The sequence below is a fragment of the Bradyrhizobium sp. LM2.9 genome, assembly GCF_054056555.1.
The window spans coordinates 5,295,399-5,745,005 of sequence record NZ_JBSRYJ010000002.1 but is presented as its reverse complement, the minus strand read 5'-3'; the positions used below and the strand labels follow the sequence as shown (position 1 = coordinate 5,745,005).

The window sequence follows — 449,607 nt, the reverse complement described above, 5'->3', positions numbered from 1 at the left end:
CGTTCCGCCGCCGCAAGACCCATTTCGCGCTGGTCGTCGACGAGTACGGCGAAGTTGAAGGTCTTGTGACGCTGGAAGACATTCTCGAAGAGATCGTCGGCGACATCTCCGACGAGCATGACGTCGTGGTTGCGGGCGTGCGCGCCCAGCCGGACGGCTCGGTCGTCGTCGACGGCTCGGTGCCGATCCGCGACCTCAACCGCGCCCTGGACTGGCATCTGCCCGACGAAGAGGCAACCACGGTTGCCGGCCTCGTCATTCACGAGGCGCGCTCGATCCCCGACCGCGGCCAGAGTTTCACCTTTCACGGCTTTCGCTTCCGCGTCCTCCGCCGCGAACGCAACCGCATCACCGCGCTCCGTATTTCACCGGTGCCGCGCGAATCGGAGGTGGACGAGGCGAAGCCGAGAAGGGCCGGGACGTCGTTTTAGGATTCGCGTGACCCTGTTGCCCCTCATGGCGAGGAGCGCCGCAAGGCGCGTCTCGAACCATGCAGGCCAGGACGCCGCAACGGCGGCCTGCATCCTTCGAGACGCGCGCAAATGCGCGCTCCTCAGGATGAGGAGAAATGGCGCCGTCTGCTGCTCGAATTGGCGAGCTAAGTCCCGCCTTCCCCCGGCGCCTGCGCGTGGATGGCCAGCGCGTGCACGCTGCCGGAGAGTTCCGCGGCCAGCGCCGCATTTATCATGCGGTGACGATCGACGCGGCCCTTCCCTTTGAAGGCTTGAGACACGATATAAACGCGGAAGTGCGTCTCGCCGCTCGGCCGATGGCCGGCGTGGCCCTCATGCAAATGTGACTCGTCGACGACCTGCAGGCTTTCCGGCGTGAAAGCTTCCTGCAACTTGTTGCTGATAGTATCTGTCATAGCCATGGATGTGCCATTAAGGTGCGAGATCGCTCTCCGTTGTTTGCGCAGGCCGCCTCTGGCGACCGTTCTTGAGAACGCCGAAGCCGAGCTTTGGCTATGTGTTTTCAGCTAATTGCAATGTCAAGACTTGAAGGTTTTTGCATTGCGTAGTCAAAGTCAGTCATGCCGATCGATTCATCAAAGTTCTTCGACTCCATCCGGGTCAAGCCGAAAGGCAAGCAGCCGGAAGTGAAGCCGCGCGACGCCGTGGCCAACTGCGAATGGACCGGGTGTCAGAACAAGGGCGCCCATCGTGCGCCCAAGGGTCGCGACAACCAGCGTGAATACTGGCACTTCTGCCTGAACCACGTGCGCGAGTACAATCAGAACTACAATTTCTTCTCCGGCATGAATGCCGATGCGGTCGCGCGTTATCAGAAAGATGCGCTGACCGGCCACCGTCCGACCTGGAAGATGGGCGCCAATGGCGGCGTCAAGAAAGGCGCGGAGGCCGAGATCGACGGCGCCTTCGATCCGTTCAGCATGTTCCAGGAGCTCAACGGCCGCTCCGGCTGGCGCGCCGGCCCGCAGGCCGCGCCCAAGGCCGAGACGCGCAAGATCATGAACGCCGAGCGCAAGGCGCTCCAGGTGATGGGCCTCGGCCCCGACTCTTCGCTCGCCGACGTCAAGTCCAAGTACAAGTCGCTGGTGAAGCAGCACCACCCCGATGCCAACGGCGGCGACCGCTCCACAGAGGATCGACTGATCGAGATCATCAAGGCGTATAATTATCTGAAGACCGTGGTGCGCGAGGCGTAGGCCCCGCACTTCCCTTCTTCCCTTGCGGGAGAAGGTGGCGCGAAGCGCCCGATGAGGGGTTTCTCTCGGCGAATTCAACTGCAAGAGAGATGAGGATGTCGAGACAACCCTCACCCGTCTCGCCGCTCCGGGCCACGCATTCCCTACTCGTTCGGCATCGCCCCCACATACGACGAACTCGGCCGGATCAACCGCCCCGTCCGCTGCTGCTCACGCGCATGGGCGGTCCAGCCGGCTGCGCGGGCCACCGCGAAGATCGGCGTAAAAGCCTGTCTTGGAACCGCCAGCGCATCGAGCAGGATCGCGGTGAAGAACTCGACATTGGTTTCCAGCGGCCGGTCCGGATTCTTCTTGCGCAGCGCGCTACGGATATAGGCCTCGACCTCGCCGGCAAACGGCAGGCCGGCGCCGTCCGAGGCGAGCGCCTCGATCGCGGTCTTGAGCACGTCGGCGCGGGGATCGCGCACGCGATAGACGCGGTGACCAAAACCCATCATCCGCTCGCCGCGTGCCAGCGCCGCATCGACCCAGGTCTGGATGCGCTCGCGCGAACCGATCGCGTCGAGCATTTCCAGCACCGGCTCCGGCGCGCCGCCATGCAGCGGGCCGGTGAGCGCGCAATAGCCGGCGGTGACGGCGGCGAACAGATCGGCTTGCGTCGAGGCCACCACGCGCGCGGTGAAGGTCGAGGCATTCATGCCGTGATCGCAGACCGTGACGAGATAGGCGTCTAACGCCGTGACCTCGCGCGTCGCCGGTGCGCACCCGTGCAGCATGCGGAGCGTATCGGCGGCGTGGCTCACGCTCGGATCGGGCGCGACCGGATCGAGACCTTTGGCGCGCCGGACCAGCGCACCTGCGATCACCGGAAATGCGCCGACGATGGTCGCCTCGTGCTCCAGCCCGTGCTCCGCGCGAAGTCCCGCGACCGCCGCGCGAAACCCGTCGAGGATGCCCATGCCGCTTGTCGCTGGCAGCAGGTCGGCCAAACGCGCGAAAGCGCGTTCGCGTGCGGCACCCAGGTTCGCCCGCACATTGGCTTCGCTCAGCGTGGTCTTGCTGGCGCCGTTCCAAAGCCGGGCGGTAACGCCCTCAAAGTTCGACTGGCTCGCCAGTCGGCCGACATGCTCGCCGGCGATGATCAGCTCGCCGCGCTCGCCGTCGACATGGCTCAGCACGGTCTCAGCCGCGGGAACGCCGTCCAGCCCGATCTGACTCTTGGTGAGGTGGATGTTCATGGCCCAATCTCCGTTTTGCTATGCAGCGGAAGGTCGGGCCTCTCGACAGATTGATCAATCTTGATTACATAAATCAATATGAAAAATTCTGAGGAACTCTATCTCTCGGCGCGGGAGGCCGCCGCCGAACTCGCGATCTCGCCGGCCACGCTCTACGCCTATGTCAGCCGCGGCCTGGTCCGCTCCGAGCCGACGCCGGACTCGCGCAAGAACCGCTATCGCGCCGAGGACGTCCGGGCGCTGAAGGAGCGCCGGGTGCCATCGCCCGAGCCGCGCGGCCTGCGCAGCTTCGACGCCGATTTGCCGGTCATGGATACGGAGATATCCACCATCACCGAGGACGGCGCGATCTATCGCGGCGTCAATTGCGTCGATCTCGCCGAGAACGACACGCTGGAGCACACCGCGACGCTTCTATGGGACGTCTCCGGCGTCGATCCCTTTGCACCTGACAATTTTCCAGCAGTATCCGATGAGATGCGCCTGATCGCGCAGGCCGCGCGCCGCGCCGCGCCGATTGATCGCGCCATCGCGGTGCTGGCGCTCGCATCGAGCGCCGATCCCCGCGCCTTCACCCGTGCACATGACGGACGTGCGATGGTCGGTGCGCGCATCGTCCGGCTCCTGGTCGCGACCATGCTCAATACGGAGCCGTCGGCCGAGCCGTTGCACCAGCAGATCGCCAGGGCCTGGGCGCCCGACAGCAAGCACGCGGCTGATCTCATCCGCCGCGCGCTGGTTCTGCTCGCCGAGCATGAATTGAACGCGTCCACCTTCACCGCGCGCTGCGCGGCCTCGACCGGCCTCAATCTTTATGACTCCGTCATCGCCGGCCTCGCCGCGCTGAAGGGGCCGAAGCACGGCGGCGCCGGCGTGCTCGCCTCGCAGCTCGTCAAGGCGCTGGTGGATCGTGACGTCGAGCCAATGGTCCGCGAATGCGTCGCGCTCGGCGAACGCTTTGCCGGCTTCGGTCACGGCGTCTACAAGCGGGGCGATCGGCGCGCGCAGTCGCTCCTGAATGCCCTGGCCCGCGCCGGCGCACCGCGCAAATTCACCAAGGAGGTGCCGGAGCGCATCGCGGAGGCGACCGGCGAGCTCGTCAACATCGACTACGCGCTCGCGGTGCTCGTGCACGCACTGCGCCTGCCCGGAGGCAGCGAGCTCGCGCTGTTCGCAATGGCTCGCAGCGTCGGATGGATCGCGCATGCGAGCGAGCAATTGCAGCATGGCAAGCTGATCCGCCCGCGGGCCCGCTATGTGGGCCCGGCGCCGGGGCGGAGGGCGGGGGCTGCGGATTCCAAGGGATAATCAAAAACCGTCATGGTGAGGAGCGCGGAACGCGTGTCTCGAACCATGCAGGCCCGGCTGTCGCCCGCGGCCATCCTTCAAGACGCCCGCCGTTGGCGGGCCCTCAGGATGAGGGCGGTGTGCTTGGATACAGTCGATCAACCCCGCGGCTTCGCCACCGCCACACCGCCACCGTTCCGTCGGCGGTAGACCCAAACCGCCGCGCCCAGCACGATCGCCACGCCGACCACGGTCAAAATCCACATATGCTTATATGGATGCCCGTGATGCGGCAGCCCGGCATATTCGTGCAGAGCCGACACCGCCAAAACACCCGGCAGCACATGCGCGGGCGCCCAGACCAGGATCGCCGGGATGTTGATGGCGTAGAAGCGGGCCGGGGGCATGCCCAGCGCGCCGGCGGTGACCGGCACAAAGGCCCGGATCGGCGGCACGAAGCGGGCCAAGAACACGGCCCAGGCGCCGAAGCGGCGGAAGAAGTTTTCGCTCTGCTCGATCACGCGGGGATAGTTGGTCAGCGGCCAGGTGTTGAGAATCTCGCGCTGCCGCCGGTGCCCGATCCAGTAGGCCGACCCGTCGCCGAGCACAGCGCCAATTGCCGCCGCCAGCAACACCCATTGCAGCTTCAGCTCGCCGCCCGGAACCAGCGCGCTCAGCGCCAGGATGATGGTCGAGCCGGGGATCACCGAGCCGACCACCGGAACCGCCTCCAGCAGGGCCGCCAGGAACAGGGTCAGATAGGCCAGCCATGCATGGGCCGAGACGAATGAAATGAGGGGATCGAGGAAGGACGTCACATCGTCTCTGTGGTGGGGTTGGGCTGTGAGGTTAAGACCCTACATAAGTAACAAGCGGCGGTAAAAGTGCCACCCACGTACGCAGGGCCGCGCATCCCGCACGAATTTCAGGCGTGATTCGCAAGGCAGCCCTCCAAAATCTGCGTTTCTTGCCTATCTAAATGAAAAGACAACGGAACTTTGATTGGGGGGCGGGCTTCTGCCCGCACGTTGTCTCTGATAAGTTCGCCACCGCACCCAGCCGCAGCCAACGTGCAAATAACTGGTCTCGGGACCGCCCGGGGCCTCGGAGGATTGATGACGACCGCCGCCCTGTCCAAAGTTGAGGAAGTTTCCGGTCTGCCCGACATGAAGGTGTCGGTGCGCCAGGTCTTTGGGATCGACACCGATCTCGAAGTGCCGGCCTATTCCGAAGTCGATCCTCACGTACCCGAAGTTGATTCCGACTACCGTTTCGACCGCGCCACCACGCTCGCCATTCTCGCCGGCTTTTCCCGGAATCGCCGGGTCATGGTCACCGGCTATCACGGCACCGGCAAATCCACCCATATCGAGCAGGTCGCTGCGCGGCTGAACTGGCCCTGCGTGCGCGTCAACCTCGACAGCCACATCAGCCGTATCGATCTCGTCGGCAAGGACTCGATCGTGGTCCGCGACGGCAAGCAGGTCACCGAATTCCGCGACGGCATCCTGCCCTGGGCGCTCCAGCACAACATCGCGCTGGTGTTCGACGAATATGACGCCGGACGCCCGGACGTGATGTTCGTGATCCAGCGCGTGCTGGAAGTCTCCGGCCGCCTGACGCTGCTCGACCAGAACAAGGTGATCAAGCCCCACCCGGCGTTCCGCATGTTCTCGACCGCGAACACCGTCGGTCTCGGCGACACCTCGGGCCTCTATCACGGCACCCAGCAGATCAACCAGGGCCAGATGGACCGCTGGTCGATCGTCACCACGCTGAACTACCTCAGCCATGACGAGGAAGTGGAGATCGTGCTGGCGAAGGCCAAGCACTATCGCACCCCGGAAGGACGCGACATCGTCAACAAGATGGTGCGCCTTGCCGATCTCTCCCGTAACGCCTTCGCCAATGGCGATCTGTCGACGGTGATGAGCCCGCGCACGGTGATCACCTGGGCGGAGAACGCCGACATTTTTGGCGATATCGGATTTGCATTCCGGGTCACCTTTCTCAACAAGTGCGACGAACTCGAGCGTCCGTTGGTCGCCGAGTTCTACCAGCGCTGCTTCAACGCGGAGCTTCCGGAATCGGCGGTCAACGTGGCGCTCAGCTGATATCTCTTTCGGTGTGTCGTCCCGGCCGAGTGCGCAATTGCGCACGGGGGCCGGGACCCATACCGCGAGGTCTCTCGATTGAATCGGCGCGGGTCGTTTCTCCTGACGCAATGACCGCCGGTGGTTATGGGTTCCGGCCTTCGCCGGGACGACGGGTAAAGGCGACATGAGCACGTCCAACTCCAAATTCCGCAACACCAAGGAAGCCCCGACCGAGCCGTTCAAACGCTCGGTGGCGTCCTGCCTGAAGGCGATCGCGAAAGCGCCCGAGCTCGATGTCAGCTTCGCCGCGGAGCGTCCCGGGCTTGCGCCGGGCAAGGCGCGGCTGCCTGAGCCCGCGCGAAAAATGACCAAGCGTGATGCCGCCATCGTGCGCGGCCACGCCGATTCCATCGCGCTCAAGCTCGCCTGTCACGATCCAAAACTGCATCGCAAGCTGATGCCCGGCAATCCGCAGGCGCGCGGCGTGTTCGAGGCGGTTGAGCAGGCCCGCGTCGAGGCGATCGGCGCGCGTCGTATGGCGGGCGTTGCCAAAAACCTCACCGCGATGCTCGACGACCATTTCCATCGCGGCAAGTTCGACGAGATCACCGACCGCGCCGACGCACCGCTTGCGGACGCGCTGGCGATGCTGGTGCGCGAGCGCCTGACCGGCATGGCGCCGCCGACGGCTGCCAAGAAGGTCGTCGACCTCTGGCGTCCCATTCTCGAAGACAAGATCGGCAAGCGGCTCGACCGGCTCGATATCCTGGTCGAGGACCAGACCAGGTTCGGCGATGCCGTGCATGATCTGTTGACCGCACTCGAGATCGGCGACGAGCGCAATGCCGACAGTGAAGACAACGACGACAACGAGGACAATCAGGACGGCGACAACGACCAGTCCGGCGCCGAAGGCTCGCCCGATTCCGACGCCGCGCAGGAGATGAGCGCCGACCAGGCGCAGGCCAGCTCGGAAGATATGAGCGAGAGCGCGATGGAAAGCGCGCAGGCCTCGACCTCCGACACCTTCGACGACGGCGAGCTCGGCGACGACGAGACGCCGGGCGAGGCGACGCGTCCGAATTCGCACGGGAAGAACGAGCCGCGCGGGCCGGAATATCACGCCTTCGCGCCGAAATTCGACGAGATCATCGCCGCTGAAGACCTCTGCGACCATGACGAGCTGGAGCGCCTGCGCGCCTATCTCGACAAGCAGCTCGCGCATCTGCAGGGCATCGTCGCCCGTCTCGCCAACCGCCTTCAGCGCCGGCTGATGGCACAGCAGAACCGCGCCTGGGAGTTCGATCTCGAAGAGGGGCATTCTGGATCCCGCGCGCCTGTCGCGCGTGGTGACCGATCCCTATCACCCGCTGTCCTTCATGCACGAGAAGGAGGCGACCTTCCGCGACACCGTGGTGACGCTGCTGCTCGACAACTCCGGCTCGATGCGCGGCCGCCCGATCACGGTCGCGGCGACCTGCGCCGACATCCTCGCCCGCACGCTGGAGCGTTGCGGCGTCAAGGTCGAGATTCTCGGCTTCACCACGCGCGCCTGGAAGGGCGGGCAATCGCGCGAGGCGTGGCTTGCCGCCGGCAAGCCGGCCAATCCCGGCCGGCTCAACGATCTCCGCCACATCATCTACAAATCCGCCGACGCGCCGTGGCGCCGTGCGCGGAAGAATCTTGGCCTGATGATGCGCGAGGGGCTGCTGAAGGAGAACATCGACGGCGAGGCGCTGGACTGGGCGCACAAGCGCCTGCTCGGCCGGCCCGAGCAGCGCAAGATCCTGATGATGATCTCGGACGGCGCGCCGGTCGACGATTCCACGCTGTCCGTCAATCCCGGCAACTACCTCGAGCGGCATCTGCGCCACATCATCGAGGAGATCGAGACCCGCTCGCCGGTCGAGCTGATCGCGATCGGCATCGGCCATGACGTCACGCGCTATTATCGCCGCGCGGTGACAATCGTGGATGCCGAAGAGCTCGGCGGTGCCATCACGGAAAAACTCGCCGAACTCTTCAGCGAGACCAACACCGCACCCACGCAACCGGCCAACCGCCCGCGACGCAAATTGCATTCGTGAGCAACCATCGATCCCGCCGCAGCTTTATCGGCCACGCGGCGGCGGGATTTTCCACCCTCGCACTTTCTCACCTGGCGCAGGCGCAGCCTGCGACCGAGCCGCCGCCGCGTACCTCGCTGATCGAGCACGCCGTCGCCGCGCCCGTCCGCATCGAGGTGAACGCGCGGCCGATTCCGAATTTCGCACCGCGCGACGGTTCACGCACGCGCTTCGGTTCGCTTGAGTATCGCCAGCGGCCTTGTGCTGACCTCGCCGCATCGCGGCTTCGGTGGCCTGTCCGGCTTTCGCTTCCTCGATACCAGGGGTGAGCGCTTTCTCGCGATCTCCGACCAGGGCACCTGGTTCACCGGCGCGATCCGCTATTCGGGACGGAGCATGACGGGTCTCGACGACGTCGAGGCCGCGCCGGTGCTCAATGCGGAGGGACGGCCGATCACCGAGAAGCGCCTGTGGTACGATACCGAGTCGCTCGCGCGTGACGGCTCGTTGGTCTATGTCGGGCTCGAGCGCGTCAACCAGATCATGCGGTTCGATTTTTCGAAGGGCGGCATCCGCGCCCGCGGCGAGGTGCTGCAGACGCCGCCGGCGGTGCGCAAGCTGCCCTACAACAAGGGGCTCGAGGCGCTGGTGTTTGTCCCCACAGGGCAGCCGCTCGCGGGCAGCTTGATCGCGCTGTCGGAGGGCGGCTTCGATGCCGACGGCAATCTGATCGGATTTTTGATCGGCGGCCCCACGCCGGGCCAGTTCAGCATTCGCCGCACCGACCAGCAGTTCATCAGCGACGCCGTGCTGCTGCCCTCGGGCGATCTCCTGATCCTCGAGCGCAAATTCTCCTGGTTCACCGGCATCGATATCCGTATCCGCGCGATCCCCCTGAAATCGATCGCGCCGGGCGCCGTGGTCGACGGCCCCGTGCTGTTCAAGGCCGATCTCGGCCACGAGATCGACAACATGGAAGGCATCGACGCCCACGTCACCACCGACGGCGAGACCGTGCTGACGCTGGTGTCGGACGACAATTTCTCGCTGCTGCAGCGGACGCTCCTGCTACAGTTCGCGCTGGTGGAGTAGGGCGGCCCGGCGCGCTCCCGCAATGCATGACGTTACGGGCCGCCATTCCCCCCGCGCGGCTGGCAATCCGCGTTTCCATCATTACACTCCCTCTGCGCCCCACCATCGCCCCTCCATCCTCCGGAACTCCCCCCGCATGAGCGCCCTGTTTTCCCCGATCAAGCTGCGCGGCCTGACGCTGAAGAACCGCATCGTGGTGTCGCCGATGTGCCAGTATTCGGCCGACGACGGCGTCGCCAATGACTGGCACTTCACTCACATCAACAATCTCAGCCTGTCGGGCGCGGCGATGTTCTGCATCGAGGCGACCCATGTCGAGGCGATCGGCCGCATCACGCCGGGCTGCCTCGGGCTCTACAGCGACGCCGCCGAGGCCGCGCTGAAACAGATCCTCAGCTCGGTGCGCAAACATTCCTCCACGGCGGTCGCGATGCAGCTCGCGCATGCGGGCCGGAAAGCCTCGAGCGCACGGCCCTGGGACGGCGGCCAGCTGATTCCGCTGAGCGAAGGCGGCTGGCAGGCCGTGGCGCCGTCCGCGCTGCCGCACAAGGAAGGCGAGGCCGCGCCGCTCGCGCTCGACACCGCAGGCCTCAAGCGCATCCGCGACGCTTTCGTCGAGTCCGCGAAACGCGCGGATCGCATCGGCATCGACGCGATCGAGCTGCACGGCGCGCACGGCTATCTCCTGCATCAGTTTCTGTCGCCGATCTCGAACAAGCGCACCGACGAATACGGCGGTAGCTTGCAAAACCGCATGCGCTTCCCGTTGGAGGTTTACGATGCGGTGCGCGCGGTGTTCCCGCACGACAAGCCGGTCGGCATGCGGGTGTCCTCGACCGACTGGGTCGAGGGCGGCTGGGATCTGGCGCAGACCATCGCATTCGCCAACGCGCTGAAGGCGCGCGGCGTCGACTGGATCGATGCCTCCTCCGGCGGCGTCTCGCCGCTGCAGAAGATCACGCTCGGCCCCGGCTACCAGGTGCAGTTCGCAGAGGCCATCAAGCGCGAGACCGGATTGCCCACCATCGCCGTCGGCCTGATCACCGATGGAAAGCAGGCCGAAGAGATCGTCGCATCCGGCAAGGCCGACATGGTCGCGCTCGCGCGCGGCATGCTCTACGATCCCCGCTGGGCCTGGCACGCCGCAGCGGACGTCGGCGGCGAAGTCGAGGCGCCGCCGCAATACTGGCGCTCGCAGCCCTCGACGCAAAAGGCGCTGTTCGGCAAGACCACGTTCGGGGCGAGGTGAGGTCTTCACCTGCCGCCCATCTTTCTGCCGCCCATCCTTCGAGACGCCCGCCTTTGGCGGGCCCTCAGGATGAGGACGGAGTGCGCGGTAGCACTTTCGGCAGGCAACGATGCCGCTCAGCCTCATCCTGAGGAGACCGCAAAGCGGTCGTCTCGAAGGACGAGGCGCTCGCTCAGCGTCCGCCAGGACGTCATATGCGATAGCCCTGCCGCTTGCGGGAGAGGGAGTTAACCTCACGCATCCGTAACCCCTCTCACCTTCCACGTCAGGCAAAACTGGCCTAACCTCGCGCGCACTCCAATTCGTCACGGAGGCCCGCCATGCGGTTTCGTGTCCGGAAAGCTGCCCACGTCATCGAGCGCGTGGGTCTTGCGATGGCAGGCGCGGCGTGCGGGCTGTTCGTCGGCGCCTATGTGGGATCTGTGATACCCGCGCTCACCACGGAGGGCTTCCTGCTGCTGATGATGGTGCTGGGCTTCGTCGGCTTCTATCTCGGCATCGACACGCCGCAGCTGCCCTTCGACGAGGCCCACGGCGACATCGACGCCGCGGAACTGTTGAGCTCCGCCGGCACGCTCTGCGCCACGCTCACCGCATTCGCCTCGGTCGCCATCATCGTGCTCCGCCTCGATCCGCACATCGCGTGGAGCTGGTTCGCCTTGTTGGGCTGGATCGCAGGTGTCGCGATGCAGATCGTCGCGGGGGCGAAGGCGCGGATGCGGAAGTAGGTGGGGCGGCTTCGCCTAGAACACCACGCCCACCTTCGTGCCGCGCTTCCACGCCACGCGGCAGCGCTTCTTGGTATTCACGTGCAGCAGCTCGAACCGATCAGGAATCTTCACCTGCCCGCCGAGATCGACGCAGGCGCCGCCGGGCGAATAGTCGATCAGCGTGCAGACGATGACCGGCGCGCGCGGGTCGGTGATGATCTTGGCCTGGCGGGACACCAGGCCGGCGGGTTTGACGCGGGCATGTCGGCGCGGATGCATTGGCACTCTCCTCCAATTTCCGCGAATAGCGCGGGTGGTCTGGGAGATGATGCAGAGGAGTTGATGCGATCCAGCTAAGGCGGGGGCGAGAATTTTAATGAAAAGTGTCGGCGAATGGAGAAAGCGGCGGTAGTGGGGTATGACGAGGCCCCACCTCACTCCGCCACGATCTCCTCCGTCTCCGCCGCCGCCCCCACACCCGGCGGCACCGGCATCGGCACGGTCACATAATCCTTCGGCAAATTCACCGGCCGGTATCCCGGCTCCACCGCCATCCGCTTCAGCACGCTCTCATGCACATGCGCGCCGTCGGGGATGGGGCGCGGTTCGCAATCGGGGATGTAGAAGCCGAGAAAGACTTTCCGCTCCGGCCATTCCTTGTATGTCGCGCTCTTCGGCAGATACTCCAGCACGCGCCAGAGCGCCGTCATTGAATTGTGCAGCTCGCCGGTCGTGCCGGTGTAGGCGGGCTCGACATACTGGAACGGTGAGTGCTTGCGCTGGATGCCCCAGGCGAGCTGGTTCACGGTGCGCGGGTTGAAGTTCAGCCCGGCCTTCGCCGCCTCTTCGATCATCCAGATCAGCGGATATTTGGACTCGCCGCTCTCTGCCTCCGGATAACCGCCGCCGACATCGCAGTGCACGCCGGCGAACCACACCTGCAAAATGTCCTGTGGCTCCTTCTTCTCGTCGGGCACGTAACGGTGGCTCCAGTACTCCTGCGGCTCGTCATGCTTCTTGAGGCGGAACATGCAGCGCCGCTCGTCGATCGCGATCGCCTGCCGGAAGATGTTGACGCTCGGATTGCGCAGTGTGAAGGCGAGCTCCTCCAGGCTGAACACGAGGAAGAAGACGTCGCGCCGCGGCACGATCACGCTCGCCACCGTGTCCCAGACGCCGATGAAATGGATGGTCGGCCAGCGCGTGGAGGTGATGCGCGCGAATTGCGCGGCGAGGTCGAATTCGTCTTTCGGCAACGGCCCCTGATCATCGACATCGATACCCTTGAGGTCCTCGATGTCGTTGCCGCGCCCGGTGCCGGAATATTGCTTGTAGGCGACGAGGCCGGAGCCTGCGAGGTTCGCCTGCTCCGGCGAGATCAGCCCGATCTTGTGGATCAGCCCCGCCAGCACCCGCACCGTATAGGCGCCGCGCGAGAAGCCGAACAGATAGATCTTGTCGCCCGGCGCGTAGTGCTCGACCAGGAAGCGATAGGCCGACAGCACATTGTCATCGAGCCCGTAGCCGGTGGCGAGCCCCAGCACCAGATTGACGTTGGCTTTCCAGCGGTGCCACGTCGACGGCTCCGTCACGGTGCCGACGCCTGGATCGTAGAACACCATCTGCCGCGGCGACGTCTTGTCGGTCTTGCGCAGGCAGCGATAGAGCTTCAGGACGTTGGAGATGTTCTCCGAGATCTCGTTGCCGGTGCCGTCACAGCAGATGACGAGGTTTTTCGGCTCGGATTGATGGTCGGTCGTGCGGTCGTGCTCCACGGTACGCCCTCCCGGTAATGCTACCCGGGCGAGTATAGCGGAAAAAGGTAGGGAGAAGAGATGATAGCGGTCGCTTCTCCCTCTCCCATTGTGGGGCAGGGCTATCGCATATGAAGAAACATATGGCTGGAAGCTCGACTGCGGCCATCCTTCGAGACGCCCGCCTCCGGCGGGCCCTCAGGATGAGGGATGAGTGTGCGGCAGCATTTCAACGCAGACGGATGCAGCCAAGCCTCATCCTGAGGAGACCGCGTAGCGGTCGTCTCGAAGGACGAGGCGCCCGGCCTCGATCGCCCCTACTTCTTCTTCCCCTGACCGATCTCCGGCTGCCAGGCGGCGTCCTTGCGGCTCGGTGCCGCGGCGGTTGCTTTGACTTTGTCCTTCTTCGGCTTCTTGGTCTCGCGATTGCTGCGTTGCTGTCCCTTGGCCATGACGTCCGTCTCCTGTGGGGCTCGAATTCGCTGGGTTCGTTCGACTGCGAGATTGGCGCTGCCGTATGCGCTGGGCACGCGGCGACGAGAGAAAAGACACGCGGTGCCGCGCACACGAAACGCGGAACATGCAGCGCAATCTCGACCTCACGGCAATTGCGTGAGTTGCGCTGACGCTTACGAGCGTACGCCTGCGTCATGCCGATTGCGAGGACAAAAACGCCGCGCGCGAGCGCCGCGATGCGGCCTTAAGTGCCCGCCCGCGCTGACATAATGCTGGCTATTGCCGCGCTAGGGGCGCATGTTTGCGGCAGCTGGCGTCGGTTGAGGCCCCTTCTTTGTGAAAGGCAGGTGTGCATGACCATCCGCTCGCGGCGAGAAACCGTCACCTTCAAATATCCATTCCACATCCGCGGCGTCGAGCGCGAGTTGCCGGCCGGCGCCTATGAGGTCGTCACCGACGAGGAGATGATCGAGGGCCTGTCGTTCGCGTCCTATCGCCGCGTCGCCACCATGATCACGGTGCCCTCCGAAGGCGTGCGCGGTGCGACGGAGATGCTGTCGATCGGCTCGGTCGACCTGGCGGATGCCCAACGCATCGACGCGAGTGCCTGAAATGACTGACATCCCGGTCGATCTCGACAGCCACCGCGGCATGGCCGCCCAGAAGGCAACCGATCTGCGCCGCGCGCTGGCCGACGTCGAGGCCCAGGTCAGGGAGCTGCGCGAGCGCGAGGCCGATCTCGAAAACCGCATGATGTCGGTGCCGGCCGCGTCCTGGCCCGAGGCCGCCGTGAAGGCGCGCCATCTGCTCAACCTCTATGCCGCGGGCCTGCCCACTGAGGACACCCGCCACCGCGCGCTGGTGGCCGCGCTGTTCGACGATTTCGCAAGGCTGAACGGCGATAATTGACTCGAGCCGCAAGCCCCGGGCTCGCTGCACCTCTCCCGCTTGCGGGAGAGGTCGACGCGCCCCGGGCGATGGGAAGCATCGTCCCGCGCGCGGCGGGTGAGGGCTCTCTCCTCATCGGGGTTATCGCTTGTGGAGACACCCCCACCCCAACCCTCCCCCGCAAGCGGGAGAGGGAGCGCACCAGAACCAATCGGCACAAGGAGTACCCCATGACGCTCACCAGCAGCCGCTTCATCGGCCACGAACAGGACCGGGGCATCGTCCAGTTCTCGATGCAGGACGGCGCGAAGCAGATCGCCTGCGCGATCTCGACCTCCGCGATGGACGACCTCGAGCGCGGTCCGCGCGCCCGGCCCTCCGAGCGCGAAGAGCAGTTCACCCGCCTGCGCGAGCGCATCGAAGCCTGCGTGGAACGGAAATATCAGGCGACGGAGTTCGAGGGCACCCCGCCGGGCATCGTGTTGCGGAGCATTGATTTTCGGGGGTAGGCGAGGCGACGGTTCGCACCGCGAGCGTGCAGGCTTCGCGCATTTCGACCGCATCCGCAGGCCCCTTTACCGCCTCAGCTGTTGATATTAACCATCTGTTAACCATGCGGTCGCCTAATGTGAGGATTGGGGGATCACCATGTCGGCCCATGTGACGCGACCGAAGTTGATGCCAGCCGATCCTGCCTTTCATCTGCTTGGCGGGCTCGCGGTTCGTGCCAAGGCGTTCATACAGACCAAAACGGCTGTCCTACGGAGCAATGCCATGTTCGGAAAGGACGACTTAGTGGACAATCTCGGTCGCGATCTCGATCGCGCGCGCGGACGACGCGATGCTCTTGCATCCGAGGCTGCGACCCTGACGGCTCAGATCGCCGAAATCGAAACCCGCCTTTCGGAGGAGAAGAACAGGCGGGAGCGTGATCGCGTCCTGGGCGAAATCGAAGCGATCAAAACCCGAATCAAACAGGCCGGGAGCGCGTTTGCACCTGTTGTCGATGGTCTCTGCAAGGCGATCGTGCAGGCTGCGGCAGTTGTGCCCGAGGCCCGCGAGCTCAATAGCTTCCTGGTATCGGTGGCGGCCGAAATCGACAACGTCATCGATCCCTTGGTGCGCGAACTGGATCAGCGCGCGGATGCGGTGCGAATAGGCCACGCTGCATCGGACATCCCGAGTTCGGCCAATGAGGGGGCCATCGTACCGCCCGTGGAACCGCCAAAAGACAACAACGATCGCCTGCTTCGCTTCCCGGCATGGCTGTCTCGCGACAAGGAGCCGGAAAAGGAAACAGCGGAGAGCCCGCGCAGCACGGCAGCGTGAATCATCGGCGCGCCGCGCACCTCAAGAAGCTCGAATGCATGACGTTCGGAAGTCGCCGATGAAATTGCGCGATGACGATTCGTCCCAATCTCATCGCGCCCTGGACGCCTAGGAGCGGCCCATTCCCGGCATCGTAGCTCGCGAGGGAGTCTGTCACCGGGCCGCGCTTCGCGCGGACCCGTTGGTTGAGCCCCGGGATGACGACCCGTTGTCAGGCTCGCTGGTCCGCCAGGCAAGTAACTCCGGCTCTTGCGGCCAGCTCAGTTGGCGGCGCGGCGCAGGAAGGCCGGAATATCGAGAATGCTTTCGTCGGTCGCGTTGCGTGGAGATGAGCGGCCGTAGGGATCGAGCGGCTGAGGAGCTGCCTGGCGCGCATATTCCAGATCCGGCCTTGCCGGTTGCCCCGTGGGTCGGCCGGCCGCGGGGTGGAGCGGCGGGCTTTCCACCTGCGGAAGCGGTGCGCTGCGCTCGACGCGATCGGCGATGCGGCGGCTGTCGTTGCGCAGCCTGCCGGCGAGCTGCGTGAGTGAGGTTTCCGCCGGCGGCGTCTGCAGCGCCGGATCGAGATTGTCGATTCCGGTCGCCACCACCGAGACGCGGACGATGCCCTCGAGGCTTTCGTCAAACGACGCGCCGACGATGATGTTGGCGTCCGGGTCGGCCTCGTCGCGAATGCGGGTGGCAGCTTCGTCGACTTCGAACAGCATGAGATCCCTGCCGCCGGTGATGGAGATGATGAGGCCACTGGCGCGCTTGATCGAGGGGTTCTCGATCAACGGATTGGAAATCGCGGCCACGGCGGCGGCGAGCACGCGTTTCTCGCCGGAAGCTTCGCCCCGTCCCATCATCGCCTTGCCCTTCTCTCGCATCACGGAGAGAACGTCGGCAAAATCGAGATTGATCAGGCCTTCCTTGACGATGAGGTCGCTGATGCAGGCCACGCCCGAATAAAGCACCTGATCGGCAAGGGCAAAGGCATCGGCGAATGTGGTCTTCGCGCTGGCCACCCGGAACAGGTTCTGGTTCGGGATGATCAGCAGGGTGTCGACTGTCTTCAGCAATTCCTCGATGCCGGCTTCGGCAAAGCGCATGCGGCGCTGGCCCTCGAAGTAGAATGGCTTGGTGACCACGCCGATCGTGAGGATGCCGAGCTCGCGCGCGGTCCTCGCGATGATGGGTGCAGCCCCGGTGCCGGTACCGCCGCCCATGCCGGCAGTCACGAACACCATGTGCGCGCTGGTCAGATGTTCGCGGATCGTATCGATTGCCTCCTCGGCTGCGGCGCGTCCCAATTCGGGTTGCGAGCCGGCGCCAAGGCCCGCAGTCACCTGTGTGCCCAGCTGGATGAGGCGCGTCGCCTTCGACATGGCAAGCGCCTGCGCGTCGGTATTGGCGACGACGAAGTCGACCCCCTGCAGCCCGGCCGTGATCATGTTGTTGACGGCATTGCCGCCAGCGCCGCCAACCCCGAATACGACAATGCGCGCCTTCATCTCGCGAATATCTGTAGTGCCAGTCATTCTGTCCTCGCGGTTGCTCCGGCAGGCCGGGATGGGATGAGTATCGAGTGCTACCCGCAAGCCGCGCGGTCTGCGTCCACGATGGCCGCGGCCAGATGTCCCAATCGAAGCGCGGCTGGTCCCGTGGTCGCGCCGCCAGCCCGGCGACCGGTCCGCAGAGCCGCCACTTCGTCTTCCAGTCGTGCCGCCCACGCATTGGCGGCCATCGTCTCGGCAGCCGCCTGCGTCAGCTCGACGGCGAGGCGATCGGCGCACTCGCGCTCGCGCTCGAGATCTGACCGGTAGCCGGCTGCGACTGCTTCGAGCCGCGCGACCTCTGCCTTGAATGCCTCGATCTTGAAGGCCTCGATCTTTGCCATGGAGACATCGATGCGGTCTGCCGGGCGGCCAATTCGTGGGCGAGGCGTGTACCGGAATTCGGAGAAATCAACGCTCACCAGGGCTTTCCCATCGTCCGAGCGCGAGCGTGGCAAACCGCGTCGCCCGGCAAGCGAACGAGCGGCCTCGCGCGAGATATTGAGGCGGGCACTGAGATCGGCATACGTCAACAACGCAACGCACATCGGCGCTTCTCCTGGAGCGAGCCGGGAAGGCATTTCGGGCTAATGATGGCTGGACGATGAGTTTAGGCTAGGGTGCGTTGGTTAATGGACGGTTAACGCGCGCGGGGCGCTAGCGCCTGGCGTGCGCGCAGAGATGCCGAGCGCGAAGCTCGGTTCGTGCGCCTGCGCGAGTGCATCGAAGCCTGCGTGAGCGGAAGTATCAGGCGACGGAGTTTGAGGGGACGCCAGCGGGGGACCGTGCTGAGGAATATTGATTTTCGCGGGTAGGGAAGGGAACGGGCGAGCCCGCGCAGCAATTCGCCACCAGCCATCCAGCCGAGGGCGCAATCCCCCCGCCTCACGCGGCCCGGTCGAGTTCTTTCTCGTAGGCTTTCAGGCTTCCCTTCAAAGTCTCTTCGAGCTTAGCCGTGCGCGATCCGATCGCCGCATTGGCCGCTCGCACGGCAGCCGCCTGGATCGCCTCGTCGCGGCTAAGCTTGTCGTGTTGAAATAGCCATTTTGAGACCGTCGCCCAATCCCACAGCGGGCTGTCGGACGTCACGCGGGCGACCGGCGCAGGAAAATCCTTGGCGCGCTTTCCCTTGGAATATTGCGTCATCGCCGCGCGCGTCATGCCGGTTCGAGCGGCGATATCGGAGAGGCTGACGAGCGGGTCGGGCTCGACCCGATCGACGTGGGCGCCGGCGGCCTGCACGTTCTGCACCGCTGTGACGATGGCCTCGCTGACTGATTTCGCCTCACGAGTGAAGTCGACGATGATGTGGCCCTTCTGGAAGGCGATCGCCGCGTCGTCGCAGCCCGCATCATAGAAGCGCTGCTCGAAATCCTCCGCCGCAGGATCGAGGCCGGATGCAATGATGCTGAATTCGAATTTCTTCACTTGTCCTCTCCACCGTGCGGGCAGCGCGCGATCGCCGCATCACCTGCCGGGCGTGGTCTTCCGGGTTCTTCGGTGTGCCGTTCACGCCGACCTGGCAGCCGTCACGACCGGCATGCGGACAGAACAGCCGTCCCCAATGCCCCATCTTGCGCCACCGCCAACCTATCGATTCGGAGTCAACGACAACGGCCTCGATCTCATACGGGTGTCTGGGCCGATCAGCCGTGTCGGGGCCTGAAGATGCTGAAGGTGTTAACAAATGTCAACACAACGACCCGCTGCGGCTGTCCGTGTTGCGCAGGCAGCGATGCAGCTTCGAAGGTGTTGGAGATGTTCTTGGTAATCTCGTTGCCCGTGCCGACACAGCAGGTTATGAGATTTTTCGGTTCAGGCTTGGTTCGACCTTGTGCTCGTGCATCCAGGGATGCCCCTCTCGGTGATGCTAACCGAGGCCGGCATAGCGGGAAAGAAAGAGGCGAGCAGCTGGAAAGGATCGGCGCTACGCTTTAGTCGCAACTTCGACCACCTATTCTGCACGTATCGGTTGATGCTATGGATTCTACCGTGCAAATGTTCTGATTCTACAATCAAGGTCGAAATTTAGCATTGACTGATAAACTCATCCAAATTGTTGAACGTTATTTCTCGCGACTGCGAGACGAGCACGGTCTTGGGGCAGGCACAGACGAACGGTCGTACTATCCCGCACTTGCTGAACTGTTGAATGGTCTCGGTCAGGAGTTAAAGCCAAAGGTCCTGTGCTTAGCTGACCTGGCTAATACTGGGGCCGGCCATCCAGATTTCGGACTGTATGCGGCAAATCAGATTCAGAAGGGCGAGCCGCGGAAAGGGCAGCCCCCTGAACGAGGCGTTATCGAAATGAAGGGCGTCGAGGACAACGCCTGGCTCATCGCGGAGACAAAGCAGGTCAGCAAGTACTTTGGTGCCTATAGGCTTGTGCTTGTTTGCAACTTGCGAAGCTTTCTCATCGTGGGAACGGGCCCGACAGGTGAGGCGAAGAAATTAGAGAGATTTGAGCTAGCAGCATCCGCAAAATCGTTCTGGCAGATGGTGGCGACCCCGAGGAAATCGGCCGAACAGGTGGGGCGCGCGTTCGCAGAATATCTAAAGCGTGCGATGACGCAGTCTATCGAGCTCCGCGAGCCGAGTGAGCTGCACCCGGTTCTGTTGACACCGGCTTAAGCTAATCCAACCTTCCGTTCGAACTCCATAGGGCTCAGATATCCGATCGTCGAATGCCTTCGCTTCGGATTGTAGAAGCGCTCGATGTAGTCGAACACGTCGGCCTTGGCCTCGTTGCGTGACCGGTACACTTTGCGCGCTGTTCGCTCGGTCTTCAAGGACGAGAAGAAGCTCTCCATTGCAGCGTTGTCCCAGACATTGCCTGACCGGCTCATCGAGCAGACCACGCCGTGATCGGCCATCAGCCTCTGGAACTGTTCGCTGGTGTATTGGCTGCCGCGATCGGAATGATGCAACAGCGCGTCCGGCTTGCCTCGTCGCCAGATCGCCATCACCAGGGCATCGGTGACGAGCTGTGCCGTCATTGCTGTACTCATTGACCAGCCGACCACCCGCCGCGAGAACAGATCAACGACTGCGGCCACATAGAGCCAACCCTCCGCCGTCCAAACATAGGTGAAGTCAGCGATCCATTTGCGATTGGGAGCGGGCGCTTCGAAGGAGCGGTCGAGCACGTTGGGAGCGACGGCGGCGATCTGCCGCTCACCCAGATCGGGCGGCAGTCGACGCCGTCGTGGGCGTGCTTTAAGGGCCTGCAGCCGCATCAATCGTTCGATCCGGTGCAGCCCGCAAGATATCCCTTCGGCCAGCAGGTCGTGCCACACCCGCCTGGCGCCATAGGTCCGGTCGCTGGCCAGGAAGCTGGCTCGAACCTTCGCGCCAAGCTCTTCTTCGGTCCGGCTGCGTTCACTGCGCGGCCGTGTCAGCCAGGCATAGAAGCCACCCCGCGAGACACCGAGCGCCTCGCACAACCATTCCGCCGGCCAGATCCTTCGGTGCTTCGCAACGAAACCGAACTTCACGTCGATTCCTTCGCGAAGTAGGCCGCGGCTTTTTTTAGGATGTCCCGTTCGGCTTTAAGCTTGATGACCTCGCGCTTCAGCTGCGCGATCTCCAGTTGCTCCGGCTTCATCTGACCGTGGCCAGGGAATGCATGTTGTGGATCGTCCGCAAGCTGCTTCACCCAACTGCGCAACTGTGTCGGATGAATACCAAGGTCTTTGGACGCCTGCGCATACGACACGCCGCGCTGCTTGATCAGCCGCACGGCCTCAAGCTTGAACTCCCGCGTAAACTGCCTTCTCTCCATGACGCACCTCCTGCTCCATAAAACACCTAACTTGGTGTCTTCAGAACCGGGTGCAGCTCAAAGAGATGTCGCGTGGTTTTTAGCCTCATACGCGCGTGACGCACTTCAGCGCGTAGAGAATGCCGGCAATCTTCCTGCGCTTACCAACGTGCGGTCGTCTCTTGAAGAAGCGCTTGGCGTGACTTTCGATGCTGAAAAGGGCGAACATTTCTTCCGATCGACTCTCGTTCAGACATTGTTTTATGGAATGTTCTCCGCGTGGGCGCTTTGGGCGAGAGAAACGCCACGTTCATCGCCAAGCTTCCAGTGGCGACAAGCAACGTGGCACCTCACCGTGCCGTTCGTTCGAACGTTGTTCGACCAAATCTCAAGTCCTGCTCAATTGCAGCCATTGCATCTGGTCGAAGTACTGGATTGGACCGCGGCAACGCTAAATCGAGTCGAAGCACAAGAGTTTTTCAAACGCTTCAACGACGCAGATGCCGTTCAGTTCTTTTACGAGCCATTCTTGGAGGCTTTCGATCCTGAACTCCGGAAAGAGTTGGGAGTTTGGTACACTCCGAATGAGGTCGTGACCTACATGGTCGCGCGCGTAGACAAAGCCCTTCGGGAAGATTTGGGAATAGAAGATGGGCTTGCTTCTGATGAGGTGTTTGTTCTTGATCCTTGTTGCGGCACGGGAGCATTTCTCTCCGCGGTACTAAAACGAATCGAAGCTAGTTATCAGGCGAAGGGGTTTGGCGCGCTTAAAGGTCAGATGGTAAAAAAGGCCGCCCTGACTCGAATATTTGGCTTCGAGATTATGCCGGCTCCTTTTGTGGTTGCCCATCTTCAAGTGGGTTTGACTCTAAGAGAGATGGGCGCGGCACTGGACAGCAGTACCGAGCGCGCGGGCGTTTTTCTTACCAACGCCCTGACGGGTTGGGAGCCACACATTACTAAGCCGCTGCCGTTTCCAGATCTCGAAGAGGAGCGGTCTCGGGCTGACGACATAAAGCAAAAGAAGCGCATCATCGTTGTAATCGGAAATCCTCCCTACAATGGCTTTGCGGGCGTGAATGATAGCCGTGAGGAGCGTGCGCTTAGCGAAGCATACAAGAAGCCTAAAAAGGTTCGTCGACCGGAAGGGCAGGGGCTGAACGACCTGTACGTGCGTTTTTTTCGAATGGCTGAACGCCGGATCGTGCAAAAGCTTACCGTCGAGAAGATGGACCTTCTGGATGATGAACTTCAATATAACTACGAAGATGGTGGTCACGGCATTGTCTGCTTCGTCTCAAACTATTCTTGGCTCGATGGCGCATCCTTCACCGCAATGCGCGAAAGATATCTTGAAGCCTACGACGCCATTCGGATCGATTGCCTAAATGGAGATAAGTACAAGACGGGCAAGACGACCCCTGATGGGGCACCTGATCCTTCAGTTTTTTCGACGGAGCATAACCGCGAGGGGATTCAGGTCGGCACGGCTATTACAACGTTGGTACGGAAGCTGGAGCATCAACCTGCATCATCCGTACAATTCCGCGAAATTTGGGGTGAAAAAAAGCGAGAGCAGCTTTTGAACTCGGCTGATGCCGACAACGATATTATCTATTCAAGGCCGAAGCTTTATTGGGAAGTCGATGTCCCATTTCGTCCTTTGACTGTTCGAGATGACTATTTTTCTTGGCTTTCTTTGCCGGATATTCTTCCGACGTCGTTCCCGGGAGTAAAGACCAGTCGAGATGAGTTTCTTGTCAGCACTGAGCGCAGTGTATTGGAGCATCGGCTACAGGAATACTTCAGTTCAAAGCTTTCAGATGAAGAGATTCGATCCAAATATCCGCAGGTTATGACAACTTCGGATCGCTTTGATCCTGTTGAGACAAGAGCGAAGCTTCTCAAGCGTGGAATCGCTGCTGACGCGATAGTTCCATATGCATATAGGCCATTCGACATACGCTGGCTTTATCGAGAGCCGGAGACCAAGCTTCTTGACGAGAAGCGAACAGAGTATTGGCCGCATGTTGCGACTAGTAATCTCTTTTTGAGCGCTGGTGAGCGAAACCGGAAGGAGGATTTCTATCAGCCACAGGTGACAAGCTGTCTCTGCGACCATCATTTGGTCGAAAGTAACGTCGGCATGTTTCCGCAACTCCTGATGGATGGGAACGATCGAGTCCTGAATCTTACCCGATCTCTATATGATTTCGTGAGCTCCCAAAAATTGTCTCCGGACCGAATTTTTTACCATGTTGTGGCGGTTTTGCAGGCGCCGAAATATCGTGTCGAAAACGCTGGAGCTCTTCGTATGGATTGGGCCCGAGTGCCGGTTCCAAGAGATGCTGATCAGCTAACGCGATCAGCCGATCTAGGCGAGACGCTGGCGACATTGCTTAACCCCGAAAAGCCGGTAGTCGGTATTTCAAAAGGGAAGTCGCGCCCCGGAATCAATTTTCTAGGTCTGCCGATGAAGCAGGATGGTGCTTCGCTCGGAGCGTCGGACCTAAGTTTGACTGCCGGGTGGGGCTATTTCCAAGCCGATAATAAAACCGGAAATCGAAAAACCATGGCGGGTCAGGGGCTCACCGTCAGTCGCGATTACACCTCGGCTGAGATTGGCGCACTCGAAGCGGAAGCTGAGATTCACGGATTGACGCTGAATGACCTTTTGCTGTTGGTTGGTCCTCGAACTCGCGACGTCTACCTCAATGGCGACTGCTATTGGTCGAATATCCCGGACAGAGTCTGGGACTATGACCTCGGTGGCTATCAAGTAATCAAGAAGTGGCTCAGCTATCGAGAAAAGAGCGTGCTTGGACGTTCGCTACAGCCGGATGAAGTAACCTATGTTTCGGAGATTGTTCGGCGGATCACTGCGATCCTCGCGTTGGGGCCGTCACTTGACGCTAGCTATCAGGCCTGCTCGGCCGATCCGGTGACGTACGAGGAGCTAGGCTTATCGCGCGATGCTGCTCGCGAGCGGAGGGACGCGAAGACCCTGAAGCGCGGCCCATCGAAAAAGCATTCGCCTGCCACAAAGCAAAACCGCGAGACGGTAAAGGCCAACCGAAAGCGCAAGGCGAAATCGGGCTAGACAGTTTTGCCTCCCACCAACAAAAACGGCCGGATCTTCCGATCCGGCCGTCACGCAAAACTCTCTCCGGCTAAGCCTACGCCTCGCGACGCGAGCCCCCGCCCAATTAGAAAATTTTTAGCTCGCCTTCTTCGCCGGCGCAGGCGTCGGGCCGACCTTCTTCTGAATGGCGCGCTTCAGCTCGAGGGCGCGCGGCGACAGCACGGCGGCCTTGGCCTTGATCAGGAAGGGGTCGAGGCCGCCATTGTGGTCGACGCTCTTGATCGCGCTGGTGGAGACGCGCAGGCGCACGTTGCGGCCCAGCGCTTCGCTGATGAAGGTCACGTTGACCAGGTTCGGCAGGAAGCGGCGCTTGGTCTTGATGTTGGAGTGGCTGACCGTGTGGCCGACCTGGGGGCCCTTGGCCGTCAATTCGCAGCGGCGAGACATGGCAAAATCCTCAATCTTTCCCAACGATGTGCGGCCGCCATTCGGGGCGCCACGGGCAAATTCTCTGTCCTTGCAGGGAGCGGGCGGACGTATAGGGGGGAAGGGGCGGGCCGTCAAGGTTTTGGGGCGGGTTTCGTGCTCCACGCCGGCGGCGGTCCACCCCCTCTCCCGCTTGCGGGGGAGGGCTGGGGTGGGGGTACCTCCGCGGAGGGGCAATCGTTATCACAGGCAGTGTCTCCGAGAGGAGAAAACCCTCACCCGCGCTTCGCGCGACCTCTCCCGCAAGCGGGAGAGGTACTGGAGCCCGGAGCGATCCCCCGATCACCAAAACGGCAGTGTTTCAAGCGCTTTACCATCACATAAAGGGCGTATTCGCACCCGAAGAGTTCAGTGGAGTTCGGAAGCGGACATGCCCGGACACATTGCTTGCCGCGGTATTTGGCTTAAGTAACAACCGTTCGCGCTCCGATTGGATTGTTTCGTGTTCACAACGCCTCATCATGCGCCCGGCCTGCGCTCAACGGAGCGGCGCGCAAGCGATCCGCGCTCTGCCGGCCGGCTGGCCATGGCGGCCCTGTGCGGGCTGGTTTTGGCGTGGGCGGCGGAGCCCGCGGCGGCGCAAGGCAAGCTCGAGGCGCAATATGAGGCCTCGCTGGCCGGCATTCCCGTCGGGCGAGGCGCATGGAATATCGATATCGGAGACGACGTGTTCGCCGCAGCCGCCTCGGGCGGCACCACGGGGCTGCTGAAGTCGTTCGCGGGTGGGTCCGGCACCGGCGCCAGCCAAGGGCGGGTGGTCAACGGCGCTCTGGTCGCGACCGGCTACCAAGCCTCCACCACCACCTCGAAAAAGACCGAGGAAATCCGCATCACGCTCGACAAGGGCAATGTGAAGGATTTTGCCATCGTACCGGAGCCCCCGGTCGATGCAGACCGCATCGTCGTCACCGATGCGCATCGCCGTGGCGTCTGGGATCCGATGACGGCCTCGCTGGTGCGCGTGCCCGGCACCGGCGACGTGCTGTCGCCGGACGCCTGCCACGGCAGCGCCGCCGTGTTCGACGGCCGCATGCGCTACGAGCTCAAGCTCGATTTCAAGCGCATGGAGACCGTCAAGGCGGAGAAGGGCTATCACGGCCCGGTCGTGGTCTGCTCGCTGTTCTTCGTGCCTGTGGCGGGCTACATCCCCGACCGCCCCGTGATCAAATACCTCGCCGCCCAGCGCAACATCGAGATCGCGTTCGCGCCGGTGGCGGGCACGCGCGTCCTGGTCCCGTTCTGGCTGAAAGTGCCGACGCCGCTCGGGCCCGCGATGCTGGAAGCCACCAGCTTCATCACATCAGCCCAGCCGCCGCGGGTCGCGAAGACGCAATAGGCCTGGCGGCCCGCCCGTTTGGCGAAAATAAACACAAGTGATTTCAACGACTTACCTACTGTGCATGGGGTTGTTTTCGCGGTTTTGTTTTGGAGGGGGCCTTGAGCAGGGAATCCATTTGACTCCTCGCCGATTCTGATTCGACTCCGCGCCATCCCCAATTTTAAGGAACGCGCCACCGAAACGTCGCTTGTGCGGCAGCCCGAAACTCCATCTAGTGCGCAGTCAATAAGTCTCCCGCGACATGTTGCGTGAACGGAACAGGACTGATGGGGAGTCTGCGATTCGGCCGCGATTCGTTCTCAACTCGTTCCGAAGCTTAAAGACACAGGGAAAAGCGTCGCAAAGTGAGACAGTTGCGTGGGGTTTGGGGAGCGTCACCATATTCTCCGCTGCTTGATCCCCTTACCCTGAGGAGGCCGCGTAAGCGGCCGTCTCGAAGGGCGAGGGGCACGGCACCATCCCGGGCCTTCATCCTTCGAGACGCGCTGACGCGCTCCTCAGGATGAGGAGCAAGGCCCAGCCTCCGGCCCGCCCCAAAACAGCACTGACATTCGCCCCAATCGCCATTACCTAATCTCTGAGATGCCCTTTTCCTCCTCCCCCTTCGCTTCCGAGCGGCTTCCCGGCGCCGGCGTCACTGCGGTGCTCGGGCCGACCAACACCGGCAAGACCCATCTCGCCATCGAGCGGATGCTCGCGCATCCCTCGGGCATGATCGGGCTGCCGCTGCGCCTGCTCGCACGCGAGGTCTACAACAAGATCGCCGCGCGGGTCGGCCCCGACGCCGTCGCGCTTGTGACCGGCGAGGAGAAGATCAAGCCGAAATCGCCGCGCTACTGGGTCTCCACCGTCGAGGCGATGCCGCGGGATCTCGACGTCTCGTTCCTCGCCGTCGACGAGGTGCAGATCGCCTCTGATCTCGAGCGTGGCCACGTCTTCACCGACCGCATCCTCAACCGCCGCGGCCGCGACGAGACGCTGCTGCTGGGCGCAGCAACGATGCGCCCGATCATCGAGCGGCTGCTGCCGGGCGTCTCCATGATCACGCGGCCGCGCCTGTCGCAGCTGGAATTCGCCGGCGATCGCAAGATCACGCGCCAGCCGCGCCGCACCGCCATCGTCGCCTTCTCGGCCGACGAGGTCTACGCCATCGCCGAGCTGATCCGCCGTCAGCATGGCGGCGCCGCCGTGGTGCTGGGATCGCTGTCGCCGCGCACCCGCAACGCGCAGGTTGCGATGTTCCAGAACGGCGAGGTCGATTATCTCGTCGCCACCGACGCCGTCGGCATGGGCCTCAATCTCGACGTCGACCACGTCGCCTTCGCCTCCGATCGCAAGTTCGACGGCTACCAGTTCCGCCGCCTGACGCCGTCCGAATTCGCCCAGATCGCCGGCCGTGCCGGCCGCGCCACCCGCAACGGCACCTTCGGCACCACAGGCCGCTGCGGGCCGTTCGAGCCCGAGCTGGTGAACGCGCTCCAGAACCACACCTTCGACCCGGTCAAGGTTTTGCAATGGCGCAATTCGAAGCTGGATTTCGCCTCGCTCGGCGCGCTCCAGGTGTCCCTGAACCTGGGCCCCGGCCATGAGGCGCTGACGCGCGCGCCGATCGCCGAGGACATGCGCGTGCTCGACCATGCCGCCCGCGACGCCGATGTGCGCGATGTCGCGCATGGCAAGGAGGCCGTGGAACGGCTGTGGGAGGCCTGCCAGATCCCGGACTACCGAAAATTGTCGCCGGCCGCCCATGCCGAGCTGGTCACCACGCTGTACGGCTTCCTGATGCAGAAGGGCTGCATCCCGGATTCCTGGTTCAGGACGCAGATCGACCAGGCCGACCGCGTCGACGGTGATATCGACACCCTCTCGGCCCGGATTGCGCAGATTCGCACCTGGACCTTCGTCGCCAACCGCCCGGACTGGTTGAAAGACCCCGAACGCTGGCAGGGAATCGCCCGCGAGGTCGAAAATAAATTATCGGATGCGCTCCATGAACGCTTGACTGAGCGTTTCGTTGATCGCCGGACCAGTGTATTGATGCGCCGCCTGCGGGAGAACACGAGCTTGAATACTGAAATCGGCAAGACCGGCGAAGTCATCGTCGAAGGCCATGTCATCGGCCGCCTCGATGGCTTCACCTTTGCACCGGATGCGGCGGAAGCCGGCTCCGATGCGAAAGCGTTGCAGGCTGCAGCGCAGGCCGTGCTCGCCGGCGAGATCAACGCGCGCGCCGAAAAACTGGGCAACGCGCCGGACGAGCAGTTCGTGCTGACCTCGGAAGGCATGATCCGCTGGACCGGCGACGCCGTGGCGCGGCTGTCTGCCGCAGAGGACGCGCTGCATCCGCGCATCCGCATCATCTCCGACGAACGCCTGACCGGCGGCCCCCGCGACAAGGTGCAGGCCCGGCTCGACCTCTGGCTCAAGACGCACATCGAAAAGCTGCTCGGGCCGATGTTCGAGCTGTCGAAGGCCGAGGATGTCACCGGCATCGCCCGCGGCATCGCCTATCAGCTCGTCGAGGCGCTCGGCGTGCTGGAGCGCCAGAAGATCGCCAACGAGCTGAAGGACCTCGACCAGCCCTCGCGCGCCGTCCTGCGCAAATATGGCGTCCGCTTCGGCGCCTATCACATCTATTTCCCCGGCCTGCTCAAGCCGGCCGGGCGTGCGCTGGCCGCCCTGCTCTGGGCGCTGAAGCAGGACAATGTCGATCCCTCCGCGCTGTCGGGCGCGCAGCATCTGGCGAGCTCGGGCCGCACCTCGTTCCCGGTCGACAAGCAGCTGCCGCGCGATGCCTATCGCGTGCTCGGCTACAAGCAGGCCGGCGAGCGTGCCGTGCGCGTCGACATCCTGGAGCGTCTTGCCGATCTGATCCGCCCGGCGCTGGCCTGGCGCGAGAACGCGTCGGGCGAAAAGCCCGCCGGCGCGTTCGACGGCCGCAGTTTTGTCGTGACGCAGGCGATGACCTCGCTCACCGGCTCGGCCGGCGAGGACTTTGCGTCCGTGCTGCGCGCGCTCGGCTACCGCATGGATAAGCGCCCACCGCTGCCGGCAAAGCCGGTTGTCGTGGAGACGCCGGCTGCTGAAGCAAGCACCGAAGCTCCGGCCGAGACGCCCGAGACGGAAACGCCGGTCGAAGGCGCTGCCGTGTCTGCGGATGCCGCAATCGAAGCCGCCGCCGAGCCTGTGACCGTCGAAGACGCGCCCGGCATGGAGCAGCACGACGAGCCCGTGCACGAAGAACCGGCGCTCGAAGCTTCCCCTGAAGCCCCCGTCACGCCGGAAGACGCTCCCGGCATCGCGCCGCCTGTGGAAGAGGTTGCTGCACCCATTGAGGCTGCTGAAGCTGCTCCCGCCGAAACCGCTCCCGCAGAGACCGCTGCAGCCGAAGCCGCTGCGTCGGCCGATGCTGCTGCGCCTGTGGATGCTGTGGCCACACCCACAGAGCCCGAGCTCATCGAGGTCTGGCGTCCCGGCGGCCGTCACGACGATCGCAAGCCGCGCCACGAGCGCCATCGTAACCAGCGCCACCACAATCAGCCGCGGCCGCAGGCCGGTGCTGAAGCAGGTGCCGCGCCTGCCGAAGGCGAAGCAGCGCAGGCCGCCGACGGCGAGAAGCGCGGCGAGCGTCATCGCCATGGCGGCGGTCATCGCAGAGATTCCGGTCGCGATGGCGGCAGAGACTTCCGCAAGCCGCGCGAAGGCGGTGGCGAAGCTGCGCCGCGTCCGGAGGGACAGGGGCGCGGCGACAAGAACCGCAGCTTCCAAGGTCGAGATCAAGGCAAGGACCGCGACAACAAGGATCGCGATCGCAACAAGGGCAAGTTCGGCGGCGATCGCGACAAGGGCCGCGACAACCGTGGCCGCGACCGCGACAAGGGCCGCGACCGCCAGGGCGGCCCGTCGCTGCGTCCTTACGCCTCGAGCGCCACCCCGCGCGAGCGCGATCGTCCTGCCGATCCGAACTCGCCGTTCGCAAAGCTCGCCGCGCTGAAAGAGCAGCTGTCCGGGCGTAAGGAGTAGCACAGCGTTTTCAAGCGAAGTGCGGAGCGGTTCGCGTGAAGAAAACGCGTCAGAAGGAATAGAGTCACGACCGAGCGGCAGCGCATCGACAAATGGCTGTGGCATGCGCGGGTGGTGAAGGCGCGGACCTCGGCTGCTGAACTCGTCGAGTCCGGCCATGTCCGCGTCAACGGCGTGCGCGAAAAATCGCCGGGGCATGCGGTCAAGATCGGCGACGTGCTCACCATCGCGCTCGATCGCACCGTGCGCGTCTTGAAAGTCGCAGCCTTCAACGAGCGCCGCGGCGATGCCGCATCGGCCCGTGTGCTCTACGAAGAGTTCAGTGACGGCAATCCAAATTCTCAGCGCAATTAATTGCGCTTTGAATTCATTTCTTGGTCGATCGGACACATAAAGCCGTCATGATCGGCCGTTGCCGACCTTGCAGCGCCGGGCCATCCGCGCTACGCAAGCCGCGAGTTTTAAAAGAGCTTTTCGGAGCGTTGGATGACTTACGTCGTCACTGAAGACTGCATCAAGTGCAAGTACACCGACTGCGTCGAGGTCTGCCCGGTCGACTGTTTCTACGAGGGCGAGAACATGCTCGTCATCCATCCTGACGAGTGCATCGACTGCGGCGTGTGCGAGCCGGAATGCCCCGCCGACGCCATCAAGCCGGACACGGAACCGGGCCTGGAAAAGTGGCTCACGGTCAACGCCGACTACGCCAAGAGCTGGCCGAACATCACCCAGAAGAAAGAATCACCTGCCGACGCCAAGGAATTCGACGGCGTGGAGGGCAAGTTCGACAAGTATTTTTCTCCGAACCCAGGCTCCGGCGACTAATTCGGGCCCAAACTTAACCCTAATAGCCGCGCTACCGCCGAAAACCAGCCCTCAAGACCCCTAAATCATTGATTTTTGCGGGAAATGTGCTATATTGGGCACATTAAACCGAACCCTTCGTCAGCCCCGTCGGCCCCGTTGGGTTCCCGTGAAACCAGATGTCGAACAGGGGCGTGGCAGTTTCCGCGCACAGGCTGTGTCACAGAAAACGCGTAAAAAGAGTACTTCTGCGAAGGCTTCCCACAAGGTGGCCAAGAAAGTCGCCGCGGCCAGCCGTAGCGCATCCAAGGGTCGGACCGCGACGAAGGCGCCGGCTGCAAAGTCCTCGAAGAACAAAAGAAGCGCAATGCCTAACAAGACTGCCAAGCCGGCCGCGAAAGCGACCGTGGCCAAGCCTGTTGCTGCCAAGCCCCCTGTTGCCAAGCCTGCTACCAAACCTGCTGTTGCCAAGGCTCCCGCTGCCAAGCCGGCCGCGGCGAAGGTTGCTGCTGCTCCTGCCAAGGCCGCCCCTGTCGCTGCCGCCAAGCCGGTCGTGAAGCCCGCGGCTGTTGCGCCGAAGGTCGAGGAAAAGAAGGTCGTGACCCAGCGTCAGGGTTTCAAGGCCAACGAATTCGTCGTCTATCCCGCTCACGGCGTCGGCCAGATCCTGGCCATCGAGGAGCAGGAGATCGCCGGCGCGAAGCTCGAGCTGTTCGTCATCAACTTCATCAAGGACAAGATGACGCCTGCGCGTGCCGACCGCCAAAGTCGCCAATGTCGGCATGCGCAAGCTGTCCGATCCTGCGCTGGTGAAGCGTGCGCTCGAGACACTCAAGGGCCGTGCCCGCGTCAAGCGCACCATGTGGTCGCGCCGCGCCCAGGAATACGAAGCCAAGATCAATTCGGGCGACATCGTCGCGATCGCGGAAGTCGTGCGCGACCTCTACCGTTCCGAGTCGCAGCCCGAGCAGTCCTACAGCGAACGCCAGCTCTATGAAGCAGCGCTCGACCGTCTGTCCCGCGAGATCGCGGTGGTGCAGCACTCGACCGAGACCGAAGCGGTCAAGGAGATCGAGGCCCAGCTCGCCAAGAGCCCGCGCCGCACCGGCGCCAAGTCGGAAGCCGCCGAAGGCGAGGCCGATACGGACGCCGAGGGCGAAAGCGACGAGACCGAGGGCGGCGGCGGCACCACGGTCGCCGACGAGGCGGCGTAAGCGTCTCGCGTTCATCGCAACAGTTCAAAAGCCCCGGCCGTTTGGCCGGGCTTTTTGTTCGGAGTTCGTGGTTTCGTAGGGTGGGTTATCCTCGCGGCGGCGCGTTGCGCAGTCCGCTAGGCGTAACCGACGGCTTCTCTTTCCGCGCGAAAAACAAAGAGGTGGGTTACGCGACGCTAACTAACCCACCCTAGGTTCGCACTTGTCGGGGCGCTCGCTCACTTCACCGGCCGCTTCTCTAGCTTTCGTGCCAGCGTGCGCCGGTGCATCCCCAGCCTTCTCGCCGCTTCCGAAATATTAAAGTCGGTCTCGATCAGGGTCTGGTGGATGCGCTCCCATTCGAGCGTCTTGATCGATGTCGGCCGGGCGTCGAGTGCGACCTCGGCATTGCCTTCGGCCTTGTTGAAGGCGGCTTCGATGTCGTCGGTGTTCGACGGCTTTGCCAGATAGTGGCATGCGCCGAGCTTGATGGCCTCGACGGCGGTGGAGATGCTGGCAAAGCCTGTCAGCACCACGATCAGCATCTCCGGGTCGTGCGTATGCAAAAGCTCGACGCAGGCGAGGCCCGAGGCACCGCCGAGCTTGAGGTCGACGACGGCATAGCCGAACGATCGTTGCTCCAGAGCTTTCCGCACGTCCTCGATCGAGGCGGCGAGCACGACCTCGTAGCTGCGGCGCTCAAACGAACGCTTCAGCGTGCGCGCGAACCCGGCATCGTCCTCGACGACGATGAGCGAGCGGTCAGGCGTCAAAGCTGCCTCCGATCGCGAGCGTTGCGAGCGGCAGCGTGAGGCGGACGGTGGCGCCGCGCTTCCTGTGGTTCTCGGCGGTCACGCTGCCGCCGAGCTTGCGCACGACGTTCACGACCAGGAACAGGCCGAGCCCGCCGCCGGCGCGGCCCTTGCTCGACTGATAGGGTTTTCCGAGCTGTGCCAGCATCTCCGGCGCAAAGCCCGCGCCGCGGTCGCTGATAGACAGCACGAGATTATCGCCCTCGCGCTCGGCCACGAGCTCGACCCAGTCGCGCGAGACCTCGTAGGCGTTGTCGAGCACATTGAAGATGACTTGCTTCAGCGCGATGTCGGACACGATCGCGACGTCCTCGCCGAAGGTGTTGACGAAATACAGCGTGTGCGCCGAGCGCGCGTCGCGCCACTCTTCCACCAGCGCCGTGACGAAGGCCGTCACCGTCGTCGGAGACGAGCCTTCGCCGCGCGCTTCGCCCGCCGATACCAGGATGCCGGTCACGATGGTCTTGCAACGTTGCAGCGAAGTCTCCATTTCCGCGAGATCTTCGGCCAGCTCCTGATCGGCGGCGAGGTCGGGCATGCGCCGCCAGTCGCTGAGGATGACCGAGAGCGAGGCGAGCGGCGTGCCGAGCTCGTGCGCCGCGCCGGAGGCGAGCAGGCCCATGCGCACGATGTGATCCTGCTCGGCGGCATGCTGGCGCAGCGCCGCCAGATGTGCGTCGCGCTGGCGCAAATTCCTGTTGATGCGGGTGACGAACACCACGAGCAGCACGGCGTTGAGCACGAAGCCCAGCAGCATGCCGGCGACGGTGAGCGTGTAGGTCTCGCTCAGCGGGTTCGGTGGCAAGTCGAGCGGCCGGTACGCGACCGTCAGCCAGACGAAGCTCGCGCAGGTCAACGCGACCAGCGACCATGTCGAGCGGCCATCGAGCAGCACCGCGCCCAGCGTCACCTGGAGCAGGAACAGCGAGGTGAAGGGATTGGTGGCGCCGCCGCTGAGATAAAGCTGCGCGGTCAGCGCGGCGACGTCCAGCATCAAGGCGACCAGCAGCTCGTTGTTGGTGATCGCGGCGCGATGGCGCACCCAGACGAGGCTGGAGACGTTGAGAAACACCAGCGCGCCGATCACCGCGCCCATGCGGGTGAGGGGCAGGGGAATGCCGAGCCAGACATGCACGCCGCCGATGGTCACGATCTGGCCGACCACCGCAGTCCAGCGCAGCTGGATCAGCAGCGCCATGTTCTTGCGGTTGGTCTCGTCGTCGGTCGGCGCAGCCCCGATCAGCTCGCTGCGCGCGTCCGCCTGCGATTGCAGCGTGACAGCGCCATGCGTTCTTCCGTCGTCAGGTTGGCTCGACGATCGTTCCAGCATCTGATCCCGTCCTGCGGGCGACGGCATCGGAGCCGCCGGCCGCTTCGTGGACGAAGCCGCTCCAGGGCTTCTTGCGGCGGAACAGCCCGCCGCCGAATGTGACAAAAAGTCTGCTGGCCAGCATGAAAGCCAGGGCAAACCACGTCAGCGCATAGATCAGGTGGTTATTGGGAAAGCGGACCACGGTCAATCCGCCGATCGGGCCGCTGCTGGATTGTGATCCGGCGTCGGCATCGACGAAGAACGGCGCGACCTCGCCGAGGCCGCGCGTCGCCGCAATCGCGGCGACATCCCGTGAATACCAGCGATTGTGTTGGGGCACGTTGTTCCTGAGGAATCCGCCCTTCGGCTCCGTCATGCGCAACAATCCGGTGATTTCGACCTGGCCGTCCGGATTGCCGTCCCGGCGCACCGACGCGTCGCGCCGCTCGGACGGCACGAAGCCGCGGTTGACCAGGACCATCGTGCCGTCGCTGCGCTGAAGCGGCGTCAGCACCCAAAAGCCCGGACCTTCTTCGGTGACGGCCTGAACCAGCGTCTCGCGGTCATGCAGGAAGCGGCCGGTGACGCTAACATGCCTGTATTCGTCATTTGCGGTGGACACCGCGGGCCATGACGCGATCGAGGGGATCGGCTGGGCCGGGGCATGAACGCGCTGCTCGACGCGATCGATCAGCGCCAGCTTCCAGGCGCGGCGCTCGATCTGCCAGACACCGAGCGCGATCAGAAGTGCAAAGGCCGTGAGCGAGAGGACCGTGAGCCACAAGGACGGACGCGCAGCTTTTCCGCGAGCCCCGTCTGCTTTGCTTATCACAGTCCCAGTCTCGTTCATTTCATTCCAGTCATCTGGTGGATCGGCATCATGTTGCTGTTGAGGTGGTTCATCACCCACAGCGAACCCGACAGCGCGATCGCCACCATGACGATGGTGAAGATCAGCGCCATCATGCTCCAGCCATTCTCCGACTTGGGGCTCATGTGCAGGAAGTAGATCATGTGCACGACGATCTGCACGACCGCGAAGGCCATGATCACCAGCGCGGTGATCTGCTTGCTCGGAAGCGCGCCGCTCATCACCAGCCAGAACGGGATCGCGGTGAGCACGACCGAGAGCACGAAGCCGAGCATGTAAGTCGAGAACGAGCCGTGGGCGTGGCTGTCGCCCTGGTGATGATCGTCCGCGTGGGCAGCGTGAGTATCGGTGTTCATCGCAGAACTCCCAGGAGATAGACGAAGGTGAAGACGCCGATCCAGACCACGTCGAGGAAGTGCCAGAACATCGACAGGCACATCAGGCGGCGGCGGTTGGCCTCGATCAGGCCGAACTTCCAGACCTGCACCATCAGGGTCACCAGCCAGATCAGGCCGCAGGTGACGTGCAGGCCGTGTGTACCGACCAGGGTGAAGAAGGCGGACAGGAAGGCGCTGCGCTGCGGCGTCGCGCCTTCATGGATCATGTGGGCGAACTCGGAGAGCTCGATGCCGATGAAGGCGGCGCCGAACAGGCCGGTGATGGCCAGCCACATCTGGGTCTGGCCGATCTTGTTCTGCTGCATGGTCAGCATGGCAAAGCCATACGTGATCGACGACAGCAGCAGCATCGAGGTGTTGACCGCGACCAAAGGCAGCTCGAACAGGTCCTTCGGCGCGGGACCGGCGGCGTAATTGCCGCCGAGCACGCCAAAGGTGGCGAACAGGATCGCGAAGATGAGGCAGTCGCTCATCAGATAGATCCAGAAGCCCAGCGAGGTGCTGTAGCCTTCTGGATGCGGGTGTTCGTCGGCGAGGTAGAAGACCGGTTCGCCGGTTTGCGCGGGATTGACAGTGACAGTCATTACTTGGCTCCGGCGAGCAGTTTGGTGCGCGCGTCCTCGGCCCGGATGACATCGTCAGCCGGAATGTCGAAGTCGCGGTGATAGTTGAAGGTGTGGCCGATCCCGACGACGAGCATCGCAGCGAAGCTCGCGGCGGCAAGCCACCAGATGTACCAGATCAGGCCGAAACCCATCGCGGTGGCAAGACCGGCGAGGATGATGCCGGTGCCGGTGCTGCTGGGCATGTGGATCGGCTTGAACCCGGTGAGCGGACGCTGGTAGCCGCGGCGCTTCATATCCCACCACGCGTCATTGTCGTGGACGACGGGGGTGAAGGCGAAGTTATAGGCCGGCGGCGGCGACGAGGTCGCCCATTCCAGCGTGCGCGCATCCCAGGGATCGCCGGTGACGTCCTTGAGCTGCTCGCGCCTGAGGAAGCTGACGGCGAACTGCATCAGCATCGAGAGGATGCCGAGGAAGACCAGGAAGGCGCCAATGCCGGCGATGATGAACCAGATCTGCAAGCTGGGATCGTCGAACACGCGCAAGCGCCGGGTCACGCCCATCAGGCCGAGCACATAGAGCGGCATGAAGGCGAGGGTAGAAGCCGGTGACCCAGAACCAGAACGACAGCTTGCCCCAGAACGGATCGAGCTTGAAGCCGAACGCCTTCGGGAACCAGTAGCCGATGCCGGCGAACGCGCCGAACACGACGCCGCCGATGATCACATTGTGGAAATGCGCGATCAGGAACAGGCTGTTGTGCAGGACGAAGTCGGCCGGCGGCACCGCCAGCAGCACGCCGGTCATGCCGCCGAGCACGAAGGTCAGCATGAACGCGATCGTCCACATCATCGGCAGCTCGAAGCGGATGCGGCCGCGATACATCGTGAACAGCCAGTTGAACATCTTCGCGCCCGTCGGGATCGAGATGATCATCGTGGTGATGCCGAAGAACGAGTTGACGCTGGCGCCCGACCCCATCGTGAAGAAGTGGTGCAGCCAGACCAGGTACGACAGGATGGTGATGACGACAGTGGCGTAGACCATTGAGGTGTAGCCGAACAGCCGCTTGCCGGAGAAGGTCGAGGTCACCTCGGAGAAGATGCCGAAGGCGGGGAGAACCAGGATGTAGACCTCGGGATGACCCCAGATCCAGATCAGGTTCACGTACATCATCGGGCTGCCGCCGAAATCGTTCGTGAAGAAGTTGGTGCCGACGTAGCGGTCGAGCGAAAGCAGCGCGAGCACGACGGTCAGAACCGGGAAGGAAGCGACGATCAGGACGTTGGTGCAGAGCGCGGTCCAGGTGAACACCGGCATCCGCATCATGGTCATGCCGGGGCACCGCAGCTTGACGATGGTGCAGATCAGGTTGATGCCGGACAGCGTCGTTCCGACGCCTGCAACCTGCAACCCCCATATGTAATAGTCGACGCCGACGTCAGGGCTGTAGCCGATGTTCGACAGCGGCGGATAAGCGAGCCAGCCGGTGCGGGCGAATTCGCCGATGAACAGCGAGGCCATCACCAGCACCGCGCCGCCGACCGTCATCCAGAAGCTGAAATTGTTCAGGAACGGAAACGACACGTCGCGCGCGCCGATCTGGAGCGGCACGACGAAGTTCATCAGGCCGGTGACCAGCGGCATCGCCACGAAGAAGATCATGATCACGCCGTGGGCGGTGAAGACCTGGTCGTAGTGATGGGAGTTGAGATAGCCCTCCGAGCCGCCAAAGGCGAGCGCCTGCTGCAACCGCATCATCAGCGCATCGGCGAAGCCGCGCAGCAGCATCACGATGCCGAGGATCATGTACATGATGCCGATGCGCTTGTGGTCGACGCTGGTGAACCACTCGCTCCAGAGATAGCCCCAGAGGCGGAAATAAGTGAGGCCGGCGAACATGATGAGGCCGCCGGTCGCCACCACCGCAAAGGTGCCGACGACGATCGGCTCGTGCAGCGGCAGAGATTCGAAGGTGAGCCGGCCAAAGATGAGCTTGAGAAGATCAGGAGACATGCGGGATCTCTTTACGAATCTGACTTCGGACGTTGTCCGAGGAAGAAGGACGAGGACTTCAGCGGCGTGAAAGTCGGCCGCTTCAGGCCGGCGCCGAGCAGCGGCGCGGTATCGAGAGGCGCCGTGATCGAGGCGGTGCTCTTGCCTTGCGGCGCATCGGGCGTGCAGGTGCCGGCGACGAAGCTGGGCTCCGGCCCAAGCGCCGTGCCGCGGCGCGCGTATTTGTCGTAGGCCAGCGGCAGCGTGTTGTTCAGACCCTCATGGCCGAGGCCGCCCTTGGCGTCGATCGCCATCATCTCGCTCTGGCACATCTTGCCGGTCTCGACGCACATGTTGAGGATCAGGCGGTAGAGATCGGAATCGACGGTGCCGTAGCGCCGCACCGGCTCGTTCTGGCTGGGCTTCTCGAGCTGGAGATATTCGGCGCGGCCGAGCGAGCCGCCGCCGGATTTGGCGCTGGCGATCCAGGCGTCGAAGCCCTTGTCGTCGAGCCCGTGGAAGTTGAAGTGCATGCCGGAGAAACCGGCGCCGCTGTAGTTCGCCGAAAAACCCCGGTAGGTGCCGGCCTGGTTTACGACGGCGTGGAGCTTGGTCTCCATGCCCGGCATGGCGTAGATCTGGCCGGCCAGTGCAGGGATGTAGAACGAGTTCATCACCGAGGAGGCGGTGATGCGGAAGTTGATCGGGCGATCGACCGGAGCTGCCAAATCGTTGACGGTGGCAATGCCGTACTCGGGATAGACAAAGAGCCACTTCCAGTCGAGCGCGACGACGTCGATCTCGAGCGGGGCCTTGGACTGGTCCACCGCGCGGTCGGCATGGATGCGGCCGAGCGTGCGGTAGGGATCGAGCAGATGCGTGCCCATCCAGGTCAGCGCGCCCAGGCAAACGATGATCAAAAGCGGCGCCGACCAGATCACCAGCTCAAGGCTGGTCGAGTGGTCCCATTCGGGCTCGTAGCGGGCGTCGGTGTTGGACTGGCGGTAGCGCCAGGCGAACAGCACCGTCAGCGCCATCACGGGAACGACGATCAGGAGCATCAGGACGGTGGACATGATGACGAGGTCGCGCTGTTGCGCTGCGATATCACCGGCTGGTGCCAGCACGACGTAGTTGCAGCCGCTTAGCGAAACCGCCAGGGGTAGCAGCGCCAGGATCTTGAGACGGGACACGGGCCGACCTTATGAGAATGAGTTTCTTTCGTGAGACCAAGGGGTAGCTGCGACGCAGCAATCCGGACATTGGACAATTTGTCCAATGTTGCAGTGCGAAATGTTGCGCCAAACAGAACCGGATCGCCTGGCGCCCCGCCGGGCGGTCGGCTTTGGTTTTCAGGACGTTAAGGGCGCACCAATGGCGACGGCACAGATCCCCGCAATGGCAGACCTCCACTCGGGCGAGCACGGCCACGACCAGGCTCGTCCCGGCGAGATTGCCATCGGCGTCATCATCGGCCGCACCTCGGAATTCTTCGACTTCTTCGTCTTCGCGATCGCCTCGGTGATCGTCTTTCCGCGCCTGGTGTTCCCGTTCACGAGCGAACTGACCGGCACCCTCTATTCCTTCATGATCTTTGCGCTGGCCTTCGTGGCCCGGCCGATCGGCACCGTCATTTTCATGACGGTCGACCGCGAATACGGCAAGACGGCCAAGCTGATCTCGGCGCTGTTCCTGCTCGGCACCGCCACCGTCGCGATCGCGTTCCTGCCCGGCTATCACGAGATCGGCGTTGCGGCGATCTGGCTGCTGGCGCTGGCGCGCATCGCGCAGGGTCTGGCCTGGGGCGGCGCCTGGGACGGGATGGCCTCGCTGCTTGCGCTGAATGCGCCGCCGTCAAAGCGCGGCTGGTACGCGATGGTGCCGCAGCTTGGCGCGCCGCTCGGGCTGATCGTGGCGAGCGCGCTGTTCGCCTATTTCGCGGGGAATCTCTCGGCCGACGATTTCTTCGATTGGGGCTGGCGCTACCCGTTCTTCGTCGCCTTCGCCATCAACGTCGTGGCGCTGTTCGCGCGCCTGCGCATGGTGACGACGGAAGAATATGCCTCGCTGTTCGAGACCCGCGAATTGCAGCCCTCACGCATCTCCGAGACTGTGGCGCGCGAAGGCCAGAACATCATGCTCGGCGCATTCGCGCCGCTGGCGAGCTTTGCGCTGTTCCACATGGTTACGGTGTTTCCGCTGTCCTGGGTGTTCCTGTTCACCCGCGAAAGCCCGGTGCGCTTCCTGATCATCGAGATCGTCGCCGCCGTGTTCGGCGTCGGCGCGATCGTGCTCTCCGGCGTCATCGCCGACCGCGTCGGCCGCAAGTCGCTGCTGATGGGATCGGCGATCGCGATCGCGATCTACAGCGGCTTTGCTCCGCAGCTGCTCGATGCCGGCGCGTTCGGCGAGACCATCTACATGGTGATCGGCTTCATCCTGCTCGGCCTGTCGTTCGGCCAGTCGTCGGGCGCGATCGCCTCGAACTTCAAGCAGGCGTATCGCTACACGGCCTCGGCGCTGACCTCGGACATGGCCTGGCTGTTCGGCGCCGGTTTCGCGCCGCTGGTCGCTCTGTTGCTTGCGACCAATCTCGGCGTCATCGCCTCGGGAGCGTATCTGCTGTCAGGCGCGTTCTGGACCCTGCTCGCGCTCTGGCTCAGCGGCCAGCGCGAGGCCGGAGACATGGACGCGGGCGGCTAGGGCTGAAGCGGCTTGTAGGGCGGGCAAAGGCGCGTAGCGCCGTGTCCACCATCCGCAAGCAAACATCGCGTCGAGAATGGTGGGCACGCCTCGCTTTGCCCATCCTACTACAGCCTCAATCCGCCACGACCTTCACGCGATCCCGCACCTTCACCTGAGCGTTGCGATCGAGGCCGTTGAGCACGCGGAAACGTTCGGCCGGGTGATCGATGCCGGCCATGCGGTGGGAGAGCGATTCCACGGTGTCGCCGGGCTGCACGGTGATGACCTTGATGCGCAGGGGGCGCGCGGCCTGGATCTCGTCGAGCGTCAGGCGGCGGAATGAACTGACGGTCTCGCGCGCATTGCGCTCGCTCTCGGTCGACTTCTGCCGTGCCGCAAAGATGAAGCGGTAGACGTCGCTGCCGAAGCGCAGCGCATAGACCTTGAACTGCCACTGGTCGCCCTTGGCGGTGGCGGACGCAGCCGGGAAACCGTTGATGGTGATGTCCTCGGTGGACGCCTTCTCGACGCCTTCCATCCAGCCGGAATTCAGGTAATCGCCGAGCGACTGCTCGGCCGGCACCCGCACGACGTCGAAACGCATCGCCTGCGAGCCGCCGTCGCGCACGCCGATCACGGCCTGCGCGGTGTTGTCGAGCGTAAAATTGTCCGGCGCCTGGAAGGTGAAGCCGAGCTTGGGATGCAGGAACCGCCGGCCGCGGACAAAACCTTCGCTGGGGTCTTCGCCGTAGACGAGGTTATCGATCGCGGCGAGATAGGTTTCGCGGTCGCGCTCGGCGCCTTCTGGCGCTGAGTACTGCCGCGCGATAGTCTGCGCGTTCTGCACGCGCTCCGGCGTTGCCGGATGCGATGAGGTGAAATCCTGCGCGCGCGGATCGAGCGAAGTCTTTCCGACTTTCAACTCCGCATTGCGCTCCATCGCCGAGAGAAAACGTGCGGCACCATAAGGGTCGAAATGGGCCTTTGCGGAGATGCCGACGCCGATGCCGTCGGCCTCGAACTCCTGATTACGCGAAAAGCTCGCCATGGTCAGCTTGGTCTTGGCGAGCGCGAGCGCGGTGAGATCGGGATCGTTGCTCATGTCGGTGACGACGCGGGTGACGATCGCGGCCTGGCGCGCCTGGTCCTCGCGCATCGCGGCGTGCTTGGACAGCACATGCGCCATCTCGTGGCTCAGCACGGAGGACAATTCCGAGGTGTCGCTGGCGAGCGCAAGCAGGCCGCGGGTGACATAGAGCTGGCCGTTCGGCAGCGCGAAAGCGTTCACCGCACCGGAATTGAGGATCGTGACCCGGTAGCCCTGGTCGGGGCGGTCGGACGCCGCGACCAGCCGGTCGACCGTTTTGGTCACGAGCGATTCGAGCCTGGGATCGTCGTAAGTGCCGCCATAGCTCGCCAGGATGCGCTCGTGCTCCTTCTCGGTGGCGGGGGTCTGCGCGACGGCCGGCTTCGGCTTGGGCATCGCCACGGTTGGCGGTGCTGCCGCGGTCTGGAACCGGTTCATGTCACCGCAGCCGGCAAGGGCTGAACCCAGAACAAGGCATAGCACGGCCGGCGCTGCCCGCAGGCGGCGGCGTTCGCCTCGTCCGTGCCGTTCTAGCACCCCATTCACGTTGCTTAACCCGTGCCTGGCCCTTTTAGGGCCTTACCCCTGTCGGCTCGTTTGCGCCCAGCAATTCGACCTGTCCCGCGAGGCGTACATCGATACGCGGCCCCGTATTCCCCTCGACCCAGCCCCGGACGCGAATACGTCTATTCTCCAGAGACTTAAGAGCGATCCCGGCGCTTTCGAATGCCGGTACTGTCCGCTTTGAAATAGTCACGGCAAAGCCGCGTGTCCAGTTCCGTCCGAAGTTGAGGTAGGTTATTGCCCCAGCTTGCCGGACCGACAGGACTTTGCCCTCGACCACCACAAAACGCCCGATCTCCGCCAAAATATCGTCCGGACTTTCCGTGTTTTTTATGGCCGACGGGTCAGACCAGTTGCCCTTTTTTTGGCGCCGCGCTTCGGCCTCCGATTCCATCAGGGCGGTCGCGCAATCCTTGTCGGTGATCTCGGCGGAGACGATGGCGTCGCCCTGGGCGAGCAGCACCGCCTGCACGGAGATGTCGCTCTCGCCGACAAAGACCAGCGCGCCTTGCCGGCCATAGCGGTCGGGCGTGTCGTCAGCGCTGCGCAGAATCACGTCGCGGCCGACGAGCAGCGCGGTCAACGCCTGCTTCGTGGTCGCGGTCGGCTCAATGCCGTTCAGGCGGATGTCGCGGCCGTCGTCGAGACGGACGCTGCGCGCATCGATCGCGACGACGCGGCCTTCGCCTTGGGACTCGAACCGGCACGGGCTCGCGAATGCGCTGTGACCCGCGACGAGAAGGATTGCGACGATGAGGTGAAGCCGTTGCGTCACGTGACCCGGAGAGGTTGCGTTGCGCGCCAGTCTTAACTCAAGCGCGGCGTGTCGCGAAGAGGCTTCGTTACACTCCGTCATTGCGGGCGCAGCGAAACAAGGACGGCGTGCCGCACACGGCCATTCCGTTTTGCGGAAAACGTACGCGCCAATCGTGCCCCCGTAGCGCACCTTCGCTTGCTGCGCTCTCGTGCATGCGGCATGATTGCGGCAACAGCTTTAGCCAAGAGCAATAACCAAGAGCAATAACCAAGCCGCCATCAGAGTACGGCGCGATAAGGGAGGTCTTTTTCGATGAAGCATGTTTTGTCGGGCATTTTTGCCGCCGCGTTGGCGCTGAGTGCGAGCGCCGTGCAGGGCCAGGACAAGCCGCCGCTGAAGATCGGCGGCATCCTCGACATGTCGAGCCTGTATGCCGACATCACCGGCCCCGGCAGCGAGACCGCCGCCAAGATGGCCGTGGAGGATTTTGGCGGTGAGGTGCTCGGACGCAAGATCCAGGTACTGGCCGCCGACCATCAGAACAAGGCCGATCTCTCCGCCAACATCGCCCGCGATATGCTCGACAACCAGGGCGTCGAGATGATCTACGACGTCGCGGCCTCCGCGACCGCGCTTGCCGCCGGCGAGATCGCGAAAGCGCGCAACAAGATCATCATGTTCAACGGCCCGGGCTCGATCCGCCTCAGCAACGAGGCCTGCGGTCCCTATACCATTCACTACGTGTTCGACACCTACGGCCAGGCCAACGTGACCGGCCTCGCGGCCGTGAGGTCGGGCCTCGACACCTGGTTCTTCCTGACCGCCGACTACGCCTTCGGTCAGGATCTGGAGAAGGACACCAGCGCCGTCGTGATCAAGACCGGCGGCAAGGTGCTTGGCAGCGTGCGCCATCCGCTCAACACGTCGGATTTTTCGTCGTTCCTGCTTCAGGCCCAGGCCTCCAAGGCCAAGGTGATTGGCCTTGCCAACGCCGGCGGCGACACCGTCAACGCCATCAAGCAGGCGGCTGAATTCGGCATCACCAAGGGCGGTCAGAAAGTCTCGCCGCTGCTCGCCTTCGTGACCGACATCGACTCGATCGGGCTCGAGACCGCGCAGGGCCTGTTGCTTGCGGAAGCCTTCTACTGGGATCTCAACGACGACACCCGTGCGTTTTCGAAGCGCTTCCAGGAGCGCATGAAGCGGCCTCCGACCTCGGCGCAAGCCGGCGTCTACTCTTCCGTGACGCACTATCTGAAAGCGGTGAAGGCGGCCGGCACGACCGACGCTGCGACGGTGATCAAGGTGATGAAGGAGACACCGATCAACGACTTCTTCGCCAAAAATGGCAAGATCCGCGAGGACGGCCGCATGATCCACGACATGTACCTGTTCGAGGTCAAGAAGCCGTCGGAGTCCAAGGGCCGCTGGGACGACTACAAGCTGCTCGCCACCGTGCCCGGCAGCGAGGCGTTCCAGTCGCTGGAGCAGTCGCGCTGCCCTCTGGTGAAGAAATAAACGTCGCTTCGCTCCTCGCAATGACGGGTGTGGCCAAAGCTCTATCAAACAACAACAAGGGAGACGTCCCATGAGCAACGACATGGTCCTGCAGAAGCTCGAAGGCGGGCTGCTCACCATCACCATGAACCGGCCCGAGCGGAAGAACGCGCTCAACCCGGACATGGTCGCCGGGCTGGTCGTGGCGGCGCGGCGCGCGGCGGACGATCCGGAGGTGCGTGCGGTGCTGTTCAAAGGCGCGGGCGGCAGCTTCTGCGTCGGCGGCGACGTCAAGTCGATGGCGGAGGGACGCGCGCCGCTGCCGTTCGAAGTGAAGATGGCGAACCTGCGCCGCGGCATGGAGGTGTCGCGCATCCTGCACCAGATGCCGAAGCCCGTGGTGGCGCAGCTCGATGGCGCCGCGGCCGGCGCGGGTCTGTCGATGGCGCTGTCGTGCGATCTCCGCATCGCCTCCGAATCCTGCAAGATCACCACCGCCTTTGCAAAGGTCGGCTTCTCCGGCGATTACGGCGGTACCTATTTCCTCACCCAGCTGCTCGGCAGTGCGCGGGCGCGCGAGCTCTATTTGCTGTCGCCGGTCCTGACCGCGAAGGAGGCTCATGCGATCGGCATGGTGACGAAGGTCGTCTCCGACGCCGAGATCGACATGGCCGCGCACGAGCTGGCGCTGTCGCTGGCGCAGGGCCCTTCCATTGCGCTGGGCTTCATCAAGCGCAACATCAACAATGCCGAGCATCTCGCGCTGGAAGATTGCTTCGACGGCGAGGCGATCCATCACACCCGCTGCAGCGACACCGAAGACCACAAGGAGGCTGCAAAGGCGTTCGTCGAGAAGCGCAAGCCGACCTTCAAGGGCGCATGACGATGGCGCCCTATATGCGGCTGCGGCAGATTTGCCTGGTCGCGCCGCAGCTCGCGCCTGTCATCTCCGACATCGCGGAAATCATGGGCCTCGCCGTCTGCTATCGCGACGGCAATGTCGCAAAATACGGCCTGGAGAACGCGCTGCTTCCGGTCGACACGATTCTGCTGGAGGTCGTCGCACCGTTCAAGGTCGGCACCACCGCCGGTCGCTTCATCGAAAAGAGCGGCGGGCGCGGCGGCTACATGGCGATCTTCTGCTGCAACGATCCCGACGAGCGCGGCCGTAACGCCAACGCGCTTGGCGTGCGCACGGCCAACGTCATCGACCACGCGCCCTATCACGGCGTGCAGCTCCATCCCCGCGACTGCCGCGCCGCCTTCATCGAGTTCAACCACACCGAGGGCAGCGACGACATTCTGGGGCCGTATCCGCCGGCCGGGCCGGATTGGCAAAAATTCATCCGCAAGGACGTGACGCAGGCGTTGACGAGCGTGGAGATGCAGAGCCCGGATCCAACAGGGCTGGCCGAGCATTGGGGCAAGATCATCGGCGTTGCGCCGAGTGGCGATACCGAATTGAAGCTGCCCAATGCGACCTTCCGCTTCGTCAAAGGCGCCGGCGAGATCATGAGCGGGCTGGAGTTTCGGGTTGCGGACAAAGTACAGGTGCTGCATGCGGCCAAGGCAAAGGGGCTTGCGGTTGCAGGCGACGAGTTTTTGCTCGGCGGGGTGACGTTCCGCGTCAGTTGATCCCTTGATCGTTATCCGTCACCCCGAGGTGCTCGCCGCTTCGGCGACCCTCGAAGGGCGACGGCTACCGGCGAGTAAGGAACGTCACATGCCGCATCCGCTCGACAGCTTCTTCGCACCGGCAAGCATCGCGTTGATCGGCGCCTCGCGCGATCACGAGAAGATTCCGGGCCGGCTGTTGTCGATGTTGCGCAAGAACGAGTATCCCGGAAAAATCTACCCGGTGAACCCGAACTACGCCGAGATCGACGGGCTCATTTGCTACAAATCGATCACGGAGATCGGCGCGCCGATCGATCTCGCAATCATCATCATTCCCGCACGCGCCGTGCTTGCCGCGCTCGAACAATGCGCCGCCGCCGGCGTCAGGAACGCCGTGATCATCTCCTCCGGATTTGCCGAGGAAGGTGGCGACAGCGCGGCGATGCAGGACGCGATCGCGGCGCTGGCTGGGCGCACCGGTATGCGGATTTCCGGTCCGAACGCCGAGGGCTTTTTCAGCCAGATGCAGCGTGTGGCGGCAACGTTCAGTCCCGCCGTGGATGTCAAGCCGGGTGTAGCGCCGCTGGTCGCGACGACGAAGCGGATCGGCATTGTCGCGCAGAGCGGCGGCATCGGCTTTGCCTATTATCACCGCGCCAAGGCGATCGGCATTGCCGTGAGCTATGTCGTCAGTGCGGGCAACGAATCCGATCTGGGGGCCGGTGAATTTTTGGATTACATGGTACAGGACGCCGCGACCGACGTGATCTTGCTGTTCATCGAAGGCATTCGCGACGTCGACAAGTTTCTCGCGGCAGCGCGCCGGGCAGCCGAGCTGAAGAAGCCTGTCATCGTGACAAAAGTCGGACGCTCTGGCGCCGGGATGCGCGCGGGCCGCCTCGCACACCGCGAGCATGGCCGGGTGGTCGGCGGCCTACGACGCCGTGTTTGCCAAATATGGCTTCATCGTCTCCAACGATCTCGACGAGGCGCTGACGATCGCAGCAGTGCTTGCGAGCAATCCGTTGCCGAAAGGCGATCGCGTCGCCGTGGTCACCGTCTCCGGCGGTGCCGGCATCTGGGGCGCTGATGCCGTGGCGCGGCAAGGCTTGCAAGTGCCGGAGCTCTCCGAAAAAATCCAGGCGGAGATCAAGACGCTGATGCCGTCCTACGGCACCGCGCGCAATCCGATCGACGTCACAGCGCAAGGCGTGACGTCGGGCGGCTTGCAAGAGAGCGTTGATCTGCTGACTGCTTCCGACGAGGTCGATGCAATTCTGGTCTTGCTGTCGCTGTCGAGCGAGGTGCGCAAGCCCTTCAAGGAAGCGGAGCTGAAGCCGGTACTGGCCGCGCAGCACAAGCCCGTGGTGTTTTACTCCTATACGGTGCCGTCGGACTTCGCCCGGTACGAACTTGCCAAATCCGGCGTCGTTGTGCTGTCCGGTCTGACTCATGTCGGTGTGGCGATGCGGCAACTGGTCGACTACGCCAACTTCAAACTGCATAAGCCCGCGGATGGGGCGGAGCTGCCCGCGCGCGATCTCTCGGCGCATCTGACTTCACCGGTTCTGTCCGAGGCCGACAGCAAGGAATTGCTTCGCGCCGCCGGCGTTGTGCTGCCGGCCGAAGTGCTGGTGAAAGAGAAGGGCGAGTTGGACGCGGCCGTCGCGGGCGTCGGTTTCCCGCTGGTGATGAAAATCCAGTCGCCGGACATTGCGCACAAGAGCGAGGTCGGCGGCGTGCGCGTCAATATCACCACCAAGGGCGAGGTGTTTCTTGGGTTCGAAGCGCTGCTCAACAATGCGCGCAAGCACCGGCCGGATGCCGTAATTCAAGGCGTGCTGGTCGCGCCGATGGCGAAGAAAGGCGTCGAGATCATCATCGGCACGATGACGGACAAGACCTTCGGGCCGATGGTGATGGTCGGCCTCGGCGGTATCACCACGGAGCTGTTCCGCGACGTCGTCTACCGCCCGGCGCCCGTGAGCGCGGAAGAAGCCGGCGCGATGCTGGCGAGCTTGAAGGCCGCGCCGTTGTTGAATGGTTTTCGCGGAGCGGCGATGGCGGATGTTGCGGCGGCGTCGCAACTGATTGCCGGCATCTCCGTGCTTGCGTCACGGCATGCAGAGGAAATCGCGGAGATCGAGCTCAACCCGGTGCTCGTGCACCCGGAGGGGCAGGGCGTGACGATCGTCGATGCGCTGGTGGTGGGGCGGGGTTAATCCCTTTCCCACAAGGGGAGAAGGAAGAACGCAATCACCGCCCCTTGAAATTCGCCACGCGCCGCTCTTCCGTGGCTTTCACGCCTTCCTTGAAATCCTCCGTCGCGCGCAGCCTGGTCTGCTCCTCGAGCTCGTGATTGGTCGCGGCCATGACGCGGTCGGCCAAGTCGGCGCGCGCATCGTCGCGCGGGTGGAGACGAGGCCGAGCGGGGAGCATTCGGCGATCTCGCCGGCGAGCTTCAGTGCGGCCGCCTTGACCTGGTCCTGCGGCACCAGCTCGTTGGCGAGGCCCCATTTGACCGCTTCCTCGCCGGTGACGCGGCGGCTGGTGTAGAACATCAGCTCGGCGTTGTTCTTGCCGATCAGCTCGGGCAGCGTCACGGTCAGGCCGAAGCCGGGATGGAAGCCGAGTTTTGTAAAGTTCGCGGAGAACCGTGCTTCGGGGCAGGTGACGCGGAAGTCCGCGGACACCGCGAGCCCGAGCCCGCCGCCGATGGCGGCGCCCTGCACGGCTGCAACGATCGGTTTCTTGGCGCGGAAGATGCGCACCGCCTGGATGTAGAGATGGTTGATCGCGCCGAGGCTGTCGGCCGGATCGCCCTTGGCGGTTTTCTCGGCTTCGCGCGCCTCCTGCGCCTGTCGCGCCGGGTCCTTGAAATTGGCGCCGGCGCAGAACGCCTTGCCTTGCGCGGACAGCACCGAGCTGCGGATCTCGATGTCGCGATCGAATTCGTCGAGCGCATCCGCGATCTGGTTGATCAACGAGATGTCGAAGAAATTCAGCGGTGGGCGCCGAATCTCGATGGTGCCGACATGCCCGACCTTCTCGACGCCGATATCTTTATAGGTGCTCATGATGTCCTCGAAGAGTTAGCGCAAACCAGGTCCGCGCGCCTAGCGCAAACCAAGTCCGCGGGCGATGATGCCGCGCAGCACCTCGGTGGTGCCGCCCTGGATGGTGAGTTTCGGTGCGGTCTTGATGGCGAAGTCGAGCTGCCGCTCCAGCGTCTCGCGGTTGGTCGCGGTCTCCTCGACGAAGGCGGCGAGATCGCGCACGCGGTGCGGCAGCTGCTGCTCCCACACCGTGCCGATGTCCTTGACGATGGACGCTTCCACCACCGGCTCCTTGCCGGCCTGCAACATGCCGGCAACCGAGACCGACATCCGCCGCATGGTGTGGAGCTGCGCCACCAGCCGGCCGATGCCTTCGGCACTGCGCGTGTCCGGATTGGGGCCGACCGCGCGAACCAGCTCGGTCAGCACGTAATAGGTCTCCAGAAAACGCTCGGGGCCCGAGCGTTCATAGGCCAGCTCGGATGTGGCCTGCTTCCAGGCGCCGTCGACTTCGCCGAGCACGTGATCGTCAGGCACGAAGAAATCGGTGAAGACGACCTCGTTGAACTCGTACTGGCCGGTGATCTGGCCGATCGGGTTCACCTGGATGCCCGGCTGCTTCATCTTGACCAGAAACTGCGTCAGGCCGTGACGGCGGTTTTCCTTGGTCGGTTGCGACGTCCGGAAGATCGCGATCATGTAGTCGGCGATGTGCGCCGACGAGGTCCAGATCTTGGTGCCGTTGATGAGATAGCCGCCGTCGGTCTTGGTCGCGCGCGTCTTCGCGGCGAACAGGTCCGAGCCGGAGTTCGGCTCGCTCATGCCGATCGCAAAGCAGATCTCGCCGCGGCAAATGCGCGGCAGGATGTCCATCTTGATATTTTCCGGGGCGTATTTCAGCAGCACCGGCCCGCTCTGGCGATCGGCGACGAAGAAGCGTCGTGTCGGCGCATTGGCCACGCGCATTTCCTCGGTCACCACGTAACGTTCGAGGAACGAGCGCTCCTGGCCGCCATATTTCTTCGGCCATGTCATGCCCAGCCAACCCTTGGCGCCGACCCGGCGGGAAAATTCCGGCGCGTCGGTGTCTTCGCGGTTGGGCTTGTGCGGATCGAAGGTGCCGGCAGCGATTTCCTCCGCGAGGAAGGCGCGCACTTCCTTGCGCAATTGCTCGCATTTTTCAGGCAGGCGGATCGGATCGAAACGGAGGGCAGCGGTCATTGTTGTCTCGTCCCTGATCAGCGCGAAGCCACGAGCGGCCACAATTCATCGGCACCGCGGTTTGCGACCAGCTTGCCGAGCTCGACGGCCCAATGGCTCTCCGAACCGAAATCGTCGCGCCAGGCCAGCGCCCGCAGCGAATAGCGATGCAGGATGTGCTCCAGGGTGAAGCCGATCGCGCCATGCACCTGATGCGCGATGGCGCCGCCCTTTTCCGCAGCTTCCGCGCAGCGGATTTTTGCCGAGGCGGCTTCGAGGTAGACCGCGTCGTCGAACGACTTTGCATTGGCGATGGCGTCGGCCGCGGAGGTCGCAGCCGCAAGCGCAGCAGCCGACTCGCCGGCGAGGCGGGCGAGGTTGTGCTGCACCGCCTGGAATTTGGAGATCTTCTTCTCGAAGGCGACGCGCTCGTTGGAATAGCGCACCGAGATGTCGAGCATCGCTTCCAGCGCGCCCGCAATCTGAAGGCTGCGCGCGACGCCGCCCATCAGCATCAAGGTGGTCTGGTCAAAGCCCTTCGGAGCGGGCTTGATGGTGACGGGCTGCACCTTGTCGAGCGTGACGGTGTCGCTGTGGTCATAGCCGACATTGAGCCCGGTCTCGATCCGCCCCTTGCTGGCGTCGACCAGCGCGATCGCGGCGCCGTCCTTGCCGTGTGCCAGCACTGCGAAGTGCTTTGCCGCTTTCGCAAACGGAACGCCGCGGGCGCGGCCGGAGAGCGCGCCGTCGGCGTCGCGCGTGATCCGGTCCTTCGGCGAGGCCGGCAGCAGCGTCATCTCTCCCTCTGGGGAAGCGATCTTTGCCTGCGCCAGCAGCCAGCCGGCCAGCATGGTCTCGGCCAGGGGAACCGCGACTGCGAAACGGCCGGCGGCGTTCAGCAGCGCAAAGCCGTCGGCAAGGCTCGCGCCGGAGCCGCCGAGATCGTCGGGCACCCAGGACAGCGGCAGGCCGGCTTCGCTCAGCGCGTGCCACAGCGGCGCCTGCCACGAATCCTTCTTGTCGTTGTTGACGGTCTGCGGATCGGCAAGATCGGCGAAGATCTTCTCCGCGGTCTCGACGACGATATTGTCACTCTCCGCCACAGCGTTCCCCGTGTTTTGCCATTGGCGCATCCGGCCCGAAAGGGCAGGGCGCGCAGGTTCTTCTTGCGCCGGATGATCGGAAAAAGCCATGGCCCTGACAAGCGTTGATCGCAGGTCAACCTGCGGCGCGGGCATGGGCGATAAGCTAATTCCGCTTAGCGGAGTTTGCTGATTTGCAGGGCGCGGCAAACTCGCTAAACAAGACCAGCTACCTCAGGCTTGCATCAAAGACATTGGAAGGAAATCAGGATGGCAAAGGACAGTTTGTGCGCAATCGTGACGGGGTCCGCCTCCGGCCTGGGCGCTGCGACCGCGGAAATTCTCGCACGGAGCGGGGCGCGGCTCATCATCAACTATTCCTCGAGCCAGAAGGAAGCGGAGGCGACCGCGGAGCTTTGCCGCAAGGCGGGCTCGCCGGAAGTTCTGGTCGCGCAGGGCGACGTTTCGAAAGATGACGATTGCCGCAAGATCGTCGCGGCAGCCAGCGGCTGGGGCCGGCTCGACGTGCTCGTCAACAATGCCGGCACCACCAAGCATGTCGCCCATGCCGATCTCGATGGATTGTCGGCGGAAGATTTCCAGCGCCTCTACGGCGTCAACACCATCGGCCCGTTCCAGATGGTACGTGCGGCACGCAGCCTGCTCGAGGCCGGCGCGAAAGCCTCGGAGCGGCCGTCCGCCGTGGTCAACGTGTCCTCGGTCGCCGGCATCAGCGGCGTCGGCTCGTCGATCGCCTATGCCGCGAGCAAGGGCGCGCTCAACACCATGACGCTGTCGCTGTCACGCGCGCTGGCGCCGCTGATCCGTGTCAACACGGTGTGTCCCGGTTATATCGACACCCCCTGGTTCACCAAGGGCCGCGGCGAGGCGGGTGCCAAGCAGGTGCGCGACAGCGTCGTGGCGAAGGTGCCGCTGAAGGTCGCATCATCAGCGGAAGACATCGCCCAGCTCGTCTGCTTCCTGGCGATGCCGGCCTCCAGCAACATGACCGGCGAGGTCGTGCGCATGGATGCGGGGATGCATTTGATTACGTGAGCTCGCTCCGCTAGCGCGGCAAACACAACCGTCGTCCCGGCGCAGGCCGGGACCCATAACCACAGGCCGTGGTTGTCGTTCGAAATCGGCAACTACCGATCTTCGCCAAACCAAATTCGGTGGCTATGGGTCCCGGCCTTCGCCCTAGGGCATGCACATATCTCTGAGGCTCCATCCTGCTGCGACGGCATGGAAGTATTGGAGACCGTTGCTGAAGGTGATTGGACCTGGCGGCCTGGAAGATGGATAGCCGTCCCAACCGCCGAGGCGGCCGATGATCCAGGCGGCCCAGGCTAGGCTGTCAGGCGGATGCGGGTTCTTCAGCCGCTTACTTTTGGCTTCGTACTGCTGGTTCAGGGCAGTCAGCGTAGCCATCTCGCTGGTGTTGAAGGCGATGTGGATGGACTGCTGTCTGCCGTCACGCGCTTGCAGGAGCTGGATGGTGATCACAGCCGCCTTGGCAGCGATGGCGACCAGCTTCAGAAGCCGGTCGGCGGTCCCCAATTTGGCTGTCTTCGAGCTTGAGGCCTTGTGTCTTGAGGACACGGAAGAACTGCTCGATGATCCAGCGCTGCTTGTACCATTCGACGATACGCCAGGCGTCATCTGCACCGGTGACCCCGTGAGAGGTGAGAAGACACCAGCGCAGCGGTTCGACGTCGGAGCCGGCGTTGATCTCGCGGACGTCAACGACGGCCAGATGTAAGCTTTTCGGCAAATGGCGCAGGAACTTGCTTTGCGGTCGAGCCAGTTCGATTGCACCAAAGCGAAGCTCGAGGTTGGCCTGACGTGCCGGCCGCTGCGCTCTCGGAGGCAATTGGACCGTACGACGCTCCATCGGCACCATAGCCTCGATGGCCGCATACAAACCCGCCATGTCGGCCAGCTTGCGATCATGCATGCTGCGGGCGATCACGTGATAGCCCTGCTCGGCCGCGCTGGCATAAAGGGCAAAGATGTCACTCTCGCGGTCACCAAGCAGGGTCACCCTTGCGGCTTTCGCAAGCAGCGGCTTGGCCGCAAGGACGGTGGCAGTCCAGCGCTGCGATTCCTTGTCCGACAGCTCGCGGCTGTCATGCGAGACGGTCCGACGGCCCTCACGCGTCCACACTTCGCCGCTCAAAAGTCCCAGGCAGGTGCCATTGTCTGCATCCACCGCCAGCAACGGGTGCAGCAGCACGCCGTGGTTATTGCCCTTGCCGATTTCCCCAAGCCCGCGACGGCGTTGCGGTGTGGTCTTGAAGTGGATCTCACTGGTGTCCTGGATCGCCAAAACGTGGCGGCCCTCGACAGCTGCAACCGTGCTTTCACTCCAGCTTTCGATGATCCGCTCCGCTGTCACCTTGTCATGACCGAGAAAGCGGTTGAACCGCACCTCCAGGTTACGGTCTCCTCTCGAAAGCTGCCGCAGGCAGACATTCTTGCCAGCAACCATGCGTCCGACAAGCGCCGCCCCCCTTTATCGAGACGACGATCCCCGAACCGGCCCAGCGTCCAGTCAATTCGTGACAGCATGGCGGCACCTCCATCCGATCAGAAGTGCCGTCATAGAGATCACACGGATTCCCGATTCTGGAACCCCTCACCCTCGACCCGAGTCAATCCGTCGCACCAGATATGTGCATGCCCTAGGGCCTTCGCCGGGACGACACCGAATTTCTTGGCAGGCCACGCTGCAAAGCGACGGCGGGCTACCCCTTGATCACGCCACTCGCGACCAGTCGGTGCCAGATGAACAGCACCACCACCGCGCCGATGGTGGCCATGATGAATCCGGCGCCCTGGTCGGGACTGTAGTGTCCGATCGCCTGGCCGACGAAGGTCGCGAGAAATGCGCCGACGATGCCGAGGATGGTGGTGAGGATGAAGCCGCTCGGGTTGTTCGGTCCCGGCGCCAGCCAGCGCGCGATGAGGCCGGCGATGAAGCCGACGACGATGATCCACAACAAGCCACCCATGCTCATGTCCGTGCTCCCCTCGTTTTGACTCAAATCAGATTCTGCCCGAGATCTCGTTCTCGGTCGGCAGCCGTCCGTCCGGCGTCAGATGGTCGATCACCTTCGGCAGATACTGGCTGAGGCCGGAGAGCAGCTCGTCGCGCGACAGGCCGCTCTGGGCGGACAGGCTCTCGATCTGGTCGGCGCCGAGCGCGTTGGCGAGATCGCCGGGCGCGATCGCCTTGTTCTCGCCCTTGCCGACCCAGGTATTGGCGGCCTCGCCGTGGCCGCCCTGCTGAAGCTGGTTGAGGAGATCGCCGAGACCGCCGCTGAGCACGCTGCCGGCCGCGCCACCCGCGAGCAGGCCGCCAAGGCCGCCCTTGAGCAGGTCACCGAGGCCGCCGCCTCCGCCAAGTGCACCTCCAAGTCCGCCGCCAGCACCCGCATTCACCGGCGGGGGCAGGTGCGTCGGCGTCGGGGACTGCTGCGGTGCCGCGCCGGGCTGGCCCGCGGTCACGTGCTTGAACGCCTTCCAGGCGAGCAGGCCAAGCAGCGCCATGGTCATCGGCGACATGCCGCCCGAGGACTTCTCAGAGCTTGGCGTGCTGGGGCCGCGCGGGCCGCTCTGCATGCCGTTGAGGACGTCGAGTAGACCCATGATGCTCTCCTTTGGCGTTCTCGTCGGCGAGCTCTCGCCGCTGATAGGCCCCCGGGGCAAAAACATATGAGGCTCTCATGACGGTTACAAGGCGGATGCGGCGCGATGGGCAGCAGGCCTCGCCTCTGCTATCGAAGGCCGGCCATTCGGTGAGCAAGGCGAGGTGATGACGGATCGACCGATCGTGGTGGCCGGCGCGGGCGCCATCGGATGTTTCGTCGGCGGCATGCTGACGGCTGGCGGCCGCCGCGTCGCGCTGCTGGTGCGGCCGCGGGTGAAGGCCGAGATCGAACGGTTCGGCCTGCTTCTGACCGATTTCGACGGCTCCGAGAAGAAGCTCGACCCCGGCCAACTTGCGCTGTCGGAAGATCCCGCGATCTTCCACAGCGCCGGTATCGTGCTGGTCACGGTGAAGAGCGCCGACACGGCCGGTGTCGCGGAGCAGATCGCGCAGCATGCGCCGCAGGATGCCGTCATCGTCTCGCTGCAAAACGGCGTCGGCAATGTCGCGGTGCTGCGCGAGCGCCTCGGCGGCCGCCGCGTGATCGCCGGCATGGTGCCTTTCAACGTGATCGGCATGGGCGAGGGCCGCTTCCACCGCTCGACCTCCGGCGACATTCATGTTGGCGAAGACGGGGCGAACACGGCCGCAGCGCTCTCGGCGCCGGGGCTCGTCATGCACGCGAGCCGCGACATCACAGGCGTGCAATGGGGCAAGCTGATCATCAATTTGAACAATGCGCTCAGCGCCTTGTCCGATATGCCGCTCGCCGCGCAACTGGCGAACCGCGACTGGCGAAGGCTGTTCGCCGATCAAATGGCGGAGGGGCTGACCGCGATGAAAGCCGCCGGCATCACTCCGGTCTCGGCGACGCCGATCCCGTCGTCCTGGACGCCGACCTTGCTGAGACTGCCTGATCCGATCTTCAACCTGATCCTGGGAAGGACGATGAAGATCGATCCCGAGGCGCGTTCCTCGATGTGGCAGGATTTGAAGCAGGGCCGCAAGACCGAGATCGACTATCTCCAGGGCGCGATCATCGCGCTCGCCGAACAGAACAGCATCGACGTGCCGCTGTCGCGCCGCATTGTTGCGCTGATCAACGAGGCTGAGGCCGCGGGCAAGGGCCCGCCGCGGCTGACGCCGCAGCAGATCCACGGCGTTGCATGAGCTCACGCCGGCCGACGGGAGAATTGCGATGAAACGCTATTTGACGATCGGGGTCGCACTGGCCGCCCTCTGCGCAGGTTCCACGTTTGCCCAGGCAAGGCCGCCGACCGTCACGAATTCGCCCGGCTATGACGCACGCCTGAAGGAAAGCCGCTCACAGTTGGGTAGCTCATCCGCAGCAACCGCACCGGTGGTCAAGCCGAAGCGCAGCAAGACGAAGCGGACGAACTGAGGCTGGGAGACGGATCTCCATCCAATGACGGCTGTGGCTAGCTCAGCCCTTCTTCGCGGGCTTGCTCGGTGTCGGGCTGAACAGCTTCTTCAGATCATTCAATCCATCCGACAGCCGCGGCCATTCGCAGGAGAACGAGCCCTTGGTGCAGGGCGCGCCCTTCGGCCGCGGCCGTGCGTCGCCGATGGCGGCCTGCTGCACTTTCGGCCGCTCGACCGGCACAGGCACGCGCTCGACCTCGGTTCGCAGCGCGACCCGCTGGAGCTGTTGCGCCTGTTGTTCCTGCTGCTCGCGCTGCTGGCGCGCGACCGCCTGGGCGGCTTCATTGCTGCGGCGCTGAACGGCGAGATAGGCGGTGTAGGATTCGTCGATCTTCTTCTGCTCCTCCGGCGTCGGATTGGGGCCGGCGATGTCAAAGCTGCGGTCCTGGAGGAAATCGTAATAGGAGTAGCCGCCGCCGGCTTTGCGCCGGCCGGCGAATTTCGCGTTGCAGTCGGCAAGCGCGGAGGTTTTCTCGGTCTTGGTCGCGGCTTTCTCGGCGGCGTCGGCGCATGCCTCGAAGTCAACAGGCGCGCGTTTCCACCATTGTGCCTGGGCATGCGACGGCGCCAGCAGGAAAAATCCTGCTGCCGCCAAGACAAGCGCCGCACGACGCGATGCAACTACGTCCGACATTCTACGAGAGCATTCCTTGCAAAACTCAACCCGAACTGAGTCGGGTCGGATTTTTGCCCCTTTATGGCCGGCTTGTCACCCATGGAACCCGGGAAATTCATGGCTGCGATGCTGACATTTTTTGCTTGACGTGGCGTAGGAGTCACAGCGTCACTTCATCCTGCGGTCGCCTCGTCGGCGACGCCAAGAAGACGAAGTGGAAACGCCTGATGCTGCTGCCCCTGTCCGATGTGCCGCGCTGGTACGCCGAGCGCAAACCGCAAGGCACGATCGCCGTCCGTCACGGGCAGGACACGCTGACATGGGACGCGCTCGAACGCGGTGCCAACCGGCGGGCACGGGCGTTTGCGGCGAAGGGCGTCAAGCCCGGTGATTTCGTCGCGATCGGATTGCCCAACGGCAATTCATTCTTCGAGACTTCTTTTGCGGTGTGGAAATGCGGCGCGACGCCGACCTCGCTGTCATGGCGCCTGCCGCGCGGCGAAGCCGCCGCGGTGCTCGACATCCTGAAGCCGGCGCTGGTGGTCGGCGGCGAAGCCGACTGGAATGCGCCGAACCGTCTGCCTGCGGATTTCGTGCCGGAAGGGTATTCCGACGAGCCGCTCAATCCACCGGTGGCGCGCTATTGGAAAGCCATGACCAGCGGCGGCTCGACCGGCCGGCCGAAGGTGATCCTCGATCACCAGCCGGCGGTGACCGACACGGTCGCCGCGCCGCCGCTCAACATCCCCTTCGGGGTCTCGCTGCTCAATCCCGGCCCGCTCTACCACAATGCTCCGTTCATCGTGTCGCACTACGCGCTGTTTACCGGCGGCCAGCTCACCGGCCTCGTCAAGTTCGACGCGGAGGAGGCGCTGCGACAGATCGCGCGCGAGCGCGTGCAATGGGTCAATTTCGTGCCGACCATGATGCACCGGATCTGGGCGCTGCCGGAGCACGTGCGCAATGCCTACGACGTGTCGAGCCTGCAGACCGTCTTCCACATGGCCGCTCCGATGCCGCCCTGGCTGAAGGAGAACTGGATCGCCTGGCTCGGGCCTGAGCGGATCTGGGAGCTCTATGGCGGCACCGAGCGGCAAGGCTCATGCATCATCTCCGGCACGGAATGGCTGACGCACAAGGGCTCGGTCGGCAAGATCGGCGAGATGGCGCGCCTGCGCATCGTCGGCGAGGACGGCAACGACGTGGCGCCGGGCGAGAGCGGCGAGATTTATTTCCTCAACAATGACGGCAAGGACGCCACCTATCACTATCTCGGCGCCGAGCCGAAGCGCCGCGCGGACGGCTGGGAATCGCTCGGCGATATCGGCCGGCTGGACGCGGAAGGCTACCTCTATCTCGGTGACCGCCTTGCCGACATGGTGTTGCGCGGCGGTGCCAACATCTATCCGGCCGAGATCGAGGCCGCGGTCTCTGAGTGCCCCGGCGTGCGCTCCTGCGTGGTGGTGGGATTGCCCGATCCGGAACTGGGCCAGCGCGTACATGCCATCATCGAGCCGGAGGGCGACGCGGACGGTCAGGCCATCGCCGACGGCATGGCGGATTTCCTGAAGGACCGGCTGAGCCGCTACAAGCATCCGGAGAGCTTTGAGATCGTCAGCGCCCCGCCGCGCGATGATTCCGGTAAAGTTCGCTGCACGCTGTTGCGCGATGAGCGCGCGGCGTGGATGAAGGAGGGGCGCGCCTTCCGGATTTGGCCGGCGCAGGCGCGGGCGCGCGCCGAGTAAGACAATTCACGGGAAGGACTGACGATCATGACCATCACCATCGCTGCGAACTCTGTGCCGAAGCCGCCGGCCGAGATCATCGAGGGTTTTCGCGGTGCGCCGACCTCGGTCATTTCGGACAATCTCGCCCGGCTGCCGGGTGCCGTCGGGCTAAAGCCCTATCATCGCGGCGGCAAGCTGGTGGGCACGGCCTTCACGGTCCGTACCCGTCCCGGCGACAATCTCGCCATCCACCGCGCGCTCGAACTGGTCGGCCCGGGCGACGTCATCGTGGTCGATGGCGGCGGCGACGAGACGCGGGCGCTGGTCGGCGAGATCATGAAGACTATCGCGCAGTGGCGCAAAGCCGAAGGTTATGTGATCGACGGCGCGATCCGCGACGTTGCGGCGTTCGCGGCCGACGACTTTCCCTGCTACGCCCGCGCGGTGATCCACCGCGGGCCCTACAAGAACGGCCCCGGCGAGATCAATTTGCCTGTTACCATCGGCGGCAGCGTGATCTCGCCCGGCGACATCGTGGTCGGCGACGAGGACGGCGTGGTGGCGTTTCCCGCCGCCGGTGCCGCGGCTCTGCTGGAAGCCGTGCGGGCCCAGGTCGCGCGCGAGGAGGAGACGCTGAAGGCGATCCGCGAGGGCCGCTATCAGGGCTCGTATGGAAAATCCTGATCAGAGAAAAAAGAAGGGGAGGATCGCGTGAGCCAGAAAGAGGAATTCCACAATCTCGACGATACCGGCGACGGGCTGCTTCGCGAGCTCGCGGCAGGGGTGACCACGCGCATCTTCTCCGGCGAGCAGGCGATGCTGTCGGTGGTGACGCTGGCGCCGCATGCGCAGGGCACGCTGCACCATCATCCCGAGGAGCAATGGGGCGTGCTGCTCGACGGCTCCGCGATCCGCGTCCAGGGCGACGAAGAGATTTCCGTGAAGAAGGGCGATTTCTGGCGCACGCCCGGTAATGTGCCGCATACCATGCGCGCCGGCCCCGACGGCGCCCGCGTGCTGGACATCTTTAGTCCACCGCGGCCGGAATACAGAAAAGCGGGGTCCGGTTTCGGGACGACTTAAAGCGCTCACAAGCAAAAAAGCAAAGAGCGAAGGCAAAACAGGGAGGACAACATGACGATCACACGACGGGCGCTGCTGGCCGCGCCCGCCATCCTCGCGATGGCACCGGCAAGCGCACAGGCCTCAAAAATCACGCTGGTGGTGCCGTTTCCGCCGGGCGGATCGACCGATGCGATGGCGCGGCTGCTCCAGAGCCATCTGCAAACCAAGCTCAATCGCATCGTCATTGTCGAGAACAAGTCGGGCGCCGCCGGCGCGCTCGGCGCGGCGCAGGTCGCCAAGAGCCCGCCTGACGGCTCCACGTTCCTGGTCACCTTCGATTCTCACGCGGTGATTCCCTCCATCCTCGACAAGCCGCCCGTCGATGTCGAGCGCGAGCTGATGCCGGTGTTGCTGGTCGGCACCGCGCCCTACGTGATCGCGGCCGGTGCGGGCCGTCCCTACAAGAGCTTTGCCGACGTGGTGGCGGCCTGCAAGGCGACGCCCGGCGCAGTGAAATATGCCTCCGTCGGCATCGGCACGCTCGGCCATCTCGCCATGACCGTGCTCGGCAACAAGGCCGGCGTCGAGGTCATGCACGTGCCCTATCGCGGCGGTGGCCCCGCGATGAACGACGTGCTCGGCGGCCATGTCGATCTGATCGCGGGATCGGCGGCGCTGGTCGCAGCGCAGCTCGGCACCAACATGCTGCGTCCGATCCTGCAACTCGGCCGCGCGCGGCTGCCGGGCCTGCCGGATACGCCGACCGCGATCGAGGCGGGCTTTCCGGATTTCGAGACGCTGGCATGGTGGGGCATCTTCGCGCCCACGGGTACGCCGCCTGACATCGTCGCAGCCCTCGCGACGGCGTCCAGGGAAATCCTGAGCGAGCCCGCGACCGCCGCACAGCTCAAGGAGACGCAGCAGATGACGCTGCTGCTCGAGGACGGCCCTGCGTTCAAGACCTTCTTCGACAAGCAGGTCGCCACCTGGGGCAAGGTGGTGCGGGACAACAATATCCGGGCGTGAGAGGCTCCTTCCGGGGATTGCCATCCCAGGTCCGGTGCGCTGGCGCGGGCTTGAGCGTCAGAGCATCTTGCCAACGATCTTTGTCATATCTGCTGCCGAAAACGCGCGCAGCGTTTCGGTGCGGACATTGCCAAGCGCGCTGAGACTAAGGCTGAGCGACATTGCGGCAGCCTCATCTGGAGCCTCGAGAACGGTCACAACGTCATATCGTCCCTGCGTCCAGACGATCTCTTTCACGGTCACGCCGAACGTTTTGGCCATTTCCTTGAAAGCGTCGACCCGCTTCGGCGAGTCCTTGACGTTGCGGACTCCCTGATCAGTGAAGTTCCCCAGCACGACATAGGTTACCATGGTCGTCCTCCCTGGTTAGAACCCAGATACAATTCTCGCTTGAGGAAACCGCGCCGAGTTTGCCACGGTGGCTGAGACGGCGCTACTCGCGCGTTGGGAACGTCAGCGGATGTGACTTATGCGGTCCGGACAACGGTCGCGCGAAACTGAGCTCATGGCCGTCGGGGTCGGTGAGAATGGAAGTAGCGCTCACCCCATTCTGCATCGCGCGGCGCGGTCGACGGCTGCCACCCGGCGGCGCGTGCGCGCGCGTAGGCCCCGTCGACATCGGCGACGTAGAAGATGACGCGGCCCCACCAGGACCAGTGCTTGTCTTCCGGCTGCGCAGTCAAGTTGAGATAGCCGGTGCCGGCGCGAAAGCTTGTGAATGCAGCGGCCTCGCCGCCATATAGCAGTTCGAACCCCAGCGAACGATAGAACTGCACGGCGCGCCCCATGTCATGCGTGCCGAGCGTGATGGCGCTGATGCTTTCGATCATGTGGGCTACTCCGCCGAGTGGGATCTGGAGGCGATTGTACAGCCGTCCCGTTCAGGTTGACGCTGATCTGGCCCGCCTTGCGGCTGGCGAACCGCATTCTGCTCTGCTATGAGGGGGCCGAACCCGTCCCGCGGGTTCCGCGGTCCCGTAGCTCAGCCGGATAGAGCGACGGTTTCCTAAACCGTAGGTCGGAAGTTCGAGTCTTCCCGGGATCGCCAGTTTCTCAATGAGCAATCGCTGCGTTTGCCACGCTCGTCGGCGCAAAAATTGCTAGAAGCGCGAAGCTTCCTTCCTTGCCCGGGCTGATTGCCGGTCCCACCTCACTGCCATATCTGGAGATACGATGTCTTTCGATTTGATCCTGCGCGGCGGCCGTGTGGTCGACCCGTCCCAGAAGCTCGATGCCGTGACCGATATCGCCTTTGCGGGCGGCAAGGTGGCGGCGGTCGGCAGCGCCCTCAAGGCGGATCCGGGCACGGATGTGCGCGACGTGTCTCGCTACATCGTCACCCCTGGCCTGATCGATCTCCACACTCATGTCTATTGGGGCGGCACTTCGCTTGGCATCGACGCCGAGGAATTCTGCCGCCTCTCCGGCGTCACCACCGCCGTCGATACCGGCAGCGCGGGGCCCGGCAATTTCGCGGGCTTCCGCAAGCACGTGATCGAGCCGAGCCAGGTTCGCATTCTCGCTTATCTGCACGTCTCGCATGCCGGCATTTTTGGCTTCTCGCACCGGATCATGGTCGGCGAGAGCGAGGAGCTGCGGCTGATGAATCCGGTCGAGGCGGCCAGGGTGGCCGATGCCAACCGCGATCTCATCGTCGGCATCAAGGTGCGCGTGGGCTTGCACTCCTCGGGCACGTCGGGCGTCGTGCCGCTCGATATCGCGCTCGAGGTCGCGAACGAGGTCGGCATGCCCCTGATGGCGCATATCGACCATCCGCCGCCGACCTACGAGGAGGTACTGGCGCGCCTGCGCCCCGGCGACGTGCTCACCCATGCGTTCCGGCCGTTCCCGAACACGCCCGCGACCGCGCAGGGCACGGTGAAGCGGGCGGTGCTCGACGCTCGCGAGCGCGGCGTGCTGTTCGACATCGGCCACGGCAAGGGTTCGTTCGCGTTCAAGACCGCGCGCGCCATGCTCGCCAACGGCTTCTATCCGGACACCATCTCCTCCGACATCCATCAGCTCTGCATCGACGGGCCGGCCTTTGACCAGGTGACGACCCTGTCGAAATTTTTGTGCATGGGCATGCCACTGTCCGATGTCATCGCAACCTCCACGGGCAACGCTGCGATGGCGCTGCGGCGCCCCGAGCTCGGCAGCCTCAAGCCTGGCAGCGTCGGCGACGCCACGCTGATCTCGGTCAAAGAAGGCCAGTTCGACTATGAGGACGTCGTCGGCGAGCACCTGATCGGCGATCGCAAGATCGTGTCCGAAGGCGTTGTCATCGGCGGCCGCTGGTGGCATCCGAACTAGTGGTTCGTGAGGCCGTCAGCCTACTCGTTCTTGTCGACATTCCAGAACATCGGCGTTGCCGGGCCGTCGATCACGCCGGTCAGTGATTTGCGCCATGCGCTCGGCGCCTGGAACTGGCCGAGCGGGACGTAGATCACCTGATCATAAGCTTCCTTCTGCACGTCGAGCGCGATCTTCTTCTGCTCTTCCGATGAGGTGGCGCGGGCAAAAGCGTCGCGCAACTGCTCGAGCTTGGGGTCCTCGGACCAGCCGAACCAGCCGCCCTCCGTGCCCTTGCCGACGATCGCGATGTTGACAAGTGGGTTCATCGAGTCGGCGGCGCCCTGGTAGGTGAAGAACATGTTCCAGCCGCCTTCCTTCGGGGATTTCTGGTTGGCGCGGCGGGTGACCACGGTCTGCCAGTCCATCGCCTGAACGTCGACCTTGAAGCCTGCCTCGCGCAGGAGCTGTGCGACCATGACCGGCTGCGCTTTCAGCAGGATCTGGTCGGTTGGGGCCAGGATCACCACCGGCGTGCCGTCATAACCGGATTCGGCCAAGGCCTTCCTGGCATCCGCCATGCCGTTTCCCTTGACCAGGGTCTCGCCGCCTTCGTCGCTGGCCAGCGGCGTATCGCAGATAAAGAATGCGCCGCAGAGCTTGTAGTATTTGGGATTGCCGATCTGTGCGTCGAGCACGTCCTTCTGGTTGATCGCGAGCATCGCGGCGCGGCGGATCTTCACATTATTGAACGGCGGATGCAGGAAGTTCATCCGGCCGAACGATTGGAAGCCGAACTTGTTCAGGATTGCCACGTTGATGTCCGGATTCGACTCCAGCGCGGGCAGCATGTCGAATGGCGGCGTTTCAAGGAAATCGACATCACCGGATTGCAGCGCGTTGAGCGCGGTCTGCGAGTCCGGCGTCGTCAGCCACTCGACACGGTCGACCTTGACCACCTTGCCGCCCGACGTCCATTCGGGGGGCTCCTTGCGCGGCACATAGTCGGTGTTCTTTTCGTAAACAGCTTTCACGCCGGGCTGGAATTCGGCAGCCACGAACCGGAATGGACCGGAGCCGATCTGCTCCGGAATTTGCTTGCTGATAGGGGTTTCAGCAAGCCGCTTGGGCATCATGAAGGCGCAGATCGCCGATGGCTTGGCGATCGTCTCGAGTACGAGGCCATAAGGCTCCTTCAGCTTGAAGACGATCGTTTTGGCATCTGCGGCTTCGATTGCCTGCTGTGAAGTCCATCAGCTTGCGCGCCATGCCGTCGACGCTCGTGCCCCAGCGCTTCAGCGAGGCGACGCAATCCTCCGCCGTCACCGGCGCTCCGTCATGCCATTTCAGGCCCTCGCGCAAGGTAAAGGTGTAGGTCAGCTTGTCCGCGGACACCGTCCAGTCGGCCATCTGCGGCCGCACCTTGAAGGTGGCATCGATGCCGAGCAGGGTATCGTAGACCATATAGCCATGGTCGCGGGTGATGATGGCTGTCGTAAAGCCGGGATCGGTGACGCGAAGGTCCGATTGCATCACAGCAATGAGGGTCTTGGGGCCGGCAGCGGCTGACGCCGGTGCCGTCCAGGCGGCGGAAAGGGCAGACGGCGAAACAGCAGCAAGCTGGAGGAGTTTCCGGCGCGAGAGGTGAACCATTCGCTTGTCTCCTGACGTGACGCAAACGAAACCAGATGGTGGTTGCCCCGTCGTACGCAGCGTATGGTCTGGTGCCGCATCTTGCAATGACGGGTTGTCTCGCAAATTTGAACTCGTTGCGATCGAGCAGGGTACGTCATGTCCGGGCAGGTCATCTTCGAGGGCAAGCTGTCGTGGCCGACCAGCGGATCAAGTAGCCGCTCACAGCGACCTGATTACAGTGACCTGACCTGACTACAGCGACCTTGCGATCAGCAGCTTCATGATCTCGTTGGTGCCGCCATAGATCTTCTGGATGCGGGAATCGATGAAGATGCGCGAGATCGGGTATTCCTGCATGTAGCCGTAGCCGCCGAACAGCTGCAGGCATTCGTCGGCGGTCTGGACCTGCTTGTCCGAGCACCAGTATTTCGCCATCGACGCCGTGACGGTGTCGAGGTCCTTTGCGACCAGCCGCTCGATGCACCAATCGACGAAGACGCGCGCGATCATCGCTTCGGTCTTGCGCTCGGCGAGCTTGAAGGCGGTGTTCTGGAACTCCATCAGCGGCTTGCCGAACGCTTTCCGCTCCTTGGTGTAATCGACGGTGAGTTTTATCGCACGCTCCATCGCGGCGACTGCGCCGACCGCGAGTGCGAGGCGTTCCTGCGGCAATTGCTGCATCAACTGGACAAAGCCCTGGCCTTCCTCGCCGCCGAGCAGGTTTTCCGGCGGCACGGTGACGTTGTCGAAGAACAGCTCGGACGTGTCGGAGGCATGCAGGCCGATCTTGTCGAGGTTGCGCCCGCGCTTGTAACCATCCGCGCCCGCGGTCTCGACCACGATCAGCGAGATGCCCTTGGCGCCGACATCGCCGGTGCGCGCGACCACGACGACGAGATCGGCAGCCTGGCCGTTGGTAATAAAAGTCTTCTGGCCGTTGATGACGTAGGAATTGCCCTGCTTCCTGGCCGTGGTCTTCACGGCTTGCAAATCCGAGCCGGTGCCGGGCTCGGTCATGGCGATGGCGCCGATCATCTCGCCGGAAGCCATCTTTGGCAGCCAGCGCTTCTTCTGCTCCTCCGAGCCGTAATTGAGGATGTAGTGCGCGACGATAGCGCTGTGCACGGAGACGCCGGTCGTCAGCTCCGGCACCGTGCTTTCGAGGTCGTCGAGCACGGCGGCATCATAGGCGAAGGTGGCACCAAGGCCGCCATATTCTTCCGGCACGCTTGCCAGCAGCGCGCCCATCTCGCCGAGCCCGCGCCAGGCAAAGCGGTCGACCATCTTCTGCTCGCGCCATTTTTCGGCATGCGGGGCCAGGTCCTTGGCAAGATATTTCCGGAACTGGTCGCGGAAGATTTCGAGCTCTTCGGTCATCCAGGAGGAGCGGTAGGACATGGTCACCTCGGTCAATGCGGCTTTCCGGCTTGGTAGGCCGGGCGGCCGTGGCAATTATTGTGTTTTCAGGCTGCGCCGGTGACGCTACCAAGGCGGCCGGATTAGCGTCTGTCGGGATGTCTGATTGTGGCTGTCAAAACTCAAGAGCTCAAGCTCGACATCGAGCGCATCGGCACGGTCTCGGCGATCCTGACGCAGCCGGACAATGCGCGCGCCTGTTACGTGCTGGCCCATGGTGCGGGCGCGGATATGCGGCATTCCTTCATGGAGAAAGTCGCCGCCGGCCTTGCCGACCGCGGCATCGCGACGTTCCGCTTCAATTTTCCTTACATGGAGAAGAAACAGGGGCGTCCCGACCAGCCGGCGGTCGCGCACGCCACCGTCCGCGCGGCGGTCGAGCAGGCTGCGGGGCTGTGCCCCGGCGTGACGCTCGGCGCGGGTGGAAAATCGTTCGGCGGGCGCATGACGTCGCAGGCGCAATCGAAGGCTCCATTGCCTGATGTCAAAGGGCTCGCCTTCCTCGGCTTCCCCCTGCACGCCGACGGCAAACCATCAACCGAGCGTGCCGAGCACCTCGCCGGCATCGCAATCCCCATGCTGTTCCTGCAAGGCACGCGCGACAAGCTTGCCGATCCTGGCCATCTCAAGCCCGTCATCGAGTCGCTTGGTCCAAAGGCGACGCTGCATGAGGTCGAAGGCGGCGATCACTCCTTCGCGGTGCTGAAAAAGTCCGGCCGCAGCAACGATGAGGTGCTTGCAGAGGTGCTTGATACGCTCGCGGCCTGGATCGACGAGCTCGCCTGAAGCTCACGCCGAATAAAGCCCCTTGTCGCGCGCCTTCTGGATCGCGAGCGCAGCGATCAGGTCAAGCGTCGGCGTCGACAGGCCGGCGGTGCGTGCGAAGGCGGCGGGCGCTTTCACCAGGACGTCGATCTCCATGGCGCGGCCAAGCTCGTAATCCTGCAGCAGCGACGGCTTGTGATTGGGTGCGGGGCCGCTGCGGCTCACGCGCTTGACCTCGGGAATGAAGTGTTGCGCGATATCGTTGGCCTCGTTCAGCATCCGCGGAATGACGTCGGCGAACGCAGGATCGTCGCGCACGCCGCGCGCAGTCTGACCGGTGAGCAGGCACAGCACCGACAGCGACATATTGGTCAGCAGCTTTGACCAGATCGCCTCGCGAATATCGGCGACCGCCGGCGATTCCAGCCGTGCGTCGTTGAAGACTCCGCGGAGCGTCGTGATGCGCTCGCAATTGCGGTCGTCGCATTCGCCGATCAGCAGGCGGTTGCGGTCCGGGGTGAGGTTGTGCACCACGCCGGGCGCGGTCACCTCGTTGGAGGAGAAGACGACGCCGCCGACGATCCGCTCTTTCGGAATGCATGCGCGCAAGCGCCCGCCGGGGTCGAGGAAGGAAATGTCGGGCGGTGTCGGATGCCGCGGCGGCAGGCCGATCCCGTACCACCAGGGAATGCCGTTCTGCGCAAAAACGATCGCGGTGTCGTTCTGGAGCAGCGGCTTGATGCTGGCGACCAGCCCCTGGAGCGCGGTTGCCTTGAGCGTCGAGATCACGACGTCCTGGGGGCCGAGCTGGGCCGGATCGCCGGAGGCGTTCACCTTGGCGGAGACCTCGGAATCGCCGACGCGCAGCTTGAGGCCATTGGCGCGGACCGCCTCCAGATGGGCGCCGCGCATCACGCACGAGACCTCGTGGCCGGCGCGGGCCAGCCTGACCGCGATATGGCTGCCGACGGCGCCCGCGCCGAAAATGCAGATGCGCATGGTGTGATGTCCCGTCCCTGGTCCCTTGAATGCCGCCCGGCGGCAGCATGACACAAGCCGCCATGCGATGGACGCGGCTGCCCTACGCCGGAAAGATATGGATCGGAACGAGCGGCCTCGGTCATAGTGCAGGGCAAACAAACGACCGGAGGAACGCCGATGACTGACAGCCCTGTCCTGTGGACCCTCGATGCGCGTGGGGTTGCGACCGTCACGTTGAACCGGCCCGAGGTGAACAACGCCTATGATGGCGCGTTGATTGCGGGCGTGCTTGCGGCCATGGACGATCTCGGCAGCAAGCCCAACCTTCGCGCCGTCGTGCTCCGGGGCAATGGCAAGCATTTCCAGGCCGGCGCCGATCTCAAATGGATCAACGGCGTGCGGCCGCAATCGACTGATGCGAACGAGGCGGCGTCGCGTGCGACCTTCGAGGCCGTGCAGCGGCTCAACACGCTGCCGATTCCGACGGTCGCGCTGGTGCAGGGCGGCTGCTTTGGCGGCGGCACCGGCGTGATCGCAGCCTGCGACGTCGTGATCGCGGCGGACAACGCCTTGTTCTCGATCACCGAAGTGCGCTGGGGCCTGACCGCGGCCATCATCATCCCGCAGCTCTGCGATGCCATCGGCGTCCGGCAGGTCCGCCGCTACGCGCTGACAGGCGAACGTTTCGGCGCTGAGGATGCCCGCCGCATCGGCCTCGTCCACGAGGTGGTGGCGCTCGCCGATCTCGACGCCGCCGGTGCCAAGGTGGTCGAGCAGTTGCTTGCCAATGGACCTGAAGCGATGGCCGAGACCAAGCGGCTGGCGCTGGAGAGCTCGTTTGGCGGCATGGCGGTGGACGACGCGGCCTACACGCGGCTCGTGCATCTGCATTCGCTGAAGCGACAGAGCGCGGAAGCCGCGGAGGGGCTGGCGTCGTTCGCGGAGAAGCGGGCGGGGAATTGGGGCGGCGGAACGAGGTGAGCTCAGCAGCCACGGCAGATGCTGTGGATGTGGAATGTAGCCCTGATGAGTGAAGCGACATCCGGGAATGCCAAAAGGGGCCCCGCATATCGCTTCGCTCATACGCGCTACGGCCCTCGCGCACTTGGCGCAACTTCTCATAACGACGTCGCGAGGGACGTTTTTAGCAGTGTGAGCAGCGCCTGCACCGCGGCCGCATTGCGCCGTCGCTCGGGGATCGCGGCCTTCACCCACAATTCCGGGATCGGAAAGTCGCGCAGCACCGGTTTGAGCGTGCCGTCGCGTAACGCGTCCGCGACGAGATAATGCGACATCAACGCGATGCCGTTGCCCGCGGTCGCGCTGCGCGCCAGCACATGGCCCTCGTTGGAGGAGAGCAGCGGGCTGACCTGGATGCTGATGCGGCCGCGCGGGCCGTCAAAAATCCACTCCGGCCCCGTCGGCAGAAAGCTGAGGCAGCGGTGCTCGACGAGATCGCGCGGATGCTTTGGCGTTCCGTGTTTCTTCAGATAGGCAGGTGAAGCACAGAGCAGCCGCTTCAGTGCACACAAGGGCTCGTCCACTACGCCGCCGAAGGAGTGCGGGAAGGCGCCGATGGCGATGTCGAAGCCTTCAGTCACCGGATCGACGGGACGGTCGATCAGGACGATTTCGAGTTTCAGCTTCGGGTTTTGGGTCTGGAACGCGCTGAACACATCGGCAAGCCGGGCGATGGTCAGCGATGTCGGTGCCTTGATACGCAAATGATCGATAAGATCATGGCCCTTCTCGCCCATGCGCGACAGGAGATCGCCGACATCGGCGACCACGCTGCGCGCCCGGTGGACATATTCTTGGCCAGCCGCGGTCAGGCGCAATTGACGCGTCGAGCGATGAAACAGCGGCGTGCCGATCCGCGTCTCCAATTGGGTGACCCGCTTCGCGACCACCGAAGTCGCGACATTGAGCTTTCTTGCCGCGGCGGAAAATCCGGCCGCGTCCGCGGTGGCGAGGAACGCCTGAAGGTTTACCAGGATGTCCATCTCCGGCCTTTCGCGATTCGAGAACGGTGATCGCTTATTTTGGTAGATTGTAGCCCGGCCCGCGTTAATTCATAGTCCGGCCCAAGCAAGAGATTTTGGGAGCAGGACGCGCCATGCAGGTCATGACGATCGAAGAACCGGCACGCCAGGTGCCGCTCTACGGCGAATATGAAGTCGTCGTGCTCGGCGGCGGTCCGGCCGGCATCGTCGCGGCGGCATCAGCGGCGCGCGCGGGGCGGAAGACGCTCTTGATCGAGCGCTACGGCTTCCTTGGCGGCATGGGCACCGCCGCAGGCGTCACCAACTTTTGTGGTTTGCACGGCAATGTCTACGGCCAGGCCCACAGGCTGGTGCAGGGCATGGCGTCCGAGCTGCTGGCGCGGATCGATCATTTGAACGGCCTCAACGCGCCGCATCTCATTCTCGGCAAGGTCTTCGCCCAGGCCTACGACACCGCCGCCTACAAGATCGCGGCCGACCAACTGCTCGCCAGCAACAAGGTGCACATCCTCTTCCACGCGCTCGGTGCCGGCGTGGTGATGGGCGATAACAGCCGCATCGACGCGCTGATGGTCGAGACCAAGGCGGGCCGGCGGGCGGTGCGATCAGAGATTTTCATTGATTGCTCGGGGGACGGCGATCTCGCGGTCTGGGCCGGCGCGCCGTTCGAATTCGGCGACGAACACGGCCATCCGATGTACCCCTCGATGATGCTCCGTCTCAACGGCATCGATCCAGAGAAGGCGGGCGAGGCATGGCGGACCATCCCGCAATTGATGGAGAAGGCCACCGCCGCCGGCACGCACACATTCCCGCGCAAAAGCGCGATCGTGCGCCCGCAGAAGTCCGGCATCGAATGGCGGGTGAACTTTACGCAAGTGGCGCGGGAGGACGGCCACGCCATCAACGGCATCGAGCCTGATGACCTTACCCGCGCGGCGAGATCGAAGGCCGCAAGCAGGCGCTCGCCGCCTTCGAATTCCTGCGCACCGTGCCGGGCTTTGAAAAATCCTATATCGTCGATTTGCCGCCGCAGCTCGGCATCCGCGAGACCCGCCGCATCACCGGCGGCTACCAGCTCAGCGGCGAGGACGTGCTCGGCTGCGCCTCGTTCGAGGATTCCATCGGCGTCAACGGCTGGCCGATCGAGGCCCATGTTCCCGGCGACGTCGTCTTCACCTTCCCGCCAATCCCGGAATCGCGCGGCTATAACGAGTTGCCTTACCGGATGCTGGTGCCCGAAGGTGTCGACAATCTGCTGGTCGCCGGCCGCTGCGCCTCGATGACCCATGAGGGCCAGTCGGCGGCCCGGGTCTCCGGTGCCTGTTTCGTGATGGGGGAGGCGGCCGGTTCCGCCGCCGCGCTGGCACTGTCCGGAAACCGGATCCCGCGTGACATCCCGGTTGAAAAGCTGCAGGAAACGTTGAAACAACAGGGCGCCTTTATCGGGCGGGACCAGCCCGTGCCCGAAGAGCTCTGACGGGCTTAAAACGACCAAGAGAACCACCAAAAGAACCACTGGAGGAAACGGGATGATCGGGATTGTGCGGCTCGCGCTAGCTAGCCTGGTGGCGATCACAGCGATGGGCACGGCCCGGGCCGAGGACGCGCTTAAGGCCAGGATCGGCGTGCTCCGCCTGTCGTCCTCCGCGCCCGTCTTCATCGCGCAGGACAAGGGCTATTTCCGCGAAGCCGGCCTCGACGTCGAGCTGAAATTCTTCGATGCGGCGCAGCCGATCGCGGTGGCCACCGCCTCGGGCGACATCGATTTCGGCGTTACCGCTTTCACCGCTGGTCTCTACAATCTCGCCGGCAAGGGCGTGGTGAAGGTGATCGGCGGCATGAGCCGCGAGAAGGCCGGTTATCCCCTGATCGGCTATTTCGCCAGCAACAACGCCTATGCGAGCGGTTTGAAGACGCCGAAGGATCTCGCGGGCAAGCGCGTGGCGATGACGCAGGTCGGCTCTTCCTTTCACTATTCGCTCGGCCTGCTCGCTGACAAATATGGTTTCAAGCTCGCCGAGGTGAAGATCGTGCCGCTGCAATCGCTCTCGAATGCGGCGGCCGCGCTGAAGGGCGAGACTGTGGATGCAGCGCTGCTGCCGATCTCGACGGCGCGAAAACTGATGGACGACGGCGGCGCGAAGTTTCTCGGCTGGGTCGGCGACGAGACACCCTGGCAATTGGGCGCGGTGTTCGCTTCGCCGAAGACGCTGACCAACAAGGTGCTGGTGACGAAGCTGCTCGGCGCTTTGGCAAAGGCCGATCACGAATATCACGACGTCATTCTTGCCGCGATGAAGGACGGCGTCGCGCCGATCAACGAGCAGACAAAGCCGCTGCTGGAGATCATCGCAAAGTACACCAATTTGCCGGTGGAGCAGGTGGTCGGCAATTGCGCCTATATCGATCCCGACGGCAAGCTCGACGTCAAGAACGTCGACAACCAGATCAAATGGCTCCAGGAGCAGGGCTTTGCCGACAAGGGCTTTGATGCGAATTCGATCATCGCCAAGGAATTTGTGAAGGCGGATTGATGCATCGTTCTCCCAACCATCTCCGTCATCCTGAGGTGCTCGACTTGCGGCGTGCCGCAAGTCGAGCCTCGAAGGATGCACGGCCCGGATGCAGCCGGGCCGTCGCCCTTCGAGGCCTACGCTTCGCTCCGGCACCTCAGGGTGACGGAACGAGGACGGGGAGTTTCCCATGGACCTGATCGCCAACCACATCACCCATCGCTTCGCCGATCTCGCCGTGCTCGACGACGTCTCGTTCACCGTCAGCGCCGGAGAGGTGGTGGCGATCGTGGGGCCCTCGGGCTGCGGCAAGAGCACGCTGCTGTCGATTCTCGGTGGGCTGTTGCTGCCGACTTCCGGCGCGCCCGAGCTGCGCGGCGCGCCGCCGGCCGACAGTCTCAATCCGCTGACTTTTGTGTTCCAGGACTTCGCGCTGCTCCCCTGGGCGACGGTCGAGGAGAACGTCGAATTTCCGCTGCTGCACACCCAGCTCTCGGCCGCACAGCGCCGCGCGCTGGTCGACGATGCCTTGCGCCGCACCGGCCTGACCGATTTTCGCAAGGCCTATCCAAAACAGCTTTCAGGCGGCATGCGCCAGCGCGTCGGCATCTCGCGTGCGCTTGCGGTCAGGCCTGCCATTCTCCTGATGGACGAGCCGTTGTCGGCGCTGGACTCGCAGACGCGTGAACTCTTGATGGAGGATTTCGTCCGGCTGCTCGCCGATGGCGGCATGGGCGCGGTCTATGTCACCCATAATCTCGAAGAGGCGGCGCGGCTTGCCGACCGCATCGTGGTGCTGTCGCGGCGTCCCGGCCGCATTCGCGAGGTCGTGAGCGTGCCGATGACGCGCGCCGAACGCGGTGAAATTGCAGCCCGTGAAAAGCTGCTCGCGCTTCAGAACCAGATCTGGTCGCTGATCCGCAACGAGGCGATCGATGCCGAGCGCGAGGTCCAGCATGCTTGATCGCGCTCCGGCGGGAACATCTGCGAAGGATGAAGTGGTCCGGCGCGTCCGCTTTCGCGGCGCCGGCTTCGTGCCGGCGAGCAGCCGTTTCGGCGGCTGGATCGCGCTCGCGCTAGTCATTGCGATCTGGCAGGCTGCCGGCAGCATCGGTCTCGTCAATCCGCTGTTCCTGCCGGCGCCGTCGGCGATCGCGCGGGCGATCTACCAGCTCGCGATCTCGGGCGCGCTGTGGCAGCATCTGTCCGCCTCGCTCCTGCGCATCGGTGTCGGCTGGCTGCTCGGCACGGCGGCCGGAGTCGCCGTCGGCTTTGCCATCGGTCTGTCGCGGCTGGCGCGCAGCGTCGGCATTACTTTCATCTCGGCGCTGTTTCCGATCCCGAAGATCGCGCTGTTGCCGCTGTTGATTCTCTGGCTCGGCATCGGCGAAGAGCCGAAGATCGCGACCATTGCGCTCGGCGTGTTCTTCTCGACTGCAATCTCGGTCTATAGCGGCGTCGATGCGGTGCCGCGCAATCTCATCCGCATGGCGCAGAGCTTCAACGTGCCGTTCGCGACCATCGTGCGCAAGGTGGTGTGGCCCGGCGCACTGCCCGCGATCCTCGCCGGCTTCCGCATCACGTCGTCGGTGGCGCTGCTGCTCGTCGTCAGCGCCGAGATGATCGGCGCACAGTACGGCATTGGCGCGTTCGTGTTGCAGGCCGGCAATCTGATGCAGACGGATCAGCTCTTGGCGGGTGTGGTGATCCTGTCGGTGTTTGGGTTGATGGTGGGCAGGGTGATCAACTGGCTGGAGACGCGGCTGCTGCACTGGCGGTAGCTGCAATGGCCGCAGCCCTACGAGGACCTCACGCGTTCCCGCGATCCTCGCGAAACAAGTCCAGCTTCTGCTGCACGGGTCGATCCGAGAAGCTGAACAGCACCGCATCCATGTCAGCCTCGTGCGTGACCCACTGCCAGCTCGGCACCACAAACAAATCGCGCGGGCCCCATTCGAAGGTCGCATCGCCGATGCGCGTGCGGCCATGGCCTTCGATCGGACAGAACACCGTCGCGTCGGTCGAGCGATAGCGCGCGGACTTGAAACCCTTCGGCAGCAGCTGGATGAACGTGCCGATGGTCGGCATGGCGAAATCGCCGGTTTCGGGATTGCTGAACTTCAGCTTCAGCCCGTGACATGCGTCCCACTGCTGGCTCGTACGAGCCTTTTCCAGTGCCTCCCGCGTGTAGGCGTAGGGGTAGCTGAAGATCGGCGAGGTCTTCGAGCTCCGTTTCACGTCGACCGGCAGCAGATTGTGGCCGTAGCGCGCAAAGCTGTCGCCGGCGGGCCTCGTGATCTTCTGCTGATCCTCCTTGGAGCCTTCCGCGAAAGAGCAATCGAAGAACTGCACCAGGGGAATATCGAGGCCGTCGAGCCAGAACATCGGCTCGTCTGTCTCGTTGGAATGATCGTGCCAGGTCATCGACGGCGTGATGATGAAGTCGCCGGGCTCCATCGCAGTGCGCTCGCCGTCGACCGCAGTGTGGGCGCCCTTGCCTTCGAGCACGAAGCGCAGCGCCGACTGGCTGTGCCGGTGCGCGGGCGCGACGTCGCCGGGCACCACCATCTGCACGCCGGCATAGAGCGACGTCGTGATCTTCGATTGCCCGCGCAGGCCGGGGTTCTCCAGCACCAACACACGCCGCTCGGCTTCTCTTGCGGTGATCAGCTTGCCGGCTTCGGTCATGTAGTCGCGGATGATGTCGAACTTCCACAGATGCGGCCGGCAGGGGCTCTTCGGCTCCGGCGTGATCAAATCGCTCATCACCGTCCACAACGCGGTGAGATTCTCGCCGTCGATCTTTTTATAGAACGCCTCGCGTTCCGGCGTCTTGGTCACGGCTTCCATGGTGCGGCTCCCGTTCGTTTTGTTGATTGACAGTATACTTACGGTCTAGGTAGCGTCAACTTGACGAAAAAGGAACGACAGGGAGGTCTCGATGAAGCTGCACGGATATTTTCGCTCCAGCGCCGCCTACCGGGTGCGGATCGCGCTGAACCTCAAGGGCCTCGGTGCCGAGCACCTGCCGCATCACCTTCGCAAAGGCGAGCAATGTGCGCCGGCCTATCTCGCGATCAATCCGCAGGGCCTGGTGCCCACGTTGGAGAATGATGCGGGTGCAGTGCTGACCCAATCGGTCGCCATTATCGAATGGCTCGACGAAACCCATCCTCATCCGCCGCTGCTGCCGAAGGATATTTTGCAGCGCGCCAAGGTGAGGGCATTCGCGCTGGCGATCGCCTGCGACACTCATCCGGTGCAGAATTTGAAGGTGCTGGCGCGGCTGCGCGAGCTTGGGCTGCCGGAGGAGAAGGTTCAGGACTGGGCGGCGTGGGTCAACCGCGAGGGGCTTTCGGCCTGCGAAACGCTGATCAGGGCCGAGCCGGGGCCGTTCTGCTTCGGCGATGTGCCGACGCTCGCCGATCTCTGCCTCGTGCCGCAGCTCGCCAACGCCCGCCGCTTCGGTGTCGATGTCACCGCCTATCCGCGTTTGCTCGAGGCGGAAGCCGCCGCAAAGGCGCTGCCGGCGTTCGCGAACGCCGCGCCTGAGAAGCAGCCCGATGCCGAGTAAGCCGCCTCCGATCACGATAGACGCAGTCTATGCCGCGCCGGGCTATCTGTTCCGGCGCATGCAGCAGATCGCGGTCTCGATCTTCATGGAGGAGTGCAAGGCGTTCGATCTCACGCCGGTGCAATATGCGGCGCTGATCGCGATCCACACCCACCCCGGCATCGACGCGACGCGGCTGTCTGCCGTGATCGCCTTCGACCGCTCGACGCTCGGCAGCGTGATCGAGCGGCTTCAGGCCAAGGATTTTGTCGAGCGCAGGCCGGCGTTGGAAGACAAGCGGATCAAGCTGCTTTATTTGACCAAACCGGGCGCGGCGATCCTGCGCGAGATCTTCCCCGCGGTCGAACGCGCCCAAGCGCGGATGCTGGAGCCGCTCAAGCCGGCCGACCGCAAGGCGCTGATGGGGCTCCTGGTGCAGCTCGTTGAGCTCAACAACGACGCGTCGCGGGTGCCGCTACGGGCGGAAGACGCGCTGGAGCATCTGGGAAAGGCGGGGTGAGGAGAGTGGTTGGGCGATACTCGTGCATCACTCACTGCCTTCGCCGGGACGACAATGAGGGAGCGGCCGCGCCGTCCCCTCACATCCTCAGCAGCGCCTGCCGGTCGATCTTCCCCGTCCCGGTCTTTGGCAGCTCGTCGATGAAAATCACCTCGCGCGGATATTTGTAAGGCAGCAGCTTACTCTTCACATAATCCTGGAGCCGCCGTGTCGTCTCGCGCTGATCGGCGGCGCGGCTGTTCATCACCACGACCGCCTTCAGCGTCATGCGCCGGTCCGGCAGCTCGGCAGCGAACACAGCGCACTCCCGGATATCGGGGTGATCGGCGAGGCAAAGCTCGACCTCGAGCGGATAGACCCACTGGCCGGAGATCTTGATGAGATCGTCGGCGCGCCCACGGAAGAAGTGAAAGCCGTCGGCATCGCGGACGAAGCGGTCGCCGGTGTAGATCCAGCCGCCCTCGCGAATGGTTTCGGCGGATTTGTCCGGCCGGTTCCAGTACAGCGGCGTGTTGGAATCGCCGCGCACCCACAAAATGCCTTCCTCGTCGTCGGCGACGTCGCGGCCGTCCTTGTCGCGCAGCGCGACCTCGTAGCCGGGCACGCGCAGGCCCGCGGCGCCGAGTTTCTTCCGCTCGGGGCGGTTGGAGAGATAGATGTGCAGCACCTCGGTCGAGCCGAGGCCTTCGAGGATATCGAGACCGGTGAGCGTCTTCCAGCCGTTGAAGACTTCGGCCGAGAGCACCTCGGCGGCCGAGAGCGCCATGCGCAGCGACGAGAAGTCGGTCTTGTCGGCACCGTCGGCCTTGGTCAGCGACGTATAGAGCGTCGGCAGGCCGAAGAAGACCGTCGGCCCGTACTGCTCGATCGCCGAAAAGATCGCCGCAGGCTTCGGCTGGCCTGGTAGCAGCAGCGTCGTCGCGCCTGCCGTGAACGGGAAGGTGATCGAGTTGCCAAAGCCATAGGCGAAGAAGATTTTTGGCACCGAGAAGCAGATGTCGCCGGGCGCCAGCTTCAGCACGTTCCGGGCGAAGGCGAGCTCGCTATAGGCCATGTCGTGCTGGAGATGCACGATGCCCTTGGGCCGGCCGGTGGATCCGGATGAGTACATCCACAACGCCATCTCGTTGCGATGCGTGTCGGCTTCCGCGAGCTCGGCCGGAAATTGCGCGAGCCAGCCGGCGGCAGAAACGGCGTTCGGCGCGGCGTGATCGCCTACCGCGCCATTGACGACGACCAGGGTGTGCAGGGCCGTGTCCTTGCAGGCCTCGGCGTTGAAACGTGCACCGAACTCGGCATCCGCCACCGCGACAGCCGCGCCGGAATCGGCGAGATAGAATTGCAGCAGATCCGGCGGCGTCAGCGTGTTGATCAGCAGCGGCACGAAGCCGGCGCGCACGGCACCGAAGAACGCGGCGGGATAGGCCGGAGTGTCATCGAGGAACAGCAGCACGCGATCGCCGCGCTTGAGGCCCAGCGAGGCAAAGCCGTTGCCCCAGCGGCAAGCCTCCGTGCAGAGTTCGGCATAAGTGCGCGTGCCCGCGGGACCGATGAGTGCGACCTTGTCGCCGCATCCTCTCGCGAGATTGTCGAACAGCACGCGGCTTGCATTGTAGACCTGCGGAATGGCGAAGCCGATCTCGCGGGCGCCCGCGCCGTCCGCGGGCACCTGGTCGCGAATCTCGTTACTCATGTCTCATCCCCGCCGTTCCTGGCGGCTTCGTAGCGCGCCATGAAGCCCGGCGACATCGCGCGCAGGCGGGAGTCGTCGATGCGGCCCGAGCGGGTGATGTAGCTGTAGGCAAAGTCCATCAGGCCCTGCTGCATGTGCTGGGCAAAGTGCTCATACCAGAACGAGCTCGTCCGCGCGGCGTTGACGAGCTTCTGCACCACCGGTTTGCGCGCGGCTTGGTAGCGATGCAAAGCGGTTGAAAGATGGGCGTCCGATTCCAGCGCCTTGACCAGCGCAATGGCGTCCTCGATCGCGAGCCGCGTGCCCGAGCCGATCGAGAAATGCGCCGAGTGCAGCGCGTCGCCGAGCAGCACCATGTTCTTGAACGACCAGTGTTCGTTCCAGACCCAGGGGAAATTGCGCCAGACCGATTTGTTGGAGACCAGCGAGCGGCCGCCCAGGGTATCTGCAAACACCTCCTCGCACACGCCCTTGGACTGCTCGACGTCCCTGTAGGCGAAGCCGTAGGCCTGCCAGGTCGCGTGGTCGCATTCGACCAGGAAGGTGCTCATGGTCGGCGAGTAGCGGTAGTGGTGGGCGTTGAAGGCGCCGCGGTCGGTCTTGACGAAAGTCTGCGACAGCGTGTCGAAGCGCTTCGAGGTGCCGTACCAGACGAACTTGTTGGAGGAGTAGGACAGCGAGGTGCCGAAATCACCTTCGAAGGCGCGCCGCACCAGTGAGTTCAGCCCGTCGGCGGCGACGATCAGATCGTGGCCGTTGAGCTGGTCGATCGCATGAATTGGCGTGTCGAAGCGCGGCGTGACCCCGGCATCGATCGCGCGCTGCTGCAGGAACTGCAGGAGTTCGAGCCGACCGATCGAGGAGAAGCCGACACCGTCGATGGCGACGCTGTCGCCATGCAAATTGAGCGTGATGTTCTCCCAGCTCTCCATGTGCGGCGCGATCGCGTCGACCGTCTCGGGGTCGTCGGCACGCAAAAATTCCAGCGCCTGGTCGGAGAACACGACGCCAAAGCCCCAGGTCGCGTCGGCCGGGTTCTGTTCGAACAGGTCGACCTGATCCTCGGGGTGACGCTTCTTCCAGAGATAGGCGAAGTAGAGCCCACCGGGCCCCCCGCCAATCACGGCGATCCGCAACGTCTGCCTCCTTGATTGACAGTATACTTACTATCTAGGGAACACTAATGTGCTCCGACGTCCTGCGCCAGCGGAATTATCGGCAAAAGGCGTGGCGTGCCGAAGCCTATGCCCGGACACGCGCTTGGCGCGCGTCCGAAGCAGTACGTTGCGAAGCATAGCCAAACCGCGCCGGCTTGGCCATCCGCACCGTCAGACGCAGCGCTTTACGTAGACCCCGTTGACCAGCACCCTGGTGCAGCGGACCACCGGAACCGGCTTGCGGACCACGACGGCCGCATTCGGCCCGGCGCAGCCAGCGCGATAGACGCCGCGAGCGCACACCACAGCATTGGCATCGGTGGCTTCAAAGGTCATGGTCGCGGCGAAGGCGAGGAGCGCCGAGGCGGTGAGCAGGAATGAACGCATGTCTTCCTCCCGGTGTTGTCGTCATTGAAATCGAATATCGGCAAAGGTCTGCGATTATCGTTGCAGGCGTGCGAGAACGGTGCACGCCGTCAGATGTTGATGGCACGCTCCTAGCGCGCAGCGAACGGCGCCAGCACATCCTTGCATCCGGGCGACAGCGACGCGGCGTTGCTGGCGATGCACTGTACGATGCGACCGCCGCCGGGCGCGACGCCGGCGCAGAGCGTGCGGATGTCGGCGCCGCAGGCGGAGCGAACGATCAACAGCTCTTCGCGCGGCCGCAGCGGGCGCAGCACGATCACGGCTGGCGCGGCTGCCGGTGCTGCTGCCGCCGCAGGAGCTGCGCCGGCAGGCGCCGCCGTTGCCGCTGCGCCGCCACCGGCCGCAGCGGTCACGGCCTTCTCGCAGGCCGGCGAAACCTTTGCCTTGTTCTTCTCCAGGCATTCGAGCGCGGGCGCGCCGCCCGGCGGCACGCTGGCGCACACCTTGGGGTAATCGGCGCGGCATGCGCTCTTGACCGCCGCAACCTGAGCGCTGCTCGGCTGCTTGGCCGCAGCAGCCTTCGGCGCGGCTGCGGCGGCAGGCTTTTCAGCGGGGGCGGATTCAGCCTTCGTCGCGGAAGGCGCAGTTTCCGCCTTGGGCGCCGCTTCGGTCTTGGGCGCCGCAGCGGGCTCGACCGCGCGCACCGCAGTCTGGCATCCCGATGACAGGCCGGACATGTTCTTCTGGAGGCATTGATACGCCTCCACACCGCCGGGCGTGACGCTCGCGCAGTGCGCCATGAAGTCCGAGCGGCACGCGGACCGGATGGCGCTCTTCTGGGCGTCGGTCGGCGCCTGCGCAAATGCGCCTGTTGCAGTTGCGAAGAGCGCTACCGCCAACATCGCGCTACGCGTTGAGACATGTTTCAAAATGTTGAACATTTGGGTGAATTCCCGCCCTGCCGGTAACGCCGACGATTTTAAAATGTGATGCAAACGCAATCGCCGCGAGTGATGCCTCGCGACAGTATCTTTGGCCGCTTTGGCCACTACCGCAAGTAGATATTACCTGCGCAAATTGCGACGTAACTACGTCGTCAGAGCTTGACCATGCGCTTGCCGCGGTTCTCGCCCGCAAGCAATCCGATCAGCGCCTTCGGCGTGTTCTCCAATCCGTCGATAATGTCTTCCTGCACCTTTAGCTTGCCGGATGCGACCCAGGCCTGGAGTTCGGCGAGCGCACGCTGGCTCTCCTTCATGTAGTCCATCACGATGAAGCCCTGCATGACGAGCCGCTTCACCACGATCAAGCCGGGCACACCGCGCGGGCCGTGTGCCGAGGGCGCGCCGTCATATTGCGAGATCGCGCCGCAACAGGCGATGCGGCCGTAATTGTTCATCTGCGGCAGGCAGGCTTCGAGAATGTCGCCGCCGACATTGTCGAAATAGACGTCGATCCCCTTGGGCGCCGCCGCGCGCAACGCCTTGAACACCGCGCCGTCCTTGTAATCCACGGCGGCATCGAAGCCGAGTTCGGAGGTCAGCCAGTTGCACTTGTCGGCGCCGCCGGCGATGCCGACCACGCGGCATCCCCTGATCTTCGCGATCTGCCCGACGATCGAGCCCACCGAGCCTGCCGCCGCGGACACGACGACCGTCTCGCCTTGCTTCGGCTTGCCGATCTCCAGCAGGCCGAAATAGGCGGTGAGCCCGGCGATGCCGAACACGCTGAGCAGATGCGTCATAGGTTCGAGCTTCGGCATCTTGGTGAGGTGCTTCGCCGGCACGGCGGCAAACTCCTGCCAGCCGGTGTCGCCGAACACGATGTCGCCCGGCACGAGCCCGGGCGCCTTCGAGCTGACGACCTCGGCGATGCCGCCGCCGGCCATCACGCTGTTGGCCTCGACGGCGGATCGATAGGTCGCGCCGTGCATCCAGGCGCGGTTGGCGGCATCGAGCGAGATATAACGCACGCGCAGCAAAGCCTCGCCGTCCTTCGGCTCCGGCATTGCACCCTCGACCATCTTGAAATGTTCGGGACCGAGCTTGCCGCTGGGCTTTTCCACCAGAAGAATCTGGCGATTGACGCTGCCGCTCATGGTGTTTCCTCTTCGTTTGTTTGACGATTATTGATGCAACCACCGCAAAGAAAACGTGCAGGCCGCATTCGTTGTGCGCTGCATGAAAGCTAGATCGCCGGCGCCAGTTCCGCAACGGGAAGATCCCGTCATTGCGAGCACACGCAAAGCGTGTTGCTTCGTTGTCGTATCTGCGACATCATGAAGCGGCCGGTGTCGTGGGGGTAACCAATGTCGAACAGGTTCACGCAATACATTCTGGCGGCGATGGCTCTGGGCATCGTCATGGGCTCGGCGATCTACAATTTCATGCCGGATACGCGCGGGGACTGGGCCTCCTCCATCAATCTGATCGCAGTGATCTTCCTGCGCCTGATCAAGATGATCATCGCGCCGCTGGTGTTCGCGACCCTGGTCGGCGGCATCGCCCATATGGGCTCCGGCTCCAAGCTCGGCCGCATCTTCGCCAAGACCATGGGCTGGTTCGTCAGCGCGTCCTTCGTCTCGCTGATGCTCGGCCTCGTGATGGTCAATCTGCTTCAGCCCGGCGCCAATTTCCCCGGCACGCTGCCGGACAAGGGACAGTCTACGGGCTTGCCGGTCTCGGCGTTCTCGATCGAGAAATTCCTGACCCATCTGATCCCGACCTCGATCGCGGACGCGATGGCGCAGAACGAGATTCTCCAGATCGTGATCTTCGCCGTGTTCTTCTCGGTGGCGATGGGCTCGATGCCCGAGCGCTCCAAGCCGATCCTGGCGCTGATCGACGATATCGGCCACATCATGCTCAAGGTGACGAGCTATGTGATGCTGTTCGCGCCGATCGCGGTGTGGGCCGCCATCACCGCGACCGTGGCCAAGAACGGCCTGCTGGTGCTCTGGAAGCTCATCGTCTTCATGGGCGGCTTCTATCTCTCGCTCATGATCCTGTGGGGCATCCTCGTGGTGGTCGGCTTCATCGTGATCGGGCCGCGCTACAGCCATCTGCTGAAGCTGATCCGCGAGCCGCTGATGATCGCGTTCTCCACCGCGAGCTCGGAAGCGGCGTACCCGAAGACGCTGGAGGGGCTGAACAAGTTCGGCGCCTCCTCGCGAATATCGAGCTTCGTGCTGCCGCTCGGCTATTCCTTCAATCTTGACGGCACGATGATGTACTGCACCTTCGCCAGTATCTTCATCGCGCAGACCTATCATATCGAGATGTCGCTCTCGACGCAGCTTGCGATGCTGGCGACGCTGATGATCACCTCCAAGGGCGTCGCCGGTGTGCCGCGCGCCTCTCTCGTGGTGATCGCCTCGACGCTGTCGCAGTTCGGCATTCCCGAGGCGGGTCTGCTGATGATCATGGGCATCGACACCTTCCTCGACATGGGCCGCAGCGCCACCAACGTGATCGGCAACACGCTGGCGACCTCGGTCGTGGCGAAGTGGGAAGGTGAGCTCGGCCCCGAGCACGAGCTTGGAGCGGGCGACGCCGTGCCGGGGGACATGATCCCCGGCGAAGTGCCTGCTATGGCCGGCCATTGACGGGAGGTGCATCATGCGCCCTTCAACGGTGATTTCGGGCGCCCTTTTGCTGGCAGCGTGCCTGCTGGCAACGGGTGCCTCCGCCCAGACCGGCGGCAGCGAAGGGCTTAGCCCGACGCTGTCAGCCATCAAGAGCAGTCACACCGTGCGGCTCGGCTATCGCGAGAGCTCGCCGCCATTCTCCTTCCTCGACCAGGCCAACCGGCCGATCGGCTACAGCCTCGAACTCTGCGAAGCTATCGTCGAGGAGATCGGCGTCGAGGTCGACGATCCCAATCTGAAGATCGGCTACGTCAAGGTCACCTCGGACGACCGCATCGACGCCGTGCTCCAGAACAAGATTGACCTGGAATGCGGCTCGACCACGGCCAATGCGGAGCGCGGCAAGCGCGTCGCCTTCTCGCCGCTGATGTTCGTCGCCGGTACCAAGCTGATGGTGCCGAAGGCATCAAGCGTCCAGTCGTTGACCGATCTGAAGGGCAAGACCATCGTGGTGACGAAGGGCACCACCAACGAGCAGGCGATCCAGGCGGCCGACAAGAAATCCGCGTTGGGACTGACCATCGTTGTCGGTGCCGATCACGAACAGTCGTACCAGATGCTCGTCGACGGCAAGGCCGATGCATTCGCGACCGACGATATCCTGCTGTCCGGCCTGATCGTGCGCCACAAGGCGCAGGACAAGTTCCGCGTCACCGGCGATTATTTGTCCTACGACCCCTACGGCATCATGTTCCGCAAGGGCGAACCGCAACTGACGGCGGTGGTCGATCGCACCTTCCGCAAGCTGGGGTCCAACCACGACCTCGTCCCGCTCTACAACAAATGGTTCACCGCCAGGCTCCCCACAGGCGAACGGCTGAACGTGCCGATCTCGCTGCAACTGGAGGAAGCCTTCAGGGCGATGGACGATTCCGCGAGCGCGAATAATTAGCGCATGTGCGACGAGCGCCGCTGCACCCTCTCCCCCTGTGGCAGCCCTGTGGCAGGGGGTGGCTTCGCGTAGCGAGGCTCAGCGTTCGTCGCCAAACACCCGATCCAGCGCCGCATCATACGTCGCCTGCACCAACTCCGGATGCAGCTTCGCCAGCGCCTCCATCATCACGCCGGAATTGATCTCGAGCACGATCCACGCGCCATCGGCACTGACCACGTCGATCGACGCGAAGCGGATGCCGATCGCGTTGGCTGCATCGATGGCAAGTTTTCCGCAGGCCGCGCGGACCTCGCCATCCTGCACCAGCACGGGCTTTGCGCCGGCATCGAGATTGTGCCGCCAATCCGAGCCACGCTGCTTGCTGTAGATCACACGGGGCACATCATCCAGCAGCACCACACGGACCTCCTCCTCGATCGCGACATAGGGTGAGATCACGAGCCCGGCGCTCATCGAAAAAATCTCGGCAACCGCGTGGTCGAGCTCCGCCTCCGTCGCCACCCTGAAGACCGATCGTCCCGACGTCCCCTCGTTCGGCTTCACCACCAGGCCCTGCGAATTGTCGCGAAGCAGGCCAAGCATTGCCTCCTGCCAGCCGGCGCCAACAACATTCATGCCCAGCTTCGGATTGAGGAAGAGGTGATGCGGAATGCAGGGCACGCCCACAAGCGTCAGCGCCTCGGCGGTCGCCGATTTGTCGTTGGCGATGCGATGCGCAATCGCGCTGTTGAGGCCAACGTCGTAGCCGAAGGCGAAGTGGTGCTGCGCGCCCCGGCGCATCGCCAGCAGCCAGCCGCCGGCGCGGACATCGAGCGCGATGCCATGGTTCGCGCAATAGCGCCTAATCGCCTGGACGAAGATCCGCTCGCCGCTCGCCGCCATGTGTCGGTCGCCACTTCCGTCGTTCCTGTCGCCAAAAACCGCAAAAATGCGGGAAACGGCGCCAAACCAGGGTGAAAGTCAGAGCTATTCTCAATGAAATTATCGCGAGCGCGACGGAAATTAAGTGCTGCAATCAGGCCTTGGAAGGAAAAGAAATTGCCCTTCGCGCGTGTCCGGCAGCGGATTCATTGATGGTGCGGCCATTTCCGCTGCAAATGCCGGTTTGACCGGCATCAATTGCGTCCGGAACGAGGTTGATTATTGGTCTCAATGGCGTAGATCACACACGACAAATCCTCCGCCATGGCAATGGTGTCCGCTCCGCTTTCAGGGGCCGGGCAACGCTTTTGCCCTAAAACCGCAATTATTCGGAATATCGAAAATCATGAGCGCGTTTTACCGAGAGAAAGTTCTTTCCGTCCAGCATTGGACCGACACCCTGTTCAGCTTTCGCGCCACCCGCGATTCCGGCTTCCGCTTCCAGAACGGCCAGTTCGCGATGATCGGCCTCGAAATTGAGGGCCGCCCGCTGCTGCGCGCCTACAGCATGGCGAGCGCCAATCACGAGGAGGAGCTCGAGTTCTTCTCGATCAAGGTCCAGGACGGCCCGCTGACGTCGCGTCTCCAGAAGATCAGGGAAGGCGACACCATCCTGGTCGGTCGCAAGGCGACCGGCACGCTGATCACCGACAACCTCATCCCCGGCAAGCGGCTGATGCTGCTCTCGACCGGCACGGGCCTGGCGCCCTTCGCCAGCCTGATCAAGGACCCCGAGGTCTACGACCAGTTCGACAGCATCGTGCTGGTGCATGGCTGCCGTCAGGTCTCCGAGCTCGCCTATGGCGAGAAGCTCGTCGCCAGCCTTCGCGAGGACGAACTGTTCGGGGAGTTGCTCGCGGACAAGCTCATTTACTACCCGACCGTGACCCGCGAGCCCTTCAAGAACCGCGGCCGCATCACCGATCTCATCAGCTCCGAGCAGATCTTCAATGACATCGGCCAGGGCCCGCTCGACATCGCGACCGACCGCGTCATGATGTGCGGCAGCCCGGGGATGCTCGAAGAGCTGAAAGTGATGTTCGAGGGCCGCGACTTCGTCGAGGGCTCCGGCAACAAGCCCGGCCATTTCGTGATCGAAAAGGCGTTCGTCGAGCGGTAGGCCCTTTCGGTGTCGTCCTGGCTTTCGTCAGGACGAAGGCTATGGGTAAAGCGCCTTGACCGGTTAATGGTCCGTCCTCCCCAGCACTTCTGCTGCACTGCAAAAGCTCGCCCATCGGGCTGATTGATTTGTCTCCCCCGAATTCGCTAGCCTGAAACAAGGGCCGCGTCATATCCGTATGACCGGCGCGGGCGTATCGTATCGCCTCATGCTGGCGAGAGGATGGGAATCGTGGCCGACGACAACAAGACGCAGGAATCGCCCAAGCACTTATCGCCCAAACGTTTGCCGCTGGCGGAAGAGGGGATCATGGAAACCCTGCTGCTGCCATTCTCCCCACGCTTCATCATCCTGACGATCTGCGCGGTGGTCACCGCGTTGCTGATCGGCATCGGCATCGCCGACCGCAAGATCTTCGACATCCTGCTGATCCCGATCCTGATCTTCGGCGCGTTGACGGCGCTTGGCGTCCGCGACCTGATGCAGAAGGGCCATGCGGTTCTGCGTAATTACCCGATCTCGGCGCATATCCGCTTCCTGCTCGAAGAGATTCGTCCGGAGATGCGGCAGTATTTCTTCGAGAGCGAGAAGGACGGCATGCCGTTCTCGCGCGACATCCGTGCGGTGGTCTATCAGCGCGCCAAGATGCAGCTCGACAAGCGTCCGTTCGGCACCCAGGAGGACGTCTACCGCGAGGGCTACGAGTGGATGCATCACTCGGTCTCGCCGAAGACGCATGCCGATGAGAAATTCCGCGTCACCATCGGCGGGCCGGATTGCGCGAAGCCCTATTCCGCTTCGGTGTTCAACATCTCGGCGATGAGTTTTGGCGCGCTCAGCCCGAACGCCGTGCGCGCGCTGAATGCCGGCGCCAGGAAGGGCGCCTTCGCGCATGACACCGGCGAGGGCGGCGTCAGTCCCTATCATCGCGAGATGGGCGGCGACATCATCTGGGAGATCGGCTCGGGTTATTTCGGCTGTCGCCATCTCGACGGCAGCTTCGATCCCGAGGCGTTCGCGCGCGTCGCGACCCAGGACCAGATCAAGATGGTCGAGCTCAAGATCAGCCAGGGCGCCAAGCCCGGCCATGGCGGCGTGCTGCCGGCGGCGAAGGTTTCGGAGGAGATTTCCAAGATCCGCGGCGTCGCGATGGGCGAGGATTGCATCTCGCCGGCTTCGCACCGCGCCTTCTCGACGCCAATAGGCATGATGCAGTTCATCGCCGAGATGCGCCGCCTCTCCGGCGGTAAGCCGACCGGATTCAAGCTCTGCATCGGCCATCCCTGGGAATTTCTGGCGATCTGCAAGGCCATGATCGAGACCGGCATCTATCCTGATTTCATCGTCGTCGACGGCAACGAGGGCGGCACCGGCGCGGCGCCGCTGGAGTTCATGGACCATCTGGGCATGCCGATGCGCGAAGGGATCAATTTCGTCCACAATGCGCTGATCGGCATCAATGCGCGCGACCGCATCAAGCTCGGCGCCTCCGGCAAGATCGCCACTGCGTTCGACATGGCGCGCGCCATGGCGATCGGCGCCGACTGGTGCAATTCGGCGCGCGGCTTCATGTTCTCGCTCGGCTGCATCCAGTCGCTGAGCTGCCACACCGACCGCTGCCCGACCGGTGTCGCAACGCAGGATCCGACGCGGGCCCGCGCGCTCTACGTGCCGCTCAAGATCGACCGCGTGCACAACTACCACCATGCGACGCTGCGCTCGCTGAGCGAGCTGATTGCCGCGGCCGGCCTTGAACATCCGCAGCAATTGCGCCCGATCCACTTCAGCCAGCGGACGTCGACGACCCAGGTGAAATCCTTCGCACAGCTCTACCCGTCGCTGCGTCCGGGTGAGTTGCTCGAAGGCACCGAAGACCCGCGCTTCCGCGACGCCTGGCAGATGGCGCGGACGGAGACGTTCCAGCCGGCGCAGTAGGCGCCGGTCCACCGCATGATACCGCCCCACGTCTGACCGCGCGTAAATTTCCCGGGAGCGAGGTTGCAGCTTAACGTCCGTGTCAGCTTCGGGTGTAAACTGGCTCCATGGACGAACGACGCGACAAGGCAAGGCATCGCGTGCTGAAGGCCGGGACGATCGAGTTCGGCGGCGGCGCGATCGACTGCACCGTCCGCAACCTGTCCGGTACCGGCGCCGCGCTCGACGTCTCCAGCCCCGTCGGCATCCCCGACCATTTCACCCTGTTCGTCCAGGTTGACGGCACGCATCTCGCCTGCACCGTGGTCTGGCGCAAGGAAAAGCGGATCGGCGTGAGGTTCGGGTGAGGGGTTCTCTCCGCGAGCGCTTCTCTTGTAATCGAGTTTCGCGGAGACAGGCAGCATCTTATCCTGTCTCGACTTCGCCGATCCGGCTCGCCAAAATCTTGTCGATCCGCCGCCCGTCGAGATCGATCACCTCGATGTGCCAGCCGCCGAGGTCGAAGGCGTCGCCGACATCAGGCAGCAGGTTGAACTGCTGCAGCACGAAGCCGGCGACCGTGTTGTAGCGGTGCGGCGGCAGTTCGATGCCGAGCAGCTCGCCGAACTCGTCGACCGGCATCCAGCCTGAGATCAGCAGTGAATCGTCCGCGCGCTTGACGTAGGCCGGTTCCGGCGGGCCTTCCTCGGAATGGAAGGCGCCGACGATCGATTCCAGAATGTCAGCCGTCGTCACGATGCCTTCGAAGGCGCCGTATTCGTCGTAGACGAGGCCAACATGCACCGGCGCAGCCTTCAGGATCGCCAGCACGTCGCGGGCATCCGCCGACGCGGGAATGCCCGGCGCCTCGCGAACCAGCGCGCGCAAATCCGGCGTGCGCTCGTTCATGTAGGCGACCAGCAGGTCCTTGGCCTGGAGCACGCCAATCGGCTTGTCGCGGTCACCGTCGGACACGGGGAAGCGCGAATGCGGACTCTTCGCGATGGTCGCTTGAATGTTCTCCGGTGCATCGCGCAGGTCGATCTCGTTGACCTCTGTGCGCGGCGTCATGATTGCGCCGACCGGCCGGTCGCCAAGCCGCATCACGCCTGCGATCATTTCCTTTTCGCCCGATTCCAGCACGCCCGCGCTTTCGGCCTCGCTGACCAGATGATGGATCTCGTCCTCCGAGACCTTCTCCTCGGCCTTGCCGCCGCGGCCGAGTAGCGAGAGGATCAGCTTGCCGGAGAGATCGAGCAGGAAAACCAGCGGCAGCGAGACCCGCGCCAGAACGTGCATCGCGGGGGCGACCTTGACCGCGATGCTCTCGGGGTCGCGCAGCGCCACCTGCTTCGGCACCAGCTCGCCGACGATCAGGGTGGCGTAGGTGATGAGCGTGACCACGATGCCGACGCCGACGATGTCGGCAATCCCTGCGGACAAGCCGAGTTCGAGCAGCCATTGCGTCAGCCGCTGCCCGAGCGTCGCGCCCGAGAACGCGCCGGAGAGCACGCCGACCAGCGTGATGCCGATCTGCACCGTCGAGAGGAATTTGCCGGGATCGGCCGCGAGCGTCAGCGCCCGCTCGGCGCCGCGTACGCCCTTGGCGGCAAGTATGGACAGCCGTGCCGGGCGCGAGGAGACCACCGCCAGCTCGGACATGGAGAGCAAACCGTTGATGACGATCAGGACGACGACGATGGCGAGTTCGACGGAGAGCATTGACGTTCCGAGGTAATGGAGTGGGGCCAGACGGCGGCGCAAGCATTGATATAGGTATTCGGGGAAGAAATGCCGACGATTCTGTCGCATCCGGGCCGAGGGAACCTCTCGCGTCACTGAACGCTAGCGACGCCGGCACCCCGCGCAACTACGACCAATGACCATGTCGGCGAGCTCGCCAAGGCTGCCCGCCGGATCGGCGACGTGGTCGAGCTCATCAGCCAGATCGCGGGCCAGACCAATCTACTGGGACTCAACGCGACCATCGAGGCGGCACGCGGCACCCAGCAGGTCTTCGCCAGCATCGTCGACGTGCAGCGCGGCGCGAGCCAGACCGGATCGGCCTCCTCCAACGTGCTTGCGTCAGCGAGGTCGCTGTCCGGCGAGAGCAGCCGCCTCAAGGTCGAGGTCGGAAAATTTCTCGACGCAATCCGCGCTGCATAGGAAACGCGTCGCGGGCAGCGCTCAGAACTCGCCGTGCAGCCGGCCCGAGAACACCGACACCGGCCCGCGATCGGCGTTGTAGGCGGGATTGACGATCAGCTGGTAGTCGGCGGTGAAGGTGAGATTCTTGTTCAGCGCGTAGGCGTAGTAGGTTTCGAGGATGCGCTCGCGGCGGTAGTTGAGCGCGCCGTCGCCGATGAGAACACCGAGGCCGCCGGCGGCCAGGAAGTCGCGATAATCCTGCGAGATGGCATTGACGGCGCCGCCGACGCCGATCACGTCATCGGGCCGGCCCCATTTCGTGCCCTTGATCGAAAGACCGCCGGACAGGCTGCGGTTAATATCGGTGAAGGCGAGCGTTTCGCTCTTGCCGTCATTCCAGCTCCAGCGGCCGAACAGCCCGACATCGTCCGTGATCGCCTGTTCGAGATTGACGACGTAGCCGACCTTGATGCGGCCGCGCCGGGTCTGGGCGATGTCGAGATTGAGCGCGGGATTGTCCAGCGTTTCGCGGAAGCTGCCCATATTGGCGCTGTCGAGCCAGCCCATGGTCCTGAGCTTGCCCGATTGGCCGAACAGCGAGAAGCGCGTCTCGATCTCGACCACGTACTGGCCGCGCTCCCCGACCTTGGTATCGAAATGATTTGAATTGGGCTCCGCCACCATCAGGAAATAACCGCCGCGCAGCGCCCATTGCTTCTGGTTGAACTCGGCGGTGACGCCGTAGGTGAGGCCGACCTTGTCGGCGGAATAGTCGAAGGCGCCCGGCGCCCACAGCGACCAGTTCATGAAGTCCTTGCGGGTGTCCTTGGCGTAGGCATTGCCGTCGAACACGTCGATCACCGCGAACTTGCCGGCCTGCACCGTGAGCCTGGAAACGTCGACCTTCTGCCCAAGCTGCAACTGGCCGCTCGCGAGCTCTTCCTGCTCGCCGCCAAAGCCAAACGTCTGGCGCACGAACAGGCGCGAGGTGTTGTAATGCGGATAGGCAAAGTTCGACTTCTGCGCTTCGCCATTCGGGAAGCCCGCGGCGCCAACGGTGTCGTTCAATCCAAATCCCTGCAGCAGCTCGGGATTGTAATAGACCTCGCCACCGTCCCACAGCCGCGCGTTCAGGAACAGGCTGTTGCTCCACGTCGCCTTGGCCTGCGCCGACGGCGAGAGCGAGTTCGGCCCGGTGTAGAGAGCAGGGAACGACGGATAGCCTTGCGGCAGATAAGTGCTCTGGCCGTGAATCTCCCAGCGATCCGATTCAGTGGCGATCAGCGAACTGATCGCCGAACTCTTGGGGTTGTAGCTCGGCATGCCCGGCCAATCGACCTTGCGATTGAGGCCGAGCCGGATCGACTGGAAATCGAGCGACGAGGAGGTGTACTGGGCGCCCGTGGAGAAGGCGACATTGGCGCTGTCGAAGCGGCTGTAGAGATATTCGACCCGCGCGCTCCAATGCGGCGCGAAGCCGTATTCGATGCCGGCACCGGCGATCCAGCCGGGCCGCGTGTTCAGGATTTTCGGGACGTCACCTGCGGCCGGCGTGTCGAAATAGCGCTCGCCCATCCATGCAAAGCCGCCGGTGGCATAGACCAGCCACGGACCACTGGTGTAGCCGAGGCGGCCGCGCAGGCTCGCGGTGTAGTCCCATTGCTGCGCGACGGTGTTGGCGGGTGTCGCCAGGAAGGAGACGATCGAGTTGGACGTGATGTAGTTGGGAAACGAAAAATCGCCTTCGGCGCCCACCAGCCAGCCGGAGTTGAGCCGGTAATTGTAGCCGGCCTGCACGCCACCGATCATGCCGCTGAAGACGCCGCTGTCGTTGATCCCTGTGCCGTCGTTCAGCGCAAAACGCGACGAGCCCAGGCTATAGCCGGCGTGTGCACCGATATACAGGCCCGTCCAGTCGTAGACCGCCTTCAGCGCCGGCGCCTTCAGCGGCAGGTCGGCCGCGTTGCCGGTGGCGGGAAAAAAGCCAATACGCCCGAGGCAATCGCCGCGGCCGTCCGCAAGTACAGCTGTCGGTGACCCCTCAACGCCAAAACGCACGCCCCCAAACGCGAATGTGTCCCACCCGCCGCGATATCCCTGCCGATTCGCGGCGACCCTGTCATCAGGTCTTGGGTGCTCCCGCGATCGGGCGAGATGATCTCGATCCGGCGCAGTTTCTTCCCAAGCCCCTGAGCTCGTTGCAAACCTTATTGCAATTAATTCGCAATAGCAACTGATGCGGATTGCCGCGGAGGATAGTTCGCACCTCGGTGTGACGGGACTGCAACAAATTCCCGAGGCCTGAAAACGGATGACCCCGCCCGGGGGGACATCCGGGCGGGGTCGGGGCACGACACGGGGTGGATGAGGCGCCCGTGTCGGACGCAGGATCCACGTGAGATCGGCCTCAGGTACTCAAATCAGTAGCAGCTACGAACGCGGCCAACGTACTGGCCGAAGGCGTTGTACTGGGCGACCCAGCCGCAGCGGTGATAGCCGTAATAGGGATCGTTGCTGGCGGCGATCGCGGTGCCGACGACGGCGGCGGTAGCGATACCCAGGCCGACACCGACGCCCCAGCCGAGCGGCTTGGCTTGCGCCTGCGAGGTGGTGGCCACGACGCTGCCGGTCAGGGTGAGCGCGGCGAAGGCAACTGCGAAAATCTTGGTCTTGATCGACATTTGAAACTCCATCCGGGTTGAGGCGGTCCGTTGTGGCCCGCGTGCCCAGTTGGACGGAGGCTCCTCGAATCCGGTTCGAAGGCCGCGAATTCAGTCGCGCAGTTCGAATCCTTCCTGAATGATTACAATGAGATACGAGCTAGCCGAGGGGGCCTTTGGCGAGCCTGTTCACGTCGAAGTTATCGACCTCGGCAAGCAGTTCGCAAAAGGCGCGGGCGCCCTGGTCGATCAGCTGCTCGCCCTTCGCGGCCACGGCCAGCGTCGCATTACCGACGGCACCGCTCGGGTGGAGATCCTGCGCCTGCCAGGCGAAGGGCGCGGGCCGCTGCGTCGACAGCCAGCGATATTGCTTCTCCAACGCGATGCTGCTCGCGGGGAAATCCGCGATTGCATCGGCGCGCACCTGATCGGGATAGCGCGCCAGCATGATCGAGGTCTCCACCGCGCCGCCATGAATGCCGTGGCGCACTTCGTCGGCCGGGAACAGCTTGTCCGCGGCTGACAGCCGCGACCACGACGTCGTCACCACCAGCAGCTTGTGATGCGCGCGAAGATCCTGAGCAATCAGCATCATCGCGGCGCTGTTGCCGCCGTGGCTGGTGATGATGACGAGCTTCTTCAATCCGCGCCGCGCGACGTCCTCGCCGATTCCTGTCCATCTCTTCAGCGCGATTTCGGTCGGCAGCGTCTGCGTGCCCGGATAGTCGATATGCTCGGTGGAAATCCCGACCGGCTCAACAGGCAGGAAAATCGCCGGAACGTTCGCGGGCAACAGCTCGTGCATGCGCGCGAGATAGGCGTCCGCAATCAGCACGTCGGTTGTGAGCGGCAGGTGCGGGCCGTGCTGCTCGGTCGCCGCCAGCGGCAGCACTGCGATCCAGCGCGACACGTCGGTGAGGCCAGCTTCGGACCAGCGGATATCGGTCCAGTCGCGGGAGGGCGTCATCAAGGTTTCTTTGGAGGTTTCTTTGCCCAAATTTGTCACGTAGTTTGGGGTTATGGAGGGGACGCGGACTCGGCCGGCTCGCGTCCCCGATTGCCTTGTTATCATGGGCCGGAACGATCGACGGAGTCCAATCATGCGTCTCATCCATCTCTGGCGAGCGTTAACGGGGGCCTTGGTGGCCGCATCTCTCGCGGCCCTGCCCGTGCGTGCCGAAACGCTCGACAAGGTCACCTTCGGCACCAATTGGGTCGCCGAGGCCGAGCACGGCGGCTTTTTCCAGGCCGTCGCCGACGGCACCTACGAGAAATACGGCCTCGACGTCACCATCGTCCCCGGCGGGCCCAACGAGAACAACCGGATGCTGCTGATCGCCGGCAAGATCGATTTCTTCATGGCCGCGAACACGCTGATGTCGTTCGACGCGGTTGCCAACAACGTCCCGGTCGTCACCATCGCCGCGGTGTTCCAGAAGGATCCGCAGGTGATGCTGACGCAGCCCGACGCCAAGGTCGCCAAGATCGAGGACCTCAAGCCGCTGACGCTGTTCGTCTCCAAGGAGGGCATGACCAGCTATTTCCAGTGGCTGAAGTCCGAATACGGTTTCAACGAGAAGAACGTTCGCCCCTATAATTTCAATCCGCAGCCCTTCATCGCCAATCCCAAGAGCGCGATGCAGGGTTACGTCACCTCCGAGCCCTTCGCGGTCGAGAAGGCGGCCGGCTTCAAGCCCAACGTGCTGCTGCTCGCCGATTACGGCTTCAACACCTATTCGACCCTGATCGAGACCCGCCGCGACGTGGTCGAGAAGAAGCCCGACCTGGTGCAGCGCTTCGTCGACGCCTCCTTGGTCGGCTGGTACAATTACATCTACCGCGACAATTCTGCGGGCAACGCCATGATCAAGAAGCTCAATCCGGAGATGACCGACGAATCGCTCGCCTATTCCGTCGCCAAGATGAAGGAATACGGCATCGTCGATTCCGGCGAGTCGCTGAAGAACGGCATCGGCGCGATGAGCGACGATCGCTACACCTCCTTCTTCAACAAGATGGTGAAGGCGGGCGTCGTGAAGCCGGACCTGGACTTCCGCAAATCCTATACGCTGCGCTTCGTCAACAAGGGCGTCGGCGTCGAGCTGCGCCCCAGCAAGCCGTAGCGCAAGGTCGATGTCGTCAGTCAAAACCACGGCGGGGGTCGAGACCGGCCTGACGGCCCTCGCCGTCAGCCTGCGCGGCGTGACGAAGGCCTATGACAACGGCGTGATGGCGCTCGGCCCGCTCGACCTTGCGGTGCGCAAGGGCGAGTTCATCTCGCTGCTGGGACCGTCCGGTTGCGGCAAATCCACCGCGCTGCGGCTGATCGCGGAGCTCAGCGCGCCGTCGTCCGGGGTCGTGCGGTTGGCGCGTCAGGAGGGCAAGGCGCAGCCGGGCCATGTTCAGCCAGGTCATTTTCAGCCAGGTCGAGGCATCGGCTTCGTGTTTCAGGAGCCGACCCTGATGCCCTGGACCAGCGTGCGCGAGAACGTGCGGCTGCCGCTGAGGCTCGCAGGCGTGCCGAAGGCGGACGCGCGCGCGCGCGCCGACGAGGCGCTGGCGAGCGTCGGGCTTGTTGATTTCGCCGAGGCCTTTCCGCGCGAACTCTCCGGCGGCATGAAGATGCGGGTGTCGCTGGCGCGTGCGCTCGTCACCGACCCTGATATCCTCCTGATGGACGAGCCGTTCGCGGCGCTCGACGAAATCACGCGCTTCCGCCTCAACAACGATTTGCTCGCGCTGTGGCGCAGCCTTGGCAAGACCGTCATCTTCGTCACCCATTCGGTGTTCGAATCCGTCTATCTGTCGCAGCGCGTGGTGGTCATGTCGGCGCGGCCGGGCCGCATCCAGGCCGACATCCGCATCGAGACGGTCGAGCCGCGCGGCGAGGAGTTTCGCACTTCAGTCGCCTATTCCGATTATTGCCGGAGAGTGTCGGCCGCGCTGGCGCCGTCCTATTCAGGGCAGTCGACGCTATGAATGCGCAAGCTACCGTCACTGCGAAGCCGTCCGGCGCAAAACGCGCGTTGCGTTTCGTGCTGCCCGTCATCGTATTCGCGGCGGGACTCCTCGCCTGGGAACTCGTGGTCCGCATCAAGGACATCCCGCCTTACGTGCTGCCGGCGCCCTCGGTCATTTTCCTGACGCTGATCAAGGACTGGGCGGTGCTGTCACAATCGCTCGCCGCGACGTTGCTGACCACGCTTGAAGGTTTTGTGGCAGCCAGCATCGGCGGCATCGCGATGGCGCTGCTGTTCAACCAGTCGAAATGGGTGGAAGCCTCGTTATTTCCCTATGCCGTGGTGCTTCAGGTCACACCTGTCATCGCGATTGCGCCACTGCTGCTGATCTATCTGGAGCAGCAGACCGCGGTCGTGGTCTGCGCCTTCATCGTCGCCTTTTTCCCGGTGCTGTCGAACACCACGCTTGGGCTCAATTCGGTCGATCGCAACCTCGCCGGCCTGTTCCAGCTCTATGGCGCCTCGCCACAGCAGACCCTGCGCTTTCTCAAGCTGCCAGCGGCGCTGCCCTATATTCTCGGCGGCCTGCGCATTGCCGGCGGCCTGTCGCTGATCGGCGCGGTCGTGGCCGAGATCGCGGCAGGAACGGCTGGCGCCGGCTCCGGGCTCGCCTACAGGATCGCCGAATCCGGCTACCGGTTGAACATACCCCGCATGTTCGCAGCGCTGCTGTTGCTGTCGCTGGCCGGGATTGTCATCTATGGGGTGCTGGCGCTAGTTTCGCACCTCGTTTTACGGCGCTGGCATGAGAGCGCGCTTGGAAAGGACAACTGATGACCACCGGTTCGATTTCGTCCGAAAAGATCGACCTTCTGATTTATGGGCCGGTCCGGCCGATCCTCGAGAACGGGTTTTCCGATCATTTCGTCGTGCACAAGGCGGAGACGCGGGGCGATCTCGAGCGGCTGACGCCGGCGATCCGCGAAAAGATCCGCGGCGTGGCGGTGACCTATCACACCGTGCGCGCCGACAAGGATTCGCTGTCGCAATTGCCCAAGATCGAGATGGTGGCGAGCTTCGGCGTCGGCTACGACCACATCGACTCCAAATATGCCGCCGAGCACAACATCATTGTCACCAACACGCCCGACGTGCTGACCGAGGAGGTCGCCGACGTCGCCATGGGCCTTCTGATCTCCACCGTGCGTGAGTTCATCAAGGCCGACCGTTATGTGCGCTCCGGCCTCTGGCAGACCCAGAACTATCCGCTCAGCGTCGGCTCGCTGCGCGACCGCAAGGTCGGCATCGTCGGCATGGGCCGGATCGGACAGGCAATCGCGCGCCGGCTCGATGCCTCGCTGGTGCCGGTGGTCTATCACACCCGCAATCCGTCCAAGGAGGTCTCCTACAAGCACTACCCTGACCTGATCGAGATGGCGAAGGCGGTGGACACGCTGATGGTGATCGTGCCCGGTGGCGCCAGCACCAACAAGATGATCAACGCCGAGGTATTGAAGGCGCTCGGACCGCGCGGTGTGCTGGTCAACGTCGCGCGCGGCTCCGTGATCGACGAACCGGCGCTGGTCCAGGCGCTCAAGTCAGGCACCATTCTGGCGGCCGGTCTCGACGTGTTCGCGGCCGAGCCCACCGTGCCGGACGAGCTCAAGACCATGCAGAACGTCGTGCTGTTGCCGCATATCGGCTCGGCCTCGGTGGTGACACGCAACGCGATGGATCAGCTCGTGGTCGACAACCTCAAATCCTGGTTCGCCGGCAAGGCGCCGTTGACGCCGGTTGCGGAGACGCCGTTCAAGGGACGCTGATGAACGCGCTTCGCCTCGCTGCGTGGGTGGTGGCGGCGCTTGTCGCCGCCTCGACGCTCGCGCAGGCGCAGGATACGACGACCCTGAAGAAGGAAATGGTGGGGCAGTGGGAGCTCTCGACCACCGAGCGCAGCAAGACCTGCGTGGTCACGATGAAGGGCGAGGCAGCCGGGCAGGGTTTCAAGCTCGAGCTGGAGCCGGCCTGCAAGGCCGCGCTGCCCTTCACCAAGGGCATCGTCGCCTGGAGTGTCAGGGGCCTCGACATCGTCCGTATGCAGGATGCGAGCGGTGAAGCCGTGATCGACTTCACCGAGGTCGAGGCCGGTATCTTCGAGGGCCTGCGGCAAGGCGAGGGCGTCTACATCCTGCAAGACCTCGCCGCCGCCCGCTCGATGGCGAAGTCGATGGACCAGATGATCGGCGACTGGTCGATGGTGCGGAGCAACGGCCAGCCGGTCTGCGCGCTGACGCTGACCAACACGGAAGCCGGGCCCGACAATTTCCAGGTCTTCCTCAAGCCGAAATGCGACGCGGCCATCGCGCAGTTCAACCCCACGCAATGGCGGCTCGAGCGCGGTCAGATCATTTTGATGTCGAAGGCCGGCGACGCCTGGCAGTTCGAGGCCGACGACAACGCGCAATGGCGGCGCGTTCCCGATACCGCCGATCCCCTGATCATGCTGCGTCAGTAGGCGCCGCGAAATGCGACCTCATCTTGAGGGCCCGCCATAGGTAGCCGTCTCGAAGGATCACCGCAGGTTACGTCGTCGCCTTCGGCGGCGGCGCGGTGCCTTGGGCCCACTTCTCCAGCTTGCCGAGCACGCCCCAGGCCGTGAGTGCCAGGGAGATCGGCATCGCGAACTGGCCGAGGCCAGGCACGGCGGACACGATCGTCCCGAGCAGTCCGGCAATACCGCCCGCGTTGGGGCTCGCCGTCACCGAAGAGAGCAGCGCCGTGATCAGCGAGCCGCCGATGCCGAGCGCAGTCTTCTTGCCGTCGAGCATCTTGCCGATGGTGTCGCCGAGCGCGCCGTTGACCTGGCCGAGGACAGGCTTGCCGTCCTTGTTGAGCAAGGTACTGAGCAGGTCGACCACCTGCTTCAACTGATTGACGGGGGCGGGGCTGGTCGGGGTGACTGGTCCTGGCATGGGAGCTGTCTTGTTGACGAGGGAAAGGAGCCGTTCGAACAGGCTGATCGGATCGTTGGTGGCGGGCAGCGTGTTGCCCGATGTCGTCGTTCCCGGCGTCACACCGCCGGCCGGTGGCCGCAGCAATTGTGCGAGGTCCTCAAGCCGCTTCATGATCTGGGACACATCGCCGGTCGGTCCGGTGGGGTCCGACTGCGCCGTGCGCGTGAGAGCGGCGACCGTGGCGCCGTCGAGAAGTCCGGTATCCCTCAGGCCGTTCCGCTGCTGAAACTGCGAGACCGCGGTCTTCGTCTTCGGTCCACTGATGCCGTCCTCGTCGAGCGGCGGATTGGCGCCGAGCTTGTTGAGCGCCTGCTGCATGAGAACGATCGTCGATGCCGAGTCGTCCTCCGGTTCCACGCGGCTCGCGAATTGCGGGTTGCCGTCGAGCGTGATCGAGGAATCGAGCGACATCATCGCATGCAGGATCACGGCGGTGCCGAGCTGGGAATCGACGTGGTTCGAATCGAACACATGGTCGCGGACGAACTTGCCGGCCCTTGCCTCGGGCGGGCCATACAATGTCGAACCACCATAAAGATAGGGCGAATTGCAGCCCTTGGCGTGATAGCCGAAGCCGTTGAACGCCTCGAGCCGGAACAGAATCCGCGCGATACCCCAGTCGTGAGCGCCGACGAAATTTTCGATTCTGAATGCATCCACGGCGCCGTCCACGAACGTGGCAAACGGACCGCGCCCTTTCGGAACGACGGTCGTGGCGCGATGAAGCGTTTCGCCGTTGCCGAGATAGGTGTCGAAATCGAAATTGGACTCGCGGTAATGACAGAGGGCAGCGAAATACCAGGGGACGCCGGTCAGCCGCTCGACCTGCTGATAGGTCGCCTTGCCGTTAATGGCCTTGCGTGCGACCCCGTTCGCGTCGGAGAGGCGTGGAGGCCGGATCTCGAGATTGGCCCAATTCCGCTCGTATTCGCTTTTCAAACTCTCGAATGAGACCATTTTCCGCTCCTGCAATGAATGAATTATCGCAACTCCGTGTCAGTCCAAGTGAACCAGGTGCCGTGATCAGGGCGTGACGGCAGCGTGATCTCCCAAATCTGGCAGGCCGCCGGCGCGGCGCGTGTGAACTGGGTTACAGCCTCGCCGGGAAAATGAGCGGCGGGACCGGGATCGAGGCGGTCGCCCCCGAGGGAACCGGCAGGGACCCTCCTCCGTTAGCGACGCGAGGCAGTCCCGCAAGGATTCCTGCATGACCAAGCGCGTCCTCGCGATCGGCATCGAACCCGGCAATGCGGACTACAGCGCATTCCCGCTGCTCACACCGGAACTCGTGCGCGACTACATCGATGCGCAGCTGCTGCGCCTGCGCGATCTCGGTTACGAGGTCACGAGCTGCCTGATCGATCTCGATGCCGCGGCGGAAGCCGCCGTCACGGCAGCGTTGCGCGACGAGAGCTTCGACTGCATCGTGATCGGCGCGGGCCTGCGCGAGCCGAAGGAGCGTCTGCTGCTGTTCGAGAAGGTGCTCAACCTCGTCCACCGCCTGGCGCCTGACGCCGCGATCTGTTTCAACACCACGCCCGCCGACACCGCCGAGGCCGTGCAGCGCTGGGTCGATGCTTGAGATGAATCGGCAAGCCCGTGCATCGCAAGCGGCATCATTAAAGCCGCCGTCGCGCTACGCCTCCGGCGCCACCGCATGACGTGATGAGGCGCGGCGTCGGCAATTTGTCTGGCCCGAATCCGCTTCCGGCGCTATGACTCGCCTGACCACAGGGGGAGGGCGAGCATGCTTCGAGGTCTTCATATTGGAAGTTTCGCGATCGCGGCATGTCTGACGGTCGCGATGGCGATGCCGGTCCACGAGGCGGCGGCGCAGGACGCAATTGGCGGTGCCATCCTCGGCGGCGTCGGTGGAGCGATCGTGGGTGGCGCGCTCGGCGGGGGCCGTGGAGCCGCCATCGGCGCTGTCGTCGGCGCCGGCACGGGTGCTGCGATCGCCTCCGAGGGCGAACGCCGCCGCTCCGGCTACTACGCCTATCAGCGCGGTTGCTACATGCAGCGCCGGGACGGCTCCTACGTCCCGGTCGATCCCCGATACTGCTACTGAGATCGAGACGAGCTGTCGCGCCTCAACTTTTCGCCGCTGATTCCGGCATGATCTGGAGCAGCGGCTCCGGCCGGATCGAGATCTGGCCGGCGAACGGCCGGTCGTGCGCGGCGATCAAGAGAACCGAGGTCGCGACGCCGGTCGCGAACAGGCCCATCGCGATCGCCGATCCCAGCCGGTTGTCGCAATGGACGAGGCCGATCACCAGCAGCGCGCAGGCCGCCTGGAGATACAGGCACCACCATTTGACCGAATTCACCGCGGCGAGGCTGACGATGATCCGCTGCCGCCGCGCATCCAGCGCCTGCTGGAGCGCGCTGATGATCTCGTGCTGCACGGTCTCCTGATTCCGGCCCTGCGGTGCCATCGCGACGACGAGCTGCAAGGCTTCGGCGAGCGCGGGCGGCGTCACCTTCAGCGAGGCCTCCTGATGCGCCATCATCGGCCATTCCACCGTGACGGCCTGCTCGACATAGTCGCGCACCAGGCCGCGCAGCCTTGTCTCCTGCTCTGCCGGCAGGCCGGCGGCGAGCAGCACGGCGCTTCGCAGCGCGCTGGCCTCACGGCTCACCGCGGCGCCGGCGCGGTCGCTGTCGCCCCAGACCTGCGCCGCGGTAAAGGCGACGAACAGGCCGAAGATGATGCCGAGCACCGGCAGCATGCCCGGTGAGATCGCCTTCAGCGATTTCGCGCGCTCCCCCGTTGCGACAAGCGCGACGGCCGCGAAGATGGCCATCGCCACCAGATAGGTGAAACCGAAGACCACCAGCGCCATCCAGGGCAGTGGCAGATTGTGCAGCCAATCGCTCATGCTGTCCTTGTCATGTGATTCGATAGCCTAGATCAACCGCAGCCCACGCAGGCTGGCATGGCCGCCTCGGCCCACGATGATGTGGTCGTGCACGGAGATACCGAGCGGCTTTGCGATGTCGATGATCGCTTTCGTCATCTGGATGTCGGCCTGCGAGGGCGAGGGATCGCCTGAGGTGGTTGTGGACAATGGACCGGGCGATTTATCATGTTGATAGCGTTGGCGTTGTTACCGCGTATGCAAGGACAGGGCTCGCTCATTGGGGGCGGTAGGTGGTGTCTGTTCGTGACGATCCCGTTGAGTCAATCTCGGTCTCTTGGTGTACTTCAGCGGCACGGTAGGTTGTCAAATCTGAGACCAAGTCCGCGCTGGGCCGCTTAGCGGTTATCGCGCCGTCGTCGACCAACTTCGCCGACTTGCCAGCACGGCCGTTATCCCGTGTTCGCGGTATGCCCAAAATGGCAATTATCCCCTATCCTCGTAAGTAGCGGCCCCTGCCCGAGGAGGGCATCATGACGACCGTAATGGTAGTCGAGGACGACCCGGCGTTTCTGACTCGATTCTGCAAGATTGTGGCCTCTGACGCGGAACTCGAACTCTTCGCCGCGGTGGCTGACGTCGCCTCCGCCCGGCAGGCGATGAGCAAGGCGGCACCTGACGTCTTGCTGACGGATCTCGGACTACCCGACGGCAGCGGCATCGACCTGATCCGGGAAACAGCGCACCGCCACCCCGACACGGACATCATGGTCATCACGGTTTTCGGCGACGAAGACCATGTGCTCGCCAGCATAGAGGCAGGGGCGACAGGGTACATCCTCAAGGACAGCTTGCCCCAGGAGTTCGTCCATCTGATCAAACAACTGCGCGCCGGGGGCTCTCCCATCAGCCCGGTGATCGCCCGGCAGTTGCTGAGGCGGCTGAAGCCTGCGGCCGTTGCGGCGGAGGCGAAACCGGAGACGGCGCTGTCGGTGCGGGAGTCGGAGGTGCTGGCTTTCATCGCCAAGGGCTTCAGTTTCGGCGAGATATCCCGATTGCTCGGCCTGTCGCATCATACCGTCGTTTCGCATGTGAAGAAAATCTATCAGAAGCTCGCCGTGCATTCCCGCGGGGAGGCCGTCTATGAAGCCGGAAAGATGGGGCTTATCTAGGTATGTCGCCGCAACGGTCCTGCGGTCGCCACAAAATTCGCTCGGGCTACTGCTTCTCGGTGTACTCGCGCTCGTTCTCGCGCCGATGCTCGCGCCGATTCCGTCCATCGGAGCTACCGGCGAGCCACTGCTGCGACTCGATCAAGCCGAGTTCATCTTCAGCGACTCGTCTGAGCCGCCATCGGATTCGGCGGCTTGGCGGCGGCAGATTTTGCCCGACAACTGGCTCGTTTCGCGCCCCGGTGTCTGGGGCTACGGCTGGTACCGACTGCACATCGTCTTGCCCGTCGAGCCGGATAAACTCTACGCAGCCTACGTTGCCTTTGCTCCAGACCTTTGGGGCCTTGTACGTGAACGGCGTTCACGTGGGCCAGACGGGGCCCTTTGAGCGAACCTCACGCACTGAGCAACCACCTCCGACCTTTGTGCCCGGCGCTCCGCCGGTTCTGCTTGGGCATCCCCCTCAGCTGTTTTCCATCCGTCACGACCTTCTGCATGCGGGCCCCAACACGGTCCATCTGAGGTTATGGGTCAAGAGCGGTACGCGCGGAGCTTTGTCCGGCATGACGATCGGGCCAGAGCCCTTGGTGCGCGCGGTGTACGAGCGACGTGTTTGGGTCTCGGTCACCGGCCCGCAGATGATTGTTGTCTTTTCAGCCGGTTTCGGACTGTTCATTCTGCTCATGTGGCTGCGTCGCCGCCACGAGACCATGTACGGCTACGCTGCGCTAACGGCTCTCGCGTTCGCTCTCTTTGTTGCCGGTCGATATGTGATAGCCGAGCCACCCATTCCATTCCCGTACTGGGGCGTACTGGTCTGGGCTGGATTGGAAGCCTACATCGTCCTCATGTGCCTTTTTGCACTGCGCTACGGCGGGTGGCGCTGGCCGCGCCTGGAACGTTGGTTGTGGGCTTATCTGGTCGCCTCGCCGTTTCTCGACTACGCGTCCTTTGTCGGCTTCGGGGGATGGGTCACCCAACAATGGTGGCTTATGACCTTCGTACTGACCATCGTCTATGTCGCGGTCTTTTGGACGCTTGCCTGGCAACGAAGGACACTGGAGACGCTTGGCCTTGCCATTGCGGGGTCAATCAAGCTTGTGATCTCCGCCAACGAGCGCCTCTTGTCCTATCCGATAGACCTGCCGCGATACCAACCGTTTGCCTACGTGCCGATGTTCATCATGATAGGGTGGATCCTTATCGACCGCTTCGTAAGATCGCTCAACGACACCGAAAAACTTAACGCGGAACTGGAACAGCGCGTCGCCGAAAAGCACGCCGAGCTGGCACGCAACTACCAGCGCATGCAGATGATGGAACGCCAGCAGGCGATTGTCGAAGAACGCAGCCGCATCATGCGCGACATGCACGACGGCATCGGCGCGCAGTTGATCTCTGCCTTGAGCCTGGTCGAGCATGGCGAGTTGTCCGCAATGGAGGTCGCCGCCGCATTGCGCGAATGCCTGGACGACCTGAGACTCACCATCGATTCGCTGGAGCCGACCGAAAACGATCTCCTGCCGGTGATGGGGAATCTACGCTACCGGCTCGACGGACGGCTGCGCAAACAAGGCATCGAACTCGATTGGCAGGTGAGTGAGGTGCCCGGGCTCCCTTGCCTGACGCCACAGAACGTGCTGCACATTCTACGTATCCTGCAGGAGGCCTTCACCAATATCGTGAAGCACGCTCACGCGACCAGCATACGCGTGGAAACCGGATTGGACGCCGCGGGCGAGCACGTCTATATCTGCGTGCGTGACAACGGCACAGGTTTCTGTGGCGAGCGCACCGGCCGGGGCATCGCCAGCATGAGGCACCGCGCGAAAGTCATTGGCGGCCGGCTCGACATCCAGCCATCCGCCGCCGGCACGACCCTCAACCTCCTGCTACCGGTTTCCTAAACCGTCACAAGAGAGCGCATCCGATGTTTGGGGGATACGTTTCCGTATTCGCGGGATTTCGCGTCTCGCTCGTTCGTCTAACCTGGGATTTGTCGGAGGCTCGTTATATCGGACTCCATTTTCTTGGGAGGGTCTAGCCATGAAAGCGAAGTATGCGCTCTGTGCAGTGCTGCTGGTTGCGCTCGCCGCGGTCGGAAGCGCGAGGGCCGAGGATCTGCGTGCCGTCATGGAGGCGGACAATGCCCGCTGGCTTGCCGCGTACAATACCAACACCCCCGCTGCGTTTCTCGCGATGTACACGAATGACGCGGTTGTGCTGCCGCCGGGGGCCCAGCCGGTCAACGGGCAGCAAGCGATCGGAAAGTTCTGGGAAGACCGCCTCAAGCCGGGCAACCGGAAGGATCATACGTTCGAGATCGTCAGTATTCGGCAAGATGGTCAGTATGCCTATCAGGAGGCCCGCTGGACGCTCAACATCATCAACAAGACCGGCGAGCCGACGAAAGTGTCGGGGAACACCGTCCGCATCTTCGAGCACCAGCCCGACGGGGCCTGGCTGACCAAGCTGCACATCTTCAATCTTCACCAATGAACAATCGTACCCTGACGTTTCAAGGGCGCGCAAGGCGGTGCTTGTCAGCGAGGGAGCGCGGGTGCCGCTTGAGCGTCTTCCAGCGAAGTGGATACCGGTTCGCGCGAAGAAACGCGTCAAAATAAAGAAACAGGTTCCGATTCGATCGGAACGGCTCTAGGCTGCTTGTCGCTATCACATCAGCCTCAAGCCCTTCAGACTCGCATGCCCGTTCTTGCCGACGATGATGTGGTCGTGCACGGAGATGCCGAGCGGGGCTGCGATATCGACGATCGCCTTGGTCATCTGGATGTCCGCCTGCGAGGGCGTCGGATCGCCGGAGGGGTGGTTGTGCACCAGGATCAGCGCGGTCGCGGACAATTCCAGCGCGCGCTTGATCACCTCGCGCGGATAGACCGGGGTGTGGTCGACGGTGCCGGTCTGCTGCACCTCGTCGGCGATGAGCTGGTTGCGCTTGTCGAGGAACAGCAGGCGGAATTGCTCCTTGTCGGCAAACGCCATGCTGGTGCGGCAATAGTCGATCACCTCGTTCCAGGACGACAGCGCGTTGCGGCTGTTGACCTCGCCCTTGGCGACGCGATGCGATGCCGCCGCGATCAGCTTGAGCTGGTGGATCGCGGGCTCGCCGACGCCGTCGACCTCGCGCAGGCGCGCCACCGGGGCATGGACGACTTCGGCGAACGAGCCGAACGTCTTGATGAGCGTCTTCGCCAGCGGCTTGGTGTCGCGCCGCGGCAGCGCCGGAAACAGGGCCATCTCCAGCAGCTCGTAGTCGCTGAGCGCATCCGCACCGGCGCTGTAGAAGCGCTCGCGCAGCCGCTCGCGATGGCCGAGATAGTGCGGCGCTTCCTCCGGCTTGCTCTTGTCGTGGTCTGACTTGGCGGGCATTGGCCGCCAGCATTGCCGCGGACCAGCGCTTTTGCAACCGTCAATTGCGGGACGGCGCGCAGGTCCTGGCATCTGGCTTTGAAGATGGTGACTCAGCCCGCCGGTCTCCTGGCGCCGTGCGCTGGTGCGGGCACCGTGACCGCCACCACACCGGCGAGAATGAACAGCATTCCGGCAAGACTGGACCAGGTAAATTGCTCGCCGAGCCATGCGGTGCCGAGCGCCACCGCGAAACCGGCGCGCAGATAGCTTCCGCTTGTCGTGCCGAGCGGACCGAGCGTGTGGATCAGCCGGAAATAGATCACCATCGCGAAAGCCGTGCAGACCACCGCGAGCGCGATCACCGCCGCGATCGCCTGCGCCGGCGGCGGCGCCAGTGTCCACGGCTGTTCGAGAGCGGTGGCGATCGGGAGCATGAGAAGCGCGGCGCAAACTCATGGCTCCGGCCGCCGTGACGATCGCGGGACGCCCCGAGAAGCGCTGCCCCCATATCGGTGCGAGCGCATAGCAGAGGCTCGCGCATAGTACCGCTGCCTGGGCCAGCGGAGCGGCCGTGCCGATCCCCGAAAACGCATCGGCACCTATGGTCACGGCGACACCCGCGAGACCGAGACCGACGCCGATGAGCTTCTGGCCGTTGATGCTCAGCCGCCCGCGCACGGTCATCATCGCGATCGCGAGCACAAACATCGGCGGGGTTGCATTGAGTACGCCGGCGAGACCGCTTGCGATATGTGCCTCGCCCCAGCTGATCAGGGTGAAGGGCAGCGCACTCTGCAGCAGCCCTTGCACGAAGAGGGCCGCCCAGACCGATCCTCGGTGGGGAAGGGCGTGTCCCTGCGCGAGAGCGATCAGGATCAGGATAATGGCCGCGATCGTCGCCCGCGCGGCGACCATCGTGAAGGGCGGAATCGTCGGGATCGCGACCTTGATCAGCGTGAACGAACTGCCCCAGATCAGCGAGAGCAGCAGCAGGAGCCCGATCTCGAGCGCGAGAGTGGTCTTCCTTGGCGTCGTTTGTTGCCCCTGCGTGCTCATGCAATTTGCTCCTGAAGCGATCGACACCATGATCCGGAGCGCCGGGAGAGGCTGGCTGAATTCGGACCTCATCGCCCGATCGAGTCCGATTTCAGCTACCCGGCGTGCAGCGCGGGCATTATTATCGCGCAATGGCGACAGGCTCGGCGCATCGGCAAACGCTGCCACCGCATCTCGACTGGGAAACCTGCGATCGGGCTCGGCTGGCGCGTGCGCGCGCTTTCGACGGACTGTTCTTCTCCGGTGTCCGCTCGACGCGCATCTATTGCCGGCCGGTCTGTCCGGTTCGTCCTGCTCGCTCCGAGAACGTCACCTTCTATGCGACAGCTGCCGCCGCCGAGCGGGCCGGCTTTCGCCCGTGCCTCCGCTGCCGGCCGGAAACGGCGCCGGGGTCGCCGGCCTGGATGGGAACGGCGAGCACCGTGGCGCGCGGGATGCGTCTGATCCATGACGGCTTTCTGGATCAGGCGTCAACGACGGAGCTTGCAGAAGCCCTTGGCGTCGGGCCGCGCCACCTGCTTCGCCTGTTCATGCGCCACGCCGGGGCGAGCCCGAGCGAGATCGCAGCGACGCGGCGGGTGCAGGAAGCCAAGCGCCTGATCGACCAGACCAGCATGACATTGGCGGAGATCGCCTTCGCCGCAGGTTTCGGCAGCGTTCGCAGATTCAACGATGCCTTTGCCGCGACCTACAAGCGGCGGCCGTCGTCGTTCCGCCGGCCGCGATAGGCGCGCGTCGGCGCTTGCGCCGCCATCACCCGATCTGCTTCTCGCCGTGCCGCTCCGATAGCGTGAAGATCTCGACGCCGGTTGCGGTGACGCCGACGGAATGCTCGAACTGCGCCGACAGCGAGCGGTCGCGGGTGACGGCGGTCCAGCCGTCGGACAGGATCTTCACATGCGGCTTGCCGAGATTGATCATCGGCTCGATGGTGAAGAACATGCCCGGCTTGAGCTGCACGCCTTCGCCCGGCCGGCCGATATGGATGATGTTCGGCTCGTCGTGGAACATGCGCCCGAGGCCATGGCCGCAGAAATCGCGCACCACGCTCATGGCCTGCGGCTCGACGAAGCTCTGGATGGCGTGGCCGATGTCGCCGGTGGTGGCGCCGGGCTTCACCGCGGCGATACCCCGCATCATCGCCTCATACGTCACTTCGATCAGCCGTTCGGCCTTGCGCGCGATCGGGCCGACCGCATACATGCGGCTGGAATCGCCATACCAGCCGTCGACGATGAAGGTGACGTCGATGTTGACGATGTCGCCCTCTTTCAACGGACGGTCGCCGGGCATGCCGTGGCAGACCACGTGGTTGAGCGAGGTGCAGGTCGAGTAGCGGTAGCCGCGATACATCAGCGTCGCCGGATAGGCATTGTTGCTGAAGGCGAAGTCGCGGACGAACTGGTCGATGCGCTCGGTCGGCACGCCGGGCCCGACGATGTCGGTGAGCTCGTCGAGGCACTTCGCCACCAGCGCTCCCGCCTTGCGCATGCCGGCAAAGGCGCTCGGTCCGTGCAGCTTGATCTGTCCGGTCTTGCGCAGGGAGGTATCGGAAGCTTCGACGTAACTCATGCAGGCGCTATCTTCTGGGGTGGGCTCGATATCGGCGGAAAGGCTTGATTTCACGCTCCAATTTAATGATTGCGGGCCTTCATGCAAGTCAGGCGTGCCTGTCTTGTGCCCGTAAGCGGGCCTAATTCGGGACTTCTACGGTGGTTTCCACCGGCAGGGCGCCGCCGCGGATGCGGATTTCGCGGACAGGGTAGGGAACCCGGATGCCCTCGCGCTTGAAGGCCTCCCACAACGCCAGCATCACGTCGCTCTTGACGCCGTCCATGCCGTCGGGGTCCGCGATCCAGAAGGTCAGCGAGAACTTCATTCCGGCTTCCGCGAACTCGGTCAAAATGCTGTTCGGCGGCTTGCCCTTCTGCGCGCGGGGATGGGCGGCGGCGGTCTCGGCGGCGAGCTTGCAGACCAGCCGCGGATCGGCGTCGTAATTGGTGCCGAAGGCGATCTTCACCAGCGTGTTCTTGTCGGTATAGGTCCAGTTGACCACTTTCTGCGTCACCAGATCCTCGTTCGGCACCAGGAATTCGCGGCCGTCGCCGGCGGCGACGGAAATATAGCGCGTCTTCATCGCGCTGATGCGCCCGGTGTTGTCCCCGATGGTGACGAGGTCGCCGGGCTTCACCGATTTGTCGGCGAGCAGGATGATGCCCGAGATGAAATTGGCGACGATCTTCTGCAGGCCGATACCGATGCCGACGCCGACCGCGCCGGAGAACACCGCGAGCGCGGAGAGGTCGATGCCGACCGCGCCGAGCGCAATGACAATTGCGATGGCCAGAAGTCCGATGCGGATGATCTTGATCAGCAGCACCTGCACCGACGGGGTCAAATCGGTCGTCGAATTGATCCGGCTCTCGGCGAAATTGCTGGCGATATTGGTGGCCCAGAGCGCGATGAGCAGCAGCGCGCCGGCCTTGATCACCAGCAGCGGCGTCAGCCGCAGGCCGCCGAGCACGATGGCGAAGGAATCCAGCAAATCCACCGTCGCATCGAGCTGGCCGAGGATGGAGAGCGCGGCGACAAACCAGGCCGTGATCGACACCAGCTTGACGATGAAGGCGTTGCGCAGCATCGAGGTCAGCAGCCGGATCGCGAGCCAGGCCAGCCCGAGCTTGGCGGCGACCATCAGCAGATAGCTGCGGCTCGGCCAGGTCGCGTGATACATCACCACGCGGGAGATGATCACCAGCAGGGTGAACACCGCCGTCGAGGCGCTGCTCACCATGACGCGGGCGAAGTGCCGGAGCGGCAGCGGCCAGTGCATCGCCAGCGATGTCATGTCGACGCGGTGGCGAACCCCGGCTTCCGCGGCATAGGCGATGCCGGCCGCAGCCAGGATCAGGCCGAATTGCAGGTAGAACCAGGGTGAGGAGATCTCCGCCCCGACGCTGCGTGCGGTGGTCTGCACGAACTCCATGAAGTCTTTGAGGTCCATGTCCATCGGTCTCGTCGGGAAGCGGGCGGGAGGATTTGATTCGAGGGCGCCGCAGAATCCCACAAAGGGAGCGGCCGGGCCACCGATACACCGCTAAGTGAAGTGCGTTAAGGCCGCAAAATACGGGCAGATTGCCGCGAGCGGGAGAAAATGGGTTGGCGCGGGAGTCCGCCGACGATAAGGATGCCATTCCAGCGAATTCGTACCCGGAAGGTGGATGGCCTCCCTCGACTCTGTCAGTCTCGCCATATTGCTCGGCGCCGTCCTGGTGTTGGCCGGCATCCTGTCGAGCCTGCTTGCACTGCGCTTCGGCGCGCCCTTGCTGCTCGTCTTTCTTGCCATCGGCATGCTCGCGGGCGATTCCGGCCCCGGCCAGCTTCAGTTCGACGACGTCCGCACCACCTATCTGGTCGGCTCGGTGGCGCTTGCCCTGATCCTGTTCGACGGCGGCCTGAAGACGCGCTTTGCCAGCATCCGCACCGTGCTCGCGCCATCCGTGGTGCTCGCCACCGTCGGCGTGCTTCTGACTGCGCTGATCACGGCGCCGTTCGCCAAATACGCACTCGATCTCAACTGGACGGAGTCGCTGCTGGTCGGCGCCGTGGTGGCCTCGACTGATGCCGCCGCCGTGTTTCTGCTGGTGCATACCCAGGGCCTGCGGCTGCGCCCGCGTGTCGGCGCGACGCTGGAAGTGGAATCCGGCACCAACGATCCCTTCGCGATCTTCCTCACCTTGATGCTGGTCGAATACATCTCCCTCGGAACGGGCACGGCCGGGCATGTGATGATGGAGTTCTTGCTGGAGGCGGTGCTGGGCGCCGTCGTCGGCTTCCTCGGCGGACGTCTGGTCGTCGTCGCGCTCAACCAGGTGGCGCTGCCGCAGGGCCTGCATGCGCCGTTTGTCACGACTGCGGCGCTCGTCATCTTCGGTGGCTCGCAGATCATGCATGCCTCGGGTTTTCTCGCGGTCTATCTCGCCGGCATCATCATCGGCAACCGGCCGACCCGTGCGCATAATTCGGTGGTGGCGTTCCTGGATGCTGCGACCTGGCTGGCGCAGATCGTGATGTTCGTGCTGCTCGGCCTGCTGGTCTCGCCGAGCCGGCTTGGCGCCAGCGTGCTGCCGGCGGTCGGGATCGCCTTCGTGCTGATGCTGGTGGCGCGGCCGATCGCGGTGTTCGTGTGCCTGGCGCCGTTCCGCTTCAACTGGCGCGAGAAGATCTTCATCGCCTGGACCGGCCTGCGCGGTGCGGTCGCGATCTTCCTGGCCTCGATCCCGATGCTGGTCGGGCTGACGAAAGCCTATCTCTATTTCGACGTCGCCTTTGTTGTCGTCATCATCTCGCTGCTGCTGCAGGGCTGGACGCTGGCGCCGGCCGCGCGCAAGCTTCATGTCGCGCTGCCGCGCGCCGAGCGCGGCCCGCGCCGCGTCGAGCTCGATCTGCCCGGCCAGCTCGAGCAGCAACTCGTCGGCTATCCGGTGCGGCCCAAGAGCCTGTATTTCCGCCGCGGCCTGATCCCGTCCTGGTCCAAGCCGACGCTGGTGATCCGCAACGAGAACATTTTGACGCCGGTTGAAGCCGAGCCGATCGCGCCGGGCGACTACATCTATCTGCTGGCGCCGCCGGAAAAGGCCGAGTCGCTCGACCGCTTCTTCGTCGACATGCAGCCGAGCTCGGCGCCCGATCCGCATCTGCTCGGCGACTTCATGGTCTCCGGCGAGCATACGCTCGCCGAGCTCGCGGAGATCTACGGCGTGAAGGCCGGCGAAGACGAGAGCAAGCTGACTTTGGCCGATTATTTCGACGTCCATCTCGACCGCGCGCCGAAAGAGGGCGCCGAGCTCGCGCTGGATCCGATCGTGCTCGTCGCGCGCTCCATCTCCGGCGGCCGAGTCAACGTCGTTGGCCTGCGCCTGCCGGAAGACGAGGAAGCGCCCGCGCCGCTGACGCGCAGGCAAGCGCTGCGCCGCAAGCTAGCGGAGCTGTGGACCTCGGTGGCGGGGGTCTAGTCATCTCGTTGTCACTCCGGAGCGCGCGCCAGCGCGAACCCGGTGTGACGAAAATGAGGGGCCGCCACCAAATCGCCGCAACCGCCAAAGATTTGCGCCTTCGTGATCCCTGTGTCCGGAACGCTCCGCGACGCCGCTCGTTCTTAGCCGCGTAAACGTATCTGACAGGAGCAACCTATGCGAAATCTCATCTTGCCGGCCGTCGTCGCGATCGGTCTCGGATCGGCGGCCCCGGCGGTGGCCTATGACACCGGCGATCAGATCTCGATGCAGGCCGCGCTCGACGTCGCGAGCGATATTGGTGTCATGACCATTTCGCACACCGAGTTCGCCGGCGACGAATGGCAGATCGAAGGCCGTGACAGTGTCGGCCGCTGGATGGAAGTCGATGTGGACGCCCGAACGGGCGAGGTGCGCAACGTCGATCGCGGCTGGTAGTGGCGGGCTGTAAGTTAGAGCGAGACGGTTCGTCGAAACGCGATCCGCCTCGTCGCTACGTCAGCACCTTTACCCCACCAAACGACGTCACCCGCCCCTGCTTCAGCATCACGATCTGCGTGGCGAGCTGGCGCAGCTCGGCGACGTCGTGGCTGACATAGACCATGGGGACATTGGCCTCGTCGCGCAGCCGCACCAGATAGGGCAGGATCTCGAGTTTGCGGCCCTCGTCGAGCGCGCCGAGCGGCTCGTCGAGCAGCAGCAGGCGCGGCTTCGACAGCAGCGCGCGGCCGAGCGCGACGCGCTGGCGTTCGCCGCCGGAGAGTTTTCCGGGGCGGCGATCAAGCAGCGCACCGATGTCGAGCAGGTCGATGACGCGCGTGTGCTGGGCCGGGTCGGACGCAAGGCCGTTCATGCGCCGGCCGTAATCGAGGTTTTGCGCCACATTGAGATGCGGAAACAGCCGCGCGTCCTGGAACACATAGCCGATGCGGCGGCGATAGGTCGGCACATGAATGCCGGCCGCGGTGTCGTCGACGGTCTCGCCGTCGATCACGATGGTGCCGCGATCCGGACGCAACAGCCCTGCGATCATGTTGACCAGCGAGCTCTTACCCGCGCCGGAGGCGCCGAACAGTCCGATGACGCGGCCCTCGCTGGTGAAGGACGCGGACAGCGAGAACTCGCCGAGCTGCTTTTCGATGTCGACGCGCAGCATGGTCAATTCCCGTGCAGGCGCTGCGTGGCGCGGCGGGCGAACCACTCGGCGGCGATTAACGCGCCGAGCGCGAGCACGATCGAGACGATCACCAGCCGCCCCGCGGCCGCGTCGCCGTCAGGCGTCTGGATCAGCGAATAGATCGCGGACGAAATCGTCTGGGTCTCGCCAGGAATGTTGGAAACGAAGGTGATGGTGGCCCCGAACTCGCCGATCGCTTTGGCAAAGCCAAGCACCATGCCGGCGAGGACGCCGGGCAGCGCCAGCGGCAGCGTCACCGTGAAGAACACTTTCCACGGTGCCGCGCCGAGCGTTTCGGCGGCCTGTTCGAGCCGGCTGTCGATCGCCTCGATCGACAGCCGTATCGGGCGCACCAGCAGTGGGAACGACATCAGGCCGCAGGCGAGCGCAGCGCCGGTCCAGCGAAAGGCGAAGACGATGCCGAGCGTATCGGCGAGGAAGCCGCCAACGAGGCCGCGGCGTCCAAACGTCAGCAAGAGCAGATAGCCGGTGACAACTGGCGGCAGCACCAGCGGCAGATGCACCAGCGCATCGAGCACCGACTTGCCCCAGAAATCACGCCGCGCGAGCAGCCACGCCAGCGCAATGCCGAACGGCGTTGCGACCAGCGTTGCGACGATCGCGACCCTGAGCGAGAGCAGGATCGCCGTCCATTCGGCGGGAGAAATCTCGGACATCAAGTCGCAGATATCACGTCGGAGATATTAAGTCGTGGGGCTGACCAGGTACTTGAAGCCGTATTTCTCCAAAATGGTCTTGGCAGCGGTCGAGCGCAGGAAGGCGAGGTAGTCACTGGTCTCGCCCTTCGCGACCGTGGTCGCAGCAACCGGATAGATGATCGCGGGGTGCGAGTCCGCCGGAAAGGTGCCGACGATCTTCACGCCTGGCTCGACCTTGGCATCGGTGGAATAGACGATGCCGAGATTAGCCTCGCCGCGGGCCACCAGCGTCAGCGCGGCGCGCACGCTCTCGGCCATCGCGAATTTCGGCTCGGCGGCCTGCCACGCCCCGAGCTTCTCCAGCGCCGCCTTGGCATACTTTCCAACCGGCACCGATTTGACGTCACCGGTCGCGATCCTGCCGTCGCCGGCGAGTTTTGCAAGGTCGAAGCCTTGCGCGATGGTGACGTTGTCGATCTTGGAATCCTTCGGCGCGATCAGCACGATGCTGTTGCCGAGCAGATTGACCCGGGTCGGCTCGTTGATGGCCTTCTTGCTTGTCGCGTAGTCCATCCAATCGGTATCGGCGGAGACGAACACATCGGCCGGCGCGCCCTGCTCGATCTGCTTGGCGAGCACCGAGCTGGCGGCATAGCTGACGCTGAACTTGACGCCGGTTTTTGCGGTGTAGGCGGCATCGACCTCGTCGAGCGCGTTCTTCATCGAGGCGGCGGCGAACACGGTGATGGTCTTGTGCTCGGCGGCGGCAGGCGAAAGGCTCGCGGTCAGAACGAGCAAAACCGAAAAAAGCGCGGAAGGGCGGGACATCGAAAGCGCTCCATGCGCACGCTCAGGGCACGCGAGGCGGCGCGCGCAAGACGGCGTTGGTTGAGTCAGGCTGCGACCGGCGGAAGCGCTGTTCCGGCAAGCCCGCCGGACTTACGGTCCGGCAAGCGATCGCTGGTGCGACCATAACAGGCTGGCGAAACAGGTCAAAGCCGACGTTTGGTCCGATCCAGCTCCGATCCCGCAAGGCGAGGAGGACAGCCGGCTAAGGCTTCGCGTCCCTCGCATGCAGCACCACTTTGCAGGCCGCCGGCATCTGCGCCAGCGTCATCGGCGGTTTCGGCTTCGGTGGCTCCGGCGGCGGCTTGGGGTGCAGCACGCGATCGCTGAACCAGTAAGCGAGATCGGAGGGCTTGCAGCCCTCGTCCTCGGATTGCGAGGACTGGCCTTCGCATTCGCCCGCGCCCGCCGGGCAGCGCATGCGGATATGGAAGTGATAGTCGTGGCCCCACCACGGCCGTATCTTCGACAGCCAGGAACGGTCGCCCTTGGCCTCACGGCACAGCGCCTTCTTGATCGCGGCATTGACGAAGATGCGCTGCACCGCCGGCTCCCGCGCCGCGTCTCGCAGCACCAGCACATGGCCTGGCGTGAACACTTTTGGATCGATGTCGAGCCGGTCCTGCCGCACCATCATCACCGCCGACATCTCCTCACGCTCCTCGCGCGACAAACGACGGTCCGGCATCGGCGTCAGCCAGATATCGGCGTCGAGGCCGATCTGGTGACTGGCATGGCCTGACAGCGCCGGCCCGCCGCGCGGCTGGCCGATGTCGCCGACCAAAATGCCCGGCCATCCCGCGTCCTTGTGCACCCTGGCCGCGAGGCGCTTGATCAGCGCGATCATCGCGGGGTGACCGTAGCTGCGGTTACGCGACAGTCGCATCACCTGCCAATTGTCGCCGTTGAGCGGCATCTGCTCGGCGCCGCCGATGCAGCCCTTGACGTAGGAGCCGATGACATGGGCCGGTCCCCTCGACGGCAGCAGCTTTCGCGCGAACAGCTCCCTGGCGCCGATACTGGGATCGTTGGGATTGGTGAGCGGCGGCAGCGGTTTCGGGGTCACGCTGCCTTTGTCCTGGGCCAGCGCGTCGCCGGCGGCCAGGAGCGTCATGACGAGCAGGAGGGGGGTGAGGCGGCGGGGACTCATGCTGGCAACCTTATAACCCAACACCGCGTCGGGGTTAAGAAACAGTCCTTCGGCCAAAATATCGTCCGAAAGTCGCAGTTCCCCGCGCGGAGCCGGTCGTTCTTAACGGCGCGATAACCCTCTCATGCATTGGCCAAAATTCGTGCGGAGGACGCATACTCACTCCGCTCTGCATGCAATCGCGCGCGATCCCGGAAATAATTCAAGGCAGCGCGTAATTTTTGCGCCATCTCGTTCTCCAATGGCGACGATGCGATGCGCTTGGCGCGCCCGTCGGCGCTGCCGCGCCTTGTAAACGGGCAATAACGGCTGACTTCTTGTGGCTGCCAGTCCGTGCGTCCAACCGTCGAACTACCCAAGATTACCTTTTTTTCAGACACTTGCTCCACACCTTGCGGTCGCTGAGTGCGACTGGGACGAGTGAAGTTGAGTTCGGGGTCTCGAAAACCAAAAAAGCGGAAGGGGAGCGTGCTTGGCAGGCTCGGCCTGCACCCGCGCAAGCCGCGTTTTGCGCGCGCGCCTCGTCCTCCGTCCGAACGCGACGAGTGTTCTGCGCAGCCGCGCCGAGGCGGAAGCCGCGATCGCGGAAGCGCGCAAATCCCATGAGCGTCTGCGCCAGGCCATCGAGATCCTGCCGCAGGGCATCGTATTTCTCGATGCCGAGGGCCGCTACGTCCTCTGGAACAAGCAATACGCCGAGATCTACAGCAAGACCGCCGATCTGTTCGAAGAAGGCGCGCGTCTCGAAGACACGCTGCGCATTGGTGTCGCCCGCGGCGACTATCCCGAGGCTGCCGGCCACGAGGAAGACTGGATCGCCGAGCGGCTGCAAAAACTCTATCAGCCCGGCGCGCGCCACGAGCAGAAGCTGGCGGACGGTCGCGTCATCCTGATCGACGAGCGGCTGACCGACGACGGCGGCGTCGTCGGCCTGCGCGTCGATATCACCGAGTTGAAGCAGCGCGAGGCTTCGTTCCGCCTGCTGTTCGACGGCAATCCCGTCCCCATGATCGTCTGCGCGCTGGACGATGAGCGCATCCTCAGCGTCAACGATGCGGCGGTCGCCCATTACGGCTACCACCGCGCCGAGTTCGAGCTGCTGAAAATCCGCTCCCTGCAGGCTTTCGAGAGCGAGCCGCCCTGGACCTCAGACCCGACCGGCGAGGAGCAGGCCGGGCGCACCTGGAAGCACGTCAAGGCCGACGGCGCGCTGATCGATCTTGCGATCTATTCCCGCGAACTGAGCTATGCCGAGCGGCCCGCGGTGCTGCTCGCGCTGATGGACATCACCGAGCGCAAACGCGCCGAGGCGCGGCTCACCTTCATGGCGCAGCATGACGGCCTGACCGGCCTGCCCAACCGCAATTTGCTGCGCCAGCAGGTCGACGAGATACTGCTGCACACCCGCCGCAGCACCGACAAGGTCGCGCTGCTGATGCTGGGGCTCGACAATTTCAAGGCGGTCAACGACGCGCTGGGACACGCGATCGGCGACAAGCTCTTGCGCGGCGTCGGCAAGCGGCTGCGCTCGACCTTGCGTGAGGAAGACGCGCTGGCCCGGCTGAACTCGGACGAGTTCGCGATCGTGCAGAGCGGCCTGACGCGGCCCGAGGACGCGGTGTTGCTGGCGAAGCGCCTGCTTGAAGCCATCGCCGATCCCTATCTGCTCGACGGCCATTCCGTGGTGATCGGCGCTTCCATCGGCATCGCGATGGCGCCGGGCGACGGCGATGATTCCGAGAAGCTGCTCAAGAGCGCCGGCATGGCACTGTCGCGCGCCAAGCTGGATGCGCGCGGCACGTTTGCGTTCTTCGAGGCCGCGCTCGACGCCAAAGCGCAGGGCCGGCGCAAGATCGAGGTCGAGCTGCGCGACGCGATCCAGAGCGACGTGCTGCGTCCCTACTACCAGCCGCTGATCGACCTCCAGAGCGGCCGCATCACCGGTTTCGAAGCGTTGGTGCGCTGGCCGCATGCCGAGCGCGGCATGGTCTCGCCGGCCGAGTTCATTCCGGTGGCGGAAGAAACCGGGCTGATCAACCCGCTCGGCGGCTTGATGCTGCGCCGGGCGTGCCTGGACGCCGCGACTTGGCCCGACGACGTGCGCGTCGCCGTCAATCTGTCGCCGCTGCAGTTCCGCAGCGGCAATCTGCTTTCGGTGGTGACGGACGCGCTGAAGCATTCCGGCCTGCCGCCGCGGCGGCTTGAGCTCGAGATCACCGAGACGCTGCTTTTGGAGAAGAGCGCCCAGGTGCTGGCGACGCTGCATGCGCTGCGCGCGCTCGGCGTGCGCATCTCGATGGACGATTTCGGCACCGGCTATTCCAGCCTCAGCTATTTGCGCAGCTTCCCCTTCGACAAGATCAAGATCGACCAATCCTTCGTGCGCGATCTCGGCGCCAACCGCGAGGCCCAGGCGATCATCCGCTCCATCGTCAGCCTCGGCAAGGGGCTCGGCGTCATCATCACCGCCGAGGGTGTCGAGACCGAAGCCGAGCTGAGCTGCCTCCGGGCCGAAGGCTGCGACGAAGGTCAGGGTTTTCTGTTCAGCAAGGCCCGGCCAAACGCCGAGATCGTCAGCCTGCTGGCCGCGCAGCGCGGCATTGATGGATTGGACGACGACGCCGCGCTGGTGGCGTGATGCTGCAGTCTGATACGGTCGAACCTTGAGCCGTCCGCCGGCGTCTTATGGCTGGATCGGACGAGCGGATGCGACATTGCCATGGCCTCTGACGCCCCAACCCTGACGCCCGGACCGCGCTGTGCCCGCTTCTCGCGGCGGCTGAAAGCCATTCTGCTCGACTGGATGCTGGCGATGGCCCTGCTGTTCGGCGCCTTGACGGTGGCGAGCAACGTGCAGAACGACACTTTGTGAGCTAGGCGGCGCCGCGCAGGCCCGCGAGGAAGGTGTCGACGCTCTGCCGAAGCGCGGAGGCGTGCTGGCCGAGTTCACCCGAAGCAACCATGACATTGCTGGCCAGTGCGCGCGACTGGTCGGCGGACTGGCTTGCGCCGGCGACATTGGCCGAGACGTCGGTGGTGCCGGCGGACGCCTGCTGCACGCTGCGGGCGATCTCCCGCGTCGCCGAGCCCTGCTCTTCGACTGCAGCGGCGATGGTGGTGGTAATGCCGCTGATCTCGCGGATGGTGTCGCTGATCCCTGAAATCGCCGTGACGCAATTGCCGGTCGCGGCCTGAATCGCGGTCACCTGGCTTGCGATCTCGTCGGTGGCCTTCGCGGTCTGGCTGGCGAGCCCCTTTACTTCGGCGGCGACCACCGCGAAGCCGCGGCCGGCTTCGCCCGCTCGCGCCGCCTCGATCGTGGCGTTGAGCGCCAGCAGATTGGTCTGGCTTGCGATCTCGCTGATCAGCCGCAGCACGTCGCCGATGCGCTCGGCTGCGGCGGCGAGGCTCGTGACCATCGCCGTCGTTTCGGTGGCCTTGACCACCGCGCCGCTCGCGACCTGACTGGAATGGGTGACCTGGCGACCGATCTCGTTCACCGATGAGGCCAGCTCCTCGGTCGCCGCTGCGACCGCATTGACGCTGGCCGAGGCCTCCTCGGAGGCTGTCGCCGCGGCGGAAGCACGCTGCGAGGTGCCGTTGACGCTCGTGGTGATCTCGCCGGCGACGTGTTGCATGCCTTCGGTCGCCTTTGCGACGGCCGACACCACGCCCTTGACGTCGGCCTCAAACCGATCAGCCATCTGGCGCTGCAGCGCCTGTTTCTCCATTTCTGCCCGGGCCTTGTCGGCCTCCTGCGCCTCGCGCATTGCCTCTGCCTCAAGCATGTTGCGGCGGAACACGTCAACCGCCTTGGCCATGGTGCCAAGCTCGTCCCGGCGTTCGCTCCCGGGAATGGTGACGCTGGTATCGCCGCTCGATAGCCGGTTCATGACCGCGGTGATCGCGGCAAGCGGCCGCGACAGGCCGCGGCCGAGCAGGAACGCCAGCACGATGGCGGCAGCGAGGATCGCGACCGTGCCGAGGATCAGATTGCGTTCCGCGGCAGCGAAAGCGACCTCGTATTCCGTCGTGTCCTTGATGATTTCAAGGACGCCGACCGGCGCGCCGGCGTAGTTCTTGATCGGCCCGGCGTAAACGGCGACTGGATGACCGTCGAGCTCGGCTTCGCGCAGCAGCGGCGCGCCGTCGATCGCGGCTTTCAATTCGTCGGGCTTGGCGACCGCGTTCTCGCCGAAGGTGGACGACAGCTTGTTCAAATTCTTGCCGTCGACGGAGTAGACGGCAAGGTCGATGCCGAAGCGCTTTTTGGCGCGGTCGACGAATTCCTTGCCGAAGGCGGCGCCGACGTCGACATTGGCCAGGTTCTTGCCGTCGCGCACGATCGGCGTCATGCCGAAGATGCCGAGCGCTTCGCGGCCCGGCTCGACGCCGACGATCTGCCGGCCGGTCTTGAGCGCCTCGACCACGGTGGCGCGGCGGGCGGAAACGTCGTCGCCGAAAGTCTTGGGCGCGTGGACGCGGACGAAGGAGATCGCCGGCGGAAGCTGGAAGGTGATCAGCGGGATGCCCTGCGCCTTCAGCGCCTTGTTGGCGTCGCCGAGCAGCGTGAGGAGACTGTCGCGGTCGCCCTTGGCGATGGCATCGCCGACCGGCGGCAGGGCCGCGATCACGGTGGAGACTGCCAGCGCGGCACGTCCTTCATAGTCGATCGCGGCGATCACGCTTTCATATTGCAGCTTGAGCTGCTGATCGAGCGCGAGCCGCGTCAGCGCCCGCTGCTGGCTGATCGAGAAGCCGGAGAGAATGGCGCAGGCCACCGCAACGGTGAGCGCGATGGCGAGAATCAGGCGGGCGGCAATCGACTTGAGTTTGAACATCGAAAATTCCCAGGCATTTCCAAATCTTGCTTTTGCGGAAGGTCCCAGAAATTGCTTAACAACAAGGCCGGCACGTCCTCCGTGTTTCAACGGATTCGTTGCCATCCTTTTGCATGACTCAATGCAGTGAGCGCATGGAGCATTGGTCATTCGTCATAGCGCGAGACAAAGCGCCGCAGCTTCATTCGCCTGAGACTATCGGTTTTTCGGCAAGGATCGCCTTGCCGACGTCCTCGTAATGCGTGTCGCGCGCCTGGATCTGCTGGGCGATGGCGTGCATGTCGCGAAACCGCCGCTCGAACGGATTGCCGCGGAATACCGCGGTCGCACCCGCCATGTGATAGGCGGTGTCGACCACGCGCGCCGATTGATGGATGGTCCAGGTCGCAGCCAGCCTGACGGCGCCGCGATGTGCCGTGCTGAACTCGCCGCTCGCGCTGAGATCGCGCCACATCGCATTCGCCGTTGCATAGAGATAGGCGCGCGCGGCGCGCAAATCGCCCTCGGTGCGGCCGATCAGGCCCTGGACCGCCTGGTTGTCGCGCATGGTGTGTGCGGCCAGCGACTGATGCTTTCCACGTGCCAGCGCGATTGCCGCATCCAGCGTCGCGCGCGCCACGCCGAGCGAGACCGCGGCAAAGCCGAGGCTGAAGGTCGAGCCGGTGCCGATCCTGTAGAGCGGGCCGGTCTCGCGCAGCGCGGACGGCACGTCACGAAACGCCGTGAAACGCTCGGGGATGAAGAGGTCGCTCACCTCGTACGCGTCGGTGCCGGTCCCGGCGAGCCCGATCGCCTGCCAAACGTCATGAAGCGTCGCGCTCGCCACCGGAAACAAAATAGTCCGCACCTCCGGCGAGCCATCGGCATTCTTGCGCGGCGTCCCGTCAGCACCGACGATGCGGACATGCGCCCCCAGCCAGCTCGCCTGCCGCGAGCCCGAGGCAAAGTCCCAGCGCGCCGTGACGCGGTAGCCGCCCTCGACCGCCCGCGCCTCATGTGCAATCGCGCCCCAGGCGAGGATGCCGGGGCCCGCGTTGAAGATCTCCCGCGCGGTATCGTGATCGAGCGAAGCTGCGATCATGGCGCAGACCGTGCACTGGCCGAGACACCAGGCCGTGGAGGCATCCGCCTTCGCGATCTCCTCCAGCATCTGCATGAAGGCTTCCGGTGCAGCTTCAGCGCCGCCGAGGCTTTGCGGCAGCAGTGCGCGGTAGAGCCCGTTCTCGATCAGTGCCGAGACGACGGGAGCGGTCAGCCGCCGCGTCCGCTCGATCACGTCAGCTTCGCCCGAAATGAGCGGCGCAAGTGCGCGGGCACGTTCGACGAGGCCAACTCCGGGAGTTGCGTTCATGCGCGTTTTCCTCGCCCATTCTGCCGTGAGCGGTAAGACGCGATGGTGGTCTATTTGGCAGGGAGGATCAAGGTGGTGCGGTTGTCATTTCGGGGCGCGCGATCGCGCGAAGTGTCTTGCGTCCCGATCTTGATGGCGTGGACCGGACTTAGCACGGGTCATCGAGCACTCGCTCCATGATGATCGTGCGTTCGTCACCATAGTAGCTATCGCGTACGGCATTGAACCCGAGTCGTGCGTAGAAAGTTTCGGCGGTGACCGAGGAAGGAACGGTCAACGCGGGAATGTTCCGTTCGCGCGCCGTACGCTCGATCTGGGCCATCAGCAGCTTGCCGACACCTTGGGCCTGAACGTCGGGAGCGACGAAGACCGTGCGGACGACGCTTCCGTCAAGGCTTGCCGTTCCGACGAGGCGGCTGCCGATGATGGCGACAAAGACAGTACGTTTCCCGATCAGCTTCCGTACGGCGCCTGGACTGAAACTGCGCTCGACCCTCCCTATGATCTCGTCGGTATAGTCTTTCGGATTGGTTTCGCGCAGCGCCCGCAAGATGACCGTGCTGATGGCAGCGGCGTCATCGTCAAGCGCAGGCCTGATTTTGCATTCCATGAACCGCTCCGCTGAAGCCCTTGAGAATGACTGACGCCTGCGTCCCAGATTGGCAATCAGCTTGTCGCGCAACCAGAGTTGATGCTACCGTCTGTAGCACAATCTTGGGAGGCCGCCCACGGGGCACGTCATGAAGGAGCCAACCCGCCGCGGTGTTCGGCCTGCCGCAGCTTCCACAAGCGTCGAGGAGCAGGCCGAGCCAAAGCTCCATGACGCACCCATGAGCGATATCATCAATGCTTTGACCAGTGGACGGGCCACCGCTACGGCGCTGGCCAAAACCTATCTGGCGCGCATTGATGCCTACGACCGTGGTGGGCCCATGCTCAACTCCGTGCGCGAGCTCAATCCCGACGCGCTCATGATCGCCCGCAAGTTAGATGGCATCGTGCCATCGGCCAAGCGGCCGCTGGCTGGCGTACCGATCCTAGTGAAAGACAACATCGCGACCGGCGACAGGCAGCCGACGACAGCCGGCTCGCTGGCGCTGGAGGGGGCGCGCGCGAGGGACGATGCCACGATTGTCAAGCTGCTGCGGGACGCCGGCGCGGTGATCCTGGGCAAGGCAAACCTGACGGAGTTCGCCAACATCCTCGCGATCGACATGCCCTCGGGCTATTCGTCGCTGGGCGGTCAGGTCAGGAATCCCTACGTACCGGCGCTCGCCGACGATCACGGTATCCCGCTCGTGGACCCGGGCGGATCGAGCTCGGGTTCGGCGGTCGCCGTGGCGGCAGGTCTGTGTGCAGCCTCTATTGGCACCGAGACCTCCGGCTCCCTGCTGCATCCGGCGAGCCGGAATGGCCTCGTCACCGTGAAGCCGACGGTCGGACTGATCAGCCGAGCCGGCATCGTGCCGATCTCGCACAGCCAGGACACAGCGGGGCCGATGACGCGCACCGTGCGAGACGCCGCGATGCTGCTGAACGTGCTGGCCGCAAAGGACCCGCTCGATCCGGTGACGGAGCGGCAGCGCAGGCCGGCCGATTACACCGCCGATCTCGCGCGGGATGCGTTAAAGGGTGCGCGCATCGGTGTGCCGAGCGACCCCGCCGACCCGCTGAACGATTGCTACTACGGCAAGTTGCCACCCGACGGGACCAAGCTGATGGCCGACGTGATCATGGTGCTGGAGGATCTCGGCGCCGTCATTGTGCGCGCCAGCATGCCGACCGCCGGCTGGATGAACGGACCAGGCACGATCATGGCCGTGCTCAATCGCAATCCGCTGAGCGCCAACAAGGGCAATCCGGTCGCGCAGCGGATCGTCTTCCTCTACGAGCTGAAGCATGACGTCAATCTCTATCTGAGGGATTGGGCGATCGAGACCGACATCAAGACGATCGCCGACATCGTGGCCTTCAACGACGATAACGCCGAAAAGGCGCTGCGTTTCGGCCAGGACCTGTTGCTCGCCGCCAACGCGACCAGGGGCGATCTCAGCGAGCGCGAATACAAATCCGCACGCGCCATGGATCTGCTCACCGCCAGGACGCGCGGCATGGATGCCTACATGAACCAGCACAAGCTTGATGCTGTCCTATTCCCCGGCGCTATGGGCGCCCCGATCGCTGCCAAAGCAGGTTATCCCAGCGTCATGGTGCCTGGAGGCTTCGTCTCGGGGGCCGACGACAAGGACACGCCGGACTATCCGCTCGGCGTCACCTTCGCCGGCCGTGCCTGGAGCGAGCACAAGCTGCTACGTCTGGCCTACGCGTTCGAGCAGGCGTCACGGACGCACAAGCCGCCCCCCGGCCTACCCGGCCTTTAGCTGGGGCCAGCAGGCAACTTAAGCCGTCTCCGATGTAGCGCGTAGGACGGGGAGAGCGAACGCGAAGCCCATCAAGCTTCAGCCTTACGATCGGATCGAGCTAACAAGAATCACTGCTCCGCATCAGGGTAACGGGTTTTGCCAGGGCTCAACCCATCCGGCGAGCTTGATGCGGTGAGTCCGACTTGACCCAGCCGAGCAACATCATGCTTCCATCAATGGACTGCTTTCGGCCGCGCACCTGGCTTATGGTGCGTACCGAAGCGTTCGACCATTGTGGCGCTGGCCTGGTTGAGCCCGATGATTTCGACTTCGGCGCCGTGGCGACGAAGCTTGAGAACGATGTCATCCAGTGCTCCGATGGCAGTGATGTCCCAGAAATGCGCGTCGCTGACGTCGATTCGGACCCGGCTCGGTACATCGAGATAGTCGAAGGCATCGACGAGACTGTTGGAGGAGGCGAAAAACACCTGCCCTGTCACGAAGTAAGTGATTTCGCGTCCGTCTTCGGATAGCTCCGTTTCGATCCCGAGCAGGCGTGCCACCTTGCCGGCGAAGAACACGCCGCTGAGTACGACGCCCGTGAGCACGCCCATCGACAGATCGCCGGTCGCCACAACCACGACGACGGTGGCCAACATCACAACGCTCGAACTTAGGGGATGGGACCGCAGGTTAAGGAGGGACGACCAGTTGAACGTGCTGATCGAGACCATGATCATCACGGCCACGAGCGCGGCCATCGGGATCTGCTTCACCCACTCGCCAAGGACAACGATCAGGAACAGCAGGAAGGCGCCGGCGAAGAACGTTGATAGACGGGTGCGCGCGCCGGCGGTGACGTTGATGACCGATTGCCCGATCATGGCGCATCCGCCCATTGCACCGAGGAAGCCGGTGACGAAGTTGGCGACGCCCTGGCCTACGCATTCCCGGTTCTTATTGCTGCCGGTATCGGTCATGTCGTCGACGATCGAAGCCGTCAGAAGCGATTCCAGCAGCCCGACCGCAGCCATCGCCAGCGAGTACGGCAGGATGATCCTCAGGGTCTCCAGATTGAAGGGGACTTGGGGGATCGCGAAGAACGGAAGGCTGGACGGCAATTCGCCCATGTCGCCGACGGTACGCAGCTTGATCCCGGACCACAGCGTAAACGCGGTCAGTACGATGATGCTGACCAGGGCGGACGGCACTCGTTTGGTGACGTAAGGGAACAGATAGATGATGGCCAAGCCCGCGCTGACCATGGCGTAGGTTTCCCAGCGGACGTGCGTCAATTGCGGCAACTGAGCCAGGAAAATGAGAATGGCCAAGGCGTTTACAAATCCGGTCATGACCGAGCGGGACACGAACTTCATGAGCAGACCAAGCCGCGCGGCCCCTGCGGCGATCTGAATCAGTCCCATCAGCACCGTCGCGGCGAACAGGTACTGAAGGCCGTGATCGCGGACCAGGGTGATCATCAGCACCGCGGTCGATGCCGTCGCTGCGGAGATCATCGCCGGCCTGCCGCCGACGACGGCAGTCACGCAGGCGATCGAGAATGAGGCGTAAAGGCCCACCTTCGGGTCGACGCCCGCGACAATCGAAAAACCGATGGCCTCCGGAATGAGCGCCAACGCGACGAGAACACCGGAGAGCAGGTCCGTGGAAACGTTTGTCAGCCACTCGCGGCGGAACGTTTGGTAGAACGTCATTTTGCTGAAACCAATAAGACCAGCGAGGCGACGGGCGGCGCCCGGTCGGCCTAAAGTTAAGCTTCGATGTCGCTACGCTGAGGGTTTCCGGGGGATGGGCGCCCGGCCGAGCCACCCGATAAACTCGGGTCCGACGAGCGCTCTCAGTACGATTGCCGCGACGCAACAGCAAGCCGGATCTTGTCGGACGCTAGACGTTCGCCATCGGGAGCAATTCCAGCTTCGCGGATGATTTTTCCAACAGCCGGGCGTGCGCTGCCCGCCGAGCATCATTCCGGTAGTTTTGAAAGTCCGCTTCGGACGTGAAGCTGACGATGTGGATCTCGATGGTGCCGTCCGGATTGCGAAGACGACGCTCCAGAGATCCATTGAACTCAGGCAACAGCGGCAGGACGGCATCCTCGTAGGCTCGAAACGCTTCGACGCCCGCTGGAGGTATCCGGGCTATGAGCACAAACGTGACGGGGGTCGTTTGATAGGACATCACCGTCTGCCGACTGCACCCGCTACCATGATGCCATCATGCCCCTGTTTTGCCCGACAAGTCAAACCGGTTTCGTAAAAATCGAAAAGCGCAACGCCAACAATGGGTCGGCTACTGTGCATGGGGTTGTTTTCGCGTCTTTTATTTTCCGGCCCAAACGTTCCGGATCGGAGCTGTCCGAGCCCCCGCCTCAGCTATCCACCTTCAGCGCGGCAATGAAAGCTTCCTGCGGGATGTCGACCTTGCCGAATTGCCGCATCTTCTTCTTGCCTTCCTTCTGCTTCTCCAGAAGTTTTCGCTTACGGGTGATGTCGCCGCCGTAGCACTTTGCGGTGACGTCCTTGCGCAGGGCGCGCACCGTTTCGCGGGCGATCACCTTGCCGCCGATCGCCGCCTGGATCGGGATCTGGAACATGTGCGGCGGGATCAGCTCCTTCATCTTCTCGACCATGGCGCGGCCGCGCCCCTCCGCGCGGGTGCGGTGGACCAGCATCGAGAGCGCGTCGACCGGCTCGTTGTTGACCAGGATCTGCATCTTGACGAGATCGGCCGGCTTGTAGTCGGTGAGATGATAGTCGAACGAGGCGTAGCCCTTGGAGACCGATTTCAGGCGGTCGTAGAAGTCGAACACGACTTCGTTGAGCGGCAGATCGTATTTCACCATCGCGCGAGAGCCGACGTAGGTCAGCTCCTTCTGCGAGCCGCGGCGGTCCTGGCACAGCTTCAGCACGCTGCCGAGATATTCGTCGGGGGTGAGGATCGTGGCCTCGATCCAGGGCTCCTGGATCTCCGCGATCTTGACCACATCAGGCATGTCGATGGGATTGTGAATCTCGATCTCGGTGCCGTCGTTGAGCTTCATCTTGTAGATGACGCTCGGCGCGGTTGCGATCAGATTGAGATCGAACTCGCGCGACAGCCGCTCCTGGATGATCTCGAGGTGCAACAGGCCGAGGAAGCCGCAGCGGAAGCCGAAGCCGAGTGCGGCCGAGGTTTCCATTTCGAACGAGAAGCTGGCGTCGTTCAGCCGCAGCTTGCCCATCGCGGCGCGCAGCGTTTCGAAGTCGTCGGCATCGACTGGAAACAGGCCGCAGAACACCACCGGAATCGCAGGCTTGAAGCCGGGCAGCATTTCGGTGATCGGCTTTCTGTCGTCGGTGATGGTGTCGCCGACGCGGGTGTCGGCAACCTCCTTGATCGCCGCGGTGATGAAGCCGATCTCCCCGGGGCCGAGCTCGTCGACCTGCGTCATCTTCGGGGTGAAGAAGCCGACGCGCTCGACGTCATAGGCAGCACCCGTGCCCATCATGCGGATGCGGCCGCCCTTCTTCATCACGCCGTCGACGACGCGGATCAGCACGACCACGCCGAGATAGACGTCGTACCAGCTGTCGACCAGCAACGCCTTCAGCGTGGCGTCGCGATCGCCCTTCGGCGGTGGCAGGCGAGTGACGATCGCTTCGAGCACGTCGGGAACGCCGAGGCCCGTCTTGGCCGAGATCATCACGGCGTCCGAGGCGTCGATGCCGATCACGTCTTCGATCTGCTGCCTGATCTTCTCGGGTTCGGCGGCGGGAAGGTCGACCTTGTTCAGGACCGGCACGATCTCATGACCGGCGTCGAGCGCGTGGTAGACGTTGGCAAGCGTCTGCGCTTCCACGCCCTGGCTGGCGTCGACCACCAGCAGGGAACCCTCGCAGGCCGCCAGCGACCGCGAGACTTCGTAGGCGAAGTCGACATGGCCCGGCGTGTCCATCAGGTTGAAGATGTAATCCTTGCCGTCCTTGGCGTGGTATTTCAGCCGAACCGTCTGCGCCTTGATGGTGATGCCGCGCTCGCGCTCGATGTCCATGGAATCGAGCACCTGCTCCTTCCCGGCCATTTCGCGGTCGGTGAGGCCGCCGGTGATCTGGATCAGACGGTCGGCCAGCGTCGATTTGCCATGGTCGATATGGGCGACGATGGAGAAATTGCGAATGTTGGAAATGGGGACGGTCGTCATGGGCGCGGGATACCACTCACATCCCCGTGCGGCAACCATATTGCTGTAATTTCAGGGCCTTTGTTCACGCCAAGCTGATTCCACCAGGTGCCAAAACGCGCTACGCAACGGCCCATGTCCACGACCTCGATCCCGTCTGCCCGAGCGCGCGCGAAGTCCCGGGTGAGCTATGCCCGCTTTCGGGCCTGGCTGGTTGCCAGCGCGACCCGGCCGGAGGCGCGCCTCTGGCTGGTGATCCAGCTCGCCATCCTGCATGCGGTGCTCTGGACCTTCATCCTGATCAACCTGAAGGCCGCGCAGGACGTTCACATGGACGTCGCAGAAGCCTGGGGCTGGGGGCAGAAATTCCTGTGGGGCTATGGCAAGCACCCGCCGCTGTCGGGCTGGGTCGCCGGCGTCTGGTTCATGGCGTTCCCGCCGACGGACTGGGCGACCTATGCGCTGGCGATGGCGACCGTCAGCGTCGGCATGGTGATCTGCTGGCTCATCGCGTTGCGCGTCGTGGATGCGCGGCGCGCGTTCCTGGTCGTGGTGATGGTCGCGCTCTACCCGATCTTCAATTTCAAGGGTTTCAAGTACAATCCCGACCTACTCCAGCTCGTCACTTTGCCGCTCCTCGTGCTCGCCTATCTCAATGCGTTCGAGAAGCGGAGCTGGCAATCCGGAGTCTTGCTCGGACTTGCCGGCGCGCTGGCGCTGATGACCAAATACTGGGTGCTGACCATGATCGGCGCCATCGGGTTTGCCGCGTTGATCCATCCAGAGCGGATGAGGTTCCTGTCGTCGCCGGCGCCATGGGTTGCGATCGTGACGATGGTGGTGGCGATGATCCCGCACATCGTCTGGCTGGCGGATGCGCATTTCGTGCCGCTGACCTATGCCGGCGACACCTACAGCCTCGAGGACAGCGGCCAGGTGCATCAGCTCGTGGCCGGCTATGCCCTGCATAATCTCGCGTTGCTGGCATTGCCGGTGGCGCTGGCCGCGCTGGCGATGGCCCTTGTGCCGCATTGGGTCTCGCTGCTCATGCGCGCGCCCTTGCGCATCGTCACGCGGGCCTGGGCGCGCGGCGCGAATCCCGGTGTGAACCTTTCGCAGGCGCGCAACGTCTGGATCATCCAGATCATCGTCGCATTCGGCCCTGCGCTCGGCGCGCTGGCCTTCAGCATCTACATGAAGACCGACTGGGGCATCTCGCTGTTCTTCCTGGTGCCGCTCGCGCTGGTCGCGATCCCGGCGTTGCGGGTGCAGGGTGCTGCGCTGTTCAACATTGTCGCGATCTGGCTCGTGCTCAGCGTCGCGACGCTCGCTGCCTCGCCCTGGATCGCCGCGCGCGAGATGGCGGCCAATGCCGGCAACACGGCGACCTATGGCGCGCGCTCGGATCTCGCGCGCGAGCTGACGCAGGCCTGGCACGCGCGCTTCGCCTCGCGCTGGGCGGTCGTCGCCGGCACCATGGAATCGATCCAGCCGATGGTGTTCTACAGCCCGGACCATCCGGCCGCGTTCACGCCGCTCGAAGCCTGGGGATCCGGGTTGATCTCGCCCGATGACGTCAAGCGATACGGCTTCATCGGCGTGTTCGATCCGGCCGACGGTCGCTTGCCGGCGTTCGAGAAATGGGTGTCCGAGGTTGCGCCGAACGCCGAGCGCATCGTGATGACGACGCGCCGATTCACTCACGGCAAGGCCGGTCCGTCGATGAGCTGGAATATCTACATCGCGCCGCCGGGGAAATGATCGAGGCGAAGCCGCCTAAATCCCTTCCTCGTTGAATTTGCTTTCAACGAGCTCGGTGATTGCGGCGAGCGCGGCTTCGGCATCGTCGCCGGCGGCCGCCACAGTAATGGTCGTGCCGGGACCAGCGGCGAGCATCATCAGGCCCATGATCGAGGTCCCGCCGACGGTCTCGCCGCCGCGCGTCACCCAGACCTGCGCGTTGAAGCGCTCGACGGCCTGGACGAATTTTGCGGAGGCCCGCGCGTGCAGGCCGCGCTTGTTGATGATCAGGAGGTCTTTGGAGATCGCGCCCGCGGGCACACCCGTCCCGGCTTGCGGCGCCTCGTCGCTCATTTGCCGGCGAGCACGCGGCTGGCAATGGTGACGTATTTGCGGCCCGCTTCCTGCGCCATCGCGATCGCGTCGGGCAGCGGACGCTCCTCGCGTACCTTGGCGAGCTTCACCAGCATGGGAAGGTTGATGCCCGCGAGCACTTCGACCTTCGGCCGGCTCATGCAGGATATTGCGAGGTTCGACGGCGTGCCGCCAAACATGTCGGTGAGGATCGCGACGCCGTCGCCGGAATCGACGCGGTTAACCGCTTCTATGATGTCGCTTCGACAGAGATCGGAATCATCTTCGGCGCCGATCGTGATCGCTTCGATTTGCTTTTGTGGGCCCATGACATGTTCAAGCGCTGCCTTGAATTCGTCGGCAAGGCGCCCGTGGGTCACAAGTACTAGACCAATCATCGGAAAACTCCTCGCGGGCGCTTTTGGTGCACCGCACGAACGCGCCACTTTGACCATCCAGAGCCCCCGCGCAAGAGGGGATGTTGCGTATCTCCCTGAATCTAGACGGATGGATGAGGGGAGCTGCGCCGGTCTATTCGGTCGCGAGTGTGGGGCTCATATGGTTACCATTTCCCTTCAAACAATCGTCTGAAGGGTTAACGGAAGATGAACTCTTGGTAGTGGTCAAGGCGGCAACAACCAAAGGAAGTGGCGAATAGTCGCGGCCAACTGGGATTCGCGGTATTTCGGCACCTAAAATGCTTGTTTTCAGGGATTCGGCCGCTGGCAGCCGCTCCGCGTCCGCTGCGTCGAGATCGACCACGAGGCCGACGGTCGCATGCTCCACGAAGTCGCAGCGGCGGATTCCCAGCCCCCGGATTTCGATCAGGCCGGCCAGTGTCCTGCTCGGGCGGACCTCAATTTCGCGGCCGACTGTCGCCAGATGGACACGGTCATCACCGACCAGAACGGCCCTTTCGACCACGCCGCTGCGCCCCGCCATGATCAAATCGAACGCAAGGCGCGACTTGCCGGAGCCGGAAGGCCCGCGGATCAGCACCGCCAGATCTCCCACCTTGACGGCGGAGGCGTGAATGCTGGGACCGCCCTCGCTCATAGCGCCGGCAGCCTCACCACGAAGCGCGCGCCGACAGCGGTAGGCGCTCCGTCCTCGTCCGCCGGGCCAGGGCGGTTCTCCGCCCAGATGCGTCCGCCATGGGCGTCGATGATCTGCTTGGAGATCGACAGGCCGAGGCCGGAGTTCTGGCCAAAGCCCTGATGTGGTCGGTCGGTGTAGAAGCGCTCGAAGATGCGTTGCAGCGCGTCGTCGCGAATGCCGGGACCGTCGTCGTCGACCACGATCTCGATCTCTCCGCGCACGCGGCGGCAGGTGAGGCGCACCTTGTTGCCGGGCTCGGAGAAGGATTGTGCGTTGGCGAGCAGGTTGGAGACCACCTGTCCGAGCCGCGAATCGTGGCCGGTCACGGCGAAACTGTCGGTCGGGCTGCGGCCTTCCAAGCGCGTTTCGACCGCGACGTCATGGCCGAGCTTGGTTTCATTGGCGACGGAGACGAGCGTCGTCAACAGGCGGCGCAGGTCGACCGGGATCGCATCCTGGCGCTGCAGTTCGGCATCGAGGCGGCTGGCGTCGGAGATGTCCGAGATCAACCGGTCGAGCCGCTTGACGTCATGCTCGATCACTTCGAGCAGGCGTGCGCGGCTGTTGTCGTTGCGCGCCAGCGGCAGCGTCTCGACCGCGGAGCGCAAAGAGGTCAGCGGGTTCTTCAATTCGTGCGCGACGTCGGCAGCGAACATCTCGATCGCCTCGATGCGGCTGTAGAGCGCGCTGGTCATGTCGCGCAGCGCACCGGAGAGATGGCCGATCTCGTCGCGGCGGCGGGTGAAGTCGGGAATCTCGACGCGGGTATTGATGCGGCGGCGGATGCGTTCGGCGCTGTCGGCAAGCCGGCGCACGGGCCCCGCGATCGTGCTCGCAAGCAGCAGCGACAGCATGATCATGACCGCGGCGGCGACGCCGCCCACTTTGAGGATAGCGAGGCGCTCGGCGGTGACCATCTGGTCGATGTCGTCGCCCTGCGTCGACAGCATCAGCGCGCCGTGGATGGCGCGCGAGCGCAGCACGGGGACCGCGACCGAGACGATCACCTCGCCGCGCGAATTGACCCGCACCATCGAGCGCTTCTGGCCATGGAGCGCGTCGCCCACCTCCGCATAGCCGTTGCCGTTCTCGGGCCCGAGCTCGCGATAGAGCGGCAGGTCGCCGCGGTTCAGCCAGGTGCGGACCGCGACCATGCCGCGTTCGACGATGCCCGGGTTCTCGGCGGAGACCGACGGCAGGGGGAAGCGCACCACGGTCTCGAGGCTGCGGCTGTCGACCAGCAGGCTGCCGTTCGGGTCGTAGATGCGGGCGCGCGTCTTGGTCGGCGAGATCAGCGTGCGCAGCACCGGCGCCACGCGCTCCGGATTGATCGGAAAATCCAGCGGCGAATACTCGTCCGACCCGCCATAGGTCTCGCCCGGCTTGAGGTCGAGCAGCCGGTCGGGATCGATGGTGATGGCGTTGGTCTGCACCGTCGCGGAGGCCGCGATCGCGCCGGCGATGATCTCCGCCTGCACCAGCAGGCTCTGCGCGCGCGCGTCGATCAGGCCGGCGCGGAACTGCGACAGATAAAGGATGCTCGCCACCAGCGCCACAAGGCCGGCGAGGTTGAGCGAGACGATGCGGCGGGTCAGGCTCGAGAAGGACAGCGCGAAGAAGAACTGCCCGGCGCGCGTCAGCCAGTTCAGCGGCCGCCAGCCGTGCACGGCCGGCTTGTCATCGGCCAATTGATCCGGATCGCCGTGGGCGGTGACGTCCTCGGCGTTCTGGTTCTCGTCAGGCTGCGTTCGGTCAAGCAATGCTCACGCCCGCGTTAGGACAACTCGTGCGAAGGTCCTCGCATCCTAGAGCCATCCCGGTCGTGATGGAATCAGAACCGGCGATGCTCTCAGTCTTTGGTGAAGGCGCGTGCGCCTCAGGCTTCCTTGAAGCGGTAGCCGACGCCATAGAGCGTCTCGATCATCTCGAACTCGTTGTCGACCACCTTGAACTTCTTGCGCAGTCGCTTGATGTGGCTGTCGATGGTGCGGTCGTCGACATAGACCTGATCGTCATAGGCGGCGTCCATCAGCGCGTTGCGGCTCTTCACCACGCCGGGCCGGGTCGCGAGCGCCTGCAGGATCAGAAATTCGGTAACGGTCAGCGTCACCGGCTCGTTCTTCCAGGTGCAGGTATGCCGTTCCGGATCCATGCGCAGCAGGCCGCGGTCGAGCGCCTTGGCGTCGTTCTCCTTCGGCGTGACGGTCGGGTCCTTCGGCGCCGACCGGCGCAGCACGGCCTTGACGCGCTCGACCAGCAGGCGCTGCGAGAACGGCTTCCGGATGAAGTCGTCGGCGCCCATCTTGAGGCCGAACAGTTCGTCGATCTCTTCGTCCTTGGAAGTCAGGAAGATCACCGGCAGGTCGGATTTCTGCCTGAGACGGCGCAGCGTCTCCATCCCGTCCATGCGCGGCATCTTGATGTCGAGGATGGCAAGATCGGGTTGGGTGGTGCGGAAACCGTCAAGCGCGGAGGCGCCGTCGGTGTAGGTCATGATGCGGTAGCCTTCGGCTTCCAACGCGATCGAGACGGATGTGAGAATGTTGCGGTCGTCGTCGACCAAAGCGATTGTGGGCATGAGCCTCTGCTTTCTGCTTTCCGTTTGAATCGTGGCTTAAAACGGCGAGCAATCCAGTGGTGCGCCGCATAGATGGGTGCCGATTTGGCAGTCGAACCTTGTTACCGAGCAATGCAAGCTAGGCTGAAGTGTGACCAAGTTCCACGAAACACGGCAGGTTCGCCGTATCTCGACCCATAACCGGGCCCCGGTTTACCCGAAAAATGGCCCTCCATGCAACCACCTGAGCCGAGAAAGCCGATGCAACCGACCTCCGATTTCGACCCCGGAAAGCTCGCCAAATCGCTGCTGCGGCGGTCGCGGCAGGGGGCCCTGGCAACGTTGATGGCCGGCAGCGGCGATCCCTATTGTTCCCTGGTCAATCTGGCCAGCCATCCAGACGGCTCGCCCATCCTGCTGATCTCGGGATTGGCCGTGCACACCAGGAACATCCTGGCCGATAGCCGGGTCTCCCTGATGCTGGACGAGCGGGCGGCGGGCGATCCCCTGGAGGGCGCCCGGATCATGCTGTCCGGTCACGCCGAGCAGGCCGATGCCGACAAGGATCTGCTCCGGCGACGGTATCTCGCTGCCCATCCCTCTGCGGAAGCGTCTGTTTCCTTCAAGGATTTCTCCTTCTACCGGATCCGGCCCACGGGAACCCATCTGGTTGCCGGCTTCGGCCGCATCGTCGATCTCAGGCCCGAGCAATTCCTCACGGACCTCGCCGGGGCCGAGGATTTGCTGGCGGCGGAGGAGGGAGCGGTCGCGCACATGAATGCCGACCACCGCGCCGCCATGGGCCTCTATGCAACAAAACTGCTCGACGCGGCCGAGGGCGACTGGCGCTGCACCGGTTGCGATCCTGAGGGCATCGACATGCAGGACGGTCAAACCACGCTGCGGCTGGACTTCCCGGAGCGGGTGGCTGATGGCACGGCGCTGCGCAAGATGTTGGTCCGCCTCGCTGGCCAAGCGCGCACAAAGACGGACCAGAGCGCAAAAATTTGAACGCTGCTGCCCATCGCCGCGACCCGAAGGCGACGGCGAGCTGTTCATGGCAGGATATAATCGACTGGCGCTGGTTGCGAGTTTGGCGCTCTCGATTACCGCATCGCTTGTCACGCCAAGCTTTGCGCAGAAAAGGCCTTGCCCAGAAAGGTCTCGCCGCGGAGAGCGCGCGGATCAACGCACTCATGAGCGCCGGCCAATATTCGGAAGCACTGCCTTTGGCGCAAGGCATGGTCGCGAGCCCGGAGAAGAGCGACACCGGTCGCGAACTCTCCGCCGCGTTGAACAACCTAGGTGTGCTCGAAGGCTATCGCGGCGCCGCCTAGCTGCTGCGGCGTCAGGCCGTCTCGGTGCTGCCGTCGGTGGTCAGCCTGAAATCGCTGCGCGCCTTCGCGCGGAGGGATCATGGCGTGAAGCCGATGACCGGCTTTGGCGATCCCGTGTTCAATCCTGCACTTGAAGCGCCCGCCGAGCGGCGCACCGCGAACGGCAAGGTCGCCGCGCGCAGCATCGCGACCATCGCCTATACCGACTTCTGGCGCGGTGCCGGCGTCGATCGCGCGCGGCTTGCGCAGGCGTTGCCGCAGCTGCCGGATACCGCGGACGAATTGAACGCGGTGGCCAGGGATGTCGGGGCTGCCGAGGCCGATATCCATCTCGGCCGCGACGCCAGCGAAACGACGCTCAAGCGTGCGGCGCTTGCTCAATACGGCATCATCTACTTTGCCATCCACGGCCTCGTTGCCGGCGATATCAAGGATCGGGGTGAGCCTTCGCTCGCGCTCTCCATTCCCGATCAGCCCACGGAGCTCGACGACGACTGAAGTCGCCCAGCTCAAGCTCAATGCGGATTGGGTTGTGCTGTCAGCCTGCAACACCATCGCAGGCGACAAGCCCGGCGCCGAGGCGCTGTCGGGATTGGCGCGCTCGTTCTTCTACGCCGGCGCCCGCTCCCTGCTGGTCTCGCATTGGGCGGTGGATTCGGAAGCTGCCACCCGCCTGACCGCGACGACTTTCGAGTTGCTCAAAAACGATCCAAAAATCGGTCGTGCCGGAGCTTTGCGCCGCGCGATGTTAACCTATGTTGATGACACCTCGTCACCGCGCAATGCCTATCCCGCGATGTGGGGGCCGTTCGCGCTCATCGGCGAAGGCGAGGCACGATAGGACGGCGTTAGAAATTGCTCAGAGAAACTGTCCTTGGGCATTTGTGCGTCGCAATAACCTTGGGAAACGTCGAAACGTGCATTTGGTTGCGCGATCATTCGTGATTTTTTTGATGCGCCTGCTCAGAGCTGACATGCGCGGCGTTTGGCGCGGTCCTTGAATAAACCAAATCCTGCGGGATCAGCTTGGCAACGCCAGCGTTCATCAGTATTAGGTCGCCCAGCCGAGGCCGGATGGCCTATCATTCACGGTGACCGCGACGGCGCTAAAGCATGATCGCGCTGAGAGCCGCGAGTTCTAGGAGGATTTTTCGTGCAAGAGACGGGCGTGCGCAACGGTGCCTTCGGTGCCGACAAATTCGGTTTAAAGAATCTCAAACAGGTTCACTGGAACCTCGGTGCGCCGCAGCTCTATCAATACTCGCTCTCCGCGGGCGAGGCGGTGCTGTCGGCCGACGGCGCGCTCTGCGCCGACACCGGCGAGTTCACGGGTCGCAGCCCGAAGGACAAGTTCACGGTGCGCGACGCCACCACCGACAAGAAGATGTGGTGGGCCGGCAACCAGTCGATCACGGCTGAGCAGTTCGAGACGCTCTACCAGGACTTCCTCAAGCACGCCGAAGGCAAGTCGCTGTTCGCACAGGACCTCTACGGCGGCGCCGATCCGGCCTACCGGATCAAGACTCGCGTCTTCACCGAGCTCGCCTGGCATTCGCTGTTCATCCGCACGCTGCTGATCCGCCCTGAGGCGGTCGAGCTGCCGAGCTTCACGCCGGAGCTCACCATCATCGACATGCCGAGCTTCCGCGCCGATCCGAAGCGCCATGGCTGCAAGTCGGAGAACGTCGTCGCGATCGATTTCGCCCGCAAGATCGTGCTGATCGGCGGGTCTTATTATGCCGGCGAGATGAAGAAGTCGGTCTTCACCACGCTGAACTACTATCTGCCGGAGCGTGGCGTGATGCCGATGCACTGCTCGGCCAATGTCGGCGCCAAGGGCGATGCCGCGATCTTCTTCGGCTTGTCCGGCACCGGCAAGACCACGCTGTCCGCCGATCCCAACCGCACGCTGATCGGCGACGACGAGCACGGCTGGGGCCCGAACGGTGTCTTCAATTTCGAAGGCGGCTGCTATGCCAAGTGCATCAAGCTGTCGCAGGAAGCCGAGCCCGAGATCTACGCGGCCTCGACGCGCTTCGGCGCGGTGCTCGAGAACTGCGTGCTCGACGAAGACACTCGCGTGGTCGATTTCGACGACGGCTCCAAGACCGAGAACACGCGTTCGGCCTATCCGCTCGAATTCATCCCGAACGCCTCGCGCACCGGCCGCGCGCCGCAGCCGAAGAACGTGGTGATGCTCGCCGCCGATGCCTTCGGCGTGCTGCCGCCGATTGCCAAGCTGTCGCCGGCGCAGGCGATGTATCACTTCCTGTCGGGCTACACCGCCAAGGTCGCCGGCACCGAGCGCGGTCTCGGCAACGAGCCCCAGCCGGAATTCTCGACCTGCTTCGGTTCGCCCTTCCTGCCGCTCGACCCCTCCGTCTACGGCAACATGCTGCGCGACCTGATCGCCCAGCACAATGTCGACTGCTGGCTGGTCAACACCGGCTGGACCGGCGGCAAGTACGGCACCGGCTCGCGCATGCCGATCAAGGTGACGCGCGCGCTGCTCACCGCCGCGCTCGACGGCTCGCTTCGCAACGTCGAATTCCGCACCGACAAATATTTCGGCTTCGCGGTCCCGACCGCGCTGCCGGGCGTGCCGAGCGAGATCCTCAACCCGGTCAACACCTGGAAGGACAAGGACGAGTTCGACAAGACCGCCCGTGCGCTGGTCGGCATGTTCCAGAAGAACTTTGCCAAGTTCGAAGCGCAGGTCGACGCCGAGGTCCGCGCCGCTGCGCCGGACGTGAAGCTCGCGGCGGAGTAAGCTCGCACCGCTTGAAACGCAAAAGGGCGGCCGCGAGGCCGCCCTTTTGTCTTTCCTTCCCTCTTGCGGGAGAAGGTGGCGCGAAGCGCCGGATGAGGGGTTCTCTCCGCGCGTTCAACCGCAAGGAAGCGCTCGCGGAGAGAACCTCTCACCCGTCTCGTCGCTTCGCGACGAGCCACCCTCTCCCGCAAGGAGAGACGGGAAGCGCCTACGCCTTGAAATACGCAATCTGCGTTGTCGTCGCGAGCAGTCGCCCGTTCGGGGACCACAGCTCGGCGTTCTGGTCGGCGTAGCTCTTGTGCATGATCTTCGCGTCGGCCGTCGCGAGCACACGGGTGATGTCCTCGGCCGCGAGCTCTTCACTGTCAGTGTGAAAATACGTCGTCAGCGACACCGTGCCGAACGGCACCAGCTCGCGCCGCGCGTGGAAGATGCGGCCGAAGAAGGCGTCCGACATCGACATCAGCGACGGCATGTCGAGCTTGCGTGGCGTGCGGTCGCCGATCCATATTTTTGAATAGGTGCTGGCGAGCTCGGCCTGCGGCGGCCCGATCCTCATCTCGCCCTCGACAAACCGGAATTCATACTGGTTGGCCCAGGACGCCGCGATCTTCGGGAACGGCAGCGTCTCTTCGAACGGCTTAGTGTCAGGATATTGCGCCACCCTGTGCTCCCAGGACGGCCGGCGTTCGGCGAATACGGCAGTGGCGAGCGTTGCGACCTCGCCGCCGCCTTGCGACAGTTCGACGTTCCAGTGCTGGCTGGAGCGGTTGGCCTTCACTAGCCGCAGGTCGAGATCAAACGGCCCCTTCGCGATCGGCGCGCAGTAATTGACGGTAAGCGCCAGCGGATCACCGGCGCGTTCCGGATGGTCGATCAGCGCGCGCAAAATGGTCGCCGCGGTGACGCCGCCGAACGGGCCGACGAAGGCCCAGTAATCGTCACTGGTGTGAGTGCCCTTGCCAGCTGCTATCGCCCGCGGTGATGCGGGTGGCGTCGTCGAAAGGGTGCGGAAGCTTGGCGTGCATTGTCATGTCCGGCGCTCAATGACGGACGTCATATCACGTCCGTCGCTGGCCTGTGCAATTACCTCTGGAGTAGCCGATTTCACGCTGCGGAAAATCAGCCGGCCGCGCCGCGCTGGTCCTCCGCGTCCTGGAATGGCGGCGTGATCGGATTGACCGGTACATTCCAGATTTCCTCGGCATATTCGCGGATGGTACGGTCGGAGGAGAACCACGCCATGCGCGCGACGTTGAGGATGGAGGCGCGCGTCCAGGCCGGCGCCACTTGCCAGCGCGCATCGACGCTGCGCTGCGCCTCGTAATAAGAATCGAAATCGGCGCTGACCATGTAATGGTCGAGGTAGCGTAGCGCGTGCGCGATGGATTCGAAGCGGCCGGGATCGCCGGGCGAGAACTCGCCGGCGCCGATCGCATTGATGGCGCGCTGGAGCTTTGGCGAATTGCGGATCACGTCGGAGGCGTCCAGCCCCTGCTTGCGCCGCATCATCACGTCGCCGGCTTCCATGCCGAAGATCGCGATGTTCTCCGCGCCGACATGGTCGCGGATCTCGATGTTGGCGCCGTCGAGCGTGCCGATGGTGAGAGCACCGTTCAGCGACAGCTTCATGTTGCCGGTGCCGGAGGCTTCCATGCCGGCAGTCGAGATCTGCTCGGACAGGTCGGCCGCCGGAATGATCACCTCGGCGAGGCTGACATTGTAGTCCGGCAGGAAGACGACCTTGAGCTTGCCGTCGATCGCGGGATCGTTATTGATGACTTCCGCAACGTCGTTGATCAGCTTGATGATCAGCTTGGCGTAGCGGTAGCTCGCGGCCGCCTTGCCCGCAAAGATCTTCACCCGCGGCACCCAATTGCCGCTGGGATCGTCCTTGATCGCCTGGTACAGCGCGACTGTCTCGATGACGTTGAGAAGCTGGCGCTTGTATTCGTGGATGCGCTTGATCTGCACGTCGAACAGCGCGGTCGGATCGACCTTGATGCCGAGCCGCTCGCCGATCAGGCGCGCCAGCGCGGTCTTGTTGTGAAGCTTGACCGCGCGGAATTTGCGCTGGAATTCGACGTCGCTGGCGCGGGCTTCGATCAGGCTGAGCTGCGTCGGATCGTCGAGCACGGCGTCGCCGCAGGTCTCGCGCAACAAATCTGTCAGCTTCGGGTTCGCCAGCATCAGCCAGCGGCGGAAGGTGATGCCGTTGGTCTTGTTGGTGATGCGGCCGGGATAAAGATGGTTGAGGTCGTGGAACACGGTCTCGCGCATCAGGTCCGAATGCATCGCCGAGACGCCGTTGATGCGGTGCGAGCCGACGAAGGCGAGCTGGCCCATGCGCACGCGCCGCCCGCTCCTCTCGTCAATCAGCGAGACCGAGGCACGGAAGTCGATGTCGCCGGGCGCGCGCGCTTCGGCGAGCGCGAGATGCTGCACGTTGATGCGGTAGATGATCTCGAGATGCCGCGGCAGCAGCCGCTCGAACAGCTCGACCGGCCAGGTCTCGAGCGCCTCGGGCAGCAGCGTGTGGTTGGTGTAGGATAGCGTAGCGACCGTGATCTTCCAGGCTTCGTCCCAGCGGAAATTGTGCAGGTCGACGAGGATGCGCATCAGCTCGGTGACGGCGAGGCTCGGATGGGTGTCGTTGAGCTGCACCGCGACCTTGCTCGACAGGCCGCGGAGTTGGCCGTCCGACGCAAGATGCCGCTTGATCAGATCCTGCAGCGAAGCCGAGACGAAGAAATATTCCTGGCGCAGCCGCAACTCGCGTCCCGCCGGACTCTCGTCGTTCGGATAGAGGAATTTGCAGATCGCTTCCGCGCGCGATTGCTCGGCGGTGGCGCTGACATAGTCGCCCTTGTTGAAGGCGTCGAGCTTCAACGGATCGGGCGAGCGCGCCGACCACAGTCGCAGCGCGTTGACGTGCTGACCGCGCCAGCCGACGATCGGCGTATCATAGGCGATCGCCTGCACGGTTTCGGACGGATGCCAGATCGCGCGGTCGCGGCCCTTGTCGTCGACATGCTCGATGCCGCCGCCGAAATTGATGTCATAGATCACTTCCGGCCGCTGCAATTCCCAGGGGTTGCCGAAGCCGAGCCATTCGTCCGGATATTCCTGCTGCCAACCCTGATTGATGATCTGGCGGAACAGGCCGTAATCATAACGGATGCCGTATCCGATCGCGGGGATCGACAGCGTCGCCATGCTTTCCATGAAGCAGGCGGCGAGGCGGCCGAGGCCGCCATTGCCGAGCGCGGCGTCCGGCTCGCATTTGCGCAGCTCCGGCAGCGATACGCCGAGATCACCGAGCGCGACCTCGAAGATCTTGAGAAGCCCCATGTTGTTGAGCGCGTCGGTGAAGAGACGGCCGATCAAAAATTCGAGCGAGAGATAATAGACGCGCTTGCGCCCGGCATCGTAGCTGCGTTTCTCCGCGCTGAGCCAGCGATGCACGATACGGTCGCGCAGCGCCAGCGCCGCGGCCTGGTACCAGTCGTGCCTGGTCGCCATGCCGGCGTCCTTGCCGACGGCGAGGCGCAGCTTCGCCAGGATCGCGCCCTTGATCTCAGCCAGTGCGAGTTCGTCGATGGGCTGGCCGGGTGCGGGTGCGGGAAAATTGGGCTGGAACGATGAATCTTGCAAAGCCGTCACTTCCTGGTCGAAAGACTACTACTCACCCTACGCATCTTGGCACCGTACCGGAACCATCGCTGGCGCGGCCGTGCACTGCGCTGGCGTAAAATTATGCAAGGAACGGGCCGATTTGGGAACCCGGACGCCTACGGGGAAACGTGGATTTGGTGCTAGAATGGCGGCAGATTCAGCCTTCAGTGTGGAGGAGACGTCCCATGAAGCCTCTGATGAGACTGCTGATCGAAATCGCCGCGGTCGCCTTCCTCGTCGTCTGCATCACCGCCTCCGGCGCAGCCTTCGCCGCCGGCAAGATGGGCCGCAGCGCCGACGGCCTGAATTGCGGCGTCACTCTCCCGCAAAACGCATCCCCGGCCACGCGCTGCGCCGCCATCAAGCGCCAATGCGGCGGCAAGTTTTATGCGAGCGCGTGTGGGGACAGGCTGATGTCGGCGGTGAATTGAGGGAAGTGGCTCGCTAAAAAGCGCGACAATGCTTGGGGGAATGCTGCCACCACACGTCGTCCTGGCGGAAGCCAGGACCCATTGCCCCGCCTGTTAGATAAGGCTCGACCGATCATTCCAATCGGGATTTTCCTCCTCGATCAGCTTGATCTTCCAGTCCCGCTTCCAGAACTTCAGTTGCTTCTCGCGCGCGATCGCCTCCTGCGGTGTCGTGAACGCTTCGACGTGAACGAGGCGGAATATCTTGTACTTCTGCACGAACTTCGAGCCGCGACCCGAACGATGTAACTCAAGCCGCGCGCGGATGTCGTTGGTGACGCCGATATAGATCGTGCCGTGATGGCGGCTTGCGAGAATGTAGACGAAGTAGCTGCTCGCGCTCATGGCCCAACCTCGCAAAAGCAACGCTCACCGGGGTAATGGGTCCTGGCTTTCGCCAGGACGACGCTTCTCAAACAACGGCGCCTGGCATCAGAACGAATTAAGAACACTTTAGCAAGTCTTTGATATATCATTGTGATTCGGCGTGCGGCCGACACCATATCTAGCGTCCGTCAGACTTTGCGAGGACTACATGTCCACCATTGCCTTCGATCAATTTGCGCTCACCAGGATCGCCGATTTCGCGCGGTCGCTATCGCGGCTGCATCAGGCGGCGCGGCGCTACGCCGTCGATGACGACCAGTTCGACCGCGAGTTCAATGCGGTGTGCCAGTCGATCTGGCGTTACACCATCGACGACGTCAGCGACGATTTGTTCTCGGCCGAGGACCATCTGTTTCTCGACACGCTGGACGAAGCGCATGCGCGCATCTTTGCAGCCGAGCAGGGTTATGACCTCGTCGACGATCAGGGCATGCTCACCGACTGGTGGGGCTTTTGCTGGATGATCTTGGCCGAAAAGCGCGGCCTGCTCACGGCGGACAACCGCGCCGCCGCGCGCGCGGCGATCGAGGAGAAATATCTGGCGGCGCCGAACGTGATCGGGGTGATCATCGGTAGGTAGTGCTCTCGCTCCTCATCCTGAGGAGCGCGCTTGCGCGCGTCTCGAAGGATGAAGGTCGAGCTGCCCGAGTCGGGCCTCTATGGTTCGAGACGGCGCTACGCGCCTCCTCACCATGAGGATCTCAATCCAGCCCCGCCCGCTTCGCAGGCTTCTGCGTCTTCGGCACCGTCACGTCGGGCAGCGTCTCGCGCACGATCTCCGCGGCGGGGGCATCCGCCGCGACCGTCTCTGCGCGCACCGGCGCCACCCTCATCTCGCCGAGGCGCGCGCGAACCTGCGCCGTGAGGCCGGGATAGGAGGCAACCGGGGTGAAGTCGGCAGCCTGGTCGTTACCGACGCGGATGCCGGTGTAGGCGACGAGGCCGTCGGTGGTGGCGATCACGTCGCCGGGTTTCAGCGACGAGTCCAGTGCCAGATCGACCGGAGCGAGGCCGACCGGCTCGCGGCCGTTGCAGGTGCAGTCGGCGCGCAGCGCCTTGCGATAGGCGAACGCATTCTCGCTTTCGGCGTAGCGCTCGCCGGTCTGCGACGCGGCGCCGTCGATCGAGGAGCCGAAATAGATTTTTGTCGTGCTGGCAGGACAGAATGCCTGACACATCTGCGCAGGCGAGGTGAGGCCGCGCATCAGGGGAAAATATTTGCCGTCGCAGCTGCGCACGCAGAATGCGGGTCCCGAGCCGCCGGCCGCCGCCGATCGCGTCGGCGGCACGTATTGCGGGGATGCGGCGTTCTGCTGGCCGGTGAAGGGGTCGGTGTAGGAGCTCGCCTGTTGCGGCACCTCACGCTGCGGCCGCTGCTGCTGCATTCCGCCGAAGAAGAAGTCGAACAGGCCTTCGGCCGAAACCGGGGCCGGAGCCGCAAGCAGCGGTGCTGCCAGTGTGGCGGCGACAAGCATCACGCGCCGCCGCCGGCGCGCATGGGACATGACTGTACGCAAACGCTTACTCCACCCGACGCTACGCGACCGGCCGGGACCATCAGATCTCAGCACATGATTCACCATAACGCGGGGTGGTAAATGAGCGGTTGAGGGCGAGGCTTCGTGCCCCGGATGCTGCGCTGCGCCCGGGACGGGGCGCCCTTAAGCCTTCAAAAACTCCGAGGCCTTGTACAGCGAGCGGAACGGCAGGCCGGCCGCGCCAAATGTGTCGTCGGCGCCTTCCTCGCGGTCCACCATGGTCAGCACCAGCACCACTTCGGCGCCCGCCTCGCGCACGGATTCCACCGCTTTCAGCGCCGAGCCGCCGGTGGTGGTGACATCCTCGACAATAACGACGCGCTTGCCCTCGAGTGTCTCGCCCCTGGGCAGTCCCTCGATGACGAGCTTCGCGCCATGCTCCTTCGGCTTCTTGCGCACGAAGAAGGCCGCGATCGGATGGCCCTTGATCCAGGAGATCTGCGCCAGCGCGCCGGCCAGCGGCACCGCGCCCATCTCGAGCCCGCCGATGAAATCGAGCTGGTCGTCCTTCAGCGCTTCATAGGTCAGTTCGGCAAGCAGAGTGGCGCCCTCCGGATCGAGCATGGTCGGCTTGAGGTTGAAGTAGAAATCGCTCTTGCGGCCCGACGCGAGCGTCACCTCGCCGCGGCCGAAGGAGCGCCGGCGGATGATCTCGAACAGTCGGGCGCGGGAGGCGGATTTAGACACGGCGGGCCCTCGGGAGCGTTTTTGGAAGTGGCGGAATTTATCCGCGACGGACGCGACATTCCAGAGGGGGCTTCCCCCGTCAACAGGGATCGGCCATCCCGGCCCGCCGGTTGTGGGGGTGCAACCTTCTGGAGTAGGTGGATGCCAGATATCTCTTGGGCAGGAAACTGGGCCACTGCGCAAGGAAACTGCGCAAGGAAACGGGGCAAGGAAACGCGAAAAATGACCATCGAGCTGCACACCTGGAACACGCCGAACGGCCGCAAGATCTCGGTCGCGCTGGAGGAAATGGGGCTGCCCTACAAGGTGGTGCCGGTGAACATCAGCAAGGGCGAGCAGATGGCGCCGGATTTCCTGAAGCTCTCACCCAACAACAAGATTCCGGCGATCCTCGACCCCGAGGGGCCGGACGGCAAGCCCGTCAGCCTCTTCGAGTCCGGCGCGATCCTGCTTTATCTCGGCGAAAAGACCGGCAAATTCCTGCCGAAATCGCTGACCGGCCGCATCCCGGTCTATGAATGGCTGATGTGGCAGATGGGCGGCTTCGGCCCGATGCCGGGCCAGGTGCACCATTTTATCGCGCTCGAGAGCGAGCAGGACCGCGCCTACGGCCTCAAGCGCTATATGGCCGAGACGCGCCGACTCTACGGCGTGCTCGACCGCCGGCTAGCGGACCGCGATTTCGTTGCCGGCGAGATCTCGGTTGCCGATTTTGCCATCCTGGGCTGGGCATGGCGCCACCCTCGCCACAAGGTTGAGCTGGCCGATTTCCCCAACGTCAAGCGCTGGTACGAGGCCCTGATGGCCCGCCCGGCGGTGAAGCGGGGCATGGAGGCAAAGCTGGATTGAGGTTTCTTCTCCCTCCCCCCGCTTGCCCTTTGCGGGGGAGGGTGGCTCGCCGCGCAGCGGCGAGACGGGTGCGGGGCCTGTCTCGCCGAACTCACCCGCATCTGTGCTCGAGGAGAGAACCCCTCATCCGGCGCTTCGCGCCACGTTCTCCGCAAGGGGAGAAGGAAAAAAGCAGTCACACCTTCTTCGCTTCCACCGCCATCCGCACCGCGAGCCCGGCCAGCACCGTGCCCATCAACCAGCGCTGCACCAGCATCCAGCTCGGCCGACTCGTCAGAAACAGCGCGATTGATCCTGCCGCGAGCGCGATCATCGCATTCACGCTGACACTGATCGCGATCTGGATCGCACCGAGCACCACCGACTGCGTCAGCACGCTGCTGGCGGTAGGGTCGATGAACTGCGGCAGCAGCGCGAGATACAGCATCGCGATCTTCGGGTTGAGCAGATTGGTGACGAACCCCATTGCGAACAATTTGCGCGGGCTGTCGATCGAAAGCTGCTTCACCTGGAACGGCGAGCGCCCGCCGGGCTTCACCGCCTGCCAGGCGAGCCACAACAGATAACCGGCACCGGCGAAGCGCAACGCGTCATAGGCAAAGGGAATGGCGAGCAGCAGCGCCGTGATGCCGAACGCCGCGCACAGCATGTAGAACACGAAGCCCAGCGCCACGCCGCCGAGCGAGACGATGCCCGCCGCCGGTCCCTGCGCGATCGAACGCGAGATCAGGTAGATCATGTTCGGCCCGGGCGTGAGCACGAGGCCGAGGCAGACCAGGGCGAAGCCGAGCAAAGCGGACGTGTGGGGCATGGCTGAACCGGTGCGGGAGACGGCACGGTTTTAATGTGCGGGGGATCGCGAGGCCATCGCGCAATTGCACGGAGGACAATTCAGGTGCGGCCGCGCGCGCTACGCTGCCTCGCCCCGCAAGCAGGGCGAGGCAAAAAAAATCAGTGCGCCTCGTCCCAATTGTTCGCCGCGCGCGCGTCCACATGCAGCGGCACCGAGAGCAGCACCGCCGGGAACGGCGCGTCCTGCATCACGTGCTGCACGACCGGCAGCGTCGCTGCGACCTCGGCGTCGGGCACTTCGAAGATCAATTCGTCATGCACCTGGAGCAGCATCTGCGCCGACAGCTTCTTCTCGGCCAGCGCATCCTCCATCCGCGTCATGGCGCGGCGGATGATGTCGGCGGCGGTGCCCTGGAGCCGCGCGTTGATTGCCGCGCGCTCGTTGAAGGCGCGCACCGAGGCGTTCGAAGCCTTGATGTCGGGATAGTACATCTTCCGGCCAAACAGCGTGGTGACGTAGCCGTGGCTCCGGCAGAAATCCCGCGTCTCGTCCATATAGGCGCGGATGCCGGGGAAGCGCTCGAAGTATTTCTTGATGTAGGCGGAGGCCTCCTCGCGCGCGATGCCGAGCTGGTTGGCGAGGCCGAACGCCGAAATGCCGTAGATGATGCCGAAATTGATCGCCTTGGCGCGTCGTCGGATTTCGCTCGGCATGCCCTCGATCGGCACGCCGAACATCTCCGATGCCGTCATGGCGTGAATGTCGAGACCGTCGCGAAACGCCTGCTTCAGCACGGGAATGTCGGCGATCTCGGCGAGCAGCCGTAGCTCGATCTGCGAATAGTCGGCGGAGACGAGCTTGTGCCCCGATGTTGCGATGAAGGCGCGCCGGATCTTGCGTCCGTCCTCGGTGCGCACCGGAATGTTCTGCAAATTCGGCTCGTTCGACGACAGCCGGCCCGTCGTGGTCGCGGCCAGCGCGTAGGTCGTGTGCACGCGGTGGGTCTGCGGATGGACATAGGTCGGCAGCGCGTCGGTGTAGGTCGATTTCAGCTTCGAGACCTGGCGCCACTCCAGAATCTTCTTCGGGAGGTCATGGCCCTGCTCGGCCAGTTCGTCGAGCACCTGCGCGGTGGTGGACCACGCGCCGGTCTTGGTTTTGGTGCCGCCGGACAGTCCCATCTTGCCGAACAGGATATCGCCGATCTGCTTCGGGCTGCCGACATTGACGGGCTCGCCCGCGATCCCTTGGATCTCGGCTTCGACGCGGGCCGCGGTCTGGGCGAAGTCGCCGGAGAGACGCGACAGCACCTGGCGGTCAATCGAGATGCCGCGCCGCTCCATACGTGCGAGCACTGTGACCAGCGGGCGTTCCAGCGTCTCGTAGACGGTGGTCATGTGCTCGGCGACAAGGCGCGGCTTCAGGACGCGCCAGACGCGCAAGGCGATGTCGGCGCCTTCCGCCGACAGCGGCGCGGCCTTGTCGATCGGCACCTGGTCGAACGTGATCTTGCCCTTGCCGCTGCCGAGCAGCTCGTTCTCCTTCAGCATGGCGTGACCAAACCAACGTTCGGAAAGCGACTCCATCCCATGCGAGCCGCGGCCGGCGTCCAGCACATAGGAGATCAGCTGCGCGTCGTCGGCGTTGCGCAAGGTGATGCCGTGTTGCGCCAGCATCACGGCGGTGAATTTGACGTCGAAGCCGATCTTGAGAATGCCTGATGATTCCAGCACCGGCCGCAGCGCTTCGATAGCATCGTCGTGCTTGACTTGATCGGGCGCGAGGCCCGCGTCGAACAGGCCGGCGCCGCCGCCGGACTGCTTGTGCGCCAGCGGCACGTAGCAGGCCTCGTTCGGCGCCAGCGCCAGCGCGATGCCGCAGAGATCGGCCTGCATCGGGTCGATCGAGTTTCCCCGGATCTCGACCGAGACATGGCCGGCATCATGGATGCGCGCGATGAACGCGTTTAATTCCGCGAGTGTCTTGATGGCCTGGTACTTGCCGCGATCGACCGGAAGCTTGCGCAAAGCATCTTCGCGCGCGGCTGCGAGAGAAATCGGCGCGCCCTTCGGGCTCGCGGCCTTGTCCTCTTTGCTCGCCGATGCGTTGCGCTGGCCCGCCTGAACTTGCGCCGGCGTGCCGGCTCCTGGTGCCGGCACGACGTCCGAAGGCGGCAGCGGCGAGAAGACGCTGGCGCCGCTGGCGTAGCCGGGATCGGCATCGACGTTGGCTGGATCAATCTGCGAATAGTCGGCAACGCGACGCGTCAGCGTCGTGAACTCCATCGCCTTCAGGAAAGCGACCAGCTTGCGCGCATCGGGCTCATGGACGGCGAGATCGTCCAGCGGCACCTCCAGCGCGACCTTGTCGTCGAGCAGCACGAGCTGGCGCGAGATGCGCGCCTTTTCCGCATGCTCGATCAGCGCCTCGCGCCGCTTCGGCTGCTTGATCTCGGTGGCGCGGAACAGCAATTGGTCGAGATCGCCATATTCGGTGATCAGCTGCGCCGCGGTCTTGATGCCGATGCCGGGCACGCCAGGAACGTTGTCGGTGGAATCGCCGGCCAGTGCCTGCACTTCCACCACCTTCTCCGGCGGCACGCCAAACTTCTCGATCACCTCGGGGATGCCGATGCGGCGGTCCTTCATGGTGTCGTACATGGTGACGCAATCGGTGACGAGTTGCATCAGGTCCTTGTCGGAGGACACGATGGTCGCGCTGGCGCCGCGCTCGCAGGCTTGCCGCACATAGGTCGCAATCAGATCGTCGGCCTCGAAGCCGACCTGTTCCAGGCAAGGCAGGTCGAACGCGCGCACCGCTTCGCGGATCAGCGAAAATTGCGGGATCAGATCGTCAGGCGCAGGCGGCCGGTGGGCCTTGTATTCGGGATAGATCTTGTTGCGAAAGGTCATTTCCGACTTGTCGAAGATGATTGCCAGATGCGTCGGCCGGTTGTCCTCGGGCATGTCGCGCAACAGCTTCCACAGCATGTTGCAGAAGCCGAGCACGGCATTGACCTGCAAGCCGTCGGACTTGCGGTTCAGCGGCGGCAGCGCATGGTAGGCGCGGAAGATGTAGCCGGAACCGTCGACCAGGAAGACGTGGTCGCCCTTGCCGGCCGGCTTGGCGGCGACGGGTTTGGCGGCGACGGGCTTGGCGGACGTGGGTTCGGCAGCTTTCGGGGAGGTTTTGGGCATGCCGCAATGTATGAATTTTTGCGGGCTTTGACAGCCTTGCGGATGGGATTTTTAGGCCGGTGACGCAGCTATCCCCCGCTGTCGTTCCTCGCGAAAGCGGGGCATCCAGTCCGCCGCGGCTTATCGGTCGATCACTGCGGTTTCTGGAATACTGGGTCGCCCGGTCGAGCCGGGCGACGACAGCGAGCCCGGCTGCAACCGCGCCCCGGCCTTCTTCGGTACAATCCAGAATGCATCCGGCCGTTCGAACAGGAAATTGGCGTTGAGCCGCAACGCCGCCTGCCAGATCGCGAGTGCTCCGATCACGCCGACGATGGTGACGATCAGCGACACCGTGCCGATGTCGGGAATGACACCCGTGCGTAGCAGCAGGGTTCGCGTGGCCGCCATCGGCAGGAAGAAGGCAAGATAGATCACGATCGAGTGCTCGCCGCAGAAGCGGAAAAAGTTCAGCCAGCGGGCGCGTGCGAGCAGCGTGCCCATGGTGATGATGGCGCAGGCGCCGGCGAAGCCGAGCACGAGCGACACGATCTTCCATTCGCTGGCCCCACACACGACGAGGCCGGCATTGACCAGCGCCCACGTTGCGAGCGCTGCCAGCGCCCATGCGGGATGATTGCGCGCGCGATCCGCCAGCGCGAACACGTAGGGCGCGAACAGGTAGCCCGAATAGAAATAGACGAAGCGCGCGCAGAACTCGTCGATCGCGGTCCAGCCGGTTGCAACACGCGCCGTCTCCAGCGCGGCCGCGATAAGCCAGATCGCGGGCGGTGGGATTCGCCGTGTCAGTTTTGTGACGACGAAAAAGATCGGCAGCAGATAGATGAACCAGAGCGTGCCGAACGGCTCGACGAAGGATTCCAGATACAGCAGGCCGGCATCGCGCCAGCTGGTTTCGGCGGCGGATGCGGGGGCCTTGAAGCCGAACTGGATTGTCACCCACACGACATAGAAATAGGCGAAATGCACCACCTTGCGGTCGAGATAGGTTCGCCAGTCCCGGTCGATCACCAGTGGCAGGAACAGGCCCGAAATCAGGAAGAAATCCGGCATCCGGAACGGCTTTGCGAAGGCCACGGCGACATGCATGAAACCGGTCTGGCCGGCGGCGAGCTCGACCCCCAGCACCGAATGCATCATCACGACCATGACGATGCAGATGCCCTTGGCGTAGTCGACCCAGTCGACACGCGCAGCAGAGGGCGCGAGCCCCACGCTCGTGGCGATTGTGCCCGATGGTGCCATGGTGTCCCTTTTCGAGGCGTGTTCCGCCCGGATCTGTGTGAACGCGGAGCAGTGTGGCGCCTTGCGGCTTTCGATTTGTTTACCGTTGCAATTCAAGTGCCCGGTTTTTGCGGGCTGACGGTTCCCTTCCATGGGGAAAATGCTAAACCTTCCCCGAATTGGGATTTCATTAACCAAGCCAAAACAGGGTTTTTCATGCGAATCGCGATGATCGGAACGGGCTATGTGGGACTCGTGTCCGGGGCCTGCTTTGCAGATTTCGGTCATGACGTCATCTGCGTCGACAAGGACGAGAAAAAGATCGCTGCACTTCGTCGCGGCGAGATCCCGATCTACGAACCCGGGCTCGACGAACTCGTTGCGACCAACGTCAAGGCCAAGCGGCTGGAGTTCACCACCGACCTGTCCAAGCCGGTTGCGGATGCCGATGCCGTGTTCATCGCGGTCGGCACGCCGTCGCGCCGCGGTGACGGCCACGCCGATCTGTCCTATGTCTACGCCGCTGCGAAAGAGATCGCGCAGTCGCTGTCCGGTTTCACCGTCGTGGTGACGAAGTCGACCGTTCCGGTCGGCACCGGCGACGAGGTCGAGCGCATCATGCGCGAGACCAACCCCAAGGCTGACGTCGTCGTCGCCTCCAACCCCGAATTCCTGCGCGAGGGCGCCGCGATCCGCGACTTCAAGTTTCCCGATCGCGTCGTCGTCGGCACCTCCGACGAGCGCGGTCGCAAGGTGATGGGCGACATCTACCGTCCGCTGTCGCTGAACCAGGCGCCGCTGATGTTTACGGAGCGCCGTACCGCCGAGATGATCAAATACGCCGCGAACGCCTTCCTCGCGACCAAGATCACCTTCATCAACGAGATCGCGGACCTCTCCGAAAAGGTCGGCGCCAACGTGCAGGAGGTCGCGCGCGGCATCGGGCTGGACAACCGCATCGGCACCAAATTCCTGCATGCCGGCCCCGGCTTCGGCGGCTCGTGCTTTCCGAAGGACACCAAGGCGCTGATCAAGATCGCGCAGGACTACGACGTGTCCTTGCGCATCGTCGAATCCGTGCTGGCGGTCAACGAGAACCGCAAGCGCGCGATGGCCCGCAAGGTCAGCCAGGCGCTCGGCGGCTCGCTGCGCGGCAAGACCATTGCCGTGCTCGGCCTCACCTTCAAGCCTGACACCGACGACATGCGCGATGCCCCGTCGATCCCGCTGGTCACGGGCCTGATCGACATGGGCGCGAAGGTGAAGGCGTTCGATCCCGTCGGCATGGAGCAGGCCAGGGGCGAACTGCCCAACATCACCTATTGCGAGGACGCCTATTCCTGCGCTGAAGGTGCCGATGCGCTGGTTGTCGTCACCGAATGGGTGCAGTTCCGCGGCCTCGATCTCGACCGGTTGAAGGCGACCATGGCCCAGCCCGTCGTCGTCGATCTCCGCAACATCTACCGCCCCGAGGACATGGCTGCGGCCGGCTTCACCTACGAAAGCATCGGCCGCCCGCCGGTGCAGGGCTGATCGGCGCTGGCAGCACGAACGATTCCGTCATGGCCGGGCTTGTCCCGTCCATCCACGTCTTGTTCACTGTCAGATGAAAGAACGTGGATGCCCGGGACAAGCCCGGCCATGACGACCGGATAATTTTTTGCCCCGCACTTTCGACACGCCCCTCCCGATCGATGCCGTGCTCGACCAACTCTCGCGCACGCTGGAGGCGCACAACGCGGCCGTGCTGGTCGCCCCTCCGGGCGCCGGCAAGACCACGCGCGTGCCGCTCGCGCTGCTCGATGCCCCCTGGGCCAAGGGCAAGAAGATCATCGTGCTCGAGCCGCGGCGCATTGCTGCGCGCGCCAGCGCCGACCGCATGGCCAAGTCGCTTGGCGAGAGGGCCGGCGAGACCGTCGGCTACCGCGTTCGCTTCGGCTCAAAAATCTCGCGTGCGACCCGCATCGAGGTGGTGACCGAAGGCATCTTCAGCCGTCAGATACTCGACGATCCCGAGCTGTCAGGCGTCGCCGCCGTCCTGTTCGACGAATTCCACGAGCGCTCGCTCGATGCCGATATCGGCCTTGCGCTGGCGCGCGACGCGCAACAGGGCCTGCGCGAGGATTTGCGCATCCTCGTGATGTCGGCAACGCTCGATGGCGCCCGCGTGGCAAAGCTGCTTGGGCAAGCGCCCGTCGTCGAAAGCGAGGGCCGCGCCTTTCCCGTCGAAACACGCTATCTCGGTCGCAAGGCGGATGCGCCGGTGGAGCGGCAGATGGCGGATGCGATCGCATCCGCGCTACGCGCCGATAGCGGCTCGGTGCTGGCGTTTCTGCCGGGTGCCGCCGAAATCCGCCGCACCCAGAATTTCCTCAGAGAACGCGTGCAGGATGCCAGTATCGAAATCGTGCCGCTGTTCGGCGCGCTCGATGCCGCCGTGCAGGACCGTGCCATCTCGCCGGCGCCGAAGGGCACGCGCAAGGTGGTGCTGGCGACCTCGATCGCGGAAACCTCGCTCACCATCGAAGGCGTGCGCATCGTCGTCGATTCCGGTCTTGCCCGCGTGCCGCGTTACGAACCCGACATCGGGCTGACGCGGCTCGAGACCGTGCGCGTCTCGCGCGCGGCGGCGGACCAGCGCCGCGGTCGCGCCGGCCGCACCGAGCCCGGTGTCTGCTACCGGCTCTGGGACGAGCCGCAGACGGCGTCTCTCGCGCCCTATACCCAACCGGAAATCCTCAGCGCCGATCTGTCCTCGCTGGTGCTCGATCTCGCGCAATGGGGCGTCGCTGACGCTGCCGCGCTGTCGTTTCTCGACCCGCCGCCGCAGCCGGCCTGGAAGGAAGCCAAGAGCCTGCTCTCCGAGCTCAATGCGCTCGATGGCGACGGCCGCATCACCGCGGAAGGCAAGAGCCTGCGTGCGCTGGCGCTGCCGCCGCGGCTGGCGCGCATGATCGTGGATTCGCATCGTGCCGGCGAGGGCGAAGCCGCCGCCGAGATCGCCGCCATCATCACCGAGCGCGGGCTCGGCGGCGACAGCGTCGATCTCGAACACCGCCGCGACCAGTTCCGCCGCGAGCGCTCGCCACGCGCAACGAGCGCGCGCGACCTCGCCCGGCGCTGGGCTTCACAGGTGGCGGCGTCAGAGAAGACGGCGGCCGGGGAAGGTGACCTCTCGACCGGCCTGATGCTCGCCTATGCCTTCCCGGATCGCGTCGCGCGGAATCGCGGCAATGGCAGTTTCGTGCTTGCCAACGGTCGTGGTGCCGCCGTCGATCAGACATCGTCACTTGCCCGCGCACCTTATATCGCGATCGGCGAGATGACGGGGACGGCGGCGAGCGGCCGCATTCTGCTCGCCGCGCAAATCACGCAGGACGAGATCGAGCAGCATTTCGCCGAGCATATCGAATCCGTCGACGAGATATCGTTCGACCGCGGTGCGATGGCGCTGCGGGCGCGGCGCAAGCGCGCGCTGCACGCGATCACTCTCTCCGAGGCGACGCTTGCCGTGTCGCCCTCGGAAGACACCGCGCGCATCTTCGCCGACGGGCTCATTGCCGCCGGCCTCGACCGGCTGCCCTGGTCGAAGGCAGCAAAGCAATGGCGCGACCGCGTGATGTTTTTGCGTAAGGCCGAAGGCGGCAGCTGGCCCGACCTGTCGGACGACGGCTTGATCGCGCGGCGCGACGACTGGCTGGTGCCGGCGCTCTACGACAAGATCGCGCTGAAGGACATCTCCACCGGCGATCTCTCCGACGCGTTGATGGCATTGTTGCCGTGGGAGATGCGCGCGCGGCTCGACCGCGAGGCGCCGACGCATTTCGAGGCGCCGACCGGCAGCGTGCTCGCGATCGACTACGAGGCCGAGCAGGGGCCGACCATCGCGGTGCGGCTCCAAGAATTGTTCGGCCTCAACACCCATCCGTCGGTCGCCGCGGGCAAGGTGCCGCTGGTGCTGGAATTGCTGTCGCCGGCGCAGCGCCCGGTACAGGTGACGCGCGATCTCCCCGGTTTCTGGCGCGGCAGTTACAGCGCGGTTCGCTCCGACCTGCGCGGCCGCTATCCGCGCCATCCCTGGCCGGAAGATCCGGCGAATGCGCTGCCGACCCGGCGAGTCAAGCCGCGCGGGACCTGAGAGTTACGAAGGCCCATTAACCGTCCGCTCATCCTTTTAGTCAAAATAGCACCGCTCTGGCCGCAGCGTCGCTCGCGGGCTGGCTTGCCGCGTGGTCAAATCGAGCTTTCCGGCTCGGAAGTGGTGTAATGCGTAACATAATGATCCTGGCGGCGATCATGATCGGCCTCGGCACCTTTATGGCGCAGATGGCGGACAGGATGAGCTCCGCCTCGGCGACGTCGGTGCCACGCACGACGGTGGCACTCGCGTCCACCGCGCCGGCCGGCGGCCGCAGCCTCAGCATCCCCCGCGACGGACGGGGTCATTTCCAGACCGACGGCCGGATTGAAGGCCAGCGCATCGGCTTCATGGTCGACACCGGCGCCTCCGTGGTTGCGCTGAACGAGACCTCGGCCGCCCGCTTTGGCCTGCGTCCCTCGCGCGGCGATTACAATGCGACCGTCTCCACCGCCAACGGCACCATCAAGGCCGCGCGCACCCGTATCGCCCATGCTCGATGTCGGCGGCCTAATCGTGCGCGACGTCGACGCCATGGTGCTGCCCGACGAGGCGCTGTCCGAGAACCTGCTCGGCCTCTCCTTCCTCTCCCGCCTCAAGCGTTTCGAATACGCCAACGGCCAGATGGTGCTGGAGCAGTAAGGGTCTCCCCGGCGGCCTTTTTAGGCCCTCCCGCTGGGGCAGGCGGAGTGCTATATTTCGCCCATGAACAGTCCCGACGCGATTGCCATCCTGCGACAGTCCGAATCTGCCCTGCGCGAGCGAGGCGTTTTGCATGCCGCGTTGTTTGGCTCATTCGCGAGGGGCGAAAGCCATTCCGGCAGTGATGTCGATATCATAGTCGAGATCGATCCCGATGCGCGGATCACGGTGTTCGATTACGTCGAGCTCAAAGAATACATTGCCAATCTTTTTGACGAGCCCGTTGACGTCGTCAACCGCGACGGTCTGAAATCATACGTCGCTCCCGCAGCGACGGCTGACGCTGTCTATGCCTTCTGATCGCATCGAGGGGACTCTCCGCGATGTCTTGCATCACATCGATTTGGCGATCGAGTTCGCCGGAGGCCTTGATCGCGATGCGTTCGCGGCGGATCTACGGACCGTCTATGCGGTAACGCGGTGCCTCGAGATCATTTCAGAAGCATCTCGCCGCCTGCCTGATGACTTGAAAACGAGGCACCCAGCGATCGCGTGGAAGCAGATGGCGGCTGCGGGCAATGTCTATCGCCACAACTATGAGGACGTTGCGGCCCGTTTTGTGTGGGAGACGGTTCAACAGGCTCTTCCGCCTCTAAGGGCGGTCGTTGAAAAGGAGGTTGCACGCCTGCAGAGTTAGCCCATTCTGGTCAGAGATGCATATCTCGTCTCGGGTACAAACCCCGTTACCAAACTGCCGCAATTGTCCGCCATAAGCCTTCATTCCCGCCTTCCGCTGCGGCCCGGCATTCGCTAAGGCTGCATCAAATCCTGCCTCATTTCGCGAGACCGTCTCAATGTTTCCCAAGCCGAAATCCGTCTTGCTGCCCAATACTTACGCCTTCGAATCCGAGCCGATGGTGAAGGCCACGGGTTTTCGCGAATACGACGCGCGCTGGTTGTTCCAGAAGGAAATCAACCTGATGGGAATCCAGGCGCTCGGCATGGGGCTGGGTGCGCTGATCGCCGAGCTCGGGGTCAAGCAAGAGATCGTCACCGGTCATGATTTCCGCGGCTATTCGGCCTCGATCAAATACGCGCTGATCTCCGGCCTGATGGCAGCAGGCTGCAAGGTGCACGACATCGGGCTCGCGGTGACGCCGATGGCCTATTTTGCGCAGTTCGATCTCGACGTGCCCTGCTGCGCCATGGTCACAGCCTCGCACAACGACAATGGCTGGACCGGCGTGAAGATGGGCGCCAATCGCCCGCTGACCTTCGGTCCCGACGAGATGACGCGGCTGAAGGAGATCGTGCTGGGCGCCGAGTTCAAGAACAAGGCCGGCGGCTCCTACCAGTTCCACGAGAATTATCCGGCGCGCTACATCGCCGATCTTACCAGCCGTCCGAAGCTCAAGCGCAAGCTCAAGGTCGTCGCGGCCTGCGGCAACGGCACCGCCGGCGCGTTCGCGCCGCAGGTGCTTGAAGCGATCGGCTGCGAGGTGATTCCGCTCGACACCGAACTCGACCACACTTTCCCGAAATACAATCCGAACCCTGAAGACATGGAGATGCTGCACGCCATCCGCGACGCGGTGCTGCAGCACAAGGCCGATGTCGGCCTCGGCTTCGACGGTGACGGCGATCGCTGCGGCGTCGTCGACAACACCGGCGAGGAGATCTTTGCCGACAAGGTCGGCGTGATGCTGGCGCGCGACATGTCGGCGATCCACAAGGACGCGCAGTTCATCGTCGACGTGAAGTCGACTGGCCTGTTCATCACCGACCCGGTGTTGCAGAAGCAGGGCGCGAAAACCACCTATTGGAAGACCGGCCATTCCTACATGAAGCGCCGCACCCATGAGACGGGTGCGCTCGCCGGCTTCGAGAAGTCCGGCCATTTCTTCTTCAACAAGCCCTACGGCCGCGGCTATGACGATGGCCTGGTGTCGGCGCTCGCGATCTGCGACATGCTCGACCGCGCCCCCGGCAAGTCGATGGCGGACTTGAAGAACGCGCTGCCAAAAACCTGGTCGTCGCCGACCATGTCGCCGCATTGCGCCGACGAGACCAAATACGGTGTCATCGACAAGGTGGTGAAGCACTTCGAGGGCTTGCAGGCGAAGGGTGCCAAGATCGGCGGCCAGTCGATCCGCGACCTCGTCACCGTCAACGGCGTGCGCGTCACGGTCGAGGACGGAAGCTGGGGCCTGGTACGCGCCTCCTCCAACAAGCCCGAGCTCGTGGTCGTGGTCGAGAGCCCGGTCTCCGAGCAGCGTATGCACGACATGTTCGAGATGGTGAATAGCGTACTGCGCACGCATCCCGAGATCGGCGAGTACAATCAGAAGATCTGAGGCGCGAGGCTAGCGTCACTTGCTGTCATGCCCCGGCTTGACCGGGGCATCCAGTACGCCGCGGCCTCAAGCCGGGCGATGACAGCGTCTGCGCGGTGAGACCCTACGCCGTCACCACAGCCGGGATCGGCAGCGTGGTCACCGACTTGATCTTCTCCATCGCGAAGCGCGAGGTAACGTTCTTCAGCGGCACGGCGCTGATCAGCTTCTTGTAGAACACGTCATAGGCCTGCATGTCCGCGACCACGACGCGCAGCATGTAGTCGACGTCGCCGGCCATGCGATAGAACTCCATCACCTCAGGCATGGCGCTGACGGCTTCGGCGAACTTCTTCAGCCAGGCGTCGGAATGGTCGGCGCTCTCCACCGACACGAACACTGAGATGCCGAGCCCGATCTTGTTCTGGTCGACCAGCGCCACCCGCTTGATGATCACGCCGTCGGCCTCCAGGCGCTGGATACGCTTCCAGCACGGGGTCGAGGACAGGCCGACGCGGTCGCCGATCTCGGCGACGGACAGGGAGGCATCGTCCTGAAGCACCATCAGAATCTTGCGGTCGATGGCGTCGAGGCGGCGGCTGGTCTCGGGGATCTGGACAGCGAGATCGGTCATTTGAAGAACTTTGTTCCATTTCGAGGGGCGTTTTCCCTGATATAGAGAAAATCTTTCTATAGCAAGTCTATAATCTCGGCGCTCGATCGAGCGCCGTCGCCTGCGACATGCTTAAAAGCTTTTCAACTTCAATACGTTGCGGAGACGCCATGGCGGGTGCATTTCAACGCCGCGGCGGCCGCGGCGAATTGCAGCGCCTCCCGCACGCCGCCGCCTTCGGCGAGACGTAGCGTGAAGGCGCCATGGAACACGTCGCCGGCGCCGAGCGTATCGACGGCCTGAACCGCGAACGCCGGCATCCCCTCCAGCTCCCCCGCCTCGTTAAGCCAGATCGTGCCGCGCGGGCCGCGGGTGGCGGCGAGGAAGGCGGGCGTGAGCGCGGCCAAGCGCTTCAACGCTGCGCCGTCATCGGCGATGCAGGCCGTCTCCTGCACCTGTTCGCTGGCAAACAGCAGGTGCGAGGCGACCGTGAGCAGGCTGTCCTGCAACGACATCGCGCGATCGACGCCAACGATGACGGCAATGCCGTGCCGGCGTGCCTCCGCGCAGAGCGAGGTCGCGAACGTGGCGCAGCGGCTTTCGACGAGAACCGCCCGGCAATCGGCGAGCAGTGCGTCGGCGTCCGGCAGCTTCACGGTCGACAGCGCCGGATCTCGATAGATGGTGAGCGTTCGTTCGCCCGACGGATCGATCATGATCGCCGACACAGGCGTCATCAGCCCCGGCATGCGCACGATTTGTGTGGTCTCGATGCCTTCAGCTTCCATCCGTTCGAGGATGAAGCCGCTCGAAATCTCCCGGGCATCGCCCATGGGGCCCGCGAAAGAGACGCGGCCGCCAAGCCGCGCCATGGCGATTGCGGCATTGAGCGCGTTGCCGCCGCAGATCTCCGCGAGATGGGTGGCATTCGCCTTGCTGCCGCGCGCGGGCACGGCCTCGACCCGAAAGGTCAGGTCGCGCACGGGAATGCCGATGCAGAGGATGCGCGGCGCGATCCCTGATGCAGCCATCGGCGGTCTCAGCTCTTGCCGTGCACCCAGCGGCCGAGCAGGTGATGGGCGATGGCGAACGGATGCGGACCGGCGAGCCCGTCGGGATGCGTCCGCGTCAGCATCAGGGCGGCCTCCTCGCGCGTGAACCAGCGCGCATCCTCAAGCTCGGAATGATCGACGACGATGTCCTCGCTCACGGCCCGCGCGCTGCAGCCGATCATCAGCGACGACGGATAAGGCCAGGGCTGGGTCATGTAATACTGCACGTCGGTGCAGCGGATACCGGACTCTTCGAGGATCTCGCGGCGCACCGCGTCCTCGATGGTTTCGGCGGCCTCGACGAAGCCGGCGAGGCACGAATACATGCCGGGCGGAAACTGCTTCTGGCGGCCGAGCAGGCATTTTTCGCCGGAGGCGACGTGCATGATCACGACAGGGTCGGTGCGCGGGAAATGCTCGGCCTTGCAACTCGGGCATTCGCGCTTCCAGCCGCCTTCCTTCATCCCGGTCCGCGTGCCGCAATTGGCGCAATAGCCGTGGCGCTGATGCCAGCTCACCATCGATTTCGCCATTGCGATCGCCGACAGCTCCTCCGGGCGAACTGCGCCCTGCATCGCCATGCCGCGCAACTCGGTGAGGGCGTAGTCCTCGCGCCCGACCAGCTTCTCGGACGCGGCCTGCGACAGGCCCATACCGAACATGGCGGCGCCGTCGCGCAGACCCAAGAAGATCGTACCGGGATTGGCGCCGCATTTCAGCGCCTCGTCGATTCCCAGCAGGGCGCGCATTTTTTCGCCCTCGCGCTTCACCAGCAGCGAGTCTCGGTAGACGATATAGGCGCGCGACGACGGTTTCTGCTCCATCGCGAACAGCTTTTCGTCGTCGCGGCGCAGATGCGCGGCGCGGTCGAGAATGTTGGTGACGAAGGCCGGCTGTCCCAGCGGAAACGAGTCGAATGCTGACATTTCTTGTTCTTTCAACCCAACCAGATCTTGCGACGAAGCGCGCTGATGAAATTCTGCACCTCTGTGGCATCGTGCGCCAAGGGCTGCATCACGCCCCAGACCGGCCGCGGCCAGGCGGCGTCGCCAGTGCGGCGCGCGATGATGTGGACGTGAAGCTGCGGAACGAGGTTGCCGAGCGCCGCGATGTTGAGCTTGTCGCAGTTAGTGATCTCCTTCAGCGCGCGCGAGACGCGGGAGATCTCCGTCATCAATTGCGCCTGCTGCACCTCGTCGAGATCGATGATCTCGACCGCATCCGTGCGCCGCGGTACCAGCAGCAGCCAGGGATAATGCGCGTCCTTGATGACCAGCACCTTGGACAGCGGCAAATCGCCGATGTCGATGGTGTCCTCTTTCAGGCGGGAGTGCAGCGACCAGGCGGGTTCGGACATATGTGTTTCCAGATTGCCCGGCGACCGGGCTCGTTTGGTCGGACCATACGATACCGATTCCGCCAGGGGAAGGATCGGGGCTCCGCTGCCGCTGCATACTCGCTCGTCGTCCTGGACAAGCGAAACGCAGATCCAGGACCCCCGCGCGAGCGTTTGCGGGAGGCGTCTACGCCTCCGCCAGCACGCGCGCGTTGGCGCGGATCGAGGCTTCGCTGACGCGGATGCCGAGGCCCGGACTGTCGGGCACCACGACGTGCCCGCCGCGATTCGCGACGCGCTCTTCCAGCACGTCCTCGGTCAGCACATGATGCGGCATGTAGAATTCGCAGCCGAGCGAGATCCCCGGCGTCGCCGCGATCAGCTGCGTGCCGGCGGCAAGGCCAATGCCGCCCTCCCACAGCGTGCCGCCATAACCGGGCAGGCCGGCAATGTCGGCGATCGCCATGATCGCCTGCGCCTCGAACAGGCCGCCGGCCTTCATCAGCTTGATCGAGACGGCATCTGCCGCCTCGCGGCGCGCCACCTCCATCATGTCGCGGCGATCGAAGCAGCTTTCGTCGGCGAGCACGGGTGTTTCCAGCGCCGCGGTGAGCTGCGCCATGACGTCGAGATATTTGCGTGGCACCGGCTGCTCGATAAAGGTCGGCGCGAACTGCTCGACGTCGCGCAGGATCTTGATGGCGCCGAACGGCGCCAGCGCCTGGTTGTAGTCGACGCGCAGATCGACCTTGTCGCCGAACTCGTTGCGGATCGCCTCGAGATGATCGAGGTCCTCGCGATGCGGCTTCACGCCGGTCTTGACCTTGTAAATGACGTTGCCGTCCGGAACCATCGTTCGCATGCGTTCGAGATCGGCGGCGAAATCCGGATCGGCGATGGAGAACGACAGCGGGATCGTGTCGCGCACGCGGCCGCCGAGCAAATCGGCAACCGAAAGTCCCGACGACTTGCCGACGATGTCGAGCAGCGCCATCTCGATCGCGACCTTGGCCTCGGCATGTCCGACCAGCGCACGGTCGAGCTCAGCCATCAGCGCGCGGATGCGGCGCACCGGCTTGCCCAGCACGATCGGCCGCAAATAGATGTCGAGCGCAGAAAACGCCGCTTCCGGCGTTCCCGTGAACACCTCCCACGGTGCCGCCTCGCCCCAGCCGATCACGCCGTCGCTCGAGGTGAGCTCGAGCAGCACGCGCTTCACCGTGCCCTTGACGTTGCCGACGCCCTGGAGGCGCGCCATCTTGATCGGGCTCTCGATCAGGAACAGCCTGATGCGTTCGACGGTCGCTTCGATCATGTCAGGCCTCCATTGACGTGCCAGACCTGGCCGGTGACGTAGGATGCTTTTGGTGACGCCAGGAAGGCGATGATCTCGGCGACTTCCTCCGGTCGTCCGCGACGCCCCATCGGGATCAGCGCCTCGGTTGCGGCGATCTGCTCGGGCGAAAGCCTGCTCTCGCTCGGTCTGTCCTTGAGGATGAGGCCCGGCGCGACCGCGTTGACGGTGATGCCGTCCTGGGCGAGTTCGACCGCAGTGAGGCGCACCAGCGCTTCCAGCGCGGCGCGGCTTGCGGCGGTCGCGGCGAACGGAGCAAATTCGGGCCGGATCGCATGCGCGACGAATGAGGATACCGCCACGATCCGCGCCTCTCGCCCTGCACGCAGCAGCGGCAGCGCCGCATCCACCAACCGTGTGAAGGCCAGCGCCGATTCGTCCATCGCTTGGCGGAATTGATCCCCCGGCGTGCCGATCGCACTGCCGCGGCGGGCATGGCCGCCGACCAGGATCAATCCATCGAGCCGGCCAAAGGCGACTTGGGCGGCGGCGATGGCGTCAGTGGCTGCAGCCTCTTCAGCGAGATCGCCGAGGCATTTTGCGACGATCGCGCCTTGCGCTTCGGCTTCCGCCGCCGTGGCGTCGAGGCCGGCTGCATTGGAGCGCGTGTGCAGCAGCAGCGCGTTGCCGGGGGCGGCGAGCAGTTTTGCGGTGGCGCGGCCGATGCCGCTGGCGGCGCCGGTGACGAGATAGGCGCGATCGATATCTGGCATCACGTTGTTGCGTTGGCCGGCGGAAGCGTGCCGGTGCGGTGGAAATGGCTGAGGAAGGCGCGCGTCGCCGCTTGCTGCGGATTGTCGATCACCTGTCGCGCCGGGCCTTCCTCGACCACGACGCCGTCGCGCATGAAGATCAGACGGTCGGCCACTTCGCGGGCAAAGGCGATCTCGTGGGTCACGATCACCATGGTCATGCCTTCGGAGGCAAGGCGCTGGATGACGGCGAGCACCTCGCCGACCAACTCGGGGTCGAGCGCGGAGGTCGCCTCGTCGAACAGCATCACGTCCGGCTCCATCGCGAGCGCGCGGGCGATCGCGACGCGCTGCTTCTGTCCGCCGGACAGCGTTGCCGGATATTGGTCCGCCTTGTCCGCAAGCCCCACCTTGGCAAGCTGGGCCCGCGCCAGCTTCTCGGCGTCAGCCTTGGCCATGCGGCGCACCGTGACCGGTCCCTCCATCACGTTCTGGAGCGTCGTCATGTGCGGAAACAGATTAAAGTGCTGGAACACCATGCCGGTGGTGGCCCGGAATCGTGCCAGCGTCCTCACATCGGGGAGCTTCGTACCCGCGCCGAACGAGAAGCGCGTGTCGCCGACGCGAACGCTGCCGCCGTCGGGCGTCACCAGGAGATTGACGCAGCGGAGCAGCGTCGACTTGCCGGAGCCGGACGGTCCGATCAGCGCCACGACGCCGCCCTTGGCGACGTCCAGGCTGATGCCCTTCAAAACCTCGTTGCTGCCAAAGCTCTTGCGCAGGCCGCGGATCTCGATTTTCGACGTGTCGCTCATTCGCTGACCGCCAGTCGCTTCTCGCCGCGCCGGACCATGATGGTCAGGGGAATCAGGATCGCCGCATAGGCGACCGCGACGGCGGTGTAGGTTTCCAGCGGACGGTAGCTGTCATGGGCGGCGACCTGGCTCTGATAGACGAGGTCGGGCACCGCCAGCACCGAGACCAGCGAGGTGTTCTTGAACTGGATGATCGACTGGTTCATCAGCGCCGGGATCATGCGCTTGATTGCCTGCGGCAGCACGATGCGGCGCATGCTCTGTCCCGGCGTCATGCCGAGTGCCGCGCCGGCTTCGGACTGGCCACGGTCGATCGAGATGATGCCGCCGCGGATGATCTCCGAATAGAACGAACCGCCATAGAGCGAGAGCGCCAGCGCCGAGGCCGTGATCGGCGTCATCTCGACTCCGGCCAGGATCGGCAGCGCGTAATAGAACCAGATCAGCTGCACCAGGATCGGCGTGCACCGGAACGCCTCGATGAAGGTCAGCGCGAGCAAACGCACCGCCTTGAAGCGCGACAGGGTGCCGAAGGCGCCGAACAGGCCGAATACGAGACCGAGCACGACGATGACCACGGTGAAGCCGACGGTGACGCCGAGCCCGTTGAGAAAGAGCCAGCGATAGCTCCAGAGGATGCTGAAGTCCCACTGATACATGCGTGCTTTCTTGCTTCACCTCTCCCGCTTCCGGGTGAGGGCTCTGTCCTCACGGGGGTTCTTGGTTGTGGAGACACCCTCACCCCGACCCTCTCCCGCAAGCGGGAGAGGGAGCGCACCGCGCCTTGCGGGCTGAGCTCGACCCGAACTCATCACACCTTACAGCGAAACGCCCGGCGGAATGTCCGCCTCGGTCACGCCCACCAGCTCCATGTTGGTGATGATCGCGTTGCGGATGAAGCCGAGGCCTTTGTTGAAGTCGATCCAGGTGTTGACGTAGTCGCGCCAGGTCTTGTCGCTCTCGCGGCGGAAGCCGGCATTGGACGTCGTGGCGAAGATCGGCGTCGGCAGCACGAACTGGCCGAGCGAGGGATTCTTCTTCAGGACGGTCAGCGACAGCATGGTGATCAGGCACTGCGCGTCAACGCGGCCGGTCTGGAGCGCGGCGGTGGCGTCGTCGGCGGACTTCAGGCGCGATATCTGCGCCTTCGGCGTCAGGCGGCTGACGACCTGGTCGTGCGACGAGCCCTGGTCGACGGCGATCTTGACGTCGGGCGAGTTCAGCTCGGCCCAGCTCTTCGGCTTGAAGTCCTTCTTGCAGAGGATGCCGAAGGCGTTGTTGAAGACCGGCACCGAGAAATCGACCACCAGCGCGCGCTTCGGGGTCGGGTTGAGGCCGAAGAAGATGTCGATCTTGTTGGATTGGAGATCGAGCACCGAATTGCCCCAGGTGGTTTCGGTGATGTCGAGCTCGGCTTCCATGTCGTCGGCCAGCGCCTTGGCGATGTCGACGTAAAAACCCTTCCACTGGCCGCTGGCGAGGTCCTTCATGTAATAGGGCGCGCCGCCGCCGACCGCGCCGATCCGCATCTTCTTGGTGCGGCGAATGCGGGCGAAGGTCGATTCGTTGGGATCCGCTGCGGTCTGCGCCACGGCCGGGGAGGCCAGCGTGGCCGCAGCCATCGCGCCAAGTCCGACAATCGATGCGACATCACGACGTGTAACCATTTTGAGGAATCGCTTTTCTGGTTGGATGAGGGTGTGTGATTGATCTCGCGCGAAAATTCCCATCAATCGGCGTCAGCCGGCTGAAAAATGCTCTCGATCGGACTTTCGCGCACCCTTTGTTTTGGTTCCGACAGGATTTCATAGAAAGGCGCTGCCGGGCGGGCGCTGTCAAGACTCGATTGCCTGAGGGATGAGCAGGCCTCGAAGATAGGCACGGAGCCTATCGGCGTGACGCATTCCGAGGCGAATGTCCGCATCTGCGCCTGGTGGCGAGAGTGGCGCGGCGATGCCTGGCACGGCCCGGCGAGCGGCTCGGTCAAGCTATTTTCGCGAAAAAATTGAGAGGCTTCGGTGGCTCGCTTTAAAAATGCGAACGGCACCTGTCGGTGCCGTTCGCCGAAGACGACGAGAGGTCGGTCAGGATCGGTCGATCCTATTCTGCGGCCTTTTCTGTAGCCTTTTCTGCAGCCTTGGCGCGAACAGTCGCAAGACGCGTCAACGCGTCGCGGACGCCCGCGCCGTAGGCGGGATCGGCCTTAGTGCAATTGGCGATGTGCCGTTCCTGGATCGGGATGGCGGCCGCTCCGACAGCGCGCGCCGTGTTGTCGAACAAGGCCTGCCGCTGCTCAGCGTTCATCTTGCGAAAGAGGTCGCCGGGCTGCCGATAATGATCGTCGTCGATGCGGTGATCCCAATGTGCCGCTGCACCGTCGATCTCGAGCGGCGGCTCGTTGAGATCGGACTGGTCCGTCCATTCGCCGCGGCTGTTCGGGAAGTAGGTCGGCGTGCCCCCGAGATTGCCGTCGGTCCGCATTGCGCCGTCGCGATGGTAGCTGTGATACGGACATTTCGGCGCGTTGACCGGGATCAGATGATGGTTGACGCCGAGACGATAGCGCGCCGCGTCGCCGTAGGAGAACAGCCTTGCCTGCAGCATCTTGTCGGGCGAGAAGCCGATGCCCGGAACGACATGAGCCGGCGAGAAGGATGCCTGCTCGACCTCGGCGAAGACATTTTCCGGATTGCGGTTCAGTTCGAAATAGCCGACCTCGACCAGTGGGAAGTCCGCCTTGGGCCAGACCTTGGTCAGGTCGAACGGGTTGAAGGCAAACGCCTTGGCCTGATCGTCGGTCATGATCTGCACGAACATCGTCCAGCGCGGGAAATCGCCGCGTTCGATGCTCTCGAACAGGTCGCGCTGGTGAGTCTCGCGGTCCTTGCCGATGAGTGCTTCAGCCTCGGCATCAGTCAGGTTTTCGACGCCCTGCTGCGTCCGGAAGTGAAATTTCACCCAGGTCCGCTCATTGGCGGCATTGATGAAGCTGTAGGTGTGGCTGCCGAAGCCATGCATATGCCGGAAGCTTCTGGGAAGGCCGCGCTCGCTCATCACGATGGTGACCTGATGCAGGGCTTCCGGTAGCAGCGTCCAGAAGTCCCAATTGTTGTCGGCGCTGCGCATTCCGGTCCGGGGATCGCGCTTGATCGCATGATTGAGGTCGGGAAAGCGCAGCGGATCGCGGAAGAAGAACACGGGCGTGTTGTTGCCCACCATGTCCCAATTGCCTTCCTCGGTGTAGAACTTGAGCGCAAAGCCGCGGATGTCGCGTTCGGCGTCGGCCGCGCCGCGCTCGCCGGCGACCGTCGAGAAGCGCGCGAACATCGGCGTCACCTTGCCGATCTCCGAGAAGATCCTCGCCTTGGTATAGCCTGAGATGTCATGGGTGACCGTGAAGGTCCCGAAGGCGCCGGATCCCTTGGCATGCATGCGTCGCTCGGGAATCACCTCGCGATCGAAATGGGCGAGCTTCTCGATCAGCCAGACATCCTGCAACAATGCGGGGCCACGGCGGCCGGCGGTCATGATGTTGAGATTGTCGCTGACGGGAGCTCCCGTCGCGTGCGTGAGGTGGGGGCGTTTATCGCTCATGTCGTACTTCCTGATCGGTGATTGAGGCGCGGATTTGCAACGGGCACGAAGTGCGTTCAGCCGTGCCAATGGGAGTTGCGGATGACGCTGCAGAAATTGCCACGATGGAAATGCGGCTCCTTGTCGGCGATGACATCGGCCTTGACGTTGCCGAACGTCGTATCCGGCCGGTGCTTGATGCCGTCGTAGAAGGCCTGGATGATGTCTTCCTTGAAGTGCGGTGTGCGCGGAAACGCCTTCACGACCGCCGTGCGCTCTTCGTCGGAATATTCGCCGTAGGTCAGTCCGAGAACGTCCATCTCGACGCCTGCGGTCACCAGCGCGACGACAGGGTGCATGTGCTGAGGGACGCCCGGCGTCGTGTGCAGGGCGATCGCGGTCCAGACGGTGTAGGCATCGGCTTCCGAAATGCCGTGGCTACGCAGGAACGCGCGCGCGGCGTGCGCGCCGTCGACCTCGAACCGCTCGTGCTTGCTGCCATGGTGCGGCATCAGGCCGATGTCGTGAAACATGGCGCCGGCGTAAAGCAGTTCGCGGTCGAATGTCAGTCCGCGGCGGACGCCCGCTATCGCGCCGAATTGGTAGACGCGGCTGGAATGGTTGAAGAGCAGGTCGGTTTCGGTGTCGCGGATGTATTCGGTGATGGCACGCGCCAGCCTGCTGTCGGGAATGACGGTGGCCTCGATGATGTCTGACATGGTCAGCTCCTGAAATTTCGGTCGCGTGCATCGTAAATCCCGGCTAGTCTGTCTGGAATCGACGTAATACGTCTAAAACGGACAAATCCGGACCGAGGCGGCCATGGGCGCGAAACCGAAGCCAAGAACGATCGTGATCGTGGCGCTGCCGGGAGTGCAGCTGCTCGACGTTGCCGGACCACTCGACGTGTTTGCCGAAGCCAACGTGCAGGCCGGCTATCCGGCCTATGCCTTGTTCGTCGGCGGCGCGGAGCCGGGGCCGATCCGCAGCTCCTCAGGCATCCGGCTGATGCCTGACCGGATCGTCGACCGTGACTTCCAGGACCCCATCGACACCCTGCTGGTGGCGGGATGCCCGAACGCCGCCGAAGTCCCTGCGGATGGACGCGTGGTCGACTGGCTTCGGCGACGCGCTTCGAGGACCCGTAGATTCGGCTCGGTGTGCAGCGGGGCGTTCTTTCTTGCCGCCGCCGGTCTTCTGGATGGCAGGCGGGTCACGACGCATTGGGCGGTCGCAGACATGCTGGCCAGCAGATTCCCATCGGTTACGGTGGATAAGGATGCCATCTACGTCATCGACGGAAAGCTCCGCACAGCCGCCGGCGTGACTGCGGGGCTCGATCTCGCGCTGGCACTGGTCGAGGAAGATCTCGGACGCGATACGGCCATGAAGGTCGCAAGCCAGCTCGTGATGTTCTTCAAGCGCCCGGGTGGCCAGATGCAGTTCACCCGCAAGGGCGAGGTTGTCCCCGCCGGCCGCGCCGCGCTGCAGGAGCTGCAGCGCTGGGTCGCCGCCAATCCCGGGCTGGATCACAGCGTTGCCAGCCTGGCGACGCGCATGGAGCTCAGCCCGAGGCATTTTGCGCGGCTGTTCCGCGCCGAGGTGGGGGTCACGCCTGCGACCTGGGTCGAAGAGGCCCGCGTCAACGCGGCGCGGCGGCTGCTCGAGTTTGGCAATGAAGCCCCGAAGCAGGTGGCGCTGCATTGTGGATTTGCCGACGCCGATACGCTGCGCCGCGCATTCCATCGTCACGTCGGTGTGACGCCCGCGGAGTACCGTAAGCGATTTGCGCGAATCACGGAGGTTCCAGGCAGCGGACCCTGAGCCGTTGTCAGCGGCCCAAATGGTTCGACGGGCCGCCCCGCCGGGTGCGCGGGACCGACGCATACCCGCTTGCTTTCCGGCCCTTTTGGCCCCAAATAGGGACCGGGAGATTGGCGGTGGACGAGCCACTCGCCAACCGGGTCAGGTCCGGAAGGAAGCAGCCCTAACGAGGTCCGGATCGGGTCGCTCGTCAGTCTCCTACTCGTTTTTCGAGCGAATTGCGCCGGCGCAAAACCGCCAGCGCGCTCCTTTCCGCAAACGCCGGCTGAAAGACATTCCATTGCGGATCGACCGATGACCGACGCCGGCGCCCCTCCCAATTCCGATAGCGCCAGCCAGGCCGGCTTTGCCCTCGGCGCCCAGCCGGGAACGCCCTACCGGGTGCTGGCGCGGAAATACCGCCCTTCCTCGTTCGACGATCTGATCGGCCAGGAGGCTGTGGTCCGCACCGTCTCCAATGCGTTCGAGACCGGCCGCATTCCGCAGGCCTGGATCCTCACCGGCGTTCGCGGGGTCGGCAAGACCACCACCGCGCGCATTCTTGCCCGTGCGCTCAACTACGAGATGCCGGATAGCTCGGTGAAGGGCCCGACGGTCCACATGCCGACGCTCGGCGTGCATTGCCAGGCGATCATGGAAAGCCGGCACATGGACGTGCTGGAGATGGACGCGGCTTCGCATACCGGCGTCGACGACGTCCGCCAGATCAATGACAGCGTGCGCTACGCACCGGCCAGCGCCCGCTACAAGGTCTACATCATCGACGAAGTCCACATGCTGTCGACGGCGGCGTTCAACGCCTTCCTGAAGACGCTGGAGGAACCGCCGGAGCACGCCAAATTCGTGTTCGCCACGACGGAGATCCGCAAGGTTCCGGTCACGGTGCTGTCGCGCTGCCAGCGTTTCGACCTGCGCCGGGTCGAGGCCGACGTGCTGATGAAGCATCTCGCCAACATCGCGGCCAAGGAAAACGTCGAGATCGAGCCGGAGGCGCTCGGAATCATCGCGCGCGCAGCGGAAGGCTCGGTGCGCGATTCGCTCTCGCTGCTCGATCAGGCGATCGCGCATGCAGCAGGCACCGTGAAGGCCGATGCTATCAGGCAGATGCTGGGGCTCGCCGACCGCACCCGCGTCATCGACCTTTTTGACTCTCTGGCGCGTGGCGACATCGCCAGCGCCTTCAGGGAGTTCCGCGATCAATACGACGTCGGCGCCGATCCGATCGTCGTGCTCTCGGATCTCGCCGAGTTCGTCAATTTCGTCACCCGCGTGAAGATCGTGCCGGCGACCGCCGACAACGTCGCCTATGGCGAGACCGAGCGCGTGCGCGCGCGGGATTTCGCCTCGAAGATCTCGATGCGCGTGCTGTCGCGGATGTGGCAGATGCTGCTCAGGGGCATCACCGAGGTGCAGGCCGCGACGCGGCCCGCGGCAGCCGCCGAGATGGTGCTGGTGCGCATCGCCTATGTCGCCGACCTGCCGACGCCGGACGAGGCGCTCAAGATGCTGGAGCAGGGCGGAGGCGGTTCGCCGGTCGTGAGCGGTGGCGGTGCCGCGCGTAGCGCGCCGGCCGCGCCGGTTGCGTCCGCTGCGCCCGTTCGCATGCCGAATTCGTCTCCGTCGTCGTTTGGCGGCGGCGGTGGGGCCCGTCCGCAGATGGCAGCGCCCGCTTCTGACCCGCAAGGCGCGACGCCCGCGCTGCGCGTCACGAGCTTCACCCAGCTCGTCGCGCTCGCCGGCCAGAGGCGCGACCTCATGATCAAGGGCGCGCTCGAAGGCGACATGCGTCTCGTCCGTTTCGAGGAGGGCCGGCTGGAAGTCGCGCTCGAGCCCAACGCCTCCAAGACCATGATTTCCGACCTCGCGCGAAAATTCGAGCTGTGGACCGGGCGCCGCTGGACCGTGATCGTCTCCAACGAGCAAGGCCAGCCGACGCTGCGCTCGGTGAACCACGCGGCCAAGCAGGAACATGCGCGCACCGCTGAGGCCGATCCGCGCGTGCGGGAGGTGCTGTCGCGTTTTCCGGGTGCGAAGGTCGTCGAAGTCCGCAGGCTTGCCCCCGAGGCGCCGGCATCCGATATTAACGCCGACTATGGCAGTGACGATCCGCCCGACGGTTCCGACGGCGACGATCTCTAGAGCCTAGCTTTCCAAGGACAGCACCGATGGTCGATATTTTCGGCATGATGAAGCAGGCGCAGCAGCTGCAATCCAAGATGCAGGAGATGCAGGACCAACTCGCCAACGTCGAGGTCGAGGGCATTTCCGGCGGCGGTCTCGTCGCCGTGCGCATGACCGCGAAGATGGACGTCAAGGGCGTCAGGATCGATCCCTCGCTGATGAAGGTCGAAGAGCGCGAGGTGCTCGAGGATCTGCTCGTCACCGCGTTCGGTGACGCCCGCCGCAAGGCGGAGGCCGCCATGCAGGAGAAGATGCAGGCGCTCACGGGCGGGCTCAGCCTGCCGCCGGGGATGCTCGGCCAATAGTATGGGCGCTGTTGCGGGTCCTGAAATCGAGCGGCTGGTCCAGCTTCTCGCGCGGCTGCCGGGCCTCGGTCCGCGCTCGGCGCGGCGTGCGGCGCTGCATCTGATCAAGAAGCGCGAAGCGCTGATGATGCCGCTGTCCTCGGCCATGCAGGTCGCGCTCGACAAGGTCCAGGTCTGCAAGACCTGCGGCAACATCGACACGCAAAGTCCCTGCACGGTCTGCCTCGATCCGAAGCGCGATCCCTCGATCATCGTCGTCGTCGCCGACGTTGCCGATCTCTGGGCGCTGGAGCGGGCCAATGCCACTCAAGGGCGCTACCATGTGCTGGGCGCGACGTTGTCGCCGCTCGACGGTGTCGGCCCGCAGGACCTCACCATCGAGGCGCTGGTGGCGCGCGCGCATGACACGCAGGTGCATGAAGTCATTCTGGCGCTGAATGCCACCGTCGACGGCCAGACCACGGCGCATTACATCACCGACCTGCTTCAGGACGCCAACGTAAAAGTAACCCGGCTCGCCCATGGTGTGCCGGTCGGCGGCGAGCTTGATTATCTCGATGAAGGTACGCTATCGGCCGCGATGCGGCAGCGCACCTTGTTCTAGCCATCCAGACTTACGGAACGAACGACATGACGAAACTTTTCGCCACACGATGGGCTTTGGTCGCAACGACGATGATGCTGGGGACACCGGCCATCTCCGCGCAGCAGGACGACGGGGCTCCGCCGCCGGCGAAGCCCGGCAAGCTGATCAATGCCGGCGAGGTGCTCTCGGGCGAGCTGAACACGATGAAAGTGCGCGACGTCAAGAACGTCGGCAAGCGGGTCGCGACCTACCAGATCACCACCGAACCGCGCCGGCTGCCGCCGCCGAGCGGGCTGTGCAATCTCGAGACCGGGCCCGAAACCTTCCAGCTCGTTCCCAGCGGCGACGCGCAGGCCGCACAGCTGAAGACGTTCGCCGGCAAGGAGATCTCGGTCAAGGTCGACGAAATCGCCTGCGCCAGCGATCCCGGCCAGATGAGCGAAGCCGTGATCACGAAGTGGAGTTTGATCAAGAAGCAGTAGGGGCCTCCGTCGTCATTGCGAGGAGCACTTGCGACGAAGCAATCCAGACTGTCTTCGCGGCGGCAGTCTGGATTGCTTCGCTTCGCTCGCAATGACGAACGTGAGAGAGCCGACCTAAACCCTTATCGGGCCCAGCGCGTCAAAGTGCCCGCGCTTCTGCAGCCAGACCAACAGCACCAGGCTCGGGATCGCCACCAGCATGCAGATCACGAAGAACATCGGCCAGCCGGTCGTATCCGCCACGAAGCCGGCGCCTGATGAGAGATAGGTCCGCCCCACCGCGGCAAGCGCGGTGAGCAGTGCATATTGCGTCGCTGTGTGCAGCGGGTTTTGGCAGAGTGCCGAAAGATAGGCGACGAAGATCACGGTGCCGATGGCGCTGGTGAAATTCTCAGCTGTGATGGCAAAGGCGAGCGCCCATTGGCTGGTGCCGACCAAGGCCAGCCAGGCGAAGGAGAGGTTCGCGAGCGCCTGCACCACGCCGCCGATCCAAAGGCTGGTTGCAAGCGAATAGCGCCGCGCGACGAAGCCGCCGGCAAAGCCGCCGATCAGCGTCGCCGCGAGGCCGACGCCCTTCACGATCGCCGCATAGTCGTTGCGGGAGAAGCCGAGGTCGATCACGAACGGCGCGGTCATCGTTCCGGAGAAGGCGTCGGTGAACTTGAACAGCACGACGAAGGCGAGCGCGGCGAGCGCGTCCTTCCGCGTCAGGAATTCCGAGAAGGCGCCGATCGCCGCGCGCAGCACGCGTGCGAACGCGGTCTCCGTTTGCGTCGCGGCTTCCGCCCGCACCGACTGCTCGGGCTCGGTCGCGACCAGTGCGGTGATCGTCCCGATCAGCACCATTCCCGCCATCACCACATAGCCCCACATCCAGGCCGATGTGCGGGTGATGCCGGTGCTCTCGAAACCCGAAACGATGAACAGCGCACCGGCGGTCGAGACCAGCATGCCGATGCGATAGGCCGCGACATAGGACGCCATGCCGGCGGCCTGCTCGCTCTCCGGCAGGCTCTCGACGCGGAAGGCGTCGACCACGATGTCCTGCGTCGACGAGGTCGTCGCCACCAGCAATGCGCCGAGCGCGACGAAGAACGGCGAGCGCGCGGGGTCGGTCAGCGCCAGCAGCAGGATCGCGACGATCAGCAGCGATTGCGAGAACAGCAGCCAGCCGCGCCGCCGCCCGAACGCGCGCGTGAACAGCGGCACGTGCAGCGCGTCCACCAGCGGCGCCCACAGGAATTTCAGCGTGTAGGGCGTGCCGACCAGCGCAAACAACCCGATGGTTTTGAGATCGACGCCAGATTCCCGCATCCACACCAGCAGCGTCGAGCCCGACAGCGCCAGCGGCAGCCCGGACGAGAAGCCGAGGAACAGCACGATCAGCACCCGCGGTTGCAGGTAAACGGCAAGGCTGTCACGCCAGGAGGAGGGCGCGTCAGCGGTGGCGGAAGAGGTCGCGTCGGGTGCGGTCATGGGGTGGTGTTAGCAGATTCTGGCGGCCACAAGCGAGGTGTCGTCGCCCGGCTTGACCGGGCGATCCAGTATTCCAGAGGCAGGGGTTATGGGGGACCTGCTATCTCCGGATAAAGATCATTCCAGTCCGGATTGTCTTTCTCGATCAGCGCGATCTTCCATGCTCGCTTCCATTTCTTGAGTCGCTTCTCGCGCCTGATCGCGTTCTCGGGATCATCGAACTGCTCGAAGTAGACGAGCCTGACGACGTCGTACTGCTCTGTGAAGCTCTCAATCAGCTTTGATTTGTGTTCCGCTACCCGGCGGATGAGATCATTGGTCACGCCGATATAGAGGGTGCCGCCGATCTTGCTAGCGAGTATGTAGACGTAGTAGCTGCGCGTTCCCATTTGGCGTCTCTGGAATACTGGGTCGCCCGGTCAAGCCGGACGACGACAGCCGAGATTGTGGCGGCAGCCTCGAACAGGTCACTCCCCCGCCTGGAGCTTCCTTGGGAACAGCTCCGGCGCACCGGTCGCCACCAGATGCGGGCCTTCGGGTGCGTCGGTCTTGCTGAAATCGAGCTCCTCGATCCGCCCCGCGCGCTTCTCGATCTTGTCGGCGGAGATCAGCACCTGCCGCACGTCCTCGTTCGCGTCGGCAAAGTGCTTCTGCAATTTCACCACGCGATCCCTGAGGCGGCCGAGGTCGTCGCCGAGCTTGATCACTTCGGTGCGGATCTGGTCGGCGGCATCGCGCATGCGCGCGTCCTTCATGATCTGCTGCATCACCTGGATCGCCAGCATCAGCAGCGATGGTGACACCAGCACGACGCGGGCGCGATAGGCCTTCTGGATCACGTCGTCGAAGCCGTCATGGATCTCGGCGTAGACCGATTCCGACGGCACGAACATCAACGCCATTTCCTGGGTCTCGCCGGCGACGAGGTATTTCTCGGCGATGTCGCTGACATGCTTCATCACGTCGCTGCGCAGCCGCTGCGTGGCGACGCGCCGTTCCTCGTCGGTGCGGGCATCGTGCAGCGCAGTCATCGCTTCCAGCGGGAATTTCGCGTCGATGCAGAGCGGACGCTGGTCGGGCAGGAACACGACGCAGTCGGGCCGCTTGCCGGTCGAGAGCGTGAACTGGAACTCGTAGGCCCCCTTCGGCAGACCGTCCTGGACGATCGCCTCCATCCGCGCCTGACCGAAGGCGCCGCGCGACTGCTTGTTGGCGAGCACGTCGCGCAAGGATGTCACCTGCGTGGTAAGGTCGGTGAGGTTCTTGTGCGCGCTGTCGATGATGCCGAGCCGCTCGTGCAGGGCGCGCAGGCTATCCATGGTGTTGCGCGTGGTGTTTTCCATCGATTGGCCGACGCGGTGGGTCACCGAATCCAGCCGTTCGTTGACCGCGCGCGCCATGTCGGCCTGGCGGCCGGCGAGCGTCTGGGTCATGGCATCGACCCGGCCCGAAGCCTCGCCCTGGGCGTGCAGCACTTGGCTCAGGCGCTCCTCGAGCTCGTCGGCGCGGATGGCGTTGGCGATCGCAAGTTCCGCGCCGCGCCGTCCAGAGCGCGCGATCACGACGGCGATCACCACCATCAGGATGAGGACGAGCGCGCCGAAGCCGATCAGCGCGTCCACGGTGCGCACCGGCCAGTCGCCGAGCATGAAAATGATCTCGTTCATGCCCCTGCTTCTAGCCGATTCGCTGCGCGGCACGAACGAATAGCGAACATTTATGGTAAATGCCCCGTTAATTTTTACGGTTAACGAAACCTGAAGTTTTATGGTTAGCGGAGGGTTAACGGGGTTCCGGGCCGGATTGACCGCATCGGGCGCGCGGCTTAAATCGCGGCCATGGCCCTCAGAGAAATCATCATCCTGCCCGACAAGCAGCTGCGTCTGGTCTCCAAGCCGATCGAGAAGGTCACGCCGGAGATCCGCAAGCTTGCCGACGACATGTTCGAGACTATGTACGACGCGCCCGGCATCGGGCTTGCGGCGATCCAGATCGCGCAGCCGTTGCGGCTGATCACCATGGACCTTGCCAAGCCCGACCAGGACGGCGAGACCAAGCCCGAGCCGCGGGTCTTCATCAATCCGGAAATCATCGCCTCCTCCGAGGAGCTGTCGGTCTACGAGGAAGGCTGCCTGTCGATCCCCGAATATTACGAGGAGGTCGAACGTCCCGCGAAGGTGCGGGTGCGCTTCACCGATCTCGACGGCAAGGTGCACGAGGAGGACGCCGCAGGCATCTACGCCACCTGCATCCAGCACGAGATCGACCATCTCAACGGCGTGCTGTTCGTCGATTACCTGTCAAAACTCAAGCGCGACCGCGTGATCAAGAAGTTCGAGAAGGCCGCCAAGCGCGCGGAGTGAGGTTTAGTGCTGCCTCGTACTCCCCTGCACTCCCTCCCCCCTTGTGGGGGAGGGCTAGGGAGAGGGGTAGCCCAGGCGGAAGTCTGTCCATGATCCGAATCAAATGCGTGCGCGAAAGCTCAAACCGAGAGAGCGCGTCGTGTGGCACCCCTCTCCCTAGCCCTCCCCCACAAGGGGGGAGGGAACGTACCGAGTGCTTGTCATGCCCCTCCGCCTGATCTTCATGGGCACGCCCGATTTCTCCGTGCCGACGCTGCTCGAGCTCGTCGCGCATGGCCACGACATCGCGGCCGTGTATACGCGCGCGCCGAAGCCCGGCGGCCGGCGCGGCCTGCAATTGCAGCCGACCCCGGTGGAAGAGGCAGCACGGAAACTTGGCGTTCCCGTGCTGACGCCGAAGACGTTGAAAACCGAGGGGGCGCTGGCAGAATTTCGTGCCTTCGACGCCGATGCGGCCGTCGTCGTCGCCTATGGCATGATCCTGCCGCAGACGATTCTCGATGCGCCAAAGCTCGGCTGCTACAATCTGCATGCTTCGCTGTTGCCACGCTGGCGCGGTGCTGCTCCCATCAACCGCGCGATCATGGCCGGCGATGTCGAGAGCGGCGTGATGGTCATGAAGATGGATGTCGGCCTCGACACCGGCGACGTCGCCATGGCCGAGCGCCTTGCAATCACTGACACCATGACTGCGGTCGATCTGCACGACCGCCTGTCCCGGCTCGGCGCCGATCTGATGGTGCGCGCCATGGCCGCGCTCGCCCGCGGCGGGCTTCAGCTCAAGCAGCAGAGCGAGGACGGCGCCACCTATGCGGCCAAGATCGACAAGGCCGAAGCGCGGATCGACTGGACCAGGCCGGCGCGCGAGGTGCTGCGCCACATCCACGGCTTGTCGCCGTTCCCCGGCGCCTGGGCCGAGCTCACCGGGGTGAGCGAGAACGCGCGCGTAAAAATCCTGCGCTGTGAATTGGCGAAGGGTTCGGGTAGGCCGGGCGAGGTGCTCGACGATCACCTCACCATTGCCTGCGGCGATGGCGCAATCCGCCTTATCGAGCTCCAGCGCGAAGGCAAGGCGCGCATGCAGGCCGCGGACTTCCTGCGCGGCGTGCCGCTGAAGACCGGCGCCAAATTCACCTGACGCTGTCATACCCCGCGAAGGCGGGGTATCCAGTACGCCGAGGCTTCTCGGTCGAACGGATAGGCTGCGGAGTACTGGATCGCCCGGTCGAGCCGGACGATGACAGCGAAACTGGACAAGATGCCACGCTACAAGCTCACCATCGAATATGACGGCGCGCCGTTCTTCGGCTGGCAGGTGCAGGAGACGCTGCCGTCGGTGCAGGGTGCGCTGGAGGCTGCCGTCAAGGCGATGACCGGAGCCGATGCGCGCGTGCACGGCGCCGGGCGCACCGATGCCGGCGTGCATGCGCGAGGCCAGGTCGCGCATGTCGATATCGACAAGCAGTTTCCGCAGGGCCGTTTTCGCGACGGCTTGAATGCGCATCTGCGCCCGCATCCGGTCGCGGTGCTCGAGGCGGAGATAGTGCCTGATACCTTCGAGGCGCGCTTCTCGGCCGTGAAGCGTCACTACCGCTACCGCATCGTCAACACCCGCGCCAATCTCGCGCTCGATGTCGGCCACGCCTGGCGCGTGCCGCGCCGGCTCGATGCCGATGCGATGCACGCGGCGGCGCAGCGCCTGCTCGGCAAGCACGATTTCACGACGTTTCGCGACACCGAGTGCCAGGCCAAATCGCCGGAGAAGACGCTCGACCAGCTTGACGTAGAGCGCGACGGCCGCGAACTGACGGTGATCACCTCGGCGCGCTCATTCCTGCACAGCCAGGTGCGCTCGATGGTGGGGTCGCTGATGTGGGTCGGCGAGGGACGCTGGACCGCCGACGATCTCTCCGCAGCACTCGCCGCGCGCAACCGCGCCGCCTGCGGCATCGTCGCCCCGCCGGACGGGCTGTATCTGATGAAGGTGGATTACTGAGAGGAGGGCGTTTGCTGTCTCCCCGGGCATGACGGCGGAGTGAGTAGCTGGCAGCAGAGCCTACCCAAAATACCTTGCCAAAATCCCGCGATACACCTGCGTGAGCTTCTCCAGATCAACCACTGGCACGCGTTCGTCGACCTGGTGCATGGTCTGGCCGACCAGGCCGAACTCGATCACCGGGCAATAGCTGGAGATGAAGCGCGCATCCGAGGTGCCGCCCGAGGTCGACAGCTCCGGCTTGCGGCCCGTCACGTCCTCGATCGCGGACACCGCGAGTTCGGTGAACGGGCCGGGCTTGGTTACGAACACGTTCGAGTTCGAGGGATCCCAGACGATGCGGGCGCGAATGCGGTTGCCGCAGGCCTTTGTCAGCCGCGTCTCGACCAGCTCGCGCAGGCTCGCCTGGCTATGGTTGTCGTTGTAGCGGATGTTGAATTTTGCGCGGGCCTGGCCGGGGATGACGTTGCTGGCGGTGTTGCCGACGTCGACCGAGGTGAATTCGAGGTTGGAGGCCTGGAACTGCGCGCTGCCATGGTCGAGCGGCTCGTCGGAGATCGCGACGATCAATCGCGAAATGTCCGGCACCGGATTCGCGGCGCGGTGCGGATAGGCGACATGGCCCTGCATGCCGTCGACGTAAAGCGTGCCGGATTGCGAGCCGCGGCGGCCGACCTTGATGGTGTCGCCGAGCGTCTCGACATTGGAGGGCTCGCCAAGCACGCAATGATCGAATTTCTCGCCGCGCTCGGCCGCCCACTTCAACAGCTTGATGGTGCCGTTGATGGAGACGTCTTCCTCGTCGCCGGTGATCAGGAACGAGATCGAGCCCTTTCCGTCTGCGCGCGGCTTATCGTCGTTCGCGGCGAGATGCTCCAGCACGGCTGCCACCGAGCAGGCGATGCCGCCCTTCATGTCGACCGCGCCGCGGCCGTGCAGAAAGCCGTCCTTCACCTCGCCGGAGAATGCGCCGACGCTCCATGCGCTCTCGTCGCCCGGCGGCACCACGTCGGTGTGGCCAGCGAAGGTGATGTGCGGCCCGTCAGTGCCGATCCGCGCATAGAGATTGTCGACGTCGGCCGTGCCGGGCTCGCTGAAGGTGACGCGGTGGCACGTGAAGCCGGCTGCGGTGAGAGCTTTTTCGAGCACGCCCAGCGCACCGGCATCGGCCGGAGTTACCGAGGGGCAGCGGATGAGATCGCGGGCAATCGAGAGAGCATCGGTCATGCGCCCCGCTTAACATGCATGCCGCCGGGCGGGCTAGCGCTCGGCGGGACAAATTCGATCTCGCCCTGCTGGTCCCAGCCCTTTGCAGGAGCAGAGGCGGTCGTCGAAGCGGAAGAGCTACCAGGTCCAGTCCATGCCAAAGGCTCCGGGCGGGAGAGGTCGCCCGGATGTTGGTGCCGATGGAAGGAAGGAGGGTTCGATGCAGCCAGCAGCCGGGCCGTCGCCCTTCGAGGGCCGCTGAAGGAGCGGCCGCCTCACGGTGACGGTGAGGGAGATTTAATCCCGCAGCAGCTCGTTGATGCTGGTCTTCGAGCGTGTGCGCTCGTCGACGCGCTTGACGATGACGGCGCAGGCGGTGCTCGGGCCGATCTGGCCGTTCTTCATGGGCTTGCCGGGCAGCGCGCCGGGAACGACGACCGAATATTCCGGCACCTCGCCGATGAAAATCTCGCCGGTCTCGCGGTCGACGATCTTGGTCGAGGCGCCCAGGAACACACCCATCGACAGCACCGCGCCCTTGCGCACGATCACGCCCTCGGCGACTTCGCTGCGCGCGCCGATGAAGCAATCGTCCTCGATGATGACGGGTTCGGCCTGCAGCGGCTCGAGCACACCGCCGATGCCGACGCCGCCGGAGATGTGCACGCGCTTGCCGATCTGCGCGCAGGAGCCGACGGTCGACCAGGTGTCGATCATGGTCGACTCATCGACATAGGCGCCGAGATTGACGAAGGACGGCATCAACACGACGTTGCGGGCGATGAAGGCCGAGCGGCGCACGATCGAGCCGGGGACGGCGCGGAAACCGGCGTCGCGAAAGCGGTTCTCGCCCCAGCCGTCGAACTTCGAGGGCACCTTGTCCCACCAGGTCGCCTTGCCGGGGCCGCCGGGAATGGCACCCATGTCGTTGAGGCGGAACGAGAGCAGCACGGCCTTCTTCAGCCACTGATTGACCTTCCACTTGCCGTCGGCCCCGCGCTCGGCAACGCGGGCCTCGCCCTTGTCCAGAATCTCCAGCGCCTGATCCACGGCCTCGCGCACCTCGCCCCTGGTCGAGGTCGAGACGTCGTCGCGCGCCTCGAAGGCGCCGTTGATGGTGGATTCGAGGGCTTGGAGGGACATCGGCATTTCCTCTAGGGAATGGGAATTTTGATGGATTGGGGCGCTTTTTCGGGATTTGGGGGACGGAGTCAAGCTTGGTTCGCTGTCATCACCGGCCTTGCGCGCAATTGCGCGCTGGAGCGGGTGATCCAGTACGCCGCGGCGGTCGTGATGAATCGAAACGGCGGCGATGACCGGATACCCGCCTTCGCCGGGTATGACGGCTCACCTGGGATGAGACAACCTGCCTAAAAACCCCGCCAGATCATCCGTGACGTGGTCGACATGGGCGGCGTCCCGGCCTTCCAGCTCCCAGTCCTCGCGCACCACTTCCCTGGTGCCGTCAGGCACCACCAGCACCGTCGTCATGCCGAGCTCGTGCGGGACGGTGAGGTTGCGGGCGAGGTCCTCGAACATGGCCGACCGCATCGGGTCGACCGAATGGTCCAAGAGAAATTTCCGGTAGGTCTGCGGCGCCGGCTTCGGCTCGAATTCGGCCGCGATGATGTCGAACACGCCATCGAAATGCGCAGCAAAGCCCAGCCGCGCCAGCACCGCATCGACATGGTCGACCGAGCCGTTGGTCAGGATCAGCTTTCGTCCCGACAGTTTTGCGATGGCTTCGCCCAGCGCCGGGTTCGGCTCCAGCGGCGAGTGGTCGATCTTGTGGACGTAGGCAAGATAGTCGTCGGCGCGTACGCCGTGCAGGGTCATCATGCCGCGCATCGTGGTGCCGAAGCGCTGGTAATAATCCTTCTGGATCTTGCGCGCTTCCACCGGCGTCAGGTTCAGCCAGTTGCAAACAAACTCGGTGATCCGCGCATCGACCTGCTGCCACAGATTGACGTGGTGCGGATACAGCGTGTTGTCGAGGTCGAACACCCAGGTGTCGATATGGGCGAAGGCGCGGGGTGGGGTCATTACAGCTTTCTCAATCACGGCATCGCAAACCGCAGCGTCTTGCCGCCGCTTGACATGTCCACCGCGCCGAAACCCGTCGCCGCGAAACCGCGTGCGCCGCAATCGGTCTGCTCGTGGGTCTCGAACTTGGTTTCGCGCGTGCAAAGTTGCTTGTCGCCGCCCCAGTTCAGCGGCTTGTCCTTCAGCTTGACGACGCGGTTGTCGGCGTCGATGGCCTCGGCGAAGCTGAAGATCTGCCTGGGCTGGCCGGCCACGTCAGGGTGCAGGCAGGTCTTGGGATCGATGCGATACCAGCCGCGGCTCGTCACCGACTTGCCGTCGTCGGTGGCGACCGCCGCCATCACCTTGTGCGGGGTGTCGTTGCACCAGGTGAGGCCGGTCGGAGACGGCGTCTGCACCGCATCGACCATGGTCTTGAAGAGGTTCGGCGACGACACGATGTCCGACGACAATCCGCGACTCTTCAGAAATGCGGCCAGCGCGCCTTGCGTCTTCGGCCCGTCGACGCCATCGATCGGCGCGGCATCGTAGCCTGCAATCACCAAAAGCCGCTGGATGGCGGCAAGGCGGGCCTGCTCGTCGTCATATTCGGAATCCTCCGCGAGATAGGCGACGAGATTGCCGTCCGCGCCTTGCGTCGGCGTGATCTGGGTGAAGGCGGCCTGGGTCTGGCCGCTGCGGCACTGCCGCGCGGCCGCAATGACGAAATTGTCCTGCGCGACGCACAGCGTGTCGCTGCCGTTCTGGGGGATCGGGGATGCGCCGTAGACGCCGAGCGCGCGGGCGTTGAGCAGGATGCGGTCGGCGGAGAGCGTGCCCTGCACCACCACGCGACAGGTTGCGGGATCGATCCTGAACCAGCCGCGCGTGGCGGTCGCCGCCTTGTCGTCGATGCCGATCGCGGCCTCGACGACGTAGGACATGCGGTTGCAGATCTTGAGGTCGGCGAAGGCCGGCGCGGAGGAGAAGACAAACGAGATGGCTGCGGCAGGGAGCGTCATCAGGAAGCGCGTGAGAGTGGAGCGGCGCGGCCGCTGAACTCTCCGCCCGGCCATGACGGCGTCTCTCGGTTTCTCATCTCTCACTTGTGGATCAGCGTTCCCGTGCCCGTGTTGGTGAAGAGTTCGAGCAGCACCGCGTGCTGCATCTTGCCGTCGATGATGACGACGCCCTCGACACCCTGTTCGAGCGCGTAGATGCAGGTCTCGACCTTCGGGATCATGCCGCCGGAAATGGTGCCGTCGGCGATCAGCTTTCGCGCGTCCTTGACCGAGAGCTGCGGGATCAGCTTCTTCGACTTGTCGAGCACGCCGGGCACGTCGGTGAGCAGCAGCAGCCGCTTTGCCTTCAGCGCGCCGGCCACGGCGCCTGCAAAAGTGTCGGCGTTGACGTTCAGCGTCTGGCCCTCTTTCGAGGTCGCGAGCGGTGCCAGCACCGGGATCAACTCGTAGCCGATCAGCTGGTTGAGCAGCGTGAGGTCGACTTTCTCGGGGTCGCCGACGAAGCCGAGATCGACCGCCTTCTCGATGTGCGAGTCCGGATCGATGATGGTGCGTGTCGTCTTCGACGCCTTCACCATGTTGGCGTCCTTGCCTGACAGGCCCACGGCCTTGCCGCCGGCTTCGTTGATGTAGCCGACGATCTGCTTGTTGACGGAGCCGGCCAACACCATCTCGACGATCTCGATCGTCGCGGCATCAGTGATGCGCAGGCCGGCGGCGAATTCCGAGGCGATGCCGAGCCGCTTGAGCATGGTCGCGATCTGCGGGCCGCCGCCATGCACCACCACCGGATTGATCGCGGTCTGCTCGAGCAGCACGATGTCGCGGGCAAAATTCTTCGCGGCCTCCTCGTCGCCCATGGCATGGCCGCCATACTTGATGACGATGGTTTCCTCGTCATACTGCTGCATGTGCGGCAGCGCTTCGGACAGGATGCGGGCCTGGTCGAGCGGTGAGATTTCGGTCATGAGGCGGATCTCGCTGGCGGGATACTCGGGCCGCGTTCTATCTGATTGGCGGGCGAGGCGCAAAGTGGTCTTCGTGCCCCGACGCAGCCGCTACGGACCGCGCTTCACCACCACCGCCGCGAGCGTCACCACCAGCCAGCTCAAAATCATCACCGTTCCACCCGTCGGCGCCGCATATGGAAACAGCGAATGGCCGGCATATTGCCGCAAGGTGAGGTCGCCCGCGAACAACGCGGCGCCGAGTACGAAACCGAACGCAGCAATGAGGCCAATTCCGCCGTGCAGAAGGCGGTGCGCGAGCAGGGCTGTGGCCGCAAGTACGGCAGTTGCATGAAACAGCAGCATGGCGCTCGCCGAAGCAAGCCGGCTCGCATCGCCACCGTGGGCGGCGGCGGCGGCCAGCGCGACGCCGGCGGCGCCCATCAAACCGGCAAGCCCGATCAACAGGCGCGCCATCACTTGGTCCGCTCCTCCAGCAGCTTCGCCATCGCGGCGCGCAGCTCGGCCATGCCGGATCCGGAGCGGGACGAGGTCGTCAGCACATCCGGAAACGCGGCGGGATGTTTGGCGAGCGCAACGCCGGTCTCGGCAATCCGCTCAGTGAGCTCGGCGGCCTTCACCTGGTCTGCCTTGGTCAGCACGATCTGGTAACTGACCGCGGAGCGGTCGAGCGTCTTCAGGACTTCGTGGTCGACCTCCTTGAGGCCATGCCGCGCGTCGATCAACACGTAGACGCGCGCGAGCGAGGCACGGCCGAGCAGGAATTTGTGGATCAGCTCGGTCCAGGACGCGACCTGGCTCTTCGGCGCCTTGGCATAGCCATAGCCGGGCATGTCGACGAGGCGGAGCTCGGTCTTGCCGGGGACCTCGAAGAAGATCAGCTCCTGGGTGCGGCCCGGCGTATGCGAGGTGCGCGCGAGCGCGTTGCGGCCGGTCAGCGCGTTGATCAGGCTCGACTTGCCGACATTGGAGCGTCCGGCAAAGGCGATCTCCAGCCCCGCCATCGGCGGCAGCGTTTCAATCGAGGGCGAGGCCCAGATGAACTGCCAGTCGCGGGCAAACAGCTTTCGCCCGACCTCGATCAGCTTCGCATCTTTGTCGTCATTCATGCGAAAGCTTTCGGTTGTTACCGTGTCATTGCGAGCGAAGCGAAGCAATCCAGGGTGCCTCCGGGGAAACGGTCTGGATTGCTTCGGAGCTTCGCTCCTCGCAATGACGGAGAGCTACGTCGCCTTCTTCGCGAACGTCGCCTTGAGATTGTCGAACAGCTCTACCTTCACGCCGTTGCGGCGCATGATGAAGCTCTGCTGGAGCACTGAGAGCGTGTTGTTCCAGGCCCAGTAGATCACGAGACCCGCCGGGAAGCCCGCCAGCATGAAGGTGAAGATCAGCGGCATCCAGTTGAAGATCAGCTGCTGGGTCGGATCCGGCGGCGTCGGGTTCAGCTTCATCTGGAACCACATCGTGATGCCCATGATGATCGGCCAGATGCCGAGCGCGAGGTAGTGGCCGAACAGCGGCAGCGTGGTCGGATCGAACGGGATCAGGCCGAACAGCGTGAACAGATTGGTCGGATCCGGCGCGGACAGGTCCTTGATCCAGCCGAAGAACGGCGCGTGCCGCATCTCGATGGTGACGAACAGCACCTTGTAGAGCGAGAAGAACACCGGGATCTGGATCACCACGGGAAGACAGCCGGCGACCGGGTTGATCTTCTCCTTGCGGTAGATCTCCATCATCTCCTGCTGCTGCTTCACCTTGTCGTCGGGGTAGCGCTCCTTGAGCGCCTGAAGCTGCGGCTGGACCGACTTCATCTTCGCCATCGAGGCGTAGGACTTGTTCGCCAGCGGGAAGAACAAGAACTTCACGATCACGGTCACGAGCAGGATCGAGATGCCGAAATTGCCGAAGAAGCGGTAGAAGAAGTCGAGGCCGAGGAACATCGGCTTGGTGATGAAGTAGAACCAGCCCCAGTCGATCAAGAGATCGAAATGGTTGAGGCCGAGCTCCTTGTTGTAGCCGCCGAGGCCGGCGAACGGAAACACGCCGACGACGCCGGCTTCCTTGGCGCCGGCGAACAGCCGCGCGTTCGTCGTCGTCGTGCCGCCGATCGGGACGGTCTGCTCGCTTTGCAGATAGTCGGTCTGGTATCGGATCTGGGTGCCGGGTTCGGCGACAAAACGGGCCTTGAGCGTTGCCGACGTGTCGGGAAGGAGCGCAGACGCCCAATATTTGTCGGTAATACCGAGCCAGGCATTGGTGACGTTGTTGAATTCGAACCCGTGTCCGCCGTTGCCGATCGCGGGTGCTTCGCCGACAGCCTTATAGGCCTTCTCCTGCAAGCCCTGCTCGCCCAAATAACCGATCAGGCCTTCATGCAGGATGTAGTAGCCCGAGACGTGCGGCGTGCCGTGGCGCGAGATCAGCGCGAAGGGATAGAGCTTGACCGGCGCGTTGCCGACATTGGTCACCTCGTCCTTGATGCTGAAGAGGTAGTGGTCGTCGATCGTGACGGTGCGGCGGAAGGTGAGGCCTTCGCCATTGTCGTATTTCAGCATGACCGGCGTGGACGGCGTCAGGCTGTTGGTGCCCTCCTGCTGCCAATCGGTGGTCCGGTCGGGCACCTTTATGCCGCCTGTCCCGGCCACCCAGCCAAATTCTGCGTAATAGGGCTCTGCAGTGCCCGACGGCGAATAGAGGATGATCGGCGGCGACTTCGGGTCGACCGTTTCGCGATACTGCACCAGCGCGAGATCGTCGATGCGCGCGCCCTTCAAGGCAATGCTGCCAGTCAAGCGGGGTGTATCGATCTTGACGCGGGGGGAGGCGGCAATCGCCGCCTCGCGGCTGACGATCGGCTGGCCCGGCTGATTGGCAGTCTGGGGAGCGGAGGGCGTGCCTGCGGTGCCGGGCTGCGGCGTGGCGCCCGGCGTCCCGGAAGCCGTCGGCTGCGGCGTGGTCTTCTGCAGCTCGGCCTGCGTCTGTTGCTGGGCGCGCTGCTTCTCCATCGCCGGCATGTTGTAGAAATATTGCCAGGCGATCAGCACGAGGCCCGACAGAATGACGGCGAGGATGGTATTGCGGTTGTCGGTCATCATTCTCGTCATCAATCCGGTTTGCGGCTGGTCGCAGGAGCGGGGCCGGGCTTTAAGCCGTCGGTTCTTTGGCCGTCGGTTTTTGGGCCGCGTCCCTTGTGCGTATGCCGCGCGGGCTTCGCGAACGCTATGCGCAGATCGTCGAGCATGGTGGCGAAGCCGCGCGAGAGCGCGTCCCTTCGGCCGACCAGCACATAATCATGATGGGGCTGTATCGACACCGGATCGAGCCGCTTCACCAGCTCGCGAAGCCGGCGCCGGATGCGATTGCGCTCGGGGGCGTTGCCGTTCTTTTTGGTAACGGTGAAGCCGATCCGGATCGGGCCGCTGTCGTCCCGGCCACGGCTTTGCAGGACGAACGCGGGACTATTCACCCGCGCGCCATTGGCAACGGCGAGGAAATCCGCTCGCTGCCTCAGCCGATCCATGATGAAATCCCAAAAAGGGGGTCCGGCTCAGGCGCTCAGACGCTTGCGGCCGCGAGCGCGGCGTGCGGCGAGAACCTTGCGGCCGCCGGCAGTAGCGAGACGGGCACGGAAGCCGTGACGGCGCTTGCGCACCAGTTTGCTGGGTTGATAAGTCCGCTTCACGGGTTTTTCTCCGCTGACCGGGCAATTTGCCTGTTGAATTGATGATAAAGTCCGGAAGATGCTGCCCAAAACGGGCCCGCTTTCGGCCCCAAGAGAGCCGCTCCCGGCGTTACACCGGGTCATCGCGGACAATTTGGCCGGCTTATATGCGAGCGCCTCCTTTTCGTCAACGCCGCACAAGCGCTCTGATCCGGTGAATATCGCTGTTTGTGCGGGGTTTTTAACCCTTGAGGTAGCGATTAGCGATATCCGCGCTTACATCCCACCTCGGCAGATTAGCGATCTGTAATTTGACCGGCCCCCGGGCGGGTCGCATCCTCCATCAGCCAGGCCAACAGGGGCGAATACGTGGCAGCGACAGACCTCCAGCCGATCCAGGATCAGGATCAGCGGGACCCGCCGGCGACGCAGCCGCGCGGGACGCGCGGGCTTGGGCTATCCGGCAAGCTGTTGCTGCTCACTGTTCCCCTGGTGATGATCGCGGCCGTCCTGCTCTACGTGCCTGCCATCGCCAACTTCTGGGTCAACCGGCTGAACGACCGCGTGGCGGCGGCCAACACGGCGGCGCTGGTACTCGATGCAGCTCCGCTCGGCATGGTTCCCGATTCGCTGTCGCGCCAGATCCTGAAAAGCATCAATGCCCGCGCCGTCGCCATCAAGATGGGCCAGCAGCGCCGTCTGCTCGCCAGCGACAATCTGCCGACCGCCATCGAGCACGACATCGATCTGCGCGACATGACGGCGTGGGAGGCGATCACCGGCTCGTTCCGGATGATGCTGGAGACCGGCAACCAGGCCATCCGGATCGTCGGGCCCGGGGTCGGCAACGCCCAGTTCGTCGAGATCGTGACCGACGAGCTGCCGCTGCGGCAGTCGATGTACCGCTTCTCCCGCAACGTCGTGGTGGTCGCGCTGATCATCGCGGCGCTGACCGCGGGCCTCGTCTATCTCGCGCTCCATTATCTGTTCGTGCGCCCGATGCGGCGGTTGACGGCGAGCCTGGTCGGCTTCCACGAAAACCCCGAGAGCTCGGCGGGGATCATCGTGCCGAGCCAGCGCAGCGACGAAATCGGGGTCGCCGAGCGCGAATTGTCGGACATGCAGCGCGATTTGATGTCGATGCTGCATCAGAAGAGCCGGCTTGCCGCCCTCGGCCTCGCCGTCTCCAAGATCAACCACGATCTGCGCAATTTGCTGGCCTCGGCCCAGCTTTTGTCGGACCAGCTCGCCAGCGTGCCGGATCCGCGGGTGCAGCGCTTTGCGCCAAAGCTCGTGCGTTCGCTCGAGCGCGCCATCGCCTTCTGCCAGTCGACCTTGTCTTACGGCCGCGCCCAGGAGGCCGCGCCCGACCGGCGCATGATCCTGATCGAGCCGGTGGTGCTGGAGGTGCGCGAGACCGCAGGCCTTGCCAGCGATGCCGCGATCGTCTGGGTCGCCGCGATCGAGCGTGGGCTCGCGGTCGACGCCGATCCCGACCAGCTGTTCCGCGTGCTGCTCAACCTCGTCCGCAACGCCGCCCAGGCGCTGGAAAGCCATTCGTCGGCCGAGGGCGGCGCGCAGCAGATCCGGATCACGGGAAAACGCGAAGGCGCCGTCGCCATCCTGGAGGTCTCCGACACCGGCCCCGGCGTGCCCCAGAAGACCCGGGACCACCTGTTCGAGGCGTTCCAGACCTCCGGCCGCCCGGGCGGCAGCGGCCTTGGCCTTGCCATCGCCGCCGAGCTCGTCCGCGCCCATGGCGGCGACATCCATCTGGTCGAAGGCACCCTCGGCGCCACCTTCCGGATCGTCATCCCCGACCGCCCCGTGGAACTCCTCTCCATCCGCAACGAGCGGGCAAGGGCGTAGTCGGCCGGAAGCCCATCGGAAACCGTCGTTGCCCTGCAAAATCTCCCCAATCCGGACCTTGCCAATTCGGGCAAGAGCGGTTAGTCAGAGCGCTCTTTCGCACCCCTGCGGCGTTGTCCGGAGGGTGCATGTAGGCCTTGCCCGCATTGCTGTTCGCGAAAAACGCGCCCGTAGCTCAGCTGGATAGAGCATCAGACTACGAATCTGAGGGTCGGACGTTCGAATCGTTCCGGGCGCGCCATTTGGTACTCATCTCCGAATGCGGTTTGGCCCCGATTGACTGGCCAGCTCGGCTCTCTCCAGCACATCCTTCCTTCCTTTAATGCAGGCTTTCGGAAACGGCTCATGGATCCCTCCGGAGTTTGCGATATCGTGCCGATATAAATCGCATCCGATTAAATCTGGTGCGATCTAAATGCGACGAAAGGATGCAAGCATCGCCGGCGACCTGCCGGGCGTCAGTCGCGCGATATGGACAGCCCCGCGAGAAGCGGAGCGTATGCGGCGAGCCTGCGGGATACGAACTCCGTGAAGAGCCGCACGCGCTTCGTCTTACGGGTCTCCCCGTGTGTGAGAAGCCAGAGCGTTCCGTACATGTGCAGGTCGGTGCCCGGCACCCTCACCAGCAGGGGGTCGGCATCGCCAATGAAGCACGGCAGCGTCGTGATCCCGAGCCCTTGCCGTACTGCAACGATCTGCGCCTCGGCGTCCGTGATCCTGAACGGAACCCCCGTGGTGCGAACTTCACCCTCGCTGGCCCAGTCGGGTATTCCATGAATGCTGATGACGATCCACCGGATGGGATCCGGCGCGCCCGTACGCCACGCGGCTAGTCGATCACGGGACATGTAGACGCCGCCGAACAGCTCCGGTCCCTTCATGCCGTGAAGATTGAGCGGCAGGGTTTTGCGGTCGTAGACGACGCGGATCGCGACGTCGGCCTCCCGGTTGGTCAGATTTGCCAGCTCGCCGAACGACAGGATTTCCATCTCGATGTCCGGATGCAGACGCGCGAAGTCGGCGAAGTCCGGCATGAGCAGGTGTGTCGCCAGCGGCGGCGCCAGCGTCACCCGCAGAAGCCCGCGCACGCTCTGGTCGCGCCCGAAGACGCGCGTCTCCAGCAGGTGCGACGACGCTTCCATCTGGTCCGCGAACTCGAGGACCTCCTCGCCCGCAGCCGTCAGGCGGTAGCCCGAAGGCAGCTTTTCGAACATTTGGACCCCGAGCCGTTCCTCGAGCTGGGCGATGCGTCGCAGCACGGTCGCATGATTCACACCGAGGCGCTCGGCGGCAGCCCGCACCGAGCCTCCGCGCGCGACGGCAAGAAAGTAGCGAACGTCATCCCAGTCGATCATGGTGCGATCCCGCACCGCGCGGTGCGCCTTCCAAAGCCCGTATCTAACGTCTCGTACAGCAGTACGGGCGGTCATCATAGCCTATGCTCGCAAGCACGGCCCAATTCCCGAACGGCGGACACCGATCGCCGCGGCCGTCGTCAGTCGTCCGGCCGGATCGATTTCGCACCACCGATGTGCGCGCTTCCGCACTCAACGCCTGACGCCGACGGACCTATGTCGAGGTTCTCGGGGGCAGATGCTGTCCCGACATCACGAAAGGAGAAGTTGTGCGAAAGCTAGACGGTAAGGTTGCAGTTATCACGGGTGGCGCTACCGGCATTGGGCGCGCCGCAGCAAAGCGCTTCATCGAAGAAGGCGCCTTCGTCTTCATCTTCGGCCGCCGACAGGAGGCGCTCGACGCTGCTGTCGCCGCCCTCGGGCCCAATGCCCGCGCGGTGAAGGGCTCGGTCTCGGATGAGGCCGACCTCGACCGACTCTATGCGGCGGTGAAGTCCGAGCGCGGAACCCTCGACATCGTCTTCGCCAATGCAGGCGCGGGAAGCCAGCTTCGGCTCGGCCAGATCACCGCCGCGCACATTGACGAAACCTTCGACACCAATGTGAAGGGTACGATCTTCACGGTCCAGAAGGCGCTGCCGCTGATGGGCCAGGGCGGTTCGATCATCCTGACCGGATCGAGCGCCGGCACCACGGGCGCCCCGGCAATGAGCGCCTACAGCGCGAGCAAGGCGGCCGTGCGCAACCTCGCGCGGACCTTGGGCGGAGGACCTGAAAGGCAGCGGCATCCGGGTCAACGTGCTGTCGCCCGGGGCGACTGCGACCGAACTCGCGAAGGAAGCGCTGGGCGAGGAGGGCCAGAAGGTCTTCGCCTCGTTGACTCCGCTCCAGCGCATGGCCGATCCGGCGGAGATCGGGGCCGTGGCGGCCTTTCTCGCATCGTCGGACAGCAGCTTCATGACCGCCAGCGAAGTCGCCGTCGACGGCGGCCTGGCGCAACTCTGACCCCGGCGCGGTCCCGTGCCTGGCCCACACACAACGAAAGATAAAAGATCATGAAAAAACTAGAAGGCAAGATCGCAGTCATCACCGGCGGAAGCAGCGGGATTGGGTTGGCCACAGCGAAGCGCTTCGTGGAAGAAGGTGCGCACGTCGTGATCACCGGGCGACGCGAGAAAGAGCTGAAGGAGGCTACAGCCTTCATCGAGCGGAACGTTACGACGGTCGTGGGCGACGTGTCGCGCTTGGAAGATCTGGACCGCGGCTCTACGCCGTCGTGAAAGAGAAACATGGTCACATCGACATTCTCTTCGCGAACGCGGGCTCCGGGACAATCGCACCGCTCGCGCTAGCGACTGAGGCCCATTTTGACCAGACCTTCGACGTGAACGTGAAGGGGCTGTTCTTTACCGTGCAAAAGGCCCTTCCCCTCTTCAAAGACGGCGGTTCGATTATCCTGAACTCTTCGGTGTCGAACGTGTTGGGGCTGCCGGGGTTTAGCGCCTACGCCGCGAGCAAGGCGGCTGTGCGCAACTTCTCGCGCGCTTGGACGCTGGAACTGAAAGACCGGAAAATCCGCGTGAATACGATGAGCCCCGGACCAACCGAGACTCCCGCCCTGGAGACAACGACCGGCCTTACCCCCGAGCAAGCCGAGCAAGCGGCCGCTCAGTTTGCTTCACAGATCCCAATGGGTCGCAGGGGCAAGCCAGAGGAAATCGCGGCTGCCGTCATGTTCCTCGCCTCCAATGAAAGCTCTTTCATCACCGGCGTGGATCTCGCCGTCGATGGAGGCATGGCGCAGGTCTGACCCGGCATCAACACTAGATCGGAGAAACATCATGAGCTACGCAATTATCGGCTTCGGCAATATCGGCCAGGCTCTGGCCAGGGCGTTTGCCCGCAACGGCATCGAAGTATCCGTTGCAACGACGCGCGACCCGGAAAGCTTTGCATCCGCCGCGGCCGCGATCGGACCCACGATCATTCCCAAAAAGCTGGCGGAAGCGGCCAAGGCGGACATCGTCTTTTTGGCCGTCCGTTTCGAGTCGCACCAGGAGGTCGCGAAGGCGCTGCCCACCTGGCAGGGGAAGACCATCGTCGATGTGACCAATGCCTACGGCGTGCCCCCTGAGAAACTGGGAGGACAGCCTTCTTCCAAGGCCGTCGCGCAGGCCTTCACTGGCGGTAGACTGGTTAAGGGCTTCAACCATTTGGGCGCTGCCGTCCTCGGCCAAGATCCGGCCGCACATGGTGGCAGGAGGAGTCGTGTTCCTGGCGAGCGACGATGACGCTGCCGCCGCGGAGATTGGCGCGCTTGCGGAAAAGCTCGGCTTCTCGCCGATCAAACTCGGCGGGCTCTCGGAAGGTGGACTGCTTGTGCAGGCGCGCGGAAATAGCTGGGGTCAACTGATCTTCAAGGACCTGGTCAAGTTCGACTGATGAACACGGCGTCCCACCGTTGGGACACGACGCACGGGATCGGATCGAGCGCGATCCGATCCGAGCGAAATGGAGAAATGGCTACGGTTCGGGACGGCAGACTGACGAGCATCCGGGAGTACATCGACACGCAGGCCGCATGCGGACGCTTGCGAAGGAGCTGGGCCGAGAGAACGTCGAAGCCGTCTCGGCGGACCTCGTCGATGGTCCATTTCAGGATGTTGGCAAAGTCGACCTCCGCAACAGCGCCGAGACGAACGCGCCATGTCCGCTTGGCCATGACGGTTCTGTTCAGTGGTTCGGGAGATGACCTTCCGAGAGGTCATTCAACCCTCTTTGGTGATTTTGTTCTGGAAGATTTACGCGCGCGTACGTCTCACCGCCATCCCAGCGCAGGCGCGACCTGTGTCAGGATCGCCTCGATTGAGTGCGCGCAGTAGTCCACGCCGAGCTGGTTCGGCACGGTCAACAGCAACGTGTCGGCCTCGGCGATCGCCTCGTCCTGCCGGAGCTGTTCGATCAGCGCATCCGGCTCGGCGGCATAGCTGCGGCCGAAGATTGCCCGCGTGCGCGGGTCGATGAAGCCGATCTGGTCTTCGCCTTCGCCGCTCCTGCCGAAATAGGCGCGATCGCGATCGTCGAGCAGCGCGAAGATGCTGCGGCTCACCGAGACGCGAGGCTCCCTCGTGTGGCCGGCTTCCTTCCATGCGGCGCGATAGCTACGAATTTGCGCGGCCTGCTGCACGTGAAAAGCTTCGCCGGTCTCGTCGTTCTTCAGCGTCGAACTCTGCAAGTTCATGCCGAGCTTGGCGGCCCAGATCGATCGCGGTGGCGTTCGAGCCGGCGCCCCACCAGATCCGCTCGCGCAGCCCTTCTGAATGGGGCTCCAGGCGCAGCAGCCCCGGCGGATTTGGAAACATCGGCTGCGGATTGGGTTTTCCAAACCCTTCGCCGCGCAAGATGTCGAGAAAGACCTCGGCATGTCGCCGGCCCATGTCGGCATCGCTCTCGCCGTCGGCCGGTTGATAGCCGAAATAGCGCCAGCCGTCGATCACCTGCTCGGGCGAGCCGCGGCTGATGCCGAGCTGAAGCCGCCCGCCGGCAATGAGGTCGGCGGAACCTGCGTCCTCCGCCATGTAATGCGGGTTCTCGTAGCGCATGTCGATCACAGCCGTGCCGATCTCGATCTTGCTGGTCTTCGCGCCGACGGCGGCGAGCAGCGGAAAGGGCGAAGCAAGCTGCCGCGCGAAATGGTGCACGCGGAAATAGGCGCCGTCCGCGCCGAGCTGTTCTGCCGCGACCGCAAGCTCGATCGATTGCAGCAGCGTATCCGCCGCCGAGCGGGTCTGCGACTGCGGCGAGGGCGTCCAGTGCCCGAAGGAGAGGAATCCGATCTTTTTCATGGAGGCAACATATGGATGACGGCAAGAATTTGCGACACCTCGGCCGGAGGAAAGATGGCAACAAGTGTGGACCCGTAAGCGCCTCCTAGAGGAAGCAGGCACGAACTTGGACTGCTCGTGGAGTTTTCAGATTTCGCAGCGCGTCAAATTCAAAGCCTTGAGCAAGCCGCCGAACGCCTTGAGCCGACAGGGCTCGGTCTCGCTGGCAGCCTTTGCGCGCTGAACATTGGCGGTCCGCTTGACAACGATTGGCTTTGGCTTTGGCTTCGGCTTCGGAGGTTTGGCGGCCGCGATCGTCTTCGGATCGGGCCGATGACGGACGATCGGCGCGGGCGAGCGGACATGGATGTCTTGCGGAGCACCGGGGTTTTCGACTGAAGCTGCCTCTGTCGGCATCGCGCTGCTCGCAGCGGCAACCTCGAGGCGATCGGCCTTCGCCGACGCGTCATACGAAGCAGAGATGTTTGCGCTCCGCTCGGCAAGCGGCTCGACGGTCACGACGACGCGACGCGGTGGCGCGCTCAGCTCCATTGCCGACAGCACTCCGACACTGAACAGGATCAGAAGGCCCAACAACGCCATTCTCAGCATAATGCGCCTCCGATCCAGGTTCGTGCCGTCGGAAATTCTCCGCGGCAATGAGGCGACTTGTCGACGGCTGCCGACGCGCGAGGAATCATTTGCCGACAAGGTTAACGTCGGCGATGCTCCCGCACGTGCTAAGAATGCTCCCGCTCAGGTGTTGGCAGGCCGAATCTGGTCACAAGAAGGACTGTGAAGCCTGAGCTGAACACCACGAGAGCGATCGTCATGTCTGCTGTTTGGGGGAAGCCTGACGCCGCCTGACGGGTTGGCCAACAGCTGCTTTTGACCCCGAGCGGTCATTACCCCTCTGGTATGCCGGCCGCGCGCATGCCCTCATACAGTCGCTCAAGACTGGCCATCCATTCTGGATTGTGGAATCGGAAAACGTTCATGCGATATCGACGGATGGTGAAGCTGCGATCAAGCGCCAATCCGATCTCGGCCCTAGATCGTGCCTCCTTCGAGTCTTCCCTCATCGCCAGGGCACCAGCGAAGTGAAAGTGAGAAAGCGCGTGATTGGGATTGGCTTCAATGCTCCGGCGAAGCCAGTCGAGTGCCTCACGGTCGGTTTTGGACATCAACTTGGCCATCCCGACAAACATGAACCAAAGAAAGGCGCGCGTATCGCGCGGGGACAGTCGCAGCGCATCTTGAACGTGCCCCTCGACCTCCTCGCCACGCTCCAGTGCATACTTTCCAAGCCCGATGAACCCATGTGCATCGGCTAGATTGCGATCCAGCGCCAATGCGTGATGACATTCGGCGATACCTTTGGCAGCGCGGCCTGTCCGAATTTGAACTGCGCCGAGGAGCATGCGGGCTCTGGGATGGTTCGGGGGGCGCGTAACAACACGCTGTTCAGCGCGTTCTCCGCGGTCCTGAAATGCACCGATCCGTCATCAGTTATAAAGGATGAACCCACCGATACATCGACCTGAGCCGCGGCAACTGCCGCTTCAATGTTGTCGGGATCAAGCGTCAAGGCACGCACGAAGAAGTCCTTTGCTCGCGCCAAAAACGCAGGTGTCACTCCCTTGTTCAGAAACGCCCTACCCTGAAAGTATGAATCCATGGCGTTCGGGCGGAGCGATAGTTCTGCGCGCTTGGCTTCGGATTTGATGAGTTCGGCGTTCAACGTATTGGCCAGTCGCGATACTATCTCATCCTGCATATTCAACAAATCAGCAATCGGTTTGTCGAAGCGCTCGGCCCACACCTGGGTTCGGGTTTGAGTATCGGTCAACTGGACGTTCAGGCGAAAGCGATTGTCGCCGCGTTGCAGCGACCCTTCGAGCACGTAACGTACATTAAGCTCACGGCCGATCTCCCTTACGTCCACCGCTTTTCCTTTGAAGGTGAACGCGGTGTTGCGGCCGATGACGAACGCGCCGCCTATGCGTGACAAATCCGTTGTGAGACTGTCCGTCACACCATCGGCGAAATACTCTTGCTCCGCATCACCTCCGAGGTTTGCGAACGGCAGAACAACGATGGATAGGCGAGGCATTGCAGGCGGCGTCGACGGATCTCCAAGATCAGAGCGATCTGGTGTAGCGACGATCGAAAGATCGGGCCGCGCGATCAAGTTTCCGCTGATTGCCAGCATGTAGCCGCGGCGCGGCAGGGTCCTCAAGGCTAATCGATCATGTCCCAACGCACGCCTGACGTCGCCAATCGCATGGACGAGAGAGTCTTCCGTGACCTCACAGTCCGGCCAGACTTCATCCATGATTTCCTCTTTGCCCACCAAATGCCCAGCGCGTGTCGCAAGAAGCCGAAGCAACAACCAAGCCCGAGGGCGCAAGGGCACTATGTCACCGCGTCCATCGATCAACAGCTCGCGGCCAAGGTCAATGGTCCGGTCCCCGAGAACGATTAAATCCTGCGATGACTTAAGCAAGGGCCGCCTCTTGCAGGTCTCTTTCCGAAAATTTCGCTAAACTTTCAGGACGCAAGATCCATTGTACAGCATCATGGTGTGGCTTGGGATAGCGACAGCTTCCGAGCAGCCGATTCCCAAGAATGCAGCAAGAGGCGCGCGTCCATGATCCGCCCAGTCTTTTTCGCCGCGCTAAGCCGTTCAGTTTTCTGCTTTTTGGGAATCGCACTGTTTGCCTTCGCCGTTTTTCCGGTACCCACCCAGGGGCAAGAAATCAAAGTTACGCTCTTAGGTACAGGATGCCCCCCCGCCGTTATGAACCGGTTCGGGCCGAGCACCCTCGTCGAGGCGGCCGGGCACAGGTTCATTTTTGACGCAGGCCGAGGCGCCCTCCAGCGGCTCAACCAGGTCAAGGTGCCCTGGCAGGGAATAGACGCCGTCTTTCTCACTCACCTGCACTCGGACCACGTGGTCGGCTTTCCGGACCTGTGGCTGACCGGTTGGCTTGTGGGGCGGCCAGGCCGGGATCGACCACTGCAGGTGCGGGGGCCAACAGGGACCCAGCGCATGATGTCGTTCCTTGCGCAGGCGTTCGAGTACGATATCCGGATTCGATTAGACGACGACCGAGCACCACCAAACGGCGTGGTCATCCTCGCCGAGGACATTACCGAGGGTGTCGTCTATGAGAACAGCGGCGTGAAGATCACTGCGTTCGAGGTTGACCACACGCCGGTGAAGCCCGCGTTCGGCTTTCGGATCGATTATTCCGGCCGGTCCGTTGTGCTTTCCGGAGACACGCGCGTCTCTGAAAATCTCATTCGGCACGCCCAAAGTGCTGATCTCTTGATTCACAACGTTGTCTCGCCAGAGACATTCCAGCGCATTGGAGTGCCGCCGGCGCAGACGGCGAACATTATCGCCCACCACACCACGCCAGAGCAGGCGGGCGAAGTATTCGAGCGGACGAAGCCCAAGCTGGCGGTGTATTCACACATCGTGTTGCCAAACGCGACCGAGGAGGATCTGATTCCACCAACTCGGAAGATTTACTCCGGTCCATTGGAACTCGGTGAAGATCTGATGGTCATCGAGGTCGGCGAGAAAGTCGAGGTCCGAAGACCCGCCAAACCTTGATCCCAGCGTGCGTCCAGCGGCGAACGTGATCGAATAGGTTCGGGCCAATTTGCTGCGCCGCATGAGTCCGCTTCTGGCCCTTTGCCGATACGCAGGGGCGAGCTGGCGATGTCCGGTATTGAAGGCAGAACGGACGCGGCCTATGTCGCGACTCATAGATTGTGACCGCACCCCCCGGGTACATCCGGCTTTGCATGATGCTCAGCCGCGTTGGCGAAGCCGGGCCACCTCACGCGTAGGCCACCCAGCCGCGGAAGGTGAACCCGGTGTAGAACAGGGTCGGCTCGGAGAAGCCGGCCTCGCGCAGAATCGCCTCATCCTGCGCGGGCGTGAGGATTTCCAGATGGTTGGTAACGGCGTTCCGCGCGGCCGCGGCCTGCTCGGGCTCGACGCCGGAGGAGGCCAGGAACGCAGAGTACCGCGACAGCCATAGCGGGCGCTCCTCATCGCCATCGGGCGCGCTTAAATGGGCGATCACGAAAGCTGCGCGCGGCTTGAGCCGTCGGCGGACCTCCGAGGCGATGCGGCGTCGCTCCTCGACGTCGACGAAGTGCAGCGTCAGCAGGCAGCTGGCGCCGTCAAACAATTCCTGCGGAGCATCGTCGATGTAGCCCTGATGAAGGCGCGCGCGCGATGCGAGCGGGCCCAGGGTTTGCCCGGCAAGCGCCAGCATCGCCGCGGAGGGGTCCACACCGTCGAAGCTCCAGCGCGGCTGCGCTTGCGCAAACGTCTTCAATTCGAGGCCGCCGCCGGCGCCGAGCACGAGAATCCGCGCATCCTCACGCGCGCGCTCGGCCAGCAGGATCGCCGCCATGGACAGCATGGCATTGTAGCCCGGGACGAACCGTGGCGGTCCCTCCGTGTATCTCGCCACCGCTTGCGGATCGGAAAACATGTTCTGAACGTCGGTCATGATGTCGTCCTTGCTGAATGGAGCCGATCACGCGCCATGTGCGCTCATGCCCTGAAGCTTTCGGGAGCCGAGGCGTTTGCGCAGATCGTCGCTCAGCATCGCCAGCGTCACCTCGCCAAAGCGCGACAGCAGCAGCGCCTGCGCATCGCCGAATGCCTGATCGAGGGCGGCGTTGACGGCCTGCTCGACGAGACAACCCGGCGCCTCTGTCCGGTTGCCCATGGCCAGAACCGAGGGACTGCCGAGCGCGGTGTAGACGTCGCGCAGCGTCACCTTCGTGAGGTCGCAAGCCAGCGTCCAGCCGCCGCCATGTCCCTTTTCGGAGCGGACGTAACCGAGGTCCCGAAGGCCCGCCATGATGCGCCGGATCACCACCGGGTTCGTGTCCATGGCCTTTGCCAGGGTCTCTGGACGTGAAGGTGCCGGGCTGCTGCGCCATGTGCAGCAGGACGTGCAGCACGCCGGATAATCGACTGTCTCGTTTCATGTAACTTTATATGTTACATGATGGCGGCAAGGTCAACTGATTTCGCCGTGAGCCTTCCGATCTCACGCTTCGACCGGAAGCGAACTGCGCGCCGCCAGGTCTGTGCAGAATCTCGTCGTAAAGCTCAGGCGGCTGGCGACGATGCGAAGCGGAACGTTCTATGGATGGCGCGTTGTCGCCGCGGCCTTTGGTCTCGCCGTTCTCGGCCTGGGGTTTGGCTTCTATGGGCCGCCGATCTTCCTGAGTGCCGTTCGCGAAGCTAGGGGATGGCCGCTGGCCCTGGTCTCGACGGCGGTCACCGTGCACTTCCTGGCGGGGTCGATCGTGACAGCCAATCTGCCGACGCTCTATCGGCGCTTCGGCATTCCGGCTGTGACAAAGGCCGGCGCGCTGTCGCTGGCCGTCGGCGTCTTTGGATGGGCGATCGCGGCGACGCCGTGGCAATTGTTCGGTGCGACGCTGTTGAGTGGTGCAGGCTGGGTGACGATGGGCGTGGCCGCGGTCAACGCCATCGTGTCGCCCTGGTTCATCCGCCGTCGTCCCGCGGCACTCGCGGTCGCCTATAACGGCGCCAATGTCGGCGGGATCATCTTTTCGCCGCTCTGGGCTGCGGCCATTGCCATGCTTGGGTTTGCCGTTGCAGCAGCAGCCATCGGCATGATCTTGGTCGTGGTGGTGTGGCTACTTGCGAGCACAGTGCTGTCGCGCACGCCGGAGCAGACCGGATCGATGCCCGACGGCGCCGCCGCGGCCGCTGAGGCTGTCTCGGCGAAGAGCGCACGACCGCTCACCGGATCGCTGCTCTGGCGGGACCGCAAATTCCTGACGCTCGCAGCCGGCATGAGCCTGGGGCTGTTCGCACAGATCGGCCTGACCGCGCATCTCTTCTCGCTGCTGCTGCCTGCACTCGGTCCGCAATGGACCGGGCCGGTGGTGGGACTGATCGGCGTCATGGCGATCGCCGGCCGGACGCTGCTGGGCTGGCTCATGCCTGGAAGCATCGACCGGCGGTTGGTTGCCTGCACCAGCTACGCCGTTCAAATCACCGGCTCGATCACGTTCATCGCCGCGGCTGGAACGAACATTCCGCTGTTGATCCTCGGTGTTGTCTTGTTCGGCCTCGGGTTCGGCAACGGGACGTTCCTTCCGCCGCTGATTGCGCAGGTCGAATTCGCTCCGGATGACGTGCCGCGTGTGGTCGCGCTGATCGTTGCGATGTCGCAAGGCGCCTATTCATTCGCGCCGGCGGTCTTTGGTTTGATCCGCGAATGGCTTCCGGCCGGCACGGGCGCCACGCCCGGCTTTTATGTTGCCGCGGCGCTGGTGCAGGGATTGGCGATCTGCGCATTTTGGGCGGGGCGCCAGTCGCGCCGCCGAGCCGATGCGGCCTGATCCACCGCGCAATGGCCAATGCGCCCGATAATGGCATCCTGCGCCTGTTTTGCCCGACGGAGCAACGACTTTTTGCCCGACCGATCAACGTCTCTGCGAAGGGCCTAAGTCATTGATCCCACTCATGCCGGCTACTGTGCATGGGGTTGTTTTCGAGGTTTTTGTTTTGGAAGCACGACAGTGCGAGGATGAACCGGACCTGATCCGGCTCGCCCGCTACTTCATCACCCGCAAACCCTTGGTCGTGAACCGCTGCGTCTTGTCGCCCGGACGCACCGGTCGCCTTGTGCCGGCAGCCTTGCCGGTGCCGGGCGGCTGATGTGCCGGCACCAACTGGTCGGGGCGCGAGCCGATCAGATCGGCGCGGCCCATTTCCTTCAGCGCTTCGCGCAGCACCGGCCAATTGTCGGGGTCGTGATAACGCAGGAAGGCCTTGTGCAGGCGGCGCTGCCGCAGGTCCTTGATGGCCTCGACCTTGTCGCTGCCGCCGCGCCGCACGCCGCGCAGCGGGTTGACGCCGCTGTGGTACAATCGCGGTTGCGGTCGCCATCGGCGAGGGCAGGAAGGTCTGCACTTGATCGGCGCGATAGCGGTTCTTCTCGAGCCAGAGCGCGAGGTTCATCATGTCCTCGTCGGTCGTGCCGGGATGCGCCGCGATGAAATACGGGATCAGGTAACATTTCTTGCCGGCCTGTTCGGCCGCGGCATCGAACATCCGCTTGAACTGGTTGTAGGCGCCGATGCCCGGCTTCATCATCATGCCAGGTGTTGAGGTTCGGACAGATCTCCGGGAAGACGCAGGACGGCCGCCAGCACGCCGCCTCGACCTTCGGGTCCTTGCACGCCATCCGGTACATGTTGGCGGTGGGACCGCCGATGTCGGAGATGACGCCGGTGAAGCCGGGCGTCTTGTCGCGGATCTTCTCGATCTGACGGCGGGCGTGAAGCAGTCGCGGCCTCCGGTTCCAATGCTTGTGTCGTGGTTCAATCGCAGGAACCATCCGTCTCAACGAACATTCTGATGCAGGGTTTGCGCCGGGCCCGGTTCGCGCGCGCTCGAGTCAAAATCTGATATTGCCTCGATCTTCGCCTCTGGCGGATGGGGAACTCGTGAGTACAGTCATAGAGAACTTGCTGTTGCGAAAGCAAAAGCTCGTCGAGCAACTCGAGAAGGCACCGTCGGTCGAAGACCGCGACCAAATCGAGCATCAGCTCGAACAGATCAACACCGCGCTGGAATTCCTGGACAGGTCTGGCTCGAAAGGCGCGCGATAGCAGCGCTCAGTCGACCTTCAGCGCTTTGGCGTAGACCAGGCCCGAATTGGTGACGTGCGTGGTCATCAGCGCTGCGAAGGAGGCGAACTCGCCGCGGGAAAACAAGTCGAGCAGCTTGCGATGCTCGTCGAAGGACGTGCGGGTGCGGACGTCGATCGGCGAGGTCAAATTGGTGCGCAGTGCGGCGACGCGGCCGGAGACGAGCTGATAGGATTCGGCGAGATAGCGGTTGCCGCAATGGGCGAACAGCCCTTCGTGAAAGGTGGCGTCGGCGCGGCCATAGGCGATATTGTCTTTGGCCGCAATTGGCGGCTCCATCGCCGCGATCGCCTCGCTCATCGTCGCGATCGCACCGTCGCGATCATGGTGGAAGGCGAGCTCGGCGGCCTTTGGCTCCAGCGCGATGCGGAAGGTGCAGAGCGCAGTGATGTCCTCGGCGCTCGGTGTGAACACGAAACTGCCGACCTGCGGCCGGATCACGACGAGGCCCTGCGCCTGCAGCTGGCCCATCGCCTCGCGCACCGGCGTGCGGCTGACTCCGAAGGAGTTTGCCACCATCTCCTCGGAGATCGCGGCGCCGAGCGCGAACTCGCCGTCGATGATGGCCTGACGCAGCCGCTGCATCACCCGCTGGGACAGCGATTTCGGCGCATCGAGCTTCATCGATCGCATAGGCTCCCTCAGATCACCTTGCCGGGATTGAGCAGATGGTCGGGATCGAGCGCGGCCTTCAGCGTCCGCATCAGCGCGATCTCGGCCTCGCTCCGGGCATGCCCCAGCCACTTCTTCTTCAGCGTGCCGATGCCGTGCTCGGCGGAGACGCTGCCGCCCATCTCGCGCACGAGACCGTAGATGATCGCGTCCATCGCTTCCTTCGGCTGCTGCTCGACGGCAAGGCCGGTCACCCAGGAGACGAGATGCAGATTGCCGTCGCCGATATGGCCGTAATAGACGCTCTCGCATCCCTCGATGCCGTCAGCCAGCGCGGCCTTGCAGCGCGTGACGAACTCGTCCATCCGCGCCACCGCAAGCCCGATGTCGTAGGAGATGTGCGGCCCCAGCACCTGGCCGAACTCGGCGCAGATGTCGCGCACGCGCCAGAAGCTTTGCGTCTGCGCCAGCGATTGCGCCACGGCGGCGTCGGCGAGCAGCCCGCGTTCCATCAGCTGTTCGAGCCAGTTCTGGAAGCGCGGCGTGTCGACGCTCTCGTCGGTGCCTTGCGCTTCCACCAGCACGTAGAGGCCGTGACCTGCGGCGACCGGCGGCTTGACGCCGGCGCGATTCGTGATCACGTCCCAGTAATCCGGCCACATCACCTCGAACGCCGACAGCAGCGGGCCGAGCCCGCTGCGCGCGGCGCCGAGCAGCGCAATCACGGCGGCATAGTCCTTGAGCGCGCAGAGCGCGGCCATGGTCGAGCGCGGTTTTGGAAACAGCCGCAGCACCACGCGGGTGATGATGCCGAGCGTGCCTTCCGAGCCGATAAACAGATGTTTCAGATCGTAGCCGGCATTGTTCTTCATCAGCTTGTTGAGGCTGGTGATGATGGTGCCGTCGGGCAGCACGACTTCGAGCCCGAGCACCAGCTCGCGCGTCATGCCGTAGCGGATCACGCGATTGCCGCCGGCATTGGTCGAGAGGTTGCCGCCGATCGCGCAGGAGCCGCGCGAGCCGAGGTCGAGCGGAAAGAAAAACCCGGCTTCGTCGGCGGCCTTCTGGATCGTCTCCAGCGGCGTGCCTGATTTCACCGTCATCGTCATCGACGCATGATCGATCTCCTCGATGCCGCTCATGCGCTCCAGCGAGATCGCGACCCAACCTGCTTCCGGCGATGCGCCGCGGCACAGCCCGGTCAATCCGCCCTGCGGCACGAACGGCAGATGCGCCTGCCGGCAGGTCGCGATCGCATCCGCAACGCCTTGCGCGTCGACCGGCCGGATCACCGCGAGCGGCGTTTGCGGCAGGCTCGCGCTCCAGTCGTTGCAATTGCGGGCAGGCACGTCGGCGCCAACAAGCACGGCGGCGGCGCCGAGCTTGTCGCGCAACGCGCCGAGCAAATGGTCGGGCCGCCCAATGGGGGTCACCATGTTCATGCGAGACCTCCTCGGAATCTGGCTGCGTCTCATGCGCGCCGGGACGGCGGAAAAGATTTGCGCCTTTCTTGTATGTAAGATACAAGACGAAAAGTAAAGCAAAAACAAGGCTCGGGAAGCCCTCCTCAGATCCTTCGAGATCCGAGGCTTGGTCCGAAGCCGCAGCAACAGGTGGGTGTGATGACGGAGGCAATTCGCGGGTTCTGGGTAGCGTCAGCTACGCCGCTGGCAACCGACGGCAGCGTGGACTCCGCAAAGCTCGCCGCTCACGCCAAGCAACTCTTCGGCAAGGGCGTCGACGGTGTCGTGCTGTTCGGCACCACCGGCGAGGGCACCTCGTTCAACGTCGCCGAACGCGTCGCGACCATTGCAGCCGTGCTCAAGGCCGGCGTGGCGCCGGAACGAATTGGAATCGGCGGCGGCTTCCCCGCGATCAGCGATAGCATCGCATTGACGCGCGCCGTACTCGGCCTCGGCCTGCGTCACGTGTTGTTGCTGCCGCCTTACTTCGACCGCAGCGTCAGCCCTGAAGGCATCGAAGATGCCTTTGCGGCGATCCTCGACGGCGTCGCCGACGATCGCCTGCGTGCCTACCTCTATCATATCCCGCAGATCTCGGGTGTTGCGATCCCGACCAGCGTCGCCGCGAATTTGCGCAAGCGCTACGGCAGGATGGTTGCTGGGCTGAAAGACTCCAGCGGCGACTTCAAGCAGTTCCAGGCATTCCGTGCCGCCGCCCCCGAGCTCGCCATCACCGTCGGCAACGAGGTTGACATCACCCGCGCGATCGCCGCCGGCGGTGCCGGCACCATCTGCGGCATGGCCAACATCGCGCCGGAGCTGGTCAAGGCAATGATCGACGGCAAGGACGTCGAAGCGCGCATGCAGGCCGCCGTCGACATCGTGGTGAAATCCCCATCCTTCCTCACGACGCTGAAAGCCATCCTCGCGGCACAGACGGGCGATGCGAGCTGGCTGCGCGTGCGGCCGCCGCTCCGGGCCTTGTCCGACGGCACTGCGCTCAAGCGGAAGCTCGACGAGCTGATGGTTCCCGCCATCGCGTGAGATCGCGCAAAACCGCGAGACGTTGCCGCGAATTCGCGCGCTGGCGACCGACCCGTCCGCCGCGGTGCGTGGCCGCGAATTCCGCGTCGGTGCCGTCACCGGCCAAATTCGTTTTCGCGGAACGCTACGCCGACGAGACGTTCGGCGAGAAGATCATCGCGAACTTGCTCGACATCCATCGCGGCGCATTTCTGCGTTCATGCTCGCGGCTGCGCTGATGCCGCAGTTCGCGGTCACCGGCATCCTGCTCTATCTGTCGCGCCGCAAGCTGCGGCGCCCGGATGACCCGCCGTCCTCATGTCATTTCGCCTGCATGCGCCGTTCGTCGATGACGACGTCGGTGTTGATGGCGTAGACGAAGCAGCCGCCATCTCGGCCGTTCCGCGCGGGATCGCTGTTACATTTCGCCAGCGCAGAGGTTTGAGCGTCCTTCAGGCTGGGATCCCCTGCCGAGATGAACAGCTTGCCCCAGGGATGGATCGCGACCGCCTTGGGCTCCATGGCCTTGTCGTAGTTCTGCACGTCAGGGCGCTGCCGTGTGATCCGCCGGATGATCGGAATCTGCGACAAGTCGTACTTACCTGCATAGTGCAGCCGCGGCATGTCTTTCGACATCAGCTCGCCCTCCACAACGATCTCCTCATTCACAGCCAGCAGAGCGCATGGCTTGCCGTAGCGTAGCTGACACGCTTCAAGCGAACGGTCGCCGGTGACAGACGCGTCTTCATGCTCGCAGGAACGAAAATAGCTTGCACCGATAAGATCTACTGCTTGTCCCTTGTTGGACTTACAGGCGACGTAGTCCTTGATCAGCGTATCGCGAGAGGTACTCAAAGCGGGGGTTGCCGCCGCGATAATCGCAGCCATCGCTCGTTCAAATTGTGATTTTCGCTCTGCATCGGTCAATGTCGCCATCGCCATGCTTGGCAGCACGAGGAAGATTATCAGGAATTTCGTGATTCTCATCTTGCGCCCCCCAGCCTGAGGCAGAACTGTAGCCCGTCTGATCCTGCAGAAAAAACGATTCTTTGTGCGGACGACTGGGATTTGCGGCATTGCCAAGCAGGGACAGTATGCCTCGATTGTGCTGGTCAATCGGGCGCCGATCGGCCAAAAACGCTCCTGTCCGAACCCTCCATGGTTAGCCGCCCATGACGATCCCGACCGTCACCCCCGCCGATATCCGCCGCGCAATGCTGTTGCGCGAGGAGATCGCGCTGCTCGATCTCAGGCATGAGGCTGGTTTCGCCACCGGTCATCCGCTGTTCGCCGCCAACATGGCCGCGGACCGGATCGCGGTCGAAGCCGAGGTGAGGCTGCCGCGTAAAAATGTGCCGATCGTGCTCTATGATGACGGGGAGGGGCTCGTCGCGCCCGGCGCCGAACGGCTTGCCGCCCTCGGCTATACCAATATTTGTGCGCTCGACGGCGGGCTGAAGGCCTGGCGCGCTGCGGGTTATCAAGTATTCGAGGACGTCAACTCCTACTCCAAGGCCTTTGGCGAGCTGGTCGAATCGCGCAGGCACACGCCCTCGTTCAGTGCCGACGAGGTGGCAAAACTCATCGCGGACAAGGCCAACATCGCCATCCTCGACGTTCGCCGCTTCGACGAATACGCCACCATGAACATTCCGGGCTCGGTCAGCGTGCCCGGCGCGGAGCTGGTGCTGCGGGCGGGCCAGGCCGTGCCTGATGCCGAGACCACCATCATCGTCAATTGCGCCGGCCGCACCCGCTCGATCATCGGCACGCAATCGCTGATCAATGCCGGCGTGCCGAACAAGGTCCGCGCGCTGCGCAATGGCACCATCGGCTGGACCTTGGCGCGGCATACGCTCGACCACGGTGCCGACCGGCGCGGCGCGATCGGCCCATTCGAAAGCGGCCCGGCCAATGCACGCGATGTCGCCTATCGCGCCGGTGTCCGCCATATCGGCGCGCGCGAGATGGCTGCGCTTGTCGCGCAGACCGATCGCACGCTCTATCGCTTCGACGTGCGCGACGCGGAAGAATATGCTGCAGGCCATCTTCTGGGCTTCCGCCACTATCCCGGCGGCCAGCTCGTCCAGGAAACCGATATGGCGGCGCCGGTGCGCGGGCGCGCACATTGTTCTGACCGACGACAAGGGCGTCCGCGCTGACATGACGGCGTCCTGGCTCGCGCAGATGGGCTGGGAGGTCCATGTGCGGGAAGGCGGCTATGACGACGCGCTCGAAATCGGTCCGCCGCGCGTCCTGCCCAAGCCCGACCCCGCCCACCGCTACCGCCGCCCCTATGAAGGCACCGGCGTCGACGAGCGTGCGATGCAGGCCTATCTCGAATGGGAATACGGCCTGGTCGAACAACTGCGTCTTGACGGAACGCACGGGTTTTACGTCATCTGACGACCGCCCCGCCATCTTCTCCCCGTATCCCAACCCTATTGTGCTGCGCATCCCCCGCGGTCTATGAGCTGCGGCAAAGCTGTGACCCACGGAGATTTCATGCCAGCCCCAGGCCAAAGCCCTGAGCGGAACGCGAAGGCGCTGCTGCTCGAAGGCGTCAACGACAGCGCCGTGGACCTGTTCAGAACTGCGGGTTTCACCAATGTCGAGCGCCTGACCAAGGCGCTGGACGGCGAAGATTTGCGGCGGGCGCTCAAGGGCGTGTCGCTGCTCGGCATCCGCTCGCGCACCCAGATCACCGATGAGGTGCTCGCGGCGGCCGACCAGCTTCTCGCCGTCGGCTGCTTCAGCGTCGGCACCAACCAGGTCGATCTGCTGGCGGCGCGCAAGCGCGGCATTCCCGTGTTCAACGCGCCGTTCTCCAACACGCGCAGCGTCGCCGAGCTCGTGATCGGCGAGATCGTGATGCTGCTTCGGCGCATCTTCCCGCGCTCGGTGTCGGCGCATGAGGGCGGCTGGGACAAGTCGGCGACCGGCAGCCGCGAGGTACGCGGCCGCACCCTCGGCATTATCGGTTACGGCAATATCGGCTCGCAGCTCTCGACGCTGGCCGAGGCGATCGGCATGCGCGTGGTCTATTTCGACCGCACCGACAAGCTCCGCCACGGCAACACCGAGCCGGTCGAGAAGCTGGAAGAGCTACTGGCGCAGAGCGACGTCGTCAGCCTGCACGTGCCGGAGACGCCGGAGACATCAGGCATGATCGGCGAGAAAGAGCTGCGGGCGATGAAGCCCGGCTCCCTCCTGATCAACAACAGCCGCGGCACCGTCGTCGATCTCGAAGCACTGGCGGCGGCCCTGCGCGACGGCCATCTCGCCGGCGCCGCCATCGACGTGTTTCCGGTCGAGCCGTCCTCGAATTCAGACCGCTTCAAGAGCCCGGTGCAGGGCCTCGGCAACGTCATCCTCACCCCGCATATCGGCGGCTCGACCGAGGAGGCGCAGGAGCGCATCGGCGGCGAGGTGGCGCGCAAGCTGGTCGATTTTTTCATCACCGGCTCGACCACGGGGGCGGTGAATTTCCCGGAGGTGCAGCTGCATTTGCGGCCCTCCGGCGCGCGCTTCAGCCACGTCCATCGCAACGTGCCGGGCATGCTGCGCCGGCTGAACGAGGTCTTCCTCCAGCGCGACATCAACATCGCCGCGCAATATCTGGAGACCGCCGGCGACCTCGGTTACGTCGTGCTCGACGCCGACCTCGGCGGCGAGGATTCAGGCGCGCTGCTGGAGCAGATCCGCGCCCTCGACGGCACGGTCGGCGCGCGGCTGGTGTTCGAGCACTAGGCTAGATCGCGGGAGGTCCCACGTTCCAGTTGCATCTCGCAGCAAAAGCTCGCTACAGTACGCCACGGTGTTCGACTACGTGTGACAAATCGCGTCGAATTTGAGTTTCAGTTGCGTGAGTGCCGCCATGGAACGGGACGCCGTACTGATCGATCTCGCGCTTCAAGGCGGCGGTTCGCACGGCGCCTTCGCCTGGGGCGTGCTCGACCGTCTCCTGGAGGAAAAGTGGCTCACCATCGCCGCGATCTCCGGGACATCGGCGGGCGCGATGAATGCGGCCGTGCTGGCGGATGGCTGGATCGCGGGTGGCGCCGAGGGCGCGCGCGACGCGCTCGAAAGATACTGGCGCCGCGTTTCGAAGGCCGCGGCCTTCAGTCCGCTCCAGCGCTCGCCGCTCGACCGGCTGATGGGGCGCTGGACGCTCGACACGTCGCCCTTCTACATCCTGACCGACCTGATGTCGCGGGTGCTGTCGCCCTACGATCTCAATCCGACCGGTTACAATCCGCTGCGCGCAGTGCTGGCCGAGAGCATCGATTTCGAGCGGCTCGCGAGCTCACCCATCAAGCTGTTCATCACCGCGACGCGGGTGCGCACTGGGCGCGGACGCATCTTCCGCAACGCGGAGATCACGGCGGATGTGTTGCTGGCATCGGCCTGCCTGCCGACCATGTTCCGGGCGGTCGTGATCGACGGCGAGCCCTATTGGGACGGCGGCTATGTCGGTAACCCGACGATCACGCCGCTGGTGCGCGAGAGCGATGCGCACGACACCATCCTGGTGCAGATCAATCCGACTGAAACGTTCGAGGAGCCGCGGACGGCTGCGGAGATTCTCAACCGTCTGAACGAGATCTCGTTCAATTCGCCGCTGATGAAGGAGCTGCGCATGATCGCGCTGCTGCGCCAGGCGGCCGACCCCGGCAGCGGCGAGGGCGCGCGCTGGGCAAAGATGCGGACCCACCGCGTCAAGAGCGACATGCTGGCGAAGTTCGGGGCGTCGTCGAAGCTCAACGCGGAATGGGAGTTCGTCTCGATGCTGCGCGCCGAGGGACGTCTGGCGGCGCAGACGTTTCTCGACGAGCACGGCGCCGATATCGGCCAGCGTTCGACCGCCGATCTCGACGTCCTCCTGGCGGAGTGCTGAGGCGTGGGTCTTCTCGGTATTCTCGTCGGGCTCGGTCTGCTCGTCCTGTTTGCCTTCCGCGGCTGGAGCGTCCTGCTGCTCGCGCCGTTCGCTGCGCTCGTCGCGGCGCTGTTCGGCGGCGAGCCGCTGCTCGCGAACCTGACCCAGATCTTCATGGTGAATGCGGCGGGGTTTCTGGCGCAGTTCTTCCCGATCTTCCTGCTCGGCGCCGTCTTCGGCAAGTTGATGGACGACAGCGGCGCGGTGAGGTCCGTGGCGGGCTTCATGGCGCAATGCCTCGGCGAGCGACGCGTGATTCTCGCGGTCGTGCTGGCCGGCGCGCTTGTCACCTATGGCGGCGTGAGCCTGTTCGTCGCGTTCTTCGTCATCGTTCCGATGGCCCAGTCGCTGTTCCGCGCGGCCGCGATTCCGCGCCGGCTGATTCCGGCCGCGATCGTGCTCGGGACGTCGACCTTCACCATGTCGGCCCTGCCGGGCACGCCGTCGATCCAGAACGCGATACCGATGCCGTTCTTCGGCACCACGCCGTTTGCCGCGCCAGGCCTCGGTATCGTCGCGTCCCTCATCATGCTCGGCGCGGGCCTGTGGTGGCTGCAGCGAGCCGAGGCTGCGGCCCGCCGTGCCGGAGAAGGTTATGGCGAGGACGTGCGGGGCGCGGCCGAGCACGCCGCCGATGACGAGCTGGTCCGCGAGCGCGCGACGACCGCACGCGAGTTTGATCCGGCCGAGATCCGGCACGGTCGCCGCAGCGACGGGGCTGCTCCGGTGGCGAGCGCCATCCTGCCATTGGCAGTCGTCGTGGCCGTCAATCTCGTGATGTCACTCCTGGTGTTGCCGCGGCTCGATGTGTCGTATCTGAGCGAGCAGCGCTTCGGCGGAATATCGTTGGCCGCGGTCGCCGGCGTATGGTCGGTCAGTGTCGCACTTGGCGCGGCCATCGTCGCGACCATCGTGCTGAACTGGACGCGGCTTCCCTCGTTGCGGCAGACCATGGACGCCGGCGCCAATGCATCGGTCCTGCCCGCACTCAGCGTTGCAAGCCTCGTCGGATTCGGCGCGGTCATCGCGGCGCTGCCGGCTTTCGAAACGGTGCGCGACTGGGTGCTTGCGATCGAAGGCGGTCCGCTGGTCTCGCTCGCGGTCGCGACCAATATTCTCGCTGCGCTGACCGGCTCGGCGTCGGGCGGCCTGACCATCGCGCTCGACGCTCTCGGCCCGACCTATGTCGACCTTGCCGCGCGCACCGGCGTCGACCTCTCGCTGATGCACCGCGTCGCGGTGATCGGCTCGGGGACGCTGGACATCCTGCCGCACAATGGTGCCGTGGTAAGCCTGCTCGCGATCTGTGGCCTGACCCATCGCGACAGCTATTTCGACATCGTAATGGTCGGCATCGTGACGTCGCTGCTGGCGCTGGTGGCCGTGATCGTTTTGGGCGGCGCGTCGGGATCGTTCTGAACGGAATTCTGGCATGAGCGATTGACGGAGGAGCGAAGGTTGCATTCAATGCGGCCAACTGTCGGACGCAACAGGCCGGGGTGAAAACGATGACGCGAGCGAGTGCGAAGCTGTGTGCATTGCTTGTAGGTACGGCAGCTGCGCTGGGCGCAAGCAGCGCGTCGGCAGCGACCATGGCCGAGGATGCAGACACGGTCTGCAAGGGTCTCGTCGGCGGGACCGATGCCGTGAAGATCGATTCCGCAACGTTGCAGGCGCCGTCGCAACTGGCCGTGGCCGAACGCGGCCCGACGCCGTCGGGGCGCGTCACGCCCGCCAATCCCGGCTTCTGCAAGGTGCTCGGCCATATCGATCCGATCGATACCAAGGCGCCGCCGATCAAGTTTCAGGTCAACTTACCCGTCGAATGGAACGGCCGTTCGCTGCAATATGGCGGCGGCGGCTTCAACGGCGTGCTGATCACCGGTCTGACGTTGCCGCCGGCCTACCCCTTCGACAAGCCGTCGCCGCTCGCGCGCGGCTTCGTCACCTACGGCACCGACTCCGGCCACGAGTCCAAGCCGGGCGAACCGCCGCAACTGTTCGCGCTCAACGACGAAGCCTTCGAGAATTTCGCCCATCGCGCCTATAAGAAGGTGCGCGATGCCGCCGTCGCACTGATGCAGCGGGCCTACGGCAAGAGGCCGGAGAAAATGTACTTCATGGGTTCGTCCGAAGGCGGCCGCGAAGGCCTGACGATGGCGCAGCGCTATCCCGACGACTTCGATGGCATTTTTGCCCGCGTGCCCGTCATCAATTGGGTCGGGCTGCAGCATGCCGGCACCCGTTCGGGTCTCGCGACCATGGGCGACGGCTGGATCAATCCGAAGCAGGTGAAGCTCGTGGGCGACGCCGTGCGGGCCGCTTGCGACAAGGCCGACGGCTCCGATGACGCGCTGGTGCAGGACCCCGTCGCCTGCAAGGCGGCGTTCAAGGTCGAGACCCTGCGCTGCACCAGCGGCAAGACGGGCGACCAGTGCCTCACCGACGCGCAGATCAAGGCGGTCGACACGCTGCATACGACCTACAAATTCCCGTTCGCGCTGGCCAACGGCCTCGACGATTATCCGGGCTGGGGCGTGTCGGGTGAGGACACGCCCGCGGTTGGCCCGACTGGCGGCTGGGTCGCGTGGTGGCTCGGCACGGCACCGCCTGCGCAACCGCCTGCGGCCAATAACGGCATCGCCTGGATCTACGGCGCCGGCGGGATTCAATATGTGTTCGCGCGCGATCCCAAGCTCGACGTGACGACGTACAAGCCCGAACAGCACAAGGCGCGGTTGCTCGAGGTCTCCAGCCTGATGGATTCCACCGATCCCGATCTCAGCCGCTTTCGCAGCCGCGGCGGCCGGCTGATCATGCTCGAGCACATGGCCGACTATGCGCAGAGCCCCTATGCCGGCATCCGCTATTTCGAGAGCGTCGAACGCAAGCTCGGCAAGGCCGAGACGGCGGAGTTCGCGCGGCTCTACACCGCGCCCGGCGCCGACCATGTCGGCTCCGGCGCGCCGGCCAATATCGACATGCTGAGCGCGCTGGTCGACTGGGTCGAGAAGGGCAAGGCGCCCGGCGACCTCGAAGTCGCCGAGCAGAAGGTCGAGGCACCGTCGTTTGCGACGCTTCGCGCGCTGCCGCTGTGCCGCTGGCCGGCCTGGCCGCACTACAAGAGCGGCCCGGTGACGGAGGCGGCAAGCTTTACCTGCGCGCCGTGAGGTCGTGGGACGCCGACCGCGTTTGCGGCGGTCTCATCCCGCCGCCATCGCCTGTGCGCCTCCCAGCAACTGTGCATTCAGCCGCCCGCCGGAAAACAACATGTCGTCGAGCGCCTCGTCGATATCGGCGGAAATGACGGAGTTACCGCCATCGCGCGCGAGGCTCGCCTGCGCCAGCCGTCGCATCAACTCCTTGATGAAGGCACAGCTCGTGCCCTCGCTGCGGCGGGCGGCTTCGCTGATCACTGCGTCCTCGAGTGGCAGCCCCTTGCCGTAGAGCCGGACGAGCTTGCCGCGGCCGGTCTCATCGGGGAGCGGCACTTCGATGGCCTGATCGATGCGGCCGGGACGACCGGCGAGAGCGCTCTCAAGCTGCTGGGGACGGTTGGTGGTCAGCACGAACAGGATGTCGGCGTCCTGCTTCAAACCGTCCATTTCGTTGAGGAGCCGATTGAGCAGCGGTTCCTCGCAGCCGCTCATGCTCTCGCGTTGCCGTGCGATCAGGTCGACGTCTTCGATAACCACCATGGCGGGCTGCAAGAGGCGGGCAAGATTCATATAGGCGCCGAGCAGGCCGATCTGCTCGGCCGTGATGATTAGCGTCGTATGTCCGGGCAGATGGGTCGCAAGATAGCGAATGGTGTGTGTCTTGCCGGTGCCGGGCGGTCCGTAGAGCAAAATGCCCTTGCGGGTCGATTGCCCGAGGTGGCGCAGCATGTCTCGCGTCCCTACGAAGTTCAATACGTTGCGATCGAGTAGTCGCAACGTCTGCTCGGGCAGGATCACCTCGTCACGCCCGACCGAGGGAAGTCTGTGCACCGTGATTCCGCGAGAACGGCCGCGATAGTCGGAATCGACATCGAGCGATAAAATTTTGCCGCGATAGGTGCGCGCGGCCTGCACTGCGTCCTCCAGTGCGGTGAAGCATTGTTGGACAAGTGCTGCTCCCGCGACCCCGGCCGGCACCATGATTTCGATCCGCACGCCGGTCTCGCGGCTATATTCCCGATGAACGGCCAGCAGCACCGCGTAGCGAAGGCCGGATGCAGAGCAAAGCCAGAGACCATTGTCGAGGCACTTGGCCGGTGCCTGCTCGCCAATGTCCACGTCGTTGTACTGAAGTGGTGCAATCGCCACCGCGAAATTATCGTTCTGCATCAGTCGGGCCACGGATACCGTTTCGTGACGATTCTCGGCGATGCCTAGCAACCGGATCGGCGAGGCGAATAGGCGGTCGATGGCAGTCTGGACGTCTGCTCGCATGTGGCCGGGAAACTGGCGGACCGTGGTTACGAGCTGGCTACGCGAGATGTCGGAGAAATGCCAATTCAAGACACCGAACGCATAGTTGAACTCTTCCTCGGGTAGTTCTTGGGATGCGGCTGCTGCAGCGAGCACGCACTCGGCGCACAGCCAGACTGTGCGGTTCGTCAAATGAACTTCCGATTTTGCGGTAGGCTGGTCGCAAAGCCCGCAGCACGGCTTCGCCGTTTCGCTCGTAATCAGGAGAGGATGGCCGGCGAAGGCGATGCGCCGCCGGGCAGACTCCAGTAGTGCGTCCGCAACGGATGGTGGGTAAGGACCACAGACAGCGGTCGCGTGCTTCTCGATGCTGGCCATGACGGAGGCTGCCTCGTCCTCCGACTTGCCAAAGATACGGCGCAACAGGTCGACGAAAAACTCGCGCGGAACGTCTCCGTCGTTATGCAGGACGAGTTGAATCGGCACAATTTCGTTCATCAAATGCCCCTTACACAACTTAAAATAGATAAGAACGAAAAGGGAACATAAAAAGAAGCGGCCGTCAAGCCTGATAGCTGCGACAAACTGCGAGTGATGGGCGAGGTCCTAATGCGCCGGCCCGCCAGCCGCCTTCACGCGCCGCGTCAGCAGCACCGCAATCGCGGCGAGCACCAGCACCACGCCGATCACGGCAAACGTGTCGGAATAACCCATCACCAGCGCCTGGCGCTTCACGGTCTTGCCGAGTGCGATGATCGCCTGCTCGCGCGCTGGCGTTCGGATCGGGGACGCCGTGCGCCATGAAATACTCGGTCATCTGCGCGATCCGGGTGCGGACTTCCTCGCGGCCGAGCGTGACCGACTGGCCGATGATGTTGGAGTGGAATTGCTCGCGTTTGGTGATGATGGTGGCGAGCGTCGCCGTGCCGATCGCGCCGCCCAGGTTGCGGAACATGTTACTGATGCCGGAGGCCGCTGCCGCGTCCTGCGGTGCGATGCCGCCGGTCAAGACCAAGGTCAGCGGCGTCAGCACCATGGCTTGTCCCACGGCGCGCACGATGTTCGGGATCCAGAGCTGGTCGCCGGCATAGTCCGGGGACATCGCCGTGTTCATGAAGCAGCTGTAGGCGAAGATCAGAAGCCCGGTGATCGCGATATAACGCGTGTCGAAGCGCCGCATCAGTTTCGGGATCAGCGGGATCAGCACGAGTTGGGGCAGGCCGGTCCATGCCAGCACATTGCCGATCTGTTCGGCATTGTAGCCCTGCGCCTGGCCGAGATAGGCGGGCAGCATGTAGACCGAGCCGAACAACGCGAAGCCAACCATGGTCATGGCAACGGTACCGAAGCCAAAATTGCGTTGGGTCAGCAGGCGCAACCGGATCAGCGGCTTCTCGATCGTGAGCTCGATCGTGATGAACAGCGTGAGGCTGACGGCCGCGATCACCGCCAGCTTGATGATGAAGGGTGAGGAAAACCAGTCGTCCTTGTTGCCTTCCTCGAGCACGGCTTGCAGCGCCGACAGACCGATCGCCATGGTGACGATGCCGGCCCAGTCACCATCCTTCAGAAGGCCGAGCTGCATCTTCTGCCGCTCCAGCGTCAGATAGAGCGCACTCACCATGACAGCGGTCGGGATCACGTTGACGAAGAAGATGGTGCGCCAGCCGTAGTTTTCCGTGAAATAGCCGCCGATGGTCGGACCGATCGCCGGCGCAAAGGTGACCGACAGCGCGAAGATCGCGAGCCCGACGGGCTGCTGCGGCTTCGGCAGCTTGGTCAGCACCAGCGTGAACGCCATCGGGATCAGCACGCCGCCGGCAAAGCCCTGCAAGCCGCGCATCGCGATCATCGACGGCAGATCGTGGGTGAAGGCACAGGCGACGGAGAACGCCGCAAACAGTACCGCGCTCGCCAGCATGTAGCGGCGGAACGAGAACACGCGGCTCAGATAGTCGGTCAGCGGGATCACGATGATCTCGCCGATCAGATAAGACGTCGAGATCCAGGAGCCGTTGTCGGCGCCGGTGCCGATGCCGCCCTCGATGTTGAGCAGCGAGGCGTTGGTGATCTGGATGTTCAGGATCGCCATGAACGAGCCGATCATGGCGGCAAGCACCGCGATCCAGGTCGCGGCACTCGCACGGTTGGGATCGGCGACCGGGCGATCAGACGTCGCGGCCGGTGCTGCTTGCGTCGAAAGTGAGAGGCTGTTTGACATGGCACGACCCTCCGGAGACGAGCTTCGCTTTGGGCGCGGCGGCCGCATTGGCGGTCGGCGCGGTCGAACGTGTTGCGATGGTCGGGATCACGGACATGCCGGGCCGGAGCGCAATTGCGGGCCCGTGCCGGGCGTCGAGCGCGATCTTGACGGGGATACGCTGCACCACCTTGGTGAAGTTGCCGGTGGCATTGTCGGGCGGCAGCAGCGCGAACTCCTGGCCGCTTGCGGGTGCGATGGAATCGACGTGACCGTGCACGACTTGACCCGGGAACATGTCGATCTCGATATCGACGGCCTGTCCGGATTTCACGTTGGTGAGCTGCGTCTCCTTGAAGTTGGCGACGACATATGTGCCCTCGGCCGGCACTATCGACATCAATTGCGTTCCGGCCTGCACGTATTGGCCGACGCGCAAGCTGCGATTGCCGACCACGCCTTCAATAGGCGAGACGATCGTGGTGTAGCCGAGATTGAGCTCGGCCTGGCGCTGGAGCGCGTCTGCGCGGACGGCCGCGGCCTTGGCCTGCAGGATCTCGGCCTTCAGGAGATCGACCTGCTTCAAGGCGGAGGTGAGATTGGCGATATCGCGCTGGATCGCCGCATCGGCGCCGGCGTCGCGCGCCTGCGCCTGCTGCGCGTTCTGCACGCTGCCAAAGCCCGTTGCCGCGAGATCGGTGTAGCGCTTGTTCTCCTGCTTGGCGAAAAGTTTCGCGGCATTGTCGACATCGATGGTCGCTCTCGCCGCTGCGATCACGGCCTGCTGCACGTCGAGCTGCGCTTCCTTGCTCGTCACCGTTGCATTGGCGGCAGCGACGTCGGCCTTGGCCTGGTCGAGTGCGACCTTGAAGTCGCGGTCGTCGATCCTCGCGAGTACCTGGCCGGCCTTCACATGCTCGTTATCGCCAATCAGGACGCGGTCGAGATAGCCGCTGACCTTCGGCGCGATGGTCGTGCTGTCGGCCTTCACATAGGCGTCATCGGTGGAGACGAGGAAGCGGCCGACCGTCCAATAGTCGTAGCCGTACCAGCTTGCGCCGGCTAGCGCGGCAGCTGCCGCGCCTGCCAGCAACAGCTTGCGAAGGTTCAGCTTTCTTGTGCGGGCGGGGGATTGCGTGGCGGGCAGAATGCCCTCCAATGCATCGCCTGGAATCACGACGGCTTCGGACTTGGACGGGTTGGTGTGCACGGTCATGGCCGGCTCCCCTGAATTAGGAAACTTGACGATTTCCAAAATAGAACTAGCTTTGGGACTGTCAATGGAATGACAGGCATCATTCAAAAGCATGGCTCAGGCAAAACCATCAAGTGAATGCCGCCCGCGCGGGCGGCCGCAATTGCGCAGCGACGAGGAGACGAAGCAGATCGTCTTCGAGGCCGCGCGCCACGCCTTCGCCGTCGACGGCTATGCTGCGACCAGCACGGAAGAGCTGGCGCGTGGCGCCGGCATCTCGACCAAGACACTCTATCGGCTGTTTCCGGGCAAGGCCGTGCTGTTCGAGGCGATGTGCGCGGACCGGCTCGAGCGGTTGCTCTCTGCCGTCGATCTCCAGGCCAGCGACGAAGTCGACATTGAAGTCGGCCTGCGCGCCGCGCTGCTGGCCTGCGCCGATCTTGCGCTCGATCCAGAGGTCGTGGCGTTGCAGCGCATGGTGCTTCAGGAATCGGCCGCTTTCCCCGAACTCGCCGCCAATTTCTACAGGAACGGCATATCGCGAACCGCCGCTGCGCTCGCGCGCTGGCTCCGAGTCCAGGTCAAGAAGAAGCTCATCGCGCTCGACGACGTCGACGAGGCCGCCGGCATGCTGATCGGCATGGTCGCATCGGCGCCGCAACGCGCGGCGATCTATGGCGGCCTGCCTCTGCCGTCACGCAAGCAGATCGAGCGTCGGGTGCAGACCTGCGCGGTTCTGTTCCTCGGCGGCTGCCGCGCAGCGGCGGCCTAGCAAGTCCTTTTGACAACTCGGTCGGCCTCGGCTATCTACTTCGCATGCGAACTAAAGCAGCCGGCGCGAGGCATCATCGGCTGATCTACCTGCTGAGCGTTGCGCAGCGGCGCTTGCAGCGCTGGATGGCGGCGCAGCCTTCGAGCGAGGTGACGCCGGCGCAGGCGGGACTGCTGTTCATCCTCGGCAAGCAGGACGGCGTGCTGATGGGCGAGGCGGGCGCGGCGCTCGATCTGGGGCCCGCCGGCATTTCCGGCCTCGTCGACCGCACGGCAGCTGCAAAACTGATCGAGCGGCGCGCCGATCGCGAGGACGGGCGCGCCTGGCGCGTCTGGCTGACGCCGAAGGGCCGCACGGCGCTCGCACAGGCGAAGGCCAACGCGGCAGAGGTCAACGCGGCGTTGACGGACGGATTTACCAGCGCGGAGATCGACATCGTCACGCGCTGGCTGACGAGCATTCAAGAGAAATTTCCAAGAAGGCTTTCAAGAGAGCCTTCAAGAGATCCAGAGGAATAAAGGAGAGACCCATGACAGAGCACGTCCGGATCGAGAACAACGGCGGAATCCTCACGCTCACGTTGGCGCGCCCCGACAAGAAGAACGCGCTGACGGATGCGATGTACGGCAAGCTCGCCGATGCAATCGAATCCGCCGAGTTCGATCCGTCGGCCCGCGTGATCCTGATCCGCGGCGAGGGAGACATGTTCACCGCCGGCAACGACGTCGGAGAATTCGCCGCGGTCGCAGCGGGCAAGTCGGAAGGAAGCCGCAACGTCGTGCGCTTCATCCAGTCGCTGGCGCGCTGCACCCGGCCGCTGGTTGCCGCCGTGCAGGGCCGCGCCGTCGGCGTCGGCACCACGATGCTGCTGCATTGCGACCTCGTCGTGCTCGCCGACAACGCGCAATTGTCGACGCCCTTCGTCAGCCTGGCGCTGGTGCCGGAGGCCGCGTCCAGCCTGCTGATGCCGGCGCGCATCGGCCACGCGCGCGCCTACGAGATGTTCGCGCTCGGCGAGACGGTGCCGGCCAAATCCGCGCTGGAATGGGGGCTCGCCAACCGCGTGGTGCCGCTCGACAAGCTCGATGCCGAGGCGCTCGCGCTGGCGCAGCGTCTTGCCCGTCAGCCGGCCGGCGCGCTCACCGCCACCAAGAAGCTGATGCGCAATGGCGAAGCGCTGGTCGCGCAGATGAACGCCGAGGGCGAGCAGTTCGGACTGCGTCTGCGCACCGCCGAGGCGCGCGAGGCCTTCACCGCTTTCGCCGAGCGCCGCCCGCCCGATTTCACCAAAGTTGCTGATATCGGGGCCGCATGATGAAGATTTGTCGGGCCGGAAGCTCACGGCAATTCGATTAAAACCTTAACGAAACATTGGCATGTCGCGGGGCAAGGTGGCGCTCGAAAGATTAGGCCCCCGACCCAGGCCCCCCGACCATGGCAATGTTTAAGAAATCGGTAAGTTCGCTCCTCCTGACATTGATGGCCCTGCTGGCTGCCGGTGCGCTGGCCTCCACGGCGATCCAGATGGTCGGGGCGTTCGGCCGCTACAGCGACAGTCTCGAAACCGCGCGGCTTGCCGCCGCCGACAAGGCGATCTTCCATGGCGTGCTGGCGCTGCGCAACAATCGCGGCGATGCGCAGAGCGCGATCCTCGGCGAGGACGACCCGCGGACAAAACTCGAGGCGGCGGAGAAGGCCGAGCAGGGCGGCTATGACGCCATCGGCGCCGCGCTCGCCACAGTCGACTTCGCCCGCCGAGACGAACTCGCTGGCACATTGAAGCAGGGCTGGAGCGACGCCGCGCCGCAATTCCAGCTGTTCTACGACGAGGCCAAGCGTCCGCGCGCCGAGCGCAAGATCGAGCGGACCAGTTCCTGGTACGATGCCGTCACCAAAGTCATCGACACGGCGAACCTCGCCTCCACCGCGGTGTCGAACCGCGCCTGGACGGACGATCCCTACATCGCGCGCATGATCCAGGTCCGCCGCTTCGCCTGGCAGGTGCGCGACCGCTATGGAATCCATTGTTCGTCCCTTCGATCCAACGTCAACAGCAGCAAGCCGCTCGACGACGCGCAGAAGCGGTCAGTGGCGCAGTGGGATGGCACGATCGCCTCCGGCTGGGCGGGCATGGGCGAGTTGCTGGCTGCGCCCGGCGTGACGGCGGAACTGGTTACGGCAGCGACGGACGCGAAGGCCAAAACCGATGGCGTCCTGAAGCAGATCGGCGAGCTCACCAAGAATTTCGACGGCAGCGGCAAGCCCGCGCTTCCTGCCTCGGAATGGAACACGCTGTGCCAGTCACCCTTCCCGTCCATCGTCGCGGTGGCGAACAAGGCGCTCGACCAGTCGATCGCGCGGGCGGAGACGGTGCAGGCCAAGGCGCTCACCAATCTCGTCGTGCAGTCGCTCGCGTTCCTGCTCGCTCTGGCGGTGACCCTGGCCGGCGTGTACGTGGTGCGCAATCGCCTGATGCGCCCGGTGCGCGCCATCCTGGACGCCATCGCCAGGATCAGCGCCCGCGACTACGCCACGCCTGTTCCGCAATCCAGACATCCCGACGAGTTCGGCACCATGGCGGCCGCGCTCGAAAGCCTGCGCGAGAGTGCGGCGACCGCGGAACGCCTGGGCCTGGAACGCGAATCGCAGCAGGCGCTCCAGCTCGCCCGCTCCGGCACCGTCGATGCGGCCTGCCGCAGCTTCGACGACACCGTGCAAGCCGTCATTCACAGTGTTGCGGCGTCGACGAAAGAACTCGATGCCACCGCGACCGACGTGCGCTCGCTGGTTTCGGAATCGAGCAGCCAGACCGCGGCGGTCTCCTCCTCCGCCGAGCAGGCCACCAACAATCTCGAGACCATCGCAGCCGCGACCGAGGAACTTTCCGCGTCCGTCGGCGAGATCTCCGCGCAGGTGCAGGCCAGCGCCCGCGAGGCCCGCGAAGCCGTGTCGCAGGCAGCACAGACCAATGCGACGGTCGAGATCCTCGATCAGACCGCTAGCCGCATCGGCGAGGTCGTGAAGATGATCAACGCCATCGCAGGGCAGACCAACCTCCTGGCGTTGAACGCCACCATCGAAGCCGCGCGTGCGGGTGAGGCCGGTCGCGGCTTCGCCGTGGTCGCCGGCGAGGTGAAGAGCCTCGCCTCGCAGACGGCGACGGCGACGGAAGAAATCTCCCGCCAGGTCGCGGAGATCCAGGGCGCGACCGGCCAGGCGGTCACTGCCATCCGCGCGATCGGAGGCGCCATCAGCGGCATCGACGAGAAGATGACGGCGATTGCCGCCGCGGTCGAACAGCAGCGCGCCGCCACCACCGAGATCTCGCGCAACTTCCAGCAGGCCGCGCAGGGAACCCGCGAGGTCACCGATACCATCGGCAGCGTCGCCAGGCTCAACCAGGAGACCGGCAATGCCGGCTCGGTGCTGTCGGTGTCCGTGAAGAAGATGTCGGCCGACGCCGATCGTCTCCGCGTCGCGGTCGAGGGCTTTTTGGGTGCGGTGAAGACCGCGTAGATTCGACAATCCTCTATCCCCACGTCGCGCAATCGGCATTGCCGCCGATGCGCGCGGCGGGTACATCTGTGACGCTGCGCCAGCGCCGCTGGCAGATGTCGAGAAGATCAGGGATGGAGAGTTCGATGCCGGTCACGCCACACCACAAGGCCCAGCGCCCTTATCGCGGCGTGTTCCCGGTCGCACCGACCATCTTCGACGAGCGCGGCGAGCTCGACCTTGACGGACAGCGCCGTTGCATCGATTTCATGATCGATGCCGGCTCGAATGGTCTGTGCATCCTCGCCAATTTTTCCGAGCAGTTCGTGCTCACCGATGCCGAGCGCGAGAGCGTGATGCATGCGGTGATGGAGCATGTCGCGGGCCGCGTTCCCGTGATCGTCACCACCACGCATTTCAGCTCGGCCGTCTGCGCCGCGCGCAGCCAGCAGGCCGAGGCGGCCGGTGCCGCCATGGTGATGGTCATGCCGCCCTATCACGGTGCAACCTTCCGCGTGCCCGAGAAAGGCGTCATCGAATTCTTCAAAGTGCTGTCCGGCGCGATCAACATTCCGATCATGATCCAGGATGCGCCTGTCGCCGGCACGCCGCTGTCGGTCGAGCTGCTGGCGCGGCTGGCGCGCGATTTCGCCAACATCCGCTATTTCAAGATCGAGGTACCGGGCGCTGCTTCTAAGCTCCGCAGCCTGATCGAGGCAGGCGGCAGCGCGATCGAGGGTCCCTGGGACGGCGAGGAGGCGATCACGCTGCTCGCCGATCTCGATGCCGGCGCCACCGGCGCGATGACCGGCGGCGGCTATCCCGACGGCATCCGCCAGATCATCGATCCCTATTTCGCCGGCAAGCGCGAGGAGGCGAAAGCCGCCTACGAACGCTGGCTGCCGCTGATCAACTACGAAAACCGCCAATGTGGCCTGATCGCCTGCAAGGCGATGATGCAGGCCGGCGGCGTGATCAAGTCCGACACGGTGCGGCATCCCTTGCAACCGCTGCACCCGGCGACGCGGGCAGGGCTGCTGGAGTTGGCCAAGGAGCGTGATGCGCTGGCGTTGAGGTGGGGGAAGTAGCCTCCGCCGTCGTCCCGGACAAGCGCGCCCTGGCCTGATCCCGCCAGCTGCCATCTGGTTGAAGGCGTCGAATTAACGCGGTTCGCGCGGTTTCCCGCAAGCCGGCGATGACATATTGTACGCTCGCCAACCAGGCCCGCGGAGCATCTCAAGACATCGCGCAACAGCTCTTCATTATGCCGCTATTCCGAGCCAGGCTGGAGCGAGCCGACGAAACAGGGAGGCAGTGCCATGACGATGAGGCCGGATCCCACCTTTCACGCATCGCCCAAGCTTGCGATGGAAGCACCTGCGGAGAACTTTGCCTACACGTTGCTGCTCAGTCCGGATTTCTCGAAACCGGATGCTCTCGCGGTCATCGACGTCAAGCCGGGATCGCCGACCTACAGCCAAATCGTCCACACCGTGACGATGCCCAACAAGGGCGATGAGTTTCATCACTTCGGCTGGAATGCCTGCTCCTCCGCCTTGTCACCGCTCGCCGGGCATGCCTTCATCGAGCGGCGCTATCTCATCATCCCCGGGATACGCTCGTCGCGGATTTACATCATCGATACCAAGCCCGATCCGACCAAGGCCAAAATCCACAAGATCATCGAGCCTGAGGAAGTCTTCAAAAAGACCGGCTACTCGCGGCCGCATACCATCCATTGCGGGCCGGACGGCATCTATGTGAGCACGCTGGGCGGCGGGGGCAAAGACGGCACCAACGGGCCTCCAGGCGTCTTCATCATGGATTGCGAGACGTTCGAGGTCCTCGGACGATGGGAGATCGACCGCGGTGCGCAGACGCTGCACTATGATTTCTGGTGGAACCTGCCGCGCGATTACATGGTGACGAGTGAATGGGCGTTGCCGCCGCAGTTCGAGAACGGGATTGTCCCGGAAGATCTGCTCGCGAACAAATATGGCCATCGTCTCCACTTCTGGGATCTTCGCGCCCGTCGCAATGTGCAGACCATCGACCTCGGCGCCAATCATCAGATGGCGCTGGAGGTACGGCCGGCGCACGATCCGGTTCGCGAATACGGCTTCGTGGGCGTTGTGGTCGACACCACGAATCTCGAAGCCTCGATCTGGACCTGGTGGCGCGAAGGCGGAAAATTCCATGCCGAGAAGACGGCGACGATCCCGCCCGAGCCCGCGCCAAAAGAGAAGCTCCCGCCGCTGCTCCAGGGCTTTGGCGCCGTACCGCCGCTGGTCACCGACATCGACCTGTCGATGGATGACCGGTTTCTCTATGTCTCGTGCTGGGGCACGGGTGAAATGCGCCAGTACGACGTGAGCGATCCGCGAAAGCCGAAGCTTGCGGGCTCGGTTCACATCGGCGGCGTCGCGCGCCGCACCCCCCATCCGAACGGCAAGGCATTTGCGGCCGGTCCGCAGATGGTCGAGATCAGCCGCGACGGCAGGCGCGTATACTGGACCAATTCGCTCTATTCCACCTGGGATGACCAGTTCTATCCCGAGGGCGTTCCGGGTGTGGAAGTCATGGCCAATGTCGGTCGCAATGGCGGCCTCGAGCTCGACAAGGACTACTTCGTGAGCTTCCCCGACGGATATCGTGCGCACCAGATCAGGCTGGAAGGCGGCGATTGTTCGACGGACTCGTTTTGCTACCCGTCGGCCTAGATTGGGCACACGCGAGCCTCGGCTGGCTGTGGCTCGCTCTTGTTGCGAGCGGTCTCTATCACGGGGTCAATCCGGGAATGGGCTGGCCGCTCGCCGTTTCGGCCGGGCTCATGGACAAGAGCCCGCGCGCGCTCTTTCGCGCGTTGTGGGCTCTGGCGGCCGGACATCTCCTGGCAACATTTCTCGTGCTGCTGCCATTCGCGTTCCTGCTCGTGCTGGCCGAGTGGCAGCGTCCGATCCAGCTCGGCGCGAGCCTTCTCGTCATTGGTTTCGGCGTTTATCGGCTGGTCGAGCGGCGCCATCCGCGCACGCTGGCACGAATTCCGCCAACGCAATTGGCGCTCTGGTCATTTGCCGTCGCCATTGCCCACGGCGCCGCCTTGATGCTTGTGCCGATCTATCTCGGGCTCTGCCAGGCCTTCGAACTCGATGCCGGCCACGAGGCCGCCGGCGCGCTGATCAAGGCAAGCCTCGGGATGGCGGTGCTGGTGTCTTTGGTGCACGTTGCCGCCATGGTCGGCGCCGGCGGATGTCTGGCGTGGCTGGTCTACCGCCATCTGGGATTGAAGTTCGTCTCGCGAAGCTGGTTCAATCTGGATGTCATCTGGGCGACCAGCCTCATTCTGGTTGGCGTTGTGGCCCTCGCCTTCAATCTCGCGAGCTGGCACTGACGCTTGACTGCGTCAAAGCCCACTCGCCGATGATGCGGAAGCGATCCTTGGCGTCACCCTGCCTGAACAGCGCGATGCGATTGATCGCCAGCGTATCAAGCCCGAGCGCAGCAAACCGCGCGCGCAGCATCTTCAAAATCGGCCCGCGGCGCTCCGCGTTGAGCCGCCCCGTCAGCGTCATGTGGAAGCGGAATTCCTCCATCACGTAGGGATAGCCCCAGCGATCGAGATAGTCGCGCTGCCGCTCGCTGAGCTTCTCGGGCTTCCGCCGCCCGCGATCTTCCGCCGTCATAGCCGGACGGAATGAATCAAATGCGCGGACGCAATCAGCGGCGAGCTCTTGGAGCGCATCGACCGGCTCGGCCGGAATGACCGCAATAAAACCACTGATGGAATCGACGATCGGCCGGATCACCGGAATCGTCCGCGCCTCGCCGGCAAAGGTTGCGCAGGCCGCCAAAAGCTCCGCTTCGGTCGTGCCGGGCGCGAGCGCCATCGGCGCCTTCAGCGTGCCGTGAAAGCCGTATTTGCGGGGATCGGCGGTGATGTCGCGCCAATCGGGCGCGGCATGCAGTGTGTCGCTAGGAAACGGCAATTCGTTGCCGGTATGGGCATCGTAGCCGAGCAGCTCGGCGCCGAAGCGGGAGAGAGCGCTGTTGCTGCCTGCGGCAAAATAGATCGCGTAGCGGGGAAGACCTGTCATCGCCTCAGCATAACCCGGTTTAGGCCGCAACGACAGCCTCGCGCGGCGTTGCCACTGCTGCGAGCAACCGCGTCGCATCGGTGAGATGCACGAGCTTGCCGCCCGCGATGACGGCCACGAGTCGCGGTCGCAGCGGAACGCTGTCGTCGACCAGCAGAATGTCGGCGCGCCGTCCTTCCGCGAGCACGCCACGATCGGCAAGGCCGGTCGCGCGCGCGGGTGCGGCGGAGACCAGGTTCCAGGCCTCGGTCAGCGGCAGCACGCCATCGGCGGCGAGGCGAAACGCAGCGAGCAGCTGCGCTGGATAATAATAGTCCGAGGCCAGCACCGAGCAGAGCCCCTTGGCGATCATGTCGGACGCTTTGGTCCAGCCCGTGTGGCTGCCGCCGCGCACGACGTTCGGCGCGCCGTAGACGATGGCATCGCCGTGGCTGGCTGCCTCCCGCGCCGTCTCCTCGTTGATCGGAAACTCCGCGATCGCCACGCCCATGGCGCGAAAGCCCTGGCGCATCGCCGGCGTCGCATCGTCATGCGAAAGCATCCGCACCTCGGCGGCGCGGGCAGTCGCGGCAAGCCGCGACACGGAAGCCGGGACCTCGCTGGCGCGCGAAAGCACGTGTCCCACCAGCCGGTCGAATTCCTCGCCCGACAGGCCGGTACGCTCCACCATGCGGTTGCGCTTGCGAGGCTTGGCCATGTCCCCGACCGTGCCGTCCATGTGGTCGTTGAAGGCGAACAGGTCGACGCGACCTTTGGCGAGCCATTGGCTCATCTCCTGCTCGGCATCGAGATTGTAGGTCTCGTGGCGCAGGTGGATGCGGGTGTCGGCCGCGAATTGCGGGCGCTGCCGTTCGATCGCTTCCATCAGGCCGCGTGCATTCTCGGCGCTGCGCAGGCCCGGCTCCCACGAACAGGTCGTGGCGTGAAACACCGTGGTGATGCCGTTGCTGATCGCCTGGCGGTCGCTATCGGCGAGCGCCACATCGATCGGGAAGTCGACACCGGCACGCGGCATCATCTGCCGCTCGAAGGCATCGCCATGCAGGTCGACGATGCCGGGCAGCACCAGCAGGTTGCGCGCGTCGATCGCAAGCCGCGCCCGGCCGCGAGAAGCGTCGAGCTGCGCAATGTCCGTTCCGGATACGAGAAGTGAAGTCTCGACGAGCTCGGAGCCGATCAGGGTCCGGCCGCCCTCAAGGAAAATGTCTGTCACGCGACCGCGCTTTGTTTGCTGCTGCCAAGAGGACTGTTGAGAGAACTTGCCCGTGCTTCATATGTCGAGAGGAAATCTTCAATCCCGAGCTTGCGGAAATCGGGCAGTGCTTCACGCAATTTGTCGTGATCCCAGTCCCACCAGGCGAGCCTGGCGAGCCGCCCGGCGATCTCTTCCGAGAACCGGCGGCGGACCATGCGCGCCGGATTGCCGGCGACGACGGTGTAGGCCAGCACGTCCTTGGTGACGATGGCGCCGGCCGCGATCACCGCGCCGGTGCCGATGTTGCGGCCCGGCAGCACGATCGCGCCATGGCCGATCCAGACGTCGTGACCGATATGGACGTGATGCTGGCGCCGCCAGTCGAAGAACTCGGTGTCGTCGCTCTCGCCTTCGAAGTAGGCGCTCGACCGATAAGTGAAGTGCGCCTGCGTGGCGCGGTGCATCGGGTGATTGCCCGGATTGATCCGTGTCATGGCCGCGATCGAGCAGAATTTTCCGATGGTGGTGTAGGTGATCTGGGCGTCGTTCACGACATAGGAGTAATCGCCCATCGTCACGTCGTGCAAAATCGTGCGCGCGCCGACCTCGGTGTAGGCGCCAAGCCTGGTGTCGTGCAGCCTGGCCGAGGGATCGATGGTCGGCTGGACCGAAAGAGCTTTGGCAGCCATGTTGCATCCGAACGAGAGGGCGGGCGTTTCTCTTCGAGCGGCTTGATGACAATGTCATGACGACGCGATGACAGGGGATGAACAGGCGATGAGGTGTGTAGGATCGCCGCACCGCAACGCGCGTGTCACACAAGTGTCAAGCGCCGGCGTTAGCGGTGGGCCCAAGCTACTCTGGAGCCCTGCATGCTGGTGGTTGAAGGTCTGACGTGTCGCTTCGGCGTGAAAGCCGCGGTGGACGACGCTTCGTTTCAAGTTTCCCCCGGCGGCTTCGTCGGCGTGATCGGACGATCCGGCGCCGGCAAGTCGACCCTGCTGCGGACCATCAACCGCCTGGCGACGCCGGCGCAGGGCCGCATCCTGTTCGACGGCATCGACGTCACGGCGCTGCGCGGCAAGGCGTTGCGGCAGTGGCGGGCACGTTCCGCGATGATCTTCCAGCAGTTCAACCTGGTCGGCCGGCTCGACGTGCTCACCAACGTGCTGATGGGACGACTGGCGACGATGCCGACCTGGCGCTCCCTGACGCAGACCTGGCCCGAGCAGGACAAGTTGCTGGCGATGTCCGCGCTCGAGCAGTTCGACATCGCCCCGCTCGCGGCCCAGCGTGCCGACCAGCTCTCCGGGGGCCAGCAGCAACGCGTGGCGATCGCCCGCGCGCTGGTGCAGCAGCCCGACATCATCCTCGCCGACGAGCCGATTGCCTCGCTCGACCCGCGCAATACCAAGATCGTGATGGATGCGCTGCTGCGCATCAACAAGCATTTCGGCATCACCGTGCTCTGCAATCTTCACTCGCTCGATCTGGCGCGCAGCTATTGCGACCGCCTGATCGGCATGGCGCAGGGTCGCGTGGTGTTCGACGGCGCGCCGGCTGAGTTGACCGATCACGTTGCGCGCGAGCTCTACGATCTCGAAGCCGCCGAAATCATGGGCGGCATGCCCGCGCCGGTGCTCCAGGGCGTTCCGGCACTTGGAACGGCGGCCGCCGCCTGAGCCGTGCCTGTTTGGCTTTCAGTTCTTGCGTCAACCGACCCCAACCGATGAAGAGGCTATCATGATCACTCGTAGACTAGTTCTCGCCGCCGCGCTCGCGTTCACGACCTCAGCCTCCGCCGACGACTGGAAAGCCAAAATATCCTGAACTGACCTTCGCGGTCATTCCGGCGGAAAACGCCTCGGGCGTTACCGAGCGCTGGGCGCCGTTCATGAATTATCTTTCCAAGGAACTGGGCGTGAAGGTCACGCTGCGCATCGCCAACGACTACGCCGCCGTCATCGAAGGTCAGCGCGCCGGCAACATCCATATCGCGAGCTATGGCTCGGCCTCGTTCGCACGCGCCCGCCTGACCGGCGTCAAGACCGACGCCTTCGCCAACGACATCAACGCCGACGGCTCGACCGGCTACTACTCCGTGTTCTTCGTCAAGGCGAGCAGCCCCTACAAGAGCATCGATCAGCTCAAAGGCAAGAATCTTGGCCTGGTCGATCCGAACTCGACCTCCGGCAACAACGTGCCGCGTTTCGAGCTCGACAAGATGGGCATCGCGGACGCCGACACCTATTTTGGCAAGGTCGTCTTCACCGGCAGCCATGAGAATGCGATCCTGGCGCTCGCGCAGGGCACCGTCGACGTTGCGGCCAACCAGTGGACCAGCGATGACGATTCGACGCTGGCGCAGATGCTGACCAAGGGCATGTTGAAGAATGCCGACGGTTCGCCGATGAAGAAGGACGATTTCCGTATCATCCACAAGTCGGCGCCGATCATCAACGGCCCCTACGCCTACAATTCAGACCTGCCGGAAGAGGCGAAGGCGGCCATCGCGAAGGCGTTCTTCGACGCGCCGGCCAAGGACAAGGCGGCCTTCGACCGTCTCCAGGACGGCCAGAAGAAGGGTTTTCATCCCGCCACCACCAAGGACTGGGATGGCACGATCGAGCTGATCAAGTTCGTCGATGCACTGCGTAAGAAGAAGGCGTCCTGATTTCAGGACGATGGCATTGGAGCCGGGTCGATGGGCCCGGCTCTTTCTCTTTGATCGACCATTTTTCCTGGCCAGATGACCGTCGCGGTTTCGATCCTCCCCGAGCAGCAGCTCGCCGTGCTCAACGCCGCCTATCGCCAGGCGGTCGCGCGCAAGCGGCTCCGACTCCTGTTTGGAGCCGTGATCTTCGCCGCAGCACTGTTTCTTGCCGCGATCGGCGCGGAAGTGAACCTGCGCACCCTGTTCGCGCATTACGGCAATTTCCTCAGCTATTTCGACCGCATCTTCGCGCTCGACAATGGCCAGCGGGTTTGGACCGATGTCGGCGAGTGGCTGTGGGGCTGGCGCAAATGGCTGAGGATGCTCGGCGAGACGCTGTTGATCTCCTATGTAGGCACGCTGATCGGTGCAACGTTCGCTTTCGCGCTCAACTTCTTCGCGGCCGAAAACACCTCGCCGTCGCCCTGGCTGCGCTTCACGGTGCGCCGCCTGCTCGAATTCGCCCGCACCGTGCCCGGTATCGTCTTCGCGCTGATCTTCGTGATCGCCTTCGGGCTCGGGCCGATGGCCGGCGTGCTCGCGATCGCGATCCACTCCACAGGCGCGCTCGGAAAACTGTTCTCGGAGATCGTCGAGAACGCCGACATGAGGCCGGTCGAAGGCATCCGCTCGACCGGTGCGAGCTGGCTCTCCTGCATGCGCTTTGCCGTCGTGCCGCAGGTGACCGCGGGCTATGCCAGCTACGCGCTGCTGCGCTTCGAGGTCAATGTCCGGGAAGCCTCGGTGATGGGTTTCGTCGGCGCCGGCGGCATCGGCCAGGAGCTCGTCGTCGCCATCCGCAAGTTCTATTACTCGGACGTCAGCGCGATCCTGCTCACCATCATCGTCGCGGTCTTCGTCATCGACATCAGCACCGGCTGGCTGCGCGGCCGGCTGTTCGGCAGGGAGACGCGGACGTGACGGGGCGGCAGGAGATCGACACCGCAGCGCTTCGCGCGCGCTATCCTGAAATGTTCGACCGGCCGGCCTCCGCGCGGCTTGCGATGCCGGCGATGATCGTCGCGGCGTTCGCAATCCTGGTCTACGGCCTCGTCGATCTCGATTTCTCGCCGTCGCGGTTCTTCGCGGGCCTCAACCAGCTCGGCTGGATCAGCCTGATGATGATCCCGCCGGATCCCGGCTCGTCGCTGCCGATCTATCTGAAGGCGCTGGGCGAGACGCTGTCGATCGCGCTGCTCGGCACGACGCTTGCTGCCGTGTTCGCGCTTCCGGTCAGCCTGTTGGCCGCCCGCAACGTGGTGCCGTCGAGCATTCTGCGCTTCCCGGTGCGACGTTTCCTGGATTCGATCCGCGGCGTCGATACGCTGATCTGGGCGCTGGTGTGGATCAACGTGGTCGGGCTCGGCCCGTTTGCCGGCGTGCTCGCCATAGCGGTGTCCGATTTCGGCGCCTTCGGAAAACTGTTCTCGGAGGCGATCGAGGGCGCCGACCAGAAGCAGGTCGAAGGCATCCGCGCGTCCGGCGGCAGTGCGATGCACGAGATCCGTTTCGGTTTGTTGCCGCAGGTCCTGCCGGTCATCGCCGGCCAGGTACTCTATTTCATCGAGTCGAATACGCGCTCGGCCACCATCATCGGCATCGTCGGCGCCGGCGGCATCGGGCTCCAGCTTGCCGAGCAGATCCGGGTGCTGGAATGGCAGAAGGTGTCGTTCCTGATCCTGATGATTCTGGTCGCGGTCGCCGCGATCGATTTCGTCTCAAGCAAGCTGCGCTTCGCCATCATCGGGCGAAGGGCGGTGGCTTAATCGCAGACACCGTAGCGTCCATTTCATGGTTGCTACGACTCCACCAGAAACTCCACCCGCTCGGCGGCGAAGCGCGAATGCTTGGTGACCAGCGGCTTGCCGTCGAGGTCATGGTCGGTCGCGTCGACCACCAGGATCGGCCGTCCCAGCGCCAGATCGAGCCGTGCGGCGTCGGTTGCGTCGACGATGCCGGCGGTGATGCGGGTCGCGCCGCGCCGATAGTCGCGGACGCCGTAATGCTCGAGCAGTTTCGTCATCGAGCGCGTCGCGGCGAATACATTGCCCGCCCCCGGAAACAATTCCGCCGACAGCCAGGTGGTGGAGACGCAGATCGGCGTGCGGTCGGCGAGGCGCATCGCTTCGATCCGCACCAGTGGTGCGCCGGCCTTCAATCCAAGTTCCCGCGCGAGTTCGCGGGTCGCGGCATCATCGGACGCTTCGATCAACCGGCCATGCGGTTCGCGGCCATCCGCGCCGACGATCTCGGAGAAGCGGGTCCGCGAGCGCAGCGGATAGGCGAGCTTCTGCGCCTCGACATAGGTTCCGCTGCCGCGCTCCGCCCGCACGATGCCGCGCTCGGCAAGCGCGGCCAGCGCGCGCCGCACGGTGTGGCGGTTCACGCGATAGGTTTCGGCGATCTCCATCTCGCCCGGCAGCTTGTCGCCGGCCGCAAAGCGGCCGTCGGCAATGCCGCGCTCGATGCCGTCGGCAACGAGGCGCCACAACGCGACGCCCGAGGAGGCTGTGTCCTGAATGCTCATGTGGCCGGGAAGCTACTCCAGAAATCACGCCCTTGTCACGAAACAGTCATGGCGCTCCCGTATCAAGTTGTCTAGTATCATAGACAACTTGGATTCGACAAGTTCGGCAAACAGGTTCGGTGGATTTGGTGACCCAGCACAACAATCAGCAAGCCCGGCGCAAGGCCGCAATGGCCGTGCTGGCGCACGCGGAGGCGGGCGAGATCGCCGCCCGCCTCCGCGCTCTCGCCCTGCCGGCGTATCAGGATTTGCGTGCGCCGGAAAATGGCCTCGTCATGCTGCGGGGCCGGGTCGGCGGCGACGGTGCGCCGTTCAATCTCGGCGAAGCCACGGTGTCGCGCGCCGCGATCAGGCTCGCGAGCGGCGAGGTCGGCTTCGGTTACACGCTTGGTCGCGACGGTGAGAAGGCGCGGCTGATCGCGCTGTGCGATGCGCTGGTGCAGTCCAGCGATTTCGGCGGCGCGGTGGAGCGGGAAATTATCGCGCCGTTGCGTGAGCAGCTTATGGTCAGGCGTAAGCACGCGGCGGCCGAGACCGCCGCGACGAAGGTTGATTTCTACACCATGGTGCGCGGTGAAGGGTGAGATCATGACTACGATTACGGAACTGCCGCCGGGGTTCGCCGACAAGGTGCTGTCGGCGCAATCGACCTTTCGTTCGGTCATGGACGCGATGGCGCGGCCGGGGTCGGTCCAGCGCATCGTGCCGACATCAGGAGCGCCTCATATAATGATGCGCGGCACCGCGGCGATCGCGCTGACGCTGTTCGACCACGACACGCCGCTCTGGCTCGATGCGCGCATGTCGGAAAGCACCGACGTGACAAAATGGCTGAAGTTCCACACCGGCGCGCCGGTGGTGCAGGATTCCTCGATCGCAGGCTTCGCGCTGATCAGCGACGGCGGAGCACTGCCTTCGCTCGAGCGCTTCGCGCTCGGCACCAGCGAATATCCGGATCGTTCGACCACGTTGATCCTTCAGGTCGAGAGCCTAGACTCGGGGCGCAGCTTCGAGCTGCGCGGCCCCGGCATCAACGGTGTCGCGACGCTCCAGGCCTCGATCAGGCCGTTCGACCTGTTCGAGCGCCTGCGCGTCAATGAGACGCTGTTTCCGCGCGGCACCGATGTGGTGCTGGTCGCCGAGGACGCCGTGGTTGCGATCCCCCGCACCACGCGTGTCGTGAACAAAGGAAGCTAGCCGCATGTATGTCGCAGTCAAAGGCGGCGAACGCGCCATCGAGAACGCCCATCGCCTGCTCGCCAGTGCACGGCGCGGCGACCAAAGTGTTGCGGAAATTTCCCTCGACCAGATCTCGGAGCAGCTTGGCCTCGCCGTGGACCGCGTCATGAGCGAAGGCTCGCTCTATGACCGCGAGCTCGCGGCGCTCGCAATCAAGCAGGCGCGCGGCGATCTGATCGAGGCGATCTTCCTGGTCCGCGCCTTCCGCGCCACGCTGCCGCGCTTCGGCGCCAGCGAGCCGGTCGAGACCGGCGCGATGCGGGTGCAGCGGCGGGTGTCCTCGACGTTCAAGGACATTCCCGGCGGCCAGATCCTCGGCCCGACCTTCGATTATACCCACCGCCTGCTCGATCCCTCGCTCGCCGAAGGTTTTGTGCCGGAAGCGCCGGCGACGGCCGAAGCATCGACAGCGCCAACGCCGCGGGTGACCGACATTCTCGGCCGCGACGGCCTGATCGAATCCTCGCCGCAGGCCGAGGAAGGCGCCAGCGTCGGCGACCTCACCCGCGAGCCGCTGAACTTTCCCGCGGATCGTGACCTGCGCCTGCAGAACCTCGCGCGTGGCGACGAAGGTTTTCTGCTGGCGATGGGCTATTCCACCCAGCGCGGCTACGGCCGCAATCATCCCTTCGCCGGCGAGATCCGCTTCGGCGAGGTCGAGGTCGAATTCTCGGCGGAAGACGTCGGCTTCGCCGTGCCGCTCGGCTCGATCGAGCTGACCGAGTGCCAGATGGTCAACCAGTTCAAGGGCTCTGCGACGGAAGCGCCGTGCTTCACCCGCGGTTATGGCCTTGCCTTTGGCCAGAGCGAGCGCAAGACCATGTCGATGGCGCTGGTCGACCGCGCGTTGCGCGCGCGCGAACTCGACGAAGAGGCCCTCGCCCCGGCGCAAGATGAAGAATTCGTGATGTCGCATTCGGACAACGTCCAGGCGACCGGCTTCGTCGAGCATCTGAAGCTGCCGCATTATGTCGACTTCCAGTCCGAGCTCGGCCTGTTGCGCAAGCTGCGCCAGGAATTCGCCGATGCCAATGCCAACGCCATGAAGGAGGCCGCGGAATGAACGCGCCCGCCTACAATTTTGCCTATCTCGACGAACAGACCAAGCGGATGATTCGCCGCGCGATCCTCAAGGCGATCGCGATCCCGGGCTATCAGGTGCCGTTCGCCAGCCGTGAAATGCCGATGCCCTATGGCTGGGGTACCGGCGGCGTGCAGGTGACCGCTGCGATCCTCGGCCCCCAGGACGTGCTGAAGGTGATCGACCAGGGCTCCGACGACACCACCAATGCGATCTCGATCCGAAAGTTCTTTGCCAAGACCGCCGGCGTCGCCACGACCACAGGCGACGGAAGATGCAACCGTGATCCAGACCCGTCACCGCATCCCGGAGACGTCGCTGCACGAGAATCAGGTGCTGGTCTATCAGGTGCCGATTCCAGAGCCCTTACGTTTCCTCGAGCCGCGCGAGACCGAGACGAGGCGCATGCACGCGCTGGCCGAATACGGCTTGATGCATGTGAAGCTCTACGAGGACATCGCTCGCTTCGGCCACATCGCGACGGCTTACGCCTATCCCGTGAAGGTCAACGCGCGCTACGTGATGGACCCGTCGCCGACGCCGAAATTCGACAATCCCAAGATGGACAATTGCCCGGCGCTGCAACTGTTCGGCGCCGGCCGCGAGAAGCGCATCTATGCGATCCCGCCCTATACGCAGGTCGTGTCGCTTGACTTCGAAGACCATCCCTTCGAGCCGTATCGCTTCAACGCACCGTGCGCGCTGTGCGCGGCTGAAAAGTCCTATCTCGACGAGATCGTCACCGACGACAAGGGCGGGCGCATGTTCGTCTGCTCCGACACCGACTATTGCGAGGGCCGCCAGGCCGCGGGCCACCACGGCAGCCTGAGCGCCGCGCCGTACAAGGAGAAGGCGGGCTCACATGGTTGATCTCGATACGCTCGAAAACGACCAGCCGCTGCTGCTTGCCGAGTCCCTGAGCAAGTCCTACGGCCGCATCGCCGCGTGCCGCGATGTGTCGTTCTCGCTCTATCCCGGCGAAGTGCTGGCGATCGTCGGCGAATCCGGCTCGGGCAAGTCGACGCTGCTCCAGCTCCTGTCGGGTCAGCTCGCGGCCAGCGGTGGGCACGTCTCCTACCGGATGCGTGACGGGGTCACGCGCGATCTCGCGTCCCTGGGCGAGGCCGAGCGGCGCTTCCTGTTCCGCACCGATTGGGGTTTTGTGCACCAGGATCCCGCGCAGGGCCTGCGCATGGCGGTCTCGGCCGGCGCCAATGTCGGCGAGCGGCTGATGGCGGTGGGGTGGAATCATTACGGCCGCATCCGCGATACCGCGTCGGACTGGCTGACCCGCGTCGAGATCGACATCGCACGCATCGACGATGCGCCGCGCACTTATTCCGGCGGCATGCGCCAGCGTCTCCAGATCGCCCGCAACCTCGTCACCGAGCCGCGTCTCGTCTTCATGGACGAGCCGACCGGCGGGCTCGATGTTTCTGTCCAGGCCCGCCTGCTCGACCTCGTGCGCAGCCTGGTCGCCGAGCTTGGTCTCGCCGTCATCATCGTCACCCACGATCTCGCGGTCGCGCGCCTGCTGTCGCACCGCGTGATGGTGATGAAGGGCGGCCGCGTCATCGAGACCGGCCTCACCGACCAGGTGCTCGATGACCCACGGGAGCCCTATACCCAGCTCCTCGTCTCCTCGATTCTGCCGCCATGAGCTTTCCGAGATGAGCCTTTCCAGCATGAGCCCTTTCCAGCATGAGCCTTGCAATGACCGCCATGATTGACATCACTGATGCCAACAAGACCTTCACGATGCACCTGCAGGGCGGCATCGAGCTGCCTGTCGTCAGCGGCGTGACCTTCCACGTCAATCCCGGCGAATGCGTCGTGCTGTCGGGGCCGTCAGGCGCCGGAAAATCGTCGATCCTGAAGATGATCTTCGGCAATTATCGCTGCGACTCCGGCCGTATCGGCATCCGCCATCGCGGCGCGGTGATCGATCTCGCCACAGCCGAGCCGCGCCAGATCCTCAACGTCCGCCGCGCAACCATCGGCTATGTCAGCCAGTTCCTGCGCGCGGTGCCGCGCGTCGCGACCGTCGACGTGGTCGCCGAACCCCTGATCGTCAACGGCCTGGCGCGCGCGGAGGCGCAAGCCCGTGCCGGCCAATTGCTGCATCGTCTCAATATCCCCGAGCGGCTCTGGCAGCTTCCGCCGGCGACCTTCTCCGGCGGCGAGCAGCAGCGCGTCAACATCGCGCGCGGCTTCATCTCGGACCTGCCGATCCTGCTGCTCGACGAGCCCACCGCCTCGCTCGATGCCGCCAACCGCGCCGTCGTGGTCGAGCTGGTCGCCGAAAAGAAACGCCGGGGCGTCGCCATGGTCGCCATTGTCCATGACGACGAAATCCGTCATCTGATTGCCGACCGCATCGTTGACGTCACCAGCTTTGCCGCCGCCGCCTGAAGGAAGAGGGAAATGAAGGCCAAGCCGAACGACATCGTGATCGCCAACGCCAGGATCGTGCTGGCGGAACGGGTGATCGAGCAGGGCTGGCTCGCTCTCGCGGACGGACGCATTGCCGAGATCGGTGAGGGCAGGGCGCCCGCGGGCGCCGAGGATGCCGGCGGCGACCTCATCATGCCCGGCCTGATCGAGCTCCACACCGACCATCTCGAAGCGCATTACGTGCCGCGGCCAAAAGTGTTCTGGAATCCGGTTGCCGCCGTCGTCTCCTATGACGGCCAGCTCGCGACATCGGGCATCACCACGGTATTCGATTCGCTCCGGGTCTGGCGCGAGGACGGCGCCGAAGAAGCCGATGGCCGCGCCGGCGTGCTTGCCGCCGCGATCACGACCGCACGCGATGCCAAATTGCTGCGTGCCGACCACTTCCTGCATCTGCGCTGCGAAATCCCGATGCCGAGCGTGGTCGAGGAGGCCAAGGAGCTGATCGACCGTCCTGATGTCCGCTTGATGTCGCTGATGGACCACACGCCCGGCCAGCGCCAGTTTCGCGACGAGGTCAAGCTGCGTGACTATTATCGCGGCAAGGGTGGCGGCAAGACCGATGCCGAGCTCGACGAGCTGTTCGCGAAGCGCTTCGAATATCAGAAGCTTTATGCCGCGGCCAACATGCGTGAGATCGTGGCGCTGGCGCATGAGTACAAGATCCCGCTCGCCAGCCATGACGACACCACCGAGGAAAACGTCGCGGACGCCCTGCGCGATGGCGTTTCGGTCGCCGAGTTCCCGACCACGTTGGAGGCCGCGCGCAGCCTGCACCAGGCCGGCATCGACATCCTGATGGGCGCCCCGAACGTCGTGCGCGGCGGCTCGCACTCCGGCAACATCGCCGCGGTCGATCTCGCCCGCGAAGGCCTGCTCGATATTCTGTCGTCGGATTACATTCCCTCGAGCCTTCTGATGGCTGCGCTGCATTTGCCTGAGCACGTGCCCGCCATCAGCCTTTCGGCGGCGGTTCGCACCGTGACGAAGGCGCCTGCGGAAGCGGTTGGCCTCACCGATCGCGGCGAGGTCGCGATCGGCAAGCGCGCCGATCTGATCCGCGTGCACGTCGCGGGCAGTGTTCCCGTCGTCCGCAGCGTCTGGCGCGAAGGAAGCCGTGTCGCATGAGCGAGACTGTGACCATGGCGCAGGACGCGACAGGCGGAATTGGACCCGGGCGGCTCGTGCTCGTGGTCGGCCCCAGTGGCGCCGGCAAGGACACCCTGCTGCGGCTCGCGCAGGCGGCTTGTGTCGATGATCGCGACGTCGTCTTTCCGCGCCGTGTCGTGACGCGCGAATCCTCCGCTGACGAGGACAATGTCGCGGTGAGCGCCGACGAATTCCGGCGCGCGCGCGAGCACGGCGATTTTGCCGTGCATTGGGAGGCGCACGGGCATTCCTACGCTTTGCCGCTTGAGATCAACGACGATATCCGTGCCGGGCGCGCTGTCGTCATCAACGTTTCACGCACCGTCATTGGCGCACTGCGCCGAGCGTATGCAAACGTCGTCGTGGTCGCGATCACGGCGCCGCCGGATGTGCTGGCGCAGCGGCTTGCCGCCCGGGCGCGCATTAGCGATGGCAACGTCGCGGAAAGGCTGTCGCGCAGCGTCGACGCGTCGGGCAATGCCGATGTCACCATCCTCAACGCGGGCAGCGCCGAATATCACAGCCGCCATCTCGTGCGCGTGATCAGGAATGAAGGCTGGCACTAATACTAATAATGGCCGGCGCAACAGGGAGAACGGAATGTCGGTGATCGAAACGGTCGAGCAGCTGGAGGCCATCTACGGCGTCACCAACGATGCCTCGACCGTGAAAGTCGCCGACCACGTCACCCCGCTCTATCGAGTCTTCATCGAAAAGGCGCCGTTCGCCGCGCTTGCCACCATCGGACCCGAGGGCATCGACTGCTCGCCGCGCGGCGATCTCTCCGGCTTCGTCCGCATTCATGACCCGAAGACGCTGATGCTGCCGGATCGCCGCGGCAACAATCGCGTCGATTCCCTGCGCAACATCGTGCGCGACCCGCGGGTGTCGCTGATGTTCCTGATCCCCGGCTCCGGCAATGCGGTTCGAGCCAACGGCCGGGCGCATCTTTCCATCGATCCCGAATTGCTCGCCTCGTTCAAGGTCGAAGGCAAGGCGCCGCGTAGTGTCATGGTGATGACGGTCGACGAAATCTACTTCCAGTGCGCCCGCGCCATCGTCCGCTCCGACCTCTGGAATCCGGACAAGCGCGTCGACCCCAAGACGCTGCCGACACCGGGCCAGATCCTCGCCGAGATGAGCGAGAACAAGGTCGGCGGCGCGGAGTATGATCGCATCTGGCCGGAGCGGGCTGCGGCTACGATGTGGTAACGCCCTCTCGTCTTCCTCGTCCCGCTCGTGCGGGGAGAGGGCGGGGTGAGGGGCTCTGAGGTCGCGGGACGTGCTCGGCCTGCATGGTTCGAGACGCCCGCTTTGGCGGGCTCCTCACCATGAGGATCATCTCGCCGCGAAACGCGACCTCATCCTGAGGGCCCGCCGTGAGGCGGGCGTCTCGAAGGATGGCCGCAGGCGAGCTCCCCGCCACGTTTTTCTTCATATGCGATAGCCCCGTCCTGGAGGAGAGAGTGAAGGGGGAGCTCGCTGCGAGTGCTGCCCCTAATTGAACGCCATGCCGCCGCTGAGCGCGACCGTCTGCCCGGTCATGTAGGCGTTGTCGACCAGAAGCATCACGGCCTTCGCTACTTCTTCCGCCGTGCCGAAGCGGCCGAGCGGAATGCGGCTGACGAGCTGCGGCTGGCCACTCATCATGTCGGTCTCGATCAGCGACGGCGCCACCGCGTTGACGGTGACGCCTTCCTTCACCAGCCGCGCCGCATAGCCGCGCGTCAGGCCCTCCAGGCCGGCCTTGGACGCGTTGTAGTGCGGTCCGATCGCGCCGGCGCCGCGCGCGGCACCGGAGGAGATGTTGACGATGCGGCCCCATTTCTTCGCGCGCATCGTCGGCAGCACCGCCTGCGTGCACAGGAAGACGGATTTCAGGTTGACCAGGATCGTCCGGTCGAAATCGTCCTCGGTGAGATCGTCGATGCCGCGCGTGATGGCGATACCTGCATTGTTGACGAGGATGTCGATGGGGCCGAGCCCGGCCATGACGCGGTCGACCATCGCGGTCACGGCCTCGCGCTGCGATACGTCCGCAGCGACGGCGATGGCGCAGCCGCCGCGCTTGCCGATCTCATCCGCCAGTTGCTCGGCCTGCCCGATCCGCTCGCGGCAGTTGATCGCCACGGCCGCGCCGGCTTCGGCCAGCGCGCGGCAGACGGCAGCGCCGATTCCGCGCGAGCCCCCGGTGACGAGCGCGGTGCGTCCCTTCAGAACCTCCGCCATGATCGGGCCTCCCTGTCAGCTGTTGCTTATGGAGCGGACAGTACCATGGCCGGCCGCGCACCGGCGTTGAACTCATCGCGAGATAAATTCGTTTGCCTGCGCTCGCACCGGGAGAAGTGCCGATGCGCGCCGGTGGCAAATATGGATACCCATTTCATTGACCGAACGCGTCAATCCCTCGATATTCGCAGCATCGAAACTGCTCCTTGAGCCGAAGCCGCCACATGAGAACCGATCACCAGCGCAACAATAACGACATGCATGCGTGCATGACGCGGCGCTGTTTCTCGGCGGCAACCGGCGCCTGTTGTTGCTGCTGAGCGCCGCCTCACAGCACCTCACGCAGCAAATCGCAAGACAGGAACGCCGAGACCCCGGCGAGCGAGCAGTCATGTCCCAACAGCAGTCCAACGCCTACATCATCGAAATCCACGACCGCGCCGCCGGCATCGTCACGCGAGACGCGCGCGGCTTCCGTTTCTTCTCCTCCGAGCGGCTGTTCGACAGTCTCGAAGGTCGCCAGTTCCGCTCGGCGCGCGAAGCCGAGCGTGCTGCCCGTGCGGTGTTCTCCGAACGAAGCCGGCGCGCGAATTCCCAATTTTTCGCCAACTGATCCCACCGAAAGGGCCACGTCATGATCAATCGACGACACATTCTCGCAACGACGCTTCTGCTCGCGACCGCCTTGGCCGCACAGGCACGCGCTGAGGACAAGCCGGTCGAAATCCGCATCGGTACGCAGAAGGGCGGCTTCTTCCCTGCGGTTCGCCAACGTCAAACGCTCGAAAGCGCCTTCAAGCCGCTCGGCATCGAGATCAAGTGGATCGACTTCCAGTTCGGCCCGCCGCTGCTGGAGGCCATCAATGTCGGGAGCGTCGATTTCGGCTTTGTCGGCGATACGCCGCCGATCTTCGCGCAAGCCGGCGGCGCCAGGATCCGCTATGTCGCGGCCGTGAAGTCCGACGGCGACAATCAAGCGATCATCGTGCCGAAGGATTCGCCGATCAAGACGCTGGCGGACCTCAAGGGCAAGCGCATCGCCTTCGGCAAAGGATCGAGCGCACACAATCTCCTGGTCGTGGCGCTCGAAAAGGGAGGCCTGTCCTGGTCCGATATCACCCCGGCGCCGCTCGCGCCGGCCGATGCGACGGCGGCCTTCGTCAAGGGCTCGGTCGATGCCTGGTCGATCTGGGATCCTTATCTGGCGCTCGCCGAATTGAAGGAGAACGCTCGGGTTCTCGTCTTCGACAAGGATGTGCACAAGCCGAACGCCTACTACATCGCCAACACCGATTTCGTTGAGAAGTATCCCTCGTTGGTCGCAAAGCTCAATACGGCCTTTGCGTCTGAAGGCGTGTGGGCGGAGTCGCATCACGAGGAGGTCGCAAAGGCACAGGCCGAGGCGACCGGCGTCGAAGCGGTCCGCCGCTTCGTCAATCGCTCCACCTATCGCGTGGTGCCGCTCGACGCCGAGGTGACCAAGAGCCAGCAGGCGGTCGCCGACCGTTTTGCAAAGCTTGGCCTGATTCCGAAGCCGGTCAACGTGTCCGACATCGTCTGGAAGTGGACGCCGGGTTCCTGAGCGAAACGAGACTCAACTCCGGCGGCGCACCCTGGTGCGTGCCGCCTTCTTTGCGGCGGCTGAGCGGACGTTGGCGCCCTTGGTGCGGCTCGCCTTGCGCGCCGCGGCCGAACGCGACGCAGCCGTTCGCCGGCCCGCGGCACGCTTGCCCTGCTTCGACAATGCACTGCGCGATGCGGTCGAGCGCGGCTCCTTTTTCAAAACCTCCTCGACGGCCCGCGACACCCGCGGCCGGCGCTTCGGAGTGCGCTTGCCCTGGCCGACCTCATAGGCATATTTGGCGCTGCGGCGCGTCGCCTTCTTGACGCGTCCCTTTCGCGGCGGCGGCAGATCGACGCCGGCGCGGCGTGCCTCGGACAGACCGATGGCGACAGCCTGCCGCGTCGAGCGCGCACCATGCTTGCCCTTGCGGATCTTGTCGATCTCGTCCTTGACGAATTCGCCGGCCTGCGTGCTTGCCGATTTGCCGGCACGCTTGTCTTGTCTGGCTTTGCGGATGACTTCCTGTCTTGGCATAGGTTCAGTTCCCTCTGGATTTCACAGGGATGTCTGACCGCAACGCGCAAGATGGACGATTGATCCTTTCAGTTCCTGAGCGCAGCCAGCAGTTCATCCGGGCGTTCGGCCATGATCATGTGGCCCGCGCCCGGTACCACGATTGTCTTCGCATGCGGGATCGCGGCCGCGAGTGCCTTGCCGGCCTTCACCGGTGTCATCATGTCTCGCTCGCCGAGGATGAGTGTGACTGGCACCTTCACGCTCGCGGCAGCGGTGAGCGCATTCGCGTAAGCATTGCAGGCGGACAAATCCCTGAACAGCACGCCCGGCTCGCAAGTCTTGAGCACGGCCTGCGCGCCGCCATGCATCCACAGGCCCGGTGCGAGGCTGCCGCCGAGCTCGGCGTTGAAGCCGAGGCCCCAGATCGAGACCATGTCGAGCGCGTCCCGGTCGTTGGCCTCGGCCGCCTTCAGCAGATCCGGGCCGACCGTCATGGTCGCGGCCGTGCCGATCAGGCTCAGTGCGGAGACCTTGTCCGGGTGACGCGCCGCCGTCTCCAGCGAGATCAACGATCCCATGGAATGGCCGATCAGATGCGCCTTCGTAACTTCGGCCGCATCGAGCAGCGCGGCCGTCCAGTCGGCCATCTCGGCGATGCTGCCAAGCGAAGGCCCGGACGAGCGGCCGTGACCGGGCATATCAGGCGCCAGCACGGCAAAACCGTGATGGGCGAACCAGCGCGTGTGCAGCGCCCAGGTCGAACGATCGAAGCCGGCGCCATGGAGGAAGACGACCGCAGGCAGGGATCTGTCGAAGTCGCGGCCGCCGGTTGCGACAAGCACCTCGGCGCCGTTGACGGAGAGCTTCATGGTGTCAGACCTTTTGCGAGATGCGCAGCGCCTGCGCAAGATCGTCGAGGATGTCGCTTGCCGCCTCGATGCCGACCGACAGTCGCACCAATTCCTCGCCGATGCCGGACGCCTTGAGTTGCGCGGCGTCCATCTGCTGGTGTGTGGTCGAGGCGGGGTGGATCACCAGCGTCTTGGCGTCGCCGACATTGGCGAGATGGCTGATCATGCGCAGCGATTCGATGAACTTGCGCCCCGCGGACCGCCCGCCCTTGATGCCGAAGGAGACGATCGAGCCGGCGCCGCGCGGCAGCAATTGTTTTGCCAGCTGGTAATCCGCGTGGTCCTCGAGCGAGGGATGCAGCACCCAATCCACCGCCTTGTTGGCTTTCAGTGCTTCCAGCACGAGATGTGTGTTCTGGATGTGGCGGTCCATGCGCACGCCCAACGTCTCCACGCCCTGCAGGAGCTGAAACGCGTTGGTCGGCGACAGGCAAGCGCCGAAATCACGCAGGCCTTCGGTGCGGGCGCGCATGATGAAGGCAGCCGTGCCGAACTGCTCGTCGAAGACGATGCCGTGATAGCCGCCATAGGGTTCGGTCAGCACGCCGAATTTTCCGGATGAACGCCAATCAAAGCGGCCGCCGTCGATAATGGTGCCGCCGATGGCGATACCGTGGCCGCCGATCCATTTGGTCGCCGAATGCATGACGAGGTCGGCGCCGAGCTCGATCGGACGGCTGAGATAGGGCGTGGCAAACGTGTTGTCGATCAGCAGCGGGATCTTCGCGTCATGCGCAATCGCCGCGACCTTCGGAATATCAAGCACCTCAAGCCCGGGATTGCCGATGGTCTCGCCGATCACCAGTTTCGTGTTCGGCTTGATCGCCGCGCGGAATGCATCGAGATCGCGCGGCTTCACAAAAGTCGTGGTGATGCCGAAGCGCGGCAGCGTGTGCGCCAGCAAATTGATGGTGCCGCCATAGAGCGAGCTCGACGCCACGATGTGGTCGCCGGCGTTCAGAAGCGTGGCGATGGCGAGATGCAGCGCGGCCATGCCGCTCGCGGTGCAGATCGCGCCGACGCCGCCTTCCAGTGCTGCGAGCCGCTCCTCCAGCACGCCGGTGGTGGGATTGGAGATGCGCGTATAGATGTGGCCGGCGCGTTCGAGATTGAACAGCGCGGCGGCGTGATCGGAATCCTGGAACACGTAGGACGTAGTCTGGTAGATCGGCACCGCGCGGGCGCCGGTCGCGGGATCCGGATGCTGGCCCGCATGCAGGCTCAGGGTCTCGAAGGCGGGCGGTTTGGGCGCGGGCATGCGTGGCCTCGTTGGTCAATCGGCGGAGGCGGCTCTTGTGCCACAAACCGCGCGCTGCGTCAGCCCATTGACTACGGCGCGCAGCGGCTCGCAACGAGAGTGTGATGCGAGTCCGTGGCTGCAACGGCAGGACGCTTGTTTCTCCTCGCATGCGGGGGAGTGGACCATCCGCTCGGCCCTGCACTCACCAAGCGGCTGGCCGCTTGATGTCCGGTTTACCGCCAACATCGGCCGAAGAGCGGATGGCCTCCGAGGTCGCAGATGGGCCAGGAAGAGACATTTCGCTCGTGCTGCGCGTCATGCGATTTGAGCCAGTCTCGCGCGCCGGTGCCCTTCGATGCCCCGGCGGTTGTGTGAAACCTCCGCGCGTTCATAAATCGTGAGTTGTGTTTGCCGTTGATCAGATCATGCTCTTGCGATCGACTAGGTCGTGTGGGGCCGAATCCGACATCTCCTGCTAGGTTCTTCGCTCGGCAACGCAACGACACGCAAGGTTCGAGCCGAGCTGACGCGGCTCCAAAAGGTATCAGTCAGCCCCATCTTGGCATCTTTTCGCGACACGTCAGTGCCGCTGCTTGAACCCGCTGCCGCAGCTGCGACATCCCCGCTGTGCCACTACCTATCAAAATTTAGGGCTCAGTTCCTGGGCGGTTGCAGCGATCAGTGCTGTTCACGAAGTACCATATTTCGTTAGGTTTCTCGGACCTTCGCGACGCCGCGATGGCCACCAATGTCTCGATCTCCGGGAGGGAGAGACATGATGAAGCGATCGCCTATTCTCTCTTTGGCGGCTGTCGCGAACTTCGCCGTCCTATGGTTTGTTCTGGATGCCGATCCGCATTTTAGAAATGCGGCTGCCACTACAACAACAGCCATGCCACCCGAGGTCGTAGCTCCCGAGTCTTTCAGAACGGCCCACGCCGCTAACAAAAGGACGATGAGGATACTTGCACTGGATCAGGCTAAGCATCTCGCTTTTTGGACGTCCGTTTTGAAGAATAGAAAGCAGGCCTGTGATGCTGTTGTTCGGACCATGTATCAAGGCGACAGCGAATCTGGGGTCGATGCTTGGCGCATTGGCTGCCGGGACGGCAACGAATATTCGATAACTATTAATCCGGACGCGCAAGGCTCTGAGGCGGAGTTTCCGGTTTCGGTTTGCAGTGGAACCGCTTTCGCCCGAAGTGCGGAATAGTCTCGTCATTGAGCGTTCAGCACCCGGGGAGATCGCCTCTATATGCCAGCTGCTATCCGCTGTCCCGGCGCGTCCTCGCCAACGTGCGAGGATGATCATGACGATGACCCGATCACGACGTGAAACGGTGGAGTTCGAGCACCCATTTCGGATCACAAGCTTCGAGCGGATATTACCGGCTGGCTCGTATGAAGTGATTACCGACGAAGAATTAATGGAAGGAATGGAAGAATTATCATTTCCGTCCTTTCGGCCCGTCGCCACCATGATGATGGTGCCTGCGCCGCCACCCCGCAGCTCTTTCGTCGAGATGGTGGCCATCAGTTCGATCGATCTGTCCGACGCTCGGGAGCCGATGCGATCGTATTCCGTTAATGACGCGCCTGTCGACCTCGACAAGCATCGGACTGCGCTGAACATTAACATTCGCCGGACGCTGGCGGAAATCGAGCGCAATGCGAAGGTGTTGCGCAGTCTGAACCCGCAGCCTGAACCCGCTGCGAAGCCATTGGCAGGCGCGCTGCCGGAGCCGAAAGGGCCAGGCCGCGACCTACGCATCGATGCTTGCCGCGGCATCGCGCTCTGGTGCATCTTTCTGAATCATTTCCCCAACAACATCGGAAGCTGGCTGACGCTTCGGAATTACGGCTTCAGTGATAGCGCGGAAGTATTCATGTTCGTCTCCGGGGTGACCTGCGCACTGGCTTACGGCAGCGCACACTCGCGCGACGGTTGGCCCGGCGTCATCACCCGTACGCTGTGGCGAAGCTGGGATATTTATGCCGCATTTCTACTGCTCACCGTGGCTTGCGCCATCATGGTCTACCTAAGCGGCGGTGGCCGGATCGCGGACGAGAGCAACACGCGCCTTTTGCTGGAACATCCGGGTGCGGCGCTCGCGCATGCGGCGATCCTGCAATACCGTCCAGTCAATACCGACGTCTTGCCGATCTTCGTGGTTTATCATCTTTTGTTTGCACCCTTATTGTGGTTGCTGCTGCGAGCGCCGAATGTGACACTCGGCGCGTCGCTCTTGCTTTATGTGCTGGTGCACGTCTTCGGCTGGACCGTCCCGGCATGGCCCGACAGCGTGTGGTTCTTCAACCCGCTGGCTTGGCAGTTGCTGGTTGTGCTCGGCGCCTGGTGTGTCATTGCGGGCAAGGGAGTCGGACCTTGGATGACCTGTCGCATGGCACTTGTACTTGCAGTTCTCTATCTGACTTTTAGCCTGATTGTCGCGTTGAGTTGGTGGCTCACGGTGCTGGAAGATCTGGTCCCACAAGCGCTCGCCTATGTGGTTTACCAAGTCGACAAATCGGATCTCGCCCCCTTGCGGCTGCTGCATTTTTTGGCGCTTGCGATTTTGGCGGTATGGCTCGTACCTCGCAATTGGCAAGGACTGCCGATGCCACTGATGCGCGCAGCGATCCGCTGTGGGGAGAACTCGCTGGCAATCTATTGTCTCGGTGTTCTGCTGGCGCTCGCCAGCCAAATAGCGCTGGTCGACATCTCGAATGGCCTTGCAATGCAGATCGCGCTCAGTCTCGCAGGCATCCTGCTGATGATCGCCGCCGCAACGCTGCTGAGCTCAATCCGGATCAAACCCAGGCGGCAGCCACGATTGACTTGAAGACCTGAGGGTTAGAGAGGCCGAGATTTGACCTGAAAAGAGGCTGCCAACGAGACAGCCCCACGTCTTCTGTGGGTCAAAAGCGTCGGTCTAGCGCTCCACCGCAAACTTCCGGTCTACCTCGCTAAACCGACATGTAGCGGCACCGCCTCAGCGGTGGCGATGGGTCACAAGCCGCGGATCACGCCCGAGGTGGGAGACTTCCGGTTTGCGTTGGCAAGCCGACGTTATGAGTACACGTCCTAGGCACCACCGCCCCGGATCGCCTGCTCGATCGCGCGCGCTTCCCGCAGCAAAATCTCCGCGACCTCCTGCTCGCGGCGGGGGCCGAGCCTCGTCCGAACGGCGGAGACGGTCATCGCGGCAGCGGGGCGGCCGTCCGGGGTCTTGATCCAGGTCGAGATCGATTTCGTACCCTGCACCAGGCCGATCTCCCTCATGCCGTATCCCAGCCGTCTCGCGGCGGTGACCTCGCCCAGCACCGTCGCAACGTCGGTCCGGTAGGCCTCGAATCTCTTCTCGTTGGCTGCGACGATTTTTCGCGCGTCCTGCGCCGGCATCGCCGCGAGGATGGCGACGCCGGCGCTGGAGACGCCGAGCGGCCGGCGCGCGCCGACCTCGATCGACAGCACCTGGATCGGATAGACGCCGATCCTGCGATCGACGCACAGCGTGTCGTTGCCGGTCCGCACCGTCAGGAACAGCATGTCGCCGATCTCGGTCGACGCACGTTGCAGCGACGGATTGGCGGCGATCAGCAGCCGCGACGGTCGGGCCCGTGCGAGCGCGAGCTCCGGCACCTGATTGCCGATCGCGTAGCGGCCGGATTTGTCGTGCCGTTCGATGATGCCTTTCCTCGATCAGCGCATGGACGATGCGATGCACGGTCGGACGGGTGAGGCCGGTCGCCCGCACCACCTCGGCCAGCGGCACGCCGTCTTCGCGGCCTGCGGCAAGAATACGCAGCACCGCGAGCGCGCGCCGGATCGCCTGCGCGCCTTGTCGCGGTTCCGTCATGCGGAAGTCGTCCTGTCCATAATATGGACAAGAACGCCACAATTCACTCGACAGGTAAAGCGCGCATTCGGAGATTGCGCTCCGATCGAGATGCCATAAAGCAACGTCCGGGCATTCGACGTCGAATTCGAAGACTTGGAATTGCAAGCGACTTGGAATTGGAAGCGACTTGGAATTGCAAGCGGCTTGGAATTGCGAGCGCTGCCGGGAGGTTAACATGAGATTAATCTGGATTGCCATCGCAGCCGCAGCGACGATGCTGGCGGGACCTGCCTCGGGTCAGCAATGGCCATCGCGCAACGTCAAGCTGATCGTGCCCTATCCGGCCGGCGGCAATGTCGACAGCGCCGCGCGCATCATCGCCGACAAGCTTCAGGAAAAGCTCGGCCAGCCCTTCATCATCGAGAACAAGGCCGGCGCCGGCGGCATGATCGCGGGCGAGGCTTTTGCGAAATCGGCGCCCGACGGCTACACGCTGTTCGTCGGTGCCAACGGCCCGGTGCTGTTCGCAACCGAGATCAACAAGCGCGACGCCTACAACTGGAAGAGGGACTTCCTTCCGATCACGACGATCTCGATGACGCCGCTGGTGCTCGAGGTTCATCCCTCCGTGCAGGCGACCACATTCAAGGAATTCATCGATCTCGCCAAGCGCGAGCCCGGCAAGCTGACCATGGCCTCGCCCGGTCCCGGCACCACCAACCATCTGCTCAGCGAGCTGATGCAGTCCAGCCTCGATCTGCAATGGGTCACCGCGCACTACCGCGGCAATGCGCCTGCGGTCAACGACCTGCTCGGCGGCCAGGTGCAGTTCGCGTTCGACCAGCTCACGGTCAGCCTGCAGCACATCAAGGCCGGCCTGTTCCGGGCGCTGGCCGTCACCAGCCCGCACCGCCTGAAGTCGCTGCCTGACGTACCGACCTTCACTGAACTCGGCTACAAGGATTTTGACGGCCAGACCTTCACCGGCCTGTTCGCACCGGCAGGCACGCCGGCGCCTGTTATCGACAAGCTGCACGAGGCGCTGACCGCGATCCTGAAAGACCCGGCCGTGGTCGACAGGTTCGAGAAGCTCGGCGGAGAAGCCGTCGCGATGACGCCGGACGAGTTCAAGGCCTATCTCGAGCGCGAGGACGCCAAATGGATTCCGATCGTGCGCAAGGCCAACATCAAGGCGGATTGATCGATGCGGATCGACCCCGCTGAGCTCGGCGCCGAGCGCATCTACCGGCTGATGACCGGCATCGTGGTGCCGCGTCCGATCGCCTGGGTGACGAGCCTGTCGCGCTCAGGCGTGCTCAACCTCGCACCGTTCAGCGCCTTCACCTTCGTCTCGCAGAAGCCGCCGATGCTGGCCATCAGCGTCGGCCGCAAGGGCGCGGACTACAAGGACACCGCGCACAACATCCTCGACACCGAGGAATACGTCATCCACATCGCCGATACCCCGCTGATGCAGGCGGTGCACGACAGCTCCGTCGAGCATCCGCCTGAGATCAGCGAGGTCGCGGAGCTTGGCCTGGAGACGCATCCGAGCGAGCGCATCAAGGTGCCGCGGCTTAGCGTTGCGCCCGTCGCGATGGAATGTCGCTTCCGGCAGTGCCTCGAATTCGGCGACGCCCGCAGCCGGCTGATCGTCGGCGAGGTCGTGATGTTCCACATCCGCGACGGCCTCGTGAACGACGGCAAGGTCGAGACAGCGGCGCTCGACCCGATCGCGCGCATCGGCGGGCCGCGTTACGCCCGGCTCGGCGAGATCGTGACGCTGCGCGGCGTGTTCCAGACTCCCAAATCGACCGAGTAAGCGCGCAGCCTTGGGCCGCGCCGTCAAGACCATTGGAGAACGACAATGCGACTCGTGAGTTATCTTCTGGACGGAGAGCCGCGCTATGGTGCCGCCGTTGAAGGCGGTGTCGTCGATCTGACCAGGCGGATCGGCCGCGACTTCTCCGACGTGAGGGCGCTGATTGCGGCCAACGCGCTGGCGGACGCGCAGGAAGCCATCGCCGGACAAAAGCCGGACCACGCACTCGACGATCTCGTGCTGCTTCCGCCGGTGCTGGCGCCGGAGAAGCTGTGGTGCATCGGTGTCAATTACGCCGAGCGCAACGCCGAGTACAAGGACAGCTCGGACCTGCCCAAATATCCCAGCCTGTTCGTGCGCAGCATGTCCTCGATGACAGGCTCCGGTCAACCGCTGGAGAAGCCCAAGGTTTCGGATCAGCTCGATTACGAAGGCGAACTCGTCATCGTGATCGGCCAGGGCGGCCGTCACATTCCGCGCGAAAAAGCCTGGGCGCACATCTTCGGCATGACGCTGTGCAACGAGGGCACGATCCGCGACTGGCTGCGCCACGGCAAGTTCAACGTCACGCAGGGCAAGAACTTCGACCGCTCCGGCAGCATCGGCCCGTGGATCGTCACCGCGGACGAGCTCGACCCGCGCGGGCCCCATGACATCATCACGCGCGTCAACGGCGAGGTACGGCAGCAGGACACGACAGAACGGCTGATGTTCCCGTTCGACTTTCTGATCTCCTATCTCTCCACGTTCGCGACCCTCAAGCCCGGCGACATGATCGTGACGGGCACGCCGACCGGCGCCGGCGCCCGTTTCGACCCGCCGCGCTGGCTTAAAGTCGGCGACGTCGTCGAGGTCGAATCCAGCCGCATCGGCATGCTGCGCAACACCGTCGCGGCGGAGAGTTAAGCCATGCTGGATACCGCCACCATCGAACGTCTTGCCGCGCGCCTCGATGAAGCCGAGCGCACCAAGACGCTGATCCCGATGTTCTCGAAGGAATATCCCGATTTCGCGATCGAGGATGCCTACGCCGTCCAGCGCGCCTGGACCAAACTCCAGCTCGGCCGCGGCCGCGTCATCAAGGGGCACAAGATCGGCCTGACCTCGAAGGCGATGCAGAACGCGGTCGGCATCTCCGAGCCCGATTACGGCGTGCTGTTCGCCGACATGTTCTACGCCGACGCCACGCCGATTCCGTTCGATCGATTCCACGCGCCGCGGATCGAGGTCGAGCTCGCCTTTGTGCTGAAGGCGCCGCTACGCGGTCCCGATTGCACCATCTTCGACGTGCTCAACGCCACCGACTACGTCACGCCCGCGCTCGAGATCCTGGAGACGCGCATGCACCGCGTCGATCCCGAGACCGGCAAGACCCGGAAAGTCATGGACACAATCTCGGACAACGCGGCGAATGCCGCGCTGGTGCTCGGCGGCCGGCCGTTCCGCCCGATGGATGCGGACATGCGCTGGATCGGCGCGCTGTTGTTCCGCAACGGCGAGGTCGAGGAGACCGGGCTTGCGGCCGGCGTGCTCAACCACCCCGCCAATGGCATCGCCTGGCTCGCCAACCGCCTCGCGCCGCATGACGAACATCTCGCCGCCGGGGAAGTGGTGCTGGCGGGATCGTTCACGCGGCCCGTGGATATCCGCCGCGGCGACACCTTCCATGCCGACTATGGCACGTTCGGCTCGGTGTCGTGCCAGTTCGTCTGAATCAACACATGAAAGGGAGCGCATCATGACCGGTCACACGCGTCGCAAGAGCATCCATATCGGCGGCTTCAAGCATGCCAATCCGATCCCGAACGCCTGCCGCATCGGTCATCTCGTGATGTCCGGTGTCATCCTCGGCCGCGATGGCGCGACCGGCGTGATGCCCGAGAGCCTCGACGCGCAGTGCGCCAACATGTTCGCGCATATGAAGGCGACGGTAGAGGCCGCCGGCGGCACCGCCGACGACATCATCAAGATGACGGTGTGGTTGAAGGACCGTGCGCAGCGCGGCCCGGTCAATGTCGAGTGGCTCAAGATGTTTCCGGACGAGCATTCGCGTCCGGCGCGCCACGCGCTGCCGATGGACAACATGGACGGCGGCGCGCTGGTGCAGTGCGACTTCACTGCCGTGATCGACTGAGGGAGTTTTCGCGCATGCCAACCTATCTGCCGTTCGACCCGAATCCGCGCCGCCCGGTCAAGGCGCCGCCGCCCAAAACCGTCGACAGCCAGTTTCACGTGCTCGGTCCCGTGGACAAATATCCGGAGCGTCCAGGTGCGGCCTATCGGATGCCAACGGCGACCTGGGAAGCGGCGCTGCGCGTCCACAAGACGCTCGGCATCGAGCGCGGCATCATCGTGCAGACTACGACGTACGGCGCCGATCATGCCGTGGTGCTCGACGGCCTCGCCGCCATGGGTCCGAACTATCGCGGCTGCGCCAACGCGCTGGTGTTCGCCGAGGCCAACGATTCCTATCTCGCCAAGCTGCATGATGCAGGCGTCCGCGGCGCGCGCTTCAGCTTCCGCCAGGAGCTTGGCGCGGTGCTGTCGGACGCCGATTTCGCTCGCGCCATCGCGCGTATCCGCGAGCTCGGCTGGTACGTCAAAATCCAGCCCGAGAAAGACGGCATCGTCTCCAGCGTCGCCAAGTACGAAAATCTCGACGTGCCCGTGCTGATCGACCATATGGCGCGGCCCGATCCCGAGGCCGGCAAGGACGATCCGAACCTGCGCAAGATGCTCGAGCTGCTCGCCAAGGGAAATTTCTGGGTGATGCTGTCGCTCGGCGAGAAGACCTCGAAGGCCGGCCCGCCCTACGACGACGTGATCCCGATCGCGCGCGCCTACATCGAGGCTGCAGTCGACCGCTGCGTCTGGGCCAGCGACTGGCCGCATCCGGTGTCGGTGAAGCAGCCGCCCAACGACGCCGATTTGCTGGAGCTGATGTACCGCTACGCGCCCGACCAGGCGACGCTGGAGAAGATTTTGGTGCACAATCCGGCGAAGCTGTTCGGATTTGCGGATTAGGGTCTGTTGGGATTCAGGATTCTCATCGGGGCTTGGTTGTGATTCAAGCTTGGGATGGACCGATTCGTTTTGACTGACGCCCAATGGGCGAAGATGGAGCCGCATTGTCTTGGCAAGCCGGGAGATCCGGGCCGCAGCGGCAAGGACAACCGACTGTTTGTCGAGGCCGTTCTGTGGATCGCCCGAACCGGCAGTCCCTGGCGGGATCTGCCGGCGATGTTCGGCCACTGGAATAGCACATTCACGCGCTTTCGCGACTGGGTGAAGGCGGATGTCTGGAAGCGGCTGTTCGAGGCCATCTCCGACGATCCCGACATGGAATACGCCATGGTCGACGCCACCATCGTCAAGGTCCACCGCCACGGTCAGGGCGCAAAAGGGGGACGCAAAGCCAGGCGATCGGCCGCTCGAAAGGCGGCATGACCACCAAAATTCTGGCGCTCACCGATGCGCTCGGCAATCTCGTGCGCTTCGTGCTCCTGCCGGGACAGCGTTTCGATACGGTGGGCGTGCCGCCGCTCATCGAGGGATTGGCCTTCAACGCGCTGATCGCTGATAAGGCCTTCGATAGCAACGCCATCATCGCCGAACTCGAAGCGCGTGGCGCCAAAGTCGTCATCTCCCAGCATCCGCGCCGTGCACAGCCTCTCGCCATCGACAAGGAGATGTACAAATGGCGGCATCTCATCGAGAACTTCTTCGGCAAGCTCAAGGAATTCAAGCGCATCGCAATGCGCGCCGACAAGACCGACCAGAGCTTCACTTCAATGATCTATCTGGCCGCGGCCGCGATAAACTCCAGATGAATCCCAACAGACCCTAGTCCGCAACCCTCATGGTGATGAGCGCGAAGCGCGTCTCGAACGATGCAGGCCTGACTGTTGCCGGCGGCCATCCTTCGAGACGCCCGCTATGCGGGCTCCTCAGGATGAGGTCTGGTTTCGCGGCGAGAATGTTAGACCCTCATGGTGAGGAGCCCGCCAAAGGCGGGCGTCTCGAACCATGGAGGCCACGCACTCAATCCTGGTGATCACGCCGCTGGCTGCCCCGCCAGCCGGTCCCGCACCTCGGCCGCGATCTCGAACGAGCGCAGCCGGGCGGCGTGATCGTAGATCTGTCCCGTCGTCATCAGCTCGTCCGCGCCGGTCTCCGCGATCAGCGCCTTCAGCTTCTCTTCGACCACGTCAGGCGAGCCGACCGCCGAGCACGATAGCGACTGAGCGACCATGGCCTTCTCGGCCGGCGACCACAGCGCGTCCATGTCGTCGACCGGCGGCGGCAGCGGGCCGGGCGTGCCGCGCCTAAGATTGATGAACTGCTGCTGCAGCGAGGTGAACATGCGCTGCGCCTCGACGTCGCTGTCGGCGGCGAACACATTGACGCCGACCATCGCATGGGGCTTGTCGAGCTGCGCCGAGGGCTCGAAGCGCGCGCGATATTCGCGCAGCGCCGGCATCATCATGCCCGGCGCAAAGTGCGAGGCGAACGCGAACGGCAGGCCGAGCATGGCCGCAAGCTGCGCGCCAAAGGTGCTCGATCCCAGGATCCAGAGCGGCACGTTAGTTCCCATGCCGGGCACGGCGCGGATGGTCTGGTTCGGCTTGACGTCGCCGAGCAGCGCCTGCAATTCCAGCACGTCATGCGGAAAATTCTCGGAGCTCGTCGCGAGGTCGCGCCGCAGCGCCCGTGCGGTGAGCTGGTCGGTGCCCGGCGCGCGCCCGAGCCCGAGATCGATCCGCCCCGGATAGAGCGAGGCCAGCGTGCCGAACTGCTCGGCAATGATCAGCGGCGAATGGTTCGGCAGCATGATCCCGCCGGAGCCGACCCGGATCGTCCTGGTCCCGCCCGCGACATGCCCGATCACCACCGACGTCGCCGCGCTCGCGATCCCCGTCATGTTGTGATGCTCCGCCAGCCAGAACCGTTTGTAGCCCCAGCCTTCGGCATGCTGGGCGAGATCGAGCGAATTGCGAAACGCCTGCGACGCATCGCCGCCCTGGCGGATGGGCGCGAGGTCGAGCACGGAGAAGGGGATCATGAGTGGGGTCCGGAGTGAAGGATCTGCGCATCTGGCACGTCACATGTAGTGTAAGCGTGTAGGATGGGTAGAGCACTTGCGAAACTCATCATGTTTTGTCAGGGCATAAGGGCGATGGGTTTCGCTGCCGCTCTACCCATCCTACGAAGCTGTTCGAGTGACCTGCACTCCCGTTCACAACACCGTTATTGCGGCCTGGTGCGCCGTTCGCGGTAACTGGGCGGCTCTCTCCTGTTGTTGTACTCTCGGTGGAGCCACTGCACTCGCCAGGAGGAACCGACATGACCATCGTCGTACTCAATCGCCGCAACCTCCTCGCCGCCGGCGGCTCCGTCCTTGCAACCGCAGTTTTGGCAACCGGCGTTTCCGGCCTCCTGCTGCCGGCCCGCGCCGAAGGCCTCGCACCGACCGATTCGATGTCGGGCGGGGCGAACAACTACCGCAAGGGCGCGGCGATCGTGGATCGGATCGGCAAGGGCGGCTTCTGGATGAGCGGCACGGTGCGCCGCGCCGGTGACGGGGCTCCGCTTGCCGGGCAGCGCATCCAGATCTGGGCGCACACGACCGAAGGGCAGGAGCACGAGCCGCAGAGTCATGGCGCCACGCTCACCGACAAGGACGGCAAGTTCCGGCTCGAGATGCCGCAGATCATTCCCATCTTCGGCCAGCCGCATGGTCACCTCGCCTATGACAGCGGCGAATTCAAAACCGTCTTTCTGCGGCCGGTGATGCGGAGCGCGAAGGAAACCAGCCTCGAGGCGCATTTCGTCCTTCAGCCGGCCTGACCAAGTTGCGAATGAAGGGGTGGAGATCGGCGAAGGTGGCCCTGATCTGGATCGCCCTGGCTTTGGCGATTGGCGTGCCGATCGCGCTCGCTGCGGGAAGCGAGCAGCTCGCATGGCGCGGCCCGGTCTACATCCTCGCCGGCTTCGCGGGGATCATCGCGCTTGCTCTCGTACTCGTTCAGCCGCTGCTGATCGGCGGATATTTGCCGGGACTGTCGGCCTATCGTGGCCGGCGCGCCCATCACTGGATCGGCGGCGTGCTTGCCCTGGCGGTGGTGATCCACGTCGCCGGCCTCTGGATCACCAGTCCGCCCGATATGATCGACGCCCTGACCTATACATCACCGACGCCGTTCTCCCCCTTCGGCGTGACCGCGATGTGGGCCATCTTCACCGTCGCGCTGCTGGCGCTGCTACGCCGGCGATTGCGCCTGCGGCTCCGAACCTGGCGCATCGTCCATATTCCCCTCGCGATCGTCATCGTCGTAGCCAGCGTCGCCCATTGCCTGCTGATCGAGGGGACGATGGAGACAATCTCGAAGGCGGCGCTTTGCGCAGCTGTGCTCGCGGCGACGGTCAAGGTCATGGTTGGCCTCTGGAAAAGGCGAACGTTGCGCGGCGAGAGTGCGTAGGATGGGTAGAGCACTTGCGAAACCCATCATGTTTCGTCTTCGAGCAAGGCCTCGATGGGTTTCGCTTCCGCTCTACCCATCCTAGCGGCTGATTGCCGCTGACGGCGACGGGAGGTATCCTCGCGCGATGACCGTCAGCGTTCCCGATCTGAAAGCGTTCCTGCTCGCGACGCCGTTCTTCGGCGGCATCCCGGACTCAAGCCTCGACCTCATGATGTCGATGCTGGTTGAACGCCGCTTCGATGTCGGCGCGACCGTCGTGGCGGAAGGCGAACCGGGACGCTCGATGTTCATCGTCAAATCCGGTCGGCTGGCCGTGAGCAAACATACGAATTCGGGAGGCGTCGTCCCAATTTCCGTGCTGGAGCCGGGCGATTTCTTCGGTGAAATGACGCTGATCGAAATGCAGAATCGATCCGCCACGGTGGTCGCGGAGAATCCGACGGTGCTCTACGAACTGACGGCCCAGAAGCTCTATGCCTGCTACAAGTCCGATATCCACGCCTATGTGGTCGTCCTGCAGAACATCAATCGCGAGCTTTGCCGACGGCTGCGTCGTTCCGACGATCGCTTCGCCGCCCAGCAGGTGCATGACGAAAATTGATCATGCGTAGCGCGTAGGATGGGTAGAGCACTTGCGAAACCCATCATGTTCCCTCACCGCGCAAGACCTCGATGGGTTTCGCTTCGCTCTACCCCTACGAGCTCGATGGGTTTCGCTTTCGCTCTACCTATCCTACGAGTTACGAACTCAAAGGATATTGCCTCACTTCACCTCGTTGCTAATTCAACAACGGATGGTCATTTTGCTGGCGTCGGAGAATTTTGCCCTTCTTCCTTGGCCGAATTTGCCTCAAGATCGATCGGAGCTTTGACCGCCGATTCAGGCGCCGCCGCCTCCTCTTTAAGGGCCGAAGCGGGTGGCGCAGCCGGCGTAGGCTCTTGAGGCTGCTCTTCTGGTAGCGGCAGAAAAATCTGTTGAAGTTCAAGGTAGGGCACGACATCATAACTATCTGCTTGCCGTAGAAGCGAGATATTTCGATTCACAGTCTCAGACAAGTGGATGATGCTTACGTTTGCGCCGTACTCTTTCATTGTTCTGCAGAAGGGAATGAAGTCATCGTCATTGGTTAACAAGAAGAGCCGATCAAGGCGCGATGCGCTCGCCAGCTTGAATGCATCACAACAGATTTCGATATCGATTCCCTTCTCGCTCTTGCTGAATCGATCCTTGAACTGGTTGGGAACTTGAGTTTCGACGAACTCTGCAAATTCTTTGCTTTTCTTCAGTTTCTGGCCACAGAATTTGAAGTGCATATCACGAATCTCTCCCGGCTTGTCGTGGTCAGGCATCACCAGGTAGTCCTCTACGGCTGTCTCGTCTCCGATCGGAAAGTAGAATGTGACGCGCTTGTACGAACCAGCATGGAGTTCGCGAAGGGAGATCATGAAATGTCTAGTCAGGAGCTGCGGGCAAAGCCTTCTGCCTAAAAACGAGCTATCCGTTCGCCGGAGGTGGCGTATTTGGGCTGTTAGCGCTGAGCCATCAATGAAGAAGTAGTTCGCGGTACTGATCATGAGGCATCCCCGTCTTGGGGCAAGGCGCTCGCGCGCGCATCCGTAAATAGCTGGTCGCAATGCCTCAACATGGATTCGATGAAGCGTCCGTGATAAATGGCGTAAATCGCTGAACTGAGCGTCGATTCTTTTGGCTTTACAATAGTGAAAATCAGCGCGTTGCTTTCTTTAAACTTGGGCCGGAGCCAAGCTTTCTTATTCCACTGATCCGCGGTGTGCGTAAAATCACCATCTTCGTCATACGCCCATGTCGTGACGTGGCCATCATCAATTGCCTTCTTGTAGGCGGCCAATAGCTTTTTCGGTGTCTGGGTGTCGAAGTAAATTGCCATCTAGCTTCCTGCAATTTGAAGACTCAGACTAGGTCTGTCTCAACGAGAGAACGGCGACAGCCATTTCCAACTCGCTATGTCTTATCCTACCCGGACATTCGAGGTCATCTAAACCGAACAAAGATTCGATCGAGTTCTCGCTTTTACAACGAGTAAACCTAGGATTGGTAGATCTCAGCGAGACCTATCTGCTTGAATGGGAGTAGATGCAGATCGCCGCGCCATATCAATCCGGCACATGGGATGTACTGCTTCTGTCCCGTCGGGCAAAACACCCGCCCCCACCCAAGACCCCGTCAACCCTCCCCGCCAAAATATTCCACTTTACCGAAATTCGGAATTGCGGTATCAATCCCCCATCCCGGTCCGGGGAGAGGGGCGATCGTCCGTCGTAACGAACGTGGATCGGGGTGCGGTGGACGCGGCAGCGTCGGGCACGCGAAGGCGGGACCAGGGCGAGATGAACCTCGTGAGGTCCTTCTGCGTGCGGACGAACGGCGCCGATGCGTACGGCAAAATCGTGTGGTCCTGGCCGTCGTTGCTACGGTCAAGCCTTGCGGAGATGGATCGGGCTCAACCGGGTCTCGAGCCATCGTCAATTCGCAAGGCGACGGTGACAAAAAGGAACTCGTCGCCGGGGAGAGCGCGGCATAAGCCGTCAACCCACTGCGCAGGGAAGGCCGAGTGATTGGCTACACCTGTATGCTGCTGTGCGGTTTTTCTGCGTGTGCTTTCGCGCAGCGGACCGCGGGTGCCAGCCGGCACCCGGTCTTCCCTGCGCTCTCTTCACAGAGGAGGGCTACGGCAAATAGCAAAACTCGGGCGCTGGATGCCGCGAGAATGCTGATCTGTGCGTGATTTGACCCAAGGAATGGTGCTGCCAGACAGGATTGAACTGTCGACCTCTCCATTACCAAAAGTGTGCTGCGGCCCCGCGTGATTCCGCGCGCGACCGCTTCTCCCGTCAAGCTATGGTAATTACTAGCTTTTCATGAGACACTAGCCCGACTGCCTCCGCATGAGCCCGCAAACCGGTGCTTCCGGGGTGCTTCCGGTCAATAGAGGCGAACGAAATGCAGAACCGCGTGAACCTCACGGAGGAGCGCATCAAAGCGCTGAAGCCGGAGGAAGGCCGCGAAGTGGTCCTTTGGGATTCCGAGCTGCGCGGGTTTGGGGTGCGGTGCTGGCCGTCCGGCCGCAAGCTGTTCATTTTGCTCTACCGGGCTGGCGGAGGAGGGCGGAAAGCGCCTCAGCGGCGTATGACGCTTGGAGAAGTTGGCTCCGTGCGATTGGCCGATGCCAGGACGGCCGCGCGCAAGTATGCCGGCCAGATTGCCGGCGGAGTTGATCCTCAAAGTCAGCGGAAAGAGGCATTGCGCCGTGACGCGGCGCGATTGGACCGCGCCATTGATGCGTATGAAGAGCATCTAAAGAGCCGGCATGTCGTCAATACAGTGCACATCGTCTCTTTGCTCCGGCGGGAATTGCTAGGGCCGCTGGGGAAGGTCGATGTGCAGACGATAGACCGGCAGTCGGTTGCAAACCAGGTTGCCAAGCTCGAGGAGCGCAAGAAGCCCGGGGCCGCGCAGGATCTGCGCTCGAAAGCCGCGACCTTTCTAAACTGGTGCGTCAATCGCGGCTTATTGCACGCGAATCCCCTGGGCGGCTGGCGCCGCGATCGCAAGACGCGCGCTCAATTCACCTCGAGGACTGGAAGGGCGATCCCGGAGGCCGAGCTCAAGGTGATTTGGCGCGGGTGTAGTGCGGTTTCGGCACCCTATGGAGACTACGTGCGGATCCTCTTGCTGCTAGGCCAGCGGCGGAAGGAAACGGCGTTGATGAAGCGATCCGACGTCGACTTCACGAAAGGTGTTTGGACCATTCCCGGCCCGCAAACGAAGAATGGCCGGGAGCATCGCGTTCCGCTGCCTTCCTTCGCGCTGGCAATCTTGCATCGCCAAAAGAAGTGGGCGAAGAGCGATTACGTTTTCGCCGGGGCCGGCGGCAAGCGGATGACGGGCTGGTCGAAGCGCCAGCCTGATCTAGTGAAAAAGTGCGGCGTGAAATTCCACCTGCACGACTGCCGCCGCACGTTCCGATCGGGGCTCTCCGCAGCGGGGGTCGAAGAGGAAGTCGCAGAGATGATGCTAAACCACACGCGCGAAGAGCTGTTGGAAACTTACGATCGCGAGCCGCGATGGAAAGAGCGCGTCGACGCGGCACAACGATGGGCCCAATATATCGCGCGTGTCGTGGACGACTCCGCGGTGGTTGAGCTCGCCGCAACGGCGTGATGTGAACAGTGAACCTCAGAAGGGAGCCGGCGATGAAGCAAAGAACGCAGTATGATGTGACACTTCGAAACGCTCAGGGCGAACAGCATACGCGCCGAATATTCGCCGAAGATGAGGCCGCGGCTCAGACCAGGGCGATTGAGAAGGCGCGTGTCGCGCTGGGGGAAACTATGGTTGAGCGCCGGTACGGGTCGTTTCAGCTCGTTTCCTGCGTGCGCGCATAGAATGTTTGGCTCAGCCCTTCAGTTTGGCGGCAATCAAAGAGTGAAAAACTCCCCTTGCATTTCGCACTTTGTATGTTTTGTCGATTTTAGCGAGTTGCCGTTTCTGGCCTTACCCCCGATCATGATGCCGTATTCCCCATTGAAGAGGATGTGGCACGATGAAAACCGCTACCGGCCCAGACAAAGGCCATTCTGATGCGCTTACGGGCAAGCTAACCTTAGGCGCGATTGCCCGCCTCGACCCCGAAACCCTACTGCGCGAAAACGAAGCCGCAGAGGTTCTCCGGCTGAGCGAACGCACGCTTGAGCGCTGGCGCTCTCGGGGTGAAGGTCCCAAAGCCAAAAAGATCGGCGCACGTCGTGTTGCGTACACCGTGGGATCGATCCTCGAATTCGCAGGCGTTGCAGCCTAATGCCGGATTGAGCTTCATCTCCATCTCAAAGCAATTTCAGTTCTCATATTCGAACCGTGGCCTTCGCCTCGCCGCGGGTAAGTCTCCAGGGCAGCCAACAATCGGAGAGCCCGCCCGCGCGCAATGCGCGCTCCAACGCCAAGACCCGTTATCGCGAGGCAAAAGAATGGCCCCGCCGACGGCCAAGTCGAACGGGGCCAGAATTTGAAACGTGAGCAATGTCTAACACGAACATCGTTGAAAATCAACGAACTGCATTTGCCACAATGAAGCCGGCAGCACGCGAGGTGCTGCAATGAACGCCAGACTTGATCTCTCAGTCGACATATCGGTCGGGCTCGAACATCTTAGAAGGCTCGACACTAACGGTGTGCACCAGCTCGCTGCGCTGCATCCTGAAAGCGACGAAAAGCGCTTTATAACGTTTTGTCTCAACGCAACTGGAGAAGCGCGCGCGGCAGCATTTCTCGGTAAGTTTGGGCCTAGCTGCAACATCTACTACTCCGCCAACGAGGTGCGTTCGGATCTCGGCGACAAACGAGCCAAGAAAGCAGACATTCAAAGCGTCCGTATGGTCATTGCGGACCTGGATCCGGCCAAGAATGTCGTTCTGACGCCCGAAGTTCTCGCGCGCGAGCGCGAAAGGCTTGAGACCGTTCGGGAGCGCGTGGCTTGCGAGGATGAGTGCTTCTATTCGTTCGCGATCGATTCTGGTGGCGGCGTTCAATTGGGCTGGCTGTTGGAAGAAAAGCAGCCCGCCGCGGAGTTCGCTGATCTCGCCGAAAACCAAACACGGGGCATATTGCGGCATCTTGGTGCAGAGGAATCTACTACCGATATCACTCGCCTCTGCCGCCTGCCGGGCACATTGAACTTTCCGACCGCCGCAAAGCGTAGGCAAGGCCGTAACGAAGTCACCGCCGCCAGGGTGATTGAGTATATTGGCAACAGTAATACTACCCTTGAGGAGCTCGCCGACTGGGCCTCACCGGTGGAGCCTTCTCGTAAGGCCAGCGCAACCGCTAACGACGCCAATATCGATCTGGATATGGGGGTCGTGGAGGCGGCGCATGGCGACGGTGCAGTGCCGCCGGAGCTGAAGCTCAAGCTGGAGGATCTGCGTGAGCGGGATCGCAAGTTCGACCGGCTGTGGCTTGGGGACAAATCGGCGATCGGCGGATCCGACACTACCCGATCCGCCTTCCTCTTCGCCCTCGCCGGTCGACTGAGGCGCAGCGGGAAATTCAGCCCAACGGAGTTCGGGCAACTCGCCGCGATTTGGGAGCATGGCCCGGAGGATGCCGATGCCAGGCAACTGGCTCGAGCGTGGTCGAGAAATCATTCGGTCGCGGCAGAGGAAGAGTTTACAGCCGTACCCGAAGCAGCCACCTCGGCTTTTGCAGCCAACTGGGTTGACTCCTTCGATGTCAACGAGCTCCCGAAACGCGAATTCTGCGTCGGTCGCTTCGTCGCGAAGCAGTACGTTTCCGCCCTAGTCTCACCGCCCGGCGTGGGAAAGACTACCTTTCTCCTCATGATGGCTGTCGCGGTTGCGACGGGGCGCAGCGAGATTGTCGGGTTTGATATTCCAAAGCGAGAGCGCGTGTTCCTCTTTAACCAGGAGGATGAACTCGCCGAGCTGAAACGGCGTTTAGCTGCTGTGATGGCGCAGTTCGACGTGGGCTGGCCCGACCTGATGATAGACAGCCGTCCCGCCCTCGCCTTGGGATCTGGCGCGGATAAGGCATTGATGTTTGCTCGGAAGGATGGCGAACACGTCGTCAGATCGAGAGATGCGATCGACGTCGAGGCATTCATCAAAGAGAATGGCATTGGCCTGGCGATCTTCGACCCATTTGTCGAGCTGCACCCGGTCGACGAGAACAATAACGTCGAGATCGCGGCCGTTGGCCGCATCTTCCGGCGTATCGCCGTCAACGGGCGCTGCGGCGTGGTACTTGCCCACCATACACGAAAGCCGCCAAACGCCGCGAACCGGGAATCCTACGCGGGTGACATGGACGCGGCCCGCGGTGCGGGCGCTCTAAACGGCGTCGCGCGAATGGGCGCCACGCTGTACGGCATCGATGCCGCAACAGCGAAGAAGTACGGAATCCGAGATGAGGAAAAGAATCGCTACATTCGCTTCGACGACGGCAAAGCGAACATGTCGCTTCTATCGGGGGAACCCCGCTTCTTCCGTCGCGAAGGCGTCGTGATCGGCGGGCTTGGTGGTGAAGAAGTCGGTGTTCTTGTCCCGGTGAAGCTCACCCGTGCGAAAACCGCCACCGAGCGCTCCTATGACGAAAATACTCGAATTCGCGATGCGGTAGCCGGCTTACTGAAAACCGCCGGCGCAAAACGGATGACCATCAAATCTGTGGCGGAGGAGCTGATCGACACGGGCTTGGCCGAGCTCGTCTCATCAGAGGCGCTTCGCAAGCGGTTGGGCCGCATGTTCGAAACGCCACAGCACTATGAAAACGGCGACTCGGTGCGCAGTGAGACCGCTCGCAAGACTGGCAAACAAGGTCGCGAACTCTACCTCATCCTCGAGATTGCGGACAACGAGACATGAGCGCCGTCCAACTGTCTTCGAAGGCAACAATAATGAGCCTTTACAACAACATCCTAAACATTGCGGACATCAGGACACGCGTTATTGCGGACACAGATGTCTGCGAACCTCAAAACATTGAATTTTCCCAAAGGGTTGGTGTTTTTGCGGACATCAGGACAAGTCCACCCCTTCGGGGGGATGCGGTGTCCGCAATCCCCCGGCGGGCGGAGATGCGCGGAGCGCCCCGCCCCGCTCTGGGGCAATCGTCATCAAACATGTCTGTTCTCCGCCAGCGTTGCGGGAGTATCCAATGAACAAGTTCACCCTTGGGCGCCTCTTCAAGTCCCGAGGCCGTCCGTACCAGATCCTCGGGACCAAGGACCATTGGTGCAGGGACGGCCGCTACGTCGAGATGATCCGCTATCAGTCGGTCTGTGCCGAACCCAGCTGCGCGCGGATCTTCAGAGCTCTCACGACGAAGAGCCGAATCCGCAAAGGGCAGTTGAACAAGCGTTGCGAACTCCACCATGCACCGGGGAGTCCCGTGCCGATCAAGAAGATCAGGAAGAAGGCTCCGACGAAGCGGCTGAAGAAGCCAACAGCCGCGGCCCACCTGGCGGCTCGTCGCAAGCGGGCGGTCAATCAGGCCGTCCTCGCCGTGCAACGTGTCCAGCGCCTCTCGTACCTCGATTGAGGGACCTTCTGCGGCCCCGCAGCGATCTCCGCGCGGTGCTCGCTGAGCAAATGCGTCGGGCAGAGCGCGCGTGAACATCGCGTCGGCAGCGAACAGAGAGCACTCCTTTCGTTGCGCTCTGACGGGCGCGCTGCAAGCTGGGCCGGTTTCCAACGAGGAGGAGGGCGCGTTGAAGATCAGAGCCGTATTGTCCGCCGTCGCTGTGGCGACGGCATGGGCGCTGCACGCGCCACCAGCCGCGGCAAATGAAAAGGTCGGCGCAGTGGTCCGCCGGCTCGCAGACGCGTGTGTGGGCGCGATCATCCAGAATGGAGCGCTCGAAAAAGTGGTCCGGTCTGGCGTGACTGCAACAGTTGTTTGCAGCTGCGCCGCGGAGATCGAGGTCGCACGCGGCAGCTTTCCGAAAGACGGCTTCGATGCGTGGGCGGTGCAATCCCAATTCAAGCAAACGCTCGCCCGCTGTGCGGGCGCTCAGTGAGAAAGTTACAGCCGGCGGCGACCCAAATTCGAAGTAGCCCGCCAAGCCTAACTCACCTTCGACAACGGAGCCTCCCGCATCCAAGTCATATCGACAAAGCCGCGAAAATCGACAAAACCAAAACACGAGGACAGGTCCGGAATGGCTCCCGATAGCTCCGCCGCCGTGATCTCGCTCCGGCAATCGGCTCCGAAAGCAATGACCGCAGCGCAGCGCGCAAAAGCCTACCGCGACAGAAAGCGGGAAGCGAAGCTTGTGCCGACCGACGCCGACCCGCCACGCTCCGCCGCCCGGGCTGAGCGCTCCGGCGCATCCGTCGCTCCTCCAGCCGCCGTCACAGCGCCCGTCACGCTCAAGCCCGTGTCGCCTGCTGCCGAAGCGGCTCCCGTCACGCCGTCACGGCGCCAGCTCGTGCCGATCCTGCTCAACGCTGCCGCTCTTTGCCTCGCCGCCGTCGGCGTAGCAATCAACGGGTGGTTCGCGCGATCGCTTGGCTCCAGCGACTTCGCCGGTTGGCTCTTTCTGGCGCTTGGCGTGGCCGCCGATCTCATCGCACTCGGGATGCCGTCTTGTGCCGCCAACCTCTGGCAGGCCCGCCAGCGCGCGGCTTCGCTGGTCGGCTGGATGCTCTGGCTGGTGACCTTCGTTTTCGCCGTGACGGCGGGACTGGGCTTCGCGTCGACCAACCTCAGTGACGTGACGCTTGCGCGTGCCTCACGCGTTACGCCCGCCGTGACGACGGCGCAGGCAGCCCTTTCGGACGCGACCATCGCTCGCGATCGCGAGTGCAAGGGCGGCGTCGGGAAGTTCTGCCGGGATCGGGAAGCCTTGGTAGCCGAGCGACGCCAAATTCTAGATGCCGCGCAAACGGCTGTCGGCTTGCAAGCAGATCCTCAAACAGACGCTGCCATCAGGCTCGCAGCCTGGACGTCGCGCGGCTTGCTGCGGCCGACGGGCGAAGACTTCGAGATGCTTCGGTTGATGTTGCTGGCGTTGTTGCCGCAGATCGGCGGCTTGCTGATGATGGTGGCGCGCAGAGGCGATCGATAGATCAGTTAGAACCTATCACCGGCGCAAACATCTTGCTTGGCGGGCGATGTCGCGCCCGTCGCAAGTTCCCCTGCACGAGTTGAATTCTCGTCAACCGTCTGCCGGCAGGATGCCGCTCCGAACATAAGGGAGCACGATATCTAATCTGGAACAAATCATTCGCGAACGCGCCTACCAGCTATGGGTTGAAAGCGGCTGCGAGCACGGCAGAGCTCAGCCTAAAAAGCGAACCACGCCAATACCGCAATGATTGGGATGATTGCCACGCCGATAAGCACCAAGGGTGCAGGTTCATTGCCCGTCCGGTCGCTCAATGCTGATCTCCTCAAAGATGAAGGTACCGCAGCAGCGTCGACGCCACGCGGCTTACAGTGGCGGCAGAGATGCCGACAGCTCAGAGCGGCAATTCCGACCGAGCTAGACTTGTTCCTCATCGGTCGTTGGGTCGCGGCCCAGACGCCGTTGCCTGTCTATTCGGAGAGCCTCGGTATGGCGCCCAGCCCATCGGCGCGCCGGGCGTCCGCTCTGTTGAGCTGCTCTCGGTATTCCCGGGCGGGCCTCAAGAGGGTTTCGCGAAGTTCGTCGTCTGCCGTTTGAGCGGCGAGGGCTTCGGCCCGGTCGGCTTGGTTCTGAAGAGATTCCTTCGTCATCCACCCTTCTTCTTTTTGCCCTTCTTCTTTTTCTTCTTCAGAACTTTGGCCTGCGCTCTGAATCCTGAGGCCAGGGCCTTCATCTGCCGAGACACGAATTCGTCGGCCGTCTCCTGAGCGGCCTTCTCGGCTACACGAGCTTGCTGTTTGAATGTTTTCGCCGGCTTCATGGCCGACAACTTTCGCCAAAAAGTCAGGTTCCTCAAGAATCCGGCTTGAGTCTTAAGGAAAAGCTCTCGTCCGGGAAGCGCGCCCCTATCTCCGAAGCCGCCTTGAGATCGGCGCGGACGATGGGTTCGATCCGAACTCCGCTGTCGCGCAGCCGCTCCCAGAAGACTTCCGCCAGGCCGCGGCCAAATTGGGCTTCTAAAAGCTGGCACGTCTCGACCAGCACCAAGTCCGTCGTGAGGTATTGGTCGATGCTCTGAAGGATCGACTTGGCACGCTCATTCTGAGCATCCCGCTTGGCGGCCGCCGCGAACCAGACGGAGCTGTCAACGAACGCACTCATGTGCATCACTCCTGAACCGGGTACTGCCAAATGTCGCGCTTTGGCTCGCTGCCCTCAAGCCATCTTTGCGCCCGCTCTTTCGAGGCAAAGAGCTTGATCCAATCGGGCTCACCGATGGCTCTGGACGCCGGATCGGACAAGCAGAGCCACACCGATCCCTCGACTGGTCCGCCTTCCACTTCGTATTCCCAGGCCACGCCTTCGGGGTCGTTGTCCTGGAGCCAGGCGTCGGCGGCACCCCCACATGCAAACACCTTTACCCAGCCGGGATTCCCCATGGTCCGCGATTTGCCGTTCTCTTCGTCGTTGAGGTAGAGCCATACGGTTCTGCCCTCGCGGCGAGCCGTGTCATGGCGGCGAACCGCCTCGTTCACCCTTTGCCGGTCCGAGCGATCGGCTTCAGGCAGCGACGTCACCGCGGCGTAGAGTTCGGCGGGAATGCTGCGCCTGTCGCCGGGAGGCTTGTAGCGCCATTCCACCCATTGATCGAATGCGTCCGACATATGGCTCACCTCCTTGGTTTGGCGCGGAACGGATCGTCGATGGTGAAGGCGTCCGGCGCGATCCCGCTCTCGATGCGCTTCCAGGTCACGGGCGCGGCGATCGGAAAGCCCTCTCGGGCTCGCGGGGAATAGGTGCCGATCGCGGTCGTGCCACGGCCGTTGCGCAGATAATCGAGGAAGATGCGATCGCGACGCGTTGCCTGGGCAGACAGGAGATAGCGGTCTGGATGGCGCGCTGCGAGGGCGGAGACCAGCTGATGCGCGACCCGATGCGCCTTGTCGTGCAGCACCGGCTGATCCAGTGGCGCCATCAGATGAATGCCTTTGCCGCCGGTGAGCTTGGGCCAGGTCTCGAAACCCTCGCGCTTCATCAGGGTGCGCAAATCGAGTGCGGTCTCCACGACGGCATTCCAGTCGACGCCCTCGCCGGGATCGAGGTCGATCACGATGCGGTCGGCATGTTCGAAGTCCTCGACGGTCGCATTCCACGGGTGCAGCTCGACAGCCCCGATCTCGACGAGGCCAAGGAAACCATCCAGGCTGTCGACCCACAGGCGCGTTCCCTGGCCGCCCTCGCGCTTCTGAATACGGAGCTGGTGCACGGCTGCCGGAATGTCCTTCGGCAGCGGCCCCTTGTGATAGAAGGTCGTGCCGTGCACGTGACGCACCAGCTTCAGCGGACGATGCCCGAGGTGCGGCAGCGCCTTGTTCCAGACCCGGGTCCAATAGTCGGCGAGCTCTTCTTTGGAGGGAGCAACGGCTTCGGGCAGAAGCTGCAGGATGTTCTCTCGGGGGACGCCCAGCTTCGGCCGGCCGGCGACGGCCGGCACCAGCCGCGGCGCCTTGACCTTGCGCACCGCGAGATCGTCTCGAAAGCCCTTGAACACAGCTTCGCGCAGCAGGCCATCATCGGTCAGCGCGCCATATTGGACCTCGATCTCAAGGGTCGGCTCGACCCAGGTCGCCTTCGGCTTTTTGACGGCCGCATCGAGGGGAGAAGTGTTGCGGATCAACGGATCCAGCCGCTCGCGTAATTCGCGCGCGGTCGTCTCGGTGTAACCGGTACGCACCTTGCCGGCGTAGAGCAGCTTGCCATTCTGGCGTCGGCCGATGTAGAGCGAGGCGACCTTGCGCGGGCGCGCCCCAAGCTTCTCCACGAAGGCGACGATCGGAAAGGTCTCGCTCTTCTTGCACTTGAGCTTGATCCAGCTCTCCTGCCGCCCGGAGCGGTACGGCTCGCCCAGCCGCTTGGCGACCAAGCCTTCCAGCCCCAGTTTGCACCCTTTCTCGAAGACCTCGTTGCCGTCGGCCGCAAGCGCCTCGACATAGATGAAGGTTTCTGGCGCGTCCTTCAGAAGCCGCTGCAGCAGGCGCTTGCGATCCTCATACGCCGCGTGACGCAAGTCATAGCCGTCGAGATACAGGAGATCGAAGGCGTGGTAGCGCACACGCTCGCTGCGCTTGGGGCCGAGCTCCCGCCTGAGCTGCTGGAAGTCCGGCAGGTCGCCACTGCCGTACACCACGGCTTCGCCGTCGATGATTGCGCTGTTTGCCTTGAGCAGATCGGCGCTCGCTGCAATCGAGGAGAATTGTTCGGTCCAGTCCAGGCCGGTGCGCGAATAGACTCTGGCGTCCCCATCTCGCAGATGCAGCTGGGCGCGGTAGCCGTCGGCCTTGATTTCATAGACCCAGTCTTCGCCGCGCGGCGGCCTCTCGCGCAACGTGGGATCACACGGCTCGATGTAACCAGGAATGGCAGCTTTGACGGCGCCGTGGACCCGCGATACTCCCGAACGAGACTGACGCAACGCCACAGCACACATGGCGATTCAACGTCGTCACGCTGATTCGTTCCGTGTCTCGTCTCTGGATCGCCCGGAACGTGGGTCGCCTCCGAGCGTTGGCGAGCGGTGGTATAGGGGGAGGAGCGAGTGCGATGATAGAAACGGAAACCCTGCTCGAGAAATGTCCCCGATGCGGCGCATGGCCCATGGCAGCGAACATCCCAAAGTCCGCTTCCGTGCAACGCGAAGTCCAGTTCAGGTGTCCGAGGTGCCAGGCGGAAGAGGTCGGCTGGCTCCGTCGTCCAACGTCCCCGCTGCGCGCTGCCTAACACCACGCGGCCGAAGAGCCCGGAGGAACTGTCGCCGTCGCGTTCTCCAAGGGCGGCAGATGGTTGTCCAAGTTCTAAGATGGCTGGATGCCGTCGAGGAAGGCGAGTAGCTCGCGTGCCTTCAAGGGCCAGCAACTAGTGTCGTGGAACGTACAGACGACCTTGCCTACTTTTTCTCTGTGAACGCCGGAGGAAAATGTGATGAAAACAACGTTGGCAGCTCTCGCGATGACACTCGCAGCCACGTTGGCGGTCTCGGCCCAGCCCGTTAGATGGACCAGATACAACATCTCCGAAAGCGGCACCTCCGTTGACTTCCCGTCCTCTATCTTTACCGAGGCCGCAGGCCGACCCGACGATTACGGTCAACGCTTTCAGACCGCCGACGGACGCGCAGACCTTACTGTCCAGGCCGCTCCGAACCTCGAGAACGATTCCCCCGCAACCTTTCTGGCAAAGAAGCATCCGCCTCCACGCATTCAGTACAAGCGAGTGACACCACGGTTCTTTGCGGTCTCCAGCTACAAGGGCGACAAGGTTTGGTACAACCGCTGCAACTTCTCCCGGCGGCTGGTCCATTGCGTCTTGATCAACTATCCCGCCGGCGAAGAGCGCGACTGGGACAACATCGTCACTCGCATCAGTCTGTCGCTCAGCGGCAAGTAGCGCGTCCATAGGCTTAAGCGAGGTAAAATCGGCCCTGAAGCACGAGAACTCTGCGCCGCTGCGCTTTTCATGGGCAACTACCGTAAATTGAGCTTAGTCTTTACATCGGCGTTAACGGCGTCTGCGGAGCGGGGCGTGCCTTAACCTGCCGTGAAGGTGAGGGGACGGATGCTGGTCGCTTTACGGCGGCAGAGCCATGGCCAACGACATCAATACGCACCAGGACGCGCTGCGCCACACGATGGGGCGCTCCGCCGTGAGCGTCGGCCTGACCGTGGTCTTGACGTTGTCCCTGTGCCTCCTGCAGTTCGGGTCCGACCCCGATGCGTTGGTGCGCGTCGGCTTCGTGACCAAATCGTCCATCCTGATCAGCATGATGATTTCCGGGCTGCTGACGGCGGCCCTGAGCTACCGGTCCGCGCTGACGATGCGCGAGCTAGCGCTGACGCGCGCCGAACTGCAGCGAATCTCCGGCACCGATCAGCTGACCGGACTGCTCAACCGACGGGGCTTCGACCAGGCTGCCGAATCGGCCTTGACCAAGGCGCGCGATGCGAACCTGCCAACCACCGTGCTGATGTGCGACATCGACCGCTTCAAGGCGATCAACGACCAGTTCGGGCATGAGTTCGGAGACACGGTGCTCATGGCGGTGGCGCAGGTGTTGTGCTCCTTCGCGGAGCGAAGGCAGATGCTGGTGGCAAGGCATGGCGGCGAGGAATTTGCCGTTGTGATGACCGGGGTGTCCAACGAGCGCGCTGCCCAGTACGCTGAAGATCTGCGGCAGGCCTGCGCCGCCGAAGCAGTCGTCGCCGAAGGTGGCTCGACCAACGTGACGATCAGCATCGGGCTCGCCCAATCCCATGGCGAAATAGATCTGGGCAAGGTCATGCGCATGGCCGATCAGGCGCTCTATGCCGCGAAACGCCGAGGTCGCAATCGCGTGGTCCGGGCGGACGTCGTGGCAGACTCAATCGCGGCGTAACCCGAGGGCGCGTCGGACCGAAAGCCCCTTGGTTCAGCCGCATCACGGCCGTGCTCTATCGAACGGCGACGCCTGGCATCGAGTGCGAGCGCAAGTGCGTAGTCCAAGCACATGCAAACGGAAACGCCGCGATTTCGATAAACCGAAATAGGTCTTGCGCCGTCGGGCAAAACAGTGGTTGATAGGGTGCTGGTAATCGACATGGGGGCCAGCATCGTGGCTGACGGACACGAAACCTCTTCGGAGCTATCCAAGATAGCTAAACTAAATGGAGACTTCAGGCGGAACTACGGAACGGTGCTCGGAGCCTTCCTCTATCTGCGCTCGATCAATGCCGCACGCGGACGTTCTTGGTTCTGGGCCGGCTTGATTTCGCTCGCGTGTTCAGCAGCGATGGCTTGGCTTGGGAGGCACGGCCTGTCGTGGCTAGTCGGCGGATAGTCGCCAAAATGAGCAGCGCTCGGCGTCAGCCGGGCTCGGGAGGGCAATCCGGGCAGGTGTCTCCGATCGACACCAGTACACTCGCGGATGGCGCCAGCTTCTTGCAGCACCGAGATCGCCCACCCACGCAGGGTCCGGATCGTTGGCCGTCTTTCCCCTGTCATCAGCATAAGAGATTGCTCCTGCCCGGACGAATCCCTCCGTCATCCGGTCGTTCCGGGCGGTTAGCACAGGTCAGGGATTCCGAATCCTCGGGGCTCGGCTTTGTCCCCGTGTTCCGCAGGTCTGTGCGGAACTACGTGGTCGCTGGGTCTTCCTTCTCTCCGGTCGCGACGATTTTGAGAGCGCCGTCCGGAAGCGGTCGCTGCAGCGCCTTGGCCTCACATCCCAGGCTGCGCGCATCCAAGCTTCCGCGCTCGCGCCAGTGAGCACTCACACCTCAGGTTCCAGCTGATTTTCGCGTTGCTGCTCCCAGCAGATCACGGACGAGCACAGTTTTGAGCGTTAGCTGGTGCGGATCGGTAGCATCCTCGCATCGTTGGCGCGTGTGGGGGCGAAGGTTGACAGCCGGTGGCCGCGAGATAGGGCGTGTCCGCTAGACTCTTCGAAACCGGACACGGCCAGCTCGCCCTAGCTAGTCGGCTACGGCCAGAAGCGGACCTAGGGCCGGCCCTCTGGAGAAGGCCAGCCCGCTGTTCGTCACATTAGAAATACGCCTATGCGGCAGCCTTGATAAGTCCAAGCTGTGTCAAGGCCGCCACACCATCGTCGAGGCCGATCTCCTCGACAATCTTGCCATCCTTGAGCTTCAGGACGGTCGTACCGATGAACTTCATGTTGCGCCCTGTGTTGGCAGGCAGTGATCCCGCCAAAAAGTCGCGGAAGGCGGGCCCGGTGTGCGTGCCACCACCTTCCCAGCGTCCAACAACGTAATCGCCTTCCGCGATCAGGTCAGCCGCACCCCAGAAGTTGAGGTCCGGAAACGCCTTTCGAAAGTCAGTCATGAAGGCTTTAATGTCGTCGCGGCCACGACGAGGTTCGTGAAGCGAATATTGCAACAGCATGTCCGGCGCTGCGAGTTCGTCCACGATATTCAGGTTGCAGGTCGCGCCCCAAAAGTCTGTAAACCAGCGACCCACGATCGCCTTGTTGTCACTTTCCTTCGACATGTAGCTAATTCCTCTGTTTGTGTTTTCAGTTCGAGTGGACGCCTTGCAGACGGGATCGGGGCCGGCTTCGACCATGCCGTCGGGACGGATGTGCAGCCCAGACTGAGGATCAATCGCCAGCCGTTCGAACAGCTCTCGCAGTTCTGGTCGGAGGCCATCTCCACAAAGAGCTGCGATAGAGTGAAACTTGTGCATGTCGTGCTCCTATGTGCGCCCGCCCACGATAGGATTTCACGCAGATCGATCCACCCGATTTCCGACCGGCCGCTGCGCCAACACAGGTCGGCTTCGGGTCACAAGGCGAAAGAAATCAAACTGAGCAATTCTCGTCCGCTATGCCTCAGTGAGTGAACCTCGCGGAGGGACCGCCACTTTCGCCGATGGGCCAGGAGCGGACGTCGCCCGCCTCTCTCGATCAGCTCGTCGCCTCTGAGCTAACCTTGTTGATGGCTGTGGCATTTGACGCCGATTCTCGCTAACATTTCAAAAGGTGCCGGTTCAGACCGGTGACGCTTCACGGCGGGAGAATCCCTTGAGCCGCGAACACCTCTTGCGACGGCTAACAGCCATATTCGCGGCCGATGTCGCCGGTTATAGTCGTTTAACGGGCATGGACGAGGAAGGCACGCACGTCCGGCTGAGGGAGCATTTGCGGGTCTTGATTGATCCAACGATTGCCGCCTATCGCGGGCACATCGTCAAGAACACCGGCGATGGCCTTTTGGCCGAGTTCAATAGCGTTGTGGACGCAATGCGCTGTGCGGTCGATGTTCAGCGTGGCATGGCGGAACGCAATTCGGACGTACCAGCGAACAATCGAATTGAGTTCCGGATCGGTATCAATGTTGGCGATGTTATCCAGGATAATGGGGACATATTCGGCGACGGTGTCAACGTAGCAGCGCGTCTCGAAGCGATTGCGGAGCCCGGTGGCATTTGTGTGTCGGATGATGCCCACCGACAACTCCGCGATAAACTTGATGTTGTGTTTGATGATGCCGGCGAGCAGAACCTCAAGAACATTGGACGTCCGGTCCGCGTTTTCAGAGTGAGAGATCTTGCGGCAGCAAACCAAAGGCCCACGTTGGCGCTCCCTGACAAACCCTCGATTGCCGTACTATCTTTCCAGAACCTGAGTGCAGATCCAGAGCAGGAGTATTTCGCAGATGGCGTCGTGGAGGATATCACGATGGCGCTCTCTGCCCTTCGTTGGCTGTTTGTGATCGCGCGCAATTCGAGTTTCACGTACAAAGGCCGGCATGTGGACGTGAAGCAGGTCGGAAGGGAGCTAGGAGTGCGCTACGTGCTGGAAGGCAGCGTGCGCAAAGCTGGAAACCGCATTCGTATCGCCGGTCAGCTGATCGATGCCGAAAATGGAGCACATCTCTGGACGGACCGTTTCGAGGGTGCGCTCGAAGATATGTTCGATCTACAGGACCATGTAACCGCCAGCGTCATTAGCGCTATCGCCCCGAAGCTGCAGGTTGAGGAGATCAGACGTGCCAACCGCAAACCAACCGAAAATCTGACTGCGTACGACTATTACCTGCGCGGACTGGTGAAACTTCGCCGCACGACAATGGAAGCGAACCGCGAGGCGCTTGCGCTGTTTTGCAGGGCGATCGAGCTCGACCGTGGCTTGGCGTGCGCCTATGGCATGGCCGCGTGGTGCTACGTGCAGCGCAAGGCGCGTGGCTGGATGATCGAGCCTGAGCAAGAGAGTGCCGAAGCTACGCGGCTGGCCCGGAAAGCCGTGCATCTCGGTGGAGATGACCCTGTCGCGCTGTCTAGGGGTGGGTATGCACTCGCCTTTGTAGCCCAGGAGTTCGACGACGCCGCGGCCCTCATGGATCGGGGACTGGCGGTCAGTCCCAACTTAGCCGAAGCTTGGACGCTTAGTGCCTGGCTGAGAGTTTGGAGAGGTGAGTCGGACCTGGCACTTGAGCATGTTGCGCGTGCCATGCGCCTGAGTCCGCTCGATCCGTCCATGTATGGCATGCAGGGAGCCATGGCATATGCTCATTTTCTCGCGAGCCGATGTGACGTGGCATCGTTATGCGCCGAACAGGCAATGCGCGACAATCCCAAATTTCTGCTGACGATCTGCATTTCCGCTGCCAGCAAGGCGCTTGCCGGACAGCTTGAGCCAGCACAGAAAGCCATAGCACGGGCGCTCGAACTTAACCCTGACTTGCGAGCCTCCACTCTCAGAGATCTAGCGCCATTCCGCCGAGCAGAGGACTTCGCCATGTTCGCCAAGGGTCTTCGCAAAGCAGGCCTTCCGGAATGACGTTGCTGCCTCGACTGCGAACGAAACGGCCCCGATAGGCGCACGTCCGAAACGGGTCACAAGCCGCCGAACTGGCGCCCGGCTGCAAACTTCCGGTCTGCCCTCTTGAGCGGACATGCACCGACGCCGCGTCAATGGAAGCGATGGGCCACAAACAGGAATGCCAACGAGTAGCTTCTTGCTCAAGCCTCATCGCGCAAGGAACGGGTGAAGTTCACTCCCTTCAGGGCAGCTAGCTACAGCAGCCCTTGCCGTTCTCTTGAACCGGCGGACAGGGAACGGTGCCGAAGGAACAGAACACGCAGCAGTCGCCAGCGAGCGGCTTCAGGCGCTCGCCGCAGCCTTTGCAGTCATAGAAGAACTGGCAAGCGTCGGTCGGCATGACCTCGGCAGCAGCGTGACCGCACTTGGGACACGTGATCGTGGAGTTCAGGATCATTTACCTTCAGGCGCGTGGCAGGCACCGAGCAAGGAATTGCCGGCGAGCCTCGTTCTGATTGGTCGCCAGTTTTATCTTCTCTCTCAAAAGAAGGATCTCCGCATAATTCTTCTCGATCTCTGGATCGCTGCAAATGGCTTCAAGCTGTTGGTCGTACAGTTTGAACAACGCAGCAATGTGCGTACTTTGGATGGGGCGCATCACAGTCAATCACCCTGCTAAGGAAAATGAATTGAGCCTTCAAACGCTAGTTCAACCCAAGATGCAGAGTCTCTCAGTCCGCAAATCGCTAGGGTCTATTCCAAACTCACATCATGGCACCAACTTGGGTGTAGCGTTGCGTCAAAATAAACGGCACCGTTGCTGCTTTATTTTGCAGAGTCACCCCCTCAGGGACTCCGATTCACTCCCTTCAAGGGAGCGCAAAGCAACAAAGATCCCAGGGTTTTAGTTGGTGATTGCTAGCTGTCGGCTCTACTCGCCAGCCTATCGGGCCATCCCTGGCCAATGGCGCTGTTCGACCAACCCTGTCGTTTGTGACAGGTGCATCGCGTTCTCGCCGCGGTGAATAACGCGAAGTCTCGGCGCCTGTTGTGACGTAACTGGAGCCGGGGCGCTGACGGCGCGCAAGATACTGCCATGCAAGGGCAGGGCACACCCAATTAGCGCCCTGATGGCGGTAACGCTGCACGGCGGCGATGATCGACCAAGAGGGAATTCAATATGTTTGAGCAGAACGAGCAATCTAATATCACCGACAGCATGATTGTTGCCGGTAGCGATGCAATCGAGGAATGTTGGGTTGATCTCACATCACCAGTTGGACGGGGGCTGGCTTTGGTGCCAAAACTGGTGGAGAGGATTTATAGCGTGATGGAGACTGCTCGACAGTCACCCCCAAAGCTTTGGGGTGGCAGCATCGTAGAAGGTAACGGATAGTGGGAAGCGGTCGCCTCGCTTCGATTTTCGCTCTCGAACAAGGAACTCTGCGTTCTCTATGGCCTCCTTATTCTCCTTCTTAGTTGGGTCACCATCCTGAACGGGCAGCCGGGCGGCTCCAATTTCACCGGTAACGTCGTCAAGCAGATCACCTGTGTCAGCGGAGCGTGCAGCTAGGTGCATCGAGGCAACATCCTAGCTCAACAGGTTTTCATCCCATGATAATGCTTGCAATCGCACTCGGACTACTCGGCGTCAACGCGGGTTCAGCAGCCGGGCGGCCCTGTTGTTCTCTTACCGCGCTGGTAAGATTGCCTCATGGTGCATCATCGGCGATGCCACGGTGCCCAGCTTTTCCAAGGCTCGCCGTTCTGCCAGATTAACCAGCGATTGATTGGCGAAGAGCACAAAGAACAATAGAAAGTTCGTGGGGTAGTCCAGCAAGCCATTGTCGCCCACAAAGGTCACGGCAAAAGCGACGAGGCACAGGTGGTAGCTTAGCAGTTGGATTTGATCTGCGTTGGGTCTGGAATCGCGCCGCGCTAGGGTGAAAAAGCTTCGAACGGCGGGGATCGCTAGAATACCAACGAATAGGAGTAGACCGACCAGCCCATATCTGAAGTAGATATATGCGAACTGACTTTGGCTTGCTGGCGCCAGCTGTTCAGGACGGCCAAAAAGCCGCTGCGCCATGATCGCAGTTTGACTGTGCGCCCCCTCGCTGGGTGAGGAGTTGTCGAGCCGCGTTGATTGGTTCTCCTCTTGGCGTGGAGCCGTAGCGACAAGCTCCAGACGCGGCTGCGATGTGGTCAGCTGCGGATCGGCCGCCCCTGATGGCGCGGTAGTGGACAACGCTGTGGAATTTTCTCCACTTACCCCGGCGGCTGACCGCGCATTCTGGAAACCAAAGCTCTTGAGTAAATCCTCTCCCTCTTTCAGCCGGTTCACGAAGGAGTCGGACGTGAAACGGAACGGTTTCCCGTCAAGCGTTTTGCCGTGAAGCGTAAGCGCCGCCAAGTTTCTTAAATCCCATACGAGTTCTGCTTCCCTGGGCTTGCTTGTAGATGTCTCGTTCGGCCACGGGCTTTTTAAATTGGTGACAGCCAGGCCTATGGCCAGCATTGACGCCAGCCCAACTGTTGGCAGCCGAAGACATCGCCAGCGCATTTTCCACGCGACAATAATTGTCGCATAACCGAGAATGCCGAAATACACCAGAAGCTGAGATAACGCCGCGGTATAGAAAATGCTTAGTGCGAGCACGAGCAGACCGGCTGCGGCTAAAAGAACCCCCCTGGCGCTTGAGGTCATCAAAGCCGCGCACAGGACCGCAGCGCCTAGGTTCAGAAACAGACCAAATCTATTTGGGTTCGAAAAGAGTCCGACAAACGGATTGAACCCGACGTACGGGTCATTCTTCCAAAAAGAGTATTCCGGAAATGCGATAAAGAGCCCAGCCGAGAAGATGGCTTGAGCGAAAGCGACCGCGATAAGTACTGCAAGAACTAGCTTGGTGAGCCGGCGCTTTGTATCCGTCCCGAGCGTACCTAGCAGGGGCACCATCGCAGCGTAGAGAACGACGTTTTTCAGCGCCAGCAACAGGGGGGTGTAGGGTCCGTCGGAGAACCACTCAACTAGTTTGACGGCAGTCATCCAGGAGCAGAAGCTCAACAGGACAAAATTGTAAGGTTGCAGCAGGTTTTCAACCAACTTCGCCCGAGCCACCACGTAAAGCAGGAAGCACAGGACAATTGTCCATGCACCGTCCTTCAAGAACTTGACGTACGTTGGCGCTGTTGTGTCGCCGTTGCGGTATTCGAAAAGGTAAAAAATACCTTGGAAACAAAACGCAAAAACCGCGAACGCAACAAATATGCCCAACAGGACGCGCTCGGCGCGACCGTTTTCCAAACTATGCATTTTTCTCCCCAGCCGCCGGCATTAAAGCGCAACCAATGGTGGAGAGCAATAGAAAAATGCACGTGAATCTACTGTTCGGACGATCAGCATGCCTTCGGTCACTGCACATGACGCGCCGAGGCGCCCCGCAAGGGGATAGACAAAATTCACCAAATCATGATGGGATGCTCGCGGAGCTTCAGAACTCTCGAAGCGGTCCCTTGCCGGGGATTGCGCTTCATCCGCGATAGGCGGGCCAAGAGCCTTGCCGGGCTTCCTTGTCCGCCGAAATTGTAACGCGCCCATTTGCCGTGGGCCGCGACCGGCTCACTATGCCGGGAGTGCCACGGCTATGCAATAGCCCCTCGGGGTAAAGGCCGATGGCGCACGTTCTCGCGGACGTGTTCTGAAACTCCCGGTGCCAGTGCCGTCCCGCTGGCGCCCGGCCTTCAGAAGCCGGTCCAACCGCGAGCACCACCACCATGATCATTGATAGACCCATGTTTCCGCCGCGAGCGGAGTCCGTGGATTCGTTTTCGCTCCAACCCGCCACGGGACAGCCTGAAATGGGAAAAAGCACCAGCGCGTCCCGCAAGCCCGCTGACGGCCTATCCCGCCGAACGGCGCTGGCCGGCCTTGCCGCTCTGCCGCTCGCCTTGCCGGCCGCCGCAGCGATGCCCTATCCCGTCTTCGCGGCCACTTCGACCACCGCACCGGCAATGCCGCTTGACGGATCAGATCAGGACCTCGTCGACGCGGCCGAAGGCCTGATGGCGGCAGAGCGATCGATTGATAGCCTCTATGAGGAGCACCGCCGAAGTGGCGGCGAAGGCGAAGTAGACGAGAGGGAGGATTGCCGAGCTCTCTTCGAGCAGCAGAACGAGCACATCGAGACCCTCGTTACCGTATCAGCGACGTCCGAGCGAGGCGTTGGGGCGAAGGCGTCTATCGTGAGATGGGCGCCCCTCATCGGCCGGTACGATGCGCACCAGAAGATTGCTGTGTCGCTCGCCGACGATATTGCGAGGCTCGGATCCGACGCAGTGGCGGGGCGCTTACGTCCGACCATCGACGCAGGCGTCGCCGATCTTTCGCGTGAGTACGAACTGCTGCTGCATGCCTACGTCGACCAGAGCGTGAAATGGTGTGCGGCCGACTCGTCATCTATTGCCTACGAAGAAGCAGACGACGAAATGTCCAAAATATCGGAGCAGATGGAGCCGCTCGAAGAACTGATCAAAGCGATCGAAATCGATAAGCTGGATCAGGATGGGACCGCGAAACTCCGAGCGGTTGCGCTTAAAGATTTGAGGTACAAGCTCCCAAGCATGCACGACGATTGGGAGATTTCCGACGGAAACGGCGACGACCTCGAGATGTTTTGGCAGATTCTCGAATTTGTTGGCCTTGCCGACTTCGCCAGAACCATTGAGCGGCGAGCAAAGGCGGCTATCGAGCGTCGGGAAGCGGTGGTGGCCCTGACGTGAAGCGCCGGCGCCGAATGCACCGAAAGCGCGACCGGCAGCGGCTGATGACGCACCGCCGTCGGTTGAAGCGATAAGAGAGAGGCCCGCCGGTCTACGCTGGCGGGCCTTTGCCTAAGCCGCGACGAACGCACCGCCGCATCCCCGCGGCCCCTACCAAATGCTAGGCGAGCACGACAGTCCACTACTTGCCAAGGTAGCAGAAAAGTACTTAGTGCACATTTAAGTGTGCTGTGGCCGGGGGGCCTTTCATTGTCGTCTTCAGTGCTACGAACGGCGGTCAAATGGCCGCGGTCGCGTTTTTGGCTTGTCTGCATTGATTGGTACCCGGCGCTCGCGGCCGCGGCGTTGCCATGGTCGACAACGGCTGTTGAGATCTTTTTGGCTATCTGGCTGGTTGTTCTGATCCCCACGATCGAGCCGGGAGAACTTAAAAAATCTTTCCTACGACCCGAAAGTTTCTTGCCGGCGGCCCTCTTCGCTCTCGCAGTGCTCGGACTGTTGTGGACCGACGTCGACCGAACCGGGATGCTGCAGGGACTTGGACCCGTCGCAAAGTTCGCAGTGCTCCCTTTGCTGATCTACCATTTTCAACGCTCGCAGCGCGCAGAGTGGACTTTCATTGCATTTCTTGTCTCGTGTTCGGCGCTCATGGTTTTATCTTGGTTTGTCTACTTTGCACCCAGCTTGAAGATTGGGGCGGCTGAGGCGCCAGGCGTCCCGGTCAGAAATTACATCGACCAAACCCAAGAATTTGCGTTTTGCATTTTCGCGCTCTTACCACTTCTCGCGAACTCACTGAGGAAACGCCGAGCAGTGGCTGCACTCGGATGCACCGTTTTGCTGGTGGGATTCGCCGCGAATTTGGCAACCGTTGTTGTAGGGCGCACGGCGCTCCTTTACTTTCCAGCCTTGGTGCTCCTCTTCGCCTGGAAATACCTCAATCGGAAGACTGCCAGTTTATTTCTATGTGGCGTAATCTGCTTGGTGATACTTAGTTTCGCGACCTCGACAAGCTTGCATCAGCGCTTTGAACTGTCGATCAGAGACTATGAAGTCAAGCGCCACACTGATCGGGCGACTTCACTGGGACTGCGCTTTTTTTATTGGCGCACATCCTTCCAAGCTATAATACAAGCGCCAATTTTTGGCCACGGTACTGGATCGACGAAGACGATCTTTGCGGATGCAGCGAAGGGCAAAGAGGGTGAGTGGGCCAACACGGTTCGCAATCCCCACAATCAGACCCTCTATGTGGCTGTCCAATGGGGACTTGTCGGCACGATCTTGCTTTTCGCAATGTGGCGCGCTCATTTGTTGCTCTTCTTCGGTCAGTCCTTCACTCACTGGATTGGCCTGACTGTTGTAACTCAAAATATCTTAAGCAGTCTGGTCAACTCCCACCTTTTCGATTTTCACGAGGGGTGGATGTACGTCCTCGGCGTGGGCATCGCTGGAGGGGCAATCAAGAACGGTTTTTCAACTTACCATGCACCGACGGCCTATCCGCGGCGATTTAGCTTGCCAGATCTAAGAGCTGGTAATGTTGGTTCTTCTTTTGCGGAATGGCTAGAGGGAGCCAATCGGCCCATCCAGACCGTGCTTGCGATCTCTGCCGTATTCGTGATCTCGGCCTCGAATATCTATTGGCGCTGGGCCAATGATTGGATTGCTGTCGCGCTGGCGCTTGGCGCGGGCGGGTGCGTGATGGCAGCGGTCGGGAAGCTGTTCAAGAGGCGCGCGTACCGAACGATGACGAAGCAATACGGTCAGGATTGGCATCCTGAGACGTGATCTTCACCGGTTCGCGCTGTCGGGCCTCATTGATCCCTCTTCAGCTCGCGCCGGCCCAATGCGGTTCTTTGCCCTTCGGGTTGAATTCGGGAACGTGGTGTCGGTTCAGCGCCCCATGACGCCGATCCGGGCGAACATGGTCGGGCCGCCACCCTCCGCTACTAGGATCAGAGCCTCCATCGCGGCTTGCCACTCCGGCGCAGCGCGCTCTTTCTTCGCTAGCGCCGCGACGTAGTTGCCTGCGTCAAGCAGCGTCGCCAGCTTGCGGCCGTTGACCTCGATCGGATCTTCGAAAGGCCGCCCCCAGCCCCTGGTCATCCCTTGCTCAAACCCTCCGCAACCGCACGCTCGACCTCGGCGGCGAGCACGCTCAGGTGCTCCGCCAGCCGGGCGAATAGTTCGCGCTTCTTTGGATCGGTCGCCAGATCCCGGATCAGCGCGCAGATCGGCCGCATCCGTGCGGAGCTTTTCCAACTGAGCCTGCATGTCTTTCATTGCAGCCACTCCGTTCCCCGAGGGAACAATATAGCCACCGTCCGAAAGCGAACAGAACAGATTGCCGATTTTTCCTAGGCTCAGGATGCTTGGATCTCCCAAGGTCTAAGCACCTCCAGCGGCCCCGGCTCCACACCTCAAAAGCCCCCCTAGCCGGGGCCGTCTCTGCCCCGCTAGCGATACTTCCGCAGGTAGAGCAGACGAAGCGCCCCTCGACGTTGGACGGAAATTTACGTTCCGAGCCGGAACTGAACTTACCTTTTTCGGTTTTTGGAGTCGTCGTTAATGGCACAAGGAATGGCTCCATGTCTCAGCGACGCCGCAGAGTGAAGCACAACCAGTCGCTTGAAGAACGATTGGGCGAGCACGCCACTCAGCTTAAAGAACAAGCTGCCCAGCTCCCCCCTGGTGCTGAGCGCGAGCGGCTTCTCAGGAAGGCGCGCTTAGCTGAGACGGGCGCGCATCTGAGCGATTGGCTGAACTCGCCTGGTCTGCAACCCCCGGAGTAAGCCGCCCGTAAATGGACAAGGCCGCCTCAGTTGGCGGCTCCTCAATTATCATGGCGCCGCGCAAGGGGAGGGCGAGCTGGGTCGAAGTGCCGGCTGGCGTTGGTGGCAATAAAGGCCTGCAGAGCAGGCGAGACCTCGGCGTCGGTATCTGCCGCCAGCTGGGCTACAGCGTCAGCAAACTCAGAGGTTGCGTCCCGTGACCAGCCTTGGCTCGGATTGAAGCAAACGATCCTAACCCGATAGGTATATTGGCCGGACAGAAGATGCTGCAGGACGGTCGCCATGTCGGTGTCGGCTTCATCCGTCTCGCGCCAGGCGCATCCGGCGCCGGCTCCGAAGTCCTCGAGCACGAGGCAAATGTCGCGGTCCAAGCGATCGGCCGGCACGATCGAGGGCGAGGTACGCATACGCATACTCCGAAACTACCGACGGCGGAGACAACGGCCCCGGCTTCAGGGTGGGCTTTTGGGGTAGGGCCGAGGCCGCTCCGCCGGCCCGGGGGAGCCGGCCTAGAATCAATTCCCCTGAAGAAGGCGAAGTTCCTAGTTCAGGAGATTTTTGCCTGGCGTCAGCAGACGCACATAGGTCCCGCTTTCGTGCAGCTCTAGCCAGCCCTTCTCGATCGCGTATCGGATGCCGGCGCCGAACTCGCTGCCCTTGCCGCTGAGCGTAAATAGAAACGGCGCGTTGATCTTTTCGATGTGGATACGCCCGTCCTGAACCGGCTCGATGCTCGCCGCGAGCTGGACCAACTGGCGGGCCGCGGCTTCGGGCTCCGCATAAGGACGTTCGGTCGCAAATTTCGCCATGCAACGCTCTACCGCTCTTCGCTTGGGTGAACCCATTTATAGGGCGTGATCTGCCTTGTCTCGGTTAGTTTGATCATGCGGGCAGGGGGCGCGTAGCGGGGTGTGCGGCAGGAGCGGCACTTCAGCGAAGCTTCGAGTTTCCAAACCGGCGTATCTTTGGGCCGGCGGATGGCGTCAAGTGGGAGACTGGCGCGCGTCTTACAGCGGGCACACTCGACCTCCAGCCAAGCAAGCCCGCCGTTGAGGCATTGAGCGATTGTGGGGGAGGGTTGGGCTGGGCCGCCGTAACCTTCCATCCGGACGGACCAAGCTTCAGCCTCGGCCCGGTCTGCTTCGCGCGCAGCCTCCTGAGCCCGTTGTCGGGCACCCTCGGCCCGGATCTTCGCGCCCATGATCCGACCGCCCCAGATGACCTCTCTCGACTTGGTGCCCATCCCAGAGGATTCCTCCGGTAGCGGTCGCAGGCAAGCCGCTATGTTTGGTGGCGGCTGACCGTCGCATAGCCAAGTGTCGGTCAAGCCCCGTGTTGCCACTGAGACCCCGCCGGATCGGCGGCGGAAGTTCACGGTAATGCTGGTAGAAATACGGGTTTGCCGGCGCAGGCTTCAATTGGTCGGCCTCGCTCGCCAGCCCGTTTTCCTTATGCGGGATAGTGACAGTGATGTCGACGTCTCTGACCGCGGACTGGCGCCATGCCGCAACCCCGAAGCACAAGGTCAGGGTCAACGCCGTCCCGAGCAGCAGCACGGACAAAAACTGGCTCACGCGCATCCCCGCAACCACAACACTGCCGCCAGCGAGCACAGCCGGTTGATTCGGAAAATGCAGGCAGACTGTCCCAGAGCCGGTTTTCCCCAAGGTTGTGGAACGGTGGATTAGCACCGCAACCTTAGAGCCGCCACGACTGAGGAGCAGACCTCCCTGGCGCAAAATGCTCGTGTCTCAGCATTTGCTGTCGATGAACCACGAGGGCTATTTGAAACGCCTTTCGGAAGGCTAGCGCTTCGCCCGCCCTTTATTAGTCCGCTACCTCGAAGCCCGAGACGAGCGATCCCCCATCGCCGTATCTCGGCGTCCGATGGCCATTCGTGCCCGTGCTCGGATTGTAGTTTCCGCTGGTGCCGAAGTTGTCCCCGCTGCGTCCCGTTCGGATTGGTGGCGACGTACGGGGTCACATAGGTGCCGGTGCTACGGATGTAGCCCGACGAAGTGTGCGTGCTCGGGTTAGAGCCAGTGCCAGTCTGGTATTGCGCATGAGCAGCGGTTGCTGCGACTGCGAACGCAAACGTAAAAGCAATGGTCTTCATTTCCAGTCGCCCAAATTATGAAACTGCATGCAACCACCGGGTGGGAGCGGCGTCGAGTCCTACCATGGACGAGCGGGATTATCGTACCGGCCCGATCGGTTCTGGTTGATCTCATCTCGAGCATGCGATTGGATGAAGCGATATTCTAAGGGGGAAGAAATCGATGCGCGTCGTTGCAATCTTGGCACTCGCCTTGTCGTTGGGGGGATGCCTCGGTAGCGAACAAGAAGCCGCTGAACGGAGTGCCAAAGACGATCAGAAGTGCCTTAGCTACGGGGCGCGGCCGGGCACCGATGCTTACGTGAATTGCCGCGCCCAATTGGACAGCGCTCGCACTACGGCGAGAGCAATTGATGGCGCGACACCCGCTCAAACGACCGTGGTAGTGCGATCTGATGTGCCGACGCCTTTGCCGTCGACCGTTCCCGGACAGCGTTGTACGTCGCGCGGCCCATTTTGCTAGCGCTCGCATCGCGCCGAACTCGCGCGCCGAACACGCGACTGCGGCGGAGTGAATGCCTTGAACTGCTGAAATAATGAGAGCGGGATCGTGGATCCGATTGCAGTCTCGGGAAAGAAGAGGAAATCTCGGTGCCCGCCCGTTCCAAATTTTGAATGCGGAATCTGCCAGCCAGTTTGGTACGGGAGATATTGATTGTCCAGATACATGATACCGAGATAACCGAGTTCTTCAAAAAACGAGAACAGGTCGCCGGCGTTCGCGGAAAGGCTCTCGAATTGCACAACGGGACGGTTTGCTTCGATCATGCGCCGAGCGCCGGCAAAGGCGCTTAGTTCGTGTCCCTCGACGTCGCATTTGATGAACTTGACATTTTGGAGTTCGAAGTCATCGAGGGGCAGAAGAGGGACCGAGATCGTTTCATCGCCGGGATTCATCCGTTCCAGGCACAACGAAGCGCTTCCGTCGCCAATGCGTTGCCGCGTCAGCTGAGCGGTGCCGCGATAGTCCGAGAGGGCGGTCTCAAATATTTCGACGTTGTTGAACGCAAAACGGGCCCTACGGGTCTGGATATACCGGATCATCTCCGGCTGAGGTTCGAAGGCATGAACCCTGCCGGCAGGGCCGACCGCGCGTGCCAACCAAAAGCAATAGATGCCCCTGTTGGCACCGATATCGACAACTGTCGCTCCCTGCAGATTGAGGCGCATCAGCGTCTTCAAAGGAAGCTGCTCGGTGTGAAAGCGGTAACGCAGACACCGAACGAAAAAATGCGCGTCTTCGAAATTCATTCAGTGTAATCCCCCGAAGCGAATGTACGCCTATGGGTTGTTCCGCTCAATGCCCATGTATGTTGCGTTGCATCATCAAAGGCTTGCCTGGGCGCATTTCTCAACGTCATCCAGAAAGTTGATGATTCGATAATCCCGAAATTGTCACTTGCTCCGTCGGGCAAAACAGTGGTTCATAGGGGGCTGGCTACCTAGAAGGACCAGCGCAATGGCTGATGAAGTTGAGACGACTTCCGACCTGTCCAAAATCGCTAAGCTCAATGGTGATTTCAGGAGGAACTACGGCACACTACTCGGGGCAATTCTGTACCTGCGCTCGATCAATGCGGCGCGTCGGTCGTCTTACTGGGGTGGATTGATTCTGGCTTTTGCGACAGCCACTCTGACTTGGGTGGCGAAGTATGGTTGGCAATGGGTTGGCGCGTCGTGAAGACGTGATGTTCATGGCCCCGCCCGGATGTATTAGATTGCCAAGGCGTGATGCGTTGGAGGCTAGGTCCGATGGTCAATGCGCTCGTCCCGCTCAAGAGCAGCTTACCGAAAGCACGGTGGTCGCGCCGCGCCGCGCAGTACGTCAGAATGTCGACGGACTACCAGCAGTATTCCATCGCGAACCAGATGGCGGTGATCGCCGCTTATGCGCTGAGGCTCGAGTGGGAGATCGTTCGAACCTATCGGGATGAGGGCAAAAGCGGGCTTCACATCAAGAACAGGACGGGTCTGCTCGATCTAATCGATGACGTTCAGTGCGGTCGCGCAGATTTTAGTAGCATACTCGTCTACGACGTCAGCCGTTGGGGGCGATTTCAGGACGTTGACGAAAGCGCGTACTACGAATTCATCTGCAAACGGGCCGGCATTAAGGTCGTCTATTGCGCCGAATTGTTCGGTAACGATGGCGGTCTCATGTCAAGTATTGGAAAGAACCTCAAGCGGGCCATGGCTGCTGAATGGAGCAGGGAACGATCAGAAAAGGTATATGCCGGAGCTTGTCATCTATCTCGAATGGGATTCAGGCAGGGCGGTCGACCGTGTCTCGGGTTGCGCAGAGAGTTGATCGACGTGAATGGGTGCTCGCGAGGCGTGCTGCAAAATGGTGAGCGGAAGTACCTGCAGACAGATCGAGTCATTCTGCGACCAGGGCCCGCGGAAGAGGTCGAACAGGTGCGCTCGATCTTCCGACAGTTCGTTATTGAGCGGAGGAGTGAGACGAAGATTGCGCGGAGCCTGAATTCCGTCGGAATCCCGTGCCTGACAGGTCGGCCTTGGACGGCTTGGATCATTCACAATCTGCTGGTGAACGAGAACTACATCGGCAACATCGTCTACGATCGCCATCCGTACCGTCTTCGGCAGCGGCGCTCGTGGACTCCGGCCGATCGATGGATCAGAAAGATCGGCGCATTCGAGCCGGTGATTGCTGCGGAGTTGTTTGCGAAGGCTCAGTCCATCATTGCAGTTCGCAAGAGTCAGAAAGGTCTTTCCAACGAAGAAATGCTGAAGCGCCTTAGAATTCTCCTGCAAAAAAAGGGGCGGCTAACTCGCGCCGTTATTGATGCGGCTCCCGGCGTGCCGCGTCCGTCTGTTTACCAATTGCGCTTTGGGACAGTGAGAAACGCCTATCGGCTGATCGGTTACGTTCCGGAGCGGGACTACGGTTATATCGATTCACGCGGGGCCCGACTTGCCGTGATCGATGACCACGCATCGAGACTTGGAACGGCCCTTGCGAAGTCCAGGGAAGATGTCAGGTTTGATCGAGTCCACCAAATGCTCGAGGTAGGAGATTTGGTAATATCGCTCCGCGTGGCCCGGTGGTGTCACGACGGCAAAGAAGGTCATTCGCCTTTCTGGACGATCGAGTGCGGCCGAAATATCCCTCCAGGTCTGCTCCTCGCGATTCGGCTTGACGCGTCTAACGAGAGCGCTTGCGATTACTTTTTGATGGCCTCTTCGAAGTTCATGCGAAGGCTGAGGTTTACGGAAGAGGTCTATGAGCGGTACGGCCTGCGCCGGGTTGGAACGTTCGAGAGCGTCGTTCGAGCAGTCAAACGACGGCTACGGTGACCTCCAGAGCGATGAGCTGCTGCACGTTTGTGGGTGCGGGCAACGTTCGGCTCTTGACGGGAGGGCACAGGCGGGAGTCTGACTGCTCCATGGGGCCACATCAGCACGACATCGAGCTCGCGCGCTTGGAGCGCATCTGCCTGGATCTCGCGGCCGGCGCGGACATGCCGGAGGAGCGGGCGGGGCTTGAGTTCATGGCCAACTGCTACCGAGCCGAGGCCAGTTGCCTCCAAAGCTGCTTCCCACCTGCTTCCCGGTCCAAATTCTTGGGAAGCAATAGCGCCATAAAGCACTGTATTTCCTATATAAAATCTTTGCTTGACCGGTCTCCGGTTATCACATGGCAGTCGTTGCCGGTGTCGTGTTCTTTGCGGTGCGCGCGCTGCTGGCTCTGATCCCGGGACTGGCGGCCGGCTTCGCCATCAAGAAATGGTCGGCGGCCGCAGCGGCAGCAGCGCCGGCGCCTCGCCGTCGACCTGAAGGTCAGGACCGGTTCGACTGTCGGTCGTCGATCGATCAGGTCGAGTAGCACGTCGCGGGCTGTAGAGGCGGACGCTGCAGACGCCTGCGGCGCCGTCGGCGAGATGTCCCACGCCGAATCAGAAAACAAGTGGCTCCCGCTGAACGGCTCAACAAACCAGACACATCCCGGGTCGCCTCTGAATTAGACTCAGATTTTCTGCTCAAAGCTTCCACAACTCCCACAATTTGACAGATAGCGGTTGCCGGTGGCTGCTTTTCTCGATCGACAAGAGGGCGACCGATGTCCGAGCCACCGCTCTATCAAGAATACGAGGTGCTCAAGCGCTTGAAGCTGCGAGCATCCGAGCTCTTCGACCTTCTCAACGTCGGCGTCATCGCGCCGGTCGCGCGCCGAAGTTGCGACCCGATGTACTGCGCGGCAACGATCGATGCTCTCGCGACCGGCTATCATCACACGCGCATGGGCTGCGCGATCTGGTGGGACTTCGACTTGGGGCGGCCAAGCTTCCTCCCGGCTCATGCCGAATGGTCTCCGCCAGACGTTCCCTTCTACCCGTTCGAGGATGAGGAGCAGCAAGCCTGGGCTCGCCGGGTCTACAAGCTCAAGAAGGCCTGCGCTCCGGGCCCGTATCCCTACCCCGACCGCCTAGCGCGCTACCGAGGGCGCATGGAGGACAAGGCCACCAAGGCGTTCGAGCGAAAGCACGGCATCAAACGGCTGCGGAAGAGCAGGAAGCTCTCGGTCGGCAGAGGGGTTCTCCGCAGGAACATGAGCCGCGCCGAGCTGCGTGACCTCGTCTGGAGCAAGACTATGATCCGGGCAGGTGCCGAGCTCGGGATCTCAGAGTTTGGGCTCCGGCAGTTGTGCAAGCGGCTCCTGATTCCGCTGCCGACCCGCGGGCACTTCAACCACCAGGATCCGAAGAAGCGGCCGCCGAAGGCTGTGCTGCCGCCGCTCAAAACCATTCCGCGTCGCGCGCAGTAGCTCGGACAAAAATCCCGCCGAGTAGAGCGATCGGCGGGAAAGTCGATTCGCGAACATGACTAGCTTGCGATGCTGCAAGAAGGGCAGAACGAGGTTGAAGCCTTTTAAACCATGATGTCGATCGGAACGGGAACCGGCAGGCCGATGCTTGTGCGGATGGGTGTGTAAATATCTACGTCCGGGTTAAGCACCCGGAGCGTGACGATCAGCGCGTACCGGCTTTTACGATTGCAAATCTCCAATGATGACCGGTGCCGCCACCATCCATTAACCGGTTTTACGCAAAGCGTGTCACGATTGAGCATGTCGATCGCGGGTCCCGTCCATACGTCGCAATGCAAGGAGCCTGCGCTGATGCTGTCTTCACCCAGCATCCAGTTCGGGTCGGTGGGCTCGCTTACGGGTCTTTGACCGTCGTTACGCTCAGCTGGGTTCACGCGCTGGCGGAATCGCGCCACCGACTCGCGGCGGCGTTGATGGTCAAAGCGCAGGCCGTGCGACTGGTAGCGCTGCGCATCCACGTTCGCAGACAAGCCCGGATTGGGCTCGATGAAATACGACAGCGTCACTTTCATCTCCACCCGCTCGTTGTTCAGTCTCTCGAGCATGTCGGGCGGGATCGGTAGCGTGTAATAATGGCACTTGTTGAATTTGCGGCCTCTTCTGATGAAAGGCTGAATTGCCGCCTGCGCAAACAACGCCACCTGGTTGGTCGCCGACGCGAACGCGCGCTCGGAACTGGGCACGCCGTACCCGAAGCGCCGGACCATCGCGTAGCGCGCACGCTTCGACTGCGTCGAGTTCAATTCCTGAAGCATCGCGGGCGTCCATTGCGCACTATGAACCATCATAGCCCGTACGGTCTCCGGCCAATATTCGGGATGCTGCGCCTGAATTTGCGCGGCCATCCTCGCCCCTTGGGCCGCCGCGGCGCTGGTCGCATCGAACGGCACAAGCGGCGCAGCCGCATCGCTGCCCGTCGTCAGCAGTGAGAGCGATCCCATCGACAGGCATTCCGTTTGCGCTGGATTGATCGCGCGGTTTCCCGCTTCGATGACGAGCTCCGGTTTGATCGGTGACACGCCCTGCCGCCACGCGGTACTGGTCCGGCTATGCGGGCTGATCGTCCCCACCGAGGCCATTGCTGTCCAGTCCTCAAAACCCTCGTCGTGGATATCGACGAGGTCGGTACACCCGCCGATCGTCAAAGCATTCCATGCCTGGGCCGGGTCTTCGATCGGGAAATCGTCCTGCGGGAGTAGCCGGGTATAATCCTGCTCGGGGGGTGTATTACCAGCCGACACAACAAAGAGACGTTTGCGGCGATCGGCTTCCTCGATGTCTTGGTCATCCCCGTCGCCTAACATTCGGCCAACGGCAGCCTGATCAATCGCGGCGCTCCAGCTCGACGCGGTTGCGCCGGTCACATCACGGTTTGTAATCGCCATACAGAAAACCCGCCCGCGATCCGGCGCTGTGATTTCCGGCAGAGCCACAGCCGCCTGCGTCAGTACACCATAGCTATGCGGGTCGTTGGCATCGAAGCCGACAGGAGGAAGAATTTTGACCGACTCCACGCGGTGTCGGAGCGCCCGTTCCCCCTCGTCGCCTAGCGCCGCCGTCAGGTCGCCGTGCAGGATCAGCCCGGCCATGCCGGAGCCGTGACCATGGTGATCGTCACGACCCCAACGGTTATCAAGGGCGTGCAAGTCGCCCTCGGCCAGGACAGGCTCGATCAGGGCATGCCCACGATTGACGCCCGTATCGAGCAGGCAGACGGTGGGAACGTCCGCGCCTGGCCACACCACGCGCGCCGCTAGATCGTCCACCCACGCGTGCTGGTCGCCCGCGAATTCGTCTGTGTAGAAGGCTGGATTGTCGCTGGCACGGCGAAGCTCTGCAATCCCGCCAGTGGCAAACAGCATCAGCTCGACCGTTGCTCGCGTCGTAAAGACCGGGATGACGATGATTTCCGGAAACAACAGGCGGCGGTTGGCTCCCGCCATCTGCACGCCAAGGCGCTCGCATACCGTCTCGACCTCGATCGCGCTGTCGCGGTGGCACCACAATCCCCACCAGATGCTATCTTGGGCGTTCAAGGGCAGAGCCTGCGGATCGTCCGTCCAAGCGTTCGCCATCCGGAATTGGCGGAATTCCTCGATTGCTTCGACCTTTGCCTGCCTCGGATTACCCGACGCCAGCAGAGGGCCAAGGTAATCGCCTAAAACCGCTTCGAGCGCCGGCCGTGCATCGTCGGGCACATAGAGCGCGATCGCCCGGCGGTCGTTGCCCGGGTTATACTTGGTTGCACCCGCCCGGATGCCTTCGCCCTTGAGGTTCAAAACTTCGGGGTCGGTGCCTCGCCGCAGCTCCACTTCAATGCGTGTCCCGGTCACCGGCGGCAGCCGATCATCCTGCGGACGGATCTGATCCGCAAGCCCCAGCGCAGCCGTCAATTCGCCTTGCAGGCGTCGGCCATGTGCCTCGCGATCGCGCGCAGGCGGATCGCCGAACGCACCTTCGCCCATGTAATCTTGCTCGGCCGCGAACCGACCAATATCAATGTGCGGAAGATTGTAGCGGGATGGCATTCATTACTTTCTTTCCGAATCCAGAAAGGCCGTACGCATCGCGTGGCGTTCTTGCAGCCGGTCAACAATGTCTTCCGTAGAAATGGATTTGCGCTCATCAAGAATGGCCATCTTCACGGTATCATCGGCAGCCCGCGCTATTTCGGACTGGCTTAAGCCCTCTGCCGCATGAACAATTGTCTTCCACTTGGGCGTGACAAACTTCATCGGCGAAACATTCGCGATAATCAGTTGCTTGATTTGCGCTGAGTCGGGCGCATCGAATTCAAGGACCTGATCGTATCTGCGCAGCAGTGCTCGATCGAGAAGCGAGGGATGGTTCGTCGAGCAGATAATGACGCTATCCGTCGAATTCCCCTCTTCCATAAATTGCAGGAAGGAGTTCAGGACGCGACGCATCTCCGCCACGTCGTTCACCGCCGTGCGCTGGCCGCCAACAGCGTCAAACTCGTCGAAGAGATAGACGCCACGACGTTTGATGGTCTCGTCGAATATCAGACGCAGTTTTGCAGCCGTCTCACCCATGTAGCGAGTAATCAAACCTTCAAGCCGGATGATAAACAGCGGCAGATGCAACTCACCGGCTACTGCTTCCGCGGACATCGTCTTCCCCGATCCGGGAGGACCAACAAACAAAAGCCGGCGGCTGGGTGTCTTGGCGTGCTCACGCAGCCAATCCCTACGACGTTGCTGCCGCAGGATCTCGGCAAATCGCGCAAGCAGGCGATCGTTCAGCACAACATCTTTGAGTTTGTAACGAGCTTCGCGCAGTTCAAGCAGACCCTCAACGCTTCCGCGCGGGCTCGCGAACGGGATCGGAACAGACGCGCCTTTGGATTCGCGCGCACGGGCTTTCTCGATTTCGTGCCGCAGCTCCTCCGCGGTCGTGCGGCGGCCTTGACGCGCTTCAGCGGCAGCTATCTGCAAAGCGATTGAGAAGAATGCGTCGTCGTCGCCTTCGGCGCGACTTCTCAACAGAGCCAGGATAGCCTTAGCGTTCGACACAAAATTGCCTCTTTGAACCAAAGCTTGTATACCAGTTGCCCAACTGCTTCGATAGGGGCGGGACGCTTGCTTGAGAGGCTTACCCCAAGTAGCTTTGCTTCTCGGATGGCGGCGGCGACACGTCCGTCGCCCGCGAAGCCAGTTCGCCCTCCACCTTGTCGATTTCAGCCTGGTTCTGTTCGATGAACGCCGCCAGCTCGTCGCGCGACATCTCGGAGAGCGCCTTCTGCCTAGGGGCCAAGTCCTTCCTGGTGGGAGCGATGTGGCCCGCCCGGTCCAGAACCTTCATGGACAGGTCGGCGCGGACGCGCGCTGAGATGCCCTCGTCCGAGAGCAGCGACTTGGCCACGCGATACGCCAGTGGCGCCCCGACTGCAGCGAGATCGAGTTGGATCGATTCCGAGATCGCGGCAGCGACCGCGGGGAGGCGCAATGTCCTGTAGACCGATTTGGGATGGTAGCCGGCGAGCTTCGCCGCGTCCTCCGGCGGTTTCCCTTCGACCACGATCAGGCGAACGAGCTCGTGTTGCTGGTCATTCAAGTCGCAAGCTACCAACGCGGTCATTCTAGGCTCTCCATCGATTTAGGAATGTCATTCGTTCCCGCTCTCTCGAGAGGCATTCGCTGCGGCGATCAGCCGGCGCAGCGGGACGCTGTTGAAGGTGGCGTTCTGGTTTTTCAGCGGACGCTCGAGCAGATACGCCGCAACGTCGGGGTTGAACCAGGCGGCTTGAACGATCTGGTCGGCGCTCTCCTTATTATTGGGAAGCAGTTCGAGGAGCAACTTGAACCGCTTGATGAGGCCGCCGCCGGCGAGATCGCCCTTAAAGTGGCGAACGGCCAACTGAGCCCAGCCGGGAATGTTGAGCTTTTCGGCCGTGTCGCTGCCAACTGTAGCTCGCTTCTCGGCCTCCTTGAAGTACGACAGGATCTTGTGCGCTTGACGGAGGTTGTTCATCTCCTCAGGCGAAAAGGTCTTCGCCAGCAGCGCTTCGTTGTCTTTGAACTCCCGCGCCAGCCGAGCAAACTGGACCTCGAGCGTTTCCCCTACCTGACGGGTGCCCTGGACCTTGTCCGCGAGAACCTCGGACACGGCCGCCTTCCAGCCGCGCACCGCTTGTGGATCGCTCTTGATGAGCGCGTTGATGTCGTCCAGCTTGGCTCCAGCGTCGTATTTGCCGCCGAGGAGCTTCTGCGCAACGTCGCGCGGATCCTCGCGCAACAGGGTGCCGACCGCCGACCGATCGATCTCAGCTTCGGTAGCCTTGCGGGCGGTACGGGCGGCGTCGAGGTCTGCCCTCGCTTGCGCGGACATCTGTTCTCCACGACGCGCGGCGGCGGCGATGTCATCGAACTCGACCCGAACCGCGGGGAATTGCGCCAACACGTCAGCGTTGTTTCGCGCCCATGCGTTCGCGCGGATCGAGTTGACTGTCCCGTCGGCATTGAGGGCCGACTTGGCGAAATCGGAGCGCAGGTAGTCGCGCACGGCGGCGTGGGCGTCCGGCGCGGCCGGTGAACCCTCGACCGTGCGGCTCAGACTGCCCGCTTTCTCCGGACTCGCCAAGAACCGCCCCGCCGTAGCGCTCGGGGGCGTAGCGCCGCGATTGAGTTCGCCGTCGGCGTTCTGGCCGCCGCGATCGAGCTCGCGGGTGAACCGCGCCGTCTCGTCGTTTCTCTCGGGGCGAAAACGGTCGGCAAAGTGGCCGTAATTGGCGTTGGCTTCTGAGTAGCCGGGCGCGTCCTCAATCGTGCGATTCACCGCACGGCGGAGCGCCGCGAGATTGTCCGCCAAGTCGTAGTTGCCGGAGACTTGCGCGCGCTCGAGAGCGGGGCCAATGAACTTGCGGAGATCGGCTAGATCGCCACCGAGCGCCGTTCCGGGCCCGCCGACATTGACCATTTGCCCGCTTTCCGGTGGATGCTCGACCATCGGCGGACGAAGCGAATTCAGCCGGCGCATGAAGTCCTCCGGCAACACGCCCGGCGCCAGTCCGTTTCCGTTGGCGCGGATCCGATCGATCACGCCAAAGATGTCGTCGGCCGGAAGCTCATCCGCGCGGCCGGCAGCGTTGTCGAACAGCCGGTTCTTCTCGGCGCGCGCCGGGATGTAGGTCCGATCCACAAGGGCCTCGTCCAAGCGGCGGGAGGCGTTCGCCTTTACCTCGCTGTTCGCGACCGCGCCGAACGGCTCTCCTTGGTCGGCCCGGATCCTATCGACGGCCCGGTGCGCGTCTTCCCTTTGCAGAATGTCACTTTCCGCTGCGCCCATTCGCTGTTCACGCGCCTGCGCCGCGCGCCGCATGACCGCGCCAAGGTCGGCCTCCGGGTCTCGCATCGCTTCGACCCGCTCGGCCGCGGCGGTCTTCACATTCTGGTCGCGCTTGACGAAGTCCGGCGCTGACTTGAGGCGCGCGCCCTGCTCCGCAGCAATGAGACCAGGATCGCGCGAGAGCAATCCTGTGGTGGGCATGGCCGAGCTCTGCAACGGCGAGGCGCCTTCCTCTGTCGGCCGCGACAAAGCTGCCGCATTCTCACGGATATCCTGCGCCAGCGCGCGCGGCGCTCCGGGTGCAGCGGTTTGCATCTTCGCAGCGGCGCGATCAACATCCGAGATGCTGTACGGCGCCCTCGTGTTCGGATTGAGCGGGATCGGCGCTGAGGCGGAGCCAAACGATTTGGCTGCAATGTTTCGGATCAGCCCTGCGACGCCTTCCGCAGTGCCTTGGAGGCTGTTCGCCCCGATGGCGCCGACGACGGGCGCAACAGCGTTGGCGATCGCCTTAGGCCAAGTGTCTCCGACAGCAGCGTGCTCGGGGACGTAGTCGTCCGCAGCGTTCACTGCGACGCCGGAGCCCATGCCGCCTATTGTGTCCCCGACGAGAGTTCGCGCCGGCGCCTCGGTGTAGGGCCGGGACATGTGGTCCAGGACACGTCCGACAGCCGTATCGGATCGCGTTGTCGCAGCGGCGACGCTTGGCGCTCGAGCAGCGAGCATTGCGCCGGTACCAAGCGCCTGGGTGCCGAAGCGGTTGACGTTGTAACCGAGTTTCTCGCCCGGAGACATGTCGCTCTCCGGAATCGAGAACGGCCCGGTGGCCTTCTCGACCAGCTTAGACGCAGGGGTGGCCGTTGGAATGTTCGTACCGAGGAGCTTGTTGATGCCGCCTGTGACGAGGTTCTGCGCCCCAGCCGCGAGATCGAATGGCCCGGTGACGATGTCCGTGAGCCCCTTGCCAACGCCTTGGGCGCCAACAGCAAGGCTGTGAAGGGCGCTGGGAGCGGTATTCGGCTTAGGGGTTTCCGGGGAGACGTAGATGCGGCCTTGAGGCGTCATAACGGGGGCGGCCGCGGGTACAGCAGATGCAGGTGCGGCGAAAGGATCATGATCGACGGGAACGAGTCTCGGCGGCTCGGCTGGCTGAGCGAAGGGATCGTGGTCCACCGGCACAAGCTTTGGCTGCGGCGCGGGCGGAGCAACCGTTTGATCGGTTCCGAGCATTGGAAAGGGACGCTCGGAAGATGGCACCGCTTGCAACTGCGTGCGCGGTAGCGAGCTCAGTGCGCGCTGAATGTCTGCCGGCGTGAAGTCGTCGGGGAATTCGTGCTGCTGACCTTCGAAATCGATGATCTGCGGCATCAGCTCACTCCTTGGATTCCAGACTCGCGCAAATACTTGACGTCAGTCTTGAGCGCGCCAAGTGTCTCTGAGACTGGTTCGATCTGGCCGCTCATCAAAACGCAAACGTGCCGCTAGAGCTGAAAGTGTGAATTGTGTTGCCGCCGGAACTTGTGACGGTGCCCCCAGTCGCGACCTGTGCGCCCGGGTAACTGATGAAGACGACACCTTTGCCGCCGCTGCCGCCGTTGAAGGTCCCGCTAGAGCCGCTGCCGCGGCTCGCACCGGCGCCGCCCCCGCCTAAACCGTCCGTGCCGGCCCCGCCATTGCCGCCGCCTGCGGACGCCGAACCGCCACCGCCACTTCCGCCTGTGCCTGACGTCGCGCTCTCGCAACCGCCACCGCCACCGCCACCGTACGTGACGGCCGAGCCGCTGATCGAATTTGAAACACCACTTCCGCCATTACCTGACGCCGCACCGGATGCGCCCGCGCCACCGGCACCACCACCCCCGCCGGATCGCCGCGGCGCTGATACGCTGCCCGCGCCGCCTGCGGTCCCTTGCCCTCCTGTTCCGGACCCGCCCGACGCACCCGCGCCTTCGCCGCCACCGCCGCCGCCAGAGCCACCAGCGACGCCGTTTCCGCCCGTGGTCCCGCCGCCGCCGCCGCCGGTCGCGGTGTGGCCATTGAACGTAGAATCGCCCCCGTTGCCCCCTGCCGCCGCTGTCGTCGCGCCTGCGCCAGCGGCCCCGACCGAGATAGAATAGCTGCGACCTTGGGCGAGAACCTCGGTGCCGGTAAGCACACCGCCACCGCCACCGCCGCCACTGTCAGCGTTTCCGCCGCCACCGCCACCGCCGCCTACCAGAAACCAGGAAATCGCCAACGTTGGCCGCGCGGCCAGGATCTGAAGCAAGGCCGTCATATCAGCCCCGAGCCCGAGATCATCCACTTCGTCGCCGTGATTTTCACCGCAGTCGCCATGCCGTTCGCGGCAAGCGTTCGGCTGCCGGTCGATCCCGAGCCGGCCTGCACAAGCGTGTCAGACGTGATCGCGATCGTGACGGTGTTGATTTCGTTGACGAACGTCAGCGCGGTCCCGATCGGGTAAGCGACGTTCGCGTTGCTGTCGATCGTGAAGATTCGCGCGGTGTTATCAGACGCTGGATGCAAAATGTGCTTCTGCGCGTCGGTAAGGATCGTGGTGTATGCCGCCGACTTGATGACCTGCGGAATACCGCTGAAAGATTGTGCCTGAGTTGCCGATGTTGCAGCGTTCGTGGCTGATGTCGCGGCCCCGGTCGCCGAGGCCGACGCGGCGGTCGCGCTGTTCGAGGCGTTCGTGGCAGACGTCGTGGCCGCTGACGCGCTCGAAGACGCTGCCGTCGCGCTGGAAGACGCTGCCGTCGCATCAGTTGATGCATTCGTGGCCGACGTAGCGGCGGCAACCGCCGAGGCATCGACCGCGTCAATCTGGTCAAGGATCTCCTGGACGGCACTGGCATCGCCCATGCCGGCCTTGATGGCTTCCGAAAGCTGGTCCAGGCCAATCGCGCCGTTCATTACCGCCCCGTCCGAGCGCAATGACTTCTTCAGGAAATCGATCGTCTCGGCCACCGACAAGGCCACCTGGTTCAGATCGGCATGGACCGAAGTGGCTGGCAGTGGCCGCGACGGATTGCCGTTCTGGTACGAAACGTAGTCGTATTGGCGCGTGTATTTGGTGGGATAGGACATCTGCCGCCGACGGGGTGAGAGGAAGAGCGCGGTATTGCGCGGTGGGTGCCGTCGGCGAAGCGGCGTTGCGTCCGTGGGATGAAGTGTAACTCAGAAACTGTTTTTGAAAAGTGAAAGGTTGTCGCGTCGCGCGAGCGTGCGCTTAAGCTTTGAGCACCTCAGTTCGACCGCGCCGGCCGCGCGCCTTCCCGTTCGAACGCCCAGCGAGCCGCTTCTTTTCCGAGGTCGAACGGCCAGAGCGCGGCGTTGAATGCAACAACCATTCCGCACGATGGGGCTTCTGAGTTGGGAAACACAGAGCAACCAAAGCGCTTCGTGAAAAACTGGAAGGAGCCAACCACTCCACCTGCATAGGCAAGCACTAACATTGTCGCGGCGATCCAACGGCCGTGAGACGGCCGCTTTCTGTGATGAACAATCGCGGATGTGGTTAGCGGCAACGGTGAGTATGTTGGTACTGGTGTCCTCGTTTCGTGGCGATGGTCCCACGATTCATCCTGCTGTGCGAGGCGCGCGGCTAGGACGGCAACACTCCGGCGCGCATCGACGCGCGCTTGATTCCACGCCCACAGTGTTACGAGACCAAGTCCAATCGCGAATAGCGCTGCCTGCCACCACATGGCGTGAGGCCTCCGGCTTAAATGGCTCTTTCAAAAACACCCTGAACTTCTCAAAAAACTGAAATTTAGTCGAGCGGCTTTGCGGACTTTGGACGCAAAGCCGAGGCCTCCCCCCTAGGGGTGGGAAGCGGGTCCCGGGGCGGCACCGGCCGGGATCGAGGCGTCCGCATGCCGGTGCGCGTAAGCAGCGCTAGCCCCTCATCGATCGTGTCAGCCAACCGCCGCATCATGACGCGGCCTTCCGCCGTCAAGCGATCGCCTTGCTCAAGCGCGGCCTGGCGCGATCGCTCGAGGTTGCGCTTTGCCCGCACGCCTTGGGCTGTGAGAGCAGGGCACGTCTCGAGCTCTGCTATTGCGCCGTCATACTGCGCATCAGTGCGCGCGGCCGTGACGCGATTGAGCGCGATCACTGCGGGATCTTTTGAAGGCGAGACTCGCTTTTTCTTCATGTGCGCTCCTCCGGGGCGCAACGAGTCTAGCTAAGTTACTGACGTTGCTCAAATGTTGGAGTCATAAAAGTGCCTGCGGCACAGCCGTTTCTTGTATTGGTTTGCTAGGTTTATAAACCCGACACACGCGAGCAAATCGCTAAATGCGCTAAAACATCAACGCTCAAGATGTCGAGTTTTCGTATTAGACTTTTCCAGACAAAATATTTGTTGCTAACTTTTCGAACGAGCGCATCCTGATCGCGGGTCGAAAGCCCAAACATCAGCCGATAGCCAATCCGGTCAGCGGCGATCACAAACTTGTCCAGGGGCCGCGCGCGTATGTCCAAGGCGCACGCCCAAAGGTGCGCGGGGCCGTCTGATGTCGGTCATTTCGCCCCTGGACTGTCATTTTGCTCGAAAGGCAAAACATCATGAACGCTTCGCTTGCTCTCCGCTCTGCCGCCACCCCTTGCGAAACTGAAATCGGCCGTGCGCTTGCGCGTAGGAAGGTCGACCTGCTCTTGAGCAGTTGATGGGCCGTACGCCCTGATTCAGTGTCAGGTGAGCTCGGCAGTCGCCGCTGCGATGCTTGCCCCTCTCAAGGGTAAGGCAGCGGGCCAATTCCGCGCCTTGTCGGGCAACCTCGTTGAGATCGACGCCGCAGTGACCTTGGCGGTCGCGATGAAGATGCTCAAGGCGAAAGATGAGATGGAAGCTGGCTTGCAGCTGCACTGATCGTCACGCGAGCGCATCGGTGAGCGGATCGTCGCCGCTCACCGTGCTTCCGCGGTGCTTCCGGGGGGCTCGGACCTACGAGCACGAATGATGCTAAGTGATTGATTAGAATGGTGCTGCCAGACAGGATTGAACTGTCGACCTCTCCATTACCAATGGAGTGCTCTACCACTGAGCTACGGCAGCATGTGCTGGGATCAAGAATCGGCCGCCACGAGGGGCCTACCAAGCGGGCCGATATCTGCCACATGCCCCCCTCCTGTGCAAGCTTGCAGGTCGCGCCAAAACGATAAAAGCAGGTCGATATCGGGGCCAAAATGCTTGTTTTGGCTCGAAACGGTCGACTTTCTGCGGATTCGGTTCCGATGTCCCCACCCAACTGGCCAGTTGCCCGATGTGCCGGATTCGATCCATTTCGATTTTCGCACGATCGGATCGCGCGGGCCTCTTGAGCTGCCTTATTCCTCGGGCATGTTATCGCCGATCGCTGTAATGGACCCCGATGGCTGACGAGAACGACAAGAGCGAGCGGCAGGATTCGAGACAGGCGAGGGCGTCCCGCGACGACCGGCTGAAATCGGCGCTGCGCGAAAACCTGAAGCGGCGGAAGGTGCAGGCGCGCGAACGCGCCGCAAGCACCGAGCCCTCGCAGAATGAAGATGATTCCCTAGATGAGGGGACCGCCGGCAAGACCGGCAGCTAGAATCCGACGGTTGAAACCCGGCGGACAAAATTTTTTGGAGTGCATGGACGTGGCAATGGGGCAGGACGAATCGCAACGACCCGACGGTGACGCGCAGATGTCGCGGTTCACCCGCCCTGAACAGACCTTTCCGGCGCTGACATCAGCCGAGATCGAGCGTGTCAGGCAGTTCGGCGAGGTCCGCCTCTATGCCGATGGGGAATTCCTGTTCGAGACCGGCAAGCCCGGGCCGGGCATGTTCGTCGTGCTGAAGGGCCACGTCGCCATCACCCAGCGCGACGGCCTTGGTCACGTCACCCCGTTGATCGACCAGGGGCCGGGGCAATTCCTGGCCGAGCTCAGCCAGCTCTCGGGCCGGCCGGCGCTGGTCGACGGCCGCGCCGAAGGCGATGTCGAGACGCTGTTGTTGCCGCCGGAGCGGCTGCGCGCGCTGCTGGTCGCAGAGGCCGAGCTCGGCGAGCGCATCATGCGCGCCCTGATCCTGCGCCGGGTCAATCTGCTCCAGGGCGGTGTCGGCGGCGTCGTGCTGATCGGTCCCTCGCATTCGTCAGGCGTGGTGCGCTTGCAGGGCTTCCTCACCCGCAACGGCCAGCCGCATCATCTGCTCGATCCCGACCGCGATCGCGACGCCGCCGACGTCATCGCGCGTTATTCGCCCAAGCCGGAAGATTGGCCGCTGGTCGTCACCCCCGATGGTGCGGTGCTGCGCAACCCCGGCGAAACCGAGCTTGCGCGCGCGATCGGCATGATCGGCGGCCCGCGCAACGACCGCATCTACGACGTCGCGATCGTCGGCTCCGGTCCGGCCGGGCTCGCCACCGCCGTGTATGCCGCGTCCGAAGGCCTCTCGGTCGCCGTGCTCGACACCCGCGCCTTCGGCGGCCAGGCCGGCGCCAGCGCGCGCATTGAAAACTATCTCGGCTTTCCGACCGGAATTTCCGGCATGGCCCTGACCGCGCGCGCCTTCAACCAGGCGCAAAAATTCGGCGCGGAGATCATGATCCCGGTAACGGTGAAGTCGCTCGACTGCACGCGCAAGGATGGCGCGTTTTCGGTGGCGCTTGACGGCTGCGACCCCCTGCATTCGCGCGCGGTCGTTGTCGCAAGCGGCGCGCGCTATCGCCGGCCCGAGATTGAGAATCTCGACAAGTTCGAAGGCCGCGGCGTCTGGTATTGGGCGTCCCCGGTCGAAGCGAAGCTGTGCGCCGGCGAGGAAGTGGCGCTGGTCGGTGCCGGCAATTCGGCGGGGCAGGCCGCCGTGTTCCTGTCGGGGCATGCCAAGCGCGTGCTGATGATCATTCGGGGCGGCGGCCTGGGCGCCAGCATGTCGCGCTATCTCATCGAGCGCATCGAAGCGACGCCGAACATCGAATTGATGTTCAACACCGAGATCACGGCGCTCGAAGGTGACGAGGCCTCGCTGCTGCGTCGCATCCGCTGGAAGAGCCGGCTCTCGACCGACGAGGATTTTGCGGACGTCCGCAATCTGTTTTTGTTCGTTGGCGCCGATCCCGCCACCAACTGGCTCGACGGTTGCGGCGTGACGCTCGATCGCGGCGGCTTCGTCGTGACCGGCGCGCAGTCCGAGCAGAACCAGGGCCGGCTGGTCGCGCCGCTGGAGACTTCCGTGCCCGGCGTCTACGCCGTCGGCGATGTTCGCTCCGGCTCTGTCAAGCGCGTCGGCGGCGCCATCGGCGAGGGCGCGCAAGTCGTGGCCTCCCTGCACGGCTTCCTCGGTGACGCCGCAAAGCCGGCGCTTTAGAGCACGAACCGGAAAAGTGTGCAGCGGTTTTCCGAAAAGATCGTGCTCAAACAATGAGTCAAGTAGAAGACAAGCAGATGGCAAGGCGAATGTGACTTGCCATTGTGCCGTGTCATACGTGACTATCCCCTCATCCTGAGGAGCCGCGACAGCGGCGTCTCGAAGGATCGAGGCCCAGCTGCCAAAGCCGGGCCTGCATGGTTCGAGACGTGTGCTTCGCACGCTCCTCACCATGGAGAGGATCTACAAACAAAACGCTTAATGGGAGGAACTAAATGGCTGAAATCGTCGTGCTGTACAAAACGCCCACGGATCCTGCGGCCTTCGACAAATATTATGCCGAGACCCACATTCCGCTCGCCAAGAAACTTCCAGGCCTGAAGAAGTACGCCATCAGCAAGGGGCCGGTCGGCTCCCCCGCCGGACCGTCCGGAATCCATCTGGTCGCCATTCTCACCTTCGACAGCGCGGCCGACATCCAGGCGGCATTCGCCAGCCCGGAAGGCAAGGCGACCGGCGCTGACGTGCCGAAATTCGCCAGCGGCGGCGCCGACCTGCTGATCTTCGACACCAAGGAAGTGTGAGTTCGTCTTGCATCGGCCCGCCGATGGCGGGCCGATGTTGCGACGTTCGATTCAACTTTCCTCGAAAACCTGCCGTCGTTTGTGACAGCGGTGCAAAAAAATAAAGCATGCGTTTGTCGATTCGCACGACGGTGCATGGGTGCACGCGCATATGTGACACCGGCGCAGGTGGCAATTCGATGAGGACCGTAATACTATCTTTCCGATCTCAATGCGGAGACGAGTAGGAGAGATGTCATGGTTCTTTGGGTTGAGCTTGCCCGCCTTCACGATGGTGCATGTCATCATCAGCCTAATCGGCATCGCAGCCGGCCTCGTCGTGATGTTCGGCCTGCTCGGCTCGAAGCCGATGCCGGGCCTCACCGCGATCTTCCTGCTGTTCACGATCCTCACCAGCGCCACCGGCTTCCTGTTTCCGTTCAAGGAGCTGCTGCCGTCGCACATCATCGGCATCATTTCGCTGGTGCTGCTCGCGATCGCCTGCATCGCGCTGTACGGCATGAAGCTCGCGGGCGTCTGGCGTCCGGTCTACATCGTGACCGCGATGATCTCGCTGTATTTCAACGTCTTCGTGCTGGTGATCCAGTCGTTCCTCAAGGTGCCGGCGCTTGCCGCGCTCGCGCCCGCAGTGGCGCCGGCGCCGCCGGGAGGCCCGGTGTTCGCCGTGGTGCAGGGCATCGTGCTGGTGTTCTTCGTGGTGCTCACCGTCGGTGCCTGGCGCCGCTACAAGCCGATGGCGTTCGTCTGATCGTTCAAGGAGCCTAGCAATGCCTACCATCACCACCAAGGACGGCGTCGATATCTTCTACAAGGATTGGGGAAGTGGCCAGCCGATCGTGTTCAGCCATGGCTGGCCGCTATCGGCCGACGATTGGGACACGCAAATGTTGTTCTTCGTCGCGCGCGGCTACCGCGTCATCGCCCATGACCGCCGCGGCCACGGCCGTTCGTCGCAGGTCTCCGACGGCCACGACATGGATCACTATGCCGACGATCTCGCGGCGGTGACGGCGCATCTCGACCTGAAGAATGCGATCCACGTCGGCCACTCCACCGGCGGCGGCGAAGTCGTGCATTACATCGCGCGCCACGGCGAGAGCCGGGTGGCGAAGGCTGCAATCCTCTCCGCCGTGCCGCCGTTGATGGTGCAGACCGCGGCCAATCCCGGCGGCCTGCCGAAGAGCGTATTCGACGGTCTCCAGGCGCAACTCGCCGCCAGCCGCACGCAATTCTATCGCGATCTCCCCGCCGGCCCATTCTACGGCTACAATCGTCCCGGCGCAAAACCGTCGGAAGCGGTGATCCATAACTGGTGGCGCCAGGGCATGATGGGCGGCGCGAAGGCGCATTACGACGGGATCGTCGCGTTCTCGCAGACCGACTTCACCGAGGATCTGAAGAAGATCAACGTGCCGGTGCTGGTGATGCACGGCGACGACGACCAGATTGTGCCTTACGCCGATTCCGCGCCGCTGTCGGCCAAGCTGTTGAAGAACGGCACGCTGAAGACCTACAAGGGTTTTCCGCACGGCATGCCGACCACGCATGCCGAGACCATCAACGCGGACCTGCTGGCGTTCTTCAAGGGGTGAGCGGCCTCACTCCAATATCGCCCTGATCGCATCGAACGTGCGCTTGACGAAAGCTTCCGGCTTCTCCCGCGCACCTTCGCCGATCCAGCTCTCGCCGCCGACGCGCATCGCGCCGGTGGCGATCATGGCGACGAGCCGCGCGTTCAGCTTGTCCGATTTGGTTCTGGCGCGCTGTGAAAGCCCCTCGGCCAGGGCGCGCTCGAGCTTCTCGTATTTGAGCTGGTCGCGTGCCCGAAGCGCGGGATTGTCGCGCTTGAGCCGCGACATTGCCGCCGCTTCGGCCGGGTCGATCCGCTTGACCGCCGCCGCGATCGCATTCTCCGCCGCGGTCAGCATGGATTCGCCCGCAGGCCGCCCGACGACCTCCGCGACCAGCGCGGCGGCTGCGCCCTCCTGCCAGGCGGTCACCACGTCCTCCTTCGAGGCGAAATAATGGAAGAAGCTGCGTCGCGACACGCCCGCCGCGGCCGCGATGTCGTCGATGGTCGTGGCCTCGAAGCCGCGCTCCAGGAACAGCGCCATGGCCGCGCGGGCCAGTCGCTCGCGGGTCGCCTGCAGCTTGCGCTCGCGCAGGCCGGGGCCATCGGGGGATTTTACCCCTGCCGGCAACGGCTTGGCGCGCTTGTCGGCCGATTTCCTGGCGACCTTCGAAATCTTCAAATCATTTCACCTCTTGCAAACTTGCACCCAGTGCACATTTAGACCCGTCGCGGGCCTTTTCCCAGCCCCGATGGAGCTATGGCATGACCGACTGGACCACGGCAGACATCCCCTCTCTCAGCGGCAAGACCGCCGTCGTGACCGGGGCGACGGGCGGCCTCGGCTACGAGACGGCGCTGGCGCTGGCGGGCGCCGGTGCCATTGTCATACTCACCGGGCGCAACGACGCAAAGGGCCTGCGCGCGATCGAGGGCATTTGCGAGCGCTTTCCCAATGCGCTGATCGCCTACGAGCATCTCGACCTCGCCAGCCTCGCGTCCGTGGCCGATTTTACCAGGCGCTTCGCCGCCAGCAACGAGCAGCTCGACCTTCTCGTCAACAATGCCGGTGTGATGGCGCTGCCGAAGCGGCAGCAGACGGCGGATGGTTTCGAGATGCAGCTCGGCACCAACTATCTCGGCCATTACGCGCTGACGGCGCGGCTGTTGCCGCAGCTTCGCCGGGCGAAGGCGGCGCGCGTCGTCAATCTCTCGAGCCTTGCGCACCGCTCCGGCGCGATCAATTTTGACGATCTGCAAAGCAGGCACTCCTATCGTCCGTGGCGGGCCTATTGCCAGTCCAAGCTGGCGATGCTGATGTTTTCGCTGGAGTTGCAGCGCCGCAGCCTCGCCGCCGGCTGGGGCCTGACGAGCCTTGCCGCACATCCCGGCTACGCGCGGACCGATCTCATTCCGAACGGGCCGGGTGCGAACACGTTCCAGTCGCGTGTGAGCCGGTGGCTGCAGCCCTTCATCAGCCAGTCTGCCGCGGAAGGCGCGCTGCCGACCTTGTTGGCCGCGACCTCGCCGGCAGCTGAGCCGGGCGGCTATTACGGTCCGAACTGGTTCTACGAATTGAAGGGACCACCCAGGCCGGCGAAGATCATGCCGCAGGCAAAGGATTTTGCCTCGGCAGCCATGCTGTGGGATGTCTCGGCGACGTTGACCAATATATCCTTCGACGAGATCGTAGCCGCCGCATGAGCCGCGACGCTGTAGGAAACGTCCCGATGCAGATCATCATCTTCGGCGCGACCGGCATGGTCGGGCAGGGCGTTTTGCGCGAATGCCTGGTCGATGCCGGCATCGACCGCGTGGTTGCGATCGGCCGTAGCCCGACCGGCGTGCACAATGCCAAGCTCACCGAGATCACACACGGCGATTTCACGGATTATTCGGCGATCGAAACGCAACTGACCGGCTTCGACGCCTGCTTCTTCTGCCTCGGAGTCTCTTCGATCGGCATGAGCGAGGAGCGCTATCGTCATCTCACCTACGACCTCACGCTCGCGGCGGCGACGACGCTGGCACAGCTCAATCCGCAGATGATTTTCACTTACGTCACAGGCGCCGGCACCGATTCCACCGAGCAGGGTTCGCGAATGTGGGCGCGTATCAAGGGCAAGACCGAGAACGATCTGCTCAAGCTGCCGTTCAAGGCGGCCTACATGTTCCGGCCCGGCGCGATCCAGCCCCTGCACGGTGCCCGCTCCAAGACCGCGTGGGTGCAGGCGGTGTATACCGTAACCTGGCCACTCTGGTCGGTGCTGCGCCGGCTCTCGCCGCGGCTCGTCACCTCGACCGAGCAGATGGGCCGCGCCATGATCCGGGTTGCCCGGGAGGGGTATCCGCGCAAGGTGCTGGAGATGGAGGATATCAATAGCCTCTAGTCCGGTGGAGCGTTAGTTCCAGGGAAATTTTGGCGCCCGCGCGCGTTGAGCCCTGTCCGCCCGAAGGAGAAAGCGCCGGCGATGTCTCCCCAGCTCAAATTGATCGCGCTCGACGCCGACGACCTCGCCGTGATCTCGGCCCACGTCCAGGATGCCCGCGTGCAGCCTTCGGACATCATCTGGCGGCAAAGCGAAAAGCGGCTGGTGGTCGGCATGAGCCGGTTGGACTGGGAGCAGATGCTGGACGGCGAGGCCGAGCCGCGCAGGCTGATCGCCGCCCTGCGTTTCGACCGCGTGCTCGCCTGCAAGTCGCGCAACATCGACCTCGCCGCGGCGGACATGATTCTGGACCTCATCGGCATCGAATTTCACGGCCAGGACGCCCCCGGCGGCAGCGCGTTGCTCCTGTTTGCCCAAGGCGGCGCCATCCGCCTCGACGTCGAATGCCTGGAATGCGAGCTGACCGATCTGGGGGCGGATGAGCTAGGGACGGGGCTGGAGGTTGACGGCGAGGGGTGAGGTGGTCGGTATACCAGCCAAATCCGCTGAGGCCCGCGCCGGAACGCCGCCTTCCAAGGGTTGAGCCAAGGGTTGAGCCAAGGGTTGACGCAGCTTTCCCGCCGCGCCATTGAGCAGGGGCCCGGTGAGCCAAACCGCGCCCCCAAAAACCAGTTAGAAGCCAAGATGCCCGTTCGTCTCGACCGCAGCAGCGCCGATTTTGACCAGCGATTCGTGGCCTTCCTCGCCGCAAAGCGCGAGGCCTCGGCCGACGTCGAGGCTGCCGCCGCGTGCCATCGTCGACGACGTGGCCAAGCGTGGCGACGCGGCCCTGCTCGAGGCGACGGCGAAGTTCGACCGGCTGACGCTGGATGCATCCGGCCTGCGCGTCACCGCCGCCGAGATCGAGGCCGCGGTGAAAGCCTGCGATGCCGCGACGCTGGACGCGCTCAAGCTCGCGCGCGACCGCATCGAGACCTATCACAGTCGCCAGCTTCCGAAGGACGAGCGTTTCACCGATCCGCTCGGCGTCGAGCTCGGCTGGCGCTACACCGCGATCGAATCCGCCGGCCTCTACGTGCCCGGCGGCACCGCGGCCTATCCCTCCTCAGTGCTGATGAATGCGGTGCCGGCAAAGGTCGCCGGCGTGGCGCGTCTCGTCATGGTGGTGCCCTCGCCCGACGGCAAGCTCAATCCGCTGGTGCTGGCGGCAGCAAAGCTCGGCGGCGTCAGCGAGATCTACCGCGTCGGCGGCGCGCAGGCCGTGGCCGCGCTCGCGCATGGCACCGCGACGATCGCGCCGGTCGCAAAAATCGTCGGTCCCGGCAACGCCTATGTCGCCGCGGCAAAACGGCTGGTGTTCGGCAAGGTCGGCATCGATATGATCGCCGGTCCCTCCGAGGTGCTTGTCATCGCAGACGACACCGGCAATGCCGACTGGATCGCTGCCGATCTGCTGGCACAGGCCGAGCACGATGCCAGCGCCCAGTCGATCCTGATCACCGATTCCGCGCGTCTTGCCGCCGATGTCGAGAAGGCGGTCGAGGCGCAGTTGAAGACGCTGCCGCGTGCCGCGATCGCCAGCGCCTCGTGGGCCGATTTCGGTGCCATCATCATGGTGAAGAATCTCAACGCCGCCATTCCGCTTGCGGACGCCATTGCCGCCGAGCATCTCGAGATCATGACGCAAGATCCCGACGCGCTCGCTGCAAAGATCCGCAATGCCGGCGCAGTGTTCCTCGGCGCGCATACGCCGGAGGCGATCGGCGACTATGTCGGCGGCTCCAACCATGTGCTGCCAACGGCGCGCTCGGCGCGATTTTCTTCGGGCCTCTCGGTGCACGATTTCCTCAAGCGCACTTCGATCCTGAAATGCGGCCCGGATCAGCTGCGTGCGCTGGGTCCGGCTGCGATGATTCTCGGTAAGGCGGAAGGGCTAGATGCCCATTCGCGCTCGATCGGATTGCGCCTCAATTTGTCATGACCCAGCCGCCCGAACAGGACGACTCGCAAAATCGCATCGTCGGCGTCACGCTCGACGAGGACTCGATCGGCCGTTCCGGGCCCGACATCGAGCATGAGCGCGCGATCGCGATCTACGATCTGATCGAGCAGAACCTGTTCGCCCCCGAGGGCGCCGACGGGAAGGGGCCGTTCACGCTGCATATCGGCATCACCGGCAGCCGGTTGATGTTCGACATCCGCCGCGAGGACGGCACGCCCGTGGTCGCCCATCTGTTGTCGCTGACGCCGTTCCGCCGGATCGTGAAGGACTATTTCATGATTTGCGACAGCTACTACCAGGCGATCCGCACCGCGACCCCGGACAAGATCGAGGCCATCGACATGGGCCGCCGCGGCATCCATGACGAGGGATCGCGTACGCTGCAGGAGCGCTTGAAGGGCAAGGTGCGGATCGATTTCGAAACCTCGCGCCGGCTGTTCACGCTCATTACTGTTCTGCACTGGAAGGGCTAGGCGCGATGGCGGGTCCGCCACGCGCACGCGATCCGCAATCGGTGCTGTTCGCCTGTGCGATGAACAGCGTGCGCTCGCCGATGGCCGAGAGCCTGCTGCGGCACATGTTTCCGCAAGGGCTCTACGTGAAGTCGGCCGGCGCCAGGCGCGGCGAACTCGATCCGTTCGCGGTGTCGGTGATGGCTGAGCTCGGCCAGGACATCTCCACCCACAAGCCGCAGACCTTCGAGGAGCTGGAGGACTGGGAGGGGCTGAATTTCGACCTCATCATCACGCTGTCGCCGGAGGCGCACCACAAGGCGCTGGAGCTGACCCGCACGCTCGCCGCCGACGTCGAGTATTGGCCGACGCAGGATCCCACCACCATCGAAGGCAGCCGCGACCAGAAGTTGGCTGCCTACCGTGAGGTCTGCGACCAGCTCATGCTGCGCATCCGCCGGCGGTTTTCGAAGGTGGGCGCGGCGAACGGGTAGCATTCCGCGTCCGTAACACCCGCGTCACAGAGCGCAGGCACACGCATCCTGTGCCCGTCGAATCAGTAAAGTCCGGGTTCCCGGGTTGTGAAATCAGCCCCCTTCCGATAGGTTCCGCGCGCAATTCACCCCCTGCTTCATCCCCAAATCACCTGATGCTTGGCCGCCCCAAATTCGTTCTTGCCTCCGGTTCGCCGCGGCGCCTGTCGCTGCTCAACCAGGCCGGCATCGACCCGGACGCACTCCGGCCCGCCGACGTCGACGAGACGCCGAAGCGGGGCGAGCTGCCGCGCGCCTGTGCCAACCGGCTCGCGCGGGCCAAGGCCGATGCGGCGCTCAAATCGGTGCAGCTCGACGACGAGCTGCGCGGCGCCTTCATCCTTTCCGCCGACACCGTGGTGGCGGTCGGCCGTCGCATCCTGCCCAAGGCCAATCTGGTCGACGAGGCCGCGCAGTGCCTGCGGCTGCTGTCGGGCCGCAACCACCGCGTCTACACCGCGATCACCCTGGTGACGCCGCGCGAGGCCTTCCGCCAGCGCCTGGTGGAGACCCGCGTCCGCTTCAAGCGCCTCTCGGAGGACGACATCCAGGCTTATATCGGCTCCGGCGAATGGCGCGGCAAAGCCGGCGGCTACGCCGTGCAGGGCATCGCCGGCTCGTTCGTGGTCAAAATGGTGGGGTCCTACACCAACGTGGTCGGCCTGCCGCTCTACGAGACCACCACGCTGCTCGGCGGCGAAGGTTTCCCGATCCGCTTCGGCTGGCTCAACACCACCGCCGTGTAAGCCGAACAGCCGCTCCTGCCTGCGCTTCGGCCGGAGGAACCCCTTTGCCGACACGCTCTTGAACTCCCTCACCCCGTGTAAGCTGCGCACCTTATGGACGACCAGGTGAAAAAGCCCGCTAGCCCCCTCAAAACCTGCCCGATCTGCGGCAAGCCGCAGTCCGAGGCCACCCGTCCGTTCTGCTCCCCGCGCTGCCGCGACGTCGATCTGAATCGCTGGCTGAAGGGCTCCTACGTCATCCCCGGCCGCGACGATGAGACGGATGGTGAAGAATAAGCAAGTAATATCAATCGCCTGCTTCTCTCACCGATGTGCCGCGAGCCAGCCGCGGCAAAGCCGCCCCAGCTTGTGCACAGCCAGGCTGCGCGCCCGCTCGGCCGAAGGCGAAGCGTGGGTGGACAGGCAGCCTTCAGCCCACTATAAACCGCCCGCTCGATGGGCTTTGGCCCCTCTTTGGAGCACGCCCAGGTAGCTCAGTTGGTAGAGCATGCGACTGAAAATCGCAGTGTCGGTGGTTCGATTCCGCCCCTGGGCACCATTCCTAAACAGATTTGCGAACCACAGGCGTAAAGCGGTCGACGGCGATCGGATCGATCTCGATCGGGAGCGCACTCGCCTTTTTGGCATAGTCAAGCGCCTCAGCCCGGTCAGGGGTCTGCCGGTGATGAAGTAGCGGGCGTGTGCGCTGAGCCCGAATTCTGCCCGACGCTTCGGGCAGGTTGATGGCGACGGCCTTCGCGTCGAAAGCCAGGCGCCGGTTGGCGGAGGACTTGATGTCCGCCCATGATCCTCGATCTTGGAAGCAGCGACACCCGCCGGCGATGGCGCATTCGAGATGGCCCGCCAGACCGATGCGCAATGGACGGTCAATCCACGCCTTCGACTGCCCAAATGCGGAACTTGGCGTATTTGTCCCCGATTTTTCTGGCCTCCCTGTATGCGGGGCTTGCGAAGGCCGCTTGCGCCTTTTCCAGTGACTCGAACATCACGACCAGTGCGCGCCCCTTTGGCGGCTCGTCCTCGATCGAAACGGTCATATCGCCGCGCGCCAGGATTTTGCCGCCGGCAGCGGCGAGTGCTTTGCCGCCCACTGGCGCGAACTCCTTGAGATAAGCCACCTGATCGCTGACATCGTTGTCGACAATGGCATAGGCAGGCGGCTTTGCCTTCGCATGCAGCGTCTGGACCGCGATCGCACCTAGAGTGCGATTCCCGACAGGAGCGACAAGCTTATCGCGTAACGCGTTCTCATGGATTTCTCCTGTTTCTCTGCCTTAACAGGCGTCATTCGATCACTTCATCTGCGCTGGCGACGAGTGTTGGCGGAATTTCGAGGCTCATCGCGTTGGCAGTCTTGAGGTTGATCACAAGCCGATAACGCGTGGGCTGCTCGAAGGGCAAATCGGCCGGGTTGGCGCCTTTGAGGATGCGGTCGGCCAAGGAGGCAGCACGCGCGAAGCATTCGGCGAAATCGGGCCCGTACGACAACAGGCCGCCATCGCGCGCAAGATTTTCGTATTCGTACATGGCCGGCAGCCGACGAGCTGCGGCGAAATCGAACACGCGCTTCCGGTTGAGAATAGTGAGGCTATCGGCGACCATCAAGATAGCATCCGGCATACTGCTTTCCATCGCATTGAATGCCTCCCCGAAATCATCCGGCTCACCGACGCCGAGCGGTTGTATGGAAACGCCGAGCACATCGGCGGCCTTGGCCGACGCTTCATAGCGCAAGACCATGGCGCGATCGTTCTTGTTCCACAGCATCGCAACGCGCTTGATCCCTGGCGCCACCTGCTTGAGTATTTGCAGTCGTTTGGCAAGGAGCTCGGTGGCATTGTCCGAAATGCCGGTGACATTGCCGCCAGGCCGGGCGAGGCTGGCGATCAACCCGGTCGCCACCGGATCTCCGACAGCATGGGTGACCACCGTCGGCAAGCCGGTCTGCTTTGCCGCAACTGCTGCTGGATAACCGGTCGCGAGAATCGCATCGACCTTGGCGTCCGCGAGCTCTTGCGCCAAGCGCGGTAGGAGTTCGCTTTGTCCATTGCTGCCACGGGGAATCAAGACCAGACTCCCGTCGATAGCGTAACCGGCTGCCGTGAAGCCGCGGGAGAGAAGGGCCCCAAATGGGCTCTTCGGAACGAAGGGCATTACCGGGCTCAGCGAACCGATCCGATAGACTTTGCTCTGCGCGGCAGCAATGCCCGGCCGAACGGCGGCGGCGGTCAGCGAGATCAAGAAATGACGGCGGTTCATTCAATCCTCGTTTTCGTGACGATCCTTGCGGCAGCAAGCCCACGCATGGGCCTGTTCGCAGCGCCTGATAAAGTGATGGTTTGCGCGCACCAGCTGACAGCTGCACAGATTGCAATCACCCGCATACTAAGACAATCGGCCGACTAGTTGAATGATACCTTGGATTCGAGCTTTGAGATTATGTTCTTCGATTCTCAAGTCGTGAGGCGCAGGCTCGCCCATACAGCTCCGATTAGATGCACGCTGCTATTCGAACGCCTCTTGGCTACCTTGGGGGAGGCAACCAACAGCTGACCAACGCTTCAGGCCCAATGACTGATGCTACCTGAAATTTAGCTGAGCAGGCCCGGCCGGTTAATGCTTCGTTGTTGGAGAGTTATTGTCAGAAGCGGCCGCGATAAGGTGCGGCCGCAGATACTGGCGGTCCTGGACCTAAGCACGTCGAATTGCACGTCCCGCATGTTGGCGATTGATTTTTTCCGGCTAACTGACCTCTCCCTGTATTGGTAATGCAGGGATATTTTGTCTGGTTAAGGCCGTAGCGGGCCAGTGAATCGACCCCCGATGACCATGGCGCCGCCCTTCGTCGTCGTCCTCCCGGCCGAAAAAATGCGATATGGAAAATTCCAGCCAAGGTCCGAGAGGCTCGGGCGGCCGGATGTTGTTGACTGAATCTGTACGGTGCTGTACGGTTCTTTAGGAGAAAAGCGCAGTGAACCCCATCTTGCGTAAAGGCGCGGAAGAAGCCCGCAATCAGCTCCCGGATCTTCTCGAAGCAGCCGAGAAGGGCCGTTCGACGGTCATTACCAGACATGGCCGTCCGGTTGCAGCGTTAGTGCCGATCGAGGCGTATGGTGCTGCCATTCGCCAGCAGTCGCTGATGACCGTCGCAGGATCCGGACATGGGCTATGGGGGAAGAATAGCACCCGTACGCTTCGAAAGCTGCGTGACGAATGGAACCGCTAGATTTTGGGAATCTGCCGGAGGATGCGCTCGTTCTCGTCGATTCGGCGCCCATCATCTACTTTCTCGAGGGACACACGAAATTCGGACCGCGCTTCAAGCCGCTCTTCGAAGCCCATGGAGCTGGGCGTTTGCGCTTCGCCGTAACGACCATCACCGTCGCCGAGGTGCTGACCGGGCCCCTGCAGGCACGTGATGACGCGCTCGCGCAGCGTTACCGTGCGATCCTCGAATCGTGGCAACCGATCGCGCTTGACATCGACATTGCGGAAAGTGCTGCGAGGCTGCGGGCGTCGCTCCGCCTCAAGCTGGCAGACGCTGTTCAAGCGGCCAGCGCATTGGCGATCAACGCGGCCGCCCTGGTGACGCATGACCGTGATTTCACACGCGTGCGTTCGCTGCGTATAATTTCCTGAAGGCCCAGCGCGTCGACGTGTCGATCGTTCACGAAACGCTGTCCAGCTTGCAGGGAGTTGCCATGTCGTCGATCGGTACCGCGTTGCTCAACAGTCTTCGTTCCGTCGAGCGTCCGGGCGACTTTTGTATCGGTGGAATTCGGGAGATATTCATGCCGGCGATCGACGTCGACGGCGTGGGAAGGATCGCGTTTCCGATTCTGCCCGTACAAGCCGAGCGGCTCGTCGCGATCGCCGAGGAAGCTCCCCATGGGCGCGGCGAGGAGACGGTGGTCGATCGCAAAGTCCGGAGAACTTGGCAGGTCGATCCGGCCAAGGTTCGGATTGGAGGGCGTCACTGGGAGAAGACTCTGGCCGGACTCGTCGCCGACATAGCCCTTGGGCTTGGCGTGAGCGAACCGGTTGCGGCGGACTTCTATAAGCTTCTTGTCTACGACCCCGGCGGCTTCTTCGTCGATCACCGCGATACCGAGAAGGTGCCCGGCATGTTCGCGACGATGGTGCTGGTGCTGCCCTCGGCCCACAGCGGCGGCGAGTTGGTCATAAAGCATCTCGGCCGGGAGGTGGTGCTCGATCTACGTCCGGAGGAGCCGTCGGAGATCGGCTTCGCGGCGTTCTATGCCGACTGCGTGCATGAAGTGCGTCCCGTGAAGAAGGGATGTCGCCTGACGCTCGTCTATAACTTGCATTTCGCCGGCAAGAGACGTCAGCTGAAGGCGCCCGACTATCGCGCGGAGCACGGGCGCGTGGTTGAGCTGCTGCGGAGTTGGGCGAGCGCGGAGGACGAGCCCGATAAGCTGATCCTGCCCTTGGAGCACGCCTATACGCCGACGGAACTGTCGTTTGGGACACTCAAGGGTGCCGATGCGGGTATTGCGTCCGTGCTGGCCAAAGCGGCCGCAGAGGCGGATTGCGATCTCCACCTCGCTCTCGTGTCGATCGAGGAAAGCGGCAGCGCCGAACATACCGGCTACTACGGCCGTCGTCGCTGGAGTCGCGACGAGGAGGAGGATGACGAAGAAGAATTTGAGGCCGCCGAGGTCGTTGACCGGGCGCTGATCCTGTCCGAGTGGCGGCGTCCGGATCGCGGCGAGGCCGGGTTCGACGATTTTCCATTTGCCGAGGACGAGCTCTGCCCGCCCGATGCCTTTGAGGATCTGACGCCGGACGAGCAGCATTTTCACGAAGCGACAGGCAACGAAGGCGCGTCCTTCGAGCGTACCTATCGCCGTGCCGGCTTCGTGTTGTGGCCGATCGCGCGGAGGCTCGCGGTGCTCAATCAGGCCGGCCTCCGCACCACGCTGCCGTATCTCGAAGATCTGACGGCGCGCTGGGAGACGAGCAACGCATCGATCCAGTCGCCGTTGTGGCGTGAGGCCGATGAGCTTTCGGGGCACATGCTGCGCTCCTGGTCGCGCTCGTCCTGGCGGGCGGACGACGACGCCGAAGCCGGCCGGATGCTCGATTTGCAGGTCCGGCTGGGGAACGTGGCGCGCATCAATTCGTTTCTCGCCGAGCGATCCGCCGAAGGCCATTACGCTGCGCCCGACAACGCCGCCATCGTGCGCGCCGCCGCGCTTCTTCCGGCCCCGCGCGCAACGGAGCTGCTGGTCCGGATCGTCAGGCATAGCGCTTCGGCCCATCTCAGTGCCTGCGGCGATCTGCTGCAGCGATGCGTCGCGGCGCCGACGGGTGCGACGGGCGACCTGGAGCAGATCGGCGCAGCCTTGATAGAGGCCTTGCCGGGCGATCCGACCAAGAGCGAGCGGGTAGACACCTGGACCCGGCCAACGCCGGTGAAGCCGGGCTTCGTCGTCGATCTTGTGACGGCGACGAGCCGGATCGACGCGGGGCTCGCGGCGCGAGCGATCGAGCACCTGCTGGCTTGGCCGAAGACATACAAACCAGACGACGTGCTGGTCCCCGCCGCTCGCGCGTTTGCCAAGCTGGTGGAGAGCAGGGTTTGGCCGGCGGTGCGGCGGCTCCGCGAGGCGTCTCTCGACCATTTGCGCAGGCGCATCGCCCTGCCGCTGGAGGCACCACGGGATTGGACCAGGACCAACCCGCTCAAATGCACATGTGACGAGTGCCGCCGACTGGGCGCGTTCCTGGCCGCGCCGGATCAACAGCAATGGCGCCTGAAGGCGATCCAGGATCGAAGGACCCATGTCGAGCAAAGCGTTCGGAGTACGGCGTGTGACCTTGACCTCACGACCGAAAGGCGCGGCAGCCCCCACACGCTGATCGCGACCAAGAACCAGGCCAGCTACGAGCGGCGTGCCAAGCAGCGACGAGAGGACCTGGCGCATGCGTCGGCGCTGGACGGATAAAGTTTGCTTTGCACCCGGGCATAGCGAGTTCGACTTAAAAAATGAGCCGGAAGAATCGGGTTCCACTTGCTGATCGTGTCGCCAGAGCGGCTGAAACGGCGCTTGCCGCCCGGCTCGTTGTGAGCAGCATCGACATTCTCCTTGAGCTCGGTTGGCTTGATCCAGAAGCGGTGGAGCGCTGGCGCCGCGGCCAGATCGGCTGCCTGGAGGAAGTTGTCCGGACCAATCTGCCGCGAATCTCGGAAGCTATGCGGCTATTCCGGTCGTGGGCGGCCGCCAAGGGATTATCGGCCAGCGAGACAGTGTATGTTGCCCGTACGGTGGGACGCCAGAGGCTGCGTTTCAGCCGAAGCGGAAATCCTGCGATCGAAGCGTCATACCGGACACATTGGGTGTCACCGGAGCTTTCCGAGAAGAAGCGTGAGCGCCTGGCGGAAAAGGCAAGCCGCGCGCCGGAACTGGTGGTCGTCCAGCCATTGAACGCGGAGTGGCGATGCCATCGGTGCGGCGGCACCGGCGATCTGTTGATAATGGAGAATCCTGGCCCGGCGTGCCTGCGCTGCGTTGGCCTCGGTGATCTCGAGTTTCTGCCGGCGGGCGATGCCTTGCTGACGCGGCGCGTGAAAGCGAACAGCACTCGACATGCCGTGGTCGTGCGCTTCAGCACGACCCGTGGCCGTTACGAACGACAAGGTTTGCTGGTCGAGCCGCAGGCCTTGGCAGATGCGCGGCGGACCTAGCCTCGAGTCCGGCCTCTTTCGAATAGCCTTGAAATTTCAATTATATATGAGTTCGTAGTTTTGTTCTGAATGGCGCACCATTTTTGCGCACGGTCCAAACGGCAATATCCAAAAAATATCGTCCTCTAGCCTAGGCTCGCTGGCTTCCTGCCGCGTCCGAGCGCGAACTGACCGACAGGGCCCTCGACGTGGAATTCGAGCCCCGTCATCTTTGCAAACAGATCGATATTGCCAGTGCCGATGGCGCAGCCGCCGAGGCCCATATCGGTTGCTGCCAGGTAGAACGTCTGGATCATGCAGCCGACGTCCCTCAGGATCAGCGAATACGCGATCGCGCTGTATTTCCAGGAGATCCGCCCGAACCGCGCGGCGATCGTGATCAGGATTTGCGGCGGACCGGATGCGCCCATGGCAAACTCGGCGGCCATTGAAAGCGCCTGGAGTTGCTGGGCGGAGGCGTCGATCGCGACCAGTGCGTGGCCACCGGCGTCGTAGTGATAAAGTCCGCGCGCAAGCCCCTCGCAGTTCGAGACCGCCAGGTACAACTCCAGCTCGTAGGCGCTGCCTGCCGCCGGATACGGCCTTGAGCTGTAGGCGACCTCAAGGCCACCGTTGACATCTGCGCCGCTCTTCCATTTCGACAGCACGCGGGCGGTCGTGTCGAGAAACTGCGCGAGCTCGGTGAGTGTGATCGGATGCTGGTCGTCGAAATCCCGTGTTGAATGGCGCTCGCGCAACAGCTTAGCAAAGGACGACGCCGGGTCTGGCGTGGCGAATTTGCCGAGGGAGATTTTCTTGCCGGGCCAGGGCGGGCGCACCGCGGGCAGCGGCGGAACGACCCCCGCATGGGCGTACGCGCCGCCGACCGGATCGGTATGCCGGCCCTCCGTGCTCCGCGTGTGAAACACGAGATCGTGGAAGTCCCAGAGAACGAGATTGCGGTTGCCTTCGTTCGCTCGAAGGCCGTCTCTGTCCTTCGTATCGAGCTTGATCAGCATCTCGCTGTCGAGCAGCAGTCCGAGCAGATCGAGGTTCAGGGAAGGCACCTGCTTGCGAAGCTTGCTGATCTTCTGCGGCTGCGACAGGGCAGCCAGCGTGGCGGCGACGACGGGATCGCAAATCCGGAACAGCGCGCCGGCGCGCGGCGATTCCAGCACCATCTCGTTGCCGCGCCGGCGCAGATAGGCAAAGCGCGACAACATGATCGTATCGCTGCTCGATAGCTTCGCGCGTTGCGGCCAGTATTCGGCGACCTGTGGCTCGATGACCACCAAATCTTGCGCGTCACGGGGAGAGAACAGGCGATAGTCGAGCAGCCCATGCTGCGCCATTCGCCGCACCAGAACATGAACTTGTCCCGCGAGGACACTCTTGCCGGCAAGGGAGGCGAGCGGCAGGCCGGAGGCGAGATGCCCCGCGCGAGCGATCGCCGCGGCGCTGAATTGTCCCAGACCGACCGAATAATCGCCCGAGACCGCGGCAATGCTTCCGTCGGCCTGCATTTGAAGGGAGAAACGGCCGTTCAGTCGGGCGGCGATGATCGGTGTGATCTTCCTCGTCGGCTTTTTCCGGGGAACGTGCAACGAGGCCAGCCTTCAGGTGTGTGGCAGGAATGGAGTCAGTTCGCTTTCCAGTCGCGGGCGATCCAGCAGCCCAAGCTTCACCGGGACATCGTAAAGCCGGCCGGACCCGAAGCGGCGATAGAAATGCCGCAAGCCCGGAACGAGCACCCTGACGACGGGGACCTCGACGTCGGGTCGCGTCTGGTCGAGCACGAGGAAATCGTATCCTGCGCCGGCGGCAATCTCGACGCAGGCATTGACCTGGTGGCGCGTATTGGCGTGAACCTCGAGGTCAGGTGCCGGCGGGATGATCGGATTGTCGCTCGGGATCAGGAACGGATAATCGTCCAGCCGCAGCGGCGTGACACCGTCAAGCGACGGTTTCTCGCCGCTTCCGCCGCTCATCATGCCAATCGACATGAACTGGGTCAGCTCGGTGAGCGAACGCAGCAAGGCGATGCGGCGGTCGAAATGCGAGCCGGACCCGAACTCGATATTCTCGTGTCCGTTCTGCATCCAGTGCATGATCGCAACGTAGGAGGGAATGCCGAGATCGCTGGTGATGTCGAGCACCCAGAGCCGTCGCCCCGCGTCGGCAAACTGGCTCTGGAGATCCCGCACATAGGAATCCTCGAATTGCGTAAGGTCCACTTCGGCGCGCCGGACGCGGTTGTACCACCAGATCGCGTAGGCATCGCGTTCGACCAGTTCGAGGAAGCCTTGAACGATGGCCTCCTCGCGGGTGTTGCCGGCCGCGCATCCGTTGGAATCCGTGTGGAAGCCGCCATAGAAGAAATACAAAAGGCCCGTCGGAAGATATTTGAAACGCTTGTCGCGTAACGACCAGACCGGCGACCATTCGGTCCTGGTCGAGGGATCGAACGGTTCTGGAACCGGATGTGAATCGTCCGGCTGCGGGGCATGCCTGTCTTGAAACTGCATGTCGCTGAAGAACTGGACGTCGTTGGGAAGAAGAGCGTCACCCGGAGCGAAATCGGCAAAGCGGCGCTTTGTCCTGATCTCGTCGCCCTGGAAAATGCCCGAGTAGCGCTCGATCGCTTCCATCAGCGCGCTGGCCTCGCCCTGCTCGGCCGTGGAGCCCTTGCCGAAGCTGCCGCCGCTCAGGCCGGACCTGAGCTGGTCGACGTTCCAGGCCGGCGCAGAGAAATTGTGGTGGGCGAAAAAATTAGTGTTCATCGGCAGATCGGCCTCGATCCGCTCGAGCCGCGACACCACGCCGGTCAGCGGACTGACGTGTTTGCGGTACCGCGCCACGGTGGCTCGCGACGTCACGGTGCGGTATCCGCCGCTGGTCATGACGAGCTTTCTGCCCTCGGCAATCTCGATCGGCACTGCTGCCCGTCGTGGATTCCTGAGCTTCTTGCTGCCGCAGGTCGAGCATTGCGGGCGTTTCGCGACGTAGTGCTTGACGATCGCAGCCCCAGTCAGGTCGAAGCTCGCGATATGATCGCTGAGATCAGTGCGAAATCCGGAGGCGATCGCCTTCGCGATTTCAACCGCAGCGAAGTGGATCCCGGTTTGTCCTACGGTGTCGCTGACCAGGGGCGATATCGCGACCGCTTGCGCCACTCCGCGGTCGAGAAACCCCTTGATCTCGCGATTGCGGATCATGCGATCGTGCAGGCAGGTCCAGCAGGCGCTCTCGCCCGGCATGAACACAGGTCCCACCAGCGGAAACACGCCGGACGGCTGGACCAGCAGCCAGGGCGTCCCGGCGGTCACGCGTTCGCCGTTCAACTCGGCGAGCCGCCGCTCGAGGTAATCGTTCACAAGCGTGATGATAAGCCGGGGCGACCGCTTGGCGATTCGAACCCCGAGCTTGCTCAACGCCGCGCTCAGTTCGCTCGCGCCTTTGACATCGATCGATTCCACCCGCACAGGCCAATTGCGCAGATTCTCTTCGGCGACCTCGGGAGGCAGGCCGAGGCTTGCCCAATATCCATTAACGGCGCCTGCAAATGCGTGCGATGCTCCGCTGATGACGGACTTGCGCTCCAGCAGCCGCCTGATGGCTTCCTCGATCTCGGCAACGGGAAAACTCTTCGAAAGCAGGCGGATGATTTCCGGCGCAGTCTTGCCGTTTTTTCCAATCGCGCTCGCCACGGCGCAATACAGATCGCCGTGCAGGAAGAACTTGCGGTTCTCGGAATAGAGACAGACCACATTGGGAGGAAGCAGATAGGCGGTGAAGTTCGGTGCGAATCGCAAGATGTCCTTGCGGGTTTGCTTCGTAGCGCTGCTCTTTCGCTTGACTGTCATCGGGTCAGCACGCCGATCCTGTTCCCGTCATCCCGATTGCCGGCGCGCGACGAACGCTTGGCCTGGCCCGACTTGTGCACCGAGCTCGACCACCGGCCTTCTTCTTCGGATAAGTTGGAACACACTCGCTCGCCATCGGCAAGCTGACCAGCCGGGCGCAGCGAACGCTGTAACAAAAACAGCAAATTGGCCGGGTCGTTTGCGAGCCCGGCCAATGAAATCGCGACCTGTCGACACACAGTCAGGGAGTGCTGCTTTCTAGCACCAGCGGCAGCGGCCCCATGACGCACAGCACCCTGTGCATGCCACTGGTACCCCGATCACGCCAACGCCGCAGCCACCGCATCCGACGCCGCAGCGACAGGCTCTGCAGCCTGCGCAACCTCTGCAGCCACCGCAACCTCTGGCCGCACAGCCACGGCAACCGCCGCAGCCACGACAGCCACCGCATCCGCGCGCGAGCAGCACTCCGCTTAAGCTTCTCTCATCGGTGGCGAGATGGAAGGTGGCGAGGTTGACGTCGGCGAGTTCTTCCTCGTTGAGCGTGGTGAACTGGCCGGGCGCGAAGTTCGGTCTTTGTTGAGGCTCGCTTGGCGGCACCGCGGACGCCATCGCGCTTCCCGCCAGCGAAAAAGTCAGTCCGGCGAATCCGAGCGCCGGGACTGCGGCTTTGGTCATTCGCCTCTTTTTCGAAGCTTGCTTCGTTCGTCGCATGGCCGCATCCTCCATGGTTGGAAGAACGATCTTCTGCAATGATGCTACGCCGAGCAATCAACGCGGGCAAGATTCACGTGAGCACGAAATGTAGTGGCGCTCGTTCAGATCGCATTCATCTTCATGAACGACATCGCGGCGAGTTCCTGTCGATGACACCGGGCTGCGGCGCATGATGCAGTGCGCAATGGTCTGCCCGCTCGAACGGGGAAGCTAGCTTGGTCGATCTACCCGGACGCTTCGTTTGGTACGAGCTTCTGACGACGGACATGCCGTCGGCGGCTGCTTTTTACGCGGAGGTCGTCGGCTGGGCCGTGAAAAATGCGTCGAGCGCGGAATTGGCTTACTCGCTGCTGACTGCGGGCGAAGCTCCGGTCGTCGGGCTTATGGATCTCCCCGAAGAGGGGGTGCGAATGGGAGCTACGCCGAGATGGCTCGGCTACGTCGCCGTCGATGACATGGATGCGAGGACCGCGCAGATTCGCCGGCTTGGAGGCGCGATCCTGGTATCGCCGACCGACAGCAACATCGGCCGCATTGCAGTGGTCGCCGATCCGCAAGGAGCGACCTTTGCGCTGGTCACCGGGCTGACATATGGCCAATCGCAACCGAGCGGGCCGGACCAGCCCAGGCGCGTCGGCTGGCACGAGTTGCTGGCCGAAGACCGAAGCAAGGTCTTTCCGTTTTACGGCGAGCTTCTCGGCTGGCAACGGGCCTCCGCCGACGCCGGCCCGGCAAGCGTGTACGAGTTGTTTTCGGCGGCCGGGCAGACGATCGGAGGCATGCTCACCAAGCTTCCGAGCGTATCGCAGGCGTGTTGGCTCCATTACTTCAATGTCGAGGACGTCGGCGCGGCGGCCCGGCGGATCAATGCTGGCGGGGGTCGGGTTCTCCAGGAACCAATCGAGTTGCCCGATGGTTGCTGGATCGTGCGATGTGTCGATCCTCAAGGCGCCCTGTTTGCGCTGCAGGGGGCGTGGGATCAGAAGGGTATCAAGCGATCCTCCGCCCCGGAAGTCAGCTGGTCTGCCAAGTGGGGTGGTATTGCTACACAGGGCAGGATGGTGCTTCCCAAGACGAAACGCTAAGCTGAGACGTTTCGAGGGTCACCGACCGTTCCGCCGCCAACGCGGAGGATCGACAAGAGCGCCCGTTCAGCAGTTCGTCATGCGCAGCCCCGAGCTTATTTCCGGAACCAGATCGTGCCCGCCCATTGCTGGCACTCTGCTTGCTCAGTCAGGACCAAAGTCCGGCCTTGGTAGAGAGGTCGTTTCAGGTTGAGGCAAGCGATGCAAGATGTGTCCCGTTCTGGTGCTGCCGGCGAACTCCGGCTCGATGGGTTGATCGCCGATTTGTGGTGGCGCGTTCGACTCATCAACACCGACATTATCGAGGAAGAAGCCCGAGCGCGCGTGTTCGACGTGCATCAGCCGGAATATCCGCTTCTCGCACTGAACCTTCGCGCCCGGCGCGACAATTTGGTCTCGACGATCGGCGTGCTCGAGCAGCGTGCGAGATCAATGTCGGAAGCTGCTTGAGGGGGCGTTCACACCGGAAACTTCAGCGGCGTCAGCTCCGGCGCGCAAATACCAGCTGCCGGCGGCGCAACGGGAGCGCCGAACACAAAATCTTGGGAAGCGTCGGCATCGTCCGGGACCACCGGAATCAACCTGAGGTCCGCGACCACCGTTACTAGACGTCCTGGCGGCGGAGCCGAACTCAGGAGGTTCGGCTCCGCTTCGCCTCATGTATCGTCTGCGCGTGGCGCTTGTGTCCATTCGCGATTGTGAGGCTTGAGCACGAGCCACGCCCGCGCTCTCATGCTATTCCTGCCTCGCAACGACGCGAGGACATCCATGCTGCCCCTTCCCGCCGACATCTTCACCGAGCCCGCGGACGTCTCGCCCGACGGTCTTGCCAATCTCGGTCCGCTCCGCCGTCTCGCCGGCGTCTGGCAGGCTGACAAGGGTATCGACATCAATCCGAAGGCGGAGGGGCCGGAGCGGCGGACCTTCATCGAGCATATCCGGATGGACCCGATCGATCCGCAGGCTAACGGGCCGCAGCTGCTTTACGGGCTGCGCTATCACATCCACATCAACACGCCCGAGGAAGACATCACCTTCCATGACCAGGTCGGCTACTGGTTGTGGGAGCCCGCGACCGGGCTGATCATGCAGACGCTGGCGATCCCGCGCGGGCAGGTGCTGCTGGCGTCGGGCAAGGCCGGGCCGGACGACAAAGAGATCTCCGTTACAGCGAAGCGCGGCGACACCGCTTACGGGATTTGCTCGACCGACTTTCTGGAACAAGCGTTCCGCACTGATGCTTACCGCTGCGACATCACCTTCAACGGCGACGGCAGCTGGACCTATCTGATCCAGACCGAGTTGTTCGTGCGCGGCGCGCCGTTCAACCATCGCGACACCAACACACTAAAACTCGTCGCGCCGCCAAAGCTCAATCCCCTCGCGGTGATCGTGAACGATCGGGCCAACGGGAATGGGCCGGCCGCCTGAATTCCGACCGGAGATTCGCATGAAGCCCTACGTGATCTGTCTGATGCATTCCAGCCTGGATGGCCGCACGCATCCCAGCCGCTGGCGCCCGAAGGCGGCAGGGACGGACTGGTTCGAGAAGATCCATGACGAGCTCGGCGGCGATGCCTGGGTGATCGGCCGCGTCACCGGCTCGGAGTTCGCCAAGGGCAAGCCCTATCCCACGACGACGGACGCGAAACTTCCGCGCGAAAACTGGTTCGCGCGACGCGACGCGAAAACCTATGGCGTCGTGCTCGATGCGCAGGGCAAGATCGGCTGGGGCCGCTCCGATATCGGCGGCGATCCGATCGTCGTGGTGCTGACCGAGAGCGTCTCCGATTCCCATCTCGCCGGGCTCCGCCGCGAGCGCGTGTCCTATATCTTTGCCGGCAAGTCCGAGATCGACCTCGCGCTGACGCTGGACATTCTCAATCGCGAGCTGGGCGTGAAGCGCTTGCTGGTCGAGGGCGGCGGCGTCGCCAATGGCGCATTCCTGCGTGCCGGCGTTATCGACGAATTCAATCTGATCCTGAGCCCTGCGATCGATGGCGCGAAGGGCGCACCCTTCGTGTTCGATTCGACCGACGCGGACAGCGAGCAGCGCGCGCCACTGACAGCGATGACGCTGGAAAGCACGCGGGCGCTGGGCGGCGGCGTGCTGCTGCTGCGCTATCTCATCCAGAACGACCCACAGGCAGCGGGCACGTAAAGCATCGGCATGCCGGGACAATCAGAGCACATCGTCATCGTCGGCGCCGGCGCGGCCGGCCTGACGGCGGCCCGCGAGCTGGCGCGCACCGGCAGGACGGTGACGATCCTGGAGGCGCGCGAGCGCTGCGGCGGTCGCATCCATCCGCTGTCGACTTCGGAGTTCGGTTATCCCGCCGATGGCGGCGCCGAATTCGTCCACGGTGAGGCGCCGGTTACGCGCGCGTTGTTGCGTGAGGCCGGGCTATCCCTTCAGGGGATCGAAGGCGAGCGGTGGAGCTTTGACGGCGCAGACATCATGCGTGAGGATCGCCACGATCCGCATGAAGCGGAGCTGCAAGCCGTGCTTCGGGAGTTGAACGACGACCTCACCGTCGCCGAATTCCTGCGCCGGCATTTTGCCGGGGATGATTATGCGCCGATGCGCCATTCGATCGAGCGAATGGTCGAAGGCTACGACGCGGCCGACCCCGAGCGCGCCTCCACGCTGGCGCTGCGCGAGGAGTGGATGCACGGCGGGCACTCTCCGCAGGCGCGCATCGATGGCGGCTATGGTGCGCTGATTGACTTCCTGGCGGCGGAGTGCCGCAGGCTTGGCGTGATTTTTCGCTTCGGTTGCGTGGTGTTGGCGATCGAGGAGGCCGGCGGCACGATGGCGGTCCGCTGCGCCGGCGGCGACGTGCAGGGCTGCGATCGTGTGATCCTCACTGTTCCGTTGCCGTTGTTGCGCGACATCGCGCTTCCGGAGAGCGCACGCGGGAAAGCCGCGGCTGCCGACGAGATCGGCTTCGGCAACGTGATCAAAATCCTGCTGCGCTTCTCACGGCCATGGTGGCGCGAGCGCAAGCAGGAGCTCGCGAACATGACCTTCCTTTTGTCCGACCAGGCCATCCCGGTGTGGTGGACGCAATATCCGAACGGGCATCCCGTGCTTACCGGCTGGTTCGGCGGCCCGCGCACGGCAGCGCTGTCGCACCTCGACCCGCAAGCGCTGGTCGATGCCGGGCTCGATTCGCTGGCGGCTATTTTCAAGCAGCCGCGCGGAGAGATTGCGCGTGAGCTCGTGGAGGCCGCTGCGACCAACTGGGCGCACGATCCCTACGCTTGCGGCGCCTATTCCTGGGCGACGCCGCGAACGCGCGAGGCGCAAACGATCCTTGCGCGCGCCGACAGCCCGGTGCTGTTCTCCGGCGAGGCGCTCTATCGCGGAGCCGACATGGGCACAGTCGAAGCGGCGCTGGCGAGCGGTCTGGAGACGGCGCGTATGATCTTGCGGGGATAGCTGACGAGCAAGAAAAAGGCCCGCATCCCCGCGGGCCCCTCGTCTTACGGGCCCCTCGTCTTACGGGCCTGCGTCTTACCGGCCTGCGTCTTACCAGCGGCTGCCGCCGAAGCTGAACGTCACGCCGGGACCGCCGCGGCCGTAAGCTCCGTACGGTCCTCCGCCGTAATAGCCGTGATGCCGCGGGTAATAGCCGTAGCTGCGGTAGTGCGGACGATGATAGCCACGATGGTGGTGAGGACGCCAATGCTGGCGATGGCCATAGTGGTGCCTGTGCTGCGCGCTGATATCGGTCGATTGGCCTTGCGCGTTCTGCTTCGCACTTGAATTGTTGGCCGCGTTTGCCGCCGTCCCGCCGGCAAGCGCCGCGGCACCGACGGCCATCGCGACAAAGAGATACTTCATGTCATCACTCCAGTTGAATGTCGTGTGACAACAGATGGGCAGGCTGCGCGTTCCAGCCAGTGCGGGCGTCGAAACGACGCAGTTCATCGACGCAGTTCATGGATGTATGATTCGCGCGACTGTGTGCGTTTCGTGAGATTTATTGTCGCATCACCGGCGTAGATCGCAACTCTGCCATCAGTCTGCCGCGAATGACGCAACCACGTCATCGGTAGTGACGATGCGTGCGAATTCGCCGTTGAGATTCGACAGCGTCATCGCATGGATCCCCTCGGCGGAATGCTTGTCGCCATCCGGCCCGACCCGCTCGAACGTCCAGGTCGCATCGCGCACCAGATGCGCGTCGAAGCCGAGATTTCCGGCCATCCGCGTCGTCGTCTCGACGCAATGATTGGTGGTGGCGCCGCAGATAACGAGCGTGCCGATGCCGCCTGCGCGCAAGCGCTTTTCCAGATCGGTGCCGATGAAGGCGCTGTTGACGCGCTTGACGATCACCGTCTCGCCCGGCTGCTCGCGCGCCTCGTCCTTAACGGCGTAGCCGGAGTTTTGGGGAAGAAACGACGATGTCGGCCTGGTGCCCTCATGACGGATGTGGAAGATCGGCGCGCCGCCCGTTCTGAACGCCTTCAGGAGATCGGCAATGCGCCCCACCGCATCCGGATTGTTGCGCCGCTTGCCCGCCGCCTCCCATTCGTCGAACGCGCGCTGGACGTCGACGACGATGAGGGCGGGGAGGGGGCGAGGCATCAGGAGCGGCTTTCGGATTTGCTTGCTGCACCGATTATGCGAGGCGAAGAAGATAACGCGCAATGTCAATCTTCCCTCGTTTTACGACGGAAGGTCCGTAGCCCGGATTTCGCTGCGCTCCTTCGGGCTACGCGCCCACACCCATCACGGATGCGGATCGGGAAAACCGTGGCGGTCGGAGAGTGCGGCGAGGATTGCGTCTTTGTCGGCAATGAACGCGCGGCCCTGATGGCTGCCGGTCTGGTGCGGCGAGGTCGCTCCGTCAGCCAGCACGAGCAGCGGCAGCGACTGGTTCTCCTCGCCGACCAGCGCGATCACTGGCTGCCGCGGGCGCGGCCACGCGATGCGTTCGACGTCGAGCTTCTCCGCGAGCTGCCGAAACGAAACCAGCACGCCCTCGATCAGCGCGCAATGCCAGCAATAGAAGCGGCGTCCCGGAAAGGCCGGATCCTCGAAACCGGGGCGCAGCAGAAACAGGCGGTCGCGCGTCATGGGTCGCTCCGAAGCATGGCCGCGATCATACACAAATGACTGATGTCCGGGGTATGCGCTCCGGTTTTCGTCAGGACAGGATGCCGCTACTTGAACGGATCCTGGATCGACCGGCGCCGACTGCCTGATACGCCGCACGCTCACCGGCGTGCCGTCGGAGACGAACAGCAGTTCGTAGCGACGGCCTTCGCTGTCGGTGGCCGAGCAGGTCACGTCTGTCACCTTCTTGGCGGCGAAATTTCCGGTCTGCCGGCAAACTCCGGTGGAGGTCTGCTCGGCCGGCACCGGCAGCCCGTCGACCTTGGGACGGTCCTTGGAGTTGAGCAGCATGCGGTCGATCGGCAGCTCGTAGGAATTGTCGTCGGCGCGCTTGCCGTTCTCGCCGGAGAACGACACGACGTGGTTGCCATCGGAGGGATCATCGACTGCGACCGCGAAATTGACCCGGCCGCTGCCGCCATGGGCGTAGGCCACCGTCTTGCAGGCGAAGGTGCGGCCGGCGACCTTCAACGTCTTGCAGTGGCCTGACATCAGCGCCAACAGGTCGATAAAAGCGGTCTGCTGTCCGAGCGGGTTCTTGACGGCGATCGGCGCGAAAGATTCGGCAAGACAAGGGCTTGCCGAGGCGAGAAGGGCGGCAGCGAGCACTGGGCGGCAGAGGCGCATCAGAAGGCTCACATGCCTGGGAACCACGGAAAAGTTCCGTCCAATAACCAGCGAACCGCAAATTGGTTGCGATCCCGTTTGTTCTGCCGAACCCGCCTGGAATACCACCGCGTCACCCCAACGGCGATTTGCCCTGTCGCCAACCCATTCCCAGCCGGCACTTTCCGTCAGCCGGGTGTTTTTTTCGTGGCAAGGCTATCCCATCGCCGCCTGCCAGCGCGCATCGCGCAAGGATGGGCGGCGGTGCAGGCGGGCATCGAGCAGGGCGCGGGCGCGGGGCAGCTCGCCGCTGCGCATCAGAGCGACAATAAAGGTGTCCTCAATCAGCTCGCGCTGGGCATGGCTGCCGCCAAGGCGCACGACCTCGCTGAGAACCGGCGCGAGCATTTGCACGCATGCCGCGTAATCCTCGTCCGCGAAGGCTGCCAGGGCGCGGCAGACCGCCGGCACCACGGGACCCGCCGGCAGCTTGCCTTCAGTGAGCCGCTGCTCGATCACGGCAAGACGCGCGGCGAGCGCCTCGCGATTTTGCGTCGCAGCCGCGAACAGCGCCATGTGGATGTCGGCGAAGGGCAGGCTCGATTTCGGAAACAGTTTTTGCGCGGTGGCATCGCCTTCGACCCACAGCGCTCTCGGCACCGCGTGGCCGTAAGCCGACAGGCGCCAGAGCAGGGACGCGGCGTCGGTGACGACGTTGAGCGGCGGCGCCTGTGTGGCCTGCGGCTGCAGCACATCGGCATAGATTGCAAGCGCCCGCGCGGCATCGCCATGCTCCAGCGCGCCGAGCGCCTGATGCCAGCGGATATGGCCGTGCAAAATTCCGGCGCGGTCGTAAGAGGGAATCCAGTCGTCGACGAGCCGGTCGGCCGCCACGATCGAACCGTCCTCGAACATCGCATGCAGCACGGCGTGCGCAGCGTGGGCATTCTGCCGGCGCAGGTCGAAGCCGCGCTCGGTGACACCGCGGCCGCGCGCGACGTCGCCGTTCTCGGTCATCGCCCAGCCGTACATCGTGAGGAACCACCAGTCCTCGCCAAAGTGATGGGCGACGCGCTCGCACAGCTCTTGCCGCGCGCGGTCGTGATCGGCCATGCCGGAGAACGCGAACAGGCCGAACGCGCCGAGCGGCAGCGACAGCACCAATGCGTCGCGCGGCCACGCCTCGACGTGCTTCATCGTCGCCGCGATCGCCTCGGGCAGCCGGCCCTCGATTGCCAGCGCCAGCGTCTCGACATGCGAACGCTCGCGTTCCGTGCCGTGTTTCGCAACGAGCCCGCGCGCGAGCGCCGCCCTGCTTCGCGCGAGATCGCCCTGCTGGTAGAAGGCATGGACGCGGGCGCGGGCGATATGGGGAAGCGCGAAGTCCGGATCGGCCGCAATCGCGTGCTCCAGCGCTTCCGCCGTGCCGGTCCAGCCCGCCAGCATCAGGTCGATGCCCTCGCGATAAGCGCGTGCCGCTTCATGCGAGGTGGTGGAGAGCGGCAGGCCGTAGCGGTCGTCAAGCGCCATCGTCGTCTCCGCGATTCAAGCCGTCCGCGCGCGGCGGCCCTCGATCGGATAGGCGGGGTCGTTGTAGCCCGGCGTCGAGGGATGGCCCGGCGTCACCAGACGGTCGATCAGCGCCTCATCATCCGCAGTGAAGCGGTAGTCGAGCGCGCTGATGTAACCGTCCCATTGCTCCTCGGTGCGCGGGCCAGCGACGATCGAGGAGACGAAGGCGGAGTTCAGCACCCAGGCGACCGCGAACTGGCCGGCGGTGATGCCCTTCTTCTCGGCATGGGTCTTGATCTCCTGCGCGAGCTGAAGCGATTCCGGCCGCCATTCCGTTTGCATCATGCGGGTGTCGTTACGGCCCGCGCGCGTCTCCTTGTCGGGAGTTGCATCGGGCTTGTATTTGCCGGTCAGCACGCCGCGCGCCAGTGGGCTGTAGGGCACGATGCCGAGGCCGTAATAGGAACAGGCCGGGAAGTGCTCAACCTCTGGCATGCGGTTCATGGCGTTGTAATAGGGCTGGCTCACCGCGGGCCGGTCGATGCCGAGCCGGTCGCAGATGTTGCAGATTTCGGCGACACGCCAGGCGCGGTAGTTCGAGACGCCGAAATAGCGCACCTTGCCTGCGCGGATCAGGTCGCCCATCGCGCGCACCGTCTCTTCCAGCGGCGTCGCATGATCTTCCTTGTGCAGATAGTAGATGTCGATGTGATCGGTGCCGAGCCGCTTCAGGCTTTCATCCGCCGCCTGCAACACCCAGCGCCGCGACAGGCCGACACGGTTGGGATCATCGCCCATGGAGTTGGCAAGTTTCGTGGCGAGCACCCAAGCGTGACGGTTGTTGCCGATCGCGCGTCCCACGACCTCTTCGGATGCACCCTTCGAATAGGCGTCCGCGGTGTCGATGAAATTGATGCCGGTCTCGTGTGCTTTCGCGATGATGCGCTTTGAGGCAGCTTCGTCGGTCGGCCCGCCGAACATCATCGTGCCCAAACAGATCGGCGACACTTTGAGGCCGCTGCGGCCGAGTTGGCGGTATTGCATGGGCTGGCTCCTCAGTGCTTCATTGGCCAACAGCATATCCAGCTAGCTCCGTCATTGCGAGCGCAGCGAAGCAATCCAGAGATGCATCCGCGGAAAGAGTCTGGATTGCGTCGCTGCGCTCCGCAATGACGAAGTTGGGCAGCGGTGGCGGCCTGATCAATCGATCTACCCCGGCCCCTTCAAAATCTTGAACACGCCATTTGCCATCACCACGCAACGGCCATCCACCGTCACCTCGGTGCTCATGAAGACGAGGCTGCGCGTCGAGCGCACCACGCGTGGGCGGGAAATCAGGATGTCGCCGATCTGGCCGGCTTCGACGAAATGGGTGTCGAGTTGTACCGTCGCCATGAACTCCTTGCCGGAGGCGTAGCGGGCGGTCATGCCGCAGGTGCGGTCCGCGAACGTCATCATCACGCCGCCCTGGACCATGCCGCGGCGGTTGTGGTGCTTGTCCTCGGTCGCAAGGGCGAATTCGTATTGGCCGTCGACCTTGCGCTCCCACAGGGGACCGATCAGGTGCATGAAGCCCGTGGTCTCCAGGATGGTCCAGCCGTCTGACTTGAGCCTTGCGGCCGTCTTGTTGGTCATGTGGTCGTCCATTCCTGCGCGGGCCTTGCGATCTCATTTCATCGGGGCCGGACGTGGTGTAGTCAAGCATCATGAGACCGTTCGACGATGCCACACGACGGAATATCGCGGCCGCCTGCGCTGCCTTCACGCGGCTGCCGGAGGATGAAGCGCCGGCGGCGTTGAAGCGTGCCGCAGTGGTGGTTGCGCTGACCGCGGCCAGCGAGAGCGATGACACGGCGTTACTGCTCACGCTGCGTGCATCGCATCTGCGCGCTCATCGCGGCCAATGGGCCTTGCCCGGCGGACGCTGCGATGCCGGCGAGACGCCGATCGAAGCGGCGCTGCGCGAACTCGACGAGGAGCTTGGCCTCCGTCTCACCAGTGCAGAGGTGCTCGGCACGCTCGATGATTATCCGACCCGCTCCGGGTATCTGATCACGCCTGTCGTGGTCTGGGCCGCCGACAGCGCTGCGATCGAACCAAATCCGGACGAGGTGGCTTCGGTTCACCGCATCGCTCTCGCGACGATCGAGCGCGACGACGCCTTCGATTTCGTCGCGATCCCCGAGAGCACACGCCGTGTGATCCGCTTCCATCATCAGACGAGCCTGATCCACGCACCGACGGCGGCACTGATCTACCAGTTCCGCGAAGTACTGGCGGGACGGCACACCCGCGTCACCGAGCTGGAACAGCCGGTATTCGCCTGGAAGTGATGCAAGAGACGAAAAAAGAGGTAAACGGCGCGTTAACGTGACGGTTACCGGCTAGCTGCTAAGAGGGGGCATGCATCGATCGATTCGAAATGCCGTGAGGCTGGTTCCACTCGCGTTCGTCCTGCTCGCGCCCGCCGCGCGCGGTGGCGAATCCGACGCGCTGCCGCCGGCCGTCAGCAATGCCAGAGCCCAGCTCTTGTCGCAGTTCTTTGCGCAGGGTGGAGCGTCGCCGGCGGTGCTCGAATATCGCCGCAAGCTGCAGGAATATCAGGCGGCACGCGGCGCCTTCGATGAGGAGGCTGGCGCCTATTGGAGCCAGATCTCCGAGAAGCGTCGTGGCCGCAACGCCAAGCGGCGCAGCGGACAGCAGGTCACGCTAGAGGACTACGTGCTGGAGCATCCGCCGCTCTATAACGGGCCGAAGCGACCGGTGAATCCGGAGCCGGAGGAAGCCCCGGACCGTCCCACCAGAAAGCCGATACCCGTGGTCGCCGATCTCCTGCGCGCGGCGCAGGAGCTCTACCAGTTCACGCCGCAACGGCCGTCCAGCGAAGTAGAGTTCAAGCGCGTCTATGCACGCTACGCGCTGGCCTCGGGGCTGACGCGCGAGCAGGCGGTGCGGGGTCTATGCGTTCGAAACCGGCGGCACCGGCAATTACGACGTGCAGGCGGGCATCGAGCATGGCGGCAAGCGCGCGATCTCGACCGCGATGGGCTACAACCAGTTGCTGACCACCAACAGTGTCGAACTGCTGGCCGAGCAGGGCCATGAACTCAACCGCGCGCTCTCCGACAAGGTAGCGCGGACCTCGGGCCCGGCGCGCGAGTCGCTCGAGCACAAGCTCACGGTTCTGAAGAAAATGGTGGCGCATGCCAAGTCGGTGCCCGACACCTGGTCGGAGCACGAGAAGATCGGCAACACCGCGCAAGGCTGGGCCATGCATGCCATGGTGCTCGACATCGATATCGGGCCGATGCTGCAGACCCACAAGCTGCTCACCTCGGTGCTGTTCGCGCGCACCAAGGGGTACAGCCGTCCGCTCACTGCCGCCGAGCTCGAGATGATGAACCTCACCGGCGACGGCACCGGCCTCGACATGGTGACGATGCCGCAGGCGATGCGCGAGCAGGTGCCGACCTCGAACTTCTTCCAGCGCGGCGGCTACGAGCGCAACCCGGTCGCGATCCGCCACAACACGGTGGCGAAGCTGCTGGCGGTGACGGATACGCGGATGGACAGCAACAGCAACAATGCCGGCGCGCGGGAGCTGGCGGGGGCGTTTTAGCTGGCGTCAGAACAGGTCGATGTCATGCCCCGGCTCGACCGGGGCATCCAGTACGCCACGGCTTCTCCGTATCCCCATCACGGCCTCTGGAATACTGGATCACCCGCTTTCGCGGGCGATGACACTGAGTGTAACGCGCCGCCCCTACTGATCCGACCCGAACTTGAACTTGCCGTCGCCTTCCAGATAAGGGCCGCTGCGCATATAGAGCTGGCCGTTGTGGCCGATGAAGAACAGCGTGCCCTTCGGCACCTTCTTGGCACCCTTCAGAAGGTCGCCGGCATTGCTGGTGCCCATCTTGTAGGAGAAGGTCTTGCCTTCCTTGTCATAAGCATAGCCCGTGTCGGGCTTCAACTCCCACGGCGTGGCCGCGGTCTGCGCCGATGTGGGAGCCGCGAACGTACCGAGCACTGCTACGAGTGCAGCCGAAACAAGCGCAAATGTCTTCTTTGAAAATATCATCATCCATCCTCCCCGCCATTGGGGTTGCCCGTCTTGAACAAATCACGAACGGCATTTACAGGTCAACCTGTGTAAGTGCCGCAGCGCATCACGTCTTGCCCAGCAGTTTGTGATTTTCCCATCGTCCCCGCGCGACTATGTTCCGCTTTCCGTCTACAACGCAATTCGACAAAATATTGGGTAGGGATGATTCGGATGCACCATGTCATTAAAGCCTGCTGGGCCGCCGCGCTGCTGCTGACGGCGCTGGCGCCGGCCGCCCGGGCCGATGACTACCAGCTCAGCCACAACCAGCGGATTTCATGCAGCCGCGGCCTGGCCCCGGGCAAGCTCAACACCGCGACCTGCAAGTCCTACACCTACCTCTTCAATACCAAGACCTCGGAATATTTCCGCTGCCAGGTCTCACTGGCGCTGACCCGCGACAACAAGGAAGTCATCAACGTCCAGACCGACGGCAGCTGCACCAAGAAGCCGCGCGTCTTCGAGACCGACGGCCATTACGATTTCGACGCGACCGAGACCGAGCCGCCGAACACCAATTCGTTCTTCGGCCCCGGCGGCTACTCGGTCTGGGCCGCCGACGTCAGCGCGCAGAAGGTCCGCGGCTGCATCATCATCTCCTCCGGCCTCGGCTCCGACATCTCCAAATGCCTGGACATGACCTTCCAATGAGGGTTTGCCAGTAAGGGCTTGCCAGTAAGGGCTTGCCAGTGAAGGGTTGCGAGTGACGGTGCGCTCCCTCCTCGCTTGCGAGGGAGGTTCGGGAGAGGGGGTATCCGCAATGGGATAACCCCCAGAGGAGAAAGCCCTCACCCGGCGCTTCGCGCCGACCTCTCCCGCACGCGGGAGAGGTTGCACCGAGCCTGCTGCGTGAGTGATTGATCCCACTTAAGCGTGCCTGGCTGCGCCACCTCGCCGCATCTGCTCGGTTCCCCAAAAATCAAGCCAGGACAGCCATTTACCGCAGTCCTGTTTTGACTTTTGGATGGGTTGACCCGCTCCCCTCATCCGGCCAACTTCCCGGCCGGTTTGGGGAGTGGAAAGATCATGAAACGAACGATTTTCGGCGTGGCCGCGGCTCTTGCCCTGGCGGCGTCGGCACCTTGCGCGCAGGCGCAATCCTTCATCAACGTGCTGACCGGGGGTACCTCCGGCGTCTACTACCCGCTCGGGGTTGCGATCGGGAAGATCTACGGCGACAAGATTCCGAACGTGAAGACGCAGGTGCAGGCCACCAAGGCGTCGGTCGAGAACCTGATCCTGCTCCAGCAGGGCCGCGGCGAGCTGGCGTTCACGCTCGGCGACTCGCTGAAAGCCGCCTGGGACGGCGAGGAGGAGGCGGGCTTCAAGACCAAGCTCGACAAGCTCAGGACCATCGGCGCGATCTATCCGAACTACATCCAGATCGTCGCGACTGCCGAGAGCGGCATCAAGACGCTGGCGGACCTCAAGGGCAAGAGCCTGTCGGTCGGCGCGCCGAAATCGGGCACGGAGCTCAATTCGCGCGCGATCCTGGCGGCGGCCGGCATGAGCTACAAGGATCTCGGCAAGGTCGAGTATCTGCCGTTTGCCGAATCCGTCGATCTCATGAAGAACCGCCAGCTCGGCGCGACGCTGCAATCGGCCGGCCTCGGCGTGGCCTCGCTGAAGGATCTCTCGACCTCGAGCCCGATCACGGTGGTGTCGGTGCCGAAGGAAACCGTCGACAAGATCGGCCTGCCCTTCATCGCGGCGACCATTCCCGCCAACACCTACACCGGGCAGGACAAGGACGTGCCGACCGCGGCCGTGGTCAACTATCTCGTCACCAGCGCGGCGGTGTCGGACGATCTCGCCTATCAGATGACAAAACTGGTCTACGAGTCGTTGCCCGAGCTCGCCAATGCGCATGCGGCCGGCAAGGAGATCAAGCTCGAGACGGCGGCCAGCGGCAGCCCGGTTCCGCTGCATCCCGGCGCGATCCGCTATTACAAGGAAAAAGGGCTGATCAAGTAAGGTCGGCCCTCATTATCGGACGTCATGGCCGGGGCAAAAGCGCGAAGCGCGTCTTCGCGCAGATGTCCCGGCCGTCCACGTTCTAAGGCCAGGCGAGAAAGATCGTGGATGCCCGGGACAAGCCCGGGCATAACGTATTCAGGATGCAGCGCGAATGCTGTAGGAACGCCCGATCGGGGGCGGGGACATATCGATGTTGCAGGCAGAGGGCACCGCGGCGCCCATCAAGGTCGAGTTCGACAATTTCGAGCACGGTTTCCCGGAAGGCTTTGGCCCTGGCTGGTGGGGCACACTCGCCTATTGGATCGGCATCGCGTTCGCCACGTTCCAGCTCTATGTCGCCGCCTTCAATTATCTCCCGAGCCAGGTGGTGCGCGGCGTCCATGTCGGTTTCCTCGTTCTTCTCACCTTCGGCCTGATCGCAAACTTCACCGCGAAGAGCGCCGCCGGACGCGCGCTCGGCTGGGTGATCGGCGGCGCGGGTTTCTTCTGCGGCCTCTACCAGTGGATTTTTTATGCGGACTTGATTGCGCGCGACGGCGATCCGACCCGCCTCGATCTCGCCGTCGGCACGCTGCTTGCGGTGCTGATTTTCGAGGGCACGCGACGCCTGATGGGGCCGGCGCTACCGCTGATGTGCGGCGCCTGTCTCGTCTATTGGTTCTTCGGGCAATATCTGCCGTCGCCGCTCAACCATCGCGGCTATGATTTCGACCAGATCGTCACGCATCTGTCGTTCGGCACCGAAGGTTTTTACGGCGTGCCGATCTACGTCTCGGCGACCTACATCTTCCTGTTCATCCTGTTCGGCTCGTTCCTGGAGCGCGCCGGCATGATCCAGCTCTTCACCGACGTCTCGCTCGGCCTGTTCGGCCGTACCCGCGGGGGACCTGCCAAGGTCGCGGTGTTCGCCTCGGGCATGATGGGCACGATCTCCGGCTCCGGCGTCGCCAACGTCGTCACCGTCGGCCAGTTCACGATTCCGCTGATGATCAGGTTCGGCTATCGCCGCGCGTTCGCGGCCGGCGTCGAGGCGACAGCCTCGATGGGCGGGCAGATCATGCCGCCGGTGATGGGTGCGGTCGCCTTCATCATGGCGGAGACGCTCGGCGTCCAATATTCGGAGATCGTGAAAGCGGCGGCGATTCCCGCGATGCTCTATTTCGCCTCCGCCTTCTGGATGGTGCATCTGGAAGCCGGCAAGCACGGCCTCACCGGCATGAAGAAGTCGGAGACCCCGAGCGCCTGGAAGGCGCTGGTGAAGGGTTGGTACCTTGTGCTGCCGCTCGCAGCCCTCGTCTACATGCTGTTCGAAGGCTTTACGCCGCTCTATGCCGGTAGCATGGGCCTCGCGCTCACAGTGGGGCTGATCCTTGGCACCGCCATCACGACGGGCGCATCTTCAATGGCGGTCCGCAGCATCTTCTGGATCGGGCTCGCGCTCGTTGTTGCCGCGCTGTCGCGTGACGGCCTTCAGATCGTGCCGGTCGCAGGCGTCGTCGTCGCGTTGATCGTGATCACTGCGTTCGTGCGCGGCGGATTTTCCGCCCTGCGCGCCTGCCGCGATGCACTGGCTGAAAGCGCGAAATCCGCCATCACCGTCGGCATGGCCTGCGCCATCGTCGGCGTCATCATCGGCATGATGTCACAGACCGGCGTCGGCACCATCTTCGGCGGCTGGGTGATCGGCCTCGGCGAGAAGAGCCTGTTCCTGGCGTTGATCATGACCATGCTGCTGTCGATCCTGCTCGGCACCGGCATCCCGACCATCCCGACCTACATCATTACGGCAGCGCTCGCGGCGCCCGCGCTGGCGAAACTCGGCGTTCCCCTGATCGCGAGCCACATGTTCGCGTTCTATTACGGCATCATGGCCGACCTCTCGCCGCCGGTGGCGCTTGCGGCGTTAGCCGCGGCACCGATCGCGAAGGAGAATCCGGACAAGATCGGCTGGGAGGCGATGCGCATCGCGCTCGCCGGCTATGTGATCCCGTTCGTCTTCGTCTACTCGCCGGCGCTGATGCTGCAGGCCGGCGATCCCATGGCCGCCAGGCTCGGCTTCTACGGCGCGGTGGCGCTGGCGACCTTCAAGGCGCTGGTGGCGATCGCGCTGTTCGGCATGGTCGCGATCGGCTTCCTGTTCACGCGCCTGACGTTCCTCGAACGGTTGGTCGCGCTCGGTGCAGCGCTCTGCCTGCTCGGCGACTTCCCGTTCAGCGACACCGCGGGCTTCCTGCTCTCCGCGGCGATCGTACTGTGGCAGTGGCGGCAGCGTCCGCCGGCGCCGGTCGAGGCGATGTGAGCCTCTGCTTCGCCACAGCCTCAGGCGTGAAGGCGCTGGCGCTGTCCGCCTTCACGCTGGTGTGGACGCATTCGATCGCGAAGGTCGATTGGCAGGAAGACTGGCGCGTCACCCCCGCGGGGCTCGAACTGGTGCAGGCGCGCGTGAAGGGCACCGGCCCCGGCATGGAGCCGCCGCCCGAGGCGCGCCTCGTCGACGGCTGGTTTCAATGGAGACCTGCGCGCGCGCCGATGCCGGAGGTGGTGCTGGGCAATTCCGGCGCGGCTGGCGAATGGCGGCTTTGCCATGACGGTAAGTGCCAGACGTTGTCGGAGATTGTCGGGCATCCGATCGGTGCTAACGTTACGAAGATGAGCATCTGCGAAGAACAAGAGAAATAAGGGAGACACGCGATGGACCGGCTCAAGGGCAAGGTTGCGATGGTGGTGGGCGCCGGCTCGATCGGGCCGGGCTGGGGCAACGGCAAGGCCACCGCGGTCACCTTTGCGCGCCAGGGCGCGCAGGTGTTCTGCGTCGATCGGAACGGCGCGGCCGCTGAAGAGACCGCGAAGATCATCACGGACGAAGGCGGCAAGGCGACCGCGTTCACGGCCGACGTCTCGCGCGCCAGCGAGATCGAGTCGATGGTTGCGGCATGCCTCAAGGCACACGGCCGCATCGACGTGCTCGACAACAATGTCGGCATCGCCGAGATGGGCAGCGTCGTCGAGGTGACCGAGGAGAGCTGGGACCGCGTCTTCACCGTGAACCTCAAGAGCGCCTATCTCGCCATGAAGCACGTCATCCCCGTGATGGTGAAGCAGGGCGGCGGCTCGATCATCAACATCTCCTCGATCGCATCGATCCGCCATGTCGGGATTTCTTATGTCAGCTACAACGTCAGCAAAGCGGCGATGAACCAGTTGACGCGATCCACCGCGATCGAGTTCGCGAAGAACCATGTGCGCGTGAATGCAATCCTGCCCGGTCTGATGAAGACGCCGATGGTGGAACATTCCGCAGGTCTTGCGAACAGCTACGCCAAGGGCGATGTCGAGGCGATGTGGCGCGCCCGCGATGCGCAGGTGCCGATGGGCCACATGGGCGAGGCCTGGGACGTCGCGAATGCGGCGCTGTTCCTGGCGTCGGACGAAGCGAAATATGTGACGGGGATCGAGCTGGTGGTGGACGGCGGGATCACGTGCAAGGCGGGGGCGTAGCTCCCTTCCTCGTCGCCCTGGCTTGCGCCAGGACGACAGCCCGGGCCCTTACTGCGCCAGCGCCAGAATCCCGCCGGCAAACGAATGCCAAGCCGCAGTCTCGCTGATCGGCCAGTTCAGCACCTTCACCGCCAGCATCGCGAGCGTACCGTAGATGTACACCGGATGCACCCGGCCTTCGGTGCGCCAGTCGCGTACCATGGCGACGACGAGCAGCAGCGAAGCGACCACGGCCGGCGCGATGGTAACGGGCACTGGCGGCGGCCCGGGCGGTCCCGGAGGTGCAAGGAAGGTGAGAAACCAGCGCGCGATCGCCGCATCGAGGATGGAGACCGCGGCTAGCAGCATCAGGCGTTTGTGAATCTCGGGCTTTCGCGTGTTCATGATCGCAAGCATGAACACCACTGCGAAGAACGCGATCCCGCTCATCGGCACGATCGAGAAGGCGATGCCGGCCTCTTTTTGTCCGAGCGCGGCGGAATGCTGCATCACATGCACCGATGCGAGGAAGCCGAAGATCGTCATCGCGGTCGCGAGCGAGACGCCGGCGATGCCGATCGCGCGGTGATTGAGCACGCGGCCCGAGGCCGCGAGCCAGGCCTGGATCACGAAATAGAGAGACCAGGTGAAGAACAAGAGACCGTGAAAATGAATCACGGGGCTTGCGGACAATGTCCGTTGCGCGAGCGGCACAAAATAGGTCGGTGCGAAGCCGAGAAAAGCGGTGGCCGCGCAGGCCAGTGCCATGTGGAGATAAAAATATCGTGCGGGCGACGCATCTCGCGCGCGCACACGACGGTCGTCGATTAGGGTCGTCATCTGGAATGAGTCTGAAGAGGCGGGGTTTGGTTCAAGCCCCTGGCCACCTGTGCAGGCGGGGCGGATGTCAGGGGCGACAGGATTTAACCCCCCGCGCTCAATTCTGCGCGATCGAGCTCTTCCTCGATCCGATGAAATGCATCGTCGCCGATTACTTCGGTGGCGCGGAGGTCGAAGATCGACTTTCGCGCGGCCGCGATACCCCGGCGGCGCAGGGGATCGGCGGGCAATTCGCCGTTGGCGACACCGCCGTTCGGATCGTCGTCTGTCTGCATCAGGATGGCGCGATATTCGAGCCGCAGGATTTCAGCCTCCTCCGACGGATCGTCCTCGATCGCGTCGAGCGCCGCGCGATAGGCGACGGCGCGGGCGCGCGCGACCTCGATGCCGACGGGATCGTCGTCCTTGAGGTCGAACGCCAGGATCAGCGGCCGCAGTGTCAGGCCCTGCACGACCAGCGTGCCGAGCACGACCGCAAACGCCGAAAAGACGATGAAGTCGCGATAGGGAAAGTTTTCCGGCAGGGCAAAGGCGGTCGCGAGCGTGACGAGACCGCGCATGCCGCACCAGGAGACGATGAGGCCGCCCTTGGGCGAGGCGACCTGCTTCGGATCCTTCGGGTGATAGACCCCGTGCGCGATCAGTGCGCGCAGCGTCGTGCGGTAGAATGTGATCCAGGCCAGCCGCACCAGGACCACCGTGAGCAGGATCCAGGCCGCGGCCACGCAATATTCCCAGCGCACGTCCGCATTGAGCCGCGTCCAGATCGGCCGCATCTGCATGCCGATCAGCATGAAGGCGAGCACGTTGAGCACGAACACCATGGTCTCCCACACCGCATAGGACGGCACCCGCAGCCGCGCCGGCATGCGCGCCCCCGCCGTGCGCGCGATGGTGATGGCGTAGACCACGATGGTGAGGATGCCGGAGAGCCCGAGATGCTCGGCGGCGATCCACACCATGAAGGTGGTGGCGAATTGCACGATGATCGCGCTCGGCGCTTCCTTTACCCGTTCCATGAACAGCGGGATGATGCGGCCTGCGACCAATCCCGCGACGACGCTGCCGACCAGCGCCAGCGCCATGGTCGGCGCGACCTGGCTCCATGCCAGATGCTCGGTGGCAATCGCGCCGACCGCGATGCGATAGATCAAGAGCGCGGTCGCGTCGTTGAGCAGGCTCTCGCCTTCCAGAACCTTGACCATCCGATAGGGCAACTTCACCTGGCTCAGGATTGCGACCGCGGCGGCTGCATCCGGCGGGGCCACGATGGCGCCGAGCGCAACCGCGGCGGCCCAGGGGATGTCCGGCATCAGCCGGTGCGCGACGTAGGCCACGCCGGCCGTGGTCAGGCCGACGGCGGCGACGACCAGGGTGGAGACCGGAACCCAATTGTTGCGCAGATCGCGCAGCGAGGTGTCGAAGGCGGCATCGAGCAGGACCGGTGCGACAAAAAGAGCCAATGCCAGGTCGGGCTCCAGCGTCCAGGACGGGCTCGACGGCACAAAGGCGATCAGCGCGCCACCGATCGCGAGAAAGGTCGGGTAGGGGACCTTGATCCGCCGCGCCAGCGCCGATAATGCAACGGCGCCGAGCAGAAGCACGATGATCCATTCGAATGTCGACACGTTGATCCCCGAAACCGATTGAGCGGCCCGACAAGCTAGCACCAATCCGGCCGTATGATGGATAGTGCGGCCCCGAGGCAAGACCTTAACCCGGACCTTAACTCAGGCCTTACCGACTGTGACGAGCATGCGTTTTCTCATTCAATGGTCCGGCGCCGGGTTGCTCTTTGCGCTCTCGTTCGCCGCGGCTCATGCCGCGACCGGCGGCGAACCGGCCGCGGTCCCGCAGGTCGACGTCGCGCCGTGCCTTGCTGCTGCAGCGGCCGACGACATCGACAAGGCCGCCACGGCCTGCGCCGCCGTGATCGACAACGAGAAGACGGTGAAAGGCGATCTGATCAAGGCGCTGATCGCGCGCGGCGCGCTGTTTGCCCGGCATGACCAGATCGACCGCGCGATCGCCGACGACAGCCGCGCTCTTCTGCTCGATTCCGGCCTCGCCGATATCTTCAACGCGCGCGGCGAGCTCTGGCTGAGGAAGGGCGACAAGCCCAAGGCGGTGCAGGATTTCGGCGCGGCATTGAAGATCGATCCGAACCACGAGAAGGCCAGGGTCAATCACAAGGCGATGGCGCGCGAGATCGAGCGGATCGGCGCGCAGATGGCGGTCGCAGGCAAGCCCAGCTTCAGTTGCAAGGGTGCGCGCCGCCCCGTCGAGAAGTCGATCTGCGCCAACCGCGAGCTCGCCGATCTCGACCGCGAGGTTTTTGCCTCCAATGCCCGTGTGCTCCGCGACGCCCGCAATGCGGGCGAAGCGAAGGCGCTTCAGCGCGAGCAGGACGATTTCATCGCCCGCCGCAATGCCCGATATGGCCGGCCCGGCTACGATCTGAAGAAGGCGATGCAGGAGCGGTTGCTGCGGCTGAACGGGGTGGATGGCTATTGAGGCTCCTCGTCTGCCGCCTTAAGAGCGGGGCGAGGGAGCGAGGGGTCGGTGCGCCCCTGACACGCCCGATTTGAACCGATTCTTTGGCCGCCGCGACAATGGTGAAAGCCTGATGTCTCGGAGCCCTATGCCATGTGCGGCACGCATCTTTCCGCGCAAATGTTCTCGTTTGCAAAAATCTCGCTTCGCTCCTTCCTGCTCAGCGCGGCAATGAGCGTCGTCCTCGTCGCTCCTGCCTTGTCCGGCGTCGATTGCGTGATGGGGAGCAAGGCCGCTCCGGCCGAGCTGATCCCGGCATGCAGCGCCATCATCGACCAGGCCTCAAATCCATCTTCCGATCGCGCCGCGGCATTGCTGGTGCGCGCCGACGCCAATGCGCGGACCTCGGGCGGCGTCACGCAGGCGCTGAGGGATATCGACCGCGCCATCGCGCTCGAGGGCCGAAATGCAAAAGCCTGGCGCCTGCGCGGCGATCTCCTGCGCGAGGCCGGCGGCGATCTCAACCGCGCCGCGGCGGATCTCAGCAAGGCCATCGAGCTCGATCCGCAGGATGCGGAGTCTTACGAGCTGCGCGGCGTGGTCTACACCAACCAGCACCGGCTCGACCGCGCGCTTGCCGATTACGATCAGGCGATCAAGCTGAAGCCTGACAATGCGCAGACCTGGTCCGACCGCGGCGTGACCTACTATCTCGGCGGCGACAACGACAAGGCGATTCGCGATCTCAGCGAGGCGTTGCGGCTCGATCCGAACCGGCCGCGCAGCTACACCAATCGTGGCGCCGCCTACAAGAAGGTCGGCCAGCTCGACAAGGCGGTTGCCGACGACGGCGAGGCGATCAGGCTCGATCCGAAGGTGCCCGAATATTACGACAATCGCGGCCTGTCGCTGGCCGCGATGGGCGAGTACGACAAGGCGATTGCCGATTACGATCAGGCGCTGCGGCTGGCACCGCGGCCGAATTTCTTCACCAATCGCGGCGATTCCTACCATCTCAAGGGCGAGCTTGGTGCTGCGCTCAGCGATTACGAGGCCGCGCTGAAACTCGACCCGAATTTCGCGCAGACCTACAACAACCGCGCCGTGCTCTACAAGAAGATGGGCGAGCGCAAGAAGGCGCTGGCCGATTACGAGACCGCGCTACGGCTCGATCCCGGCAACGACAATGCCGCCAGCGGCCGCCGAACCATGATCGCGGAGATCGCGAAATTCGGCGTCGAGCCGCTGTGGCCGCTCGCGGCGAATTCCGGCAATGGCCCGTCGTTCGATTGTGCCACGGCGAAGCGCGAGGTCGAGAAGATGATCTGCGCCGATCCACAGTTGGGCGTGCTCGACCGCCAGATTGCCGAGACCTACGAACGCGTATTGAAGTCGGCCGGCTCCCGCTCGGCCGGCGACCTCCGCCGCACCCAGCGCGATTTCCTCGCCACCCGCAATACGAGCTTCCGCCGGCCGGGCTATGACCCGAGAAAGGTCATGCAGGAGCGGTTACAGCGGCTGAATGCGATGGATAGCTGAGCACCGTTCTTTCAGCTTGAACCGCGGCCCGTTCCCGGGAAAATACCCCCCAAACAAGCCCGGTACTTGATCCCTGTCATGGCGGGACGTTTGTCCCGCCAAAGGTCAAGGCCAGGCGAATAAAGGGAACGGGAGCGCAAGCATGAATGTCCAGGGGAAAAGCAGCTATCACGACGTCTATGCACGCTCGCTGGCCGACCCTGAGGGCTTTTGGGCCGAGGCGGCGAAGGAGATCGACTGGATCGAGCCGCCGAAGGCGATCTTCGATGCTTCGCAGGGCGTCTACGGCCGCTGGTTCAGCGGCGGCTTGGTTAACACCTGCTACAATGCGCTCGACCGCCATGTCGCGGGCGGCCGCGCCGGCCAGGTCGCGCTGATCCATGATTCGCCGCTGACCAACACGGTCACCAGGTTCACTTACGCCGAGCTCTTGAACGAGGTGGAGGCGCTCGCCGCCATCATGCGGGATTTTGGTGTGGCCAAGGGCGATCGCGTCATCCTCTATATGCCGATGGTACCGGAAGGCCGTCGTCGCGATGCTCGCCTGCGCGCGCATCGGCGCGGTGCACTCCGTGGTGTTCGGCGGCTTTGCCGCGAAGGAGCTCGCCAGCCGCATCGACGATGCGCAGCCAAAGTTGATTCTGTCGGCGAGCTGCGGCATCGAGCCCGGGCGCATCGTGCAGTACAAGCCGCTGCTCGACGAGGCGATCAGGCTTGCAGGTGTGAAGCCGAAGGCCTGCATCGTGCTGCAACGTTCGCAGTTCATCTGCGACCTGACGCCAGGACGCGACTACGACTGGGCGGGCCTGCGCCGCAAGGCGATGAACGACGGCAAGAAGGCGCCGTGCGTGCCCGTCGCGGCCACCGATCCGCTCTACATCCTCTATACGTCAGGCACGACCGGCATTCCCAAGGGCGTCGTGCGCGACAATGGCGGCCATCTCGTCGCGCTAAAATGGTCCATGTTCAACCTCTATGGCGTCAAGCCGGGCGAGGTCTGGTGGTGCGGCTCCGACATCGGCTGGGTGGTCGGCCACAGCTACATCGTCTACGGTCCGCTGCTGCACGGCGCGACCTCGATCATGTACGAGGGCAAGCCGGTCGGCACGCCCGATGCGGGGGCATTCTGGCGCGTGATCAGCGAGCACAAGGCGGTCGCCTTTTTCACCGCGCCGACCGCGTTCCGCGCGATCCGGAAAGATGATCCGGAAGGAAAATTCATCCGGCAATACGACCTCTCGACATTCCGCACGCTGTTCCTCGCCGGCGAGCGCGCCGATCCGCCGACGGTGGAATGGGCGGAGCAGCAGTTGAAAGTGCCTGTCATCGACCATTGGTGGCAGACGGAGACGGGCTGGTGCATCGCCGGCAATCCGGTGGGGCTCGGCATGCTGCCGGTGAAGCACGGCTCGCCGACGGTCCCGATGCCGGGCTATCAGGTCGACGTGGTCGACGAGGCCGCAAAGCCGGTCGGCCCCAACACCATGGGATCGATCGTCATCAAGCTGCCGATGCCGCCGGCCTGCCTGCCGACGCTGTGGAATCAGGACGAACGATTCAAGGAAGCCTATCTCACCGAATTTCCCGGCTACTACAAAACATCGGATGCCGGCTACAAGGACCAGGACGGCTATGTCTTCGTCATGGGCCGCACCGACGACATCATCAACGTCGCCGGACATCGGCTCTCGACCGGCGGCATGGAGGAGATTTTGGCTTCGCATGCCGATGTCGCCGAATGCGCCGTGCTTGGCGTCAAGGATGCGATCAAGGGCGAGGTACCCTGCGGCTTCCTGGTGCTCAAGGCTGGCGTGAAGCGGGCTCCCGCCGAGATCGAGAAAGAGATCGTCGCGCTGGTGCGCGACAAGCTCGGTCCCGTCGCCGCGTTCAAGCTCGCCATCATTGTCGGCCGCTTGCCCAAGACGCGCTCGGGCAAGATTTTGCGCGGCACCATCAAGAAGATCGCTGATGGCGAGACCTGGACGATGCCAGCGACGATCGAGGACCCCAAGGTGCTCGACGAGATCGGGGAGGCGCTGAAGGGGAGGGTATGAGCTCCGTCGTCATTACGGGTTCGGTCCCGCGGACCGCTCCGGAATGACGGTGCAAATGACTTACAATCTCCTCATTCCGCGCTAAACAAGGCCGGCCAATAAGGATCTCGGATGCCACTCGCCGCCACGCCGCGCCTGCTTGCAGCTGTCCTGCTCGCCATCGCCCTCTCCGCCTGCTCCGCGCGCTACCAGACGCCGGTGGCGATGGGCGGCGACGATGACGACGCGGTCTGCCAGAGCCGTGGCAATGCGCTGGGCTCGCCCGAATACGTGGCCTGCCGCAAGGACCGCGACGTCCAGCGCAGCGCCGCGACCACCCGGGCCGACCGTCGCCAGCGCGACCTCGGCGAATACATGCTGAACCATCCGGACCGGCCGTAGAGGCTGCTTCCACCTGTTCCGTCCTTGCGTCACATAAAAAACGCGGCGGGTTTTCCCGCCGCGTTTGCATTCGATGACGACTGAAGACGAAGGATTACTCCTCATCTTCCTCCTGCTTCTTGCCGCCAAGCGTCTTGAGCTTGGCGAACACGGCGTCGACGTTGAGGTCGTCGCTGGATTTCTCCGCCGGCTCGAACTCGTCCTTCTTGGTGGTCTCGGAGGCCGGCAGCAGGGTTGCGCCGCCATAGGCTGCGTCGATCGGCTTTTCCTTGGCGGCGCGCGCGACCTCGAAATCGAGTTCGATCTGCGAGCAGAGACCGAGGGTCACGGGGTCGATGGGGGTCAGCGACGAGGTATTCCAGTGGGTGCGGTCGCGGACGCTGGCGATCGTGCTCTTGGTGGTGCCAACCAAGCGCATGATCTGGGCGTCCTTGAGTTCGGCATGGTTGCGCAGCAGCCAGAGAATGGCGCTCGGGCGCTCGTGGCGGCGCGAGACCGGGGTGTAGCGCGGACCCTTGCGCTTGGGCTGCGGTGGCAGCACCACCTTGCTCTCCTGGAGGCGGAGCCGGTAGTCCGGGCTTCTCTCGCCCTTCTCGATCTCCTCGCGGGTCAGCTGGCCGTTGGAGAGGGGATCCATGCCCTTGATGCCCTGTGCCGCGTCGCCGTCGGCGATCGCGCGCACCTCAAGGGGGTGCATTTTGGTGAAATCGGCGACCTGGTCGAAGGTCAGCGCGGTGTTGTCGAGCAGCCAAACGGCGGTCGCCTTGGGCATCAGCGGTGCGTTGCTCATGGCAAATCTCCTTTGTGCTTCGCCCACCCCTTTTGGAGGCGAAACCGGTGGTCATCAGCGATGACTGGGAATTCGGGCTATATAAGCCCGGAGGGGGTAGTCACGCAATGGTTCTGCTATAGATAGTGCCTTGACAGCGCCCGAAAGGGGGCCCAATTCCCTCTGAAGTCGCTGTAAGCTCGTTCCCAAGCCCTATTCATCCATCGACCGCTTCCCGCCCACTTGGCGAGGTGATTCGGTCCCGAGATCGCTCAATGTCAGCCAAACCAGACCTTAAGATCGTGCTTTGTTCTCCCCGTGGCTTCTGTGCCGGGGTGGTCCGGGCGATCGACACCGTGGAACGGGCGCTCGATAAATACGGCGCCCCCGTCTATGTTCGCCACGAGATTGTGCACAATAAATACGTCGTCGACGGGTTGAAGAAGAAGGGCGCGATCTTCGTCGAGGAGCTTGCCGAGATCCCGGAAAACACCACTGCGCCGGTGGTGTTCTCGGCCCATGGCGTGCCGAAATCGGTTCCGGCCGACGCCACGTCGCGCAATCTGTTTTCGCTGGATGCGACCTGCCCGCTGGTGACCAAGGTGCACCGCGAGGCCGCGATCCATTTCAAGCGCGGCCGCGAAATCTTCCTGATCGGCCATTCCCATCACCCTGAGGTGGTCGGTACGCTCGGCCAGCTCCCCGTCGGCGCCGTCACCCTGATCGAGACCGCCGAGGACGCCAAGACCATTGCGCCGAAGGATCCGAACAACCTCGCCTTCGTGACTCAGACCACGCTGTCGATCGACGACACCGCGCGAGATCGTCGCACTCCTGAAGGAGCGCTTCCCGAACATCAACGGGCCGCACAAGGAAGACATCTGCTACGCCACCACCAACCGCCAGCTCGCGGTGAAGAAGGTGGCGCCGGTGGTCGATGCCCTGATCGTGGTCGGTGCGCCGAACTCGTCGAACTCGCAGCGCCTGCGCGAAGTCGCGGAACGCGAGGGCTGCCCGATCGCGGTGCTGGCGCAGCGCGCCGCCGACCTCGACTGGAAGCGTTTCGAGAACATCACCAGCCTCGGCATCACCGCGGGCGCCTCGGCACCGGAAGTGATCGTCGAGGAGATCATGGACGCGTTCGCCGAGCGCTTCACGCTGCATGTGGAGACGGTCTCGGCCGCGGAAGAGAACGAGTTCTTCCCGCTGCCGCGTCAGGTGCGCCCCGAAGCCGCCGCCGAGTAGACCTTCATGGCGGTCTACACCGACGTTGCCGCCGACGAGCTTGCGGACTTCCTGAACCAATACGATCTCGGCGAATTGCTCTCCTACAAGGGCATCGCCGAGGGCGTCGAGAATTCAAACTTCCTGCTGCATACGACCCAGGGCTCCTTCATCCTCACGCTCTATGAGAAGCGCGTGGCGAAGAAAGATTTGCCCTTCTTTCTCGCGCTGATGACGCATCTCGCCGAGCACGGCATCAACTGCCCGCTGCCGGTGAAGGGCAGAGACGGCGAGGCGCTGCGCGAGCTGTCGGGCCGGCCGGCCGCGATCATCACCTTTCTCGAAGGCGTCTGGCCGCGCAAGCCGAGCGCGACCCATTGCGCGGGCGTCGGCGGAGCGTTGGCGAAGATGCATCTGGCCGGCGCCAATTTCGCGATCAAGCGTCCGAATGCGCTCTCGGTCTCGGGCTGGCGGCCGCTGTTCGATGCGGCGTCACACCGGGCCGACGAGGTGCAGCCCGGCCTGCGCGCGTTCCTCGCCGCCGAGCTCGACTACCTCGAGAGCGGGGTCTGGCCGAAGCCTTTGCCCGAAGGCGTGATCCACGCCGACCTCTTCAACGACAACGTCTTCTTCATCGGCGACCAGCTCTCGGGGATCATCGACTTTACCTTCGCCTGCAACGATATGCTGGCCTATGACGTCGCGATCTGCCTCAACGCCTGGTGTTTCGAGCCGGATCATTCCTTCAACGTCACCAAGGCGCGCGCCTTCCTCAATGCCTATGGCCGCGTGCGAAAGCTCTCCGAGGCGGAAGAGGCTGCGTTGCCGCTGCTGGCGCGCGGCGCCGCGATCCGCTTCCTGCTGACGCGGCTGGTCGACTGGCTCAACGTTCCGCCTGGCGCACTGGTTCGGCCGAAGGATCCGCTGGAATATGTCCGCAAGTTGCGCTTCCATCAGAGTGTTTCCACCGTGCGCGACTATGGGCTGATGCCCTCGGGACTGGTCGCGTGAGCGAGATTCCAGTTGTCACGATCTATACCGACGGCGCCTGCTCGGGAAATCCCGGGCCCGGCGGCTGGGGCGCGATCCTCAAGTTCGGCGACAAGGAAAAGGAGCTGAACGGTGGCGAGCGTCACACCACCAACAACCAGATGGAGTTGATGGCGGCGATCTCCGCGTTGGAAGCACTGAAGAAGCCGTGCACCGTCGACCTCTACACCGACAGCCAATATGTCCGTCAGGGCATCACCGGCTGGATCCATGGCTGGAAGCGCAATGGTTGGCGCACCGCCGACAAGAAGCCGGTGAAGAATGTCGAGCTATGGCAGCGCCTCGATGCCGCGCTGAAGGCGCATGACGTGCGCTGGCATTGGGTCAAGGGCCACGCCGGGCATCCCGAGAACGAACGCGCCGATCAGCTCGCGCGCGACGGGATCGTGAAGGCGCGGTTGCAGCAGCGGGTGGCGGAGTAGCGCGAGGCGTCGTCGCCTCATTCTCAACTGTCATCGCCCGGCCTTGACCGGGCGATCCAGTATTCCAGAGACGCTTATCATTCAGCCGAGAGGTCTCGGCGTACTGGATCGCCCGCTTTCGCGAGCGATGACAGTTGTGGTTAAGGCTAAACGCGCTGGCCGCCTTACAGCTGCCCGAGCAGCGTATCGCCGCCGGACACTTCGACCTTGCCCGGCATCGCCTCGAGGTTCAGCTTCTTGACCACGCCGTCCTCGACCAGCATCGAATAGCGCTTGGAGCGGATGCCGAGACCGTTGCCGGAGGCGTCGAGCTCCATGCCGATCGCCTTGGCGAAGTCGGCATTGCCGTCGGCGAGGAAGATGGCCTCGTCGCGCTGGTCGGTGTCGCGCTTCCAGGCGTTCATGACGAAGGCGTCGTTGACGGAGACGATGGCGATGGTCTCGACGCCCTTGTCCTTCATGGCGTAGGCGTTGAGGAAGATGCTCGGCAGATGCATCTTGTGGCAGGTGCCGGTATAGGCGCCGGGCACCGCGAACAGCGCCACTTTCTTGCCCTTGAAGATATCGTCGGTGGTCTTCACCTGCGGACCTTCCGCCGTCATCACGCGGAATTTCGCCTCGGGGCAGCTTGTCGCCAGTCTGGATCGCCATCGTCAGTCTCCCTGAAAATCGGTCCCGCTTTTTAGACCGTGCGGCGGCGCTGCACAATGTTGCCGGTGGGGGGCGGCGAGGGGCGCGGTCCTTCACCGTTATGTCATCAGCCGGCAAAACCGCCGCCGTCGAGGAAGGCCTGTTCGTCCTCGGTGGTCTCGCGTCCCAGGAGCCGGTTGCGGTGGGGGAAGCGGCCGAACCGGCGTATGATATCGGCATGCTCCCGGGCGTATTTCAGGTTCTCGGCATTGTCGGTGTTCTGAAACAGCGCGACGCAATGCAATTGGTCGGTCAGGTGCTCGGAATGCATGAAGGGCAAATAGAGGAATTCGAGCAGGATGGGATCGATCCTGCGATCTGTGCCCCTCTCGATTGCGCGGCGGGCGACGTTGCGCGCCAGCGCGTCGCTGGCAAAGGCTTCCGGCGTGCCGCGGAACATGTTGCGGGGAAACTGGTCGAGCGCAATGACGAGCACCAGCGCGCCCTCGTCGCTGTCTTCCCAGGAGGCCAGCTCGCCGGCGATCGCCCTCTTCCATAGCAGAAGAAAGCGACGCCTGACCTCCGCGTCGAAAGCGTCGCTGTGCTTGTACCAGCGCTCGCGACCGGCCTCCCGCCAGAACGCGAGAATGCCGGCCGGCGTGATGTCGCCTACGTCAGTCATGAATCCAGGGAGCGGCTACGCCGCCTCCGCCTTCTTCTCGTCGCGCAATTGCCGGCGCAGGATCTTGCCAACATTGGTCTTCGGCAGGTCGGTTCGGAATTCGATCTGCTTGGGCACCTTGTAGCCGGTGAGCTGCTCCTGGCAGAACTTGATCACGGCTTCGGCCGTGAGGTTCGGATCCTTCTTGACCAGGAACGCTTTCACCGCCTCGCCCGACTTGGAATCGGGAATGCCGATCACGGCGCATTCGAGCACGCCCGGATGGCTCGCGATCACTTCCTCGATCTCGTTGGGATAGACGTTGAAGCCGGAGACCAGGATCATGTCCTTCTTGCGGTCGACGATCTTGGTGTAGCCGGTCTCGTCCATCACGCCGATGTCGCCGGTGCGGAAATAGCCGTCGGCGGTCATCACCTTCGCGGTCTCGTCCGGCCTGTTCCAGTAGCCCGACATCACCTGCGGGCCCTTGGCGCAGATCTCGCCGGGCTGGCCGAGCGGCAGCTCGTTGCCGTCGTCGTCGCGGATCGAAATCCAGGTCGAGGGCACGGGAATGCCGATCGATCCCGAGAACTCGGTCGTGGTCGCGGGATTGCAGGTCAGCGTCGGCGATGTCTCCGACAGGCCGTAGCCTTCGGCGATGAAGCAGCCGGTCACCTCCTTCCACTGCTCGGCCACGGGGCGCTGCACCGCCATGCCGCCGCCGTTGGAAATCTTCAGCTTGGAAAAGTCGAGCTTCTTGAAATCGGGATGGTGCATCAATCCGTTGTAGAGCGTGTTCACAGCCGGGAAACTGTTGACCTGGTATTTTGCCAGCTCCTTGACGAAGCCTGCGATGTCGCGCGGATTGGGGATCAGCAGATTACAGCCGCCGGCGCGCACCGCGAGCAGGTAGCAGGCCGTCAGCGCGAAGATGTGGTAGAGTGGCAGCGCGCAAACGATCATGAGCTGATCGACATGCGGGGGTGCGACTATCGCCGGCTGGAGCCAGGCGTCGTTCTGCAACACGTTGGCGACGATGTTGCGGTGGAGCAGGGTGGCGCCCTTGGAGACGCCGGTGGTGCCGCCCGTATATTGCAGGAAGGCGACGTCGCCGGGCGACAGTTTCGGTTTGTTGAACGTCGCGCCGCGGCCAGCCGATAACGCATCGTTGAACGACACCGCGCCCGGCAGCGACCAGGCCGGCACCATCTTTTTGACGCGGCGGACGACGAGATTGACGATCACGCCCTTGAAGCCGAGCAGGTCGCCCATGCTGGCGACGATGACGTGCTTCACTTGCGTCTTCGCGATCACCTGCTCGACGGTATGGGCAAAATTCTCCAGCACGATAATGGCTTCGGCGCCGGAATCCTTGAGCTGGTGCTCGAGCTCGCGCGGTGTGTAGAGCGGGTTGACGTTGACCACGGCGAAACCGGCGCGCAGCACCGCGGCGGTCGCGACCGGATATTGCAGCACGTTCGGCATCATGAGGGCGACGCGAGCACCGCGCTGGAGCCCACGGCCTTGCAGATATGCGGCCAGCGCGACCGACATCTGATCGAGGTCGCGATAGCTGATCGATTTGTCCATGCAGATGAACGCCTTGCGGTCGGCGAACTTCGAAAAGCTCTCCTCCAACAGGTCGACCAGCGATGAGTATTGCGTCGGCTCGATATCAGCAGGCACGCCGGGCGGATATTGCTTGAGCCAGATGCGCTCCATCGAAAACTCCCCTCATTTACCAGAGCCCGTTGTGTCTCGGGCTTGCCTCATTGCCGCCAGTATCGAGCTTGCCGGAACGGGTGGCAAGTCGTGGTGACTTAGGGCAAAGGTCAGGGAGTGGCTACCGGAATCCTGCCAAACCGCGCTGCCGCAGTGCAAAGTGGGCGTGGTCTCAGCTCGGCGCGCCGCTAACTGTTGTTGGCCGGCTTGGCAGCGGGCTTGGTCGCTGCCTTTGGCTTGGCGGGCTTGGGTGCCTGATCGCCGCTTGCCGCAGGTTTTGCCGCCGCATTGGACTTTGCTGAATCCGACTTGGCCGCAGCGTGCTTGGTCCCGGCCGGCTTGGCAGCGCTCTTGCCGTCGGCTGGCTTGGCAACCGGCTTCGCCGCCGCCGTCTTGGCCTCGGTCTTGGCGTCCGTCTTGGCATCCTTCGGCTTGTCGGCCGCGTCAGGCTTCTTGGCGACGCGCGACTTCTTGCCACGCGGCTTTGGGGTGGCCTGCTGGTCGGCATCGGCCGCGACCGCGGCGATCAGGGCGGTACCGGTGCGGGTCGGGCCGGTATAGACCAGCACGGGCTCCGCGGCCGCCGCGGCCGTGGCCATCAGCTCGGAGGCCCTTCATCAAGGGTGGTTGAAGCCCAGCGGTGAAGAACGTCACCTGGGCTTCGCCGCCGGTGGCGGAGGCCGATCCGCTCGTGCCGCCATTGGTGGCGATCAGTGCGTCGTCGTCATCGCTGGCGGGCCGCTTGCGATGGCCGCCGCACATGTCCTCGCGCAGGTTCGGCGGCGAGGCGTCGACCGGCACCAGCTTTTCGACGGTGCCGAGCGATGGGCGGAGCCAGGTGAGATTGTCCTGCGAGAAGCCGCGCTCGAGCAGCTGGGCTGCCTTCACCGCGCGCGCGGTGCCGGAATTGGCGCCGAGCACCACCGCAATCAGTCTCCGGCCATTGCGTGTCGCCGACGCAACGAGGTTGTAGCCCGAGGCGCAGATGAAGCCAGTCTTGAAACCATCGGCACCGGGATAGCGGCCGATCAGCTTGTTGAAATTGCCCGTGACGCGCTTGCCGAAGCGGATCGCCGGGATGTGCACGAAGTATTCGTATTCCGGCAGGTCGCGCAGGAACGAGCGCGCGAGAATGCCGAGGTCGCGCGCCGACGTGATCTGGCCGTCGGCGGGCAGACCGTTCGGATTGACGTAGCTCGTCTGCGTCATGCCGAGTCTCTGCGCGGTGTCGTTCATCATCGCGGAGAAGCCGTCGATCGAGCCGCCGACGCCTTCGGCGAGCACAACGGCCATGTCGTTCGCCGACTTCACCATCATCATCTTCAGTGCATTGTCGACGGTGAGCTGTGTTCCCGGACGGAATCCCATCTTCGAGGGCGATTGCGAGGCCGCTGTCGGCGACACCGTAATCAGCGTGTCGAGCGTGAGCTTGCCGTCCTTGACCGCCTTCAGCGTGACATAGGCGGTCATGATCTTGGTGACGGAAGCCGGATACCAGGGAATGGTCGCGTTTTCCGCCTGCAACACCTTGCCGGTGTCGGCCTCGATCAGCAGCAATGCTTCGGCGCTCGCCGCGCGCGGCGCGAGCGACGCGGCGCATGCGAGTGTCGCAGCGAACAGGTTGAACAGGGATTTACGAAGCAGCGGGCGAAGAGCGTGCACTATCCGATTCCGGTCCTTGGAGACCCGCCGGTTCCGGTCGGCTCTCGTGATCTGATGTTCGGTTCTGAATCCAGCGCCGCCGCTTGCGGCGTCGCAAACCTATACCGGCTGGTGCGTCGGGAATAGGGGCATCAGCGGGGTATTCCGCAATGAAATAGGCCGAATTTCGACGGTCCCATGAAGACTTGCTAAGGCGACTGGGCGGCAGTCGCGGCAGCCTCAGCTGCTGTCACGCTGGCCCGTGCGTTCTCCCGAACCATGAACTGGGCCCTGGCGAGTTCGGCGAAATGGCCGCCTTTGGCCACGAGTTCATCGAAAGTTCCGCTTTCGATCACACGCCCGTTCTCGAACACCAGGATCCGCGTGGCATTGCGGATGGTGGAGAGACGGTGGGCGATCACGAAGGTGGTGCGCCCCTTCATCACTTCGTCGAGAGCGGCATTCACCTTGCGGCCTCGGTGACGGCGTCGAGCGCGCTGGTCGCCTCGTCCAGGATCAGGAGCGGCGGATCTTTCAGCAATGCGCGGGCGATCGACAGCCGCTGGCGCTCGCCGCCGGACAGCATGCGGCCGCGCTCGCCGGCATTGGTCTCGAAGCCGCCGCTGCGCTCGATGAATTCGAGCGCCTGTGCGCGCCCTGCCGCCGTGCGCATCTCCGCCTCAGTGGCGTCCGGCTTGCCGACGCGCAGATTCTCCGCGATCGAGCGATTGAACAGCAGCGCCTCTTGAAAGACCACGCCGATGTTCCGCCGCAGCGATGTCAGCGTCACCCCGCGCACGTCCATGCCGTCGATCCTAATGAAGCCGGACTGCGGATCGAAGGCGCGATGCAGCAGCGCAATCGCCGTCGACTTGCCGGCGCCGGTCGCGCCGACCAGCGCAATGGTCTGGCCTGGCAGCGCGGTGAAGGAGAGATCCTCGATCGCCGGCCGTTTGCCGTCATAGGAGAAGGTGGACGTCGTTGAATTCGACGAGGCCGGAGAGCCGACCCGCGTCGATCGCATCGGGTCGGTCGTGCACCGCGGGCACGGCATCGAGCACGTTGAAAAACTCGCGCAGGCGCGGGGCTTCCATGAATACGTTGTTGATGAAGCTCACGACCTGCTCGAGCTTCTGGATCAGAAGCGTCGCGAAGCTCACGAACATCACGATTTCGCCGACCGAGGTCAGCCCCTGGTCGTGCAGCGAGATGCCCAGTGTGAAGATCGCGAGCACGGTGATGGTGGTGGAGGCGCGCGTGATGACGGTGACGAGCGCCCACCACGACAGCACCGGCATTTGCGCCGCGAGTAACTGGTCGGCGACGGAGCGCAAGCCCTTCACCTCGGATTCGACGCGCACGAAACTCTGCACCAGCGCGACGTTGCCGAGGGCGTCGGAAGCCCGCGCGGAGAGCTCGCTATAGTGCTCCTCCACCTCCATCTGCATGCCGAAGGTTCTGCGCACCACGAAGGTCGTCAGCGCCGTGAAGACGATGCAAAGCACGAACAGCAGGATCGCGAGCCGCCAGTTCAGGTACAATGATAGCGGCAGCAGCACCACGACCGACAGGATCGCGGCAAAGTGCTCGCGGAAGAAGCCGAGCCAGAGCCGCCACAGCGCATCGGTGCCGTTGAGCATCACCTTCATCAGCCGGCCCGAATGTGTGCCGGAATGGAAGGTCAGCGGCAATTGCAGGATGTGCTCGAAATAGTCGGTCAGCACCGCCTGGCGCTGGCGGTGCGAGAGCCGGTCGGCCTGCAAGGCCACGAGCGCGCTGCAGGCGATGGTGAACAGCCCGAATGCCACCCAGGCCATCAGAAACGGCCAGGCCGAGTCCGATCCGGCAACCGTCTTGCCGGAGAGCACGTCGACGATCCGGCCGAACAGCACGGGTTCTGCGAACTGCGAGGCGGCAAGCAGGAGATTGGCAAACGCCAGCAGCCAGCCGAGCCCTGCTTCCTTGCCGAGCAGTTCGAGAACGCGGGTGTAGAGACGGAGGATGGGCATGCGATACGCTGAACCGTGGGAAGGTCGTCAGTCAACCAGTTGAACGGCTGCAAGACTACATTGGTGTGGACGGCTCAGGCCACCTTCAACGTGGGGATATGGCTGACGTCCACCGTCTGTTCCGCGTGCCAGGTGTCGTGGGCAGCCTGCATCCGGACCCAGATCCCGGCGCCGCCTCCAAACAGCTTCCCGACACGGACCGCTACCTCCGGCGACAGAGGCTTCTTCTCTTCCATGATATCGTGAAGATGTTGCCGCGAGATGCCTAACAGGCGCGCGATCTCAACCTTGGTCTTGCCTGAGGCCGGCAGCATGTCCTCGCGAAGCACCGCGCCGGGATGAACGGGACAGCGGCGGGGATTTCGCTTGGCAGGATATTCGACCATGGCAGCTCCACGCCGAGTCAATCTCGGCTCGGTGTTAGTGATATTGCTCGAAATCGACCCGATAGGCATCACCGTTTTCAAAATTCGAAAGTGATGCACCACGATGTTCAGTTGATCAGCCGCCCTGCAACCGGCGGCAGGAACCGGTCGTCGAAGATATCCCCCGCAACCGGCTTCTTGCGGAATTTGAAATCCTGCGCGATCTGGTCGATCGAGCGGTCCATGCGCGCGGGGTCGATGCCGCCGAGGCCGTTGCGACGGACTTCGTCGGTCTGGATATTGTCGACGAGGACGGTGCGCAGGCGCGCCAATTCGAGATTGCGGTCGCCGTCGTCGATGCGGCTCGCGGCTTCGTCCGCCGCACGCGCCGGCTCTTTCACGGTCGCGTTGATGCCTGCGATCAATGCGCGCACGAATCCCTTCACGGCGTCCGGCTTGGCCGCGGCGAAAGCCGGGTTGACCACGACGGCAAAGCCATAAGCCTCGCAGCCATAGTCGGCATAGCGAAGCACGACGAGATCGTCGCCGGGTACGCCGCGATCGCGCAGGTTCACTCCCGAGAGATAGCTGAAGCCGGCGACGGCATCGACCTGTCCCGCGGAGAGGATCGGCTCGCGCACGGCGGCGCTGATCCTGTGGAATTTCATGTGCGCCGTGTTGATGCCGTTCTGCTGCGCTAGCGCCGGCCACAGCCGCATCGACAGGTCGCTATCGGCGACGCCGACGGTCTTGCCGTCGAGATCGGGCGGCAGATGGATGCCGCGGCTCCTGCGGGCGACGATCGCGTAGGGCGCACGGTTGAACAGCAGGAACACCGCCTTGACCGGTGCCGCATCGTCCTTATCGCGGAAGCGGATCAGCTCGTTGATGTCGACCAGCGCGAGCTCGCTTTCGCCCTTGGCGACGCGCGCGAGCGCCTCCGGCGATCCGGCCGTGCTGCTGAAGGAGACGTTGAGACGTTCGGCGCCGAAGCTGCCGTCCTTTGCAGCCAGGAAGAACGGCGCCATGCTTGCATCGATCGGACGGTCGAAGGCGAAGTGGATCGCAATAGAGGGCGCGGCGGTCTCAGCCGCCGTGACATCGCGTGCAGTCAGCGCGGCAAGCGAGATTGCAAGGGCTTGCAGGCAGCGAAGGGCGGTCGTCTTGAATCTGAACATCAGTCGCGCCGGTCTCGCCTTGTTGTGATCTCGTGACGCTCGCAGCGCCGGCTGGCGGAGCAGTCTCTCCGCGCCAACATGAACGGCGGATGAGCGGCGGTTGCGTCACGATCACGCAACCCCGTTCAGCTTGTGTTGGGGTTGGGGAACCCAACATGGGATGTGGGTGTTTGAAAGACATGAGCCTGTCGTCAGGCACCATTCGAGGTCCCAAGGAGGGTCCAGGACATGTTTGACAGCTTTTCGAAGTTTGCCGGCCGCAAGGCCGCTATTGCCACCGCCGCGGTGCTGGTGTTGACCGCGGTCGCCCCGACCGCCTCATACGCCGGCGGCCGCCACTGGCATGGCGGCGGCGGTGCGGCCCTTGCCGGCGCGGCCATTGCCGGCGCCATCGGCACCGGGCTTGCGATCGCCGCGAGTCGTGACGCCTACGCCTATGATGCCCCGGCCTATTACGGTGGCGGGCCGGCCTACTATGATGACGGCCCAGTCTATTACAGCGGCGACTCGTATATTGGTCCGCGCCCGTTCCACCGTTGCGGCGGTCCCTATCAGTCCGCGCAGGGCGGCCAAGGCTACGCCTCGACCTGCTACTAAGCCCGGCTACGTAGAATTGACCACAACAGGCCGTCGCGCTTGCCGCGATGGCCTGTTTGGCCGTTTATTGTCAGACGTTAACGCGCCCGCCATTGGTTTAGAGTAGTTTTCAGGACCATGAGTGATTCGCTTGAGCGGCTATATCTGGCTGTACTCGCGGCCAGGGACCTTGATCCGGCAACATCGCGTACAGCCCGGCTGTTTCAGCGTGGGCCCTCCAAAATGGCGAAAAAACTGGCCGAAGAGGCCATTGAGGTCGTCATCGATGCGGTCAATGGCGACAGCGAAGCCGTGATCCGGGAAAGCGCCGATCTGCTCTACAATCTCACTGTGCTCTGGGCCTCGGCCGGCGTGCGTCCCGAGGACGTCTGGCGCGAAATGACCCGGCGGGAAGACATGCTCGGCATCGCCGAGAAGCTGCCGAAATCGGCGATGAAGCTGCCCAAAGTTGCGTCACCGCGCGTGGCCGCCAGGCGGCCAATTGTCGCGATCGAGGGTCGCGTGGCGCGGAAGCGCCACTAGAAACGTCACAAAACTGGCGATGGACAAATCCGTCCGATGGTGCTTCATCGCGGCGCCATGCTGAAACGTATCTACGATTGGTGCATCGACGCCGCTCACAAGCCTTACGCGCTCTGGATCCTGGGTGCCGTGGCTTTCGCAGAAAGCTCCTTCTTTCCCGTCCCGCCGGACGTGATGCTGATTCCGATGTCGCTGGCTCGCCCGCAGCGCGCCTGGGTCTATGCGGCGATCTGCACCGCGACGTCGGTGCTGGGCGGCCTGCTCGGCTATGCCATCGGCGCGCTGCTATTCGACTCGGTCGGTCACTGGCTGATCCAGGTCTATGGCCTCGGCGACAAGGTCGATGCCTTTCGCGCCTCCTATGCCGAGTGGGGCGCGGTGATCATCCTGCTCAAGGGGCTGACGCCGATCCCCTACAAGCTCGTCACGATCACCTCGGGCTTTGCCGGTTACAATCTCGTCCTGTTCATGATCTGCTCGATCGTCGCGCGCGGCGGTCGTTTTTTCATCGTCGCGATCCTGCTCAATCGCTATGGCGATTGGATCCGGGTCAGGATCGAGAAGCATCTCGGTCTCTGGGTGGCGATCGGCGCAGCCGTGCTGGTGCTCGGCTTTGTGATCGCGATCAAGTTGATCTAACCCAAATTGATCTAACCCGAGGCGCTTTGCGGCCGCGCCAGGTTCGGCTACGGTTGCCGTCATGATGCTTCGATCCGGCATTCCGGTCCTGCGACCGGGGACGCTGATATTTGCGGTGCTTTCGCTCCTGCTGGCTGCCGGCGGTACCGGATGGCCGCAATCCGCGCCGCCAGCGCTCGGCCTGCAGGAGCAAGGACCGCAGGCCGCGCCGCCGCCCTCGACATCAGCTCCTTCGTCACCGCCGGCGCGTGAGGACAATCCCGGGCTGATCAACGAAATGGGCAAGCTGTTCGACAAGCTGCCCTCGATCCTGCCGCCGATCAAAAGCCCGAGCGAGACCATCAACGATTTGTCGCGCCTGGCGAAGCCGTCGAGCATGGTGTCGGGACGCGTGGCCTGTCCGGCCTCGTCGAACGGCGCGCCCGACTGCAAGCTCGCCGCCGACAAACTCTGCCAGAGCAAGGGCTACACGGAAGGCAAGAGCCTGAATGCCGATTCCGCGGAGAAATGCTCGGCCAAGGTTCTGATCCCGGGCAGGCAACGCAAACCGGACGACTGCCGCACTGATACCTTCGTCACCAGCGCGTTGTGCCAGAACTGAGGACGTCGCGCGAGCAAGCAAGGAGCGCCCATGAGCCGTACGGAGCAGGACTTCCTCGGACAGCGTGAGATCGCCGACGACATCTATTACGGCGTCCAGACCATCCGCGGGAAGGAGAACTTCCACATCACCGGCATTCCGATGAACCAGGAGCCTTACTTCGTGAAGGCGCTCGGTTACGTGAAGAAGGCTGCGGCCATGGCCAATCGCGATCTCGGCGCGGTGGACACCAAAGTCGCGGAAGCCATCATCGTGGGCTGCGACCGCGTCATCGCCGGCGACATGATGGACCAGTTCGTCACCGACTTCATCCAGGGCGGCGCCGGCACCTCCACCAACATGAACGCCAACGAGGTGATCGCCAATCTCGCGCTGGAATCGCTCGGCTTTGCCAAGGGCGACTATCAGCATGTCAGCCCCAACGATCACGTCAATTACGGCCAGTCAACCAACGACACCTATCCGACTGCCTTTCGGCTGGCGCTGATCCTGCGGCTCGAGAGCTACATGACCGCGTTACGCCAGCTCCAGGAGGCGTTCTTCGCCAAGGGCCGGGAGTTCGAGCGCGTGCTGAAGATGGGCCGCACACATTTGCAGGACGCGGTGCCGATGTCGCTCGGCGCCGAATTCCGCGGATGGGGCACCACGATGGGCGAGGAGGTCGATCGCATCTCGGAGGCGCGCGCGTTGCTGCGCGAGGTCAATCTCGGCGCCACTGCGATCGGCACCTCCGTCACCGCGGCGCATGGCTATCCAAAACTTGCGGTCCGGCACCTGAGCGCGCTCACCGGCATCGACTTCATCCTCGCCGGCGACCTCGTCGAGGCGACGTCGGATACCGGCGCCTATGTGCAGCTCTCCGGTGTGCTCAAACGCACCGCTAGCAAACTGACAAAAATCTGCAACGACATCCGCCTGCTCGCCTCGGGGCCGCGTGCGGGCTTCAACGAGATCAACCTGCCGCAGCTTCAGCCGGGCTCCTCGATCATGCCCGGCAAGGTCAATCCGGTGATCCCCGAGGTCGTCAACCAGACCAGCTTCCTCGTCATCGGGCTCGACACCACAGGTGACGCTCGCAGCGTCCGCCGGCCAGCTCCAGCTCAACGTGATGGAGCCGGTGATCTCGTTCGCGCTGTTCTTCTCGATCCGTACCATGGAGCGCGCGGTCAACAGCCTGCGCGAGAATTGCGTCGTGGGCATCACTGCCAACGAAGAGCACACCCGCAACATGGTGCTCAATTCGCTCGGCATCGTCACCGTGCTGAAGCCGCTGCTCGGCTACAAGCAATGCGCCGAGATCGCGCGCGAGGGCTACAAGAGCGGCAAATCGCTGCACCAGATCGTCGTGGTCGAGCGCAAGCTGCTGACGCAGGAGACATGGGACGAGATGTTCTCATTCGAGCGGCTGATCAATCCGGATCTGATTGCGTGAAGTCGTCGCCCCGCAGCGAATTCCGTAGCTTGGAATTGCGGTAACGGAGTCCGCCACGGCGTCAGAACGCAATACTTGACAGTGGAAAGATTGCCTTGTTGGTATGGGCCCCAACTTCTATTTGACCGCCAACAGAGGACCTTCTCGCAATGTCCATGCCTGCCTTGTTCAAGGGACGCCTGTCGATCCCCGTGATCGGTTCGCCGCTCTTCATCATCTCGGTGCCCGATCTTGTGATCGCGCAGTGCAAGGCGGGTGTGGTCGGATCGTTTCCGTCGCTGAACGCGCGGCCGCCGGAACTGCTCGACGAGTGGCTGGCGCGGATCACCGAAGAGCTCGCGGCCTATGACCGCGCCCATCCCGACAAGCCGTCGGCGCCGTTCGCGGTCAACCAGATCGTGCACAAATCGAACAACCGGCTCGATCACGACATGCAGCTCTGCGCCAAGTACAAGGTGCCGATGGTCATTTCGTCGCTCGGTGCGCGCGAAGAGCTCAATCAGGCCGTGCACGGCTGGGGCGGCATCGTCTTCCACGACGTGATCAACCAGAAATTCGCGCACAAGGCGATCGAGAAGGGCGCCGACGGCCTGATCCTGGTAGCGGCCGGCGCCGGCGGCCATGCCGGCACGATCTCGCCGTTGGCTTTCGTTGCCGAGACGCGAAAATGGTTTGACGGCCCGATCGCGCTGTCAGGCGCCATCGGCAACGGCAAGGCGATCCGCGCTGCGCGCATCCTGGGCGCCGACTTTGCCTATATCGGCTCGGCCTTCATTGCCACCAAGGAAGCCAATGCGGTCGAGACGTACAAGGAGATGATCGCGGGCGCGAACGCCGACGACATCGTCTATTCCAACCTCTTCACCGGCGTGCACGGCAATTATCTGAAGCCGTCGATTCTCGCCGCCGGCATGGATCCGGAAAACCTGCCGACCTCCGATCCCTCCAAGATGAACTTCGGCACCGACGCCTCCGGCGAGCGCGCCAAGCCAAAAGCCTGGAAGGAAATCTGGGGTTCGGGCCAGGGTGTCGGCAGCATCGACGGCATCGTGCCCGCCGCCGAAATGATCGCGCGATTCAAGAAGGAATACGACGAAGCGGTCGATCCGCCGTTGTGATCGCTGTGGTGTCCCGGACCCGGTGCGGCGTCATAAGCGCGTTCACGCGCGTCTTCGACGCGCTATGGTGCCGCGCCGCAGAGCCGGGACCCATCGCCACGACAACTGGACCCCGGATCAGCAGCGCACCGCAAGAGCGCTACGCTGCGTCCGGGGAACGCCACCCGAGATCGAGTACGGCATGACCCCCATTTACCGCGTCGACGGCAACAGCGTCGTCACCAGCCCGGACGCCGCGGGCCCGTGGGACCGGCGTATGCAGCACGGTTCGGCGCCGGCCTCGCTGGTGACGTGGGCGGCTGAGCGCATTCCGACGCCTGTAACGATGGACATCGCGCGCGTCACCATCGATCTGATGCGCCCCGTGCCGGTGGCGCCGCTCACGATTGCGACCGAGATCTTGCGCGAGGGCCGCAAGATCCAGCTCTGCGGGGTCAAGCTGCTCGCCGACGGCGTGCAGGTCGTCGGCGCGACCGTGCTCAAGATCAAGCGCCAGGCGCTGGCGCTCCCCCCGACGACGTCAAGGCGCTGCCGGTCGAATTGCCGTCGCCCGAGGACTCGCTGGTCGAGGACGGGCATGCCGCCACCAGCCCGTTCGTACGTTCGGTCTCGATGCGCGCCGCGCGCGGCCGCTTCGGCCAGGCCGGCGCGGGCGCGATCTGGTTTCGGGTCGACCATCCCCTGATCGCAGGCGAAGCGCTCTCGCAGGCGATGCGCGCCGTGGTCGCCGCCGATTTCTCCAACGGCACCGCCTCGACGCTCGACTTCCGCGCCTGGACCTACATCAACGCCGACCTCACCGTCAGCTTTTCGCGCCAGCCGATCGGCGAATGGATCCTGCTCGACGGCGACTCCTGGATCGGTCCTGACGGCGCCGGGCTTGCGATGTCGCGGCTCGCCGACCGGCAGGGCTATTTCGGCCGCGCGGTGCAAAGCCTGGTGATCGAGAAGCGGTGAGCTTGACGGCGAGCGCCGCGATCGCTCCTTGGCCGGTTGAACGGCAGGCTTCCGCCGCCGCGGAAGGGATGCCTGGCCGCGAGCCTCCTGTTCGAATGTCTCTTGTTCGGCGCGGCATCCTGCCTGTTCACACGCCGTAGAAGATCTTGATCTCCCACAGCACCACGATGATGGCCGTGATCAACGTGACCGCGGCCAACGCACTTTCCAGGGAAGCGACTCTCATTTCACACTCCGCTTCCCAGCCCCGCTAGCGGTCTAGTTGATTCCCTGATTCGCCCGCAATTGCGTGGGCATCGCCGGCACTCACTCCGTTGCGCGTTGTGGTGCCGGGGCCACAACGACACCGTAGAAATCCGGGGTGTCTATCCCACCATCCGGTCCCGTCCGCCCCAAAAGCTCGCGCGCAGTACTTTCTTGTCGACCTTGCCGACGCCGGTCATCGGCAGTTGCTTGACGAACTGGATCTGCTTCGGCGCATGCGCCGAGCCCTTTCGCGTCTTCACCAGATTGATCAACTCATCGGCATCAGGTTTTGCGCCCTCGCGCAGGACGACGACGGCGGTGACGGCTTCGCCCCATTTCTCGTCGGGGATGCCGACGACCGCGACCATCGCCACGTCCGCATGCTGCGACAGCACGTCCTCGACCTCGCGTGGAAAGATGTTGAAACCGCCAGAGACGATCATGTCCTTCTTGCGGTCGAGGATGAACATGTAGCCGCGATCGTCCTTGCGCGCGATGTCGCCGGTATGCACCCAGCCGTTCTTCAGCGTTTCGGCGGTGATGTCCGGCCGCTTCCAGTACTCCGCCATGACATGTGGAGCGCGCACGCAGATCTCGCCGGCTTCGCCCGTCTTCACCTCCTGGTCGTTGTCGTCGAGGATCTCGACCTCGCAAACCGCGATCGGGAAACCGCAGGACAGGAACAGCTCCGGCGTCTTGGGATTGTGATCTGCCTTGCGCAGCACCGAGACGGGATAGCATTCGGTCTGGCCGTAGAGCTGCGAAAACACCGGCCCGATGCGCTCGATCCCCTCGATCAGCCGGCTCGGCGACATCGCGGAGGCGCCATAGAGCACGAGCTCGAGCGAGGAGAGGTCGGTCTTGCCCAGCGCGGGATGATCGAGCAGCACGTAGATCATGGTGGGCACGAACAATGTGAAATTGATCCGCTCGCGCGCGATGGTGGCCAGTACCGCCTCGGGATCAAAACCCTTCAGCATGTGGACGGTGCCGCCGCGCATCAGGGTCGGCAGCACCTTTGTGCCCGCGACATGGCTGATCGGAGCGACCGTCAGATAGCGCGCCGCCTCTGGAATTTCGAAGTCGGCGAGGATCGCACCTGCCGCCCCGCTGTTCTCGCGATGATAGCGCAGCGCGCCCTTGGATTTTCCGGTCGTCCCGCCGGTGTAGTTCAGCGTCGCGAGATCGTCGGCGCCGGCGAGGCACAGCGCGCTGGCGTGGCCTTCGATCTCGATCGCCTGCAACAGGTCGACGCCATAGTCGGCCGGTCCCATGGTGAAGACCGCCTTGAGCTGCCCCGCCTGTGCGGCGAGCTCGCCACCGCGCTCGCGGAAGGAGGCCGCATCGACCACCAGCATCTCGGCCCCGGAATCCTCGAGCTGGAAGAGCTGGTCCCCTGGCGATCCCAGAGGGTGCAGCCAGGTGATGCAGAGTCTGGACAATTGCGCGGCGACACCGGCGCACCAGGTGTCGGCGCGATTGGCGGTGAGGAGAGCGACACGCGCGCCGGGCTGCAATCCAAGGCGCATGAATACGCTCTGGATCCGTCCGATCAGGTCGATTGTGCCCTGATAGCTCAGCGATCCGCCGGGCCAGGCGAAAGCGGTGCGTCCAGGATAGCGCGACAGTGCCCGTAGCGTCTGCGCACAAGCCGGAGACGATGCGTGGAGCGGATCGGACATATGTTTCCTCATTGCTTTGTCATCGGCTTTTGACGTGCCAATGTTGCGCGGAAGGCTAGCACAGGGAATGCGGGATGGAACGACAAAGCCCGCGCAAGGAGGCAAGAGTGACAGGGAGGCTTGTGACGTCCGATCGACTGCAACGCTTTCGCGATCGTCTCAGTCTGCCTTTGATCGCGGCGCCGATGTTTCTGGTGTCGGGCGTCGAGCTCATGGTCGCGGCCTGCCGTAACGGTGTGATCGGCAGCTTCCCTACTGTGAACTGCCGTAGCGCGGAACAGCTTGAGGCGTGGCTCACCGAAATTGAGACGCGGCTGCGGCATCGCGAGGATCAAACCGGTCGCACGGCCGCGCCACTCTGCCCGAACCTGATCGTGCATCGCTCCAACGCGCGGCTGGAGCAGGATCTCGCTGTGCTGCTGCGCCACAAGCCGGAGATCGTCATTACCTCTGTTGGATCGCCCGAGCCGGTGTTGAAGCCGCTGCATGAAGCTGGAGCGCTGGTGTTGGCGGACGTGGCCTCGATCCGCCACGCCCGGCGCGCGGCGGAGGCCGGCGCCGACGGGCTCGTACTGCTCACCGCGGGCGCCGGCGGGCAGACCGGCTGGCTCAACCCATTTGCCTTCGTCCGCGCGGTGCGCGCATTCTACGATGGCATCGTCGTGCTCGCGGGCGGCATCAGCGACGGCCGCGCGCTGCATGCGGCCGAAGTGCTCGGCTGCGATCTTGGCTACATGGGCACAAAATTTATAGCGACGCGCGAGAGCATGGCGGACGAGCGTCACAAGCGAATGCTGGTCGACGGCAGCGCGGACGACATTCTGCTGACCACCGCGTTCACGGGCCTGCAGACCAGCATGCTCAAGCCGTCGATCGTGGCAGCCGGTCTCGACCCCGACGATCTGCCGGCGCGGGGCGCGATCGACATCGGCAAGGACATCGACGTCAACGCACGCGAGAGCCGCCCAAAGCGCTGGCGCGATATCTGGAGCGGCGGGCATTCGATATCGGGCGTGACCGACGTGATGGCGGTCGACGATCTCGTCGCGCGGACGGTCGCCGAGTATCGAGAGGCGGGGTGACCGCCTCCCCCCGTAAAACTGCGGAGGCCGGCAGGGGCCCGTTGTCCCCCATCACAGTTAATCGAGCGCTCCTTCGAAGCCCCTCACTTAACGGCAGATTAACCAACGCCCGGCAAGAATCCCTCTCACGGCGCCAATCAGGACCGAGAGGGACAGGCGATGGACTTCGACTATCTCAACGCCAAGACGGCGGCTTCGCTGGACGAAATTCGCGTCCGCGTAGCCCATGCGCTGGCCCGCCATCCGCTGTGCCGCAGTGTGCGCTTCGACATTGTCAGTGTCCCCCGCACCCGCCGGGGCGGCAATTGGACGGTGACGTTGCAATCGGTCGAGCCGCGCGGCGTCTGGGAGGCTTCGGAGATCGTGGCCGACATCCAGGACGCTTACGATCTAGCGCTAGCTGCCTGATTTTCTTGAGTTTTTCGGGCGATGTCGCCGCAGTCTGCGCGATTGCCGCCGCAATGGCTCGGTTAAGCCTTAATTATCGCCCAGTTTCCAAGCAGTGATCACGTGGACTTGAAGTCGGACGCGGAGAGACGTTTGTCGAAAGCCATCACCATCGTCGTGCTGACCTGCTTCCTCGTCCTCGGCGCCGCCACCACTGCCATTCTCGGCCGTGACAGCGTGCCAAGCGTCAGCGCTGAGATGATCTCGCAGACGCCGCCTAAGCCGCTTGCAACCAACCGGGCTGCCAAGGCCGACCGTCTGGTTCCGACGCTGGCGCTGGCTTCGGCCGCAATCGACCCGGTTCAGGTTCCAGCCGACAAGCTCTCGCAAATGCCCGTGCTGGCCGAGCCGCTGCGCCAGGCGTTCGCTGCCGCCACGCCGTCCGATTTCCCGATGCCCAAGGCGAACGTGAACGAGGCTCCGGCCGCTTCAGAGGTTCCGGCCGTCGAAGTCCCGGCCAAGCCGAAGGTCGTGGCCAAGCCGCAGCCGCAGAAATCCTATTCGCTGCTTTCCGACGTGCAGATCTCGGGCATCCGGGACCGTCTGAAATTGTCGTCGTCGCAGGAATATTACTGGCCTTCGGTCGAGACAGCGCTGCGCCAACGTTGTCCGCAAGATCTCGGCAAACAAGCTGTCCAATCCGAACGTGCAGGGCGTGCCGATCGATCCCAATTGCGACGAGGTCCAGCAGTTGAAGTCGGCCGCGATGCCGCTGCTGTTCCAGCTGCGTGACGACCAGAAAGAGGAAGTGCGCAAGCTTGCCCGCATCATCGGGCTCGAGAAGGTCGCGCAGCAAATCTGACGCATAGGTTAGGGAACCGCGCGCTCGCTTCTGGAACATTGGGCAATCCCAAGGCGTTACCCGCTCCAAAGAGGGAGTGGATCGATGCGCGCCCTGATAGCTTATTTCGTCGGTGCCGGAACGATCGTCGCCGCCATGGCGATTGGTCTCGGCGGCGGCATCGTCGCCGGCAATATCATGCACCCAATCGCGCCCAAGCAGGGGCCGGATACCGGCAAGCTGGCGCAGCGTGCTGAACCAGTCGCCGCACCGACAACAACGAGTGCGCCCTTGGAGCGCGTCCAATATCTCACCGGCTCAAAAACGTTCGGCGCGATAGTCGTCGTGCCTGCGCAGGCGCAGGACGAAGCAAAGCCTGAGCCCAAATCCGAGACGCAGACTACCCAGGCAAACGCTGAATCGCCCGCGCCGCATCCCCCGCAAGCAGCCGCAGTCGAGCCGCCCAAGGAGCAATTCAAGCCGGCAGCCGCTTCGCCTCCGCAAGTCGTAAAACCCGCCGAGCAGCAGGCTTCGACGGTGCCGTCCTCTTCATCTGACAATGCCAAGGACAATGCCAGTGCCAAGGCCAGGGATTCTGACGTGAAGCGTGCCACGTCCGAACGGCGCCGGATGGATCGCCGCGAGCGCTGGGCCGAGCGCCGTCGTTACGACCCCCGCGAGCAACGCGGCATGCGCGATCAGACCGATTGGGACGATGTCGCGCGCAACGTTCGTGAAGATTCCAGCACTCGGGACGTCGTGATCCGTCCGGGCAGTGGCTTCCCGCAGATCAGGATGTTCGGCGCCGACGACGATTAGCGCCTGAAACCGCCCTGTTCGCCGCCGCGCACGCGATCGTGAGCGGCGGTTCGTTCCGGGGAGGCGCTTGCCTCTACTTTCAACTTCCAGACGATCTCCGTTCAATGCATGATTGACGTAGCCAGCCAGAGGCCGCGTCATGGTTTCCATGTCAGTGCATCTGTTGTGGACGTCCGCCGATAGCCTCATCGTGGCCTTCGCGCTCGCATTCATCGTTCCGCGATGGCATGTGCTGCCTCTGATTCTGATGTTCGGCGTTTGTGACGCACTAGGCTCTGCGCTCGGTGTCGGTGTGCCCGCCGAAGGCGGTCTTGCCGCGGTCGCGCTGATCTCGTGTGGCGCGTTGTTGGTCCTGCGTCTTCCGATCGCACATCGCCTGATACAGGCGGCGGGCTGGGTCTACGTCCTGCCGCCGCTGCTTGCGATCGACAATATCGTGTCGCACGCGCCGGACCATGTCGGCCTTGTGGCGCTGTCGAGCGCCGCGATGGCTGGCCTCGGATCTTCGTGCGGAGCCGTGGCGTCCGGTTGGTTCAACGCGAGTCCCGAAAGCGGACGGTCGTTCGCCGGGGCCTGTCTGCTTGTCGCTGGAAGCGTTTTGGCATTCGGGGGCTAACCATGCCCACTTCCGTCACGACCCGCAGCTACGACCACGCCCGTACCGGTGCGAACAATTCGGAAACGGTGCTGACGGCGACCGCCATCCGCACGAAGGGCATCGTCAAACTCTTCAGCCTTCGGATTCCCGACGATCCAAGGCTCGAGGCGCAGCCGCTGGCGGTCGGCGGCGTGCACATGGCCGATGGCAAGACCCGCGATTTGATCTTCCAGGCCAGCATGGGCAACTGGGTCTATGCATTCGACGCTGTGACCGGCCACCAGATCTGGGCGACGAATCTCGGACGTCCGATCGTCGGAACGAGGACGATCGACGGCCACATGACCAACGTCCGTTGGGGCATTCTCTCGACGCCCGTGATCGATGAAGGCGCAGGTATTCTCTATGCCTGCGTTTGGATCAGCAACGACGGCAGCGTCGCCAAGGGGCAGCACTTTCTCGCAGCGCTGCGGATTCGCGACGGCTCGAAGGTGCACGGGCTCTTGAATCTCGAGGGCGCGGTCTACACGCCGCCGGGCGACTTGCCGATGCAGAAATTCGTCTCGGCGCAACGCAAGCAGCGCAGCGCCTTGACGCTGACGCAGAACCACGTGCTGATTCCCTTCGGCACGATCGCGGAGACGTCGAAGACGGCGCGTGGTTGGTTGATTGCGGTGGACGTCCATGCCTGGCGGCTCGCTGCCACATGGTGCTCCACCGTCACCGGCTCCGGCGGCGGATTGTGGCAGAGCGGGGCGGGACCTGCCGTTGCTCCCGACGGTTCGATCTATATCATCACCGGCAACGGGGCGTTCTCGCCGCAACACGGCGATTTCGGCGAGAGTATCGTGCGGCTCGCCTTGCGCACGGGAAACCACGCGCATTTCGAGGTCATGTCGTGGTGGGCGCCATGGACCGACGCTAACCGGGTCGGCGCCGCCGCGGTCGCAGCGGCCGCGGACGACGATGACGAGGCGGCCTTGCCGTCCAACGTATCCCTGCCTTCCGTGATTGCGCATGCCAGGCGCATGGGGATGCCGCTCAAGCCTCTTCATGCGCGCGAGATGCCGCATGTCGCGGTCACGTCAGGTCGCAGTGCAACCGATGCGCAGATCGCGCCGATCGTGGCGCATCACATGGAGGCGATGAACGAGTCGATGTGGAGCGACCAGGATTTCGGTTCCGGCGGTCCGGTCTATGTCGCTTCCGCCCATGCCGTGCTGGCAGCGGGAAAGGATGGAGTCCTCTACACCGGCAATGCCAATGCGCTTGGCGACACGCAACCGGGCGATCTTGCGGCCGGCCATTTTGCGGCGAACTACGACAAGCTTCATATGCCGCCGATCCTGTACACGTATTTCGATCCTGGCGTGCCGCCGGCGCCGGCGTCACCGATGGAGCTGAACCTGTTTCCGGGCGGCGCGACGCGGCACCTGCATGGCACGCCGTTGTTGTTTCAGTCCGCCGTCCACGGCACGATGCATTTTGTCGGCGGCGAGAACAGCGCCTTGCGGGCGTGGTCGATCGCAGCCGACGGGACCACGGCCTATCTCGCCGGTGGCAATGAGATCGCCTCGCCGCAATCGCCGCGTCCGCCGGGCGGCATGCCCGGCTGGAGCATCACGCTTGCCGCCAACAACGGCGCTGATGGCATCATCGTGGCGATGGTGCCCTATCAGGACAGCAACATGTTGCTCAGTCCGGGCCGCTTCCTGATCTACGACGCGCAGAATTTCGCCACCAATCCCGACGGCTCCAGGCGGCTCCAGGTGATCTGGGACAGCGAGAACTGGGGACCCGAGCACGCCTTCACGCATCCCAAGTTCAATCGTCCGATCGTCTGGAAAGGCCGCATCTATCGCCCGACCTATGACGGGCGCATCGACGTCTACGGCCTGACTCAATAGCGCCGGCGAGATTTGTGCGGTGGACGCAAGTGCTCACCCGCCGTGGGACTCCACGACCCTGCGGCAGCCATCCGAAAGCTTCGACTTGTTCTCGCGCAGGCAGGCATTCATCTGCGGCGGCTTGCCGATGTGTTCGGCGCAGAATTTGCCGGCATCGCTGCGGCAGGCCATCTGCTCCGCGGGGTCGGACCAGATTGCGCAGCGGCGGGCAGGGCGGTGGTGGCGAGCAGCAGCGTGGTAAGAATCGAAAATTTCATAAAATACCTCTTTGAGAAGGTCGTTGGCCTCGCCTGGGATCAAGCGAGCCGGACCATCTCGCGAAGGTCGCGCGCTGGTCCATGCCATGTTCATGGCATCGGCCCGCCCGCCCGCACGCCGTACCCCCATTTTCATGGCATGTATCCGCGCGCTGTCTTTTGCCATTCAGGCTGCACGTTGGCTGCGAGACCCGGTGATTGCATCGGGACGCCGAACGGGAAGCAGGAGAGCAAGATGTCGGAAAGAGCGGGAGCGCTGAGCGCCGGGCTGACGATTTTGGCGCTGACAGGTGCGGCGATGGTGTCGCTGGGCACGAGCCCGGCGCAAGCCGTGGTCTATTGCAAGACGGTCGGCATACCCAAGGGCTGCGTGGTGCGGCCGACAGCAGCGGTGGTGGTTGCGCCGGCCGCCGCGGTCGTGGTGGCGACGCCGGGTGTCGGTGCGCCCGGTGTCGGCGTGCGCGCGGGCACGCCGATGAATCGCGGTGGTCCGGTCAATCGCGTCGGCGTGCGCTGAGAACGACGAAAGAGTTCGGGCGAAGGAGCCTTGCGGACGAACCCCCCGTCCTCCGCAGGCAAATTGTCCGGCCCGTCCCTCTCTCCGCGCGTCCCACACGTTCGGAGTGGGGCATTTCAGCCGTTGGCAGCATCGCTGTCGGGAAAAATCTGCGGCAATTGCAGCCGCACGCGCGTGCCTGAGGAATCCGGACTGAGATTGAGTGTCGCCCCGCAGCGCGCGGCGTCCCACCTGCCAGTCGAGCGCGATCTCGTGCGAGCGCAATTGCGCGGTCGCGCGCTCGCGCCAGGAGCCGAGTGCTGGAGCTGCCAGCAAGTCGGCGCGTCGTCCTCGACGAGGAGGATGGTGATGGCTTCACCCGTCTCGCCCTGTTCGGTCATGATCATCGTCCTGCACCCGCGTGTCCCCCGCGGCGAGAGCCCAAGCCTAGCCGCGGCGCGGACACCGCGACACCCATAATCATGGGGGCGCACGGCGACCACTTGGCATCCGCGACGCGGTGTCTACGGCTTCGTCGCGGCCGGTTTATCCTGCGGCATGGGCGGACTCGGCAGTCGCTGCACGACAATGCGCGCGGTGCCGGCATTGTTCTTGTAGAACTGCTCATAGGGCCCCAGGACAACGTCGAGCTTCGCCGGGCGCAACGCGGCCGGGAGCAGCGTCGGATAAATCTGGACGGCGTCGTTGACGTAGAAGAACAGATCGCCGGCATCGGGCGCGAACGAATTCCGCGACCAGCCGTCCCGACAGCTTCTGTTCGTCCCAGATCGCGCGCGCGGTCGGATCATTCGGCACCGGCTCGAAGGGCCCGAGCTTGCGCACTGAGAGCTTGAACGGATCGTCGTCGGGAAGTGCCGCGAACCCTTTCGTCTTGTCGAGCTGGGTCGGATACCTGCCTTTGGTCTGATCCGCATCGTCCTCGACCGGAATGGTCGGATTCATCCGGCGCGGCAATTCGTCGGCCGGCATGACGTAGACGGCCTTCAGCGGAACGTCGCTCATTCCCTTCGTACCGACGCGCACGACGGGCTGGAACCAGGCGGCGCCGAACTGACGGAGCGTCGGCAGGGCGAGGTAGTGAGCCGTGAAATAGGTCTTGAAGCCATTTGTGCCGCTCAAGATGGTCCGGTCGAACCAGGGATCCTCGATCTCGACCCAGACGCGGTATGAGCGGCCTTTCTCGACCGAAAGGCCGCTCCACCAGCAAAACTCCTTCGTCGCGAAGCGGCCGCGCGCATGGATCGGTTCGTCGAGCACCGGCGTGCCGGCCTCTGACCCCGGAGTCGTGCAGATATTTCCGGTCGCGGTGCGGGCGGTGAAGACGCTGGTCGCCCCAATGAGCAGGGCCGAGTAGAAGATGATGAACAGAAAGATGCCGGGCAGCACGAGCTTGGTGAAGAGAAGGCGCGCCGGTCCCGCATTCAGCCGCATCCATCGGGCGAAGCGGAGCAGCAAGCCGGGCTCGTCGAGATGCCGCTGGCTTGCCATGCGGTGTGGCCTGCTCCAGGCCAGCCGCGCGCGTTCCTGGATGGTGTCGCGGAGCACCGTGTTCCTGCGCCAGATCAGGTAGGTGATGACGAGGACGATCGAGGTCGCGAACGGATAGTACAGCGTGATGTCGAGCCACGGCGCCGCATAGGATGGCAGGACATTCCTGACAAGATTGGCCAGCGGCCCCAGCACGGCGCCAACGAGCCAATCGATGGTGGCGATGGCGTGCAGCACCATTGTGCCTTGCAGACCATTGTCCTTCGACACCCCGATCAGGCTGCGGGCGATCCACGGCCAGACCGCGATTACACCGACCATGAACAGCAGCGAGAAATAGGCGACGCGCCGCCACCACACGGTGTCGCGGGTGAGCCTGGCCATTTCGGCACTGGGCGTGTTCATGCGGGTGAAGGCTTCGGCCTCCGTCTCGCGACGCGGGTCTTGGGCCTTCGCCAGATAGGCCTGTTTCATGGCCTCGCGCGTGCCGTCCTCGACGAGGTTCAGCTTGCTGCTATCGGGCGTCAGCACCAGCGCGTCCGCCGGCAGCATGATCGGCGCGTAGTCGTCGCAGCCGAACAGCATGCGTTCGATGACGGCGAAGTGCACCACCGGCAGCCCGCCATTGACCTGACCAGCGAGGATCGGGCGCGGCCCGTAGCGGTAGAGCACGGCAGCGCCGCTGCGCGAATCGTGCTTCGGTCCGGTCGCCGATTGGTATTTCCTAAAGTGTTCGATCTCGCCGTCCTGGAAGCGGAGCCGTCCGTCGAGCTGATCGGCCATCCAGACCAGCGGCACGAAGGATAGCGTGGATTCCGGATAGCCGCCGCCGATGTCGGAATGCACGCCGGTGAACCACACCTCCTCGACCGTCTGGTCGGGCGCCAAATGGCTCTGGTCGATCCGCAGCGGATGGAAGGTGGTTCGCTCGTCGTCCAGCGCCAGCGCATGCGAGATGTGCTTCACCTTGCGCGAAGGCCGGTGATTGCGGAACGAGATCGGCCAGATCGCCCAGTCGATCGCGACCCGTAGCTCCTCGATCGGGACGCCGAAAGCCTCGACCGTGTCGAACAGCCCGAGAAATTCGATGTCGATCTCTTTGCGGCCGTTCATCGCCGAGCGGACATCGGCGTAGGAGCGGTGCCGGCAGATCGCATGATAGAGATAGAGCAGGACATCGCGGATGAAGCGCGCGATCCAGATCGTCGGCAGGCTCTTCTTCAACGGCACGGTTATCGCGACGGTATTCCCGCCACGCGGCCATGGCGTTGCGCTCCATCTCCTCATGCGACACCGGCGTGCCGCCGATTTCCGCCGGCACCAGGCCCTGGCTCGCGATCAGCGATGCCAGGGTGCGCGCGGTGAAGGCGCCGCGGCTGAAGCCGAAGATGTAGATCTCGTCGCCCTCTCGCCAATTCCAGCACAGGAAGCGGTACAGCTTGCGGACGTTGCCGGGCACGCCGATGCCCGTGGCGCCGTCGAGCGCGGCGAGCGGCGCCCAGCCGGCGGTGCCGACGCCCTTGATGTAGTAGGCAATCTGGTCCGGCTGGGTGTGGTCGAGCGCTTCGTAGAGACGCCAGACGCTGGATTCCTGGGTGGTGAACGCATTGCCGGTGCCGTCGGCGAACAGCACCAGCTTGCGCTTTGGCGGGATGGCGGTGGTGGTCCCGCCGGCATGCGTCTCGATATGCGCGTGTTCCGGTCCGACAGGATCGGCGTTCGGCGCACCATCCTGGTGTGGCATGAGCCCCTCCGGCAATTCGACGGGGACGCGCTTCAGGCCCGAGCCGAGCAGCACTCCCCGGAGTCAATTAATGGTTGCAATAACTGCGTCGTGAAAATGCAGGTGCATTCTGCACACGATCCCGCTGAGGTAGCAAGCAGGAACGCGCCGTCGCGGCAGGCGCCTCTCCCCGGTGAACGGTCCGGCGAACGGGGAGAGGCGGAGTGTTCAGCCTTTACCGGCCATTGCCACGGCACGCGCCGCCGGGGCCGATATGGTAGCCGCGCGGGCAAGCATGCGCGGCCGGGTTGGCATAGTTCCTGAGGCAGCCGCCGTAGGGGCCGCGGTGCCAGCCGCGGCCGCAGCCGCCGGCGATTGCGATGAAGTCGCCATTTGCGCCCGAGCCGGGCGGGGCGAGCGGCATGGCCTGGGCAGAGCCTGTGATCGCGCCGAGCGCCATGGCTGCGGCAAACATTGTTCGCATCATGTCTTGTCCTCTCGAATGTCGCTGCTTCAATGGCCGGCGGCGAACGCACTGCCGGCGCGCACTTCGGCGATGGCCTGGTCGATCAGCCCGATCGCCTTCTCGCGATGGCCGCCCTTGTTCGGCTCGGCCTTGCCGAGCTCGGCACGCGCCGATTGCAGGATCGCGACGGCTTGGTCCATGTGCGGCTGCGCGCCCAGCGCGTAACCGATGCAGAGGCTGGTCGCGATGGCGCCGCCGAGCACGAGGCTGCGGGGTAGAGAGGTTCGCATGTCGTCGTCTCCTCCAGCGGGCGTCAGGCTGGGCCGCCCGTTTGCCCGGATGCGGTCCCTTATGTGCCGGGAAGTCGCACCCGCCGCCTGAATAGGGCCCGCTTGTGCGAGCCGTCTTGGACTGTCCGGCGTCGACGGCGGCGCGGCTTGGACTGACCGGCGCAGCTTGATTCACGTTGGCGTGCTGATAGCCTGCGCTTGCCGGTGTTTGGCAGGCGTTCATTTTAGACCTGCCAGGCTTCGGCACGCTTCCGTGCATGAGCTTTTCCCAAACGCCCTTTTGGAAGGTCTTTCGATGTCCGTCATCCGGAAGACGCTTTCGACCGACATGTTGCCGCGGGACCTGTCCGACCGGCAGCGCTTCATCCGCTTCGCCGAGTTGTTCGAGCATTTCTCCAACACCGGCGAGCTCGATCCGGCGTCCGACGTGCCGTTTCGCGCCACGATGAACTCGATCCATATCGGCACCACCATGCTCGGACGCTGCGACGGCAGCTTCGTCACGGTCCGGCGCGAAAAGCGCCAGGTGCTTGAGACCGGCGACGACCGCTTTTGCCTCGCTCGCAACACCGGCGATCGTCCTTCGCGGGTGGTCCATCGCGGCCGCGAATTCACCATGCGGCCGGGATCGATGGTGCTGCTCAAGCTGGATGAGCCGTTCTTCGCCGCCGACGGCGCGAGCCACAAGCGCTTCACCAACGTGCATCTGCCGGTCGACACGCTGCGCGCGATGGTCGCCAACGTGGACGATCTCGTCGGCTGTGAACTCGAACCCGGCGGCGCGCTGACGCTGGCGATGGACTACAGCGATCTGCTGCTTCGCTATCCCGCAGCCGTCGACGAAGCCGACATGGCGATCGCCGCCCATCTGCTCGATCTCGCCGCGATCGGTCTCGGCGCCCGCAGCGATGTCGCCGTCGCCGCGCGACGCGGGGGCCTGCGCGCCGTGCGGCTGAAAGCCGTGTTGTCGATCCTCGAGGCGCGCTTCCACGAGCCGGACTTTTCCGCGCAAAGACTCGCCGCCGCTGCCGGCCTCTCCGAACGCTACGTCAACGAGCTGCTGTTCGAGGCCGGCGCCAGCTTCACCACGCGCCTCAACGAGCTGCGCCTGCGCAAGGCCGCCGATCTTCTCGCCCATCGCGAAGACCGCATCAGCGACATCGCCTTCGCCTGTGGCTTCAACGACCTGTCTTATTTCAACCGCTGCTTCCGCCGGAGGTTCGGCCTGACGCCGACGGCGGCACGGGGGAAGTGAGCTAGGCCACAGATGGGTTGACTTACGGGAGGACACCCTCGAAATCTCTCCTGAGCGTATCCCGAAAGGCATCTCTACGAAGCCTCTCCCCGCGGCGCCGGATATCGCCGGGCCAGCGCCGACAACGGCAAGTGTCGCTCGCCCTCCGGCAGCTCCAGATACGCCAGCACCAGCGGCCGCTTCCAGTCGCGGACGCCGAAATCCATCGCCATCCATTTTTGCGGCTCGGGGCCTTCGAGGCCCCGGACCCAGACGAAGAAGCGGGGGAGGTCGTCCGCTTCCGTCGTGCGTCTCCTGGCCATTGAAGCTGCTCGCTGCATCAGTACGCGTTGCCACACGATATAGGCACTGGCCGGACGAAGTCGAACGCCTGCGGCGAGCGGCATTTCCGCCTTACCGCCAGATCCGAGTCTCCGCCACGCGGTTGATGTCGGCGAGCCGGCGGTCGGCATCGCCCTGAAGGTCGATGCCCTCAACCAGTGTGAGCAGGCGGTGATACGCGCCATCGGCGATTTCGACCGGCAGCGGGGCCTCGTCAAAGGCCTCGACATAATTGTCGACAAGGCCGCTCAACATGCGGCACAGCCCGCGCTGGGAAGGATCGTCCCGGCCGAGCGTTTCGAGCTTTTGCTGAAAGATACGGAAGGTTCGCAGGCCGTGGTGCTGTTGCGAAAGCCACGTGGGTACACCCGACGATATCGTTGATGAATACCGGCAGGAACATCGTGAAGCGACCAAACAGGGGACAAAATACTGTCTGATCAGCGGGAATGCGGCCAACGTGATCGGAGCGGCGCCAAACGCTTCACCGGCATTCGTCAATCTTTCCTACTTCCCGCACATAGCCAACCTTTTGGCAGATATGAAGGAAGGAACGGATAAAATCCTGCGTTCTGATCCCAATGACGGTTCATCCAACGTCATCCGGGGTTGGGGCATCATGGGCAGCGAGCTATCGAACGTTATTGTTAGCCTGTTTGAGAGGTCAGCCTCTTCCTTGACGTTTCGGATCGAGTGCCTCGCCTACAAGATGTTCGAACATTCGTTGGAGCATGATCAGGGAACGGCGTACATATACTCTCCCCCTATGTAGCTTATGCGTAGCGAAGATCGATGCCGGATGGTCGAGGCGCAACGCGGCTTGCTTAACGAGAGTTTGCCCGGAGGGCCCCCAGGGGACGAAAGTGAGGTCGTGCATGCCAACCAGCGATGATCATGACGTCCAGCGCCTAGCGCATGAAACGAACGAGGCCATGCTTGGAATGGCACCAACCTTCGAACCCCTCATGTCGATCCAGGCCAAGAAGAACCACCATGACTCGCTTAAGCGGCTCTCGACCGCTTGCCTCGGCAACTCGCAGTCCGTCCTTTATCTTGTGGGTGGCTTGCGCTTGTGGGACGCCGAGATCGTGCTTCGCTCGGTCTTCGAAGGCACCATCAAGTTCGCCTACTTGCTGGAAAGCCCAGCGACCTTCGAGGAGCGGTGCCGCGAATACAGCGAAGTGCTGCCGACAATCTCGAAGCTGAGGTGGCACATGAAGTCCGACGAAGCCCTAGAGGCACTTGGCGGACAGGGCGAGCCTTTGTATCAGCCTTTCCGCGAAATCCTGTTGCCAGAAGCCGAGATCGAAGCCATCCGCAAGCAATATCCCAGGGAGGTGCGCCAAAGGGTCGAAGCCCGCTGGGGCTTCACCGCGCTTGTAGCGGCGCTGTCGCGGCCAGGAGGCGCGTTCGGCGGCGTAGGCCGCGCGGCGTTGCATAGCTATATGGTGTCGAGCCACCTGATACACATGACGGACGAAGGGGTCTGGATGCCTTATGAACGGGATGTCCGGAAGCAAGCGCGGCGCGATGCCGTTACGCTTGGCCATGCGAGCCGACTGATGAGCGATTGCCTGGAATTGACATTCTTGCGCGCCATTTCGATACGGCGTTTCCTCGGGACTTCTCCGAAAGACCTGTTCGAAATCCGCTCTCGCCATGAGAAGCTCTTCGACAACTTGCACAAGGCTGGCGAGCAGTTCACGGAGCTCGAATACGGCAAAAAGCAGGAGACGAAAGGCGACCCGGCCCCGCTTTAGTGGCAAGCCTGCGCTGCACCGCGCTTGAGCCCGAGACCACGGTGATACTCCAGCACAGTCCCCCCGCAATTCCGATCGAATATTAAACTCGGTGTCAATTCAATAATGAATATCGACGAGCACAAGCAACATCCCGACATATCGATCGATCGGTATGTAAAGGCCCGCGTTGTCGAGTTGGGGGGCTCGCTTGCTGGCAGGCACGCAATCTATTTGGATGTATGCTATTGGCTCCTGCTGAGGAACGCGTTGCTCGCCAATGACAACGAAACTCCCACTGGGAAGCTCCTTGGACTGCTTCGGGATACGGTGAAGCGTGGGAAAGTATTTTGTCCGATTAGCGAATCCGTTTTCTTGGAGTTGTTGAAGCAATCTGATCCATCATCGCGTTTGCGGACGGCCAAGTTGATCGATGAACTGAGCCTTGGCGTGTCGCTACTGAGCCAACGCGAACGCGTTGGGACCGAGCTAGCGCATTTCCTTTATTCGAGCCAGAATGGCGCAGAGGTTCATCCCCTGCGGCACCTCGTATGGACCAAACTACCCTACGTGCTCGGCTTCCTGCATCCAACGGAGACCTCGATCGATCCGCCGACTTTGCTCGCCATTCAAAAAGCGTTCTTCGACGAGATGTGGACCGTCGACCTCGCGGAAATGATCGAGAGGTTTGGGGCCGCACCGCTGCCGCTTGATCCGAAACTAGATCACATTGCGGACAAGCTGAACGCCGAAAATGCCGAACATGCGGGCGAGATCAAGAGTTTCCGGCAGGCCTTGACCAATGAACTCAGTGGCGTGGCCGATCTTTGCGCCGATATGGCAGCGGATATCTTGGGCGAGATGGCAATGAAGCAAGGTCATGCTGCACCGTCTCCCGAGAGCAGCGACTGGAAACGCACACGGACGATGTGTGCTAACCTAGTGTTTCATGGGCTGCAAGCGAAGCCCGGCCTGCGTCATAAACTTCCAACCTTGTACATTGAGGCGTGCCTTCACGCCGCGACTAGGTGGGACAAAAGCCGTCGCATTGTGGGTAATGATATCTATGATTTCAATCATGCGAGCGCCGCTGTCGCGCATTGCCAAGCCTTCTTCACAGAAGGTCCGCTGAAGGCGCTCCTCGGCCTGAAACATCACGACTTAGAGAATGATTTTAGCTGCCGGGTAGCCTCGGAAGTCCCCGAGGCGACCGACATCCTCAATGATTTGGTTCGATAACACCCCCAAGATGAGAGATACAAAGCAAGCGAGTTGCTTCTGTTGGTATGACCGACTTGATGCCTCGATTTCTTGCGGCGCTGCCCGTCGGGCAAAACTCCGCTGACTACCCGCAATCTGTCAATGGCCGGCAATAAAAATATTTTGCTTTACCGAATTTCGGAAATATCGTATCAACAGGCCATCCCGGCCCGAGGATAAGGGGCGTTTCGCGATCGTCACGATACGCGGGCGGGGTGGCGGTGGACGTGGAACACATCGGCGCGGAAGCAATCGCAGGGCGGGTTTCCCGTGAGTGGTTGAGCGGCGCGCGCACGACCGGTGCGATCCGCGTACGGCAAAAGCGTGTGGTCCTGACGCCCGGGGTCTGTGCGTCAAGGCTTGCAGTGATGCTGCTGCCCGACCGGGTCAGCGCATCAGCTATCTGCGAGGCGACGGGGGCAATAGTGCATCGCTCCCCGGGGAGATCACGTCATAAGCCGTCAAACCACTGCGCAGGGGAGGCCGGGATGTCCAGGCTGCCCTGTATGCCGCTGTGCATTTGTCTTCGCAATTTGCGCACAGCGGACCGTGGGTTCCAGCCGGCACCCGTCCTTCCCTGCGCCCTTTCCAAGGAGGGGGCGTCAAGAGAAGCGCAAGACTCGGGCGCCATGCGTCGCGAGGCTGTACAGACGCGTCTTGCGGTTATTTGAAAATTGAAGTGTGCACGCACTCGTCCTGTCAGTCACCGCTGCAGCTCGCAGGCCGCCACGCGGTTGATGTCCGCGAGCCGGCGGTCGGTGTCGCCCTGAAGGTCGATGCTCTCAACCAGTGTCAGTAGGCGGTGATAGGCGCCATCGGCGATTTCGACCGGCAGCGGGGCCTCGTCGAAGGCCTCGACATAATTGCCGACGAGACCGTTCAACAGGCGGCAGAGGCCGCGCTGGGAGGGATCGTCCCGGCCGAGCGTCTCGAGCTTTTGCTGAAAGATACGGAAGGTCCGCAGGCCGTGGTGCTGTTCGGAAAGCCACGCGTGCAGGACGTTCATATGCGCTCCTTCGAATTGCGGAAGAAGCTGCCGGTTTATACAGGAGGGAGGTGACGGTTTGCTAGGGAGGGAATATCGGACTGTTGATCCAGTCCGCCTTCGCCGAGGCTTCGGCGGGACAGCCTTCGCTGCTTCGCTTCGATGGTGCGGAGCTTGGCTCGCCCAGCCGTAGCTGCGAAGCAGCGAAGGCTGGTGCCCCTGGCCGTCAGTTGCCTAATGCCGTAACCATTTGAATTTGAAATAATTTTCGTCGTTGCTTGCTGCCAATACCAACAAGAATACCAACAAGCTGACGCGTCGTTAGCTGGCAAAAATAAAACAGTAGGCGTCCTGGCAGCAGGCACATCGCATGCCGTCGGTCTGCACGTAGAAAGGGAGTTATCGAGCACGAGCATTTCAGCAGCTACTCATTTTTAAAAGCGAGCCGAGAGCGATCTGCCATGGTCAATCAAGCGGGTGACGGAATGGACGGCGCCTCGTTGCCGACCGAATGCTGCCAGACGCACTCTCCCTATTGCCAAGCCTTAGCGAGGAGGTAAAATTCGCAATATTTTGCAGCACTCATGATGTCGCGTGATGCGCTAATTTTCTATGGGGGTCTCCCATGTTCGATCCTGCTACGATCGCCCTTTTGCCCGCGGTGCTGGACGAGGTCTGCAAAAACGTTTCGCGGACCGAGACCGACACCCGTACCCATGTGGCCTCGAAAATTCTGGAAGCCGTGACCAGGGGCGCCACATCTGCGGACCAGCTTGAGTCGGTCGGGCGCCAGACTCTGTCCGACGCGCCGACGATGTGGCGTTAGGCGGAAGAGGGCGGTCAGTGAACTTCCAAGTCACCGTGCTGAAGATCCTGGTAAGCTATCCCGACGGCTTCGCTGTGATGGCGGACCTCAAGCGCGACATGGCGATCCTGGCGACCAGCGGCCGCGACTGGGCGGATCGGACCAAGCGACTGGCCGCGCGCGTGCCGGACCTGGACATCTTCTCGCAGGCGCTCGTGGAGCGTCTGAACGGCGGGTGGCGCATTACCAAGGCGGGGCGGGCGTTGCTCGCACTCATGGAAGCTCGTCCGCGTGATCCCGAGCCGGCCGCCGAAGAGGCTTCGGCGGGGCCGCCATATCTCTCGATGCCGCTACGGCTCCCTGCCCAGATGAACGGGCGCCGGCGCGAACGTCGCCAGCGTCGACGCACCGCCCGTGAACGAGCCACGGCGAAGGCTTCGTGAGAAGCCTTGCGGGCTTCAGCCCGACACCAGAGGAACGAAGCACACCTTCTCGATCTCTTCGATGCAAGTTGTCAGTTCTTTGCCTTCGCTGCCATCGAAGCGGTGCCGCGACACGTCTGTTCAGAGGGGCAGACCGGACGTTTGCAGCCGAGCGCTAGACCGACGCTTTTGACCCGAAGCAGACTTCAATCGCTGACTAACTGCTGTCACGAGGTTCTTTTCTTTAAGCGATACAGCAGCACCTCATGAGATTCGATCTCCTGCTCATGACGAAAAATCCGCAGGAAAAAGGAAATGGCTTCGAACGTGAGCCTGACAGCAAACAGGGTTTTGAAGGGTTGTTGCGCAGTTCTTCTCAATTGCGCAAGCTTGGCGAGCTTGCCGCCAAGGAAGCCGCTTTTGTTAGACCGGTCGTACCACACGGCGGCTCTCAACTGGTTCAAACGCCCGTCTTGCGATTGATAGTGCGTAGCGAGCCAAAACTGCGCGTTCCAGCTACCCTTAACAGCGAGCTTACGCAGTTCACGTACCCCTTCCGGTACGCCGCGAAGCTGAAGGAAACGGGCTCTATGCAGGACACCGTTCTCCTGACCGGATGAGGCGGCTCTATCAAACCATTTCCATGCCGTCACGAAATCTGGGTCAACGGCATCGCCTCGGGCATACGCCCAGGCGAGGGCCAACTGAGCGTCAACGTCACCGGATGTTGCAGCGGCGGTCCATTCAAGAATTTTGCTACGCCGTTTGGCGAAATCGTCAGCGCGGCTCGATGGTGCAAGTCGCATTCAACAGTATTCCTGCGACCCTAGAATTTTCTTACATAGGGAAATTAAGGAAACATCACTCCGTAGCCAGCAATGCGACGCATGTCTGCTTCTGGCCCATCGCGTCAGTTGGTCCGATGCAGCGGTTTGTCTGGAATTGTGTGTAAAGCCGACCTGCCGGCTGAGCTGCCGGACTTCTCAGTTTGACCGATTCTGTTGAAAAAGTCGAAAGTAACGCGGAAGCGAAAATCTTCCTGAGATCAGTTCGGCGCGAGTATTGCCAATAAAGGCGTTCGCCGCACGACCAGGAAGATCGCCGAGCGATCTTACGTAGACTGATGTGGTCTCCCGCATTTAACGGCGTCAAATGCATGGACAGCCCTTAAAAAATTGACACGCGAGCTACAAAAGACTTTTTCAACAGAATCGACCCAAAGCGGAATTTGCGCGGTTCGAGCACACTCGAGCGAGCCGCCTCGCTCACGGTATGATTCGCTTCTCTCGCAGAGTCGTGAACAGGTCGAAGAAACTTTCGTCCGTCGTCTGATAGTCAAGGAACCCCAGCCGACGACTCTTGCCCATGTCGGTGACAACCTCGATCGGTCGACCGAGGTCCCCATCCGTGTGCCACGCAGACGCAAGCCGGTTGAGATCCGGTTCTGCCAAATGATGCTTCCGGGCGATGTCGGACCAAATCTGATGGGCGTCGCTCATCTGTCGCTCAAGCGGATTGTGCTCATTCGGAAACGGTGCTGGCTGCAGTCCGAACCAACCCGCCAAGCGCCCCCACATCCACTTCCAACGGAACACGTCCCCGTTGACAACATTGAAAGCCTGATTGCGGGCAGCATCTGTCATGGCCGCCCATTCCAGATGTTTGGCCAACAGTCTGGCGTCCGTCATATCGGTTAGTGCGTTCCACTGAGTTGCAGAGCCTGGAAACAGAAAAGGCCGTCCGATTTCGCGGCAGATCGTAGCATACGCAGCGAGCGTTGTGCCCATGTTCATGGCATTCCCGACGGCATAGCCTATGATCGTATGTGGCCGGTGAATGCTCCAGCTGAAGCCGTCTCGTTTCGCCGCCGCGAACACCTCATCTTCCTGGGCATAATAGAAATTCTCGGTATCGAGCCGAGGCTGGTCCTCTCGAAACGGCGTGGCGATCAAGCTGCTTTGACCATAGGATTCGAACGGCCCGAGATAGTGCTTGAGGCCAGTTACGAGTGCGACGTGCCTGACCGACGCGGCAGATGACAATGCATCCAGCAAGTTACGCACCATCGCAGAGTTGATCAGGATATTCTCCCTCTCCGTTTTCTGTCCAAGCCACGTGGTGAAGAAAACATGCGTGGGACGCAGATCGCGCAGCGCCGATCCGAGGGACACCGGATCCAACAGATCAGCGGCGATCGGTAACATACCGGGGAGATCAATTCCTGGCCTGCGTGCGAGCCCGTACACTGACCACCCGCGCCCCAGGAGATGTCGGGCAAGATTATTGCCCACTATGCCGGTTGCTCCTGCGACAAGTGCTGCACGTTCCATCTTCGGACCCTTCGCGATCCATCGGAGATATGGCGCCGATTGGACGCGAGCAATCCGAATCTCTGTTTCGTGATGTTGCGAGTTTGTCCTGTTTTGGCCCCGAGCGGGCATAAAACGTAGGGCAGAGCAGGTCAGCTCCGCCCCGCAGTTCAGACGTCGACTTGCTCTGCTATTGCGAGCGCATCGTCGACTTCAATTCCCAGGTGCCGAACAGTACTCTCCATCTTGGTGTGCCCCAGAAGGAGCTGCACGGCTCGCAGGTTGGCACCCTCGCGCCGAATGTGCGCTGTACTCCAATCGCGATGTCGGCGCTGTCCGCGAGCACGACGACATCCTCCAGCGGAGGGCTATCGACCACGCCACGGAACGCCGACTTCGCCCGCAAACGAGCCTATGTTGGCGGAGGAGGCGCGACCCAGAAACGAGTGCCGCAAAGGGCGAGCGACTACAGCTCGAAGATTGAGTCTATGCCGGTCTAAAGGAAAATCACCTCTCGCCATGGAGTCGATAGCCGACGTTATCGGGAGTAACTGAGAGACGCTTGGCACCGCTGCGGAGGGAGTGTGGCGTTCCGTCTGCGAACACACGCCCGAGCGGAGCTCTTGGCAACTGCGAAGAGATGTTCACGTGCCTGCGACCGTCATAACGCGCGGCTATCGAGTTCATGGCGTGACGTCATTTCCAATTCGCGGCGCGCAATTCCATGTTGACCAGCGTGAGCGGCAACCTTTCCCGTCACACCGACCCCCGAAAAGGGTCCACAATCAGGAGGCTACAAATGTCAGTAAAGCAGCCGGTTCTCACGCCGCCCCGCGGCGGCGAGACGGTGACCTCAAGCGGGGGCTCGAGCGTCGAGATGAAAGTGGAGAGCAGCCAGACCGGAGGCGAATATGGCGCTGTCCTGTACACGGTGCGGGCCGGGGAGGAGCCGCCGCTGCACACGCACTCGCGGGAGGACGAGCTGCTCTACGTGGTGCAGGGGCAGCTAATCGCGCGGGTCGGCGATACCCGCGTCGAGGTGGGGCCGGGCGCTTACGCGGCTCTTCCCCGCGGTGTGCCGCATACAATCGAAGTGGTCGGCGACCAGGCGACCCTGCTGCTCAGCTTCGTGCCAGGTGGGCTGGAGCGCTTCTTTGTCCCCCGGAAAGGCGAGCAGCCCGATCCGGCCGCTTTCGGCCTGACGTTCCCTTAGGGGAGGGGACCGCGGGGCGCGGCGTTCGCGACCGTGCGGCCGCTCGCGCCCGGGTTCCGGCCGCACATGACCGCGCCAGACGTTTGATTCCACGCGCCGGCACGGTGCGTCTAACGGTCTCCCGGCTTCAGATCAGCTAGCGCATCGCTGCGGTGGTGAGGCGACAACAACGCCTCGTCGTCTGCAAGGATTCCGCTTTCGCAAGAGCGCGGATATCGCCGGGAACTACTGGCGGTTGGCTCCGCTACTCGCGTGTGGTCAGAAAGAACGAAAGCGAAGACAAACGACACGCTCACATCGCCGTCGAGAACGCGGACGCGGATGCGGATGCGAAAACGATCGCGAGCGCTCGGCGGAGAAGGGCAAGAGATCGACGTGATCCGATTGTTCTCCCGGCAATGTCCCGATAAGCAAGTGCTCGCATTTTGACGTTCGTTCTGAGGTGCGGCCGATGCTTATGATCAATCAATGCGCGATCCTGCGGGGACGTCGCCGTTCACGGCCGGGTGCAATAAACGATCAGCGCGCCCGGGCCGACGTTGGTCCAGACGATTATCAGGACCACATGGACCAAGGGTTCGCGGAATCGGTCACGTATCCGTCGCTGAACGAATGACGGGCTGAATTGCTCTAGCACAGCTCTTTCAGCGGTTGTGCGATCTGGTTTGCACAGTTAAGCAGCACAGGCAGCAGACGTTTTCGCAGATCGCTGACTTTGACTCGGGCCGAAGCCGCACTCACGCTGACCGCGGCAGCGATGTCGCCGTGGGCGACAAACACCGGGACGGCCATCGATCTGATTCCTGGCGCCAGTTCCTCGTCGCTGATGGCGTAGCCGTTCTTCGCGGCAGCCCGAATCGCAGACAGAATGTCCGGGATGGTGGTCAGTGTCCGCGGCGAGCGGGCAGTCAACGGATGCCGGCTCAGGCGTCGCGTGATGTCATCATCGGTGTCGCTACTGAGCAGAATGCGGCCCGTCGCCGAGCAATAGAGCGGCAAATAGGCACCGACGCGAACGCCGGTCTGGACGTAGTGCTCGGCTTCCGCGCGCGCGACGAAGAGCGCTTGATCATCGTCTAGCACCGCCAGCGAAACCGACTCCGCGACTTCGTCGCGGGCGCGTTCCAGGAGCGGCTGCGCGATTTGCACAAGTTTGTCGCGCCCGGACATCATGCCGCCCAGCCGACGCAGGCGAGGCAGCGGGCGGAAATCTCGTCCCGACAGTTCCAGGTAATTCAACTCGACCAGGGTGAGAAGGCATCGACGCGCTGCTGCGCGTGTGGCGCCTGATGCGCGCGCGGCGTCGGCGACACTCATCATCGGGTGAACCGAGAAAGCCTCGATGATCGCGAGGCCTTTTGCGAGCCCCGCCATTCCTTCACGTTTCTCTTTGGCTTCCGCGATCGTCATAGCCAGGCTCCGCCTTGACAGCCCGTTTAGAGCAGATCAAAGTGTTCGAAATATAACTAGTTGTTCGATATTCGAACACATCGAACGTGATGTCAAGCGTGAGGAGCGCCGATGAACAAGATCGTTTTGCCGCCGGAACCAGCGAATCCGGTCAACTGGCCGGAGGGGCTCACACGCGTTCCGTATTGGGTGTTTCAGAATCAATCGGTTTACGCGGAGGAGCAGCGCAAGATCTTCCAAGGGCCGAATTGGCATTACCTCGCGCTGGAAATTGAGTTGGCGGAGCCCGGCGATTTTCTCACCACGCACATCGGCGACACGCCGGTGATCGTCACCCGTGACACCGACAATGAAATCTACGCGTTCGAAAACCGCTGCGCCCATCGCGGCGCGCTGATCTGCCTGGAAAACCGCGGCAAGCATCGCAAGGATTTCAGCTGCGTGTATCACGCCTGGAATTACGACCCGCAGGGCAACCTGACAGGCGTCGCTTTCAAGGATGGTATCAAGGGCAAGGGCGGCATGCCCGATACGTTCAGGATGGCGCAGCACGGTCCGCGCAAGCTCCGCATCGCGATCATTGACGGCTTGATCTTCGGCTCATTCTCCGAAGACGTGCCATCGATCGAGGAATACCTCGGCGAGGAGATCATGAACCGCATCGAGCGCGTGCTCGGCGGTCGTACACCCGTGGTGCTCGGACGGTTCACTCAAGTGCTTCCGAACAACTGGAAGCTCTACATGGAGAACGTCAAGGATTCCTATCACGCCAGTATCCTGCATCTCTTCTTCACGACGTTCGAATTGAACCGGCTGTCGATGAAAGGCGGCATCGTCGTTGATGAGAGTGGCGGGCATCACGTCAGCTATTCAGCGATCGATCGTGAGGCGGACAAGGACGTCGACTACGCCAAGCAGCAATTGCGCTCCGAGAGCGAGTACAAGCTCGCCGATCCGACCTTGCTGGAGAGCTTCGACGAATATCACGACGGCTGCACGCTGCAGATACTGTCAGTGTTTCCGACCTTCGTGCTGCAGCAGATCCAGAATGCCATCGCGGTGCGCCAGATAGTGCCGCGCGCTGTCGACAGAACCGATCTGAACTGGACCTATCTCGGCTTCGCCGACGACACGCCCGAACAGCGCCTGACGCGCATCAAGCAGGGCAACCTAGTTGGCCCGGCCGGGTACATCTCGATGGAAGACGGTTGTGTCGGTGGCTTCGTGCAGCGCGGCATTGCCGGCGCAAGCGACGATTATGCCGTCCTCGAAATGGGGGGCACCGATGCCAAGGGGAGCGAGAGCCGGGTGACCGAGGCGTCGGTACGTGGTTTCTGGAAGGCGTATCGCGCCAACATGGGAATCTGAGGACTGGACCATGAGTGGTAACTCTCTGCAATATATCACGAAGGCGCTGGCCGATTACGCCCGCTGCATCGACGATGATCGTCTCGAGGATTGGCCGGGACTGTTCCACGGTCCGTGCTTGTACAAAATTACCACCGCATCGAACTATCGCGACGGGCTCGAGGCGGGCATCGTGTTCGCCAACACGCGCGGCATGCTGACCGATCGCGTCTCCGCTCTACGCGAAGCCAACATCTACGAGCGGCAAAGCTATCGCCATATCCTTGGCCTGCCATCGATCCTCTCGGAGGAAGGCGCGATAGTGAAGAGCGAAACGCCCTTCATGGTGGCGCGCATCCTGCAGGACGGCGATACGTCGATTTATGCCACCGGCCGCTATTTTGATGTCTATGAGATCGCGAACGATACAGCGCAACTACACGAGCGCACGGTGGTGTGTGACAGTTCGCGGATCGACACGCTGCTGGCGCTCCCGTTATGACGCCGAAAACCGTCGCGCTGACCATCGGCGATCCCAACGGCATCGGCCCAGAAATCGCCGTAAAGGCCGCGGTGCTGTGCGCGGAGGCACAGCCCGAATCGCGTCCGATCTTGGTTGGCGATGAGCACGTCATTTCTTTCTATACGGACAAATTCGCGCCGGGCCGGCCGCTGACGCAAGGTGGGCCATCCACTGACAAGCGGGCGCTGCTTTATCATCCCGTTACGGCTTTGGAAGCCAAAGCCTTCCAGCCGGGACTGGGATGCGCGGAGGGTGGCCGTGCGACCGTCGCTTATGTCGAGGCGGCGCTCGACCTCATGACCATCGGGCGCGCCCACAGCGTCGTGGCGTGTCCGCATTCCGAGACCAACGTGAACTCCGCCGGCATCAAGTTTACCGGTTATCCGAGCCTGTTGGCGCGGCTGAAGAAGGTGCCGGAGGATGAGGTGTTCCTTATGCTGGTCGGCGCCGGCTTGCGCATCGTTCACGTGACCTTGCACGAGCGGCTTTTCGACGCCATCAATCGGATCACGCCGACGTTGATCGAGCGTGCCATCCGCACAACGATCAACGCCTTGCGAAATCTCGGCATTCCGCATCCGCGGCTTGGCGTTTTTGGCATCAACCCCCACGCGGGCGAAGGCGGTCTTTTTGGTGATGATGACGACCGTATCGTCAAGCCGCTGATCGAACGGCTGAAGGCGGAAGGCGTCAAGATCGAGGGGCCGGTGGGCGCTGACCTGATGCTTGGTCATCAAGGCTTCGATGCATTCGTGGCGATGTATCACGATCAGGGACATATCCCGATCAAGCTGCTGGCCGGCCGGAATTCGGCCGCGATGTCGATCGGTGCCGGTCTGATGTTTTCAAGCGTCGGCCACGGCAGTGCCTTCGACATTGCAGGCAAAGGCATCGCAGATCCGACGCCCGTCCTGCGTTGCATTCAGCTCGTCGCAGGTGCCAACCAATTCAAGGAAACGGCATGACGCACACAATCGCGATCGAAGACGCCGATATCAGCTTCACCTGCAACGACGACGAGACCATCCTCGTCGCGGCGGAGCGCGCTGGCTACACGATGCCTTACTCCTGCAGGAAGGGCGTATGTGCCTCCTGCGAAGGCTTTTTGAGCAAGGGCGACGTCAAGCAGCGCTCGAAGGAAATGACAGGCCCAACTGGCAAGGTCCTGTTCTGCACGGCCACCGCCAAGAGCGATCTCACGATCCGGCCGCGACGGGTCCAGCGCCACGATCCGTTGGCGCGGAAGAAAATTCAGGCGCGGGTCTTCCGCATATCGCGCCCGGCGCATGATGTAGCCATCCTGCAATTGCGCTTCCCGGCCAGCATTCGCGCCAAGTTCAAGGCCGGGCAGTATCTGCGCATTCGTACGCCTGACGGCGACGAGCGCAGCTTTTCAATGGCCAATGCGCCGCAAGAGAGCGACGGAGTGCAGTTGCACATTCGGCACGTGCCTGGCGGCGCGTTCTCCGAAAAAGTGCTGGCGTCCCTACGGCTCGACGACAAGCTCGAGATCGAGGTGCCGTTCGGCGATTTTCATCTGCGGGAAGACGACCAAGCGCGTTACGTGTTCGTCGCAACCGGTACCGGCTTCGCGCCCTTGAGATCGATCCTTGATGACATGATCCGGCGGAGGCTCAATCGCGACGTGCGCTTCTATTGGGGCGGACGCAGCAGGGCCGATCTTTATCTCGCGGAGACCTGCGAGAAATGGGAAAGGCGCTATTCGTGGTTCACGTTCGTTCCGGTGCTATCCGAGCCCGACGCGAACTGGAGGGGACGTCGTGGTCTAGTGCACGCTGCGGTGCTTGAGGATCTTCCCGATCTGTCAGACCGGCATGTCTATGCTTGCGGCAATCCTATGATGATCGAGGCCGCGCGCAATGAATTCCAGGCGCGTGGTGGTGTGCACAGGGACCGCTTCTACGCCGATGCGTTCGTGCCAAGTGGATCATCCGACCCAAACCAGGCGCAGGTCCTGCAAATCGCAGTCTGACCATTTACGTACCTTCTTCGTGGTTGCGGCGCGATGCGATCGCTCCACTATCGCCAACTCAAATAACAAATCGAGCCAAAATAATCTGGCCAGCAAAAGGTGAGGAAATGAGTACCGAGGTTGCGTTTGACGTCCCATCCTTCATTAATTCCCGCACTACCGGCATCACGCAGTATGGCATCGTTCTGCTGTGCGGTCTCGTCATGTTCCTCGACGGCTTCGATACGCAGGCCATCAGCTATATGGCCCCTTCAATCGCAAAGGAGTGGGGGCTCACCAAGCAGCTTCTCGGACCGATCTTTTCGTCGGCCCTGACTGGATTGATGGTGGGCTATCTGCTCGTCTCGCCCTTTTCTGACCGCTTCGGCCATCGTAAGCTCGTGATCATCTCCACGTTTGCTTTCGCCCTGCTGACGTTCGTGACAGGTCACGCAACCAACGTCACCGAATTGATTGCCCTGCGCTTCTTAACCGGCATTGCGCTCGGCTCGGTGGTTCCCAGCGCCATCGCATTGACGACCGAGTTCAGTCCCGCGCGGCTGCGCGCGACATTCGTCCTGGCGATCTATGCCGGCTTTTCGCTGGGCTTCGTCGCAGCGGGCGCCGTCGCAGCTTGGGCTATCCCTGAATATGGCTGGCGATCGATGCTGTGGATCGGCGGCGCCGCGCCCATGGTCGTCGCGATCCTGGCGCTGATGTTTCTGCCGGAGTCGATGGACTTTCTGATCCGCACAAAGGCGCAACCGGAAGCCGTCTGGCGTGTGGTGCGTCTCGTTGACGGTGCGTTGCCCGTGCAAGGGCCGACGCAATTCATCACCGAGGCCGCTGAGCGGCGCAGTGCTGTCGGAAGTCTGTTCTCGTCCGGGCGCACCGCCGGAACGCTGGTGATCTGGATCGTGTTCATGCTCAATCTGGCCGAATTCTACGCGCTACAAAGCTGGCTCCCATCGATGCTGACGAATGCCGGCCATTCTCTCAACACGGTCACGCTTGCCACGAGCATGACCACCGTCGGCGGTATCACCGCCGCATTCGCGGTCGGGCCGGCGATGGACCGCATTGGTCCCTACGGCTCCCTGGCGACGGTTTATCTGTCTGGCGTCCTGTTTGTTATCTTGTTCGGCTATACGATCGACAAACCGAACTGGATAATGGTGGCGACCGCTTTCTGTGCCGGCTTCTGCATCAGTGGCGGACAAAAGAGCGTGATCGCATTGGCGGCGATTTTCTATCCGACCGCGATCAGATCCACCGGTGTGGGCTGGGCTCTCGGAATCGGCAGACTTGGCGGCATTGGCGGCCCGCTGCTGATTGGGGCTTTGCTCGCTTATCACCTCAGCGCGCAGCAAATTCTCTATGCTGCTGGGATCCCGATGCTGCTGGCCGGATTGCTCATTCTCCTGCTCGGCCATTGGTATGGGCGGGATACTAAAGGCGAACGTTGAACCTTGAACGTCTGCTATTTGCCTCAGAGCCGACGGCACCGGACACTCCGGGACATTCCGTCGTTTACGAAATCAGCACATGAGTGGTCGATAACTCATGCCTTGCGGCACAGGTGTGGGAGCGTTGCCCGGTCGCCTTACGGGCTTGGGCTCTGGGATGCTTATCGCAAGGTTCAAAAGACCCCGCAGAGCGCCCTCTCGATTGCCGTTCGTAGAGGGGCCACGGCATCTACTGGCAACGGATGCGAGCGCATCAGCACGTAGGCCGCGAACCGTTCAATCGCGTCGTCGGCCCTCTATGCTCCAAGGTGGGACCCGTGCCGCCCCCTCGAGGCCCAAGGTAAAGAATGTCGTCGACGATATCGGTGGTCCAACGATCGCCAAACGAGGAAGACCTTTGTTCGTTGCCTATTCTAGTCGGTTGAGATTCAACCGCGGGACGGTGGAGGGCGCTTCATAGTCAAGAGCTCCGCCACATCACGTCGATCAGCTGCAGATGAGATAGCAGCTGTCAGCCATTTCCCGTCAGGGTATGTTTTGGCTTCATCGTAGAGCTTGACCAGATGCGAACGCCAGCCAAGGCGCCGCTCCTCGAACTTCTCTCGCTCCGCTCTTCCCAAGACCACCAGGACCGAAAACCGCCTGTATTCAGGGACGAAGGTGCAGAATGCCTTGGACTTCTTATACCTCAGGGACCAACCGCGCTTCTTGCCGCCATAGAGCCAATCCGGCGCGAAAACACCAGGGTAGTAGGTTTCTATCCAATTCCGCAGCTCGGCCCAATGCACAAACCCCTTCGGCCCGATCCAGTCGCGGACAGTGTTGTCATCGGGCGGCGCTGATTTTCCGGTGATCCTGTCGCCGATCTGGGGGGACTGTTCCATGCCGCTTTTCCTACATCAACTTACTACGTGAGCTTCGGAGGACTCAGGGAACTGCGCCACGATCTCGCGCAAAGGATTTGTTGCAAAAAACACGGCGTTTTGAATCGATGTGGGGCGCGATATTTTCCGTCCTCAGTCCGGTATTGAGACGCAGGCGAGTTGCCCGTCAAAGACGAAATCCAAGGTTCGGATTCGTGGACACGTAATATCGGCTTTCGGACCGCTCCAAACGGCCGCACCACCAACTCCATGCAACTCCGTCGCTCCAGAGGTCCGAAACACGTGTCCGACCATCCTATGCACTCGTCTTGACGGCCTTCGCGCTGCCCCGGGCACTCCGTAGCCGTCCGCGAGCGCAACGAGCGATGAGCGATCGACTCGCAGGGACCAGACGGCCATCATAACGCGTGGCTATCGACTTCATGGCGTGACGGCATTTCCCATTCGCCGCGAGGAAATCCATGCTTCGCGGGTACCTTGCTCGTCCGGCGCACAGCATCTTAGCGTGTTGTGCGGGACTAAGCTCTTTTCACCTGCCGGAGGAAATCCGCTATGGTCACTCGCGGTTTCACAGGTCGTCAATCCGGATCAGAACCATCGGACCGAATCCCGCCGGGACAGCACCTCGTCGACAATTTCCCGGTGCTTACAGCCGGCCCCACGCCGCGAATCGAGCCCGCGGACTGGACTTTCACGCTGAAGGTCGGACCTCGTCCGGTCAAAGCGTGGAGCTGGTCAGAGTTTAACGCGCTCCCACGAGCCAAGATGACGCGAGACGTCCATTGCGTGACCTCGTGGTCGAAGCTCAACACCGCTTGGGAGGGCGTGGCCGTCGATGACATCCTCGCCGACGCTGGTCTTACCGCACCCACTCCGTTTGCCCTCGCACATTGTTACGACGGATACTCAACCAACGTGCCGCTCGCCGACCTCGCAACGGGAAAGGCGATGGTCGCGCTCAAGTATGAAGGGCAACCGCTGCCGCGCGATCATGGGGGGCCGGCGCGCCTACTCGTGCCGCATCTCTACTTCTGGAAGTCGGCGAAGTGGGTGAATGGACTTCAGTTCACGGAGGGCGACGAGGCCGGCTTCTGGGAGCTGCGCGGGTACCACATGCACGGCGATCCGTGGAATGAGCAGCGATACACGAATGACTGAAGCGATTGCCGCAGCCGTGCGATGGCAGAGCTGTGTGATTGTCGAGATCGCGACGAGAACGCCTGCTATCAAGAGCTTCTTTCTCCGCCTCTCCGAAACGTTCGACTCTACGGCCGGACAGCATGTTGACGTGCGGCTGACTGCGCCCAACGGCTACACTGCCATGCGCAGCTACTCGATCGCCTCGGCCCCGAGCGATTCCAATGTGATCGAGCTGGCGATCGAGCGCCTCCGGGACGGTGAGGTCTCGCCGTTCTTTCACGACGTCGCCCAGGTAGGCGACACGATCGAGCTTCGGGGGCCGCTTGGCGGACACTTTCTCTGGCCCGGGCCTTCCAACAGACCAGTGCTCTTGATCGGTGCCGGCTCCGGCGTCGTGCCGCTCGTGGCGATGATTCGGTATCGGAAGGCCAGCGGTGAGCCGGTGCCTGTCGCGCTTTTGCTATCCTCCAGGACCTGGGATTACGTGCTGTTCAGGGACGAGCTCCTGGAGCTCGAGAGGTCGCTTCCCGATTTCGTATTCGCCATGACCCTGACACGCGAGCCGACAACCCGTCGCACCGACTTCAGCAGGCGGATCGACAGCGGGATGGTCGCTGACGTCGCGGGGCGGCTGCCTGTATCACCCGCCTGCGCCTTCGTGTGCGGTTCGAACGCCTTCGTCGACATCGCGGCGGACGCAGCGCTCGCTTTGGGACTGGAAACCGGGGCGATCAAGACTGAACGCTACGGCGCTTGAGAGACGATTCCTCTTGCTCCGCGAGAGGATAATTTTCGCTAATGCCCAGATTAATCCTGCGGCCACAGCAATCACGGTGGCGCTGAATGCAAGGATTACGCAATGGTGAATGAGGCGGGAGCCACGCGGATGCTGTCCAGGAAGATTGATGTCGACGGTTCGAAGGTCTTCTGCCGTGCAGGCGGCGCGCATGGCAGGGGGCACTCCGACATCAGGATCGAGATCGACTTCGTCACAGAACTCTAGAATCGGGATACGACCATGTTTTCAGCGATTTTTGAAGTCCTCCCCAACAAAGAGAACTGGGATGACTACCTCGACAACGCCAAGATGCTGCGCCCCGAAGTGGAGCAGGTCGAGGGCTTCGTCGACAACATCCGCTACAAGAGCCTGATCCGCGACGGCTGGATCCTTTCGCTTTCGAACTGGCGGGACGAGAAGTCGCTCGTCCGCTGGCGCACCCACATCCGCCATCACGAGGCTCAGCAGAAGGGTCGCGACGAAATCTTCGCAGACTATCACCTCCGGGTCGGCCAGATCACGGCCGACAATCGGATCCCTGAGGGGTACGCCCTCACGGAGCAGCGGCTCGACGAGACCGGAGTCGGGGAGGGAACGACGGTCACGCTGATCAACGCAACGCGCCCCGCGGAGTGGAAGCAGACCACCAACCCGTACGACTGCGCCGAGTGGCTCGGCCTGAATCCGTGGGCGGTCGACAGCACGTCCTGGGACATCTTCGACGCCGTACTCACGCCCGGCGACCTGATTCTGCTCATATCCTGGAAGAACGCCGCTGCAGCGCAGGCCTACGAGGACACATCCGCGCCGAATGACAAGGCGAGGGTCCGAAGAGTGCGGATCGTGCGCGACTATGGGAAATACGACCGTCGCGAGGCGCCTCAGTACTACCCGGACGCAAAGGGCGGCGAGACGCTGCGCGCCTGATAGCGCTCCGTCGGGAGGGCGGTCTGCCGCGAACTCGGCTCTGCACCCGCCCAGTGAGCCATTCATGCGTCCGGTCGGGCTTCCCAAGACGCGCCGTGCTGTCAAACGGCCGCGCTCGGCATCATGGCAGCCTTGGTGGTGCCCTGTATGCACGAGCGCAAGCAGTTCGGCCAGCCAATCGGTGACGAAGCTCGCCAACATATCGCTCTAAGCGTGGCTCAGGGACAAGTGCTCGGCATCGTCGGCCGCAACGGCGTAGGCAAGACCACGACGCCGGAGGCGATCATGGGATTAGTCGATGTATATACTGGTACCATTGCGATCACTGGTCGCGCACGCTTTCGCCCCCAGTTGGAAGGCCTGCGACGAACTGCGTGCCTCGTCGAGGAAGGCTTACGGATCTATCTCGCGGCCTTCAAAGGCGATCCGGACTCGACGTTGACGATGTCGACGCGGTATGTCGCGGCGCTCGGCGAACTGATCCCGGACTCCGCCCACCTTCCCGCGCACTAGAGGTCAAAATCGCTGAGTTCGGGGTGATCCTCAGGCCGACGTCCGAAGGGCCATAGAAAGATTCGGTCGGCCGCATCAATCGGATGCTTGTCGATACTCTCTATGCATCGGCGAATTAGTCCGTTCTGATCGAACTCCCAGCATCCATTTCCGTAGGTTCTGAACCATTGGCCATTGCTATCGCGGTATTCGGACGCGAACCTGCCGGCGATCCGATCACCGGTGAACGCCCAGAGTTCGGTCACAACACGGTAGTCAAGTTCCCGTGCCCATTTGCGTCCCAGAAACTCTTCGATCGCGGCCCGTCCTGACAAAAATTCGGTGCGGATTCGCCAGCTGCTGTCGATCGAGTATCCGAGCGCTACTCGAGCCGGATCGCGGCTATTCCAACTATCCTCTACGGAGCGGACTTTTGCTGCTGCGGCCTCCCGGCTAAACGGGGACAAGGGACGGGGTAACATAACGTCGCTCCGAGGGATGAGTGGACTTACGCCGCACACTGGCGGTGGAGCCTGTCCGTTGCGAGTTTATTGATGTGAGAAAGTGTGAAGACCCCGGCCGATATCTCCTGAACGCGCGCAAAACTGACAGGTTTAAGCAGGATCAGAATGCGAGGGCCGGATCGCGAATTCATTGAGCCGGTTTTTTGCCATGATGAGATCGGCCGTCCCAAACCCTTCCGTAAATCGTCCATAAACCTCAGAAAGAATGGCCCGCGCTTGGTTGACGCGCCCCTGGTCCGCCCACAACCGACTCAATGCCAGAGCCGATCGAAGTTCCCACCCGAGGGCAGATTGCTGCCGAGCGCAATCCAGCGAATCCTTGAGCGAAGCCTCGGCCGCCAGCGAATTCGCGGGCGATGCAGCCAGGAGTACCGCTGCCCGAGCCCGTAATATGTCGGGCAGTTCAAATGTTCCGATGCCGCGCATGGCATCAACGACAGTCGCATCAATGATGCTCGCTGCTTCGGTGACCTGACCGCTTCTAGCCAGAGCTTCGGCCAACGCACGAGAAAATGCGGATGAGAGTATGTATTGCCGCTCGGTTCGCAGGGTCGAAAGCGCACCGCGCAAGGCGTCGATGCCGGGCTGCGTTTCGCCCCTCGTGAACATAAGCTCGCCTCGCAAACCGAGGCCGCCAGCGTGATAAGGCGTGAGTGAGTACGTGGCCGAATGGGCGATAAGCCGCTCTATGAGCTCTTCCGCCACTTGCTGGTCGCCCCGCCATAGGAACACCTGGGTGGCATAGAGAAGGGAAATGCAGAGTGTGACCGGATGTCCCTGTCTTCCAGCGAACTCGATTGCCTTATGTCCCAGTTGAGCGGCCTGATCAGGGAGACCCCGATCCCACAATGTCCGGGAGTAGCCGATCAAAGCTCTTACATAGTGATTGTATCCGAATGAGTGGACCTCGTTCACTCCAGAATCCGCCGCGCGAGCAAAGCCGCTCTCGTAGCTTTGCTGCGCGGCGCTTTGCTTTCCTACGAGGTGATAACTCGCCCCCAGCATCCACTCTGCCATCACGCTCTCTCGTGGCCCGCCAAATTTCCTTGCCAACGACGCATAGCGTTCCGCCGCGGCCAACGAGCCGCGAAAATCGGCGAGCCGAGCCCGGTACAGATTGAGGCCGGCCAGCAATTCCAACTGAGAATCGACATCTCCCAAGGTCTCCGCAAGACAGAGTCCTCGTTGGAGGGCCGCCTCCACTTCCTTGCTATTGCCGTGAACATAAGTCGAGGATATCGCCAACGAAAGTTGCAGCACGAGCTCAAGCTTTGTTCCGCGATCTTCGTCGTTCAGCGCTTCGATCGTTTGGAGAGACCAACGCCGGCACTCGATGAGCATCGACAGGCCGAGAAACAACGGCACAGCACCGGCGCCCAACGCGACCCCGACGGTGCGGTCGCCTGACGTTGAGAAGCTCCATTCGAGGGCCGCCATGATATTGCCGATCTGCCGCGAGTAGGCGGTGAGGTCGCGATTCATCGATATGCTGGCGATGCCTCCGAGTCGCTCGGCGAAATAGAGGGCGTGCCGTCTCGCCACCGCATTTTCCGCTCCCCGTCTTTTCAATTTGATCGCGGCGTAGGCCCGCGTCATGTCAAGGAGCCGGTATGACCATGCGTCTTCCGTCCGCGAGACAGAGATCAGCGACTTCTCGACCAAGCCAGTAATGAAATGCTCGATATGAAATTCGCCGCGATCAAGCTCGAACGCTATCGCTTGCGCCATTTCTATCGAGAATGCGCCGACAAAGATGGACAATGTACACAGGACGGTTTGCTCTTGCTCGGAAAGGAGATCATAGCTCCAGTCGAGCATGGCCAGCAGCGTTTGGTGTCGCGGCACGCCTCGCCGCCCCGGCCAAAGCAGCATCAAGCGGTCGCCAATCAGCTGTGCCAAGCCCTTAATGCCGTAAACGTTGGTCCTGCTCGCCGTCAGTTCTATAGCTAAAGGCATCCCGTCCAGCTGACGGCAAATGCCGGCTAGGACGGGCGCTTCCTCGTCGCTGAGCTCCTGCCGATATCCCCCGGCGGCGGCCCGGTCCATGAAAAGCTGAGCAGCGGGCGAGGCGAGAGCCCCGGCTGCGGTCAGAGTAGTCTCGTCGGATGGACTGTCGAGGGGCGGCAGGGGATAGATGTTCTCACCCTCGACCCGTAGGGCTTCGCGGGTGGTCGCGAGGATGTGTACAAGCGGCGCCCCGCGAAAAAGACTTTCGGCGAACGTAGCGACCGGCTCAACCACGTGCTCGCAACTATCGAGAATTAGCAGCGCCTTCTTGTCGGCAAGGAATGCCAAGAGACGTGGCAGCGAATCCTGTGTCTGATCGAGACACCCGGCGGCTGCCGCTACCGCGGAAACAATGAGTGCACCATCCCGGAGCGCACTGAGATCGATGAGGTAGACGGCGTTGTGGAAATCGGTTGCCATCGCATGCGCGACCGCAATCGCGACAGTGGTCTTGCCGACACCACCGGGTCCAACAATGCTGACGAACCTCCTCGACGTAAGCTCCGAGCGCAGGATTCCAACGATTTCGTCACGGCCAATCATCCGTTGCAAGCGCGGCGGGAGCGTCCGGAGTTTGACACGCTCAATCGAGGCGCCAGCAGAAGGTTGTGATGGTGCCGCGCTCTGGATCGGCGCAACAAAGCAATAGCCTCGGCCCGCGATGTTGGCGATATAACGGGCGCCCCCTCGACCATCACCGAGCGTCTTGCGGAGTCCTGCGATATGGACCCGAAGACTAGATCCCTCGACGACAACATCCGGCCAAGCCCGCTTGACCAGTTCCTTATGACTCACCACGTCGCCAGCGCGCTCGATCAGAGCGATCAGGATGTCGAGAGCACGGCCGCCCACCGCCAGCGGCTCGCCATTTTTCACCAACAATCTCTCGGCGACGATCAGGCGAAACGGACCGAACTCAAGCACTTCGGCGTCGTCGTCTGCTCGCGACTGCAACGCAGGTACCTCACTTTCCAGGTGATCTGCCCCAACCCCGATCATCGAGTACATCCCGGCGGTGTCGAGCACGACGATCAGAAACACGCAGAAGCCACCATACCGGCGGCAGACTGGCCGCCTTTAAGGAAGTGGGAGACTCTGGCCGCTGTGATACTCGAGCACCGTGTATTCCTAAGAAAAGTGAATGTAAACTGCGTGACGGAATACGTCGCCAAGGTCCGCGCAGAACGATCGATGGGCCGCGTGCAACCTACATTCAGGCAGTGCCAATTGCCTTTATATTGGCTTCATCATGTCAAATTGCAACAGTTCATATAGGGCATGGACGATAGCATCTTTACGGCGGCATTTGCCGGGTTTCACGGACGGCCCGAATTTCACCACCCCTCTGGCGCTCGCGCGAAAGATACATGAATTTCGCTGTCGATGACAGTTGGCGTCAGCCGGACCCACCCGGCCCGCGGACGATGGCATCACTTCCCGAAAAGTTGCGCGAACATAATCGCCTGTTGACACCGATTCACGACGTTTAACGAGACACTTTTTAGCTGATGCTATAGCCATTGTCGTCGAGACGATACGCACTGGCATCGTTGCGGGAGATCTAAAACGAACTTTCTTTGACTTGTGCAGGGCGGATGATCCAGTCGCTCCAGATTAATGGTGCTCCGGGGCAGCGATTTGCCCGGCTTTACTCGCGACGGCGGCACACGCGGGTTAATGGCGCCGTGCCAGCCGTGCCGGAGGGCATTCGGAGCGCAACTGCGATCCAGAACGAAAGAATCATGACGGTACTTGAAGCAAGCAAGTCGACGAACGCGCGCGCGGATGGATTCGCAGCTTTGTACGCCGAAAAGGGGGCGAGCGGCTCGACCTCGCCCATGTCCCAGTTAGCGAGGACGCGCACGAGCAGACCGTTCGAGATCCCCGTCCTCGCCCACCTCGCCGCGCACTGGCCGAACCCTCAGGAATACCAAAAAGTGTGTCCGTGCGTCCAATTAATAGGCCCGGCCGTCCCAGCGTGTGCAAGCGAGTTGCATCTACGCCCCCGTGCTTGCGACGTGCGCGTCGTCGAATGCGAAGGCTGGTCACTATCGACAGCCGCATCTTGAGAGAGCAACCAATGGAGCTTCATCAGATTCGCTATTTGCTCGCCGTTGCATCCACCCTCAACTTCACCCGCGCGGCCGAGCAGTGCAATGTCACGCAGCCCGCCCTGACCAAGGGGGTACAGAAGCTCGAGCAGGAGCTCGGTGGCCAGTTGATCTACCGCGAGCGCAGGCTGACGCAGCTCACCGATCTTGGAAAGGAAGTGCTTCCGATGCTGGAGCGTACACTGGCTTCGGCACAGGCGGTGCGTCGCCGGGCCCAGGAGTTCCAACGCAAGGAGGTCGCGCCACTAAAGATTGGCCTCGCCCCATCCATCTCGGTGTCGCTCGTCCTCGATCCTATTGCGGAGATCGCAAAATTCGTCCCTGGATTTCACGTTGAGCTGCGCGAGGGTGCGGCGGAGAAGCTTGTCGACCTCTTGCTTGAGGGGGAGATCAACGCCGCAATGGTCGGGGACGTCCAGGACGTGCCCGCCCGCATCGACGACTGGTTGCTGTTCGAGGAGCGCTACGTCGCGCTTCTCGCGCCGACACACCGGCTCGCAAATCGTCCCTCAATCGGCATCGACGACCTCTGTGAGACCGTCTTGCTGAAACGCGCAGGATGCGACGTCGCCCCGAAGATCCAGCGGTCGTATTTCCCCGAGAAACCGCCCCAACTCGGTCACTGCAGCGGTCACGACTTGCACCTGCAACACATGGCCGCGGCTGGCTTCGGCGTGATGCTCGCACCCGAGCACATGCCGCGCCTTCCGACGCTCAAGACCATTCCGCTCGACGGCGACCTGGTTTCGCGGGAGGTGCGGCTGCTGGCTGTGCAGGGGCGCCGCTACTCGCCGGCGATGGACGCTTTCGTCAAGGTCGCGCGGCTTCGCGACTGGTCGGTCGAAGCCCCCCACCGGAGCATACCGGGCTCAACGCTCCCGGAGGTAGCTGCATGACTACGACGTGTACCCCGGGGGCCAACCGCTCCGGGCCAACCGATCGGCAACCTAACGATACCCCGTCGATGCAAAACGAGATCGACAAGACACTCGCCCAGATTCGCACCGAGCTGCTGATGACTTTCAGCGCAGCTGACTGAGAGTCATACAACCACCTGGTGCGGCTAGCTCCGCGATGCAGACGTGGCATCGCGCGCGTTGAAGGTCGGAGACGACGCGCCGGACTTCCTCCTGCCGGACGCTGACGGCCGTCTGGCGCGCTGTTCCGGGTGCCGACGAGACCAGAGCACACTATTCCGGTCCAGGCTTCGACTTCGGCGCCCGGCACGGGTCATCGATCTGGATGCTGCCCATTCCCGCGACCTACGTGATCGACGCCGATGGCCGTATCCGCAGCGCATTCATAGAACCCGACTTCACGATACGGGGAACTCGGCGAAACTCTTGACCTCGCTGCGCCAAGTCGCTTCCACGACCTAGCAAGGGAACCAGAAGGCGGAAAGCGACATCCGAGACAGGCTAGGTCGAAGACGCTCGCCCCGTCCTGCTCAACGCGGAGGTGCCACAAGAGCTGCCTGGCCTAGGGTACGGATCGAGGCGGTCGCATGACGTTCGAAGCGTTGCAACGCGACGGGAAAGAGTGATCGCGAAATGCCCTTCATGTCCTCCTACGCCGGCCGACACCCGAGTACGGCGCACTCCTCGACGGATGATCGCGGACAGCTGATCGTGGATGGACGGGACGCCCGCGCCCACAGCGCTTTTGGACCACGATACCTCGCGCCTATCGAATGCATGTCCAAAGGGAATTTCTAATTTCGTCGGCGGCGCTCGATCCTTGGGTCTGCTAGGTCGGCCGAGCACACGCGTTCGCCGCCACAGCGATTGAAACAGTGATGGAAGCCTCTGCGCCAAGCCACCTTGCCGCGCGCGAGCTGCAAAGAAGACTCCCATGAACTACCGAGGACTGTCGGACTGGTTGTCGCCATCGCGTCTGAAAAAAAAGGAATTGCGACTCCGATGATCAATGATCAAAGCGACAAAACCTTCCATCCGAATCGTCGAGGCTTTCTCGGCGTTGCCGCCGTCACGGGCGCTGCTTCGCTTGCTCCGGGTGTCCTGATAGGAACAACCGCAGCTCTCGCGGAAGCATCCGAACCGGCTTCCTCCCAATCCGTGCGCGCTTCCGCGAGTCCTATCGCCGCCAAGTTGCCATCGTCCGCGCCCGGCTATCTGTCTTTTGGCCCCGACGAAGCAGGTTTCGTCGAGACAATGGTTAACGTGATGTGTCCGGCCGACGCGCTGACGCCGAACGGGGTCGATTGCGGGCTTGCGGTCTATATCGACCGACAGCTCGCCGGCGGTTTCGGCAAGGGGGCACGGCTCTACATGCGCGGCCCTTGGCAGGAAGGCAAACCCGAGCTCGGCTACCAGTTGCCGCTCACGCCCGAACAGTTCTTCAAGACGGGCCTCGCCGCCGCGGATACGGCCTGCCAAAAGCAGTACGGCAAGCGCTTCAGTGAAATGGACGAGAGCGGCGCGGACAAATTTCTTCAAGAGCTATCCGGCGGCAAGGTGACGGACGAGCGCGTACCACTCGGCTCGTGGTTCAACAAACTCGTCTATCCGTTATTCGTTGAGTCCTGTTTCGCTGACCCTATCTACGGCGGCAATGTCGGCAAGGTGTTTTGGAGGGCGATTGGCTATCCAGGTCTCCCCGCGCTTCACGCGCAAGACATGATCGATTTCCGTGGCAAGCCGTTCCCTGGTGCGGCCGATCCGAAATCCATCGCCGACTTCGCCTAAGGGAGGAAATCATGGCTATACGCTTGAAACATTGCACGGTCGTTTTCGTTGGCGGAGGATTTACGGCGGCGCTGGCTGCTCGTCAGCTGACAGCAAGGGGTGTCGATGTCGTCGTCCTTGAACGTGGAATCGACCGCACCCATACTGCCGCGACAAGCCTGCCGTCCCAGCGCGACGAGCTGCGCTGGGACGTCCATGGTGATCTCTTTCAGGATGGGTCCCTCCAGACCTACACGCTTCGCCATAGTGGCGGCGAAACGGCTCTGCCGATACGGCGTCTCCAGGCTTTTAAGGCCGGCGAGGGACTGGGCGGCGCGGCCAATCACTGGAACGGGCAGACTTGGCGCTGGGGTGAACACGACCCCGTGCTGCGTACCCATCTCGAGAGTAGATACGGCAAGAAAGCCATTCCAACCGACATGGCGATCCAGGATTGGGGCGTCACCTATGCTCAGATGGAGCCCTATCACGACCAGTTTGAAAAACTGTTCGGCATTGCCGGAAAAGCCGGCAATCTGCGTGGCAAGTTGCAGGATGGTGGTAACCCCTTCGAGGGACCACGGCAGAACGAATATCCACAAAAGCCTCTCCCGATCACCGAAGCAGGTTTGATTTTCACCGAAGCCGCCAAAAAGCTCGGCTACCAACCGTTCCCCATGCCGGCGGCGAATTCACCGGTCGCCTATACCAACCCTGACGGCATGCAGCTTGGTCAATGCCAGTTCTGCGGCCATTGCGAGCGATTCATCTGCGAGGCCAATGCTAAGGCGAGCCCTGAAGTCCTGCTCTATCCGATGCTGCAAAACCGCAAAGGTTTCGAGTTGCGCCTGCAAACCCACGTTCTCGATGTTCTCTATGATCGCAAGGCCAAGCGTGTAACCGGCGTGCGCTACATCGATCGCGTAACCGGCAAGCAGTACGACCAGCCGGCCGACGTCGTCGTGCTTTCCTCCTTCACGATGTCTAATGCCAGGTTCCTACTGATGGCGGAGATCGGGACGCCTTATGATCCGAAGACTGGCCATGGTGTCGTCGGCAAGAATTTCTGCCACCAGACAATGTCTGGCACGCATGTCTTCTTCAAAGATCGCTGGATCAACCCGTTCCTCGCTTCGGGCGCGTCACAGACCGTGATCGACGAGTTCAACGGTGACAATTTCGACCACAGCAATCTCGGCTTCATTGGCGGCGGATACATCTACGCCAATGTGACAAATGGACGGCCAATTACCAGCCGAGCCGTTCCGCCTGGAACGGCGAAATGGGGCTCAGCGTGGAAGAAGGCCAACACCGACTGGTACGCGCATAATTTCAGCATATCCGCGCATGGTAGTTGGTATCCGCATCGGGAGAACTATGTCGATCTAGACCCGGCCTATGTCGATGCGTACGGGCAGCCGCTTCTGCGCATGACATTCGACGTTCGCGAAAATGAGCGCAGGATGTCCGTATATCTCTCGAAAAAGATTGACGAGATCGCCAAAGCAACAGGCGCGGACATCGCGCCGCCGACAGCGCCCCGCAAAGGACCCTACGATAGCCAAGTCTATCAGACGACGCATGTCACCGGCGGTACGATCATGGGAAGCGACCCCGGTACCAGCGTTGTCTCTCCCCATCTGCAACATTGGGATGCGGAGAACCTCTTCGTCGTCGGCGCTTCGGTCTATCCCTTCAATGCCGGCTACAACCCGACAGGGCCGTTGGGGGCGCTCGCGCTGAGGCTCGGCGACGACCTCAACCATTACATCGAACGGCCGCGCCACCTCTAACCCCGCACACAAAATGGAGTTAACAATGAAGAACGCGGGAAAATACGGCGCGCGTATCGCAGTGCTCATATTTGTTGGCTTAATCGCGAGCCCAGGCGACGCACAGGATGCTGGGCATGGGAAGAGTGTGTTCGAGGCCTGTGCGGCATGCCACGCCACAGATCACGCCAATCGGGTCGGTCCGGGGCTGGAAGGGATTGTCGGTCGGAAGGCGGGTACGTTTTCCGGCTTCCGCTATAGTAATGCGATGAGGAACTCCGGCATCGTCTGGGACGAGAAGTGGCTTAATGCCTATCTGGAATCGCCCCAGAAGGCCGTCCCCGGAAACAGGATGCCCTACCCTGGCCTGAAGGACACGACGGATAGGGCGGACCTCGTTGCTTATCTTGCTACATTGAAGTAGCGGCTCGTTTAGCGAGCGTCAGCAAGACGCCATCCGCCATCCGCCAGCTGCTGCGCGCCCGCGCCGCGGCGCGGAAGGGTAAGTCGGCACATCGCGCCGTGAATCGCCGCGCGACACCTCGAGTACCGCGCACTCCTCGACGGCTGATCGTGGACAACTGCAGCCGCGAACTTCTGAGCCCGAAAGGCATGCCCCCAGAATTTCTGTGCGAGTGTGCCGTCTACTCGCAAATCGCGTCTACCGGGTTTTGCTGCGCCGTGGATCGCCTCGCTTACGGGCCCATTCAGCCAACGGACTCGGGGCACGCACGATGTTTACGTTCTCACCTCTAAGCGATCGCTTAGCACAAGCAGCGACAAGCGAATCTCACCGTACCTCGGCGCTGTCGACCGGAGCGCCACGATCCGTCAACATGCGGTCGTTGACGGTCACCGAGGTCGCCTTCCCCATCTTGTGACGACCACAAGCGACCAAATCCGGGTAGTGCGATGCAAGGCCCGTCGGTAGAGACAGCCGCACCTTGACGGAGAAGTAACAGCCCATGGAGCTTCATCAAGTTCGGTACTTCCTCGCCGTCGCGTCTACGCTCAACTTCACCCGCGCAGCCGAGCAGTGCAACGTTACTCAGCCCGCCCTGACCAAAGGGGTGCAGAAGCTTGAGCAGGAACTCGGCGGCCAATTGATCTACCGCGAACGCCAGCTGACGCAGCTCACCGACCTTGGAAAAGAAGTCCTTCCGATGCTGGAGCGCACGCTGGCCTCGGCAGAGGCGGTGCGTCGCCGAGCCCAGGAGTTCCAACGCAAGGAGGTGGCGCCACTGAGGATCGGCCTTGCTCCATCCATCTCGGCGTCGCTCGTCCTCGATCCGATCGCGGAGATCGCAAAGTGCGTTTCGGGACTTCACGTAGAGTTGCGCGAGGGAGCGACGGAGCAGCTCGTCGATCTCTTGCTTGAAGGCGAGATCAACGCCGCAATGGTCGGGGATGTGCAGGACGTGCCCGCCCGTATCGACGACTGGTCGCTGTTCGAGGAGCGCTACGTCGCGCTTCTCGCGCCGACACACAAGCTCGCAAATCGCCCATCGATCAGCATCGACGAACTCCGTGAGACGATCTTGCTGGAACGGGCCGGATGCGACATCACCCCGAAGATCCAGCGGTCGTATTTCCCAGAGGAACCGCTCCACCTCGGCCACTGCAGCGGCCACGACTTGCACTTGCAGCACATGGCCGCCGCTGGCTTCGGCGTGATACTCGCACCCGAGCACATGCCGCACCTTCCGACGCTCAAGCCCATCCCGCTCGAAGGTGACCTGTTTTCGCGGGAGGTGCGGCTATTGGCTGTGCAGGGGCGCCGGTACTCGCCGGCGCTGGACGCTTTCGTCAAGTTCGTTTGCCTTCGCGACTGGTCGGTCATTCTTCGCACCGGGGGGCGAGCCCGGGAAAGTAGCGGAGTCCGTGTGGCTATTCGCGCCCCTCAATACGCCAGTCGCCATAGAGCACCGAAGGAGAAGCGAGGCGCGATGACACGGCAGGCGACAATGACGGGGTGGCAAGAGCCGGTGTGATGTGCGGGCTCGTTTCGTCGATCGTGAGAGGATGTCTTGCGGAGAGCTGCGGACGTAGCTCAAATAACACCACCGATGCCGGCGAGGTGAAGATCCCAACGTGACCTCACTTGGCGTCAAGGTCGGCGCGGTTCGAGGCGCGTGGAGGTTCGCTGATCGCCACTTCCTTTCAGAGAATTGATAGGTAAGAACGTCGTTCGAGATGCGATGCGGCTGGTGGCATTCCTCGCTACGTCATCAGCGACAAGGTGAGCGACAATAACGATCGTCTATGGACTCTATGGTGAGAGGTGATTTCCCTTGCCAGCATTGCAAGGCCACGCTCCAAAGCGTGGTCCCAATCTCAGGATCAGGCGCCGCGTCAGCGACGGTGTTGATTTAACGATACAAATGGCATGAAAGAAAAATGACTGATGTCCCTCGTCGACGCAAGGCTCAGGGTCCGCGGGGTCGACTGACTCCGTGTGATCGATGCCTCGATCATGCCGAATACCACCAGCGGCAATACCAACGCTCCGACCCGGGCGCTTGCGCGCCACGCTGTGACGATGCTGGCCGAGGATTTGAAGGGACCTAGGGAGTTCTGGCCCGAGCAGGTGAGGCCGGTCTCCCGCCTACGCTGGCCGGAAAGCCTCGCGGGAGCAGAGTATGCTCTTCAAAGGAGTAGACGGGCGAGGTGTTTAATCGCAACCTACTGACACTCGTTGAATGCTTTGAGCATTTGTGTCTCAAAGGCATGACCGGCGAAGAGGACTGCACTAACCCTGAAGGGGGATCACAATGGGTATACGCGAGCAAGCTCCGTGAGAGACCGTCGACCGTCTAGTTACGTCATGCTCAATCTGGCCCCGGGACCCGTCGGTGAGGCGATGCATCTACAGACTACCGGCTCCGGACAATGAGGGGCCGATGCACATAGAAAGGGTCAGGTACCTGGCTCCTGCGGCCGCACTCGCGATTGGCATCTTTCTAGTCGATACCCTGTCGTCACTGCAGTTCGCGGTCGCCTCGCTGTATGTTGTCGTCGTGTTGATAGCTGCCCAGGATCTCGATCGCAGAGGTACTGTCGTGGTCGGCATCGTCTGCGCACTGCTTACCATCCTCAGCTATATCCTTACGCACGGCCTCGTCCCAAATGGGACCGCGGCGTTGCGATCCGGCGTCAGCCTAATCGCTCTGTTGGTTACGACAATGCTCCTGCTCCATAGACTCTCCGCTAACCAGCGAATCAAGAAAGTAGAGCGCGAACGTGCTAACTTGGCGCGCTTCTTTTCGCCAAGCATCGCTGAGCAGCTCATCAAGGCTCAGACCCCGTTTTCGTTTACGCGTTGTCAGCGTGCGGCAGTACTGTTTGTTGACATTGTCGGGTTCACTGACTTCTCATCCAGCAAGCCGCCGGATGTCGTCGTCCAAACGCTGCGACACCATTTGCGTATGTTCAGTGACGTGGTGTTCTCCCATCAGGGTTCGATCGACAAATTCCTGGGTGATGGGTTGATGGCCTTTTTCGGCCCGCCATTGGCCAGCCTGCGCGACGCCACCAATGCTGCGGAGTGCGCAATCGAGCTTCTCAAATCCGTCGATTCTTGGAACGGACGCATTGACGCAAAAGACCAGTCGCTTCGTATCGCCGTCGGCATCCATTACGGCGAAGTCATCTATGGGGACGTTGGCAATGAGAAAAAGCTGGAACTCACCCTGATCGGTGACACAGTGAATGTCGCTAGTCGGGTTGAAGCCCATTGCCGGGTACTGGAGGCTTCTGTGCTCGTAACCGGCGAATTCATGGATGCTTTGTCTGCGGAAGATAGCGTGGAACTCGCCGCCGCGTTTCGCGACGAAGGCTCACACATCCTGCGTGGCCGAAGAGATCCGGTCCGTCTTTTCAGCATTCGGAGGATGTCGTGCGAGCTGTGAGTCGAGCCAACCGCGTTTGGCGGTTGCCTAGCCAGCGCAGTTCATTGAATCACGGTGAGAATCGGCAAAAAGCAAGCCGGCCTGTCCAGCCGCAGAGCCTTAGAGGTCGTGCGGGGACCGGTGGACCTCCCTTATCGCACAGGGAGCGCAATGCTGTGAATTCGGCGCCATAGGCTGACACAATCATCGCTGCCTCGCCACATCTGCGACGATCGCCGTCAGTTCGCGGGCGCCGCGAAGCCCAGAGGTCGGCGTACCCGGAATAGCGCTAGGCAATCCCTGGTCGCGTCATCGACGATGCTAACGCGAGATGGAGCTTGTCACCATGGTCATTGCAATGGGTTCTCATGTCGGCGCTCGCATTGCCGATACGGCGCGAGCGCCATCGACAGGCGCGCATGCGCACCAGAACGAATGCTTGATAAGGAGGAAGTGAGTAAGCGTCGATAATGTTTGACTTGTGCCGTTACGTTGAAGCGACGCAGATTGTTGACCGACAAATAGTCCACTAACGGGTCGATGATGTCAGACATCTTGAAGAAAATCGAAGCCTATAAACGCGAGGAGATCGCCGCCTCCAAGCGTTCTCGTCCCCTCGCGAACGTCGAGGCACGCGCCAAGGCGGCGGCGCCACCCCGCGGCTTCGTCCGCGCGATCAAGGAAAAGCATGGCGGCGGCGGCTATGCGCTGATTGCTGAGATCAAGAAGGCTTCGCCATCGAAGGGCCTGATCCGCGCCGATTTCGATCCGCCCGCCTTGGCAAAAGCCTATGAGGTCGGGGGCGCGGCGTGCCTCTCGGTGCTGACAGATACGCCGTCGTTCCAGGGGCATCTCGACTTCATGGTCGCGGCGCGCGCGGTGACCGATCTGCCGGTGCTGCGCAAGGATTTCATGTTTGACACCTATCAGGTTGTCGAAGCCCGGGCTCACGGCGCCGACTGCATCCTGATCATCATGGCCGCGCTCGATGATGCCGCCGCCAAAGATATCGAGGACGCCGCGATCGCGCTTCAGATGGATGTGTTGATCGAGATCCACGACCAGGTCGAACTCGAACGCGCGCTGAAGCTCCGCTCGCCGATGGTCGGCGTCAACAACCGTAATCTCCGTACGTTCGAGACCACTCTCAAGACGAGCGAGGCGCTAGCGCCGCTTATCCCGGAGGAGCGGCTGATGGTCGGGGAAAGCGGTATTTTTACATCGGACGATCTAGCCAGGCTAGAGCGCGTGGGTATGTCGACTTTCCTTGTCGGCGAGAGCCTGATGCGTCAGCCCGATGTGGCAGCGGCAACCCGTGCGCTTCTGGTACGGAGCAAACCCGGCGGCAGCGGCGGGAATACCGTCTAGCTAAACCGCGCCGCCCTCCCAATGAGCGAGCTGCCTGCAGTAGCGCCGGGCTGGGCGGGCCGTCGCCTTCAATGAAGCTCGTCTTGTCCGAAATCTGACACTCGTCGCGCCAAATCTGGAATGATGATCGAACGCATGGCCGAGATCGTTTGGAGTGACGCCGCGAGCGGTAGATCTCCGAAAGCGAGTTGGCACATGACGTATGTAACACCAGCCTCAGCGACTTGGCTCCTGAGCGCCTGTCGCACCGCGGATGGTGATCCGACCACGCAGAAACCGTCGTCCAAAGCTTGCTCGAACGACTGAGGCAGATTCGGCGGAAGGGGCAGATTTCGAGTGCGTGACAGGAAGGTGAATGTCTCGAACCAGCGTGCATAGGCGGGAGCGGCAAGAGCACGTGCGTCAACGTCGGACTCGGCGATCACCACAATCCGAACCATGCCAAGCAGCGGCATATCCTGCGCAGGTCGCGCGATACAGTGCGCGCGGTACGCGTCCGTGATTGCCCGAATCGCGCCACTCTTTCCGACGCAAGCGATGTTAATCGAATTTTCGGCGGCCCATCGGGCGGTTTCCGGTTTCGTCGTCCCATACCACAGCGGCGGATAGGGTTTTTGGATGATGGGTGAAAGTGTGATCGGCACTGTCAGAGATGATGAAATGGCGGCCGTAGTACGTGAGGGCATCAGTTTCGATGGCTTTGAAAACAATTTCGGCTGCCTCGTTGTAGGGATCCTGAGCCTCTGCGGCTGAAACGCCAAAAAACGAAAGTTCAAGTGGGACGCCGCCGCGGCCAATACCAAGATCGAGCCGGCCTTCACTCAGCTGATCCAGCATGCAGATCTCTTCGAAAGCGCGCAGAGGGTGATACAGATTCAGCAACATCACCAACGGTCCGAGTCTTAGCTTCCTTGTGCGTTGCGCCACAGCGGACAGAAACAAGTTGGGTGAAGCCGCCAGACCGTGTGGCGTGCCATGATGTTCCGCGACGTGATAAGCGCGAAAGCCAGCCTGATCGCACGCCGACGCAATTTCTAATCGGTCCCTGTACTGCTGGCGAAGGCTCCCGCCCGCATGATCCAAATGGTCAAAAACGCCAAAACTGAGGGCGGGCAGGGTTGCGGAAGTCATGGCGGCTCTTTAACCTCTTGTTCGGAGGATCTGATCGTTTAGCAGGAGGTGTTCTTCCACTGTCCGCGTCGTCGGCCCAACGAGCGGCCTGCTGCACTTCATAAAGAATGTTGGCATTGAACTTCTCCTCGATCCTCAATCCTTGATTTCGATGTGTTACGGTGCGAGTTCGCCTGGGGAGCCGTGACCGCCGGGTATCCTAGGCCGCGACGGCCAATTGCCGTCTGAATTGAATTGTTCAAGTGCCCGCTCGTAGCGCCACTCGAGTTCAGCTTTCTTGTTGCTCTGCAAGAGCGCCGCGCAAGCGGAAGACGGTCGATCTTTCGGGCTCTCTCGACAGGGGGACGCCAGCCTCCACTTGGTCGTGTCTTCCCATAGGCTCCGGCCGGGCAGGAAGGAGTACTCCAAGCTGTTCCGTTCGAGGGATATGACATCGCTGTAAGTCAATCTGTACGATGTGACTGCGGTGACCAGCTCATTGGTCATATCGGTTCTGGAAACCCCTTCGTCGTCGGTCGCGATTACCAGAGGGACATTAAATCGCCGATAGACTGGAAACGGATGCTGCCGACCCGCTACGCCCAGAATGAGCCGGTTGCTGGTTAGGGCGATTTCCACCGCGATGTGCCGATCAGCAAGAATCCGCAATAGTTCGTACGGCCGATCCTCATACATGACATCAACACCATGACCGATCCGCCGGGCACCGCCAGTCACGACCGCTTCTCGAATATGAGAGCGCAAGTGTTCGGGCGTGACGAGCCCAAGCGTCAGCTCGCCGGCATGCAAAGCAACTCTTACGTCTGGCATTTTGGATTCGAGGTAGTTCAGTATTCGCATGTGCAGGGAATAGTCTGCGAGCGCTACGGGAAAGTCCTCGGGAGCAACGAAATTGACGCCTACGACTCGCGAGTCATTCTTTGCCAGCATGAAGCCGAATACGGTCTGGGCGAAGACATCGACCGGCGTTGCAGTTCTATTTGTCGTCATCAAATACCGTAACTCGACCTTGCATCCAGGTTCGGAATCGTGCTGGCCGCACTTAAGAATGCGCGCTCGCTCCCGGTCTAGCAGATCGAGGTCGCTAACCGCATTATCTACAATTCTTGCGATACCGAGGCTCGAAAGCTTGTCCAGCATCGTGCCGAAGTCATCGGTCCACGTGACATTGGACGCGATTTGCTTGATCGCGTCCGTCTGTAGGGAGGTCATCAGCTCCATGTAGATGAGCCGTTCGCCTGCAGCGCGATTCGAGACCTCAGCGATCAGCGCACCTGGTTCGACGGCGTGACCAAACAGATTGAATGTCCTGAAGAATTGATCGTGACCAGTGAATCCCGCGTCAGCAACGAAGCCTCGCATGGACCACGCATCCACGATCTGTCGATTCAGATCCGCGTCCCGCAATGCATTTGAAATAGGTCGAAGACCGCGGTCGGCATCACACGGTGGTGGCATGGCAAGAAACTTATTTGCGTCAATGCAAGCTCCTCTGTTGGCGCCTGCCCTTATCAGGTTCTCGGCGTAGGCACCGCCGGTCAAGTGGTAATGCAGGTCTGCTCCCTTTGGCATTGCTTGAAGAAACGCGCGAAGTTCCGGAGGTGACGCGACAGCGTCATCGAAGCGCATTTCGGCAGCCGAGCGTCGCTCTTTCGAGTAACCGGGTGGTTGGTCAACCATGAAGAATAAAGCGATCGGAAGGCCGACCGCCCACAGGTATCGTCGCATCTCATTCTCCGTTTTGAGGCGCACACTAGAAGGCTGGAGGTGATCCAGATGAAGCGCCTTTTAGAGTTTCTGCTATCGCCTGACGCGACTGACGTTTCCGTCAAGCGAAGACAGCAGCATTTGCATCGTTCAAGAAACACTCGTAGCCGCGGCACCCCATCGCGATGCCTGTTCTCGAGGTCGATTGAACCACGATTGCTGAGACTTACTTTGCAGCGCCGCCGAGGGAAATCACCTCTCACAATGGATTCGATAGAAACTCGTTATTGCCGCTCGCCAAGCGTGGCTGGTGCCGTAGCGAGGAATGCCGCTGGTTGCATCGCACTTCGTAGCCGACGCTGTTGTTCTGCTTGAGGTCTAAGTCACGTTCAGTCGCTGTAACGTCAATCAACGTCGTCATACCCTGCGCAATGCGGGGTGCGCGTGCTCCAAGGAAAATTCCTGGATGCTGCATTGATCCTGTACCAACGCGCTAGATGGCTGGCGCTGTAGTTCGAGACGTCCTGGAACGGTCTATACGAGAACGCAATAATCACGCGCGGCACTGTCTCTTACTCATGATCCGCATTTATTGGCTCGCGCGAGCTATCGCCGATCTAACGACTGTTGGATAGCTCGGCGCGCATCGGCTGCAGCACGGTCAGATCTTCGGGAAGAGAATCGACGGCGCCCATCGCAGACCAGTGGATTACAAAACGCGGGCTCTGTCCGAACCGCTGATCGCCACCGATTCAAATCCCCGCGATCAGCCAGCCGCCTGCGGTCGCCAGGTATGCGGCATTCGCCAGTCGATGCCTTCCAGCAGATAGCCAGGCTACGCTGGGGCGTCGTCACCACGCCATCAGCCATGACGGCCAGAGGAGCGGGCGCGCTCCGGCGCCGCCGTGCCCCTTCTCACTCGGCTTCCGGCTCGAAGATCGCCCGCTGCCTGCGCCGGCTGCCAGGCGCTGTCACGGCAGCTCTCTTGGCGGCCGACACGGTGCTTCGGTGCTGACCGACCGCCGGGGCAGAGCGAAACGGCATGTTGGATATCGGACCGTAGCTTGAGCGATGGCGTCGATGTAACAATCGATGCTCGTTGCGATGCTTTGATCCATCCTGAATCTGGATGCTCAACCAGTCCGGAGCCGCGTCAGGCGTCTGCGATCAGTGAGGCTATCTCCTCGAGCGGACGCCGGCTGAAGTCCTTCGCGAGCTCTCCTAAGATCTTGCCTCTCAGGTCGCAATTGAAGTGTTTGCGCATCCCCTCCAGTATCCTGGGGTCGGAGACAACGACTAGGTGTTCTATGGTCCCGTCCAGGCTCAGCTTGTTCAGGAACGCAGCCATCGCTGCCGCGAAGTCGTCTTCGACGAGCCGCCTCCCATCTAGGTTAGAGGCGCATGCGCCTTGCCGCGCACCAAAGCCCGAATGGGCGGATGGAGGCGGAGCCGCAGTGATCTCGACCAAGTGCACCCCCGGTTTCACGCCCGTATTGTGGAATAGGCGGATCGTCTCGCCGTCAGCGACGGCTACAGTCGTACCGGTTGGTAGAATCATCGAAAGACCTCCCACTAACGATCCCGTATTTGCACCGGCTGTTATGATGTTTTATCTGCCAGCGTTCTGCTGCGCCTCTCTTGCTCTTTGCGCGAAGCTCCCCAGAGCAGGGCGGTTGCGACGACCGCCGAAAATCGACGCCGCGAACACCGCGATCTGGCGGCCGAGAAGTCGGTGCGCTTGGAAACCGCGCGCCCCGCCGGGCGACGATCGGCCCGAGATTGAATCTATCGCGGTCGAAAGGAAAATCACCTCTCGCTATGGAGTCGATAGCTCCCCGTTATCGGCAAGACGCTGGGCCTGCCGCGGCAGGAGTATGGCTATTCGTTCCGCGAGCACTCGCTCAGGTGGTCGCCGGCCCACGCGAGAGATAGCACAAAGGTGTGTGTGGTCGGGCGCCGCTTCTAGTGAGTCCTCCGATTTTCAGTGATGGGGACACATGAGCCTCATCGCGATCGTTCAGACTGCTCTTGTGAACAGGATGTATCCTGGGTTCGGGCTTGCATCGCTATGCTTTTCGTCATGAGGTCGCTTGCAATTACGGATCGCGGCGGACTGAACGCCGTCGCGTGGTGCTCCCGTGCGCGCTTGCCCACAGTTTCTGTCGGCGAAGAATTGCCCCGTAAAACTATGATCTCGATGGCTGCGCATAATCCACGGCGGCCCCGAGGAACACCTCTGGGTCGCCGTCGGGAGTTCCGTTCTAGCGAGTCAGCAGAGCGGGAAGGGCCGCCCTCGCGACGCGCCGATAACGGGGAGCTATCGACTCCATGGCAAGAGGTGATTTTACGTTTTGCGGTCTGAGACCCAATCTTCGAATGGTGTCGCCCGCGTGTATGGGCCGAAGTTTGGTGCCCCATTGAACGATCGCAAGCAAGGAGCTCCCCAGATGCAGATCAAATCGTCATCCGACGTTTCTTTTCCGATGGCCGTCGAGAGCAATCCGTCCGAGGAAGTCGTCGTGCTCGCGGACCGCGCCGGCGTTCTGCTTGTGGTACAGCGCCCATTCAGCGCGAGGATGCAGAACGTCAGCGATACCGGCAACGGCGTCATCGCAACCAGGTGCGTGGAGATTCCGCTCGTTGGGCGCGACGGCGAGATCTCCGGGGTTCTGTGCCGGACCGCGCCACGCGCCGGCACGCGCGGCATCATCTTGTCCCCCGGTCGGGAGGAGGGGTGGTCGACCGGGGACGTGGCACAGTCCGCCGTCCACGACATCAAGAACCTTCTCGCCGTGATTGGCGGCGGGTCTGCGGCTACTCGAGAGTCAGAGTGACGCCGCATGTCGCAGGGCCATCGTTGGCAAAATGCAGGAGGCGATTACGCGAGGCTCGTTACTCAGCAATCAGCTCCTCAACACTGCACTACCATGCCGCAAGTCGATTGACGGCTTTGTCACGGGCAGTCGCCTCGCCGCGATCGCGGGTACACTTGACTTGGCGTTGCGTCCAGACATCACTGTCCGTACCAAGATCGCTCCTGACTTATGGACCTTCAATGCCGACCCGGAAGAGCTGTACTTTGCTCTCCTGAATCTCTGCCGAAACGCGGACGACGCTATGTCGAGCGGCGGGACGATCACCGTCCTGGCACGAAATGTGGACCCGTCCGCTAGCGCAGACCGCGGGTTCATTGAGATTGTCGTCGCCGACGAAGGGGAGGGCATGCCCGAGGAGATCCTGTTGCAGGCGCTCTTTCCGTACTTCACGACAAAGGCGGCTGGCGGAGGCAGCGGCATCGGACTCCCCCAGGTTCAGCGGTTCGCCGAAGCGCGGGGCGGCGCGATCGATATAGAGAGCGAGCGAGGCGCCGGCACCCTGGTGCGCCTCCTTCTCCCGCGTGTCGGCGATGCAGCTGTCCGGAGCAGCGGTCCAGACACCACCTACGCTCCCTCATCCGAAATTCCCCGCGGTCAGTGACTATCGCGGTGGGAAGGGAAGACAGGCAGAGTATAAGTAAGGCAAACGCGCCCAATCAGGTCCCTAGGGGGTACGCCCTCACGGAAAAGCGGCTCGACGAGACTGGAGTCGGGGAGGGAACGACGGTCACACTGATCAACGCAACGCGCCCCGAGGAGTGGAATCAGACCACCAACCCGCACGACTGCGCCGAGTGGCTCGGCCTGAACTCGTGGGCGGCCGACAGCACGTCCTGGGACATCTTCGACGCCATGCTCACGCCCGGCGACTTGAATCTGCTCGTATCCTGGAAGGACGCCGCTGCAGCGCGCGGCGTACGAGGACACATCCCGCGCCGAATGACAAGGCGGATCCGAAGAGTGCGGATCGTGCGCGACTACGGGAAATACGGTCGCGAGGCGCCTCAGTACTACCTGGACGCAAAGGGCGGCGAAACCCTGCGCGCCTGATACCGCTCCGTCGGGAGGGCGGTCCGCCGCGAGCTCGACTCTGGGTTCGAACTGCCATCCAGTCCCGCATTTAGTCAGGCTTTGAGAAAAAAGAGGTTTGACTAATTGTCGTTGAAGCTCCGCCGCTTGTTATCGCACGATTGACCGGCAGCGCCGACGATCATGGCTTGGGGGCGGCATAAGCGGGCGCCGCGGCTCATCCGGCTCTCGTCCACCTTGCGTTCAATTGCCCGGCACGCAGAAATTCCTGGAAGCGTGTCCGCGCGTCCAAATCAATGGGCCGACCCGTTCCAACGTGTGCATGCAAGATGCATCTACACCCCACGATCGCTGCGTGCCCGGCACGTCGTCGGTTGCAAAGGCGGGTCCCCTATCGACAGCCGCACGTTGACGGAGAAACTACCAACTCATGGAGCTTCATCAGGTTCGCTACTTCCTCACCGTTGCGTCCACGCTCAACTTCACCCGCGCAGCCGAGCAGTGCAATGTTACGCAGCCCGCCCTGACCAAGGGGGTTCAGAAGCTCGAGCAGGAACTCGGTGGTCAGCTGATTTACCGCGAACGCCAGCTCACTCATCTGACCGATCTTGGAAAGGAAGTGCTTCCGATGCTGGAACGCACGCTGGCCTCGGCAGAGGCCGTGCGTCGCCGGGCCCAGGAGTTCCAGCGCAAGGACGTCGCGCCGCTCAAGATTGGCCTTGCTCCATCCATCTCGGCCTCGCTCGTCCTCGATCCGATTGCGGAGATCGCAAAGTTCGTCCCTGGACTTCACGTCGAGTTGCGCGAGGGAGCGGCGAAGACGCTCGTCGACCTCTTGCTTGAGGGCGAGATCAACGCCGCCATGGTCGGGGACGTCCGGGACGTGCCCGCCCGCATCGACCATTGGTTGTTGTTCGAAGAGCGATACGTCGCGCTTCTCGCGCCAACACACAAGCTCGCAAATCGTCCCTCGATTGACATCGACGACCTCCGTGAGACCGTCTTGCTGGAACGCGCTGGATGCGACGTCGCCCCGAAAATCCAGCAATCTTATTTCCCCGAGAAACCGCCCCAACTCGGCCATTGCAGCGGTCACGACTTGCACCTGCAACACATGGCCGCCGCTGGCTTCGGCGTGATGCTCGCACCCGAGCACATGCCGCGCCTTCCGACGCTCAAGACCATTCCGCTCGACGGTGACCTGGTTGTGCGGGAGGTGCGGCTGCTGGCTGTGCAGGGGCGTCGCTACTCCCCGGCGCTGGACGCTTTCGTCAAGGTCGCGCGGCTTCGCGACTGGTCGGTCGAAGCCCCCACTCGTGGCGTACCACACGCGGCGGTCCCTTTGGTGTCGAGAGCGCGCGCATGAGCACGAAACGCACGCCGACGGACAGCCGCTTTCAGCTAATCGACCCTCAGCCTGATGACCCCCAACCGATGTTAGATCAGACCGACAAGACACTTGCCCGGATTCGTACTGAGCTGTTGACGACTTTCAGCGCAGCTGACTGGGAGTCATACAACCACCTGGTGCGCTGGCTCCGCGATGCCGACGTGGCATCGCACGCGTTGAAGATCGGAGACGACGCGCCGGACTTCCTCCTGCCGGACGCTGACGGCCGTCTCCACTCCTCTGAACAGCTGCGCCGCAACGGCCCCCTGGTCCTGAGTTTCTTCCGAGGTGGCTGGTGTCCGTTCTGCACCGCAGAGCTGTGCGCCCTCCAGGCAGCGAAGGACGAATTCGAGAGCGTCGGCGCGACCCTCGCCGTCGTGACGCCCGAGACGAGAGACTTCCCGCGGCAGCTCAAGCGGAACCTGGGCTTGGACCTGAAGGTGCTCTCTGACGTCGACTACGGCGTTGCCATATCATATGGCGTGCTGTTCCGGGTGCCCGACGAGATGAAGGCGCACTATACGGCGCTAGGGTTCGACTTCGGCGCGCGGCACGGGTCACCGGAGTGGATGCTGCCCATTCCCGCGACCTACGTGATCGACGCAGAAGGCCGGATCCGCAGTGCATTCGTAGAACCAGACTTCACGATACGGGAGGAGCCGGCGCAAATCTTGGCCTCGCTGCGCCAGGTCGCTTCCACGTCACTCGCGAGGGAGGCAGAAGCGGGAAAGCGACATCCGGGACGATCCGGCAATAATCCAGTTTGAAATGCCTCTCGGCGAGAGTGCGCTCGTATCGCCTACTAGGAGGTCGAGGACGCTCGCGTCGTCTTGCTCCACGCGGAGCTGCGACAAGAGCTGTCCGGCCTAGGGTACGGATCGAGGCTCTCGCATGGCGTTCGAAGCGTTGCGACACGACCGGAAAGAATAATCGCGAAGTGCCCCTTCATGTCCTCCTACGCTGCGGCATCCCGAGTCCGGCGCACTCCTCGACGGATGATCGCGGACAGCTGGGACGCCGGGGGGCGACGATACCTCGCGCCTATCAAATGCATGTCCAAAGGGAATTTCTAATTCTGCCGGCTGCGTCCGATCTTGGGTCTGGCTGGGCCCGCCGAGCACGCGCGGTCGGTCCCACAGCGATTGAAACAATGGTTTGAAGCCGTTGCACCGAGTCACCATGTCGCGCGCGAGCAGCAAGGGAGAGCCCCATGAAGTTATTGAGGATCGTCGGCTTGGCTATCGCCGTCTCGCTGGCCGCCGGCTGCGTCGCGGCGCTCGCGCAGATCAGCGGAGCTACTCCAGCCGGGCCGACCGCAAACGTGGTGGACGCCGCCGGGCACCTGCGCGTGCCCACCGACTATCGAACTCTCTACCAAGCGCTCGGCAGCTGGGCGATTGCCGCCGACAGCGGCCAAGGCTCGAAAGAAGTCCACGCCGTCTACGCATCTCCGGGGGCGATCGACGCCTATCGAAAGACGGGCCATTTCCCGGATGGCGCCGTTCTGGTGAAAGAGGTCTTCGCGACTTCGACGAACGAGATGACCACCGGCACGGTGAGTCACGCCGACAAGCTCAAGGGCTGGTTCGTCATGGTGAGAGACAGCAAGGAAATGCACCTCGGCAATCCGTTGTGGGGCGACGGGTGGGGATGGTCGTGGTTCGACGCGGACAAGCCGCTCAAGACCACCTCGACGGACTACCATTCCGATTGCCAGGGGTGCCACGTACCGGCCCAGGCCACGGACTGGATTTATGTGAATGGCTATCCAGTCCTGCGTCACTAGGCGACCGCATATGTTGAGGCCTCCTCTTGCCGCGGTTTCGTGGAAGTAATGTCGAATCCCGCAAGTTGGTGCGGCAAGCTGGAAGATTGAAGAGCCTATTGGGACCATTGGTTTCGGTTGTCGACCTTTCGGGTCCGGCCGACGTACAGAGTACAAACGAGCGTATGGAGTTCGATGTGCCCTTCTCTGTCTATGATATTACGGTCCCCGTGATGGTGCACGGACTCAACGTGATGGACGACTATCTCCACCACGCTCAAGCGCTCGAGCGAGCCATGGAAATTGAGCCTGGGACGATCCTTGGCGAGCGGCTTGCGCCCGACATGCTGACTTTCGGAGAACAGTTTTCCGTAAGCTGCAACAAGATCGAGGCACACATGGCGAAGCTGATGCAACACGACGCGCCAGCCCCCCATAGTACCCCCATGATGTACCCGGCATTGAAGGGACGGCTCTTCGAGACGCGCGGCTTCCTGCAAAACGTGCAGCCGGACGCGATTGCCGGCGCGCAGTCCCACACATATGAGCTGAGGCCGCCGATCGTGCGAGGCTGGTTCGGCGGCGACGACTATATCCGGCACCTGGTGCTGCCCGACTTCTTCTTCCACATCTCGATTGCGCACGCGATCCTTCGGCAGCTCGGAGCAAACATCGGGAAACGCGACTACCTCGGCAATCTCGGCCAGCAAAGCGGCGGTGACTACTCGTGAGAGGCAGGCGCGGCGCGGGCCGCAGCGTCAAGACAGGAAAGCAAGTGTACGGGACGCCGATAGGGAGCGAATCGCGAGGGGTCATTGGCGCGCGCCGCAGAGCGAAGCGGATTGCGAGTCCGTTTGTGCGCCTCGTACAGCGATTCAGGACGTTCGGGTGGCATAGGAGGCTGCTTTGATGCAAAGCTATATCTTGGGGCATTCGAACCGGGAACTTCGGAGGCTGATGCTGCAGGCGGAAAATCTCCGTCCGATCACGACGCGCCTGCTGCGCGAGATCGGGCTCGCAAAGGGCATGCGCGTCGTCGATCTCGGTTGCGGAGCGGGCGACGTGGCAATGCTCGCGGCGGAAATGGTCGGGCCGACCGGGGCCGTTGTTGGGATAGACCGAAACGCTGCCGCGATCGCCATGGCCCGCGAGCGCGCGCGCGCCGCTGGTCACACCAATATTGAATTCATGGAAGGCAATGCATCCGAAATGATTGGCTCCAGAGACTGCGATCTGGCTATCGGTCGCTATGTCTTGGTCCACCAGAGCAACCCGGTCGCGCTGATCCGCGCAGCGGCCACTCACCTCCGGCCAGGCGGCGCAGTCGCCTTCCATGAGGTATTCCTCCTCGGAACGTGGTGGTCCTTTCCTCTGGTCCCGCTATGGGAGGATACCTCCGACCTGATCAATAGAACGTTTCGCTCAGTCGTCACGTGCCCTGATGCTGGAGCGCGGATGGTGGAGCATTTCTATAATGCAGGGGTGGAGTTGCCCCGCGTGTTTTCGGAGACCCCGGTGGGCGGCGGCCCCGATTCGCCTCTTTATTCATGGGCCGCGGAAACCTTCCGCACGCTGTTGCCGAGAGCAGAGGAAATTGGCCTTCTAGCGCGCGGCGAGATCGATATCGACAAGCTTGAGGACCACCTGCGCCAAGCGGTGACCGCGGTCCATGCTCAGATCGGTTTCGCCCATCAGCACTGCGGCTGGGCGCGAGTCCGATAGCACTTCTTGAGAAGAGCACACGGGGCGGACCAACGAAGACTGTATGACGTTACCAAACTGGGGCGACACGCCTTCCCGCCTGACAGGGCCGCTATGCCGAGGCGACATAGGCCCACATGCCTCCAGACCGAAATCCGTCCGACCTGTTCTAATGAGAGAGTGCCATTATGGTCAACACAGCTGTTCCTTCGATTATCGGTCTACGAATCGGTTACTGAGAGTATGCGCAAAGTCGGTCGTCTAAGGTTCGCGGCGGAGATTGGATCCTGATGGGCGGCGTCGAATGTTTAACGGCGTCGAAGCGCCGCTGGGTAATGCTCTGCATCTTGCTTGGACTCGGTCTAAGTTCCCTCGGAAGCGCGATCGTGAACATCGCCTTGCCAAACATCTCGCGTGCATTCGCGAGTAGTGACGCGGCGACCGTTTGGGTCGTGAATGCCTATCAGCTTTCGGCAACGGTCTGCTTGTTGCCTGTTGCAAGTCTGGCCGAGTCGCTCGGTCTGAAACGCATTTATACCGCCGGTCTGGCTATTTTTGTTCTCGCGTCGGTGGGTTGCGCTTTCGCTCCGACATTGCCGATACTTGTGAGTGCGCGCTTGATTCAGGGTGCCGGAGCGGCCGGGGTTGCTGTGGCGGGCGTTGCATTTGTACGCGTGGTCTATCCGCACCGCATGGTCAGTAAGGGCATCGCGTTGGTCGCATTAGCGGTGGCGATACCTGGAGCATTGGGCCCCACCATCGCGGCGGCAATACTTGCCGTGGCAAAATGGCCCTGGTTGTTTCTGGTGAATGTGCCATTCTGCCTCGCCGTACCGCTGTTTATTGCCGCTGCACCACCAGACCTGCGGGTTGCGCGCTCTCTCGATCTGACCGGGACCGCTCTCAATGCGCTGGCGTTCGGGCTTTTCGTCGTCGGTGTCGGCACGCTGGGTACCGGCGATGGGCCCATTGCGACGGGAGAGATCGTAGCAGGTCTTTTCTGTCTTGGCCTCTTCGTTCGACAACAGCTCCAGCACCCTATGCCAATGTTGCCATTCGATCTTTTCCGTATACCTCTGTTTACCCTATCGGTGTGGACGTCCGTCTGCTCCTATGCAGCACAAATTCTGGCTTATGTCTCCTTGCCGTTTTTATTTGAGACGAGCATGCATCTGTCGGCCGTGGAAACAGGCTTTCTTGTGACACCCTGGCCGTTAATGACTGCCGTCACGGCTCCAATCGCCGGCCGCTTGACGATCCGCCACCCAGCCTCGGTGATCTGCAGTATTGGTTTGGCGTTGTTGGCGGTCGGTTTGCTCCTGATGGTCTTCTTGCCGACAACTCCGGCAAAGTGGGATGTCGCTTGGCGGCTGGCTCTTTGCGGTATCGGCTTTGGTCTTTTTCAGACCCCGAACAACACGGCGATGATGACGGCTGGACCCGTAGGGCGCAGCGGGGCCGCAAGTGGGATGAATGCCGCGGCTCGCTACATCGGATGGTCACTTGGTTCCGCGCTGGTCTCGCTGATCTTCGGCTTGGGCGGAGACCGTGGCGCGATCTCTTGTTTGGTCGCCGCAATGGCCTTCGCTCTGATGGGGGCCGCTACCAGCAGCGCTCGTCGGTTCAGATAACGGTCAAGTGGGAACGCCAGCACACCTTCGCTCGCAGCGAAATGTCTGCCTTGCCAATGAGCCGCTAGAATGGGACCGAATACGGCCTCTCTCTACCCCCGTTGCAGCAACAAGGCCGTCAGTTCGTTTGGCATGTCGAGCATCACATCGTGCCCGCATGCAAACTCCTCTCGCCACCAGCGGCGTTCTCCCGCAAGGGCGTAAAAGCCGTCGAAATAAGGGCTGGCATAGCCCCGCGCCCGGATGTATCCGACGTTTGGAATCGCGTCACAAGCGCCGCTGATCTGCGCCGGCGCTTCAAAAGTGGACAGTGGCTGCATCGTGCACTGTCGGTCAACCCAATCGGCGTCTGCCGCGTTCACCGCCATGAGCGATGCCGGAGGCGGCGGGAGCTTCCAGCCATCACCGTTCGCTGCGGCAAGTTCTCGGAATTTTTTGCCCTTGTCGGGTACGTAGTCGAAAAGAGCCTTACCGTTGTCTGGTACAAAGGCATCGAGATAGATCAACGAGCGGATCCGGTCCGACATCCGGTCAGCGACATGGCGCACGATAAATCCACCATAGGAATGTCCGACCAAGACGATGTCGCGCAGCTCTTCCCAAGCCATGAGGTTGGCGACATCCGCGATGTGGGTGCCGAGGCTGACCTCACGGCTCAAGAGATGCGACCGTTCTCCGAGACCGGTCAGCGTCGGCGTGAACACTCGATGGCCTTTTGAGGCCAGGAGGCGGCGCACGCGAGTCCAGCACCAACTGCCGTGGAACGCGCCATGGATCAGAACGTAATCTGTCATTCTAAGCTCCTCCCGAGCCGCCCGCTTTCGCCGCGGCCGGAGTTGGGGTTACGGCAGCTATAAGGGCGCCGCCGATCGAGGTCACGGCAGCTAGGGCGAGACCCACTTCGAAGCCAGACTCGAAAGACGCGACACCGGCGGCCAGCGCCACGCCGGCGAGCTGCGCAATCCGGCTCGCTGCATTGTTGATGCCGGAGGCAAGCCCTTCGTCCGTCTGGTCAACGCTCGATAGGACGGACGCGGTGAGCGGGGCCACGAGCACGGCGAAGGACAGGCCAAGCAGTGTCATGGGCCCAATCACGCCGAGCATCAGGGATGCTTCCTGACCGAGCGCCATCCAAACATAAGCAAGCGCTGCACCTGTAGGCCCTGCGATGAGCATGGCCCGCGCCCCGGTCCTGTCCGCCAACCCGCCGAACACGCCCGACAGGAGTCCGACACCGAGCGCGAAGGGCAGGAACGCCAAACCGGCATCGGTTGCCGGCAGACCGCGGCGGTCGACGAGATCGAAGGGGAGCAGGAAGAACATGATCGAAACCGCCCCATAGATCATCAGTGTCGCGACGTTCAGCCCGAGGAAGGCGCGGTTCTCCATCAGTCGAGGCGGCGTCATCGGGTGTTTGCTTCTGCTCTCCCAGAACGCATAGGCGGCGAGACCGACAATCCCGAGCCCAGCGACGATCGTGAGCACCGTTTCCACTTGAGCCGGTGTGTTCGCCGCGGCCTGAGCTTCACCCGGGCCGATTTGGCTGAGCGCCCAGGCGAGCGCCCCGAGCGCCGAAGCGAGGATCGCGGCGCCAATCACGTCGAACCTGCGCCGGATGCGGTCATCTTTAGGCCCGAAGACCAGCAGAATTCCTACTGCTACGACCGCGATCGGCGGGTTGATCCAGAACACGGATGGCCAGCCAAAGGTCTCGGTCAGCCAGCCGCCCAAGACAGGACCTCCGGCAGTAGTAAGCGCCGATGCCGCGGCCCATATGCCGATCGCCCGATTCCGCTCTGCGCGCGGATAGGTGGCCCCGATCAGGGCGAGGCTGGCGGGGGTGACGATCGCTGCTGCCGCGCCTTGCACGACGCGGGCAGCGATCAGCCAGGCGGGAGAAGGCGCCAGCGCGCATGCCGCGGACGCCAGACCGAACAGGACGCAGCCGAGCGCGAGCATACGCCCCTTGCCATAAACATCGGCGAGGGCGCCGCCGATCAATGTCAGCGAGGCGAGCGCCAACATATAGCCGTTAAGAACCCATTGAACGGAGGCAAGGTCCGCACCGAAATCGACACGCAATTTCGGCATTGCAACGGGCAGCGCGGTCGCATCGATGAACGCCATTGAGGACGCGAGCACGCATGCCATCAGCACCATGCCCCGCCGATTCGGTGCTTCCCGGCCGAGTTCTCGCGGGCAGGGTTGTGCATCGATAACGCCGCGGCCGCACTGCTCTACAAACGGCTGTGCCTCTCGGCGACAAGCTCGTCGTCTCTGGTTTGTAGGCGTGGTCATTTGCAGTCTCGTTTTGGGTTGTAGGTGCTTCTGATAGCAGTCTCACACTGTGACGGTCGAACCCCGGCGGGGAAAATCACCTCTCGCCATAGAGTCGATAGAAGATTGTTATGCCTCGCCCGTGCGGCATGGTGTCGTCGCGGTCTGCGCAACTTGCCTTGATTTTCGAATGGCCGAGAGGACCGTCGCAGCAACATTCTCCGCTGTTATGGAAACTATAGATGCCGGCTATTGGGAAATTTCGTCCCGCGCCGCGATGAATGGGTATCCCTGTCGCAGATCTCATCGAGCGACGCCAAGGGCGACCTCGACGGATATCACTCAATTGCGTAGGAGAAAAATTATGGTCGTGGCGAAAAAACGTAGGCACCTTACCCTACTGATCGCTGGAGCGGTTTCCAGCGCAGTTGCTATAACAACTGTATTCGCGCAGTCCGAATCCAATAACGGCAGCGTACCGACGAGGAAGCGCTATCTCCCTGAATATACCGCGTCGGGCGACTTGATCCTGCCGACGAATTTCAATGAGTGGGTGTTCGTCGGCTCACCTCTCACTCCCAATGCGCTCAACGGCGGGAAGGCCAATTTTCCTGAGTTTCACAACGTCTATATCGAAACCAGGCTCATACGAGATCTACAAAACGACAGGTGAGTTCCCAGAGGAAACGATCTTCTTCAAGGAACTACAGCTGACGCTCCCAGCCGAGAGCCCGGATGGATCTCGCACCGAGGCTTCCGGGCGAGGCTTCTTCCCCGGAAAGCTGAACGGTGCGGACGTGACGGTCAAGGACAGCAAGCGCTACGCCGACACCGGAGGCTGGGGTTACTACAACTTCAATCATCACGAGCCGAAGGCACCGACAGCAAAGCTGCAACCAAAATCGGAATGCGCGTTCTGCCACATAGCGAGCGCTGCGAAAGATGACGTCTGGACCCAGTTCTATCCGCTGCTCGACAAATGAAATCGTCAACGAACGCAACGCTTCACCAACACAGGGATGCCGCTGGCAAAAGTTGTCGATCGGGCTTTTTATCGCTGGAACGTATCCAGCAAGGAGACAAACAACCGAGGAGACAATTTACATGAAGGCGATTGTGGTAGCGGACCAGGCCGCGGGAACGGCGGGGATGAAGCTTGTGGATCAGCCCGAGCCGCAGGCAGCGATGAACGACGTCGTCGTTCAGGTTCATGCGTCGGGATTTACCTGGGATGAGCTGACGTGGCCCTCGACCTGGACCGATCGCCTCGGCCGCGACCGGGCGCCGGTGATTCCCGGGCAAGAGCTGGCCGGAGTGGTCACCGCCCTTGGCTATGGCACGAGGGGGCTGTCGGTGGGACAGCGGGTGTTCGGCCTCACGGACTCCTATCGCGGCGGCACGCTGGCGGAGTATGTGGCCGTCGAGGCGCGCAACCTTGCGCCGCTGCCGGGCGACGTTGACTTCACGGTGGCTGCGAGCGTGGCGATGCCGGGCCTAACCGCGTGGCAAGGACTATTCGTGCACGGTCGCCTTCAAGCGGGCCAGAGCGTCCTCGTGCACGGCGCGGCCGGCGCAGTCGGGTCGATGGTAGCGCAACTCGCACGTGAGGCCGGCGCCTACGTCATCGGCACCGGACGCGCCGCCCACCGTCAGACGGCGCTCGACTTCGGTGCGCAGGAGTTCGTTGCCCTCGAGAACGACGCCATAGAAGACGTCGGCCCTGTCGATCTGGTTTTCGATGTCTTCGGCGGCGACATCGCGAAGCGGTCCGCAGGCCTGATTAGAGCCAGAGGAACGCTGGTGACCATCGCCGGCCCGACTGAGGCACGGCCCGTCGACGGCTTGGCGATTGACTTTGTTCTCGTGTCCGATCGCGCCCAACTGGATGAAATCGTCCAGCGGGTGCGGGACGGACGACTGCGGACGAACATCGGCAAGATCGCGACCCTCGACGATGCTGTCGCCGCTTTCAATCCGACCAAGCGGATCAGCGGGAAGACGATCATCCGCGTTCGTCCGTGAATACTCGGGGTCGGCGAGCGGTTCTACGCTCCTCGTGGATCATCGTCGACCTTTTGAATCGTGTCGATCGTCGTTGCCTTTACAATCTATTGCTTGAGGTTGAATTTATGTTGCGAGGAGTGATCCGCGAACGTACACGGCGACTCGGCTTCAGGCTGCTGGCCAATGAGCTCGCGCGCCGCGAATCGCCCGACCTGATCTGAGGGATTACGTCGTGAGCAGCGCGTCCCTGATCCTGACCGACCGCGGCCTGGCGCTCTCCGAGCCTAAGGCCATCGGGGCGCAGGGCAGCGCCGGCGTCGCGCCCGCGATCGCCGGCGCGATCCTCGATGACGGATCCTGGCGGAAGACCTTTCTGATGCTCCTGCCCGTCGTCGCCAGCGCGCTGGCCGCCGGTGTCGTGTGGATACCCACGGACTCGCCGGCCAGCCACGCCTGTGTCGACGTCCGTGGTGCGGTCCTGTCGACGGTCGGGCTCGTCGGGCTCGGCGCGGGGCTGACCAGCCTGACCAACGGTTCCGGTCCGAACCTTTTGGTGCTCGTCACCCTGATGGTCGGTCTGGGCGGCTTAGCCGGTCTGGTCGTGAGCCAATGGCGGTTAGGCGATAACGCCATGCTGCCTCCGTCCCTCTTCGCCTCGCGGTCGGTCGTCGGCGCAAACCTGTTCACCGCGCTTCTTTATGGGCCGTTCACGGTCATGCTAACCTTGATCCCGTTCGTGATGATCCGGGGCGCGCACCTGCCGACGCTGGTGGCGGGCCTGGCCTTCACTCCCCTAGAAGTGCTGATTACCGTCGTCTCGCCGCTCGCCGGTATGCTCTGCCGCCGGTTCGGCCGGCGCTTGCCATTGTTCGCCGGCGGCGCCGTCGTCGCCTCGGGATGCACCATGGCACTCCGTGTCGGTGCGACCTATTGGGCGGATATCTTCCCTAGCATCCTGTTGCTGGCTCTGGGCCCGAGCCTGGCGATCGCGCCGTTGACGACACTCGTCCTTACCTCCGTCGAGCCCGATCGCGCCGGCACCGCGTCCGGCGTCAACAGCGCGGTCTCGCGCGCCGGGTCGCTCTTTGCCATCGCCCTACTCGGCGGCGTCCTGCAGCAGGGCGGTCCTCACCTATTCTCGGGATTCCATATGGCGATGACTGTCGCTGCGGTCGCCTGCGTTCTCGCCACGCTCGCGGTGTTCATTATCGAGCCGGGGCCCCACGTCGACTTCATCCCGCGAGACTGACCCGTTCGGTGTCCGCAATCAGCAGGCCGGCAAGGCCGAGAGGAAACTATGAAGAACGAAGATCAACCCATCGGCAGAAGGAGAAAGCCCGTGAAGACCCGAACCATGATCGCCGCCACCTGCGCCGCCTTCGTCTTCTCGATGGCCGCCCGTGATGGCGAAGCGCAAACCGTCACGAAGAACTTCGAGGCGGCCATTCCCAATATTCCTGTCAAGTCGCTGATTGCCCTAGAGGTTGATTACGCGCCGGGCGCGGCCTCTCCATCCCACACCCACGCGAAGTCGGCTTTCATCTACGCCTATGTGATCTCGGGCGCGATCGAGTCGAAGGTGAATAACGGCGAGACGCGCATCTATCGGGCAGGCGAGAGCTGGTCGGAACCGCCGGGCGCGGCCCATTCGATCAGCCGCAACGCGAGCAAGACAGAGCCGGCAAAGCTGCTCGCTGTGTTCGTCCTCGACACCAATGACAACCAGCTGACCACGCCCGTCAAATAACACACTCGTTGCGCCAGCCAGAAATCTACGGTGCTGATATCGGCCGCGAGTTTACCCGCGGCCGTCATCCGCCGTGTCACCGAAAGCGGAAAATATGCTTCACGTAAAAAACTGCATCCTCCCTGTTGAAAATGCATTTGCCCGAGATGTCGTCGGTGGATTATCCGCTGATGTAAAAACATTGCCGAGCCGCTGGTTATACGACGAGCGTGGATCTGCACTTTTTGAAGAGATAACAAGGCAGGATGAGTATTACCTGACTCGAGCTGAAACGTCGATCCTGCGAGAGCGGCAGAGTGACATCGCCGATTTTGTAGAGCCCGGCGCGATTCTCATCGAGTATGGTGCGGGAGCCGGGGTTAAGACGGAGCTTCTGCTGGCAGGGCTGCGTGACCCGCGAGGCTATGTGCCGATCGATATCGCCGACGGCTTCCTTGCAGAAACGTCGAAAAGGATCGCTTCGCGCTTCCCGTCGCTCTGGGTGCGCCCCATCGAGCGCAATTTCCTGGATGTATTTGAGGTTCCGTTGGATGGCTCGGGCGGCGGCAGGACGGGATTTTTCCCGGGCTCGACGATGGGGAATTTGAACGCGATCGAGGCGAAGACCTTGCTTACGCAGATGCGACGACATCTGGGCGACGACGGACGCGCCATCATCGGCGTCGATCTTCAGAAAAACGTAGATACGCTGCTGGGTGCTTACGACGACAGCGCGGGTGTGACGGCCGCTTTTAACCTCAACCTCCTTGAGCGGATCAACACCGAACTGGACGGCGACTTCCGTATCGAGCAGTTCAAGCACGTGGCGCGCTGGAACGAGATCGAGAAGGCCGTAGAGATGCACCTGGTCAGCTTATGCGATCAGCGCGTTACAATTTCTGGGTGCACGTTCCATTTCAGAACGTCGGAAAGCATCCACACTGAGAGCTCCCGAAAATACACTGCGGAGAGCTTCGAGCGGCTTGCCCGCTCTGGCGGATGGAGGGTTGCAGAGGCTTGGCAGGATGCGAACGGGCTCTTCGGACTGTTCGGACTCATTCGCTGCTGAACGGCCGATCCCGGAATTGCCCGCCCACGTGCTGACTGAAGACATCATATCTGCGCGGAAAATCGGGTAATGACGCCGGTCAGTCGATTACCTGACATCCACACCTTTCCAGAATGCGATGTAGCCTTTAATGGCCGCTGCTGCATCGGAGGGATTGGCGTAATACCATGCTGCGTCTTCATTAATTTTGCCATCGACGATTAGCGAACAATAATTTGCAAGACCCTTCCATGGACACCGGCTAGTCGTCGTGCTCGGCTTAAGATGTTGCGTATTGACGGACTCGGGCGGAAAGTAGTGGTTGCCTTCGACGACAACGGTGTTCTCCGATTGCGCTATCACCGATCCGTTCCATGTTGCGACTGTCATTAGTCGTTCCTTTCCATGCTATGAGTTCGAGCCGATATAAGCGGACGTCGCCTGATAGATCGGACTGGGGCCGGTTATTGGAGCTGCCCGCCAATTTGGATCGCAGTTCCTGCGGTCCCTTGCGAATACGCGATACCTTCTTCATTTTTTTTTGGTTGGCATAACGTCTTCGTCATGATCCAGCGCAGAGCGCCTGGCGTTGAGCGTTGTCAGATCATGGGTCCGAAAAATCCGAGCAGATCCCCGCGTGTCCATCACCTCGGCGTGGGTCCACGATTGCGATATGCTGCATTCGACAGGTCGCCACTGGAATAGCCGGCCCCGGTGGGCATGACGCCTGGACGGCTCCCCATCAGCTTCTGTCCCAGACCGTCAGTTTTTCTAGCCATTGCTAGGCTTCCTGGGTGAAAAGATTGAGGTGTTCGCCATATCCAAAGTTCTCAAGCTGATCACGATGAATGAAGCGCAGAGAAGCCGAGTTTATGCAGTAACGCAGACCTCCCACATCCCGAGGTCCACTGGGAAACAGATGGCCTAAATGACTGTCGCCGTGCTTGGAGCGAACCTCGGTGCGGATCGTTCCGTGGGACCGGTCGACTTTCTCGACCACGTTCGCTGGTTCCAAAGGCGTTCTGAAACTCGGCCAACCGGTGCCGCTGTCGAATTTATCGACAGACGCGAATAGTGGCTCGCCGGACACCACATCGACGTACAGACCCGGTTCTTTGTTGTCCCAATATTCGTTCTGAAATGGTTGCTCCGTGCCGTCTTGCTGCGTGACCCAGTACTGTTCTGGCGTTAGCCGGAACACTGCCTCGGGAGTTTTGTTATATGTCTTCATCCTCCAATCTCCTTTGCAGCCAATCAAAATAGGACCGGCGAAACTCTATGGTCCAATCACCTTTGGCTATGGAATCGATGTCATTGATGCGGAACGCTCGGTAAGAAGGAGTGGCTTTGGCGGGTGGTCGATCAGAGTGATTTCCTCTCCGACGTGTTTGTTCAAGGCCGAAGTGTCAGGCCGGCCGTCATGATGACAATCGGTCGCTTGTCACCCTTGGCTTTGGTAAAAACCTAGTCGACACATACCAAAAGCCCGGACGCGTTCCCAAGGAATCTTTCCTGGGTGCATCCGGGCTCTGGCGTTACGCTCGCATTACATAAAAGCTCCAAGCAACCTCAGAGCTGGCGATGCGACCGGATAGAGTTCAGATCGAGCCAGCCGGGGCAACGGCGGGAAAGTCCTTCTCGGGATCGAACACGTTGTTGAAGAAGTTCGTCAGCGAATACATCGCCACCAGCGCGACGATCTCCATGACATTCGCGTCCGTGTAGCCGGCATCGCGGACGGCTTTCAAATCGGCGTCAGCGACATGCCCCCGGCTCTCGATGACTTTGCGGGCGAACTGGACCGCGGCATCGCGCTTTGGATCGCTGGCATGGCCCTTGCGGGCGAGGATGATCTCGCTAGCCGGCAGCTTGGCCATATGCTCGGCCGTGAAGCTGTGAACCGTCAGGCAGTAGTTGCAGCCGTTCACCTCAGAGACAGCGAGGCCGATGCTGTCGCGCGTCTTCACGTCGAGCGCCTTGCTTAACGAGCCAAGCAGCGCGGCCCATGCGTTGAAGGCGATCGGGCTGTGCGCGAACGTCGCCATCATGTTTGGGGTGAAACCGATGTTCTTGGTGAACGTCTCGAGGGTTGGCTTCGAATCGGCCGGCACCTGTTCCGGCTTTAGAGGTGCACATTTTGGCATTGTAGTCTCCAGTTACTGAATTCGTTGAAAATTATGCGAAGTGCAGCACATCAGCCACGGGCAGGCGCGGCTTCTGCGGCCAGTTTCCCGGGCGCTCCGGCCCCACCGACAACAGCATCACCGGCACTTCGTGCTCGCCCAGTCCGAACTCGCGGTGCACCGCTTCGGCGTCGAAACCGATCATCGGCGTCGAACCCAGGCCAAGAGAACGAGCGGCATAGATGATTGCGGCCGTGCCGAAGGTGGCAGAGCGTACTGCCTCGTCCCGCTGGCGCTGCGGCTGATCGAGATACAAACCGCGCGCCGGGATTTCCCACTCCGGCACCATCTTTGCCGGCATGATGCCCGCTTCTACAACCGGCGCCAGGCGCTCCGGTATTGTACTGGAATCGGCCAACTGGCCGATGATGATGAAGGTAACGGCTGCTTCGGTGATCGCGGGTTGATTCCACGCGATCGGACGCAGCCGAGCCTTGGCTTCAGGCGTGCGTACGGCAATGAAACGCCAGTTCTGCAGGTGGAAGGATGTCGGCGCGGTAGTGCCGATACGCACCAGTTCACGGATTTGATCATCGTTCAATTTGGCGGCAGGGTCGTAGTATTTGGCGGCGCTGCGGCTCAGGATACATTCGATGACGGCGTTCGTCATCGTTGCTGCTTTGGGCGAATGCGAAGGGTGGGGCGCGAAAGTGTTTCTGCTCTTCTTGTCCCGCGTGTAGATTGCAGCGGCGACGCCGGTTGCAGGTTCGGTGGCAGGGATAGCGATATGGCTCATGGTGCGGCTCCTTCGTCAGGTGATTAACGACCTTGACTCTAGGCTTCGCGATGCTGATTTCGAGACGCGATTGGCTCAACTAAGTGCCCAAAAGGATCAAACCGGTAGTTGATGCTTTCCCCCAACGGCGTGGCGCAGGCCAAGTCGTCTCCTCGAGATCGAGCTCTACGTGCTGCAGGTATAGAGGGACGTCTCGCGCATCGGTCACGCGAAGGACTGCGCGCTCCGCGCCTAGCCTCTCGTCCGGTCCGAATTTACGCGTTCTCGCGCGCCCGACGGCGCCATTCTCCCGGCGTCATCCCCATCTTGTCGGCGAACACGCGCCGGAATGCGGATACCGACTGATACCCGACCGCCTCGGCTATGGCCTCGGTGCTGATCGTCGGCTTCTTGAGCTCGTTAGCGGCCAGGCTCATCCGGATATCGACCAACAGGTCCGCGGCCGAGCGGCCCAGCTTTTCCTGAAAGTGCCGCATGAAGGTGGCGCGTGACATGCCGCACAAGCCAGCCAGATCTGGCAGATTCCAGGGCCGGGTTGGATCGGCCAACATGGCTGAAATGGCCGGGGCTAGTCGCGGATTTCCGGCCACCGCCAACAATCCTTCCGGAGCTTGCTCGGATTCGCTTGCCGCGCGCAGTGTCAGCGTGAATAGCGCCGAGGAAAGCGCGTTGAGGATAGCGTTGCTGCCTGCCTTGTCGCCGGCGGACTCCATCCGCATCAGCCCGACGAGATTGGCAAGGTGGTTCGCGGCGGACCCGACGTCCTCTTCATCATTGCCGTCCATGGCCCGCACCACCAGATTGGTGGGCAGGTAGTTGCGGATCAGCCGATCATGGGGCGGCCCGATGAAGAATCGCCCGCACAACAGGTCCAGACGGTCGCCCTGGCCATCATTTGCGCTGAGCATCCATCCGGCCGAACGCTGGCTATTGTAAGTTGGGTCCCGGCGTATGCCCACTTCCATCGTGCAGCACGTGCGCCGATCCGTGAGGCAGCAGCACGATATCTCCGCTTACCAATTCCCTGGTCGTCCTCGTCTCCGGATCCTCGATAATTGCCTGGCCCTTTAGCACGACGTGGTAGGGAATTTCATTCGCCGCGGACCGCGGCCAAGCCACCCGCCACGGTGCACCGTAGGCGCAACGGACCTCGAGCTGGCCGGTGATGGTGATCATTCGCAGGAGATAACTTAGCCAATCGACTTGGGACATAAGATCTCGCTACCTCCTTGCCCGGATCGCGTAGGATCGAGATCCGCCGCACGAGTCCTGAGGACGGACCGGCACTAACAGTTCGCCGAACTGCTTTCGGTAAAGATAAACCCGAGCGTTCGGCGATCCGGTCGTAAAGCTGCATGGCGTTGTGCTTGGATTCGTGCGTCGACCAGCACACGCGGGACGCCCTCGACGTCTCGCCGTGGGATAGACATGCTCGATCAGCGCGCGGCCGACCCCGCCGCCACGTGCGTCGCCCACGACAAACAACTCTTGAAGATAGTCGCCCGTCGTCCAGGTGGATCGATGGTAGAGCGAATGCACCAGATCCAATGGCTGCTCACCGGTCATGGCGAGCGTTGCACACATCGGCTCGACCGGGTCCAACAAGCGTGCCCAGGTCTTGAGCGTCGCCGACGCGGGACCTCGTAGAATCGTCGATAGCCCTTCCACAGCGGAAGCCAAATATTAAAATCGCCGTTGGAGATGGTTTTAATCTCGACTGTTGCAAAGGATGCTCCCGAAATACCTGTGACGTCCTTACGCCCCGATGCACCACCAGTTTCCGTCGCAAGCGTCATCGCTCCGTCGCTGTGCCGGTTAAGGCTCAATAATTCTATCAATGGCCGGTCAAGAAGGGCACTAAGTGTTCGCCGTGCCGCTATGATCCTGCCTCTGTATTTGCGGAACGCGACGATGATAGGTACGGGATCACTTGGTTGATCAGAACGCAGCGCGCCCTTTCTCCCCGGCTTATCCTTACAACTTTTCGAAGACGGAATCCTCCGCCGTGTCGCTCGATTTAGCGACCCTATACCTGCCCTCCAAGCGCCGGGAGTCCAGATTCCGTGTCCGGGAATCTGCGCCTTGACTCACTGATTTGACGGGTGATCCCGTCTAGGCCTCAGTACTGGGCCGAGGACGAAATAGACATAGGCGCAACACCGATTCAAAACTCAGGAACCTTGCGACAAATCCCTTGCGCACGATCAAGATGCAGGCCGCCAAGTGTTTCGAAGCTTATGCGATAAAGTTAGGGTGTAAAAGGAAAGCGTCATGGAACAATCCGCCAAGATCGGCGACAGGGTCACCGGCAAATCAGCACCGCCCGATGACGACACTGTCCGCGACTGGATCGGGCCGAAAGCGTTCGGGCATTGGGCGGAGCTGCGGAACTGGATCGAGGCATACTACCCCGGTGTTTTCGCGCCGGATTGGCTCTATCGTGGCAAGACGCGCGGTTGGGCCCTGCGTTACAAAAAGTCCAAGGCATTCTGCACCTTCCTGCCGGAATGCAGGCTGGTTTCGATCGAGGTGGTCTTGGGGGCAGCAGAGCGCGAGAAGTTTGAGGCGCGGCGCTATGACTGGCGTTCGCAGCTGGTCACGCTCCATGATGAAGCCCGAACATACCCTGACGGAAAATGGCTGAAAGTTGCTATCTCATCCGCAGATGATCGGCGTGATGTGACGGAGCTTTTGAGTATGAAGCGTCCTCCTCCACGGACACGCCCTTGAATGTCGCAGAAATCCTGACTTTCAGGCGTTGCAAAATTTTGTGAATCAATACGTGCAAAACTCGGGAGTTTTGCGACAGTGGCACCCGCGACAAAATTGTCATGAGAGGAATCCGTCGAGGTGTGAGCGCCGCGGAGGGGCGCTTTGCTTATTTTTTTGCGGCGTGGGGCGTCTTGCGGAAGCTAATCGCCATGCGGTCATAGGCATTCATGAGGCTAATCGCGATCGTGAGATCGACCAGCTCCTTCTCACCGAAAGCCGCGCGTGCCGCCTGGTAGACGTGGTCCGGCACGCCGGTGTGTGCCACACGCGTCACCGTCTCGGCCCAGGCCAGGGCCGCGCGTTCGGTCTCACTGAAGAGGTCGCCGCCTTCCCTCCAAGCCTGAACTTGAGCGAGCTTCCCGATCGGCACGCCCCTCTTCGTGAGATCGCGCGTGTGCATGTCGAGCCAATAGCCGCAGTTGTTGATCTGCGAAACGCGCAGATAGACGAGCTCCACTAGTTCGGCCGGTAGCTCGCTCTGCATGATATAGCCATACACGCCGCCGAGGGCCTTGGCGCCGATCGGAGCGATCTGGTTATAGTCCAGGCGTTTGGTCATTTGTCTGTTGCCTCTAAGGTCTATTGTCGCCCACAGACTCCAAATAGGGACCGACCCTGAACGGCGCTCGTTCCGGACCGGCGACCTCGATGATCCGTTTCGCGACTAGCGAGGGCCACTTCGTTGATGATGGCAGCGACATCGTCGGTCGCGATAGGCTGAAGCAGGCCGGGCGGCAGTCGAACGAAGTGCTCATCAGTACTCGCCTCGGCAATGGCGTGGAGGAATTCCAGGAACTGGGTCGTGCGAATGTTCATAGCGCATGCCCGGAGCCTCGACCAATTTGTCTTGCGCACTTTGGCGCGGTAATAGACTTGGCTGGGTACCCGATTGGTCACGATGATGGATAGAATGACATGGTGGCGAACGCCCGCCGACGCCCCCACCGCGAGTAGGTTGCGTCCGGAGGCGTCGAAGAATTCCCTCACTGCCTTGGTGTCAAACGACGGCGCATTGGAGACGTCGATCACCACCCGCGCGCCGGCCATGGCTCCCCCGAGCCCTTGTCCGGCGACGGTGTTAACGCCAGCTTTGCGCGACGCCGCGACCACCTCGTCGCCGCCCCGGCGCAGAATGGCGACGGTCTTCGAGCCGATCAGCCCGGTGCCGCCGATCACGGCGACCTTCACGGCTTATTCTCCTTCGAGAGTCGCGGGACATGCTACGTCTCCGAAGACCGTCAAGTCGATCGCCGCGAGTGCTTTCTCCCTCGCTGATGAGGCGTTGTCCCCCTCGAGAAACGCTGTGGCCTGCACGGGGAGAAATTGCAAGGTTTTCAGGCCAATGGAGCCCAGCACAGTTGCAAGATACGGCGTGAGAAAATCGGGCTGATTGGCCCGGTCGCCGGCGAAGATGCCACCAGACGCGATGCCGATGAACACCGGACGATCACGGAGCATTCCCACCTTCCCGGCCGGCGTCGATTTAAAGGTGCGGCCGGCGCGCAGGATCTGATCGATCCACGCCTTGAGGACCGAGGGAACGGTGAGGTTATGCATGGGCGTTCCAATGACGATCGCGCCGGCCGCCTCGACCTCCAGGATGAGCGTTTCCGAAAGGTGCAGCGACCCCTTCAACGGGGCGGCCAATGTTGCCGGGGACGACAACGTAGTGGCGTAGTCCGAAGCGGCATGCGGCAGCGGGGCAGCGCCAAAATCTCGCCGAGAGATGCTCGCGCCGGGCGCGACCTCAAGCAGCTTCTCTACGATCGCCGCCGAAAGCTGCCGGCTGTGCGATTCCGCGCGCGGGCTGCAATCGATATGGAGGATAGTATTCATGATGTCGATCCGATGTGGTTCGTAGGCGAGCCCCGTTTCCTCGATCATGATGCCGACCTTCACCCCCATTCGGCGTCGGACGTGAAAAGAGCTGCAGCCGGTCGGCGAACTGCGCCGGCCCGCGCGTGAAAATTGGATGATCAGGCATCGCCTTCTGATTTACACAGTGATCGCACGGCTCAGTGGCCAGCACTTTGCCCGCCGTCGACGTGCAGGATCTCGCCAGTGATGAACGGTGCAGAGTCGAGAAAGAGGATGGCGTCGGCGACATCGGTTGTTTCACCTATGCGTCCGATAGGGTTGAAAGCTCCAAGCGCCTCATGAATTTCAGGCGCGTGCATCGGCGTCTTTATGTTTCCGGGAGCTACGGCGTTCACGCGGATGCCCTTCTTCGCATACTCGATCGCCAGTGACTTCGTTGCGGCGTTGACGCCCCCCTTCGTCAGAGCCGCCAAGACCGAGTAGACCCCACTGATTGCGACTTGGTCTATGCTGGCCGTGACGCTCACCACGTGGCCGCTCGAACACTTTTCCATCTCGGCGATCGCGAGTTGCGTGATGTGGTAGAAGCCCGCCATGTTCACGTTCATCACGGCAGCGTAGTCTTCGGTGGTGTGTTCGGTGAAAGGCTTTCCGATGTAGATGCCGGCGTTGTTCACCAGCGTATCGATCCGGCCAAATCGTGCGACGCCTTCGGAAATGATTCGTTGGGCGGTCGTGGGATCACCGATGTCACCGGGGATGCTGAGGATGTTCACGTCGTCCGATATGTTGATCGAACGTGAGGTTGCGATAATGCGATAATCGAGCTTTCGGAATGCCTTTACGACTTGTAGCGCCAATGCCTTGTGACGCACCGGTAACAACAACGACTTTCTGCGAGCTGTACATGCTTCACCCGTGAAAAATATTGGTCAACTTCAACGCCGATTGTGTTTTTGGTTGCGGGTCGGCACATACCAAAAACCCGGACGCATTCCCAAGAACCGTTCCTAAGCGCACCCGGGCTCTGGCGTTACGCTCGCATCACATAAAGCTCCAAGGACCACCAGAGATGGTCGATGCGACCGGATAGAGCTCAGATCGAGCCAGCCGGCGCAACGGCGGGAAAGTCCTTCTCGGGATCGAACACGTTATTGAAAAAGTTCGTCAGGGAGTACATGGCCACCAGCGCGACGATCTCGATGACGTTCGCATCCGTGTAGCCGGCATCGCGGACGGCTTTCAGATCGGCGTCACCGACCTTGCCGCGGGTCTCGATGACTTTGCGCGCAAACTGGACGGCGGCGTCCCGCTTCGGATCGCTGGCATGGCCCTTCCGAGCGAGAATGATTTCATTGGCCGGCAGCTTGGCCATATGATCGGCCGTAAAGCTGTGAACCGTCAGGCAGTAGTCGCAGCCATTCACTTCGGAGACAGCGAGGCCGATGCTGTCACGCGTCTTCACGTCGAGCGCCTTGCTCAAGGAGCCGAGCAGGGCGGCCCATGAGTTGAACGCAATCGGGCTTGCCGCGAAGGTCGCCATCATATTTGGGGTGAACCCGATGTTCTTGGTGAACATATCGAGGGTCGGTTTCGAATCGGCCGGCACCTGTTCCGGCTTTAAAGCCGCAATTTTTGGCATCACAATCTCCCTAAGTTATTGGTTCCACTAAACGAGATCCAACACATGGGCCACCGGACGGCGCGGCTTCTGCGGCCAGTTTCCCGGACGCTCCGCCCCTACGGACAACAGCATGACCGGTACTTCGTCCTTGGTCAGTCCGAACTCGCGGTGCACCGCTTCGGCATCGAAACCGATCATCGGCGTCGAACCCAAGCCTAGCGAGCGGGCCGCATAGATCATCGCAGCCGCGCCGAAGGTGCCGGTGCGTACTGCCTCGTCGCGCTGGCGCTGCGGGTACTCCATGTACAGATCGCGTGCGGGGATTTCCCATTCCGGCACCATCTTTGCCGGCATGATGCCCGCTTGCACCAGCGGCTCCAGACGCTCTGGTACTACGCTGGAATCGGCCAACTGGCCGCAGACGATGAAGGTAACGGCTGCTTCGGTGATCGCGGGCTGACTCCAAGCGATCGGACTCAGCCGAGCTTTGGCTTCCGGCGTGCGTACGGCGATGAAGCGCCAGTTCTGCAAGTGGAAGGATGTCGGTGCGGTGGTGCCGATTCGCACCAGCTCGCGGATTTGGTCGTCGCTCAAGGTGGCGGTGGGGTCGTAGTACTTGGCGGAGCTGCGGCTCAGGATACAATCGATAACGGCGTTGGTCATGGTGATTCCGTTAGTCATGGTGATTCCTATGCGTGAAGGGATAAGTTGAGATAACGAGTGCTTTCGCTCTCGTTGCTTGAAATGCCGCGGGGATGGAGCCCGTTCGACATCTCATGCCAGGCGGCCATGGGTGGTTTCCCGGGCTGCGCCCGGCGCGTCTGATAGGACGCGGCCGGCCGCGTGCATCGAATGCGTGTCGTTCACGGACGAACGCGGATGATCGTCTTCCCGCTGATCCGCTTTGTCGGGTTGAAGGCAGCGACGGCATCGTCGAGGGTCGCGATGTTGCCGATGTTCGTGCGCAGTCGTCCGTCCCGTACCCGCTGGACGATCTCACCCAGTTGGGCACGGTCGGACTCAACAACGAAGTCGACCGCCAGGCCATCAGCGGGCCGCGCCTCGCTCGGCCCGACGATGGACACCAGTGTTCCTCCAGCTCGAATCAGGCGCGCGGAACGCTTCCCGATGTCGCCGCCAATGAGATCGAACACCAAATCGACTCCGCTGACGTCTTCGAGGGCGTCGTTCTCGAGGTCGACGAATTCCTGCGCGCCGAAGTCGAGCGCCTTCTGACGGTCGGCGGCGCGTCCGGTGCCGATGACGTAGGCGCCGGCCTCTCGTGCGAGTTGCGTCACCATCGACCCGACTGCGCCGGCCGCACCGTGCGCGAGGACGCTCTGCCCCGCCTGAAGGTGGCAGTGCACGAACAGTCCCTGCCACGCCGTGAGGCCCGAGATTGGCAGACTCGCACCCACTGTGAAGTCGACGTCACCCGGGAGCGGCGCGAGGTTGCGTGCCTCCATTGCAACATACTCCGCCAGGGTGCCGTCGCGATACCAGTCGGCGAGGCCGAACACCCGCTGTCCCACCGACAGCCCCGTTGTGCCATAGCCGAGGGCGGTGACCACTCCGGCCAGCTCATGTCCGGGAATCGACGGTGTTCGGTCACGATCGAGGCGGTCGGCCCATGTCGACGGCCACGTCAGCTCAGTAGGGACGAATCCCGACGCATGAACCTGGACGACGACGTCGTTGATCGCCGCTTGCGGCTCGGGCCGCTCCACGAGCCTCATCCCGGCAGTTCCCGCCGCCTGGTCCGTTACGACGATTGCTTTCATCATCCACCTCCCTGTGTGTGGTGTGTCGTCATCTTCCGAATTCCCGAGCAAAAATACGATCGCGAAACTCGACGGTCCAATGACCTGTGGCTATGGAGTCGATGCCATTGACGCGACGCGCGAAAATCAAAGCGCGTCAGCAGTGAACCGGAGGAATGCTTCGCGAGGGCATGATTTCTGGGCACTGAGGACGCAAGAGAGAACTGGAATGCGCAGAAGAAAACCGGTGCTGTTGGCTAAGATCAGGTGTCGGCCGGATTGTTGTCAACCAACCGCTAATGGATGAGATCAGAGGCGCCATATCCTAGAGCCACTTTGCCATTGATGCTGACCCGATGAAACCCGCGTCAGGAATCCTTGGACGGGCGGACATGCTTTCTGGAATCCAGAGCTGGCCGGGCGCCGAGGATCAGTGCGCCAGGCGTGCGCGAATTTGGCTAAGGACGGGAAAGAGCTCGGCTGGGTTGCACCGTCGGGTGTGGTCGGCGGCTGATATCGGCGTACTCGACGACCCCTTCTGGGCTTATTGCGTACCGAGCTGGCATCGTCAGTGTCCAGCTCGACTGTCGTTCACGGCGGCAAGGTCGAGACCACATTCTATTTCACCGGCGCGCAACTCTCGGGATAGCTCCCAACGCAGGTCGAACACGCGAGAGACGCTCAATCCGGAGTGATATCCGGGATTTGGAATTCAGCCAGATCATCCTCATAGCTGGCCCGAGGGCTTTCGTTGTGGCCGGAAGTAGTAGCGTCTAGGCGTGTATTAATATCCGCACTAATGCCGAGAATTTTGCCAACGGGACAGAGGTTTGCGGCTTCCAGTAAGAATGCGCGTTGCTGCGCGTCGAGTTTCCCCCCGAGCACGAGGGTGCGTGCGAACGAATCTCTTTCGCCCTGGGCGCCACGGTGGAAGCTGACGCCCACTTCCAACCGCTCCAGCGGAAGTTTCTGGCGCCGAGCCTGAAAACGAACGCTCATAGCGGTGCATGCGGCAAGAGACGCGCTGAGAAGGTCGTAAGGATTGGGTCCAGAAGAAATGTGGCCGACGCCATCTGGTCCGCCGACAGGAAACCGAGATTCGCCGACATGGCCAACCAGCGCGCCGCGATTGGTGGGGTCGCTTGCGACGACAACTTCGCGGATCTTGCTCATGATTAGGTCCCGATCGTTCGAATGACTGATCCACCGGCTTCACGAGTGTGTACGCCAGTGGCGACGCAAAATAACTCTTAGCGTTCGTGCGAGATCCCAGCGCAGCGTCCGCTTCAGCCAGCGTTCAGGAAGTAAATCCGGCGACCACTCAGGTAAAGCTATCATGTCCATAACCGCCAGGAATGTTCCGTGAAGTCAGTGTCGAAGTCCCGGTGAACAAATCCGTGAACGTGTGTAGCGGGCTTAACGGTCTTCCGTTCGCGAACCACTAGAACGGCGGCGAAACAGGGGGCGGGGCCCGACAATGGGCGTGGTGTGGTCGCTAAATGATCTTCAAGGTGTCTGGCGCGGAGCGATCTCTTCGTCGAGAGGCACCAGATCGTAAAACGCGTTTGAGTTATTGATGCAGGCCATCAATGGGCCACAGTGCCCCCCTTTTTCTCTTACGCCATGTACGCGCTTCGCTCGGAGCCCTTTACGCGACTCCGCGACGGCATCGATTGCCAGCGACTGAACGCCGCCTGGAAGCCTCTGCCGAGTAAAAAAACGTCGCGGCTTCCAGTGCCATGCGGCTTGTGGCATTCCTCGCTACGGCATCGCGCTCGCGCGTCGAGCGGCAATAACGACCGTTTATCGACTCCATGGCGAGAGGTGATTTCCGTCGCCGGGGTTGCAAGGTCACTCTCCAAAGCATCGTCGAGCCGAAACTTGCGGTTTCGCTATCGGCACGCGGAATACGATGGGAAGATTGAGAGTGGGTCGATATGCAAAGTAACGATGTCATCGAAATCGTCGCGCCATGCGCACGCTGACACTGCAATCCGGCGGGAATTTAGCGGCAGCGGAGCCTCCGGCTCCGGCCCGCAGTTCGTATCGTCGCCTTCGATGCGGCGGCGCGCCGATCGGTCTGCTGTTCGCGCTGGCGCTCGCTGGCTGCGACGAGAAGGCGCAATCGCAGGCGGCCGCGCCGCCGCCACCGTCGGTGACAGTCACGCAACCGGTGAAACGAACGGTCACCGACTGGGATGAGTTCACAGGCCGCTTCGAGGCGATTGAGGAAGTTCAGGTCCGCGCTCGCGTCGGCGGCTTTATCAACAGTGTCGAGTTCAAGGATGGTGCGATCGTCCATGCAGGCGATCTGCTTTACACTGTTGACCCGCGACCGTTCGAAGCGGTCGCTCTGCAGGCAGAGGGGCAGCTTGCAGATGCGCGCGCCAAGGCGGAGCTTGCCAAGCGCGAACTCGACCGTGGGTTGACTCTGGTTCAGACCAGTGCTGTTTCTGAACAGGTCGTCGTCGACCAGCGCCGTCAGGCCTTGCAGGCGGCTCATGCTGCCGAAACGCAGGCCGAGGGTACGCTGCAGGCCGCCCGGCTCAACATCGAATTCACCCATGTCACCGCGCCGCTGACCGGGCGCGTCAGCCGTCATCTCGTCAGCCCCGGCAACCTCGTACAGGGTAGCGACACCGGCACGTCGACGCTCCTGACCTCGATCGTCGCGCTCGATCCGATCTACGTCTATTTCGACATGGATGAGACGACCTTCATCAAATACAGCAAGCTCTGGTTTGAGGGTAAGCGCCCGAGCTCGCGCGACACCGCGAACCCGGTGCAGGTGACGCTGGCCGGCGAGACCAAAGCGTCGCATGACGGCGCCATCAACTTCCTCGACAACCGCCTCGATGTCTCCACCGGCACGCTGCGCAGCCGTGCCGTGGTCAAGAACACCGATCTATCAATCCTGCCCGGTCAGTTCGGCCGCGTGCGCTTGATCGGCAGCGCGCCTTACGAGGCGCTGCTGATTCCGGACGTTGCGGTCGCGACCGACCAGTCGCGCAAGATCGTCTTCGTGGTGAAGCCCGACGACACCGTCGAGGCGCGCCCCGTGGTGCTGGGGCCAC

403 protein-coding genes, 4 tRNA genes, 1 other RNA gene, 51 pseudogenes and 1 other annotated feature (2 of these 460 running past the window's edge) are annotated in these 449,607 nt (G+C 63.1%); of the genes and pseudogenes, 246 read left to right on the top strand and 213 right to left on the bottom strand.

Annotation, left to right across the window (positions count from 1 at the left end; genetic code table 11):
- Positions 1-431, top strand: the 3' portion of a protein-coding gene (locus tag ACVWW3_RS29755; protein ID WP_354050198.1) for an HlyC/CorC family transporter. It extends 874 nt beyond the left edge of the window; only the last 431 of its 1,305 coding nucleotides appear in the window; the start codon falls outside the window, past its left edge; the stop codon is at positions 429-431.
- A 167-nt stretch (positions 432-598) separates the two neighbouring features.
- On the opposite strand, the gene ACVWW3_RS29750 is transcribed toward ACVWW3_RS29755, so the two are convergent.
- Positions 599-874 carry a BolA family protein gene (locus tag ACVWW3_RS29750; RefSeq protein WP_247340101.1) on the bottom strand — a complete coding sequence of 92 codons (276 nt, stop codon included), beginning with the start codon at positions 872-874 and terminating at the stop codon, positions 599-601.
- 159 nt (positions 875-1,033) lie between these two features.
- Here ACVWW3_RS29750 and ACVWW3_RS29745 point away from each other — a divergent pair, with 159 nt between their 5' ends.
- Complete coding sequence (locus ACVWW3_RS29745; RefSeq protein ID WP_247340098.1) at positions 1,034-1,669, top strand: J domain-containing protein; 636 nt, start codon at positions 1,034-1,036, stop codon at positions 1,667-1,669.
- 143 nt (positions 1,670-1,812) lie between these two features.
- On the opposite strand, the gene ACVWW3_RS29740 is transcribed toward ACVWW3_RS29745, so the two are convergent.
- Positions 1,813-2,907: a citrate synthase/methylcitrate synthase gene (locus ACVWW3_RS29740; RefSeq protein ID WP_456647780.1), complete on the bottom strand. Its 1,095-nt coding sequence runs from the start codon at positions 2,905-2,907 to the stop codon at positions 1,813-1,815.
- A 78-nt stretch (positions 2,908-2,985) separates the two neighbouring features.
- Between ACVWW3_RS29740 and ACVWW3_RS29735 the strand changes: the two genes are divergently transcribed.
- Complete coding sequence (locus ACVWW3_RS29735) at positions 2,986-4,215, top strand: citrate/2-methylcitrate synthase (protein WP_456672232.1); 1,230 nt, start codon at positions 2,986-2,988, stop codon at positions 4,213-4,215.
- Between the two features lie 137 nt (positions 4,216-4,352).
- Here ACVWW3_RS29735 and ACVWW3_RS29730 read toward each other — a convergent pair whose 3' ends face one another.
- Entirely contained in the window at positions 4,353-5,012 is a 660-nt protein-coding gene (locus ACVWW3_RS29730; protein WP_456647781.1) for a DedA family protein, read from the bottom strand.
- A 297-nt stretch (positions 5,013-5,309) separates the two neighbouring features.
- Between ACVWW3_RS29730 and cobS the strand changes: the two genes are divergently transcribed.
- The 5 genes and pseudogenes from cobS to ACVWW3_RS29705 all read left to right on the top strand — a co-directional run bounded on the left by cobS (position 5,310) and on the right by ACVWW3_RS29705 (position 11,425).
- Complete coding sequence (cobS, locus tag ACVWW3_RS29725; protein ID WP_247340084.1) at positions 5,310-6,308, top strand: cobaltochelatase subunit CobS; 999 nt, start codon at positions 5,310-5,312, stop codon at positions 6,306-6,308.
- Positions 6,309-6,474: 166 nt separating this feature from the next.
- Positions 6,475-8,377: pseudogene (gene cobT / locus ACVWW3_RS29720) on the top strand (cobaltochelatase subunit CobT).
- Positions 8,374-9,448: pseudogene (locus ACVWW3_RS29715) on the top strand (esterase-like activity of phytase family protein). The pseudogenes cobT and ACVWW3_RS29715 overlap by 4 nt, the downstream one beginning before the upstream one ends.
- 136 nt (positions 9,449-9,584) lie before the next feature.
- Positions 9,585-10,697, top strand: coding sequence for an NADH:flavin oxidoreductase/NADH oxidase (locus ACVWW3_RS29710; RefSeq protein ID WP_247340080.1), 1,113 nt, complete (start codon positions 9,585-9,587; stop codon positions 10,695-10,697).
- Positions 10,698-11,017: 320 nt separating this feature from the next.
- Positions 11,018-11,425, top strand: a complete 408-nt coding sequence (locus ACVWW3_RS29705) for a hypothetical protein (protein WP_247448221.1) — start codon at positions 11,018-11,020, stop codon at positions 11,423-11,425.
- Between the two features lie 15 nt (positions 11,426-11,440).
- On the opposite strand, the gene ACVWW3_RS29700 is transcribed toward ACVWW3_RS29705, so the two are convergent.
- The 3 genes from ACVWW3_RS29700 to ACVWW3_RS29690 form a co-directional block, all read right to left on the bottom strand.
- The gene (locus ACVWW3_RS29700; protein WP_027535908.1) at positions 11,441-11,686 is read right to left on the bottom strand and encodes a PilZ domain-containing protein; all 246 of its coding nucleotides are present in this window, start codon (positions 11,684-11,686) and stop codon (positions 11,441-11,443) included.
- A gap of 155 nt (positions 11,687-11,841) precedes the next feature.
- A complete protein-coding gene (locus ACVWW3_RS29695) occupies positions 11,842-13,182 on the bottom strand; it encodes a DUF2235 domain-containing protein (protein WP_456647783.1) in 1,341 nt (446 codons plus the stop codon).
- Positions 13,183-13,478: 296 nt separating this feature from the next.
- Entirely contained in the window at positions 13,479-13,613 is a 135-nt protein-coding gene (locus ACVWW3_RS29690) for a hypothetical protein (protein WP_256467629.1), read from the bottom strand.
- Positions 13,614-13,970: 357 nt separating this feature from the next.
- On the opposite strand from ACVWW3_RS29690, the gene ACVWW3_RS29685 reads away from it, so the two are divergent.
- From ACVWW3_RS29685 to ACVWW3_RS29670, 4 genes are all read left to right on the top strand, one after another.
- Positions 13,971-14,228, top strand: coding sequence for a hypothetical protein (locus ACVWW3_RS29685; RefSeq protein ID WP_456647784.1), 258 nt, complete (start codon positions 13,971-13,973; stop codon positions 14,226-14,228).
- 1 nt (position 14,229) lies between these two features.
- On the top strand, positions 14,230-14,526 hold the full coding sequence (locus ACVWW3_RS29680; RefSeq protein ID WP_456647785.1) for a hypothetical protein: 297 nt from the start codon (positions 14,230-14,232) through the stop codon (positions 14,524-14,526).
- Positions 14,527-14,735: 209 nt separating this feature from the next.
- On the top strand, positions 14,736-15,014 hold the full coding sequence (locus ACVWW3_RS29675; RefSeq protein WP_247448225.1) for a DUF1488 family protein: 279 nt from the start codon (positions 14,736-14,738) through the stop codon (positions 15,012-15,014).
- A gap of 139 nt (positions 15,015-15,153) precedes the next feature.
- Entirely contained in the window at positions 15,154-15,834 is a 681-nt protein-coding gene (locus ACVWW3_RS29670) for a hypothetical protein (RefSeq protein WP_456647786.1), read from the top strand.
- 260 nt (positions 15,835-16,094) lie between these two features.
- Here ACVWW3_RS29670 and ftsZ read toward each other — a convergent pair whose 3' ends face one another.
- From ftsZ to ACVWW3_RS29655, 3 genes are all read right to left on the bottom strand, one after another.
- Positions 16,095-17,354 (bottom strand): cell division protein FtsZ, encoded by a 1,260-nt coding sequence (ftsZ, locus tag ACVWW3_RS29665; protein ID WP_456647787.1) that lies wholly within the window; start codon positions 17,352-17,354, stop codon positions 16,095-16,097.
- Between the two features lie 50 nt (positions 17,355-17,404).
- Positions 17,405-17,713: a hypothetical protein gene (locus ACVWW3_RS29660; RefSeq protein WP_456647788.1), complete on the bottom strand. Its 309-nt coding sequence runs from the start codon at positions 17,711-17,713 to the stop codon at positions 17,405-17,407.
- Positions 17,714-18,254: 541 nt separating this feature from the next.
- On the bottom strand, positions 18,255-18,797 hold the full coding sequence (locus tag ACVWW3_RS29655; RefSeq protein ID WP_456647789.1) for a hypothetical protein: 543 nt from the start codon (positions 18,795-18,797) through the stop codon (positions 18,255-18,257).
- A gap of 606 nt (positions 18,798-19,403) precedes the next feature.
- Between ACVWW3_RS29655 and ACVWW3_RS29650 the strand changes: the two genes are divergently transcribed.
- Positions 19,404-20,000, top strand: coding sequence for a hypothetical protein (locus ACVWW3_RS29650; RefSeq protein WP_456647790.1), 597 nt, complete (start codon positions 19,404-19,406; stop codon positions 19,998-20,000).
- On the opposite strand, the gene ACVWW3_RS29645 is transcribed toward ACVWW3_RS29650, so the two are convergent.
- A protein-coding gene (locus tag ACVWW3_RS29645; RefSeq protein ID WP_354049800.1) for an IS3 family transposase occupies positions 19,997-21,150 on the bottom strand; the annotation gives its coding sequence in 2 pieces (ribosomal slippage) (positions 19,997-20,892 and positions 20,892-21,150; 1,155 coding nt in all). The two genes, ACVWW3_RS29650 and ACVWW3_RS29645, sit on opposite strands and share 4 nt — an antisense overlap.
- On the opposite strand from ACVWW3_RS29645, the gene ACVWW3_RS29640 reads away from it, so the two are divergent.
- On the top strand, positions 21,149-24,229 hold the full coding sequence (locus ACVWW3_RS29640; protein ID WP_456672231.1) for a type ISP restriction/modification enzyme: 3,081 nt from the start codon (positions 21,149-21,151) through the stop codon (positions 24,227-24,229). The genes ACVWW3_RS29645 and ACVWW3_RS29640 overlap by 2 nt on opposite strands.
- A gap of 117 nt (positions 24,230-24,346) precedes the next feature.
- Here the strand turns inward: ACVWW3_RS29640 and rpmB are convergent, their stop codons facing one another.
- The gene (gene rpmB / locus ACVWW3_RS29635) at positions 24,347-24,658 is read right to left on the bottom strand and encodes a 50S ribosomal protein L28 (RefSeq protein ID WP_247441676.1); all 312 of its coding nucleotides are present in this window, start codon (positions 24,656-24,658) and stop codon (positions 24,347-24,349) included.
- A 565-nt stretch (positions 24,659-25,223) separates the two neighbouring features.
- Here rpmB and ACVWW3_RS29630 point away from each other — a divergent pair.
- The 5 genes and pseudogenes from ACVWW3_RS29630 (at position 25,224) to ACVWW3_RS29610 (ending at position 32,077) form a co-directional block, all read left to right on the top strand.
- Entirely contained in the window at positions 25,224-26,033 is an 810-nt protein-coding gene (locus ACVWW3_RS29630) for a DUF3108 domain-containing protein (protein ID WP_354050289.1), read from the top strand.
- Positions 26,034-26,618: 585 nt separating this feature from the next.
- Positions 26,619-30,059 (top strand): helicase-related protein, encoded by a 3,441-nt coding sequence (locus ACVWW3_RS29625; protein ID WP_456647792.1) that lies wholly within the window; start codon positions 26,619-26,621, stop codon positions 30,057-30,059.
- Positions 30,060-30,143: 84 nt separating this feature from the next.
- The gene (locus tag ACVWW3_RS29620; protein WP_456649721.1) at positions 30,144-30,413 is read left to right on the top strand and encodes an RNA-binding S4 domain-containing protein; all 270 of its coding nucleotides are present in this window, start codon (positions 30,144-30,146) and stop codon (positions 30,411-30,413) included.
- 132 nt (positions 30,414-30,545) lie between these two features.
- The gene (gene fdxA, locus ACVWW3_RS29615; protein ID WP_247348513.1) at positions 30,546-30,884 is read left to right on the top strand and encodes a ferredoxin FdxA; all 339 of its coding nucleotides are present in this window, start codon (positions 30,546-30,548) and stop codon (positions 30,882-30,884) included.
- Between the two features lie 346 nt (positions 30,885-31,230).
- Positions 31,231-32,077: pseudogene (locus ACVWW3_RS29610) on the top strand (CarD family transcriptional regulator).
- Between the two features lie 218 nt (positions 32,078-32,295).
- Here the strand turns inward: ACVWW3_RS29610 and ACVWW3_RS29605 are convergent.
- From ACVWW3_RS29605 to cyoA, 7 genes and pseudogenes are all read right to left on the bottom strand, one after another.
- Complete coding sequence (locus ACVWW3_RS29605; RefSeq protein ID WP_456647793.1) at positions 32,296-32,829, bottom strand: response regulator transcription factor; 534 nt, start codon at positions 32,827-32,829, stop codon at positions 32,296-32,298.
- Positions 32,819-34,198, bottom strand: coding sequence for an ATP-binding protein (locus ACVWW3_RS29600; RefSeq protein WP_247348521.1), 1,380 nt, complete (start codon positions 34,196-34,198; stop codon positions 32,819-32,821). Before ACVWW3_RS29600 ends, ACVWW3_RS29605 begins: the two co-directional genes overlap by 11 nt.
- Positions 34,170-35,030, bottom strand: coding sequence for an SURF1 family protein (locus tag ACVWW3_RS29595; RefSeq protein WP_456647794.1), 861 nt, complete (start codon positions 35,028-35,030; stop codon positions 34,170-34,172). The genes ACVWW3_RS29600 and ACVWW3_RS29595 overlap by 29 nt, the downstream gene beginning before the upstream one ends.
- Entirely contained in the window at positions 35,027-35,407 is a 381-nt protein-coding gene (gene cyoD / locus ACVWW3_RS29590) for a cytochrome o ubiquinol oxidase subunit IV (RefSeq protein ID WP_247445450.1), read from the bottom strand. Before cyoD ends, ACVWW3_RS29595 begins: the two co-directional genes overlap by 4 nt.
- Positions 35,404-36,033 (bottom strand): cytochrome o ubiquinol oxidase subunit III, encoded by a 630-nt coding sequence (cyoC, locus tag ACVWW3_RS29585; protein ID WP_247348530.1) that lies wholly within the window; start codon positions 36,031-36,033, stop codon positions 35,404-35,406. Before cyoC ends, cyoD begins: the two co-directional genes overlap by 4 nt.
- Positions 36,033-38,031: pseudogene (gene cyoB, locus ACVWW3_RS29580) on the bottom strand (cytochrome o ubiquinol oxidase subunit I). Before cyoB ends, cyoC begins: the two are co-directional and overlap by 1 nt.
- Positions 38,032-38,042: 11 nt before the next feature.
- Positions 38,043-39,203: a ubiquinol oxidase subunit II gene (gene cyoA, locus ACVWW3_RS29575; protein ID WP_456647795.1), complete on the bottom strand. Its 1,161-nt coding sequence runs from the start codon at positions 39,201-39,203 to the stop codon at positions 38,043-38,045.
- Positions 39,204-39,384: 181 nt separating this feature from the next.
- Between cyoA and ACVWW3_RS29570 the strand changes: the two genes are divergently transcribed.
- A complete protein-coding gene (locus ACVWW3_RS29570) occupies positions 39,385-40,713 on the top strand; it encodes an MFS transporter (RefSeq protein ID WP_456647796.1) in 1,329 nt (442 codons plus the stop codon).
- Positions 40,714-40,828: 115 nt separating this feature from the next.
- On the opposite strand, the gene ACVWW3_RS29565 is transcribed toward ACVWW3_RS29570, so the two are convergent.
- Together ACVWW3_RS29565 and ACVWW3_RS29560 are read right to left on the bottom strand one after the other, a co-directional pair.
- Positions 40,829-42,220 (bottom strand): M48 family metalloprotease, encoded by a 1,392-nt coding sequence (locus ACVWW3_RS29565; protein ID WP_354107710.1) that lies wholly within the window; start codon positions 42,218-42,220, stop codon positions 40,829-40,831.
- 133 nt (positions 42,221-42,353) lie between these two features.
- Positions 42,354-43,202, bottom strand: a complete 849-nt coding sequence (locus ACVWW3_RS29560; RefSeq protein WP_456649722.1) for a thermonuclease family protein — start codon at positions 43,200-43,202, stop codon at positions 42,354-42,356.
- A gap of 213 nt (positions 43,203-43,415) precedes the next feature.
- Here ACVWW3_RS29560 and ACVWW3_RS29555 point away from each other — a divergent pair, with 213 nt between their 5' ends.
- The 5 genes and pseudogenes from ACVWW3_RS29555 (at position 43,416) to ACVWW3_RS29535 (ending at position 48,439) form a co-directional block, all read left to right on the top strand.
- Entirely contained in the window at positions 43,416-44,621 is a 1,206-nt protein-coding gene (locus ACVWW3_RS29555; RefSeq protein WP_456647797.1) for an ABC transporter substrate-binding protein, read from the top strand.
- A gap of 70 nt (positions 44,622-44,691) precedes the next feature.
- Entirely contained in the window at positions 44,692-45,483 is a 792-nt protein-coding gene (locus ACVWW3_RS29550; RefSeq protein ID WP_354107712.1) for an enoyl-CoA hydratase, read from the top strand.
- A gap of 2 nt (positions 45,484-45,485) precedes the next feature.
- A complete protein-coding gene (locus ACVWW3_RS29545; RefSeq protein ID WP_456647798.1) occupies positions 45,486-46,235 on the top strand; it encodes a hypothetical protein in 750 nt (249 codons plus the stop codon).
- Positions 46,236-46,323: 88 nt separating this feature from the next.
- Positions 46,324-47,055 (top strand): annotated as a pseudogene (locus ACVWW3_RS29540) (CoA-binding protein); the annotation flags it as partial.
- Between the two features lie 76 nt (positions 47,056-47,131).
- Positions 47,132-48,439: an acetate--CoA ligase family protein gene (locus ACVWW3_RS29535; protein WP_456672230.1), complete on the top strand. Its 1,308-nt coding sequence runs from the start codon at positions 47,132-47,134 to the stop codon at positions 48,437-48,439.
- A gap of 34 nt (positions 48,440-48,473) precedes the next feature.
- Here the strand turns inward: ACVWW3_RS29535 and ACVWW3_RS29530 are convergent.
- From ACVWW3_RS29530 to ACVWW3_RS29520, 3 genes and pseudogenes are all read right to left on the bottom strand, one after another.
- A pseudogene (locus ACVWW3_RS29530) lies at positions 48,474-49,294 on the bottom strand (enoyl-CoA hydratase/isomerase family protein).
- Positions 49,295-49,333: 39 nt separating this feature from the next.
- On the bottom strand, positions 49,334-50,494 hold the full coding sequence (locus ACVWW3_RS29525) for an acyl-CoA dehydrogenase family protein (RefSeq protein ID WP_211400069.1): 1,161 nt from the start codon (positions 50,492-50,494) through the stop codon (positions 49,334-49,336).
- 17 nt (positions 50,495-50,511) lie between these two features.
- Positions 50,512-51,576, bottom strand: a complete 1,065-nt coding sequence (locus ACVWW3_RS29520) for an acyl-CoA dehydrogenase family protein (protein ID WP_354107717.1) — start codon at positions 51,574-51,576, stop codon at positions 50,512-50,514.
- Positions 51,577-51,825: 249 nt separating this feature from the next.
- On the opposite strand from ACVWW3_RS29520, the gene ACVWW3_RS29515 reads away from it, so the two are divergent.
- Positions 51,826-52,611, top strand: coding sequence for an SDR family NAD(P)-dependent oxidoreductase (locus ACVWW3_RS29515; RefSeq protein ID WP_247348560.1), 786 nt, complete (start codon positions 51,826-51,828; stop codon positions 52,609-52,611).
- A 144-nt stretch (positions 52,612-52,755) separates the two neighbouring features.
- Here ACVWW3_RS29515 and ACVWW3_RS29510 read toward each other — a convergent pair whose 3' ends face one another.
- From ACVWW3_RS29510 to ACVWW3_RS29495, 4 genes are all read right to left on the bottom strand, one after another.
- Positions 52,756-53,061 carry a hypothetical protein gene (locus ACVWW3_RS29510; RefSeq protein ID WP_456672229.1) on the bottom strand — a complete coding sequence of 102 codons (306 nt, stop codon included), beginning with the start codon at positions 53,059-53,061 and terminating at the stop codon, positions 52,756-52,758.
- Positions 53,030-54,046: an IS4 family transposase gene (locus ACVWW3_RS29505; protein ID WP_456672228.1), complete on the bottom strand. Its 1,017-nt coding sequence runs from the start codon at positions 54,044-54,046 to the stop codon at positions 53,030-53,032. The genes ACVWW3_RS29510 and ACVWW3_RS29505 overlap by 32 nt, the downstream gene beginning before the upstream one ends.
- Before the next feature lie 256 nt (positions 54,047-54,302).
- Positions 54,303-54,575, bottom strand: coding sequence for a GlsB/YeaQ/YmgE family stress response membrane protein (locus ACVWW3_RS29500; RefSeq protein ID WP_247348566.1), 273 nt, complete (start codon positions 54,573-54,575; stop codon positions 54,303-54,305).
- A gap of 28 nt (positions 54,576-54,603) precedes the next feature.
- Entirely contained in the window at positions 54,604-55,206 is a 603-nt protein-coding gene (locus tag ACVWW3_RS29495) for a YidB family protein (RefSeq protein ID WP_456647802.1), read from the bottom strand.
- A gap of 163 nt (positions 55,207-55,369) precedes the next feature.
- Here ACVWW3_RS29495 and ACVWW3_RS29490 point away from each other — a divergent pair, with 163 nt between their 5' ends.
- The gene (locus tag ACVWW3_RS29490) at positions 55,370-56,377 is read left to right on the top strand and encodes a 2-dehydropantoate 2-reductase (RefSeq protein WP_456647803.1); all 1,008 of its coding nucleotides are present in this window, start codon (positions 55,370-55,372) and stop codon (positions 56,375-56,377) included.
- A 28-nt stretch (positions 56,378-56,405) separates the two neighbouring features.
- The gene (locus ACVWW3_RS29485) at positions 56,406-56,609 is read left to right on the top strand and encodes a hypothetical protein (RefSeq protein WP_456647804.1); all 204 of its coding nucleotides are present in this window, start codon (positions 56,406-56,408) and stop codon (positions 56,607-56,609) included.
- 42 nt (positions 56,610-56,651) lie between these two features.
- Here the strand turns inward: ACVWW3_RS29485 and ACVWW3_RS29480 are convergent, their stop codons facing one another.
- Positions 56,652-57,284 (bottom strand): hypothetical protein, encoded by a 633-nt coding sequence (locus ACVWW3_RS29480; RefSeq protein ID WP_456647805.1) that lies wholly within the window; start codon positions 57,282-57,284, stop codon positions 56,652-56,654.
- A 209-nt stretch (positions 57,285-57,493) separates the two neighbouring features.
- Here ACVWW3_RS29480 and ACVWW3_RS29475 point away from each other — a divergent pair, with 209 nt between their 5' ends.
- From ACVWW3_RS29475 to ACVWW3_RS29460, 4 genes are read left to right on the top strand one after another with little or no spacing between them, the layout of a single operon-like run.
- Positions 57,494-59,011, top strand: coding sequence for an AMP-binding protein (locus tag ACVWW3_RS29475; protein ID WP_456647806.1), 1,518 nt, complete (start codon positions 57,494-57,496; stop codon positions 59,009-59,011).
- A gap of 27 nt (positions 59,012-59,038) precedes the next feature.
- Positions 59,039-59,677, top strand: coding sequence for an RraA family protein (locus tag ACVWW3_RS29470; protein ID WP_456647807.1), 639 nt, complete (start codon positions 59,039-59,041; stop codon positions 59,675-59,677).
- Positions 59,678-59,704: 27 nt separating this feature from the next.
- Positions 59,705-60,076, top strand: a complete 372-nt coding sequence (locus tag ACVWW3_RS29465; protein WP_247445433.1) for a cupin domain-containing protein — start codon at positions 59,705-59,707, stop codon at positions 60,074-60,076.
- Positions 60,077-60,127: 51 nt separating this feature from the next.
- Positions 60,128-61,084, top strand: a complete 957-nt coding sequence (locus ACVWW3_RS29460) for a tripartite tricarboxylate transporter substrate-binding protein (RefSeq protein WP_456647808.1) — start codon at positions 60,128-60,130, stop codon at positions 61,082-61,084.
- Between the two features lie 57 nt (positions 61,085-61,141).
- On the opposite strand, the gene ACVWW3_RS29455 is transcribed toward ACVWW3_RS29460, so the two are convergent.
- Positions 61,142-61,435 (bottom strand): GYD domain-containing protein, encoded by a 294-nt coding sequence (locus ACVWW3_RS29455; RefSeq protein WP_247348584.1) that lies wholly within the window; start codon positions 61,433-61,435, stop codon positions 61,142-61,144.
- A gap of 82 nt (positions 61,436-61,517) precedes the next feature.
- Positions 61,518-61,914, bottom strand: a pseudogene (locus tag ACVWW3_RS29450) (VOC family protein).
- A 141-nt stretch (positions 61,915-62,055) separates the two neighbouring features.
- Here ACVWW3_RS29450 and ACVWW3_RS29445 point away from each other — a divergent pair.
- Both ACVWW3_RS29445 and ACVWW3_RS29440 read left to right on the top strand, forming a co-directional pair.
- Positions 62,056-62,132 (top strand) — tRNA-Arg (locus tag ACVWW3_RS29445).
- A 125-nt stretch (positions 62,133-62,257) separates the two neighbouring features.
- Complete coding sequence (locus ACVWW3_RS29440; RefSeq protein ID WP_456647810.1) at positions 62,258-63,397, top strand: amidohydrolase/deacetylase family metallohydrolase; 1,140 nt, start codon at positions 62,258-62,260, stop codon at positions 63,395-63,397.
- Between the two features lie 20 nt (positions 63,398-63,417).
- Here the strand turns inward: ACVWW3_RS29440 and ACVWW3_RS29435 are convergent.
- A pseudogene (locus ACVWW3_RS29435) lies at positions 63,418-65,029 on the bottom strand (ABC transporter substrate-binding protein).
- 234 nt (positions 65,030-65,263) lie between these two features.
- The gene (locus tag ACVWW3_RS29430) at positions 65,264-66,409 is read right to left on the bottom strand and encodes an acyl-CoA dehydrogenase family protein (RefSeq protein ID WP_354104539.1); all 1,146 of its coding nucleotides are present in this window, start codon (positions 66,407-66,409) and stop codon (positions 65,264-65,266) included.
- Positions 66,410-66,535: 126 nt separating this feature from the next.
- Between ACVWW3_RS29430 and ACVWW3_RS29425 the strand changes: the two genes are divergently transcribed.
- Positions 66,536-67,213: an alpha/beta hydrolase family protein gene (locus ACVWW3_RS29425; protein WP_456647812.1), complete on the top strand. Its 678-nt coding sequence runs from the start codon at positions 66,536-66,538 to the stop codon at positions 67,211-67,213.
- A gap of 3 nt (positions 67,214-67,216) precedes the next feature.
- On the opposite strand, the gene ACVWW3_RS29420 is transcribed toward ACVWW3_RS29425, so the two are convergent.
- Entirely contained in the window at positions 67,217-68,191 is a 975-nt protein-coding gene (locus tag ACVWW3_RS29420) for a ketopantoate reductase family protein (protein ID WP_456647813.1), read from the bottom strand.
- Positions 68,192-68,350: 159 nt separating this feature from the next.
- Between ACVWW3_RS29420 and ACVWW3_RS29415 the strand changes: the two genes are divergently transcribed.
- The gene (locus ACVWW3_RS29415) at positions 68,351-69,154 is read left to right on the top strand and encodes an enoyl-CoA hydratase-related protein (RefSeq protein WP_456672227.1); all 804 of its coding nucleotides are present in this window, start codon (positions 68,351-68,353) and stop codon (positions 69,152-69,154) included.
- Positions 69,155-69,291: 137 nt separating this feature from the next.
- Here ACVWW3_RS29415 and ACVWW3_RS29410 read toward each other — a convergent pair whose 3' ends face one another.
- A complete protein-coding gene (locus tag ACVWW3_RS29410; protein WP_456647814.1) occupies positions 69,292-70,176 on the bottom strand; it encodes a LysR family transcriptional regulator in 885 nt (294 codons plus the stop codon).
- A gap of 113 nt (positions 70,177-70,289) precedes the next feature.
- On the opposite strand from ACVWW3_RS29410, the pseudogene ACVWW3_RS29405 reads away from it, so the two are divergent.
- The 4 genes and pseudogenes from ACVWW3_RS29405 to ACVWW3_RS29390 all read left to right on the top strand — a co-directional run bounded on the left by ACVWW3_RS29405 (position 70,290) and on the right by ACVWW3_RS29390 (position 74,473).
- Positions 70,290-71,656 (top strand): annotated as a pseudogene (locus tag ACVWW3_RS29405) (FAD-dependent oxidoreductase).
- 52 nt (positions 71,657-71,708) lie between these two features.
- A complete protein-coding gene (locus tag ACVWW3_RS29400; RefSeq protein ID WP_456647816.1) occupies positions 71,709-72,713 on the top strand; it encodes an ABC transporter substrate-binding protein in 1,005 nt (334 codons plus the stop codon).
- Between the two features lie 169 nt (positions 72,714-72,882).
- Complete coding sequence (locus ACVWW3_RS29395; RefSeq protein ID WP_247445419.1) at positions 72,883-73,656, top strand: ABC transporter ATP-binding protein; 774 nt, start codon at positions 72,883-72,885, stop codon at positions 73,654-73,656.
- Complete coding sequence (locus ACVWW3_RS29390) at positions 73,649-74,473, top strand: ABC transporter permease (RefSeq protein WP_456647817.1); 825 nt, start codon at positions 73,649-73,651, stop codon at positions 74,471-74,473. Before ACVWW3_RS29395 ends, ACVWW3_RS29390 begins: the two co-directional genes overlap by 8 nt.
- A gap of 28 nt (positions 74,474-74,501) precedes the next feature.
- On the opposite strand, the gene gtdA is transcribed toward ACVWW3_RS29390, so the two are convergent.
- Positions 74,502-75,542 carry a gentisate 1,2-dioxygenase gene (gene gtdA / locus ACVWW3_RS29385; protein WP_456647818.1) on the bottom strand — a complete coding sequence of 347 codons (1,041 nt, stop codon included), beginning with the start codon at positions 75,540-75,542 and terminating at the stop codon, positions 74,502-74,504.
- A 91-nt stretch (positions 75,543-75,633) separates the two neighbouring features.
- Between gtdA and maiA the strand changes: the two genes are divergently transcribed.
- The gene (maiA, locus tag ACVWW3_RS29380; RefSeq protein ID WP_456647819.1) at positions 75,634-76,266 is read left to right on the top strand and encodes a maleylacetoacetate isomerase; all 633 of its coding nucleotides are present in this window, start codon (positions 75,634-75,636) and stop codon (positions 76,264-76,266) included.
- Positions 76,256-76,765, top strand: a complete 510-nt coding sequence (locus ACVWW3_RS29375; protein ID WP_456647820.1) for a MarR family winged helix-turn-helix transcriptional regulator — start codon at positions 76,256-76,258, stop codon at positions 76,763-76,765. The genes maiA and ACVWW3_RS29375 overlap by 11 nt, the downstream gene beginning before the upstream one ends.
- A gap of 79 nt (positions 76,766-76,844) precedes the next feature.
- On the opposite strand, the gene ACVWW3_RS29370 is transcribed toward ACVWW3_RS29375, so the two are convergent.
- From ACVWW3_RS29370 to ACVWW3_RS29350, 5 genes are all read right to left on the bottom strand, one after another.
- On the bottom strand, positions 76,845-78,458 hold the full coding sequence (locus ACVWW3_RS29370; protein ID WP_456647821.1) for a benzoate-CoA ligase family protein: 1,614 nt from the start codon (positions 78,456-78,458) through the stop codon (positions 76,845-76,847).
- Entirely contained in the window at positions 78,455-79,594 is a 1,140-nt protein-coding gene (locus tag ACVWW3_RS29365; RefSeq protein ID WP_456647822.1) for an FAD-dependent monooxygenase, read from the bottom strand. Before ACVWW3_RS29365 ends, ACVWW3_RS29370 begins: the two co-directional genes overlap by 4 nt.
- Before the next feature lie 192 nt (positions 79,595-79,786).
- Entirely contained in the window at positions 79,787-80,002 is a 216-nt protein-coding gene (locus ACVWW3_RS29360) for a hypothetical protein (protein WP_247348611.1), read from the bottom strand.
- A gap of 110 nt (positions 80,003-80,112) precedes the next feature.
- The gene (locus tag ACVWW3_RS29355) at positions 80,113-80,925 is read right to left on the bottom strand and encodes a cysteine rich repeat-containing protein (protein WP_247348614.1); all 813 of its coding nucleotides are present in this window, start codon (positions 80,923-80,925) and stop codon (positions 80,113-80,115) included.
- A 155-nt stretch (positions 80,926-81,080) separates the two neighbouring features.
- Positions 81,081-82,082 carry an NADP-dependent oxidoreductase gene (locus ACVWW3_RS29350; RefSeq protein WP_247348618.1) on the bottom strand — a complete coding sequence of 334 codons (1,002 nt, stop codon included), beginning with the start codon at positions 82,080-82,082 and terminating at the stop codon, positions 81,081-81,083.
- Positions 82,083-82,292: 210 nt separating this feature from the next.
- Between ACVWW3_RS29350 and ACVWW3_RS29345 the strand changes: the two genes are divergently transcribed.
- The gene (locus ACVWW3_RS29345; protein ID WP_247348621.1) at positions 82,293-83,588 is read left to right on the top strand and encodes a dicarboxylate/amino acid:cation symporter; all 1,296 of its coding nucleotides are present in this window, start codon (positions 82,293-82,295) and stop codon (positions 83,586-83,588) included.
- 13 nt (positions 83,589-83,601) lie between these two features.
- A complete protein-coding gene (locus ACVWW3_RS29340; protein ID WP_456647823.1) occupies positions 83,602-84,522 on the top strand; it encodes an amino acid ABC transporter substrate-binding protein in 921 nt (306 codons plus the stop codon).
- 78 nt (positions 84,523-84,600) lie between these two features.
- Here the strand turns inward: ACVWW3_RS29340 and ACVWW3_RS29335 are convergent, their stop codons facing one another.
- The gene (locus tag ACVWW3_RS29335) at positions 84,601-85,407 is read right to left on the bottom strand and encodes an ATP-grasp domain-containing protein (RefSeq protein ID WP_456647824.1); all 807 of its coding nucleotides are present in this window, start codon (positions 85,405-85,407) and stop codon (positions 84,601-84,603) included.
- Positions 85,408-85,792: 385 nt separating this feature from the next.
- Between ACVWW3_RS29335 and ACVWW3_RS29330 the strand changes: the two genes are divergently transcribed.
- The 3 genes from ACVWW3_RS29330 to ACVWW3_RS29320 all read left to right on the top strand — a co-directional run bounded on the left by ACVWW3_RS29330 (position 85,793) and on the right by ACVWW3_RS29320 (position 88,848).
- Positions 85,793-86,566: a ferredoxin--NADP reductase gene (locus tag ACVWW3_RS29330; RefSeq protein ID WP_247445408.1), complete on the top strand. Its 774-nt coding sequence runs from the start codon at positions 85,793-85,795 to the stop codon at positions 86,564-86,566.
- A gap of 222 nt (positions 86,567-86,788) precedes the next feature.
- Positions 86,789-88,501: an FMN-binding glutamate synthase family protein gene (locus tag ACVWW3_RS29325; RefSeq protein WP_456647825.1), complete on the top strand. Its 1,713-nt coding sequence runs from the start codon at positions 86,789-86,791 to the stop codon at positions 88,499-88,501.
- Positions 88,502-88,608: 107 nt separating this feature from the next.
- Positions 88,609-88,848: a PilZ domain-containing protein gene (locus tag ACVWW3_RS29320; protein WP_247348631.1), complete on the top strand. Its 240-nt coding sequence runs from the start codon at positions 88,609-88,611 to the stop codon at positions 88,846-88,848.
- Between the two features lie 58 nt (positions 88,849-88,906).
- Here the strand turns inward: ACVWW3_RS29320 and ACVWW3_RS29315 are convergent, their stop codons facing one another.
- The gene (locus ACVWW3_RS29315; protein WP_247348633.1) at positions 88,907-90,202 is read right to left on the bottom strand and encodes a hemolysin family protein; all 1,296 of its coding nucleotides are present in this window, start codon (positions 90,200-90,202) and stop codon (positions 88,907-88,909) included.
- Between the two features lie 141 nt (positions 90,203-90,343).
- On the opposite strand from ACVWW3_RS29315, the pseudogene ACVWW3_RS29310 reads away from it, so the two are divergent.
- Positions 90,344-90,646, top strand: a pseudogene (locus ACVWW3_RS29310) (methyl-accepting chemotaxis protein); the annotation flags it as partial.
- A gap of 21 nt (positions 90,647-90,667) precedes the next feature.
- On the opposite strand, the pseudogene ACVWW3_RS29305 reads toward ACVWW3_RS29310, so the two are convergent.
- From ACVWW3_RS29305 to ACVWW3_RS29295, 3 genes and pseudogenes are all read right to left on the bottom strand, one after another.
- Positions 90,668-92,649: pseudogene (locus ACVWW3_RS29305) on the bottom strand (carbohydrate porin).
- Positions 92,650-93,048: 399 nt separating this feature from the next.
- On the bottom strand, positions 93,049-93,309 hold the full coding sequence (locus tag ACVWW3_RS29300) for a hypothetical protein (protein WP_354050249.1): 261 nt from the start codon (positions 93,307-93,309) through the stop codon (positions 93,049-93,051).
- A 139-nt stretch (positions 93,310-93,448) separates the two neighbouring features.
- Positions 93,449-94,255 carry a creatininase family protein gene (locus tag ACVWW3_RS29295; protein ID WP_456647826.1) on the bottom strand — a complete coding sequence of 269 codons (807 nt, stop codon included), beginning with the start codon at positions 94,253-94,255 and terminating at the stop codon, positions 93,449-93,451.
- 133 nt (positions 94,256-94,388) lie between these two features.
- Between ACVWW3_RS29295 and ACVWW3_RS29290 the strand changes: the two genes are divergently transcribed.
- The 5 genes from ACVWW3_RS29290 to ACVWW3_RS29270 are packed head-to-tail and all read left to right on the top strand — an operon-like array spanning position 94,389 to position 98,763.
- A complete protein-coding gene (locus ACVWW3_RS29290; protein ID WP_456647827.1) occupies positions 94,389-95,411 on the top strand; it encodes an ABC transporter substrate-binding protein in 1,023 nt (340 codons plus the stop codon).
- Positions 95,412-95,421: 10 nt separating this feature from the next.
- A complete protein-coding gene (locus ACVWW3_RS29285; RefSeq protein WP_456647828.1) occupies positions 95,422-96,267 on the top strand; it encodes an ABC transporter ATP-binding protein in 846 nt (281 codons plus the stop codon).
- Positions 96,264-97,082 carry an ABC transporter permease gene (locus tag ACVWW3_RS29280; protein WP_456647829.1) on the top strand — a complete coding sequence of 273 codons (819 nt, stop codon included), beginning with the start codon at positions 96,264-96,266 and terminating at the stop codon, positions 97,080-97,082. The genes ACVWW3_RS29285 and ACVWW3_RS29280 overlap by 4 nt, the downstream gene beginning before the upstream one ends.
- Complete coding sequence (locus ACVWW3_RS29275) at positions 97,082-98,071, top strand: 2-hydroxyacid dehydrogenase (protein WP_247445400.1); 990 nt, start codon at positions 97,082-97,084, stop codon at positions 98,069-98,071. The genes ACVWW3_RS29280 and ACVWW3_RS29275 overlap by 1 nt, the downstream gene beginning before the upstream one ends.
- Positions 98,071-98,763: an AprI/Inh family metalloprotease inhibitor gene (locus ACVWW3_RS29270; protein ID WP_456647830.1), complete on the top strand. Its 693-nt coding sequence runs from the start codon at positions 98,071-98,073 to the stop codon at positions 98,761-98,763. Before ACVWW3_RS29275 ends, ACVWW3_RS29270 begins: the two co-directional genes overlap by 1 nt.
- Before the next feature lie 67 nt (positions 98,764-98,830).
- On the opposite strand, the gene ACVWW3_RS29265 is transcribed toward ACVWW3_RS29270, so the two are convergent.
- Positions 98,831-100,219, bottom strand: coding sequence for a peptidoglycan-binding protein (locus ACVWW3_RS29265; RefSeq protein ID WP_247348650.1), 1,389 nt, complete (start codon positions 100,217-100,219; stop codon positions 98,831-98,833).
- Positions 100,220-100,469: 250 nt separating this feature from the next.
- Between ACVWW3_RS29265 and ACVWW3_RS29260 the strand changes: the two genes are divergently transcribed.
- Together ACVWW3_RS29260 and ACVWW3_RS29255 are read left to right on the top strand one after the other, a co-directional pair.
- Complete coding sequence (locus ACVWW3_RS29260; protein WP_247445397.1) at positions 100,470-100,844, top strand: hypothetical protein; 375 nt, start codon at positions 100,470-100,472, stop codon at positions 100,842-100,844.
- A gap of 165 nt (positions 100,845-101,009) precedes the next feature.
- Positions 101,010-101,330, top strand: coding sequence for a hypothetical protein (locus tag ACVWW3_RS29255; protein WP_247445396.1), 321 nt, complete (start codon positions 101,010-101,012; stop codon positions 101,328-101,330).
- Positions 101,331-101,352: 22 nt separating this feature from the next.
- Here ACVWW3_RS29255 and ACVWW3_RS29250 read toward each other — a convergent pair whose 3' ends face one another.
- A complete protein-coding gene (locus ACVWW3_RS29250) occupies positions 101,353-102,141 on the bottom strand; it encodes a bestrophin-like domain (RefSeq protein ID WP_456647831.1) in 789 nt (262 codons plus the stop codon).
- Between the two features lie 27 nt (positions 102,142-102,168).
- Positions 102,169-102,331, bottom strand: a pseudogene (locus tag ACVWW3_RS29245) (JAB domain-containing protein); the annotation flags it as partial.
- A gap of 322 nt (positions 102,332-102,653) precedes the next feature.
- Here ACVWW3_RS29245 and ACVWW3_RS29240 point away from each other — a divergent pair.
- The 4 genes from ACVWW3_RS29240 (at position 102,654) to ACVWW3_RS29225 (ending at position 105,791) form a co-directional block, all read left to right on the top strand.
- On the top strand, positions 102,654-103,292 hold the full coding sequence (locus ACVWW3_RS29240) for a response regulator transcription factor (RefSeq protein WP_354104242.1): 639 nt from the start codon (positions 102,654-102,656) through the stop codon (positions 103,290-103,292).
- Positions 103,264-103,680 (top strand): hypothetical protein, encoded by a 417-nt coding sequence (locus tag ACVWW3_RS29235; protein WP_456672469.1) that lies wholly within the window; start codon positions 103,264-103,266, stop codon positions 103,678-103,680. The genes ACVWW3_RS29240 and ACVWW3_RS29235 overlap by 29 nt, the downstream gene beginning before the upstream one ends.
- Before the next feature lie 175 nt (positions 103,681-103,855).
- The gene (locus tag ACVWW3_RS29230) at positions 103,856-105,199 is read left to right on the top strand and encodes a sensor histidine kinase (RefSeq protein WP_456672226.1); all 1,344 of its coding nucleotides are present in this window, start codon (positions 103,856-103,858) and stop codon (positions 105,197-105,199) included.
- A gap of 139 nt (positions 105,200-105,338) precedes the next feature.
- Positions 105,339-105,791, top strand: a complete 453-nt coding sequence (locus tag ACVWW3_RS29225) for a YybH family protein (RefSeq protein WP_456647833.1) — start codon at positions 105,339-105,341, stop codon at positions 105,789-105,791.
- 174 nt (positions 105,792-105,965) lie between these two features.
- Here the strand turns inward: ACVWW3_RS29225 and radC are convergent, their stop codons facing one another.
- The 3 genes and pseudogenes from radC to ACVWW3_RS29210 all read right to left on the bottom strand — a co-directional run.
- Positions 105,966-106,679, bottom strand: coding sequence for a RadC family protein (gene radC / locus ACVWW3_RS29220; protein WP_456647834.1), 714 nt, complete (start codon positions 106,677-106,679; stop codon positions 105,966-105,968).
- A 92-nt stretch (positions 106,680-106,771) separates the two neighbouring features.
- Positions 106,772-107,095, bottom strand: a complete 324-nt coding sequence (locus ACVWW3_RS29215; RefSeq protein WP_456672431.1) for an EamA family transporter — start codon at positions 107,093-107,095, stop codon at positions 106,772-106,774.
- Between the two features lie 505 nt (positions 107,096-107,600).
- Positions 107,601-107,717: pseudogene (locus tag ACVWW3_RS29210) on the bottom strand (DMT family transporter); the annotation flags it as partial.
- Positions 107,718-107,848: 131 nt separating this feature from the next.
- On the opposite strand from ACVWW3_RS29210, the gene ACVWW3_RS29205 reads away from it, so the two are divergent.
- Positions 107,849-108,445: an Ada metal-binding domain-containing protein gene (locus ACVWW3_RS29205; RefSeq protein ID WP_456649723.1), complete on the top strand. Its 597-nt coding sequence runs from the start codon at positions 107,849-107,851 to the stop codon at positions 108,443-108,445.
- Between the two features lie 25 nt (positions 108,446-108,470).
- Here the strand turns inward: ACVWW3_RS29205 and map are convergent, their stop codons facing one another.
- The gene (gene map / locus ACVWW3_RS29200; protein ID WP_007597786.1) at positions 108,471-109,289 is read right to left on the bottom strand and encodes a type I methionyl aminopeptidase; all 819 of its coding nucleotides are present in this window, start codon (positions 109,287-109,289) and stop codon (positions 108,471-108,473) included.
- A 121-nt stretch (positions 109,290-109,410) separates the two neighbouring features.
- Positions 109,411-110,727, bottom strand: a complete 1,317-nt coding sequence (locus ACVWW3_RS29195) for a mechanosensitive ion channel family protein (protein ID WP_456647836.1) — start codon at positions 110,725-110,727, stop codon at positions 109,411-109,413.
- Positions 110,728-110,938: 211 nt separating this feature from the next.
- Between ACVWW3_RS29195 and ACVWW3_RS29190 the strand changes: the two genes are divergently transcribed.
- Together ACVWW3_RS29190 and ACVWW3_RS29185 are read left to right on the top strand one after the other, a co-directional pair.
- Positions 110,939-112,732: a potassium/proton antiporter gene (locus ACVWW3_RS29190; protein WP_247348664.1), complete on the top strand. Its 1,794-nt coding sequence runs from the start codon at positions 110,939-110,941 to the stop codon at positions 112,730-112,732.
- Positions 112,733-112,909: 177 nt separating this feature from the next.
- The gene (locus ACVWW3_RS29185) at positions 112,910-113,170 is read left to right on the top strand and encodes a hypothetical protein (protein WP_354104249.1); all 261 of its coding nucleotides are present in this window, start codon (positions 112,910-112,912) and stop codon (positions 113,168-113,170) included.
- Between the two features lie 55 nt (positions 113,171-113,225).
- Here the strand turns inward: ACVWW3_RS29185 and modC are convergent, their stop codons facing one another.
- The 5 genes from modC to ACVWW3_RS29160 form a co-directional block, all read right to left on the bottom strand.
- Positions 113,226-113,888 carry a molybdenum ABC transporter ATP-binding protein gene (gene modC / locus ACVWW3_RS29180; protein WP_247445389.1) on the bottom strand — a complete coding sequence of 221 codons (663 nt, stop codon included), beginning with the start codon at positions 113,886-113,888 and terminating at the stop codon, positions 113,226-113,228.
- A gap of 2 nt (positions 113,889-113,890) precedes the next feature.
- Positions 113,891-114,586: a molybdate ABC transporter permease subunit gene (modB, locus tag ACVWW3_RS29175; protein ID WP_247348670.1), complete on the bottom strand. Its 696-nt coding sequence runs from the start codon at positions 114,584-114,586 to the stop codon at positions 113,891-113,893.
- A gap of 27 nt (positions 114,587-114,613) precedes the next feature.
- Complete coding sequence (gene modA / locus ACVWW3_RS29170) at positions 114,614-115,396, bottom strand: molybdate ABC transporter substrate-binding protein (RefSeq protein WP_456647837.1); 783 nt, start codon at positions 115,394-115,396, stop codon at positions 114,614-114,616.
- A gap of 223 nt (positions 115,397-115,619) precedes the next feature.
- Positions 115,620-116,564, bottom strand: a complete 945-nt coding sequence (mepA, locus tag ACVWW3_RS29165; protein ID WP_456647838.1) for a penicillin-insensitive murein endopeptidase — start codon at positions 116,562-116,564, stop codon at positions 115,620-115,622.
- Positions 116,565-116,686: 122 nt separating this feature from the next.
- Positions 116,687-116,944: a hypothetical protein gene (locus ACVWW3_RS29160; protein WP_247348676.1), complete on the bottom strand. Its 258-nt coding sequence runs from the start codon at positions 116,942-116,944 to the stop codon at positions 116,687-116,689.
- A 170-nt stretch (positions 116,945-117,114) separates the two neighbouring features.
- Here ACVWW3_RS29160 and ACVWW3_RS29155 point away from each other — a divergent pair, with 170 nt between their 5' ends.
- Together ACVWW3_RS29155 and ACVWW3_RS29150 are read left to right on the top strand one after the other, a co-directional pair.
- Complete coding sequence (locus ACVWW3_RS29155; protein WP_456672430.1) at positions 117,115-119,202, top strand: putative bifunctional diguanylate cyclase/phosphodiesterase; 2,088 nt, start codon at positions 117,115-117,117, stop codon at positions 119,200-119,202.
- 81 nt (positions 119,203-119,283) lie between these two features.
- On the top strand, positions 119,284-119,436 hold the full coding sequence (locus ACVWW3_RS29150) for a hypothetical protein (protein ID WP_456647840.1): 153 nt from the start codon (positions 119,284-119,286) through the stop codon (positions 119,434-119,436).
- 1 nt (position 119,437) lies between these two features.
- Here the strand turns inward: ACVWW3_RS29150 and ACVWW3_RS29145 are convergent, their stop codons facing one another.
- From ACVWW3_RS29145 to ACVWW3_RS29135, 3 genes are all read right to left on the bottom strand, one after another.
- Positions 119,438-121,405, bottom strand: coding sequence for a methyl-accepting chemotaxis protein (locus tag ACVWW3_RS29145; RefSeq protein ID WP_456672225.1), 1,968 nt, complete (start codon positions 121,403-121,405; stop codon positions 119,438-119,440).
- Positions 121,406-121,586: 181 nt separating this feature from the next.
- Positions 121,587-122,756: an acyl-CoA dehydrogenase family protein gene (locus ACVWW3_RS29140; RefSeq protein ID WP_456672224.1), complete on the bottom strand. Its 1,170-nt coding sequence runs from the start codon at positions 122,754-122,756 to the stop codon at positions 121,587-121,589.
- A gap of 148 nt (positions 122,757-122,904) precedes the next feature.
- Complete coding sequence (locus tag ACVWW3_RS29135; protein WP_456647842.1) at positions 122,905-123,366, bottom strand: GNAT family N-acetyltransferase; 462 nt, start codon at positions 123,364-123,366, stop codon at positions 122,905-122,907.
- Positions 123,367-123,496: 130 nt separating this feature from the next.
- Between ACVWW3_RS29135 and ACVWW3_RS29130 the strand changes: the two genes are divergently transcribed.
- Positions 123,497-125,137 (top strand): amidase family protein, encoded by a 1,641-nt coding sequence (locus ACVWW3_RS29130; RefSeq protein ID WP_346730974.1) that lies wholly within the window; start codon positions 123,497-123,499, stop codon positions 125,135-125,137.
- Positions 125,138-125,352: 215 nt separating this feature from the next.
- Here ACVWW3_RS29130 and ACVWW3_RS29125 read toward each other — a convergent pair whose 3' ends face one another.
- The 3 genes from ACVWW3_RS29125 to lepA form a co-directional block, all read right to left on the bottom strand.
- The gene (locus tag ACVWW3_RS29125; protein ID WP_456647843.1) at positions 125,353-126,834 is read right to left on the bottom strand and encodes a SulP family inorganic anion transporter; all 1,482 of its coding nucleotides are present in this window, start codon (positions 126,832-126,834) and stop codon (positions 125,353-125,355) included.
- Positions 126,835-126,915: 81 nt separating this feature from the next.
- Positions 126,916-126,969, bottom strand: a sequence feature (sul1 is cis-regulatory element that is thought to sense ions involved in sulfur or methionine metabolism; They are found in Alphaproteobacteria).
- Positions 126,970-127,024: 55 nt separating this feature from the next.
- Positions 127,025-127,318 (bottom strand): hypothetical protein, encoded by a 294-nt coding sequence (locus ACVWW3_RS29120; protein WP_247348690.1) that lies wholly within the window; start codon positions 127,316-127,318, stop codon positions 127,025-127,027.
- A gap of 190 nt (positions 127,319-127,508) precedes the next feature.
- Complete coding sequence (lepA, locus tag ACVWW3_RS29115) at positions 127,509-129,320, bottom strand: translation elongation factor 4 (protein ID WP_247348692.1); 1,812 nt, start codon at positions 129,318-129,320, stop codon at positions 127,509-127,511.
- A 114-nt stretch (positions 129,321-129,434) separates the two neighbouring features.
- Here lepA and ACVWW3_RS29110 point away from each other — a divergent pair, with 114 nt between their 5' ends.
- Entirely contained in the window at positions 129,435-131,060 is a 1,626-nt protein-coding gene (locus tag ACVWW3_RS29110; protein WP_456672223.1) for a glycosyltransferase family 39 protein, read from the top strand.
- A gap of 15 nt (positions 131,061-131,075) precedes the next feature.
- On the opposite strand, the gene ACVWW3_RS29105 is transcribed toward ACVWW3_RS29110, so the two are convergent.
- From ACVWW3_RS29105 to ACVWW3_RS29085, 5 genes are all read right to left on the bottom strand, one after another.
- Positions 131,076-131,393 (bottom strand): HPr family phosphocarrier protein, encoded by a 318-nt coding sequence (locus ACVWW3_RS29105; RefSeq protein WP_247445378.1) that lies wholly within the window; start codon positions 131,391-131,393, stop codon positions 131,076-131,078.
- Positions 131,390-131,791 (bottom strand): PTS sugar transporter subunit IIA, encoded by a 402-nt coding sequence (locus ACVWW3_RS29100; protein ID WP_007597752.1) that lies wholly within the window; start codon positions 131,789-131,791, stop codon positions 131,390-131,392. The genes ACVWW3_RS29105 and ACVWW3_RS29100 overlap by 4 nt, the downstream gene beginning before the upstream one ends.
- Positions 131,792-131,924: 133 nt before the next feature.
- Positions 131,925-132,449, bottom strand: a complete 525-nt coding sequence (locus ACVWW3_RS29095) for an HPr kinase/phosphorylase (protein ID WP_456647844.1) — start codon at positions 132,447-132,449, stop codon at positions 131,925-131,927.
- Complete coding sequence (locus ACVWW3_RS29090; protein ID WP_247348700.1) at positions 132,446-134,251, bottom strand: sensor histidine kinase; 1,806 nt, start codon at positions 134,249-134,251, stop codon at positions 132,446-132,448. Before ACVWW3_RS29090 ends, ACVWW3_RS29095 begins: the two co-directional genes overlap by 4 nt.
- 116 nt (positions 134,252-134,367) lie before the next feature.
- Complete coding sequence (locus ACVWW3_RS29085; protein WP_007597749.1) at positions 134,368-135,069, bottom strand: response regulator transcription factor; 702 nt, start codon at positions 135,067-135,069, stop codon at positions 134,368-134,370.
- A gap of 240 nt (positions 135,070-135,309) precedes the next feature.
- On the opposite strand from ACVWW3_RS29085, the gene ACVWW3_RS29080 reads away from it, so the two are divergent.
- The 4 genes and pseudogenes from ACVWW3_RS29080 to ACVWW3_RS29065 all read left to right on the top strand — a co-directional run bounded on the left by ACVWW3_RS29080 (position 135,310) and on the right by ACVWW3_RS29065 (position 139,155).
- On the top strand, positions 135,310-136,059 hold the full coding sequence (locus ACVWW3_RS29080; protein WP_456647845.1) for a HugZ family pyridoxamine 5'-phosphate oxidase: 750 nt from the start codon (positions 135,310-135,312) through the stop codon (positions 136,057-136,059).
- A complete protein-coding gene (locus ACVWW3_RS29075) occupies positions 136,056-136,385 on the top strand; it encodes a hypothetical protein (protein WP_456649838.1) in 330 nt (109 codons plus the stop codon). The genes ACVWW3_RS29080 and ACVWW3_RS29075 overlap by 4 nt, the downstream gene beginning before the upstream one ends.
- A pseudogene (locus tag ACVWW3_RS29070) lies at positions 136,359-137,226 on the top strand (CHAT domain-containing protein); the annotation flags it as partial. The gene ACVWW3_RS29075 and the pseudogene ACVWW3_RS29070, both read left to right, overlap by 27 nt.
- Positions 137,227-137,538: 312 nt before the next feature.
- Positions 137,539-139,155: a phosphoenolpyruvate carboxykinase gene (locus ACVWW3_RS29065; RefSeq protein ID WP_247445374.1), complete on the top strand. Its 1,617-nt coding sequence runs from the start codon at positions 137,539-137,541 to the stop codon at positions 139,153-139,155.
- Between the two features lie 208 nt (positions 139,156-139,363).
- Here ACVWW3_RS29065 and ACVWW3_RS29060 read toward each other — a convergent pair.
- Positions 139,364-140,183: pseudogene (locus ACVWW3_RS29060) on the bottom strand (acyl-CoA thioesterase).
- 94 nt (positions 140,184-140,277) lie between these two features.
- Positions 140,278-142,809, bottom strand: a complete 2,532-nt coding sequence (locus tag ACVWW3_RS29055; RefSeq protein WP_456647846.1) for a glycogen/starch/alpha-glucan phosphorylase — start codon at positions 142,807-142,809, stop codon at positions 140,278-140,280.
- A 206-nt stretch (positions 142,810-143,015) separates the two neighbouring features.
- Here ACVWW3_RS29055 and ACVWW3_RS29050 point away from each other — a divergent pair, with 206 nt between their 5' ends.
- Complete coding sequence (locus tag ACVWW3_RS29050) at positions 143,016-143,261, top strand: hypothetical protein (RefSeq protein ID WP_247348708.1); 246 nt, start codon at positions 143,016-143,018, stop codon at positions 143,259-143,261.
- A gap of 93 nt (positions 143,262-143,354) precedes the next feature.
- Here ACVWW3_RS29050 and ACVWW3_RS29045 read toward each other — a convergent pair whose 3' ends face one another.
- The gene (locus tag ACVWW3_RS29045; protein ID WP_247348709.1) at positions 143,355-143,645 is read right to left on the bottom strand and encodes a GIY-YIG nuclease family protein; all 291 of its coding nucleotides are present in this window, start codon (positions 143,643-143,645) and stop codon (positions 143,355-143,357) included.
- A gap of 190 nt (positions 143,646-143,835) precedes the next feature.
- Between ACVWW3_RS29045 and ACVWW3_RS29040 the strand changes: the two genes are divergently transcribed.
- Positions 143,836-144,267 carry a hypothetical protein gene (locus ACVWW3_RS29040; protein ID WP_247445369.1) on the top strand — a complete coding sequence of 144 codons (432 nt, stop codon included), beginning with the start codon at positions 143,836-143,838 and terminating at the stop codon, positions 144,265-144,267.
- Positions 144,268-144,388: 121 nt separating this feature from the next.
- Here the strand turns inward: ACVWW3_RS29040 and ACVWW3_RS29035 are convergent, their stop codons facing one another.
- Positions 144,389-145,162, bottom strand: coding sequence for a DUF2865 domain-containing protein (locus ACVWW3_RS29035; RefSeq protein WP_456649724.1), 774 nt, complete (start codon positions 145,160-145,162; stop codon positions 144,389-144,391).
- 186 nt (positions 145,163-145,348) lie between these two features.
- The gene (pyrE, locus tag ACVWW3_RS29030) at positions 145,349-145,912 is read right to left on the bottom strand and encodes an orotate phosphoribosyltransferase (RefSeq protein ID WP_247348712.1); all 564 of its coding nucleotides are present in this window, start codon (positions 145,910-145,912) and stop codon (positions 145,349-145,351) included.
- 222 nt (positions 145,913-146,134) lie between these two features.
- Between pyrE and ACVWW3_RS29025 the strand changes: the two genes are divergently transcribed.
- Entirely contained in the window at positions 146,135-146,761 is a 627-nt protein-coding gene (locus ACVWW3_RS29025) for a glutathione S-transferase family protein (RefSeq protein WP_456647847.1), read from the top strand.
- Positions 146,762-146,936: 175 nt separating this feature from the next.
- On the opposite strand, the gene ACVWW3_RS29020 is transcribed toward ACVWW3_RS29025, so the two are convergent.
- From ACVWW3_RS29020 to ACVWW3_RS29010, 3 genes and pseudogenes are all read right to left on the bottom strand, one after another.
- A complete protein-coding gene (locus ACVWW3_RS29020; protein WP_456672222.1) occupies positions 146,937-147,572 on the bottom strand; it encodes a LysE family translocator in 636 nt (211 codons plus the stop codon).
- 140 nt (positions 147,573-147,712) lie between these two features.
- Complete coding sequence (polA, locus tag ACVWW3_RS29015) at positions 147,713-150,751, bottom strand: DNA polymerase I (RefSeq protein WP_456647848.1); 3,039 nt, start codon at positions 150,749-150,751, stop codon at positions 147,713-147,715.
- A 192-nt stretch (positions 150,752-150,943) separates the two neighbouring features.
- Positions 150,944-151,996: pseudogene (locus tag ACVWW3_RS29010) on the bottom strand (acyltransferase family protein); the annotation flags it as partial.
- A gap of 195 nt (positions 151,997-152,191) precedes the next feature.
- Between ACVWW3_RS29010 and ACVWW3_RS29005 the strand changes: the two are divergent.
- From ACVWW3_RS29005 to ACVWW3_RS28980, 6 genes and pseudogenes are all read left to right on the top strand, one after another.
- Positions 152,192-153,508 carry a UDP-glucose dehydrogenase family protein gene (locus ACVWW3_RS29005; protein ID WP_456647849.1) on the top strand — a complete coding sequence of 439 codons (1,317 nt, stop codon included), beginning with the start codon at positions 152,192-152,194 and terminating at the stop codon, positions 153,506-153,508.
- A gap of 127 nt (positions 153,509-153,635) precedes the next feature.
- Positions 153,636-156,113, top strand: a complete 2,478-nt coding sequence (gene hrpB, locus ACVWW3_RS29000) for an ATP-dependent helicase HrpB (protein ID WP_456647850.1) — start codon at positions 153,636-153,638, stop codon at positions 156,111-156,113.
- A 128-nt stretch (positions 156,114-156,241) separates the two neighbouring features.
- Positions 156,242-156,755 (top strand): annotated as a pseudogene (locus ACVWW3_RS28995) (TIGR02281 family clan AA aspartic protease).
- A gap of 63 nt (positions 156,756-156,818) precedes the next feature.
- Positions 156,819-157,115, top strand: coding sequence for a nucleotidyltransferase family protein (locus ACVWW3_RS28990; protein WP_456647851.1), 297 nt, complete (start codon positions 156,819-156,821; stop codon positions 157,113-157,115).
- Positions 157,105-157,452, top strand: a complete 348-nt coding sequence (locus tag ACVWW3_RS28985) for a HepT-like ribonuclease domain-containing protein (protein WP_456647852.1) — start codon at positions 157,105-157,107, stop codon at positions 157,450-157,452. Before ACVWW3_RS28990 ends, ACVWW3_RS28985 begins: the two co-directional genes overlap by 11 nt.
- Before the next feature lie 157 nt (positions 157,453-157,609).
- Entirely contained in the window at positions 157,610-159,109 is a 1,500-nt protein-coding gene (locus tag ACVWW3_RS28980; protein ID WP_456647853.1) for a phosphomannomutase/phosphoglucomutase, read from the top strand.
- A 103-nt stretch (positions 159,110-159,212) separates the two neighbouring features.
- Here the strand turns inward: ACVWW3_RS28980 and ACVWW3_RS28975 are convergent, their stop codons facing one another.
- The 12 genes and pseudogenes from ACVWW3_RS28975 to ACVWW3_RS28920 all read right to left on the bottom strand — a co-directional run bounded on the left by ACVWW3_RS28975 (position 159,213) and on the right by ACVWW3_RS28920 (position 169,242).
- Positions 159,213-159,722: an Lrp/AsnC family transcriptional regulator gene (locus ACVWW3_RS28975; protein ID WP_247351467.1), complete on the bottom strand. Its 510-nt coding sequence runs from the start codon at positions 159,720-159,722 to the stop codon at positions 159,213-159,215.
- A 67-nt stretch (positions 159,723-159,789) separates the two neighbouring features.
- A pseudogene (locus ACVWW3_RS28970) lies at positions 159,790-160,732 on the bottom strand (sugar kinase).
- Positions 160,733-160,740: 8 nt separating this feature from the next.
- Positions 160,741-161,679, bottom strand: coding sequence for an NAD(+) diphosphatase (gene nudC, locus ACVWW3_RS28965; RefSeq protein ID WP_247351465.1), 939 nt, complete (start codon positions 161,677-161,679; stop codon positions 160,741-160,743).
- A gap of 11 nt (positions 161,680-161,690) precedes the next feature.
- Positions 161,691-162,110 carry an HIT family protein gene (locus tag ACVWW3_RS28960; RefSeq protein ID WP_354104292.1) on the bottom strand — a complete coding sequence of 140 codons (420 nt, stop codon included), beginning with the start codon at positions 162,108-162,110 and terminating at the stop codon, positions 161,691-161,693.
- Positions 162,111-162,276: 166 nt separating this feature from the next.
- On the bottom strand, positions 162,277-163,404 hold the full coding sequence (locus ACVWW3_RS28955; RefSeq protein ID WP_456647854.1) for a muconate cycloisomerase family protein: 1,128 nt from the start codon (positions 163,402-163,404) through the stop codon (positions 162,277-162,279).
- Entirely contained in the window at positions 163,401-164,156 is a 756-nt protein-coding gene (locus ACVWW3_RS28950; protein WP_456647855.1) for an SDR family NAD(P)-dependent oxidoreductase, read from the bottom strand. Before ACVWW3_RS28950 ends, ACVWW3_RS28955 begins: the two co-directional genes overlap by 4 nt.
- The gene (locus tag ACVWW3_RS28945) at positions 164,156-164,950 is read right to left on the bottom strand and encodes an amino acid ABC transporter ATP-binding protein (RefSeq protein WP_456647856.1); all 795 of its coding nucleotides are present in this window, start codon (positions 164,948-164,950) and stop codon (positions 164,156-164,158) included. The genes ACVWW3_RS28950 and ACVWW3_RS28945 overlap by 1 nt, the downstream gene beginning before the upstream one ends.
- The gene (locus ACVWW3_RS28940) at positions 164,947-165,609 is read right to left on the bottom strand and encodes an amino acid ABC transporter permease (RefSeq protein ID WP_247351458.1); all 663 of its coding nucleotides are present in this window, start codon (positions 165,607-165,609) and stop codon (positions 164,947-164,949) included. The genes ACVWW3_RS28945 and ACVWW3_RS28940 overlap by 4 nt, the downstream gene beginning before the upstream one ends.
- A gap of 159 nt (positions 165,610-165,768) precedes the next feature.
- On the bottom strand, positions 165,769-166,617 hold the full coding sequence (locus ACVWW3_RS28935; protein ID WP_247351457.1) for a transporter substrate-binding domain-containing protein: 849 nt from the start codon (positions 166,615-166,617) through the stop codon (positions 165,769-165,771).
- Positions 166,618-166,679: 62 nt separating this feature from the next.
- The gene (locus tag ACVWW3_RS28930; protein WP_456672221.1) at positions 166,680-166,937 is read right to left on the bottom strand and encodes a hypothetical protein; all 258 of its coding nucleotides are present in this window, start codon (positions 166,935-166,937) and stop codon (positions 166,680-166,682) included.
- A 113-nt stretch (positions 166,938-167,050) separates the two neighbouring features.
- Entirely contained in the window at positions 167,051-168,544 is a 1,494-nt protein-coding gene (locus ACVWW3_RS28925) for a catalase (RefSeq protein ID WP_354104297.1), read from the bottom strand.
- Positions 168,545-168,600: 56 nt separating this feature from the next.
- Positions 168,601-169,242, bottom strand: a complete 642-nt coding sequence (locus ACVWW3_RS28920; RefSeq protein WP_247351451.1) for an HD domain-containing protein — start codon at positions 169,240-169,242, stop codon at positions 168,601-168,603.
- Between the two features lie 103 nt (positions 169,243-169,345).
- Here ACVWW3_RS28920 and ACVWW3_RS28915 point away from each other — a divergent pair, with 103 nt between their 5' ends.
- The 6 genes from ACVWW3_RS28915 (at position 169,346) to ACVWW3_RS28890 (ending at position 173,901) form a co-directional block, all read left to right on the top strand.
- The gene (locus ACVWW3_RS28915; protein ID WP_456647857.1) at positions 169,346-170,347 is read left to right on the top strand and encodes a GlxA family transcriptional regulator; all 1,002 of its coding nucleotides are present in this window, start codon (positions 169,346-169,348) and stop codon (positions 170,345-170,347) included.
- 105 nt (positions 170,348-170,452) lie between these two features.
- Positions 170,453-170,549: signal recognition particle sRNA small type (gene ffs / locus ACVWW3_RS28910), an RNA gene on the top strand.
- A gap of 92 nt (positions 170,550-170,641) precedes the next feature.
- Complete coding sequence (locus tag ACVWW3_RS28905) at positions 170,642-172,486, top strand: DNA polymerase III subunit gamma/tau (protein WP_456647858.1); 1,845 nt, start codon at positions 170,642-170,644, stop codon at positions 172,484-172,486.
- 26 nt (positions 172,487-172,512) lie between these two features.
- The gene (locus tag ACVWW3_RS28900) at positions 172,513-172,833 is read left to right on the top strand and encodes a YbaB/EbfC family nucleoid-associated protein (RefSeq protein WP_247445347.1); all 321 of its coding nucleotides are present in this window, start codon (positions 172,513-172,515) and stop codon (positions 172,831-172,833) included.
- Position 172,834: 1 nt separating this feature from the next.
- Positions 172,835-173,437 carry a recombination mediator RecR gene (gene recR / locus ACVWW3_RS28895; protein WP_247445346.1) on the top strand — a complete coding sequence of 201 codons (603 nt, stop codon included), beginning with the start codon at positions 172,835-172,837 and terminating at the stop codon, positions 173,435-173,437.
- Positions 173,438-173,463: 26 nt separating this feature from the next.
- Positions 173,464-173,901: a hypothetical protein gene (locus ACVWW3_RS28890; protein WP_456672220.1), complete on the top strand. Its 438-nt coding sequence runs from the start codon at positions 173,464-173,466 to the stop codon at positions 173,899-173,901.
- A gap of 114 nt (positions 173,902-174,015) precedes the next feature.
- Here the strand turns inward: ACVWW3_RS28890 and ACVWW3_RS28885 are convergent, their stop codons facing one another.
- The 3 genes from ACVWW3_RS28885 to ACVWW3_RS28875 all read right to left on the bottom strand — a co-directional run bounded on the left by ACVWW3_RS28885 (position 174,016) and on the right by ACVWW3_RS28875 (position 177,044).
- Positions 174,016-175,377, bottom strand: coding sequence for an AmpG family muropeptide MFS transporter (locus ACVWW3_RS28885; RefSeq protein WP_456647859.1), 1,362 nt, complete (start codon positions 175,375-175,377; stop codon positions 174,016-174,018).
- An 86-nt stretch (positions 175,378-175,463) separates the two neighbouring features.
- Positions 175,464-175,766 carry a GIY-YIG nuclease family protein gene (locus ACVWW3_RS28880; RefSeq protein ID WP_247351443.1) on the bottom strand — a complete coding sequence of 101 codons (303 nt, stop codon included), beginning with the start codon at positions 175,764-175,766 and terminating at the stop codon, positions 175,464-175,466.
- A 78-nt stretch (positions 175,767-175,844) separates the two neighbouring features.
- Positions 175,845-177,044 (bottom strand): DNA recombination protein RmuC, encoded by a 1,200-nt coding sequence (locus tag ACVWW3_RS28875; RefSeq protein ID WP_456647860.1) that lies wholly within the window; start codon positions 177,042-177,044, stop codon positions 175,845-175,847.
- A gap of 171 nt (positions 177,045-177,215) precedes the next feature.
- On the opposite strand from ACVWW3_RS28875, the gene def reads away from it, so the two are divergent.
- From def to truA, 3 genes are all read left to right on the top strand, one after another.
- Entirely contained in the window at positions 177,216-177,740 is a 525-nt protein-coding gene (gene def / locus ACVWW3_RS28870; protein WP_247351440.1) for a peptide deformylase, read from the top strand.
- A gap of 202 nt (positions 177,741-177,942) precedes the next feature.
- Positions 177,943-178,878 (top strand): methionyl-tRNA formyltransferase, encoded by a 936-nt coding sequence (gene fmt, locus ACVWW3_RS28865; RefSeq protein WP_456647861.1) that lies wholly within the window; start codon positions 177,943-177,945, stop codon positions 178,876-178,878.
- Between the two features lie 120 nt (positions 178,879-178,998).
- Positions 178,999-179,736, top strand: coding sequence for a tRNA pseudouridine(38-40) synthase TruA (gene truA, locus ACVWW3_RS28860; protein ID WP_456649725.1), 738 nt, complete (start codon positions 178,999-179,001; stop codon positions 179,734-179,736).
- A 60-nt stretch (positions 179,737-179,796) separates the two neighbouring features.
- Here truA and dapE read toward each other — a convergent pair whose 3' ends face one another.
- The 10 genes from dapE to rpmH form a co-directional block, all read right to left on the bottom strand.
- The gene (dapE, locus tag ACVWW3_RS28855) at positions 179,797-180,963 is read right to left on the bottom strand and encodes a succinyl-diaminopimelate desuccinylase (RefSeq protein ID WP_456647862.1); all 1,167 of its coding nucleotides are present in this window, start codon (positions 180,961-180,963) and stop codon (positions 179,797-179,799) included.
- 276 nt (positions 180,964-181,239) lie between these two features.
- A complete protein-coding gene (dapD, locus tag ACVWW3_RS28850; protein WP_247445339.1) occupies positions 181,240-182,085 on the bottom strand; it encodes a 2,3,4,5-tetrahydropyridine-2,6-dicarboxylate N-succinyltransferase in 846 nt (281 codons plus the stop codon).
- A gap of 204 nt (positions 182,086-182,289) precedes the next feature.
- Positions 182,290-182,985, bottom strand: coding sequence for a pyrimidine 5'-nucleotidase (locus ACVWW3_RS28845; RefSeq protein ID WP_354051172.1), 696 nt, complete (start codon positions 182,983-182,985; stop codon positions 182,290-182,292).
- 14 nt (positions 182,986-182,999) lie between these two features.
- Positions 183,000-183,986, bottom strand: a complete 987-nt coding sequence (locus tag ACVWW3_RS28840) for a DUF1036 domain-containing protein (RefSeq protein WP_354104542.1) — start codon at positions 183,984-183,986, stop codon at positions 183,000-183,002.
- 80 nt (positions 183,987-184,066) lie between these two features.
- Positions 184,067-184,954: an acetylglutamate kinase gene (gene argB / locus ACVWW3_RS28835; protein ID WP_247445337.1), complete on the bottom strand. Its 888-nt coding sequence runs from the start codon at positions 184,952-184,954 to the stop codon at positions 184,067-184,069.
- 90 nt (positions 184,955-185,044) lie between these two features.
- Positions 185,045-185,410, bottom strand: coding sequence for a DUF423 domain-containing protein (locus ACVWW3_RS28830; RefSeq protein ID WP_247445336.1), 366 nt, complete (start codon positions 185,408-185,410; stop codon positions 185,045-185,047).
- A complete protein-coding gene (gene yihA / locus ACVWW3_RS28825; RefSeq protein WP_247351423.1) occupies positions 185,410-186,063 on the bottom strand; it encodes a ribosome biogenesis GTP-binding protein YihA/YsxC in 654 nt (217 codons plus the stop codon). The genes ACVWW3_RS28830 and yihA overlap by 1 nt, the downstream gene beginning before the upstream one ends.
- Before the next feature lie 114 nt (positions 186,064-186,177).
- Complete coding sequence (gene yidC / locus ACVWW3_RS28820; protein ID WP_247445469.1) at positions 186,178-188,049, bottom strand: membrane protein insertase YidC; 1,872 nt, start codon at positions 188,047-188,049, stop codon at positions 186,178-186,180.
- Between the two features lie 11 nt (positions 188,050-188,060).
- Entirely contained in the window at positions 188,061-188,477 is a 417-nt protein-coding gene (gene rnpA / locus ACVWW3_RS28815; RefSeq protein ID WP_247445335.1) for a ribonuclease P protein component, read from the bottom strand.
- 27 nt (positions 188,478-188,504) lie between these two features.
- Positions 188,505-188,639 carry a 50S ribosomal protein L34 gene (rpmH, locus tag ACVWW3_RS28810; RefSeq protein WP_008542748.1) on the bottom strand — a complete coding sequence of 45 codons (135 nt, stop codon included), beginning with the start codon at positions 188,637-188,639 and terminating at the stop codon, positions 188,505-188,507.
- 348 nt (positions 188,640-188,987) lie between these two features.
- On the opposite strand from rpmH, the gene ACVWW3_RS28805 reads away from it, so the two are divergent.
- Complete coding sequence (locus ACVWW3_RS28805) at positions 188,988-190,487, top strand: ATP-binding protein (RefSeq protein ID WP_247445334.1); 1,500 nt, start codon at positions 188,988-188,990, stop codon at positions 190,485-190,487.
- A gap of 164 nt (positions 190,488-190,651) precedes the next feature.
- Positions 190,652-190,728, top strand: a tRNA-Arg gene (locus tag ACVWW3_RS28800).
- A 217-nt stretch (positions 190,729-190,945) separates the two neighbouring features.
- Here ACVWW3_RS28800 and ACVWW3_RS28795 read toward each other — a convergent pair.
- Entirely contained in the window at positions 190,946-191,842 is an 897-nt protein-coding gene (locus tag ACVWW3_RS28795) for a LysR family transcriptional regulator (RefSeq protein WP_456647863.1), read from the bottom strand.
- Between the two features lie 269 nt (positions 191,843-192,111).
- On the opposite strand from ACVWW3_RS28795, the pseudogene ACVWW3_RS28790 reads away from it, so the two are divergent.
- From ACVWW3_RS28790 to ACVWW3_RS28780, 3 pseudogenes are all read left to right on the top strand, one after another.
- Positions 192,112-192,847: pseudogene (locus tag ACVWW3_RS28790) on the top strand (SDR family NAD(P)-dependent oxidoreductase).
- A gap of 50 nt (positions 192,848-192,897) precedes the next feature.
- Positions 192,898-193,652, top strand: a pseudogene (locus ACVWW3_RS28785) (SDR family NAD(P)-dependent oxidoreductase).
- A gap of 31 nt (positions 193,653-193,683) precedes the next feature.
- Positions 193,684-194,284 (top strand): annotated as a pseudogene (locus ACVWW3_RS28780) (NADPH-dependent F420 reductase).
- Here the strand turns inward: ACVWW3_RS28780 and ACVWW3_RS28775 are convergent.
- From ACVWW3_RS28775 to ACVWW3_RS28755, 5 genes and pseudogenes are all read right to left on the bottom strand, one after another.
- Positions 194,271-194,564, bottom strand: coding sequence for a hypothetical protein (locus ACVWW3_RS28775; RefSeq protein ID WP_456647867.1), 294 nt, complete (start codon positions 194,562-194,564; stop codon positions 194,271-194,273). The pseudogene ACVWW3_RS28780 and the gene ACVWW3_RS28775 sit on opposite strands and share 14 nt — an antisense overlap.
- Positions 194,565-194,660: 96 nt before the next feature.
- Positions 194,661-195,687: pseudogene (locus ACVWW3_RS28770) on the bottom strand (LLM class flavin-dependent oxidoreductase).
- Between the two features lie 126 nt (positions 195,688-195,813).
- Positions 195,814-196,278 carry a hypothetical protein gene (locus ACVWW3_RS28765; RefSeq protein WP_456647869.1) on the bottom strand — a complete coding sequence of 155 codons (465 nt, stop codon included), beginning with the start codon at positions 196,276-196,278 and terminating at the stop codon, positions 195,814-195,816.
- A gap of 293 nt (positions 196,279-196,571) precedes the next feature.
- Complete coding sequence (locus ACVWW3_RS28760) at positions 196,572-197,018, bottom strand: hypothetical protein (protein ID WP_456672219.1); 447 nt, start codon at positions 197,016-197,018, stop codon at positions 196,572-196,574.
- On the bottom strand, positions 196,997-198,082 hold the full coding sequence (locus tag ACVWW3_RS28755) for a winged helix-turn-helix domain-containing protein (RefSeq protein WP_456672429.1): 1,086 nt from the start codon (positions 198,080-198,082) through the stop codon (positions 196,997-196,999). The genes ACVWW3_RS28760 and ACVWW3_RS28755 overlap by 22 nt, the downstream gene beginning before the upstream one ends.
- A gap of 234 nt (positions 198,083-198,316) precedes the next feature.
- Between ACVWW3_RS28755 and ACVWW3_RS28750 the strand changes: the two genes are divergently transcribed.
- A complete protein-coding gene (locus ACVWW3_RS28750; protein ID WP_456647871.1) occupies positions 198,317-199,288 on the top strand; it encodes an MBL fold metallo-hydrolase in 972 nt (323 codons plus the stop codon).
- Between the two features lie 229 nt (positions 199,289-199,517).
- Here the strand turns inward: ACVWW3_RS28750 and ACVWW3_RS28745 are convergent, their stop codons facing one another.
- Both ACVWW3_RS28745 and ACVWW3_RS28740 read right to left on the bottom strand, forming a co-directional pair.
- Positions 199,518-200,201, bottom strand: a complete 684-nt coding sequence (locus tag ACVWW3_RS28745) for a class I SAM-dependent methyltransferase (RefSeq protein ID WP_456647872.1) — start codon at positions 200,199-200,201, stop codon at positions 199,518-199,520.
- Between the two features lie 27 nt (positions 200,202-200,228).
- Positions 200,229-200,688 (bottom strand): annotated as a pseudogene (locus ACVWW3_RS28740) (Rrf2 family transcriptional regulator).
- A 141-nt stretch (positions 200,689-200,829) separates the two neighbouring features.
- Here ACVWW3_RS28740 and ACVWW3_RS28735 point away from each other — a divergent pair.
- Positions 200,830-202,080 (top strand): MFS transporter, encoded by a 1,251-nt coding sequence (locus ACVWW3_RS28735; RefSeq protein ID WP_456647874.1) that lies wholly within the window; start codon positions 200,830-200,832, stop codon positions 202,078-202,080.
- Positions 202,081-202,296: 216 nt separating this feature from the next.
- Here the strand turns inward: ACVWW3_RS28735 and ACVWW3_RS28730 are convergent.
- Positions 202,297-203,015, bottom strand: a pseudogene (locus ACVWW3_RS28730) (DUF3362 domain-containing protein); the annotation flags it as partial.
- A 175-nt stretch (positions 203,016-203,190) separates the two neighbouring features.
- Here ACVWW3_RS28730 and ACVWW3_RS28725 point away from each other — a divergent pair.
- The gene (locus tag ACVWW3_RS28725) at positions 203,191-203,355 is read left to right on the top strand and encodes a hypothetical protein (RefSeq protein WP_247445316.1); all 165 of its coding nucleotides are present in this window, start codon (positions 203,191-203,193) and stop codon (positions 203,353-203,355) included.
- 6 nt (positions 203,356-203,361) lie between these two features.
- On the opposite strand, the gene ACVWW3_RS28720 is transcribed toward ACVWW3_RS28725, so the two are convergent.
- Entirely contained in the window at positions 203,362-204,027 is a 666-nt protein-coding gene (locus ACVWW3_RS28720; RefSeq protein ID WP_456647875.1) for a GntR family transcriptional regulator, read from the bottom strand.
- Between the two features lie 8 nt (positions 204,028-204,035).
- On the bottom strand, positions 204,036-205,448 hold the full coding sequence (locus ACVWW3_RS28715; RefSeq protein ID WP_456647876.1) for an FAD-binding oxidoreductase: 1,413 nt from the start codon (positions 205,446-205,448) through the stop codon (positions 204,036-204,038).
- A 180-nt stretch (positions 205,449-205,628) separates the two neighbouring features.
- On the opposite strand from ACVWW3_RS28715, the gene ACVWW3_RS28710 reads away from it, so the two are divergent.
- Positions 205,629-206,513, top strand: a complete 885-nt coding sequence (locus ACVWW3_RS28710; protein ID WP_456647877.1) for a dihydrodipicolinate synthase family protein — start codon at positions 205,629-205,631, stop codon at positions 206,511-206,513.
- Positions 206,514-206,532: 19 nt separating this feature from the next.
- A pseudogene (locus ACVWW3_RS28705) lies at positions 206,533-206,868 on the top strand (hypothetical protein); the annotation flags it as partial.
- Here ACVWW3_RS28705 and ACVWW3_RS28700 read toward each other — a convergent pair.
- Positions 206,814-207,428 (bottom strand): hypothetical protein, encoded by a 615-nt coding sequence (locus ACVWW3_RS28700; RefSeq protein ID WP_456647878.1) that lies wholly within the window; start codon positions 207,426-207,428, stop codon positions 206,814-206,816. The pseudogene ACVWW3_RS28705 and the gene ACVWW3_RS28700 sit on opposite strands and share 55 nt — an antisense overlap.
- Before the next feature lie 236 nt (positions 207,429-207,664).
- Between ACVWW3_RS28700 and ACVWW3_RS28695 the strand changes: the two are divergent.
- The 5 genes and pseudogenes from ACVWW3_RS28695 (at position 207,665) to ACVWW3_RS28675 (ending at position 214,598) form a co-directional block, all read left to right on the top strand.
- Positions 207,665-208,898 (top strand): annotated as a pseudogene (locus ACVWW3_RS28695) (rhodanese-like domain-containing protein).
- Between the two features lie 99 nt (positions 208,899-208,997).
- On the top strand, positions 208,998-210,242 hold the full coding sequence (serA, locus tag ACVWW3_RS28690; RefSeq protein ID WP_456647880.1) for a phosphoglycerate dehydrogenase: 1,245 nt from the start codon (positions 208,998-209,000) through the stop codon (positions 210,240-210,242).
- A gap of 127 nt (positions 210,243-210,369) precedes the next feature.
- Positions 210,370-211,389 (top strand): patatin-like phospholipase family protein, encoded by a 1,020-nt coding sequence (locus ACVWW3_RS28685; protein WP_456672218.1) that lies wholly within the window; start codon positions 210,370-210,372, stop codon positions 211,387-211,389.
- Positions 211,390-211,392: 3 nt separating this feature from the next.
- Complete coding sequence (locus ACVWW3_RS28680) at positions 211,393-212,847, top strand: GntP family permease (RefSeq protein WP_456647881.1); 1,455 nt, start codon at positions 211,393-211,395, stop codon at positions 212,845-212,847.
- A gap of 89 nt (positions 212,848-212,936) precedes the next feature.
- On the top strand, positions 212,937-214,598 hold the full coding sequence (locus ACVWW3_RS28675; RefSeq protein WP_456647882.1) for a tannase/feruloyl esterase family alpha/beta hydrolase: 1,662 nt from the start codon (positions 212,937-212,939) through the stop codon (positions 214,596-214,598).
- A gap of 33 nt (positions 214,599-214,631) precedes the next feature.
- On the opposite strand, the gene ACVWW3_RS28670 is transcribed toward ACVWW3_RS28675, so the two are convergent.
- From ACVWW3_RS28670 to ACVWW3_RS28660, 3 genes and pseudogenes are all read right to left on the bottom strand, one after another.
- Positions 214,632-216,338, bottom strand: a complete 1,707-nt coding sequence (locus tag ACVWW3_RS28670) for an ATP-dependent Clp protease adaptor ClpS (RefSeq protein ID WP_456647883.1) — start codon at positions 216,336-216,338, stop codon at positions 214,632-214,634.
- Positions 216,339-216,446: 108 nt separating this feature from the next.
- Positions 216,447-218,061: pseudogene (locus ACVWW3_RS28665) on the bottom strand (DHA2 family efflux MFS transporter permease subunit).
- Positions 218,009-219,256: an HlyD family secretion protein gene (locus ACVWW3_RS28660; protein WP_456647884.1), complete on the bottom strand. Its 1,248-nt coding sequence runs from the start codon at positions 219,254-219,256 to the stop codon at positions 218,009-218,011. Before ACVWW3_RS28660 ends, ACVWW3_RS28665 begins: the two are co-directional and overlap by 53 nt.
- Before the next feature lie 142 nt (positions 219,257-219,398).
- Here ACVWW3_RS28660 and ACVWW3_RS28655 point away from each other — a divergent pair, with 142 nt between their 5' ends.
- The 4 genes from ACVWW3_RS28655 to ACVWW3_RS28640 all read left to right on the top strand — a co-directional run bounded on the left by ACVWW3_RS28655 (position 219,399) and on the right by ACVWW3_RS28640 (position 223,523).
- The gene (locus ACVWW3_RS28655) at positions 219,399-220,007 is read left to right on the top strand and encodes a TetR/AcrR family transcriptional regulator (protein ID WP_345946905.1); all 609 of its coding nucleotides are present in this window, start codon (positions 219,399-219,401) and stop codon (positions 220,005-220,007) included.
- Between the two features lie 44 nt (positions 220,008-220,051).
- A complete protein-coding gene (locus ACVWW3_RS28650) occupies positions 220,052-220,525 on the top strand; it encodes a MarR family winged helix-turn-helix transcriptional regulator (RefSeq protein ID WP_456647885.1) in 474 nt (157 codons plus the stop codon).
- 11 nt (positions 220,526-220,536) lie between these two features.
- The gene (locus tag ACVWW3_RS28645) at positions 220,537-221,322 is read left to right on the top strand and encodes an enoyl-CoA hydratase (RefSeq protein WP_456647886.1); all 786 of its coding nucleotides are present in this window, start codon (positions 220,537-220,539) and stop codon (positions 221,320-221,322) included.
- Positions 221,323-221,441: 119 nt separating this feature from the next.
- Positions 221,442-223,523, top strand: a complete 2,082-nt coding sequence (locus ACVWW3_RS28640) for a methyl-accepting chemotaxis protein (protein WP_456647887.1) — start codon at positions 221,442-221,444, stop codon at positions 223,521-223,523.
- Between the two features lie 13 nt (positions 223,524-223,536).
- Here ACVWW3_RS28640 and ACVWW3_RS28635 read toward each other — a convergent pair whose 3' ends face one another.
- Positions 223,537-223,659, bottom strand: coding sequence for a hypothetical protein (locus ACVWW3_RS28635; protein ID WP_456672217.1), 123 nt, complete (start codon positions 223,657-223,659; stop codon positions 223,537-223,539).
- On the opposite strand from ACVWW3_RS28635, the gene ACVWW3_RS28630 reads away from it, so the two are divergent.
- From ACVWW3_RS28630 to ACVWW3_RS28620, 3 genes are all read left to right on the top strand, one after another.
- Positions 223,649-224,590 (top strand): dihydrodipicolinate synthase family protein, encoded by a 942-nt coding sequence (locus tag ACVWW3_RS28630; RefSeq protein ID WP_456647888.1) that lies wholly within the window; start codon positions 223,649-223,651, stop codon positions 224,588-224,590. The two genes, ACVWW3_RS28635 and ACVWW3_RS28630, sit on opposite strands and share 11 nt — an antisense overlap.
- Before the next feature lie 231 nt (positions 224,591-224,821).
- Complete coding sequence (locus ACVWW3_RS28625; protein ID WP_456647889.1) at positions 224,822-226,222, top strand: selenium-binding protein SBP56-related protein; 1,401 nt, start codon at positions 224,822-224,824, stop codon at positions 226,220-226,222.
- Between the two features lie 77 nt (positions 226,223-226,299).
- Entirely contained in the window at positions 226,300-226,893 is a 594-nt protein-coding gene (locus tag ACVWW3_RS28620; RefSeq protein ID WP_354051285.1) for a hypothetical protein, read from the top strand.
- On the opposite strand, the gene ACVWW3_RS28615 is transcribed toward ACVWW3_RS28620, so the two are convergent.
- The 3 genes from ACVWW3_RS28615 to ACVWW3_RS28605 are packed head-to-tail and all read right to left on the bottom strand — an operon-like array spanning position 226,871 to position 229,480.
- Positions 226,871-227,596 (bottom strand): DUF1045 domain-containing protein, encoded by a 726-nt coding sequence (locus tag ACVWW3_RS28615; RefSeq protein WP_456647890.1) that lies wholly within the window; start codon positions 227,594-227,596, stop codon positions 226,871-226,873. The two genes, ACVWW3_RS28620 and ACVWW3_RS28615, sit on opposite strands and share 23 nt — an antisense overlap.
- Positions 227,597-227,615: 19 nt before the next feature.
- Positions 227,616-228,809, bottom strand: a complete 1,194-nt coding sequence (locus tag ACVWW3_RS28610; protein WP_456647891.1) for an alpha-D-ribose 1-methylphosphonate 5-triphosphate diphosphatase — start codon at positions 228,807-228,809, stop codon at positions 227,616-227,618.
- On the bottom strand, positions 228,806-229,480 hold the full coding sequence (locus ACVWW3_RS28605; RefSeq protein ID WP_456647892.1) for a chloramphenicol acetyltransferase: 675 nt from the start codon (positions 229,478-229,480) through the stop codon (positions 228,806-228,808). The genes ACVWW3_RS28610 and ACVWW3_RS28605 overlap by 4 nt, the downstream gene beginning before the upstream one ends.
- Positions 229,481-229,663: 183 nt before the next feature.
- On the opposite strand from ACVWW3_RS28605, the gene phnC reads away from it, so the two are divergent.
- From phnC to phnE (ACVWW3_RS28585), 4 genes and pseudogenes are all read left to right on the top strand, one after another.
- Complete coding sequence (gene phnC / locus ACVWW3_RS28600) at positions 229,664-230,473, top strand: phosphonate ABC transporter ATP-binding protein (protein WP_456647893.1); 810 nt, start codon at positions 229,664-229,666, stop codon at positions 230,471-230,473.
- 61 nt (positions 230,474-230,534) lie between these two features.
- Positions 230,535-231,465 (top strand): annotated as a pseudogene (gene phnD / locus ACVWW3_RS28595) (phosphonate ABC transporter substrate-binding protein).
- Between the two features lie 75 nt (positions 231,466-231,540).
- Complete coding sequence (gene phnE / locus ACVWW3_RS28590) at positions 231,541-232,425, top strand: phosphonate ABC transporter, permease protein PhnE (RefSeq protein WP_456647894.1); 885 nt, start codon at positions 231,541-231,543, stop codon at positions 232,423-232,425.
- Complete coding sequence (gene phnE, locus ACVWW3_RS28585; protein WP_456647895.1) at positions 232,422-233,270, top strand: phosphonate ABC transporter, permease protein PhnE; 849 nt, start codon at positions 232,422-232,424, stop codon at positions 233,268-233,270. The genes phnE (ACVWW3_RS28590) and phnE (ACVWW3_RS28585) overlap by 4 nt, the downstream gene beginning before the upstream one ends.
- 32 nt (positions 233,271-233,302) lie before the next feature.
- Here the strand turns inward: phnE (ACVWW3_RS28585) and phnF are convergent, their stop codons facing one another.
- The gene (gene phnF, locus ACVWW3_RS28580; protein WP_247445293.1) at positions 233,303-234,031 is read right to left on the bottom strand and encodes a phosphonate metabolism transcriptional regulator PhnF; all 729 of its coding nucleotides are present in this window, start codon (positions 234,029-234,031) and stop codon (positions 233,303-233,305) included.
- Positions 234,032-234,150: 119 nt separating this feature from the next.
- Between phnF and phnG the strand changes: the two genes are divergently transcribed.
- From phnG to ACVWW3_RS28535, 9 genes and pseudogenes are all read left to right on the top strand, one after another.
- Positions 234,151-234,615: a phosphonate C-P lyase system protein PhnG gene (gene phnG, locus ACVWW3_RS28575; protein ID WP_456647896.1), complete on the top strand. Its 465-nt coding sequence runs from the start codon at positions 234,151-234,153 to the stop codon at positions 234,613-234,615.
- Between the two features lie 4 nt (positions 234,616-234,619).
- Positions 234,620-235,228, top strand: a complete 609-nt coding sequence (gene phnH / locus ACVWW3_RS28570) for a phosphonate C-P lyase system protein PhnH (protein ID WP_456647897.1) — start codon at positions 234,620-234,622, stop codon at positions 235,226-235,228.
- A 4-nt stretch (positions 235,229-235,232) separates the two neighbouring features.
- Complete coding sequence (locus ACVWW3_RS28565; RefSeq protein ID WP_456647898.1) at positions 235,233-236,333, top strand: carbon-phosphorus lyase complex subunit PhnI; 1,101 nt, start codon at positions 235,233-235,235, stop codon at positions 236,331-236,333.
- Positions 236,330-237,221 (top strand): annotated as a pseudogene (locus tag ACVWW3_RS28560) (alpha-D-ribose 1-methylphosphonate 5-phosphate C-P-lyase PhnJ). Before ACVWW3_RS28565 ends, ACVWW3_RS28560 begins: the two are co-directional and overlap by 4 nt.
- Entirely contained in the window at positions 237,214-238,011 is a 798-nt protein-coding gene (phnK, locus tag ACVWW3_RS28555; RefSeq protein WP_456647900.1) for a phosphonate C-P lyase system protein PhnK, read from the top strand. The pseudogene ACVWW3_RS28560 and the gene phnK overlap by 8 nt, the downstream one beginning before the upstream one ends.
- Before the next feature lie 53 nt (positions 238,012-238,064).
- Complete coding sequence (gene phnL / locus ACVWW3_RS28550) at positions 238,065-238,763, top strand: phosphonate C-P lyase system protein PhnL (RefSeq protein ID WP_456647901.1); 699 nt, start codon at positions 238,065-238,067, stop codon at positions 238,761-238,763.
- 12 nt (positions 238,764-238,775) lie between these two features.
- Positions 238,776-239,933 (top strand): alpha-D-ribose 1-methylphosphonate 5-triphosphate diphosphatase, encoded by a 1,158-nt coding sequence (locus ACVWW3_RS28545; protein ID WP_456647902.1) that lies wholly within the window; start codon positions 238,776-238,778, stop codon positions 239,931-239,933.
- Complete coding sequence (gene phnN, locus ACVWW3_RS28540; RefSeq protein ID WP_456647903.1) at positions 239,930-240,520, top strand: phosphonate metabolism protein/1,5-bisphosphokinase (PRPP-forming) PhnN; 591 nt, start codon at positions 239,930-239,932, stop codon at positions 240,518-240,520. Before ACVWW3_RS28545 ends, phnN begins: the two co-directional genes overlap by 4 nt.
- Before the next feature lie 34 nt (positions 240,521-240,554).
- A complete protein-coding gene (locus tag ACVWW3_RS28535) occupies positions 240,555-241,166 on the top strand; it encodes a pyridoxamine 5'-phosphate oxidase family protein (protein ID WP_456647904.1) in 612 nt (203 codons plus the stop codon).
- 285 nt (positions 241,167-241,451) lie between these two features.
- Here ACVWW3_RS28535 and ACVWW3_RS28530 read toward each other — a convergent pair whose 3' ends face one another.
- Complete coding sequence (locus ACVWW3_RS28530; RefSeq protein ID WP_456647905.1) at positions 241,452-242,183, bottom strand: SDR family NAD(P)-dependent oxidoreductase; 732 nt, start codon at positions 242,181-242,183, stop codon at positions 241,452-241,454.
- Between the two features lie 391 nt (positions 242,184-242,574).
- On the opposite strand from ACVWW3_RS28530, the gene ACVWW3_RS28525 reads away from it, so the two are divergent.
- On the top strand, positions 242,575-242,796 hold the full coding sequence (locus tag ACVWW3_RS28525) for a hypothetical protein (RefSeq protein ID WP_247351482.1): 222 nt from the start codon (positions 242,575-242,577) through the stop codon (positions 242,794-242,796).
- Positions 242,797-242,817: 21 nt separating this feature from the next.
- Positions 242,818-243,765 (top strand): aliphatic sulfonate ABC transporter substrate-binding protein, encoded by a 948-nt coding sequence (locus ACVWW3_RS28520; RefSeq protein WP_456647906.1) that lies wholly within the window; start codon positions 242,818-242,820, stop codon positions 243,763-243,765.
- A gap of 12 nt (positions 243,766-243,777) precedes the next feature.
- Here the strand turns inward: ACVWW3_RS28520 and ACVWW3_RS28515 are convergent, their stop codons facing one another.
- From ACVWW3_RS28515 to ACVWW3_RS28505, 3 genes are all read right to left on the bottom strand, one after another.
- On the bottom strand, positions 243,778-244,281 hold the full coding sequence (locus ACVWW3_RS28515; RefSeq protein WP_456647907.1) for a DUF6496 domain-containing protein: 504 nt from the start codon (positions 244,279-244,281) through the stop codon (positions 243,778-243,780).
- Between the two features lie 68 nt (positions 244,282-244,349).
- Complete coding sequence (locus ACVWW3_RS28510) at positions 244,350-245,132, bottom strand: alpha/beta fold hydrolase (protein ID WP_456647908.1); 783 nt, start codon at positions 245,130-245,132, stop codon at positions 244,350-244,352.
- A 4-nt stretch (positions 245,133-245,136) separates the two neighbouring features.
- On the bottom strand, positions 245,137-246,432 hold the full coding sequence (locus tag ACVWW3_RS28505; RefSeq protein ID WP_456647909.1) for an O-acetylhomoserine aminocarboxypropyltransferase: 1,296 nt from the start codon (positions 246,430-246,432) through the stop codon (positions 245,137-245,139).
- Between the two features lie 757 nt (positions 246,433-247,189).
- On the opposite strand from ACVWW3_RS28505, the gene ACVWW3_RS28500 reads away from it, so the two are divergent.
- Positions 247,190-247,627: a hypothetical protein gene (locus ACVWW3_RS28500; protein ID WP_456647910.1), complete on the top strand. Its 438-nt coding sequence runs from the start codon at positions 247,190-247,192 to the stop codon at positions 247,625-247,627.
- A 97-nt stretch (positions 247,628-247,724) separates the two neighbouring features.
- On the top strand, positions 247,725-249,257 hold the full coding sequence (locus ACVWW3_RS28495) for an OpgC domain-containing protein (protein WP_456647911.1): 1,533 nt from the start codon (positions 247,725-247,727) through the stop codon (positions 249,255-249,257).
- Between the two features lie 242 nt (positions 249,258-249,499).
- Here the strand turns inward: ACVWW3_RS28495 and ACVWW3_RS28490 are convergent.
- Positions 249,500-250,274: pseudogene (locus tag ACVWW3_RS28490) on the bottom strand (IclR family transcriptional regulator).
- Positions 250,275-250,491: 217 nt separating this feature from the next.
- Between ACVWW3_RS28490 and ACVWW3_RS28485 the strand changes: the two are divergent.
- The 7 genes and pseudogenes from ACVWW3_RS28485 to ACVWW3_RS28455 all read left to right on the top strand — a co-directional run bounded on the left by ACVWW3_RS28485 (position 250,492) and on the right by ACVWW3_RS28455 (position 255,908).
- Entirely contained in the window at positions 250,492-251,457 is a 966-nt protein-coding gene (locus ACVWW3_RS28485; protein ID WP_456647913.1) for a Bug family tripartite tricarboxylate transporter substrate binding protein, read from the top strand.
- 3 nt (positions 251,458-251,460) lie between these two features.
- A complete protein-coding gene (locus tag ACVWW3_RS28480) occupies positions 251,461-252,078 on the top strand; it encodes a flavin reductase family protein (protein WP_354104360.1) in 618 nt (205 codons plus the stop codon).
- Positions 252,079-252,123: 45 nt separating this feature from the next.
- Complete coding sequence (locus ACVWW3_RS28475; protein WP_354104361.1) at positions 252,124-252,984, top strand: fumarylacetoacetate hydrolase family protein; 861 nt, start codon at positions 252,124-252,126, stop codon at positions 252,982-252,984.
- A 3-nt stretch (positions 252,985-252,987) separates the two neighbouring features.
- Positions 252,988-253,791, top strand: a complete 804-nt coding sequence (gene hpaH / locus ACVWW3_RS28470; protein WP_354104362.1) for a 2-oxo-hept-4-ene-1,7-dioate hydratase — start codon at positions 252,988-252,990, stop codon at positions 253,789-253,791.
- Positions 253,792-253,816: 25 nt separating this feature from the next.
- On the top strand, positions 253,817-254,212 hold the full coding sequence (locus tag ACVWW3_RS28465) for a RidA family protein (RefSeq protein WP_456647914.1): 396 nt from the start codon (positions 253,817-253,819) through the stop codon (positions 254,210-254,212).
- Between the two features lie 14 nt (positions 254,213-254,226).
- Positions 254,227-255,102, top strand: coding sequence for an amidohydrolase family protein (locus ACVWW3_RS28460; protein ID WP_456647915.1), 876 nt, complete (start codon positions 254,227-254,229; stop codon positions 255,100-255,102).
- A gap of 54 nt (positions 255,103-255,156) precedes the next feature.
- Positions 255,157-255,908, top strand: a pseudogene (locus tag ACVWW3_RS28455) (IS5 family transposase).
- A gap of 224 nt (positions 255,909-256,132) precedes the next feature.
- Here ACVWW3_RS28455 and ACVWW3_RS28450 read toward each other — a convergent pair.
- Positions 256,133-257,140, bottom strand: coding sequence for an LLM class flavin-dependent oxidoreductase (locus ACVWW3_RS28450; RefSeq protein WP_456647916.1), 1,008 nt, complete (start codon positions 257,138-257,140; stop codon positions 256,133-256,135).
- 281 nt (positions 257,141-257,421) lie between these two features.
- Between ACVWW3_RS28450 and ACVWW3_RS28445 the strand changes: the two genes are divergently transcribed.
- From ACVWW3_RS28445 to ACVWW3_RS28435, 3 genes are all read left to right on the top strand, one after another.
- Positions 257,422-257,925: a peptidase associated/transthyretin-like domain-containing protein gene (locus ACVWW3_RS28445; RefSeq protein ID WP_247445270.1), complete on the top strand. Its 504-nt coding sequence runs from the start codon at positions 257,422-257,424 to the stop codon at positions 257,923-257,925.
- 11 nt (positions 257,926-257,936) lie between these two features.
- Positions 257,937-258,557 carry a ferric reductase-like transmembrane domain-containing protein gene (locus ACVWW3_RS28440; protein ID WP_456647917.1) on the top strand — a complete coding sequence of 207 codons (621 nt, stop codon included), beginning with the start codon at positions 257,937-257,939 and terminating at the stop codon, positions 258,555-258,557.
- Positions 258,558-258,684: 127 nt separating this feature from the next.
- Complete coding sequence (locus ACVWW3_RS28435; RefSeq protein ID WP_456647918.1) at positions 258,685-259,161, top strand: Crp/Fnr family transcriptional regulator; 477 nt, start codon at positions 258,685-258,687, stop codon at positions 259,159-259,161.
- 197 nt (positions 259,162-259,358) lie between these two features.
- Here the strand turns inward: ACVWW3_RS28435 and ACVWW3_RS28430 are convergent, their stop codons facing one another.
- Complete coding sequence (locus ACVWW3_RS28430) at positions 259,359-260,135, bottom strand: NYN domain-containing protein (protein WP_456647919.1); 777 nt, start codon at positions 260,133-260,135, stop codon at positions 259,359-259,361.
- Positions 260,132-260,467, bottom strand: coding sequence for a hypothetical protein (locus ACVWW3_RS28425; RefSeq protein ID WP_456647920.1), 336 nt, complete (start codon positions 260,465-260,467; stop codon positions 260,132-260,134). The genes ACVWW3_RS28430 and ACVWW3_RS28425 overlap by 4 nt, the downstream gene beginning before the upstream one ends.
- A gap of 1,073 nt (positions 260,468-261,540) precedes the next feature.
- Here ACVWW3_RS28425 and ACVWW3_RS28420 point away from each other — a divergent pair.
- From ACVWW3_RS28420 to ACVWW3_RS28390, 7 genes are all read left to right on the top strand, one after another.
- Positions 261,541-262,761, top strand: a complete 1,221-nt coding sequence (locus tag ACVWW3_RS28420; protein WP_456647921.1) for a tyrosine-type recombinase/integrase — start codon at positions 261,541-261,543, stop codon at positions 262,759-262,761.
- Positions 262,762-263,143: 382 nt separating this feature from the next.
- Positions 263,144-263,398 carry a helix-turn-helix transcriptional regulator gene (locus ACVWW3_RS28415; RefSeq protein ID WP_456647922.1) on the top strand — a complete coding sequence of 85 codons (255 nt, stop codon included), beginning with the start codon at positions 263,144-263,146 and terminating at the stop codon, positions 263,396-263,398.
- A 295-nt stretch (positions 263,399-263,693) separates the two neighbouring features.
- Entirely contained in the window at positions 263,694-265,976 is a 2,283-nt protein-coding gene (locus ACVWW3_RS28410) for an AAA family ATPase (protein ID WP_456647923.1), read from the top strand.
- 292 nt (positions 265,977-266,268) lie between these two features.
- Entirely contained in the window at positions 266,269-266,652 is a 384-nt protein-coding gene (locus tag ACVWW3_RS28405; RefSeq protein WP_456647924.1) for a hypothetical protein, read from the top strand.
- Positions 266,653-266,722: 70 nt separating this feature from the next.
- Positions 266,723-267,130 carry a hypothetical protein gene (locus tag ACVWW3_RS28400; RefSeq protein ID WP_456647925.1) on the top strand — a complete coding sequence of 136 codons (408 nt, stop codon included), beginning with the start codon at positions 266,723-266,725 and terminating at the stop codon, positions 267,128-267,130.
- 411 nt (positions 267,131-267,541) lie between these two features.
- On the top strand, positions 267,542-268,180 hold the full coding sequence (locus tag ACVWW3_RS28395) for a hypothetical protein (protein WP_456647926.1): 639 nt from the start codon (positions 267,542-267,544) through the stop codon (positions 268,178-268,180).
- A gap of 136 nt (positions 268,181-268,316) precedes the next feature.
- Positions 268,317-268,430, top strand: a complete 114-nt coding sequence (locus ACVWW3_RS28390; protein ID WP_456672428.1) for a DUF2934 domain-containing protein — start codon at positions 268,317-268,319, stop codon at positions 268,428-268,430.
- Between the two features lie 396 nt (positions 268,431-268,826).
- Here ACVWW3_RS28390 and ACVWW3_RS28385 read toward each other — a convergent pair whose 3' ends face one another.
- Genes ACVWW3_RS28385 through ligD form a run of 4 tightly spaced genes read right to left on the bottom strand, consistent with a single transcriptional unit; the run spans position 268,827 to position 271,667 of the window.
- Positions 268,827-269,000: a hypothetical protein gene (locus tag ACVWW3_RS28385; protein WP_456647927.1), complete on the bottom strand. Its 174-nt coding sequence runs from the start codon at positions 268,998-269,000 to the stop codon at positions 268,827-268,829.
- Positions 269,001-269,032: 32 nt separating this feature from the next.
- Positions 269,033-269,347 carry a type II toxin-antitoxin system VapC family toxin gene (locus ACVWW3_RS28380; RefSeq protein ID WP_456672216.1) on the bottom strand — a complete coding sequence of 105 codons (315 nt, stop codon included), beginning with the start codon at positions 269,345-269,347 and terminating at the stop codon, positions 269,033-269,035.
- A complete protein-coding gene (locus tag ACVWW3_RS28375; RefSeq protein WP_456647929.1) occupies positions 269,347-269,844 on the bottom strand; it encodes a hypothetical protein in 498 nt (165 codons plus the stop codon). The genes ACVWW3_RS28380 and ACVWW3_RS28375 overlap by 1 nt, the downstream gene beginning before the upstream one ends.
- Positions 269,845-269,849: 5 nt before the next feature.
- The gene (gene ligD, locus ACVWW3_RS28370) at positions 269,850-271,667 is read right to left on the bottom strand and encodes a DNA ligase D (RefSeq protein WP_456647930.1); all 1,818 of its coding nucleotides are present in this window, start codon (positions 271,665-271,667) and stop codon (positions 269,850-269,852) included.
- A gap of 491 nt (positions 271,668-272,158) precedes the next feature.
- Between ligD and ACVWW3_RS28365 the strand changes: the two genes are divergently transcribed.
- Positions 272,159-272,623, top strand: a complete 465-nt coding sequence (locus ACVWW3_RS28365) for a hypothetical protein (protein ID WP_456647931.1) — start codon at positions 272,159-272,161, stop codon at positions 272,621-272,623.
- Between the two features lie 196 nt (positions 272,624-272,819).
- Positions 272,820-273,608: a GGDEF domain-containing protein gene (locus tag ACVWW3_RS28360; RefSeq protein ID WP_456647932.1), complete on the top strand. Its 789-nt coding sequence runs from the start codon at positions 272,820-272,822 to the stop codon at positions 273,606-273,608.
- A gap of 736 nt (positions 273,609-274,344) precedes the next feature.
- Here the strand turns inward: ACVWW3_RS28360 and ACVWW3_RS28355 are convergent.
- A pseudogene (locus tag ACVWW3_RS28355) lies at positions 274,345-274,460 on the bottom strand (SOS response-associated peptidase); the annotation flags it as partial.
- 305 nt (positions 274,461-274,765) lie between these two features.
- Complete coding sequence (locus ACVWW3_RS28350; RefSeq protein ID WP_456649727.1) at positions 274,766-275,218, bottom strand: ester cyclase; 453 nt, start codon at positions 275,216-275,218, stop codon at positions 274,766-274,768.
- A 532-nt stretch (positions 275,219-275,750) separates the two neighbouring features.
- On the opposite strand from ACVWW3_RS28350, the gene ACVWW3_RS28345 reads away from it, so the two are divergent.
- Entirely contained in the window at positions 275,751-277,508 is a 1,758-nt protein-coding gene (locus ACVWW3_RS28345; protein WP_456672215.1) for an adenylate/guanylate cyclase domain-containing protein, read from the top strand.
- Between the two features lie 232 nt (positions 277,509-277,740).
- On the opposite strand, the gene ACVWW3_RS28340 is transcribed toward ACVWW3_RS28345, so the two are convergent.
- On the bottom strand, positions 277,741-277,947 hold the full coding sequence (locus tag ACVWW3_RS28340) for a GDCCVxC domain-containing (seleno)protein (RefSeq protein WP_247348727.1): 207 nt from the start codon (positions 277,945-277,947) through the stop codon (positions 277,741-277,743).
- A 6-nt stretch (positions 277,948-277,953) separates the two neighbouring features.
- Entirely contained in the window at positions 277,954-278,157 is a 204-nt protein-coding gene (locus tag ACVWW3_RS28335; RefSeq protein WP_456672214.1) for a hypothetical protein, read from the bottom strand.
- Between the two features lie 513 nt (positions 278,158-278,670).
- On the opposite strand from ACVWW3_RS28335, the gene ACVWW3_RS28330 reads away from it, so the two are divergent.
- Positions 278,671-278,886 carry a hypothetical protein gene (locus ACVWW3_RS28330; protein WP_456647935.1) on the top strand — a complete coding sequence of 72 codons (216 nt, stop codon included), beginning with the start codon at positions 278,671-278,673 and terminating at the stop codon, positions 278,884-278,886.
- Between the two features lie 294 nt (positions 278,887-279,180).
- Here ACVWW3_RS28330 and ACVWW3_RS28325 read toward each other — a convergent pair whose 3' ends face one another.
- Positions 279,181-280,806, bottom strand: a complete 1,626-nt coding sequence (locus ACVWW3_RS28325) for a hypothetical protein (RefSeq protein WP_456647936.1) — start codon at positions 280,804-280,806, stop codon at positions 279,181-279,183.
- Between the two features lie 545 nt (positions 280,807-281,351).
- Between ACVWW3_RS28325 and ACVWW3_RS28320 the strand changes: the two genes are divergently transcribed.
- On the top strand, positions 281,352-282,272 hold the full coding sequence (locus ACVWW3_RS28320) for a hypothetical protein (RefSeq protein WP_456647937.1): 921 nt from the start codon (positions 281,352-281,354) through the stop codon (positions 282,270-282,272).
- 378 nt (positions 282,273-282,650) lie between these two features.
- Positions 282,651-284,063, top strand: a complete 1,413-nt coding sequence (locus tag ACVWW3_RS28315) for an O-antigen ligase family protein (RefSeq protein ID WP_456647938.1) — start codon at positions 282,651-282,653, stop codon at positions 284,061-284,063.
- A 105-nt stretch (positions 284,064-284,168) separates the two neighbouring features.
- Here ACVWW3_RS28315 and ACVWW3_RS28310 read toward each other — a convergent pair whose 3' ends face one another.
- From ACVWW3_RS28310 to ACVWW3_RS28285, 6 genes and pseudogenes are all read right to left on the bottom strand, one after another.
- Positions 284,169-284,381: a hypothetical protein gene (locus ACVWW3_RS28310; RefSeq protein WP_456647939.1), complete on the bottom strand. Its 213-nt coding sequence runs from the start codon at positions 284,379-284,381 to the stop codon at positions 284,169-284,171.
- Positions 284,378-284,558 (bottom strand): annotated as a pseudogene (locus ACVWW3_RS28305) (hypothetical protein). Before ACVWW3_RS28305 ends, ACVWW3_RS28310 begins: the two are co-directional and overlap by 4 nt.
- Positions 284,559-285,119: 561 nt before the next feature.
- Positions 285,120-285,474, bottom strand: a pseudogene (locus tag ACVWW3_RS28300) (hypothetical protein); the annotation flags it as partial.
- Positions 285,475-285,609: 135 nt separating this feature from the next.
- Complete coding sequence (locus ACVWW3_RS28295; protein WP_456647940.1) at positions 285,610-285,876, bottom strand: hypothetical protein; 267 nt, start codon at positions 285,874-285,876, stop codon at positions 285,610-285,612.
- Positions 285,877-285,884: 8 nt separating this feature from the next.
- Positions 285,885-286,310, bottom strand: coding sequence for a hypothetical protein (locus tag ACVWW3_RS28290; protein ID WP_456672213.1), 426 nt, complete (start codon positions 286,308-286,310; stop codon positions 285,885-285,887).
- A 1,332-nt stretch (positions 286,311-287,642) separates the two neighbouring features.
- Positions 287,643-288,434 carry an FkbM family methyltransferase gene (locus ACVWW3_RS28285; protein WP_456647942.1) on the bottom strand — a complete coding sequence of 264 codons (792 nt, stop codon included), beginning with the start codon at positions 288,432-288,434 and terminating at the stop codon, positions 287,643-287,645.
- A gap of 208 nt (positions 288,435-288,642) precedes the next feature.
- Here ACVWW3_RS28285 and ACVWW3_RS28280 point away from each other — a divergent pair, with 208 nt between their 5' ends.
- From ACVWW3_RS28280 to ACVWW3_RS28265, 4 genes are all read left to right on the top strand, one after another.
- The gene (locus ACVWW3_RS28280; protein ID WP_456647943.1) at positions 288,643-288,864 is read left to right on the top strand and encodes a hypothetical protein; all 222 of its coding nucleotides are present in this window, start codon (positions 288,643-288,645) and stop codon (positions 288,862-288,864) included.
- A gap of 71 nt (positions 288,865-288,935) precedes the next feature.
- Complete coding sequence (locus tag ACVWW3_RS28275) at positions 288,936-290,501, top strand: recombinase family protein (protein WP_456647944.1); 1,566 nt, start codon at positions 288,936-288,938, stop codon at positions 290,499-290,501.
- A 340-nt stretch (positions 290,502-290,841) separates the two neighbouring features.
- On the top strand, positions 290,842-291,030 hold the full coding sequence (locus tag ACVWW3_RS28270; RefSeq protein WP_456647945.1) for a hypothetical protein: 189 nt from the start codon (positions 290,842-290,844) through the stop codon (positions 291,028-291,030).
- Positions 291,031-291,264: 234 nt separating this feature from the next.
- Entirely contained in the window at positions 291,265-291,969 is a 705-nt protein-coding gene (locus ACVWW3_RS28265) for a hypothetical protein (protein WP_456647946.1), read from the top strand.
- Between the two features lie 104 nt (positions 291,970-292,073).
- Here ACVWW3_RS28265 and ACVWW3_RS28260 read toward each other — a convergent pair whose 3' ends face one another.
- The 6 genes from ACVWW3_RS28260 to ACVWW3_RS28235 form a co-directional block, all read right to left on the bottom strand.
- A complete protein-coding gene (locus ACVWW3_RS28260; protein WP_456647947.1) occupies positions 292,074-294,560 on the bottom strand; it encodes a S8 family peptidase in 2,487 nt (828 codons plus the stop codon).
- A 3-nt stretch (positions 294,561-294,563) separates the two neighbouring features.
- On the bottom strand, positions 294,564-295,565 hold the full coding sequence (locus ACVWW3_RS28255; RefSeq protein ID WP_456647948.1) for an AAA family ATPase: 1,002 nt from the start codon (positions 295,563-295,565) through the stop codon (positions 294,564-294,566).
- A 79-nt stretch (positions 295,566-295,644) separates the two neighbouring features.
- Positions 295,645-296,130 (bottom strand): hypothetical protein, encoded by a 486-nt coding sequence (locus ACVWW3_RS28250; RefSeq protein ID WP_456647949.1) that lies wholly within the window; start codon positions 296,128-296,130, stop codon positions 295,645-295,647.
- Positions 296,131-296,157: 27 nt separating this feature from the next.
- Positions 296,158-299,205 (bottom strand): hypothetical protein, encoded by a 3,048-nt coding sequence (locus ACVWW3_RS28245; protein ID WP_456647950.1) that lies wholly within the window; start codon positions 299,203-299,205, stop codon positions 296,158-296,160.
- A gap of 94 nt (positions 299,206-299,299) precedes the next feature.
- On the bottom strand, positions 299,300-300,112 hold the full coding sequence (locus ACVWW3_RS28240; RefSeq protein ID WP_456649728.1) for a glycine-rich domain-containing protein: 813 nt from the start codon (positions 300,110-300,112) through the stop codon (positions 299,300-299,302).
- Positions 300,109-300,924, bottom strand: coding sequence for a hypothetical protein (locus ACVWW3_RS28235; RefSeq protein ID WP_456647951.1), 816 nt, complete (start codon positions 300,922-300,924; stop codon positions 300,109-300,111). Before ACVWW3_RS28235 ends, ACVWW3_RS28240 begins: the two co-directional genes overlap by 4 nt.
- A gap of 1,636 nt (positions 300,925-302,560) precedes the next feature.
- Between ACVWW3_RS28235 and ACVWW3_RS28230 the strand changes: the two genes are divergently transcribed.
- Complete coding sequence (locus ACVWW3_RS28230; RefSeq protein WP_456672212.1) at positions 302,561-302,710, top strand: hypothetical protein; 150 nt, start codon at positions 302,561-302,563, stop codon at positions 302,708-302,710.
- Positions 302,711-302,821: 111 nt separating this feature from the next.
- Here ACVWW3_RS28230 and ACVWW3_RS28225 read toward each other — a convergent pair.
- A tRNA-Thr gene (locus ACVWW3_RS28225) sits at positions 302,822-302,896 on the bottom strand.
- 316 nt (positions 302,897-303,212) lie between these two features.
- Here ACVWW3_RS28225 and ACVWW3_RS28220 point away from each other — a divergent pair.
- The 5 genes from ACVWW3_RS28220 (at position 303,213) to ACVWW3_RS28200 (ending at position 307,351) form a co-directional block, all read left to right on the top strand.
- On the top strand, positions 303,213-303,413 hold the full coding sequence (locus ACVWW3_RS28220) for a hypothetical protein (protein WP_456647953.1): 201 nt from the start codon (positions 303,213-303,215) through the stop codon (positions 303,411-303,413).
- 55 nt (positions 303,414-303,468) lie between these two features.
- The gene (locus ACVWW3_RS28215; protein ID WP_456647954.1) at positions 303,469-305,175 is read left to right on the top strand and encodes an FAD-dependent oxidoreductase; all 1,707 of its coding nucleotides are present in this window, start codon (positions 303,469-303,471) and stop codon (positions 305,173-305,175) included.
- A 275-nt stretch (positions 305,176-305,450) separates the two neighbouring features.
- Positions 305,451-305,759: an EthD family reductase gene (locus ACVWW3_RS28210; RefSeq protein WP_456647955.1), complete on the top strand. Its 309-nt coding sequence runs from the start codon at positions 305,451-305,453 to the stop codon at positions 305,757-305,759.
- A 232-nt stretch (positions 305,760-305,991) separates the two neighbouring features.
- Positions 305,992-306,507, top strand: a complete 516-nt coding sequence (locus tag ACVWW3_RS28205) for a hypothetical protein (RefSeq protein WP_456672211.1) — start codon at positions 305,992-305,994, stop codon at positions 306,505-306,507.
- A 19-nt stretch (positions 306,508-306,526) separates the two neighbouring features.
- A complete protein-coding gene (locus ACVWW3_RS28200) occupies positions 306,527-307,351 on the top strand; it encodes an alpha/beta fold hydrolase (RefSeq protein WP_247445263.1) in 825 nt (274 codons plus the stop codon).
- 6 nt (positions 307,352-307,357) lie between these two features.
- Here ACVWW3_RS28200 and ACVWW3_RS28195 read toward each other — a convergent pair whose 3' ends face one another.
- Entirely contained in the window at positions 307,358-308,011 is a 654-nt protein-coding gene (locus ACVWW3_RS28195) for a TetR/AcrR family transcriptional regulator (protein ID WP_456647957.1), read from the bottom strand.
- Between the two features lie 83 nt (positions 308,012-308,094).
- On the opposite strand from ACVWW3_RS28195, the gene ACVWW3_RS28190 reads away from it, so the two are divergent.
- From ACVWW3_RS28190 to ACVWW3_RS28150, 9 genes and pseudogenes are all read left to right on the top strand, one after another.
- Positions 308,095-309,033, top strand: a complete 939-nt coding sequence (locus ACVWW3_RS28190) for an SDR family oxidoreductase (protein WP_456647958.1) — start codon at positions 308,095-308,097, stop codon at positions 309,031-309,033.
- A 26-nt stretch (positions 309,034-309,059) separates the two neighbouring features.
- Positions 309,060-309,719 carry an NAD(P)H-binding protein gene (locus ACVWW3_RS28185; protein ID WP_247445260.1) on the top strand — a complete coding sequence of 220 codons (660 nt, stop codon included), beginning with the start codon at positions 309,060-309,062 and terminating at the stop codon, positions 309,717-309,719.
- A gap of 81 nt (positions 309,720-309,800) precedes the next feature.
- Entirely contained in the window at positions 309,801-310,238 is a 438-nt protein-coding gene (locus ACVWW3_RS28180) for a DUF2948 family protein (RefSeq protein ID WP_247351301.1), read from the top strand.
- Between the two features lie 165 nt (positions 310,239-310,403).
- Positions 310,404-311,700 (top strand): annotated as a pseudogene (gene hisD / locus ACVWW3_RS28175) (histidinol dehydrogenase).
- Positions 311,697-312,194, top strand: a complete 498-nt coding sequence (locus ACVWW3_RS28170; RefSeq protein WP_247351299.1) for a UPF0262 family protein — start codon at positions 311,697-311,699, stop codon at positions 312,192-312,194. Before hisD ends, ACVWW3_RS28170 begins: the two are co-directional and overlap by 4 nt.
- Positions 312,195-312,199: 5 nt before the next feature.
- On the top strand, positions 312,200-312,667 hold the full coding sequence (locus tag ACVWW3_RS28165; protein WP_247351297.1) for an arsenate-mycothiol transferase ArsC: 468 nt from the start codon (positions 312,200-312,202) through the stop codon (positions 312,665-312,667).
- Positions 312,668-312,822: 155 nt separating this feature from the next.
- A complete protein-coding gene (locus tag ACVWW3_RS28160; RefSeq protein WP_247445258.1) occupies positions 312,823-313,452 on the top strand; it encodes a Maf-like protein in 630 nt (209 codons plus the stop codon).
- A 93-nt stretch (positions 313,453-313,545) separates the two neighbouring features.
- Positions 313,546-313,728 (top strand): DNA gyrase inhibitor YacG, encoded by a 183-nt coding sequence (yacG, locus tag ACVWW3_RS28155; RefSeq protein ID WP_247445257.1) that lies wholly within the window; start codon positions 313,546-313,548, stop codon positions 313,726-313,728.
- 186 nt (positions 313,729-313,914) lie between these two features.
- A tRNA-Phe gene (locus ACVWW3_RS28150) sits at positions 313,915-313,990 on the top strand.
- 3 nt (positions 313,991-313,993) lie between these two features.
- Here the strand turns inward: ACVWW3_RS28150 and ACVWW3_RS28145 are convergent.
- The 3 genes from ACVWW3_RS28145 to ACVWW3_RS28135 all read right to left on the bottom strand — a co-directional run bounded on the left by ACVWW3_RS28145 (position 313,994) and on the right by ACVWW3_RS28135 (position 315,693).
- A complete protein-coding gene (locus ACVWW3_RS28145; RefSeq protein WP_354104376.1) occupies positions 313,994-314,311 on the bottom strand; it encodes a hypothetical protein in 318 nt (105 codons plus the stop codon).
- Between the two features lie 7 nt (positions 314,312-314,318).
- Positions 314,319-314,597 carry a DUF1330 domain-containing protein gene (locus ACVWW3_RS28140; protein WP_456672427.1) on the bottom strand — a complete coding sequence of 93 codons (279 nt, stop codon included), beginning with the start codon at positions 314,595-314,597 and terminating at the stop codon, positions 314,319-314,321.
- Positions 314,598-314,736: 139 nt separating this feature from the next.
- Positions 314,737-315,693: an ABC transporter substrate-binding protein gene (locus tag ACVWW3_RS28135; protein ID WP_247445254.1), complete on the bottom strand. Its 957-nt coding sequence runs from the start codon at positions 315,691-315,693 to the stop codon at positions 314,737-314,739.
- A 730-nt stretch (positions 315,694-316,423) separates the two neighbouring features.
- Here ACVWW3_RS28135 and ACVWW3_RS28130 point away from each other — a divergent pair.
- From ACVWW3_RS28130 to ACVWW3_RS28115, 4 genes are all read left to right on the top strand, one after another.
- Positions 316,424-316,678, top strand: a complete 255-nt coding sequence (locus ACVWW3_RS28130) for a type II toxin-antitoxin system Phd/YefM family antitoxin (RefSeq protein ID WP_247351293.1) — start codon at positions 316,424-316,426, stop codon at positions 316,676-316,678.
- Positions 316,666-317,091: a type II toxin-antitoxin system VapC family toxin gene (locus tag ACVWW3_RS28125; protein WP_247351291.1), complete on the top strand. Its 426-nt coding sequence runs from the start codon at positions 316,666-316,668 to the stop codon at positions 317,089-317,091. Before ACVWW3_RS28130 ends, ACVWW3_RS28125 begins: the two co-directional genes overlap by 13 nt.
- A 152-nt stretch (positions 317,092-317,243) precedes the next feature.
- Positions 317,244-319,421: a 2OG-Fe(II) oxygenase gene (locus ACVWW3_RS28120; protein WP_456672210.1), complete on the top strand. Its 2,178-nt coding sequence runs from the start codon at positions 317,244-317,246 to the stop codon at positions 319,419-319,421.
- Positions 319,422-319,540: 119 nt separating this feature from the next.
- Positions 319,541-320,161: a hypothetical protein gene (locus ACVWW3_RS28115; protein ID WP_456672209.1), complete on the top strand. Its 621-nt coding sequence runs from the start codon at positions 319,541-319,543 to the stop codon at positions 320,159-320,161.
- Positions 320,162-320,286: 125 nt separating this feature from the next.
- Here the strand turns inward: ACVWW3_RS28115 and ACVWW3_RS28110 are convergent, their stop codons facing one another.
- From ACVWW3_RS28110 to ACVWW3_RS28100, 3 genes are all read right to left on the bottom strand, one after another.
- Complete coding sequence (locus ACVWW3_RS28110; RefSeq protein WP_456649730.1) at positions 320,287-321,663, bottom strand: SagB/ThcOx family dehydrogenase; 1,377 nt, start codon at positions 321,661-321,663, stop codon at positions 320,287-320,289.
- Positions 321,664-321,756: 93 nt separating this feature from the next.
- A complete protein-coding gene (locus ACVWW3_RS28105; RefSeq protein ID WP_247445250.1) occupies positions 321,757-324,003 on the bottom strand; it encodes a TOMM precursor leader peptide-binding protein in 2,247 nt (748 codons plus the stop codon).
- A complete protein-coding gene (locus ACVWW3_RS28100) occupies positions 324,000-324,218 on the bottom strand; it encodes a hypothetical protein (RefSeq protein WP_247351285.1) in 219 nt (72 codons plus the stop codon). Before ACVWW3_RS28100 ends, ACVWW3_RS28105 begins: the two co-directional genes overlap by 4 nt.
- Before the next feature lie 717 nt (positions 324,219-324,935).
- On the opposite strand from ACVWW3_RS28100, the gene ACVWW3_RS28095 reads away from it, so the two are divergent.
- The 5 genes from ACVWW3_RS28095 to ACVWW3_RS28075 all read left to right on the top strand — a co-directional run bounded on the left by ACVWW3_RS28095 (position 324,936) and on the right by ACVWW3_RS28075 (position 329,247).
- Positions 324,936-325,805 (top strand): VOC family protein, encoded by an 870-nt coding sequence (locus ACVWW3_RS28095; protein ID WP_456647961.1) that lies wholly within the window; start codon positions 324,936-324,938, stop codon positions 325,803-325,805.
- Positions 325,806-326,006: 201 nt separating this feature from the next.
- Positions 326,007-326,255: a hypothetical protein gene (locus ACVWW3_RS28090; RefSeq protein ID WP_456647962.1), complete on the top strand. Its 249-nt coding sequence runs from the start codon at positions 326,007-326,009 to the stop codon at positions 326,253-326,255.
- A gap of 318 nt (positions 326,256-326,573) precedes the next feature.
- On the top strand, positions 326,574-327,236 hold the full coding sequence (locus tag ACVWW3_RS28085; RefSeq protein WP_354050414.1) for an FABP family protein: 663 nt from the start codon (positions 326,574-326,576) through the stop codon (positions 327,234-327,236).
- Between the two features lie 19 nt (positions 327,237-327,255).
- On the top strand, positions 327,256-327,966 hold the full coding sequence (locus ACVWW3_RS28080; RefSeq protein WP_247351280.1) for a RibD family protein: 711 nt from the start codon (positions 327,256-327,258) through the stop codon (positions 327,964-327,966).
- A gap of 9 nt (positions 327,967-327,975) precedes the next feature.
- Positions 327,976-329,247: a flavin monoamine oxidase family protein gene (locus tag ACVWW3_RS28075; protein WP_456647963.1), complete on the top strand. Its 1,272-nt coding sequence runs from the start codon at positions 327,976-327,978 to the stop codon at positions 329,245-329,247.
- Between the two features lie 90 nt (positions 329,248-329,337).
- Here the strand turns inward: ACVWW3_RS28075 and ACVWW3_RS28070 are convergent, their stop codons facing one another.
- The 7 genes and pseudogenes from ACVWW3_RS28070 to ACVWW3_RS28040 all read right to left on the bottom strand — a co-directional run bounded on the left by ACVWW3_RS28070 (position 329,338) and on the right by ACVWW3_RS28040 (position 334,683).
- Positions 329,338-329,652 (bottom strand): hypothetical protein, encoded by a 315-nt coding sequence (locus ACVWW3_RS28070; RefSeq protein WP_354050408.1) that lies wholly within the window; start codon positions 329,650-329,652, stop codon positions 329,338-329,340.
- 177 nt (positions 329,653-329,829) lie between these two features.
- On the bottom strand, positions 329,830-330,399 hold the full coding sequence (locus tag ACVWW3_RS28065; protein WP_456647964.1) for a cysteine hydrolase family protein: 570 nt from the start codon (positions 330,397-330,399) through the stop codon (positions 329,830-329,832).
- Between the two features lie 144 nt (positions 330,400-330,543).
- The gene (locus tag ACVWW3_RS28060) at positions 330,544-330,891 is read right to left on the bottom strand and encodes a DUF3088 domain-containing protein (RefSeq protein WP_456647965.1); all 348 of its coding nucleotides are present in this window, start codon (positions 330,889-330,891) and stop codon (positions 330,544-330,546) included.
- An 86-nt stretch (positions 330,892-330,977) separates the two neighbouring features.
- Positions 330,978-331,557: pseudogene (locus ACVWW3_RS28055) on the bottom strand (hypothetical protein).
- A gap of 195 nt (positions 331,558-331,752) precedes the next feature.
- Positions 331,753-333,066 (bottom strand): tetratricopeptide repeat protein, encoded by a 1,314-nt coding sequence (locus ACVWW3_RS28050; protein WP_456647967.1) that lies wholly within the window; start codon positions 333,064-333,066, stop codon positions 331,753-331,755.
- A gap of 15 nt (positions 333,067-333,081) precedes the next feature.
- Positions 333,082-334,092 (bottom strand): aldo/keto reductase, encoded by a 1,011-nt coding sequence (locus tag ACVWW3_RS28045; RefSeq protein ID WP_456647968.1) that lies wholly within the window; start codon positions 334,090-334,092, stop codon positions 333,082-333,084.
- A 165-nt stretch (positions 334,093-334,257) separates the two neighbouring features.
- A complete protein-coding gene (locus tag ACVWW3_RS28040) occupies positions 334,258-334,683 on the bottom strand; it encodes a PaaI family thioesterase (RefSeq protein ID WP_456647969.1) in 426 nt (141 codons plus the stop codon).
- 68 nt (positions 334,684-334,751) lie between these two features.
- Between ACVWW3_RS28040 and ACVWW3_RS28035 the strand changes: the two genes are divergently transcribed.
- Positions 334,752-335,381 (top strand): NUDIX hydrolase, encoded by a 630-nt coding sequence (locus ACVWW3_RS28035; protein WP_456649731.1) that lies wholly within the window; start codon positions 334,752-334,754, stop codon positions 335,379-335,381.
- Between the two features lie 70 nt (positions 335,382-335,451).
- A pseudogene (locus ACVWW3_RS28030) lies at positions 335,452-336,667 on the top strand (hypothetical protein).
- Positions 336,668-336,811: 144 nt separating this feature from the next.
- Here the strand turns inward: ACVWW3_RS28030 and ACVWW3_RS28025 are convergent.
- Positions 336,812-337,129, bottom strand: coding sequence for a hypothetical protein (locus ACVWW3_RS28025; protein ID WP_456649732.1), 318 nt, complete (start codon positions 337,127-337,129; stop codon positions 336,812-336,814).
- Between the two features lie 195 nt (positions 337,130-337,324).
- Here ACVWW3_RS28025 and ACVWW3_RS28020 point away from each other — a divergent pair, with 195 nt between their 5' ends.
- The 5 genes from ACVWW3_RS28020 (at position 337,325) to ACVWW3_RS28000 (ending at position 342,628) form a co-directional block, all read left to right on the top strand.
- Positions 337,325-337,804 (top strand): hypothetical protein, encoded by a 480-nt coding sequence (locus ACVWW3_RS28020; protein WP_456647971.1) that lies wholly within the window; start codon positions 337,325-337,327, stop codon positions 337,802-337,804.
- A 375-nt stretch (positions 337,805-338,179) separates the two neighbouring features.
- Positions 338,180-339,127, top strand: coding sequence for a TAXI family TRAP transporter solute-binding subunit (locus tag ACVWW3_RS28015; protein ID WP_456647972.1), 948 nt, complete (start codon positions 338,180-338,182; stop codon positions 339,125-339,127).
- 193 nt (positions 339,128-339,320) lie between these two features.
- The gene (locus tag ACVWW3_RS28010) at positions 339,321-341,429 is read left to right on the top strand and encodes a TRAP transporter permease (RefSeq protein WP_456647973.1); all 2,109 of its coding nucleotides are present in this window, start codon (positions 339,321-339,323) and stop codon (positions 341,427-341,429) included.
- Positions 341,390-341,809 (top strand): DUF1850 domain-containing protein, encoded by a 420-nt coding sequence (locus tag ACVWW3_RS28005; RefSeq protein ID WP_456649733.1) that lies wholly within the window; start codon positions 341,390-341,392, stop codon positions 341,807-341,809. Before ACVWW3_RS28010 ends, ACVWW3_RS28005 begins: the two co-directional genes overlap by 40 nt.
- Before the next feature lie 12 nt (positions 341,810-341,821).
- The gene (locus ACVWW3_RS28000) at positions 341,822-342,628 is read left to right on the top strand and encodes an SDR family NAD(P)-dependent oxidoreductase (protein WP_456647974.1); all 807 of its coding nucleotides are present in this window, start codon (positions 341,822-341,824) and stop codon (positions 342,626-342,628) included.
- Positions 342,629-342,676: 48 nt separating this feature from the next.
- Here ACVWW3_RS28000 and ACVWW3_RS27995 read toward each other — a convergent pair whose 3' ends face one another.
- Entirely contained in the window at positions 342,677-343,447 is a 771-nt protein-coding gene (locus ACVWW3_RS27995; protein WP_247351248.1) for a hypothetical protein, read from the bottom strand.
- Positions 343,448-343,530: 83 nt separating this feature from the next.
- Entirely contained in the window at positions 343,531-345,075 is a 1,545-nt protein-coding gene (locus ACVWW3_RS27990; protein ID WP_456672208.1) for a cation:proton antiporter, read from the bottom strand.
- 127 nt (positions 345,076-345,202) lie between these two features.
- Here ACVWW3_RS27990 and ACVWW3_RS27985 point away from each other — a divergent pair, with 127 nt between their 5' ends.
- From ACVWW3_RS27985 to ACVWW3_RS27970, 4 genes and pseudogenes are all read left to right on the top strand, one after another.
- The gene (locus ACVWW3_RS27985) at positions 345,203-345,961 is read left to right on the top strand and encodes a tetratricopeptide repeat protein (protein WP_456647975.1); all 759 of its coding nucleotides are present in this window, start codon (positions 345,203-345,205) and stop codon (positions 345,959-345,961) included.
- A 132-nt stretch (positions 345,962-346,093) separates the two neighbouring features.
- Positions 346,094-347,479, top strand: coding sequence for a tetratricopeptide repeat protein (locus ACVWW3_RS27980; protein WP_456647976.1), 1,386 nt, complete (start codon positions 346,094-346,096; stop codon positions 347,477-347,479).
- Between the two features lie 142 nt (positions 347,480-347,621).
- Positions 347,622-349,533 (top strand): annotated as a pseudogene (locus ACVWW3_RS27975) (propionyl-CoA synthetase).
- A gap of 111 nt (positions 349,534-349,644) precedes the next feature.
- Positions 349,645-349,914: a hypothetical protein gene (locus ACVWW3_RS27970; RefSeq protein WP_247351234.1), complete on the top strand. Its 270-nt coding sequence runs from the start codon at positions 349,645-349,647 to the stop codon at positions 349,912-349,914.
- A 94-nt stretch (positions 349,915-350,008) separates the two neighbouring features.
- Here ACVWW3_RS27970 and ACVWW3_RS27965 read toward each other — a convergent pair whose 3' ends face one another.
- Positions 350,009-350,704: a DUF1013 domain-containing protein gene (locus tag ACVWW3_RS27965; protein ID WP_247351232.1), complete on the bottom strand. Its 696-nt coding sequence runs from the start codon at positions 350,702-350,704 to the stop codon at positions 350,009-350,011.
- A 254-nt stretch (positions 350,705-350,958) separates the two neighbouring features.
- Here ACVWW3_RS27965 and ispH point away from each other — a divergent pair.
- The 3 genes and pseudogenes from ispH to rnhA all read left to right on the top strand — a co-directional run bounded on the left by ispH (position 350,959) and on the right by rnhA (position 353,379).
- A pseudogene (gene ispH, locus ACVWW3_RS27960) lies at positions 350,959-351,928 on the top strand (4-hydroxy-3-methylbut-2-enyl diphosphate reductase).
- A gap of 6 nt (positions 351,929-351,934) precedes the next feature.
- On the top strand, positions 351,935-352,918 hold the full coding sequence (locus ACVWW3_RS27955) for a homoserine kinase (RefSeq protein WP_456647978.1): 984 nt from the start codon (positions 351,935-351,937) through the stop codon (positions 352,916-352,918).
- Complete coding sequence (rnhA, locus tag ACVWW3_RS27950) at positions 352,915-353,379, top strand: ribonuclease HI (protein WP_247351227.1); 465 nt, start codon at positions 352,915-352,917, stop codon at positions 353,377-353,379. Before ACVWW3_RS27955 ends, rnhA begins: the two co-directional genes overlap by 4 nt.
- A 164-nt stretch (positions 353,380-353,543) precedes the next feature.
- Here the strand turns inward: rnhA and ACVWW3_RS27945 are convergent.
- From ACVWW3_RS27945 to ACVWW3_RS27915, 7 genes and pseudogenes are all read right to left on the bottom strand, one after another.
- Positions 353,544-354,030, bottom strand: a pseudogene (locus tag ACVWW3_RS27945) (redoxin family protein).
- 106 nt (positions 354,031-354,136) lie between these two features.
- Positions 354,137-354,691: a DUF924 family protein gene (locus tag ACVWW3_RS27940; protein ID WP_456647979.1), complete on the bottom strand. Its 555-nt coding sequence runs from the start codon at positions 354,689-354,691 to the stop codon at positions 354,137-354,139.
- A gap of 15 nt (positions 354,692-354,706) precedes the next feature.
- Positions 354,707-356,392, bottom strand: a complete 1,686-nt coding sequence (locus ACVWW3_RS27935) for a long-chain fatty acid--CoA ligase (protein WP_247351218.1) — start codon at positions 356,390-356,392, stop codon at positions 354,707-354,709.
- 188 nt (positions 356,393-356,580) lie between these two features.
- Positions 356,581-358,054, bottom strand: a pseudogene (locus ACVWW3_RS27930) (D-alanyl-D-alanine carboxypeptidase family protein).
- 188 nt (positions 358,055-358,242) lie between these two features.
- A pseudogene (locus ACVWW3_RS27925) lies at positions 358,243-360,042 on the bottom strand (glucan ABC transporter ATP-binding protein/ permease).
- Positions 360,043-360,116: 74 nt separating this feature from the next.
- Complete coding sequence (locus ACVWW3_RS27920) at positions 360,117-360,428, bottom strand: HigA family addiction module antitoxin (protein ID WP_247445221.1); 312 nt, start codon at positions 360,426-360,428, stop codon at positions 360,117-360,119.
- Between the two features lie 107 nt (positions 360,429-360,535).
- The gene (locus ACVWW3_RS27915; RefSeq protein WP_456647981.1) at positions 360,536-361,585 is read right to left on the bottom strand and encodes an ABC transporter substrate-binding protein; all 1,050 of its coding nucleotides are present in this window, start codon (positions 361,583-361,585) and stop codon (positions 360,536-360,538) included.
- A 228-nt stretch (positions 361,586-361,813) separates the two neighbouring features.
- Here ACVWW3_RS27915 and ACVWW3_RS27910 point away from each other — a divergent pair, with 228 nt between their 5' ends.
- The 7 genes and pseudogenes from ACVWW3_RS27910 to ACVWW3_RS27880 all read left to right on the top strand — a co-directional run bounded on the left by ACVWW3_RS27910 (position 361,814) and on the right by ACVWW3_RS27880 (position 367,451).
- Positions 361,814-362,182: a hypothetical protein gene (locus ACVWW3_RS27910; protein WP_456647982.1), complete on the top strand. Its 369-nt coding sequence runs from the start codon at positions 361,814-361,816 to the stop codon at positions 362,180-362,182.
- A gap of 117 nt (positions 362,183-362,299) precedes the next feature.
- A complete protein-coding gene (hisE, locus tag ACVWW3_RS27905) occupies positions 362,300-362,704 on the top strand; it encodes a phosphoribosyl-ATP diphosphatase (protein WP_247445218.1) in 405 nt (134 codons plus the stop codon).
- Positions 362,705-362,740: 36 nt separating this feature from the next.
- On the top strand, positions 362,741-363,343 hold the full coding sequence (locus tag ACVWW3_RS27900; protein WP_354104405.1) for a YqaA family protein: 603 nt from the start codon (positions 362,741-362,743) through the stop codon (positions 363,341-363,343).
- Between the two features lie 61 nt (positions 363,344-363,404).
- Entirely contained in the window at positions 363,405-363,944 is a 540-nt protein-coding gene (locus ACVWW3_RS27895; RefSeq protein ID WP_354104406.1) for a hypothetical protein, read from the top strand.
- Between the two features lie 30 nt (positions 363,945-363,974).
- A pseudogene (locus tag ACVWW3_RS27890) lies at positions 363,975-365,376 on the top strand (aspartate ammonia-lyase).
- Positions 365,377-365,525: 149 nt separating this feature from the next.
- Entirely contained in the window at positions 365,526-366,494 is a 969-nt protein-coding gene (locus ACVWW3_RS27885) for an NAD(P)H-dependent flavin oxidoreductase (protein WP_247339822.1), read from the top strand.
- Between the two features lie 181 nt (positions 366,495-366,675).
- A pseudogene (locus ACVWW3_RS27880) lies at positions 366,676-367,451 on the top strand (thioesterase family protein).
- A 365-nt stretch (positions 367,452-367,816) separates the two neighbouring features.
- Here the strand turns inward: ACVWW3_RS27880 and ACVWW3_RS27875 are convergent.
- Positions 367,817-369,379 carry an AMP-binding protein gene (locus ACVWW3_RS27875; RefSeq protein WP_456647983.1) on the bottom strand — a complete coding sequence of 521 codons (1,563 nt, stop codon included), beginning with the start codon at positions 369,377-369,379 and terminating at the stop codon, positions 367,817-367,819.
- Between the two features lie 122 nt (positions 369,380-369,501).
- Between ACVWW3_RS27875 and ACVWW3_RS27870 the strand changes: the two genes are divergently transcribed.
- The 6 genes and pseudogenes from ACVWW3_RS27870 to ACVWW3_RS27845 all read left to right on the top strand — a co-directional run bounded on the left by ACVWW3_RS27870 (position 369,502) and on the right by ACVWW3_RS27845 (position 375,013).
- Positions 369,502-370,461, top strand: a complete 960-nt coding sequence (locus ACVWW3_RS27870) for an NAD(P)H-dependent flavin oxidoreductase (protein WP_354050470.1) — start codon at positions 369,502-369,504, stop codon at positions 370,459-370,461.
- Between the two features lie 159 nt (positions 370,462-370,620).
- Positions 370,621-370,869, top strand: coding sequence for a hypothetical protein (locus ACVWW3_RS27865; protein WP_247339825.1), 249 nt, complete (start codon positions 370,621-370,623; stop codon positions 370,867-370,869).
- A 132-nt stretch (positions 370,870-371,001) separates the two neighbouring features.
- Positions 371,002-371,710 (top strand): annotated as a pseudogene (locus ACVWW3_RS27860) (hypothetical protein).
- Positions 371,711-371,794: 84 nt separating this feature from the next.
- Positions 371,795-372,508 (top strand): hypothetical protein, encoded by a 714-nt coding sequence (locus ACVWW3_RS27855; RefSeq protein WP_456647984.1) that lies wholly within the window; start codon positions 371,795-371,797, stop codon positions 372,506-372,508.
- A gap of 190 nt (positions 372,509-372,698) precedes the next feature.
- Complete coding sequence (locus tag ACVWW3_RS27850; RefSeq protein ID WP_456647985.1) at positions 372,699-373,124, top strand: hypothetical protein; 426 nt, start codon at positions 372,699-372,701, stop codon at positions 373,122-373,124.
- A 2-nt stretch (positions 373,125-373,126) separates the two neighbouring features.
- Positions 373,127-375,013 (top strand): hypothetical protein, encoded by a 1,887-nt coding sequence (locus ACVWW3_RS27845; RefSeq protein ID WP_456647986.1) that lies wholly within the window; start codon positions 373,127-373,129, stop codon positions 375,011-375,013.
- 33 nt (positions 375,014-375,046) lie between these two features.
- Here the strand turns inward: ACVWW3_RS27845 and ACVWW3_RS27840 are convergent, their stop codons facing one another.
- Positions 375,047-375,436: a cysteine rich repeat-containing protein gene (locus ACVWW3_RS27840; protein WP_456647987.1), complete on the bottom strand. Its 390-nt coding sequence runs from the start codon at positions 375,434-375,436 to the stop codon at positions 375,047-375,049.
- 69 nt (positions 375,437-375,505) lie between these two features.
- On the opposite strand from ACVWW3_RS27840, the gene ACVWW3_RS27835 reads away from it, so the two are divergent.
- Positions 375,506-375,787: a hypothetical protein gene (locus ACVWW3_RS27835; protein ID WP_247339839.1), complete on the top strand. Its 282-nt coding sequence runs from the start codon at positions 375,506-375,508 to the stop codon at positions 375,785-375,787.
- Positions 375,788-376,085: 298 nt separating this feature from the next.
- Here ACVWW3_RS27835 and ACVWW3_RS27830 read toward each other — a convergent pair.
- The 5 genes and pseudogenes from ACVWW3_RS27830 to ACVWW3_RS27810 form a co-directional block, all read right to left on the bottom strand.
- Positions 376,086-376,167: pseudogene (locus ACVWW3_RS27830) on the bottom strand (DNA-binding response regulator); the annotation flags it as partial.
- Between the two features lie 223 nt (positions 376,168-376,390).
- The gene (locus tag ACVWW3_RS27825; RefSeq protein ID WP_456672207.1) at positions 376,391-378,505 is read right to left on the bottom strand and encodes a phospholipase effector Tle1 domain-containing protein; all 2,115 of its coding nucleotides are present in this window, start codon (positions 378,503-378,505) and stop codon (positions 376,391-376,393) included.
- Positions 378,506-378,545: 40 nt separating this feature from the next.
- Positions 378,546-379,019 (bottom strand): annotated as a pseudogene (locus tag ACVWW3_RS27820) (phospholipase effector Tle1 domain-containing protein); the annotation flags it as partial.
- 214 nt (positions 379,020-379,233) lie between these two features.
- Positions 379,234-379,485: a GCG_CRPN prefix-to-repeats domain-containing protein gene (locus ACVWW3_RS27815; protein ID WP_456647989.1), complete on the bottom strand. Its 252-nt coding sequence runs from the start codon at positions 379,483-379,485 to the stop codon at positions 379,234-379,236.
- Positions 379,486-379,511: 26 nt separating this feature from the next.
- Positions 379,512-379,754, bottom strand: a complete 243-nt coding sequence (locus ACVWW3_RS27810; protein ID WP_456647990.1) for a hypothetical protein — start codon at positions 379,752-379,754, stop codon at positions 379,512-379,514.
- Positions 379,755-380,049: 295 nt separating this feature from the next.
- On the opposite strand from ACVWW3_RS27810, the gene ACVWW3_RS27805 reads away from it, so the two are divergent.
- On the top strand, positions 380,050-381,009 hold the full coding sequence (locus ACVWW3_RS27805) for a helix-turn-helix transcriptional regulator (protein ID WP_456647991.1): 960 nt from the start codon (positions 380,050-380,052) through the stop codon (positions 381,007-381,009).
- 74 nt (positions 381,010-381,083) lie between these two features.
- Here ACVWW3_RS27805 and ACVWW3_RS27800 read toward each other — a convergent pair whose 3' ends face one another.
- Both ACVWW3_RS27800 and ACVWW3_RS27795 read right to left on the bottom strand, forming a co-directional pair.
- Positions 381,084-381,311: a hypothetical protein gene (locus ACVWW3_RS27800; protein ID WP_456647992.1), complete on the bottom strand. Its 228-nt coding sequence runs from the start codon at positions 381,309-381,311 to the stop codon at positions 381,084-381,086.
- A 91-nt stretch (positions 381,312-381,402) separates the two neighbouring features.
- The gene (locus ACVWW3_RS27795) at positions 381,403-381,708 is read right to left on the bottom strand and encodes a hypothetical protein (protein ID WP_456649734.1); all 306 of its coding nucleotides are present in this window, start codon (positions 381,706-381,708) and stop codon (positions 381,403-381,405) included.
- On the opposite strand from ACVWW3_RS27795, the gene ACVWW3_RS27790 reads away from it, so the two are divergent.
- The 3 genes from ACVWW3_RS27790 to ACVWW3_RS27780 all read left to right on the top strand — a co-directional run bounded on the left by ACVWW3_RS27790 (position 381,689) and on the right by ACVWW3_RS27780 (position 384,308).
- Positions 381,689-382,102, top strand: coding sequence for a hypothetical protein (locus ACVWW3_RS27790; protein WP_456649840.1), 414 nt, complete (start codon positions 381,689-381,691; stop codon positions 382,100-382,102). The two genes, ACVWW3_RS27795 and ACVWW3_RS27790, sit on opposite strands and share 20 nt — an antisense overlap.
- A 103-nt stretch (positions 382,103-382,205) precedes the next feature.
- Positions 382,206-383,090, top strand: coding sequence for a hypothetical protein (locus tag ACVWW3_RS27785; protein ID WP_456647993.1), 885 nt, complete (start codon positions 382,206-382,208; stop codon positions 383,088-383,090).
- Positions 383,091-383,195: 105 nt separating this feature from the next.
- Positions 383,196-384,308, top strand: coding sequence for a hypothetical protein (locus ACVWW3_RS27780; protein WP_456647994.1), 1,113 nt, complete (start codon positions 383,196-383,198; stop codon positions 384,306-384,308).
- A gap of 724 nt (positions 384,309-385,032) precedes the next feature.
- On the opposite strand, the gene ACVWW3_RS27775 is transcribed toward ACVWW3_RS27780, so the two are convergent.
- Entirely contained in the window at positions 385,033-385,335 is a 303-nt protein-coding gene (locus tag ACVWW3_RS27775; RefSeq protein WP_456647995.1) for a hypothetical protein, read from the bottom strand.
- Between the two features lie 604 nt (positions 385,336-385,939).
- Here ACVWW3_RS27775 and ACVWW3_RS27770 point away from each other — a divergent pair.
- Positions 385,940-386,140, top strand: coding sequence for a hypothetical protein (locus ACVWW3_RS27770; protein ID WP_456647996.1), 201 nt, complete (start codon positions 385,940-385,942; stop codon positions 386,138-386,140).
- A 17-nt stretch (positions 386,141-386,157) separates the two neighbouring features.
- Positions 386,158-386,562 carry a hypothetical protein gene (locus tag ACVWW3_RS27765; protein ID WP_456647997.1) on the top strand — a complete coding sequence of 135 codons (405 nt, stop codon included), beginning with the start codon at positions 386,158-386,160 and terminating at the stop codon, positions 386,560-386,562.
- A 206-nt stretch (positions 386,563-386,768) separates the two neighbouring features.
- Here the strand turns inward: ACVWW3_RS27765 and ACVWW3_RS27760 are convergent, their stop codons facing one another.
- From ACVWW3_RS27760 to ACVWW3_RS27750, 3 genes and pseudogenes are all read right to left on the bottom strand, one after another.
- Positions 386,769-387,347 carry a tetratricopeptide repeat protein gene (locus tag ACVWW3_RS27760; RefSeq protein ID WP_456647998.1) on the bottom strand — a complete coding sequence of 193 codons (579 nt, stop codon included), beginning with the start codon at positions 387,345-387,347 and terminating at the stop codon, positions 386,769-386,771.
- A 459-nt stretch (positions 387,348-387,806) separates the two neighbouring features.
- Positions 387,807-388,871 carry an SDR family oxidoreductase gene (locus ACVWW3_RS27755; protein WP_456647999.1) on the bottom strand — a complete coding sequence of 355 codons (1,065 nt, stop codon included), beginning with the start codon at positions 388,869-388,871 and terminating at the stop codon, positions 387,807-387,809.
- 149 nt (positions 388,872-389,020) lie between these two features.
- A pseudogene (locus ACVWW3_RS27750) lies at positions 389,021-389,137 on the bottom strand (tyrosine-type recombinase/integrase); the annotation flags it as partial.
- 512 nt (positions 389,138-389,649) lie between these two features.
- Between ACVWW3_RS27750 and ACVWW3_RS27745 the strand changes: the two are divergent.
- On the top strand, positions 389,650-390,063 hold the full coding sequence (locus ACVWW3_RS27745) for a cupin domain-containing protein (protein WP_131873342.1): 414 nt from the start codon (positions 389,650-389,652) through the stop codon (positions 390,061-390,063).
- Between the two features lie 630 nt (positions 390,064-390,693).
- On the opposite strand, the gene ACVWW3_RS27740 is transcribed toward ACVWW3_RS27745, so the two are convergent.
- Complete coding sequence (locus ACVWW3_RS27740; protein ID WP_207913162.1) at positions 390,694-391,473, bottom strand: IclR family transcriptional regulator domain-containing protein; 780 nt, start codon at positions 391,471-391,473, stop codon at positions 390,694-390,696.
- A gap of 111 nt (positions 391,474-391,584) precedes the next feature.
- Between ACVWW3_RS27740 and ACVWW3_RS27735 the strand changes: the two genes are divergently transcribed.
- The 5 genes from ACVWW3_RS27735 to ACVWW3_RS27715 all read left to right on the top strand — a co-directional run bounded on the left by ACVWW3_RS27735 (position 391,585) and on the right by ACVWW3_RS27715 (position 396,781).
- A complete protein-coding gene (locus tag ACVWW3_RS27735; protein ID WP_456648000.1) occupies positions 391,585-392,841 on the top strand; it encodes a Rieske 2Fe-2S domain-containing protein in 1,257 nt (418 codons plus the stop codon).
- Between the two features lie 10 nt (positions 392,842-392,851).
- Complete coding sequence (locus ACVWW3_RS27730; RefSeq protein ID WP_456648001.1) at positions 392,852-393,322, top strand: aromatic-ring-hydroxylating dioxygenase subunit beta; 471 nt, start codon at positions 392,852-392,854, stop codon at positions 393,320-393,322.
- The gene (locus ACVWW3_RS27725; RefSeq protein ID WP_456648002.1) at positions 393,319-394,308 is read left to right on the top strand and encodes a PdxA family dehydrogenase; all 990 of its coding nucleotides are present in this window, start codon (positions 393,319-393,321) and stop codon (positions 394,306-394,308) included. Before ACVWW3_RS27730 ends, ACVWW3_RS27725 begins: the two co-directional genes overlap by 4 nt.
- Positions 394,305-395,336 (top strand): FAD-binding oxidoreductase, encoded by a 1,032-nt coding sequence (locus ACVWW3_RS27720; protein ID WP_456648003.1) that lies wholly within the window; start codon positions 394,305-394,307, stop codon positions 395,334-395,336. Before ACVWW3_RS27725 ends, ACVWW3_RS27720 begins: the two co-directional genes overlap by 4 nt.
- A gap of 107 nt (positions 395,337-395,443) precedes the next feature.
- Positions 395,444-396,781: an MFS transporter gene (locus ACVWW3_RS27715; protein ID WP_456648004.1), complete on the top strand. Its 1,338-nt coding sequence runs from the start codon at positions 395,444-395,446 to the stop codon at positions 396,779-396,781.
- Between the two features lie 428 nt (positions 396,782-397,209).
- Here the strand turns inward: ACVWW3_RS27715 and ACVWW3_RS27710 are convergent, their stop codons facing one another.
- The gene (locus ACVWW3_RS27710; RefSeq protein ID WP_456648005.1) at positions 397,210-397,665 is read right to left on the bottom strand and encodes a DUF3788 domain-containing protein; all 456 of its coding nucleotides are present in this window, start codon (positions 397,663-397,665) and stop codon (positions 397,210-397,212) included.
- 552 nt (positions 397,666-398,217) lie between these two features.
- Here ACVWW3_RS27710 and ACVWW3_RS27705 point away from each other — a divergent pair.
- From ACVWW3_RS27705 to ACVWW3_RS27690, 4 genes are all read left to right on the top strand, one after another.
- Positions 398,218-398,823, top strand: a complete 606-nt coding sequence (locus ACVWW3_RS27705) for a sulfite oxidase-like oxidoreductase (RefSeq protein WP_456648006.1) — start codon at positions 398,218-398,220, stop codon at positions 398,821-398,823.
- On the top strand, positions 398,816-399,562 hold the full coding sequence (locus ACVWW3_RS27700; protein ID WP_456648007.1) for a ferredoxin reductase: 747 nt from the start codon (positions 398,816-398,818) through the stop codon (positions 399,560-399,562). Before ACVWW3_RS27705 ends, ACVWW3_RS27700 begins: the two co-directional genes overlap by 8 nt.
- Positions 399,563-399,823: 261 nt before the next feature.
- On the top strand, positions 399,824-400,510 hold the full coding sequence (locus ACVWW3_RS27695) for an antibiotic biosynthesis monooxygenase family protein (RefSeq protein WP_456648008.1): 687 nt from the start codon (positions 399,824-399,826) through the stop codon (positions 400,508-400,510).
- 147 nt (positions 400,511-400,657) lie between these two features.
- The gene (locus ACVWW3_RS27690) at positions 400,658-401,023 is read left to right on the top strand and encodes an ATP-binding cassette domain-containing protein (RefSeq protein WP_456648009.1); all 366 of its coding nucleotides are present in this window, start codon (positions 400,658-400,660) and stop codon (positions 401,021-401,023) included.
- Here the strand turns inward: ACVWW3_RS27690 and ACVWW3_RS27685 are convergent.
- Positions 401,020-401,484 (bottom strand): DUF1348 family protein, encoded by a 465-nt coding sequence (locus ACVWW3_RS27685; protein ID WP_456648010.1) that lies wholly within the window; start codon positions 401,482-401,484, stop codon positions 401,020-401,022. The two genes, ACVWW3_RS27690 and ACVWW3_RS27685, sit on opposite strands and share 4 nt — an antisense overlap.
- Before the next feature lie 132 nt (positions 401,485-401,616).
- Positions 401,617-404,574, bottom strand: a complete 2,958-nt coding sequence (locus tag ACVWW3_RS27680; protein WP_456648011.1) for an ATP-binding protein — start codon at positions 404,572-404,574, stop codon at positions 401,617-401,619.
- 1,039 nt (positions 404,575-405,613) lie between these two features.
- Between ACVWW3_RS27680 and ACVWW3_RS27675 the strand changes: the two genes are divergently transcribed.
- The 6 genes from ACVWW3_RS27675 (at position 405,614) to ACVWW3_RS27650 (ending at position 414,008) form a co-directional block, all read left to right on the top strand.
- Positions 405,614-406,540 (top strand): LysR family transcriptional regulator, encoded by a 927-nt coding sequence (locus ACVWW3_RS27675; protein ID WP_456648012.1) that lies wholly within the window; start codon positions 405,614-405,616, stop codon positions 406,538-406,540.
- A 1,023-nt stretch (positions 406,541-407,563) separates the two neighbouring features.
- Positions 407,564-408,349 carry a gluconate 2-dehydrogenase subunit 3 family protein gene (locus ACVWW3_RS27670; RefSeq protein ID WP_456648013.1) on the top strand — a complete coding sequence of 262 codons (786 nt, stop codon included), beginning with the start codon at positions 407,564-407,566 and terminating at the stop codon, positions 408,347-408,349.
- A gap of 11 nt (positions 408,350-408,360) precedes the next feature.
- Positions 408,361-410,121: a GMC family oxidoreductase gene (locus ACVWW3_RS27665; protein WP_456648014.1), complete on the top strand. Its 1,761-nt coding sequence runs from the start codon at positions 408,361-408,363 to the stop codon at positions 410,119-410,121.
- Between the two features lie 25 nt (positions 410,122-410,146).
- Positions 410,147-410,524, top strand: coding sequence for a c-type cytochrome (locus ACVWW3_RS27660; RefSeq protein WP_456648015.1), 378 nt, complete (start codon positions 410,147-410,149; stop codon positions 410,522-410,524).
- Positions 410,525-411,065: 541 nt separating this feature from the next.
- Positions 411,066-412,091, top strand: coding sequence for a LysR family transcriptional regulator (locus ACVWW3_RS27655; RefSeq protein WP_456648016.1), 1,026 nt, complete (start codon positions 411,066-411,068; stop codon positions 412,089-412,091).
- A 909-nt stretch (positions 412,092-413,000) separates the two neighbouring features.
- Positions 413,001-414,008: an adenylate/guanylate cyclase domain-containing protein gene (locus tag ACVWW3_RS27650; RefSeq protein WP_456648017.1), complete on the top strand. Its 1,008-nt coding sequence runs from the start codon at positions 413,001-413,003 to the stop codon at positions 414,006-414,008.
- Between the two features lie 329 nt (positions 414,009-414,337).
- Here the strand turns inward: ACVWW3_RS27650 and ACVWW3_RS27645 are convergent, their stop codons facing one another.
- Positions 414,338-414,541, bottom strand: a complete 204-nt coding sequence (locus ACVWW3_RS27645; RefSeq protein WP_456648018.1) for a hypothetical protein — start codon at positions 414,539-414,541, stop codon at positions 414,338-414,340.
- Here ACVWW3_RS27645 and trpC point away from each other — a divergent pair.
- Positions 414,531-415,355, top strand: a complete 825-nt coding sequence (trpC, locus tag ACVWW3_RS27640; protein WP_456648019.1) for an indole-3-glycerol phosphate synthase TrpC — start codon at positions 414,531-414,533, stop codon at positions 415,353-415,355. The genes ACVWW3_RS27645 and trpC overlap by 11 nt on opposite strands.
- Positions 415,356-415,423: 68 nt before the next feature.
- Here trpC and ACVWW3_RS27635 read toward each other — a convergent pair.
- The 3 genes and pseudogenes from ACVWW3_RS27635 to ACVWW3_RS27625 all read right to left on the bottom strand — a co-directional run bounded on the left by ACVWW3_RS27635 (position 415,424) and on the right by ACVWW3_RS27625 (position 419,751).
- Positions 415,424-416,486, bottom strand: a pseudogene (locus ACVWW3_RS27635) (LLM class flavin-dependent oxidoreductase).
- Positions 416,487-416,642: 156 nt separating this feature from the next.
- A complete protein-coding gene (locus ACVWW3_RS27630; RefSeq protein ID WP_456648021.1) occupies positions 416,643-418,214 on the bottom strand; it encodes an adenosine deaminase in 1,572 nt (523 codons plus the stop codon).
- A 1,132-nt stretch (positions 418,215-419,346) separates the two neighbouring features.
- The gene (locus ACVWW3_RS27625) at positions 419,347-419,751 is read right to left on the bottom strand and encodes a baeRF12 domain-containing protein (protein ID WP_456648022.1); all 405 of its coding nucleotides are present in this window, start codon (positions 419,749-419,751) and stop codon (positions 419,347-419,349) included.
- An 889-nt stretch (positions 419,752-420,640) separates the two neighbouring features.
- Between ACVWW3_RS27625 and ACVWW3_RS27620 the strand changes: the two genes are divergently transcribed.
- The 9 genes from ACVWW3_RS27620 to ACVWW3_RS27580 all read left to right on the top strand — a co-directional run bounded on the left by ACVWW3_RS27620 (position 420,641) and on the right by ACVWW3_RS27580 (position 428,585).
- Entirely contained in the window at positions 420,641-421,027 is a 387-nt protein-coding gene (locus tag ACVWW3_RS27620; protein WP_456672206.1) for a hypothetical protein, read from the top strand.
- Between the two features lie 31 nt (positions 421,028-421,058).
- The gene (locus ACVWW3_RS27615; protein ID WP_456672205.1) at positions 421,059-421,670 is read left to right on the top strand and encodes an ATP-binding protein; all 612 of its coding nucleotides are present in this window, start codon (positions 421,059-421,061) and stop codon (positions 421,668-421,670) included.
- Positions 421,667-422,119 carry a hypothetical protein gene (locus tag ACVWW3_RS27610; RefSeq protein WP_456672204.1) on the top strand — a complete coding sequence of 151 codons (453 nt, stop codon included), beginning with the start codon at positions 421,667-421,669 and terminating at the stop codon, positions 422,117-422,119. Before ACVWW3_RS27615 ends, ACVWW3_RS27610 begins: the two co-directional genes overlap by 4 nt.
- A 409-nt stretch (positions 422,120-422,528) precedes the next feature.
- Complete coding sequence (locus ACVWW3_RS27605) at positions 422,529-423,464, top strand: LysR family transcriptional regulator (protein ID WP_456648025.1); 936 nt, start codon at positions 422,529-422,531, stop codon at positions 423,462-423,464.
- The gene (locus tag ACVWW3_RS27600; RefSeq protein WP_456648026.1) at positions 423,461-424,255 is read left to right on the top strand and encodes a peroxiredoxin-like family protein; all 795 of its coding nucleotides are present in this window, start codon (positions 423,461-423,463) and stop codon (positions 424,253-424,255) included. Before ACVWW3_RS27605 ends, ACVWW3_RS27600 begins: the two co-directional genes overlap by 4 nt.
- Positions 424,256-424,698: 443 nt before the next feature.
- Positions 424,699-425,274, top strand: a complete 576-nt coding sequence (locus tag ACVWW3_RS27595; RefSeq protein ID WP_456648027.1) for a cytochrome P460 family protein — start codon at positions 424,699-424,701, stop codon at positions 425,272-425,274.
- Between the two features lie 164 nt (positions 425,275-425,438).
- On the top strand, positions 425,439-425,984 hold the full coding sequence (locus ACVWW3_RS27590) for a DUF1993 domain-containing protein (RefSeq protein WP_456648028.1): 546 nt from the start codon (positions 425,439-425,441) through the stop codon (positions 425,982-425,984).
- A 178-nt stretch (positions 425,985-426,162) separates the two neighbouring features.
- Entirely contained in the window at positions 426,163-426,975 is an 813-nt protein-coding gene (locus ACVWW3_RS27585) for a class I SAM-dependent methyltransferase (protein ID WP_456648029.1), read from the top strand.
- A gap of 269 nt (positions 426,976-427,244) precedes the next feature.
- On the top strand, positions 427,245-428,585 hold the full coding sequence (locus tag ACVWW3_RS27580; protein WP_456648030.1) for an MFS transporter: 1,341 nt from the start codon (positions 427,245-427,247) through the stop codon (positions 428,583-428,585).
- A gap of 92 nt (positions 428,586-428,677) precedes the next feature.
- On the opposite strand, the gene ACVWW3_RS27575 is transcribed toward ACVWW3_RS27580, so the two are convergent.
- Positions 428,678-429,379 (bottom strand): alpha/beta fold hydrolase, encoded by a 702-nt coding sequence (locus ACVWW3_RS27575; protein ID WP_456648031.1) that lies wholly within the window; start codon positions 429,377-429,379, stop codon positions 428,678-428,680.
- 1 nt (position 429,380) lies between these two features.
- Entirely contained in the window at positions 429,381-430,712 is a 1,332-nt protein-coding gene (locus tag ACVWW3_RS27570; protein ID WP_456648032.1) for an MFS transporter, read from the bottom strand.
- A 514-nt stretch (positions 430,713-431,226) separates the two neighbouring features.
- On the opposite strand from ACVWW3_RS27570, the gene ACVWW3_RS27565 reads away from it, so the two are divergent.
- The 6 genes from ACVWW3_RS27565 to egtD all read left to right on the top strand — a co-directional run bounded on the left by ACVWW3_RS27565 (position 431,227) and on the right by egtD (position 435,661).
- Positions 431,227-431,535: a hypothetical protein gene (locus tag ACVWW3_RS27565; protein ID WP_456672468.1), complete on the top strand. Its 309-nt coding sequence runs from the start codon at positions 431,227-431,229 to the stop codon at positions 431,533-431,535.
- Complete coding sequence (locus tag ACVWW3_RS27560) at positions 431,444-431,845, top strand: cytochrome P460 family protein (protein ID WP_456672203.1); 402 nt, start codon at positions 431,444-431,446, stop codon at positions 431,843-431,845. The genes ACVWW3_RS27565 and ACVWW3_RS27560 overlap by 92 nt, the downstream gene beginning before the upstream one ends.
- Before the next feature lie 121 nt (positions 431,846-431,966).
- Positions 431,967-432,884: an NADP-dependent oxidoreductase gene (locus tag ACVWW3_RS27555; protein WP_456648034.1), complete on the top strand. Its 918-nt coding sequence runs from the start codon at positions 431,967-431,969 to the stop codon at positions 432,882-432,884.
- Between the two features lie 214 nt (positions 432,885-433,098).
- Positions 433,099-434,115 (top strand): MFS transporter, encoded by a 1,017-nt coding sequence (locus ACVWW3_RS27550; RefSeq protein ID WP_456648035.1) that lies wholly within the window; start codon positions 433,099-433,101, stop codon positions 434,113-434,115.
- 90 nt (positions 434,116-434,205) lie between these two features.
- A complete protein-coding gene (locus ACVWW3_RS27545) occupies positions 434,206-434,613 on the top strand; it encodes a cupin domain-containing protein (RefSeq protein WP_456649735.1) in 408 nt (135 codons plus the stop codon).
- Positions 434,614-434,707: 94 nt separating this feature from the next.
- Positions 434,708-435,661 carry an L-histidine N(alpha)-methyltransferase gene (gene egtD / locus ACVWW3_RS27540; protein ID WP_456648036.1) on the top strand — a complete coding sequence of 318 codons (954 nt, stop codon included), beginning with the start codon at positions 434,708-434,710 and terminating at the stop codon, positions 435,659-435,661.
- Between the two features lie 87 nt (positions 435,662-435,748).
- On the opposite strand, the gene ACVWW3_RS27535 is transcribed toward egtD, so the two are convergent.
- From ACVWW3_RS27535 to ACVWW3_RS27515, 5 genes and pseudogenes are all read right to left on the bottom strand, one after another.
- On the bottom strand, positions 435,749-436,030 hold the full coding sequence (locus ACVWW3_RS27535) for a DUF427 domain-containing protein (RefSeq protein ID WP_456648037.1): 282 nt from the start codon (positions 436,028-436,030) through the stop codon (positions 435,749-435,751).
- Between the two features lie 391 nt (positions 436,031-436,421).
- Positions 436,422-436,871, bottom strand: a complete 450-nt coding sequence (msrB, locus tag ACVWW3_RS27530; protein ID WP_456648038.1) for a peptide-methionine (R)-S-oxide reductase MsrB — start codon at positions 436,869-436,871, stop codon at positions 436,422-436,424.
- Positions 436,872-437,238: 367 nt separating this feature from the next.
- On the bottom strand, positions 437,239-437,784 hold the full coding sequence (locus tag ACVWW3_RS27525) for a carboxymuconolactone decarboxylase family protein (RefSeq protein ID WP_456648039.1): 546 nt from the start codon (positions 437,782-437,784) through the stop codon (positions 437,239-437,241).
- 31 nt (positions 437,785-437,815) lie between these two features.
- On the bottom strand, positions 437,816-438,433 hold the full coding sequence (locus ACVWW3_RS27520) for a nitroreductase family protein (protein ID WP_456649736.1): 618 nt from the start codon (positions 438,431-438,433) through the stop codon (positions 437,816-437,818).
- Between the two features lie 380 nt (positions 438,434-438,813).
- A pseudogene (locus ACVWW3_RS27515) lies at positions 438,814-439,771 on the bottom strand (cupin domain-containing protein).
- A gap of 1,059 nt (positions 439,772-440,830) precedes the next feature.
- Between ACVWW3_RS27515 and ACVWW3_RS27510 the strand changes: the two are divergent.
- A complete protein-coding gene (locus ACVWW3_RS27510; RefSeq protein ID WP_456648041.1) occupies positions 440,831-441,289 on the top strand; it encodes a DUF3788 domain-containing protein in 459 nt (152 codons plus the stop codon).
- Between the two features lie 148 nt (positions 441,290-441,437).
- On the opposite strand, the gene ACVWW3_RS27505 is transcribed toward ACVWW3_RS27510, so the two are convergent.
- The 8 genes and pseudogenes from ACVWW3_RS27505 to ACVWW3_RS27470 form a co-directional block, all read right to left on the bottom strand.
- Positions 441,438-441,890 (bottom strand): carboxymuconolactone decarboxylase family protein, encoded by a 453-nt coding sequence (locus tag ACVWW3_RS27505; protein WP_456648042.1) that lies wholly within the window; start codon positions 441,888-441,890, stop codon positions 441,438-441,440.
- Between the two features lie 20 nt (positions 441,891-441,910).
- Complete coding sequence (locus ACVWW3_RS27500; RefSeq protein WP_456648043.1) at positions 441,911-442,519, bottom strand: SDR family oxidoreductase; 609 nt, start codon at positions 442,517-442,519, stop codon at positions 441,911-441,913.
- A 3-nt stretch (positions 442,520-442,522) separates the two neighbouring features.
- The gene (locus ACVWW3_RS27495) at positions 442,523-443,230 is read right to left on the bottom strand and encodes an NAD(P)H-dependent oxidoreductase (RefSeq protein ID WP_456672202.1); all 708 of its coding nucleotides are present in this window, start codon (positions 443,228-443,230) and stop codon (positions 442,523-442,525) included.
- 116 nt (positions 443,231-443,346) lie between these two features.
- Positions 443,347-444,058 (bottom strand): annotated as a pseudogene (locus tag ACVWW3_RS27490) (SDR family NAD(P)-dependent oxidoreductase).
- Between the two features lie 187 nt (positions 444,059-444,245).
- Positions 444,246-444,791: a carboxymuconolactone decarboxylase family protein gene (locus ACVWW3_RS27485; protein WP_456648046.1), complete on the bottom strand. Its 546-nt coding sequence runs from the start codon at positions 444,789-444,791 to the stop codon at positions 444,246-444,248.
- Between the two features lie 27 nt (positions 444,792-444,818).
- Positions 444,819-445,436, bottom strand: a complete 618-nt coding sequence (locus ACVWW3_RS27480) for a nitroreductase family protein (RefSeq protein WP_456648047.1) — start codon at positions 445,434-445,436, stop codon at positions 444,819-444,821.
- 200 nt (positions 445,437-445,636) lie between these two features.
- Positions 445,637-446,554 carry an NADP-dependent oxidoreductase gene (locus tag ACVWW3_RS27475; RefSeq protein ID WP_456648048.1) on the bottom strand — a complete coding sequence of 306 codons (918 nt, stop codon included), beginning with the start codon at positions 446,552-446,554 and terminating at the stop codon, positions 445,637-445,639.
- 660 nt (positions 446,555-447,214) lie between these two features.
- Entirely contained in the window at positions 447,215-447,706 is a 492-nt protein-coding gene (locus tag ACVWW3_RS27470) for an OsmC family protein (protein WP_456648049.1), read from the bottom strand.
- Between the two features lie 799 nt (positions 447,707-448,505).
- Here ACVWW3_RS27470 and ACVWW3_RS27465 point away from each other — a divergent pair.
- Positions 448,506-449,607, top strand: the 5' portion of a protein-coding gene (locus ACVWW3_RS27465) for an efflux RND transporter periplasmic adaptor subunit (RefSeq protein ID WP_456672201.1). 155 nt of this gene lie beyond the right edge of the window; only the first 1,102 of its 1,257 coding nucleotides appear in the window; the start codon lies at positions 448,506-448,508; its stop codon lies beyond the right edge, outside the window.

Excerpts from the sequence above, each read along its gene's own strand:
- ACVWW3_RS29750 (WP_247340101.1), bottom strand. The coding sequence starts at position 874 with ATGGCTATGACAGATACTATCAGCAACAAGTTGCAGGAAGCTTTCACG.
- ACVWW3_RS29745 (WP_247340098.1), top strand. The coding sequence starts at position 1,034 with ATGCCGATCGATTCATCAAAGTTCTTCGACTCCATCCGGGTCAAGCCG.
- ACVWW3_RS29740 (WP_456647780.1), bottom strand. The coding sequence starts at position 2,907 with ATGAACATCCACCTCACCAAGAGTCAGATCGGGCTGGACGGCGTTCCC.
- ACVWW3_RS29735 (WP_456672232.1), top strand. The coding sequence starts at position 2,986 with ATGAAAAATTCTGAGGAACTCTATCTCTCGGCGCGGGAGGCCGCCGCC.
- cobS (WP_247340084.1), top strand. The coding sequence starts at position 5,310 with ATGACGACCGCCGCCCTGTCCAAAGTTGAGGAAGTTTCCGGTCTGCCC.
- ACVWW3_RS29710 (WP_247340080.1), top strand. The coding sequence starts at position 9,585 with ATGAGCGCCCTGTTTTCCCCGATCAAGCTGCGCGGCCTGACGCTGAAG.
- ACVWW3_RS29705 (WP_247448221.1), top strand. The coding sequence starts at position 11,018 with ATGCGGTTTCGTGTCCGGAAAGCTGCCCACGTCATCGAGCGCGTGGGT.
- ACVWW3_RS29700 (WP_027535908.1), bottom strand. The coding sequence starts at position 11,686 with ATGCATCCGCGCCGACATGCCCGCGTCAAACCCGCCGGCCTGGTGTCC.
- ACVWW3_RS29690 (WP_256467629.1), bottom strand. The coding sequence starts at position 13,613 with ATGGCCAAGGGACAGCAACGCAGCAATCGCGAGACCAAGAAGCCGAAG.
- ACVWW3_RS29685 (WP_456647784.1), top strand. The coding sequence starts at position 13,971 with ATGACCATCCGCTCGCGGCGAGAAACCGTCACCTTCAAATATCCATTC.
- ACVWW3_RS29680 (WP_456647785.1), top strand. The coding sequence starts at position 14,230 with ATGACTGACATCCCGGTCGATCTCGACAGCCACCGCGGCATGGCCGCC.
- ACVWW3_RS29675 (WP_247448225.1), top strand. The coding sequence starts at position 14,736 with ATGACGCTCACCAGCAGCCGCTTCATCGGCCACGAACAGGACCGGGGC.
- ACVWW3_RS29670 (WP_456647786.1), top strand. The coding sequence starts at position 15,154 with ATGTCGGCCCATGTGACGCGACCGAAGTTGATGCCAGCCGATCCTGCC.
- ftsZ (WP_456647787.1), bottom strand. The coding sequence starts at position 17,354 with ATGACTGGCACTACAGATATTCGCGAGATGAAGGCGCGCATTGTCGTA.
- ACVWW3_RS29660 (WP_456647788.1), bottom strand. The coding sequence starts at position 17,713 with ATGGCAAAGATCGAGGCCTTCAAGATCGAGGCATTCAAGGCAGAGGTC.
- ACVWW3_RS29640 (WP_456672231.1), top strand. The coding sequence starts at position 21,149 with ATGACGCACCTCCTGCTCCATAAAACACCTAACTTGGTGTCTTCAGAA.
- rpmB (WP_247441676.1), bottom strand. The coding sequence starts at position 24,658 with ATGTCTCGCCGCTGCGAATTGACGGCCAAGGGCCCCCAGGTCGGCCAC.
- ACVWW3_RS29630 (WP_354050289.1), top strand. The coding sequence starts at position 25,224 with ATGGCGGCCCTGTGCGGGCTGGTTTTGGCGTGGGCGGCGGAGCCCGCG.
- ACVWW3_RS29625 (WP_456647792.1), top strand. The coding sequence starts at position 26,619 with ATGCCCTTTTCCTCCTCCCCCTTCGCTTCCGAGCGGCTTCCCGGCGCC.
- fdxA (WP_247348513.1), top strand. The coding sequence starts at position 30,546 with ATGACTTACGTCGTCACTGAAGACTGCATCAAGTGCAAGTACACCGAC.
- ACVWW3_RS29600 (WP_247348521.1), bottom strand. The coding sequence starts at position 34,198 with ATGCTGGAACGATCGTCGAGCCAACCTGACGACGGAAGAACGCATGGC.
- ACVWW3_RS29595 (WP_456647794.1), bottom strand. The coding sequence starts at position 35,030 with ATGAACGAGACTGGGACTGTGATAAGCAAAGCAGACGGGGCTCGCGGA.
- cyoD (WP_247445450.1), bottom strand. The coding sequence starts at position 35,407 with ATGAACACCGATACTCACGCTGCCCACGCGGACGATCATCACCAGGGC.
- cyoC (WP_247348530.1), bottom strand. The coding sequence starts at position 36,033 with ATGACTGTCACTGTCAATCCCGCGCAAACCGGCGAACCGGTCTTCTAC.
- ACVWW3_RS29570 (WP_456647796.1), top strand. The coding sequence starts at position 39,385 with ATGGCGACGGCACAGATCCCCGCAATGGCAGACCTCCACTCGGGCGAG.
- ACVWW3_RS29565 (WP_354107710.1), bottom strand. The coding sequence starts at position 42,220 with ATGAACCGGTTCCAGACCGCGGCAGCACCGCCAACCGTGGCGATGCCC.
- ACVWW3_RS29560 (WP_456649722.1), bottom strand. The coding sequence starts at position 43,202 with ATGACGGAGTGTAACGAAGCCTCTTCGCGACACGCCGCGCTTGAGTTA.
- ACVWW3_RS29555 (WP_456647797.1), top strand. The coding sequence starts at position 43,416 with ATGAAGCATGTTTTGTCGGGCATTTTTGCCGCCGCGTTGGCGCTGAGT.
- ACVWW3_RS29550 (WP_354107712.1), top strand. The coding sequence starts at position 44,692 with ATGAGCAACGACATGGTCCTGCAGAAGCTCGAAGGCGGGCTGCTCACC.
- ACVWW3_RS29545 (WP_456647798.1), top strand. The coding sequence starts at position 45,486 with ATGGCGCCCTATATGCGGCTGCGGCAGATTTGCCTGGTCGCGCCGCAG.
- ACVWW3_RS29535 (WP_456672230.1), top strand. The coding sequence starts at position 47,132 with ATGGCCGGGTGGTCGGCGGCCTACGACGCCGTGTTTGCCAAATATGGC.
- ACVWW3_RS29525 (WP_211400069.1), bottom strand. The coding sequence starts at position 50,494 with ATGACCGCTGCCCTCCGTTTCGATCCGATCCGCCTGCCTGAAAAATGC.
- ACVWW3_RS29515 (WP_247348560.1), top strand. The coding sequence starts at position 51,826 with ATGGCAAAGGACAGTTTGTGCGCAATCGTGACGGGGTCCGCCTCCGGC.
- ACVWW3_RS29505 (WP_456672228.1), bottom strand. The coding sequence starts at position 54,046 with ATGGTTGCTGGCAAGAATGTCTGCCTGCGGCAGCTTTCGAGAGGAGAC.
- ACVWW3_RS29500 (WP_247348566.1), bottom strand. The coding sequence starts at position 54,575 with ATGAGCATGGGTGGCTTGTTGTGGATCATCGTCGTCGGCTTCATCGCC.
- ACVWW3_RS29495 (WP_456647802.1), bottom strand. The coding sequence starts at position 55,206 with ATGGGTCTACTCGACGTCCTCAACGGCATGCAGAGCGGCCCGCGCGGC.
- ACVWW3_RS29485 (WP_456647804.1), top strand. The coding sequence starts at position 56,406 with ATGAAACGCTATTTGACGATCGGGGTCGCACTGGCCGCCCTCTGCGCA.
- ACVWW3_RS29480 (WP_456647805.1), bottom strand. The coding sequence starts at position 57,284 with ATGTCGGACGTAGTTGCATCGCGTCGTGCGGCGCTTGTCTTGGCGGCA.
- ACVWW3_RS29475 (WP_456647806.1), top strand. The coding sequence starts at position 57,494 with ATGCTGCTGCCCCTGTCCGATGTGCCGCGCTGGTACGCCGAGCGCAAA.
- ACVWW3_RS29470 (WP_456647807.1), top strand. The coding sequence starts at position 59,039 with ATGACCATCACCATCGCTGCGAACTCTGTGCCGAAGCCGCCGGCCGAG.
- ACVWW3_RS29460 (WP_456647808.1), top strand. The coding sequence starts at position 60,128 with ATGACGATCACACGACGGGCGCTGCTGGCCGCGCCCGCCATCCTCGCG.
- ACVWW3_RS29455 (WP_247348584.1), bottom strand. The coding sequence starts at position 61,435 with ATGGTAACCTATGTCGTGCTGGGGAACTTCACTGATCAGGGAGTCCGC.
- ACVWW3_RS29440 (WP_456647810.1), top strand. The coding sequence starts at position 62,258 with ATGTCTTTCGATTTGATCCTGCGCGGCGGCCGTGTGGTCGACCCGTCC.
- ACVWW3_RS29430 (WP_354104539.1), bottom strand. The coding sequence starts at position 66,409 with ATGTCCTACCGCTCCTCCTGGATGACCGAAGAGCTCGAAATCTTCCGC.
- ACVWW3_RS29420 (WP_456647813.1), bottom strand. The coding sequence starts at position 68,191 with ATGCGCATCTGCATTTTCGGCGCGGGCGCCGTCGGCAGCCATATCGCG.
- ACVWW3_RS29415 (WP_456672227.1), top strand. The coding sequence starts at position 68,351 with ATGACTGACAGCCCTGTCCTGTGGACCCTCGATGCGCGTGGGGTTGCG.
- ACVWW3_RS29410 (WP_456647814.1), bottom strand. The coding sequence starts at position 70,176 with ATGGACATCCTGGTAAACCTTCAGGCGTTCCTCGCCACCGCGGACGCG.
- ACVWW3_RS29400 (WP_456647816.1), top strand. The coding sequence starts at position 71,709 with ATGATCGGGATTGTGCGGCTCGCGCTAGCTAGCCTGGTGGCGATCACA.
- ACVWW3_RS29395 (WP_247445419.1), top strand. The coding sequence starts at position 72,883 with ATGGACCTGATCGCCAACCACATCACCCATCGCTTCGCCGATCTCGCC.
- ACVWW3_RS29390 (WP_456647817.1), top strand. The coding sequence starts at position 73,649 with ATGCTTGATCGCGCTCCGGCGGGAACATCTGCGAAGGATGAAGTGGTC.
- gtdA (WP_456647818.1), bottom strand. The coding sequence starts at position 75,542 with ATGGAAGCCGTGACCAAGACGCCGGAACGCGAGGCGTTCTATAAAAAG.
- maiA (WP_456647819.1), top strand. The coding sequence starts at position 75,634 with ATGAAGCTGCACGGATATTTTCGCTCCAGCGCCGCCTACCGGGTGCGG.
- ACVWW3_RS29375 (WP_456647820.1), top strand. The coding sequence starts at position 76,256 with ATGCCGAGTAAGCCGCCTCCGATCACGATAGACGCAGTCTATGCCGCG.
- ACVWW3_RS29370 (WP_456647821.1), bottom strand. The coding sequence starts at position 78,458 with ATGAGTAACGAGATTCGCGACCAGGTGCCCGCGGACGGCGCGGGCGCC.
- ACVWW3_RS29360 (WP_247348611.1), bottom strand. The coding sequence starts at position 80,002 with ATGCGTTCATTCCTGCTCACCGCCTCGGCGCTCCTCGCCTTCGCCGCG.
- ACVWW3_RS29355 (WP_247348614.1), bottom strand. The coding sequence starts at position 80,925 with ATGTTCAACATTTTGAAACATGTCTCAACGCGTAGCGCGATGTTGGCG.
- ACVWW3_RS29350 (WP_247348618.1), bottom strand. The coding sequence starts at position 82,082 with ATGAGCGGCAGCGTCAATCGCCAGATTCTTCTGGTGGAAAAGCCCAGC.
- ACVWW3_RS29345 (WP_247348621.1), top strand. The coding sequence starts at position 82,293 with ATGTCGAACAGGTTCACGCAATACATTCTGGCGGCGATGGCTCTGGGC.
- ACVWW3_RS29340 (WP_456647823.1), top strand. The coding sequence starts at position 83,602 with ATGCGCCCTTCAACGGTGATTTCGGGCGCCCTTTTGCTGGCAGCGTGC.
- ACVWW3_RS29335 (WP_456647824.1), bottom strand. The coding sequence starts at position 85,407 with ATGGCGGCGAGCGGCGAGCGGATCTTCGTCCAGGCGATTAGGCGCTAT.
- ACVWW3_RS29330 (WP_247445408.1), top strand. The coding sequence starts at position 85,793 with ATGAGCGCGTTTTACCGAGAGAAAGTTCTTTCCGTCCAGCATTGGACC.
- ACVWW3_RS29325 (WP_456647825.1), top strand. The coding sequence starts at position 86,789 with ATGGGAATCGTGGCCGACGACAACAAGACGCAGGAATCGCCCAAGCAC.
- ACVWW3_RS29320 (WP_247348631.1), top strand. The coding sequence starts at position 88,609 with ATGGACGAACGACGCGACAAGGCAAGGCATCGCGTGCTGAAGGCCGGG.
- ACVWW3_RS29315 (WP_247348633.1), bottom strand. The coding sequence starts at position 90,202 with ATGCTCTCCGTCGAACTCGCCATCGTCGTCGTCCTGATCGTCATCAAC.
- ACVWW3_RS29300 (WP_354050249.1), bottom strand. The coding sequence starts at position 93,309 with ATGTCGATCAAGACCAAGATTTTCGCAGTTGCCTTCGCCGCGCTCACC.
- ACVWW3_RS29295 (WP_456647826.1), bottom strand. The coding sequence starts at position 94,255 with ATGACGCCCTCCCGCGACTGGACCGATATCCGCTGGTCCGAAGCTGGC.
- ACVWW3_RS29290 (WP_456647827.1), top strand. The coding sequence starts at position 94,389 with ATGCGTCTCATCCATCTCTGGCGAGCGTTAACGGGGGCCTTGGTGGCC.
- ACVWW3_RS29285 (WP_456647828.1), top strand. The coding sequence starts at position 95,422 with ATGTCGTCAGTCAAAACCACGGCGGGGGTCGAGACCGGCCTGACGGCC.
- ACVWW3_RS29280 (WP_456647829.1), top strand. The coding sequence starts at position 96,264 with ATGAATGCGCAAGCTACCGTCACTGCGAAGCCGTCCGGCGCAAAACGC.
- ACVWW3_RS29275 (WP_247445400.1), top strand. The coding sequence starts at position 97,082 with ATGACCACCGGTTCGATTTCGTCCGAAAAGATCGACCTTCTGATTTAT.
- ACVWW3_RS29270 (WP_456647830.1), top strand. The coding sequence starts at position 98,071 with ATGAACGCGCTTCGCCTCGCTGCGTGGGTGGTGGCGGCGCTTGTCGCC.
- ACVWW3_RS29265 (WP_247348650.1), bottom strand. The coding sequence starts at position 100,219 with ATGGTCTCATTCGAGAGTTTGAAAAGCGAATACGAGCGGAATTGGGCC.
- ACVWW3_RS29260 (WP_247445397.1), top strand. The coding sequence starts at position 100,470 with ATGACCAAGCGCGTCCTCGCGATCGGCATCGAACCCGGCAATGCGGAC.
- ACVWW3_RS29255 (WP_247445396.1), top strand. The coding sequence starts at position 101,010 with ATGCTTCGAGGTCTTCATATTGGAAGTTTCGCGATCGCGGCATGTCTG.
- ACVWW3_RS29250 (WP_456647831.1), bottom strand. The coding sequence starts at position 102,141 with ATGAGCGATTGGCTGCACAATCTGCCACTGCCCTGGATGGCGCTGGTG.
- ACVWW3_RS29240 (WP_354104242.1), top strand. The coding sequence starts at position 102,654 with ATGACGACCGTAATGGTAGTCGAGGACGACCCGGCGTTTCTGACTCGA.
- ACVWW3_RS29235 (WP_456672469.1), top strand. The coding sequence starts at position 103,264 with ATGAAGCCGGAAAGATGGGGCTTATCTAGGTATGTCGCCGCAACGGTC.
- ACVWW3_RS29230 (WP_456672226.1), top strand. The coding sequence starts at position 103,856 with ATGACGATCGGGCCAGAGCCCTTGGTGCGCGCGGTGTACGAGCGACGT.
- ACVWW3_RS29225 (WP_456647833.1), top strand. The coding sequence starts at position 105,339 with ATGAAAGCGAAGTATGCGCTCTGTGCAGTGCTGCTGGTTGCGCTCGCC.
- radC (WP_456647834.1), bottom strand. The coding sequence starts at position 106,679 with ATGCCCGCCAAGTCAGACCACGACAAGAGCAAGCCGGAGGAAGCGCCG.
- ACVWW3_RS29215 (WP_456672431.1), bottom strand. The coding sequence starts at position 107,095 with ATGCTCCCGATCGCCACCGCTCTCGAACAGCCGTGGACACTGGCGCCG.
- ACVWW3_RS29205 (WP_456649723.1), top strand. The coding sequence starts at position 107,849 with ATGGCGACAGGCTCGGCGCATCGGCAAACGCTGCCACCGCATCTCGAC.
- map (WP_007597786.1), bottom strand. The coding sequence starts at position 109,289 with ATGAGTTACGTCGAAGCTTCCGATACCTCCCTGCGCAAGACCGGACAG.
- ACVWW3_RS29195 (WP_456647836.1), bottom strand. The coding sequence starts at position 110,727 with ATGGACATGGACCTCAAAGACTTCATGGAGTTCGTGCAGACCACCGCA.
- ACVWW3_RS29190 (WP_247348664.1), top strand. The coding sequence starts at position 110,939 with ATGGCCTCCCTCGACTCTGTCAGTCTCGCCATATTGCTCGGCGCCGTC.
- ACVWW3_RS29185 (WP_354104249.1), top strand. The coding sequence starts at position 112,910 with ATGCGAAATCTCATCTTGCCGGCCGTCGTCGCGATCGGTCTCGGATCG.
- modC (WP_247445389.1), bottom strand. The coding sequence starts at position 113,888 with ATGCTGCGCGTCGACATCGAAAAGCAGCTCGGCGAGTTCTCGCTGTCC.
- modB (WP_247348670.1), bottom strand. The coding sequence starts at position 114,586 with ATGTCCGAGATTTCTCCCGCCGAATGGACGGCGATCCTGCTCTCGCTC.
- modA (WP_456647837.1), bottom strand. The coding sequence starts at position 115,396 with ATGTCCCGCCCTTCCGCGCTTTTTTCGGTTTTGCTCGTTCTGACCGCG.
- mepA (WP_456647838.1), bottom strand. The coding sequence starts at position 116,564 with ATGAGTCCCCGCCGCCTCACCCCCCTCCTGCTCGTCATGACGCTCCTG.
- ACVWW3_RS29150 (WP_456647840.1), top strand. The coding sequence starts at position 119,284 with ATGGCCTCTGACGCCCCAACCCTGACGCCCGGACCGCGCTGTGCCCGC.
- ACVWW3_RS29145 (WP_456672225.1), bottom strand. The coding sequence starts at position 121,405 with ATGTTCAAACTCAAGTCGATTGCCGCCCGCCTGATTCTCGCCATCGCG.
- ACVWW3_RS29140 (WP_456672224.1), bottom strand. The coding sequence starts at position 122,756 with ATGAACGCAACTCCCGGAGTTGGCCTCGTCGAACGTGCCCGCGCACTT.
- ACVWW3_RS29135 (WP_456647842.1), bottom strand. The coding sequence starts at position 123,366 with ATGGAATGCAAAATCAGGCCTGCGCTTGACGATGACGCCGCTGCCATC.
- ACVWW3_RS29130 (WP_346730974.1), top strand. The coding sequence starts at position 123,497 with ATGAAGGAGCCAACCCGCCGCGGTGTTCGGCCTGCCGCAGCTTCCACA.
- ACVWW3_RS29125 (WP_456647843.1), bottom strand. The coding sequence starts at position 126,834 with ATGACGTTCTACCAAACGTTCCGCCGCGAGTGGCTGACAAACGTTTCC.
- ACVWW3_RS29120 (WP_247348690.1), bottom strand. The coding sequence starts at position 127,318 with ATGTCCTATCAAACGACCCCCGTCACGTTTGTGCTCATAGCCCGGATA.
- lepA (WP_247348692.1), bottom strand. The coding sequence starts at position 129,320 with ATGACGACCGTCCCCATTTCCAACATTCGCAATTTCTCCATCGTCGCC.
- ACVWW3_RS29110 (WP_456672223.1), top strand. The coding sequence starts at position 129,435 with ATGTCCACGACCTCGATCCCGTCTGCCCGAGCGCGCGCGAAGTCCCGG.
- ACVWW3_RS29105 (WP_247445378.1), bottom strand. The coding sequence starts at position 131,393 with ATGAGCGACGAGGCGCCGCAAGCCGGGACGGGTGTGCCCGCGGGCGCG.
- ACVWW3_RS29100 (WP_007597752.1), bottom strand. The coding sequence starts at position 131,791 with ATGATTGGTCTAGTACTTGTGACCCACGGGCGCCTTGCCGACGAATTC.
- ACVWW3_RS29095 (WP_456647844.1), bottom strand. The coding sequence starts at position 132,449 with ATGAGCGAGGGCGGTCCCAGCATTCACGCCTCCGCCGTCAAGGTGGGA.
- ACVWW3_RS29085 (WP_007597749.1), bottom strand. The coding sequence starts at position 135,069 with ATGCCCACAATCGCTTTGGTCGACGACGACCGCAACATTCTCACATCC.
- ACVWW3_RS29080 (WP_456647845.1), top strand. The coding sequence starts at position 135,310 with ATGCAACCGACCTCCGATTTCGACCCCGGAAAGCTCGCCAAATCGCTG.
- ACVWW3_RS29050 (WP_247348708.1), top strand. The coding sequence starts at position 143,016 with ATGAAGCCTCTGATGAGACTGCTGATCGAAATCGCCGCGGTCGCCTTC.
- ACVWW3_RS29045 (WP_247348709.1), bottom strand. The coding sequence starts at position 143,645 with ATGAGCGCGAGCAGCTACTTCGTCTACATTCTCGCAAGCCGCCATCAC.
- ACVWW3_RS29040 (WP_247445369.1), top strand. The coding sequence starts at position 143,836 with ATGTCCACCATTGCCTTCGATCAATTTGCGCTCACCAGGATCGCCGAT.
- ACVWW3_RS29035 (WP_456649724.1), bottom strand. The coding sequence starts at position 145,162 with ATGCTTGTCGCCGCCACACTGGCAGCACCGCTGCTTGCGGCTCCGGCC.
- ACVWW3_RS29025 (WP_456647847.1), top strand. The coding sequence starts at position 146,135 with ATGACCATCGAGCTGCACACCTGGAACACGCCGAACGGCCGCAAGATC.
- ACVWW3_RS29020 (WP_456672222.1), bottom strand. The coding sequence starts at position 147,572 with ATGCCCCACACGTCCGCTTTGCTCGGCTTCGCCCTGGTCTGCCTCGGC.
- polA (WP_456647848.1), bottom strand. The coding sequence starts at position 150,751 with ATGCCCAAAACCTCCCCGAAAGCTGCCGAACCCACGTCCGCCAAGCCC.
- ACVWW3_RS29005 (WP_456647849.1), top strand. The coding sequence starts at position 152,192 with ATGCGAATCGCGATGATCGGAACGGGCTATGTGGGACTCGTGTCCGGG.
- ACVWW3_RS28990 (WP_456647851.1), top strand. The coding sequence starts at position 156,819 with ATGAACAGTCCCGACGCGATTGCCATCCTGCGACAGTCCGAATCTGCC.
- ACVWW3_RS28985 (WP_456647852.1), top strand. The coding sequence starts at position 157,105 with ATGCCTTCTGATCGCATCGAGGGGACTCTCCGCGATGTCTTGCATCAC.
- ACVWW3_RS28980 (WP_456647853.1), top strand. The coding sequence starts at position 157,610 with ATGTTTCCCAAGCCGAAATCCGTCTTGCTGCCCAATACTTACGCCTTC.
- ACVWW3_RS28975 (WP_247351467.1), bottom strand. The coding sequence starts at position 159,722 with ATGACCGATCTCGCTGTCCAGATCCCCGAGACCAGCCGCCGCCTCGAC.
- nudC (WP_247351465.1), bottom strand. The coding sequence starts at position 161,679 with ATGTCAGCATTCGACTCGTTTCCGCTGGGACAGCCGGCCTTCGTCACC.
- ACVWW3_RS28960 (WP_354104292.1), bottom strand. The coding sequence starts at position 162,110 with ATGTCCGAACCCGCCTGGTCGCTGCACTCCCGCCTGAAAGAGGACACC.
- ACVWW3_RS28955 (WP_456647854.1), bottom strand. The coding sequence starts at position 163,404 with ATGATCGAAGCGACCGTCGAACGCATCAGGCTGTTCCTGATCGAGAGC.
- ACVWW3_RS28950 (WP_456647855.1), bottom strand. The coding sequence starts at position 164,156 with ATGCCAGATATCGATCGCGCCTATCTCGTCACCGGCGCCGCCAGCGGC.
- ACVWW3_RS28945 (WP_456647856.1), bottom strand. The coding sequence starts at position 164,950 with ATGAGCGACACGTCGAAAATCGAGATCCGCGGCCTGCGCAAGAGCTTT.
- ACVWW3_RS28940 (WP_247351458.1), bottom strand. The coding sequence starts at position 165,609 with ATGTATCAGTGGGACTTCAGCATCCTCTGGAGCTATCGCTGGCTCTTT.
- ACVWW3_RS28935 (WP_247351457.1), bottom strand. The coding sequence starts at position 166,617 with ATGGTTACACGTCGTGATGTCGCATCGATTGTCGGACTTGGCGCGATG.
- ACVWW3_RS28925 (WP_354104297.1), bottom strand. The coding sequence starts at position 168,544 with ATGAGCGATAAACGCCCCCACCTCACGCACGCGACGGGAGCTCCCGTC.
- ACVWW3_RS28920 (WP_247351451.1), bottom strand. The coding sequence starts at position 169,242 with ATGTCAGACATCATCGAGGCCACCGTCATTCCCGACAGCAGGCTGGCG.
- ACVWW3_RS28915 (WP_456647857.1), top strand. The coding sequence starts at position 169,346 with ATGGGCGCGAAACCGAAGCCAAGAACGATCGTGATCGTGGCGCTGCCG.
- ACVWW3_RS28905 (WP_456647858.1), top strand. The coding sequence starts at position 170,642 with ATGACCGACGCCGGCGCCCCTCCCAATTCCGATAGCGCCAGCCAGGCC.
- ACVWW3_RS28900 (WP_247445347.1), top strand. The coding sequence starts at position 172,513 with ATGGTCGATATTTTCGGCATGATGAAGCAGGCGCAGCAGCTGCAATCC.
- recR (WP_247445346.1), top strand. The coding sequence starts at position 172,835 with ATGGGCGCTGTTGCGGGTCCTGAAATCGAGCGGCTGGTCCAGCTTCTC.
- ACVWW3_RS28890 (WP_456672220.1), top strand. The coding sequence starts at position 173,464 with ATGACGAAACTTTTCGCCACACGATGGGCTTTGGTCGCAACGACGATG.
- ACVWW3_RS28885 (WP_456647859.1), bottom strand. The coding sequence starts at position 175,377 with ATGACCGCACCCGACGCGACCTCTTCCGCCACCGCTGACGCGCCCTCC.
- ACVWW3_RS28880 (WP_247351443.1), bottom strand. The coding sequence starts at position 175,766 with ATGGGAACGCGCAGCTACTACGTCTACATACTCGCTAGCAAGATCGGC.
- ACVWW3_RS28875 (WP_456647860.1), bottom strand. The coding sequence starts at position 177,044 with ATGAACGAGATCATTTTCATGCTCGGCGACTGGCCGGTGCGCACCGTG.
- def (WP_247351440.1), top strand. The coding sequence starts at position 177,216 with ATGGCCCTCAGAGAAATCATCATCCTGCCCGACAAGCAGCTGCGTCTG.
- fmt (WP_456647861.1), top strand. The coding sequence starts at position 177,943 with ATGCCCCTCCGCCTGATCTTCATGGGCACGCCCGATTTCTCCGTGCCG.
- truA (WP_456649725.1), top strand. The coding sequence starts at position 178,999 with ATGCCACGCTACAAGCTCACCATCGAATATGACGGCGCGCCGTTCTTC.
- dapE (WP_456647862.1), bottom strand. The coding sequence starts at position 180,963 with ATGACCGATGCTCTCTCGATTGCCCGCGATCTCATCCGCTGCCCCTCG.
- dapD (WP_247445339.1), bottom strand. The coding sequence starts at position 182,085 with ATGTCCCTCCAAGCCCTCGAATCCACCATCAACGGCGCCTTCGAGGCG.
- ACVWW3_RS28845 (WP_354051172.1), bottom strand. The coding sequence starts at position 182,985 with ATGACCCCACCCCGCGCCTTCGCCCATATCGACACCTGGGTGTTCGAC.
- ACVWW3_RS28840 (WP_354104542.1), bottom strand. The coding sequence starts at position 183,986 with ATGACGCTCCCTGCCGCAGCCATCTCGTTTGTCTTCTCCTCCGCGCCG.
- argB (WP_247445337.1), bottom strand. The coding sequence starts at position 184,954 with ATGACCGAAATCTCACCGCTCGACCAGGCCCGCATCCTGTCCGAAGCG.
- ACVWW3_RS28830 (WP_247445336.1), bottom strand. The coding sequence starts at position 185,410 with ATGGCGCGCCTGTTGATCGGGCTTGCCGGTTTGATGGGCGCCGCCGGC.
- yihA (WP_247351423.1), bottom strand. The coding sequence starts at position 186,063 with ATGAATGACGACAAAGATGCGAAGCTGATCGAGGTCGGGCGAAAGCTG.
- yidC (WP_247445469.1), bottom strand. The coding sequence starts at position 188,049 with ATGACCGACAACCGCAATACCATCCTCGCCGTCATTCTGTCGGGCCTC.
- rnpA (WP_247445335.1), bottom strand. The coding sequence starts at position 188,477 with ATGGATCGGCTGAGGCAGCGAGCGGATTTCCTCGCCGTTGCCAATGGC.
- ACVWW3_RS28795 (WP_456647863.1), bottom strand. The coding sequence starts at position 191,842 with ATGATCGACTGGGATGACGTTCGCTACTTTCTTGCCGTCGCGCGCGGA.
- ACVWW3_RS28775 (WP_456647867.1), bottom strand. The coding sequence starts at position 194,564 with ATGGCCAAGCGGACATGGCGCGTTCGTCTCGGCGCTGTTGCGGAGGTC.
- ACVWW3_RS28765 (WP_456647869.1), bottom strand. The coding sequence starts at position 196,278 with ATGCTGAGAATGGCGTTGTTGGGCCTTCTGATCCTGTTCAGTGTCGGA.
- ACVWW3_RS28750 (WP_456647871.1), top strand. The coding sequence starts at position 198,317 with ATGATCCGCCCAGTCTTTTTCGCCGCGCTAAGCCGTTCAGTTTTCTGC.
- ACVWW3_RS28745 (WP_456647872.1), bottom strand. The coding sequence starts at position 200,201 with ATGACCGACGTTCAGAACATGTTTTCCGATCCGCAAGCGGTGGCGAGA.
- ACVWW3_RS28735 (WP_456647874.1), top strand. The coding sequence starts at position 200,830 with ATGCGAAGCGGAACGTTCTATGGATGGCGCGTTGTCGCCGCGGCCTTT.
- ACVWW3_RS28720 (WP_456647875.1), bottom strand. The coding sequence starts at position 204,027 with ATGCGATCGATGAAGCTCGATGCGCCGAAATCGCTGTCCCAGCGGGTG.
- ACVWW3_RS28715 (WP_456647876.1), bottom strand. The coding sequence starts at position 205,448 with ATGAACATGGTGACCCCCATTGGGCGGCCCGACCATTTGCTCGGCGCG.
- ACVWW3_RS28710 (WP_456647877.1), top strand. The coding sequence starts at position 205,629 with ATGACGGAGGCAATTCGCGGGTTCTGGGTAGCGTCAGCTACGCCGCTG.
- ACVWW3_RS28700 (WP_456647878.1), bottom strand. The coding sequence starts at position 207,428 with ATGGCGACATTGACCGATGCAGAGCGAAAATCACAATTTGAACGAGCG.
- serA (WP_456647880.1), top strand. The coding sequence starts at position 208,998 with ATGCCAGCCCCAGGCCAAAGCCCTGAGCGGAACGCGAAGGCGCTGCTG.
- ACVWW3_RS28685 (WP_456672218.1), top strand. The coding sequence starts at position 210,370 with ATGGAACGGGACGCCGTACTGATCGATCTCGCGCTTCAAGGCGGCGGT.
- ACVWW3_RS28675 (WP_456647882.1), top strand. The coding sequence starts at position 212,937 with ATGACGCGAGCGAGTGCGAAGCTGTGTGCATTGCTTGTAGGTACGGCA.
- ACVWW3_RS28670 (WP_456647883.1), bottom strand. The coding sequence starts at position 216,338 with ATGAACGAAATTGTGCCGATTCAACTCGTCCTGCATAACGACGGAGAC.
- ACVWW3_RS28660 (WP_456647884.1), bottom strand. The coding sequence starts at position 219,256 with ATGACCGTGCACACCAACCCGTCCAAGTCCGAAGCCGTCGTGATTCCA.
- ACVWW3_RS28650 (WP_456647885.1), top strand. The coding sequence starts at position 220,052 with ATGCGAACTAAAGCAGCCGGCGCGAGGCATCATCGGCTGATCTACCTG.
- ACVWW3_RS28645 (WP_456647886.1), top strand. The coding sequence starts at position 220,537 with ATGACAGAGCACGTCCGGATCGAGAACAACGGCGGAATCCTCACGCTC.
- ACVWW3_RS28640 (WP_456647887.1), top strand. The coding sequence starts at position 221,442 with ATGGCAATGTTTAAGAAATCGGTAAGTTCGCTCCTCCTGACATTGATG.
- ACVWW3_RS28630 (WP_456647888.1), top strand. The coding sequence starts at position 223,649 with ATGCCGGTCACGCCACACCACAAGGCCCAGCGCCCTTATCGCGGCGTG.
- ACVWW3_RS28625 (WP_456647889.1), top strand. The coding sequence starts at position 224,822 with ATGACGATGAGGCCGGATCCCACCTTTCACGCATCGCCCAAGCTTGCG.
- ACVWW3_RS28620 (WP_354051285.1), top strand. The coding sequence starts at position 226,300 with ATGGGCTGGCCGCTCGCCGTTTCGGCCGGGCTCATGGACAAGAGCCCG.
- ACVWW3_RS28615 (WP_456647890.1), bottom strand. The coding sequence starts at position 227,596 with ATGACAGGTCTTCCCCGCTACGCGATCTATTTTGCCGCAGGCAGCAAC.
- ACVWW3_RS28605 (WP_456647892.1), bottom strand. The coding sequence starts at position 229,480 with ATGGCTGCCAAAGCTCTTTCGGTCCAGCCGACCATCGATCCCTCGGCC.
- phnC (WP_456647893.1), top strand. The coding sequence starts at position 229,664 with ATGCTGGTGGTTGAAGGTCTGACGTGTCGCTTCGGCGTGAAAGCCGCG.
- phnE (WP_456647894.1), top strand. The coding sequence starts at position 231,541 with ATGACCGTCGCGGTTTCGATCCTCCCCGAGCAGCAGCTCGCCGTGCTC.
- phnF (WP_247445293.1), bottom strand. The coding sequence starts at position 234,031 with ATGAGCATTCAGGACACAGCCTCCTCGGGCGTCGCGTTGTGGCGCCTC.
- phnH (WP_456647897.1), top strand. The coding sequence starts at position 234,620 with ATGACTACGATTACGGAACTGCCGCCGGGGTTCGCCGACAAGGTGCTG.
- ACVWW3_RS28565 (WP_456647898.1), top strand. The coding sequence starts at position 235,233 with ATGTATGTCGCAGTCAAAGGCGGCGAACGCGCCATCGAGAACGCCCAT.
- phnK (WP_456647900.1), top strand. The coding sequence starts at position 237,214 with ATGGTTGATCTCGATACGCTCGAAAACGACCAGCCGCTGCTGCTTGCC.
- phnL (WP_456647901.1), top strand. The coding sequence starts at position 238,065 with ATGACCGCCATGATTGACATCACTGATGCCAACAAGACCTTCACGATG.
- ACVWW3_RS28545 (WP_456647902.1), top strand. The coding sequence starts at position 238,776 with ATGAAGGCCAAGCCGAACGACATCGTGATCGCCAACGCCAGGATCGTG.
- phnN (WP_456647903.1), top strand. The coding sequence starts at position 239,930 with ATGAGCGAGACTGTGACCATGGCGCAGGACGCGACAGGCGGAATTGGA.
- ACVWW3_RS28535 (WP_456647904.1), top strand. The coding sequence starts at position 240,555 with ATGTCGGTGATCGAAACGGTCGAGCAGCTGGAGGCCATCTACGGCGTC.
- ACVWW3_RS28530 (WP_456647905.1), bottom strand. The coding sequence starts at position 242,183 with ATGGCGGAGGTTCTGAAGGGACGCACCGCGCTCGTCACCGGGGGCTCG.
- ACVWW3_RS28525 (WP_247351482.1), top strand. The coding sequence starts at position 242,575 with ATGTCCCAACAGCAGTCCAACGCCTACATCATCGAAATCCACGACCGC.
- ACVWW3_RS28520 (WP_456647906.1), top strand. The coding sequence starts at position 242,818 with ATGATCAATCGACGACACATTCTCGCAACGACGCTTCTGCTCGCGACC.
- ACVWW3_RS28515 (WP_456647907.1), bottom strand. The coding sequence starts at position 244,281 with ATGCCAAGACAGGAAGTCATCCGCAAAGCCAGACAAGACAAGCGTGCC.
- ACVWW3_RS28510 (WP_456647908.1), bottom strand. The coding sequence starts at position 245,132 with ATGAAGCTCTCCGTCAACGGCGCCGAGGTGCTTGTCGCAACCGGCGGC.
- ACVWW3_RS28505 (WP_456647909.1), bottom strand. The coding sequence starts at position 246,432 with ATGCCCGCGCCCAAACCGCCCGCCTTCGAGACCCTGAGCCTGCATGCG.
- ACVWW3_RS28500 (WP_456647910.1), top strand. The coding sequence starts at position 247,190 with ATGATGAAGCGATCGCCTATTCTCTCTTTGGCGGCTGTCGCGAACTTC.
- ACVWW3_RS28495 (WP_456647911.1), top strand. The coding sequence starts at position 247,725 with ATGACGATGACCCGATCACGACGTGAAACGGTGGAGTTCGAGCACCCA.
- ACVWW3_RS28485 (WP_456647913.1), top strand. The coding sequence starts at position 250,492 with ATGAGATTAATCTGGATTGCCATCGCAGCCGCAGCGACGATGCTGGCG.
- ACVWW3_RS28480 (WP_354104360.1), top strand. The coding sequence starts at position 251,461 with ATGCGGATCGACCCCGCTGAGCTCGGCGCCGAGCGCATCTACCGGCTG.
- ACVWW3_RS28475 (WP_354104361.1), top strand. The coding sequence starts at position 252,124 with ATGCGACTCGTGAGTTATCTTCTGGACGGAGAGCCGCGCTATGGTGCC.
- hpaH (WP_354104362.1), top strand. The coding sequence starts at position 252,988 with ATGCTGGATACCGCCACCATCGAACGTCTTGCCGCGCGCCTCGATGAA.
- ACVWW3_RS28465 (WP_456647914.1), top strand. The coding sequence starts at position 253,817 with ATGACCGGTCACACGCGTCGCAAGAGCATCCATATCGGCGGCTTCAAG.
- ACVWW3_RS28460 (WP_456647915.1), top strand. The coding sequence starts at position 254,227 with ATGCCAACCTATCTGCCGTTCGACCCGAATCCGCGCCGCCCGGTCAAG.
- ACVWW3_RS28450 (WP_456647916.1), bottom strand. The coding sequence starts at position 257,140 with ATGATCCCCTTCTCCGTGCTCGACCTCGCGCCCATCCGCCAGGGCGGC.
- ACVWW3_RS28445 (WP_247445270.1), top strand. The coding sequence starts at position 257,422 with ATGACCATCGTCGTACTCAATCGCCGCAACCTCCTCGCCGCCGGCGGC.
- ACVWW3_RS28440 (WP_456647917.1), top strand. The coding sequence starts at position 257,937 with ATGAAGGGGTGGAGATCGGCGAAGGTGGCCCTGATCTGGATCGCCCTG.
- ACVWW3_RS28435 (WP_456647918.1), top strand. The coding sequence starts at position 258,685 with ATGACCGTCAGCGTTCCCGATCTGAAAGCGTTCCTGCTCGCGACGCCG.
- ACVWW3_RS28430 (WP_456647919.1), bottom strand. The coding sequence starts at position 260,135 with ATGATCAGTACCGCGAACTACTTCTTCATTGATGGCTCAGCGCTAACA.
- ACVWW3_RS28425 (WP_456647920.1), bottom strand. The coding sequence starts at position 260,467 with ATGGCAATTTACTTCGACACCCAGACACCGAAAAAGCTATTGGCCGCC.
- ACVWW3_RS28420 (WP_456647921.1), top strand. The coding sequence starts at position 261,541 with ATGCAGAACCGCGTGAACCTCACGGAGGAGCGCATCAAAGCGCTGAAG.
- ACVWW3_RS28415 (WP_456647922.1), top strand. The coding sequence starts at position 263,144 with ATGAAAACCGCTACCGGCCCAGACAAAGGCCATTCTGATGCGCTTACG.
- ACVWW3_RS28410 (WP_456647923.1), top strand. The coding sequence starts at position 263,694 with ATGAACGCCAGACTTGATCTCTCAGTCGACATATCGGTCGGGCTCGAA.
- ACVWW3_RS28405 (WP_456647924.1), top strand. The coding sequence starts at position 266,269 with ATGAACAAGTTCACCCTTGGGCGCCTCTTCAAGTCCCGAGGCCGTCCG.
- ACVWW3_RS28385 (WP_456647927.1), bottom strand. The coding sequence starts at position 269,000 with ATGAAGCCGGCGAAAACATTCAAACAGCAAGCTCGTGTAGCCGAGAAG.
- ACVWW3_RS28380 (WP_456672216.1), bottom strand. The coding sequence starts at position 269,347 with ATGCACATGAGTGCGTTCGTTGACAGCTCCGTCTGGTTCGCGGCGGCC.
- ACVWW3_RS28375 (WP_456647929.1), bottom strand. The coding sequence starts at position 269,844 with ATGTCGGACGCATTCGATCAATGGGTGGAATGGCGCTACAAGCCTCCC.
- ligD (WP_456647930.1), bottom strand. The coding sequence starts at position 271,667 with ATGTGTGCTGTGGCGTTGCGTCAGTCTCGTTCGGGAGTATCGCGGGTC.
- ACVWW3_RS28365 (WP_456647931.1), top strand. The coding sequence starts at position 272,159 with ATGAAAACAACGTTGGCAGCTCTCGCGATGACACTCGCAGCCACGTTG.
- ACVWW3_RS28360 (WP_456647932.1), top strand. The coding sequence starts at position 272,820 with ATGGCCAACGACATCAATACGCACCAGGACGCGCTGCGCCACACGATG.
- ACVWW3_RS28350 (WP_456649727.1), bottom strand. The coding sequence starts at position 275,218 with ATGTCGAAGGAAAGTGACAACAAGGCGATCGTGGGTCGCTGGTTTACA.
- ACVWW3_RS28340 (WP_247348727.1), bottom strand. The coding sequence starts at position 277,947 with ATGATCCTGAACTCCACGATCACGTGTCCCAAGTGCGGTCACGCTGCT.
- ACVWW3_RS28330 (WP_456647935.1), top strand. The coding sequence starts at position 278,671 with ATGTTTGAGCAGAACGAGCAATCTAATATCACCGACAGCATGATTGTT.
- ACVWW3_RS28325 (WP_456647936.1), bottom strand. The coding sequence starts at position 280,806 with ATGCATAGTTTGGAAAACGGTCGCGCCGAGCGCGTCCTGTTGGGCATA.
- ACVWW3_RS28320 (WP_456647937.1), top strand. The coding sequence starts at position 281,352 with ATGGGAAAAAGCACCAGCGCGTCCCGCAAGCCCGCTGACGGCCTATCC.
- ACVWW3_RS28310 (WP_456647939.1), bottom strand. The coding sequence starts at position 284,381 with ATGACCAGGGGCTGGGGGCGGCCTTTCGAAGATCCGATCGAGGTCAAC.
- ACVWW3_RS28295 (WP_456647940.1), bottom strand. The coding sequence starts at position 285,876 with ATGGCGAAATTTGCGACCGAACGTCCTTATGCGGAGCCCGAAGCCGCG.
- ACVWW3_RS28290 (WP_456672213.1), bottom strand. The coding sequence starts at position 286,310 with ATGGGCACCAAGTCGAGAGAGGTCATCTGGGGCGGTCGGATCATGGGC.
- ACVWW3_RS28285 (WP_456647942.1), bottom strand. The coding sequence starts at position 288,434 with ATGAATTTCGAAGACGCGCATTTTTTCGTTCGGTGTCTGCGTTACCGC.
- ACVWW3_RS28280 (WP_456647943.1), top strand. The coding sequence starts at position 288,643 with ATGGCTGATGAAGTTGAGACGACTTCCGACCTGTCCAAAATCGCTAAG.
- ACVWW3_RS28275 (WP_456647944.1), top strand. The coding sequence starts at position 288,936 with ATGGTCAATGCGCTCGTCCCGCTCAAGAGCAGCTTACCGAAAGCACGG.
- ACVWW3_RS28270 (WP_456647945.1), top strand. The coding sequence starts at position 290,842 with ATGGCAGTCGTTGCCGGTGTCGTGTTCTTTGCGGTGCGCGCGCTGCTG.
- ACVWW3_RS28265 (WP_456647946.1), top strand. The coding sequence starts at position 291,265 with ATGTCCGAGCCACCGCTCTATCAAGAATACGAGGTGCTCAAGCGCTTG.
- ACVWW3_RS28260 (WP_456647947.1), bottom strand. The coding sequence starts at position 294,560 with ATGCCATCCCGCTACAATCTTCCGCACATTGATATTGGTCGGTTCGCG.
- ACVWW3_RS28250 (WP_456647949.1), bottom strand. The coding sequence starts at position 296,130 with ATGACCGCGTTGGTAGCTTGCGACTTGAATGACCAGCAACACGAGCTC.
- ACVWW3_RS28245 (WP_456647950.1), bottom strand. The coding sequence starts at position 299,205 with ATGCCGCAGATCATCGATTTCGAAGGTCAGCAGCACGAATTCCCCGAC.
- ACVWW3_RS28240 (WP_456649728.1), bottom strand. The coding sequence starts at position 300,112 with ATGACGGCCTTGCTTCAGATCCTGGCCGCGCGGCCAACGTTGGCGATT.
- ACVWW3_RS28235 (WP_456647951.1), bottom strand. The coding sequence starts at position 300,924 with ATGTCCTATCCCACCAAATACACGCGCCAATACGACTACGTTTCGTAC.
- ACVWW3_RS28230 (WP_456672212.1), top strand. The coding sequence starts at position 302,561 with ATGCTTGCCCCTCTCAAGGGTAAGGCAGCGGGCCAATTCCGCGCCTTG.
- ACVWW3_RS28220 (WP_456647953.1), top strand. The coding sequence starts at position 303,213 with ATGGCTGACGAGAACGACAAGAGCGAGCGGCAGGATTCGAGACAGGCG.
- ACVWW3_RS28215 (WP_456647954.1), top strand. The coding sequence starts at position 303,469 with ATGGGGCAGGACGAATCGCAACGACCCGACGGTGACGCGCAGATGTCG.
- ACVWW3_RS28210 (WP_456647955.1), top strand. The coding sequence starts at position 305,451 with ATGGCTGAAATCGTCGTGCTGTACAAAACGCCCACGGATCCTGCGGCC.
- ACVWW3_RS28205 (WP_456672211.1), top strand. The coding sequence starts at position 305,992 with ATGTCATGGTTCTTTGGGTTGAGCTTGCCCGCCTTCACGATGGTGCAT.
- ACVWW3_RS28200 (WP_247445263.1), top strand. The coding sequence starts at position 306,527 with ATGCCTACCATCACCACCAAGGACGGCGTCGATATCTTCTACAAGGAT.
- ACVWW3_RS28190 (WP_456647958.1), top strand. The coding sequence starts at position 308,095 with ATGACCGACTGGACCACGGCAGACATCCCCTCTCTCAGCGGCAAGACC.
- ACVWW3_RS28185 (WP_247445260.1), top strand. The coding sequence starts at position 309,060 with ATGCAGATCATCATCTTCGGCGCGACCGGCATGGTCGGGCAGGGCGTT.
- ACVWW3_RS28180 (WP_247351301.1), top strand. The coding sequence starts at position 309,801 with ATGTCTCCCCAGCTCAAATTGATCGCGCTCGACGCCGACGACCTCGCC.
- ACVWW3_RS28170 (WP_247351299.1), top strand. The coding sequence starts at position 311,697 with ATGACCCAGCCGCCCGAACAGGACGACTCGCAAAATCGCATCGTCGGC.
- ACVWW3_RS28165 (WP_247351297.1), top strand. The coding sequence starts at position 312,200 with ATGGCGGGTCCGCCACGCGCACGCGATCCGCAATCGGTGCTGTTCGCC.
- ACVWW3_RS28160 (WP_247445258.1), top strand. The coding sequence starts at position 312,823 with ATGCTTGGCCGCCCCAAATTCGTTCTTGCCTCCGGTTCGCCGCGGCGC.
- yacG (WP_247445257.1), top strand. The coding sequence starts at position 313,546 with ATGGACGACCAGGTGAAAAAGCCCGCTAGCCCCCTCAAAACCTGCCCG.
- ACVWW3_RS28125 (WP_247351291.1), top strand. The coding sequence starts at position 316,666 with ATGGAACCGCTAGATTTTGGGAATCTGCCGGAGGATGCGCTCGTTCTC.
- ACVWW3_RS28120 (WP_456672210.1), top strand. The coding sequence starts at position 317,244 with ATGCCGGCGATCGACGTCGACGGCGTGGGAAGGATCGCGTTTCCGATT.
- ACVWW3_RS28110 (WP_456649730.1), bottom strand. The coding sequence starts at position 321,663 with ATGCAGGCCGACGGAAGCATTGCCGCGGTCTCGGGCGATTATTCGGTC.
- ACVWW3_RS28105 (WP_247445250.1), bottom strand. The coding sequence starts at position 324,003 with ATGACAGTCAAGCGAAAGAGCAGCGCTACGAAGCAAACCCGCAAGGAC.
- ACVWW3_RS28090 (WP_456647962.1), top strand. The coding sequence starts at position 326,007 with ATGCAAGATGTGTCCCGTTCTGGTGCTGCCGGCGAACTCCGGCTCGAT.
- ACVWW3_RS28085 (WP_354050414.1), top strand. The coding sequence starts at position 326,574 with ATGCTGCCCCTTCCCGCCGACATCTTCACCGAGCCCGCGGACGTCTCG.
- ACVWW3_RS28080 (WP_247351280.1), top strand. The coding sequence starts at position 327,256 with ATGAAGCCCTACGTGATCTGTCTGATGCATTCCAGCCTGGATGGCCGC.
- ACVWW3_RS28075 (WP_456647963.1), top strand. The coding sequence starts at position 327,976 with ATGCCGGGACAATCAGAGCACATCGTCATCGTCGGCGCCGGCGCGGCC.
- ACVWW3_RS28070 (WP_354050408.1), bottom strand. The coding sequence starts at position 329,652 with ATGAAGTATCTCTTTGTCGCGATGGCCGTCGGTGCCGCGGCGCTTGCC.
- ACVWW3_RS28065 (WP_456647964.1), bottom strand. The coding sequence starts at position 330,399 with ATGCCTCGCCCCCTCCCCGCCCTCATCGTCGTCGACGTCCAGCGCGCG.
- ACVWW3_RS28060 (WP_456647965.1), bottom strand. The coding sequence starts at position 330,891 with ATGACGCGCGACCGCCTGTTTCTGCTGCGCCCCGGTTTCGAGGATCCG.
- ACVWW3_RS28050 (WP_456647967.1), bottom strand. The coding sequence starts at position 333,066 with ATGGCGCTTGACGACCGCTACGGCCTGCCGCTCTCCACCACCTCGCAT.
- ACVWW3_RS28045 (WP_456647968.1), bottom strand. The coding sequence starts at position 334,092 with ATGCAATACCGCCAACTCGGCCGCAGCGGCCTCAAAGTGTCGCCGATC.
- ACVWW3_RS28040 (WP_456647969.1), bottom strand. The coding sequence starts at position 334,683 with ATGACCAACAAGACGGCCGCAAGGCTCAAGTCAGACGGCTGGACCATC.
- ACVWW3_RS28025 (WP_456649732.1), bottom strand. The coding sequence starts at position 337,129 with ATGATATTTTCAAAGAAGACATTTGCGCTTGTTTCGGCTGCACTCGTA.
- ACVWW3_RS28020 (WP_456647971.1), top strand. The coding sequence starts at position 337,325 with ATGCACCATGTCATTAAAGCCTGCTGGGCCGCCGCGCTGCTGCTGACG.
- ACVWW3_RS28015 (WP_456647972.1), top strand. The coding sequence starts at position 338,180 with ATGAAACGAACGATTTTCGGCGTGGCCGCGGCTCTTGCCCTGGCGGCG.
- ACVWW3_RS28010 (WP_456647973.1), top strand. The coding sequence starts at position 339,321 with ATGTTGCAGGCAGAGGGCACCGCGGCGCCCATCAAGGTCGAGTTCGAC.
- ACVWW3_RS28000 (WP_456647974.1), top strand. The coding sequence starts at position 341,822 with ATGGACCGGCTCAAGGGCAAGGTTGCGATGGTGGTGGGCGCCGGCTCG.
- ACVWW3_RS27995 (WP_247351248.1), bottom strand. The coding sequence starts at position 343,447 with ATGACGACCCTAATCGACGACCGTCGTGTGCGCGCGCGAGATGCGTCG.
- ACVWW3_RS27985 (WP_456647975.1), top strand. The coding sequence starts at position 345,203 with ATGCGTTTTCTCATTCAATGGTCCGGCGCCGGGTTGCTCTTTGCGCTC.
- ACVWW3_RS27980 (WP_456647976.1), top strand. The coding sequence starts at position 346,094 with ATGTGCGGCACGCATCTTTCCGCGCAAATGTTCTCGTTTGCAAAAATC.
- ACVWW3_RS27970 (WP_247351234.1), top strand. The coding sequence starts at position 349,645 with ATGCCACTCGCCGCCACGCCGCGCCTGCTTGCAGCTGTCCTGCTCGCC.
- ACVWW3_RS27965 (WP_247351232.1), bottom strand. The coding sequence starts at position 350,704 with ATGAGCAACGCACCGCTGATGCCCAAGGCGACCGCCGTTTGGCTGCTC.
- ACVWW3_RS27955 (WP_456647978.1), top strand. The coding sequence starts at position 351,935 with ATGGCGGTCTACACCGACGTTGCCGCCGACGAGCTTGCGGACTTCCTG.
- ACVWW3_RS27940 (WP_456647979.1), bottom strand. The coding sequence starts at position 354,691 with ATGACTGACGTAGGCGACATCACGCCGGCCGGCATTCTCGCGTTCTGG.
- ACVWW3_RS27935 (WP_247351218.1), bottom strand. The coding sequence starts at position 356,392 with ATGGAGCGCATCTGGCTCAAGCAATATCCGCCCGGCGTGCCTGCTGAT.
- ACVWW3_RS27920 (WP_247445221.1), bottom strand. The coding sequence starts at position 360,428 with ATGGTCGAATATCCTGCCAAGCGAAATCCCCGCCGCTGTCCCGTTCAT.
- ACVWW3_RS27915 (WP_456647981.1), bottom strand. The coding sequence starts at position 361,585 with ATGTTCAGATTCAAGACGACCGCCCTTCGCTGCCTGCAAGCCCTTGCA.
- ACVWW3_RS27910 (WP_456647982.1), top strand. The coding sequence starts at position 361,814 with ATGTTTGACAGCTTTTCGAAGTTTGCCGGCCGCAAGGCCGCTATTGCC.
- hisE (WP_247445218.1), top strand. The coding sequence starts at position 362,300 with ATGAGTGATTCGCTTGAGCGGCTATATCTGGCTGTACTCGCGGCCAGG.
- ACVWW3_RS27900 (WP_354104405.1), top strand. The coding sequence starts at position 362,741 with ATGGTGCTTCATCGCGGCGCCATGCTGAAACGTATCTACGATTGGTGC.
- ACVWW3_RS27895 (WP_354104406.1), top strand. The coding sequence starts at position 363,405 with ATGATGCTTCGATCCGGCATTCCGGTCCTGCGACCGGGGACGCTGATA.
- ACVWW3_RS27885 (WP_247339822.1), top strand. The coding sequence starts at position 365,526 with ATGTCCATGCCTGCCTTGTTCAAGGGACGCCTGTCGATCCCCGTGATC.
- ACVWW3_RS27875 (WP_456647983.1), bottom strand. The coding sequence starts at position 369,379 with ATGTCCGATCCGCTCCACGCATCGTCTCCGGCTTGTGCGCAGACGCTA.
- ACVWW3_RS27865 (WP_247339825.1), top strand. The coding sequence starts at position 370,621 with ATGGACTTCGACTATCTCAACGCCAAGACGGCGGCTTCGCTGGACGAA.
- ACVWW3_RS27855 (WP_456647984.1), top strand. The coding sequence starts at position 371,795 with ATGCGCGCCCTGATAGCTTATTTCGTCGGTGCCGGAACGATCGTCGCC.
- ACVWW3_RS27845 (WP_456647986.1), top strand. The coding sequence starts at position 373,127 with ATGCCCACTTCCGTCACGACCCGCAGCTACGACCACGCCCGTACCGGT.
- ACVWW3_RS27840 (WP_456647987.1), bottom strand. The coding sequence starts at position 375,436 with ATGGCAAAAGACAGCGCGCGGATACATGCCATGAAAATGGGGGTACGG.
- ACVWW3_RS27835 (WP_247339839.1), top strand. The coding sequence starts at position 375,506 with ATGTCGGAAAGAGCGGGAGCGCTGAGCGCCGGGCTGACGATTTTGGCG.
- ACVWW3_RS27815 (WP_456647989.1), bottom strand. The coding sequence starts at position 379,485 with ATGATGCGAACAATGTTTGCCGCAGCCATGGCGCTCGGCGCGATCACA.
- ACVWW3_RS27810 (WP_456647990.1), bottom strand. The coding sequence starts at position 379,754 with ATGCGAACCTCTCTACCCCGCAGCCTCGTGCTCGGCGGCGCCATCGCG.
- ACVWW3_RS27805 (WP_456647991.1), top strand. The coding sequence starts at position 380,050 with ATGTCCGTCATCCGGAAGACGCTTTCGACCGACATGTTGCCGCGGGAC.
- ACVWW3_RS27800 (WP_456647992.1), bottom strand. The coding sequence starts at position 381,311 with ATGGCCAGGAGACGCACGACGGAAGCGGACGACCTCCCCCGCTTCTTC.
- ACVWW3_RS27785 (WP_456647993.1), top strand. The coding sequence starts at position 382,206 with ATGCCAACCAGCGATGATCATGACGTCCAGCGCCTAGCGCATGAAACG.
- ACVWW3_RS27780 (WP_456647994.1), top strand. The coding sequence starts at position 383,196 with ATGAATATCGACGAGCACAAGCAACATCCCGACATATCGATCGATCGG.
- ACVWW3_RS27775 (WP_456647995.1), bottom strand. The coding sequence starts at position 385,335 with ATGAACGTCCTGCACGCGTGGCTTTCCGAACAGCACCACGGCCTGCGG.
- ACVWW3_RS27770 (WP_456647996.1), top strand. The coding sequence starts at position 385,940 with ATGTTCGATCCTGCTACGATCGCCCTTTTGCCCGCGGTGCTGGACGAG.
- ACVWW3_RS27760 (WP_456647998.1), bottom strand. The coding sequence starts at position 387,347 with ATGCGACTTGCACCATCGAGCCGCGCTGACGATTTCGCCAAACGGCGT.
- ACVWW3_RS27755 (WP_456647999.1), bottom strand. The coding sequence starts at position 388,871 with ATGGAACGTGCAGCACTTGTCGCAGGAGCAACCGGCATAGTGGGCAAT.
- ACVWW3_RS27745 (WP_131873342.1), top strand. The coding sequence starts at position 389,650 with ATGTCAGTAAAGCAGCCGGTTCTCACGCCGCCCCGCGGCGGCGAGACG.
- ACVWW3_RS27740 (WP_207913162.1), bottom strand. The coding sequence starts at position 391,473 with ATGACGATCGCGGAAGCCAAAGAGAAACGTGAAGGAATGGCGGGGCTC.
- ACVWW3_RS27735 (WP_456648000.1), top strand. The coding sequence starts at position 391,585 with ATGAACAAGATCGTTTTGCCGCCGGAACCAGCGAATCCGGTCAACTGG.
- ACVWW3_RS27730 (WP_456648001.1), top strand. The coding sequence starts at position 392,852 with ATGAGTGGTAACTCTCTGCAATATATCACGAAGGCGCTGGCCGATTAC.
- ACVWW3_RS27725 (WP_456648002.1), top strand. The coding sequence starts at position 393,319 with ATGACGCCGAAAACCGTCGCGCTGACCATCGGCGATCCCAACGGCATC.
- ACVWW3_RS27720 (WP_456648003.1), top strand. The coding sequence starts at position 394,305 with ATGACGCACACAATCGCGATCGAAGACGCCGATATCAGCTTCACCTGC.
- ACVWW3_RS27715 (WP_456648004.1), top strand. The coding sequence starts at position 395,444 with ATGAGTACCGAGGTTGCGTTTGACGTCCCATCCTTCATTAATTCCCGC.
- ACVWW3_RS27710 (WP_456648005.1), bottom strand. The coding sequence starts at position 397,665 with ATGGAACAGTCCCCCCAGATCGGCGACAGGATCACCGGAAAATCAGCG.
- ACVWW3_RS27705 (WP_456648006.1), top strand. The coding sequence starts at position 398,218 with ATGGTCACTCGCGGTTTCACAGGTCGTCAATCCGGATCAGAACCATCG.
- ACVWW3_RS27700 (WP_456648007.1), top strand. The coding sequence starts at position 398,816 with ATGACTGAAGCGATTGCCGCAGCCGTGCGATGGCAGAGCTGTGTGATT.
- ACVWW3_RS27695 (WP_456648008.1), top strand. The coding sequence starts at position 399,824 with ATGTTTTCAGCGATTTTTGAAGTCCTCCCCAACAAAGAGAACTGGGAT.
- ACVWW3_RS27690 (WP_456648009.1), top strand. The coding sequence starts at position 400,658 with ATGCACGAGCGCAAGCAGTTCGGCCAGCCAATCGGTGACGAAGCTCGC.
- ACVWW3_RS27685 (WP_456648010.1), bottom strand. The coding sequence starts at position 401,484 with ATGTTACCCCGTCCCTTGTCCCCGTTTAGCCGGGAGGCCGCAGCAGCA.
- ACVWW3_RS27675 (WP_456648012.1), top strand. The coding sequence starts at position 405,614 with ATGGAGCTTCATCAGATTCGCTATTTGCTCGCCGTTGCATCCACCCTC.
- ACVWW3_RS27670 (WP_456648013.1), top strand. The coding sequence starts at position 407,564 with ATGATCAATGATCAAAGCGACAAAACCTTCCATCCGAATCGTCGAGGC.
- ACVWW3_RS27665 (WP_456648014.1), top strand. The coding sequence starts at position 408,361 with ATGGCTATACGCTTGAAACATTGCACGGTCGTTTTCGTTGGCGGAGGA.
- ACVWW3_RS27660 (WP_456648015.1), top strand. The coding sequence starts at position 410,147 with ATGAAGAACGCGGGAAAATACGGCGCGCGTATCGCAGTGCTCATATTT.
- ACVWW3_RS27655 (WP_456648016.1), top strand. The coding sequence starts at position 411,066 with ATGGAGCTTCATCAAGTTCGGTACTTCCTCGCCGTCGCGTCTACGCTC.
- ACVWW3_RS27650 (WP_456648017.1), top strand. The coding sequence starts at position 413,001 with ATGCACATAGAAAGGGTCAGGTACCTGGCTCCTGCGGCCGCACTCGCG.
- trpC (WP_456648019.1), top strand. The coding sequence starts at position 414,531 with ATGTCAGACATCTTGAAGAAAATCGAAGCCTATAAACGCGAGGAGATC.
- ACVWW3_RS27645 (WP_456648018.1), bottom strand. The coding sequence starts at position 414,541 with ATGTCTGACATCATCGACCCGTTAGTGGACTATTTGTCGGTCAACAAT.
- ACVWW3_RS27630 (WP_456648021.1), bottom strand. The coding sequence starts at position 418,214 with ATGCGACGATACCTGTGGGCGGTCGGCCTTCCGATCGCTTTATTCTTC.
- ACVWW3_RS27625 (WP_456648022.1), bottom strand. The coding sequence starts at position 419,751 with ATGATTCTACCAACCGGTACGACTGTAGCCGTCGCTGACGGCGAGACG.
- ACVWW3_RS27620 (WP_456672206.1), top strand. The coding sequence starts at position 420,641 with ATGCAGATCAAATCGTCATCCGACGTTTCTTTTCCGATGGCCGTCGAG.
- ACVWW3_RS27615 (WP_456672205.1), top strand. The coding sequence starts at position 421,059 with ATGCAGGAGGCGATTACGCGAGGCTCGTTACTCAGCAATCAGCTCCTC.
- ACVWW3_RS27605 (WP_456648025.1), top strand. The coding sequence starts at position 422,529 with ATGGAGCTTCATCAGGTTCGCTACTTCCTCACCGTTGCGTCCACGCTC.
- ACVWW3_RS27600 (WP_456648026.1), top strand. The coding sequence starts at position 423,461 with ATGAGCACGAAACGCACGCCGACGGACAGCCGCTTTCAGCTAATCGAC.
- ACVWW3_RS27595 (WP_456648027.1), top strand. The coding sequence starts at position 424,699 with ATGAAGTTATTGAGGATCGTCGGCTTGGCTATCGCCGTCTCGCTGGCC.
- ACVWW3_RS27590 (WP_456648028.1), top strand. The coding sequence starts at position 425,439 with ATGGAGTTCGATGTGCCCTTCTCTGTCTATGATATTACGGTCCCCGTG.
- ACVWW3_RS27585 (WP_456648029.1), top strand. The coding sequence starts at position 426,163 with ATGCAAAGCTATATCTTGGGGCATTCGAACCGGGAACTTCGGAGGCTG.
- ACVWW3_RS27580 (WP_456648030.1), top strand. The coding sequence starts at position 427,245 with ATGGGCGGCGTCGAATGTTTAACGGCGTCGAAGCGCCGCTGGGTAATG.
- ACVWW3_RS27575 (WP_456648031.1), bottom strand. The coding sequence starts at position 429,379 with ATGACAGATTACGTTCTGATCCATGGCGCGTTCCACGGCAGTTGGTGC.
- ACVWW3_RS27570 (WP_456648032.1), bottom strand. The coding sequence starts at position 430,712 with ATGGCGTTCATCGATGCGACCGCGCTGCCCGTTGCAATGCCGAAATTG.
- ACVWW3_RS27565 (WP_456672468.1), top strand. The coding sequence starts at position 431,227 with ATGGTCGTGGCGAAAAAACGTAGGCACCTTACCCTACTGATCGCTGGA.
- ACVWW3_RS27560 (WP_456672203.1), top strand. The coding sequence starts at position 431,444 with ATGCGCTCAACGGCGGGAAGGCCAATTTTCCTGAGTTTCACAACGTCT.
- ACVWW3_RS27555 (WP_456648034.1), top strand. The coding sequence starts at position 431,967 with ATGAAGGCGATTGTGGTAGCGGACCAGGCCGCGGGAACGGCGGGGATG.
- egtD (WP_456648036.1), top strand. The coding sequence starts at position 434,708 with ATGCTTCACGTAAAAAACTGCATCCTCCCTGTTGAAAATGCATTTGCC.
- ACVWW3_RS27535 (WP_456648037.1), bottom strand. The coding sequence starts at position 436,030 with ATGACAGTCGCAACATGGAACGGATCGGTGATAGCGCAATCGGAGAAC.
- msrB (WP_456648038.1), bottom strand. The coding sequence starts at position 436,871 with ATGAAGACATATAACAAAACTCCCGAGGCAGTGTTCCGGCTAACGCCA.
- ACVWW3_RS27525 (WP_456648039.1), bottom strand. The coding sequence starts at position 437,784 with ATGCCAAAATGTGCACCTCTAAAGCCGGAACAGGTGCCGGCCGATTCG.
- ACVWW3_RS27520 (WP_456649736.1), bottom strand. The coding sequence starts at position 438,433 with ATGACGAACGCCGTCATCGAATGTATCCTGAGCCGCAGCGCCGCCAAA.
- ACVWW3_RS27510 (WP_456648041.1), top strand. The coding sequence starts at position 440,831 with ATGGAACAATCCGCCAAGATCGGCGACAGGGTCACCGGCAAATCAGCA.
- ACVWW3_RS27505 (WP_456648042.1), bottom strand. The coding sequence starts at position 441,890 with ATGACCAAACGCCTGGACTATAACCAGATCGCTCCGATCGGCGCCAAG.
- ACVWW3_RS27485 (WP_456648046.1), bottom strand. The coding sequence starts at position 444,791 with ATGCCAAAAATTGCGGCTTTAAAGCCGGAACAGGTGCCGGCCGATTCG.
- ACVWW3_RS27480 (WP_456648047.1), bottom strand. The coding sequence starts at position 445,436 with ATGACCAACGCCGTTATCGATTGTATCCTGAGCCGCAGCTCCGCCAAG.
- ACVWW3_RS27475 (WP_456648048.1), bottom strand. The coding sequence starts at position 446,554 with ATGAAAGCAATCGTCGTAACGGACCAGGCGGCGGGAACTGCCGGGATG.
- ACVWW3_RS27470 (WP_456648049.1), bottom strand. The coding sequence starts at position 447,706 with ATGAGCAAGATCCGCGAAGTTGTCGTCGCAAGCGACCCCACCAATCGC.